Genomic DNA, 461,373 nt, shown 5'->3' on the forward strand with positions numbered 1-461,373 from the left:
CCTCTTCTTGCATCATCTTAAGGATAACTTGCGTCCGAACGACTTCATTGCAGTGCTGTTAGAGAGTGCCAATCAAGCAGCGAAAGAACTTCGATTTTCAGCTCTTTCGATACAAGATTTCCTTGATGCTTTCCCCATTGAAAAGCTGTCTGTGGAGCAAAGTAAGGAAGGATTATTTGTCTCATTCGAGACGTCAATGCAGTCTGCTAGTCGTGTAGAATCTGAGTTGTTTCTTATCGCTTATACGCACGCTTACTTACAGGCACACTATGCAGAGCTTGGTAAACCTATTCGATATGATTTGATGACAGCCAACTCGCAGGCGTTAAGCGAGTTAAAAATCCAAACCGAGACTCCTCAATATCTTGGGCAAGAGAAAACGTGCATTCAATACGCGCCGTTAGATACGCTTGGTGTGGTTGAAGTCAAAGCCAAGGCTAAACCCATGACTGATGCTCGCAAAGTTGCTGAGGCACTGTCGCCCTATATTGGTCGAATGGATATCGACTTAGACACATTTTGTGCTTTGAACGAGATAGGAAAACGCACCGTCCAGAGAGCATTGAAAAGAGAAGAAACCACTTACAAGGCGATCAAAGGATCATTAGTCATCGAGTTCGCGAAGCGGGTGATCTCACAGCAAGGTTATTCAATATCTGATGTTGCGCTTCATTTAGGTTATGCCGACGCTTCGCAATTCATTAGGGCGTTCAAGCGAGTAAACGGGATCACACCTTATCAATGGCAGAAGGGTAGAAGAAAAATCAAGTAATGGGAATGATTGACGGTATCATTTGATCTCGCTTGAATATATACTGCCGCCCGTTCCATAAAGAATATGAGATTTTTAGGATGAGAAGAACAAGTGGCTTTACTCTAATTGAACTTGTCGCCGTCGTTGTCGTGCTTGGCATTCTTTCTGTGATTGCGACGCCTAAGTTTTTAGGTCTTCAATCTGATGCCAGAGCGGCGGTATTAGAGGGCCTTAAAGGGTCAATGGAAGGCGCAGCTTCGATTGTTTACGGTAAGGCAGCAGTTGCAGGGGTTGAAAACCTTCCAGTGTCGGATGATCAAAGTACCTTAGTGGAAGGTGTTGTGACGGATTACGGTTATCCAACAGCCTCAGAGACTGGTATTGGAACGGCAGTACAAGGACTGCTAGGTGATAACAGTGACTGGAAGCAGCTTGGTTTACATACTGAATCAGAGCCGAACGAAGTCATCGTCTATTCATTTTCTAACGCGTCTGAAGATGAAACCTGCGTCGTGATTTATCGTTCAAATGCTTCTGCAGGTGCACCCACGATTATCTCGTCTAACGCCGATTTGTGTTAGCGATTCAAGCTTACGAATACTGAAAAAGGCCATCTTTATGATGGTCTTTTTTGTGCCTGCTCGGTGACATATTGTGATTTCACTCCTCGTTTTGTAAAACAAGATTATGAACTTTAAGGTGTGGCATTTAATGTCAGTGTTGTTGCTATTTTATGTGACTAATTGAGGAGTAGGTTATGAGTTCGAATCAAATCAAAAATGTCGTGTTTGATGTGATGGCACTGTTGTGTCCGCTGAACTCGGCATATTAAAACCCCTGCCTGAGATCTACCAAGCCCTGGGTGTCAATTTGAAACAGTGGCACCCATTCGAATAATGTCTTCGTTTGAGGATATAGAAAATGAAAAGATACCCACCTAAGTCCATCGTCACGTTCTCGATTTTATCAATATCGATACTGGTGTTAGTGGTGGCTTTCGCGCTTCAAATTCGTGGTGATCAAGCATGTGATGATTGCTACGAATCAGACAAAGGACAGTTCAAGTATGTTCTGTATGATGGAACGTCGCCCTCCGTTATTCCAAGCATCCATAATACCTTATTGATTAACCGTACTCCTTTGATGAAAACGTTCGAGCTTGATTCTATGCCGCCAGTCACCGTTAGAGTGTGGCGAAACCAGAAGGCCTATTTAGACGAGCAAGAACGAAGCATTGGGTATCGATATGCGTTTTCTACTGGGTATATCGAACCTAAGAGTAATGAGATTAGGTTGCTCTATTTTGGTGGTGAAATTCATAAAACCGCTCTACATGAGTTTGTACACTTGCTGACTCTGCAAGTGAATCCGAATTTTGCAAACAATCCACGGTGGTTGTGGGAAGCTATCGCTATCTATAAATCTGAAGATTATTGGTTTCACATGAGTAACAGACATGCCATCAGTAGCCGTTTCGATGGGCTGGTTCAGGACTTATACAATAAGCCGAACAATAGCTCGGCTGTTTATGAGCTTGGCTATACGGTCGGTGAGTTTATTGAACGTTCATGGGGAGAAGGAGCGTTTGTTGATCTCATTAAGAGCAATGGGGATCCCTCTCAGCTTACCGACCAGCCAATAGAATTGCTGTTTTCTGATTGGGAGAAGTTTGTCAAAACCACGTATTTGAGTGGCCCCAAAAGTGAGTATGAAAAAGCCATGGAACGAAGCCCATTCGACAGAAGAGACACGGTAAACTAATCAAAAAATAGGTGATGTTTAATTAAAAAAATCACCTCTTTTGTTATTCATTTTTGGTTGTTGCTTCGTGTCGCTTCCTGTTTATTCGCTGTCGTCACTTGGCTGCTCAGTGTTCAAGTATCGAATTAACTTGGCTGGTGTACCACCGTATAAGCAGTCTGGCGGTACATCGCTGTTGACCACAGAGTTCGCTGCAATCACTGAACGAGCCCCAATCGTCACGCCTTGGTTGATGACGGAGTTGCCGCCAACCCACACATCATCTTCGATTGTTATTGGTAAACAGAAGGTTTCCCATTTACGACGGCTACGATAATCAAGGGAGTGTGATGGCGTATAGAATTGGACGCTTGGTCCAATTAAAACATTGTTTCCAACTTTGATTCTCGCACCATCTAGCATTACTACGTTCATATTAATGAAGGTGTCGTCGCCAATCTCGATGGTTTTGCCAAACTCACAATGAAAAGGGGGCTGGATTAAGCTGCTACTACCAACCTTATCAAATAGCTGCTCTTGCAATGTGTGTTGCTGGTCTGGGTCTTGATGGTTGTTGAAAGCTATTAGCGCCTTTCTGGCATTGGAACGCATGGTATCAATTTCTAAGTCTGCACCATCATACACTTGCCCAGATAGCATCTTTTCTAGTTCAGTTTTATTGTTTGTATTGCTCATGCTTGCCCACTTTCCGAGAGTCTCGGTCTAAATGACGAATACTGCAAGATTAGCGATTTTTGGACATAAAAAAAGAGAAAAGCCTCAGCCTTTCTCTTCCTATTTTGTGCCTTTAAGCACTAATGCTAAGTGAGCCCAGCTATTCAGCAAAAGGCGCGCTTTGCCAAATTAGATTTGCTCAACGAAACCCATTAGGTGCTGTTTCACTTCGTCTGAAGCAAACGCACTTTCTACAGAGTACTTGTAGATTTCTACGTAATCTTCTTTTGTTAGACCGAATGTTTCACACACACGCTTCACTTCGTTGGTCATGGTTGTGTTCGACACAGTGCGGTTATCTGTGTTGATCGTTACAACGATGCCGTCTTTCTTGAATTCAGCAATTGGGTGGTCGCTGAATTTGTGAATACATTTGGTTTGAACGTTACTTGTTGGGCAAGTCTCAAGTGCAACTTGCTTCTCTTTAACGATGTTGTATGCGTCTTCGTTACCTTGGATGTGAACACCGTGCCCGATACGCTCAGCATCCAACATAGTTACTGCATCGTAAACGTTTTGACCATGCCATTGCTCACCAGCGTGCACGGTAATGCGGTAGCCTTTTTCAAGTGCGTATTGCGTGTATTCTGGGAATTCAGCACAGAAACCTGGCTTTTCGCCACCTGCGATATCAAACGCAACAACGCCTTTACCTAGGTAAGGTTGGCCTGCGTCGATCACGTCTTTGATAGAGTCTTTAGGGAACATACGAAGCACAGACATGATGTAGTTGCCCTTGATGTCGTATTTCTCTTCCGCACGCTTCATGCCTTTTACTGCGCTTGCAATGATCGTATCAAGAGACAGGCCTTTGTTTACGTGCAGGATTGGCGCAAAACGAACTTCTAGGTACTTAACGTTTTCTAGTGCTGCGTCTTCGTATAGCTCGAAAGAGATACGTTCAATCGCTTCTTCAGTCTGCATTACTTGCAGTGGCAGGCTGAAACAAGCTAAGTACTCATCTAGGTTTTTACAATCTTCTGGCACCGTTAGAGATTGAACAACCGCGTCGCGATCTTCAGGTAGTTCGATATTGTACTGTTTTGCTAGGTCAATAATCGTATCTGGGCGAACACTTCCGTCTAGGTGGCAGTGTAAATCAATCTTAGGTAGTGCTAGAAAATCCATGAGTATTCCTTAATTCTATTATTCTTTGAGTGTGTTAACTCACATGCGCTAAATTTACCAAGACAATGATATGATTTAAAGTGACAATTAATCATCATTAACCTGAATTTAGGGAATATCATGGTAGATGTTAAAAGCTTACTTAAATGCGATATGAATTTGCTGCTTTGCTTACACGTTCTGATTGAAGAGCGTAGCGTGAGCAAAACGGCAGAGCGACTCTTTTTGAGCCAGTCTGCGGTAAGTAAACAGCTCACCAAGCTCAGAACTTTGTTTGATGATCCGCTGTTTGAGCGAGAATCCAAAGGGCTATTCCCAACCCCTAAAGCACTCGCATTAGCACCTAAGATCCACCAAATCTTGCTGCAGATCGAAAAGCTAACTGTTCCCGAAGTTTTCGATCCTAAAGACAGTGAGCGTACCTTCACTATAGACCTTGTCGAAACCGCCTACACGGCGATCTATCCGCACTTTATGCCGACAGCGCTTGCTGATGCACCGCACATCACCATCAACAGTTCAACGTGGAGCAGCGACAGCTTCAAGCGCTTGCTCAAACGTGAAGTGGATTTTGGTATCGGTATTTTCGAGTTAGATGAACGTGCCTCTACCCACGTGCAATGTATCCCAGATGAATTGGATTACGTTGAGCTGTGTTTGGATTATTCCGTGTGCTTAATGCGTAATGACCATCCTGCGTTGCAAGAAGAGTGGAACCTCGACACCTTCTTGAAGTATCGACACATACAGTTGGTGACGGGCGGAGCGGGCGACTGGCTATTGATGGAGGTGCTGAATTCTAAGCAGCTTGAGATCAACAAAGCCGCTAACGTGTCAGACATCACCAGTGCGATTAAGCTGTGTAAGCAGAGTGATTTGTTGATGTGTTACCCATACAACTCAGTCCGTGATTACATTGATAGCGGTGAGTTGGTGATGAAGCCGGTACCGGTCGATTTGGTGCCGGGAGGCTTATTCTTGTTGTGGCATAAATACTTCGATTCAGAGCCAAGCCACAAATGGTTACGTGACCTGATCATCGAACAGACTCGTTAAGTTGGATATGTAAGCTATACAAAGCTTTGAAAGATAAGATAAACGTAAATATTTAATAAAAAATCCAGCTTTATTTCGTCTTTTGGAATTAAGCTTCGTCTTATTCTGGGTGCTATTTTTATTTGGAAGATGAGATATGACAATTCCACTGTTACCACAACAAATTATTGAAGACGCGTGTGAGTGGGCGATCATGCACGGCGTCGCGTTTCGTCAGTCAGATAATACCGCTAGGCATTGTCCTTTCAGCATTGCGCCAATGACAATGGAGCGTGAGGTTTATGAACACCTGCGCCGAGTGACTCCGTTTATCACTAAGCTGATCAGCAACGTATCGGAAGATCATGATTTTCTGCAGTCTTCGTTGAGCGATATGGCGCAAGCCGATCCATTCTTTGGTCGCTTGATGGAGTTGCATCAACAAGCTCATGGCAGTGCGGATGAACGTTTGAACCCAGCTCGTCAGCCATTGCTATTGATGCGAACTGATTTTATGGATGACCGCCAACACGGTGCAAAAGTAATTGAATTCAATGGTATTGCTGCAGGCATGGCCCCTTTTGGTCAGCGCGCGACAGAATTTCACTCGTTCATGCAAAACCAATGGCCAGAAACGTACAAGAATTGGTTGGAAGACCAGTCTGCAACACCTGCAGAGAATCAAGGTTTAACCCAACTAGCTTATGGTATTGCAACGACCGCAAAGCAAGTTAAAGCGGACTTCAATGAGCAAGGCAAACCAGTTTTCTTGATGGTGGTACAGAAGAACGAAGACAATGTGTATGACCAGCATCTACTTGAAGTCGAGCTACAAAAACAGGGTGTTCGTACGGTTCGCCGTACCTTTGAACAACTAAGCTGTCAGCTTGCAACGGGCGATAACCAACGTCTGTTATTGCAAGATGTTGGCGCTGTTGATGTTGTGTATCTAAGAGCGGGCTATCAGTATTCAGATTACTGGGCACCAGAACTCAACGAATCAGTTTGTTGCCACACGCTCAGTCAGACGCGTTTGTTCATCGAACAACACCATGTCGCTGTGAATGCCACCTTCAGTCAACAGCTAGCAACCAGTAAAACCATGCAAATGCTGCTGACCATGATGCCTGCATCAGAATACGCTCGTTGGGGTTTAACGCTAGAAGAAGCCGAACTGGTGAAGAGTGTTTTAGCCGATATGAAGCCAATCACCAGTGAGTCGATTGAATGGTTTAACACGCAAGCGAATAAGCAAGAATGGGTGCTGAAAAACCAAGGCGAGGGCGGCGGCCACTGTGTATTCGGTGACGACATCAGCGAGCAACTTAGCCAACTTATGCCAAAAGAGTACGACGCATGGGCACTCATGCAGCGCTTGTACCCACACGAACGTGACGTGCCGACTATTGCAGTTCGTGATACTCAACAAACACTCGTCACAGATCTAGTCAGCGAAGTCGGCTTATTTACCGCTTACTATCAAGGTAAGCCAATGACCGAACTGGACGGTTACGCAGGCTACTTGATCCGCAGTAAGCCAGCGAGCGAAAACGAAGGCGGGATCCACAGCGGCAAAGGCATTTTGGATTCTTTGGTGTTGATTGATTAACTCAATATCTCATAATAAAACCAGAACTCATGTTCTGGTTTTTTGTATCTGCTCTTAGCAAAGCCTATGTTTTAATACCAAAACAATCACGCCCCTAACTTATTAAAAGCTAAGGGTGTTTGTCCGGTTTGTTGCTTGAAAAAGGCAATGAAAGCGCTGTTCGAAGAGAACTCTAAATAGTGCGCTGTGTCGGTAACCGTTCGGTTTTGAGCAAGTAGCTCGATCGCCTTGATCAACCGCCATTGTTGACGCCAATCTTGATAGGTCATGCCGGCTTCGGCTTTAAATAGACGAGTGATGGTTTTACTACTCGCTCCAACGGATGATGCCAATACATTCAACGGAGGAACGATAAAATCGGCTTGGTTGACTTGTGCGCAGAAACGCGCCAATCGCCGGTCTGTTGGGAGTGGAAGCATTAAGGTTTGGTGCGTTAAGGAATGAAATTCTTCCCAAAAAAGCGCAGACGTATTGAGTGTCTTGTGCTCCGTGATATCCCATTCCCATAGTGCGATCTTATTGATCAGCGCTTTCAGTAAATCGTTAACTTTAATCGTTGTGATCTCTTCTGGGCACTCAAACACATCGGTATCAAAATACAGAGAACGATACGCGACTACGTTGGTCATTTGAGCTCGGTGTGGAACATGTGGCGGGATCCACACAGCCTTAGTCGGAGGCAGAATACACAAGGCATTATCCAGTGTTAAGGTAATGCAACCTTGCGGCGCATAAAGTAATTGCCCTTTGCGATGCTGATGAATACCTGAATCATGCTGTCCTAGCTCTGCCGCTATTCCCACTACGCTTGCTTTAATGCTATCGGCATCAAAAGCACAGCTGTCATCGATAAATGCCATTTGTCCCAATCTTGTTGTTTTTGGTTTTAATGTTGTTAACGAGCCAAGGTTAGTTTCCTCTAGACTTCCCGTCAAGTTCACTGGTCTTGGAAAAATGATGAAAACAAAACCTTCTTTATGGCAAATGGTGCTGCTGTTGATGTTCCCTCAAATCGCAGAAACCATCTATAGCCCGACTCTGGATTCAATATCGAAATCCTTTGATGTCACTTACACACAAGCTGCTCAAACCCTCTCGATCTATTTCTCTGCATTTGCGTTAGGTGTGGTGGTATGGGGCGTGTTAGCGGATAAATGGGGACGTCGTCCCACTATGTTATTGGGGATGGGGTTATTCGCCTGTTCTGCACTTATTGCCATGCAAACCGACAGTTTTACGTGGTTGATGATAGCAAGAGCGATGGGCGCTTTCGGACTTGCGGTTGGCTCTGTCGTCACTCAAACCATGCTTCGAGATGCTTTTAGCGGCACAGAGCTGGCTAAGGTGTTTGGTTACATGGGCATGGGGCTGTCGATTAGCCCAATCATCGGGTTGCTACTTGGTGGTCAATTAAGCCAAGCAGGTGGGCATCAATATGTGTTTATTGCCTTGTTTATTATGGTGTTAGCGTTGTTGGTGCATAGCCTATGGTCTCTGCCTGAAACGCAACAATCTAAGCAGCCGTTGCAATCAAAATCGCTCAGTATCCACATGATCAAAGACGGCGATATTTGGGTATCGGCACTGCTTGTCGCGTCGTTCAATATTGCGCTGTTTTCATATTACCAACTGGGTTTATTCACCTTCTTACAGCTTGGATTCAGTATCGAGCAGTTTGGTTATAGCGGTGTCGTACTTGGGGTCGGAACCTTGTTGGGAAGCTTGGTTAACAAGGCACTGTTGAAGCGACAAGTTTCATCTATCTCTTTGATTAGCAAAGCGGCAGGGCTTCAAACGGTAGGCGCAGTGGGTGTGTACTTTTCACAACACACGATCTGGTTCTTGCTTCCGATGATGTTGGTGGTTATGGCGTTTGGCATTGCGATTCCTAATGTATTGAGCCGTGCGTTGGTACGTTACCAATCTCAAGCTGGAAGCGCAGGTGCATTGTTTGGTTTGATGTATTACACCTTGATTGGTTCAGGGCTTGCTTTAGCGGGAATGATTCAAGACCTAGGTATGGTGTTGGTACTTTGTGGTGCGTTATCTGTGTTGGTGACGATACGCAGCCGACTCTAGATTTAACGGTAAGTCTCTCATTCATATTGATAAATTCCGTGTCTTATTTGATGCGGGATTTATCATTTTATCCCTTCGTAAATTTGGATATTGACATGGGTAGAGTGATCGTTCTACCCTGTAAGTAGAACAATCATTCTACCTTTAGTTAGGTATAAGAGATCAGCATGTTAAGAGAACAAATTGCAGAGAGCCTTGAGGTTGCGTTTAGTCAGCATGGTTTTGCAGAGCCTAGTGTGGCTCAACTGAAGACGGCATGTAATGTCAGCCTACGTACGCTCTACAAACATTATCCATCGAAAGAAGCGATGATAGTGGGCGCCTTAGAGCACCGTCATCACCGCTACCTAAATTTCCTATTAGAAAATGCGCCTGCTGATGGCCTAGCATCCATGCTGGATATCTTCGACAAGTTACAACAGTGGATGGAAGAGTATGCACCACACGGCTGTATGTCGATGAATGCGATGGCTGCCTTTCCTGACAACGAGATAATTAATCAAGCTGTTACTGAACATAAACGAGAGGTAAAAGCACTTCTGGGTAAGCAGAGTCAACGAGACGATCTGGCTTCAGAGCTTTTTCTACTTCATGAAGGTGTATCAAGCGCGTGGCCAGTATTAGGCGAAGAAGCTGTGACATCAGCACAGAATATGGTGACAAAATTACTCAAGGAAACACGATGAAATTCGAACTACCGAAAACAATGAAAGGCGTAGAGATGTTGGGTCACGGCGGAGCAGAAATGCTTGGCTACCGCGAAGATATCGCTGTTCCTCAAATTGAACCTAATGAAGTGCTGATCAAAGTGATGGCCGCAGGTGTGAACAACACCGACATCAACACACGAATCGGTTGGTACTCTAAAAGTGATGACTCAGACGACGCAAGTTGGTCGGGTGAAGCGTTGAAGTTCCCTCGTATCCAAGGTGCTGACGTGTGTGGTTTCATCGTAGCAGTCGGCAATGAAGTCTCTGCTGATCGTATTGGTGAGCGTGTTCTTATCGAACCTTGTTTAACCGAAGTGTACGGACGAGATCTGCCACAGCCGTGGTATTTCGGTTCTGAGTGCGATGGTGGTTTTGCTGAATACACCAAAGTGGCTGCGAAACACGCTTATGCGGTGAACAGTTCTATGTCGGATGTTGAGCTAGCGTCTTTCCCATGCTCTTACTCAACGGCAGAAAACATGCTGACTCGCGCAAATGTGGCTGAAGGTGATCGCGTGCTTATCTCTGGCGCATCGGGTGGCGTGGGTTCGGCGGCAATTCAATTGGCGAAAGCGCGCGGTGCTTACGTGATTGCGATTACTAGCCCAAGTAAGAACCAACAGCTACTTGAATTGGGTGCTGATGAGGTGATTGCTCGTGATGCTGATTTGGTTGAGGTATTAGGTGCAAACAGTGTGCATGTAGTTATCGATTTGGTTGCCGGTGACAAGTGGCCTGAGTTCCTTGAAGTCCTAAAACCGCATGGTCGTTATGCCGTATCTGGCGCAATTGGTGGTGCGATGGTCGAGCTTGATGTGCGTACTCTATATCTGAAAGACCTTAGCTTTTTTGGTTGCACGGTTTTGGAACCGCAAGTATTCCAAAACCTGGTTAATCGCATTGAGAAACAGCAGATCGGCGCAATTGTCGCGGAGTCTTTCCCATTGGCTGACATCCATACTGCACAAGACGAGTTCTTGAAGAAAAAGCACGTCGGTAAGATTGTACTAGAAGTAGCAGAGCGCTAATTCTAGTAAGCTTCACGATTCCAATCTACGAAAGAGCGAGCAAGCGTTATTTGCTCGCTCTTTTTGTTTCTGGCGAATATCGGGGCTGGTATAGCAAGCCGTTAAGTAACAGATCCTATACAGCTGAAAAATTAATGATTTATTTATCACTGTGTGGTTTATGAGTTACCTGTGCGATAATCACCGCCGTTATATATCCCGATCTATGTTGTATTCATCTAGGAGCCGTATTGATGTTTAAAAGGGTATTGCAGGCACTATTTTCCCCTTTCGTTGCTAATCAAAGTAAGCAAAGTCATTCTTCAAAAAGTGCCTCCCAACAAGCTACCTCCCAACAAACGACCTCTGAGCAGGAAAACGTTAAAGCAGAGCAAGTCACGCCTCGCACTTCAATCTTTGTTCCGCCGTCGTCTGCTCAGCCATCATCACTCATTGTCGATAAAACGATAAGCCTTCACGATGGTGAGTTTCTTGATTATCTGTTTGGCGAGTCCCGTCTGAGAACGGAGTCAGACCCGTTTAGCGATTTTGTCGCCTGCCAAATCGAGCGCTTGATTCGCTCTCCAAAAGCTTTGCTTAATGAACTGCCAGTGATGCCAGCCTCTGTGACCACGTTAATGGCCGAATTACAGAGTGACGAATTTGATGTCGATGCATTGCTAAAAGTGATTGAACGCGAGCCAAGCATGGCTGCCGATGTGATTAAACTGGCTAACAGTGCTTTCTATAAGCGTGGCGAAAAACAGGTTACCGATCTAAAAACAGCATTCTTAAATATGGGCTCTCAAGGGCTAATCGAAGGCGTGGTCAATTCTTATATGAAGAACTTCACGCCGGGCAACAATATTTACTGGCGTCATTTCGGCGAAAAAATTTGGAATCACAGTGTCCAAACGGCCTCTTTTTCTAAGGAGTTGATGAAAGGCTCTTCATCCCAAGAAGATCAAGCCTCAGCCTATTTCGTTGGATTGATTCGTAACTTAGGTAAGATGATCATCTTCCAAATGATGGTCGAAGCTTTCAAGCATGTCGATCCTTCAGTTCCGCCTAACTCGTTGGCATTGAAGCGTTTGATGAACAGCTACTCTATCCGTCTTACTTACACTATTGCTAAGTTCTGGGAGTTACCAGAATCCGTGCTGACGGTGATTGGTTATCAAGAGTCGAGCCGATACGAGGGTACACCACTTGGCCAAGCGGTGTTTGAGGCGAACTACTTAAGTGAGCTTCAATATTTGCTGGAAGCCAAAATGATTACGGCTGAAAATTTTGAAACCAGATGCCAACAAACTTTGGTCACGCCTGCCGCTTATCTCGTAGCTAATCGTTTACTGAAAGAGTCCGAGTTAGCCCTTGTTGGTTAAGTGAATTTGGCTAAGAGATAAAGAAAATCGCCTCTCGAACTGAGAGGCGATGGATTTTAAGCTTACTCAAGCAGACAAGCAGACAAGCAGCAGACAAGCAGCAGACAAGCGAAGCAGGTGCGTGAAGTCAGACTGACAAGTAGAAAGTAGATACATCGATGAAGCGTTGCGATGCTTATTGGATCTCAGACAGCTCTTCCATTAAACGGTCACGCTCTTCAAGTTCGTCTTCGATTTTACGTTGGTACTTTTTCACTTTCTGAGTCTTACCAGACTGTTTCGCTTCTTCGAGATCTTCTCGGTATTCAGCGAGATCTTCTTCACTGGATTCTATTTTTTCAGCGATTTTGTCTTTCAAACTATCATTGGTGCAGTTAGCTTTTACTTCTTTTAGTGCTTTGGTTAAGCCATCAACCTTGTGTTGATTACCGTATTCCTTTGCTTTGTCTATTTGATATTCGATTTCACAGCTTTTTCTCTCACAGCCGGATAAGTCACCACACTGCGAACTCGCAAAACCATGGAATGATAGAACGCATAGAGACAGTATTGAGCTCTTTAGAAGTAGTTTCATGCTTTAACCGTTTGATTTATAAATTGAGTTTAGATTGTTCGATGTTATCAACAACACGAATTATTAGTTTGGCTCAACGTCACTTAATTTCCAGTCCGCCAAAGCTCTAATGTGTTTTGGCCCAATACCACAACATCCACCGACGATATTCGCACCCAGTGCGTGCCAACGTTTTGCGTAAACTAAGTAACCTTGGCCATCCAACTCACGCATCTCTTGAAGCATGTCATTGGCTTCATGTTCGTTGCTGATCGGCGCAAAGTTGTTCGCATAGACACCGATTTCCAGATCACAGCCTAGTTCATCAATTACTTTTTTAGCATCGATGATGGCTTGATCCATCACTTCAGGTACCGAACAATTAAACATAATGCCTGTCGCGTTGGATTGGCAGGCCAGTTTGATGGCGTCTGTTACGCGCTCACCAGAACGAATATTGGCGGAATCGCCCTTGGTGTCTTCCAAACTGAATGCGTAGTAACACGGCTTATTTGATTGCTTGAGTACTGCATGAATGGATTCGAATTCTTGCAGGCTACAAATCGTTTCCGCGATCCAAAGGTCGATGTTTGGATCTTGAGCATCGTAAAGGGTTTGAATGATTGGCGCCGCTGCTTCTACCTTGAACAAGTCAGGTCGGTAGCTACCAAATGGCGGCGGAATTGCTCCTGCAACGCGTACTGTGTGAGGGGCATTGTCAGCAACCGCTTTAGCCAATTCACCAGACAGTGCCGCTAGCGCAAAGCCTCGTTGCTCGAACAGCTCTTCACCCAAGTGAAAAGGCACACACGCATAGCTATTGGTGATCAGGATTTCAGCGCCTGCATCGACAAAGTTTTGATGCGCTTGGCTGACAAATTCGGGTGCTTCAATCAGCGCTTGAGCGCTCCAAAGAGGCTGTGAGAATGGCGCGCCAATTTCTTTGAGTTCTCGGCCCATGCCGCCATCAAGTATGGTTAGTGTTTTCATATTCAATACTATCTAAACAATTGCTGAAGTTCTGCCGCCACCATATCAGACAACCTTGTCAGACAGAAGCCATCAAAGTGGAAGTGGTTTAGTTAAATCAATACATCTCAATAACAAAAGGAAAACGGGTGGGAGAGGTAATTGGTGCTATGCTGCATTGGGTTTAGGAGATATGTTTATCTATCAATCATTTCAGAAAGTTAGATATTAGATCACCACAATCTGTAGAGGAAAAGTGCATTGAAGTTAACGAATAAACTCGTACGTTACCCGCACATTGATGTTGATCGTGCGTTTGAAAAAGAAGCTGAGTTATTGCAGAAGATACAGGCCGGTGAGATTGGACAAGCCTTAATGCTTTGGCAAGCAAAAACGCCGACACTCGTTTTGCCTGCGGGTAAAAAGTGGCCAGTGACGTTAGAGTCTAGAAAACAACTCGCGGAACAAGGCTGGCAACTCACCTCACGAAAAACCGGTGGCGCTCCCGTTCCCCAATTGCCGGGTATCATTAACCTATCGCACATTTACCATTGGCCTCGTGATGAAGCCTACAATATCCAAAAAGCGTATCTGCATTTATGTGATGTATTAACTCATTTTTTTAAAGAGTTAGGCGTTGATGTGGATGTACACGCAACTCCCGGTTCTTATTGTGATGGTGACTACAACCTCAATATCAATAAACAAAAAGTAGTGGGTACTGCTCAGCGCGTTTTACTGAAAAGAGGGGGCGGTCAAATCGTACTTTCGCAAGCCTGTATTTTGTTAGATGCTGATTTAGAAAACATCGTTGCGCCCGTGAACTTTTACAATCAAATTTGCGACAACCCGACCGTTGTGGATGCGCAGGTTCATACGCTGTTGTCTGCGCATGTGACACCCCTGCCCAACGTAGACTCACTCTTTCAGCAGTTAAGCCAAGCCTTCATCAAGCACGCTTAGTGGGAGTCATTTGCAAACGCAATACTAGCTTCTCTGGGGATGAACCATTTCAATTCTATGTGTCGATGGAACTTATGGGTTGAACTTAAGGGAGTGAGAACTTTATAATGTTACTTGTAACATAATAAAGAGTTCAAATAGTTATGACAGAACAACAGAAGAAAACTCGAACCACACTTCAAGATGTTGCAGATAAAGTGGGGGTCACAAAGATGACCGTCTCTCGTTATATGCGCAACCCTGATTCGGTAGCGGCCAAAACTCGCGTGAAAATTGCTGCGGTTATTGAAGAGATGGGATACATCGAAAACAAAGCGCCCGCTATGCTATCCAAGTCGTCGAGTAAGGCGATCGGGATCTTACTCCCGTCACTATCAAACCAAATATTTGCCGCGTTTGTTCAAGGTATCGAAACGGTGACCAAAGAGAACGGCTACGAGACGTTGCTTGCTCACTTTAGCTATGATGCTGTGGAAGAAGAGGAAAAAATTGCTTCGTTGCTTTCGTATCACGTTGATGGGTTGATATTGACGGAAAGCCACCACACCCCCCGCACGTTACAGATGATCAAGAATTCAGGTGTTTCTGTTGTTGAAACGATGGAACTGCCGACGAACCCGATCGATATGGTTGTTGGCTTGGACCATATTGATGCTTCTTACCATGTCGTGAAGCGCATGATTGAAGCCGGTAAACGTTCTATTGCTTACTTTGGCGCTCGATTGGATGCGCGAACTAAGCTGCGTTTGCAAGGCTATGATAAAGCGATGCACGAGGCCGGACTTGAACCTAAGCATGTATTGACCGAACAACACTCAAACTTCTCTTTGGCAGAAGATCTGCTTGATCGTGCTCTTGCGGATTACCCAGATCTTGATGGCGTGTTCTGTACCAATGATGACATTGCAATAGGTACCTTGCTAATTGCACAGCAACGTGGAATCGAAGTACCTAAACAACTTGCAGTCGTCGGTTATAACGCTTTGGATATTGGCCAAACCATACGCCCAAAACTGACCAGTGTAGATACTCCACGTTATGAGATGGGGAAGAAAAGTGCCGAGCTACTGCTTGCTCGCTTGAAAGGTGAACCAGTCACGGAAACGATAGTGGATATGGGCTATCGCATCACTGATGGCGAAAGTGTTTAGCCAAGTATGGTGGAAACTGAAAGGGGCATCGAAATAATGCCCCTTTGCTTTTACATTTAAGCGATAACACAGTTAGACGATAAAACGTTAGACGATAAAACTCGCCCCTTGTTCTGCACTCGAAACGCTTTGGCGCATCACGCTAAATAGGTTGCGCCCCATGGTTTGTTGGTTGACGTCTGCTTCAAACCCCTTCGCTTGACGAGACTGCATGTCGTTGAGGTTATTGAGTACGCCACTCGCGCAATCTAAGCGCAGGATATCACCTTCGCGAACAAGCCCAATGGTTCCGCCTCGAATAGCCTCTGGTGAGACATGAATCGCGGATGGAATCTTTCCTGAGGCTCCGGAAAGGCGACCATCGGTAACCAGAGCCACTTTAAACCCTTGTTTCTGTACATTGCCTAGAATCGGCATGAGTTTGTGCAGTTCTGGCATCCCATTTGCTGCCGGGCCATTGTTTATCACCACTACAATGCAATCTTTGTTGAGTTCACCTCTTTGGTAGGCAGCTTCCACCTTGTGTTGGCAATCGAACACCACTGCAGGCGCTTCTATTACACGCTGTTCTTCGGCGACCGCTGATACTTTAATGACCGCATTGCCAAGGTTCCCTGAAAGGACTCGCGTTCCGCCTGTGCTTTGGAATACTTGTTCTGGACCTGCAATTACCTCTGCGTCTGCCGACTGCTCGCACTTTTTCCACGTTAGCTTTCCATTTTCCAGCTCTGGAATACTCATTTGATCTTCAAACGAGCCAAAGGTAGGTATGACATCTCGGTGCAGTAAATTCGCTTGGTTTAATCGACGTAGCAGTGCGGGGACCCCTCCTGCAGCTTGGAACGCGTTCATGTCGGCAGGGCCATTTGGATAGACTTTAGCAAGTAACGGCACCACATCGGATAGGTCACTGATGTCTTGCCAGGTAAGAATAAATCCTGCTGCTCGGGCGACCGCGACCATATGAATACTATGGTTTGTGCTTCCGCCCGATGCGAGTAAGGCTACGATGCCGTTAATTAGACTTTTTTCTGTAAAGACATCAGATAGCGGTCGGAAGTTTGAAGCTTGCGGTGTCATCGAGGCGATTTCGATTGCAGCATGCTGAGTCAGTGACGCGCGCAATTCAGAGTCAGGGTGAATAAACGCAGAACCCGGCAGCATCAACCCCATTGCTTCAAATACGAGCTGATTGGTATTTGCCGTGCCGTAAAATGTACATGTGCCAGCGGAGTGATAAGCGTTGCACTCCATATCCAATAAAGCATTTTTACCTACTTTACCAGCAACATACTCTTGGCGGACGTGTACTTTCTCTTCGTTGCTAATACCGGTTGCCATCAATCCTGCTGGAACAAATGCCGTGGGCAGATGCGCAAAAGAGAGTGCGCCCATTAACTGCCCCGGGGCGATTTTATCGCAAATTCCAAGTAGCAGTGTTGAATCAAAAACGTTGTGGCTAAGTGAAAGAGCCGTCGATTGAGCAATCAAATCCCTTGAAAACAAAGACATATCCATTCCTGGTTGCCCTTGAGTTACTCCATCGCACATTGCAGGAACACAACCCGCTACTTGAGACGTGTGGCCGAACTTAGCTAACGTCTTTTTGATCTGATCAGGATAGTGTTGATACGGTTGGTGGGCACTTAACATATCGTTGTAAGAGCTGATTAACGCCACATTAGATTTGGTCAGATCTAGGATGGAGCGTTTCTCATCGGAACAAGAAGCCGCAACGGCATGAGCCAAGTTACCGCAAGAGAGCCCTGTTCCCCCCTTACCTGCAGAGGCTTGCTGTTGGGTTCTGTTTAGAAACTCTTGACGAGCAGTTTGGCTTCGAGCAAGCAGCCTTTGGGTTACGGCTTGGATCATAGGGTGGGTCATGCGATTGCCTCATCGGTCATCGAGAGCACAATCGCAGCGCAATCAACGACATTGTTAATATCACCGTTAATGCTAATCACCACAGTGTCGGGTTCATTGTCAGGTCTTTCTAGCGTTTCGAATTGGCTCTTGATCATATTCTCTTTCATGAAGTGACCTTGACGCTGACGCATGCGTTGCAAAATCAGGTCGATATCCCCATCGAGGAATAGAAAAGTGATGTTCTTATTTCCTTTACGAATTTGGTCACGGTATTTTTTCTTTAATGCAGAACACACAATAATGCCGTGTTCATTTTTACTTTCTAGGCTGTAAGCCGCGTCACTAACACGCTCCAGCCATGGGATACGGTCATCATCATTAAGAGGTTGGCCTGACGCCATTTTTTGAATGTTTGCTCGAGGATGAAGGTCGTCACCATCAATAAACTTACGCCCAAGTTTTTTTGCCAACTGCTCGCCTACCGTGCTTTTCCCGCAAGCACTGACTCCCATGACGATGACACTACTACCAGCCATAACTCAATCCTCTTAACAAATTTGCGCGTGATCTCAATTTTGAACATCGCTTGTAAATATGGCTTTATCTTATAAGTGTTATCGGTAACATGTTACCGGTAACTTAAGGAAGTGTGATGAAGAACACAAAACAACAATTCACAACTACTGAGATTGTTTTTTGCGACGAATTGACTCAAACATGGTCACATCTCACTATATTTCGCGTTTAAATATCACTAGAAAGAGCTTTGGGGGATAACATGGCCAACGATTACCGCGCAATTGCGAAATCTGTTGTTGAGCATCTTGGGGGCAAGGCAAATGTCGCTGCTCTAACACACTGCATGACTCGACTACGATTCGTTTTACACAGCCAAGATGGCGTCGACATCAGCAAGCTGAAAACACTTAAAGGTGTTATGGGTGTTGTTGATAATGGAGACAAAGTACAGGTTATCATTGGCAACGAGGTATCGTATGCATACAAAGAAGTGATGGCGCTTTGTGAGCTATCCACTGTATCTGAGTCAGAGGTTCCTGCTAAAAAAGAGAAGCTAACGGCTAAGTCAATTGGTGCGAAAATGTTGGACGCACTGGTTGGTACCATGTCTCCTCTTATCCCTGCAATCATTGGCGCTTCAATGGTCAAACTGCTCGCCATGGTACTTGAGATGCTGGGCTGGGTTGAGCCGAATGCGCCAACTTTACTTATTCTGAAAGCGATTGGCGATGGTGCATTCTTCTTCTTACCGGTTATGGTTGCCGCTTCTGCATCGATCAAATTCAAGACCAATATGTCTCTTTCCATTGCGATTGCTGGCGTCTTGATTCACCCGAACTTTATGGAATTGATGGCGCAAGCTGCAGAAGGCAAGCACGTTGATTTCTTCGGTATCCCGATCACGTCAGTAAAATACACCTACACGGTTATTCCTGTTCTTGTAATGACTTGGGCTCTTTCTTACATAGAACGCTGGGTAGATAACATTACCCCTGCCGTGACTAAAAACTTCCTGAAACCTATGTTGATCGTATTGATTGCAGCTCCGATTGCTATCGTACTTATCGGTCCATTTGGTATTTGGGTAGGTACTGCACTTTCAGCGCTTGTTTACACAATTCATGACACATTAGGTTGGTTGTCGGTTGCTATCATGGGGGCATTGTGGCCACTACTTGTTCTTACTGGTATGCACCGTGTATTTACTCCAACGATTATTCAAACCATTGCCGAGACTGGTCGTGAAGGTATGGTTATGCCTTCAGAAATCGGTGCCAACCTTGGTATGGGTGGCGCGTGTCTGGCTGTTGCTTACAAAACCAAAAACAGCGCACTAAAGCAGACATCATTAGCCGCGGGTGCTTCAGCTATCTTCGCCGGTATCTCTGAGCCTGCTTTGTACGGTGTGCTTGTCCGTCTTAAACGCCCACTTATCGCAACAATGATTACTGGTTTCATCGTTGGTGCATTGGCAGGCATGGGTGGTCTTGCGAGTCACTCGATGGCAGCACCAAGTCTGTTTACGAGCGTTCAGTTCTTCGATGTGAATGACCCGATGAGTATCGTTTGGGTGTTCGGTCTGATCGCATTATCCATTGTGCTGTCATTTGTTCTAACTCTAGTTTTAGGTTTTGAAGATATTCCAGAAGATGATGCCGATGAGAAAGCAACTTCAGAGTCAGCAAAGAAAGAAGCTGGTAAGGCAGAAGAGAAGACCACAGTGGTATCTGCTTCTTAATTAGAATTGATTAATTTATTCAGTCACCTCACTTCATCGTAAGGTGACTTTTATTGTTTCCGAGGTGTTCGATGTCAAACATTCAATTTCCCGAAGATTTCTTATGGGGTGGCGCTATTGCTGCAAACCAGTCTGAAGGCGCTCACTTAGCAGGTGGTAAAGGCCTAACAACCGTAGATATGATCCCTTACGGTGAGAACCGCATGCCAATTAAGCTTGGTCAGGTCGATAAGGTGACGCTCAGCGAAGACGAGTTCTACCCAAGCCATAACGCGATAGACTTTTATCACCGTTACAAAGAAGACATCGCCTTACTGGCAGAGATGGGATTTAAAGTGTTCCGCGTATCCATCGCATGGAGCCGAATCTTTCCAAAAGGTGATGAGCTAGAGCCGAACCAAGCCGGTTTAGATTTTTACCGTGATGTTTTTGAAGAGTGTAAGAAATACGGTATTGAGCCACTAGTTACCTTGTGCCATTTCGATGTGCCAATGCACTTGGTGAATGAGTATGGTTCGTGGCGCAATCGTAAGATGATTGAATTCTTTAGCCGTTACGCAAGAACCTGTTTCGAGAACTACAAAGGTTTGGTGAAGTATTGGCTAACCTTTAATGAGATTAATATCTTACTGGCAAGCCCGTTTTCTGGTGCTGGATTGTTGTTCCAAGAAGGCGAAAATCACGATCAAGTGAAATACCAAGCTGCTCACCATGAGCTCGTAGCAAGCGCTTTAGTAACCAAGATTGCCCATGAAGTGGACGAGCAAAACCAAGTGGGCTGTATGCTGGCGGGTGGCAACTTCTATCCATATTCATGTAAGCCAGAAGATGTGCTTATGGCGATGGAAAAAGATCGTGAGAACTTGTTCTTTATTGATGTTCAATCGCGTGGTTACTACCCATCTTATGCTCAAAAAGTGTTTGATAACAAAGGTGTGGTGCTTGAAACACAAGAAGAAGATTTCGAAATTCTCAAGAATACCGTCGATTTCATATCGTTCAGTTATTACGCTTCACGCTGTGCTTCTGCCGACATGAATTCGGGTAACACCAGCGCGGCGAACGTTGTTAAGTCAATCAAAAACCCTCACCTGCCAGCAAGTGATTGGGGGTGGGTGATAGACCCTACCGGCCTTCGTATTACGATGAATACTCTATACGATCGTTACCAGAAACCGCTTTTCTTGGTTGAGAACGGCTTAGGCGCTCGTGACACCTTAGATGACAAGGGGGAAGTGAACGATGACTACCGTATCGATTATCTCCGTCAGCACATTGTTGCGATGCATGAAGCGATGGAAGACGGTGTTCCACTTATGGGCTACACACCTTGGGGTTGTATTGATTTGGTCGCAGCGTCGACTGGCGAAATGAGTAAGCGCTACGGCTTTATTTATGTGGATAGAGACAACCTAGGCAATGGTACGTTAAATCGTATTCCTAAAAAGTCGTTCCATTGGTATAAAAAAGTGATCGCAAGTAACGGCAGCGACTTGGCTTAACTTATCTGTTTGATAATGAGAGAAATGAATAATGAAAACAATTGAAGAGCGACTCAGAGATATTCGTATTGTTCCGGTGATCGCCATTAATGACGTTGCTCATGCTGTACCACTTGCGAAAGTGTTGGTTGAAAATGGTTTACCTTGCGCAGAAATCACGTTTCGAACAGAAGCGGCAGCAGAGTCTATTCGTTTGATGCGTGAAGCATACCCTGAGCTATTGATTGGCGCTGGTACGGTACTAACGACAGAGCTGGTGGATGTTGCGATTGGCGCGGGTGTTGATTTTATTGTGAGCCCTGGCTTAAATCCAACAACAGTAAAGTACTGTCAGCAGCGTGGCGTTGCGATTGTTCCGGGTGTCAACAATCCAAGCCTCGTCGAGCAAGCAATGGAAATGGGCCTTAAAACACTTAAGTTCTTTCCTGCAGAGCCATCTGGTGGTGTTGCCATGTTGAAAGCGTTGACGGCAGTTTATCCAGTTAACTTTATGCCGACAGGTGGTGTGAGCCCCGCGAACGTAGAGTCTTACTTAGTGCTAAAATCAGTCGTTGCTTGTGGTGGCACTTGGATGGTGCCTACCGACAAAATGGATAATGGTGATTGGGAAGGAATTGCTGAATTAGTTAGAGCTATCGGTTCGAGATAGTTCGATAGATAACGGCATAGATAGAAAATGAAAGGGCCAGTTGATACTGGCCTTTTTTATTTGCATTCACTCAGCTCTTTGTAGATCGCAGGCTTAATATCCAACAGCGGTGTGTTGTTCAAGCAATCTAAACCTCTCACGGTCACTGTGCCATTTTCTAAGTTCTCAATCGGCAATACGGCTGCACCTATCGGGTTTGGCCTGTGGGGTGAACGCAGTGCGAAGGTCCCTTTGGTCGGTGTTTCCTCGTCCCAGCTTTGTATCAATTCATCGCGATTAGCGCCTTCTAGCCAATAGAGAATCAGGATGTGGTCGCCACTGTGTAAACCCAGTAAACCTTGTTGGAACTCAGCGTCTAATTTGATTTGGCATATCGAGCCGTTGTCCGGTTGAATGTTATTTGGACACTCCGAAACCGAATAATAAGGGGTGGTAATTCGGCCAATGAATTTCAGTTCTGCAGACATATTTAGCTCCTATTTGTCATCATTTTTCATGGTCACGAAGGTGTAGATAAAGATCGTAATCAGGATCACCACACCACCGATAATACTGGTCATTGGTGGGATCTCGGTGAAGAAGATAAACGCCCAGGCCGGAGCTAACACAGTCTCCAACATCAGAGTCATTGATACTTCAGGTGCGGTAATGTGGCGAGTGGCAACCATGGAAAGCACACGCCCAACCGGAGCGGTAAACAAGCCCATCATGCCCATAATTAACCACGTTTCAACGCTATAGCTTGATGGTGTTGCGAAGAAAAACATCACAACCGCTAGCAACAAGCCACCTAAGCCAACACTCGCCAATCGGCTGACATCTTGATATTTACGCAGCAAGGTAAACATCATTGAAAGGCAGGTCACCGCGAACACCGCCAAAGCATCGCCCATCCAATTACCCGAAGAAAACGAACCTGAAACGACAATCGTAATGCCGATCATTACTGCCACAATCGCAATTAAGGTCGAGCGGCTGGTGGCCTCCTTCAAGATTAACCAACTGAAAATAGCGGCCACAGCAGGAGCTGCACTGAGGATCACAAAGGTATTCGCGATTGAAGTCATCTTGATGCTGAACACCAAGCCTGACGCACTGCCCAACATAAGCACACCCGCCGCCAATAGTGGCCAACCACTCTGGACTACAGCTTTTCGAATACCACGTTTGTCGTTGAACTTAAGTAAGATCGGCATCGATATCGCGCTGAATAAACCGAACAAGAAGGCCGTGTCGAAGCCGCTTACGCCAGCATAGCGAATGAATATCGGATCAATACTCATTAATACAGCGCCTGCAATTGCGAGGGTGAAGCCGAAGGTTCGTGTGTTTCTTACTTCATTTTTCGGGAGGTTAATTGTCGTCATTTCTCTATCCAATTTTTCATTATCAATAAATCATACTTGCGAGTATGATTTTTAAAATTGGTTGAGTCAACACAAATCATACTTTAAAGTATGATCTGTGTTTTGAGGTGGATGAAGTAATGAGCAAGATTGAGCAGAACAAAGAGAAGAAGCGACTCGCGATTTTGAAAGCGGCTAAAGACATATTCTTAGCAGAAGGCTATGTGCAGACCAGCATGGACAGAGTTGCCAGCGAAGCGAAAATGACCAAGCAAACGCTCTATCGCTATTTCTCGTCTAAGGATGTGTTGTTTGAAGCGACCTTGAGACAAATGGGCAGCCAAACCGACGACAAGTTGGTGGTGCATTTACAACAGGAAGATACTCGACAAGCATTGGTGGGTTTCGCAAAAGACTTTGTCGCGTTTCATCTTTCTAGTGAACACATTGCGACCTTCAAGCTGCTCATCGCTGAGGGCAGCAAGTCTCCTGAATTAGTCAGTCGTTTTATGGAGGTTGGCCCTGATGATACCGACCGAGTGCTGACGCAGTTTTTCAATGACCGATTCAATATTGAAGAGCCGAAAACCAAGATAAATCTGTGGCTTAGTATGGTGATGAGTATTAGAGATGGTGTGTTGATGGGAATGCCAGCACCAACAGAACAAGAGATTGAAGCACATGTTGAAGCGAGTACTGACTTGTTGTTAGCGGCTTTGGCGTAGGGCTGTGAATCTAAAAACTAAGAGATACGTTAGGCGCTGCTGGACTTTGATTACTCCATAATATGGAGTGGCAACGCCTGTCGTTTAGTTTGTTTACGTTTATCGTTATGAGTCAAATCGAGCGACTACCAAGCAAAGGTCTTAATTACGTTTTGCTTAGTGATCGGGTTATGCGCGATGTCTTGATTAATTTTATCAAGAAACGGCTTGCGCGCTTGAGGGAGCATGCCACGCATTGGCGAGATGTTGTTCCCGTGATCGCCCCAGTAGTAACAATCGAAGTCCTCCAGATTTTCGAGCAAGTACTTCTCTTCTTCTAGAATTTGCAATGGTGTTGGCAATACAAATTCGCCGCGCTGCACTTCTTTTTCTAATACTGATCCCGGTTGAACCGCCAAAGCCATAGGTGCAATCGCATCTGGCTGCATGATGTTCAGCAAGCTGGTGGTATTAATCGCATGTTCTTTTGAACGTTCACGACCACCAAGGCCAAAGATAAATGAAGCCAGTACTTTTATGTCGGCTTCACGCGCTAGGTTCATGCCTTCGATTGCGTGTTCACGTGTCATGCGCTTTTGAATACGCTCCAGAACAATAGGGTCGCCTGACTCCAAGCCTGAATACGCCATGCTTAAACCTGCCGATTTAATCTCTTTTAGTTCCGATAAGCTCTTACGACGGAAGTCGTTGAAGCCTGAATACAGAGAAATATTTTTGATCTCTGGGAAGGTAATTTTGATGTAATCCAGAATCGAAATCAGCATCTCGGTTCGGATTGCCATCACGTTACCATCGACCAAAAAGATAGACTCTACATGCGGGTAGATCTTTCTTGCTGCATCAATATCTTCAAAGATGTCTTTGATTTCTCTTACTTTGAAACGCTTATCATCAAACATCGTGCAGAAGGTACATTGGTTGTTACTGCATCCCAATGTTGTCTGGATGAGTACGCTCTCTGCTTCCATCCAAGGACGATAAACTTTGCCTTCAAAACGCATAAATGCTCCTCGGCCTTAGCCTGTATTGTTTCGACGAGGACAAGTCTAACAATCTGCACCTTGGGTGATAATTGGGCAAAGCAGGGAATCAGTATTAAAGAAATTTTAATAATTGAATGAGCGCGCAGTTCTTCGTTTAGATAGATAGAACTGCGGCTTGGATAGTTTGAGAAGTGTTAGTAGTCGTTTTTACTAGTTAATGATCAGTGCGCGACGCACAACTTCTCTTCGAGTAACTGGTCAAGCACCGCGACCAGTTGTCGGGTTTTGGCAGGATCCAATGCATCGGCATGAGGGTCTTTAAACAACCCTGAGTCATTATCAAAATATTTCCCAGAAGCGTTGGCAAACTCATCACTGAGCGCAGCACGACAAAGAATATCGGCACCAATCGCTAGATCGTTGCCATCAACGCCATAAGCATCTTTTACTAATTTACTGCCAAGGAAAGAGGCGGGGTTTACAGGAATAACAGAAGTGCCTTCTTTCGATAAGGTATTGGCTAATTCAATAGACCACATCGTTAGCGCTAACTTACTTTGTGCGTAAACGGGGCCGTCTAGTTCGCCTGCATTTGGGCTAGTCAGTGCGTCTAAATCTGCGGATGCTTGAGCTGCTGAAGATAGGTTCACGATACGACCAGTCGCATCAAAAAGAGGGAGCAGCTTCTGTGTCAGTAGATACGGCGCAATGGTGTTCACCACAAAACGCACATCAAGATTATCTGGGGTGGTGACGTCCGACACCTTGTAGACGCCAGCGTTGTTGATGAGTATATCGAGTCGCTTGTGGTCGCTTTGGATTTGGGTGGCGAGCGCCTCAACTTCAGAGAGCGTCGATAGATCTGTGATGTAGCTTTCGATGATGGCGTTTTTAGACAGGCGAGATAAAGCTGTCACGACTTTGTGGACCTTGGCTGGGTTTCGGCCATGAATGAGAACGTGGTGTCCTTGCTGAGTCAGCGCTTTTGCGGTCTCTAAACCAATGCCATCTGTGGCTCCTGTGATCAGAATTATTTTTTGCATTTTTGATCCTTCAAAAAATAGTTTGAACAACGTTATAACAAAGATTAATGACACATAGTTGCATTTGGCTCACAGGCTGAAGACTCAAATGTGAGTCTATGGGACAAAAAACGGCTAATTTAAAGATAAATGGGTCAGCTATCGGCTGACCCAAATAAGAGAAGTGAACGAGCTATTTGATGTCTTGGACGTTCATAACCAGAGTTTCCCAGTTACGTTGGTTTTCGATATCGTGCTCTAAGCCTTGTTCATCGGCTATTTGGAAACGCTTAACTGCAGGGGTTTTGCTGGTTGCTTGATACAGCCAGTAGGCTTCTGCTTTTAGTGCCTCTTCGATGGGTTTGTCGATAGATTCGTACACCGCTTGCTTACATGCATTGATCGATTCAGCTGGGAATTTTGAAATTCGCTTCGCTAGCGTATCAACGTATTCACCGATTTCATCCGGCTCTAAAGCTTTGTTGATGGTGCCGTACGCTTCAGCCTCATCTGCATCAAAATCTCGAGCACTTAGGATGATTTCGAGTGCACGACCTAAGCCAACTTGGCGAGCCATACGTGATGCGCCACCACCACAAGGAAGGATACCCATACCCACTTCCATTTGCATGAATTTGTACTTACCACGAGCAGCGAATCGCATGTCACACGCCAGTGCAAATTCATGGCCGCCGCCTCGTGCGAACCCTTCAAGTTTGGCAATGGTAGCTTGCGGGAGCTTGCTGATGCGTTCTAAGACAGATTGCAGGTCGAGCAGTTTCGCTTCTTCACGAGATACCGCTTCTGTCGACATGTCTTTTAATAAATTGGTGTCGTAGTGACAGACCCAAATTTCAGGGTTTGCTGATTGGAATACCACAACCTTGATGTCACGGTCACGTTCCAGTCTCATCGCTAAGCCATTTAAATCGGCAAGCATCTCTTGCCCTTGAACATTCACAGTACCGAAGTCAAAAGTGACGGTAAGAATCCCATCTTCGGCTTGAGCTTTAAACGTTGTATAACCTTGATATGCCATTTCCATATTCCTTCTGAAAGATTTCATTTCAGCCTATTCGGTGGTGAATGCGGCCTAAATTCAGGCTAGCTAGGAATACTCAAACCAACAATTAACCATTAAACGAAACACTATTAACGAATTATTAAGAGTGTTCTTTTGGTTGCTAACTATCATAAATTCAAGGTGTTACGTTAGGCTTGTTGTTTTGATTATGCTTACCAATTCGATTGTTAACGAAAACTAAAAACTCATTCAGCCTTTAGCGCTCTTATCATTTCACTCTTGCTTCGTATACTGCTCAACTAGGCCATGAATGCCCCACACAACAGATGAGAGTAAACCGACCTATGTTGATGCGATCCGCGACTTTGAAAACTATTATTGATAAAACGCTGCCCCTAACGTTGGGTGTGTTTGCGATCATGATGGTACAACTGGTCGACTCGATTTTTATCGGTCAACTTGGGGTGAATGAGCTGGCGGTTCACGGTATTACGTTGCCATTTCAGGCGGCATTTACGGGTGTTCAAGTGGGCATTGGTGTGGCAGCGACGTCTATTATTTCTCAGGCGGTGGGAGCAAAATAGCAACGAAAATCGACCTCAATCGCCACGCTATCAGTTGGCTTTGGTGTCACTATCATTGCTTTGATTTGTATCGGGTTGGTGGTTTTTGGCGACTCTGTTTTTGCATCGTTCGTTAATGATGTGTCTGAGGCGCAATACCAATCTATGCTGTCGATTTTTAATGTGTATTGGCCGCTGTGGTTGTTCAGTGCACTGACGGTAGCAGCGCTTTATTTGGCAACTTGTGTTTATCGAGCAAACGGTGATACCAAAACGACGGGCAGCATGTTTTTGGCAGCCAGTGTGATTAACCTGATTCTCGACCCTATTTTGATCTTTGGATTGGATATGGGCATTGCAGGTGCAGCGATTGCGTCCAGCATTGGCTATGCATTCGGTGCGATTTACATGTTGGTTAAATCACGAGGTAAAGGGTGGTTTGGTTTTAATGGTGCGTGCAACGACCAGATCAGAGGCTATGCCTTCGAGTTAGTTAAGACGGTCATTCCTACCACAGCGAATCAGATTCTGCCTGCGGTAAGCGCATTCGTTTCTGTGCTTTTGATTGCTCGAATCGGCACAAGCGAGATGGCTTTTTGGAGCCTGTTGGCACGTGTCGAGAGCTTTATGTTGGTGTTTTCACTCGCTCTGACCATGTCGATTCCTCCAATGATAGGCCGTTACTTAGGTGCTCAACAGCGATGCAAAATCCCTGAATTATTGAATACTACAGCGAAATTCCTATTGGTTTTCCACACCGCGATGGCGGCACTGTTAGCCATTTTTAGTGGCTGGATTATTCCTGTTATTTCAGAAGAGCAGAGCATTCGAAGTTGGTTTGAAGTGACTTTGTTGTTCATACCATTTAGCTATGGGCCACTGGGGCTTTGCATGTTGGTGGCGTCGGTGTTCAATGCATTGGGTGTGCCTCGCAAAGCGTTGAGTGTGTCTTTCTCTCGCCTGTTTGTGTTCTACATTCCGGCGATATGGCTAGGGGCGCTAACCGGAGATATGGTCAATGCGGTTATCGCTGCGACCATCGCCAATGTTTTAGCGGGCGCTTTTGCATGGTTTAAGCTTCATGCCTATATTAAAACTCACATTATTCCTCGTGTAGCTGCTACCAATAAGCAGTGTGCACTCAGCGCGGGCTAAAAAATATTGATGAATATTGAACATCTAAAATTGTTTGTGCGACTCGCGTCTACGCACAATATCAGTCAAGCCGGACAAGAGCTGGGGTTGTCGCCTCCGGTTGCTAGTATTCATATTGGCAAGCTGGAAGAGAGCCTTGGTGCTCGTCTTGTGCATCGCACCACGCGAAAGGTGTCTCTTACTGAAGAGGGCATGGCATTTCTCCCTCATGCTAAACAAATTCTGTTGAGTGTGGAGGCGGGTGTCGCGTCGGTCGGAACGGGTAACGAATTGCCAAAAGGTGTATTACGAATATCTGCTCCGTCATCGTTTGGTCGAATGCATGTTATGCCTGCCTTGAAAGGCTTCTTAGCTAAGTATCCTGATTTGTCGGTCGATATTTCATTGAGTGATTCAATCGTCGACTTGATTGATGGCGGCTTTGATGTAGCAATTCGTAACGCTGAGCTGCAAAACTCGAGTCTGATCGCCCGTAAGCTTTCGACTGATAAACGCATTTTGTGTGCGTCGCCAGAATACTTGGCTGCTCATGGTTATCCTCAAACGCCAGAAGACCTCAAGCAGCATCAATGCATCAATCAAACTGGTTTAGAAGGTTGGACATTTGATACGCTCGAAGGCGATGTCACTATCAAGAAAAAAGGCGCGATTCGCGTTGATCATGGTGAAGCGGTAAGAGATGTGTGTGTTGATGGTTTGGGCATTGCGATGTGCGCGTCATGGATTGCTTACAAACAGCTAGCTGAGGGTACATTGGTTGAGGTGTTACCGGATTACCCGTTGAAAGATGCGGCTGCAATTTGGGCGGTATACCCAAGTGCTCAATTGCTTGCGCCTAAGGTGCGTGTCTTTATCGATTACTTCGTTCAGTATTACGGTTCGCCATCTTATTGGGACTGTGAAGTGAATGGTCAAACGCAGTAAATCACCCAATTACGTACAATAAACAAGAAAGCCCCGACCAAAGGTTGGGGCTTGTTTTTATGTTCTTTACAGAACGTTTTTTCTAGCTAACTGCTGTTGTTTTTATCGGTTTAATGTATCGGGCGTTTAATGAGCGTGCACAGCTGAATCTTGGTATAGCTCAGCGTCTACTTCTTCGCCTTTATTCGGGCGTGGGACAATCTCAAACGAGGTGTCAGCCTCTGTCAGTGAAGACAGTAGCTTGTTCAAAGACGACTTGTCGCCTTTCACGCCTGCTTGTCCTTCTTCTAACAGCTTATTGAGTGTCGTTTCTTTCAACACGATGTCAGACACGTCTGATTTATTGATGATCAATGTGGTGTCAGCCTCTTGTAGTTCGCTCACTTGAATGCTGTTTAAGTTGCCGTTCGACATCTCTACGTAGTAGAACTCTTTCACGTCAGGCAGTTGAATGTTCATGGTGAACGGCGTGTCTTGCGCCTTCAACGAATCCACTTTTACCGCTAAGTAATCCAACAGGTTCTCGATGGTCATGTTTGCCAATACATCCGGAGAAGCCGTTTTTGGTGCGCCCGGTTGTGTGCCGATACGCAGCTCTTGAGCACCCGTCAGATAGATGTTTCTCCAGCCCGCACCTTCAGATTGGTACCCCAGTTGCTCGTACGTATCGGCCAGTAAGCCACGTGCGACTTTGTTCTCTGGTTCCGCTTGAACAACCTTGTTCAACGCAGTCGCGACAAAGCGGTATTCACCTTGTTTAAAGTCTTGCTGCGCTTTTTCAATCACAGCATCGCTGCCACCCATGTATTCAACAAACTTGACGGATTCCGGCTCAATTTGCAGAGGGTTAAGGTTCGCAGGGTTCATGTCGAAGTAGCCAAGGTACATGTTGTACACTGCGCGAGCGTTATGTGAGTAAGTACCGTGATAACCATTGGTGTGCCAAGATTGTTGAATACTGTCTGGCATCACTTTGTAGATCTCGTCACCTATGTCTTGCAAAACCACGCCGTTATTCGCTAAGCGAAGGGTTTGGTTATGAGTAAAGCCGTACGCGTCACGCTGCATTTTTAGGTAATCAGAGATCTCTTGCTCGCCCCAGATTGGCGACGAGTGAGAAGCAAACAGCACCTCGGTTTCTTCGCCCCAAGTCACCAACATTTCGTTGATTTTCTTAGACCACTTCAAACCATCACGCACCTTTGCGCCGCGCAGCGTGTAGAGGTTGTGCATGCCTTGGTAGGTCAACTCACCTGTCCAAAGCGCCTTCATGCTTGGTATATACGTCACCATTTCAGAGGCGGCTTCAGTCCCCGATGCGTCCATGAATTGCATTTCTAGGCCATCGATAACCAGCGTTTCAATTTCTTCGTTGTGGTTCAGTTCGTAATCCGGCAATACGTAAGTGATGGTGCCTGTCGATAGGCCTTTCGCGAGTGCCGCATCCACAATACCGTGCTCATGACGATTCAGGGTCGCACCATATTGATAAGCAGTACGACGAGACATCGCATTACCTGCCAGAACGTTTTCGTCTACGATTTCTTTGGTGATATTTTTCGAGCCATACACTTTTACTTCTGGGTAAGCTTCTTTGATTGCTCTCGCGCCACCAAAGTGATCGGCGTGCGAGTGAGAATAGATCATCGCGACGATAGGTAAGTGACCGCCGTCAGGCACATTTTTCTGGAAGAACTTAAGCGACTTCTCAGCCGATTCTTTGGTTAATAGAACGTCATAAGCGATCCAACCGTTGTCAGTGCGAATGAAAGAGATAGACGCTAAATCGGCACCACGTACTTGGTAAACCTTACCTGGGACAACTTCATATAGGCCTTCCGCAGCTTGGTTCAGCACCGCTTGTCGCCACAATGACGGGTTGACGGAGTCTGGTGCTTTGTCGGCGTTGGCTACACTGGGTTCGATAAAGTTGAAGCTGTTACGGATGATGTCGCCAGTCTCTTGGTCGAAGCTTGCGATCAGACCTTTGTTGTTATTGTCGAAGGCGCGCGTGTCTGAGAAGTTGAGCGTTTTCGCAAATTCTTGGTTGGCTTGTGCCGTCATTTCGGTCGCGTCTTTGCCACCTTGATCGCCAATCTCACTAAAGTGCGCATGGTCGTGGTTCGCTGCAATGGATGGGAATGCAAGAGAGATTGCAAGGAACAGGGATGCGTTTTTGAAAGTACGTGAAGTTGTCATTAGAGCCTCTTCAATTCAGATTTCGTTTCGATGAGGGAATTGTATGACTAACACATATAGCAAAAAATAAAGTAAGCTTTATTTAACACATCACGAACTGTTATGTGTTGTGCGCTTTATCAGTGACCTATTGAAAATTGAATCTTGTCGTATGCTCGATACGACCTCAAGCGAACATGGAGAGTAGCCGTGAGTGATGTTGAAAAGTTAGACCTGAATTTACTGAGCGTGTTCTTGGAAGTGTATCGATTAAAGTCGATTACCTTAGCCTCGGAATCCCTTGGTATGACTCAGCCCGGAGTGAGCGGCGCATTAAAGCGACTGCAATCTCAACTTGATACGGATCTCTTTATTCGCGAAGGGCGAGGGATCATTCCGACCAATGCGGCGGTGCAATTGGCAAACCGAGTAGAGCCCGCCTTAGAGGGGATAACCAGCGCAGTCAGCACGCTAAAGCAGTTCGATAATCAGCAACATCATGTGTTTCGAATTCTGGTCAATGAGATCGGTTTAACCAAGCTTCAGCCTCTTGTTGAGCAGGATGATACGCTGGGTAATATCTCCATCGAATTTAATATGGTGCCGAATAATGAAGAGGAGTTGTTGCAGAGCTTGAGCATGCAGCAGGCGGATTTAGCCATTGATATTCACTACCCACAAGTGAATGGCTACATGAAGCAGCCTGTGATTGAAGATGAACTGGTTCTGATAGCAAGAAAAGGACATCCCAGAATCAATGGTTCGGTGACCGAAGAGCAATATTACAACGAAAAACACATCACTTTCCGTATGCGCCGTACTCGCTTGTATACGGCAGATTACTTCACTAAATCTCCAATTAAGCAAAGAAAGGTCAGTGCAGAGTGTGACTCGTTGATGACTATGTGTGTGTTGGTGTCAGGCTCGGAATGTGTAGGCAGTACATCACGTGATTTTGCCAATCAATTTGCTGAAGCCTTTCAACTTCAAGTGCTCGATCAGCCGTTCGAAATTCTTCCAATGCAGCAATACATGATTTGGCATAAACGAACCGATGTGAACTCGGCTCATCAATGGTTGCGAAACAAGATTCAGCACTATATGAACAAGTCTGAAATCAGTTAAATTCCAAGAAAATACAGTTAAAAACGGCCTCAAAAATGAGGCCGTTTCTGTATCTGATTGTTCCACTTTTCTTTATGCGTGAAGCGAAACTTAGTCTGAGTTTAGCTCGCCTTTTCTTGACGCTTTTGACGGGCATTTTTGAGCATCTTAGCCGGAGATAATCCCGTGACTAACATGGTACCTGTGATAACCAAAATAGAGCCGACCACGGTGTTAATACCAATCGCTTCATCTAAGAACAAGTTACCCCAAAGAATACCAAATACCGGAATTAAGAAGGTCACTGATAGGGCTGAAGGCGCACCAAGCTCATTAATGAGATTGAAATAAAGTAGGTATGCCAAACCGGTACAAACCGCGCCGAGTAAGATGACCGATGTGGTGATCGTGAGATCGGGTGCTTCTCTCATCGGAATGAAGAACACAAATGGCAATACGATTAATACTGCGGCCCACATGCTGCCGTGGGCATTATTGAACGCTTCAACCTTCGGTGCTGTCTTGGTGTAGTTAGAGGCGATACCGTAGCTAAATGCAGCCAAAACCGCGGCAAAAATAGGAACAACCGCTTCTTGGCCTATGTTCATGGCATCCCAACCGACCAACACACCGACGCCAGTGACACCAATACCTAATCCGAGCAGCACCTTCTTTTCAAGCGCAGTTTTTGTCCATATCGCCCCGATGATCGCTGCCCATATTGGCGCTGTAGAGTTAAGAATGGCAAGGGTCGACGCATTAAGTGTTTGAGCCGCATAAGCGAAAAACAGAAAAGGAAGCGCGGTGTTAAACAAGCCAAGAATGAAAAAGTGTTTCGCATGAGCATTAAAAGAGAGCTTCCTTTTCAGATAAAAAGAAACCAAGAGTAGGGTGATTGCCGCGCACAAAACTCGCGCTTCAATTAGGACTGCTGGGCCTAAAGGATTAGCCGCAATTCTCATGAAAAGGAACGAGCCTCCCCATATGGCAGCTAGCGTTATCAGTTTTAAAAAGCTCACAGTTTTAATCTCGGATTGTGTAAAACACCGACTATGGATCAAAGCTATGTATTACACAAACTTAGATGTTAATACTGTGCAGCTAATTGTTGTTATTTTGATAACTGAACTGACCATTAAATAGGAACATCTTTGATGAATTCTGTTCTGTTTATCCTTCCTAGTTTGGCGAGTAATCTAGTGTCATACGTAAACATTAGGTGATAAAAATGAAGATTGAACATATCGCGATTTGGACCAAACAACTCGAAGTACTTAAACGCTTTTATGAAGATTACTTTGGTGCGACGTCTAACCAGAAATATCACAACCCAACCAAAGGCTTCTCGTCTTACTTCTTATCTTTTGATAGCGGTAGCCGTTTAGAGATCATGGAAATGGACTCGGTTCCTGAATCGAAAGATGACATCTATGATCAATTCACCGGCTTCATTCATATGGCTATTTCGCTAGGGTCGGAGCAGGCCGTCGATGAACTTACAAGTCGTTTAGTTGAAGAGGGATATGAGCGCTTAGATGGCCCAAGAAGAACCGGTGATGGCTATTATGAGAGCTGTGTACTCGATCCTGATGGTAATCGATTGGAACTTACCGTTTAATGTAGAGACTTAATGGAGTTACTTATCTACTAACGGAACTGAGGTATGACAATGATGAAGCGAGCTGTGACTTTTATTTTTAGTCTTGGGCTTATGGGCTGTGCTACCTCAGAACCGGTTTATGAACCACAGACTGATTCAAAGCCAGACCAACCATCACAGCCAATAGGCTATCTTGGTTTCAAAGCTCATCAAGAGTGGGCCATTAAGTTTAATGACTGCACCGTTTATGATTTAACTGGCGCACAGCCTTACCAATGGCTTGACCGCACTTCAGAGTCTGTCAGCTGTTATACGTTTAAACCGACTGATGTTATCGAGCCTCTGCTGGTTTATGCCGATGCTGATTTCAACAGCGATAAACTCACTCCGATTAATCGCTTTCAAGAGCTGCAGGTATCAGAGTCAGGCTGGGGCAGCTTTCCTATCGTCTACGAGACAAACGGCACCAACTGGTTGAAAGTCAAAGAGGGTTGGATTCACCTCACTCTCGCCGATCAGACGCTCGTTCAGTACTACCCTGGAACTCAAGACCAAGCAGCTAAATCACAACATGATCAGTATTTCGAGCAGCATTAAGAATAAGCTTTAGTTCAGGGAAAACAATACCCCTATCAAATGTGTAGGGGCAAATTGAATCATGAACTACTGGCCTTTCTTAAGCTTGATTACAAAAGGCATAACAGCACTGAAAACGATCACCGCTGCGCCAATCAAAGCTAAGTTGTTTGGTAACTCCGTGAACAGCAGATACCCAAGAATCATTGAGTAGATCATCTGTGAGTATTCGACATTCGATACCACGTTCGCTTCTCCCCATTTGTAGGCAGTGACGCCAAACCATTGTCCGATTGAAGAGATCACGCCGACCAAAACCAATAAAGCGAGTTCAGACCACGTCGGCCACTGCCATTCGATAATCGCTGGAATCAAAGCGACGGCTCCAACAAAGATCGCTTGATAAGCCAGCACCACAACCTTAGATTCGATATTCGCCATTTTTCTTACGCAGATAACGGCAATTGCTGCGCCTAACGCAGCCACTAAGCCCGTTCCAACATAGAACAGAGACTCGCTATCTAGAGTGGGCTGAACAACCAACATCACCCCAGTAAACCCTACCAATATGGTCGTCATTCGTGCCCAACCTACATTTTCTTGCAGGAACAGGCGGGAAATGATCGCCACAAATAATACCTTCATAAACCCTAACGCCGTTGCATCGGCAAACGGAATGTTACTCACGGTTAAAAAGCTAAAGTAAAGCGCGATGAATGCCCCAGTGACGCGCCATACATGCATCGACACCATCTTAGGATTGAGCATCGCATCCATGTTACTGACGATAGAAGGCATCAGTAGGGTGACAAAAACCAACTGTCGAAATAGCAATATCTGAAAAATATCGATGGTTTGGCTGAGCTCTCGCACAATAACGCCGACTAAAATAAACAGGGCGTTTGAGATTAAAGCGAGTGCAATTCCTTTTGCGGGATCGGATAGTTCATAAAAAAAAGAAAGTAGCGGCTGAGGGGTGGCAAAGGAACGGTTGATAGACATAACACACCTAATTGTTGACTGAGTGCGAAGTCTAAAGCCTACACTGGTAGACGGGTCAAACATGACTTTTGGAATATTTTGATAAGCGGTTTGTGCGGCGCTATCTTGAGTTTGAGTTTGAGTTTGAAGCGTTAAGTGTTGAGACTATTTTTAGAATTGATTCGAATTCAAACTCGGCGAAACATTGGCGTCTATCTTGGCTGTAGGTGAAGTTGTATAAATAACTGAATATGGCGCGCCAATGCTGCGACATTTGGTATGAGATGGTCTTTTGATATTGGGTAGGTAACCATTGAGCTAGCTGGTTTAAGTAGTCTTGGTGCCATTCAGTGCCGTTGAATTCAAGGTTGGGCTCTTTGTTTTCAGTGAGAGGGCATAGAGTGACATCCCAATAGCCACTTGGGTATTGCTTGGTTTGAGTCGACCAGTTTTCTCCCCACCAACCAATACTCTTTTGCTCAATATCAGTCGCGGCATTCTTTGCCGAGGGTTTTGTGTATAGGTAATAAAGATTGAAGCGACCAGCCACTATCTGTTGGGTAAGGTTGGTGATGGCGCCACCGCGAATGAAACTCTCGTGTTCTAGAAAGAAGTCGAATTGGTGAAGTTCAGGCAATATTTTAGACAAACTTATCCAATGGGCGTGGGCAGCATAGACGGGACGAAGCACGCTTCCTTCATTGGACTGACACTCTATTTGATAGGCGTAACCTAATTCATCAAATTTGCTCCGAGCGAAGATTTTGTCGTAAGTCGCCTGAACGGTTGTTAAAGGTGAATTTGATGATTCATCAGTTGCTTCGATGGAGTCCAAGTAATAAAGCCCTGCGGGACTTTTCTGTGTGCCATGTTGGTAAAAGTTGTCAGTGTCTAAAACATGGAAACCATACTGGCTCTAGGTGGTCGATAGGTTCCAGCATTTCAGGGTATTTCCTTTTCCTGAGCGTGATAAAAATGTGAAGCTTGAAGTATGCAGAGACACGCGGCTTTCGGTTTCGCTGAGATATTTTTGAATCAGCAGTTGATTGAGCTGTTGCAGCAACTGAGCCAACTGTTTTAGGCGCGTATAGAAAAGCTTGCTATTGAGTTGAGATAACCGTTGAAGATCTTTAGGTAAAACGCCAGAAGTCAGCAGGGTTAACAAAGGTTGTAGTGTGCTACTGGTCTTGTGTGGATTGAGTAGGCTGAATACCGTTGAGCATTGGTTGCATTTAACTCGGGGAGTGCCGATCCTTGTGCTCCCATAGGCGCTGGTTTCGGTGTGTTTTAAGCAAGTAGGACATTCAATATCAGCTAAGCGGAGTTGATTGGTTTCGATTTGCTTCGCTAAAGCGAGGATCGGCTCGTTTTCCAGTATCGGAGTAAATGCCCCACACAAGGGGCATTTATAAGATGCGAAGCCTAATTGAGAGCTGCGCTGATAAAGGCTTAGATCGGGATTAGCTAGGTTAAAACAATTGTATGTTTTACAGCAATTGAACTGAGTTCTCATGAGCGTTGTACCTGCTAATCCCTGATACATATTTTATGACGTTGGTTGTTGGGTATCTCTGTTACTGACGACTTACATCGACTTGACGACCAAGTTCAGGAACTGTGATGTTTTTGCGTTCTTGGAAACCTTCAATCAGTACTTGCATGACCGGATCTCCGTTCGATAGTGTTTCGCCTTTATTAAATACAGTGTAACCATCGCCACCGCTTGCCGCGTATGAATATGTCGCAACTTTGTACTTCTGATTCTCGGATACGGGCTTGCCGTTGATACTCAAGCTAATCAAACGCTCACCTTCTGGTTGTGTACTGTCGTAAGTGGCTTTAATTCCTGAGAATTGCGCCAGACCGTAAGGTAATGTGTAGCTGTATTCAAGCAGCTCTTGAACGTTGTCACCCGTTAGTTCAACCACAGTTAGTGTGTCAGTAAACGGGAAAAGATTCATTACATTTTCACGAGTGACGGCACCTGGATTTAGGTCAACACGAAGGCTGCCTGAGCTGATCATTGCGATGTCTGCTTGGCCTGCATCTTTCATCAAATCAGCCACAAGGTTACCAATATTCGACTCTCGATAGTAACGGCGTGATGCGGCTTTATCTAGGGTCGAAAGCTGATCTGCTAATGTTGGGTGAGCATCGCGAATTTTCTGAATCAATGCGTAAGTCGCTTCGTCACGCTCTAGCTTAGCAGATTCAACTGGAATCAATTTTCCGCCTAAGAATTTCACATCATGCTTTTCGGTATCGACAGTAAATTTGGTGTAGCCAAGGTGCATGCCTTGACCAAAGGTTAAGCCAATAACGGTGCCTGTTTTTGGATGAACGACTGGTTCAATTAAACCATTGTCAGAGTGACCCCCGAAGATCACATCAACGCCTTTGAGTTTTCCGGCCATTTCGTAGTCTTCATCGAATCCGCGCTGAACTTCTGCGTCGGCTTCTTTGTCTGTTTGCATTGGTGCCGTCTTGTTCTGGTGCGTTAGTACCACGATCATATCGACATCATCACGGATCTTATCAGCCCATTTTTGAGCGATTTCCGTAGGATCTTTGACGGTTAGCCCTTTACGGTTTCCTTTCCACATTGTGTTGTAGAACGCATCAATTCCCATGACACCAATCACGCCGATTTTAACGCCATCACGCTCAAGGATTGTGTAAGGTTGAGCAAACATCGAATCAGAAGCTTCATGGAAGATGTTCGCATTGAGCACAGGGAAACGAGCACGAGGCATGGTTTCTACCAGTGATTCCCAACCGTATTCGAATTCATGATTACCCAGTGTGATTACGTCATAACCCATTGAGTTATATAGGTCGAAAGGCAGCTTACCTTTCGACTTTTTCGAGAGTGCGCCCGTATAAATATCACCAGCGTCTAATAGGAAACTGGTTCCTTCCTCAGCTTGAACGTTTTTGATCAACGTCGCCAAGTAAGGGATGCCGCCAATCAGCTCAATGTCATCATTCCAGAACGCATCGACGGGTTCGTAAACACTTTCAATATCGTTGGTATGAAGCAGGGTGATTTCTTTTATTTCGGCTAGGGCTGGCATTGAAGCCACTGTCGTTAATACCGAGACAGCAAAGCATAAAGGTTTCATTTTAAGGTTTTTCATAGCGTGCTCATGTCAGTGAAGGAAACGTTTGCCATTTTAGTGAGCGCGAGTGGGATGAGTGTGCGCCAAAGCACAGTCCTTAGCCTAGGTTGAACCTAGAAACTAAGGAATTACCTTTTGAGTTGGTTTTAATGAAAGGAGTCGATTGGCAGTTATGAACTCAAATCAATCCTAAGTTTGATCAAAAAAAGATCAAAAAGGCATTGTTGAAACCGGTTTCAATGTGTATCTTTACTTTTATTGAAATCGGTTTCAGAGTTGCGATTGCTTCTCTAATTCTGATCTTTTTCACGAATAACTTGTAGCGGGTAATGGTATGAACAACGAATTTCCGAACGATTTTTTATGGGGTGGTGCAGTAGCATCGCATCAGTTAGAAGGCGGCTGGGATGCGAATGGCAAGGGTGTGAGTGTTGTTGATGTATTAACAGCTGGCGCTCATGGTGTACAACGTCGAATCACCGATGGTGTGATCGACGGCGAAAACTACCCAAACCAAGTGGCTGTTGATTTCTATCATCGTTACAAAGAGGACATTAAGTTATTCGCTGAGATGGGTTTTAAGTGTTTTAGAACCAGTATCGCTTGGACACGTATTTTCCCTAATGGCGATGATGCCGAGCCGTGTGAAGCGGGTTTAGCGTTTTACGATGACTTGTTTGATGAGTTGTTGAAATACGATATTCAGCCAGTCGTGACGTTGAGCCACTTTGAAATGCCTTACCATCTAGCCAAAGAATATGGTGGTTGGATGAACCGTAAAGTGATCGACTTCTTTGTTAAGTACTCGACTACTGTGATGGAACGTTATCAGCACAAAGTGAAGTACTGGATGACGTTTAATGAGATCAATAATCAGATGAATACCTCGGCAGACATCTTCGGTTGGTTGTGCTCTGGCGTGAAGTTCCCACAATGTGAAAAGCCGCAAGAGGCGATGTATCAAGCGGTTCACCACCAGTTTGTGGCAAGTGCTTTAGTGGTTAAGAAAGGTCACGAAATTAACCCAGATCTTCAAATCGGTGCAATGTGTGCGATGGTGCCTTTCTACCCTCGCTCTTCAAAGCCAGAAGACATCATGGTCGCACAGCAAGCGATGCGTGATCGCTACTTCTTCTCGGATGTGATGGTGCGTGGCCACTACCCAAGTTATGCAAAACGCGATTGGGCAATCAAAGGCTTCGACATTGAAATGCAGCCTGAAGATGAGCAAATTCTAAAGGAAGGTAAGGCTGACTACTTAGGCTTTAGCTACTACATGTCGAACACATTGGACTCGTCTTCTCACCAATCGACAGAAGAAGCGATGGATGGCGGCCATGAAAACTCGGTCGATAACCCATTTATCAAATCGAGTGATTGGGGTTGGCCGATTGACCCAACCGGTCTGCGTTTCTGTTTAGCTTCTCTTTATGAGCGCTACGAAGTGCCATTGTTCATCGTCGAGAATGGCTTCGGTGCTGTCGACACCATCGAAGAAGATGGCAGCATCAATGACGACTACCGCATTGCTTATCTTGGCGATCACATCAAAGAGATGAAAAAATCGGTCGCAATTGATGGTGTTGATCTAATGGGTTACACCCCTTGGGGCTGTATCGATTTGGTGTCGTTTACTACCGGTGAAATGAAAAAGCGTTACGGGTTCATTTACGTAGACAAGCACAACGATCAATCCGGTACTTTAGATCGCAAACGTAAGAAGTCGTTCGAGTGGTATAAAGGCGTGATTGCATCTAACGGTGCCACTATTTAGAATGCATTTCCCAGCGCAGTTATGTGAACTGTGAGCTGTCATTTTGCAATGAATTAGTCGGCTTATGTCGGCTAATTTTTTATAAAGGAAAAGAAGCGAATGGTAACCATGCTTGATGTCGCTAACCGCGCAGGCGTATCTAAATCGACGGTTTCTCGTGTCTTAAATGGCAAGAATATCGTGCGCCCAGATGTGGTGAAAAAGGTATTTGATGCGATTCAAGAAACGGGTTATCGACCAAACCTGTTAGCTCAGCAATTGGCGACCAAGAAGACCAACTTCATCGGCTTTGTAATCACCAATGAGTTGTTCAACGGCCCGTATTTCTCTTCTTTGATGTATCACGCGGCGTCTTATAGTGAAAAGTCGAATCACCAACTGGTGATCACCGATGGTAAACACAGTGCTGAAGACGAAAGAAAGGCGATCAATTTCCTGCTTGATATGAAGTGTGCTGGCATCATCATCTATCCGCAATGTTTAACGGAAAGCGAGATCGCGCAGATCATCGAAAGCACTGATACACCGATTTTAGTGCTCAACCGCGAAATGCCATCGAAGCCCGATCATGCAATCACCACCGACCATTATCAAAGTGCTTGTTTGATGGTTGAACATATCATTGAGCAAGGCCACACAGACATTGCAGTGATTCGTGGTAAAGCAGGCTCATCGACCGATGAACAGCGTTATCAAGCCTATCAAGATGTATTAACCAAGCACGATATTGCATTAGATGAATCTAAAGTCGTTCAAGGCGATTGGACAATGGAGAGTGGTTATTACTCGGCTCAATCTTTAGTAAAAAGCAAAATAACATTCACCGCTATTTTGTCTGAAAACGATGACATGGCGATTGGCGCGATTAAGGCTTTAACTGAACTTGGTTACTCACTACCTAAAGACGTTTCTATCGTCGGTTTTGATAACAGTAAAGTGGGTGCGTTTTTAACGCCAAGTCTTTCCTCTGTGAGTGTGCCACTAGAGCAAATGACGCAAAAGGCGATTCTACAAATTGTCGGTGAAACTGAGCAAGCACAAGCCTTGAGTACGACAGGAAGTTTGGTGATTCGCGACTCGGTTGCCCTGCGTGTCTAGGCTCAATTAACTGTGAGTGAGTTTCATATTGAGCCTACAAAAAGTGATGGGCTACGCATCTCTGAAATCATGCTCAAACCTTGCTTACTCCGCTTTATTAGATATGCGATATTGCGTTCTTTGGTCGTTGAATTGACCATTTGTATTAGGTAAGTAATCTGAAAGAATAGGTAAGTAACGTGAGAACAGAAAAACAAAAAATGTTAGCCGGAGAGCCTTATCAGGCTTGGGATAAAGAGCTTTATTCAGCGCGAATTGAGTGTAAAAAAACGCTGCAAAAACTCAACAACAGCATTCCAGATACACCTGAATGGGAAGCGGCCACGCAAGAGCTGATTCCTGGCTGTGACAATGCGCATTTAGAGCCCCCATTCCGTTGTGACTACGGCTCAAACATTAAATTGGGTAAGAACTTTTACGCCAACTTTAACTGCGTGATTTTGGATGTGGCTGAAGTGACCATTGGTGACAATGTGTTGCTCGGACCAAATGTACAGATTCTAACGGCAGGTCACCCACTCGATGTGAAAGGACGTGTTGAAGAAGGCGTTGAGTTTGGCACACCGATTAACGTTGGTGACAATGTTTGGTTGGGTGGCGGTGTGATTCTCTGCCCTGGCGTAACCATAGGCGAAAACAGCGTGATTGGCGCTGGAAGTGTTGTGACCAAAGACATCCCAGCCAATGTGGTTGCCGTAGGTAACCCATGTAAAGTGTTGAAAGCGATCGATAACGCTTAAGTCTACCTTTCGTGATAGGCCTATTTCGTATCCAATAGGCCTAATTTCTAATCTCTAATCTCTAATCTCAAATCTCTATCCCAAGTCCCAAAAGCCCCAAGCCCCGCTATCTGTATTTTTTATCACAATTTGAAAGCTAGCTTTTTAGAGTATGAAGCTGTTTCGCCGCTTCTGAGAAGATACCTCTAATCCATTTATGGCTCGGATCATTGTTTCGTGATGCATGCCAGAACATCCCAATATTCAGTGTCTCAGGAAGGAAATCACAGTCCATCGTTTTTAAATTCGAATTGGCCGTGTATTTGTTGATGAGTACATTCGGGAAGATCCCCAGATAGTCATTGTGTTCAATGATCGGCAGCATCTCTGCGATGGTGTTTGAGTTCCAGACAATATCTCTTTTCCTTCCTCCATTTATTTGATTTTATCTTTCGATTTGTCGTGTAATTATGAAGGGTTAAATCGAACTTTGTACTAAATTTCGGCCTCTGTGTTTGGCTTGGTACAACAACTCATCGGCAGAGATAATAGCCTCTTCAATGGATTGCCCCGTAGATAAGTCAACTAGCCCCAGTGATGCCGAAATCCCCCCACTGACTTGGCTGTGTAATTGCTGGTCGCTCGATATTTTTGCTCGAATGCGATCGGCAAGCTTTACAATATCAGACTGCTTTTCCGTCTTAATGATGACAATAAATTCATCGCCACCGATTCGATAACACTCATCGTGTCTTCTGACGCTTTCTAATAATATTTCACTGACTCGAACTAAAACACAGTCCCCAGTGTGGTGGCCGTATTTATCATTAATCATCTTAAAGTGGTCAAGATCTATGGCGATAACACCTACACAGCGAGGGTGTTCCTGTTGCTGGCTTTGTGCGATACGTGAGCTTGCACTTTCAAGGTAAAGTCGGTTTTTAAGCCCTGTGAGAGTGTCTGATTCTAGTGCTTTAGCCGTTCGGTCCTGATAGCGAGAAAATGCCTGCATCAATACGTAGATCAATCCCAATAGCAGAATAATTTCAATGAGACTTTGTTGTGACCTTATGATCTCAACAACTGAGGTTGTCATGTTGTCGAACACTAACAACTTCGCGTTCAGCTGGGGCAGAGGGACTGTGATCAAATGGAAATATCGATTGTCGTTTGAATTGAGTCTAAAGAACGGCAAGTTACCGAGGTGCGTCTCGGTAAAGTGGAAAGTGGTGTCAGCATCTAATTGATTTGAGCTATTTGAGCTATTTGAGTTGTTTGAGTTGTTTGAGTTGCTGGCGAAGGTAATGCTGGCTGACTCACCAGAAGGCATGAAGAATTCTTGTTGCTCAGTTTCAATCATTAAAATGGTATTCGACCCAGCATTGATTCGCGGGAAATAGGGCATTAAGTCGAAGTGGGTTTCAAAATAATTGGGTGGTTGAATATTACCAGCGACTAAATGCACTTGAGAGTTGGTTTGGTCGTAGTCTAACGCCCACAGTGTACGACGATGCTTAATTGCATTGATGAACAAAGAAGATTCGTCGCTTATGCCAAAGCGATGCGCTACGGTTGGGAAATCACTTTCATAGAAAGAAGATGATGAGGTATGAATAGCACCTTTCAAGTTATTAACGTCGATCTGGCTGCTTGAAGACGACAATGTCGTTCCTAATATTTCTAGTGTTCGGGATACGTTGTCTTGGACAAGAAATTGAATGAGCTGAGTTCGATGTTGTTGGTCTTTTTCAACAAATCCGGTCAACTTCCTAATATCACCAATGTGTAAACATAAGATGCATAATGCCGCACAGGCTATCACCCAGTGGCGTTGTTTGATGATGACTTTCAATACATTCATATCGTTTAACCTTGGCTCGAAAAACTCGAAGCCCGTGAGTATTCATGCGCCCGTTCAAAAAATGGGGTCTATGGCTTTTACTTGTACCTGTAGCTCTTCTTTGTAGTGTCCTGCTCGTGATAGGTTTGTATTTCCAGTGATTCTTAGATCAAGAGGGATATTGTGTCTTCCCCTTGAATAACGCTTTATCGGAAGCATTTGATGCGTTGGTGACATTTCAACGCCGTCAACGGTAAGCTTGTATTCAATCGTCCACTCAGGGTTTTGAGAATTTACCAACTGTTGATACTTTGGTTTTACCCATAGTTCGGTACGTGAATTTGAACTGATTACAAAATCGGTTTGATAGCGTTTGTTGCTCGATAGAACACCCAAAGCCCAGCGATACCCTGATGTTGTTTTGTGGAAACTGTTACCTCGGCCAGACCAATCTAAAGAAACGAATGACTTAACTTTGTAGTTTGCGTTCGCTGATAGTGTATGGGCCTGGTCATTTTTGAACTGTAATTTGACGAGAAATGGCACCGCATATTTAGCTGCATAGCTAATTTTTGCTTTGGGGTCGACCAACGAAAATCGAATCGGACGATTGTGCTGAGAGTTAAGTAAATATTCACGCTCTTTAGGGTCATAAGACAGCATGGTTTGATTCTGATTAATGAAGTGAATATGTGAAGCTTTTGGACGGTCGAGCACCTTTAAACGCACAGATTTTAGTGTGCATTGTTCAGCTTTAGAGCGAAGTTTTTTCAACTCAAATCGGATATTGGCATAGCCCGATTTATCAAATTCGATCGGTGCATTGCTCAATTGAGTGATGTCCCAAACGCCTGCGCAATTCGCGGCAAAAGCTATTGAGGGTGATGCCAGAAATGACGCAAGTAGAGTTGACGCCAATAACCATTGCATTGTCTTTATTAAGGGTTTTCTATTCATGGCTCGCTCCTTGTATGAGTTGAATCTCTGGAAGACGAATTAGATTGTCCTCTGATTCCGGGATGTTCATGTGTCCCGTAATCTCTGAGTCCATGGTTTGAATCTTGTAGTGCCCGCTGCGGATCCCTTCCACAACGAACCGACCCCCTTTATTGGTGAAAAATGGGATGGAATCGCCGGTATCGTTAATGAAGTAACCTTGAGTTAGTGACAAAAGTTTTCCATCGGTTAAGTTCAATCTGCCGATCACAGTTTTGGATGCGTCTGAGCCAACGGTGAAAATGTGGCTGGTGTAGGCTCCTGGAGTAACGTTGTAGAAGTAGTTACCAATGTCGTAGCCAATCGGAGCATCGGGCGCATACACTGTAAAGCTTTGAGAGGTATGAGCGGTGGAAAGGCTCACGGCATTATTGAGACTATTTGAAGAGATAGCTTCGGCTTTGTCGTCGTCATCACTGTTGATCAGTACCTCAGACTCTAAGGTGTCGTGAACTTGTACGACCGCTGCCGCACCGTATATCGGGCGCGACCAAGATAAAGCGCCGTCGCTAATAGTAAACGCTGTACTTGGTCTAAATGAGGTGACTACGGTGTCTTCAGACTCGGTGGCGTTGTAATAGGTGATGTCACCGTCGTAGCGAATTCGGTTGCTTACATAGTCGCCACGCACTTGATATTGGCCTTGATCAGATTCAACGTCTGCAGATAACGCATAACCATATTGACCAACTTGGTTTTTACTCGGTTTGCTGAAGTTGGTTCTTAATACTTCAGTGTCACTAGCGTAACCGAGATCTGCAGAGTATTGACCATCATCTGAACTCCAAGTCCAGTCGACCGAAACCACACCTTCAGTATTTGAAGTTCCCTCGTTCGGATCTTCTTCGTGAGTGACACCTAAGCCAATAACAACATTTGAATATGACCAAGATGTTGAAGCTTCTGCACTCCATTCAGTATCGTAGCCACTTTCTTTATCTAGGTTGTATGAAACGGATAAGTAAATATCGTCGGTAATGCCAAAGGTATAACTGACAGCTGCCGAGTGACCAGTAGAACCCTCTTCAGTCCAAGGTTGATAGGAGAAGGAGTCATAAGATTCAAGCGCAATACGTAAGTTGGGTGCACTGTAGTTATTTTGGTCCCAAAGGGAGGCTGCGTAATCCAAACTTGCGATGTAACCCGTTTCGTCATACTCGCTGGATTGGCTGCCAGAGAGCCGTAGGCCTATATTACCCAGCGGTGTACCAAGGGTAGATATGCCTCCTAATATGAAACCATCTTTGTGATAGAACCCATTCATCCCAAGCGTCAAATAGTCGGTTAAGCCATAGTCATAGTAGGCGGTGGAAATAAGACTCCCAGTATCGTATTCATAGCGGTTGTCTTCAATTTCAGAAGGGGCACCAAGGTACAAACCAAAATCAGAGATTCCCTCTTTGAGTAGTTTAGAGTTGTAGAACACGCTATAGAGAATGGAATCAGTTCGACCTGATTGATATTCAATTTCCAAGCGAACATCGTTGCTTCCCGAAGAAAGCGGTAGGTCGTCTAATTGGTAACGGCCTGGAGGTAAACGAAATTCAGTGATGTAAGAACCGTTGATGTAGAGGTCAATGTCGGCTGATTCTTCTAGGATGAGCGCTTGTGTACCGCCAACTTGAATACTGCGATTCGGCTGTAATGCTGAGTAATTGCGTTCAAAACCGACCCCGCCAAATTGCTCACTTGGTAAATGCCCCGACGTGCTGTTGACTTGGTCGCCAAAAGTTAATCGATAAGGGACATCCGCTCGGTCGACAAAGGCAGATACGTCACCACGATAGAAGGTTTGTTCGTCATCGGTTCCGCCATCAAAATACCCTGAAAGTTTATAATTCACTCCCCGAGCACCAGCGAAGTTACCTGTAGATAGCCACTCAATATTCCATTGTTGCTCGTCACTTTGAGTTTCGACTCCTCGTGTATCAGAGACGCCAAAGTTCAAGTTATTAATATTGGTGAAAAATGATGACTTTGAATAGATCGGGGGAGAGTAAGGTGTGTTGAATGTCAGGGTCTGCTCTTTTTTAGCATCTTGAACAAAAGACAATGTAATCTCCATATCAGATGGGGAGAAAGAGAGTAAAACTCCCCACTCTTCAAGGACATCAATTGGAATAAAGTTTTCTTTGTATGAAGATAGCTTGCCTGACACTTCTGATGACAGGACAGGACCAATAAGTGCATTCAGTTGAACGGTGTTCACTTTAGATACGGTTTTACCATCAGAAAATGCATCGATATCGCCCACCGTTGAGCCGAGATAGTTAATTGGGAATGGGAACAACCAATCAGCAGCATAAGCGCTAGGCTCTACAAATAAACATAAAGAGATACACAGGAGGGCTGCGTAAGATCGGATCATGTTTCCCTCCTAGTACTAAAAATGTATAAGCTTTTAATTCAATGTTATTTTTCTTGCTTTACAGATATGCCACTCACATTGCCGAGAATAGTTGGGATTGGGTAATGTGCGGTCGCACCTGGCATCAAGTAACCACTTGTTTTTGTATCAATCTCATTCCAAGGAAGGTCTTTTTTTCCATCACTGGTCTGCAGTTCGAACACTGATTGAAGTAGGTTGACGAGCACTTTACTTGTGTTTTCAACAACGATGATATTGTTGTCTTTGAGCGAGGTTTTCATTGTTGGTTCTAAGGCGTTTGGTGAGACAAAGGCGAGGGTTGAAAAACTCAGTAGTGTTTTGATTTTACTTTCTTTATCTTCTTGGCCTTTCACTTCTAATTCGTTGAATTCAATTCGATACAATTTTGTTGTGGTGAGAGCATCACTTGGGATATAGCGAACTCGAATTTTTTGTGAACTTAAGGGGTTAACCATAATTTGAGGGGGAAGAATTAGAAAGCTGTCTTCATTTAATGTGAGCACTTCTCCTGTTTCGTCATAGGTCACATCGTATACGACCACTTCGACTGGAAGTGAACGGTCTTGAGTATTATTGATGGTGTAGCTTGTCAGTGCTTTTCTGCCAAACTCTTGCATCTCTTGGTACATAGGTGTTATTTCATAGCACAAGGCAGCGACGTGATGCAGTAATAGGCTAAAAATTAAAATAGTTGTTTTCATAAAGCCCTTCCTTGGTGACAAGAGCCCACTTTAGTGGGCTCGAATTTATGAACTAAAATCCGCAAAATGCGTGACAAGTTTTTGCTTGGAGTTTCACATACACAGTTGAGCGATAGTTACCTGCTCTTGCTAAAGCTGCACCTTCTGTTGTGATAGAAAGAGGAATTTCAGCAATTTTGTTTTCTTGATGTTTACCGCTCCATTTGACTTTGAAGTTGCCTGTTGTATGACCAAACAGGCCATCACTTGCGTTGCTCGTATCGAAAACATCGGTTTGATTTGCTTGTAATGTGTAATCGATGCGTTCTTTACCAATGGCCATGCCAAAACGAGTCATTTTGAATGGTGTTGCGGTCATATCGACATCCATTGATTTTCCGTAGTTACACCACGCGCGAAGTTTAGCTACAGGTTTACTAGTTAGACCTAGAATTGTGTTTTTACTGTCATCGAGCATACCTGTTAAACGGATATCGCCATTTACTGAGTTTGCTTGCCCTTCTGCCTGTAAGTTGAGCACACAACGTTGTGGGATAGTGCCTTCCATACGAATATGTGCACCATCGCTGTTACTTGCGTTAGCAAACAGAGCATCATTACTGTATTGAAACCCAACCTCCTGGAAGCTTACTGGAGATGCGCTATTTGATGCTGCAAAACCATTTACACTAAACATCACTCCTGCTACCGCTACTGCTATCATTAACTTTTTCATAATTATTCCCTCATTACCTGTGTTATTACTGACAACAACTAGATAATAATTTGTCGTTGAGATATATGCCTCGCAAAGGTGGGTGATATATCTGATAAATAAGTATGAAAAGAGTGCTAATTTTAAACGGTTAATTTATGTGCTTTTGCAAATAACTCATATCTAGAGTGAACATCTAACTTAGACATTACATTGTAAGCATGAGTTTTTACGGTATTTATGCTTACATTTGTGTCCTTTGCTATTTGAATGTTCGAAAACCCTTGCAACATTAACTCAAAAACACGTCTTTCTTTTTTCGTTAATGAAAATTTCTCCGTGACGTTTTCTGTGATAGAAATCGGTATTTTTTCTGTATCGTTAATACATAAATCGATTATAAAACTTTCCATCACATGGCGCGGAAACCATAATTCACCCTCTTGGATTGACTTAATTGCTTTGGGTAAAAATTCAAAATGATTGGTTTCAATCTGACCAAAGAATCCAAGTTGCAAATAATCGTAACAACTAGAGTTGATGGTATTGATCGCAATCCACTTGTCCTGTCTATTTACGATAGATAAGCCACACTTGTTTGGCATGGGTATGGTCTGTCTATCATAAATGACGATGCCTTTATAACTGATATCAAGTTCAGAAAATGACTCGAGAAATTGAAATTGATTCAATGGGAATGAAAATTTCAAAATGTCTCGTACGACCCGAGATAAAACAGCATCTCTAGTAATTAAACAGATATATGGAGATGGAAGGTGGTGTGACATAAGTACCCTACCTTATTGCATTTTCTTAGGAATTACGTGTAGGCTGAACGGGTTGTTTGATTCATCAACCATTGACCTTTCCCAAAGCGAGATATCAGTTGATTTTGGTTTTTGCACTGAGTTTTGTGGAGAATACTTTTGATCTGCGTTCTCACGGTTTCTTTGGAAACACTGCGTACTTGCGCCACTTCTGATCCTGTTAACCCTTTGATTATTAGCTCCATCACATCAAGTTCTGACTTGGTAAGGATAGGAGGGATGTGCGTGGTTGTAGGTTCAGCGTAGCGGGCCCAATGCAATAGCATAGTGTGATGAGCAATCCAAGAGTTTGCCCAAGCGATAGTGATGTCGCAGATAAGTTCAAGTTGGCGAAATTCGTCGGGCTTGAGGGCAGTGACGCTATGGAAAATGATCGCAATTTCGTAATGGTAAGAAAGGTCTTCATAGATGGAGTAAAAGTTAAGGTCACTCTCTACAATTGATAGTTTCTCATGGTCAAAAATTCGGTTATCAATAATTGAATCTCGGCCGTGGCATACTTGCCCTTTTTCCTCTTGTGAGGCTACAGCGAGGTAGTTGTCTAGCTTCTCGGTGACTCGCTTGGAGATTGAGATTCGACCACTAAGACCTTCAATATATTTGAAGACTGGGTTCTGATTTTTTGACATGATAACTAAAGTGACATGTTCAACCCCCATTTCGATGAGACCTTCTCTGATTTCTTCTTCAAATTCAGAGGGGGACTTATTGAATCCATTATCCAACGGAATAGCGTTTTCTGATATCTGCATTTATCATCCCTTAAATTTACAGCAATTGGATAGCTATAATATTGTGTGATATTTTTCGCTATCTTAAATAGATATTAGTCACCAAGTGATATCTTTATCATCACCCAATTGGGTGAAAACTTAATAAATTTCGCTTTGCTTTTGTTAAATGCCATTGTTTTAATTTAATATTGATCTAAATCAAAATAACCTAACAAGTCATTAAAAATTAAGTTAAATAACAAATAAACATTAAAACGTCATATTAAGTAGTATCTATTTGCTTTATTGCTAGTGCAATATTGGTTAACTTATATCAGATATTAGCGATGCGCTTATCAGTGAAATAGATAAAAAAGTGGCGAATAGACTGTCTATTCGCCACTTTTTTTGGGAGGTTTATTTTAAATTTTTTGGATGGAAGTGTTTATTTGTCGATTTTTTTTATCCAGCGCACCACTGAATCGAGTTAATCCAAGAGCAATTAAAACAATCACAGCGCCGACCCATGGGGTGTTCATTAATCCTGACTCCGCAACAATCAAACCACCGCCCCAAGAACCTAACGCGATACCCACGTTGAAAGCGGCAATGTTGAGCCCGGATGCTACATCTACCGCGTCTGGTGTGTATTTCTCTGCGAGTTTGACGACATACACTTGCAGCCCCGGAACATTGCCGAATGCGAATGCACCCCAAACTAAAATAGTAGCCACTGACGCGTATGGGTTAACTGCAGTAAAGTTGAACACCACTAATATCGCTGCCAGACCAGAGAATATGACCGTCAGTGCTTTAATTGGCCCCATTTTGTCGGCCATCTTACCGCCCCAGATGTTACCTACCGCGACTGAAACTCCGTAAACCAACATGATTAGGCTGATAGAGCTTGAATCAAAGCCCGATACGTTTTCAAGTATTGGAGCAAGGAAGGTAAAGGCTGTGAATGTGCCGCCGTAACCAAGCGCTGTGATGGCGTACACCAACAATAAACGAGGCTGAGTCAGTACCTTTAACTGTGCCGAAATCTTAGCGGCTGGTGGTTGTTTAAGGTTATTCGGAACCAAGATAGCGCTGCCAATCAGAGCGATAAGACCAAGCAATGCAACGATCAGGAAGGTTGCTTGCCAGCCAAATGTTTGCCCGATGTAAGTACCCAGCGGTACACCCGTTACTAAAGCAACGGTTAAACCGGTAAACATGATTGCGATTGCACTCGCTGCTTTGTCTTTAGAGACCAATCCTGTCGCGATGGTCGACCCAATCGAGAAGAACACACCATGCGCAAGGCCAGTAAGAATACGTGCCGCGATCAGCGTGTTATAGCCTGGAGCCTGCCATGCCAATAAGTTACCGACAACAAACAGAGACATCACGGTTAACAGCACCAATTTACGATTCCATTTTCCTGTTAATGCTGTGAGTACTGGTGCGCCAATCGCTACGCCCAACGCGTACAAGCTCACTAAGAGTCCTGCTGATGGCAGTGATACATTCAGGTCGGTCGCCATGGTAGGAATCAGACCTACGATGACAAATTCTGTGGTTCCGATGGCAAAGGCGCTGAGCGTCAATGCGAGTAATGCTAAGGGCATAATCATCTCTCTTACTATTCTGTGTTAAGTATCGAGCGCGATAAAGTGGGGCAGTTTATGGCTGCAATAAGAGCGCTTCGTTTGATGGTGAGGATTATCGAGCAAAATATATTTGTAAAAAATGCCACTATTAACAAATAACTTTTGTGTTATTTGCAATAATACTGAGTGAATAAATGGTAGGTTGCGCGTCCCGCTAAATGTTTAACGAATAAATGTTCAGTTAACTAAGCACTCTAGTAACTTCAGCCACGATGAGAATAGATAAGGATCTTTATGCTAACGCGATCAGATGATTTGGAAATGGTGTTGACCGTCGTTGATGCTGGTGGTTTTTCAGCGGCAGCAGAGGCATTGGATGTGCAGGTGGCGAAGGTATCTCGTTCAGTCAGTAAGGTTGAATCCCAATTGGGCGTATCGATATTTAACCGAACCACAAGGCGTGTTGAGCTAACCGAAGAAGGACGCCAGTTTGTCGATTTCGTTCGTCTCGGTTTGCAGATGATCCAGAGCGCAGAAGAGGAAATCGTATCGCGCGGAGAGCTGCCAAAAGGCCGATTAAGAGTCGATGCGGCCAGTCCTTTTGTATTTCATCAGTTAGTGCCTTTGGTGCAATCATTTAATGAAGCTTATCCAGATATCGAGCTCGAGCTAACCTCAAACGAAGGCTTTGTTGACCTGTTAGGAAAGCGCACCGATGTCGCGATACGGATTGGTAAGTTAGCCGACTCAACACTCCATGCACGACCATTGGGTAAGAGTTTGTTGTATATGGTCGCTTCACCAGAGTATTTGGCAAGGCGTGGTACCCCACAAAAGGCAGACGATCTGAGTAGTCATCTTACTGTCGGTTTTTCGGATAATAAGGTGCTTAATCAATGGCCGTTGCCGAATCACCATCATATTGAGCCCAACGTCAAAGCCAGCAGTGGTGAGACCGTCAGACAATTAGTGTTAGCAGGAAATGGCATCGCGTGTTTGTCTGGCTTTATGGTGCAGCAAGATATTGCTGAAGGTCGACTGGTTCCTGTTTTGGAAAACGTGAAACTGAATCACACAGACAGAGAACTGGTGAATGCGGTGTTCTACAAGTCGTCATCGGTATCCAAGCGTATCTCAGCATTTATCGATTTCATTCAGCCGCGTTTAAAACTGTAATTGAGATAAGTAAACCTAGGCGGGAAAATGTTGAAACGAAAAAGCCCCGCTGACATTCAGCAGGGCTCGCAAATTAAGATCTTGGAATAAAGATTTAAGCGATTTTCGTCATCTCATTCAGTGTGAATGATGCTACACAACCTTCCGTTGCAGACATGTACTCAGCAAGGTGAGTATTACCCATGTGTGTTTGCCAAAGCTCGCGAGACGTCCAGTTTTCATAGAAAGTGAAATGCGCTGGGTTTTCATTGTCTTGGTGAAGGTCATAGTTGATGCAACCCTCTTCCGCACGAGTGATATCGATTAGTTTTAGTAGCTCTGCTTTAACCAATTCGATTTTGTCTTCGTTAGCCACGATGTTTGCGATGATAGTCAGTTGAGTCATGTTCGTTACCTATATTATTTGATTCACCGAAATGGTGTTGTTCTTTGTCACAGGGCTTATTAGCTCAAGAGCGGGTCTATGTTTATTGAGCTCTCGTCTGTGTCGATGGGTAAATAATAGTAGGAATATTCCAAACGATAAACCGCGCTACGTTTGAATTATTATCAAAAAATATTTGATAATAATTTGAGGTTTATAGTCTAAAGGACATAGGTAGACGAATATTAAAACCCGCCCGCCCAAGCATCAAAGTCATCAATGTTGTCGAGTTCTTGCTGGCTTCTTGGTGCTGGGTAATAAGGCAGAGCTAATCTCACAATAGAGGGGAGTAGTTCCCACTCTGGCGTCATCTTCAGGCGTTTCAATTCATCGTTAAGGCGCACAAACATGTAATAGCCATCGCTGTGAGTATTCGCATAACTTGCGACTGTGGCGATATCACCAGAAGGCAATTTAACATCTCGGCCGAGCGGGTAGAGCTGGTGTAGCGCAAAGCTAACTTTCGGATCTTGCAGCTTTCCTTGCTTAAAGCGTTCTAGGCCAATGGCAGTTGAGGTCGTGCGAGGCTTCCAACCGGTGAGGAACAAACCACTCAAGCTATCTTGGAATGGCTTACCCTTTCGATTGCCTTCATTGCTAATGAATTGAACCGTCAGATTGTCTCCCGACTCTTCCAGAATTTCTAAAAACTGTTCACCAGTGCGATCGACTAAAAGCTTCATAAGACCCAGATACCATTAAGAATGAGATACGATAAATGGTACTACTTTAGGGGAGGTTTTGGTAGGGACTATAAAGGTTATGCAGCGTGAACACTGTTTTCAGTGTTGATCGTTACATTCCCTTTATATGAACAATAGTTTATCGCTTACGCAAGTAGTGAGTTTGTACAATCTCATCTAGGTAAGTCGTGACGCCTTTCAGTGTAAAGTCGAGAGGTGAAACTAAGTCACCAAACAAAGGAGAGCCGCCACCAAGAACGACAGGAATCGTCGAGATGATCAGCTCATCAATCAGGTCTTCTTTCATGAAATTTTGAATGGTGACGCCGCCATCAATGTAAAGGTTGTTCATGCCTTTTCTGTTCAGATCCTCGATGATCTGAGTGAGTTCGCCCTTCACTAGGAATACTTTACCTTCCAGTTCCTTAGGTACTTCTGTCAAGGTGTTACTCAGCACATATACCGGTTTGCTGTAAGGCCAATCAATACCGAAGCTCAACACCATATCCATCGTGTTGCGGCCCATGACCAAAGCATCAATGCGCTCAGTATGGGCGTTGTAACCCATGTCATCACCCTCTGGATTTGGGATCGCGTGGAGCCAATCTAGGCTACCTTGTTTGTCCGCAATGTAACCATCCAGACTCACGCCGATAAAGACAATATTTGACATTTTTAACTCCGAAATTGAACAGGAACTTGGCATTTGCACCGTAATAAATTAAAATATTCTACAGTGTAGAGATTAAGTTTAAAAGGTGGTGTTATGACTGTCAAGGATCAAAAGCGAGGTCGACCAAAGAGTGGATCAAGCCAACTCAGTGCAGAGAAGATCTTAGATACGGCCAAAAGTATGATGCGCGAAAGTGGCAAAGTACCGAGTATTCGAGGGTTAGCGACAGAGCTCGGCGTGGATGCGATGGCGATATATCATTACTTCAAGAATAAAAATGATCTCTTAGAGTCGATCACTGTGTCGTTGGTAGGAGAAGTTGCAGAGCCTGAACAAAACCAAGCGTGGCAAGAGAACCTTTATCAACTGAGTGTGAGTTATCTGTCGGTGTTGAATGATTATCGTGGGTTGCTCGAAACCCTGCTGACGATGAAATCTCTTGGACCTGTCGAGATGTTTAGTGAGCGCTTTGAAGCGGTGTTGAGTCCTTTGGAGCTAACATCAGAACAAACGGAAGACGCCCTTCATTTGCTGGTGGACTATCTACATGGTTACGCGCTAGCACTGAACTGTAATCCAGATAGAACGGAGATTACCATTGAGATGGTGAGTAAGCCGTTGGGCCTGTATTGCTTGGGTATTGAACAGCTAAAATTGCACTGATTTAAGAACAAAGGTGAAGGTTTCAGGGCGCGGTTTAGTGATGTGCTGCTCACGATGAGGTTCTGATGTTTCATTTATAGTGGATAATTACCTATAAATTTCAGGCTTTAGCAGTAATAATCAATGAATAGACCTGAACAGCTTGTTAATCGCAAAGCTGTCGGGACAGTTTCTAAAGACGTTACCGTGAAAAGGAAGTCAGACACATGCCTGTGCTCCAACGCATCAGTTTAACCTTAGTTTTAGTCGCTATTCTCGGCGGCTGTTCTTCATTACCCGAAGGCATCGACCACCCAGCTGAACCGCAAACCTCTCCTGAACCTAGCACTCTGTCGGTTTTAGCCAGTGAATATCAACCTGAAGCATTAGAGCAAGCAACTACTGCTGTTCGTTTACAAGAATCTGGTTGGGATGCATTGGCTCAGCGATTGGCGTTGGTCGAAAGCGCAGAACACACCATCGACATCCAATATTACATTTGGAACTCTGACGAATCAGGCAGATACCTAGCCAGCCGTTTGTTAGCGGCGGCCGAGCGTGGTGTTAAGGTGCGAGTGATGCTTGACGATATCAACCTTAACGAGCGCGAAGGCTTGTTATCGGCACTGGATGCGCACCCGAATGTTGAGATTAGAATATTCAATCCAACACCAACACGTCGTGGCTTTAGTAAATGGTTGAGCTTTGTGGGTGATTTTTCTCGCTTAAATCGCCGTATGCACAACAAGTCGTTTACCGTAGATGGCACTTTGTCTGTGGTGGGCGGACGTAATATTGGTGACGAGTATTTTGACCTTTCCGACGAGATCAACTTCCGAGATCGCGATGTATTGGTGATGGGCTCAGTCGTTACCACTATCCAAACCAGCTTTGTCGAGTACTGGAATAGCCGTTGGTCTTACCCTGTCTATATGTTGGGCGATGATGAGCAACCGGATCTTTCAAAAATTGATGATATTGTTGTCCCGCAATACAAAAACTATCCAGAGTTACCATTAAATCGTGAAGCGGCAGATAGCTTGCTGAAAGAGGCGCTTGATGAGATGACTTGGGTGAATGCCCGTTTTGTTTACGATCAACCTGTTCCTGATGACTCTGACAACACCGATGAACCGAAAGCGACCGCGATCCTTCTAGGGAAACTGGCGAGCGAATCGAAACAAGAGATCTTGCTCGAATCGGCTTATCTCGTGTTCGATGACCGCCAGCTAGACGAGTGGCAAGTATTGAACAATGAAGGTGTTGAGATAAAGGCGTTGACCAACTCAATGGCCTCTAATGATCTTGTGAGCAATCACTCTGCATACGCGGGTCGACGCTACGATATGTTAGAACATGGTATCGACCTGTTTGAGCTAAGACCAGAATCCAAGCTATGTGAAGCATCGACTAAAGACGTGTCGAAATGTGCGCCTGAGACGGCCTATGGCTTGCACGCTAAATCCGTGGTGTTTGACCGCAGTATCGCGAGTATTGGATCATTTAACTTCAACTTACGTTCGACCTACCTAAACACGGAATCGGTGTTAATCATCGAGAACAAAGAGATTGCTGAAACGTTAGCTGAAACCATCGAACAAGCGATGAATGAAGACAACAGCTGGCGCTTGGAACTCGAAGATGGAGACGTGTATTGGTATTCAGGTGAACAAAGTTGGGACAGCGAACCAGAAACAGGCAAGTGGGAACGCATGCAGTCAGGCTTCCTACAACTGCTACCGATTGAAAAATACCTGTAAGAGAGCTCGGACCCTATAAATGAAAAATGTCAGCGCATAGTACGCTGACATTTTTGTTTGTGCTGCTGTTTGCTGAAGTTGCTTAACGGCTTAACGCTTGGTCAGCTGCTTGCTGTTCAAGTAAGGCAGAATGTGCGGGCGAGATTCTCCAGACAGCTTCTGCGTGATCTGTTGTGACCAACTGCTTTGCTTTTGATTGCTTGAGCGGTTTGCGTAGTAGCTCTGCATTGAATCGTCGTAGCGAGCAATCTCATCTAGGCTCAGCGACTGGTATTGGTTTTCGTGCATTACCACGTGAGCAGGAAGGCGAGGTTTTATCTCAGGTTGCTGCGCAGGGTGACCCAAACACATACCAAATAGCACAGCCGTGTGTTGTGGCAGTTCCAGTAGTTCATCGACTTGTTGCGCGCTGTTACGTAAGCCACCAATGTACACGCCACCTAAGCCAAGAGACTCTGCAGCCAGCATGCAGTTTTGCGCCATGATGCCAGAATCAACGGCGCCAATCAGGGTTAACTCGGTAAAGTCAGTTTTTACTTCTGGGTTGATTTGAGCGTGGCGTTGATAGTCGATACAGAACACCAAAAACTCGGCTGCATTCTCTACGTAAGCTTGGTTGCCTGCATATTCTGCTAACAGCTTACGCTTCTCTTTGTCCGTGACTCTGATAATGGAAACAGCTTGCAGTAAGCTCGATGATGACGCGGCAAGGCCTGCCTGAACAATTAAATCGAGGTGCTGCTGCTCTATTGGTTGATCTGTATATTGGCGAATGGAGCGATGCCCCAAAATGGTCTCAATCGTACTATTCATGCTCTCTGACAGTCCTTGTTTTTATGATGTATTACAAATCACCATAACGACATTTGAGGTTGGGGTAAACCTCAAAACGACCTTTGTCGAAGACTAATGAGTTTGGCTTTTCATTGTTGTAGGACAAATGTGAGGGATGTACAACTGAAGGTATGATTCGGTTAGTCTAATGGCTTCGTTGGCGAGTTCTGGGGTGATGTGACCATGCTGACGATACGATAAAGAGTATATTTTATCAGCGACTTGCAGAGAGATAGCGAAGACATTGATTGATTGTGGCAACTGAGGAACATCAAAGAACTGTCGATAAATCGTTTCTACTTCTTTACCTAAAATTAAGTCATTCTCGGTGTCCGCATGGCCTAATTCGGTGAATGTATGACGACCCAAAATAAGCTTTTTAGCAATCGGGTTATTGTTATAATAATTCACATAGGCCGTTTCAATCATCCGGTTGATATCAGTCCAATGACTAACATGCTCGGCATCTATACATTTACCGAGCAGAGAGTCGAAATCAATAAATACGTCATCTAGTAGGTTATGGAATAAGTTCTCGATATTTGGATAGTGATGATAAACCGTGGACGTTGCCATTCCACACTCTTTAGCAACATCGTACATTGAAATATCAGTGGCTTCACGGCGTTCCATTAGTTGCACAACAGCGTCATGAATTCGAATTAATTTTTCTTCGGTTGTTACTTTGCGCATCTAATGATCCTCACTTTTATTTGGAACACAAAAAACATAAAGGGTTTTTGAGTAAAGTTCCAATTGGAATATCAAAACTTAGACTTTATTACCCTTTATTTATATAAAACATGATAAGCCAATGTTAAGCCTTAATATGTGTCCCCGTTTTGCCTTCTATGATCTCTAATGCACTCGATAGATCACCAATGTGTCCATGCTGTTTTGTCTTTTCAACAAAAAGACAGCATGCGTCGACCTTCGGCCCCATAGAACCGGCTGGGAAAGTGTACTTCTTCATTTGTTCAACTGACACGTTTTCAAGTTTCTCTTCTTTTGGGGTTCCCCAATCTAAACAAACATGAGAGCCGTCGGTGAGGATCAACAAATGTTCAGCGCCGATTTCTTCTGCGATAAGAGCCGCTGTCATGTCTTTGTCGATTACTGCTTCGAAACCCACATAAGCGCCATCTTTTTCCACTACTGGAGCGCCACCGCCACCACCACAAATAATAAGGTGCTCTTTTTCAAGTAAGTCTTTGATGGCTTTTATTTCTAGCACTTCTTTTGGTGAAGGTGATGGCACCACGCGACGCCAGTGTGCACCGTCAGGTTTCACAATCCATTGGTTGGCTTCTGCGAGTTGTTTAGCTTGTTCTTCTGTATAGATAGGGCCAATAAACTTGGCTGGGTCGGCAATTGCAGGATCATTCTCGTCAATCACAATTCGAGTCAGAATCGTGGTCGTAAAGCGGTCTTTAATTGCAGCATTTAACCCTTGCTGGATAAGGTAACCAATCATCCCTTGAGTCTCGGCACCAAGCACATCAAATGGATAAGGGGGGCAATCTTTATAAGCATTGTTCTGCAATGAGAGCAGGCCGACTTGAGGCCCATTTCCGTGCACAACCACTAAACGGTAATCTTTGCTGAGTTCAGCCAAAGAGCTGGCGGTTTGCGCGATGCTCTTTTTTTGGTTTTCACAACTCATTACTTCACCACGCTGTAGTAAAGCATTCCCACCGACAGCAACAACAATAATAGGCTTCGACATGTTTAACTCTCCAAATAATATTTTGCTCTTGGCAAATAAGTTGGTTTGAATTGTATTTAAATATTGTCGGTGTCGTGGGGATAAAAATCACAATTCGATTTGTGCTCAATATTCCATAGTTTTAGTCGTCTATATGTCACAGAAAGCCCTAATTTTCCCTAGATTAACTAGATATGTGATCTTGGTTTTGAAATAGAAAATGTATTTATTAATCGAATGGTTATTGACCAAAATCAAGTATTCCGACTTTTAGCATTATAAATCTAATATTTGTTGGGTTTATTTTGTTTTTACCCCGAACTCGTTTGTGTAAAACCGATATTCAATTTTCATCCCAGTTCACTTTATCGCTTTGCCGTTTAATTAATCCCGAATTAGAGATTAAGGAGCTAAGAGATGAGTAACGAAACGCAAGGAAAAATGGGGGTTACGGGAATTGCACTCTTTACACTGTGTGCAGTTTTGGTGGTCGACACATTAACCGCGTCAGCCAGTATTGGTGTCAGTGCCATTGGTTGGTGGGTGTTAATGCTGGTCTTCTTTGTCATTCCATATGGCTTAATTACTTCCGAACTGAGTACCACCTACCCAGGTGAAGGCGGTATTTACGATTGGGTAAAACAAGCCTTCAATTTTAAATGGGCAGTCAGAACAACGTGGTTTTACTGGATTAATGTTGGTTTATGGATGCCTGCGGTATACATCATGTTTGCAGGGATGTTTGCCGAACTCTTCATGCCAGATCTGTCTTTATGGGGACAAATCGCCATTTGTATATTACTGACTTGGCTAACGGTTTTGATTTGTAATGTGTCTGCCGACATCGGTGTGTGGGTCACCAATATTGGCGCAATATTAAAAATTGTCGTGATCAGTACATTGGGTGTGGGTGGCTTTATCTATGCAATGAAAAACGGCGTTGCCAACGAATTTACGTTGCCAGCTATGATGCCTTCATTGGATTCTGCGGTCTCTTTCTTACCTGCGATTGTCTTCAACCTAATGGGTTTTGAACTGGTTGCAACCATGACTAAAGAAATGAAAGACGTTCGTGATATGCCTAAGGCCGTCTTCCTCTCTATCGGTATCACCGCTTTCTTATACATCTTCGGTACGGTAGGTATTTTGATGGCGCTACCTGTCGAAAGCATTGGCTTGGTGTCTGGCCTTATCGACACATTTAGAACACTTTTCGGTACTGGCGTGGTTGGTACAGCCATGGTGTACATCTTCGGTACTTTCGCTTTGTTAACGCTTATCGGCAACATGGTGAGTTGGACAATGGGTGCCAGCCGAGCTGCTGCTGAAGCCGCTCAAGAAGGTGAACTTCCAGCCCCTGTCGCGAAAGTGTCAGAGAAAGGTTCCCCTGTTGGTGCGAACAACATTACTGGCACGGTATCAACGGTCGTTATTCTGTCTTACGCGCTGTTTGCTCAGGGCAATGATGATCTGTTCTGGTCGATATTTGCCTTCTCTAGCTGCATTTTCTTACTTCCTTATCTGTTCATGTTCCCGGCATACCTAAAGCTTCGTGTGGTTGATGGTCAACGTGAACGTCCATTCAAAGTTCCGGGTGGTATGGCGGCTCAATGGGTCATGTCGATTGTTTGTTTCTTGGTCGTCCTTCAAGCCGTGATCTTATTCATTTTCCCCGAGGCTCTTGATCTAACTGTTGCCGATTGGGGATACACAGGACCTGTTTTGATTGGCGTGATTGCCACCATCCTTGCTGGTGAATGGATTCTTCTAGGTGCTCTAAAACGCAAGAAGCAGCAAGGTTCAGGCGATGACGACACGACCGAGACACAAGATAAAAAAGAAGCTCAAGCATAATTTAGGGGACATAACGATGAAAAAACTGATTGATACCACTCCAAAACATGATGGCTTCAGAATGCCAGGAGAACACGAGCCACATAGCGAAATTTGGATGGCTTGGCCAGAGCGCACTGACAACTGGCGCAATGGTGCCAAACCAGCACAAGCGGTGTTTGCAGACGTGGCCACCAAGATAAGCCATACAACGCCAGTAACGATGCTTGCGAGTTCTGAGCAATACGATAACGCAGTATCTCGTTTACCTGAGGACATTCGAGTTTTGGAAATCTCAACCGACGATTCTTGGATGCGTGACATCGGGGCGACTTATGTGGTCGATGACAGTGGTGAACGTCGAGGTGTGGATTGGGAATTCAATGCATGGGGCGGGTTTGTGGATGGTTTGTATTCACCGTGGAATCGTGACAACCAAGTTGCTCAAAAGATGTGTGAAACCATTCGTGACTCTCGATACCGCGCTCCAATTGTACTAGAAGGTGGCTCAATTCACGTTGATGGTGAAGGGACACTCTACACAACAGAAGAGTGCCTATTACACGAAAGCCGTAACCCAGATATGAGCAAAGAAGAGCTGACGGAAGTGCTTTGTGAACACCTCAATGTTGAGAAAGTGATCTGGCTGCCTCGTGGCTTGTACAACGATGAAACCAATGGCCACGTGGACAACATTCTCCACGTCGTGAAGCCGGGTGAAGTGGTTCTCACATGGTGCGATGACAAGAACGATCCTCAATATGAGATCAGTAATGAAGCCTATGACTACATCACCAGTCAAACGGATGCCAAAGGTCGTCAGATAAAGGTACACAAGCTGCCGATGCCAGGCCCTCTATTCATGACCGAGGAAGAAGCGGCAGGTATCGATATCGCAGACGGAATGGAGCGAGAAGCGGGTGAGCGTTTAGCGGCGTCGTATGCCAATTACCTGATTACCAATAACCAAATTGTGTTGCCTTTGTTGGATAAACGCTACGACAACGATGTTATCGGGATCTTGGAAGGCATCTATCCAGGCTACGAAGTGAACGGCGTTCCTGCTCGAGAAATTTTGTTAGGTGGCGGCAACATCCACTGTATCACCCAGCAAGTACCAAGAGTTTAGTTACAACAGAAAAACCAATTTAATCCCAAACGTAGCGGTTCTTGAAAGTGATGGCATGTATTCAAAATCAAATCGCCATGAAAGAGAACTTAAAAGAACCGCGCACAAAATTATGAAAAATAGGAACTTATTATGAAATTACCTTCTTCTAGCGCTACTGAACTAAACAAAGCAAACCTAGAGCACATGGTTTCCATGAAAGACTTCTCTGTCGAAGAGATGGACAACATGATGGAGCTGATGACTCACCTGAAACAGGCGCGCAAAGACAACGCAATTCCGCCACTGTTTAAAGGCAAATCAGTAGGGATGATCTTCGAAGCGGGTTCTACTCGTACACGTGTCTCTTTCGAGGTGGCGGCTACATTGCTGGGTGGTCATGCGCTATTCCTATCTCCAAAAGACATTCACTTAGGTGGTAAAGAGTCGATTGATGATACGTCTCGTGTTTTATCACGTATGTGCGACATCATCATGGCTCGTACCAATAGCCCTGAAACACTCGATGGCCTACTGGAAATGTCGACGGTACCAGTGATCAACGGCCTTGATACGCGTTTCCACCCAACTCAAATGCTAGCGGATCTCTACACGATCAGAGAACACATCACTGATGGACGTAAGTTGTCTGATCTCACCTTGGCATTTATGGGTGATGCGACGGATGTGTGTCGTTCGTTGATGCTGACTTGTGCTAAGTACGGTATGGGCTTCAAGCAAATTGGTCCTAAGAAATACCACATGGAGCAAGAGTGGATCGATATGGCGCTGAACTTCTGTGAAGAGTCTGGTGGCAAGATTGAAATTACTGATGATGTAGAGCGTATCAGTGATTGTGATGTGGTGTACGGCGATAGCTTCTACTGGGTGACTCAAATGGATGAGAAGGAAGAGCGCCTTGCAGCATTCATGCCTCACTACGTTATCACAGAAGAGTTAATGGCGAAGGCTCGCCCTGGTGCAATGTTGCTGCACTGCCTACCTGCGAATGACAAAGAAGAAGTGACTCGTGGCGCACTAGAAAGTGAATACTCAGTGGCGTTCGATGAAGCAGAAAACCGACTCACTGCGCAGATGGCGATTTTAGTGTACTTCACACATAAAGATGCGGTTATCCCAACGCAAGAAACCGTTAAGCATCACGAAGAAAAAATCAGTAGCTTCCTAAGTACTCTGTAGAGGTTTATTTGTGGGGGCATCTGCGCCTCCACTGTTTAAATTAAATTAAGCTGGGCCAGTATTTATCACGATTTATTGGTTCGGCTATTTTTGTGCCTTGTATTTTGAAATGTCGATAAACACGCAACTAATTGGCTCTATCTGACATCAAAACTCGAATAGGAGATGTATCGACATGAGTGCCGATATTATTAAAGTTTCAAGAAATACTGAAGATGCACCATTGAGCTCTTTCTCAACACAATCGGTGGCATTCTCACACTACAATAACCTTTCTGCTCAATTACCTATTGATCCAAAAACGGGCGGCTTGATCTCAGGCTCTTTGGAAGATCAAACCAAGCAGTGTTTGTTAAATATTCAAGCGATTGTGGAGAGTATCGGACACCGCATGCACGACGTTGTGAGAGTCAACGTATACTTGAAAAGCATTGTAGATATCGATGCGGTTAACGAAATCTATGCGTCGTTTTTTCAACACTATGTTCCTACATGCACGACACTCGCTGTCGCTGATTTGCCGCTCGAAGGCGCTCACTTACAAATGGATGCCGTGATCTCGAATGGTGAAGGAACCTACCCTCAAGCGGCTTGTGAGTTAGTTAAAATTGCAAGAAACACCCAACACGCACCAGTCAGTTCTTTATCGACTCAGACGGTGGCTTTTTCTCACTATAATCACATTTCAGCCCAGTTACCGATTGAACCTCAATCGGGTAGCATCGTCGCTGGTGGAGCAAAAGAGCACGCTATTCAATGCCTCAAAAACATCAAATCGATATTGGAAAATGTTGATGTTCCATTTGATGACATCGTGAAAGTGAATATCCATGTCAGAAGCCTTGATGACCTTGCAGCAGTCAATGAAGTGTATACCACCTTCTTCCCGGACTCCGCGATTGCAAGGGCTGTCGGCTACATGCCAGCACGCTCAGTGACGGTGGTTGAAGGCCTAGCAATGGGAGCGTTAGTGCAGATGGATGCGACCGTGTCACACGGCGATGGCACTCCGCCACAAGCGGTTGAAGATCGACATGGAATAGTGATTAAGGCAAACAATACCAAAGCTGCACCAATCAGCGAACACTCCACGCAAACCGTGGCTTTTTCTCACTACAACAATATCTCCGCTCAGTTACCGCTAGACCCAACGATTGGGGCGATTGTTACGACAGGCACAAAAGAACAGACGATGCAGTGCCTAAATAACATTAAAGAAGTGATTGAAAGTGTTGGCCATGTCATGGATGACATCGTGAAGTTGAATATCCAATTAAGAGACGTGGCAGATCTAGATGTGCTTAATGATGTTTGCACACACTACTTTGACGGTCCATTACCAGCACGCACAGTTATCGGTGTCTCGGATATTCCTATGGGCGCTTTGGTACAAATTGATGCGATTGCTTCCAATGGTGAGGGTACTCCACCTAGCCTTTAAGCTTTCAATTTAGTGTTAAAACAACGAGGGTTGGCCGTGAGGTTAGCCCTCGTTTTACGTCTTTTCCAATAGCAACATAAACAGCGGTTATAGTGTTCATAAGTGGAAAATCAGAGTAGACCAACTAGGATGAATTACATTAAACCCGTTAATTAATTCAACAACATGGTAGTGCTATGAAGAAAATAACCCTTTTGTCCGTTGCGATTTTATCTAGCCTTTCTTTCTCATCTTTTGCTAAAGATTGTGACCCTACATTGCTGCCTTCTTGGAAGGATAGCGAGAGTAAAACCGCTATTGTCGACTTTGTGGGCCAAGCCACCAAAGCTGAATCCGATACGTTTGTGGCAATTGAAGATCGCATCGCGGTATTTGATAACGACGGTACGCTTTGGTCAGAAAAACCGTATTACTTCCAACTGGCCTTCGCACTAGATCGTGTAAAAGAGATGGCGCCTGAACACCCTGAATGGAAAACAGAAGCACCGTTTAAGTTTGTACTTGAAGGGGATATTGAGAGCGTTCTGGGCAGTGGCGAAGAAGGGCTATTGAAAATCATCATGGCGACACATTCTGGTATGACAGTTGAACAATACCAGCAAGATGTTAAGCAATGGTTGGCGGTAGCAAAAGATGAGCGCTTCAATAAAGCGTACACAGACCTAACTTACCAGCCGATGAAAGAGATGCTGACTTACCTGCAAGAGCATGACTTTAAGACTTACATTGTGTCGGGAGGTGGTGTTGATTTCATGAGAGCGTGGGCTCCGCAAGCTTATAACATTCCGCCAGAGCAGATCATTGGCAGCGCACTTAAATACAATTACAGCTACAACGATGGTAAACCGACGGTTACCAAAGATTCGTCCATTTTGACCATCGATGACAAAGCCGGAAAGGTCACTAACATTCAGCATATTATCGGTAAGAAGCCGATTTTAGCGGTGGGTAACTCAGACGGTGACCAAGCGATGATGCAATGGGCAACCAGTCAACCAAATTCAATGGCCATGATTGTTCACCATACCGATGCTGAGCGAGAGTGGAAGTACGATCGTGAGTCTCATGTTGGTAAGCTCGATAAGGCGATAGATGAAGCGAACTCTAGAGATGATTGGACGCTGATCGACATGAAATCAGATTGGTGTGAGGTGTACTAACGCCTAGCTTACTCTTAGTCAAAACAACAAAGGCTCGGATTTTTATTCGAGCTTTTTTGCGAAATAGCGAAGGCTTCGTCTCATTTTAAGCAAGAACGTACTATAAATTTTTAACCCATGACGGTTTAATCGGGATAGTCAGAAATCAAAGGAATAGAGAAATGAAAACGATCGGTTTGCTTGGTGGCATGAGTTGGGAGTCGACAGTGAGCTACTACAAATCCATTAACGAGGGTGTGAAAGCAACACTCGGCGGACTCAATTCTGCAAAGATTTGTATGTATAGCGTGAACTTCGATGAGATAGAAAAGTTGCAGCACCAAGGTCGTTGGGCTGAGACGGCAGATATCTTATCGGATGCGGCTTTATTGGTAGAGAAGGGCGGGGCGGACTTTATCCTGATCTGTACCAATACCATGCATAAGGTCGTTCCTGAGATCGAAGAGAAGATCACGATTCCAATCTTACATATCGCCGATACCACAGCGCAGAAGCTGCTTGAACAGGGCGTAAAGAAAGTCGGGTTACTCGGCACAGCTTTCACGATGGAACAAGATTTCTATAAAGGACGCCTGACTAACAAATTCGGTATCGATGTTGTCATTCCGGATGAGAGTGACCGAGAAGCAGTGCACAACATTATTTATCAGGAATTATGTCGCGGCGAAGTAAAAGAAGAGTCTCGAGCTGTCTATCGTCAAATCATTGAGAAGCTAAGTCAGCAAGGTGCTGAAGCCGTTATTCTTGGGTGTACTGAAATTGCTTTGTTGATTCAGCAACAACACACCGATGTTCCTCTGTTTGATACCACTGCTATCCATGCAGAAGCGGCAGTATGTTTGGCGACGAGCGATTAGCCTATGGTTAACTTTCAGAGCATTAAGCTTGTCTTTCGATCATTCTACAACCATCAGCTGATTGGTGGTGTCAATTATTGGCCGCTGGGCGCTGCACAGTCAAAAGTATATAACTTTCAGAAGGTTGTTGATTTTTCTCTGGGAGCGAATTACGAGTAACTTTTCTTTTAATGAAGACCAAAATTAAGTTTAATAAGCACTCTGTATCACACTTTTTATAAATTTTTAGGTGTGATGGTACACATTCATTTGTCTCGTGAATAGAATCTCGACCTAGTGTTATTTTGGCTATGTAATTGAATGAGAATAAAAATGAAATTAAAACCTATTTTTTTGGCTTGCCTGTCTGCAACAATCCTGTCTGGCTGTTTGACCGTCCCAATTGAAGAGTTACAACCAACGGCAGACCAAGAAACAATTGATACCGCTATTGAATATCTAAGCGATATAAAAGGTGTGACTATTACAGAAAATGGCGTGATTTATTATGTTGAGTCACTGCCGGGCAACTCTCGATGGGCAACAGCGCATATTTTGGAGTCTAGCTATCGCTACTCTTGCGAAGACCTTCGCTGGTATGTAGACCGAGGTATGATCGTGAGAATGAGATTCCAAGGTAATAGTGGCACGACGCAAGACTATGATCTTGAGCGTTGTGAAACGGAAGTCCCTACAGGGTTATATGAACCTAAACAGTAGGTTCTCGATCCTCTCACATTGAGATTGAAGCTTTTCTTTTATTAGTAATACATCAATACCCTCTCCATCTGGTGAGGGTATTTTATTTAAAATCTAAAAACTGATTCGACTATATTGCGGATTATCAATGAATATTGGTGTTGATAAACTCTGTTTTATTCGAGCACGCTCTCGTGCTTATAGACCGGAGAGACCAATATGAATTACGAGGGAAAAGTATATCGTCCATGGACAGAGGCGAAGAGCATTCTTATTCAAACCACATTAGGTTGCAGCATCAATACGTGCACGTTCTGTAATATGTTCAGCGATAAACGATTCAAGGTTCGTGACATTGAAGACGTGTTTAAAGATATTGAAGAAGCTCGCCTGATTTATCCTTATGTTGAATCGATTTTCCTTATTGATGGCAACGTGATGGCCGCTCGCACGGATTACCTTCTTAAGATTTTGGATAAGCTTCGTCATACCTTTCCTGAAAGCAGAAAAGTATCGCTCTATAGCGGGTTGAACGATTTCCGTCGTAAAAGCCTGAGCGAACTTAAAGAGCTTAAGAGTGCTGGCCTAACCATGGCTTATGCAGGTCTTGAGTCGGGTGATGCGGTGGTTCTCGACAACATTAAAAAGCGCATGACCCCAGAGCAAGCGCTTGAAGGTATGGCTCTGGCAAAAGAAGCCGGTATTGAAACCCTGCTTTCGTTTATCTTCGGCCTTGGTGGTCGTGATCGTTCACGTGAACATATTGTCGAAACCACAAGATTGCTGAACATCATGAAGCCTGAACAAATCGCGCCCATGGCGTTAGCGATTCAGCCAGGGACCGTGATGGAACAAGAAGTTAAAAACGGTAAGTTCATAATGCCGACTCAACTTCAGATCTTGGAAGAAGAAAAGTACCTGCTCGAGAATCTAAACATCGACACTTTTTATTGGGGCGATCACGGCAACAACATAGTGACTCAGAAAGGCTTCTTGCTTGATTCTAGGGAGCAGTTCTTAGCGAAAGTGAATCATGCAATAGCATCGAATCCGATGGCGAAGGATAGCGTGATTCAGACGTTTGCTTGGTAACGTTTATTGAAAATCGATACCTATAAACAAAGATAAAAAAGAGTAGTGCTCATGAGGTGAAATGTCCGTCGTGAGCCTACTTTTTATTAAGACAGTTCAAAATCAACAAAGCTATTTTCTAGGTACATGTTGTAAATTTGTGAATCTGAATTGTCTATATTCTATGCTGTGTACTGGATCTCATTTGTTATTTGAGTCCCTTGCTAAGGTAAATAATGAATATGTTTAATACCAATCACTTTACTCAACTTAAGAGGTTTCTATGCTAGGTGAAAATCATTCTCTTGTTCACGAATTTCCTGAAATGAAAGATAAAATTGCTGAGCTTGTTAAAACTGACGATGGCTTTGCAGCAGACATGAAGACGTACGACAACCTTGATAAAGAGATTCGTAAGCTTGAGCTGAAAGATTCACCCATTGATGACGGCTCGATGCACCAACTGAAACATGATCGTTCTGTACTGAAAGATGCACTGCACGCTCGTTTAACTGGCTAGTGAGCTAGTAATTTTGCTGATTAGTGAAATGGCGAATTGCAGATTTAGATACTAAAAACTCCTTCGGGAGTTTTTTCTTTTTGGCTCAATAACATCTTCATCATTCAACTGAGCTAATACGTTGTATTGTTGTGTTAATAACGCATAATGAGGATTACTGGTACACGATTTTTTAGATTTCATTGGTAATCACATGAATATTGAACACCTCAAATTGTTTGTTCGTTTAGCTTCCACACATAACATCAGTATGGCTGGCCAAGAGCTGGGACTGTCGCCTGCGGTTGCTAGTTCGCATATCAGTAAACTTGAAGATAATTTAGGTGTTCGCTTGGTACACCGAACCACTCGTAAAGTGTCTTTAACAGAGGAGGGGGAGGCATTCTTACCTCACGCTGAAGAGGTGTTATCGAGTGTGGATGCTGCCAAGTCGGCGGTTGGTGTAGGCTGTGATTCTCCAACCGGAACATTGCGCGTTACGGCATCTGCGTCTTTTGGGCGTTTGCACCTTGTTCCTGCATTGCCTGGCTTTCTTGAGCGTTATCCTGGTTTAAAAGTCGATTTCAGATTGTCAGATTCTATGGTCGATCTTGTAGAAGGCGGCTTCGATATTGCGATTCGCATCTCTGAATTGAAAGATTCGACACTCATTGCTCGAAAGCTTGCGACAGACAAACGTGTTGTGTGCGCATCGCCAGATTATCTAATCAAGTACGGCAAGCCAGCCACGCCTCAAGATCTTAATGACCACCAGTGTATTAGTTTGATTGGCTTAGAAAGTTGGACCTTCCACACTGAAAACGGACCTAAAACGATTAAGGCCTCGGGGTCTTTTAGAGCGGATAACGGCGAAGCACTGCGTGATGCGGCGTTAGGTGGTATCGGTATTACGGTGACGTCGAATTGGTGTGCGTACGAACAGCTGAAAAGCGGTCAGTTGATTCAAGTGTTGGAAGATTACCCACTCACCTCTGAAGCGGCGATTTGGGCGGTATACCCAAGTACAAGGTTGCTTGCGCCAAAAGTGAGAGCCTTCATCGACTACTTCTCTGAGTACTATGGCAACCCGCCGTATTGGGAACAAAAGTAGAGATAAATCGATTTAACGAAAAAGCCCTGTATGACTAACGTATAATTTAGTCACGCAGGGCTTTTTTCTTGGAATCAGACAATCAATTGAGCGGAGCTGTCATTAAGAAAGCGTTGCTGCGATGATCTCTTCAATCTTTGCGACAACTTGCTGTGATTTATCACCGTAAATTGCATCTGGGTGCGGGTTAGCAAAGGTGTTGTTGTCGTTATCAAAGTATTGACCGCCCGCTTGTGCAAACTCGTCAGACAATGATGCGCGAACGAGAATATCAGAACCAATGCTTAGGTCGCCGCCTGCGATGCCGTACGCGTCTTTCACCATCTTACTGCCCAGTAACGAAGCAGGGTTTACCGCAACAACCATCGGCCCTTTAGAGCCTCGCTCTTTCGCCATTTCACGAGTCCACATAGTGATCGCAAGTTTACTTTGTGCGTAAGCGTCGCCATCAGAAAGCGGTTTTTTACCTTCGAGTGCTTCAATGCTTACCGCAGCTTGCGCCGCTGAAGACAGGTTAACCACGCGGCTAGATGAGCCTAGCACTGGCAATAGACGCTTGGTTAGGTGATATGGAGAAACTGTGTTCACAGCAAAACGAACATCCAAACCATCTTTAGTGATTGGATTCGGAGTGTTGAACACGCCAGCGTTGTTAATCAGTACGTCAATTTTATCGTGCTCAGCAATCACTTCGTCAGCCAACGCATCCACATCAGCCAAAACAGACAAGTCTGCCACGTAGCTTTGGATTTTGGCTTCAGTAGAGAGAGTTACAAGTTGCAGCTCAACGTCTTTGAGCTTGCTTGGGTTACGTCCATGCAATAAAACGTGGTGACCTTGTTGAACAAGTACTTTTGCAGTTTCGAAGCCGATACCATCGGTAGAGCCAGTGATCAGGATAACTTTTTGCATGGAATAGATTCCTTATTAAAGCGCTGACATCGCGAGTGTTTTTGAATGTGTTGTTTCGTTGAGATAAAGAATAGCAACCTTTTGTGAAGTTGATAATCAAGCGGATTAATAAAACACTATTTAGTTTTTATTGAAAATGGAAGTACGAACGAAGTCCTAGCCAGAACCGAATAGCAGATAATAAAAAAGCTTAGCGCGGGGGACGCTAAGCTTGGTTGTTAATCATGTTTTGAAGCATGTCTAGGCTGGTGGAATTAGCCGACTTGAGAAAAGCTCACTACCTTGCTTTGTAGTTTCTCTTTCAAGTAATCAGTCACGGCTTGCTGCTCTGATTCACTCATGTACAGGCCAAGCTTGGTTCTGCGCCACAAGATGTCTTCGTCAGTCATCGCCATCTCTTCATTGATCAAGTAATCGATCTCAACTTGATAAACGCCATGCGCTTCGTTTGAAAATTGGCTGCCAAGGTCTGCTTCACTATTCGCGCCTTCCAGTAGCTTCCACGTGTAAGTACCAAATTGAGTCACGTAGCGAAGTAACAACGCTTCAGATGCCCAAGGGTATTTAGTGTGGATCATCTTCGCAAGTTGCTCTCTGCTACAGCTGAAGTTACCGCCTGGAAGCGTGTTGTTGGCTGTCCAAGGCGCACCCATGTTGGTTAGGTGTGGTTCTAACTTCTTAAGTGCTGCTTCGCCTAGTTTACGGTAAGTGGTTAGCTTGCCGCCGAAGATCGAAAGCAATGGTGCTTGATCCAGTTCTGCGTCCAATTCCAATGTGTAGTCACGAGTGATCGCTTGTGGAGAATCAGATTCATCGTCACAAAGCGGTCTTACGCCACTGTATGTCCAAACCACATCTTCACGGCCAAGCTGTTTAACAAAGTGCTGGTTAACAATATCAATCAAGTAATCCACTTCGACATCATCAATTGCGACGTTACGTGGGTCGCCTTTGTATTCAAGGTCAGTCGTGCCGATGATCGAGAACTTATCTAGGTAAGGGATCATGAACACAATACGATTGTCTTTGTTTTGCAGAATGTACGCTTGTGGTTCGTCATGAATGCGTGGCACGACAATGTGTGAGCCTTTAATCAGACGAATATTACGAGGCGAAGCCTGCTCTAATCCATCATCAAAGAATTGCTTAACCCAAGGGCCTGCTGCGTTTACGAGTGCTTTTGCTTTACGTTCAAAACGTTGGTTTGTCATGACATCAAGGATCGTTACATGCCAAATACCACCTTCACGGTGTGCTTTTTCAACTCGGCAGTAGTTACGAACTTCTGCGTTGTTCTCTTTAGCCGCTAATACGTTGAGCAATACCATGCGCGCATCATCAACCCAACAATCTGAGTATTCGAAACCTGTCTTCATTTCTGGCTTCAGTAAACCTGATTTCGCCAAGTTCACGGTTTTACTTCCAGGAAGCGTGGTGCGTTTACCCAAGTTATCGTAAAGGAATAGGCCACAGCGGATCATCCAAGCTGGGCGTAAAAATGGTCGATGAGGTAAACGGAAACGCATTGGTTGAGCAACATGAGGTGCTTTTCTTAACAATACTTCGCGTTCTGCAAGCGCTTCTGAAACCAAACGGAACTCATAGTGTTCAAGGTAACGTAAGCCACCGTGGATCAGTTTTGAACTTGCAGAAGATGTCGCAGAGGCGAAATCATTTGCTTCGTATAAACCAACGTTTAGACCACGGCCTGCTGCATCCGCTGCGATGCCTGCACCGTTGATACCGCCGCCGATCACGATCAAATCTAAAGTGGAAGATGTACTATTTTTTGAATTATTTTGTTGAGCACTCATGGTTTTGACCTCTTTCTGAGCGAACGAGCATTTTAGAACATAAGTGAATCCTATCTTAACTTTCGTTTGCGGTCATTTATTATTTTCGTTTATGCGCGTTTTATGTGATTTGAGCATAAAAAAACCTCTGCTTATGAAAGCAGAGGTTCAAATAAAACTTATTCGAGCATAGAAGTGACACGAACAGGGATCAAGTATTGTTGGTCCAGTTATTAAAAAAGCCAGCTATCGATAAAGTGTTTTATCAATAGATCTGGCTTTTGATTGCTCAATGAATGAGCGAGCTTTACTTAATTTAGCTCAACTTAATCTAGCTAGATTAACAGGGGCTATTCGCCTGAAGTTGAAGGCTGAGCAGTATCGATAATTTCTAACGGAATTGCCGAATCTTTAAGGATGTTGAGAATCTCTTCCGGCGGCTGTTTATTAGTAAACACCATGTGTGCCTGAGAGATGTTACCAAGCTTAACCATCGCATTACGACCAAACTTAGTGTGGTCGACGGCTAAGAAGATGCTACGGCTGTTTTCGATGATCGCTTGTTTCACTCGAACTTCGTGATAGTCAAAATCGAGTAGTGAGCCATCAAAGTCGATGCCACTGATGCCCAAGATGCCGAAATCCAGACGGAATTGCTTCACGAAATCGAGTGTCGCTTCACCGACAATACCGCCGTCGCGGTTTCTTACTTCGCCACCCGCCAAGATAACCTTGATCTCAGGATTCGGCAGAAGGATGCTCGCCACGTTAATGTTGTTGGTGACAACTCTTAACTGTTTGTGATTTTTGTTGAGTGCACGTGCAACTGATTCTGGTGTGGTACCGATATCAACAAACAAAGTTGCGCCATCTGGGATATGTTTAACCAGTTCATCGGCAATCACGTCTTTTTCGTTGAAGTTAAGCGCTTTACGCGTGTTGTAAGAGGTGTTTTCCGAGCTTAAAGGAATGGTTGCACCACCGTGATAGCGACGAATCTTGTTGCCATCGGCCAGTTCGTTGAGGTCTCGTCTGATGGTCTGTGGGCTTACATCAAACTTTTCAACGAGCTCTTCGGTACTCACATATCCTTGTGTTTTAACCAGGTCTACAATCTGCTGGTGTCTTGGTATCTGCTTCACTTAACTTACCACTCCCTGTACGCTAAAGGTTCTAGCGCGTCAAAATCGAAAATATAAACTCGCGCTATTGTGCTCGAATTGACGAAGAGAGAGAAGTAATGATGGTAAGGAATCATGTCTAAACCGCAAAAACGCTGCTCAAGACAAGGAATTTGAGCCTGAAACGCAAAAAAGAGCACAAAATAGTGCTCTTTTTAGTTTCGTTTACTGAGGTTCGAACAATCCAATCGACAAGAAAGTGATTATTCGAGCTCCTCTGTTAACTCACGCTCAGATTACTCTTCGTCGTCATCGTGCAGTTCAGACCAAACCTGTGCACACTTGATAGCACGCTTCCAGCCTTTGTAACGGCGGTTACGCTTCTCTTCGTCGTGGTGTGGCATGAACGTGCGGTTAAGAACAGCTTTGTCTTGAAGCTCGTCAATGCTGTCCCAGAAACCAACCGCTAGGCCTGCAAGGTAAGCGGCACCCAGAGCGGTCACTTCCGTTACTTCAGGACGGTGAACTTCAGTATCAAGCACGTCTGATTGGAATTGCATTAGGAAGTTGTTCGCTACTGCGCCGCCATCAACACGTAGTTTCGCTAGCTTGATGCCAGAGTCCGCTTGCATTGCGTCTAGTACGTCACGAGTTTGGTAAGCAATACCTTCCAGCGTTGCACGGATGATGTGGTTAGAGTTTACACCACGAGTCAGACCAACAATCGTACCGCGAGCATAAGCATCCCAGTATGGTGCGCCTAGGCCAGTAAACGCAGGAACCACGTAAACGCCGTTTGAAGAATCCACTTTCGTTGCAAAGTACTCAGAGTCTTCTGCGCCAGCCAGTAGCTTCATTTCATCACGTAGCCATTGGATTGATGCACCGCCCATGAATACTGCACCTTCAAGTGCGTATGCTGGTTCGCCTTTAGGGCCACATGCCAGTGTTGTTAGTAGACCGTTCTTCGAGGTTACTTTCTCTTGGCCAGTGTTCATTAGAAGGAAACAACCCGTGCCGTAAGTATTCTTCGCTTGGCCTGCTTCTACACACATTTGACCGTAAAGTGCAGCTTGTTGGTCACCGGCAATACCCGCGATTGGGATACGAGTACCGCCTTTACCACCAAGGTTCGTTTGACCGTATACCTCAGAAGAGCGTTTCACTTCAGGCATCATGATTGACGGAATACCCATCTCATCAAGTAGCTTCTGATCCCAGCATAGGTCATTGATGTTAAACAACATAGTACGTGACGCGTTGGTGTAATCCGTAACGTGTACACGTCCTTGAGTCATTTTCCAAACCAACCAAGTATCAACCGTACCGAACAACAACTTGCCTGCTTCAGCGTCTTCACGAGCGCCTTCAACGTTGTCTAGAATCCATTTTACTTTGGTACCTGAGAAATACGGGTCAAGGACTAAGCCAGTATTGTCACGTACGTAGTCTTCTAGGCCACGTGCTTTTAGGTCTTCACAGATGTCTGCTGTACGGCGACACTGCCATACGATTGCGTTGTAAACCGGTTTGCCAGTTTCTTTGTTCCAAACAATGGTGGTTTCACGTTGGTTAGTGATACCGATACCCGCGAGTTCGTCGCTGCGAATGCCTGCTTTAGCAAGCGCTTCAACCAATGTAGAGCTTTGAGTCGCCCAGATTTCCATTGGATCATGCTCAACCCAACCTGCTTTCGGGTAAATCTGAGTGAATTCTCGTTGAGAAGAACTAACGATGTTTGCATCGTGATCGAGGATTACAGCGCGAGAACTTGTGGTGCCTTGGTCTAGGGCAACAATGTATTTTTGCTCGGTCATGGTAAGAATCCTTTTTCTTTCGTTATTTATATTTTAGTAAATGTAAGGTCGCTTAGGGATTAAGCTTGAGCTTGTTCAGCTTCTTCTTCTGTTTCACATTGGTTTGGAATTGTGCAGCCTTGGCCTTCTACTGGTAGGTAAGCACCGATAACACGTGGGTACAACCAACCACCGAAACACGCACCAGCAATTGGAGCAAGAATTGGAACGATGAAGTAAGGAATATCACGAGCACCGCTTAGTGCGAAATCCCAACCTGCAAAGTAAGCGAAAAGTTTTGGTCCGAAGTCACGAGCAGGGTTCATTGCGAAGCCAGTCAGTGGACCTAAAGAACCACCGATAACCGCGATAAGAATACCAATCAGTAGAGGGTTCATTGCACCGCGAGATGCGCCGTTGTTCTCATCACCTAACGCTAAAATGGCAAACATCAACACTGCAGTAATCACGAATTCCACAGCAAAAGCGCCGAAGAAAGAAAGTGAAGCATGTGGGTAAGTCGAGAAGATACCAGCAGTTGATAGTGCGTCTTGGCTGCTACGAACGAAGTTATGTGCGATTTCGTAGTCAGTAAATAGGTTGCTGTACAGGCTGTAAACCAATGCTGCAGAGCAGAAAGCGCCAAGCAGTTGCGAAATGATGTAAGGCACCACTTTCGCTTTATCGAAGCCATGGAACATGGCCAGTGCAATCGTTACGGCTGGGTTGATGTGTGCGCCTGAAACGCCGGCAGTACAGTAAATTGCAATCGCAACACCGAAGCCCCAGATGATGCTGATTTCCCATTGTCCGAATGTCGCACCAGTTAATACCAGAGCGGCCACACAGCCAACGCCAAAGAATATGAGTAGTCCTGTACCGATAAATTCAGCCAAGCATTGCCCAAATAAAGAAGGGTGTTTGTTTGTTGTCATGTTCGAGTCCTTTTTAGTTTTGCTTATCTAGCACGTGTATTGTGCATATATTTGCGAACTCGAAAATAAACGAACATCAAAAGTGAGCGTTTGAGCATAAAATTGTTAATTAAAGTCACTTGAAATGTTAATCCGAACACTTTTGCTCGAAAAAGATGCTCGCATGAACGTCATTGCTCGAATTGATAGGTTGCGAAGCCGCTCAAACTACCTATATGTAAATGAATGCGCAACTGGTACGAGGAGTTTATGTTTGGATTTGTGATGCTACTTCGTTAGTGGCGGATTATTAGACTTAATTAGGGAGGGCTGTGTGATGTTTTTGCTATGTAACAAGGGCGTTAACAAATGAGCTTATATGCATAAATGAATAAACTGCCAACTATGTTGTAGTTTGGCAGTTTCAGTTTAGGGGTTTGTTCTAGTTACATGCTACGAACTAGGGCTCTAAACCAGAGCTGCAACTTTTCCTCTCGCAACCAACTGAGCTCGGATTGAGTCATACGCCCAGTTGAACGCAATCGCGTAAAGTACGAAGAAAATAACCAGGCCGATGTCCATGATCAGGACGGTCAGGAAGTCGAGTTGTAGAGCCCACATCAAGACAGGTAGAGTGACGGTCATTAACCCAAGCTCAAAACCTAAGCCGTGTAGAACACGTGTTTTCTTGGTTCTTTTACTTCGGTCAGCCCCGTAAATTTTGTCGTAGCCATAGTTGTAAACATAGTTCCAAGCCATTGCAATCAATGATATTGCAAGCGCTAAGCCTGCCATTTCACCTGCGCCGTTTCCTGTAATATAGGTTGCAAGCCCTGCCATTAAAATCAAAGCAACTATTTCAAATAGCACCATGTGTAACATGCGTTCTTTATGTGACATCTTTTTACTCTCTTTATGTTTTTCTAGCCTCTATGGGCTAATGACTTGGCTAGATAATATCTACTTAAGTGATAATATAAAGATAGTTAGCATCACATATGATGATAGTAAGTGTTGGGAGACACCGAATGTACAACATAGAACAGCTGAAGATGTTTGTGTATGCCGTTGAATTAGGGTCATTTTCTGCCAGTGCTCGTGAGTTGGGTAAAGTGCAGTCGGCGGTGAGCCAAGGCATCAGTAATCTTGAAATAGATTTTAATGTTCAACTTTTTGACCGTTCGACACGCAAGCCAACGCTGACGGCGCAAGGTCAGCAGATTTTCAAGCAGGTTAAAGCGATTATTCTACAAGTGGAAGATCTCAACTCTTCAGTCAATGCCATCAATAATCAAGAGGAAGGGCTACTACGAATTGCTTTAGATGATGCCTTGTTGCTTCCTTCATTGCCTAAGGTGTTGGATAAATTCAGCCGAACATTCCCAGCGACAGAGGTTGAGTTAATGGCTGCGGCGAGTACCGATGTGAACCGCTTGGTGTCACAAGACCGCGCAGATATAGGCTTGATGTTTACTGACCTCGCTTTTCATGCCGACTCCGAACCATGTTTTATCGGCAACCTGCCTTTCGTTGCCGTGTGTCACCCAAGTCATGCTTTGTCTGAAGTGGGTATCGCCAAGTTGCCTGATTTCATCCCTCATCGTCAGCTCATTCTACGCGGCAACAAAGGTAAGGTGATTGATCATTTTCCGGTAGTAGCAGGCAAGGTGTGGTGGGCGAACAGTTTTGTCGCCATCAAAGAGATGATTGTGCATAGTTCGGTAGGCTGGGCGTATCTGCCGCGTTACTTGGTGGAAGATGAGATTCAGCTGGGAAAGCTTAACCAGATTAACGTCTCGTTTGATCATAAAACATGGTCGCCTCCTGTCGATTTGGTGATATCTAAGAAAGCGATGAAAGGGCCAGGTTTGCTTTGGTTGGAAGAGCATCTCAAAACCTTGCTCGACTAACCTTTCACAAGCGACAGACAAATGAAAAGGGCTTACCCCGAAAGGTAAGCCCTTAGTTTTCTAATCTTCTGCTAGATGCTAGATGCTAGATTTAACGGTCTGTCCGTTGTAGTACTTGTCTTTCATCTTAAGCGCTACGTTCACTAGGTAAATCAGTACAGGCACTTCAATCAGTGGACCGATAACGCCTGCAAACGCTTGGTCTGAGTTGATTCCGAATACAGAGATTGCTACGGCAATAGCTAACTCAAAGTTGTTACCTGTCGCAGTGAAGGCAATAGATGCGTTCTTGTCGTACTCAATGCCCATCTTCTTACCAATGAAGAAGCTGATGAAGAACATCGCTGTGAAGTAGATGGTTAGAGGAACAGCAATCAGCAATACGTCCATTGGCAGTTCAACAATCATCTCGCCTTTTAGGCTGAACATCAGAACGATAGTCGCCAGTAGAGCTATCAATGTGATTGGTGAGATGCGTGGAATGAACACATCGTTGTACCACTGCTCGCCTTTCATCGACACTAGGATCTTACGGCTTAAGAAGCCCGCTAGGAACGGGATACCTAGATAGATAAGTACACTGTGTGCAATATCGATCATTGAGATATCAACCATCATGCCTTCGTAACCAAATACAGGCGGTAGAACGCTGATGAATAACCATGCCATAAAGCTGTAAGTCACGACTTGGAATGCGCTGTTCAAAGCAACCAATGCTGCGCCGTACTCTTTGTTACCGCCGCCGATATCGTTCCAAACCAGAACCATCGCCACACAACGAGCAAGACCAATCAGAATCACACCCACCATATAACCAGGGTGATCACCTAAGAAAGTCAGTGCCAACACGAACATTAGAATCGGACCGACAACCCAGTTCATGATCAGAGACAGTTTGATGGCTTTCTTATCTTTGACCACAGTGCCTAATAGGTTGTAGTTAACCTTAGCCAAAGGTGGATACATCATTAAGATAAGGCCAATCGCAAGTGGAATGTTGGTTGTGCCAACAGACATAGATTCGTTCCACTGTTCGATTTGTGGGAACAAGGTGCCAAGCAGTACACCGATGCCCATGGCGATGAAGATCCACAGCGTTAAGTAGCGATCGAGAAAACCTAATTTTGGTTTCATGATATTATCTCTTTGGTTGATATCGTTAATCGTCGAAAAGCGATATTTAAAGGCAAAAAATACGCTTAGTTTATTGTGTTCGACAAACTAAGCGTGGTTAATCTATTTTAAAATGGTGTCGATCAGCGATTCAAATTGCTGAATATTATCTCGGTTAATGCGATAGCACATCTTCGGTGGTATCGATTCGGCGGTGATGAAGCCTGAGTTCTTCAAGATTCGTAAGTGCTCTGATACCGTTGACTGAGCCAAACCCAATTCACTCACCAAGTCGCTGTTCAAACAGCCGCCCGATTTTTCTAACGTTGAAAGGATACTCAATATACGTATTCTTGCCGGGTGAGCGAGCGCTTTCGCTAGAGCTGCCATTTGCTTTTCAGCTTCGGCATCACCATGTCCGATTGGTAGAGCACAGCCACCAGTTGTAGAGCAAGTTTCGTTCATATTGATGTTTCGCTTTCCATAATCGTTAAAAGACGATTAATAGTAAGCCCATTTTATGTAAGGGTCAATGTGATCTTTCAATTTGCTTTTAAATTGGATGTCAAAATCCAAACTTACCATTGAAATCCAACGGGCTAAGACTTGGATGAACCAAACCAGTATAACGGCCACTTTTGCTGTGAATCGCTGTTATTCAATAGCGTACCAATACCGACCAAAGCGATGCTGCCGATTAATACGGGAGTGAATAAGAACGTCCAATCCACATGCGCAGTCCCTGCCAAAGCTATCACAATCGGATTTGCACCAGCGGGTGGGTGAACCGCTCGAAAGTATTGCATTAGCATGATGGATGAGCCGACAGCGATTGCCATGGTCAAGTAGTCATCCCCAAAGCCATATAGCGCGATTAAACCCACAGCAGCCGAAATAAAGTGACCCGCAATGACGTTTCTAGGTTGAGCTAACGGCGATGTCGGCACCGCAAACAGTAGTACGCATGTCGCACCAAATGGCGCCATTAACCATGGGAGGCCAGAGCTTTCTGCTAATAAGCACAAGATTAAGATGCCCAGCGTACCGCCAATAAAACCTTTAACAAGTTGGCTAAAGCTTGCTTTCGGAGGAAGGCTTCCACCACCAGATAGTTTGCTGATCATAATCGTTTCCTCTTCGTTATCTCTTTTTATTGAAGGTGTACAGATCTGTACTGTTTGATTTGAATGATACAGATCTGTACACTTCTTGCAACGAGAAATTGAGCTCTACGATTTCAGAGCGATTTGAGGTTGATGAACGATGAGTAAAAAAGATTTGATTCTGGATGTAGCAGAGTCGTTGTTTAATCAGTTTGGTTATACCGCTGTTGGGGTGGATATGATCCGAGACGAAGCGGCGGTTTCCAAGACATCCATGTACCGTCACTTTGGATCGAAAACTAAGCTGATTGAAGCTGTGTTAGAAAGGCGTCATCAGCGTTTCGAGTCGAGTTTAGAGGCTGCGCTATCATCAACTTCTGGGTTACAAAACCAACTCGACGCGCTGTTAGATTGGCACCTTGCGTGGTTTGAACAACCTGACTTCAAAGGCTGCATGTTCATGCACGCGCTAGCCGAATTTAAAGAATCCGAAGATGACATTGCGATGCTCTCGCGACAACACAAGGTTTGGCTTAAGAATACTATTCACAACGTGGTGAGTGGTGGCGAAGAGGTAGACGCTGCGATATTAGAATTACGCAGCGAATCAGTCATGACTTTCATTGAAGGACTTATCGTGAGAAGTGAATTTGGTGAGTTAGACGCGAGTTTGCATTTAAAAAAAGAAGCTTGTCGAAAAGCACTGCACGCATTGGCAGCTTTAGACTGAACTCAGAATTAACTGACGAGGGTAGGTTGTGCCTACCATCGTTGCACCGTTTCAGCTGCGTCGTGTTGGGTAATCAACTTCATTAAAGTGACTGATAGTTCTTGATGTAATCAAGTGTACGATCAGCGTATGCATGTGAATCCAACATCTCAGACAAACCACGAAGTGTCTTGTAAGGTTGAGATACCGCAACCATATTAATTAACCAAGATGGAATCGATCCTCCCGGGTCACTCAATACTTGATAAGAAATATGAGTTGTATTGTTGTCCAGTGGTGTGAGAACCCATCGTGATTCTAAATGAGCCACTCTGACGACACTTTTATCTTCATTTGGTCGATAATTAGGCCTACCGTGTTGGTTAATTATGATGATTAATGTGTCGGGATCTTGCTTGATAAAGTTTTCGACAATGGCTTCACGATCCGAGACGGGCCAAGGTGCTTTTGTATAAGTTTTAGTGACAGTGTGCGCTTCGCTAAAATGTTCTATCTCTTCCATTTCATCAATGTTCTCTACCCATTGAGTGCCTACTGAAGTATCGGTAAACAAAGCTATGATTGACGTAAGGTTGGCTTGGATATTAGCTTCTGCGCGAAACTCTTTAAAGTCGTTACCTTCAATTTTTCGGTTGTAGACTTCGATGCCTTTTTTATCGCGTACGAGCTTCCACTCATTGGCATCCGACGCTAAAGCTGAAAAGGACGTCACTATGATTATGAAAGTTAGAATCTTATTGATCATGAGAGTGCTCGCCCTTTCCAAGTGACTTTATTATTCTTTGATAAACGATAGCTGTTAAGAATCAACAAGCTTTGCAACGAAATCCCCAAAGGCACAGCAAACGCATAGCGAGCTGGTATAAAGAGCTCTTTGACTAAAATGAAATAAGTGACCATAGAAGCAATCAACATCAGGGCATTGATCACTAAGGAATAAGTATTGAATGATGAAGGGTCGCCGATGAAATGTTGAGTTGATACAAGCAGCATAATTGGGGCAGCCCATGCAATAACATTCGTTTTTGTGAATGCGCGAAGTACTTGGAATCTCGACTGGCAATTTACAATAAGATTCATGTTTTTGGAGAAGCCCGCCCAAATCGAACCAAAGTCGGAATACATATGAGTACTCATGAGCTCGTCCGCAAAAGCCCAAAACGCTTTTAGTCCGCACATCTTCATTAGTTTTGCAAAAGCGATGTCTTCGGATATTTCGCTGGCTACCGCACTATGTCCACCTACGGCATCGTATGATTTTCGTGTAAAAAGCATGGCTTGGCCGTTAGCAATCGCGTCTTCTTTTGACTTGTCGTTAGCATCCTTGAAGTTCATATAAGACGCGATTGAGAGAAATATGCCGGGTAAGGTGACTTTCTCAACGGTTGATGTAAATGCTTGTTGAGGGTTGAACGACAGTAAATCCGTTTTGTGTCTTAAGGCGAAATGGATAACGTTCTGTAGCATCAAGGGTTCAGATTTTGTATCAGCATCGATAAAATACAAATACTCACCGGTAGCTTGCTGTGAGCCCACCATGCAAGCGTTGCTTTTCCCTAGCCAATTGGGCGGCAACTTTCTTCCCGATACACAACGAACATTAACACTTGATGCGTCGATGAGCGTATCAACAATGGTTCGTGTCGAGTCAGTAGAAAAATCGTCAACCACAATGATTTCAAACTTGTCTCTTGGATAGTTCTGCTTCATCAGAGAACCAAGGCTTGTCTCAATATTATCTTCTTCATTTCTCGCAGGGATAATGATGGACACGGTTGGCCATTTCGTTCTGTTCAACGAAGTTTTAGACGTAATGTGAACGCGATGTCGCGCTAAATTGGCAAGTGTGATTAGAAACTTGATGGTAACGATGCAAAACAAGGTCGAAGTGATAGCTAGAATCATGATTACAGTGGTCAAAAATAAAGTGATAGAGATTCAAGGAGCATATAGGCTGGCGAGGTTTAGCACACATCAGGTATGTAGGACTCAATCATTCAAAGCTATATTTTCTGCCGCTCAGTTTGTGTTTGAGCAACATTTGAAGAGAAATATTAGAGCTTGGAAATAAGCATTGCATTCACTGGCTACTCTAGCGATATAATCGAACATAGAACCGTTACACAAGATAACGAAAATCATAATTTACACTTTAATTTTTACTTATAGGTAAGCCCTGAAATGCCACAACAGAACATCAAATTTATCGCTGCGGATATGGACGGTACTCTGCTTAATGAACACGGAAAGTTAGACCCTGAATTTTTCAACCTTTACGAGCGACTAGAAGCTCAAGACATCATTTTTGCTGCGGCATCGGGTCGTCAGTATTACAGCCTGATGGAGACATTTTCTCCGCTAAAAGATCGCATGATGTTCGTTGCTGAAAACGGTACATTAGTGATGCACAAAGGCCAAGAGCTCTACAGCTGCTTACTTGATACTGATGCCATCAAAGGCATCATTGAAGAAGCGCGTTCTATTGAAGGTGCACATGTTGTGCTTTGTGGTAAGAAATCAGCATACATCGAAACCAAAGATGAGCGTGCTTTAGCTGAGATCTCTAAGTACTACCACCGCCGCGAGCAAGTCGAAGACTTACTGACGGTAGAAGACGATTTCATCAAGGTGGCTATCTGTCACTTCGACGGTTCACAAGAGAAAGTAAACCCAAGCATCAATGCCAAATTTGGTGAGAACTACCAAGTGGTGGTAAGTGCAAAAATTTGGTTAGATGTGATGAACGCTGAAGCGTCAAAAGGGGCGGCGATTAAACATCTACAAAACACATTAGGTTTCACTTTCGAGCAGACCATGAGTTTTGGTGACTACCTAAATGACTTGGAAATGCTTAAAGAAAGTTATCACTCTTACGCAATGGAAAACGCACATCCTAAGCTGAAAGAGATCGCTCGTTTTAGCGCGCCAAGTAACGTTGACGCAGGTGTATTCCAAGTGCTTGAGAAGTTGCTAGCGTAACGCGGTTAAGCTCGATTCGATTTTTATCAAAGCCAACTCGTGAAAATGAGTTGGTTTTTTTGTTGGCTGCTAGTGTGTTTAGCTAGTTTGAACGATTGTTCAATTTATTGTAGTCTTAGTGATAAAGATGGGTATTCACTTCGTATTGGATACGCCTTATCAACGATATTTGGAATGACGATGAGCAAGAAACTTCAACTCGATATTATTTCTGACGTAATGTGCCCTTGGTGCGTGGTCGGCTACAAAAACTTAGAGCAAGCCATTGCGGAACTTGGCTTAGCGGAGCAAATTGAACTTGAATGGCAGCCGTTTGAGCTTAACCCTGATATGCCGCAAGAGGGTGAAAACCTGCGTGACCATATCATGAGAAAATACGGCTCTAGCGCAGAAGAGAGTCAAAGTTCACGCGAACAGCTCGCGGCGCGTGGCAAAGCGGTTGGGTTCGATTTCAATTTCTATGACAGCATGAGAATGGTGAATTCACGCCACTTACATGTGCTGCTTGATTTTGCTCTAGCGCACGGTAAACAAACTGAGTTAAAGCTACGCTTCTTTACGGCGCACTTTTCAGAGCAAAAAGATCTGTCTGATCTTGAAGTGATTGCACAAGAACTTGAAGCGGTTGGTTTAGACTCAACGAAGGCACTGAAACGTTTGAAGAACATCGACAACTTAAAGCAAATTGAAGCGCAAGAGTTTGAATGGCAACGCATGGGCATCTCTGCGGTCCCTACCGTGGTATTCAACCGCAAGAGTGCAGTCACTGGTGCGCAGACAGTAGAAACGTACAAGCAAATCCTTCAAGAGCTTATTGCTGAATCATAAGCTGATCATTGGTATCAATTAGAGTCTGAATTTAATGGAATCACTTTCACTCGCACAAGCACAAAAAATTGTACTGCTTTCGCAAAAGCTGCCACCTAAGAAGCAACGTAATGGTGGCGCTTTGGCGAACACGCTGTCTGCGATTGAAAACCTTGGCTATGTGCAAATTGATACCATCTCTGTGATTCAGCGAGCTCACCATCATACGCTGTGGAATCGCAATCAAGACTACCAACTTAACCATCTGGATAAGCTGTTAGAGCGTCGAGAAGTGTTTGAGTATTGGTCGCACGCCGCTGCGTATTTACCCATGCGCGACTACCGTTTCAGCCTGCATCGAAAGAATGGCTTTGCGAGCGGTAAGCTCAAGCATTGGTATAAAAAAGACGACGCACTGATGGCACATGTTCTTAAGCGTATTGAGAGCGAAGGGCCATTGATGGCGAAAGACTTTGAAGGGGATAGACCAAACCCCGGTGGATGGGGCGGCAAACCGGCCAAACAGGCGCTAGAAACTTTGTTTATGCAAGGTGACTTAATGGTGCCGAGCCGAGTGAACTTTCATAAGGTGTATGACCTAACCGAGCGAGTTTTGCCGAGTGGCATTGATACCTCTGAACCAACGGAACAAGAATACATTGAGCATCTAATCACGCGTTATTTAGAAGCCAATGGTATGGGAATAGCATCGGAGATGAGCTATCTCCTCAAGAACACTAAGCCACTGATTCAGAAAACACTCCAGCAGATGCTTGAAGATAAACGAGTGATGGAAGTGAGTGTTCAAGGCTTTGATTATTATGTGCTGCCGGATGCTTTTGAACTGTTGAATCAGCCTCTTTCTAGAACCAAGCTTAAGATACTCTCGCCATTTGATAACTTGCTGATTCAACGTAAGCGAATGCAATCATTGTTCAACTTTGATTACCTTCTTGAGTGCTATGTTCCAGAAGCCAAGCGCCAGTTTGGTTATTTTAGTTTGCCGATTTTGTGGCAAGGAGAGCTGGTGGCACGAATGGATTGCAAGGTCGACAGGAAGAGTGGTTTGCTCAATATTCGTAACTTGGTTGTGGAAGATCGAATCAAAAACCATGAATCATTAGTTCACGCTTTATGCGATGAGCTAAAACACTTCATGGTGTTCAACCAATGTGATGAGATGGTCGTCCATAACACCACGCCGTCTGATCTTGGCAAGCGCTTGATGAGTCATTGGCAAACGGTTTAGCGTTCATCCTTGCTTCAAAGCCCCTGATTACTTAGGCCACCCTAGTTATTCAGCAAGCTCGGCTAACAAGAACTCGACAAAGGTTCTGTTCTTCAATGACAGTTGCTTGGTTTTGTAGAGTAAGTGAATCGGCTTAGGTAATGGTGCCATTCCGGGTAGAATTTCTAATAGTGCTCCACGCTCAATTTCTTCTGCGACTAAGATAGTCGGCTGTAACAACACACCTACACCTTGTAGGGCTGCATATCGCAATACATCCCCATTATTCGACATCAAACGTACTTGCTCTTTATTCACCGCGCTATGCGTTGCTTGGTGGTTCTGAGGGGCTAGGAGTTGCGATTCACTGTTTTGTGTATTACGTATTTGCGAATCACGGCCATTCACATCACGACGACTGCTATAGCTGAAGCCAAGCGATGGATGCTGCGCGAGATCTTCCAATACACGAATCTCTGCATGTTGGTTAAGGTACTCTGGAGCCGCGCAGTAACACATCTCATAGTCCCCTAAGTATCTGGCGACTAAACTAGAGTCAGACAGATCGCCAATTCGCACCATCAAATCAATATCAGAAGAATAAGGATCGACAAGATCGTTGTTCAACACGAGTTCGACGTTAATCGTTGGGTGATTCGCGAGGAACTTCGCCACAATTGGGGCAAGCACCTTGTTTCCATAGGTGACCGGGCAGTTTATTTTTACCGTGCCTTGAGGTTGGTTTTCTAAGGTTTGAATCAGGTTTTCAGCATTGCTGATGTCTTCAAGAATTCGTTTACATTCTCGATAATAAAGCTGACCTGTATCGGTTAAAGACTGCTTACGCGTAGTGCGATGAATCAGCTGAGAGTTGAGGCTCGATTCAAGGTGGTGGACATGCTTGCTGATCATGGTCGCTGACAGGTTGAAGTGGTTGGCGGCGCTGCGAAAGCTGCCTTGCTCGACCACGTAAACGAAGATCTTCATGCTGGTTAACTTATCCATTAAACACTCTCAGTTGATAAATAATAAACAAAAGGTGAGTTTATCAATTATTAGGGGTTAATTATATTAATGGCAAACCGATGATTTACTAAAATAAGAGCGTGAAATGCCTCAAACGAATGAAACCATCTTTGTCACTGCTGAACTTAAGATAAAAACCAACATTGAACGTGATGCTGCAGTAGAAGCTATCGAGCAGTTTTGTCGAGACATGCAAAGTGAGCCGGGCTGCCTACAGGCGATAGCAACCTATGATCAAAATCAAAGCGACCGCGTGATTTTGCTTGAGCAATACGCAAACCGTGAAGCGATTAATCAGCACTTTGGTATGCCTCATACCCAAGCGTTTATTGAGCGTGATATAACGGAATTAGTACAAGCATTTGAAACCCAACGTGGACTTATCAAAACACAAGAGAAGGAGAGCTAAGCCATGAAATGGGGAATCCTAGGAACCAGCTTTATCTCAGGCGTAATGGCCGATGCGATTAAAGGCGATGCTCAAAGTGAACTGTATGCCGTCGCTGGACGTACAGAGAAAACACTCAATGAGTTTGCGGCGCAGTACCAACCAACACGAACCTTCAACAGCTATGAAGCTTTGATTAAAGATGAGTCAGTCGACATTATCTACATCGCTCTACCTAACCACGTTCACCACGAATACGTGATTAAAGCGGCTCAAAAAGGCAAAGCGATTCTGTGTGAAAAGTCGTTATCGGTTGATATGGAAAAAACCGAGCAAGCTCTGCAAGCGGTAAAAGAAGCGGGCATATTCTTCGCAGAAGGTTTGATGTATCTAAACCACCCGCTTATCGCTAAGCTTCATCAAGAGTTGGCTACTGGTGAGATTGGTGAAGTGCGCTCTATTCAAGGTTCATACGTTGCGGCGATTGATCAGTTCGTTAACCCTGCGAGCAAGGGTGCACTGTACAACTTGGGTTGTTACCCAATGTCTCTGATTCACTCTGTCGTACTACAGCAGTTTGGTGAGAGTGTGTTTGATGAGGTGCAGATCTCAGCAATCGGTCGACGAGGCCAAGATGGCAATATCTGTGAATCGTCGGCGATGATGCGCTTCAACGACCGCTTCACCGCGCAAATCCATACCGCAGAAGATCACGGCTTAAAGCACGGATTCACGATTTTAGGTAGCAAAGGCTGTATCACGCTCGACACCAACCCATGGTTACCGACTGACGAAAACACATTCACGGTTGAAGTTTATGAAACATCGACACGTGAAGTGAAAGTCGAAGCGCAAGGCGATGGTTTCCATTATCAAGTACGTAATATTCGCCAAGCAGTTGAGCGAGGTGACACACAACTTGCTGCGCCAATGGCGACCCATCAAGACTCTCGCGTAATCATGAAGTTACTGACGGATTGGGAACAAGCCGCGAGCTAGTATCTTTGCCAAATTCTGTACACGCCTTATACTTGGTAGCCTAGTAAGCTATCAAGCATGAGGCGTTTTTCTAATCCCTCTATCCTCAATAAATACTTTGCATTTGAAACAGCCACAGTGTCCAATGTCGTTCCGACAATATTGACCGAAAAACCTTGTTTTTTAAGGTGTTAAATAGGAAGTTTGCTGCATGCGTAAATCAGATAAGAAGATCGAAAATCAGATCAGAGACGTGTTAACGGACGTTTGTGAAGATACGTTGAAGAGCTACGATGGTTTTCTATGGGTGACTCATACGGTCAATTTCTCTTCTTTTCCACAGAGCCTAAAAATCGTCTGCGTATTCGACACCAATCAAGATAGAGCTAACTTCTTAGAGGGAGGAGGTCAGCAGGAGGTCTCTGTTACCATCCAAAAGGCGTTTAGTCAGGTTGGGATCACATTGAAGAATATCGATAAGCACGTGAGCTTCGATACACAAGAGAATTGCGACCGTGACCATCAAGGTAAGTGGAACCATAGACTTTAAGAAGCTTTAGTCAGAGTTCTGATTGGTTCGCTAACTAAAGAACGAAAGCCTACGCGAGGTAGGCTTTGTTACTGAATTTTGTTTTGTTATTTAATTGCGGTGCAAAAGCTAACGTCTGAATGCTGAGTCTGTTGATCGTAGCTGTGGTAAAGCTCAAAGCAAGGGCGGTCTTCGGTTTCTAGGCCGGACTCTATAACCTTACTCATTAGGTCGTCCCACGCTTTAGCGTATTGACTTAGCTCGGTGATGGTTTGGCGCATCACTGCATATTGTCCGCCGGGAAAATCTTTCAATTCGATCCCACTTGGCACTTCAGTGTCGTCTGAAACCATCAAGCAGATGTCAGTGCGGCATTTATCGTTTGGTGTGATTTCCGGATTGTCATGATAGATAAAGATGCAGCTGTTACCTGCTAACCCTTTCATTTCGGCCCATTGATAAAGACGACCGCTTGGCCCTTCATAACCTTGTCCGTAAGGGCCTGTCACTCGTACATACGCTAGTTTTGATGGTTCGAATTGTTGCGTTTTCATTGTCATACTCCATGTTGTTAGTTCGGAGTCAGTATATGAATTGCTTACGACTGCATCGTTTCCATTCTTGCGCAACGTGTGTCCAATCTTGCTATTTCGAGTTAGCTCGCTGAACGCTTGGTAATCTTCACAATCACGGAAGGCACTTGGTGTGACACCAAAGTGTTGCTTGAATGCCTTGGCAAAACTTTGTGACGATGAGAACCCATAGTCCAATGCAATATTAATAATGGGCTGCTTGGATTTGAAGAGATCATTAGCTGCCGCTTCGAGTCTCAATCGGCGAATGAAATCAGCAAGGGTCTCGCCTTGAACGGCCTTAAAAGTGCGATGAAAGTGGTAGGGTGAAAAATTGGCTAATGCCGCGACTTCGATTAGGTTGAGTGGCTCGTTAAAGTGCTTCTCTAGATAGCGGACAACGGGAATCAGCCGCTTATGATAGTCAACGTACATTGCTTTATTTACCACTCTTTATTGCCATTGTTCTTATATAGCTTCAGAGACTAACCTATCCCAATTGAGTTTCAATAGAGTGGCATTGAAACTGAGATTAGATGCAGTAATTCCAATATCTACACTTGTGAGGTGGCTCGCTGTATTGAACCCATTCGTGTGTGGTAGAGGTTTTGACATTCTTTTTCGTGTTGTACTGATTTTATAGCAGAGCGAAAGGTTTTATCAGGATCGCGTCTGACCTCGATAGCACTTACGCCTTCGAAATCAGCTTGTTGCTTTTACACTGTTTGAATTCTTTGGCGATCCAAGATTGTTCGTTTAAACCGTTGTCGATCAATGCAAATAAATAACCATCGACTTTGCTTGAGGCTGCCGGATATTCTTGAAAAACATGCTTTGGATAACCGGGGTAATCGCTCTCATATTTTTTGTCTAGTTGCTTGCCAAGTTTACGCCATTTGACGAACAACTCGGAAGAGGATGTCTCAACTTGATATTGACCTAAAATGCGTTGGTGATGGGTTAACGCGACCTTAGCGCAGTGGTTGGTTTGCACTACTTTTTGTATCAACTTAACCTGCGTGTCAGTCATGGTTTTCGCTAGCGCATTTTCTTGTCCGATACGTTCCATTCGCTCATTAAAGGTTTCGGCCTGTGCAGGAAGCGCAAAAGTAAGTGGTAAAGCCAATGGCAAAAGGTACTTGTAGAACATAACCAGACTCGTTGAAGGGATTTGTGACCATTATGCCGTCTGATGACAATATTATTAATGAATATAAACGCTTAATTGTAAGAATTATTTTTGTCGAGTGGATAAGGGAATGTTTCGGAGCGGGTAATCAAGTCTGGAACACTTGATATCAAATATCTAGATGCGTGATTACAAATGTTGAATATCAATGGAGTGATAGGGAAAGCCGATCGCTTTTGCTGCGTTCAACAACGCCTGTTGAGTCTTAAATACTCTGGGTTGCATCTTTCTGTCGGACTCGAGAAAACTGTTCACACCCCATTTATTACTCTTCACCATTAAGTAATAACCATTGGCTCCTGGTGAAACGACACCAATTGCGGCTTTAAGGTCGCCACGACTAAAGTGGTTTTTGAACTCACGCAGTACCATATCAATATCCTTATTCGATGATGAAAAAAGGGAGCGAATCGCTCCCTAGATAATGTTGATCTTAATGATTATAAGAATGCGCGGTATGGCAGTTCTGGATCATTTTTAAAGATATCTGCAAAGCCGCGGAAGTGTTGGTAGTGCATGCGACCTTTATCTGTTGGGTAAGTGTATCGACCACCGACTTGCCAGAAGAAAGGTGCGAAGCCGTATTGCAGACGTTCTTTCTTCATGTTCCACAGCATTTCAATTTCACGTGGGTCATTTTGGAAGTTAGCCCAGATATCGTGGTGGAAAGGAACCACGACTTCACAATCCAAAGATTCAGCGGCACGTAAAATGTCTGAAGATGTCATTTTGTCAGTCACGCCACGTGGGTTCTCACCGTAAGAAAGCAGTGCAACGTCGATCTTGTGGTCATTACCGTGCTTAGCGTAGTAGTTTGAGTAGTGAGAATCACCAGAGTGGTAAACTGAACCGCCTGTCGTTTCTACTAGGTAGTTCACTGCACGATCGTCCATGCCACCTAAGATATCAGTGTCTAAAGAAGAAGTGCCTTCAGGAAGTGTCACAAGTGCAGTACGGTCGAATGCATCAAGAACCTTAATATTGACGTCTTTGATCTTAATCTCGTCGCCAACTTTCGCGATAACACAACGATCTTCTGGCACACCCCATTTCATCCATAAATCAACACACGCTTTAGGACCAATGAATTTAACGTGCTCGCCACAGTTTTGTAGAACGGCTGCAGCAACGTTGATGTCAATGTGGTCGCCGTGATCATGAGATGCCATAACCGCATCGATCTCTTTAATAGCGAAAGGGTCCAATGGGAAGATTGCAGTACGTAGGTTTGGCTGAAGTGCTTCAACACCGCCCATACGCATCATTTGGTGCTGGTTTTTCATTTTTTGAACAGCTTGTGTTTTTTTACCAGTACCACACCAGAAGTCCATTGATAGGTTTGCACCACCTTCTGATTTTAGCCAAATACCTGTACAGCCAAGCCACCACATAGAGAATGTATTCGGTTGCACGACAGTTTGCTCGATCTCTTCATTTAACCATGTGCCCCACTCAGGGAATGTATTTAGGATCCAAGACTCGCGAGTGATTTCGTTTACGTTGCTCATGATAATACCTTTTATTTCAATAATTTGATTAATTTTGGATGTAGGGAGCCGAGCGCCTTAATTTTGATTAAGGCACTGAGCTAAATTTATTATTATTGGTGGGTCAGTCGACCCTTCGATTTAGACTAGGATGACTTGCGTCCCTTGAGCTTCAATCCGCTTGACGACTTCGGGGTTGGCATCTTTACCAGTAATGACGATGTCTATTTGCTTGGTGCTGCAAAATAGCATTCCGGTACGTTGTCCAACCTTTGAACTGTCGACAACAACAACGAGTTTATCGACCTGTTCAAGCATTTGCTGCTCGGCGACTGCGGTTAACATGTCGGCTTTGTAGAGCCCTGCATCGGTTAAGCCTTTACCAGAGGTAAACATCCAGTTTCCGGCATAACCACCTAATGAATTAGGTGCTGGGTTTAAAAAGATGTTCTGTGCTTTGTTGTATTGACCGCCAATGATGATGACATCGTCATGATCTTCGTTGATCAAGTAGCTTGCGAGTGGGAAGTAGTTCGTTACGATCTGTACATCTTCCCCACATAACTGTTGTCCAAGTAGGAACGCAGTAGAACCACAGTTGATCACAACGGTATCTCCAGCCTCGCAAAGTCCTGCTGCTGCTTGCGCAATCTCAGCTTTCTCTTCATAGAACTCAGTGCTGTTGATATTGAGTGGTGACCATTTTCTCTTCTGGTTCTCTACTCGTTCAGCGCCATTTCGAACTTTTCTAAGCCGGCCAACTTCATCTAATTTAGCGATGTCACGTCTTGCAGTAGCAGGTGAAACACTAAATTTATCAATAATATGTGAGACGTTTATTGTCTGCATATCTTCTAACAGCGACACGATGCCGTTATGTCTTTGTACTTCATTCATATTTATCACTCTTTATGTCGTTGTGACAATTTGATGATTACTTTTGATTTGTTTTGATTCTAATAATCACCATGATGATTGTCAAACTACATTACTATAAAAACTAGATCTTAATCACAATGATTTACAAGTTGTTGATTTTATTAAATTTATTGTTTTTTGGTGTGATCCGAAGCTCAATTAGGCACATTCTGGGTGTGGTTAATTGATATAAATCAAAGTAATCACAAGTGAGCATTGAATGATTACTTTTGATTGGTAAAGTCTAGTTCGTGAGCAAAACTAGACATCATCACATCCTACATACCATTAAAATTAAAAATTAATCAGGGGTAAAGATATGGAATTCTTATATGATATTTTCTATATTTTTTACAGTCAGGTAATGACCAAAGCACCGTTGCTACTCGGTCTTGTTACTTGTCTGGGTTACATTCTACTCAAGCGTGACGCAACAACTATTATCTCCGGTTCTATTAAAACCATCGTTGGTTTCATGATAGTGCAGGTAGGTGCAGGAACATTGGTAGCGGGTTTTAAACCGGTTATTGAAAAAATGAGTGAAATACATGGATTGACAGGGTCGGTGATTGACCCGTACACCTCCATGATGTCCACCATGGAAACTATGGGCGACAATTACTCTTGGGTTGGCTATGCCGTATTAATGGCACTTGGGCTCAACATTCTACTTGTTGCCTTCCGCCGTATTACTGGTATCAGAACCATCATGCTGACGGGACATATCATGTTCCAGCAAGCGGGCCTAATTGCTGTTTTCTACTTCGTGCTTGGCGCAGGTATGTGGGAAACCATCATCTATTCTGCAATATTGATGGCGTTGTACTGGGGTATCTCGTCAAACATCATGTTCAAGCCCACTCAAGAAGTGACTGGCGGAGCGGGTTTCTCGATAGGTCACCAACAACAGTTTGCGTCATGGATAGCAACTAAGGTTGCTCCTAAGCTTGGCGACAAGAATGACAGCGTCGACCACATTAAACTGCCTAAATGGTTACACATTTTCCACGACAGCATTGCCGCGACAACGCTCGTAATGACGGCTTTCTTCGGCATCATTCTTCTTTCGTTTGGTCTTGATAACCTTCAAGACATGGCAGGTAAAACGCACTGGTTTATCTATATTTTCGAAACTGGTCTGAAATTCGCAGTAGCGATTCAAGTTATCGTCACCGGCGTTCGTATGTTCGTAGCGGAATTGTCCGAGGCCTTTAACGGTATTTCTCAACGTCTTATTCCTAACGCTGTCTTAGCAATCGATTGTGCGGCTATTTATGCCTACTCTCCAAACGCAATGGTGTTCGGCTTCATGTGGGGTGCAGTTGGTCAATTCACAGCAGTGCTTGCAATGCTAGCGTTTGACGCACCAATCATGATCATTCCTGGCTTTATTCCAATGTTCTTCTCGAACGCAACCATCGGCGTGTTTGCTAACCACTTTGGTGGTTGGAAAGCGGTAATGAAGATTTGTTTCGTGATGGGCATCATCGAAGTGGTTGGTTCTGCTTGGGCAATCCATATCTTTGCTCAATCTGGTACTGAGTTTAACGGCTGGATGGGTATGGCTGACTGGGCTCTGGTATTCCCGCCAATCATGCAAGGTATCTCAAGCTCTAGCATGTTCTTCTTTGTGATTTTGGCTCTGGCTGGCGTTTACATGTTCTTCGCTTCTAAGCAACTACGAGCTGAAGAAGACGCAGAAGCTGCCGCTGAAACAATGACCGCAGTAACACCTGAAGGCATTGAGGTTGAAGTCGCTGTACCACAACAATCGACAGCAACAGCTCAAGCTCCATCTGCTTCTACAATGTCAGCTTCTACAACGTCAGACACTCGCGTTTCACCAGCAGCTGATCAGAAACCGGTTCGTGTCTTAGTGTGCTGTGGTTCAGGGCAAGGTTCTTCAATGATGTGCTCTAAGAAAATCAAAGAGTACTTGGACAAGAAAGGCATCCCAAGTTCGACCTTTAACAGCGCTATCACGGATTACAAATCGCACCTTGGTTCATTCGACATCATCGTTACTTCGGTTGCTCTGGCTGCGAAGATCACGGGTCTGCCGGAAGGTAAGCAACAGTTAGCGGTTAAGAACATGATTATGGTGAAAACTTTCGGCGACGAGCTTGTTTCCATCATTGAGAACAACTTCCATAAATAATTAAAAACGGCTCAGTGGTGTCGAACTACTGGGCCAATAAAAACAATTATATAAGTGAGCAATAACATGAACTTAAAAGAATCTCTTATCAAAAATAACTCTATCCTACTCAACGCAAAAGCCGCTGACTGGAAAGCGGCGATCAAGCTAGGTACTGATGCATTGGTTAAAGCCGGTGTTGCTGAAGAGCGTTACTACGACGCGATTACCAAAGCGATTGGTGAAGAAGGCCCTTATATCTGTATTCACGATGCGTTCGCTCTACCTCATTGCCGCCCTGAAGATGGTGTTATTCGCACTGGGTTTGCGTTAACCGTGCTTGAAACGCCGATTACGTTTGAAGGTGTTGATGAGCCTGTTGATGTACTGATTACGCTAGCGGGCAAAGATTCAGAAGAGCACATCGAAGGCACCATGCAAGTGGCGAACTTGATTGAATTCGATGAAGATTTCTCAAAACTTCGCGCATGCAAAAGCCCAGAAGAAGTGGCGCGTTTAATTGATGCTGCATTACTGCAAGCGGAAGCAGCGTAAGGAGACAACTATGTCTAAATATAGCCAACTGAAACAACGCGTCTTAGAAGCCAATTTGCAACTTCCGAAATACGGCTTGGTGACTTTCACTTGGGGAAATGTCTCTGAGTTTGACCGTACTAATGGCGTTATAGCGATTAAGCCGTCCGGTGTCGAATACTGTGATATGACAGCTGAAGACATGGTGGTCGTCGATCTAGAAGGCGACATTGTTGAAGGGAAACTTAATCCTTCAAGTGATACCGCAACTCACTTAGAGCTTTACAAAGCTTTCCCTGAGGTTAATGGCATTGTTCACACACATTCACGCAGTGCCACAATTTGGGCACAAGCCGGTATCGATATTCCAGCATTGGGCACTACTCATGCTGACTATTTCTACGGTGACATCCCATGTACACGTCGATTGTCTCACTCTGAAATCTCTGAAGAGTACGAGAAAAATACCGGCTTGGTGATCATTGAAGAGTTCAAGCAACGCCGAATTGATCCAATGGCCGTTCCAAGCGTGATTGTTGCAGGACATGCGCCTTTCTCTTGGGGCAAAGATGCTAACGACGCCGTTCATAACGCGGTGGTCTTAGAAGAAGTTTCTGCAATGGCGTTGGCAACGCGCACCTTGAACAGCGGCATCAAAATTCAGCCAGAGTTATCAGATAAACACTACCTGCGTAAGCACGGTGAAAATGCTTATTACGGCCAACAGTAAATCGACTGTTCGTTTAAGTAGGCTGTTTAAGTACGCCGTTTAACGAGCTTCGATTCTAAGTAGCTTCAATATTGATTAGGCCTGATTTCAGGGAATAAGTGAGAGGACTCTATGTATAAAGTGCTGGCGTTAGATCTCGATGGAACCGTGTTAAAGGATGATCACACGATTCATCCAGACGTGAAAAAGGCGATTCAAGAAGCCAAACAAAGTTGCCATGTCGTGATTGTGACTGGTCGACACCACACAGCAGCACGACCTTATTACTACGAATTGGGGTTAGATACGCCAATCATCTGCTGTAACGGCACTTATGTTTATGACTATCAGACTGAAACGGTACTGACTCAAAACGCAATAGATAAAGACAACGCGTTGACCTTCATCGATATGGCAGACGAGTTTCAGCTCAAAATGGTCATGTACATCACGCATGCCATGACGTACTCACACTACAACCCATTTGCCTACATGTTGGCATTGGAAAGTTGGGCGGAAACGGCACCAGAGCAGCATCGCCCACAAATTTACCAAGTGGAATCATTCATTGAAACGGCTCAGCAAGCCGAACACGTTTGGAAGTTTGTGGTGGAAGGTAGCCAAGATTCAGTCGACCGTTTAATGCAACACCCATGGATAGAAGAGAACTTCAACGGTGAGCGTTCTTGGTCAAACCGAATCGACTTTGCTGCAAAAGGTAACAGTAAGGGCCTACGCCTTGCTGAATACATCGCAGAACTCGGTTATCACGCCGATGACGTGATTGCCGTCGGTGATAACCACAACGACATATCCATGCTCAAGTACGCCGGATTCGGAGTAGCGATGCTCAATGCTGATGACATCGTCAAGTCACACGTTCAATGCGTGTGCTCAACAGATAACAACCATGATGGCTTAGCCCGTCTAATACGTGAACAAATTAAAGGATAACAACATGACTAAACCAATGATTCAGATCGCCCTAGACCAAACAAACCTTCCTGCAGCAATTGAAGTGGCAAACAACGTTGAAAGCTTTGTTGATGTGATTGAAGTAGGTACTATTTTGGCGTTTGCAGAGGGAATGACGGCGGTTTCTACGCTTCGTAAAAATCACCCAGATCATATCCTAGTGTGCGACATGAAAACCACAGATGGCGGCGCAATTCTAGCGCGTATGGCATTCGAAGCGGGCGCTGATTGGATTACCGTTTCTGCTGCTGCACACATCGCGACTATTGGTGCTTGTAAGAAAGTCGCTGATGAATTTAATGGTGAAATCCAAATCGAAATTTACGGAAATTGGACAATGGACGACGCTCAATCTTGGGTCGACCTAGGTATTTCACAAGCGATTTACCACCGTTCTCGTGACGCTGAATTAGCCGGTGTGGGCTGGACTGAAGAAGATCTAGTGAAGATGCGTGCCTTGTCTGAAATGGGCATCGAGCTTTCTATCACAGGTGGCATCGTGCCTGAAGACCTTTACCTATTTGAAGGCATTAAAGCGAAAACCTTTATCGCAGGCCGTGCACTTGCGGGTGATAAAGGTAAAGAGACAGCTGAAGCGCTAAAAGCTCAGATCGACCGTTACTGGAACTAGGAGGCGCTATGTATCAAAACTTGTTACGCCACCGTGTAGGGCTTTATGAGAAGGCTCTACCTAACGAACTGAGCTGGGAAGATAAACTTAAGCAAACCAAAGAACTCGGCTTTGATTTTCTTGAGATATCGGTAGATGAATCAGACGAGCGTCGCAGTCGACTAGATTGGAATGACGAAGAAGTGTATGCCTTGCGTCGTCTGTGCGAAAAGCACGGTGTGCCGCTGCAATCCATGTGTTTAAGCGCGCATCGCAAGTTCCCATTTGGATCTGCAGATCCTGCGATTCGAGAACAAGCTGTCATCCATATGGAGAAAGCGATCTCGTTGGCTTACAAACTAGGTATTCGAACCATCCAACTCGCTGGGTACGACGTCTACTATGAGCCTGCGGATAAGGTGACTCATCAGAGGTTCATTGACGGCATGAAGCTTTCAGCGCAGTTGGCGGAAAGATCAGGTGTTATGTTGGCTGTTGAGATCATGGATACCGATTACTTGAACTCATTGAGCAAATTTGAAGTACTGAGTCGCGAAGTTAATTCACCGTATTTCACGGCATATCCTGACGTAGGCAACATCTCTGGCTGGAACTACGACATAGTGACTGAGCTAAAATTGAGTAAGCCTCATATCACTCAAATTCACCTCAAAGACACTTATAAAGTGACTGACGAATACAAAGGGCAATTCCGAGACTTAGTGATTGGTGATGGCGAAGTTGACTTCAATGCAATTTTTGAAACGTTGAAAGAGACTGAGTGCGTTGTACCACTAGTGATTGAGATGTGGGCTCAGGATGAGCGTTGGAAAGAGAATATTCTGACGGCACAAGAACGACTGAATGATGTTTGTGTGCAAACGGGTGTGCCTAAATTATTTGACCGTTAGTTCATACTTAGTAACGATTAACCAGTTTCTCTTTGCGTTCTCCATGCTCCTAACGAGAAGAGAAAATGCAGCATATTGCCCCCAATATGCTGCATTTTTATATCGACATGTCGCTCTAAACTCTTGAAGCTGAGGTTATGTTAATTTCGAAATAGTGGCTGCGCTTAAACAGCGATCGTCACATGGTCACGACCCACTTCAGCCATCTGAATTAGGTAGTCCGTGTGGTACTTCTTCTTGATGACGATTTGGCTACCGATTTCAGCAACAATCTTTACCACTTCTAACGCATCAGAAGGATGCAATGAAGAATCTTTTGAAATTTCGATATTAACGCCTAAATTTGCCAATTTGATGATGTCGCTAGAATGCATGGTTGTGTCCAAGGTATTTGATTTTCGTGGACTATATCATCTTCAATTTATGCAACTCTACTTGGTTTAAGTAAAAATGGGTGAGATGTGCTCAAAATATGATTTCAATAGTAAAACAACGGCTTTTATTGCATCAATTCATTTAATTGTCGGATTGTTGAATAAGATCATATTAAGGCGATCATGAATAGGTTTTATGTATGGTGGTTAGTACTATGAGTCTCAAAACAATATGAGAGATTGACGATGCCAAAGTTAGATAAATATAAAGGAATTATTTTCGATCTCGATGGGACTCTGGTCAATTCTATGGTGGCACACGCTCATGCATGGGAACAAACTTGTCAGAAATTCGGAATCCCCTACGATAAAGAATGGCTCGATCAACTTGGCGGGATGCCATCGAGAAAAGTGACTCAAGAGATCCTTAAGCGTTACGATCTAACTCTTGATGCTCAACAAATTACTTCGGATAAAATCGCCAACTTTGAAGCCATTGAGCACAAAGGTGATGTTATCCCAGAGACATACGCCCTTTTACAGCAACAGTATCAGTTGAAGAAGATAGGCATCGGCACTGGCGCTCAAGCCAAGCACGCGAGGGCGATTTTAAAGACGACCGATATCCCATCAATGATACGTACGATTGTGACTTCAGATGACGTAGAAAACCACAAACCTAATCCTGATACTTTTCTGAAAGTCGCTAGCCAGTTAGAGCTTGAACCGAGCGATTGTGTGGTGTTTGAAGATACGATCATTGGGCAATACGCTGCAACTGCTGCAGGAATGGATTGTTACATGGTCGAGGATGGGCGCATAACCCAATTTGTTCCAGCGAGCTAAACAGAATTTAACGATACAAAAATAACTAGGAAAACAATGAAACAATATCTTATCGCACCTTCGATTCTTTCTGCTGATTTGGCTCGCCTTGGTGAGGACGTAGAACGTGTTCTCGCGGCTGGGGCTGATGTTATTCATTTTGATGTTATGGATAACCACTATGTACCCAATCTGACTTTTGGTGCGCCAGTATTAAAAGCACTACGAGATTATGGAATAACAGCGCCAATCGACGTGCATTTAATGGCGAAGCCTGTTGATCAGTTGGTGCCTCAATTTGCTGAAGCGGGTGCGACGATGATTACGTTCCATGTAGAAGCCTCTGAGCATGTTGACCGTACTTTACAGTTAATCAAAGAGCACGGTTGCCAAGCCGGAGTGGTATTAAACCCTGCAACGCCATTGAGTCATCTTGATTACATTATGGATAAAGTCGACCTGATATTAGTGATGTCGGTGAACCCTGGCTTCGGTGGCCAATCTTTCATCCCAGCTACGCTTGATAAGCTACGTTCAATCAGAGCGCGCATTAATGAATCAGGGCGTAATATACGTTTAGAAGTCGATGGTGGTGTGAAAGTTAACAACATAAAAGAGATTGCTGAAGCAGGAGCGGATATGTTTGTTGCGGGCTCGGCTATTTTTGATAGTGAAGATTACGGACAAGTTATCGATTCCATGCGTTCGGAGTTGGCTCAATTGAATTAAGTTGTGTATCGATTGCTGTATAAAGGCTCGAAGTCTTCTGTGTATCAGGTTTCGGGCTTTTTTGTATCTAATGGGTGTCGATTTAATGAAAGGTTACGTGGAGTAAGGTGAAGGTTGCGTTGTTGGAGTTCTCTTCAGTTAGAACTTTTTCATTGTGTAATAAAACTACAGTTATTATTGACTTTGGTCACATAACGGCGCAAAATTGACCTCAGATCACATAACGATGAGAACACAGTATGAACGCTACAGTAATCACAAATGAAAACAACGCATCACTAGCAAAACCTTCAGTAATGAATGAAGTTCTATTTTTTGCTAAGTCTACCGTTATCATGGGTGCGATTATCCTACTTGTTGCTTCTGCTTGGGTTTAGTTCCTTAAATAAACCCGCGTTAAGTGTGATCAGTGGTGGTGATTAGCCACCCACTGATTCAAACTAACGTCAGAAGCACGAAATTAACCCCTTTACCTTTCTGCCTCCACTTCTCTTTCTCTACCTTCTAGGCCAACTTCCTAGTTATCAAGCGGCTTATCTAAATTAATTTATTTATCCAAGCCAATTTACCTATCTAAAACAGTGGTTTAAAGACGATTCTTTAAACTAGACCAGTACAAAATCATCATTAATACATACGCTAATGCGGGCGCAATATAACTCGTGCTCAGCGAAAGCTCATCAATCAAGCTCGCCTGTGCGAATGGCAAAATAACTCCTCCAATTGAACACATAATGAGAATTGCTGCCCCTTGTGAGTTTTGCTTACCTGATGCATGTAGCGCTTGTGCGTAAATGATAGGGTAGAGCGCAGAATTACATAGCCCTACGACAAGCATCAAATAGCCAACCCAAACATAATTTTGATAGACCGCAACGGCGCTAATCAAAGCTGCAATAACGCAAGACAGCGAGAAGAGATAGTGCTTGTTTACTGTGTTTCCAAACTTGGCAAATAACACTCTTCCAACAAACATGAATACCCAATAAAGAGCGATGATCTGTGTTGCGAATACCAAACCAAGGTCGCCATATTGCTGGTCGGCAAGATACGCAATAGTAAAAGTACCAAAACTGACTTCTACACCAATGTACAGCAACAGTACCAACGCTAACTTCATAAACTGTTGATTTTTAGTTAGAAGCGTTAACCCTCGCCAAAAGCCAGTCATCTGTTTTGGCTTGATATCTGGGAGCGTCATTTTGCTAAAAAATACCAGCAAGCCGAAAAAGAACAGGGCGATGATCAAGAACAGAAACGAAACTTGATGGGCGGTGTTGTCGACGTTAAAACTTGCAGCTACGAGAATGACAGCGGTCAGCACTAACGGGCCAAGCACAGTGCCAACGGAGTTCGATGCCGTTGCGACACTTTGACGTATTACGCTCTTATCGGGTGTCGAGAGTAGTGATACGTAAGGTGAACTCACTACTTGAATCGCGGACACGCCTGAGGCCATTAATAAGATACCAATTAGTGTTGGAACAAGCTCTTCTCCTCGTACTAAATATGCCATGGCTAGGCAGCCCAGAAGGCACCAGATCAAGCAGAACTTCAGCGTAGTTCTATAGCCAATTTTTGCCATGACAAATGACGTTGGAAGCGACACCGTAATTCGGGTGATAAAAAAGGCCATGGGAAATAGCATCGCCATTTTATAATCGAGAGAGAAAGCTTCTTTGTAATGTGGAATTAGCGAGTTACTTGAAACGGTAATTAAACCCCAGATAAAAAAGATCAGAGACAGTAAGACCAGTGGGGCATCTTTTAACGGGAATACTCTCATAGTGATTCCTTATTAATAGCGATAAAAAAAGCAGAAGATGATCTTCTGCTTTTCGATTGAGACTTTACGGTGTATTGCCTATTAAGCTGTTAATCACGAACAAAATTGATGTGATGAACATGGATGTTGTATTTCTCAATGATCACTTTGGTCGCATGCATACTTTTGATTCGTTGCTCAGACTCTAAAGCAGCAGCCATTGCTGATTCGTTCTCGTAGCTGTGCTGCATCATAAGCAGTAGGTTTTTATGGCTGTCAGCTTCAATTGCTTCAGGCTTGTTCAGCGTTAGCCCTTGGTTATTCGGAAATGTGCGAATAATAGGCGCGACTTCGTTTTCCATGTATTGGTAGAAGTCTTGTTTTTGTTCTTCAGTTAAATCAGCTTCGAAAAAAGCGGTGCGAAAAATTGTCATGGTCGTTCCCTTACAGTTCAAAGCCAGATTGGTTAGCGATAGATTTCAACGTTGCTTTTGCTTGTTTGATATCGTCTAACCAGTTGTCGTTTTGTGCCCACATTTCAATCACTAATGGTGCGCTGTAATCAATTTCAGCGAGTGTTTTGAAAATAGCAGGGAAGTCGACTTGGCCTTCACCGATAACAAGATCTCGGAACTGACCTTTGCAGGTTTCTGAAACTCGTAGCGTGTCTTTTAGGTGAACTTGTACTAGGTGATCACGGCTTAGTTTAAGCTCTGTACACACGTCGTAGTTCCAACCAGAAATATTGCCGACATCTGGGTAAGCCATGAAGTAAGGCGATGGGATCTCACGTTTTAATACTTCAAACTTGCTCAATGAGTTCAGGTATGGAGTATCCATAATCTCAACACCTAGCATGATGCCTGCGCGTTCTGCCATTTTGGTGGCTTGCTGCATACCTTCAATGAAGCGAGCGTGTGTTTCAGCCGATTGCGGCTCGTAGTACACATCGTATCCCGCCATTTGAATACAACGAATACCAAGCTTGTAAGCCAATGAAATCGCTTTTTCCATGATGATCAGCGATTCAGTGCGAATAGCATCATCCATTGAGCCAAACGGAAACTTACGGTGTGCGCTTAGGCACATTGATTGGAAAGGCATTTGATGCTTTTCACATAGACGGCGAAGCTCATAAATTTCTTCGTCTGACCAATCTAAACGAGCACGTCGCTCATCGGTTTCATCCACTGAAATTTCTACAAAGTCGAAGCCAGCTTCTTTAGCGTGAATCAAACGCTCTTCCCATGTAAGGGTGGTTGGCATCGCTTTTTCGTAAATACCTAATCTGAATTTGTTTTTAGAATCAAACATTCTTTTTCCTTAAAAGAGTTGTTGTTCTATACGCGTTGTTATGTCTTGAATTCTGCTAGCGATCTCTTCGTAGCCGAGAGCTTTCATTTTTGGCGTAAGCGAAGAGACGCTAACCGCGTATACAGGAGAATTGTTCTTGTCAAAAATAGGGACAGCAACACAAGAAATACCCGCTTCGTTCTCTTCATCATCGAGCGCATAACCACGACTCTTAATTTTATCGAGAACACCAAAAAACTGAGACTTGTCGAGAATCGTGTTTTCAGTTAACGGCTTCATTGTGCTGACATTACGTTTCCAATAGGTTTCTCGAACGCTCTCAGAGCTAAATGCTAAGTAACATTTTCCTGCCGCTGAGCAGTACATTGGAGAATGTAGCCCTACGTAGGTTCGAGTTCTAAAGGAAGAATTAACGGGTTCAAACTTGTCTTTAAAAATGATGTTGTCAGCATCAAAAGAGAGAAAGTTAACCGTTTCATTCACATCGTCGAGTAGCTCAGATAGGTATGGCTTAACGGTGCCAGTGACATCAGAATTGATAGCAGCGTGTCCAAGCTGAACCAACTTCATTGTTAAGCGATATTCTTTACCTGAACACATTTGAGCAACATAACCAGAGGCTTCAAACGTTGCTAAAATACGGTGGACAGATGACTTGTTGAAGCCAGTCCCTTCAGACACTTTTTGTAGCGAAACGCCATTAGGATAATTCCCAAGGAATTCCAATACGGTCAGTGCTTTAGACAACGATTTAATTTGCTCACTCATATATGTGCTACCAGTGTTTACCTATTTCAGTATGGAAGTTTTCTGCGATGTCACGTCCGTTGCTACCGGCTAACGCTCGGCCAGCAATAAATGACTTTGCAGACAGATTCTTAAACAAATGCAGATCGTCAGGAACAATACCACCAGTGATGGATAGTTCAATTCCTAGATTCGATAAATTCTGCATTTTATATAAATCTTCTTCGGTCCAGCTCACACCAGCAAGCTCCGCATCACGTGAACGGTGATAAATTGCTTGTTTAATACCCATGTCGACCCAAGCTTGCGCATCTTCCATTGTCCAGTGCCCATACAGCTCAATTTGCACTTCGCCGTCGAATTCATCCGTTACTTTCTTCGCTGAACGAATAGTTTCGATGTGTGCTGCTGCACTTACTGTTACCCAGTTAGCGCCGGCATCCATCGCCAGGCGCGTTAATATGGCACTGGCATCGGTGATTTTCATGTCACAGACAATGATGTGATTTGGGTATTTTTCTCGTAGGATTCTTACGCTGTCTACGCCATGGGCGAAGGCTAAAATCGTCCCGATTTCAATTACATCTAACTTATCTGCAACATGCTCTATTGAGGCTAACGCTGTGACGATATCAGTGGCATCCAGTGCCATTTGTAACAAGGGCTTAGACATCTATTTCATCCTCAAATTGTTTAAAGAGCTGCACCAGTCTTTGATAGTGCTTATATTTCTTTTGGTAAGTGTCGTAGTGTTCAGGGTTCGGCTCGACACGTGACGTAGAATTAGTGATAGCTTGAGTACATTCTTCTAATGAAGCGAACTCACCAGCACCGACCATTGCCATCATTGCAGCACCTAATGAACCGGTTTCATCAACGTCTGATATTTCAACGGTCATTCCGGTAAGGTCAGCCAGCATTTGCATCCACACAGGACTAGATACTGGGCCGCCTGTCACTTTCAGTATGTTGGCTTTTGGAAAGCGTTGACGCATACGTTCAAGGTGAATGTTGTGACAGAATAAAATGCCTTCCCAAATAGCTTGAATCAGGTGGCCTTTGGTATGGTGTGATTGCAGGCCATAGAAGCCTGACTTTAGACCGAGCCCTTGGTTAGAACCGTAGAGGAATGGCACAAAATAGATGCTGCTTGATGCCGGATCTAATGCTTCCACTAACGCTTGATTTTGCTGGTGGTTAAGCTGGCCATTTTCACCAAGGTAGTCAGCAAACCATTCATAGTTACCCGCAGAAGTCGGGCTCGCTTCATGAATGATGTATTCGTTATCGACGGCGTAATGGCCGTAAACAAAGTTGTGCGCTTCTTGAGTCACTTGCTTTGAGATACCAGACGTTACCGCCCATGTGCCCATTACGTAATTCAGGGTGTCTTCTGAAGAGTTGATTCCAGAGCAGATCGTTGTTGATACCACATCAAATAACCCACCAAACACAGGCGTTCCAAGTGCAAGGCCTGTCTCTTTGGCGATGGCTGCGGTGATTCTCCCTGCTTGCTGCTGAGGCTTTACAATGGGTGGGAGCGCATCCCAAATTTCTTCAATGCCAAATGTCTCCAGAAGTGCTTTGTCATACTTACCAGAGATTGAGTTGAAAAAGTTACTTTCTGAAATATTGGTCAGCTCTGCAGTAACTTCGCCCGTTAAGCGATAGCGAAGGTAGTCGTGAGACATCATAACTGCGCCAATATTGTTGTATCGTTTGGCATCGTTTTCTTTGATCCAACGAAGAATCGATACAGGATGACCTGTCCAAAGCGTTTGCAGTGTGGTTGGATAGATCTCTTGTGCTTTACCCTGTTCTAGCCATTCTTTAACAATGGGCAGCGAACGCGAGTCTGAAGACATAATGCCATGACCAAGGTTTTGTCCTTTTTTATCAAGAAGGTAAACGCCTTTGCCTTGGGCTGAAATGCTTAAGCCTTTGATGTTTAATGGATCGACTTTTGTGGCTTCTAGAAGCTGTTTAATGACGTCGACCGCGTTTCCCCATAAAGCATCTAGATCCCGTTCTACCCAGCCTTGCTTCTCGTTGATGACGCTCGCTGATACACGAGCAAGGCCTTGTTGTTCACCTTTTGCGTTAAACAACGCGGCTTTCATAAAAGTGCCGCCAGAATCAATTCCAATGTAGTAATTCATTATTTGGCTTCCAGTAAATCGTTGTGAATCTTCACCACCAGTTTTCTTACTGGTTGGCTGTCATCATTTTCAATATTGGTGATGTGCACGATATTTGGCGTGAACAAATAAAATTGATTGCGTTTTGCATGAATGAAGCTGAGTTCAATTCCCGGATATTCGTAGAATTGGAGGTCACGTTCTTGGTTATAAGGCTGTGCGTTGCTGTGTTCGCCTGTATCGATTGCCCAAGCCATTACTTCAGAACCTTCGAGAATGATCTGTAGATCAGAATGGTATTTATGGACTTCAGGTTGGAAGTTTCCTAAAGGCTCTTTGTCGTATTCCAACACAACAAACCATGCCTGTTTTGAATCAAAACCAGGGAGTTCATGGCGACCTAATGCGAGTTTTTCTTGGTCGAGACTGTTCAAGTACTCAAGCACGTTTTGAATAACGACAGGGTACGACTTGCTGATCTGCGTAGGTTGAGTATTTCCGACTAACATAAAAATTCTCTTTAAATATAAACAGCTTAATAAAGCTGATGCTTTAAATTAATGGGCACTAAATAGGTCTTGTAAAAGCGTCGCTAACCCTGTCTTATCATCATTGTTTTTGGGCGTGATTAGGTTGGCTGAGCTTTTTACGGTGTCATCTGCATTTTGCATTGCGATGCCAAGTCCTGCTGCTTTAAGCATCGAAATGTCATTGTGGTTATCACCAATCGCGACACACTGCTCTAGGCTGATACCGAGCGGCTCAATGTAGCGAGTCAAGGCATTGCCTTTGCTATTACCTGTTGCTGCGAAATCGACACGATCAATCCAAGATCGTTCGCCGTTGAAGTTCTCTTTCACAAAAGGAATCTCTGCGAATGTGTTTACTTCACCTTCAACGACAAATTTCCACACATACTCTGAAATTTGTGCTTCATGTTGGAAGTCGTCGACCTTTTGAATGTTTGGTCGCTGGCTTTCTGGAAAGGTTTGAGACCACGTCAGTAGCGCTTCCATGTATTCAATAGGGCGTGCTCTCGAGTAGAGCATTGCATCACGCACATACATCACCATCTTCAGATCATGAGCTTGAGATAGGGTGATAAACTCAGCCGCAATTTCTTTGTCGATTGCGTTTTCTTGAATGACCGTATCGTTCTGGTAATCAAAGATGTAAGTGCCATTGCAACAAATTATTGGAGTCGATAAACCAAGCAGATCGTAATAAGGTTTTGCCGCGACATGATGGCGACCCGTAACGATAACCACATGAGTGTGTTGAGCGACTTGCTTGATGGCTTCAACTAACTCTTGGCTAATAGTGTGCTGCGAGTTGAGCACCGTCCCATCGAGATCTAACGCCAATAGCTTGTGCTTATACAGGACTTATGCGGTGATGACTTATGCATGTGCGAGGCCTTACTTCTGTCCGTAGTATGAGTTCTTGCCGTGTTTACGGTTGTAGTGTTTATCTAGCAGCTCAGGTTGAATCGCTACTTCTGGACTGATAGCGCGAGTGGCTGTTGCCATGGCAGCAATCTCTTCCATTACCACTGCATTGTGCACTGCATCTGAACCATCCTTGCCCCATGTAAATGGTGCGTGGCCTGCGATGATGACACCTGGCATTGCTTGCGGGTCGATATCACGTTGGTTGAATTCTTCGATGATCACCAAGCCTGTGTTTTTCTCGTAATCAGATTCGATCTCAGCTTTTGTTAGCAGGCGAGTACAAGGTACATCACCGTAGAAGTAATCGGCGTGTGTTGTGCCCAGCGCTGGAATGTCTCGGCCGGCTTGTGCCCAAATTGTTGCGTTACGAGAGTGCGTGTGAACGATGCCGCCAATGGTTGGGAAGGCTTTGTAAAGCTCAATGTGCGTAGCCGTGTCGCTTGAAGGGTTCAGCTTGCCTTCAATGCGGTTGCCTTCTAAATCGAGAACAACGATGTCATCTGCCGTCATTACATCGTATTCAACACCTGACGGTTTTATTGCAATCACGCCACGTTCGCGGTCGATCTCAGAGACATTGCCCCAAGTGAAAGTCACTAAGCCATATTTAGGAAGCTGCAAGTTTGCTGCGAACACGCGTTCTTTTAATTCTTGGTATGTTTTTTGTTGTTGAGACATTGTGTTTGCCCATGTTGGATTGAGTGAATGACGAGCGGATTGCCTAGCTAAACTTCCTAGCTAAAAAAGAGGACTAGGCAATCGCACTCAATTACGTTACTTAGCTGCTAGTTTGATCTTGTTGATCATCACATCGCCATTTTTCTCGATGTAAGCGCTCCAAACTGGTTGGATAGCTTGTTGGAAAGCAGCACCATCAACGTCACGGTTTACTTGCATGCCGTTTGCTTCTAGTTGAGCAATCATCTTGTCTTCTTTCTGGATGCTTAGCTCACGTTGCATTGCTACGGCTTCAGCAGAAACTTCTTCGATAATCTTTTGCTCATCTTCAGTTAGCTTGTCGAACTTACGTAGGTTCATTGTTAGAACTAATGGTGAGTAAGCATGTTGTGTAAGGCTTAGGTATTTTTGTACTTCATCAAACTTGAAAGACAGCGTTACAGAAATTGGGTGGTCTTGAGAGTCAACAACGCCGGTTTCAAGTGCTGTGTAGAGTTCTGATACTGGAAGTTGTTGCGGGTTAGCACCTAGCTCGTTGAACATGTCGTTTAGAGCTTTAGAACCATTCACACGCATTTGTAGGCCTTCAACATCAGAAGGAATACGAATAGGTTTTTCGTTGTTAGTCATGTTGCGGTAACCATTTTCAGGGAAACCTAGACCTTTAAGACCGAATTTTTCAAAGTTAGCTAAAACTTCTTTACCCGGTTCGCCGTCCAGTACTTTGTATGCGGTTTGACGATCTGGGAACATGAACGGCAGAGTGAATGCTGCAGATTCAGGCATTAGACCGTTGTAGTTGTTCAAGCCAACCATAGCCAAATCCACAATGCCTGCTCGAGAACCATCGATCATCTGCTTATCACTGCCCAATTGACCTTGTGGGTAGATGTTTACTTTGATTTCGCCATTTGAACGAGCTTCAACTTCTTTCTTGAAGAACAAAGAAAGATCTTGTTGTAAGTCTGACTCTGGTGCTGCGTGCGCCAGTTTCAAAGTCGTAGCGGCAAAAGCGCTAGAGCTCATTGCGATAGTCGAAGCGAGTAAAGTAAGTTTTAGTAGGGTTTTCATTATTATTTTCTCCGTCGAGGATTAACCAATGACAAACGACATTGGCACAGTGATAATGCTTGGGAAGATGACAAACAGTGTGAGCAGAGCCATGTAAGCTGCGATGAAGGGCAATACACCTTTCACGGCGGTCGACATTGGTACTCTAGCTACACCACACACTACGTTTAGTACGGTGCCTACAGGAGGCGTAATCAAGCCAATTGAACAGTTAATAACGAACAGTAGGCCGAAGTACGTTGGGTCAATTCCAGCCATCTTGATGACAGGCATTAAAAGGGGTACAAGGATTAGAATCGTTGGGCTCAAGTCCATAACCATGCCGACACAAAGTACGAGCAACATAATTACTGCCATTAACAGGCGTGGGCTATCCACCAGTGGACCTAACATTTCTGCAAGTTGTTGAGGTAGCTGAGCAACTGTAATTAGCCACGCTGCAACCATTGCACAACCCACCAAGAACATAACCATTGCGGTCGAGCGACCAGCGTTCAGTACGATGTGGTAGAACTTCTTAATCGAGAGCTCTTTGTACACAAACGTAGAGATGAAGATTGCGTAAGTTGCGGCTACTACAGCGGCTTCCGTTGGTGTAAAGATGCCGAAGCGAATACCAACAATGATGATGACTGGCAGCATTAAGGCCCATACACCATCTTTAAGTGCTACGCGCTTTTCTGCTTTTGTCGCTTTTTCTGATGTTGCTAGGTTTTCTTTGCGGACTGTCCAGCGCCATACAAACATCAATGTCATACCCATTAATAAGCCAGGAACGATGCCGCCTAGGAATAGGTTTTTGATCGAGATACCGCCAGCAACACCTACAAGGATCAGAGGGATTGAAGGTGGAATAACGGGTGCTATGATACCGCCTGAAGCAAGTAAGCCCATTGAAGGTGCTTCTGGGTATTTCGCGGCTTTCATCATTGGGTAAAGAATACTGACCAAGGCTGCTGCATCTGCTACAGCTGAGCCAGAAAGGCCAGCAAGCAGTACCGAAGTCATGATTGCAACGTAACCCAAGCCACCTTGGCGATGACCAACGTAAGTGGTTGCTAGGCGAACAATACGCTGTGACAGGCCTCCTGATGCCATCACTTCACCCGCAATGAGGAAGAATGGAATGGCAAGCAGAGTGAAGCTGTCGACACCATTAATTAAAGACTGCGCAAGAATGTCTGCACTAAAGAAGTCCATGTGAAGCATCAGCGCCATTGAAGACAATAACAGTGCAAACGCAACAGGAAGACCAAGTAAGATTGAGACAATCAATACCGATAAGAAAATGGCTAACGTCATTATTCTTTCTCCTCATCTAAGCTATCTAGCTGCCAGTCGGGCTTGAAGATTCGAACAAAGGCAATCACGCCCATTAACAAACCTGACACCACACCGGCTAAGTAAAACAATGCTGAAGGAAGCCCTGTAAGCTGAGAAATATCTGACCAGTTAGACATCATTTGACGGTATGAACCGACGTAAAGCATGCCTACAGAAATCAGTACTATTACCCAGCAGATACGTCTTAGTACGGGTACTGCTTTTGGGAAGAGTCGTTCAGAAAATTCCGCAACAGCGAGGTGTTCACCTCGGCGCAGCACAACGGCAGCACCGAGCATGACAACCCATACAAGACCAAGGCGAGATAGTTCTACAGAGGGACGAAGACCAGAAGAAAAGCCATAACGTAAAACTACGTTAGTAAATACGAGTGCAACCATACAGGTCAGAATGACCGCCATGATGACATCGATACTTTTCCAAATACTCTTTAATACACTTTGCATAACGCTTTCCCTACCTTTGGCTAATTACAGAGACGTAATTTGATCCCAAATTCCATCGTTAATTTCAATGCCGCCAGCTGCTTCGTGTTTCTTGATGAAGTTTTCAATTTCAGAACCAGCAATCATCACTGAACCCGTTTCAGCAGGCTCTGACTCAAGTACGTAATCGCGGATGCGCTTCATTTCTTGTGCGTAAGTGCTTTGGTCCATAGTCTTGCTTAGGTCGATAGCGATAAGGAATTGAGACACTCCAAACTCGCCACCCATATCTTCCGTCAGTGCTGGTACTGAGTGGCCGCCAGTGATTGCCGTTAGCATCATGTCTAGTACGATGGCCATCGATGAACCTTTCCAGAAACCCATTGGAAGTAGGCGTTTGTTTTCCCAAAGTACATGTGGGTCTTTTGTTAGCTCGCCGTTATTATCGAAGCCGCCAACAACAGGAAGTTCCTTGTCAGCAAGGACGAAGTTTTGCAGTTGACCATAAGAGAATTGAGTCATTGAGCAATCAACAACAACGGGTGGATCGCCAGCCACTGCCATGATTAGAGGGTTTGAACCAACACGGTGATCTTTACCGCCCCATGCAGGCATTACTGCGATTGAGTTGGTTGATGCAATTCCAGCAAAACCTTCACGAGCCATTTTCAATACGTAAGCCCCGCCACGCATCCAGTGGTTAGAATTACGCATACCGACCATGCCAATGCCGTAGTCACGAGCCAATTCCATGGCACGCTCTGCACAGATAAGACCGTTAAGAACGCCAGGGCCGTAGTTACAATCCCATTGCTCTAGTGCACCCATACTGTTAACGCATTCTGGTTCAGAATTTAATTTGATTTGACCTTTATCTACTTGGTCAATGAACACTGGAAAACGGTTGATGCCATGTGAGTAAGTACCTTCGTTTGCCATCTCAACAAAGCCAGCCGCAAGCTTGGTTGCCATTTTTGGTTTCATGTCACGATCCAAAAGGATTCGTTCGTATTCTTGTTGTAGTTTTTCTGTTGATACTAAAGGCATCTGTGTTCTCCGATAAGTTGAATTCCATAATACGGAATTAATTATCGTTGTTATTCCGAAAATATTCTGTGAGCAAAGTTGCGAAATATTTCCTTATTAAGTTTTTCTCTAATAAGTGTTAAGCGGTTAAAAAACGGGACAAAAAGATTTTATAATTCCGCAATGCGAAACAAAAAGCGTGTTCAGGATCTGGTTTCTAAGACTAAATCGAATGAAATTCGATAATTTCGCGGGAATAAACTTGTCAAATTATGGAATTCGAGCAAACAGTAACTTTACTGAATATAAAATAGTGGCGCTGAAATCTGAGGGAGTGGTCAAATTCAGAGAGCGAAATACGCACAGTTGAGCTGTCTTCTATATAGTGGTTTTGTTGTTTTGGAATTATTTATTGGTAGATCTCGTTAAGTTTTGGAGCCAACTTCTATGAAAATTGTTATTGCACCAGACTCGTTTAAAGAATCTCTATCGGCGGTATCGGTGGCGGCGTGTATTGAAAAGGGCTTTCGTGAAATCTTCCCTGACGCTGACTACGTGACCTTGCCTTTGGCTGATGGTGGCGAAGGTACGGTAGATGTATTGCTACAAGGCTTAGCCGGACAAAAGCGAACACATCAAGTGGAAGGGCCATTGGGCGCATTGGTTAATGCTGAATGGGCGATGCTTGAACCATCCGATCGCAACCCCAACAAAACGGCATTGATTGAAATTGCTGCCGCATCTGGTTTGGATTTATTGACACCAGAGCAACGTGATCCGTTGATTGCTTCGTCTTTTGGTACTGGGCAACTGATATTAGAAGCAATAGAGCAGGGTGCTCAAACGATCATTCTCGGATTGGGTGGTAGTGCGACCAACGATGGTGGTGCAGGCATTGTACAAGCGTTAGGTGGACGCTTGTTAGTTAGCAAAGGGCAAGATGGCAAAGGGCAAGAGCTCAGCCGAGGCGGTGCTGCACTTGCAGAACTCGCATCTATTGACCTTTCAGATTTAGATTCACGTTGTGCTGATATCGAGCTGATCGTAGCGTGCGATGTCGATAATCCGCTATGTGGTGATAACGGTGCCAGTCATATATTTGGTCCGCAAAAAGGGGCGACCCCCGAGCAAGTATTGATGCTTGATACTGCGATTGCGAACTTTGCAAAAATTGCTGAATCGCAAGGTTGTGTTAGTGGCGATGAACCCGTTCAAAAGCGCACGGGTTATGGCGCGGCTGGTGGTACGCCGATGGGGCTTGGTTTGATATTCAACATGCAAATTAAACCTGGTATCGAGATGGTATTGGATGTTTTGCAAGCCGATGACGTGTTGAAAGGTGCCGACCTTGTGATCACCGGTGAAGGGCAAATGGACAACCAAACTCTGCAAGGCAAAACACCTTACGGCATTGCTAAACGTGCGAGCTTGCAAGGTATTCCGACTATAGGGATTGCCGGGTCATTAGGCACTGAAGTCGAAGCGCTTTACGGTGAAATGAGCAGCTTGTTCGGAACGGTAAGATCGCCCCAAACTTTGGAAAAAGTATTACAAGAGGCGGAGCTTAACTTAACAAGAACGGCAAGAAATATCGCTGCGACTTTACGGTTAGGTCACAAAATATCGCAAAATTAGCGAGTTATGATGAGAGAAGGAGAACCTTATAACTAGTTCATGAAGTCATGTAAGTTGATGATTATTATATTCTAAATATTATTATCAATATTGAATGATTATGATTTAGATCATTAATTTGATAGGTTTTATCCATGATAACGATAATTACAAACGATTATATTTTACTTTGAGTCAGGCTTATTCTATATCCTTAATTGCTGCGTGGTTTTGTGTGATGAATAACCACCATACAGAAGTGAAGGTGCAGCAAAGATGCTGTACCTAAATGGTAATAAGGAATTGATGATGAGTAAAAAACTAACTACAGCTGCGGGTTGTCCTGTTGCTCATAACCAGAATGTTCAAACTGCGGGTAAACGCGGGCCTCAACTGCTTCAAGATGTTTGGTTTTTAGAAAAAATGGCGCATTTTGACCGCGAAGTCATTCCAGAGCGTCGTATGCACGCGAAAGGTTCAGGCGCTTACGGTACATTTACGGTTACACACGACATCACAAAGTACACCAAGGCAAAACTGTTCTCTGAAATAGGTAAAAAGACCGACTTGTTTGCACGTTTTACAACGGTAGCGGGTGAGCGTGGCGCAGCTGATGCAGAGCGTGATATACGCGGTTTTGCATTGAAGTTTTATACCGAAGAAGGTAACTGGGACATGGTGGGTAACAACACGCCCGTGTTCTTCTTACGTGATCCTCTTAAGTTCCCAGATCTAAACCATGCGGTTAAGCGTGACCCGCGCACAAACATGCGCAGTGCGAAGAACAACTGGGATTTCTGGACCTCTCTACCTGAAGCACTTCACCAAGTCACCATCGTAATGAGTGACCGTGGTATTCCTGCTACTTACCGCCATATGCACGGTTTTGGTAGCCACACGTTCAGCTTTATTAACGCAGACAACGAGCGTTTCTGGGTGAAATTCCACTTCAAATCTCAGCAAGGCATTAAGAACTTGTCTGATGCAGAAGCAGGACAATTGATCGGTAATGATCGCGAAAGCCATCAACGCGACTTGCTAGACAGCATCGATAATCAAGACTTCCCGAAATGGACACTGAAAGTACAAGTGATGCCAGAAGCGGATGCAGCGAAAGTGTCTTACAACCCGTTCGATCTTACTAAGATCTGGCCACACGCAGATTACCCATTGATTGAAGTGGGTGAGTTTGAATTGAACCGTAACCCACAAAACTTCTTCGCTGAAGTTGAGCAGTCGGCATTCAACCCTGCAAACGTGGTTCCGGGTATCAGCTTCTCACCAGACAAGATGCTGCAAGGTCGCTTGTTTGCTTACGGTGATGCGCAGCGCTACCGTTTAGGTGTTAACCATCAGCATATCCCAGTGAACGCTCCTCGTTGTCCTGTACACAGCTACCACCGTGATGGTGCGATGCGTGTTGATGGTAACTTTGGTAGCACATTGGGTTATGAGCCAAACAACGAAGGCCAATGGGCAGAGCAACCAGATTTTGCAGAACCAGCATTGAACCTAGATGGTGCTGCTGCGCACTGGGATCACCGCGAAGATGAAGATTACTTCTCGCAACCGGGTGACCTGTTCCGTCTGATGACACCAGAGAAGCAAGCGATTCTGTTTGATAACACTGCTCGTAACCTAGGCGGCGTGCCTAAAGAGATTCAACTGCGTCACCTAAGACACTGTTACAAAGCCGATCCAGCTTATGGTGAAGGTATTGGTAAACTGCTTGAAATCGATGTGAGCGAATTTAAGTCGTAATCAATAAACTCGTTTAAATAGTTAGAAGGCCGTTGAGTTAATCACTCAATGGCCTTTTTTGATCTCGCTGCTCATCAAGACACCCTAAATCATTGAAAAACTGAGCTATCTATGTTGATAGCTTTTACCTATCGAATTGATAAACACATCCCATTATCTTTATAAGATGGACGGGATTATCCTGCAGCTATCAGTTTATAAAGTAATAGAGTTTGAGATGAGTAAAAGCGCATTAATCGTTGAAGGTGGGGCAATGAGAGGCATCTTCGCTGCCGGAGTGTTGGACGCCTTTATGCAAGACGATTTCCGTCCCTATGATTTCGCCATTGGCGTATCTGCGGGTGTGTCGAATTTGGTTGGTTACTTATCTCAAGCGCCGAAACGCAGCTATAACGTGATCATCACGATGGCGACTGACAAAACCTTCTTCAACCCAGCTCGTTTTGCCAAGGGTGGTAACTTGGTGGACGTGAAGTGGTTGTGGAATGAATCAAACCAACGCTATCCACTGGATTGTGGTGAGATGTTTTCAAGTATCCCACTGATTGCCGCTGTCACTAATGTGGATACAGGCAGTGCTGATTACTATCATATTAAGCCAGAAAACCTTTCTAACGTGGTTGAAGCGACAACCGCGCTACCTATTGCTTACCGTGAGACTCCATGTTTCTCGGGTGGTTGCTATACCGATGGTGGTGTGGCCGATTCGATTCCAGTTCGTGAAGCATACCGACGTGGTGCACGCGACATTACCGTGATTCTGTCTCACCCACTTAGCTACCGAATGAAACCGCAGAAGTATCAGTGGATGCTGAAAAAGCTGTTAAAGAAATTCCCAAATATTGCTGAATCAATGGCAGTACGTGCTGAAAACTACAACCAATCTTTGGAGTTCATTCGCAATCCACCAAAAGATGCGACCATCAAGGTGATAGCACCACCAGAAGCGTTCGCGGTTAAGCGATTAACTATGGACCAAACTGTTTTGGATGCGGGCTATGAGATGGGCGTGAAGGCTGGTGCAGAGCATCTAGCTATTCGCAAAGGCATTTATGGTTTGGATACTGAGGATTGTCACTTCTGCGTCTAAGAACTGTTTTTGAATACTAGATAAACGAAAAAGCCACGCTGTTCACTTAGGAATAGCGTGGCTTTGTATTTGTGGAGCTAGTTTGTGTCAGACTGCTCTTAACTCAATTTGTTGTTAAACCAGTTCGTTGCCGCTGGTGTTGCCTGTGAAAAAGGCATCGACGCTGGTGAGCGTTGTATTGGCAATGTTGAACAGAGCATCTTTGGTTAAGAAGGCTTGGTGACCTGTGAACAACACGTTGTGACAAGCGGATAGGCGACGGAATACGTCATCCACAATCACATCGTTAGATTTATCTTGGAAGAACAGCTCTTTCTCGTTGTCGTAAACATCAAGGCCAAGCGCACCAATCTTGCTTTGTTTGAGCGCTTCAATTGCGGCTGTTGAATCAAGCAACTCACCACGACTGGTGTTGACGATCATCACGCCATCTTTCATTTTGCCAAATGCCGTTGCATCCAACAGGTGGTAGTTCTCTTTGCTCATTGGGCAGTGCAGAGAAATCACGTCAGATTCTTGGTAAAGCTCATCGAGTTCTACGTATTTAGCACCCAGCTCTTTTGCCAATGGGTTCGGGTACGGGTCGTAGCATAGGATGTTCATGCCTAAACCTTTCAGAATACGCATCGTCGCTAAGCCAATCTTTCCTGAACCAATTACACCAACGGTTTTACCGTGGAAGTTGAAGCCAACTAGTCCCTCAAGAGAGAAGTTCGCATCACGAGTACGTTGGTATGCTTTGTGTAGCTTGCGGTTCAAACACATCATCATACCGACGGTGTGTTCTGCTACCGATTCTGGTGAATAAGCAGGAACGCGAACCACTTGCAGGCCAAACTCTTTGGCAGCGTCTAGGTCGACTTTATCAAAGCCCGCGCAGCGCATCGCAATCAGCTTAGTGCCGCCTTTTGCTAGAATCTCTAGCACATCTCGCGATAGGTCATCGTTTACAAACGCACAAACGACTTCGTTGTCGTGCGCCATTTTTGCTGTTGTTGTAGTGAGTCGAAAATCGTGAAAATGGAACTCGGCGTTGAGTTCGCCTTTTGCAAGTTCAAATGATTTTTCGTCGTATGATTTTGAGCTAAAAAAAGCAATGTTGAGCATGGCTTCCTCTCTTACCTAAAATATAAATAATCCACTTATTCATTATCTGAAACGGGATTAAAACTAATAACTTTGTTCAGTGTGCTAGAGTTTTTTTGTCTTGTCTATCACCATTAGTCACTGTAATTACTATGGTTATTTGGTCTTCTATCATCACTTTTTGAACATCGGAAATCACACTACGAAGTAGCTTGCTTATAAGTTCATCAATATTGAATGGATCTTACTTTCGGGTATTGAACATCTTCTTGGTCTCTTTTTCTGACCAGAAGTTAATGTTGAATTGCGCATCGTCACTCAGTTCCACTCGATGCCAATATTGAGGGGGACTGGTAGCAAATTGCCCGGCTTGAATTGTGGTAACACTTTCTGGTTCTGTCGCGTCGGCATCAGCAAAGCCATAGAAGGTGACAGTCCCTTCCATTACGCAGATCTGGCCGAATACGCCTTCTGCGGTGTTGTGGTGATTAAGCAATGCAGCAGGTATGTTGTCTTTGGTGAAAAATGGCGTTGAACGTTGAATTTTCCAGTGTGACGGAATACGTAAATGACTCATATAAAACCTCTTCTTTAACTATTCTTTGAAATTGGTACTTCTATGTCGTGGGTGAGCAATCTTTACCAATAGTTCTCGCTACTAAATTGACCTGGCTTCTTGCGTAAGTGTTTTTGTAATCCCAACGATATTAGTGCTTCGCTCGTGTCTCGAACCATTTGGGGATTACCGCAAAGATAGAAGAAACTATGTCTTTGGTTGATAGTGATAGACGAGGCTCGTTCAAGGTCGCCTCCAAGTAACAAGCTTGGGATTCGTCCGCGCAAAGTTCCGGTGACTGATTCTCTAGAAATAATTGGCACATACTTAAGTTTCCCCTGAAAGTGTTCAACGAGTTGATTGATTCGGTCTTGATAGGTGAGGTCTTGCTCTGTTCTTACAGCGTGAACCAACACAAGGTTGTTGAACGACGTTGTGTTGTTGAAATCTACGTTGCCTTGTTGTTCTATCAACAGGCTTTCGAGCATAGAGATAAAAGGGCCCACGGCCGTTCCGGTTGAAAGCATCCATAGATCGTCTGCGATCTCTGGGATTTCCTCTAATGTCATAAACCCGCTTGGGTCTTTGCCGACAAAGATGTCGTCGCCTACCTTCAATTGATGAAGTTGAGGAGAGAGCTGACCGTTTTGATCTTTAACAATTAAAAACTCAAGCGATTGATGACCGTGTTCGTGTTCGTGTTCGTGCTCTGGCGCATTCACCATTGAGTAAGCACGTCTAACAAATTCGCCTTCACTGTTACGTAATCCCAGCTTAGTGAACTGCCCAGCTTGGTAGGGCGAGACTGACGCACTGACTTGAAGCGAGAACAGTTGTTCTGTCCATTCGGTCTTATGCACTACTTTTCCGGTTACTAAGCCATGAGGAATATCTGTCATATCATCACCTTTGTTTAGAGAAGTTATCTCATTAAGGATACTCAACTATCTTACTTTTTGGAGTTGCATGTACCATGCCAATAATGAGAATGCTTATCAATACTGAATTTCTGAGAGTTATTACTTGTAATTGAGTCAAAATAACACATTTAGAATTGAGTCCTTGTGACTTGTAATGGTCTTTTTGTCTTGTCAAAGATTCGGCCATGGTGGCTTTACTATGGCTAATTTTGAACTGAGCTTGATTAAACTCAATGAGTGGTTTGACCCTTGAACGATTCCACCAATAACTGAAGAGAATAATTTACAGATGAGTATAATGGCGGCTTTCGATCTCAATATAGCCATGTTTTATGCTTGATAATCTTCGTATGGTCTTGAACGTTTTGTTCGTGACAATCAATACTGCCATGACGGCTTTTACCGTCAGTTTCTTTGGCCTCATCAAACTGATTCTCCCAATACATCCGATTCAAAAAGTGTGTACTCGCTTAGCTAACTTTACGTTCTGGTGCTGGGCTTCTCTTAACTTGTGGATGCTCAACGTCAATAACGATATCGAGTGGCAAGTTGAAGGCGGGGAAGATATCTCGACCAAGCAGTGGTATTTGATGATGTCGAATCACCTAAGTTGGGCAGATATTGTGATTTTGTCTTCTATCTTGAAAGACAAGATGCCGATGACTAAGTTCTTCCTTAAGCATGAACTGTTGTATGTTCCTTTTGTCGGTTTGGCCTGCTGGGGCTTGGACATGCCGTTCATGAAGCGCCATTCACGCGAGTTTTTACTGCGTAACCCAGAACGTCGTAATGATGATTTTGATGCGATTAATAAGGCGTGCACCAAGTTCAAACTTGCACCGACAACATTGGTAAACTTTGTCGAAGGAACGCGTGCTAACCACGAGAAGCTATCGACAGTGAAGACACCTTATCGACACCTACTAAAACCGAAAACCGGTGGTGTGGCGTTTGCTCTGTCTGCAATGGGCCCTATCTTAGATGGTATCGTCGACGTTACTTTGGCTTATCCAGAGAATCAGACTTCTCCGTTTGAAGACATGCTGAAAGGTAAGATGAAGAAGGTGGTCGTGCGTATTAAATTGCACCCAATGGATGAGAACGTAAACGGTAACTACTTCGAAGATAAAGCGTTTAAACGCCGTTTCCACAGTTGGTTGAATAACACGTGGAAAGAGAAAGATGAATATCTTGATACGGTTTATGGGGTTGATACGCCCTGTGAGGTTGAAACGATTGATGAGCCCGATGCGGTTCACAAGAAACAAGAGCAGTAAGCTCAAACGAAACCAATAGCATCAAAAAAAGCCGATAGTTCATTGAACTATCGGCTTTTTTATTGAATACGTTTCATCAGTTTCGACCTGTGAAGTTAGTGCTTACTATATTCTAGTGGCAGTAGAAACAATGTTATATGCAGAACAGGTGAGGGCTAAATCGCTTGGTAAGCATCAATGATGTGCTTCACTTCGCTGAGTTTACCTTGCTGCTCTTGGCCTTGGTGAATACGCAGATAATGCTGCAATGTTTTGGCTTTGTATTGCTGAGATATCTGTAACTGCTGTTCGCAACTCGGCGCCCAAATCTTGTCACCCACGTTCGATATCTCACTAAGTGGTCGAAGATTTTCGCTTTCGCCTTGGTTGTTACTGACCAATAAAATTTCGTAGTAACGACGGTTTTCTTCAATCAACACTTCATCAATAAGGCTGAACTTGAGTGCTTTTAAATGGCTTCTTAGCTCGAATTGCTGATGCACAGGGCAAAGCAAAAAATCGATATCTTTGTCTGGATGTTGGCGATGAATATCATCGACGAGCTTTTGCGTTAGATCGCCACCCACACCTGCAATAATGACGAGGTGTCTGCCAGTGTGCTTGTCTAGCGGAATGGCTGCGACATCTAAACAATAGACTTTCCACTGACTCTGCTTGTGTTGCTCAACGTTGTTATCTTGAGGAAAGTAACGCGTTAACTTGCCTTCAAGATCGTTCATAAGAGACGGGACAATATCCACAAAGTGAATCAGAGGTGCCTTGTTATCCGACAACAGTTGAACGCCCAAAAAGCCGTGATCACAGCAGCAGTCCCAAATGTGTTGGTAGTCATTGCTGACAAGAGAGCGGAGAGTTTGCAGTCGGTTGCTGAGCTTCATAAGATTCGTGTCGTTTGAAAGTGATAGGGCGTTGTCGTATCGAAAGCGCATTGTAATGACTTTATACAAAAACAAAAGCACCTAGAGGTTAAATCCTAGGTGCTTTATGTGTACGCGGAAATCTGCGGTGGTTTATGAAGCTTGCGCGACGGCTCTTATATGGCCTTCCACTCGGTTCTTTCCTAGCTGCTGTGCAATCAATTTGGATTGTTCAGCCAAGGCTAGGGCGGCATCGACGGCCCCTTCAACCTGCGAAAATCCAATGCTCGCACTGAGTGAGAGCGTTATCTCAGGCGTTTCAATGGTTTTGTCTGCGATACTCAATCGACACTGATCAAGCTGATGTTTCGCGTCTTGCGCACTATTGGCCTTGAATACGATACCAAATTCCTTTTCGTTTAAGCGAGATAGGCAGATGCCTTTGGGCTTCGGAAAATGGGAACGTAAAGTTTCTGCGGTCAGCTTGATCATTTTGTCGCCAATTGACTCACTATAAGCTCGATTTATGTGGTCGAAATTATCAATATCTAACAGAGCAACGTAGGTATCGGATTCATATGCATGCAGACGTAAAGCCTCATCAAAATGCGCTTTATTGTCTAGCTGGGTCATCAAGTCTTTACAGCTAACTTGTAGGTGAATCAGTAAATTAGATAAAGAAACCTCTGCGTAGCTGCGGATCATTCGCAGAATGGTTTTATTGATCGGAAAGCGACTATTGATGTAAATCACCGCGATGAGCTGCTCACGGGCATGAAGCGGGATGCAATAGTGGCGCTGATGGATTTTGAGCTTTCTCGCCAACACATCAGCGTACTTACCATTTTGGTAGGTTAACTGTTCTGGAAAGAAGCTGTCTGCAAGTGCTTGGTCGGTGTGAACAATTGACTTATTGCCGTGATAATCAATGGTACAAAACGAGTGACACCCGGCTTGGTACAGACAAAACTGAATACCGTTGTGATAGGCGAAGTTATTGATTATCGATTTCAACTGAGTTTTAAAGCTTGCAAGATCGTTCACTCGATTAAGCGACGACAGGGCTGAGTTAAGTCGATGAATCAGGTAGTTGGCCACAATCCAAAGCAATAGAAGCGAGCCGATAACAATACCGGTCAGCGTGAATTGGTGAGAGCTGGTTAGAATGTCTTTTCTATCGGTGCCGGCAATGAATACCCAATTAAGGCTGTTGTCAGCGTCAAACACAGAAACTTTGAAATTGTCTTGATAGTAGTACTCATGATTACCCTTGAGTTGACCTAGAGACAGTAAGTGACTGATCCCAGCATGATAGCTGATCGATTTAGAACCGACACGTTTCGGATCTGGGTGGAACACCAGTCGTTCAGTGGTTCTATCGACAACAAACACATAGCCATTGCTGAGCGTTTTTAAGTCTCTTAAGCCTTGTGTGGTATGCAGTAAATCAAACTCTATCCATATTTCTTCATTGAGCTTGGCCACGGTATGTTTGACTGCGAACACCCAGCGGTCGTCTGGCTTTTGATAAATAGAAGAGATGTAGAAGTCATCGACGACGGTATCTAGCGGTTGCCATTCAATAGCCGATACTTGGCTTGCTGAGAGTGGAAAGCCTCGAGTAGAGATGTAATGCTCAGATTGAGGTTGGTAACGAATAATATCGGCAAAATTAGGTGTTCTTTTTAGAATGTTTTCACTTAATTCAACAAATTTATCGCTGTTAACCGCCCTTATTTTTAGGTCACCAAGGCTGGTTTCTAAGAAATACAATTTGCCGAAGGTCGCTTCGATATTGGACTTGATGACGGAGGTGGCAATACGGATGTTTGAAGATGATTGAGACTCTGCTGAGTTTTCAACTTGGGTCAATTGAGCTGCTGCGAGATAGAGCATTCCTCCAGTTAATAAGAGTATGTATGGTTTGAAAAGCCGAATAAGTGTTTTAGGTAAAGCCATGATATCCAAAGACGTTATAGATTCATTTTTATAGTACGGCCATACTAAACAGTTTTCGTAATCACATCAATGCAAATGATTCCATATAAAAGGATGATTTCTGTGATATTCAGCTAACAAAAAAGCCAGCTATAACTATAACTGGCTTCTATGGTTTTTGATGTTTTATTAAGCTGACTTAGCTTTTAATCAAATCAAATCAAATCAAATCAGTCTTGTCTGGCGAATAGTGCAAAATCGCCATTGAAGTCGGCGATAGCAGCATTTCACCTTCTGCATGACCCGGTTTTACGTTTCGCAAGTTGGTATCACAGATGGTCACCCAGTTTTGGTCACGATCACTTGGCAGCGTAAAGCGAGCTGGTGCATTGGTTTGGTTGATCAAGTAAATCAACTCGTCGCCATCTTTACCGATACCTAAATGCAACGCCACCGAGCTTAAACGGTTCCAGTCATCATGTTCCATTAGTGTGCCATCAACACGGCTCCAGAAGATGCGGTTAGAGTTACGCTTTTCACCACTGAATGCCTTAATAAATGGCACCATGTACTGTTGACGTGCCGAGATCATTTCCGACAGCCAAGTCTTGAAGTAAGTCTTGCGCTCTGAGTCTTCCCAATTTAGCCAACTGGTTATGCCGTCTTGGCAGTAAGCGTTGTTGTTACCTTTTTGAGAATGAGACAGTACATCTGCGGTCATGATATGCGGAATACCAAAGGCGAATAACAGGCTCGCCATAAAGTTGCGCTTTTGTTTCTCACGAGTCGCAATCACTAGTAGGTTTTCGGTTTCCCCTTCGACACCATAGTTATCAGAGCGGTTGTCACCATGTCCATCACGATTGTTCTCACCATTCTCTTCATTATGCTTGTGCTTGTAAGAGACAAGATCTTGCATGGTGAAGCCATCGTGATAAGTAATGTAGTTAACGGTCAGCTTGTACGGCCAATGAGCGGCACTGTAGATATCGCGAGATCCCATCAAGCGAGTCGCAAACTCTTTCAGGTAGCCTTGATCACCGCGCCAGAAGCTGCGTGTGATGTCTCTGAGCTTGTCGTTACACTCATTCCAACCGAGTGGGAAGTTACCCACTTGATAACCATTAGGACCGATATCCCATGGTTCTGCGATGAGCTTAGTTTCTTTGAGTACAGGATCTTGAGCAACGGCTTTGAAAAACGCCGCTTCAGGATTGTAATTATCGCCTTCTCGGCCCAGTGTCGCTGCCAGATCAAAACGGAAGCCGTCTATTTGGAACTCACTGACCCAGTAACGAAGCGTATCCATGACCAAGTTCAGTGCTGGCTGGTGAGTAAGGTCGACCGTATTACCACAACCTGTGAAGTTCGCGTAATGACAACCATGTTTAATGTAGTAGCGGCTATCGAGTGCTTTTAGGTTGAAGGTTGTACCACCTTCACCGCCTTCAGCTGTGTGGTTGTAGACCACGTCAAGAATGACTTCAATACCATTACGGTGTAGCTCGCGAACTGCTGTCTTTAGTTCGGTCACGGCATCTTTCTCTGCATAGCGAGGGTCTGGCACCATGAACAAGTAAGGGTTGTAACCCCAATAGTTCGCTTTCCCCATGTCTAGAAGATGAGGTTCATGCATACACGCAGCAATAGGTAAAAGTTGTAGAGAGTTGATGTTTTGCTGTTTGTAGAACGCTAGCATTTCAGGGCTAACCAAGCCCATGTAACGACCTTTGGTGTTGGTCGCCATCTCTGGATGAAGCTGAGAGAGGCCTTTTACATGGGTTTCAAAAAGAACGGTATCTTCTCGGCTGATACGTGGCTTTTCTACGTCTTGCCAATCGAAGGTGTCATCAACAACAAGGCATTTTGCCATAGAAAAGCTCTTTTCATGGCTATATGGCGTGACGTAATCGAGTGGTTCGCTGATTGCTTTTGCATAGGGGTCGGACAGCAGGATTGGGCCTTCATCAGTTTCAGCAAGGAAACCGTATTTTTGTCCTGCTTTTATGCCTTCCACAAACACATATCTAATATCAGCGTATTCGTTGTCTAGTTTATAAGTAACGAATTCGTCATTCTCATCGAATAATGCGAGGGAAAGGGATTTACAGTCAGGAGAATAAATAGAGAAGTTACAGCCAGTGTTACCTAGCGTTGCGCCTAGCGGATAAGGGCGAGCGAGCGTTCTAGTCATTGCTTGATTTCTTGTTCGTTTATCAACATCAGTGAACTATTAGTAAAAAGCTTTGTCACAGTAAGGTCAAGCAACTTCACAGATTAATTATTGTTAAAAAAATAATTAATCGATTAGGTTCAAATTATATATTTGAACTAGATCTCATTTAATACGAATAATTAGATCTGTGTGCTGTCTACTCCTCCTAGATTAAGTGATCTAACTCCTGTAAACACCGTTCTGTATAATTCCTACTCCCTTCTCATCCCCCTTAATTTAGTTCAGGGCGGAGGAAGTCAAACTTGTCATCCCCTCTTAATATTGGCTCCGTTGAAACGAATCAGGGGAAACCCTAAACCTCTCTATCTTACGTCCGCCATAACTGCCTTTGGTTGCCGCAAGAGAGCAAAAATATAATACCTAAAAATAAATCGTCCTTAATGGAGTTAAGAATGAAAAAAGTAAGTTTGATTGCTGCAGCGGTGACTACTGCACTTATGGCTGGTTCTGTATATACCGAATCAACTTGAAGATGCAGGCTTGAGAATCTGAAAATTATCATTAATTCGAGATGTCAAAGAGCCTGCGATCTCTGGAAGAGTCACTGCAAAAAATTGGTCTATTGCCTCCTTGAAGTCCCGTTTTCTTTTGAAGTAAACGTTGTTCCTCGACTTCTCATTCATTACTTTCCATAGCCGCTCTATTGGGTTGAGGTTTGGGCTGTAAGGTGGAAGATAATGCAGTTCAATATTCAGGACAAACGCCGCATCTTTGACTAAGTCACTGCGGTGATACCCCGCACCATCTAAGATGATATGAAGCTTATGGGTTAACGGATAACTCTCTCTTAACTTACAGAAAAAGCGAACAATCGTTTCACTGTTAATGTTCTCATAGTCGTGAACAATGGTTGCACCGATATCCGATAGGTTCAGTGCGCCAATAATGTTCAATCGGCTACGATTACCCGTTGTTTCAATCACTTTATCCTGACCAGTTCGTATCCAGCCACGAGATATTTTTGTTGATAGTGTTGGGTGAACTGCATCAATAAAGACTATCGATTCATCCTCGCCACAGCTTGCCTTTAGCGCTTCATAAGCCTCGATGAAAGCTTGTTGTTTTGCTTCATCAAATTTGTGTGGAACGCCTTTCGGCTGCTTGTAGCTAAAACCATTGTGGTGAAGCCATTTGTTCATACCAGAAACCGTGTAATCAAGTCCAAATGTCTCTTTAACGTAGGCGACAATTTGATGCGTGTGAGAATAGGTTTTCTCAGTCAAATGCTCGATTAGGTGCATGGTTTGAGTTGCAGAAAGCTTGCTTTGGCTTCCGCCATTTTCAGGCTTAAGTTTTTCAGAGAAAACATAATCACTGAGATGACGAGCAACAGTCGATTCGTGAATACGAAGAGCTTGTGAAATCATAGTCTGACTCCAGCCTTCAGAAGCCAGCAAAACAGCCTTAATACGGTCGCAGACCCGACTATCACGTTCAATGTCGTGCATTTGTTCGAGTTGTAGTTTCTGCTGAGGAGTCAGTGTAATTTTCATGGTTCGTAGCATGATCCTGATTTTAAAGAAAATCAAGCACCTTCAATGATCACGGGTATATGCAGAAGAAGTAGCTCTTGATGTAACAAGTGGTGATGAAGCAATGGAAGTTGAGGTTAAAAACCCAACGGAGGTTATTGCTGATGGTTGGGAAGTTCACGGCTACATGTCTTCGAACGTTCGCGTTGTAGATGGTAAGACAGTAGACACTGAATTTGGCAAGCCAGATTACAAAACTGCTGGTACTCACGGCAAGAGCACTAACCAAGTTGAGTTTGTAGTTAAGAAGCATTCTGAGTACCAAAATGGTGTTTGGGCTGACTACGTTCTACGTACTGAATACGGTAATGGTAACTCATATGCATATTCTTCTGAGGGTGGACAGAAGCAGAATACTGATTCTCAGTTTGAAGTAAAAGAAGCTTTTGTTGAGCTTGGTGGCGTTCTTGGCGAAGACACCTCAATTTGGGCAGGTCAACGTTACCTAAACCGTGCTGCAGGTATCTTGTCTGGTGAGTTCTGGAAACAATCATCAGGTGTTGGTGCTGGTATCCAAACTAAGTTAGGCGGAAATACTGCAGGTATTGCTTACACGATGGCTGACACAAATGACTCCATCAATAATGGAACTGACCGCGCAACTCTTTCTTCTCTTGACCTTTACTATTACGGCGTCGATGCAGGTATCGGCTCTCTTGACTTTGATTTGAAATACGGTCAACAGGCTCTTGATGGAGAAAATGACGACGGCTTCGGTGCATCTGTGACTCTTAATACTAGCTACTACGGCCTAGATGGTTGGACACAAAACGCAATTGCATACGGTACCGGTGTAATGCAAAACCGTGGTGTGAACTTCGGTAGTTGGTCTGGCGGTGATGACAACGCTGAATCTCTATTCCTAACTTCTTACGGCGTATTGAACATTTCAGAAAGATGGCAACTTGGTACAGAAGCGACATATTTCACAGCCCTTGATGAACTTTTTGGCGCTGAAGGCCTAACACGTTATATTGTTGCAGCTCGTCCTTCTTACAAGCTTAACGACAATATTCGTTTAGAAGCGACCGCTTCTTACGCTCACGAAGAAGGTGACGAAGGTTACTGGGGACGTACTGGTGATGATTTAGAAAGTGATATCCTTAACTTGGAAATTGCTACAGCATTTACAGCGAACTCTGATTACTTTGGTCGTCCACAAGTAAAACCTTACATCAGCTACATTAAAGCTGATGACGAAGCAAGTGCTAGACAAATTGGTATCGAAAACGGTAAAGACCAATTTGTATTCGGTGTGCACACTGAAATTTGGTTCTAAACCATTTACAGTAAAAGGCAGCCAATTGGCTGCCTTTTTACGTTTCCCCCAAACAACAACCAATAGTGAGAGAGATTACAATGACAAATAAAAGCTCTATGTTAGCCGTGGTACTAGGTGCCTTGCTAAGCGGTTGTGCTTCAGATGCTCAAGTTCAAACTCAATTAGATGCACCTACCAATGCAGAAGTATGCTGCAGCGATTTTTCGCAATTCCCATACGCTCGATTAAATGACAATGAGGATTTAAAATTTGATATCGACTTAGGTTCGCCAGTCGGTACATTTGCAACCGGTAATAGTCACTTTGCAGCGTTTAAGTTCAGCGATCGCTCTGGTGAGATGGTAGTTAAGCTCTCTAGTTTGATGATCGATGATTCTGTTTTCGCTCCAGAAGCCATGCTTCTTGATGAAAACTTTAAGCCACTAAAAACGCTAAAATTCGAAGACTTTAAGGTTCAAGCATCTGATGCTTTTACTCGTACTAGCTACATTGAACGCTTACGTGTTGATGCAAGTAAAACACCTTACATCATTATCTACACACCAGCTGATGAGCTAGGGAAGGCGATTAAAGTCGATCACCCTGCGAAAGTTAGAGCGAAAGAGTTTGGTGAAGTGATGCCTATGGTCACTGACCCTGTGTACACCAATCAACTAGGTGGTCGTTTAGAACTAGAAGTTGAAACCTTAAAACTTCGTCCTTACCGCGCTCAAGCTGCCGTAGTGCCTGTAGCTGCTGTCGCGGCGCCGGCTGCTGTGGCAACGAATAAAGCTAAAGTCACTCCGGAAATTCGTGTCCAACAAGAAACACAAGATTTCTATTTATCCGCGATAAAAAATGCGGTTGAATCTGGTGACGTACCTAAAGCTTTAGGCTTATTGGATGAAGCGAAGGCGCTGAATGTCGAAGGTGCTCAAGAAGCCTTTGTTAGAGCCGTTAACGCAAAATAGTTTAGTCGGTTATTAACTTAAATAGCTTAGATGAAGCGCTCCTATAGGGGGCGCTTTTTATATATGAATTTATAGACACTTTAGGTTTGAGGTTTTGATGCGATCTGAATTGATTATTATTGATGAGTTCTTCATTCCACAATTGAATCGAGCTCGAACGATTCGAATTTACCTTCCAATAGGCTACCACCAATCAGAGCAAGTTTATCCAGTTTTGTACATGCACGATGGTCAAAATGTCTTTGAAGAGTCTACAGCGACTTATGGGATGTGTTGGGATGCACAAACGACACTTGATGAGATGCAAAGGCTTGGTAAGTTGTCAGGGTTAATTATCGTCGCAATCGACAGTAGCGATGAGCTCGATAAGATGGGGCGTTATAATGAGTATTCACCTTGGAAAGCCAATGCAAACATAAAAGAATTGGGCGTTGATGATGAGCTACTTAAATTTGGTGGTGAAGGTGACGAGTATATGGCTTTTATTAGTCAAACATTGAAGCCTTATGTCGATAAAAAGTACAGAACCAAGCCGAGCCGTGAATTTACTTATCTTGCTGGTAGCTCCATGGGTGGGTTAATCAGTTTGTATGGCGGCTGTCTATACCAGAACACTTTTGGTGCAATTGGGGTGTTCTCACCAGCTTTCTGGTTTAATAAACCCTCATACTTCCAGTATATAAAGGATACTGATTTCTCATATCCAATAAAAATATATATGGATATGGGAACGGATGAAGCTCGTGACAATACAAAGGTAGACTTTGCAGGTGTATATCTGAGTGGTTCGAGGGAAGTGAATGAGTTATTAACTCAAAAGAAGAATGTGACACTTTTTTACCAAGAGGGCGATGGACATAAACACAATGAACTGGCTTGGTCTTTGCGATTTCCTGATTTCATCGACTTTATTTTTAGAAAATAAAAGAAGACCTAGTCATATTAGGTCTTCTTTTATATAGGCTTTCTATTAACTCATTTTAATCCTTGGCGGAAGCTAGTTCTTGCTTATTTCGTTTGTTTAATAGGTAGTCATTGTTAATCAAACAATGGTGCTTCCTTGTAAAGTCGGGCTTAGCAAACTGTAAGTCATTTAGGATGGCGTAATTTGGTTTAGGTTTGAGAACAATATGAGCTTGTTTATGGCTCACAGTGACCTGTTGATCGCTGTCTACCTCTATTTCTAACTGCTCTGTTAGTGGTGTCGAGATGACTGCAACCGACTCTCGGTCTATATCGATCGTGAGAACTAATGTTAGTTCAGCACGACTAGAATTTTTTGATTGGATGCTGTAGCGCGAGACACCGTTTTTAGCTTCAAATGATAGTTGCAGTTGGTTTCCCTGACCAAATGGTAACGAAGCTACTAATTCACTCCAACAGCTTGGAAGGTTTGGTGTCAGGTGAATCTCGTTGTCCAACAAGCGCGGGCGGAATCCCAAATAATCCTGCTGCGCGTTACGTGCATACTCTGATACTGACCAAGCTTGTGCAAATGTCCCTGACTCTATCAGAGTGCTATCACCCGTTTGATACGCATCCAAATTCTCGCTCATGGTTCCTCTACAGCCTTGAGTTAGGATTTGTTTCGCCAAGTTTTTGGACAGCTGATAACTAAAATCCTGTTGCTTAAATTTGTTGAGAGCAGTGATGGTGAAGCCAGCATTCCATCCCCAAATCGTCCCATTGTGATAAGCAGCGTCTTTATGGTACTTAACTTGGTTGTCGTGATATGGATGAAAATCGACATGATCTTGTTGTAATGAACATATCCCCCATGGGAACAGGAGCTTTTCGACGGCGTTCTTTACGATGTATTGCTCTCTTTCGCTCAGATTCAGCTCAACCTTCTGAGGAATCGAAATCGTCATAAGTTGATTTGGACGCACGCTATAGTCAGGTTCATCGCCTTCTGATAGATGGTCGGCCAAACGATGATGAGTGTTATCCCAAAACTTGTCAGCGAAGGTTTCCTTCACTTTGTCGGCTCTGCGTTGCCAACTTTTTATCGAATCAGAATCCCCCACCAATGTAGCGAGTTGAATGGCACAATTTAAGCTTTCAAACCAGAGAGCTTGAATGTCATTGGCTTTCGGCCCGCGAGGAGACCATGGTGTCATCCCATCAATTTTTGCATCCATCCATGTATCAGGATGACGATGTGCCATCAAACTATCCTCAGTTAAGTAGTGTTTTTCGACGCCTGTAATGAAACGTTTGAGAGTTGGGTAAATTGCCTTCGCAAAGGTTTTATCTCCAGAATAGTTGATGTATTCAAGTGCTTCCCGAATCATCCATGGAGTGCCATCTGTGGTGTTATAAATGATGTTCGTTTTACTGGTTACTCGATTAGGTATTCGACCAAAATTTGCGGAGCTTTCGTCGAGCATTTGCATTGATGCAAAGTTTTCGATGATCTCTTTTGCTTCGTTGAATAGACCATTAACCAAGCTTGTGCCAGACAACGCGATAAACGTATCGCGGCCCCAACAGTCCTTGAACCAAGGCAATCCAGCCCAAATGCCAGTGCCGAACTCATGACTCACAAAGGTTCGGCTTGCAAGGCGCGACCACATAACCGCTCGGTTGTATTCAAGGTCGTTAGTCCATAAGTAGTTGTTGGTTAAGAACTTATAAATGCGTTGTTGGTGTAGTACGTGTTCGTTATTTTTTACAGCTTGATCTACTAATGAACTAGCAGCGTCGAGACTTTCAGCAAATCCTAAGTAGATCTGGAATTTTGTTTGTTGCTTCGCCGTAGTAAGCATGAGTTTTACGTTGCTCTCTGATAGCTGAACAACGTCGTCAAGTTCATGGTGAGAGTCTAGCGATACCTCTCCCGCATGCATTGCACTATGACTGCCGATAGCTACAAACTTTGGAGAGCCTTCGGGGCAAACTTGCTCACTTAGCTCAAATACTACATTTTTGTTTGAGGTATGAACTTTGGAATGAACAGTCGGTATGTTGAGTTCTGGAATCAAACTTAGAACACTTGGTGTGTTCGATGAAACCGTTAACGACATGAGCCTAGCGCCTTGAATAAGGCTTAATGATTCTTGGCTATTGTCATAATGATGTTCAATACCATAAGGCATCAAACTGGCGTGTTTTGCCTCTGATTTATTATTGAGTTTACCATCGACATAGCTTGCAAAGCTTCCCAGAACCCAACCTTGATGATGGCGGTACTTTCCACTGTTTACATAGCTATAGGTCGTTCCATGATAATAACCATCGACATTATCTCCAAAGACAAACGGAAATGAACACGTGTCTGTGATGGCCAGTTTTTGGAACAATTGATCATGTGGCATTGCAAAGTCAGGGTGGTACCAGGTAGGTGAGGTTCCTTCAACTTCGATAAGGCGAGTATCAACCAGATTTCGTTGAGGTGTTGACGAGGTATTGTATTCACCTTTGGTCACGGTGAGTGTTGGCGTCGAAGTTGTGAATTGAATTTTCAATGAATATTGACCGGCTTCTGTGGGTGATAGTAACAGGTCATTACCAATACCTTGCGTGTTGATGAGAGGTATTGATTGTTCAAGGGCGCAAGCCGTTGCATCACTTTCATGTCCTGAAAGTGTCCACTGCTTGGTTCCATCTAAATCCGAAATTTTGAAACGATACAGGTCGGTAGATAGGCATATGCTAGCTCTGTAAGAGCCGTCTTGTTCTTTAATTAGTGGGGTGTCTAACCCCCAACCATTAAATGTACCTTTTAGGTAAAGAGTAGGGATTTGCATAACGAGGTGACTTCCAAAACAAAAAAGGCACAGCATACGCTGTGCCAAAGGGACAATAGGATATTAATAAGAAGAAAGGGTTATTTGGTAATTTGCTTCGCAGCTGTGTCTAGGGCTTCTTTAACGGTTTGCTTACCTTGCATTGCGTTATCGATAGCTGCGCCTTCAGCGAACCAGTAAGCGGTCATTTGAGGGATATTTGGCATGATTTCGCCGTTTTCAGCATTGGTCATTGTTGACTTGATACGCTCATCACTCTCAAGGATTTTTTGGAATGATTTTAATGTAACTGCACCAAGAGGTTTGTCATCATTCATGGTTTTTAGTGCATCGTCTTGGAATAGGTAGTTTTCTAAAAACTCTACCGCAAGGTCTGTATTTGGACTTGCAGCATTGATACCAGCGCTTAGAATTCCAACAAACGGGTTACCTTTACCACCATTTAATGTTGGTAATTCTGCCACACCATAATTTACACCAAGCTTATCTAAGTTCCCCCAAGACCAAGGGCCGTTAATGGTCATCGCAACGTTACCATTAGTGAACTCAGCTTCAGCGACTGAGTAATCCATATTCGGGTTAACAACCCCTTGGTTGACCATATCAACTAAGAATTGGAGACCGTGAACACCAGCTTCGTTGTTAACGCCTGTACTTTTAGCGTTATAGCCCGTTTCTGTTTTCTCGAATGCGAATGCACCACCTGCAGAGATCATTGGCCATGTGAAGTAAGCATTTTTCACATCCCACATGATGGCTTTTTTGTCTTGTTTAGCCATCTCTTTTTGAATAGCGGCAAGCTCTTCCCATGTTTTTGGCGGGTTAGGTAGTAGGTCTTTGTTGTAGATTAGAGAAGGTGCTTCGATTGCTAAAGGGTAGCCGACAATTTTACCATTCACCGTAACCGCATCCCAGCTGAAGTCGACGAGCTTATCTTGGAACTCTTTGCTTGGGTTTAGTTCATGAAGTAAACCTGACTCTGCGTAGCCACCAAAACGGTCATGTGCCCAAAAAATGATATCAGGACCGCCACCTGTCGCTGCGTGTTGTTGGAACTTCGCTTCTAATGAATCTGGGTACTGAACGTTAATCTTTACGCCAGTATCTTCTTCGAATTGTTTACCAATTTCAGCAAGGCCTGCGTAACTTTTATCGCCGTTAATCCAGATCGTGATTTCGCCTTCTTCCATAGCAAAAGCTGGCGCATTGAAAAGCGCAGCAAGGGTACAAATAGACAGTGTTTTCAATAGAGGTTTCATAGTTTTCATTCCATATTCAGAAGGTTATCCATAACGATAATCACTTCTATCAGTTCTTATTATCTGGGAGTTATTTTATCGGTCTCCTTTCGTTTTTAGAAATAGGTAAATAGACAAGAGATATAGTAAAAATCTATATCATTATGGTGAAGCTAGAGTTTTAGAGGTCGGTGGATAGCTTTTGTGATGTTGAACATGAAAAGAAATGTGAAGACGGGCTGAAACAAATTGATAGTGATTAGGCTATGGCTGATTAGGGAGTCAGTTGCTTATGGTTGCTTAAGATATGTGAGTTAACTTAACGGTATATTCAGAATGAAAAAGGCAAGGTGTTACCTTGCCTTTATATGGGGGCTGGAGCTTGATAGGGACTATAGTTTTAAAGCAAATGATTCATACGGAGCCAGGTGTAATTGCGCGTCGACACTTAGAATTTCACCATAGTTATTGATTAAGCAAACTGGTGTTTGAGTGCGATATTGTTCAGGCGTTTCAAGAGTGAGTGACTCCCCTGAGAAGTTACATACAACCAGTAGCTGTTCACCATCCAGTTCACGGACATAAGCAAAAACTTTATCGTGTTCTTCAAAAACCGGAATGAATGAACCGTAAACAATTGCTGGGTGAGCTTTTCGCAATTCGATCAATTTCTTATAGTGATAAAAGATTGAATTTGGATTCGCTAATGCATCTTCAACATTGATTTGTGGGTAGTTTGGATTGAGTTCAATCCACGGTGTTCCACCAGAGAAGCCTGCGTTCGCCTGATTACTCCAGTGCATTGGTGTTCTGGCGTTGTCACGGCTGTTCTCATGAATGGCGTCCATCATGTGTTCATGAGTTATGCCAGATTCCGTTTTCACTTTATAGAAGTTATGAGTTTCAATATCTTTGTACTGTTCTAAGTTGTCGAAAGCGACGTTCGTCATACCAATTTCTTCACCTTGGTAGATATAGGGCGTGCCCTTTAAGAAGTGCAAGCAAGTCGCAAGCATTTTGGCAGACTCAACTCGGTAGTTTTTGTCGTCGCCGTATTTTGATACTAAGCGTGGTAAATCGTGGTTATTCCAAAATAGGGAATTCCAACCGCCATCTGCGAGCTCTAGTTGCCACTTGGTAAGAACATTTTTGAATTCTCTAAGATCGAGAGGAATTGGGTTCCATTTGTCACCGTTTTCCCATGTAAGGGTGATGTGTTCAAACTGGAATACCATCGAAAGCTCATTTCTATCTTGTCCGCTGTATAGCTTCGCGATTTCTGGTGTTGCTCCCCAAGTTTCGCCTACCGTGAGTAAGTCTTTGTTACCAAAGGTAGCCTTATTCATTTGTTGCAACAGGTTGTGTAATCTTGGTCCGTTCCCAGTAATGCCTTTATCGATTTCTTTACCTATTAGATCAATGACATCTAATCGGAAGCCGCCGATACCAAGGTCAATCCACCAGTTCATCATATTATGAACTTCTTCTTGAACCTTCGGGTTTTCCCAGTTCAAATCTGGCTGACGTGTTGAAAACAGATGGAAGAAGTATTGCTGTGTTTGCTCATCCCAGTGCCAAGCGCTACCGCCGAAAATCGATTCTTGGTCATCTGGTGCACTACCATCCGGTTTTGCATCGCGCCAAATGTAATAATCTCGATATGGATTATCTTTTGATGAGCGTGCTTGTTCGAACCAACGGTGCTCGTCTGACGTATGGTTTACCACTAAATCCATTACAATTTTAATGTCACGTTTCTTGGCTTCGTCCATAAGGCGTTTCATGTCTTCCATGCTACCAAACTCTTTAGCAATCGCTTGGTAGTCGGAGATGTCATACCCATTATCATCCATTGGGGATTGATAAACAGGAGATAACCAAATTACATTAATACCAAGTTCTTTGAGGTAATCAAGTTTGCTGATAATTCCATTGAGGTCGCCAATACCGTCATTATTTGAGTCTAAAAAGCTGCGCGGGTAAATTTGGTAGACCACTGCGTCATGCCACCATTTCTGTTCCATCTCAATTTCCACTTAATTAGTTAATTGTCCTTACTATAGTGATTTCACCTTTCTGTGGGAAATAGCATTCCTAATGTTCTCTATAGAAAAATCCTATATCATGGAGGCTATCCGCTGTGCACTGTGTACAGTGGCCTAATTTGCTGAAATTCTAACCTCGCATTTTGTGATCGAATGCAAACTAAGAGAATCCTATGAATAAGCTATACCGATATTTTCTGATGGTCGCACATACAGGTAGCATTAAAGGCGCCGCGGAAAAGTTGAATATTAGCCAACCTTCCTTAACCGCGGCTATCAAAAAGCTAGAGAGTGATATTGGTGTCGCTATTTTTGTTCGGAAATCAAAAGGCGTTGAGCTCACCGAGTATGGGCGTTTGTTTCGTGAATTTGCGCAAGAGCAACAAGAAAAGCATCTGTCGTTAATGCACCGATTTACTGATATGCAGCAGCGTCAATTAGGCAAGCTGAAGTTAGGCACTGGAGAAGCTTGGTGGGAGCAATTTGTTTGCGGGGCTGTTGCTGAATATAAGAAAAAAGAATCAACAGGTTCTCTACATTTGGAATTCGGAAATAATTTGTCCTTGATGCACCACTTGGTTCAAGGCGATATCGATTTGTTTGTTGGCCATGAAATTTATGGGCTGCATGAACGATGTAAGGTGACTTTTTATCCATTATTTCAAGACAAAGAAGCAGTGTTCGTTCGAAGTGGACATCCATTACTAGCGAAGAAAAACTTAGACTCTAATTTGTTAAGACGTGACATGTTGGATTTTCCAATCCTCCAAGTCACTCCTGATCACTCTAGGCATAATTCTGTACTCTCAGATCACGTAAATTCACAGCCTGGTGGGCGTGATTCTGAAACTGTAGGGCGAGATGTCTATGACGTTGACTCTCTTTTTGCGAGCTTAGATCTGTTAAGAATGTCAGATGCAGTGATGCCATACAGTCATAAAATGTGTGGCTGGATGACAGAAAGAGGTTTTGAAACCTTATTGATTGATGATTCTAAGCGAGGGAATGTTGGGCTTTATGCTAAACAGGGGGCGGATGATCTGAAGATTAAGTGCTTCATCGATATCTTACAGAACGTTAATTTTAATTAGATTCTAAACGGCCAGAATCTTGATCTTTGGCAGTCTAATTAATTCACTATTTATCGTATTTAGGTACTCAACATGACAGAAGAATCACGTTAAGTACCGTTTTGCACTGACTTTATCCTGTAATTATAAATTACTTTGAGAATGGTCGGTTATACGGTCAATACCCATGCCAGGGCTGCTAGAGGTTTTAGTTCAGCATTTAAGCAACCAACGCCGTTTTCAACAGATAGTGTCAGCTGTTGGATGCCTTCAATATGCTCGTTGACTGCATAGTTTCCATCTACGATTCCTAACTCTTGAATAACCTCTGCGATAACCTTTAGGTGAATATTTTCCGTAGTGCTTTGACTGAAGTTGGTAGCTGCAATAACCAGTTCTTCTTTATTAAAGCGCAAGAAAGCGTAAATCGAATCACTTAGCTGACCGGATTGATGTAAATCTAAGTACTTCCCGGTCATCGATGAATGCTCGAGGGCAAATTTCATCAACCGTTGATAGAAGGTTCTAAGTTGCTTTTCTTGTTCATTGAGTTGCCCACCATCGAATTTTCCACCGTTCATCCACTTCTGATGTTGAGGTACGCCGATATAATCAAATATGGACGTGCGGGAGGGTTGACCAAAGCCAGCGTTCTCTGCGCCAGGTTCTCCGACTTCTTGTCCGAAGTAAATCATCGTTGGTGAGCTGCTCAATAGTGTACTGACCAACATTGCTGGTTTTGCGATTTGTGGGTTGCCAACAAACTCTGGAGAAGCGACACGCTGTTCATCATGGTTGTCTAAGAAGTGCATCATGTGATGTTCAATGTCCATCATTTGATGCTGGATCTCGGGGATGATTGCTGTTGAAGCCTTGCCTTGCATAATTGCTTTCAGACCATCGTAAAGATCAACTTTGTCATATAGGTAATCCATTTTACCTAAGTGAATATAATCTCGGTACAAATCCGGTTGATATACCTCAGCTATTAAAAAAGCTTCTTGGTTTTTCATCTTTATTGAAGAGTTGAGGTAGCTCCAGAACTCGACAGGTACCATTTCAGCCATGTCATAACGGAACCCATCCACCCCTTTTTCTAACCAATATAAAGCGATGTCTCGAAATTTAATCCATGAATTCGGCACATCAACTTGCTGCCAGAAGTGATAGTGATCTAGGTGATCACGCTTGGCATAGTCATTTGGTAGTTCAGGGAAATCTTTTGAGCCGTCTGGTCGCAAGCCATAGTTAATTTTTACAGTTTCATACCAATCATCAAAGTTCGGTTTACTTAAGCGAGATCCATTCCCTGTCCATTTGGCTGGGGCTTCAAGGAAAGGGGAGCTTAAAGCTGGATGTTGCTCACCACCAAGTGGAACGAATGCAGGGTCGATTTCTGGCAGTTCGAATGAGCTGTTAGGGATGTAATAGAAGTTGTTGTTACGATGATACTCAACGTCTATTTTATCTTGATCGCCAAAATCGCTGATGCCTTCAGGGTTATTCAAACCTTCGTAATTACGAGCAATGTGGTTAGGGACGATATCTATGATCACCTTCAGACCATTGTCATGGCTTCTTTTGATCAAAGCTTCAAATTCTTCCAATCGCTTTGCTGGGTCATCAGCAAGATCGGGGTTTACTGAGTAGTAATCTTTGACCGCATAAGGTGAGCCCGCTCGGCCTTTTACGACACAAGGATGATCATCAGATACACCAATGTTTTTGTAATCGTTGATCAAAGCATGGTGTGGTACACCGGTGTACCAAATATGAGTAATACCAAGCTCTTTAATTTCAGTTAGGGCTTTATCCGTAAAGTCACTAAATTTACCGATACCATTTTGTTCAATGGTGCCCCAAGGTATGTTCTGTGTATTTTGATTGCCAAATAAACGTGTAAAGACTTGATAGATTGAATGTTTCTTGTTGTACATACTTATATTCCATCTTGTGAAGTAGAGATGTAGGCCTTTGTTCTGTTAGCTAGGAGGCTAGCTCAATCGGAATGCAGCTTTATCCTCCCTAATTGAGAAATTTAGGGCGTAGTTACTGAGGTATGTGAACTGCTGCTCAAAATAGGATGCTGTGAGGCTAGCTTCACTTCTATCTCATAAGGGCTAACATAGAAAAAGGGAGGCTTAATGCCTCCCTCTAAACCTAGTTTTTGTTCTGTAAAGCTTACTGCTTGGCCACAGAAACCACGGCCTTATCCACACTGCTGTTTAACTCATGAATCGCATTCAGAGTGAATGTGTAGCTGCCAGCTTCAGTTACGCTCAATTGGCAGTTACCACCAGTGCCAAGGTTGATAGAGCCATCTGCAAGTTCAACAGAGTCACAACCAAAGTTAGGTGATACCCAATCAGCATCTGCAAACTTGAACCCATAGTCGCCCACTTCTAAAGTGGACGTTACAGAGTAAACACCGTTGCCAATAAAGCTCATTGCCCAATCATCAACAGGTGTCCAATCATTCATAGCACCACGAACGTAAACCGTTGTTTGGCCGTATGGAGGAATGCTAGACACATCTTTATCAGAGTTATCGACCGGTAGACCGACACCTTGTGCATCGCCTTGAGCTTGCACAAATACTGCTGTGGTTAATGCAGGTACAGTGAAGGTTTCAGCGGTAAAGCTTGCGCCTTTCACTGTGTCATCAGCGGAGCTCTGTTGAACGGTATGGAGAGCAAACCCCGTAGCTCCTGTGATTTTGAATGATTGAGATTCATTGGTAGAGTTTACAACCGCGACAATCGCATCGTTCGCTGGATCGAGGTCTGTACCTGCGGATACACCATCATCGATAGACATCACGATTAAGCCTTCGACTTGATCTTCACCAACATTGCGGAAGTCGACACGCTTCATAACTTCGTCTGCTGTGTCTAAGCGGAACAGTTCACTTGAGCTACGGATTTTTAATAGCTCTAGGAACTGCTGCTTAGTCAGCTCAATGTCGTCTGCGTCTGGTTTAGCGGTGCTGTCAGCAATGATGGTTTTGATCAAATCCCAGTTAGCACCATCTTTATCTTCACGTGGTAAGCCAACATTCCAGTTGTTGTCAGTGCCATCAAACATTACGCGGTTGTACCAGTCACCTGAATCGTAAGAGTCGCGCTGCATAGACTTAGAGCGTAGCAGTTCAGAACCCATATGGATGAATGGTATGCCTTGGCCTAACATTACGGTAGAAAGCGATACAGACTGCATGCGAGCACGCTCTGCAGAGCTAGTACCTGCAGCGATCTTGTAAGCGTTGTTATCCCAAAGCGTTTGGTTATCGTGTTTTGAAACGTAAGAGATGTTCTCTGAAGGCATCTTGGTGTAGCCAGCGGGTGCGCCGTTGTAGTCAACGTTTTTGCCCAGTTTGGTATCGCCTTTGTAATCAATCAGTACGTATTCTGCGAGGTTACCTGCCATGCCTAAACGAACAAGATCTTGGTTGTGTAAACGACCGTTGATCGAGTCTTGATCGACTTTCGTTTCTTCGTTGGCAATCGCTGCGTTACCAAAGCCTTGGTTAAAGCGAAGTGGGTGGTTGCCTTCTGAGTCGACACCGCCATCGAATGGGCTACCGCCACGTACAGCATCACGCAGACGGTCCGAGAATGTACCGATCTCAGTGCCTGCCATGTTGATTTGGTTTGCTTGATCGAAGCGTGCGTTATCGGCTACTTCGCCAAAGTCCCAACCCTCACCGTAGAACAGGGTGTTTTCGTCGATTTTACGTACTTCAGCAAGAGCTTCTACCATCACGTCTTTTGGTTGGTGGCCCATTAAGTCAAAACGGAAACCATCCACTTTATAATCGTCAGCCCACACCTTAAGTGAGTCGACCATCAATTTACCCATCATTAGGTTTTCAGTCGCAGTGTTGTCACAACAGGTTGAGTTTTCGACGCCACCTGTGTTCACGTTAAGACGGTGGTAGTACCCAGGGACAATCTTATCCAGTACCGACTTATCGTTCACGCCAGATGCGTTGGTATGGTTGTATACCACGTCCATGATCAGCTTAAGATCCATGTCGTGCGTGGCTTTCACCATTTGACGGAATTCGAGAATACGTTTAGAACCATTTGGATCTGTCGCATAACTGCCCTCTGGAACCGTGTAGTGGAATGGGTCGTAGCCCCAGTTGAAGCTGTCCAGCATGCGCAGGTCATTCATCAACGCTTGTGCATCGCCTGTTGAAGGATCATAACCATCGAGTACATCTTTGATGACTTTATTTTCGTCTTCGTTTCCACACAAGGCGGCAGCAGGTTTTACATCACACAGTTTGCCAACGGTGTCGGTGATATCGACACGGTTCGCTTCATCTTCATCAACGGTAGCGATATCGAATGCCGGTAAGATATGCAGCGTCGTTAAGCCCGCATCTTGCAAAGCTTGTAAGTGTTTGACCGACTCACGATCTGCTTCTGTAAGCGCTAGGTATTTGCCGTTCCATTCTTTTTTACCTAGAGTGTCGCTGAAGCTAAAGTCTCGAAGGTGTGATTCGTAAAGCACGTGGTCTTCGTCTTTCTCTACAGTAGGGCGTTCGTATCCAACCCAACCTTCAGGCATTAATGCTGAATCATCAAGATCGATGACTTGAGAGTATGCAGAGTTCTTCGATAAGCTAAGTGAGTAAGGGTCGGTTACTAGGCGAGTTTCAATGTTACCTGTGGTTGGGTGGTAAACCTTCACTTGGTAACGATAGTAGCTGTTGACTGCATTAGAAACTGCGTCAGTCGCCCAAATGCCCGTCTCAGTGCTTTCCGTCATCGGGATCACTTGTGAACTTTGCAGATCTTCGCTGTATAGAACAAGTTCAACATCTTGCGCTGTTGGTGCCCAAAGCTTGAAAGTAGCCGCACTGCCTTCAACAATCGCGCCTAACTCTTCACCCATTGCATTACCAGCATCTTCACTAGCAAATACCGCATCAAGCACACCAGGTTTTTGAACCTCAGTTGAAGAGATAACATCGCCATTAGCATTGTAGGCAACAAAAATTATCTGAGATTTTAAGATGGTACGTAAAGTATTGTCGTCAACATCGATAGCAAGGGCAGGTAAGCTTGCAAGGTGGCGGAAACGCTCTTTCAATTCAGAAGATAGCTCCCCGTCTTTACTTAGTTCAATTGCAGTTCCGCCGACAATTTCTTTGTCGTCGTTCATCGTGATGCTGTTATCTAATGCATAGAAGAGTTTTACAGAATCGGCATTGCTAGCGGCTTCCCAAGCAATGGTGGTCGCGTCTAACCAATGTGCTTTTTGTCCATCAATATTCACTGGGCGCTCTGAGATTGGGTCGTAGTACAACTCGCTGCTGCCATGGAATCCGAATACACCTTGCGAATCACCAAGCTTGGTTAACTCGATTTTCGAATTGGCACTACCAAACGCTTTTTCGTCGCCATTGTGTAAGATGAAGTTCATGCATTTATGCGGGTCAGAAGCATCCGGATCGACTTTCAACACATAGTAGGCACCGTAGGTATCGCTAATGCCGTCAAATTCATATGGCGCTTCCCAGTTGGTACCGGTTTCGCTGAGACCCATCGCGATTAAGTCGGTGCTGGTGCAGCCTTCGCCATTCCAAAGGTGCAACCCCCAGCCATCATAGGTCGAGTTAGACGTGCTCGCAGCCGCGACATCACGTTTGTAGTAAACAACGACTTCGTTTTCGCCAGCGTCATATAATCCGTTGTTTTCTGGTGTTGTATTCATACAACCACTAACGATTGTTGCGGTTAGAACAGGTAGAATTGCTTTGGTTAAAGCCGAGCGTTGGAAGTATCTAGCCTCTTTACGTTTTTCTGTATTCACGTTTGGTATCCATGTTTTTTTTATTAAGGTGGATATCGTAATACTTCTAACCACAAGCCATTTGTGACACTTATGTATAAAGTTTTTTAAATTTGATAAATATAAAAAACTCAGTGACAAAATCACGTTTTTAGGAAGGTAAACCTATTTTTTTTGGCTCAATAGCTCATAAAATACAGCTAGTTAACGGCAGGCGTAGAGGGTAGGAGTAGTGACTAAGGATGATAACTCATCCTTATTAATGTGATCTTGGTTTCCTTTTTTGCCAAGGTTATTTTTTATCTGGAAAAAAGTCGGTACTAATTCTCAATTATTAGTATTTTTAAATTTACAGGGCGTAATTGCTACAGTATGTGAGCTGTTACCCAAAAGGAGTTGATGTTGTCTTCATCTATTCAAATCGCCATCACCTATCTGGTTCTGGTGGCGGTATCCGCGTTGTTTGTAGAAAGTTCGAAAGCGCTGTTGGTGTGGTATTTGGCTATCGGATTGGTGACGTTTTTTGTGTATGCAAAGGATAAGAGGGCGGCGATCAATGGCAATTGGCGTGTGCCTGAGAAAACGCTGCACATTTTGTCTGTTGCTGGTGGTTGGTTGGGGGCTTTGATTGCTCAAGATAAGCTGCGCCATAAAACGCAAAAACAGCCGTTCAGAGCTATCTATTGGCTGACTATGGCAATTAATGTAGCGTCGTTTGTGTGGACGTTAACCCCAAGTGGGCAGGCTATATTTGGTCGTTGGGTTAGTGAGATTATTGGATATCTTTAACGATAATAATGGCTAGCACGTGTGTACTAACCATCACAAGATAGGAAACTCTTCGATTAGAGCATTGGAATCGTTGATGCTAACAGCAATCCCGCCATGCCATAGTTGAAACTCTTGATACGTACTGGTGTTGTTAGCCAGTGTTGCAGTTGCTTGCCTGCTGCCGTCCAGAAGGTCACGGATGGCAAGTTAGCTAGTGTGAATATCGCGGCGATGATCGCAAGCTCCCACCATGAACTGCCACTGCTATAAACAGAAATCGCAGTCAGTGCCATTGACCAACCTTTCGGGTTTACCCACTGAAAACTTGCCGCGCCAATGAAGGTCATGGGCTTATAAGCCTCGGTGCTTTTGGCTTTGCCGCTCAATGCAATCTTAATTGCTAGGTACACAAGGTAAGTCAGGCTTAGGTACTTCAATATTTGGTGAGAAACAGGATAAGCGTTGAAAATGCCCATTAAGCCGAAACCAACCAACAACAGCATGGCTGCAAAACCCAGAGCTATCCCAAGCATGTGCGGAATAGTGCGGGCAAAGCCAACATTGGCACCTGATGTCATGAGCATGATGTTATTTGGGCCCGGCGTGAAGGTCGAGACAAACGCAAACAAGGCTAGGGCGCTAAGTTGTTCTAAAGGCATAATGGTTCTCCTGCAATAAAATGAACGAAGTGACTGACCGGTCATGACTTTCACGTGTTGAGAAACATAGTAGGTGGAAAGTGAGGCAATTATGTGCTTTTATTTCACTTATTATCACTAAATGCACAATAATAAGTACCTATGGATAGATTTGACGAAAGGATATTGCAAGAGCTTAAATTGGACGGCAGAATCTCCAACATTGAGCTTTCAGAACGAATTGGATTGTCGGCTTCTGCGACCCTAAGGCGAGTACAGGATCTTGAGCGCAAAGGGATCATCCAAGGTTACCGCGCGGTTCTGGATAACGGCTTAATGGGCGTTGGTTTTATTGCCTACGTTTCGATAGGTTTATCGAGCCACAGCAAATCGGCTCAGCTAGAATTTGAACAGCATGTCAGCATGGAAAAAGAGGTGGTGGAGTGCCACAACATTACCGGTGCTAACGAATATTTGCTGAGGGTAGAAACCAAAGATCTACCGGGCTATAAGAAGTTTCATGCCGATGTACTTGGGGAATGTGCTCAGGTGCAATCTATTACGACTATGGTTGTGATGGACACCCCTAAAGACGAACGCTAGTCGAGTTTTATTTCAGGAGAGGCGCAGTGCCAAATACTAATCAGTTGTTATTGTTCTTAGATGTGGTTCAACAAGGGTCGTTTACCAAAGCGGCAACCTTGCATGATATGGACAACTCATCACTCTCTAAACAGATAAAAAAGCTTGAGCAAGACTTAGGTGTGCAGTTGCTTAATCGCTCTACACGCTCGTTTTCGTTGACGTCGGCAGGGGAAGATATTCTCGCGCAAACCTATGTGCTGAAAGACACCATCAATCAGATCCAAGGCATTGCTGATTCATACCAGTCTGAACCCAAAGGTGTGCTACGAATTACGTCACCGATCTATTTTGGTCAGCAATACCTGCAACCTATCATCACGCAGTTCATGAGAAAGTACCCGGATGTTCAGATCGTGCTGTCATTGGACGACAAGATCGCCAACATTATCGCAGGGCAGTTTGATATCGCATTTCGCTTCAGCAAGCTTGTTGAATCGAATTTGATTGCCAAGAAGATTGCAGACAGTAACTTTATGTTGGTTGCCTCGAACGACTTTGTGAAGCAGCATGGTGAACCTAAGACGCCACAAGATTTGCTCGCATTACCCGCTGTGATTTATACCAATGGTGATATGACGGTCGATCATCTGAGAATCAGTGAAGAGCCGCATGGCAACACTTTCCAGAGCCTAACGATTCGTGGCAACTATAAGGTGAGTGATGTTCGCACTATGGTCTCTTGCGTAAAAGATGGCTTAGGCTATGGGTTCCTTGACCAATCAAATCTATATGCCTCAATGAAAGAACTTGGCTTGGTTACGTTGCTTCCGGATTATCCGATTTCTACAATCGATACCGCGATTTACGCTGTCTATCCGCACCGTAAGCAGACCAAACTGGTCAAAGAGTTCATCACTACGGTTCAAGATTATATTGGCTCTCCGACCATTTGGGAGAAAATGCAGCAAGGTTAGTTGTGTTTCTAATAATTCAAACTAAAAAAGGAGCCAGATCGTCACACGATCTGGCTCCTTTTTATTCTTCCGGTTATAACTGATTTACAATGTAAAGCTTAGCTATAGCTGGCGTGAGCGGTTCTTGTTATCGAAAAACTGTCTCTTGTTCTCGAAAAGAGTGTCTCTTGATTCGAGATTAGTGCTCGTGAATCGCTTCCTTGCCACTTGGGTACGCTTTTGAACCCAATACATGACCGTCGACTTCTTTACCGTAGTAACCTTGGTGGTTGTGGTAACGCTTAGCATTGCCTGCAACATCACCCTTGTATCGTGGGTCTTGTGGGCGTTCATGGCTGTTTACAAACGCTGCCACATCCCATGCATCCTGAATTGAAAGCTGTTGGCTTTTTCCAAGCGGCATGTTTTCGTAGATGAAGTACGCGGCGGTGTTCACTCGGTGCATACCTGCGCCCCAGTTGAACGAATTCTCACCCCAAAGTGGCGGTAAGTATGAGCGACCATCCGCCCCTTTAATACCTTCACCATTTTGACCATGACAGGTTTGGCAGCTGGTTTGGTAAACCTTTTCACCACGAGCGATTGACGGCTCTTGTTCAGGGTTATCAATCTTAGGGTAGCCTCGCCCTGCCAACTTGCTGCGGTCATCGATTGGGTATTTGCTTAGCAGTTCTTCAGGAAGAGGGAAGCTATCTGCTTTTCCTCCGACTTGTAAATTGGCATCGCTGATCTCAGGAACAGGCGTGTCTTGCATGCCGTTCTTGTCTAAGATGCCGCCCATCGCTAGCCAATATGAATAAGCCGTGAGCGCGACCATCTCTTTTGAGCCTACTGCTGGTGGCAGGCCATTCATTGAATAAGTAAAACAGCCTTGGATACGTTCTGCGTAGCTGTTTACCTTGTCATTTTTCTTACGGTAAGCAGGGTAGGCCATATACGCTCCCCATAGAGGCGCCGCATTCGCCTTCATGCCCGCTTGCATGTGGCAGTTGACACAGTTTTGTTCATTGCCTACGAACGTACCACGCATCTGTTGTGAATCGACAAACAGCGAATAACCCAATTTTACTTTGTCGCCAAACTCCCCTGCAGGAATATCGACCAAGTCTCGTGGCACCAGATATTTGTTATCTTGAGGTTTCTCAACAGCTGGCAGTTCGGTTTGGCGATCGGGCAACTCACCTTCGGCGTAAGCGATTCCAGAAGCAAGGGTTGCGGTAATTAAGAGTAATGTTTTCATGCGAGCCCTTTAGTATCGGAAAGATGCGAAATAGTAAGACAGGTTTTTGATTTCATCGTCGGTCAACTTACCGGCGATATTGCCCATCATGTTCAAATCATCACCCTTACGAGTGCCGTTTTTCCAAGCGTTGAGCTGAGTTTGAATGTAGTCGGCGTGCTGGCTCGCTAGGCGTGGGAACTTGTCTACGCCCATACCACTTGGCCCATGACAGGTTGCACAAGCTGGAATGTTTCTATCCCAATCGCCTTGGAATACAAGCTTACGATAAGGGTTATCAATATCTGCCTGAGAGCCGCGCTGCTCTAAATCAGTGAATTCATAAGAAGGAAGCGAAGCGAAGTACTCGGCAACTTCACGACGAATCGCAGGATCAGACACACCATCCGCCATCCCTTTCATGATCGCGCTTTGACGCTCACCACTTGAGAATAAGACCAGTTGATGTTCTAGGTAGTCAGCATTGAGCCCTGCAAGCATAGGGGCGATGTTGGGCATGCCTTTCCCGTCGGCTTGGTGGCAACCGCTACAGGTTTCTGCGGCTTCTGGCATTGGATTAGGCGCTGCTTGTGCAAAACCGGATAAAGAAAGGCTTCCCAGAGCAGCGATGCAAAGCGTTAGAGTTTGAGTTTTTATGTTCAGCTTAATCATGAGGCGTCGCTATTGGTTGTAATGCACGCATTTTCGACATAATTGGATGTTCGCGCTATTGTGGATTTCCACATTAATTCACTTGGAACTTGAGGTAAGTCTCACATTAATAACCTCAATCACCATAATGGTATTGATGTGAATTTCGATAGGCGAATCTAACTGCCGTTAACGAAATGCAAGGGAACTGCCATGTTCGCCTCGGTGTAACTGCTTGTTAAGGCTCTTTTATGGCACCGATTGTATAAGCATAGCCGCTTTATGGAGGCTGGCTAAAAAAGTTACGGTGAAAAGAAGAGAAGACAAGAGAATAGAAGTGAAGAGAGTTCGCGGGTTAGATTGAATGTTGCGGGTTGGATTGAATGTTGAGGCTTAGATTGGATGTTGCGGATTGTATGCTGCCGATGTTTTGGCTGTTAAAAAAGCAGAGCAACCTCAAATGACGAAGTTGCTCTGTTGCGTTCCTATTCAGAAATGATTAGAGATAGGTATTGGGTCACTGATTAGACTTTGTAGATCTTAGCCGGAAGCGCTTGTCTTGCTGCTGCGCCTACAACCCAATCCAACATGACGCCTTTGCCTTCTCTCGTCGGGTCAATTAAACCAATATCATTGATGTTAACGCCATCGTTTGACTTCATCTTCACTGGTTGTTGTGTGTCACCAATCCAGTGTGCACGTTCACCGAGCTCTTTGTGTCCAAAGCCGTGTTCAAAGCCTAATGTTCCTAGTTTGATGCCATCAATCACCATCGCCAACGCGTGTGTGGTTGAACTTGGTGTTTCAATAGCAAATACGTCACCGGTTTTGATGCCCGCTGAAGAGGCGTCTTGAGGGTGAATGTAAACAGGGTTTACGCCTTTAATCGATTCCAAGCGTGGTGACAAGTTAGATACCGCACTGTGAATGTTGGACTTAAAGTTAGTCAGAGTAAATGGCCACTCTTTTACTGGGAACTGCTCAGCCAATGGCGTACCGTCTGCCAGTTTTTGTGGATACCAAGTCGGGCAACCCATGTACTGCTCGCCACTGATGGTGTTGCGAGAGGTACCAAGCTTTTCATTCCAAATAGCCAGTGGTTTGGTCCATTTGTACTTCATGGTTTCATTTGTGTAGGCATTGGTTGCGTCTTCGAAACGACCGCCACGCGCAAAGATGTACGCCACTTTGAGCATCTCTTCTGGTTTAAGCGTTTTGTTCATCACAGGCACTAGGCGCTCTAGACCAGACCAAACGATATCTTCAGCGTCTACATTCGGCACACCGCCTTTTGCGAATGCCAAGTTAGCTGCAGAGCGAAGGTAGAAATCTTCAGCGCTATGAATACCGTGCCAGTTACCTTGGCTGTCTTTAATTACGTTGTCGCCGAAGCCACCCAAGTCGAGAGTTTTCGCCAGATCAATAAAGAAGTTTTCTAAGTTGATGGCACGTCCGTCTTGAGTACGTGAGGTTTTAGGCTCAACTATCGGCCAGCGAGCGGTGATCGATTTGGTCGCGACGCCATGCCACGGTGTTGCCATGCCCCAGCTTTCGTAGGTTACGGTGTCTGGCACGAGGTAATCCGATAATGCTGTTGTCTCATTGATGAAGGCATCGATAGAGACGATCAAACCCAGTTGCTTTGGATCTTTAAGCTTCTCGCCTAATAGGTTGTCTAAACCCGGAACGCCATAAAGTGGATTCGCCATGTGGTTGATCCACGCTTTTGCGCGGTAAGGGTAGCCATCAATTGCAGCTGATAAATGCTCGGTTAAAAGCGGTGCTGATATTGGATACCACGGCGCGCGTGTTGGGTAAGGTGATTCACCGGCCGCAACGCGACGTTTGTATTCGCTGGTCTTGTGATACGGGAATTTGCTGCGAGACAAGAACACGCCTTGTGGCTTAGTCTTACCCTTGAACTTGGTAAAGTCGTAACGTGGGCCTGCAACAGAAGTTGGGTAGCCACCCGCTTTAGCCATCGCCCCGCCTTTTGCGTTGATGTTACCGATCAGCGCGTTCAGCATCAGAATAGAGAACGAGTTGTAGAAGCCGTTGGTGTGCATGTTACCACCATGAGTATCGACGACTGCTTTTGTACCGTAACTAGTGAAGCGTTTTGCCAGCGCAATAATTTGGTCTTGTGGGATTTCACACTGCTCGCTGTAGTAAGCAAGGTCATATTTGAAGGCTTCTTCTTTCAATCTTTGTAGAGAAGACTTAACACGAACGGTCTGACCATCGATTTCTACGTCTTGATCGACAAACAACGCCGCCTCATCGACCTGAACATTTGATGCAAGTAGTGACGTTGTCACATCAAGTGCAACAAATCCATCATCGTCAGACATCGGTTCGCCTGTTTCTAGCAACCCTATATCCGATGCACGAAGCATGCGCCCGTTTTGTGGGTGTGTTTCGTCACTGATCACAAGGTGAGATGCATTACACCAATGGGTGGTGCCTGCTTTCTGCATCGCTTGTGCGCTTGGGCGAGACAAGAAGTCGTGATTGTATCGTTGGTTCTCAATGATCCATTGGATCATGCCCAGTACTAATGCTGAATCGGTGCCCGGTTTGATCGGTAGCCAGTTGTTGCGATCGCCCGCAGCAAGGCTTGAAGATCCTGCAGGAAGGCTCGGAGTCACTATGGTGTAGCTCAGTTTTCCGTTGGTACGAGCCTCAGCCAGTTGTCTTGCTTGGCGCTTAAACGGATTACCCGCTTGAGCTGGAGACATACCGATGAAAAGAATGAACTCTGCGTTGTTGAAGTCAGGCTTTAAGTGCGAGAATTTGTCTAGATCATTCATGATCGCACCTGAACCTGCGCGGAACGCATAGCCACAGTAAGAGCCGTGGTGACCAAAGTTGCGAGTACCGTAGCTGTTAAATGCAAAGCGCTTCAAGATGTCGTCACGGCCTTCATTACCGGCATTGGTCACAAGCAGTTGGTTAGCTTTTGGTCCGTATTCAGGGTTGTTCGGATCAAGTGGTGTTTCGATGTCGCGAATCGAACGTAGACCTTCGACTTCGCCTTCACCAAACAAGTCACCACCTTCGGTGATCTCAGAGATAAGTTGTTCGTAGCTGATCGGTTCCCACTTGCCTTCACCACGCTTACCTACGCGTTTGAGTGGTTGAGTGATTCGGTATGGACTGTTTTGAATCTCTAACATGCCGTTACCGCGGGCGCAGGCTGTCGAGCGATTATTGATGCCTGATTCACCAGACAAGCCAATGTAGGCCTCTTTTACAGGCGTTTCGAACGGGATTTGCTGATCACTTGATAGCGGGTGGTACGGGTTACCTGAGATACGTAAGATCTCGTCGTTGCGATTATCGATACGCACACGCAAGCCACACAGTGTCCAGCAACCAAAACACATTGATGGTGCAACGCGTTGGTTTGGATTCGGCGAGATCTTACCTTGCTCATCGACATTGTATTCCGTCTCTAACGAATTACCGTGGTGGATGTGATTGGTTTTCTTACCGGCAGTACCGTTGATAGCACCGTGAACCATGTGTTTTGTGGTTGTCGCATAACCTGCAGCAAAAGCTCCAACACCACCGGCAGCAAGGCCTGTTTTCAAAAATTGACGACGTTTGTTATCCATGATGACTCCTCAGACTACAAGCTATGTGAGCGGTTAAGTGGTGAAGGTGTATTTTGGTTTGGCTTCGATGTTGTCTTTGGTGCAGAGCCAGTTGTTCGTGTAGAACCAGTAGACACGATTTCAGAGGCGAATAAGGCAAGTGCTAACCAAAGACCACACATACCAACAATGCCGAGTAAACCTGCACTACCCATAGGCAACTCATACGGGAATGCACCCACATCAAAGCGTGGAATGGTTTGAACTTCCATCATGGTGACCCAACGTACCGCCCATGCTGAAACGATGGTCGCAAGCGCAACACAGATAATTCCTAGCTTGCTTTGCGATAGACGCTGCAGCGGAAGAACCAAGATCATGCACAGCAAAATACTAGTAGTCATGATGCCTAAATTAATGCCCCAAGCGTCGTTCTCATACAGATTGAAGTGACCATGGTTAGATGCCCAAATCGACGTAAGAATGATGGCAAGGCCACCGGTTAAGGTAATGGTTCTTTGTACCAGTGCGAGGTCTGTTGGTTTTAAGCTTGGCTTGCTTGAAGGCAGTAGAGCCCAAATCAACAGCGTTAAACCCGTTGCAGCAAAGAATGCGGTCGTGAACCAAAGCAGCGGGGAAGCCGGTTGATGCCAAAGCGGTCGGCTCGCCAAAATTGCAATCTCGGCGCCAGTGTAAAGCGCAATACTTAAGCCCGAAACTGCTGTTGCAGCAGCGAGTGCAATCATCAATTTTGTTGAAACCTGCCATTGCCCCAGTGTTAGCCAAGACAAGCGTTTTAGAAGCGGGTTTTCACTTTTTTTAAGTTGTGCGATGTCATCGCGTAGGTAAACCCATGCGGTAGCGACAGACAGACCAGAAAATAGAGGAAGAAACAGAGAGCCTAATGACATCCATGACCAAGGTGTGATGTGAGCGTAGAAGTGCCACGCACGGCCAGGTTGGTGTAAGTCACCGGTTAGCGCCAGTGGGCCAACAATTGCGCCGATGGCCATTACAAGCACAAGGGCTGAACGGAATTGATGACTGGTAGAGTTTTTGAATATCAGTGCAATCAAAAACAGAATAGCCGCTGCGTAAGCCGAACCAATGTAGAAGAAATATTGAACTGCCCACGGTAGCCAAGCGATCTCTTGAGCGGGAACTAACACCTCAGTGATATTCATGCTGTCTCTCCTTGTTTGCCTTGTGTCGCGATTGCCAATTCTTTTTGGCTCGAGGATGAGTTATCGATGGCGGCTGGATCATAAATCGCAGGTTGGCCTTCGATGTGGCTAACGAAACGTTCGTTCATGCCGATATAGAAAACATGTGGGTTGGTATTCTGCTCTGGTTTAAGCACCTTGATGTCGTCTTGGTTTTCATTGAGTAGACGGTTGATCTCGCTGTTTGGATCTTTAAGGTCACCGATTACGCGCGCGCCACCGACACAAGTTTCTACACAAGCGGGCAGTAAGCCGTCTTCAAGGCGGTGTGCACAGAAGGTACATTTGTCGGCAGTCAGTGTGTCGTTATTAATAAAACGAGCATCGTAAGGGCAGGCTTGAACGCAGTAAGCACAGGCTACGCAGCGTTCGTTGTCGACCATCACAATGCCGTCTTCACGCTGGAAAGTCGCTTGAACAGGGCAAACCTTGATGCAGGGTGCGTTGTCACAGTGATTGCACAGGCGAGGCAACATGAATGATTTCACGTCTTGTTGAGCAGTCGAACCATCATCAAGGGAGACTTCATACTGTTTTACGGTGGTTCTGAACTGGCCAATCGGCGCTTGGTTTTCAACGCTGCAGCCAACAGTACATGCCTGACAGCCAACGCATTTACGTAAATCAATCGCCATTGCGTAGCGTTTACCTACTTCGCCTTTGCGGTCAGGTTGGTTGTTATTGCGAATGGTTGTGCTCGCTACTGCGGTGTTGATTCCGGTAATGGGAATGAGCGCAGCGCCGGCGGAAACTTTACCAAATTGGCTGAGAAACCGTCTTTTCAATGAGTCCATAGAGGTACCTATAAATGGGTATTCGATCTGTTAGGCTCATTGTCAGTTTTTGACCGTTCACGGGGTATTGTGGATTTCCACATACCCAGATCAAAGTTGATCTAGAACAAATGTGGTTTTCGCTATCTAGCTGTTATGCTTTGTTTTAGAGGCTTATTTAAGGCGATCTAAGGCATAAGTTAAGCTTAAACATGTCGTCAGCGTAAAGACGAAGTGAAATGACGAGAGAATAAAATGAATAAACAGTCCGTTTGGAGAAAGAGATTTTAGTGACCGTTCGAAAACTAATGACAATCGTTAGCCTTTGTTGGTTAAGCCTAACCGCGGGTGCGTGTTTCGCGGCTCAATCTGAACAAGCGATAGCAGCCCCAAGTCCAAAACAAAACACAAATGAACCCGACCAGATTATCGAGGTTGGCGTGTTGGCGACTCGAGGCAAACTTTCGGCACAGCAGCGTTGGCAGCCAACCATGGATTGGTTGTCTGAGCGTATTGCGGGTAAGCACTTTGTTCTCAAGCCTTTCAACTTGGAAGAAATGGCCGAAGCAGTGAAAGGGGTCACTGTCGATTTTGTTATTACTAATCCAGGTCAGGCGGTTCGATTAGGGCGTCAGTACGCGCTTTCTTGGATGGCGACTATGACCAGTCATAACTTCGAACAACCGGGTGCCAATAATACGCAAAGTATTGGTTCTGCCTTGGTGGTGAGAAGAATGTCGCCTTATATCTCTTTTGAACAGCTGAGCGGCAAGCCAATTGCGGCTGTCTCGGAAAATGCATTTGGTGGCTACCTCACAATGCGTTACCAAGTGATGCAAGAGGGGCTCAATCCCAACCACTTCTTTTCTGATACTCAATTCCTAGGTTTCCCAATTGATGCCAGCTTGTACCAACTGCGAGAAGGGCACATTGAAGCGGCTGTGGTGCCTGCTTGTTTGGTCGAGAGCATGATCAATGAAGGTTTGCTGGTGGCGGGGCAATATCGAATTATCGGTAATCAAGCGCCTGAAGGCTTCCGATGTCAAGTGTCTACGCCGCTGTATTCCAACTGGTCGTTTGCTAAAACAGAGCGAGCTTCTTCGGCATTGGCTAAGCAAATGAGTCAGGTGCTGTTTTCAATGCCAAAGAGCAGTGCGCCAGCCATTGCAGCGAATGCTTCGGGTTGGACGTCACCGACAAGCTTGCTTTCAATCGACAAGCTTTATCAGCAACTCGACATGCACCCACTGCAACAACCTTGGTGGAAGGAAGCGTTAATCTGGCTTAAGTACAATCAACAATGGGCTTGGGCGTTCTTTTTGTTAGTTGTGCTTCTTAATGCATACCACTTCTGGCTAGAGTACAAATTCAGTCGCAGTAAAAAGCAGTTGGAAGCCACGTTGCACAAATTAAAAAGTAAGAGTGAACAGCTGGAACATTCTCAACGTATCGCTGTCGTCGGTGAACTGGGAAGCAGCTTGGCACACGAGATCAATCAACCTTTGGCGGCCATTCGTAACTACAGCGAAGGTGGTTTATTGCGGATTTCGAAGAACAAACCATTGACCGATATTGAACCTGTGTTTGAGAAGATTCAGTCTCAAGTGGATCGTGCTGATGCGATCATTCAACGCTTAAGAAACATGATAAAGAAACGCTCATCGGAAAAATCTCAGACGGACATCGAGCAGTTACTCACAGACACCATTGAGTTGCTGCAATTTCGATTACAGAAACACAAGATAACCATTGATCGCCATGCTGTGGGTAAGCCTATTCAACTGCATGTTGATCCAGTGGGGTTGCAGCAAGTGATTGTAAACCTGATCAACAATGCGACCGACGCGTGTAATGCACAACAGCATCGCGAACAAAGCGCTGCGTCTGATATTGATAACAAAAACAGCGAACCACCAACAATTAAAGTGATTACCGAGTATCAACCGGATAAAGTGATGCTGTCAGTTATCGATAACGGCACGGGCTTAGATTTCACCGAGCAACAAGTCACTCAAGCCTTTGTGAGTAGCAAAGAAAATGGTTTGGGGTTAGGGCTTGCGATTTGCCAAGATGTGATTGAAGACCACAGCGGCCAAATGGCTATCAAATCATTGACTCCTCATGGCTGTCACGTCTCAGTGACGTTACCTTTTTCTCTTTCAAATGATTCATAAGGAATCTTGTTATGTCTGAACTTCATCAAACGTTGCCGGTCTATGTGGTTGATGACGATGAGTCGATGCGTGACTCATTGGTGTTCTTATTGGAAGAGCATGATTTTACGGTGTCGGCCTATGAAGATGGCCCGAGCTTTCTAGATTCAGTGGATTTGAGTGCTGCTGGGTGTGTCGTGCTAGACAGTAGAATGCCAGATATGAGAGGACAACAAGTTCATGAGTTGATGGTGAAAGCGCAGAGTCCATTGTCGGTGATCTATCTGACGGGTCACGGTGATGTGCCAATGGCGGTAGAAGCCCTACAAGCTGGTGCGGTGAACTTCTTTCAAAAACCGGTTAAAGGCAGCGAATTGGCTGAGGCGATCAAGCAAGGGCTAGAGGCTTCTGAAAAGCACTTACATATGAATGTTTACCGCCAAGCGTATGCTTCGTTGACTGAACGCGAAATCGACATTCTTAAGCAGATCATCGACGGAAAACGTAACCAGAAAATTGCCGATGAATTATGTATCGCGATGAGAACAGTGGAAGTACACCGAGCGAGTTTGATGAAGAAATTCTCAGCGAAGACAGTTGCCGAGTTGGCTTACATATACGGTCAATTGACCTAGGCGTAAAGCTGTTTCTCTATGCCAGTTGAACTAAATCTGTACGAAAATTGCACGAAGCTATTGATGGGAAAGCATCAATTGTGTCACCAAGCTTTAGGACTTTTCTGATGAAAGGCTGTCTTCATAATTTATCTATATTGAAGCAAGATCACATCGTCTATGGACTGCATACGGATTGAACCCCCTAGGCTTCTTATCGCAATGTAATCCTGAGATACTGAATTAAGTTCATTTAGGGCGAAACGTGCTAGTAACTGCACTTTTCCCTGTAATTTGAAACATAACATCCACTATGGGCAGAGCACACTCTCAACGTCGAGTCTTGTATCTGCCGAGTTAGGTTAAAATATTTTATGAGTACAATGGGAATCGCAATTGGTGCGACGGCTCTTTCGTTAATACTTGTAGCCGTATGGCTGGTTTCTTTGTCGTTAAGAAAGCAGCGAGTGGAACAAGAACGTAAAGCACGTGCTGTCGCTTACCGAAAAGCGATCGAAAAAGCGCGCATACAAGAGCAAAAAGAGCGTAACTTCAAAGCCGAAACCGGACATGTTCCGTCGATTCTGTATTTGGCGAAAGAGGCTGAACGTAACAATATTAAGGAAGCTCTATATTGGTACGACAAAGCCGCGCATTTAGATAATGTCACAGGCATGTACGGCATTGTTCGCATGAGTATGAAGCGCAAAGAAGACCTCATTTTAAGAGAAAAAGCCAACTTTTGGCAGCTCGCGATCTCAGCTTTAGAGAACGACATGGTCGCGAAGTTTGAGATGGGTAAAGCGCTCGTTTTCGGCCGCGGAACCGATAAAAATATTCCCAAGGGTTATACCTACATCGAAGAGTCTGCGACGGGGGGAAACACCGAAGCGATGCTGTTTATGGGGGAGTGGTGTCTAGACAAAGAAAACCCAGATTACTCAGCCGAAAGCTCATTCGAGTGGTACCAAAAGGCCGCAGATCAAAACAACTTAGATGGAAAAATCAAACTAGGTTTGAGTTATTTGAATGGTGTGGGTGTTGAGCCTAACCATGGTGAAGCGGTGTACTGGTTTGAGACCGCAGCCGAAAAGAACAGCGAAGAAGCCATGTTTCGTGCTGGTGAGGCTTGGATTGATCATGGTGAACACGGCAATGCTATCGCTTATATCTGGCTATTCCTGTCCGCTCATTTCGGTTATTCAGAAGCAAAACAGTTGAGGGATAAAGTGGGGGGCGAACTTGGGGTTGATGCTGTCGTAGGATTGCAGGCTCTAACCAAACCAATCATGACCAAACTTACCCAAGAAGCTGTCACCAAGCACTCGGTCGTTAAGGCGTTGAACAAGCTCTACAAACGTAACATCCCGATCCCTAAAAAGGTGAAAGACGTGACTGAAGAAGAGGAACTTGACGTGTCGAAGCCTAAAGGCAGCGATACTGAAATGAGTGACCAGATGAACGCTCAAGAAGCTAATCCAGAACGCAATCAACAACATAATCAACAATATACTTCAGATCAACACGCAGCGGCCCAAACGGGGGCTCCTCAAAGCACAGACAAGGCATCGTCACCTGCACCTAGCAGTGCGTCTTTAGACTTTAGCCAAACCAATTGGAGCAACAAAAATTAAGCCAGTAGCTTGATGAGGTGAGTGCTTCAATTAATTGAACTCATTTAGGTCACGCAGCTTATCTTAATAGCACTTCATTGGAGGAGAGGCACTCTGAGTTAGGAATGACAGGATCAAAAAAGGGAAGCTGATGCTTCCCTTTTTATTTATGTGCTATTTGCTTTTAGAGCTTAGAGCTTAGAGCTTAGAGCTTAGAGCTTAGAGCTAAAGGCTAATATCTAAGCCTAAGAGCTTATTAAGCTTTGTTTTGCTCTGCTTTACATACAGCAGCAGTGAACACTACGTCTGTTGAGCTGTTAAGCGCTGTTTCAGCAGAATCTTGAATCACACCGATAATGAAACCTACCGCTACAACCTGCATCGCTACATCGTTTGAGATACCGAATAGGCCACACGCTAGTGGGATAAGCAGTAGTGAACCGCCAGCAACACCTGATGCGCCACATGCTGAAATTGCAGCAACAAGGCTTAGTAGAATCGCAGTGAAGATATCAATTTCAATACCCATTGTGTGAACAGCCGCAAGTGTTAACACAGTGATGGTGATTGCAGCACCCGCCATGTTGATTGTTGCGCCTAGAGGAATCGATACCGAGTAAGTATCTTCATCTAGGTTTAGCTTCTTACAAAGGTTCATGTTCACTGGGATGTTTGCAGCGCTTGAACGAGTGAAGAATGCCGTTACACCAGACTCACGGATACATTGAAGTACAAGTGGGTATGGGTTTTGTTTTGTTTTCACAAAGACAAGCAGTGGGTTAACCACAAGTGCAATGATCAGCATTGAACTTAGTAGAACCGCTAGTAGTTGACCGTAGCTTGCTAGTGCATCGAAGCCTGTTGTTGCGAACGTAGTCGAAACAAGACCGAAGATACCGAATGGCGCAAGACGAATAATGAAGCGAACAATGTGTGAAACACTGTGGCTTAGGTCTTCGAAAACCGCTTTGGTTGTTGCAGATGCGTGGTGCAGTGCAAGGCCAAGACCGATTGCCCAAGCAAGAATACCGATGTAGTTCGCGTTCATTAGCGCGCTTACTGGGTTATCGACAAGCTTGAATAGAAGGGTATGAAGAACTTCAGCAATACCTTGAGGAGGGTTAGCACCTTCTGCGCCAGCAACCAAAGTCAACGTGGTTGGGAACATGAAGCTCAATACTACTGCTGTTAGTGCAGCAGAGAACGTACCAATCAGGTAGAGCACAATGATTGGACGCATATGAGTATGCTGACCTTTCTTTTGGTTTGCGATAGAAGCTGCAACAAGAATGAATACTAAAATTGGGGCTACAGCTTTCAGAGCACCAACAAACAGACTACCTAGTAGACCTGCATCTTGAGCTGCTGATGGAGAAACCATGGCGAGAACGACACCGAAAACAATACCAGCAAGGATCTGTAGAACGAGATTTCCACGAGCGATGCGGGCGAGCATGTTGTGATTTTGCATAAAATACCTGCAATTGTTAATTTATTATAGTGATGTATCTTTTTATAAAGTTGTACCAAATCCAACTATACACTAGTGGAATGGGCGGTCATATTAGCGGGATCTAACGGGGTGTCTAGGAATAGTTTAGATTTAGGGTGATTGTTTGCGCTACGTGGTGTTTTTAGAGCTAAATGTTAAAATTTTGTGCTGTGATTGAGATATAAATCTGCGTGATAATACTCATTCGGGTCAATGTTCTGGTGAGAGCGCTGTCAGTGCCCATTCACGAGATCATTGTGTGCAGAAATGATCTCATCGCGTTCCTGTTAATACAAAGAAGCCCTGTTAATACAAAAAAAGCCCCGAGCCTAATGCGTTAATGAGATCATGAATTAATGAGCTAATACGCGATAGGGACACGGGGCTTATTTACGTGTTGTAAACCTAATCTAATAATCGGTTATTTAGACGATTTTTTGATATTACGGCTCTCTGACTGCACGGTTTTGTACATTTTAGAAAGCTGTTTACTGTTCGCTCTCTGTTCTGCCAATGAGGCTCCATTTCTAGCTTGCTCTCTGAGTAGCTTCTCATAGTTAGAGAAGCGTCTTTCAGAAAGCTCACCGCTTTCAATGGCTTTGCGTATTGCGCATCCTGGTTCTGACTCATGGCTACAATCAGAGAAGCGACAATGCATGGCTAGCTCTTCCACATCAGAAAACGTTTCACTTACACCCTCGGCACAATCGGCGAGTTGTAGCTCACGCATTCCCGGTGTATCTAACAACAAGCCTCCCGATGTCAGTAAATGGAGCGATCGTGACGTGGTTGTGTGGCGGCCTTTACTGTCGTCTTCACGAATGCCACCAGTAGCTTGCTGAGAGTCACCAAGCAACGAGTTGACCAAGGTAGATTTACCTACACCGGATGAACCCATTAAAGCGATGGTCTTGCCTGTTTTACACCAAGGCGACAATACTTGAGTCGAGTCTTGATCTAGGCTGTTCACCGCTTCGATCATCAGCATCGAATCTAAGCTTTGCACTTGCTGTACTTTGTCTTCGTAGTCGTCACACAAGTCTTTCTTAGTGAGGACGATAACCGCTTCAACCTGCGCCTCATTAGCGAGCGCTAGGTAGCGTTCGATGCGGCTTAGATTAAAGTCATTGTTTAACGAGACCACGATAAACACAGTGTCGATATTGGCTGAAATGTACTGCTCCGCCACACGACTGCCTGCCGCTTTACGGCTAAAGAGCGATTGACGTTCTAGCAAGCGGTCGAATTGTAGGTCAGCGTTTAATATCACCCAGTCTCCAACCGTCATTGCGGGTTGGTTTTGATGAACGGGTAGAACGATTTCGCCTTGTTCTGACGCAAGCGCATAGCCGCTGCGATGGTGCGCGGTAATACGAGCAATGACGGAATGGTCATAGTCTTCGAGTGTCAGTTGTTGCTGGAATACAGGTTGCCATCCAAGCTGTTGAAGTGACATTGGATGAGAAAATGCAGTTTGTGAATTCATGTTTATTTACCCAGACGTGCGAGCTTTCTTTTTTATAAGAGCATTAAAGTCTTATGAGAGCATTAACTTCTTGTGAGCTCTCTTATTGTTGATGAGATCAAAAGAGTTAATGAGACCAAAAAGAGTTGCTGAGATTAAAAAGCGTCGAGACGTCAAAAATGTTTTGAGCTTGGGTCGAATTCAAATAGATAGGACCCCGGATTTAGTCATGCACTATTGGGCATGCAGGTATTGATCACTTGCGATCAATAGTAAACCGGGTAAAAGTGTGCGGTCGTCACGGGTGACGAGATGTTGGTCGATCGGTATTTCAGTTTGATTAACCAAACAAATTAACGCGTTACTTTTACTGCCAGTTTTAGTGTTTTCATTACAATCATCTTCTATTCTCCTTGGGTTATTTATGTGTTCAGGCTTTGAATAAAAAGCGAACTCAGTTTAGCAAAAAGCCACGATGGCGAGAAGTCATCGTGGCTTAATTTTGTATAATTTTTAACTGATATTCGCTTCTACTCATGATCAGTATCATTGAACATCAAGTGGTGCTTAATTAGTGATGATCGTGATTCATCTTTTTCATGCCGCTCATTACTTTCTTAACCGGCGCATCAAAGGTTTGTGTTTCACCGTTTGCGAAGGTCAGTGTCATTTCGATCTGCTCGCCTTCTTTCAGGCCATCTTTTAGGTCAAACAACATAATGTGCAAGCTACCAGGTTTAAGTTCAACTTGGCCGTTTGCAGGAATTGCGATGGTTTGAACTTGGCGCATTTTCATTACATCGCCGTCCATGATCACGTCATGAAGCTCTACTTTGCCTGCTGCAGGTGTGGTCGCTGAAACGATAGAACGTTCTTTATCGCTGTGGTTCATTAGGGTTGTGAAAACAGCACTGTTGACCGCTGAAGGTGGTGTCGCGCGAGCGTAAGCATCGTGAACCATAATGTCACCTTTAGCATGAGCAAGAGGTGTGAGCAGTAAGCCTGCTAGAGCAAGAGCTTTTAACTTCATGTTGTTGTCCTTAGTTTTTATGTTTTGGTCTGGGACCTGACTTTTTTAGTTCGAACTTTATTGAGTAAGTTCTTTATTTTTACGTTTTACTGCGTCAATTTGTTGATAGCCTCAACAATTGGCGCTGGCGTTAACGTATGCGGCACTTTGGTGATCAGTGTGCCGTCGGGCTTTAAAAAATAAAAATATGAGCTGTGGTCAAGGGTGTATTCCAACTCTGAACCTTCAAGCTTGGTCTTTCTGAAAATAACACCGTAGTTATGCGCAAGCGTTGTTGTCACATCTAACGGACCACTTAGTCCTTCCATCACCGGGTGGAAGTATTGTGCGTATTCGTATGACGCTTCTGCAGCATCACGTTCAGGGTCAAGCGAAACAAACATCGGGCGAATTTTCGCTTTTGCTTCGTCAGAGACTTGGTTAAGTGCTCCGGCTAACATCGCCAAAGAAGTCGGGCACACATCTGGGCAACGTGTGAAACCGAAGTAAACGATGCGAATTCTGTCATCGGTTTGGTCAAAGATTTCCGTTGGTTGGTTGTCCTTGCCGAAAAGAGTAGTCGCGGAGAACTCTTGTTTTGCAGCGTGTTTTTCTTGAGTTTCATTTTGCCCATCAAGATAGCTTTTGATACCAAAGCCAAGCACAAAAGCAACAACCAATGCTAACGACCAATTTCTACTCATCTTGCCATCCTTATTGCAGGGTTTACAGTATCGACACCATCAGTGAGCTCACCAATCCATGTCATCTTATCTAAAGTACATACAGGTAAAATCACATCACCTTCGTAGGTATTATTGCCAATGCTATTTAATTGAAAACGCGCTGAGCCCATCTCCATTTCTAAACCGGTGAGTGACAACATCAGTGTTTCAGATGCGGCACCTTCCCAAACTACCTTTATCTTCGTGGGTAGAAGAGGTTGCGCGGTTTCGCGGTCAAGCGACATTGAAATAGATGCTTGCTCACACGATGTTGTTGAAAGCATGCAGTAATCATCTAAGTTAACTTCGGCTGTTGAGTGCTCAATGACCGACTTAAGTTTTTGAAATACTTGTGGTCCATAAAAGCCTGCCACGAGAGCGATTCCAAGAGCTGCAACCTTTAATGCTGGGTGCATGTCGTGTTCTCATCTAATTTTATAAGAGCGGCGATGTTATCACACCCCTCAATACGTGCTTGTATCAAAAAGCAATTTTGTGCGTATGGTAGAACTAAAAAAGCGAAGCCATAGGCTTCGCTTTTATCTAAATAATAGGGATGTTGAACTCAGTATTTCTAAGTTCTATCCGTTCTGAACATGTTCCAGAAGTGCGCTGAATGATTAGTCAGCGTTACGCTCTGCAAATTTCTCTAGCCCAAGAACTAAGGCAATGGCTACAAGCATCATCACAATTGCCAACACCAGCTGAGAAGGCTGAGAGGTCACTGCTTCAAAGTCGAACGGCGATAGGTTTTCTTGAATCAGAGGAACTTGCTCACCTTTCGAGTTAGTGCGCCAGCTAATGGTCTCTTTCCAAGGCCAGATTTTTGGTAGCGTACCGATCATCAAACCGGTTAAGAACACCAACGTAAAATCTCGGAATGAACGCAGCAGCCATGACAGTACGTGTGAGAAGGTTAATAAACCAAGCACACAGCCACTCAGAAATAGCGCAAGCACATCGATTTGGAACTCTTTTACGGCACCTAACACAGGGCTGTACATGCCTATCAGCAATAGAATAAAGCTGCCGGAGATACCAGGTAAGATCATGGCACATATCGCAATCGCGCCCGCAATCAGCAGGTTAATGCTGGTTGGCTCCATTTGCAGAGGCTTAAGCACAGTAATGCTATAAGCGAAGGCAACACCAAGCAGTAAAAATACGAATCGAATCATATCGCGCTTTTCTACTTGCTTAAGAATATGGAAAACCGACACCAAGATAAGGCCAAAGAAGAAAGACCACAAAGGAACCGGGTGCGTGACCAATAGCCAAGAAATCAGTTTTGCGAATGTCGCAATGCTTGTGAATACGCCTGCGAACAGTGAAATCAGGAAGAAACCATTGATGTGGTTAAACGCTGCTTTGAAGCCTTCGCGTTTCCATAAGCCAAGTACGCTAGGGTTAATTCTGCGAATGCTTTCTAGCAGGGTATCGTAGATACCAGTGATGAATGCGATGGTTCCGCCCGACACGCCAGGGACAACGTCGGCTGCGCCCATTGCCATGCCTTTGAAAAAAGTACTTAAGTAGTTCATTGCTTCATAGAGTTGAGGGTGATTTTGTGCAGTATACAAACTTTAGTGTAAAAAAAGTATGAATATGCCTTTGGCGAGGTGCTTTTATTACCTTCTTAATTGTAAGGCAATAAGTTGAAGTGAACATTTGCCTAGTATTTAAAATACAAGCACTTAGTGATTTGTCATTAAGACTATCGATGAAACTGGTCTCTTATCAATATTGCATCTTGGTTGCATTCTGCAAATGCACTTTGCAATTCGCATGTGAAAATCGCGGGTTTTATGCGATGCAGGGCTTATAAAACGCTAAATTAAAGTTGGCACGCTAACTGCATTGTATAGATTGACCCTTCTTAAGCCGAGGGTCACCTAGCCAACTGACGTTGTTAGTGAACTTTGATTTGTTCACAAATATATAGAGCCAATCGCGATTATTGCGGTTGGCTATTTTTTTGCCTGTCATTTGGTTCTCTGTGATTTTTTCCTGCTATTTCCTTCATTTCCAAGCGAAAAAAAAGCCAGCCACCATGGGTGACTAGCTTATGTTTTTCTCGAATCAATCTCGAATCAATCTCGAATCAATCTCGAATCGTGAACCCGTTTTAGTACCCCATCAACTGCAGCAAGTTCTCTGCTGTGCTTATCGCTTCTTTACGGTTAGCAATGTTGAGTTTTTGGTATAGGTTACGGATGTGAGTCTTGATAGTGGTACCCGCTACATCAAGTTCTTGAGCGATCTGCTCATTACTGAATCCAGAGTAGATCAGACCAAGTACTTGCCATTCACGCTGGGTGAGTGGACTAGTGCGCACCAGTTCAGGAATATTCGGGTGATTAACCAGATTCTCAACAAAGTCTTCGTCAAAGTGAACCGAACGGCTACGTTGGGTGGTTGAGATATCTTTCATGATCTGCTGAGCACGGTGACGTTCTAAATCGCCTAACCCTGGCTTGTTGCTCAACTTATCTAGGATATGCCCGATAGTACCACCATCGACCAAGAAGTTACCGACCATACCGGTTTGGTTGGTCATGTGCAGAGCTTCTTCAAGTAATACGCGAGCGCTGTCTTCATCGTTAATCTGCGTGCGTAACACGGCTTCAACGATCAAGTTTCTGTTGGTATCCGTGATCAGGTGTGAACGTTGTGCTTCACTCTTCAAGAACGCCAACGCTTCTTCTGCTTCTTCGTATTGCTCAAGGATGATGTGAGATCTTACGATGTTTCGCCACTGAAGCTGACAGAAGTGGTTACTCGCCGATTCAGGTCGAACTGCAACACTTAACCAGTCACGAATGGCGTCTTTATCGCCTTTGACCTGCCAGAATAGGATCAATGAAAGTGATGCATTCGCCGTCCAATCTACGTGGTACGTTGATTGGCGCAACAAGTGCTGAATCTGGTCGATAAACTTCGACGCTTTATCAATTTCACCACGGCTAAGCGAGATACGAGCCAGCATCGAATAGCTATGTAGATGCTTACTTGGCGAGTGGTGGCCAAGGATGTCTAAGCCCTTGTAACAACACTCTTCCGCTTCATCCAATCGGTTCCAACACCAGAAGATTTGAGCTCGAACACGCAATAAGAATTCATGCAGAGGTACGTATTGAAGCTGATGCTCTTCAATCAATTTGAATGCGCTGTCTTGCAGCTCAAAGGCCGCTTGAACATAACCTTGAGCAATCAGGATTTCGCTCTGTTGCAAAATCGCCCACAGTGCTTGGTGGTAAACCTGATATTGACGTGCAAGCTTTTCAGTTTGCTGCATCATTGGCAAGGCACGGCTTAGATTGCCCATTACGTGATTGACTTCGCCAACAACAGAGGTCGCAACAATACGGCTGCGATAAACGGTGGTATTCAGCTGGCTTAGTGAAAGCTCAGCCAATTCCAATGCTTTTTCTGGTTCATTACTATTAATAGCAACTTGCGCACGCAGGGCGTTGTATTGACCTTGCTGCTGAGTATCCAGTTCTATGTTTCGAGCTTGATACTGTGTTTCGGCTTCTTCTAATAGAGTGCCTACTTGATCATAGCGGTGCTGACTCTGTGCCAGCCAAGCGCGCAGCATTGATAGCTTCGGCTCACTGTATAACTGGTCCGTGGTGAGCTGCTTGATCGCCATCTCTAGCGATGAAAGCTCGCCTTGGTTGAACATCGGCCAACCGTGTTCGGTTAGAATTTGAATGATCAGCTCTGGATCTTCTGCGCGTTGTGCATGTCGCAGTGCTTGATGAGGCGTTTTCTGTTTGATCCATGCTTTCGCGGCACTTCTGTGCAACTCGGCTTCTTGTTGTGGGATTCGAGCTTGGCGCTCGTGGGCGAGAAATTCACCAAATAGGTTATGGAAGCGGTACCAGTTTTTTTCGCCTTCAAGAGGGTAGATGAATAAGCCAAATCGGTTGAGTGACTCGATCATCCCCAGTGCATCTTCACGCTGGGTAAGCGCGCAGACTAATTCGTCATTGAAATGATCAAGTACTGAACACTGCATCAAGAACTGTCGGGTTTCTTTATCCAGTAGATCGAATACTTCTTCAACCAAGTAATCCCAAAGGTGGGCATGGTTAAAGTGAGAGAAAGACTCGGCCGATTGGGCCAGCGTGCGTTTTTGATGTTGTGCTTGAAGGGCAATAAGCTGAAGTGCAGAAGGCCACCCCTCAACATAAGTACAGATACTGCCAGCTGTGGTGTCATCTACACCATCAGCGACACGTTGATTGAAGAAGCGCGTCGTCTCTTCAGTATCAAAAGCCAGAGAGTCGTTGCCAATCTCAATCATCAGATCACGAACACGAAGGTTTGCAGTGCCAAGTGGTGGTGTCCCACGGCTAGTCACAACAAGCGTTAGGTTGTCGGGCATGTGCTTGAGGAAAAAGCGCATCGCCTCGTGAATGTCATCGTTATTAACTAAGTGGTAGTCGTCCAGCACGAGGAAACATTCCTGGTGGAATTCAGACATCTCGGCGAACACTTCGCTTAACAAAGAATGCAGTGATGAGAACTGTCGCTTTTCTGCCAGTTTTTGGGCATTAGGACAGGCATTTTGAGTCGCTTTGTTAAGTGATTGAAGTAGGTAGTTGATATAGCGAAAGGCATCATTGTCACTATCGTCAATGCTGTACCAACCCACATTGGGTTTATCTACCAGCCATTGCGCAGCCATAGTGGTCTTGCCATACCCCGCTGGAGAGCGGAACAGTACGAGCTTGTAGCAATCTGCATTCTGAAGCAGATCGAGAACTCTAGGTCGCAGGATTGCATTGTGTAAGCGGCCGGGACGAGTCAGTTTCGAAGGGATCCACATATCGAAGTTTTACACCTATTCCGTGGCTATGTTCTGGAATATCCCAATCTATCGTTGAGTGCACTCCAATGACATTAGCCTAATTACTTAAGTCTTTACTCATATTACGTGAAGCAAAACGTTACCGACTATGATCCTCCTCAGAAACCTTGCACTCCTGCATGTTTTTAGTGTTCTACGCCCTTTATTTGTGACTTTGCTCACCTTGCGGGGTGGTTTGTGAATGTGACTTTGTCCTTACCTACACATGTTTCTCTGCAAAAGATGAGAGGCGGAAAATATTTTCGTGATCTGAAACTCAGATTTGGCAATGACTTTAAATGGGTTAAATAAAAGTCACATCATTTGAAGTTAAGTTATCGAACGGGAGCTTGTGATCCCAGTCACTCCAAGTTTTTGTTCGAAGTCAGAACATGAGAGTCAGATCACTAACCCAATGTGGGTACGCCCCCTACGCCCTCCCATCTACTCCTAGTTAGTCGTACGGGCGGGAGGATGTTTAGTTAATGGTGACCATGCACGATATGTCACAGATGAATTAGAACTATTAAAAGCGAGATTTCTGAAATGAAACCAACTCAGCAAAAAACTTTCGATAAAGTGTCGTTCCAAGAAAGCGTTAAGAAACATTTATCTGCAACCTACGCAACAACGATTGAAAATGCAGATAGCCGCGCATGGTACCTAGCAATGGGTCGCGCATTAGCAGAACTCACAACATTCGACCTGCTAGAAACTGAAAATGATGAAAAAATCAAAAACGCGAAGAGTGTTAACTACCTTTCGCTAGAATTCTTGATTGGTCGTCTGACAGGTAACAACCTAATCAGCATGGGCCTGTATGAGCAAATCACTCATGCAATGGAAGAGCTAGGTCAAAACCTAACTGACCTTCTAGAAGAAGAACGTGACCCATCACTAGGTAATGGTGGCCTTGGTCGTCTTGCAGCTTGTTTCATGGATTCTTGTGCCGCTCAAGAATACCCAACAGTAGGTTACGGTCTTCACTACGAATACGGTCTATTTAAACAGTCTTTCCAAGACGGTCGCCAACAAGAAGCACCAGACGCGTGGCGCGGTGTTGAGGGTTACCCATGGGAAGTGGCTCGTCCAGAGCTAGCACAACACATTGGTTTTTACGGTCATGTAGAAGTTGAATTCGTTGACGGTAAAGAAGTTCGTACTTGGGTTCCTGGTATGGAAGTAAAAGCAATGCCTTGGGATCTGCCTATCGTAGGTTACGAGTCAAACACGGTTTACCCGCTACGCCTTTGGGAATGCCAGGCAATTGCACCATTCTCACTAGCAAGCTTTAACAACGGTGATTACTTCGAAGCGCAACACTCGCTAATCGATGCAGGTAACATCACTAAAGTGCTTTACCCGAACGACAACCACGAGAAAGGTAAGACACTGCGTCTAATGCAGCAGTACTTCCACTCAGCAGCGTCTGTTCGCGATATTCTACGTCGTCACGAAGCTGCAGGTTTCTCTTTAGAAGATCTGCCTAAGCAAGAAACGATTCAGCTTAACGATACGCACCCAACGATCGCGATTCCTGAATTGATGCGCATCCTGATCGATGAGAAAGGTTTAACTTGGGACCAAGCTTGGGAAATCAGTGCTCATACGTTCGCATACACGAACCACACACTACTTCCTGAAGCGCTAGAGACTTGGTCTGAATCACTGATCAACCGTCTTCTTCCACGTCACATGGAAATCATTTTTGAAATCAACCACCGCTTCATGCAAGAAGTTCGCAAGATGTGGCCTGGTGACGGTGAGAAGCAAGCGAAGCTTTCTATCATCCAAGAAGGTTTCCACCGCATGGTTCGCATGGCAAACCTATGTGTGATCGGTTCTTACAAAGTAAACGGTGTAGCTGCACTTCACTCTCAACTTGTTAAGAAAGACTTGTTCCCTGAGTTCAACGAAATCTTCCCAGGCAAATTGACTAACGTAACGAACGGTATCACGCCACGTCGTTGGTTGAAGTTCTGTAACCCAGGTCTATCTACGCTAATCACTGGCAAGATCGGTACTGAGTGGCCAGCAAAACTTGAGCAGCTTGAAGGTATCGCTAAGTTTGCAACAGACGCGAAATTCCAAAAAGAATTCATGGCTGTTAAGAAAGAAAACAAACAGCGTCTTGCTGATTGGGTTCAAGAGAACATGGGTATCGAGCTAGATACTAACGCTATCTTCGACGTGCAAATCAAGCGTCTACACGAATACAAGCGTCAACACCTAGATTTGCTACACATTCTATCTCTGTACCACCGTATTCTTAACGAACCTGGTTTCGAGTGTGAGCCACGCGTATGTTTCTTCGCAGCGAAAGCAGCACCGGGTTACCACCTAGCAAAAGAAATCATCTTCGCGGTTAACAAGATTGCAGAGAAGATCAACAACGATCCTCGCATCGGTAACAAGCTTAAAGTGGTATTCATCCCTGACTACCGTGTAAGCATGGCTGAAATCATCATCCCTGCAGCAGACGTTTCTCAGCAAATCTCACTGGCTGGTAAAGAAGCATCGGGTACAGGCAACATGAAGATGGCTCTAAACGGCGCTCTAACTATCGGTACGATGGATGGTGCAAACGTTGAGATCCGTGAAGAAGTTGGCGATGAAAACATCTACATCTTCGGCCTAGACGTTGATGGTGTTGTTGCATTGAAAGCTCAGGGTTACAACCCATACGATTACTACAATGCAGACCCGCTACTGAAAGCATCTCTAGACCTATTGACTGGCGATGAGTTCTCTCCAGGTCAACCAGGCCTTCTACGTGCAACGTTTGATAGCCTACTAGACGGCGGTGACCCTTACCTATGTCTAGCTGACTTCGCATCTTATGTGAAAGCACATGAAGACATGGGCACGCAATACAAAGACCAAGCAGGTTGGGCTAAGAAAGCGATTCTTAACACAGCATTGGTTGGTAAGTTCACATCAGATCGCTCAATCCGCGACTACGTGAACAACATCTGGAAGCTAGAAGCCGTTAAACGTTAATAGTTCCCAAGTAGCCAAGGCAGTTTCTGCCTTGGCTCAATTAGCTTGTGAGCAAACAGACGGCTTATTCAGATAGCAATGCTTACAAACTGATTGTCACAAGCTAATTGATTAGTAAAAAATTAAATAAACAACCCTACAAAAATTGAAAGCGTTAGAACGTTTTCGGAGAGAGCGATGAAAGAACAGACCGTATTAAAACAAGTCGCAGAAATGGCAAATATTGCCGACAGTTACGTTAGTGCGTGGGGCGATGAAGCACAGGTATCAGACGAAACGATTACGTCTCTATTGGCTTCATTGGGCTACGATACAAGCAGCGATGATGCACTATTAAAGTCAGCAGAAAGAAAACACAAAAAAGATGTACTAGACCCAGTTCTTGTCTTGCGTGATGGTGAGCCAGTAGAAGTGGCGCTGAATTTAGGTGTTAGTGCTCGTGAAAGCGAGTTCAGCTGGCGCTTAGAGACCGAGCAAGGAGAGGTACTTGAAGGCTATCTTCAATCTCAAGTCGTTCGTGATGAGCGTGCCGAGGGTGGCCCTTTAGTGTTTGCACTGCCAAGTGATTTGGCATGGGGTTATCACAAGCTAATTGTGAGCCGTAAACGTCGTAAGAAGCCTTACGAAATGACACTGATCATTACGCCAAAAGCGTGTTTTAAGCAGGCGCCAATCGAGCAAGGTAAAAAGCTTTGGGGTCCAAGTGTTCAGCTTTACACGCTAAGAACTCAGCACAACTGGGGTATTGGTGACTTCGGCGATCTAAAACAGCTTGTTGCCGATATCTCGTCTCGCGGTGGTGATTTCGTTGGCCTAAACCCAATTCACTCATTGTTCCCAGCGAACCCTGAAGGCGCAAGCCCATACAGCCCGTCTTCACGTCGTTGGTTAAACATCCTTTACATTGATGTGAGCTCAGTACCTGAATTTGCATTAAGTGCAGAAGCACAACAAACCGTAGGCAGCGCAGAGTTCCAACAGCGCCTGCAGAAAGCTCGTGAAGCGCACTGGGTGAATTACACTGAAGTGTCTGAGCTGAAGATGAGCATCTTACCTCTGCTATTCGCAGAATTTAAGACTCGTCATCTAGACAAGAACAGCGACCGCGCACAAGCGTTTTTAGCGTTCGTTGAAGAGGGCGGTGAAAGCCTAATGCATCAAGCGGCGTTTGATGCGTTGCACGGTGAACTGCATGCTGAAGATTCAGGTATGTGGGGATGGCCAGTATTTCCTGAAAAATACCGTACATTCGATAGCCCAGCAACACAGAAATACATCAAAGAGAACCTAGAGCAGGTACATCTTTACATGTACCTGCAATGGATAGCGGATTGCCAGATCAACGATGCACAGTCTCTTGCAGAAGAGAAAGGCATGGCCGTTGGCCTGTACCGTGACTTGGCGGTAGGTGTTGCAGATTCTGGCAGCGAGACATGGGCTGATGAAGGCAACCTAGTGATGGATGCGAGCATTGGTGCTCCACCGGATATTCTTGGTCCTCTGGGTCAGAATTGGGGTCTACCTCCACTAAACCCAGAAGTACTTCAGGAAACCAGCTACGACGCTTACATCAAGCTACTTCGCGCCAACATGAAGCACTGTGGTGCACTTCGTATTGACCATGTTTTAGGTCTGCTGCGTTTATGGTGGATTCCAAAAGGTGAGAACGCAACGAAAGGCGCGTACATTTACTACCCAGTGCAAGATATGCTATCGATTTTGGCGCTTGAATCTCACCGTTACCAATGTAGCGTTATCGGTGAAGACTTAGGCACAGTGCCAGACGAAATCGTCGATATCCTAGCGGATGCAGGCGTACATTCTTACAAAGTGTTCTTCTTCGAAACATCGGAAGACGATGGTGGTTTCATTTCACCGAAACACTACGCACCACAATCGATGGCAGCATTGTGTACTCACGATATGCCAACGCTACGCGGTTTCTGGCACTGTGATGATTTGAAGATGGGTCAAGAGATTGGTTTATACCCAGATGCAGAACAGTTAGAAACCTTGTTCGATGATCGTCTGGAGTGCAAACAAGGTATCTTAGATTCAGTGGCATGGCATGGTTTCCTACCGGAAGGTGTTGGCCGCGATGCAAGCCAAGTACCGATGGACTCTTATCTTGCAGAAGCACTTCAACTGCACGTAGCGGCTGGTGGTTCGACACTTCTTAGTGTTCAACTGGAAGATTGGCTAGAGATGGACAAGCCAGTCAACATTCCTGGTACTGTAGATGAGTACCCTAACTGGCGTCGTAAACTATCAATGAACTTGGACGAAATCTTTGCGCATGAAGGGGTGAATCGCATCGCTTCTAAGTTGACAGACGTTCGAGAAAAAGCAGCGAAGTAATGATATTGAGTGGCTTGAATTTAAGTGGTTTTTTGCTTACGCCGTACGAAACTACAACCTCGGTCACTCAATAATGAATGCTCATCTGGTAGAATAAACCGTCGTTATATTGCCCGCACTAATAGCGGGCATTTTTGTATTATATTTTTTGGATGTTTGGTTAGGGAGAAACGTTTTGGAACTAAGTTCGATTTCAAAGCAAAAACAAATATATACCCAACTATCACAGGCTTGTTTTACTGACCCTTTTGCTTTTCTAGGGCCATACTTACCTTCTGAACAAGGTGCATTACGCGTATGGATTCCAGGGGCGGATAAAGTCGAGTTGATTGTTGGAAAGGAACCTCGTATTGAGTTAGCGCGAGAGGGTGAAAGTGGCTTCATTCTTAAGCAAGAAAGAGACTTACGTTTTACCCATTACAAGTTAGCAGTAGATTGGGCTGGGGAAGAGCAGATCATTGATGATCCGTACCAGTATCATGAACTTTATGCTAGCTATGAAGATCTTCATACACCGAAAGACATGTACCATCACATGGGGGCTCAATTTGTTACTTTAGAGCGTGATGGTCAGGTTATTTCGGGTACTCGATTTTTAGTTTATGCACCGCATGCAACAGCGGCAAGCTTGGTGGGTAACTTCAACGCTTGGGATGGTCGTCGTCATCCAATGCAACGCTTAGATTATGGTATGTGGGGCCTATTCATTCCTGAGCTGGAAGAAGGCGCTCAATACAAGTTTGAATTAAAAGGACCTGATGGTGAAGGCTTACCACACAAAGCTGATCCATGGGGTTTCTACTCTGAGCAATACCCATCATTTTCATCGGTTACTTACGATCACGCTCGCTACGAGTGGCAAGATACTCAATGGCAGAATCGCCCAGTTACGCAAAAGCGTAAAGAAGCACTTTCGTTCTATGAACTGCACGCTGGTTCTTGGAAGCGCAACGCTGAAGGCGAATTCCTAAACTACCGTGAGCTAGCCGCGGAGCTTATTCCGTACTTGACTGATCTTGGTTATACACACGTTGAGTTGATGCCAGTTTCAGAACATCCGTTTTACGGCTCTTGGGGCTATCAGCCAATAGGCTTGTTCGCACCAACGAGTCGTTTTGGTTCTCCAGATGATTTCAAATACTTTGTCGATCAATGTCACCAAGCTGGCCTAGGTGTTGTTCTTGATTGGGTTCCTGCACACTTCCCAAGTGATGATCACGGTCTAGCAAACTTCGATGGTACGCCTTTGTTCCATGATCCAGATCCACGTCGTGGTTGGCATCAAGACTGGAACTCGTACATTTACGATTTAGGCAAAGAACATGTTCGTCGTTTCTTGGTAGCAAACGCTCTGTACTGGTTCGAACAATTCCATATCGATGGCATTCGTGTTGATGCGGTTGCTTCGATGTTGTACCTCGATTATTCGCGCAGCCATGACCAATGGATACCGAATGCGGATGGTGGCAATGAAAACTACGACGCTATCGCAACCCTTAAGTGGATGAACGAAGAAGTGTATAAACACTTCCCGAATGCGATGACGATTGCTGAAGAATCAACGGCTTTCCCAGGTGTTTCAGCACCGACCTTTATGGGCGGCTTAGGCTTTGGCTTTAAGTGGAACATGGGTTGGATGCACGACAGTCTGTCTTACATTCAAGAAGACCCAATTAATCGTAAATATCACCACGATACAATTACTTTCCCACTGGTTTATGCACACAGTGAGAACTATGTATTGTCTCTGTCTCACGATGAGGTGGTTTACGGTAAAGGCTCTATCCATGACAAGATGCCTGGTGATGAATGGCAGCAAACAGCGAACTTGCGTGCTTACATGGGTTACATGTATGCGCAGCCGGGTAAGAAGCTGAACTTCATGGGTGCTGAGTTTGGTCAGACGGCTGAATGGAATCATGATGATCAACTGCAATGGTTCTTGTTAGATTATGAGCGCCATCAAGGTGTACAGCGTTTAACCAAAGACTTAAACAACTTGTATCGTTCTGAAGCTGCTATGCACGATCTTGATTTCGACCCGAAAGGCTTTGAATGGCGTCTTCAAGACTCTGCAGAAGCGAGTGTTCTTGCGCATGAACGTATTAGTGAGTCTGGTGAGCGCGTGTTGGTAGTTTCTAACTTTACGCCTGTTCCTCACGAGCACTTCCGCCTAGGTGTTCCAGCACAAGGTAAGTACTCACTGTTGTTGAATACTGACTCGGCTGATTACGCGGGCAGTGGCTTTGAAGTGAAGCCGACGGCTGAGATTGAATCAGTAGCAAGCGAAGGCTTAGATACATCGATTGAGTTGCGTTTACCGCCACTATCGACGGTTTTCTACAAGCTGAACTAGTTGAAAAATCAAAATAAAAAGGGAGCCTTTGGGCTCCCTTTTTTTCTATCTGTTTGGCTTAATGCTTGTTGAAATTCGTTAGATAGAACATTGAGCGACCTACGACAGTTTCAAGGATACGAACCGAATCGGTCCCAAAGCTCTCAAACATCTTCTCACGAAATTGACCATCTGAACTGACATTAAATTCTTCTGGACTCTTTACTTGTGATGCGTGGAAAAACATCAATTTAATAACGTATCGAAACCGTTCGTTATCTAGAGCATCTTGCCAAGATTTAACAAATGCCTCCTCTGACGAGAAGTCTAGGCTCTCGATAACAATCGATAACATATGCTTGTGAAGCACTGAGCGGATAGCGCGTGTCGATGAATAATAGCCCTGAAGCGTCGTTAAACTAATGCCAATTTCTTGAGCAATCCTTGCATAAGTTAGTGCTTCATGTCCTTCAGCCAGAAAAAGGTTTAGTACGATTTCATCGTAGTGCTTTTGGTTTTCTAGTTTCTGTACTTGAGTAATTCGAGCCATTACAAATCTCTATTGAGTGTAACATTCTGTAAACAACATATATTAAGAGTTTCTGATAGAGATCTCAAACACTATAGGTAAATAAAACGTCAGTTTATCGTCAAAAGTCGATAAACATAGATCGTTCGCTTGAATTTTAATCAGCTTTGAGCCGATACAAAAACACCGCTCTATTGAGCGGTGTGTTATTTTAAGTTGCTGTTTATATTTGGTAAATGAAAACTAGAACGGATACCAAAACAATTCAGTTTCAAGAATTCGTTTTACAATAGCCAATATCACTATCAAGGCGATGACCGTTAAGCACATAAAGTCGATACGTTTTAGAGGTGCATAGCTGTACCAAGTACGTGCTTTGTGTCGTCCAAAACCGCGCAGTGTCATCGCATTTGAAATCTCATCTGCTCTGTCCAAGCTCGAAAAAATCAATGGGCCTAACACTTTAGCAACATTTTTGATGCGAGTGATTAGTGGTGCTTTCTTTGATAGTTCGACGCCGCGAGCCTGTTGAGCATGCATGATATTGATGAAGTCTTTTTTAACTTCAGGCAAATAACGCAATGTTAAGCTCACCGCATACGCAATCTTGTAAGGAACACCGATACGGTTAAGGCTTGCTGCAAACTCAGTTGGGTGCGTCGTGAAGACAAAGATCAACGCTATCGGGAACATACTCATGTATTTGAGCGTGACAGTCACTAAGTAAAACAGTGTCTCTTGGCTCAATGAATAGTTGCCAGGAAGCGTCAACATCAGAGTTTCGCTACCGATGAGTTCAGGACCTTGTTGTGGGGCCAGTAAATACATAAATAAGGCGTTTAGGCTCAGAACACTTGCCGTACCAATCAATAGCGGCTTGTAAACACGCACTGGAACTTGAGTCAGTTTTAATAGGTATAAGCCAGTCAGGATCAAAACAACAATGAGCCTGAGATCGAAGGTTGTAAGGACAACGGTTACCCAAGCCAAGAAGAGTGCAAACTTCGTTATGCCGTTAAGAGCATGCAGTGGCGATTTTGTATCAATGTAATTGATGCCGAATTTTACTTTAGATGCATTCATTGAGCGCTTCTCTCGTAGTCGATGAAGTACTGCATAAATGCATTGGTGTTGTCGATTTTCATCATAGTCGCGAGTTCATAAATACTGGTGGTACAAAGATTTGCGCGTTCTAATAGTGATGGTTGACTGAATACTTCCGTCATCGCGGCATTGGCAATCAGCTTACTGTCTGCAATCACGATTGAACGTGTGGTGTACTCTAGAACGAGATGCATGTCGTGTGAAATAATCACAACGGTAATGCCTAAATCGCGATTGAGCTTTTGAATAAACGCCAGCATGGATGTGTAGTTACGGTAATCTTGACCAGCTGTAGGTTCATCTAAGATAAGAAGCTCAGGCTCCAATACTAAGATAGAGGCAATCGTCACACGTTTTTTCTGACCATAGCTTAGAGCTTCGATGGGCCAGTGACGGAACTTGCTTAGTCCACATAGCTCAAGAACGTTCTCAACTTTTTGTTTTATTTGATCTTCTGCAACGCCGCGGTTACGAAGGCCAAATGCAATCTCGTCGAAAATCATATGATGCGAGATCATATGGTTCGGGTTCTGCATTACTACACCGACTTTCTGACTTCTTTCGAAGATGGAAAGCTCAGATAGGTCTTCGCCATTAAGGTACGAAGAGCCTGAATCAGCGTCAATCACACCCATAACAATCTTGGTGATGGTGGACTTACCCGAGCCGTTTTTACCCAGTATTGAAACAAACTCACCCTTGCCAATCTTGAAGCTGACATCTTCAAGCGCATTCTTTTCGCCGTCGTAAGAGTAAGTCAGGCCATGTACTTCGAGTAAAGGCGTGTACTGCTTCTCTGCTAGCGGTGCAGGGCGTTCAGCAAACCAACCTTGTACTGAAGGGCGGAATCTTTTGTAATCCAACGCTTTGAGGTTTGAAAGCTTATCTTCGCTAGTCAGAGGTGCTTTTGCTGCTTTAAGCGCAGACAGATAAAGAGGTTCACGAATACCGTGCTTATCAAGTAGTTCAGAAGCTAAGATTTCATCGGGTGTCATGTCCGCGACGATTTCACCACGTTCCATTAAGATCACACGATCAATATCGCGATGCAGGACATCCTCAAGGCGGTGCTCGATAATCACGATAGTTTTGTTGGTTTCTTTATGAAGTTGGTCGATGATCTCAATCGTTGCCTTTCCTGTTTTAGGGTCAAGGCTCGCTAGAGGCTCATCAAACAGCAAGATATCGACATCATCGACTAGAATACCGGCTAACGAAACTCGTTGTTTCTGGCCGCCTGAAAGGTCGTGTGGAGAGCGTTCAAGCATATCCGCTAGGTCGACCATTTTTGCGGTCGACTTAACTAACGGGTACATATCAATGTTCGACATCAACTGGTTTTCTAATGCGAACGCGATATCTTCGCCGATACTTAACCCCACAAATTGGCTATCAGTATCTTGTAATACCGTGCCGACTTGCTCGGTATAGTCGTGCATCGAAAACTCAGAAATGTTCTTGCCGTTGATCTCTAAAGAACCTGTGACTTCACCTTTAATGGCATGAGGTATCAGACCATTGAGACACTGACCTAGGGTCGATTTACCACTCCCACTCGGTCCAATAATGACGATTTTCTCTCCTTTCTCTATCCTTAGATTGATATTTTTTAGCGTCGGTTTATCCAGCGACTCATATCTAAAAGAGAAGTTCGAAAATGCTATAGTCATTATCGCTTATGCCTCAGTCAGGTTGCGGCTTTGCTTATTGCGTTTAGCGACTGATTTAAGGATCAGGAAACCCACAACAGCGATCAGAACGGTGTTACCCGCAGCGATAATAGACAGTTGAGTGAAGACTTTCGTGAACGGTTCTGCGTAAAGAATAGTATCTAAGAATACAGAACAGCCATATCCGACAACATTACCAATAAGGGCAAGTACAACGAACAACGCAAAGTCTTTCATTGGCAGTTCGCCTTGTTGAAGGCGGTTTTTGGTTACCATAGGGAACAGACCAATAACCATACCCACGATGCCTGAGCCTAACACCCAAGTTAACCATACGCCCCAACCTGCGAACAAGTCCGTTACCCAGTGGCCAATAAAGCCAACTAAGAAGCCAACAATCGGGCCAAACAGAACAGAAAACAGTGCTAGAACTGCCATTGCTGGCTTTAATGTCGTGTTAGCAAACACTGGGACACCAAACATAGGCAAACCACCAATGCCGTACAGTGCCGCGCCTATAGCGATAACGACGACTGTTTTAGCTGAAAAGTTCATAGATAACCTCGAATACTGAAAGATAAAGCATAATAAAGAACCAATATTCGCCACTATTAATATGTGTCTCAATGAGATCGTTTTTTGGGCAAATATAAAAAATAAGGCGCGCATTATATAGCAGAACCCTTCCATAAGGGAAGGTAAGTGTCTAGATGTCTAAAATTCCATCTGAACGTGGGAATAACCCAAAGAATGCACGATTTTGTGGTTAATTGGTCAACAAAAAAGCCAGAACGAGTCTGGCTTTTTCATTCATATTAACAATATGTTAGATCTACTTGAGGTCTAGTTACCGGCTATTTATGGTCTAGATACAAGCTATGTAGTGATCTAGGTATGGATAGCTTAGTGATCTAGGTATAAGTAATTCTGCCAACTCTTCATACGAATAAGTACCTTACGCATGATAGACACGTGAGTGAAGCTGTCAGAATAAACGGCAACTTCAACTGCAGTACCCATAGGCAAATGGTAGTCAGACAGATCATCAGTGATGCTCAATTTAACAAACACACGACCACTGGTACGCAACGCATCAGTACCTAGAAGCGCGCCTCTAGCTTGGAATTGGCTCTCACCAATAGCTGGAATTACTTCATCAATACGTCCTTTGAATATTTTCCCTGGTAATGCTCTAAACAAGAACTCAGCTTCGTAACCCGGTTGTAGGCGTTGTAAGGAGTTTTGTCTGAACGCTGCGGTATAGAACTGCTCCTCTGTGTGAACAAACGTCATCACAGGAGCTAAAGGAAGTGGAACTGCCATTACACCTGGGCGTAATGCTAGTTGCGTAACGTATCCGTCAGTGGGAGCGCGAACCACGGTTTGTTCTAAGTCGAACTGAGCTTTACGTAATTCAGCTAATAAACTTAAAACAGCGGTATTTTCGCCACCGATTTCAGAATCCAAAGAAATTTTTGCTTGTTCTAGATTCGCGTCTGCAACTTTTACAGCGGCTTCTGATGCCTTGTAAGCTTGTCTGCGAGTATCTAATTGCTGTTCGGTAAAGGCGCCACTGTCATAACCGCGCTTGTAACGAGAGAACTCACGTTGGGCCTTATCTCTTTCTGCAATAGCTTTGATTTTTGCAGCCTCTGCTTCAGTGACTTCAGACTCCATTCCAAGGGCACCTTGGCTTGCTTCTTTTACTTTTGCCTCTAATCTTGCGACCTCTGCTTCAAATGGAATAGGGTCGATTTTGAAAAGAATATCCCCTTGCTTAAGAGGTTTGTTTGCCTCAACAGGAACTTCGATAACTTTACCTCTAACGCCTGAAACGACAGGTGTGGTTGAGTAAACTTGGTTACCGATCTGCGTGAAAGGGTGGTTGTAGTTCATCAGCAGAATGAGTGTGCCTACGATGATTACACCACCAAGAACGGCTGTGGGTACTGTCCACTTATTTAGCGGGATATTGAACACCTTGAAAATGGTGATACAAAGCGCCGCGTAGGTCATTATCAGCAGTAAATCCATTACTTAACCTCCTGATCTTGAGCGTTATTCTGCTCTTTAGCTTGATTCTCTTTCACTGAATCGGCTTGTTTGAGTTGCGCGATTTCTTCCTGAAGGGTGCTGACTTGATCAATTAAAATATCGACACGGTGATGGATGTCGTGTTGTTCTTCTTCAAGTTTGGCAAAACCCCAACCGCGATCTTTACGCCAGAGCGTGGCCCAAATCCAAAGAAATGGCCAAATAGTGTGTAAGGTGAATAGGCTAACCCAGCCTGAGACATGAATAGCATCTTGATGAGGGTGATTGCGTTCTTTCGCTATTTCATAGGGAATATCGTGAATAACGATGATGCCGTAAAAGATTACTAATGCTACGAAAATGAGTAGACCGAGAGCAAAATAGTCTAAAAACATAACAGGTCCTTGTAATGTTAGATATTAGTTATAAATATAGTACGCTATCATCCAAGTAATTGTTATAAAAATGATTTACCCAGTTACAAATAATGTGTTTTCGCTTCTAATGCGAACAAAATCATTGTTGAATCTTATAAAATCGTAACCACGTTTGGTGGGGAGTTTATGGCATTGGGTAAGGAAATCTAGTTGAAGCGATGAAGACATTGGTTCGATAAAGAGTATGGTTCTAAATTACGTGCATAACCACAAAGGATAAATTCGGATGTATATAGGTGAATTGGCCGCTATTGGTGCTGCGATTGTGTGGGCGTGTGCGACATGGATTTATGGGCAGTTTGGGCATCGTTTTTCTGCGATGCAGCTGAATATTGTTAAAGGCGTAGTCGCTTCTGGAATGATGCTGCTTGTGATGCCTCTTATTCCGATGCCTGAGCTTGAACTGAGTGCTAACCACTTTTGGATATTGGCTATCTCTGGCGTGATAGGTATCGCGATTGGAGACAGCGCTTATTTTGCGGCGTTGAGAAGAATAGGTGCCAACAAGACCCTGTTACTTGAATCTTTGGCTCCTCCGCTTTCAGGTGTGCTGGCGTTGATGTTCCTCGGTGCAGCCTTGACCTTACAAAGCTGGTTAGGTGTTGTAATCACCACGCTCGCAGTTACTTTTGTCGTGTTTCAACCGTCTAAATCGGTGAGCGGAGAATCTAGTGACAAAGCGCAATGGAGCGGCATTGGATACGGGCTTGTGGCGAGTGTGTGCCAGGCTTCGGGTGTGGTTATTTCCCATTATGCTCTAGTGGCAGGTGACATTCCGCCTTTGTTAGGTGCTTTGATTCGCCTGACGATTGGTGTGTTGGCTGTAATGCTCATTATCCCGTTTGTTGAGAAGAAGCCATATTCGTCAATAAAAAGAGATTTATGGGCGATGACTAAACTCGATAAGCTTTGGCTTCTAGGGGCAATCTTTGTTGGGACATTCCTCGCTTTATGGCTTCAGCAAGTGGCGTTGAAAAATGCCAATCCTGCGATTGCACAGACACTGATAGCGACCAGTCCGGTCTTTATTTTGGTGATCTATGCGCTTAAAGGAGAAAAGGTGTCAAAGCAAAGTATCATCGGGACGCTTGTCGCTTTAGGTGGGATCTCTCTGTTTTTCTATCAATAGCTCTGCCTGGATCTACGACTATTAATGGTGAGTAAGCACAGAGCATGCTCTGCACTTACTCTAATCTTATTTACCTACTCAGTGCACACCTGGTTACGGCCGTTGGCTTTGGCTCGGTATAGAGCTTTATCTGCTCGATAGAAGGTACGTTGAGTATTTTCTCCTTCGCGATGTAACGTGATACCAATGCTGACGGTTAAACCGCGTTCACCCAGTATCTCATGCCAGCCAAATTGAAAGATGCGTTCGCGGTAATTTTCCGAATGCATTTCTGCCTTAGCAAGGTTGGTGTTCTCAAGGATGACTAAGAATTCCTCTCCACCAAACCGGACACAAGATGCGCCTCTAAATTTGAAGTAGGCACTGAGTTCTTGAGATACGCTTACAATCGCTTTGTCGCCCACTAAGTGGCTGAGTTCGTCATTGATTGACTTAAAGTGGTCAATATCAACCACCATTAACGCGAAAGGCGTTTCGTGCAGCAACATGTCTTTCAGTTTTACATCTAACCATCGACGGTTATGCAAACCTGTCAGCGGATCGGTAAAGACGTCTTGTTGCAGTTGAGCAACGGCATTTTTGTGCTGCTCAGTGGTTTCTTTGAGTTCTCTATTCTCTTGTTCAGATAAGATCAGCTTGAGTTTAAGCTCGAAACGAGACAGGCGGCGCAATTGACTTGCACCAAGCTCACTGATTGGAATCTGCTTCATTAAGTCCGTTTCTATGCGGTAGCCTTTCTTCTCATAGCTCAGGGCCTCTTGGAAGTGGCCTTGATTCATACACACATCACTCAATGAGTCGTAGAAACGTTTTGCAAGCACGGGAGACGAATAGTCTTTCACTCGTTTGTCTGTACTCGATAAGATCATACTTGCGTATTCTTGCTTATTGATTGCACTTAAGCAGCGTGCGAGCTCTAAGCGAGTCATGGTGGTTAACCAGCTTGCTTGTGTGTTCTTTGCTGAATATTGAACTTTAGACAGGCAGCGTAATGCTTCATGGTACTTTTTCTTAGCACGAAGCACCTTGGCTTGATAAAGCGCTATCTGTGCGGTCAACAACTTGTCGCTGACGAGAATGCTCAGCTCTTCACATTCGTTGAGCAAATCCGTCGCCGCCGTAATACGATTGAGTAGCAGAAGGCTCGCCACCATATGCAGCTTGAATTTAAGACGAAGTGAACGACTGCTGATTGCGTGATCGATGCTATTGATCTTTTGATAGTAGCGTAGCGCTCGGCTGTGATCACCATAGGCATCACACAGGTTGCCCATTCCCAAAATAGCCATTACGTACTCATCAATGTAGCCATGTTCAACAGCGATTGATGATGAGCTGACGAATTCATTCAGGGCTGAGGTGTAGTCACCAATTTCGACGAGACGATCACTTAAACTGGTTTTCACCGTAAGGATGTCTTCGATGTCGGTAGGTAAGTGGAGCAGGTCGAGTGCCAATCTGAGTTCATCAATACTGGCTTGGTTTTGTTGCAACTCAGCACGGTATTCCGAGCTGATGATATAGCAGTGGGCTTGTTCTGTTTTGGTTGTCGAAACGTGCTGGCGAATGTGATCCCAGAATATGATCGCTTCTTCGCCCGATACCGATGACGGATCTAAACCTGCGTCAGTGATCTTACTTAATAGCGTTTCCATCAATCTCTTACCTCGGCATCATCTTCTTCTAGTTGTTCAAGAGTGAACGGGAACGTCAAAATGTCATTGAGGCTGACGGTAGGTTTTGAACCTTTTAATCCTTTTCGATGCCAAGGGAACATATCAAGCATGGTGGTTAGAGTTTTGAAGGTTTGCTCTGCTGCCTCATCTTTCTCGGAAAGCATCAGTGCGACACGTTCGGAGCTCAGCCTTGAAATGAAATCGTTTTGATTACATAGGGTATGAGCGATTTCGGTACAGACATCTAAGTAGTCGGGGTCTACGTGTTGAAACATGATGATGCTGTGATTCGAACGTTTGAGTTCTGTTTTGAAGAGAACCAATTGCTCCCACCAAAACGTCTCAGAGACAACAAAAGAAAAGTGCTTTTCTGGATCGTATTCATGTTGACCACGAATGCGGTTTATAAGCTTTCGTGCTCTCTGTTCAAGTTGGCGTTTTGAACTTCGCGCTTTATCTAGGCCAACACGTGTCGTTTGTTCGCGAAGCATACCGATAGAATATTGACGGTATTTCTTGAAGGCGATTAATGCAGCTTTAAAATCTTGGTTTTCTTCTGCAACCAAAGATTGTTGATAGCAGATCTGGCTCAGTAATTCACCATTGTCGAACTCGTTTGCAGATTGTTCAGCAAGCTTGAGCAACTCAGCGGCGTGTTCAGGTCTTTTTCTCAGAAGTTCTAATCGAGCTCGACTGATGTAAGAGTGCGCCTTCATCCAAATTAGGTTGTGCTCGACTGCAAGCGTATGCGCTTTGGCTGTTGCTCGTTCTGCATCGTCTAAGCGTTCTAAGCCAAGCAAAGCAAGGCCTCTAAAGTCCCAGACTTCGGCATGCCAGGTGTTATCTTTATGTTCTTTAAGTGCTTCTTCCGCCCCATCCAGTACCGATAACATCTCAACGTAATTGTTGAGCAGGTAATAATCCCAAGCGAGCAGTATTCTTGCTTTGCCTTCTAACCAGCCAATTCGGCTAATGTTCGCCACTTTTACGGCGAGCTGGTGGGTAGAGCGGGCTAGCTTGTATTCGTGAGTCATTCGCCAAATATTGCCGAGGCCAATCAAGCATTCAATTTGTATCTCAACTTCGTCAACCAGTGCTGATTGCTCTAAGGCATTGATCCAAAACTGTTGAGCTGAATAATATTTGGCTTGTCCCCAGAACTGGAGCGCATGTAGGTGAAGGATTTCAGGGAGGAAAAGGTCGGTGTCTAAGCGGTTCTGTCGTTTGTAGGCTTCTTTGATGTGCTTTAAACCTGTCTGGTAATCCATCAGGTTCCAGCTACATCTTGCCATCAGCATCAGTGACTGAATCGCGCCCTCTTCAAACAGAACTTGCTCTGATCTGACGAGGCACTGTTGTGCAATCTCAAGGATCACCAACGGTTCAGAGTCGACACGAGTTTTGAGTTGTTCTAGTTCTGTTTCAAGAAGGTACTGATTTTTGTCCAAGGCTTAGATCCATAATTATCGAACATATTGATAACACAATCATTATAAGAGTGTGATTTAGGATAAGCACTAATTATCTTTCGTAGAGCATGTAAGGAACATGTATCTTTTCCATTTATGGGTGTTACCTCATGTTGTTGCTTTAAAATCAATGAGTTCCCAAATAAATGTCTAGTTTATAGTTATCTATGAAAGTAGTTGCTTTAGGGTTAATGGCTGCTCAGTTACGTCTAAACGTTGTGCCGCAGTTAGCCCTTGCTTATCTTGGTAGCACAGATTGTGCCAAGCTCTGAATATGTCGAGTAATGGAAGAATGCCACCTGGACGAAGTTTACGTCTAGGTTCATTAATGAAGCTATCAAACAGAACTTGGAAGCGTTGTTGATAGAACTTAGTTTGTTGAATAGATGCGGTGTTAAACCACTGTTTTGGCTCTGGATTGTTACCTGTTAGGTAGCAAATGCCTTTCTGGTTATCACCTTGATTGGCAATAGCCCAACGATCGCGCCACCAACTCATGTGCACAATGTCGATCTTTTCAAAACTTTGATCGTCTTGCCAGCCTGGATCTTCCTCTACATACATAAGGTCAATATTTTGACTCTGTATGCGCGGCAAGCAAACGCTTAGGGCGGCAGATCTTAGTAATGGGTCTTGTGGCATATAAATGGCGACATGCTTACTCTCGTCACACATATCCAACACATGTAAGAAGTGTGCATAAGAGGTGTAAGGCGGTCGAATGAGTGCCCCTTTAGAAGGATAGCTAAACGTAGTGAGGTTACCCATAGGGTCCTCAACGTTGCCTCTCGCGAGGATCACTTGATACTGCTGCTCAATACGCTCTTTCAACTTCTCAGAAGGCTGAGGAAGTTCGAGGTTTGCCTCTGATGAGTGGTCTTTTGAGACAAAGCGTGCCACATCGTCGTAGGGGTTGTGGTCAACATTTCCCGAAGGCTCTTCATTTTGAGAGTAATTGACATGCTGGCAAAGGATATAGCCAGAATGCGCCTCGCCCGTTGCGATCCAGACCACACCGTTATTACTTTGTGGTTGTAAGCGCTGATAATGGGAAGCGAATTGATAGTCTTTGGCATGATTAACCCATCGAGCATCGATCATCGCTAATTTACGACGACAACGGCTGGCGATATGGTCAACATGATCATAGAAAGTCTTTGGGTTGATCTCTAATTTTCTACAGATTTCACGTACAGAATAGCCCATGAACAATAAGCCCATGAGGTTCTCTTGAAACTGAAGTTTTTTATTGGATCCAGACCACTTATCAACGAAGGTTGATTGGCAGTCTTTGCATCGATAACGCTGCCTGTCACCACTGTAACCGAAGGCATGATAAAGATGTTTGTGGGTATGAACCGATAGGCCAAAGTTATCGCAATCATCATTGCGGCAAGCAGGAAGGCCATCGCTGTGAAGTTGTCTCAGGCGATGAAGTTCGCTTAACACTTCACGATTGTTAAGTAAGGGGGGGAAAGCTCCACATTCACGACAAACCATCGCTGGACGCTTAGGGTTAGCGTGTTGCAAAACATACCGTTTTGCATCGCTCAAGCCAAAGTTGTCACACGCCAATGTTTTACAAAAGTTGAGTTGCAAACCATCCGCATCTTTTGGCAGCTTGTCGTTAGACACGATCTCCCCCTCGGGATTATTTGAGCAGCCAAATGAGCTTGGCTGCGGGGTAACGCTTTTCAATGTATCTTTTATCAAATCGTTAGATGTTGATTGCAGTCTCTAGAGCAACTTTCATCATGTCGTTGAAAGATTTTTGACGCTCTTCTGAGCTTAGTTTCTCACCACGGATGATGTGGTCAGATACTGTTAGGATAGTTAGCGCTTTAGCACCAAGATCCGCAGCAACACCGTAGATACCAGCTGCTTCCATATCAACACCAAGGATGCCTAGCTTTTCCATTTTTTCGAAAAGGTCAGCTTCTGGAGTGTAGAAAAGGTCTGCAGAGAATACGTTACCAACTTTAACTGGCACTTCTTGAGCACGAGCTTGGCTTACTGCTTCTTCTAGAAGACCGAAATCAGCGATAGCAGCGAAGTCATGGTTGTTGAAACGAATACGGTTTACTTTTGAGTCAGTAGAAGCACCCATACCGATAACAACGTCCATTAGTTTAACGTCGTCACGTACTGCACCACAGCTACCTACACGAATAACGTTTTTCACGCCGAATTCAGCGATAAGCTCGTGTACGTAGATGCAGCATGATGGGATACCCATACCGTGGCCCATTACAGAAACTTTCTTACCTTTGTAAGTGCCTGTGTAACCAAACATGTTGCGAACGTCACAAACTTGCTTCACGTCATCAAGGAATGTTTCTGCAATGTATTTTGCGCGAAGCGGGTCGCCCGGCATAAGTACTGTTTCTGCGAAATCACCAGCTTGAGCATTAATATGAGGTGTAGCCATGGTCGTTCTCCAAAGTTTAAACGGTAATTATAGGAACAGGATTTAATCAATTACCGATTCTGTTGAATTGAATTCGTTTTGTTGAGGCAATATTAGCGAGTTAAAACGAGGCTCCATGAGACTTTAGTCACAAAATAGATCCAACATTATAGTTTTATTAATATTGATAACCAAATGTGTTGAAAACTTAAAGGCAATCGATTTTGTATGGGTAATTTGCAAGCTATCTACAGGTAAATCTAAAAATATAAACCTATTGCATATTTGTTTAGAGACAACAATACATTGTAGAGACGTTTGATCAGCGATAATCTAAACTTTGATAAAAGATAAACCAAGGAATTGTATGTCGTATTGCGCTAACTTGATGCCTTTGCTCGCAATGAAAACACAACTGCGCAAGATCGCTTTGCTTACTGTGAGAAAGACTTTGTTCCCTCTGGTAACAACTCTGCTTGTAGGCACGATGACTTCTTCGTGGGTGTCTGCTGCCACTTTTGAGTTGCCACCAAAAGAAAGTCGTATCGTGGGCAGAATACAGCAACATGAAGTTGCGGCGGGTGAAACGTTGGCTATTATTGCAAAGCAATACGATATTGGCTTTCTCTCTTTGATGGCGGCAAACAAAGGGGTTGATCCTTTTCTTCCTGCTGAAGGCTATGTACTAAGCATTCCTAGTCGTTTGATTCTGCCGGACACTCCGAGAAAAGGCATTGTGATTAACCTTGCTGAGTTAAGGCTGTACTACTTTGAGCCTGAGAAGAATCAGGTACATGTGTTCCCGGTCGGTATTGGTCGAGTAGGGCGTGATACTCCCGAGATGATCACCAAGATAAGCCAAAAACGTCCAAACCCGACTTGGACTCCTCCAAACTCAATCCGCAAAGAGTACTTAGAGAAAGGCATAGAGTTACCAAGAGTGGTTCCTGCTGGGCCTGAAAATCCTTTAGGTGAATATGCATTGCGACTTGCTTATGGTGCTGGTGATTATCTGATACACGGTACCAATAAAGACTTTGGGATTGGCTTGCGAGTGAGCTCAGGGTGTATCCGTATGGAACCTAAAGATATTGAGTGGCTTTTTGAACAGGTGAGCCGCGGTGAACAAGTCACAATAATCGATGAGCCGATTAAAGTGTCTTTAGAGCCTGACAGAAGCGTGTTTGTTGAAGCTCACGAACCTTTGACGCGAAGTGATGGCTCTAAGAAATTACTGCAAATCCCTGTTGAACTAAAATGGTGGCTTGAAGACGCAGATTTGCCTAATTCAAAGGCGAAAGCGGTTATCTTCGCTCAAAATGGTGTGCCTGTTGAAATAGCACCACCTGTGATTGAGTTTTAAAAACGAATCATTCCTCCCTTAATAAAAAACACCACCTCGAAAAGAGGTGGTGTTGTCAATTTACTGCATGTATATACGTCTTTTGAAATCTACAGCTTCATTGAGTTTCTAATCTCAACTACTTAGTGTAAGACTCAGCAATGTTGTCGATACGGTCGTTAGCACGATCCGCTTCTTCTTTTGCTGCCATAGCCGCAGCTGATGCTTCTTGAGCTTTCATTTCAGCAGCCGCTTTGTCACTCTTAAGTGCTTCTACTTCGCTGCTTAGCTCAGCAACTTGGTTAGTTAGTTGGTCCATTTCTGATACCGCTGCTTCTTCAGGCTCTGAAGAACAACCAGCTAAAATAAATACTGAGGCTGCAGCTGCGATTAACGTCTTATTCATAAGAACTCCTTGCTTATTTATCATCAAAAGATGCGCTATACATTCTTTATCATATAGTCGCTTCATTAATGATTGTAGCGACTAATTTTTTAACTGCAAAAACAATAACTAAAGAAATTGCTAAATTTTTGAGGTAATTAGCTAGGTATCACAATCTGTCTCACTTTTGAGATGAAGTGTGTGGCGCGGCAATAATGCAGTACAAAGGTGGGTCACCCCTTTGTTCGCGGTGCATACAATATTCTGGCTAACATTAGATAAAGGGATAAATTTACTGTGATCTCTATCCTTATAAAGTACTTTCGCGGTATCATGTCACGTTAAATTAATTTTATTCAATACCATCATGACTGGAGAGTCCTTTGCACTTTAAAGATTTAGGCTTAGATAACCGCTTACTGAAGAACTTAAAACATTACGACTTCAAGAAGGCGACAGAGATCCAATCAAAAGCGATCCCTGTTGCTATTGCTGGTAAGGATCTATTGGCTTCATCAAAAACGGGATCAGGTAAAACATTGGCGTTTGTGTTGCCGATGATACATAAAGCATTAAAAACAAAAGCGTTTTCTGCTAAAGATCCTCGTGGTGTAATTTTGGCTCCTACTCGTGAGCTAGCAAAACAAGTTTACGGCGAGCTGCGTAGCATGCTTGGCGGTCTGTCTTACGAAGCCACACTTATCTTGGGTGGTGAAAACTTTAACGACCAAGTTAAAGCTCTACGTAAGTACCCTCGTTTTATTGTTGCGACTCCAGGCCGTCTTGCGGATCACCTTGAGCACCGTTCACTGTTTTTAGATGGTGTTGAAACGCTGATCCTTGATGAAGCTGACCGTATGCTGGATTTAGGTTTCGCACCTGAATTACGTCGTATTGCGAATGCTGCTAAACACCGTCGTCGTCAAACGTTGATGTTCTCTGCAACGCTTGATCACGCGGAAGTGAATGGCATTGCCAATGAAATGCTAGATGCACCTAAGCGTATCTCAGTGGGTGTTTCTAACGAACAGCACCTTGATATCACTCAGAAGTTCTACCTGTGTGACCACCTAGATCACAAAGAAGCGATCTTGGATCGTGTTATTGAAGAAGCTGAATACCGTCAGGTGATGATCTTCACTGCAACTCGTGCCGATACTGACCGTTTAACGGATAAGTTGAACGAGAAGAAGCTTAAAGCTGTGGCATTGAGCGGCAACCTAAACCAAACGCAACGTAATGCCATCATGAGCCAATTTGAGCGTGCGGTTTACAAGATCTTGGTAACAACCGATGTTGCTTCACGTGGTATCGATATTCCAAACGTAAGCCACGTTATCAACTTTGATATGCCTAAGCATACGGAAGAGTACGTGCACCGCGTTGGTCGTACTGGTCGTGCGGGTAATAAAGGTGATGCAATCTCTTTGGTTGGTCCAAAAGACTGGGATAGCTTTAAGCGTGTTGAGCTTTACCTTCAACAAGATCTTACTTTCTCAGTACTTGAAGGCTTGAAAGGTAAATTCAAAGGCATTAAGCCTCGTAAACCTGCTTTTGCTAAAGGCGGACCTGCGAAGAAGAAGACCAACACTCAAGCTAAGAAAACGCCGAAGAAACCAGTTAAGCGCGATAAGAGCTTCCACCAAAATGTGGCTGTGGGTGATACCGTGTTTATCCCTAAGAAGAAAGTCGCACCAAAAGTGGACGACGAGTAATCAACTTGCATAACCTAAAAGCTTAGCTTTGAAAGGTTGATGTAAACAAAAACCGCCGAGGATGGCGGTTTTTTTGTATCTGTACTTTGTGTAAGCCTTAGCTTTTGGTACTTACAGGCGGTATCTGATGATACTGAGAGAGCTTGTTAGCTAGAAATTGAATGTCGAGAACGAGTACGCCAAGATATGGTCTGCGATGTATTTGTGAGTGGCGGTAGTTGGGTGTGTCACGCCCCAGAATACATAACTGTCTGAACCATAGGTCGCGCAATCATTAGTCAAGCTGTGGCTTCGTAAATAGTCTGCGGCTGAGCTTCTATTGAGATCAAGACAGGCGTCACTTGCGTTTCGAAAGCCGTGTTGTTCTGGGTTATCGGTAATGCTGGCGAACAACGCACTTGCATCGAACAACACCACGTTTTTCCCTTGGCTCTGGTAATACTCGGCCTGCGCCTTGATGAATTGGTTGAACTCTAAAATCTTGCCACGAACTTTAATGATCTCTTGCTCCGTCGAGTATTTGAATTGCGGCGCTTTGGTCGCATCGGGCAATGTGAACAACAAGATATTACTCGCACCAGATTCCGTTAATCGGATCAGAGCGCTGCCGAAATCAGCTTTGACATCGGCGACTTCTCGATCGTAATTCATAAAGTCATTGAGCCCAAACTCTAGAGTAAACAAGGAGTTTTCTGGGCGATAGTTTTTAGCGACTTTCATGTAGGTTAGGTAAGAGGTGACTTGGTCATAGACGCCAGTCAGCGCGACGTATTGATTGGTACCTGCTGCACCACCCACGGCCCAGTTATAAAGAGGAACATCTTTGGCTTTTGCTAAATATTCGGTCCAGACTAAACCGTTTGAAAAGTGCCCTAAAAACCATGAGTTCGCATTTGGGAAAACCCATTGAGAGCCATTAAATAGGTTGCCAGTGTCAGAGAGGCTATCACCAAAAGTGACAATGCGATTAATGGTATTGGCTTGAACTGCGTTATCGTTGGTCCAGATGGAGTGATTGTAAGAGAAGCGATTGTCTGCGGCAAAGTAGGTGATGTCGGCAGCATCATGCTGGATGCCGAGAGTCTGCTCACAACGCTGTTTGATTTCAGACTGTGGGGTATCACTGTAGAACATGTTCTTGAAAGAAACGGAAGACCACCAATATCCGTTGATCGTGTAATCGTCGCCGTTTTCTTTTTTCGCCCATTTCCAATCGGTGGCTGCAGAGTCGTGCGATGCATCGGTTCGATACCAACATCGAACATAAGAATAAGTCTCTGAACCTTGTGTGCTGAGCACTTGTGCTGATGTCATCGATTCTGGTGTCGGTATCGAGTCATCTGCAGCATAAGCCCCAAATGGTATGGTTAACGCGAGTATTAAAGCCGTATTTTTCATCACTGTATTCTCTTTGATATTTAGTGAGCCAAACAAAACGTTGTTGCTTGTTGATAAGTGGATAAGTAAATAACTGGTACGACCTATATCGAAAATCAATAATTATCGTCAATACATTCAGGTTGTTGGCGTTCCATAATTGGTATAAGTATCAACTTTCCAACGACTTTCTGATTGAAAAATAATCAACACGAAGCGAGAGATTTATCATTTAATATTCGATTTCTGAGAGCTACTACTCGCCAGTTTGTCGGCGTAGATCTAAAAGAGGTGAGCCGGTTTCGTGAGTGTCGGGCTTATCTTTGGTCAAGATAATTGAAGTTTTAGCGTCATTGGTTTTCGTTAAATGTTAATTTAATCAATAATTTATGGTGTGGAAGCCTAGTCTAATTCTATTTGTCTAATGTTCATCACAACTGTTTAATTCAAGTTCAATATCACAAATATCAAGTTGTTATTTTCTGTTTTATAAAATCATCAACTACGGTTCTCTTTACTCATCAGAGGTCTAATCTGTTTAAGGAAAGAGCATTGAAAAAGATATTAATTTGGACTATAGCCTGCCTATCCAGTTTTGGTGTCTATGCCGGAACGAGCGCATCGGCGTTAGAAGTCAGCGGATATACGGACACGAAATATCCCATTATGTTGGTACATGGTTTGTTTGGTTTCGATACATTAGCTGGTGTCGACTACTTCTATGGCGTACCTGAATCCCTAACCAAAGATGGTGCGAGCGTCTATGTAGCGCAAGTATCAGCGACCAATAGCTCTGAAGTACGTGGCGAGCAATTGCTAGCTCAAGTTGAAACACTGTTAGCCGCGACCGGGGCAAGTAAGGTGAACCTAGTTGGTCACAGCCACGGAGGACCAACAGCGCGCTATGTGGCATCAGTACGTCCTGATTTGGTTGCTTCGGTGACGAGCATTGGTGGTGTTCATAAAGGCTCGAAAGTAGCCGACCTCGTGCGTGGAAGCGTATCAGAAGGCTCAGCTGCGGAAGGTATTGCGGTTAAGTTGGCTGGTGGATTGACGACGCTCATCAACCTGTTATCTGGTGGAACGGATCTTGACCAAGATGGCCTTGCATCTCTTGAAGCGTTGACCACTGAAGGTTCGCTTGCATTCAATCAGTTTTACCCTGAAGGCGTTCCGACGTCTGCGTGTGGTGATGGTGAATGGCAAGCAAACAACGGTGTTTATTACTATTCATGGACAGGATCTTCCACTTTTACCAACCTTCTTGATCCTACCGACGGAGCGATGACAATCCTTGGTTTAGCCTTTAACGAACCTAATGACGGGTTAGTGGGAGCATGCAGCGCGCATTTGGGCAAAGTGATTGGTGATGATTACAAAATGAACCACCTAGACGAGATTAATGGGTTGTTGGGTATCCATCATCTCTTTGAGACCGATCCCGTGACGCTATATCGCCAACACGCGAATCGATTGAAATTGGCTGGCCTGTAAGTCGCACTGCCCAAAGTTAAGATCATAAGGAAAATATAATGAAAAAGACCGTCATTTTGTCGATAACTACGATAGCCCTGATGAGTACAGCGGCGGTCTTTTTATATGTGCCTGCAAAAACAGACAATCTAAATTCAAACAACAAACAACAGAACGCCTCCTCATTGAAGGTGACCTCTCAACAAGATACCGAAATTGATAATGCATCAGCCAAAGACATGATGGAATATTTCGTGTCAGGCAATACCGAATTAACCCTTGAAGATATTCGCGACAATGTGGCAAAACACCACGAGCAATCACAAGCTACGATTGTCGATGAAGCACTGTTTGCCAAATATCTTGAGTACAAGTCGGCACTGACATTATTAGACGTGCAATTTGACACCACATCAATATCCGCTGAGGATCTACGCGCACTCAATCAAGCGCTGCTCGAGCTCCAATCTCAATTTTTCAGTGAGAACGAGATAAGTATTCTATTTACCCATGACAACAGAATGAGGGACATCGCTTTAGAAAAGTTACTTCTGAAGCAAGAAGGGCTAGACGAGCCGGAATATCAGCAAAGGCTTGAGTCTTATCTATCTGAGCAGCCAGATTACGTTCAAACGAGCCATCAGAATCAGGTATTACTCCCACAGTTATCCAGTTCAGAAGGTCTAGATGAACAAGGCAAATACTTGAAGAGAAATGAATTGGTCGGCGAAGAAGCGACGCAGAGGCTCGAAGTGCTTGATCAACAAAGATCGGACTTTGAAGGAGCTTTAGAAACTTACTTTGTTGAACGAAATGACATTTTGAATGACTCAGCACTCTCAGAAATTGAACAAAAAGAGACGATTGCCCAGCTCAGGGAAGCTCATTTTCAGCCACAACAGCTTAGAAGGGTAGAAGCGATTGAAAGAATCAGAGCTGCTGAGAATGGTCAGTAAGGTTTGCTGAGTCAGTAGAGCATCTATCAAAAATAAAAAACCAGTCACAAGGACTGGTTTTTTGTTATTAGGTGGGTTGTAACGTAAATAAAGCTAAGTGTTTTTATTTCTCAAACCCTAAAATTTATGCGTTAAACCTTACTCCCTCAACTTAATACCTTAAACCCTATACCTTAAAATAATCCAACTGCTGCTTTTTCTGCTCGGCAAGGTTAGATAGCTCGTGGCTTGCTGCTGCGGCTTGGGTAATGCCGGTTACGTTTTGGCTTACTAGGCTGTATATGTTGGAGATATTGCGGTTGATGTCTGCAGTCACTTGGCTTTGCTCTTCTGCGGCAGAGGCAACCTGAGTGTTGATTTCAGTCATGTCGGTTACTGAGTTAGCTATGCCTGAAAGGGCTGCACTTACCTCGCCTGAGAGCGTTTGGTTATGCTCTAACATAGACAGTGAACTGCTCATGCTCTCATTGGCGTTGCCCGATTGAACCTGCAAGCCTTCGATGATCGCTTGGATCTCTTTAGTTGAATCTTGTGTACGCGCTGCCAGCATTCGAACTTCATCGGCTACAACGGCGAAACCACGGCCACTTTCCCCGGCACGAGCTGCTTCGATTGCTGCATTAAGCGCTAGAAGATTGGTTTGTTCTGAGATGCTTTGAATCACCTCTATCACTTTACCTATTTGCTCCGAGTGCTCTTTTAATGTGCCTACAACGTTTGCCGCTTCGCTCAGCTGAATCGCCATTTGCTCGTTTGCTTGGTTGCTCTCATTAAACAAACTCATGCTGTGTGTCGCCATCTCGTCGGCTTGCTTAGACGCTGAATCGGCTTGTACTGCATTCTCGTTAACGTGTGCAGCTGTGCTCTCAAGTTGGTTTACTGCAGAAGCAACTTGCTCCACCTCTTGCTTCTCTTGATCTGAGTTAGCGCTTGATTGTGTCATCACAGCCGCCAACTCTGTTGATGCAGATGCCACTTCAATACTGATTCGAGAAAGTGAACTTACTGTGTCGCGCAATTGCTCAACCGATTTGTTTACGTCTTGGGCAAGGCGCGAGATCTCGTTATCGCCATACTCTTCAGCTTTAACGAGCAGGTTGCCTTTCGCTACTTCACGCATGGTTTCTTGGATATTGCTAAGCGGTTTAACAATGATGCCAGCAAGCGTCCAACTGATGATTAATGCGATAGAAAGAATCACTAGAAGGGCAATGGTCGCCGTATTCAGTGTGCTGGTGTGTTGTTGGCCATTGATGTCGACTTCTTGAGTGGCAAGCAGGTTGAGCTTTTTAGAAAGCGTGTTGATTGCTTGCACCATGTCATTACCCGCGTGACGGTATTGGTCAATTGCGATCTGGTAGCGGTTATCAAAGTCAGAAGATAGCGTTGAATTGCCATGCTTTGCTCTTAATAGAGGGAGCATGGTGGTGCGAGAAAAGTCGACGTAGTGATTCATCGCTTTGTTCATTGCGGCTACTTCATCTTGCATACCTGGTACGGTATCAAGCGAATTCAGTAGTCGAGTATTCTGGTCACGTTTTTGATTTAGCGTTTCTACTAGTGTCTTTACATCATCAGCATTGAATAGGCTGTAGATGGCCTTGATACGCATGCCATAGCTGTTGTCGACGATTTCGCTAAGTTCTTCTTTATGTAGAATGAGTTGATCTGTTGCTGTTGATACATCTTTAAAAGCATTTTCCAGTTTGTCACCACCGATAATGACACCCGTCAAAAGTAATACGACGGAAAAGAGTACTGGAATAAGAATTTGTATTTTTATCGATAAGCCACTGAGAAGTTGGCGCATGTATTGTCCCTCTTTGAATAAGTAAATGAGCAGAAGCAATTGTTATTATTGTAATTAGCCAGCGATTCTAACTTCTGAGAATGACAATTCAATCAGTAATAGATTCGATTTTGATATATGCGATAGATATTTAATAAATTTTGATTATTTATTGTGCAAACAAGGCTTTAGCCATTTTTAAGATAGGGTTATTTAGCACAGAACCTTGTGTGGTATTAGGTAATTAAAGGGGTGGCGAGATATTGAGCGGTTTGGCTTAAATAGGTTGGAATGAATATTCAGCGCCTATGAATGAGGCCAATTTATTACTTCAAGGCTATTTGGTAGGGGAAAAACAAGAAAATAAATTGTAGTTGTCATATAGGCTTCAATTAAGTGAAACACAACTGTCACATTCAGATTCTAAAGTGGGCACCGTTCAAGCAAAACAACATTACGGCAATAACGCCACTAAAGGAAATTTGTGATGAAAAAGACAGTTATCGGTGCAATCGCACTACTAGGCGCTCTAACAGTGAATACAGCTTCAGCTAAAGAAACTATCTCTGTAGTTGGCTCTAACAGTGCTTCTCCACTGGTTGAAGTTTTTGCAGAAACCTACATGAATAAAGGTGAACCAGTGTTCATCGAAATTCAAGCACCAGGTTCTTCTGCAGGCATCAAAGCAGCAAAAAATGGAAGTGCTGACCTTGGTATCTCTTCTCGTGACCTAAAAGAAGAAGAGAAAACAGCTGACCTGAAAGAGCTAGTTATCGCTCGTGACGGTATCGCAGTTGTTGTTAACCCAAATAACGAAGTATCTGCTCTTACAGCTGAGCAAATCACTTCAATCTACAAAGGCGACATCACTAACTGGAAAGATGTTGGTGGTGCTGACAAGCCAATCGTAGCAATCACTCGTGATACTGCATCTGGTACACGTGGTGCATTCGAAGACATCATGAAACTTAAGAAGAAGATTGGCGATAAGAAAGTATCGGCTATCTCTCAACGTGCACAAGTTGCAAACGGTAACGGCGCACTTAAAGTTTCTGTAGCTAGCAACCCATACGCTATCGGCTTTATCTCTCTAGGTACAGTTGACAACACAGTTCAAGCTCTAACTATCGACGGCGCAGAAGCATCAGTTGATAACGTTAAGAACGGCTCTTACAAAGTTGCTCGTCCTTTCCTAGTTCTTTACAAAGCAGGCGCTCCAACAGCTGAAACTCAACAATTCCTAGACTGGATGGTTGCAGACGAAGCTCAAGCTATCGCTGGTAAGAAAGGCTACATCACAGTTAACTAATCTTAACTGACTCAATCTTAATTATTGCTCAGCCTGCTTTAGGCTGAGCCTTTTCTTTCAACTTTGTTTATTTCGAGTTCTTTTTGAGCCACAAAGTTTGAGATTTTATATATGACCATCGCAAATAGTGAAAAGCTTATGAATACTGAAGCGACTCAAATCAATAAGCCGAGTCTGCGTGCTAAGAAGCGCATTGACTGGAGAGAAAGAATCTTCCACGGCTTGTTCTTATCGAGTGCTGTAATCGGCATCGTATCACTAGCCGTTATCGCTTACTTTATCGTTGCAGAGAGTATCCCTGCATTCCAAGAGGCCGGTGTTTCTGGCATCGTTCTGGGTGTGGATTGGTTACCGCCAGCTCTATTCGGTGTTGCAACTATGATTGTTGCATCGATTGTTTCGACACTTGGAGCTGTAGTTGTTGGTGTACCAGTTGGTGTATTAACCGCTATTTTTATTGCTGAGATTGCTCCAAAGCGTCTTGCCGATATTATTCGACCAGCAGTTGAGCTTCTAGCGGGTATCCCGTCGGTAGTCTACGGCTTCTTCGGTCTAGTAATTATCGTTCCAATGATTCAGAACATTTTCCAAGTACCAGCGGGTAACACTATCTTCGCGGGTATCATTGTTCTGGGTATCATGATTCTTCCTACCGTTATTACGGTTTCTGAAACTTCGATCCGCGCTGTACCTCGTACGTACAAAGAAGGCTCACTTGCACTGGGTGCTTCGAAAATCTACACGATTTTTAAGTTACTCGTTCCTGCTGCACGTTCAGGCATTATGACTGGTGTGATTTTGGGTATCGGTCGTGCTCTAGGCGAAACGATGGCAATCATCATGGTGATGGGTAACGCGCCAGCAATGCCAGAAGGCATTCTGGACTCAGCTCGTACGCTAACAGCAAACATTGCTATTGAGATGTCTTACGCAAGTGGTATCCACGCGAGTGCACTGTACGCAACCGGCGTTGTGCTTCTGGTATTCATCATGATGTTAAATGGTGCTCTGCTTTATCTTAATCGTGAAAAAACGAAGTAGGCGAGGATTAGTAATATGGATCGCGTAAAACTAAAACAAGCACGTCAAACGAAAGATAATATCTTGAAAGGTTTTATCTGGGCGGCAGCAGCAGTCACCGTTGGTTTCTTATTCTGGATCATTTGGTACATCTTATCGAATGGCCTGCAATACGTAGACTGGAACTTCATCACTGACGACTACACTCGTACCGGTGAAGAACGTGGTATTTTCCCAATGATCATCGCCACGATCTACATGGTAATCGCATCAATTGCTGTGGCAGCGCCACTCGGCATCATGACGGCAATATACCTAACTGAATACGCAAAAGTGGGCAGTAAACTGGTTAAAGTGATTCGTTTCTGTACCGAATCTTTGGCGGGTATTCCATCGATTATCTTTGGTTTGTTCGGTATGACCTTCTTTGTTTCGATTCTTGGCCTTGGCTTCTCGATTTTGTCGGGTGCATTAACGCTGAGTATTCTTATTCTTCCTGTAATCATTCGCACTACAGAAGAAGCATTGATGTCAGTACCACAAACTTATCGTGAAGGCTCATACGGCCTTGGCGCTTCAAAAATCTACACTATCTGGCGTTTGATCTTACCAAGCGCAATGCCAGGTATCTTAACTTCGGTCATTCTTAGTATTGGTCGTGTAATTGGCGAATCAGCACCTGTATTCTTAACAGCAGGTATGGTGGCACGTGTTCCTGAATCGGTATTCGATTCTGGCCGTACACTAACGGTTCACCTATATAAGCTGACAACAGAGCTATTTACTATCGATGAGTGGAACCAAGCCTACGGCACGGCAACAGTCCTAATCGTATTGGTTCTCTTGATCAACATGGTTACAAAACTGATTGCGAGACGCTTCAACACGGCAACTTACTAAGCTTATTAGCTGGCTCAACAATAAAAAGAGCCCCCGTGATAAAGAAAGCATCAAGTTAGACACGAATTTAAGAATTTAGAGAATACGAAAATGAACAAATTTGATATTGAGAACCTAGATCTGTTTTACGGCGACAACCAAGCGCTTAAGTCTATTAACCTGCCAATTCCAACGCGTCAGGTAACAGCTCTGATTGGCCCATCTGGTTGTGGTAAATCGACACTGCTACGTTGTTTGAACCGCATGAATGACCTAATTGAAGGCGTTACTATTAAAGGTAAGCTGGATATGGATGGCACGAACATCTACGGTAACATTGATGTGGCTGACCTGCGTATTCGCGTAGGCATGGTATTCCAAAAGCCAAACCCATTCCCAATGAGCATCTACGAGAACGTCGCTTACGGCTTACGTGCTCAAGGTATCAAAGACAAGAAACACATTGATGAAGTAGTAGAAAGCTCACTACGCAGTGCGGCACTTTGGGACGAAGTGAAAGACCGTCTTAAAGCACACGCATTTGGTTTGTCTGGTGGTCAGCAACAGCGTCTATGTATCGCTCGTACGATTGCAATGGAACCGGATGTAATCCTGATGGATGAGCCTACATCTGCACTCGATCCAATCGCGACACACAAGATTGAAGAATTGATGGAAGACCTGAAGAAAGACTTCACTATCGTTATCGTAACGCACTCAATGCAGCAAGCGCGTCGTATTTCAGACCGCACGGCTTTCTTCCTAATGGGAGAGCTTGTAGAGCACAACGAAACGAGTGTTATCTTCAGCGAACCAAAAGATGATCGTACTAAAGGTTACGTAAACGGTGACTTTGGTTAATTCGATTAACTCAGTGCTGCTTTGGTTTTTTTTAAAGACAGTACGCTAACTGAAACGCAGGTTAGATAATCGAATAGATCGACAGAATTATCACTATAACTATAAGCGATGGAAGTTTTGCCCCACTTTAGGTGGGGCTTTTTTATGTCTCTAAAAAAGTCTTAATGTCGATGAAATTTTGGGCAGAAAATCCCATTTTTGTCGTCCTTCTCATGCTTGTGATAATGTAAAAATTGAAATTGCGACCCGCTTAACATCTCATTTTTAGTTACATTGATTGCATATCAATGCTTCGGTATTTTTGCTTCACTCTTAATCGCCAATGGACGGAAGCGTGCCTGTTAAAGCCTTTGCAAAACAAATATCTGCTACTCGCGACCACCGTTTATTGGCAGAGTTTCTTTTTGATTACCTTGCTAAGGTACTCGCGCCAAAAGGGATGGGGATATTTGCAGAACCGATACCGGAAAGCGATTTGTTACCCTTATTTTCTTGTGGTGAGCTAACCTCTCTGGCGAATTATCCTGCGACGTTTTGGCCATGGGTTTCTCAATTCGATACCGCAGATGGCGTGCTCCCAATGTCTATCAATACCTGTAAGTGGGAACACATGAAGGTATTAGGTGGTGAGTCATTCATCATGATGATCGATAATGCGCCTACCTGCAGAACTTATTTAATTGTTCAAAATTGCAATGCAGAGCAGATCAACCAAACCTTCGACCAAGATCTTGATGTCCTTCAACTTGCAGCAGCGCGCTGGCAATGCATTCGTGCAGAAAAGAACGCTGCGCTGGAGATCAAACACCGCGACACGCGTGAAGCACAGTACCTAGATGAGATTAAGCTGCGTGAGCTATTTGTTGAGAACATGAAACTCGTTCATCAGGTGGCATTAGAGCTCTCCAATCCTGACTCTTTGGATGCCTTGTATAAAGCCTCGGTTGAGGCGGTGCGCGACCGCCTAGGTTTCGACCGAGCGATCTTCATGCTATTGGATATGAAAAAGCGCTGTTTTAGCGGGACATACGGCACTGATGAGTCCGGTAAGACCAACAGTGAGCACCATACTCAATATGACTTACACCAGCTTGAAGCTGAATATATTGAGGCCTTGTCTGACAATCACACCAACCTGATTGTTATCGAGCAAGCCCCTCTCTACACCGAAGGAAAAGTGGTCGGGCAGGGATGGAATGGAATGCTTATCTTACGTGAAGGCGATAAACCCGTCGGCTGGATTGCGATGGATAACTACATTCACCGTTCACCCATCACCAATTATCAAAAGCAGATGCTTGAATCTTTTGGCTCTCTACTCTCTCAGATCTACATTCGCAAGCGCCAAGAACAGAACATCCGCATGTTGCACTCAAGTATGGTGGAACTGTCTCGTTGCGATAGCGTAAGCGAAGTCTGTAAATCTGCGGTTAGCTTTGCTATCCAGCACTTAGGGATAGACCGATTAGCGGTTTTTTTAACAGATAAAAATTGCAGTTACATGCAAGGCACGTGGGGCACGGACATAAAAGGCGACATTGTCGATGAATCCTATTACCGCTCAGAGCTGGTGGAGCGTGACATTGTCGCCGCAGCGCGTGCCTGTCCTAATCAAGTCGCCTTTGAAGAGTCCGTGCCTATCTATCACGATTTCAATATCGTGGGAGTCGGTTGGACGGCAATGACAATGCTTACCACCAATACGGGTGAGCCCATTGCGTTTATCGCTGCGGATAACTTGTTGACTCGCAGCCCTTTAACCTCACAGCTCCGTGAGGTGATACGTATCTTCGCTTCTAGTTTAGCTGAGGTGTTACAGAGAACCATGGCGCAAGAGGAGCTCAAAAAGCTCAATGAAACCCTTGAACAAGAGGTCAGTAAGCGCACTCAAGAGCTTGAACGAGCAAATGAGCAGTTGGATATCATTTCTAAATTAGACCCGCTGACACGTCTTGGGAATCGTCGTATGTTGTCGCAGGTGTTAGAAGATCTAAATTGTGACGATCAAGGGGCGTTTGCCACACAACATGAGGTCACATTTGGATTGATCCTTGTCGACCTCGATCACTTTGGTTTGTACAACAGCGTTTATGGCCATACGGAAGGTGACGCTGCTCTGCGCACCATAGGCAAGATACTGAATGCCCATGTTCATAGCGATAAGGAAACTTTCTGTCGTATTGGTGGTGAAGAGTTTATGTTGTTGATGATCGGCACTCATCACTCTGAAACGAAACAGCGTGCAGAGTCGATCAGAAAATGCATTGAAGAGGCGAAGATCCTTCATTGTGAAAGCAGCACCAGTCAGTATTTAACCGCATCTGTCGGCTATGCCTCGATAACCTCAGACCAGCATCAATTCGATTTTGATCTGCTGTATGGCAAGGCCGACAAAGCTTTGTATCAAGCCAAAGACTCAGGGCGAAATCGAATTGTCTCTGCTCTAAAGCGAAGAAAGGTTGCGACGCCACTGACTTAGTGTGGCATTTATTTTTTCTGTTTTTAAAAACGAATGAAGCCGTGATGATCACAATGTGGTCATCACGGCTTCGTTCTTTTTTGCTTACTTATATTTCCTGCTTAACTAGCTTTCTGCTTACTTAGAACGCCGGTTAATTAAAGCCTTTCTAATGTGCTCTTGTGTGCTTTGATCGAGATGCGTTTTGGCTTCTTAACCGCTTTGATGGCAAGAGCTGGATCCCATGACTGACTTGGTGAGCCAGCTTCAGCATAGAGGCTCTGATTTAGCTTGGTGAGCTCGGCCTCGACGGTTTCTAACGTCTCACCACTCAAGTCTGAGTTTTCTGTTTTCCATTGCTCAAACAAGGTTCTTGTCATCACGCCATCTTTTGCTTTCAGCGCGGTAATCAGCGCTTCTACTGTATCGGATTGACGTTCATCTTGGCGCTTTGGTTTTACTGTTGTATGGCGGCGTGACCAGAAGTAGAAAGCAACTGCAGAACTGATTAACCACAAGGCAGCAAACAGCGCGGTTAGGTAAGGCCATATTCCAGGGTTATCAACGGTAACAATCGTCGGGCTGGCTTGTTTGGTGGGTGTTTCTATCACAGGAGGCGGCGTGCTTGATATCGCGCGGTCACTTGCCTGGACCGACAACTCAAGCCCAAGAGCTTTACTGGTCTCTTGTGATTGCGAATCGGTGTTAAACCAAGTTTGAGAAACATCAGGCAGAGAGATGCTTCCAGATTCCTTAGGGATTAGAACCTGCTTATACACCACGATAGCATTACCGGATTGGGTAGTGCCAAATTGCGGTTTTTCTTCATAAACACGCACCGATTTAGGGTAGGTGATGTTCAGTTTTGGTAACTGGTGTTGGGTCAAGTTGCTGGCTGTCATTGTGATGGTTCGAGTTAACGAATCACCCGCTTCCATTTCAATTTTTTGCTTGTCGTCACTTAAAGCATTGCTATCTGTCAGCTTGTTGCCTTGGCTATCTGACCATTTCTGAATCAATTTGAAGTTCGATGTTGGTAACCACTCACCTTGATAGCCTTGTGGTACAGGTTTCACTGTGACATCTAAGGTTTCAACAGGCGTGTCGAGCTGGAAAAGGCGCGTTGTGCTTGAGTTGTTGGTTGAGTAAACAACAGCACCAGTTAACTTTGGCCCTTGAAGCTGGAATTGTCCTGCTTGCTGTGACGATATATGGAAAGATTGCTGAACAACCGTAACTTCTTGTCCGTTGATAACATCTTGAAATTGCTTAGACTCTCCAACTGGTTCCACGTCTAATTGCGCTGAACTTGGTGGCGCAATTTTAGGATCTTGAAGTCTTCTCGGATCAGCCTTAATGATGAGTTTTACATCAAGCTCCGCGACTTCTTGAGGGTACAGCGAGTCTTTACTCAGATTAAGTTGAAACTCGGCCATATCACTCTGCTTTGGAGCGGCTTTATTAACCGAAACGTTGATGGTGATCGGTTGGGTTTTTGCGCCTTCAATATCAAAGCTAGGAATATCGAATTGGCCTAATCGAAGTGGGGCAAGGGTAATATTCCATTCGCTAGACACAGTGCGGCTGCCATTGACGATTCGCATTGACGACCCAAATCTTGGGGTGCTGACGTAGAAATCCTTCTGAAGGGGGGATAGATCTAAAGCACCGGACGATACTTTTTCATCGGTCGCCACTCTAAGTAGGAAGACTTCATCTTTGGTAACACTGTTTTGCGAAACACTCGCAACAGCGTTCGCTGCGAATACAGAATGTGACGAGAAAACACCGATTAGCAGTGTCAGTAGTATTGATAAAAATGGCTTGTTTAAAAATCGCATGGTTACCACTTTTTGTTTTGGTTGTTAGGAGCACTTTTTTGTCGTGCTTGTAGAATCATTTGCGCTTTAAGCAGTTGGCTCGGATCACGAGCGCTTTCTACTTGCTCAAGTTTTCGCATATCAGGATCGCTCGACATCGGTTGACCTGATACTTGCGCTTCGGCTTGTTGAGCGCTGTTATCACTGTCTTTCTTCGCAGCCTTTTGTGCTTGAGCAGTCTGAGATGCTGAGTCGTCTTTATCTTGTGACGGCTCATCTGCTTGACCCGCTTTGTTTTGTTGCTCAGCTTGCTTGTCGTTTTCTTCATCCGCCTTGGAATCAGAGCGGCTATCAGCTTGGCTTTGGTCAGTATTTTGAGCTTGGCTTTCACTTTGATCTTGTTTGTTGCTTTGATCTTGGCTGCCGCTTTGACTTTGCGACTTGCCATTGTCAGCAGAGCTTTGTTGTTGATCCTGCGAGCTTTGCGAAGAATCATTTTGCTGACCTTGCTGACCTTGCTGACCTTGCTGGTCTTGTTCGTTTTGGTCTTTGGAGTCAGAATCGCCTTGCTGTTGCTGTTGCTGTTGCTGTTGCTGTTGCTGTTGCTGTTGCTGTTGCTGTTGCTGTTGCTGTTGCTGTTGCTTCTGAGCCTGTTCGACAACCTCTAGGTTCTTCTTCGCATAAGCGTGTTCAGGGTTGCTTTCGAGAATACGTTGATACTCTTTTATCGCTTGGTCGTACTTGCCTTGCTTTGCTTGTGCATTGGCGAGATTGTAGCGAGCATCTTCTCCAGAAAGACCTTGCAGCGTCTGTTCGGCTGCTTCGAAATCACCGGCTTTGTATTGCGCAATGCCTTTCCATTCTTGTTGCTCGAACTGCTCTGCGGCTTGTTGAAAGTCCTCATCTTGATACAACTGATAACCCACTTGGTCATCGGTTTTCCAAGGATTTGCAAACGCAGTATTCGGCTGGCTAAACGATACAAGCACAGCTAGGCCACACCAAATGACCCCTTTTCGGAATAGCCCAAGGGCAGGAAGTAACAGAAACGGCAATAACCAGAAACCGTTGTTCACTCTGGTGTTGAGTGAGTTATTGGTCTTGGTGACTTCTGATGTTGTCGCAACTCGGTCGAGATAACTTGCGATGTGCTCAACATCTGAGTTATTAAATTGCACCTCGGTGAATGTGCCACCAGAGCGACGAGTCAGGTCGCGCATATTGTTTAAGTTAGTTTTCGCAACCACGGTTTGCCCTGAATCTGTTTGCAGCATCGACCCACTTGGTAGAGAGATCGGTGCGCCACTTTCCGTGCCTACAGCCAATACTGATAATGTCCAATTGCTGCCAGAGAGTAGCGATTCGATCTCTTTCTTCTCTTGAGCATCGATATCATCGCCAATCAGTACCAGATCGCCTTGATAGATATGAGCACGAGTCATCATCTCAATCGCGAGTTTGACTGCTGACGCAGCATCACCGCCTTGGAAGGGCATGATATCCGGAGAGAGATTAGGGACTAGGTTCTTGATGGTATTGATGTCTGACGTCAAAGGACTAATGGTGTAAGCATCACCTGCGTAGGCCACCATGCCAGTTAAGCCTTCTTGCCATAATGAGAGCAGATCCAAAGCCTTGTATCGCGCCTGTGTTAAACGGTTCGGTTTAATATCGGTGGCATACATAGACATCGACATATCCATGATCACAACTCGCGCCTGCGTTTTTTCAAAGCTCGGCTGTTCATTTTTTTCAAAGCTTGGTCCAGTCAACGCGATGACACCGACTATCCACCAAATACCAAAGTAAGTACTGCGGTTTTTCGATGGCTTGCTCGATTCAGGAGCCAAGTAGCGGGCGATATGTGACGCCAATAACCCTTGCTTCGATTGTCTTTTGCTAAGCCACCAAATAGCGGGCAGCGCGGCAAGAGCCAAGAACCAATATGGGTAGATAAAAGTAAAGTTAGACATTGTTTCTCCTAATGGCTAACAGCATAAATGCGAAGAACATTGCCGCAGACAGTGGCCATACGAACCACTCTTGTTGCGGTCGCCATATCTTAGTGGCGTTTGTCACGGGTTCTAACTGATTGATGGTGTCGTAAATAGTTGCCAGTTCTTTGCTGTCTCGCGCTCGGAAGTATTGACCGCCAGTGCGCTTGGCGATTTCCATTAGCGTGCGTTCATCTAAGTCTTGAGCAGTATTGACCTTACGAGTCATGAAGAACTCTTTGACCATCATTTCGCCCGCACCGACACCTACGGTATAGATCGTCGCGTTGTACTTCTTAGCAATATCCGCAGCTTCTAGTGGATCTAATACGCCCGCGGTATTGCTGCCGTCACTAAGTAGGATCATCACACGCTGAGGGGCGTCACTGTCGACAAAGGTTTTGGTGGCAAGGCCGATACCATCACCGATCGCAGTTTGAGTACCAATCAGCTTTAGCACTGCCTGATTGAGCTGTTGTGAGAGCGTGTCTCTGTCTAAAGTCAGTGGCGTCTGCAAGTAGGCGTGATCAGCAAATAACACCAATCCAACTCGGTCGCCTTTTCGTCGCTCAATAAAGTCACTCAATACATGTTTCACTGCCGATAAGCGATCGATGTACTCGCCATTGAACTGCATGTCTTCTTGGCTCATCGAGTAGGAGAGGTCGACAACCAACATTAAGTCTCGGTGTTTTGGTTGAAACTCAACTGGTTCGCCGTACCAAACTGGACGTGCCATCGCCGTTACCAATAAAAGCCAGATGATGACCGATAAGGCTTTGGGTAAGCGACTGCTTGGCGTTTTGGTATTGCTGTCCTCGGGCAAAAACGGAAGCCTTAGCGCGCTGCTTGATTCTGATTTTGGTGACAATAGGTAAACAAGGAGCGGCAGTGGTACTAGGATAAACATCCACCACCAAACGAACTCGATGTTTATTATGCTCTTGCTTAGAAACATAGAGCTTAGAAAATCACTCATAACGACCTCGCTTTGGAGGAAGGGCTTTACGAAGCCAGGTTTCGCAGTCATTAACCAATTGCTGCTGAGCCTTTTTCTGCTCGTCGTTTATTAAAGCTGAATCTTGGTAGAGCGCTTGTTGCCATTGCGATTTTTTTGCGGCGAACAACGGTTTTGCCAATTGCGCATCTAAGAACTCCAACCAATCATCACCAGACAAGCCTGCTACTTTTTCGCGTGGGAAATAGCTCAGCGCTGCTTGACGAAGGATGTCTTGAGCTGCACTCGGAGACAAAGCATTTGAAGGCTGACTACTACGCAAGCAAGCAAGTGCTTCGTTCTTCGCGTGTTGGTTCTTTTGTCTGCGTTTTACAATGAAAAACACTAAGGCGATCAGAGCAATAGCCGTAATAATCACAGCCCACCAACCCCATGCCAAAGGCCACCATGATGGTGCATCTGGTGCAATGACTGGGCTTAAATCTAAGGACTGATTCATGACTGAGATCCTGATATCTGGCTCATTAGTGACTGCGCACTAGACAGAGAGCTATAAGGTATCGCGAGAGATAAACTAAGTTTCTGCAACTGCTGCTTCTTTAATGAAAACGCTTGGTTAAGCTTTTCCTTTTCTTTATTAGAAGAGAAGTTGAACCACTGAGTTTTGTCGCCATCGGTCACCTGTTTAGATCCTTTGTAGGTAGTTTCACCTTGCTCCAACGGGTCGTAAAAATGCACCAAGCGAACTCGATTATGTCGACGTATTTGATTGATAAGTGAGTAATTACTTTCGTTATAACGGACAAAATCACTGAGCATAATGATATCGCTGCCTTTCGGGCAAAGCTGATGAAGAGACTTCAGCCCATGCTCCAAGGTTGTGTCGCTGTGATTGTCTTGGTTGGTCAGCGCTGCGTTATTGATTTCTATGACTTTTTGTAAAATACGCAGCGGAGCATGGTTGCTAGCACTTGGTTTAATCTCAATGATCTCTTGGCCAGTATCTATCACTGCGCCAATACGATCCTTTTGAGCAACGGTTAACCAGCAAAGTTGGCTGGCAAAGTGCGCGAGTTGAACCGATTTAAGCAACAAGGTTGAGCCGAAAATCATACTGCTCGATAGATCTAAGAACAAAATCACAGGCTGTTCTCTTTCTTCAGAAAACAGTTTGGTATGCGCCTTGCCTGTTCTCGCCGTGACACGCCAATCAATGCTGCGGATATCGTCACCCGCCTGATATTGACGAACCTCAGAGAAATTCATCCCGCGACCTTTGCGATTGCTCTCGTGTTGACCGTTAAGCTGAGACCAAAGGCTCTTCGCTGGAGGCAACCAGCGAACAGACTGCGCCTTGTATTGCAGCAGTTCGTCCAGATTTAACGTGACACCGTCACTATGGTTGGGTAATTGATTATTCATGCGCGTATCCCTATGCGCTACCAACCAACGAGATAAGGTGAGCGATCACTTGGTTTGCAGTGACCCCTTCGGCTTGTGCGTGGTAGCTACGCAGTAGGCGGTGGCGTAGTACAGGGAATGCCATCGCTTGAACATCTTGTGGCGTGACGTAATCTCGTCCTGCAAGCCAAGCGTGAGCGCGGGCACAACGGTCTAACGCAATGGTTGCACGAGGGCTAACACCCATGTCTAACCATTGATCAAGTTGGTCGCTGTATTGCTTAGGTTGGCGAGTCGCCATAACCAGTCGAATAATGTACTGCTCGATGGTATCTGCCATGTGAATGTTGAGCACTTCTTGGCGAGCTTCGAAGATAGTTTGTTGAGAGATAGGCTCTGGTTGAACAGGTTGGTTGCCTTGAGCTTCGCCTCTGTTTAGGCGCAAGATCTCAAGCTCACTTTCCATGTCTGGATAAGCGACTTCTAAATGCAGCAAGAAACGGTCTAACTGAGCTTCTGGTAGCGGGTAAGTACCTTCTTGTTCAATCGGGTTTTGCGTTGCCATCACCAAAAACAGATCAGGTAGAGCATAGGTTTTTCGACCTGCGGTTACCTGTTTCTCGGCCATCGCTTCTAACATCGCGGCTTGTACTTTCGCTGGAGCACGGTTGATCTCATCCGCTAGAATAAGCGAGTTAAAAATAGGTCCAGATTGGAAGGTGAACTCTCCGGTTTCTGGACGGAAAATATCGGTACCAGTTAGGTCGGCAGGCAATAGATCGGGAGTGAACTGAATACGATGAAAATCTCCCTCGACACAGTCAGCCAGCGACTTGACGGCGCGGGTTTTTGCCAACCCGGGAGGCCCTTCAACTAGGATGTGACCATCTGCCAATAAGGCGATCATCAGTTGCTTTACGAGCTCTTGCTGACCAATGATTTGAGACTCTAAGTAGTTTTGAAGGATTTCGAAGTTATTTTTATGCATTTTTGGACTCTCTGGGGGCCATTTGATTCTTATTTTGAGTATTGGTCACTTATTAATAGGAAAAAGTTCCAGTACATCTACGTAATTTATTTTTCCAAAAATGGAATGATTTACAAGTGTTTAGCCAAAGTAACGTTAAGCTCAACGGTTTTACCATAGTCAGACTTAAAAGGCGTGTTTTAGTGTTAACCAAAAGTTGTCGTCTTCATCGGTATTTATCGCCATGCTCGTTTCTTTTGTAATGTTGTGACCCACTTGAGTGACGAGCTCAAATAAACGAATTTTTCGTCCATTAACGCTGTAGGTATATTGGGGTACCAAGTTGACGAACCAGTCGTCGGCGACTTGCCAGCGAATAAAGGTATACAAGGTGACGATCGATGTATCTGGAAACAGCGCCTTTTGAGCTTGCTTATCGTCTGTCCACGTTTCGCCATATAGAAGGGCTGGGTTAATCCTAAGTTTATCTGAGATAGGAATTATCTGGATGGCGCCAACAGAAGCTCGGTTAACGGGAATCGCATTGGCATTGTTGCGCTGCATATCGACAAATAATCCCGTCCCACTTTGTTTATAGATAGAAAAGTGACGTAGATGTACGGTTTCAAAATCGTCTTTAAATTGAATGAAGCTGTTGTGACCAAATGCACTGTCGGGGCTGTTGAATCCGAATTGTGCGATGGCACCATATCCATTGGTTCCTGTTCGTATTCCCAGAAATGAGCTTAGCGCGGTAGGATCGTCTAGATCTTCTATTTGTTCTAGCTCTGGTTCTAATTCTAGTTCTTCTGTTTGCGCTGCTTGTGCCGTTATAAGAAAAGACATGAGCGACAGCAATGATAGTAGTTTGAGTAGCATGGCAACCTCAGAAAATTGATGGTATTCGGTCATAGATGGCAGGCGGGGAACCTGCCATTTCATAGATATCAGGCTAGGATTAGCCTTCCATGCAAGGGAGCATGAGCTCGAACTTGTTGGTCGTTGTGTAGAAGGTCCTTGGGTAGTATTCCCCCATCACTGGAGCAATATCTTTGTCCTGCGGGATGTTCTGGATAGCATGCGTGAATTTCGGTGAAGCGAGCATATGTCGAATTTGCACAATTGATGCATCTTCATCAATAATGCCATCTCCATTGTCTGACATTGGAAGCCAACCGACGCCACATTGTGCAAAGGCATTACGTGGTCTATCGGCGGCACGGCTCACCACGACGGTGTAATAACCATCTTTATCGACGGGAATATTTTCATCGTGAAGGCAGTCGTTCACTTTCGTCACAGCAAACCCTTGGTTAGAACAGACTGACCAATAACGAAGTTCGCCGGCGGTCATTTCTTTATCACCATCAATGGTTTTTGGCGTGACAGGTGCTTTCGCTCTTAGTACGTAGACAGGGCCATGTTTGCGATTGACGACGGTTCTAATGTAGTTGTTATCAAGATTTGGGTAGAAGCCACCCGTGCTACGTCTAGCTTCAGGATTGATTTTCCCTGTGTAGATGCCTAACAAGCTTTCTCGGTCGAGTTGAATGTGCCAGGTCGAGGGATTGGTTGCAGGAAAACCAACGGGTTTGTTAGGTTGTGACACCAGCTCTCGGTACTTATCGACTGGGATTCCCAAAGCATTGATCTTGGCTTTGAGTGGTTGTGCACTATTCATTGCATCACAAGCCTCTTGGCCTCTGAGCTCTTTGCCAGACGCTAGAGTTAGCACTGGCTCGGGTAGCGACGCATCTCCGGTCCCATCGCTGTTTTCGTCTTTTGCATAGATCCGATAGATCAGAGTTTGTTGATTTGCCAGCGATCTCGGCGCATGTAGCTCATCCATCTCAAGGCCGTCACGCACTTGGCCTGCGGTGTAATCAGTTTTAGGTTGAGAGTCGAGTATCTTTACTTGATAACTTCTTAACACACTGTCGCGCTGATTCCCTTCTCTGAAAGGGTTCACGCTGCTTTGGTTGGGTTTGATCATATAATCGGGTAACGATTGTAACGGCCTTCCATGGTCATCATAGCTAATCAATGACATGTAACGTGAATGGGGAAATTGCCCTTCTAACCTGAGCTTTGCATCATCAGGAACGGTAAACGTCGCTCCCCAATATTTCACTGCAGCGTCGGGATACGCAACGTTGATGAATGGGTCTGCAGATACTGGACCTAAACGGAAGAAACATGTTCTTTCTCCTGGAATACCTTCAAACTGATCATTGGCGGCAGACACTGTACTCCAACTGGCACATGTGATTAAAACTGTTGCGATTGAGCCTTTACTGAGCCAACGGCTCAATGTGGTTGCGGATGGCATTTGCATTCTTAAATCCTCTTTTCACGACCTTGTGGTGTTTCCTAATATTTCTGTTTGATTAATTGTTAATTTGTCTGTAACAATTAATTAACAATCTATCAGGGGCGAGTTGAGAACAATGTGTAAAATCTTACATTCTAGTGTCGTTCACTCGATGAGTCGGGAAGAGCTGCAATCAATGCTGGTTCGAGTATTAACAGAGGATCCAACCTTATCGCGGCTTGATCAGGGCGCGATCGAAGAAATTATCCAAGCTGCTAGAATAGAAACCTATAAAATTCCGACATTACTGAATTCAGCCTATACCTCGGTTGATACCATGCGTCTCGTGGTTAAGGGCCATATTGAACTGATGAGTTACAGTGAAAGTGGTGATGAGGCGTGCATTGCAATATTAGGTCCAAACAGTTGGCTGACGTGGATAGGGTGCTTTGATGATCAACCGACCAACCATAATTTCTATTCTTCTCCTGATGCGATTGTCGTGGCTATTCCGGTGACAAAAATGAGAGATATTGCCGATCGTTATCCGGGGCTCTACAAAATTGCGATTCGTGAAATCAGCTTTCGTTTTCGACTTTTAATGGAGTGGACGACGGAGTCCGTGCTGTTAAAAAATGAATTTCGGGTCGCTAAGTTACTCTTATTAGTCAGTCGTTTAAATGGGGTGCCGAACGAACTCAATTCGATCTTATATACTCAAGATAAGTTGGCGCATCTGTCTCGGTGTACCCGTCAAACACTCAGTCGTTCTCTGCAGCAATTAGCGAAAGAAGGCATGATTGAGATTGGCTATCGACGCATTGATATCCTCAATGAGGACAAACTTAATGCCTTCATAGCTGAAGGGTTAGCGTGTTAAAGATCATTAAATAACTCAAGCGAATGCTAAGAAGGTAATGACATTGACCTTGTTAATCTTTATTCCAAGAGAAAATGATTGAGTTGTTACATCATATTTGCAAATTTTTGCGATAATCCTATCTAGTTTTATTGGTTTTGGCCGATACATCACTCAGATTGTGCATTTCTGATTGGAGTGCACTAAAAAAGTCCTGTTCAGGGTACACAAATAACGAGCGATTCTTTTTAAAGGTCCAAATATGTTGAAAACTAACTCTCTGAGTATTAAGCAAAAGGTTGTACTTGGAATTACTTTTGCGGTTCTTGCTTCTACAGTCATTGTCGGTGCGATGGCGCAACAACAAGCAAGAGATGTATTGAGTCATCGATTGGTTGATATTGAGCTTCCTGGGATGCTTGAGCGAATCAATGGTGAAATTGACCGTGAAGTCTCTCAACTGTTGTTAGCGGCGGAGCAAATTGCGTCAAATGAATTCATTTCTGATGCTATCGAATCGACCGATCGTGATGCTGAATTAGAAAACAAACTTGTTAAACAACTGAACAACGTGCGTAATCAATATCAGTTGAACGATGCTTCAGTAGCGAACCGTCAAACGGCTTTCTACTGGAACCAAGATGGTTTCTTGCGTCAACTAAACCAACAACAAGACGGTTGGTTCTTTGGCTTTATTCAGTCAGGTCAGCCAACCATGGTGAGCATGTTCCAAGAAGCCAATGGCGAAGTGAAAATGTTCGCTAACTACCAACAGCCTTCTGGTTTGGCGATGTCAGGTCTATCAAAGTCGATGGATGACATGGTTAACCTGCTTAACGGTTTCAAGATTGAAAATACTGGCTTTGTATTTCTGACTGATAGTCAAGGTGATGTACAAATTCACCGTGAGCGTTCTCGAAGTGACTCTTCACTACAACAACTTTACGGCCCTCAATCAAGCCAGCTATTGAACAAGTCGGGCTTCAACCTGATCACCACTGAAAGCCAAGGACAAGAGCTATTTGTCGCGAGTCTTTATGTGTCATCAATGGACTGGTTCGTTATTGGTGTGGTTCCAACCGATGAAGTGTTTGCTGAGCTTGATGCGACTGCGCAAAAGATGCTGATCATGACGGCGGTTGTGGCTTTGGTGTTTATCCTAATGGGCGTAGTGCTAGCAAACAGCATTACTCAGCCAATTAAACTTCTGGCTAAACGATTCGGTGACCTTGGCGAGGGCGATGGCGATCTTGCGCAGCGTATTGAAGTAAAAGGCAACGATGAAATCGCACAGCTTTCTAAGGGCTTTAACGGATTCATTGAGAAGATTCACGAGTCGATGAAAGAAGTATGCTCGACAAGCCAAGCGCTTCAGGTAGCGGCGGAAAGTGTTTCTAACAAAGCACACATCACCCACGACAACAGCCAAGAGCAACGTGACCAAACCCTTCAAGTGGTGGCTGCAATCAACCAAATGGGTATGACCATCAGTGAGATTGCATCAAACGCGGCGACAGCAGCAGAAACAGCCACGCAAGCTTCAGGTAATACGGAAGTGGGTCGTTCTGTGGTAAACAAAGCAAAAGACGCGATCAGTCGTTTAGCACAAGATATCGAAAGCACGGGTCAAGTGGTTGAACAGCTTGCTTCAACAACTCAAGATATCGGTTCTATTTTGGGTGTTATCCGTGATATTTCAGAGCAAACCAACTTGCTCGCATTGAACGCAGCGATTGAAGCTGCACGTGCCGGTGAGCAAGGCCGTGGCTTTGCCGTGGTAGCCGATGAAGTTCGTAACCTTGCAAGTCGTACAGCAGATTCAACGGAAGAGATTCAGAAGATGATCAACCAACTGCAAAGCGATGCGAAAGATGCGGTAACGGCAATGAGTGCCGGTAAAGTGATTACACTTGAGGGCGTATCGGCATCGGATGAAGCGGTAGACGTGCTGGGTGGCATCTCAGGTCGTATCGTTGATATCACTGACCGTAACACTCAAGTGGCAACGGCAACGGAAGAGCAATCAACCGTAGTTCACACCATCAACCAGAACATTGAAGAGATTAACGCAATCAATGAAGTGACAACGGGCACGGCTGAGCAGCTTGCTGAAGCGAGCCAAGAGCTTCGAGACCTTTCTTCACGTCTGGATAAGATGGTTGGTTCATTTAAGCTTTAATCTCTTTAAGCTTTAATTCCTCTAAGCTATAGCATGGCTTAGAAAGGGACATAGACGAAGAGCTGGATTCATTTAATCGTGAATCCAGCTCTTTTTATTTACGGGCTTGTTTTCTTCTAACTGACCTTAGCTTGATCTGGTTTCGGGCTTTGCACTTAATCGCTCTAGCATCACAGGGCGTAAATGAGTAAAATCTGATTAGGTTTAATATTTAGGTAAGTATCATGAGCGATTTTGAAAAAGAACTAGAGCAGATGACTCAAGAGATGGGCGATGAGCCAGAAGTAAAACTGCCATCAATTGAAGAGCAAAAAGCGATCGTTGCTGAGTTTAAGCGACTAGAAGCGGAAGGCAAACTAACACCTGAAGTGTTAGAAAAGCATTTTGGCCAGTTCAACAAAACAAGTGATACGCCAATCCACTAAGTTTCTGCTGGGCCAACCTATATCGTTAGATAGGGTGGCTTTTAGCTCAAATAGATAAAGGTCTAGCATCCGCTAGGCCTTTTTTATTGCTAGTCGTTAAAAGATGAAGATGAAGATGAAGATGAAGATGAAGATGAATGAGAGCGGAGCTAAGCGAGTAAAGCTTACAGAATAAAAAATCCCCCTTACAAGGTAAGAGGGATTCGATATGGGCAAGTTATATCTTAAAAGGCGAACCGATTAATCTGTACCGTACTCTTTGTACAAGCGACGACATGCGCGACCATCGCTGTGGAACAAGTGACAACGGTGTGCAGGGATACCAATCGCCAGCTTGTCACCAGATTCAATCGTCAACGTGTCTGGTTGACGGTAGATAACATCAGCATCGGCACTTTCAAGGTTTAGGTAAACTTGTGTCTCGTTACCTAGTTTCTCTACCATCATCACTTCAGCTTCAATCGTCGCGTCACCTGTTTCAGCAGATAACAAGTGTTCAGGACGAACACCCAGAGACATACGGTCACCAGCATTGACAGTGGTACCATCTACTGGGATCCAGAAGGTCATGCCGTTAGAAAGTTGTACCAAGACGCGTTCTGCTTCAGCTTGCTCGATGTGAACCGACATAAAGTTCATCTTCGGTGAGCCAATAAAGCCAGCAACGAAACGGTTTTGAGGGTAGTGGTAAAGATCAAGCGGTTTACCGACTTGAGATACGTAACCACCATCAAGAACAACAATCTTATCGGCCATTGTCATCGCTTCCACTTGGTCGTGGGTAACGTAGATCATGGTGCAACCAAGTTGACGCTGTAGCTTAGTGATTTGCGAACGCATTTGAACACGCAGCGCAGCATCTAGGTTAGATAGTGGCTCATCAAGTAGGAATACATTTGGTTGAGAAACCAGAGTACGACCAATCGCAACACGCTGACGTTGACCACCAGACAATGCTTTAGGTTGACGCTCTAGAAGGTGACCAAGCTGAAGGATTTCTGCAGCATGCTCAACACGCTTATCAATTTCAGCTTTGTCAGCGTTCGCTAGCTTTAGGCCAAAAGACATGTTGTCGTAAAGGTTAAGGTGAGGGTAAAGCGCGTAAGATTGGAATACCATACCTACGCCACGCTTTGAAGGCTCAACGTCATTCATGCGTTGGTCGCCAATGTACAAATCACCAGACGTAATGTCTTCTAGACCTGCGATACAGCGTAATAGCGTCGATTTACCACAACCTGATGGTCCAACGAATACTACGAACTCACCTTCGTTGATGTCTAAGGTTACGTCCTTAGAAATCTGTACATCACCATATGATTTATAAACGTTTTTTAACGTGACACTCGCCATCTAGCTAGTCCTCGATCGATCAAATTTTAAGTTTTACTGCTTATCATTATAAGAAATTTTTGGGTCAGCAGTAACTGTAGGAATTGGTAAGTACTGAATGAGTAAGAAAAAAAGTGGGTGAGACTTGGATTCTTTAACCAAGCCCACCCGTCATAGCCAAACTGGTGCCTATTTCCCCCACATCCAGCTAAATCTCCCCCGTGATTCAATCACAGATTTAGCTCGATGCTTTATAAAGACAACAGCGGGCAGTGAAGCCAACTAAATGAACAATGCGTCAACGCATAACATTCGCTGGTAAAGGGTTCTTACTATCCATTCTTGGATGGATGCAGTTTCGGTGAATTGGCGCAATCGTACATCCTCCCAATGAAAATTTAACGAGGGGGAGTAGGAGGGGAGGAGTAGGTTAATGGGGTTATTGGTAATAGGCGATCCAGTTCAAATAAATACACGCCTCAACAGTGATGTTGATCACGATGAATATGCATTTTGTGATTTTGGTCTCTAATCTGACCGGATGGCGATCACGAAATTAAGCCATAATAGCTGGGGCGTAGTGGCTAGGATGATGAGCTGAAGCCCGTTTTCTCAGATCATAACCTCCGAAAACTGGCTCGTCTTAATTGAATGCGCCCTACGTATAAATATAAAAAGGATATTGACATGAAAAACGCTCTAAGCGCTGTAGCTCTAGGCACAATCGTTGCTTTGGGTTCTTTTGGTGCAAACGCTGCTATCGAAGAAGGTCAACTAACTATTTGGGTTGGTGGCGACAAAGCTTACGAAGGAATGGCTGAAGTAGGTAAACGCTTTGAAGAAGATACTGGTGTTAAAGTAACAGTAGCCTTTCCTGACAAACTAGAAGAGAAGTTCTCTCAAGTTGCAGCGGCTGGCGATGGCCCAGACATGATTTTCTACGCACACGATCGTTTTGGTGGTTTTGCAGAAGCGGGTCTTCTTGCTGATATCAAACCTTCTAAGGAAACTAAAGAAGGTATCGTAGACTTCGCATGGGACGCTGTTTCTTACGAAGGTAAAACAATCGCTTACCCAGTAGCGGTTGAGTCAGTTTCTCTTATCTACAACAAAGCACTTGTTCCTAACCCTCCTAAGTCTTGGGAAGAAATCCCAGCACTTAACGCTGAGCTTCAAAAAGACGGTAAGAAAGCGATCATGTGGCCTCTACGTGGCGGCGCTTACTTCACATGGCCTCTACTTGCAGCTGACGGCGGTTACGCATTCAAACAAACTGCTGAAGGTTACGACATTAAAGATGCGGGCGTAGCGGCTGAAGGTGTTCAGAAGTCTCTAGGTTTCATCGAGAAAATGGTACAAGACAAAGTTATCTCTGCGGACATGGATTACTCAGTTGCTGAGTCTGAATTCGTTGCAGGTAACGTTGCAATGACAATCAACGGTCCTTGGGGCTGGGCAAACATCGAGAAAGCTGGCGTTGACTACGGCGTAACAACGCTTCCTAAGTTCAACGGTAAAGCGTCTAAACCTTTCGTTGGTGTATGGGCTGGTGGTATCAGCACTGCTTCTCCAAACCGCGACCTAGCTGTTGAGTTCATGGAAAACTACCTATTAACTGACGAAGGTATGAAGAGCCTGAATGACGACAAGCCACTGGGCGCTGTTGCTCTTAACTCTTTCCAACGTCAACTAGACAGCGACACTCGCATTGCAGCAACAATGGACAACGCGATGAACGGCGAAATCATGCCTAACATCCCTCAGTTCACAACGTTCTGGTACAGCATGGAAGAAGCAATCGGCAACGTAGTTGATGGTCGTCAATCTGTTGACCAAGCACTCGATGCTGCTGAAGCTCGTATGACTAAGTAATAATAAAGCATTACCTTTTAAGGAGGGGGCAACCTCTCCTTACTTTTCTATTTTTATATCTCGTTAGCAGGTTCCTCTATGCAGTCAGTTCAAGGTTCAGATGCGATCCCGGCACCATCAAGCCTTCTAGGCAGTAAAAGCGTCTTCATCAAATGGGGGTTGCTTGGTAGCGTTGGCTTAATTAACGGCTACGCTACAATTTTAATGTATTCTCGCGGTGAGCTCGCATTTGCGCTGCTTACAGTGATCTTAACGGCTTTGGCTCTTTACATTTTTGGTAGTAAGAAAACTTACGCCCACCGTTATATTTATCCAGGTATTGCCGGAATGATCTTGTTCATTCTCTTCCCGTTGGCATATACCGTTGGACTTGCGTTCACTAACTACAGCGCAAAAAACCAACTTTCTCTTGAGCGCACTCAAACCGTCCTTTTAGACCGCTCTTTTCAAAGCGGTGAAAGCTACCCATTTACTTTGTACAAGACAGATAACGGTCACCAGATCGTGGTTAAAGATGGTAACCAGCTGTTAGCAACTGACGTATTTTCTCTTGAAGGTATGACTGCAACAGAAATGGATCTGTCTATGGTTGAGTCTGCACAAGGTGAGAAAGAGAAGATCAAAGCGATCATCCAAAACCGTTCTGCGATTAGTGGTGTAGATTTCCACCTGCCAAATGGTGATGATATTCGCATGAGTGGCTTACGTAAGTTTGCTGCTGTTGCTCCGCTTTATACGATGCAATCCGATGGCGAGACTTTATACAACAATGAGTCAGGTGAAACACTTAAGCCAAATATGGAAGTGGGCTTCTATCAGCCTGTGGATGAAAACGGCGCATTTATCGGTAACACCATCTCTCCGGGATTTGTTGTCGAAATTGGTACTCATAACTTTGAGCGTGTATGGAAAGATGACGGTATCAAAGAGCCTTTTATTAGCATCTTTATTTGGACCGTGGTGTTCTCCATCCTTACCGTTGCATTTACGTTGGCAATTGGCTTAATTCTGGCGAACATCGTGCAGTGGGAAGAGCTAAAAGGCAGAGCTGTTTACCGTGTCTTGCTTATCTTGCCTTACGCAGTACCTGCATTTATCTCAATCCTGATTTTTAAAGGTTTATTTAACCAAAGCTTCGGTGAAATAAACATGGTGTTAGAAAGCATCTTTGGTTTAAGTCCAAACTGGTTCTCTGATCCTATCTTAGCGAAAAGCATGGTATTGATTGTAAACACATGGCTAGGCTTCCCTTACATGATGATTCTATGTATGGGTCTGCTTAAAGCGATTCCTGAAGATTTGTATGAAGCGTCAGCTATTGATGGTGCGAACTTTATTCACAATTTCAAACGTATTACGTTCCCATTGATGATTAAGCCACTAACACCGCTATTGATTGCAGCATTTGCCTTTAACTTCAATAACTTTGTAATGATTCAACTATTGACGAATGGTGGCCCGAACATGATTGGCACCTCAGAGCCAGCGGGTTACACAGACTTGCTTGTAAGCTACACCTACCGAATCGCATTCGAAGGCGGCGGCGGTCAAGACTTTGGTCTAGCAAGTGCTATCGCAACGCTTATTTTCCTATTGGTTGGTGCTCTAGCATTACTCAACCTTCGTTTTACTAAACTGACTCAAGATTAAGGAGCACGACAATGGCTATGGTACAAGGTAAAGGCCTTAAATACCGATTGTGGGCAACGCATATTGCGCTGTGGTGCTTCTTAGCGCTAATTATCTTCCCACTACTGATGATTATTGCGATCTCGTTCCGTGAGGGAAACTTCGCAACAGGTAGTTTGATTCCAGATAACCCATCTTTGGAACACTGGAAACTGGCTCTTGGTATGTCAGTCACTAACGCTGACGGCTCGGTGACTCCACCTCCATTCCCAGTACTGACTTGGTTGTGGAACTCAATAAAAGTAGCAGGTATTACGTCTATTCTTATTGTGTCGCTGTCTACGACGTCGGCTTATGCATTCGCTCGTATGCGCTTTAAAGGTAAAGAAACCATCTTGAAAGCGATGATGATTTTCCAAATGTTCCCAGCGGTACTTGCTCTAGTGGCTATCTACGCGTTGTTCGACAAACTTGGCCAATACATTCCGTTCTTAGGCTTGAACACGCACGGTGGTTTGATCTTCTCGTACTTGGGTGGTATTGCACTGCATGTTTGGACGATTAAAGGCTACTTTGAGACGATTGATAACTCTTTAGAAGAAGCGGCAGCACTTGATGGTGCAACACCTTGGCAAGCATTCAGATTGGTTCTACTGCCATTGTCTGTGCCAATCCTTGCGGTTGTGTTTATTCTATCTTTCATTGGTGTTGTTGGTGAGGTGCCAGTTGCTTCAATCCTATTATCGGATGTGAACTCTTACACACTAGCAGTAGGTATGCAGCAATACCTATATCCTCAGAACTACCTATGGGGTGACTTTGCGGCAGCGGCTGTACTTTCAGCACTTCCGATTACTATCGTGTTCTTACTTGCTCAACGTTGGTTAGTTGGCGGTTTGACGGCAGGTGGTGTAAAAGGATAAGCTGTACCCTATAAGAAAGACAAAGAGCGACCTTTTAAGTCGCTCTATATTGGCATTTTTATTACATCATTTGGTTTGGCCGCCGATCAGTAATAAAAATAACCCTCAGGTTACGCATAGCTGGCTACTAATCAGGTTCCTTACGCTATTAATGATTAGTGGTTTTTGTAACTCTAACCCAGGTACTTACTTGGGTTTTTTTATGCCTGCTACTTTTTTTTTCTACTTTGTCTTGATGTTCGCTTTATCTGTCAATTTCTGTGCTCATAACGGCTTCATGTTCAAAGCTTCGAGTCACTTCTCTCTCAAACCTTCCCTGCCTCATTCTTCTTACTTGAAGACATGAACGAGTCTCACAAATCAGACACTCAGTATAAGGGGCTGTTGGTCTATTGATATATTGCTAATAATCCAATGCGTGATACTTCAATGATTTGCGTGCAACAAATACAAAAGTTACACAGAAAATGTATATAGAAACGGTAGGCGGCTGTGAATTGCAGAGAGTTATACCTCTGACTTATGGAATGAGTTGGGAAAGTAGTGAATGACGAATGGTTGATGTTAGTCGCTGATTCAAGCTAGATGCTGATGATTATGATCAGTTAGGAAAAAGGGGCAGTTAGGAAAAAGGGGGCAGCTAGGACCAAGGATTAGTGAGAAAAATGATTCGTTAGGAACTAGGAACTAGAAACGATTAGCGATGAACTGTAGAAGTTAGAATTCTTTGCTCGAAGGAGCACAGCCCAAGTGTTGCAACAACACATAGATGCTTTCTTGATCGAGTGCCACACGGCGAAAGAGATCCGCAAACGTGTTATCCCCGCCAAAACAAGTCTGGATATAGTGGTTAATTTCATTGCTATCGTAACCTTCTACGTACAATGTTCTGACCCATTGGTACTCAACTGCCTTGAGATTGTTCAGTGTAGATTCGCTAAGAGTGGGGCGTGTGACGCTCAAGAGTAGCTCCGGGAAATTCAAATACATCCATTATGATTGGCGGTATTTAACCAGAGCTAAATGACGACTTTATTACAGTTCGAGCAAATCGCTAAACAATAGCAGCTTCATTTCAACCCTTGGCTGAGTATCACGCTATATAAGCTGTATTGCGACAATTCGTATTGAGCAGTATTGAGATAAGAAGTATTGGGTAAGACGCGGCTTTGTCTGTGAGAGTTTACAAAGGGGAGTTGAGTTAGATAAGCAAATGCCAAGAATGTGCTTGGCATTGTAATTAGGTTTTGTAGGGTAGAGCTAGATATGGACCTTATTTAAGGTACTTCACGTGCGCTTCCATCTCTTCGCCGATCTGCTTTCGCATGTTCATTAGACGAATAGCCGAATCTCTTAATTCGATGTCTTCTGGTGTTTCTGGTACCCACTCTGGCACCTTAGTCGGGTTACCGTTTTCATCAACAGCAACCATAATAACGATACAGTGAGTCGTTAGGCGATTGTTGAGCTCTTTAGGGTCGCTGGCTTGAACGTCGATAGCGATGTGCATAGAAGATGAACCGGTATAGATGACCTTCGCACTTACCTCTACAAGGTTGCCAACATGGATCGGAGCTACGAATCGAATCCCCCCTGCGTAAGCGGTAATACAATATTTACCACTCCACCCAGCAGAACAAGCGTAGGCTGCTAAATCGATCCACTTCATTGCTGCACCACCATGAACTTTACCACCAAAGTTCACATCCCCAGGTTCAGCTAAAAAACGCAGAGTAACGTCTCGTTTACCATCTGGTCGGTTATTGTTACTGCTCATCTATCTTCCTTCATTATTATTGTGCTGCATAACATGCTTGTTACTTGCTAATAACAATATACTTAAGATGACATAAATTAAAGCGGATAATCTCACGGTTAAGACTATTTTTTTCAAACGGATGACGAACTGATGAACATCGGTGTTTTCTAGCGATGGAGGCGAGAGGTAAACAAGGCGGAGCAAACATGAACAACCCAAATAGAAAGTCGATTTCAAAAAAAACACCTAGCGTAATGCTAGGTGTTTCTAAGCCATTTGGTACTCATGTCGGTACCTTTTTATGTCTGCCAACTAACCGTTGCTTGTTTGGTTTAGTTAAAGTGACTGTATCGTAATTACCACCAAAGTGGTAGTTAAAATTATTTATTGCTCAGCTCACTTTTACTCTTTTACAAAGTATAGATCCTTGGCGTAGATATTTCCTTTCGGATTATTGTTAGGGAAGCCTTTGAGTGTATTTCGCACTAATCGAGTGTGATTATAGTGATATAAAGGCATAACTGCTGCAGATTCGTTAAGTAGAGATTCAGCATGCTGGTATAAAGCAAAACGTTTAGACTGATCTTCCGTTTTACTCGCTTGCTGCAAGAGCTCATCATAATCAGAGTTACAGTAACCACTCTCATTTGCTGTATGACCACAAGTGAAGGCTTCTAACAGAGCTGAAGGCTCTGGATAGTCACCAAAGGCCCACGAACGAGCAAGCTGGTAGTCTCCCGATCCTTTTGCGGTCACGTACGCCTTCCACTCCATATTCTCTAACTCAACCTTCACGCCAAGTGGTTTCCACATCGAAGCTATCGCGATGGCGATCTTTTTATGGTTTTCACTGGTGTTATACGTGAGTGTGAATTTGAGAGGGTTGTCTTGGTTATAGCCAGCTTCTTCAAGTAGCTGTTTAGCCTTAGCTTGGCGCTGTGAGCTATCTAACGCTTCGAATAAAGACTTAGGAGCTGCGTAGTTCGGGATATTATTCGGCGTTACGCTGTAGGCTTCAGGTTCACCTTGGCCCGTCACTTTATCGACCAAAATCTCTCGGTTTACTGCCATGCTTAATGCTTGTCGAACTCTGACATCATCAAACGGAGCCTGGCGAGTATTGAACGAATAAACATATGATCCTAACAAAGCCTGCGCTTTAATCTGTTCTGGGCTTTCTTTCGTGAGCTTTTGGTAATACTCAAGTTGTACACGGTTCGTCATGTCAATCTCACCAGACTGATAACGAATCAGCTCGGCATTTTGAGACGATAAACCAAGGTAAGTCACCTTATTGATGACGGTTGAAGCGTTATCCCAGTAATTCGAGTTTCTGGTCACCTCTACGTATTCGTTGGGTACCCATTTACTCAGAGTATAAGCACCGTTGGTCGCGATGTTTTCTGCGCGAATCCATTGGTCTCCTTTCTCTTCAACCAACTTAGTAGGCAGAGGGAAGAAGGTTTTGATGCTCATTAAACTCATGAAGTAGGGCGTAGGCTTTGAAAGTGAGATTTCTACCGTGTGTTCATCTAGCGCCTTAATCCCCAATTCTGATGGATCTTTATCTCCGGCAACAATGTCACTCGCGTTAACGATGTTCGCCGTCGAGAAAACAAATCCGGTGTTGTTGCCTGTTTTAGGGGACACGGCCCGCTGCCAACCAAAAACAAAGTCTGACGCTGTCACCGGATCGCCATTCGACCACTGAAGACCCTCTTTCAACACAAATGTCACTGTTTTGCCATCTTTGCTGATTACCCACTCTTTAGCTTGTCCTGGGATGATCTGCCCGTCTCGGTTCTCAATCACAAAGCCCTCAAACATATCATTGACGATGATGTCGCCGGGCATACCGGAATTAACAAAGTTGGGGTCTAGCGTGTTGGGCTCTGCGCCATTGCCACGCACAAAATGTTGTTCTTCAGCTAATGATGTCTCAGTAGAAACAGAGGCTGCGAAGCTTGAGGCAGACGATAGAGCAAGCAGTGACGATATGATCACAGGGAGTGTTGGTTGGGTCATTGTAATTCCTTTTACAATTTAAACAGTACTTAGTTCATTAAACCTGAGTCAGTAACATGTTGCAACCACAGCGTGCTGGAATTAAAAGCATTTGAAAGCGTTATGAACAGAGCCGTTGAACAAAACAGGAAAACAACAATGCCTGCTGAGAAAGCAGGCATTGTGAGGTGAAATCGACTAGCGCATTGTTGCTAGGTTAGTTTTGGTAACGTTCACTTAGCTTTGCTGAGGTAGGGCAGCTTCCAGTCTTGGTTTCCTTTTAATTTGAGCAAGGATAACGCCTGAAATTACCATCACACCACCGATGATGTGGAACTGGTTAATCTCTTCACCTAGCCACGTAGCCGCCAATACAATCGCAACAACAGGAAGTAAGTTCATGAACATCGCACTGGAATCCGCACCAATAGTATCAATCGCTTTCACCCACATCCAAGGCGCCAAAATAGATGCAGCAACTGCGGCATAAGCTATCAATGGAATCGCTTGTTGTGAGGGTAATAGTTGTTCGCTCGTTAACCAAAGAGGAGTCAACATCGCGACAGCAAACAGCCCTTGAATATAAATCACAACCCAACTGCTGATTGGCATTTTCCAGCGTTTTAGTAACACACAGTAAGAGGCGTAAACAAAGGCTGCTATTAACATGTAACCGTCACCTTGGGTAAGGTTTTGATGGATAAAGAACAGAGGATCGCCTTTACCGAGCATTAACGCCAACCCAGCCAAAGACAACACACCGCCGACAATACTTAGGCTAGAAATAGACTTGTTTAGCAAAGGTACGCTAAGGAACACACTGATCAATGGTACTAACGAAGTGATCAATGCCATGTTAGAAGCGGTGGTGGTTAAGCCTGCGTAGTAACCCAAAGATTGGTTTAACACCATGCCCAAAAAGCCAAGGAACGCTAACTTAGACAAGTTAGGTTTAATGACTGGCCACTGTTTAATCACAGAGCGAATGCAGAAAGGCGTCAAAATTAACATCGCAATAAACCAACGGTAAAAACTCATCGCGCTCGGTTCAATGGTGCTTGCGGCCAGTTTGTTGACGATCGCATTTGCACCCCAGATACAGACTGTGAAAAATGGTAAAAGATAATGCATGTGAATTCCGTCGCAAATGAGTTGATGCGGCTAGTTTGACAGGTCGTTATACTTACAGATATCTTTAAAAAGACATCAGGCGCGATAGGAAGACAAGTTTGAAAAAACACTCAAGAAACCTTCATCCATCCTTATCAATCGATAAGGCACCATCCAATGTATTTATGAATTTCGAAGCTTTTTTATCGAACACCGAAACTCGTATACATAGCCATCCTTGGGGACAGGTTCAGTTGATCAGCGGTGGGATTCTTGAAATGGAAGCCGAAGGCATACGCTTTCTCGCGCCACCACACCTCGCTATTTGGGTGCCTGCTGGGGTCATGCACTGCAGTTACAACCGTAAGCCATTGGACTACTGTTCATTGAATATTGCCCATGAGTTAACTCAACATCTGCCTGAGAAAACTAGCCTCATTAAGATCACCCCAATCGTCTCTTCGATCATTGATGACTTTCGTCAGCGCGATATCAACGTCGCACAAAGCGAACAAGATCAAAGGCTTGTTCAGGTGCTACTCGATCAACTAGCAGAACGCCAAGTCGAGCATCACTTCTTGCCCTCAACGGATAACAAGTATCTTGCGCCTATTCTTGCTGCCATAGAAGAGAACCCAACCGATGATATCTCATTAAAGGATTGGGCAGAGAAAGTACACGCAACCGAGCGTACTTTGTCGCGTCATTGCCAAAGTGAATTGGGGATGAGCTTTACGGAATGGCGACTAAGAGTTCGCTACCTGTACTCGATGGATCTGTTAAGAAACGGGCAGTCGGTTAAAGAGGTGGCACTCACATTAGGTTACAACCAAGCCAGCCCCTTCATTAGTATGTTCAAGAAATATTCTGGCCAAACACCAGAACAATATAAGAACAGATTGTTGTAGTTTGTGTATGGAGAGGCATCAGTTTGAAAAGCGGATTTCTGTCATCGGTAAGTAACGTGAAGTATTGCTAAACCAAATTCTCCAGAGTGCATTGCTGGTAATAGCGTATCGAGATCTGGATATTTACCCCTTCAATAATAAAGTGCTAGATTTCCCTTTTTATAAATAAACCGATTGCATATAAATTGTGTTTTGTAGAGTATTAGGGCACTCATCAATAGTGAGTGATTAAAACAATAATAAGGATACTAAAACAATGAAAATGCGTTTAAATCTAAGCCTTTTCCTAATTTCTACAGTTCTTAGTCCAGTTGCGCTTGCCGATACTACATTCCCTGACGGCTATTACCTCGAAGCTGAAGGGCTGAGTGGAAATGCTTTAAAAGACATGCTTGGTGTCATTGCTGCTCGTGGGCAAAAGCAATTGTCGTATAACCAAGTTTGGTCTGCATTAAAAGACACCAATGAAGACCCGAATAACCCGAACAACGTGATTCTGTATTACAGTGGCCGTTCACAATCTAAGGATTTTACGTCGTCGGGTAATAACGATAAGAATGCATGGAACCGTGAGCACCTTTGGCCTAAATCTTTTGGTTTCAAGCGTAAAGATCAATGGGGCTATACCGATATCCACCACCTACAGCCAACCGATGCTGAGATCAACTCAATCCGCTCAAACAAAGACTTTGATTTTGGCGGCTCGCCATTGAAAAAGTCGCCACTGAACAAAACCGATTACGACAGCTTTGAGCCTAGAGATGCCGTTAAGGGTGATACTGCTCGTTCGATTTTCTACATGGCTGTGCGTTATGAAGGCAACAACGCAAACATGCCTGACTTGTATCTGGTTGATGATGTTTCGAGTACGTCAGGTAAGCCTAAGGTTGGAAAGCTATGCACATTACTCCAATGGCATAACGCGGACCCAGTAGACAATTGGGAACGTAACCGCCATGAAAAAGCCGTGCAATGGCAAGGCAACCGTAACCCGTTTATTGATAACCCAGGCTGGGTAAACGATATTTATGGCAGTAGATGTAACGGGTAATTAGTCGTTTAAACAAGATTAATCGGTAGCTATATCTCAGAAAAATAAAAAGGCCATCTTCGTGATGGCTTTTTAATCACTAGCCTAAAAATCAGGTCGGTAAACACAACCCTTAATCTGAACGGAAATTGCCGAACCTTGAGCGTTACTTTTACAGTGCCTCAAACGTTTATTGCGGACTCATCAACTATAAGAGATTAATTCCAAAATGCTTGGCCAGCGTATTTACGACACCAAAACAAACGATTGATATAAAACAACTGAATAACAACGTCGCCCAAAAGGAATATTTGCTCAGTAAATAGGGAAACAGCAGGAACATTGGAAGTGTTGGCACGACAAACCAGAACGTATAGAAAGCATGGTTTGATAGTTGGTCGGAACCTTGGCCTTCGATATACATCCATATCAACGCGAGAATAGTGACTGTTGGTAAGGCAGCGACCAAAGCCCCGAGCTTGTCGCTACGCTTAGCAACTTCAGAGATAAGAACAACAATTGCTGCTGTCGTTAAATACTTGAAAACAATCCACCACATGCTGCGCTCCAAGAATAAACTTAAAGTTTAGCTGACTGAACCTAAGTAGTGAACGAATTAGGTCGACCGAGGAGTGGTCCGCATGAGAAGTTGATTAGCGATATTCAATGCTAAAGGGTATGGGGCAAAAGGAGCGCCCAAAACGAACTATCGACGCCATAGCCTCTTGCTATGCTCCTTTTTCCACGAACATTTGCTTGTACGATTTCGTTTGCAAGGCTTTTGGTGTTAAACCAAATTTGTTCGCCAGACCTTCCAGCTCAACTTTGTAGTCCGATAACATAGATTCATCATCTGTCATTATTGCGAACTCAGCAAAATCACCGATACCCGCCAAGGAATCGACGGTAATATGAAAATCTCCAACAAAGTAGATGCTCCGTGTTTTCTCCGCTTTTAGCACCACTTCAAACCCCATGGTTTCCAACATGCTGCGAGCTTTTGAGGCGTCAGTAATATTTGTCGCTTCACAGCGGTCTGACTCGGGGCCTTTTACTATCCACAACTTGATACCTGAAGGTTCCATCGTCCGAATACACACGCTTTTATTCTCGGCATGTAAGGTTTTATCTGGTGAATCAAAATACCAATCACATTCAACATTATCTTCGAGCATAATTTCGTGAGGCATTAACCGTAAGGCTTCGAGGAAGACCGATTTCGAGTCAATCCGATACTTTAGCTCAACTTCGTATTTACCTTGGAAATGATTGTGGTTCATAAGCTACTTCAACGTAAAAATAGGATTCTAACATAGGAGAGAGAGGTAAAATTTGAGTAGGCGCATAGTGCCGGTATGCCTAATACCCCGTCAGCTCCATATAACCAGAACCAGAGTGAGATCCTTTAATCACGATTGGCCCTTCCCAATAGGGAACCGATAGAGGCATTTTAGCTTTTGGATTGAGTGCCGAGACTGTCAGTTCTATTTGCTGGCTTGGAATTGAAACCTGCCACTCGGTTGGATAGTCACGCCCATCGACTTCTGTTTGCTTGATGGCGGTTAGGCTGATGTCTTGCTGTGAAATCGCAATGCCAAAACCATCTTGTTGCATTAACCTTGCGTGAGCATAACTGGCTTCGCCTGTTGTTGAATTTCGAAGTTGGAATACGACTAAGCTGGTTTCATCATTGAGCCTTAATGCAAACCAATCCCAGCCTTGCTGCGAGTCGAGTAAGAACTGCGAGCTCCACTCTCTGTCTATCCAGCCTTTACCAGAAACCTGATGCGTCACGCGATCAATGGTCACTTTGCCTGATACATCGATGAATGGCTGGCTGTAGTAATAGGAAGCCACTTTGCCATCGCCACTTTTGGTGCTGTAGCCTTGCTCACCCTGTTTTTGATAGGGAGCGTCGCTGGTGAGTGTCAACCAGTAGCCAAATTGTTCTGAATTGACATTCAATGTTGCGGGGAAGAGGTCATTGGTAGAAGAGTTCCATTGCCAGTCATCAAGATAGACACGAAATGGTGAGGTACTTACTCCTGCCAGTTCTGCTTGGTCACGAGACCATTTTTCATCGGCATAATGTTTGTCTTCGGTTGTGACCGCACTGTGCGCCATGTAGATCTGTTGGCTTTGCCATGCGGTCTGCTTAGGTTGCTTGGTTTGATTGTCGTTTTCTTCTGGGGCTGAGGCAAAGCGGAACTGTGTCCATTGCACCCCCAGAGCATTGCCATTTTCATCGATAAGGTTAGCGGTTAAATACCACCATTCATGACGAAATCTTGGGTGTGCTTGGTGGTCGGCAGGGAAAGTGATCTCTACGCCTTTAACTACCGGTGTGAATTGCTCATTCTGCTTTTTCTCATTGTTACCACCGAGTATTGCCCCCATATTTTGAGCTAATTTTGGATCGGCTCTCTCACAACCCCACAGAAATAACAGGTTAAGCAAGACTGCGGATATTTTGATTAGCTTACTCTTCGCGTTAATAGTCATCACAACACCTCGCTCTGCAAACTGGATACCACGGGTTTACTGACTAAACGCCACAGTGGAATTAAGGTCGCAATCACCGCCACTAGAATCGTGATGGCGGCAATACCGAGCGCATCGCTCCAGTTCCATACGTAATTTAGACTCCAACCAAAGGCGCGCAGGGTCACGATGTCCGTCAACACATAACCGACCATAGCACCGAGCGGTATGGCAATAACCAGAGTAAAAGCCACCAACACAACGATTTGCCCGAGCACCATCGCCATCAGATTTTTACGGCTTACGCCAAGCGCATACAATCTTGCGATAGCGGCCTTACGAGCATCGAGCAACATAAAGCACGCACAGAACAAGCCAATGACGGCGACCATCAAAGTGACGCCATTCAGCGCGCGAGTGATGGCGAAGGTTTGTGAAAAGATATCCAAAGCGATTGATTTGATCTGTGCTTGATCGTAAAGCTGACTTGGGTGCAAATTGAGTTGTTGGCGAAGTTGTTCGTATACCACTTGTGGGTCGCCAGAGACTTTGACTCCCAAGCTGGTGGGCAAGTCAGTAAAGCCGCTTTCAAGCCAAAGGTTTGGAGCAAGCAACACTTCTCCATTCGGCGAGCCGTAATCGTGAAAAATAGCACCGACGATGAGTGTTTTATCTTGGATCGCATCGAGTTCAAGTTTGCTGTTCAATGATAATCCGAGCTTCACCGCCGTGGGTTCGCTGATCGCCACTAACTCACCTTGGTAAAAGCGTGACCAGAAGTTATCAAGCTGCGATTGGAATACCATGGTTTGCTCTAATGTATTTTTGTCTTTGGTGCCGAGTAACGTGGGTAGGCCCTGCAAGTTATCGTCGACATAGTACTGCTTATAAACGGTTTCAACGTTCTCAAACTGCTCTAATGCGCGCTCGACATTAGCGATTTCGCCCTGAGCAGGGCTAACGTAAATGTCGGCATGCAGTCGTTGCTCTAACCATTGCTTTAGGGTGGATTCAAAGCTACCGACTAAGGTATTCATTCCCATGTTGGCGGTAACCGCAAGCAGCAGTGCCATCATGGCAAGGGAGAGGGGAGATATGAGCTCTCGCAGTTCAGCAAACAGATACTGCATTAATCCAGACTGAGTGCGTTGTTCACTCCAATTTGCTAACACGCTGAGCGTTTTGGGTAGATACAAAGGAATCGACACCACCAATACACCAAGCCACGCCATAGTGAAGCGATGATGCTCGCTGAGCCATAAGCCAGCCAACGCGATAACGGTCAGCACCACACCGATGGTAAACAGCTGATTTTCGTTAGACGCTTCCGGCGCTTGGTAAAAACCACCATGAGAAGAGAGCGGTTGTCGAATGCGCTGCTTAAAGTGTTGCCAACATGCGACTAACGTAGCCGCTAACGTGAGTAATAAAGCTTGTGCAAACCATTGCCACTGCCATGTGCCGGGCAATAGCGTTGCGCCATAAAGTTGTTCAAGGGTTATCGCAACGGTTGGGTGTAGCCAATGGCTCAACTGAATACCCAAAATGAAACCGAGTGATGCGCCTAGTGTGACTAAAACAGTGAGCTCGATTAGCAGAGCAGAGAACACGATGCTTGGTGAAACTCCGGCTTGCTGAATTTGTACTAACAGCCGATTACGTTTGAGCAAGCTGTACTTCACGCCGTTGTAAGCGATGAACAAACCAACCAAGAACGCCAGTAAGCTCATGGCAGTGAGGTTGAGGTGAAAGCTGTCGGTAATAGATCCGAGATCGGTACTTTGGTTGTTGGAAATCCACTGCCCTTGTTCTGCTATGAGATTCTGCCATTTGTCTTGCGCGTGGCTCTTGGTATCAAAAACAGCGATGTAGCTCAGTTGTCCTTGCTTGTTAAGCAATTGCTGGGCGAATCCAATGTCCATCAACATCCGACTACCTAGCTGCCATTCATCGGGCAGCACTACCACCTGGGTGACTATTTCATCCAAAGTGAGTGTTTCTACTTCACCCAAGCTTTGATGTTGCGATTGGCTCATCATGACGATGGGCTTGCCAGCTAACAATTGAGAAAGCGGTAAGGCGCTGTTGAACAGAGATATGTTTTGACTGTCTTCTGAGGTTCCATCGTTTTCGGCTGGCTTGTCGGTAGAATAGCGAGATCGTGAGGTGAGAGCAGCGATCAATTCACTGCCTTGTACCGACCAACGACGACCTTGATCGTCTCTCACTCGCCCTTCAATCACAGGCAATATTGCGCTCAAGCCATTTTGTCTTAGCTTGAAGTAGAGCGATTCTGGTAAGTAGTTTTGCCCTGCTGGTGGAATGATCAGGTTTTGCGCTTGAGCGCTCAGTTGTTCGGTGGATTCAGCGTAGCTACGTTTGGCATTCAGATTGATAGCTTGCACCGCGACAAAAAGGGTGACCGCCAACACGATACCAATCAAGATGGCCGCCGCTTGTAAGGGCGATTGGCGATAGTGCGCAGCGAATAGGTTTAGCGTAAGTTTTGTGTGAGTCAGCCAGGCGTGATTTAACCTAGAGTGAGTTAAGTTAGCTTGCAGCATGAGGCTTCTCAATGGCTTGATTTTGGTTTAGCTCTACACGCTTTAACTCTCCATCATCTAACACCAGTTGAGTCTGCATAAAACTGGCACATTCGGGGCTGTGTGTAACCAGTAATACGGCGGTGTTGCCTTGTGTGGTGATTTCGTTCAATAGCCTCATTACCTCTAAACCAGCCTTGTGGTCGAGGTTGCCTGTGGGTTCATCGGCAAGTAGCAGTTTGGGTTTATGAGCTAATGCACGTGCGATCGCCACTCGTTGTTGCTGGCCACCAGAGAGTGCTGATACATGTCTATCGAGCAGTTCACTGATGCCTAACGCTTTCACTAAATAATCACACCAGTCGCCCCATTTTTGTTGATTCAAATGCAACGGGAACGCGATGTTTTGTTTTACGTTGAGTGGGGTTAACAGATTGAACTGCTGAAAGATAACACCCAGTTTTTGATGGCGGAAGCGACTCCATTGTGGGTCTTTCCAAACCGAAGTGTTGTCCCCATCGAGCCACAACTCACCTCCTGAAAGCGGTTCAAAGCCTGCTATTAGGTTGAGTAGAGTACTTTTCCCGCTGCCACTTGCTCCTGTCAAAGCTACGCTTGCCCCTGTTGCCAAAGTGAAGTCGACGCTCTCTAACACGTTATGGGTGTCTTTGCCGTCAACAAAGCTTTTGCTGGCCTGTTTCAGCGTGACAACTGGGTTTTCCATTTCCTCTCCTTGTATCCAACAATGACTATCAAACTGTAGACAACAATTTCAAATAATAGAGCGATTTATATCGAATTATTAATAACTTGTACTTTGATAAGAGAGAAATAGATCAGTGAGAGGTGGAATTCGGACTCTCGTTGGGTCTTTGAATTATCACATCGCCTTGGGTTATTTATTAGAAGGTTTTTTACGGCATCTAAGGGTAGCCAATTCCAACGCTTGGTATCTGGATGAAGATTATTTTGTGTGAGGATAAGGCGAGCGAAAGCTGTATCCCTAAAATATTTTTTCCCATAGCTTGTTAGTGTTTTTAATCATACATGCTCCGTTAAAGGTGTTGTATAGAAGACGAAATTATCTGGATGTAGAATGCAGATAAGATCTGTACTGAATGAAGTTTATGCAAAAGGCGAAAATCAATTGAATCAACCTGTTTTATATATTTTCGGGTCTCCCAGCTTCAGGGAAATCGACATTAGCGAAGTTGTTAGCAGAGAAAACGGGAGCGATGTATGTTCGCATTGATACTGTAGAGCAAGGGCTTACAGATCTTTGTTGCTTCAAAGTTGAAGGTGAGGGTTATCGTTTAAGTTACCGTATTGTTAAAGACAATTTGGCGTTAGGTATTAGCTGCATTTCTGACTCTTGTAATCCAATTGAGCTAACTCGAAACGAGTGGCAAGAGGTAGCGGAAAGTGTTGGTGCTAGGTTTGTCAATATTGAAGTTAGCTGCTCTGATCGTGAGGAACATGAAAGAAGGGTCATCACTCGACAAAGTGAAGTCGAAAACCTAAAGCTACCTGATTGGCAACAAGTAAAGAATCGTCACTATGAGGAATGGAAAACTGAAGTTATTAAAATCGACACGTCAGGTAAAAATACCGATACATCATTTATAGAATTGACGGAAAAGTTAGGTGTTTAATACTCAGGTAGAGTGACATATTGAAAATCTCAATCTTTCATTCAAAATAAAGGTGACATTACATATAGGCAATGTCACCTCTAAGGCATCGGGTTGTGAAACAAAGAGATTAACCAATGAGTACTTGTTACTTAGAAACGACCGTCCATTTCATTAGAACTGACTCTGCTTCCTCACACTGAATCAGTTCTAATGGACGTTTCACCCATGGGCCCGCTTCTTGAGTCTCGGATGTCACAACTAAACAGTAGCTAGAGTCCGCTTTTAATCGAATGGTTTGATCATTTTCGCTGTACACAAAACCTTGGTTTTTTGCATCACTGCATTCTAGTAACGCGAGCTCACTCTTTCCTTTCGCTAAAAGCCCCTGCATACAAAGTCCCTCAAACGCATAAGATTGAATCTTATTTGTTTCTCTGTTGTATTCAAATCTCACATCATGACCAGAATAGTTACGAGGAGAACCTTCAGGCGCTTTGGGTTTACAGGTGTGAGTTTGCATTAATTCGGATTGACCAGGGCCATAGGTATCAATACAAAATCCATAACCGTTTGGCTCATCCAAATTATCACTTAATACAATGTATGGAGGCTCTGTCGGCACATTCGGCTCTGCTGAAAAGAGAAATGAAGGGGCTGCAACTAAGCTAGATGCCACAATGACTTTGGCTACATTTTTCAGTTTCATATCTATTTCATCCTTTAATAAATTTCGGTGTTGTAACTAAAACGGCTTACTGGTTAAAACTTTCGGTGAACTTAACAATTCGGCCTGCATTGACACCTTTATCACTGCGACCAATTCGAGACACACTACGAATATCGATGCGGCTTTTGTTGTTTATTGGGGTAATTTGAACGACCACATCGTCCATAAAGCCAAAGAACATCGTTTGAGCTGTCGCTTCAAAGCGTAATGCTTCAGGGAATCTTGCAACAATTTCCCAACCTTTCTTCTGCGCAACATCCAGAGCTTTTTCGTATGCATCTTCAGCAGAGAGGTTAGACTGAATTGGCTTAATGTATGGGTACAACTTCCTCTGTACTGCTGCAACTTCCTCCCCTGCATAAATCAGAGAGTTTTTGGCACCGGCACGCGTATCATCCAGCACTAAAAATTTAGGTGGGTTTGTGGTATCGGTTGTGATGTCATGAATTGCAGGCCCACGTTTCATGGGGTGAATCATGCCATGGATCATTGGCGCGACGAGGCCAAGCCCTATGAATGCCGCAACCAGAGATTTGATAGCCCCAGTACGATTACGAGTAACACATTGGTAGGTGATCCCGAGGGTACTTAACGCGAGCAAAGAGAGGCCGATTGGGTTGAGATAATTGCGAATATAACCAAAGCCAACAATAGGATCCCATAAGCCCATGCGAGCTCCAAAGATCATTAGTGCAACCACTAGCACAGCAGCAAAAGCGATGACTAATAATAGTGTTCCAATACGAGAGGTACGCTTGTTTGTCATTTCTATCCTTTGAAAATGTTTAGAGAGTAATGATGAGCCACTCCTAGGCTCACCATATCTCATTTTGTTAGTACTTGGTTTTGTGATTGCTCAGTTTGGTTGTTCGGCTTTGTTTGCGATTTCTGCCTTGTCATCTGACTTGAACAGTTTGCAGATCAAGACAAAAAACAATGGCGCGAAGTAAATGACCAATAACGTCGCTCCCATCATGCCGCCAAGAACAGACGTACCGATCGCGTTACGAGCATTAGCACCCGCTCCCGTACTCAGCACCAAAGGCAACACGCCGAGTCCAAACGCCAGTGATGTCATGATTATCGGGCGCAGACGCATTTCACAGGCTTGTACCGTTGCATCAATAATGTTGACGCCTTTTTCATAAAGCTCTTTTGCAAACTCAACAATCAGAATTGCGTTTTTGGCGGTTAAACCAATAGTAGTCAAAACGCCCACTTGGAAGTAAACATCGTTCTCTAGCCCTCGCAACATGATCGCAGCCAGTGCGCCGAGTATCCCTAATGGAACCACCAGAATAATCGCAATTGGAATGCTCCAGCTTTCATACAAAGCGGCTAAGCAGAGGAAAACCATCAAGATGGAGATCGCGTACAGAATTGGCGCTTGGTTTCCAGCTTCGATCTCTTGATAGGACATTCCCGTCCAGCTCACCTGTACATCGTTTGAAATCTCTGCGGCTAATCTATCGATTTCATCCATCGCTTCACCAGTACTGTAACCAGAAGCTGCTTCACCGACGATTTCTACTGCAGGGTTGCCGTTATAACGTTGTAACTGTGGTGAGCCTTGACCCCAGTGATAAGTACTGAAAGCTGAGATTGGCACCATCTCACCGTTGTTGTTACGCACAAACCATAAGTTCAGGTCTTCTGGTGTCATGCGATATTCAGCATCGGCTTGAATGTAAACCTTCTTAGAGCGACCACGATCGATGAAGTCATTCACGTATGACGATGCCCAAGCAATTGACAATGATTGGTTGATGTCATCAATATCTAAACCGAGCACTTTGGCTTTTTCATAGTCAACATCAAGGAACAGTTGTGCAGTATCCTCAAGGCCATTTGGTCTTGTATTTTGTAACAATGGGCTTTGAGCCGCCGCCGCCAGTAACTGGTTTCTGAACTCAATCAGTTTGTCATGGCCAACAGCCCCCACGTCTTCTAGGTAGAAGTTAAAACCCGTTGAAGTACCAAGTTCTCGAATTGCTGGGCTACTAAAAGCAAAGATCTGTGCATGTTTGTAATTTGAAAACTCACCCATTACACGGCCGATAATGGAATCAACATCGGTTCCGGGTTCAGTCCTTTCTGACCAATCTTTCATGCCAATAAATGCCATCGCTGCATTTTGCCCAGAGCCTGAAAAGTTGAATCCAGACACGGTAAACACGTGGTCGACAGTATGTGATTCGTTCTCTTCAAAATAATCTTTGATATCCAACATCACTTCTTGCGTTTTTTGTAATGTGGTCCCTGTTGGTGTGGTGACCATCACCATGAAGTCACCTTGGTCTTCATTTGGCAAAAATGAACTTGGTAGCACGTTGTATAGGTAAGCCGTGCCGGCAAAAAGCATTAGATAAACAAAAACGAAGCGCAGTGGACGTTGTAAAGCGTGTTTAACTGAACCTCGGTATTGGCTGGAGAGCTTGTCGAACCCTCGGTTAAACAGTGCAAAAAATTTATTGCTCGATGTTTTATCGACAGGCTTTAGAAGCGTTGCGCACAATACGGGAGTCAGAATCAATGCCACAACAACAGATAACACCATTGCTGAAACTATCGTCAAAGAGAATTGTTGGTAGATAACGCCCGTTGACCCTGACATGAAGGCCATAGGAATAAATACAACCGACAACACCATCGTAATACCGATTAAGGCACTGGTAATTTGTCCCATTGATTTTTTGGTTGCTTCAAGAGGAGATAGGTTCTCTTCATGCATTAAACGTTCAACGTTTTCCACAACAACAATGGCGTCATCAACCAGAAGGCCGATAGCTAAGACTAAACCAAACATGGTGAGTGTATTGATCGAGAACCCCAGCATGGCCATAACACCGAAGGTGCCAAGCAGTACGACTGGTACGGCGATGGTTGGGATTAAAGTTGCTCGTAAGTTTTGCAAAAACAGCAACATTACGACAAATACAAGCCCAACCGCTTCAAAAAGGGTTTTGACCACTTCACTGATGGATAAACGGATAAATAAGTTATTGTCGGTGGTTTTAACCAGTTCTAGTCCATCCGGAAAACCTTTTGAAAGTTGTTCAAGTTTTGCATCAACCGCATTTTGTGTGTCTAACGAGTTCGCGCCGGTAGCAAGGGTGATAGCAATACCGGAAGAGTCCTTACCCATGTAAGCAGGAATAGATGAAGATTCTTCACTGGCTAACTCGACACGTGCGACGTCTTTGAGCTTAATTTGAGAGCCGTCACTGTCGACTTTGATTAAGATATCTTCAAACTCTTCAACGCTGGTTAGTAGGCTTTGCGCCGTGATACTGGCATTAATTAACTGAGAATCAACAGCAGGCGTTCCGCCCAATTGCCCAACGGTAACTTGGCTGTTTTGAACCGATACTGCATTCGAAACATCAACAGGCGTAAGGCTATAGCTGTTCAATTTTGCAGGGTCTAACCAGATACGCATCGCATAAGATGGGCCGAAAATAGTCACTTCGCCCACACCGTTCACACGGCTTAGGATGTCCTTAATGTTTGAGTTAGCGTAATCTTGAATATCTCCCGCACTCATGCTGCCGTCAGGAGAATATAAGTTGGTTACCGACATAAAACCTGACGTACTCTTGGTGACAGAAGTACCTTGATTTTGTACCGCTGTCGGCAGGCGATTACTCACTTGCTGTAAGCTGTTCTGCACCTGTACCTGAGCGATATCGGGGTCGGTATCTGCACTAAACGTCAAGGTAACACTCGCACTACCAGAAGAGTCACTTTTAGACGCCATGTATAACAAGTTATCTAACCCTGTCATGCCTTGTTCGATGACCTGAGTAACGCTGTCTTCAATTGTTTTTGCTGAAGCACCAGGGTAAGACGTTGAAATGGTCACGGCTGGCGGTGCAATTGTTGGGTATTGTGCGACTGGCAAAGAGACGATAGCCGCAATGCCTGAAAGCATAATGACAATGGATATCACCCAAGCAAAGATCGGTCTGTTAATAAAAAAGTTCGATAAGGACATGGTTTATTCCTCGCTCGCCAAAGCAGGAACAGCGCTGCTTGTACTGTTATCGACAACAACTGCAATATCATTTTTCATGTTGATAATATTAGTGATGACGATTTGCTCACCGCTAGATAGTCCTTCTTTAACTACCCAACCGTTGCCAACTTCATTACTGAGAACCACTGATTTTTTTACTGTCTTTTTGTCTTGGTTGACCACAAAAACGGAAGGCTCACCAGACTGACTTCTTACCACTGCAGATTGAGGAACGACAAGGTAGCCTCGTGCTTCTGGCATTGAAATATGGGCGCGAACGTACATACCTGCGAGTAAAGTATTGTCAGGGTTTGGAATGATGGCACGTAGCGTTACCGTACCTGTTGAGTCCGAGACTAGCGTGTCGGAAAACTCTAAATGGCCTACTTCATCATACGCACTGCCGTCTTCTAACGTGATGGTTACTGGGATCTCCGCATCTTTGTCGGTGAAGGTCGCAAACTCTTTTTTGATTTTGGTAATCGCTAACGAAGATTGCTGCATATCCACGTAAACATTCGCGGTTTGCACAATTGTCGTCAGGTAAGAAGACTGTTCAGAGGTCAACAAAGAACCTTCCGATACCAAAGAGAGGCCAGCTTGACCTGAGATAGGTGCTTTGATTTTGGTGTAAGACAGTTCAATGTTGGCATAATCCAATTCCGCTTGGCGGATCGCGACTTCAGCTTGAGCTTCTTTGTAAAGCGCATCGGCATCATCAAAATCTTGCTGACTGGTCAGTTTTTTTCTTAATAGTTCTTTATAACGAAGTGCCGTTTTTCGAGCGGTATCTTCGCTCGTGAGTGCTTTCGCTAATTGGGCTTGTGCGCTATTAACGTTGGATTGATAAGTGGTTGGGTCAATTTCATAAAGTACTGCATCGGCTTCTACCTGAGAACCCTCTTTGTATAGACGGCTTTTGAGAATACCCGTTACCTGAGGTCTCACTTCTGCTTGCTTAAACGCAGCAATTCGCCCTGGCAACTCGGTAGTTAAACGCAGTGTTGTTGGGGTCAAGTCTAAAACATCAACATGAATAGGACCTGGAGCTGGTCGTTGTTCCATAGCTTGTTCGCCACAGCCTAATATTAGAGAACTGGAGAGAAGTAAACCCAAAGGCAATCTTAACGCGTGGGGTAGAGACATAATGAAACCTTATCCTAGAAGCATAATTACAAATATAAGAAAAAGAATAGCAGCTGCATGGTTAAGGCAGGGTTAAGGCTCAGGTTTTTGTTTTGATAAATTATGAGGTCTTTGGAAAAGGATGAAGGCTCTTCCCCAACAACTTAGGCAGCGTGCGTATTTACTATTGATTACAAAGAAAAGGAACAAGTTAAGGTGATTAGTTCTCCGGTTGTGTTAGTTCTTACCTTGTGTTGTTTGTTTTATTGATTTAGTACCCCGTCAGCTCCATATATCCAGTACCTGAGTGTGTTCCTTCAATCACAATAGAACCTTCCCAATAGGGAACTGATAGGGGCGGTTACGAGTTTTTTGATTTACTCGGGCGATCAAAGAGTGGCAAGCTCGATTTTATTTTGGACGATGGGAGGCTTAGGGCTTGCTCGTTGGAATAACTTAATTTTTGCCTTAATTGGCGTGTTGTGTCTTATTGTTTTAGTGATTAAACGTTATCGCGAACTCGACACTTTGTTAGTGAGTGAACAGACCACAAGCTCATTAGGGATCAATGTTCACCGCCTGCAAAGTGAGATTTTTCTTTGTTGTGCGTTTTGCACTGCATCGATTGTTTCAATGACGGGCGTGGTGGGCTTTATTGGCTTGATGGTGCCTCATCTTGTTCGACCGTTTTCAGGTGTGACTCACAAGCGAGCTATTCCTTTGATCGCCTTGTGGGGATCGGTTCTCTTATTGTTTGAGGATTTAGTCAGTCGAACCATATTAGCGCCACAAGAATTGCCTGTTGGGATTGTGACAGCGGCGCTAGGTGGGTTGTTTGTCTTATATCTTGTTTGGCGCAAGTAGCTTGTTTATTGAATCAGGGAAACTCATCAAAAATGGAGCTTAGGAACGGCTCCAAGCTCCAATCAGTTGGGCACTTTCGATCTCTATTCTTGGGGTTGAAAGTGCCTTCTTAGATCCATGCAAACCTAAACCGGAAGCAAGATGATCTTGCGATCTTGCTTCTACTGCCTCTTTTGGGCTTGTGATGGTGTGTAGCTGCCACTCTGAGAGGCAACGATGAGACATTAGCAACCACAGATGTGTAAGTTGGCAACTCCTTTCCGCAGGAGGGTTGGCATATTGCTTTTCATCAGCTTTCTTCAGTGTGCTCTCGGTTTGAGCTTTGTATTCTAACTGTATTGCTCTTTGAAGAGCGTCATTCCCATTCTTGCACTGTTGCAATTTTAATTCGTATTTGGAGGTATTAATCATTCCAATGGCCGTCGTTAAAATTGATTTGGGTGGGTTGTTGTTTAAAGCATCGGCTCGCAACGTTAAGTTAGAATTGGAAAGCGAACATCATCATGAAAAAACTTATTGCCTTCACATTGATTTTACTGGGTGCAGCGTTCGGTGCTAATGCCAGTACCTATGAAGAGCTCAGTTGGGATGACCTTATTCCAGAAAGTGAAAAGACGATGCAATATAACTTCGGAGGCGAAGCTTCCGCTAAGCAATCTCTAGTTAGACATGCAATTCGCCCTGAGTTGAATCAGAGAAAAATTAGGATTGCCGGATATTTTGTTCCATTAGAATCTGATGGTGAAACGATCTCGCAGCTCCTACTCGTTCCCTATGCGGGTGCGTGCATTCATGTGCCACCGCCACCAGAAAATCAAATCATTTATGTGCAATTCAAAGAGCCAATGCCTATAGAAAAATTCCAAAGCGTCATTTATGTGAGTGGGACCATCAAGGCAGAGGTTACGGTTAACGAGTTAGCAAATAGAGTGGGATATTCTTTGGAAGGCTTGGAAGTTGAGCCATACGAATAACCTCGTAATGTTCGCAGGGAGTGTGTCAACTATTGTGAAGCTAGAGGTTTATTACAGACCTGATAGAAAAAAACCTGCTTCGGCAGGTTTCTTTGTTTGGATTACTCTCCTTTGGAAGATCAAGTCTCTGGCATTTGAGTTTCCTCTAAATTGAAGAGTGAGTCGTATCCTAGGTATTTTCAATACAAGGGGGGTAATTACGATTACGAATTCCCCCATGACTTCCAAGATTGCCTCGGTTATTTCAGCGTCGCTATTTTTAAAGTTGCACTCGATAAGTTGGCTATCATTGATCGCATTAAGCTTGGAGTCATGCTCGATCACAACGATTGAGTATTTGGTTGTAGCGTGCTCGCTAGAAACCATGACTTCGTAGATGCGATTCCCGTCTTCATCCGTGTCAATTGGTATAGTCATACCTGATACGTAAACTTCCGCTCCAAGGAAGAAAGGTTCGTGTTCTATCAAGATTTCACGCAGCGGTAGTTGATGAATTTGTTCAATTCTTTTGCGTTGCTTGTAGCTGAAATTTCATTCTTTTTACTCTTGCACTCAAGCAATAATCAAAACGACTTCGAGCCATTTATCTAAACCTGCACACAAAATAAACTCTCTCCCTAAATCGACTATCGAATAAAGCGTTAATCAAGGATCGCGTTGAAAGACCACCGACGGCTGCGGCTAGGCGGGGTTCATTCATCCTTGATTTAACCTTCAGACACCTATGAATTGCTTGAGATTGAATCTAATAAAACTTCGTTCTTATTCCTTGTGTCATCAGTAATTAACAGTAAGAAAAATAATGAAAAAATTAGTCACTATATCATTGACACTATTGATGGTTGGATGCAGTTCTCCTGACTCTCCGGCTGATCGTGAACAAGCTCGCCAAAAGGTCAACAAAGTTTCAAATGAGGTCGTTAACAGGATCAGCGAGCACTATGTTGAGGTTCCGGAACAGATGGAATATGCCTACGGGTACGCGACTGTGCGAATGTCTGAGGTTCAACTTCCTATATTAGGTAAGTCATCAGGGATTGGATCCATATACAACAATACTGATGGTACTGTTACGTATATTGACGTCGATAAATATGACTTAGGTGCGGGGCTTGCGCTGCATCAATATGATGGCATCGCCATATTTGATACTGAGGAACAGTTGGAAGCCTATAAAGAGGGTAACTGGCATTTATCCTTTGCAGCAAATGCTAACCTTGGTGGCAGTGGCGGAAGGTCAAAAGCCACTATTTTAGATGGTGACCTTGATGTTCCAGTATATCTACTCGATTATTCTGGTGCTTCTGCGGGGACAAGTGCACAAGTTATGTCTACGTCCATCAACTATGACCTGACTGAGACTGGCTTGGGTGATCGTCAGACTGCAAACAAAGAAGTTGAAAAGACAACAACTGCCAAGAATTGGAATCGTGCTCTTCCATTTTATGCACAAAACGTTATTGATAAAGGCTATTCATTGCCTAAGCCTTTCGGGGTCAGTGTCGTTTATACAGATACTTACCAGTATATGGACATCACAGGTTTAAATGTAGGTATCAACGGTTCCCAAAAGTACCCAATTGATTTTGTATCCTTTCACAACAGCAGTAATGACACTCAATCTCCCCAATTAAAATTGGACGCTTGGTTGTTCCCTTTTATGAATGTGTTTGGGTCGGTTGGGAAAATAAGTGGTACAGCTGATCTTGGTATTCAATTTAGTGGTGACGATCTTGTTGGGCAACTTGGAACAGACTGTAGTGGAAGGCTTAAGCCCTTTGTATGTCGTTTAAGGGGTAAAGATCCGCTTTATAACGTCACTGCTGACTTGAGAGGCACCAACTATACAGTCGGAACTATTCTAGCTACTGGGTGGCATGATTATTTCTTTACTGTACCGATGTCGGCGACCTACGCAGATATGCGTAAAAATGATGCTGAAGGTTTAATTGTTAATATTACTCCTCGTATTGGTAAAGTATTTCCTGTTAAAGGATCCCAATCTATTGCGCTATATACTGGTGCAACATATATCGATAGTACTTTAACGCTAACGGGAACTTATACCTATGAAGGTGTTGGGATAGATTACAACGTAAAGCAAAGTAATGTCGATAAATGGTCCGGTCTGGTTGGTGCTAATTATACGTTCAATAAGGATTGGTCTGTATCTGCTGAATATGGGTGGGTAAGCGATCGTAAACACCAATTCGTATCTACATTAAATCGAAGATTTTAAAACCGTTCTAGATTAGTCTCTGTTTAATTTTTAGCATTAATAGTCTGGATAGATAATATCTAATATAAATTGTTAGTTTGAGAAATTACAATGAACAAAATTAAATCAATCATAGTTATGCTCTTACCAATGGTGTTAGTAGCATGTTCAAGTACACACTCGATAGATAAAAGAGTCACTGAAGATAACTATGAGAGTGCTTCTATTATTAGAACACCTAAAACCAATAGTATTTATGATGAGCCATATCGCTTCTTTGGTGATGAAACACCTAAGTACCTTCGGGAAGTAAGAGATAACCCTAAGCTTAGTGAAATTGTAAACCAAGATAATATTCCGCGTATAGTGGGCGACCAATTTAGCGTGTTAGTCCTCTCTGGTGGTGGAGAACGAGGCTCTTACGGTGCTGGAATTATTAATGGACTATATGACAGTGGAAAGTTACCAGAATTTTCTATGGTGACCGGCGTTAGTACCGGAGCGTTAACCGCACCTTTTGTATTTGTTGGCGGGGAATATATTCATGAATTAAAAACGGCAATGCTTGCTTTAAATGATCAAGATCTTTTGGACAAGAGAGGCGCTCTATGGCCTCTATACAGCACATCAATGGTTGAAGGGAAAAAATTCTATCAATTCATAGAGAAAACTTACGATGATGAACTAATTGAAGCCATTGCTCGTGAATACCGAAAGGGTAAACGACTCCAAATCGGCACAACCCACTTTGATTCCGGTCGCCAAATGGTTTGGAACATTGGTCGCATTGCGGATAGCGACATACCTAATAAAATTGAAATTATTCATAAAGTGTTAATGGCGAGCTCATCGATTCCTGGGTTCTTTCCTCCGCAATATTTTACTGTTTACGCTAATGGTAGTGAATATGAAGAAATGCACGTTGATGGTGGATTATCTCATCAATTATTCTTTAACTCTTATGACTTTGATTTGAAAGAAATATCAGAGCTTTACGGAATAACAAAAAAGCCTAATATCTATATTATAAGAAATGGATATTTAAAGAACAACTTTGAAAAAGTAGAAGATAATGTGTTTTCTTTAAGCGAGAGAAGTGTAAATAATTTGATATTCTCTCAAACTAGAGGCGATTTGTACAAAGAGGTTTATGTAACAAATAAAGCGCAAGCAAATACATATCTTAGTTATATAGAAGAAGACTTCGACGTTGAACCAAGTGAAGATTTATTTTTTGACCAAGAGTATATGAACAAACTCTACGAATATGGATATGAAAAGGCACAGAATGGAACATTATGGTCGGCCTCTTTGATAGATGGGCATCAAATAAAGCTAAGAGATAAAAATCTAAACGATGAATAATGTGTTAATTATTTAAATAAATAGAGTGATATACCATGAATAAAAACAAGCTAATTATACTACTGTCATTGTTTCTATTTTCGCCATTCAGTTCTGCAAACTTAATTGTGGATACTAAAGGTGTCAATATGGAGCAATACAACATAGATTTACTGGAATGCCAGCAATTATCAACCCAAGTTCAAGAAGAGCAAACTAAGGGAGTTGGTCGCTCTGTCGTAGGTACCGCTGCAAGGGGAGCAGCTCTCGGTGCGGCAGGTACGGCTATTGCTGGTGGGCATGGCAGTGATGGAGCAAAAGTAGGGGCAGGTGTTGGTGTTGTTGGAGGGTTACTGCATCATAGACACGCAGCTGCTTACAATCAAGCCCAGCACGAAGAGGGTGTCAATAATGTGCAGAAGCAGTGCATGGTCGGCCGAGGATATAAAGTCTTGAACTAGGATGCTCCTTTTAGAGACTTAAAGTCATATTTCTATTCGTCTACCAATAACCTATTCATTAACTGTGCGGCTTTGCTTATTTTCTAAGGAGTAGAGCTCCCACAGTTGCATAACCATAACCACAGATCTCCTTCAAATACGTTCTAGATTTTTGCCTCAATGCAATAGTCAAAGCTAAACCGAGAGGTTTATTGCTATTCGCTCAATAAATATACTCTTCCGACCAAAACGAAAATCCAACAGACAAAGCAGTCTCAAGATTTCAGGCACACATCCATCGGATGGATCCAATACCATATTTGACAATATCGGAGACATCCTCGTGTTATTAAAGCGAAACGCAGCACTCTTATTGGTTTTAATTCTTTTCAGTTACCATAACTTTGTTTTTGCTCAGGTGGCGTCAACACCACTAAGAACTTATGCTACTTCTCCTTATCAATCGACTTCTCTATCTACCCAATTAAGAAGTGCATTTAGTGTCGATACCACCGAGGTTTTCATTACTTCATCCATAGCGAGTGTCTGGGCTCAAAGTAATGACTTCCAACTCGATTATTATCAAAATCAAGCTTTTAGTGGTTTTCAAGTCCCAATAAACAACAAGGTTTCTGCAGAAATCATGCTGCAGTATTCTTGGGCTGGCAATAATCATCTTGACTCATTAGTCGCAGGCTTTCACAACACTTTTGGTATAGCGCAAAATGGGCGTGATGAAGTGGATGATGATCAGTTCAATATTGGTTCATCTTATGGCTCTGCTATAGAGGACTTTGAGGGTGAGACTATGGCAAAAGCTTTGCATTCTTACTTGTCTTATCAATTCTTTGAAACGAGTGCACATGCGTTATCCGTAGGAGGCTCTCTTTACTATAATCATGTGGGTGACTCTGAGTTTTCAAATATAAGCTTTGAGCAAGGTCTGCAGTTAAACTATTCCTACCATTCAGGTGTTCACACGGGTTTTAGCACCTTAGGTGCAACGCACAGAAAAAATGATCTTGCTTTGGGTTCTATACCCGTAAGTAATACCACGATGTCATTTGCGGCTGGTTATTCGCTTCAGTTTCTCAAACAATATGAAATGATCGTTGAATACCACCATTATCAAGGAGTGTTGGATGATAATAGTGCGTTCTCCGAGCCTTCAAAGGAATTTTTACTGGGTTTGAGAGGAACATTTGAGGGGGTAGCCGTAGAAATATCGACCACTGAGAATATGGGAAATAAAGATAATTCAACGGATATTAACTTTACCGTAGGACTGAGATTTGTCTTGTAAACAACATATGCTCAACAGGAAGCTAGCGTTTCATCATGGGTGATCGACCGGTATTTTCTTTATGTTCAGTGAGCTAATGTGATGTGTCACGTCACCTCTGGGCGGAGAGTCTGCCAGGTAGAATGCTAAATCAAAGCTTGTCTCTGTAAGATATAATGGGCTTTCAGTGAAGATAATCTCAGTACTTTATCTCTGGATGTATTTAGCAAAACTCAGCGAGAGGTTCGGTGAGCTGTATTGCCCCAAATGATGCTGAAGCAGCAACGCATCATTTCCTTACCACGCTTGCTTTCGAGTAATGCTTTTCATCAATCGCCTATGCATTTTCAAACAGATACTTAACTTGTTTATAAAACGCCATGCCATAGAAAGTCAGATTGAACTGCCTAGTCGTTCTTTGAATCAATTGGACAGACATAATGTGCTCCAACTGCCCCCCACGATTAGTTTACATCGAAACTAAGATGATCTTACCATCTAGCCGTGTGGTTTTAGACTCAATAAGATCAATCGCGGCTTGTACATCATCTAACGGAAGACAGCGGTCGACATCGAGTTGTATGTCGTTCGCAATGAAATGGTCCAGCATGTTCGTGAACTTGTCACGACGGACATCTTTCCCCTCTGCTTCTTCCCAATAACGTAGGAAGAAGGTGCTGAAATCAATAGCTTGGTTTTTTGCGTGCTCGAAGAATCGCGGTTCATAAAAATCGAGCGAAAGCGTGCCATAGTTGATAAAACGCCCTTGGCTGCCAAGGGTACGAATAAGTTCGGTTCCGGGCGTTCCGCCAATCGCATCAAAGGCAACCGTTGGTCGAGGTAAACCTAGCTGTTGAATCTGTGCAACCAAATCACTTTTGGCATCTAACACATAGTTTGAATTGGTTCGAGAGCGTTCAGGTTGTGATGTCACAACAATGATTTGAAACCCAAGTGAGCTCGATAACTGGGAGAGAATCTTGCCAATAGCCGAGCTACCAGCATTGATGATCAGCACATCTTCTTTGGTCAACTTCGCGACTTCTGTCGTTAGTACCCACGCGGTGAGCGCATTTATGTACAACTGACAGGCGTAGCCATTATCTAGGTGCTGAGGAATGTGGAAGAGGTTGTCGGGTGATACATCGACATAGTTCTGCCATGTTCCACTGGTTGCCACCAGCACTCGCTGATTCACTGCAAATTCAGCATGGCTGGACTCTAAAACCCTCCCTACTGCTTCAAACCCCGGTACTCTCGGCGGTTGATGGCTGTGTTTGTATTGCCCAACTCCATAAATCGACAACAGATCACTAGGATTGATGTTGGTCGCTTCAATTTGTACTCGAACTTTATCTTTATCTAGCGTTCCTAAAGCAACATGCTCTAGCTTGAGGGACTCTTTCGGCTGACCGAAACGAAACTGGCTAATTCGGGTATTTTGCTTAGTGTCAGTCATGGTTCGGGTACCTTCATGGATTATGAGTACTGCATTGATTTTAAGTGTAGCGTGTTCATAAACAGTCTTGGGTCGATAATATTGATCAACATTGATGCTGTTGGCAATCTATTGTTCAAATTGAAAATAGTTAACCAAAAGTTGACCAACACCTATCTACAATGATTCCTAGTTTGATGACTAGGAGTTAAGAAAGATGAACATGCCTAAAGTAATGTCTAAATGGAAAACGTTGCTGGCTCTGACCATGTGTTTTTTTGCTCTTAAGTTTCATCTACTTCTGATTTGGGGGCTATTTTGCTGGTTTTGGGGGTGGGAAAACCTTCGTGCTAAAGAAGCCTTTTTTGTTGAACGTATTGAGCTAAAAGATCATCCAGTTTTGTTTACCTTGATCATCATCAGTTGGTTTGTGATGGGAGGGATATATTTCTATATGGACAATAGGGTCTTTGAGTTCTTTAGTTCTTTGTAGCTAGGCATAAGTGAATAATTAGGACACGTTATGAAAATCTATTTAATTAAAGCGTCTGCTGGCAGCGATTACTCAAAATACAAAGCTTCGACTGGTGGCCCTCCACAAAACATATTTGCAGCTGCTGCTGCAACACCAAAATGGTACGAATTAGATATGGTTGATGAAACCATAGGTGCAAAAGCCGATCTTTATACTGATGCCGATTTGGTGGTGATATTTATGTCGACGCCTGATGCTTATCGGGCTTACGAACTCGCTTCCAAATATAAGAAAAAAGGAAAGAAAGTCATACTCGGTGGGTTACATACTAAGTTTAACCCTGCAGAAGCGGCAGTGTATGCGGATTGTTTGGTGATGGGAGAAGTAGAGAACTACTGGGTTCAGCTACTACGCGACGCAGAGTTTGGCTCATTACAGCCTATTTATGAAAGTTCCGAGCCTGTCGAGCTCAGTATGCTCAATCCATATCCAACAGATATCATCAATCCAGAAGCGTACAATTATACATGGTCAGTAGTTGTGACAAGAGGTTGTCCATTCAAATGTAACTTCTGTTTGGTGCCAAGGTTCTTTGATAAGTTCCAGAGAAGGCCAATTGAAAATATCGTCAGTGAATTAGAGTATCTCAAGACATTAGGTGTTGAGTGGGTTGAGCTGCACTCTGACAATCTCACTCATGACCGTGAATATGCTATGGCTCTATTTAAAGCCATTAAGCCGCTTAAGATGAGCTTTTACGGGGAAACAACAGTTTTGATTGCTCGCGACACAGAGTTGCTTAGTGCAGCGGTGAAGTCAGGGTTCAAAGCGGTATTGTTAGGTATCGAAACACCATCTGAAGAGGCATTAAAGGCACAAAAGAAAGGCTTTGTAAAACCCTCTAAGATGAAAGAGTACATTGCTGAGATAAGATCACATGGTATTGAAGTATGGGGAGATTTCTTGTTCGGTTTTGATGAACATGACACTTCTATCTTCAAACAAACGCAGAAGTTCGTTGAAGATATCAAGGTTGATAAGGTGATCCCACACTACATGATTCCGTTTCCCGGTTCTGAGTCTTTTAATAAGTTAGAGCGAGAGGGGCGACTCCTTACTAAAGATTGGTCTAAGTACGATGGTAGCCACCCGGTGTATCAACCAAGTCGTATGAGCGTTGAAGAGTTAGAGGAAGGCTTGTATTGGATTTGGCGGAAGAATGTGAGCTTGAAAGAAAGAGTTGTTGCTTGGTTCAGTTAAAATTTGTTCTTTATTGAGCTGAATACATGGAATGAAAATCGTGAGGGCTATAAATAAATTTGGCTGTCCGGATTCATGACTGAATTAGCTCATTTTAAAGGCTCCATGTGGAGCCTTTATATAAAGTTTTCACCAAACTTACTTGGCGTAGCTGTGAAACTCCGCGATTAAAAACCATAGCTTTGTTTGATTGGTTCGCAGACTAGTTTATATTTTGCGTCCGCAGCTTCTTTCCCAGCAAATTCTAACATCGCTTCTGAATAACCCATTGCAGTGCCGAACTCTTCCATTATATAAGGGTCTTCTTTGACACTCACTGTGCGATCTTTCGACAGCTCGACAATAAACTTAGCGTAATCTTGGTCTTTATCTAAGCCTGCCGCCCAACCAAAACAGTGAGCCGCATCTTGCTTAGGGAACTCGTTAAAATCTTCACCATTCACTTCGGCTAAAGCAGCACCCGAAACAAGTGTTGTAAGTAGTAACATGTTAGTAATTAATTTTTTCATATTGCTTGTCTCGAATATTGAATATTGAATATGAAGCTATCTTATTGCGAGCGCTATGAATTAAATGTGAACATATTTGTTATTATTTTTAAGTCACGTGACTTTCGGTGTAACTGTGTTAATCGCTTATGAGCACTGCATCGACTTTAAGTGTAGCGTGTTCATAAACAGTCTTGGATCAACAATATTGCTTAGCATTGCAGACGTCGGTAGGCAATCGTCATCAACGTAGTCGACATAGTCTGCCGCCGAGTCAAAGATCAAAATATCCAATGCTAAACGATCCAACCCGTATCGACCTCGGTGGATCATATCCGCAGAAAAGACTAATAAGTCGCCCGCTTCTAATGGTATCTGTTTACCACCAGAGATGTCATCGCTGCTTACTTTACCATTTACTTCTTGGCGAACGTTGTATTCTTCTTCGTTGTCCCAGCGCTTGTGTGTTCCGGGGATAAGTTCCATCCCTGGCTCATCAAATATTGGTACACGGAGGTGTAATACTTGGGTTTCCATGATGACTTTCATTTGGTCATCAATGTCATAGTCGTATTGACAGTCACGATGCCAGAAGTCTTTTTGTTGCGGGTTCACAGGGTTGAAGAACAGCTGTGTGTTCATGAATGCAGCTTTGTTCGGTATTACCGCATCGACCACTTCCATGACTTTTTTTGAGCTGATGAAGTCAAACAGTACGGTTCTATCGTCGGCAGGTAGATACTCGCTGCCTGTAATCAAAGATGAATTAAATGCCTCTTCTTGATAGAACTCTTCGTTGTCTGCTTTCCATGATTCATGGAACTTGAGCACGACTTTTCTAAGCGATGCAATCTGAGCTTCATCGAAATAATTTCTGATAACAAAGTAACCATGTTCGTTGTATTGGTTACTGAGTTGTTGGCTGTTTTCTACCACTGATTACCTTCGTTCATTCTGTACCGTGTAATAACCACGTATTTCTTGGGCGCATAATGCCAGAGAGGCGTCATTCAACCAAGTAACTAATGAGGGAATAATCCGTTGTTACAGTAATAACACTTAACGCTGCTCGTTATTGATTGGCTCCAAAAGAACCTTAGTCACGAATAGCCTGACGATTGGCGCGACTACAGCAAACACTAGCAAAGCCGATGGTAGCATTTGACCAATCGCAGCCATCCATGCAGCAAAAATCCACGCATCAAAAAACATCGTCTTGTGGTCGGTTCTTGGCGGCCACGATGGCTGGCAGGCTGAGTAGCATGGTTGGAAGTACCATCGAAATCATTAGTGGGTATTGGTATTTCCGAGGAAATTTTTTCATGGTTGACTCTAATGAATGTGAGTTTTGTATTAATGTTTACTATCCCAACCATAACCTTCCAGTTAGTTATTTGATTTGAAAGGTTAAAGCTAGTGAGTTTTAGGCATAGTCGTTCGGTCTTAAAAAGCGATGACGCGTTGAATTAGCCAAAACATCGATGTGACGCCACAAAAGTAACTGATTGAATTTCTCACCATGGTGTTAGAAACCAGCGTCAACTTTTTGGTGATGAGTTGGATAAACAGGTAAGACGCCGCAACGAAAATTACTTGTCCGATTTCGACACCGACATTAAAACTGACCAGCGCCATGAGCTCCTCATTATGTGGCAAGCCGATTTCGCTTAACACAGAGGAGAACCCAAAACCATGCAATAGACCAAAGCTCGACGACACCAATAACGGGTACTTAAACGTTAGACTATCAGTTTTATTGGATGCGATTTCGTAGGCCAAAAACACAATGCTCAACGCGATACTGGCTTCGACGGGAGCGATGCTGATGTTCATCATACCCATTGAAGACATGATCAATGTGATGGAGTGAGCAATCGTGAAGCCAGAAATAGTCATTACGATCTTCTTGGGTGTTCGCGCAATGAAGATCAAGCACAATATAAATAACAGATGATCGTAGCCTTCCAGAATATGCTCAATTCCCAACTTAACGTACGCCGTCATCACGTTGTCAGATTTAAACTCATCAGCCAATTTTAGCTGGTGGTCACTAACGTTTAGCACTCGTGAAATGATGTTGTTTTCGGCATCTTCAATCCGGACGATCACATCCACTTGATACTTGGTTAAACCATTAATATCGAGTTGTAACCCTTTTAAGCCATTCTCTCGCTCGATAGTCCATTGTTGAACATAGGCTCCGGGTATCACCGAGCTGAGCATATTGGCGTGATCTTTTTGGCTCTGTCCATCAACAACAATATCAAGGTCGACGGTTCTGTCGCCTTTTACTGGGCGTTTCCACAGAAAGTCGGAGTGCGTGCTGTCGATTTGTTTGATCAGCAACGAAGCTGATTGCATGTCATCGGCGTAAGCCCCCAGTGACATGGTCATCAAACATAAGAAAAGTAACGAGATTAGCTTTTTCATCACGGTTTCCTTAAGAGTTGGCGTCGGAGTTGCTCATCACAACTTGATAGTCGTTCAGCAGTTTGCTTTCGTAAGTGTCTAGGTTTTCTTGATTGCGCTGAATACGCCAATCGTCTAATACTCGAGCTTTGGCATTATCAAACGAGAAGTAGTCATTCTCTGTCTTGCTCGTCACTTTCACTTGGAAATACTGCGATGTCGCTTTGATAGGTGACGACCATTGATCCAGAGGTTGGGTAGCCAACTGTTCTAAGAATTTGGAACCGAAGCGTTTATCTACGTCGTAAGAATCCCAATTGGAAACTGCGATCGGATTGGGTTGTTCTGAATAATTTCCGCTAGAGTCCGAACTTGTAATCAAGTCTGGACTGATGTTGATTGCTCCGTTTGTGCTGTCCAGTGCGATGAACTCAAAGCTATAGATATCGGCTTTCTTGTAGTTATCGATGTGTGCTTGATAAAACTCATACAGCGACTCATCGCTTGGTTGCTCCATCACGGAAACGTCATTAATCATGAAGTGAAGCTTCTGTTTGAGGCGACGTTTGATGACGGCATCGTTAGTATCAAAGCCGACTTTTCTTGCTTCTCGTGCGTAAGCTTCATCAAGTGCGTAGTCACGAACTAACGCTTGTAGTTCTTGAGGGGTAGGCTGTTTGCGCCACAGTTTTACGTATTTAAGGTGGATTTGCTCAAGTTTATCTTCCGTAATAACAATCACATTCTCCTCATTGAACTTCTGTTGTTCGGAGTAATGGTTGTAAGCAAAAAATGCGGCAGCAATTAGGAAAAAATGCATTAGAGGTTGGCGCAATAAACGTACAGTTAAATTTTTCATGAAAGTAATCTTTTTAACAGATAAATAGGGCATCAAATCCATTGAGTGGATAGCACCACAGAGCGGCTCTATGGTGCTATTGTGTAGCTAGGTTAAACTTGGTTTTCGACGAGTCTCAATAAGACTAAGGCGTATACCAAATTGGCGAGGTAAACGCGCGTTCTTGAATAGAAACTGGCAGTTCTTCAGGAACGGTTGTGCCCATTTCTACTGCATCAAATGTGCTCCAACGAGGAGTTGGGATTTCGAGTACACGAGCGTAGTAGAACGCATGCAGTGATTCATCAAAGTCAGGGTCGACCCATTCAGCTTGAAGTGACTCAGCGCCAATATCATTAGTGAAGGTGGCTGTTTTCACGTCCACGGTGTTACCTACGGCAGGCACTTTGCCATGTTCATTCTCAACACGACCATCAGACATCGCAACGTTGTAGACTTTTTCAAACGTTTTGCCGTCTTTTACCCAGCCTTTGATGATCTGGATTCGGTCTAAGTTACCGCTATCAGGATCTTTTTCAGCTTGGACTATAATGGTTGGTGCTGTTTTACCGTGAACATCTGCAGAGGTTAGGTCGCTACCCATTGGCACGCCTTCATCGTAAGCCGTTGCTTCCCAGTCTGCTTGTTTTAGCAATTCTTGTGGGTAGTCGAAGCTTGCGAAAGTTCGCACTTTCATGCGAGTTCCTGTTGTTGCGTAAACTTCTTTGTTTGCTAACGCATCATAAATCTCTTCTCGAGTATTCGATTTTGCCCAAACTGCAGCTAAACCTGACGTACTGAACTTACGGATTTCTTCAATGTTACGACCTGAGTTACCCGGTGAACCGTACATGCGTTCTTCTGGATGAACTTCAACCCCAAATTTGCCGGTGAAGTTGAATTCTTGGAAAGTGCTTGCTCCGTTGTGGGTATCGGCATCGCCAATGAAACCGAACTTGTATGGGTTACCTTGACCTTCTGCTTCTTGCTTAATACCGCGCAGTAGAGCGTCGCGTGCATAACCACCCACTCGTTTGTCTGTTAGACGACCGTGCATATCTAAACGATAATCCCACAATTCAAAACCTGCGAACTCATCGTTCGGAGACAACTCAGGGTGCGTCTCTGATGTGCCTTTGATCTGAGTGATTTCGTAAAGTGGTTCATTTCTCATACGAGTTTCTGCATAGGCTTTGTCTACTTTAGAGCCGCCGTAACTGGTATCTACAGGGAACATCAAACCATCGCTGGCGTTACCATTGTGAGGGATCGCTAACAGTGTTGAGCCATTCTCACGTTGCTTGTCCATCCATGCCCAGAGGTCTTCTGGTCGTTTCGAATCGAAGCTGGTAAACGGTATTTCTGGAATGTGGTCAGTATCTCTGAACATCAATACACGGTGCATGTTGCGAGCTTCAGGGCCTGAGGTCCATTCGAAGCCAGCAAAAGTCGTAAACTGACCTGGTGTGTTGTATTTGTCTGTAATCTCGACTGTTTGCGCGAATAATGATTTTGCGAGCTTAGGGTCAACCAATCGAGGATCGCAGCTGTTTTTATTCATGCAGTCGAAGATGTCGGCATAGGCCCCCCAAGCCACAACTTTGTTTTTTGATGCCAAGCGCTTAGATATGTCCAAGTCATAAAGGTCACTTTCTGGGTTGACCATTTGTTGGAATACGCCTAAAAATTCGGCGTGGTCTGTCACTGAATACCAATCAAGGGGTTTACCTTGGATTTTGAAAACATTACCGTTTTCATCAACAATTTTTTCACCACGAGCCCAGCGATACGCCGTTTCAGGGTTGAAGGTTGCGCCTTGCGGAAAGCCATCAAAAGACCAGCCAGTATGGACGTGTAAGTTACCGAAATACGCTTCTTTATTTTCGTGAACCGTAATGTCTGCCTGTGCTGCCATACTGCTGCATAATAAAATGGCAGAAACACAACTTGCTAATTTGTTTATTTTTTTCATAGGAATGACCTAATAAATGGGTGAACTGAACGTACGCAGGTTTTCTTAACATCTTGTTTGTTTAGAAAGTCCGCACACATAAAACGAGTGCTTATGTTTTGTCATTCCGTGACGGGCAAATACATGGCCTGAAGTGTTATTCCGTAGACTCAACGTGATAGTGAACAAGCCTGTAAATGCTCGTTGTCGCTAAGATGGGAGAAGTATAATCAAGAGGATAAAGGCGAAAAATATCTGAAATTGGTTTTCACTTTTGCATTACTGCAATAGTGAATGGTTGTCTCTTATTGATTATTTTGGTGAATGCAAAAACACCTTACATTAGTAAAGCAAGACGCTTTTCTAACGTAAGGTGTTCTTTATTTTGGATTTACTCTTAAAGCTAAAAGCTAACTCGCAACTGATTGCTTAGATATTATTCCCTCTTAGATATTGTTACTTCCAAGTCGGGAAATCTGAGCCTAGAGGTGAGGTTGGTTTATCCCAGTAAGCCGGTGTGCGTGAGTATTCTAAGACTGGTTTTAAATGAGTGATCACACCAAATGGCGTTGGCGTTTTTATGGTGTTCTCGCTGATGTTTCCACCGGAAATTACTTTATGTATTGTGGCGAATTTCTTATCGATGTTCTCTTGGTCTTTCTTTTGACTTCTTTGTTGATTCTGCGGGTTCGAATTCAAACCTTGGTTTTGATACCACATACAAGTTTGGGCTAATGAAACACTGACACGTTGGGAACCACCAATGAAAGCACGGTTGTGAAGCGCTTTCAGAATGCCGATAGAACCCATTAAGCCAGTGCCGTAATCGGTAATGAAACCGTAAGGACATAGAATCGGTTGGTTCTCGGTGCCGTGATCAAAGGCTGAACCAACAGCCGCTTGTGCGATGTTTTCCCACCCGTGCCTATTCGCCCATGGTCCAACTTCGCCAAATGCCGAACTGGTTACGATGATTAAGTTAGGGTTAATTGATAATAACTTCTCTTCTGTTAAACCAAACTTCTCTTGAAGCCGACCTGGAGCATAGCCATTTACATACACATCAGTTTCTGTGATCAGCTGATAGAACGTCTCGAGATCCTTTTGTTTATTAAAGTTCAGGTAAGCATTGCGTTTACCAAAGCCAGTATCAAGGTAGTTTGACGTAATACGCTCGGCGGAAGGGTTGGCAATATGCAAAACCTGAGCGCCTTGTTCCGCCAAAAAGGTCGACATTGAGGGCCCTGCAATAATATGGCTAACATCTAGCACTTTTACGTCACTGAGCGGTCTTTCGCTCGGTTTGAACGGAACTTTAGAACCCGTACCAAGTGTTTTGACTTGGATTGGTGGAAGCTTACTTAGAGCTTGGCCTTGTGGGTGCGCTTGAAACTCTTGTTGAGTTCGAATCTTGGTGCCACTTAACCCATGCTTATTAAAGATATCTTCCCACTCTTGCGCTGTTTTAGACAAGTAGGCAGCTTCAATAGCTTCCTGTTCTGGTGGGCAGTTCAATACTTTTAAAGTCTTGTCGTGTAAATGCTCCAGTGCAGTAATGGTCTCAAAATACCCATCTTTTGTTTTGTGAGTGAGCGATTCAAAACGCTTGAAAGCATCTAGCGAGAGTGGCTGATCATTGATGTGAAGGAAGTTAGGGCGATAAAGCATTTCCATCGCTTTTTTATGATCAACTGTGACGGTTTGAGCTTTGCCAGTTTTATGCTTCCAAATATTTGCAACCAACAAACCGTTCATCATTAATAAAGAAGAAAAACTATCCGACATACTGTACGGTGATAGTTCATCTGAGCTCGGCTCGTAATTCGTATCAATACTTTCAATGTCTGACGATATTTCAATATCGACCATTTTTTTCAAGTTTTCTAGACCATGTAACATAAATAAACCTTTGATGTTTTTGAGATAGATAATCAGCTTACTTAAGTCTATATTTGGGATAAACCCTCTAAAATAAGGATGAGTTTTGCACAGAAGCAATAATAATTTTGACCTAAATACGCTGACCATTTTTAGACGTGTTGTAGAGCTAAATTCGCTTTCAAAGACAGCGGAAGAGTTAGTCATTAATCCATCAACTGTGAGTCGAAAAATATCAGATCTCGAATCATTTTATGGGGTTAAGCTACTACTGAGAACAACCAGAACACTCACCCTTACTGAGGAAGGTAAGGCGTTTTATGGTTACTGCCAGAACATCGAAGACTTGTTGGTTCGTTCGGAAAACGAGATAACCAATACGCAAGTTGAGCCGACAGGGGTGTTACGATTGGTGATACCAGTTGATCTCGGTAACTTGGCGCTAAACAATGCGCTCAATGAGTTTGCGATTAAGTACCCAAAAGTGGTGTTAGATTTAGAGTTTTCAAATCGTTCCGTAGATATCGTTGAAGAAGGCGTTGATGTTTGGTTTTGTATCGGTGAAGCATCGAATCAAAGTTTAATTTCAAAACATCTTATGACACACAGACGCTATTTAATGGCCTCGAAAGAGTATTTAGCTCAGTACGGTGACATTAATTCGATTGACGAAATGACTCCCCCTCACCGACAAGTGTTAAACAAAAACCCGTTTAATTACAAAGATAAAAACGCGATAAAACACCTACCGTATTCGGTTGCGGTAAACAGCAGTTATGCGGTACTTCAGTCATGTATAGCAGGCCTTGGGCTTGCTTATATTACGAAATCGATGGCCAATAAATATGACGCTGACCAACAATTAGTGACGATATTAGAGAGTGAGATTTTTTCTGAAACGGTGGTTAATATGTTGTATCCAGAACGGAAACTTAAACCTATGAGGACTGAATATTTCCTTGAATTCATGTCTAATTATTTCCGGTATGTGTAGGCATATAGTCAAATAAAATTGAGACGGGATAAACATAAGTTCCTATGTTTATCCCGTCTCTTTGGTAACTCATAATTCGTTTCGTTTTTGTGTGGGCAGGGTGGGGGACGAAGCCCCCAGTCTTATCGCTAATGCTCGTTGTTTTTATGAAGAACGTTTACTTAGCGTAGCATGATGTCTTCGTGGCCATAGCCCGGTATGAAACCAAACAAGCCTCGGTTAACGACTTCTGATGGACGGTGAGTGATTGCGCCGTTTCCTGCGGGTTCGTCGCTCCATGTTGTTTTGATTGGATCATGTGCGCCCATCACGGAAGGTCCTGTTTGGCAGTAAGCTGGGGTCTCAGACAACTGTACATAAGGTGTAATTCGAGTGAACACCGAACCTGATTCGCTGGTTTGGTCGATTAAGTACTCGCGCATGTCAGCCATTGAAATCGGCACAACTTCTTCTTTTTGGGCATCTAAACTTAAAAGCTCCATTGCTGAACGTGCTAGCATGGTTTCTACATTCCAGAATCCACCTTTCTTCTCACGTTGGATCAGTGCTGAAATCGTGCCGATTGCAGCTAAGAACCCTGTGCTGAAATCCAGTACGAGAGCGCCAACAAGGTGGTATTGGTCGCGACCTTGCGATGCGATGTGTGTCATGCCTGTACAAGTTTGAGCCAATTGCTCCCAACCTTTACGTTTGCTCCAAGGGCCCGTTGGACCGTATGCAGAGATCTGAGTAACAACGAGATTCGGGTTGATCTCCATTAGTGTTTTTTGATCGAATCCTAGTCTTTCTAGAGAGTTTGGACCGTAACCCCATACGAGTGCATCGGCATCTTTCAACAATTCAGTGAACTTCTCTTTGTGTTGTTGCTGCTTCAAGTCGAGTTGTATCTGCTTTTTACCGTAACTTTGCTCAAAGATTACTGGGTACAAGAACGGAAATTCAGGGTTACGAACCGAGATGACGTCTGCACCGTATTCCGCGAGTTGACGAGTAGACCATGGGCCAGCCACCACGTGAGTGACATCAATAATTTTAAGCCCTTCAAGTGGACGATGTTTTGCTTGAGTTAACTTTTTAGACTTTGCATTGCCTTGTTGATCAACCAATACCAGAGGATGCTTAGCCATAGCTTGCCCTTGCGGATGTGCTAGCCATTGTTCTGGTGTGTAAAGCGGCGCCATACATAGGCCTTGCTCTTCAAAATCGGCTTCAATTTTTGCAATGTCAACTTTAGCAACTTGGTCGCTCAAGCTTTGGTAGTTATTTGCTGAATCGAAGTAATTTAAAATACCATCGCGTAAATGCGGGTAAGCACCATTCATACACATCCATTGACCGTCTTTTGATTGTTGGATGCTGTTCACTGGAACTTCGATTTCACCACCAAGAATTATCGTACCATTTAGGTAATGGTATGCAGGATCGTTCAAGCTCATTGTCGCATGGCGTCGGTCAACAGTTACGCTCTGTTTTGGCAGGCCTCGTAGTTCGCCAATCTCTTCCAAGCTAGCCCCAAATGCTGCAATCACACCGGTAATGTAATCTGCAGTTGCTAGATCTTCTTTTAGGTAAGTCGGTGTTTGAACCACATTGATATCTGATGCTGGTGTAGATAGATTAAGTGTATCTGCAATATGTTGATAAACTTTGTGTTGATTCGTATTCATAATATTTGTCTCTAATTCTTACTTTATTGAGCGCTGCTGGGTATAACGGCAACGCTGCCAATGGAATTTGTTTTGATAAGGCGCTTAGTTTTTCGGTTTGTGCTGCTCAAGTTCTGGCGGATAATCGACGACATAACGTTCAACTAAGTTATTTTCATCAAGCCACAGAATGTTCAATAATGAATCAAAAGAAATGACATTATCGAGGTTCTGTTTTTCTGTGATTTTTGCACCACCGTTCATAATGATCGCGTTACCCACTTGGTAAACGTCGTGAATAAAATGCTCAGTGATGAAGGGTTCATCTATTTTTTTGAAGTAAGCTTTCGCGTTTTCAAGGCCGATGATCTTTTCCTGTCCAAATTGCATCACAATATCGTCACGCAAGATTTCGAAGCCTGAATTATCAGAAAAATCTAATGTATCAATTGCCTGAAACAGTTTTGGAAGCCATGTTGGTGCTTCGATTTTTGTCATATGTGTATTCATGGTATGTCTCCTATCCTAATAAATATTCAATTAACTCATTGGTTATGAAATATTATTTATTAGGATTGATAGTGATTAAAATTAATGAGGTTGATTCTCGTTGTTAGAATTTGTAGTTAAATTCAAATCCACGTGTTGCGTCTGAGTAGTCTTGTTCTGAATCCCATTCTTCATGGTATTGAACGTCTAAATCTGCGGTGATTTGGTACGTTAAGCGTATTTCGTTCGTGAATAGTGTGTCTTCACCGTTGTAAAAGTTATCTGTGTAAACCGTTGCACCGCCCAATGTGCTGCGCCATTCTGGGTTATACATAAAATCCAAGTTGTCTAAGATTTTCACTTTTGCGTACGCACCGATTTGGCCGTAAGTACCTGGTAGGGTGTAGCCTGTAACGTGGTCATCAATTGGGTAACCATTTTCTTCAAGAGGCAGTTCGCCGTTCATGATGGTTAAGCCAACACCCGCATAAGGTAAAACTTCAATGCGGTTGTATTGGTATTTCCAAGTGATGTTTGCTGATAGATCAAGCTGTTCTTTTTCTACGTCATATTCGGTATCAATGTAGCTACCGATGTTCGATGCCTTGTCAGTATTGAAGTAACGAGCTCGAACGCTATCAATTGAATCATCACGCTCGCTTGAGCCAGACCAACCTAGGTTGTCCCCTGCAATGCCTTTTACTTCAATAATACTTTTGGTTTGGTTTGCTTCAGTTTGGTCATCGAATTGAACTTTTACGCTTGCGCCGTAGTTGTCAAAGCCAATACCTGCGGAAACAGAAGAAGTGTCTGTATTGCTAGCTGCTAGAACGCTAGTTGAAGCCAGTGAAGCAATTAGGATAGCGGTTGTTGTGGTATTAAGTTTCATGATGTTTTTCTCTTTCAATTTAAAATTTGGCGTAGTGCCGTGTTGTTGAGAGAGAGTATATTCACCACCTTGTTTTCGATAAATATCTTGAATTACGCTTCATAATTGCACTGGTGCAAAAGTGGATTTGTAGAAGATTATTGCGTGAAAAAAAAGGGTTTGCATTTGCATGTATTGGGGGAGGATGGCGATAAATTTAGATTGAATACGATCAGCATGTGTTCAATTATTTTCAATAAAACAACATGTTACACGGACTAAAAAACTGAATGAAATGGTCGATATTGATAATCGGAATAGTAATGAAGAGATCGAAGCTTTCGATTTATCGTTTAAAGTAGAGTTATTGCATTAAGCTGGTGGGGATGAGCTTTCGATTTTAGAATAACAATAGTAACTTAGTACTGTGAGATATTGCCATTAATCCTGAAGCCCTGTTTTGTTAGATGTCGAGCGTAGCCAATCACGCCATGAGTAACACAATAACTAATGGCGAAGTGAATCGAGGTTAATTAGTGGATACCGGATGATTCTTACGTTTATGTCGTAGCACGAAGTACACGATGACATTTAAGACCGCCCAAATACATGCCATATCAAACATTCGTTCAACAAAAGGCTCTACATGGAAACCATTTGATTGTGTATAGAGGGTCACAGGGACTAATACTGCCGACATAAAACCTACTTCGAAGTTCGGAATATCTTTGTGTCGCAACTCTTTATGGAATGAAAAGTAGTGAACCACGCTAGTTAATACAAACAATAGTAAGGCAAAGAGCGCAATGTTGTTTGGATGACCAAGCAGTAAAAGGTGGAATAGTAGCGCCATTAAACAGCCTGTAATTTGTACTGGGATAATGGATTGAACGACCAATTTACCTTGCTTAATACTGCTTCGTAGCGCGGCATTGATTACGACGGAAAGACAAAAAATAGCACCACCGATATCCATGGTCAGAAATGTGACTAAAGCGCACGTTATCAGGACAACGATCAGCAGTTTATGCAGTTCTGAAATCGTAGGTTCCTTGGCTGTGCTTTTTGTTTTGGGAAGCTCGTTGTCAGACGGAAACAGTTTAAAGCAAAGCCACCCGAGCGGAATCATAAATGAGACCCCTTGTAGTAACTCTAGAATTGTATTTTCGACGACTAAGCCACTGGTTGTGTTGATAAAGGCATAACAATACAGAAAAACGGGTGACGTATAGGCCATGATTTTTGATGGGTATTTTATGCCAGTCATCAAGCACCAGAATAATGACGCACTTAACATGACTGCAAACATCTGGTTGTTGTAAAACATTTCCCCAACCAACATGCCTACCACCACAAAAGCTAAGATTCGCATTAAGAAAATGACTGACACTCTAAGGCTAAATTTGTGACCACTGATGATTGCTGGCCCTAAGAAAACACACAGCACGACTTGCTGCATGTTTAATAACTCTGCAATCACGATAGCGACGGTAAAAAATAGGCTAGCTCGTAGAACTGGGCGTATATTCATGGGGCAAGATCTAATAGATGTAGCGAAACAGGGAGACGAACTTCATCACGGTGACAGAGAACAAACTCCAAAATCCGGAACCTTCCGGTTTAATCATCGTGGTGGCTTTAGATCCTGATATGAGTTCAGTGGGTAAGTCTTCAACTTCAATTATTGTTCTTACTTGTTGGCTTTTTCTTATCCAACGTTCATCACGTTGCACAAATGCTTCTTTGCCTAGATCATTGTCGTTACGCTGGTTTACTTGCACTGCGGAGTCTTTGGATTTGATGGTTCCAGTAAATATCTCACCGGGTAGGGCATCAAATACGATCATGACGGTTGCACCTTCTAGTCGCCCTAGCGCTTTTTCATTGAAGTTTGCCACTAGGTTGGCATTGTGATCTAACGTGATAGCCACTTGAGGGTTGCGGTTATTAATAAACTCACCAACATTCAGTTGTAAGTTCGTGACCCAGCCTGAAACCGAAGCAAACGTAATCGCTTTTGAGATCTTTCTATCCGCTCTATTAACTAGAGCTTGAGCCAGCATTAATCCGCCATTCTCACCTTCTTCTGCCAACTGAATCGTTTTGGATTCAAGCTCCAGTTTGTCTTTTTTAAGTTCTTTTTCAGCGTCCAAATAAGCTAAATGCGCATCATCAAACATCTCTTGGCTGATGGTTCCTTTGGTAAGTAGTGCTTTGAAGCGTTGATAATGCGTTCGTGTGTTATCAACAATTTCTTGTTGCTGATCCACCTGCTGTGTTGCTTGTTTTATTTCGATTTTTAAGCGAGTCAGATGCTGTTGAATAATCACCATATTGGCGTAAGCGATATCTTTGTTTTCAACTAAATCATGCTCATCAATGGCAAAAATTGGGTCGCCTTGCTTGATGTAGTCGCCGTTTTTCACAAAGATCTCACTAACATTGCCTTCTGCTTCTGTTGTTACTGAGATGATGTCTTTTTTTAGATAGGCGTTAGTCGTGAATGGCGCGTTAATATCACTAAACACCATGCTTACACCTAACAATACGAGCGTGACGAGCACGCTCTTTCCTATCTTGTTGGTGATGTGCTGTAAGTTCATTTTGTTGTTCTCTGATGGATTGAGTTAAATGGAATTTTGTTCATAACTTATTGTTTTAAAATTATTGTTTTTGAGTGCTAATCGCTAACCTTCAAAAACCCAGTTTTGCCAACTTTGCATGCGTAGAATTACTTTACGTACGATAGAGAACATTTCCCATTTCGGTGAATACACAGCAACATGCGCGTCTGTGCCGGCAGGGATAGGTTGACCATCCAATAGCTCAGGTTGAACAAGCTCAACTTTCACTAATACGCGACCACCGACTCTTTGAAGAGGATCATTTAGATTACCCGATGGTGTGACGGCACCTTGTTTAAAGATGTCCAATACATCGACGACTTTTGCTCGGTAAGCATGACCGGGAATGGTTTTGAAAGTCACTTCTGCTTCGTAACCGGGTTTGATATAACGTGCTGGATTTTGTTTGAATGCCGCGACAATGGTTTTAGATTCATCATGCACAAAAGTTAGGTTTCCTTGGAAAGGGACGACACGGCTTTTCATGCCTGGGCGCAATGCTACCTGTGTGACATAGCCATCTGTCGGCGCAACCACCAACGTTTTATTGAGGTCGAACTGAGCTTTATCGAGCTCGGCAAGGTGAACCTTTTTCGCGGCCAATTGTTGTGCAATCTTCGAATCAGCTACGTTTAATTGAATATGGTTTTGTGCCTGAACGGCTTTGAGCTCTGCAATGGAGTCAGTAAATTTGTCTACTTTTGTTTGAGAAGCAAAATCACTTTTTGCCAGCTCGATAAAACGGCTCAATTCCTTTTCATTGAAGACAAGTTGAGCTTGTGTTTTCTTGATTGATTCGCGGATGTTTTGTTTTGATAGCAGCAGTTCATCAATGGCAGCTTTCGTCGCGGTCACTTCAGCTTTGGCTCTGTCTACACTTGCTTGGAATGGGGTCGGATCGATTTGATACAAAGGGGTACCTTTCTTCAAAGCGACATTGCCTTGCACAAAAACATCGGTGACTTCCCCCGAAACTTCTGAGGTGATTGGGGTGGTAACACTATATACGCCAGCGACTCTTGCTACTGGCTGATACATCGCCATGTATAAGAATATCCAACCGACTAAAAAAGCCCCGATCACAGTCGCGGTGGTAATTGTCCATTTGTTTTTAGGCAGCTTCAATACACGAAATACAATCACACACAGCGCTACGTAGCTCAAAATTATCAACGTTTCCATTATTGTTCCCCTTCACTTTTTTCTTGCAGCGCATCGATACGTTTTTCCAGCTCATCGAGCTTTGATTGTTCTGCATTCGTTGCTCTCAAAGGCTCACTCAACATGGCCCACACCCAAAGTAGTGGCCACATTACGTGTAAGAAAAAGAGGCTGACCCAGCCTGCTACGTGGATGGCATCTTGATGGGGGTGATTGCGTTTTACAGCAATTTCATAAGGAATATCGTGAATAACAATGAGTCCGTACACTAGGATCAGTAGTACGAGGATCAGAATACCCAAAGATAAGTAATCTAAAGTAAGGTTCATAATGTTCTCTCTATTACAGATGAAATCGACCATTAATTTCAGCAGAATCAGAGAGCATAAAAGTTAACCCTTACCCAATCGATAGGGTAAAGGTTAAATGACATTTAAGTATTACTTAATCCAGAATTCGGTTTGGCTTATTTAGAGAGGGAAGGGGCTTAATTAGAGAAGGAGTGGGCTTAAGTGAGGGATTGAGTGGCGGAAATTAATGCATCACGAAACCACTTATGTCCGTTGTCATTACGCTGAGAATGATGCCAAGTCATATAAATGGGCACTGGCTCAGTTGAAAATGGCAACTCAACAATTCGATATTTATCGTTTTTTGATACTTTCTCTGCAATGGAGCTCGCTGTCACACACAGCCAGTCTGTCTGGCTAGCCAATACCAATCCAGTGAGTGCGGAACTTGTTCTGTAAGCGATTTTACGTACAGGTAGCGGTACGTTACTGACTGAATCAAGGGTGTAGTTATTCATTCTTTGTGTTTGCCAAATGATATGTTCTTCGGCAAAAAACTGCTCCATGGTCATACTGTCTTGAATTCGAGAGTGACTCGCATTCAGAACCACCACAAGGCGTTGTTCAAACAGTTTCTCGTTGTAGTAACCATGCTCCTCTAAGGGAACCGTCGACAAAATAACATCGACTTTTCGTTGTCTTAAGTCGGCTTGTCGTGATTGCTCATCAAGGTGCTCAATGTCAGCTTCAATATTGGTGTTGGGCGCATGCTCGGTTCGATACTTGGTTAATGTGGGAACGACCAGTATATCGATGTCTTTGTGGCTGGATATTCGGAAGGTACGGCGACTATTCTGGGCATCAAAATGTTGGCGTGACTTAGAGCCATTTAAGAGTAAATTCAAAGGCTCTTGCACTTCCGCGTGTAACTCAATGGCAAAGTTTGTTGGCGCAATACCGCGTCCTTCTCGTATGAATAAAGGGTCGTTATATTGCTCCCTCAATCGATTAAGGGATTGGCTTACTGCAGGGGCTGAAATCCCTAATGCTTCCGCTGCAACGTTCACACTACGAGCTTTCATTACCGCATCTAGAGTTTTGAGAAGGTTGAGATCCATTAAATAAACCATTTAAGCTAACGTTAACAATAATTAGATTATGGTTGAATCTAAGCTTAATACTAGTCATCGATGCCGTGCTTATCGATTTCCTGACAAGAAATTAACTGTAGTGCTGAGCTGCTTGTTTGTTGTTGCTTTTTCATCGATGCCGTCCACACCTAAGCCGATGTGAACGTTCTCGATGATGAGTAAATCCGTGATCAGTCTTTATTGGTGCTAACACTATATTGCTGGTTGTGGTGCTGAGTCGGTATTGTGATTTTGCGTTAGCTTCTGAGTCTCAGCGGTTTCTTCTTCATCTGCAGGCACAAAATGCTTATCTGTTAGCGTCACGGTCATTGCTTCATGCTTCACTGTTATGGTCGACGCTTCTGATTGGGCTTCGTTTGTGGTCACAGGTTCAGCGAATGCCATTAGTGAGGTTGTAAATACGATTGTTGCTAGTGCGATTTGAGCGAGTGTTTTCATTTGGCAGTATCCTATTGGGTAAGTGGAGATTACAAATAGCTGATACGTGCACTATAGAAACTATGTGGAAGTGGTTCTTATCATTTTACGCCACCGTAAAAGTTATACAATGGCGTGATGTATTTATCATGGGTATGGATTAAAGGTCAGTTTACTCACTTTTGTTTGGCCAATACTCACCTTGGTAGCGTCGGTCAAGCTACTGCCACATTACCAACACAGCTGCGATAGAAAGTAAGATCAGCGCAAGAATGTCTTTGCGAGCAATGCTTTGCCCCAACCAGAAGTAAGAGATTAATACCATAAAGACTACTTCGATTTGCCCTAACGTCTTTACGTACGGTACGGCTTGAAGTGACATCGCGCTAAACCAGCCAAGAGAACCAATCACACTTGCTAGGCTTGTCATTACCACCAGTTTCGACTTGGTAAATATCTGGCGCAATGTGTCGCGTTCTCTGAAAAAGAGATACGTACAGATGATCACTGTCTGAAGGGAAATGACGAGGAACAGCACCCATGCAGCGCTATGAGGGAAGGGTAGGCCGATGCTCAAGCTGGCTTCTCGAACCCAAAGAGACGTTAAAGCAAAGGCGGTGCTGCAAGCCATGCCTAAGAGAAAAACTTTGGGAGAAAGGCTTCGCCAGCCGGAAGAGCTGCTCATGATCAACACGCCCAAGGTACCAATAAGTACACCAACCCAACCCGTAATAGTCAGAGCGGTGCCAAAAAACAGCACGGACAATACCGCTGAAACTGGGGCTTCACATTTGGCGAGTCCGGCACCTATCGCATAGTTCTCTAGCTTAAACAGCATCACCATCAAGCCTGTCGCGAGGATCTGCATAATCGCAGCGGCAACAATGTAGAAAACGAACTCACCGGAAAAATTAGGCGCGGAGACTGGTTGCCATTGGTACAGCGAATAGAGATAAATAAGCGCGATTGGCCCTGCCCAAATAAAGCGAGCTAACGTCACGCCAGCCACACTCATTGTGCCCGCTAGTTTACTTTGAAATGCATTGCGCCAAGATTGGCTGAAGGCTGCGAGAAGAGTAAAGGCTATCCAACTAAAAGACATGACGCTTCCATGTGTAATGTAATTTGATGATTATCTTAACAAAAAATTACATGATAAGAAGCTACATGGTCTATTTATAGCCAGAGGTTCACTTTTACTCTCTATTCGGTATTAGAGGGTTCTTGAAAAGATCGACGCTTGCTTCAAAATATTGACTGTTTTTTGTTTTTGAAATAGAACAACGCGCTAATCAAAACGAACAATAAGGTGAAGTAATAGAAGAACGAAGATATCGATGCTAGGAAGGCGAGGTTCTGTTCTATCTCTTGCTCGGTGTAATTATTAGAGACCAACTTGTAGTAGTAAGCATACAAAATACCGATCAAGCCATACCCAAGGTTAAACATCAGGCCTTTGAAGCTGAGAACGGTCGCTCGGTTGTGTGATTCCGTCTTTTTGTTCAGGTGGTAGCTAATGAATATGTTCATCGTCATGATGATAAAGATCAGCACCAACGCGGGAATTACGCCATAAATGGACCAACCTAAACTGATCCAATAGTAGGTCGCCATGCTCGCTAACCCCATGACCACAATGAAGGTTTTAGGCTCGATGCTTTCTGCCAATCTACGGCTTTGTCCCGCCAATATGATTTTGAGCAAACTGATTCCTGCGCCAATAAAACCGAAGTAGATAATAGGAATATCGATGGCGAGATAATATTGGCTGTTCATGGTTAAGAACATGCGTGAAGTGTGTTCGAACAGGCTGTAGTAAAGCAAAATGAAAAGCACGTAAGGCGTAGCAAGTACCCACTTACCTGTGTCAGCTGTTAATTTAAGGCTGGCGATGGTGGTTGCTAATTTGGTTTGGTCGCTTGGCATCACCTTTTTCTCTTCGCGCATGTTAACCGCAGCATAAATGGCGATCATCGCAACAAACAGGGTTGCGAAAACAGGAATTCGCATGAGGTCTTTGGTGCTTTCTGGCTCTGCTAATCCGATAGCATGAAAGATGTTCGCCATAAAATTCACGTCGTACATCGCAGCACCAATCAAGGTGACAAAGATACCCACACTAGAGGCGACACGAAGCTGTATTTGTAACACTCGTGGCCATAACTCTTCATTGCCTTGTTCTTTCAAGGTGTCGTAAGCCAATGCCTCGTCGGCTCCACTGGCCAACGCCATCGCTAAGCCACTTAATATCCGGTTAACCAGAAAAACAATGAAGACAAGATTGGCGTCTCCAGTCGGCACTAGCGCGATCATCGCGATCTCAATGAACATCACAATCGAAGACAACACCACCAGTTTTTTGCGCCCCAAGGTATCTGCGAACGCTCCTGATGGTACTTCTGCAAGCACAATGGTCGCCGCCCAAACCACATTAAGCATGGCAAACTGAGAAAGGGTTAATCCGTAATCTAAATAGAGTAGGGTGAAAATAGGGTAATAAAAACGCGCAAAGTAACTGCTTCTGAACATCAAGAAGTAGCGGACATTGGGAATTTTCAGAATTTCTTTGAGCGTCATGATAATTTCAGTACTTTAAATAACACATTATTATGTATAAACCTTTTTGCCTTATAAATCATGGGATTGTTGCAATAATCCTAAATTATCTGATTTAGAGAATCTTCGGGCTTTCTATTCCTCATCGGTTACAGATTTACTCCTCTTCAAATCATTATCCCATCCATTTATTTTGTTGTGATCGTTCCAGCTTGTAAGACGGATTTTGGTTCAAGATCGAACTTCTACAACGTCGCTCTCGTATTTACATCTTATTGTATGATTTAATTATTGGTAATAACGATACGCAATGAATCCAATGTAGTTGAGGAAGCGAGCATGATCTTAGAGTCATTCAGTCTGGAAGGGAAAGTAGCGATAGTGACGGGCTGTAACACGGGGCTTGGGCAAGGTATTGCATTAGGCCTAGCGGAAGCCGGTTGTAAAGTTGTTGGTGTTAACCGTACAGAGCCTGAAGAGACGATTGAGAAAATGAATGCAGCAGGCCATACGTTCATAAACTTCAGTGCTGACCTTCTCGATCAAGCGTGCATTCCTGAGATTATAGAACACACTTTGGCTGAGTTTGGCCAAGTCGACATCCTCGTGAACAATGCAGGAATTATTCGTCGCCAAGATGCTATTGAGTTCTCAGAGCAAGATTGGGATGACGTAATGAACGTGAACACCAAGACCGTGTTCTTTATGTCTCAGGCGGTTGCAAAGCAGTTTAAGGCTCAAGGCACTGGCGGAAAGATCATAAACATTGCATCGATGCTCTCATTCCAAGGCGGCATTCGAGTTCCATCCTATACGGCTTCAAAAAGTGCTGTGATGGGAGTGACACGCGCGATGGCGAACGAATGGGCGCGCGACAACATCAACGTGAACGCGATAGCACCCGGTTATATGGAAACGAACAATACTCAAGCTCTGCGTGAAGATGCCGTGCGCAATCAAGCGATCCTTGAACGCATTCCGGCTGAACGTTGGGGCAAACCGCAAGACATCGCAGGTCCTTGTGTGTTCTTAGCATCATCAGCATCAGACTACATTAACGGCTACACCATCGCTGTTGACGGTGGTTGGTTAGCACGCTAATTGGTTTCTATTCTAAATATTGAGTTTGCAGCAATCTTGCAGGAGAAGATAAATGAAAATCGCTTTAATGATGGAAAACAGTCAGGCAGGTAAAAATGCCATGGTTGCAGCTGAGCTAGAGTCAGTGGCTGGTGGCATTGGTCACGATGTTTTCAACTTAGGTATGACAGACGAGAACGATCACCACTTAACGTATATCCATCTAGGTATCATGGCGAGCATTCTGATCAACGCAAAGGCTGTGGACTTTGTTGTGACAGGTTGCGGTACAGGCCAAGGGGCTTTGATGTCATTGAACCTGCATCCGGGTGTGGTTTGTGGTTACTGCCTAGAACCATCAGATGCTTTCTTGTTTAACCAAATCAACAACGGCAATGCTATCGCTCTTGCTTTTGCTAAAGGCTTTGGCTGGGCTGGTGAACTGAACATCCGTTATATATTCGAAAAGGCTTTCACAGGTGAGCGTGGCCAAGGTTATCCACTGGAGCGCGCAGAACCACAACAGCGTAATGCAGCCATTTTGAACGAAGTGAAAGCGGCGGTGGTAAAAGATAACTTTATTGATTCGCTAAAAGCAATCGACCAAGACCTCGTGAAAACAGCGGTTGGCAGCGAGCGTTTCCAACAATGCTTCTTTGATAACTGTCAAAACCAAGAAGTTGCTGATTATGTTCGTTCGCTTTTAGGTTAACTCTAGCAAGAGCTTACTTAGCTGCTAGATGAAGATAGAAGATAAAAAAGAGGAGCCCTGAGGCTCCTCTTTCGTTTTGCTCTGTGAGCCTGATAATTATTTTTGGCGTGAACAGGTCATAAATTGCTCGCTTTAGATGATCAATTCACACGCTTGAAGTTAGGCAACAAGGTTTCTGACTGCTGCGCGACAAATGCTTTACTTGGTGAGTATGCTCGGAAGTAAACAAACCAGTTTTCGTCTTCTCGTGTTTGCACCCAGTTAGCTTCATTCACACCTGCTGGTTTAGTTGGCGAGAAGTGGAAGGTGTAATTGCCTTGTGCGTCTTTGACCGTTCCTTCGATGTTTGAACCTACATCGGCACGCTTAATGTCATTGTCGATAATGGCGCGGTTTTCAACGTTGTAGACAGTAATCGTCCAAAATAAATCGGCGAAATTCACATCTCCATCCAGCGTCAAAGTATAGTGATTGCTGCCATTGAGGCCATTACCATTATCGTCCCGGTAGTTGTCTAGGTAGATTTGACCCCAGCCACCATTCTCAAAACCGTGCATTGCTATGTCGTTGGTTACAGCTTCGTAAAACCAAGCCGCACGCCCGTCGAGATCTATACCATAGTAACGATCTTGGTTCGGTGTGGAAGCCGTCGCGACTTCCCAAAAGTTGCCTTCTTTGCCGTAAGCTGCGTGTGGCAAGCGTTCTGTTTTGTTGAAGTCGATGTTCTTAACCATCGCTTCACCCATGACAACGGCTTGCTCTAAGATCTCACTCTGCTGAGCCGATGGGGCAAATGTTTTGCCTTTTTCAATACCCAGTGGGCGTAGCATGTCGTGCATCATGCGATCGCGCTCTGCTACTGGTTCAGCTTGAATGGCTTCATTCAACGTATTCCAAAATGCCATGCCTCTTGGGTGCTTGGCATCTTCACCACGCTCAGGGAAGTTTACGCCGTTATCACTCAGTGGCTTACCGTTGAGGTCTGTAATTTTGAGAGCCTCTAAGTCTTTCATACGTTGTTGGTCTGATTCAGCCATTAAACGAACGCCGAAGAAAACATAGTTGGTATTAGACTCAAAAACTTTAGCGCCTTTTGGCAGATTACTCGGTGTTTCTGCTCCTTTGGCTTTTACCACGTAGATGCCCGGTTCGGTCATCTGAGAAATACCGATTTGCCACATGGTGTGCACTGCACCGCGCAGTTCATCTGTAGGAATTTCTATAACGACGGGCTCTTTCTCGACGTTAAACCAAGTAATCGCGTAAGGCGTAGAGGTGTTGTAAGTTAAGCCTCCTAGCTTAGATTCATGGGACTCAACATAAGTAATTTGACCGTCCTCTGCACCCATGTCGGCATAAGCTTGTTTCCATGCGTAGTTTGAAACCAAAGGCACCGACCAAATGTAAGCTTGTGACGCACGTTGATAGTCCATCAGTTCAAACAGTTTTGCTGAGCTTTCTTGCGTTGGAATACCATGAAGAAAGTCGGTTTCGAAAGTAAAGTCACCTGCACGTGTTTGGAGAGTTTCTGTTGGGTTATCGTTTCCAGCAATCGCTGTTGCTGAAAACAAAGCCGTTACAGAAACGAGTATAGCTGTTGATCGCAGTGGGCAAGTGAAAGTACCGGCTATCGCTTTAGATAAAATGTTCATGTTGTGTCCTCAAAAATTCGAAACTTTTTTTATTCGAAACTTGGTTTTTAATTTGAAACTGTTCTTAGAAATTGAAACCGTTCGTTAGAAATACTCAGTTAAAACGGCTTTGCCAAAACTGATTTGTTAGAACTGATTTGTTAAAACTGATAATTAAATTCGATGCGGTGATCACCATCTTCGATACTGGTGTTTTCTGTCCAGTTTGCGAAATAACGAACGTTGGCTCTTGGATTGATTTGATAGCTCGCTGCAAATTCATGTGCGAGTACAGAATCACTGCCCTCAAAGCCATAATCTTTGAACGTTGAAGACCCTGACATTGTGCCTAGATACATAGGGTTATAGTTCAGCCAAATCTTGTCAGTCAGTTGCATTTTTGCGTACATACCTGCGACGTAGAAAGTACCGTGCATGTTATATCGGTCACTAAGCTGATCGGCATCGAGATCGCCTCCAGTGCCTTCAACCAACTCCTCACCAGCGGCGATACCGACACCCGCGAGCGGGTAGAAGTTAAACATGCCCATTTGTGGTAATGCTTGAATAAAGCTGTAAGACGCACTGCCTTGGTTACTATCGAAATCCCAAGACATATCAACTTGCGAACCTCGGCCATTAGTTAGATCTACACCGAAGTTTCTAAAGCGGAAGGAATCAATACTGTCGTCTGCACCTCGACCGTTCCAACCAATCGCCTCACCAGCGATACCTTTGACTTCGAAAACATTCATACCCATGGTTGTTTCGCTGCCAGTGTCGTAGGTCTGTCCGACTTTAAGGTTTAAGCCTTTGTCGGTGTAGCCGAAGCCACCTTGTGTATAAACGGCTAACGGGTCTGACATGTCTTGAATTTCGGCCTCTTCCGCGAGAACGTTACTTGCTAAAAAGAGAGGGGTTAGAGTTAGGATGGAACGTCGTAATAACATAGTTGCCTCATAGAGTTATCTCACTACATCCATGTCTTCGTGAAGGTGGTATAACTATACAAAGTGGACTTTGTTAAGTTAATTCATATAAACTTAACCATTCGTTAAGCAGTGCTTTATGGTGTCTCATGAAACTGAACAATGTCGATCTGAACTTATTGAAAGTGTTTGTGGTGGTGTATCAAGAGAAGAGCTTGCGAAAAGCGGCTGAGAAGTTGTTTGTCTCGACACCTGCAGTTAGCCAAAGCATCAAGAAGCTTAAGGAGTCCTTAGGTGAAGAATTGTTTGTGCTGTCTCATCAGCAGTTTTTGCCAACACCTTATTCAGACGACCTGTATCGACGCGTTTTCCCGCTATTAGATGGATTGGTTACAGCGATAGAAGAAGGAAAGCAGTTTGAACCTGCGGATCTCAGTGAAGATTTTAAGATAGAGGCGAATCCTCATGTCCTGCCTTGGTTGACTCCCGCTCTGTTTCATCAGCTATCAGTAGAAAGTCCACTTTCAAGATTGATAAGCCATACGAGTTCCCAAAACTCTTTAGAAAGGCTTAAGAGTGACGAGATTGATTTTGTCATTCATTTTGAAGCGGAGAGTTTGCCTGCCGAGATCATTGCCGTACCTCTGGTGACCTTAAAGTTTGTATTGGCAGTAAGAGAAGATCATCCTTTCAAGGAATCCATCGCGACGATTGATGATTTGTTGTCGTTCCCATTTGCTCACGTCGACCTTGCTTATTTCGACCAAAACAAACATTCACGATTGGAAGAGGAAGTCTTAAGCCAAGGCAAATCGATTAACATGGCGCTTCGAACGACTTCTATCGTTGGGTTAATTGAAACGATCAAGTACTCCAATATTATCGCGCCTTGCATGCCTCCGGTGATCGAACAACACAAAGGTGTATTACGCTCAATCGTGATTGAAGGACTGGAAGAGGGAACCGAGGAGATGGAGGTGTTCGCTTATCTTCATAAGAAAAACCAGCACTCGGCCAAATACAAATGGTTGCTGGATTTGATTGAAACGGCGATGGCAGAGGCCAATCACCAGTAAGGGTCATGCTTGTTTGCTCCTACTTTTCAGAACCGCATATAACGACTCTTCAGAACTACATATAACTACTCTTTGAATACCTCTCCGATACACGATTCCAACCAGCGCATTTTCGGTTGATTGCGATGTTTGCGCCCTATAGTCATGCCAATATCGCCATTTGGCATGTTGGGCATATGAGGAAACTGCACAAAGGAAAATTCATCTGAAAGCGAATTGGCCAGTAGTTTTGAGCATGGGAATAAAACGTCGCTCTGCTTCACTATAGACAATAAGCTGTGTAAGTAAGTCGAACGTATTTTGACCTCAGTCTTGATGCCGACATCGGCTAATACGTTCGGTGCTAACGCAATATTGTCGTTCCAATCACTGACGACCAAGCTCGCTAATTGCAAAGGTTCTTGCTGGTCACTTTTCAATAATGTGTTGGCAAGCGGGTGGCCTGTGCGGCAAACCAATACAAAATCATCACTTGCGATACGTTTTTGGTAAACCTGTTTAGATAGTTCTAGTGGGTAATAATTAACCCCTAAATCAACCTCGCCAGAGGTGAGTAAATCTAACGTATGGCTTCCCCAATCTACAATGTTCACTTTTACCTGTGGTGCCTGTGCTAACAATATCTGAGTTAGCTTTGCTGAGATGCTGTTGGCAATAAATCCGTTAATCGCGATGTTCACTGTGCCATCAAACTGAGCAACGTCAAATTCAGACTCTGGTTCAAGTACTTGTTCTAACTGCAACAATACCGGCAATAAAGTCTGTTTGATCTCAAGCAATTTGGCGGTCGGTTCTAGGCCATGTTGGGATCGTATGAACAGTTCATCGTCAAAGTAATCGCGTAGCTTTTGTAGTGAGCGACTGATTGAGGGTTGGCTGGTAAACAGCAGTTCTGAAGCCTTGCGGGTATTGTTCACCTCAATCAACACCTTCAATACTTTAAGTAAATTGAGGTCTAGTCGTTTAAACCGGTTACTCATCATTGCGGGACTCCATCATCGAATGGTTTAGATATACCTGTATTGTATATCTTGATTTCATTTGATCAATTGGAGCATATCAGGCTGCATCTACATACTGATCTCATCGAAACAAACATGAGAAACCATTATGAAGAAAACGACGTTAGTGACGTTCTTGGCGTTAACCGCATTCGGCGCAACGGCTGCAGACAATAGCAGTCCAGAGGTTTATGACCATGCGGCTATCGGTGGTGTTAATTGGGACAACTACCCTGAAGCGGAGTCTGACTGGAATTTCCTTGGCCTGCAAAACAAAGTAGGTGTAAACCATTGGCTGCACGCTGACCCAGTATCTAAAGACGCACAAACGGTGATTCGCTCTAATCGCGATGTCGTTTACTCAACCATGGTTGTAGATGTATCAGAAGGTGCAACATTCCATGTGCCGGACGAGGACAATGATTACTTCCAGATTATTCATATCATGGACGAAAACCACCTTGTTCATAAAGTGGTTCGCCGCGGTGAAACGCTTAACCTGACTGCAGATGATTTAACGACGGGTACTTATGTTCATGTACTAGCAAGAACGCGTATCGCTGAATCAATTGAAGATACCAAGCGTCGTCAGAGTTTACTTTCTATCAAAGCGAAGTCTAACAAGCCATATCAAGGCAAAGGCTACAACCCAAGTGACGTTGAAAACTACCGATTGAAACTGATCAATAACGTGATGAAACATGGCGCGCCTATTGAAGGATTAAAAGGATTTGGTGCGACTTTGGATGAAGTAGAAGATCACCACTTCAAATACGTGACGGCATTTGGTTATGCCGGACTACCAGCAGACACTGCACAGTATCTAGAGCGTGTTCCGGGACAAGGTAAAACGACCTGCCAAGAATGGACGATTCCAACACCAAACTTGGACTTTGAAGGTCGCGGCGGTTATTACTCTCTGACCACTTATGGCGCTGACGGTTGGATTGATTCTGAGCATTTCTATGCGTCGGGTGAGTCCATGCGTGATAACGGTGATGGCACGGTGTCAGTGACATTCAACTGTGGCTCAGGTGAAGCTTATGATTTTGAAGTCTCTGAAGGCTGGGCGGGAGTGTTGCGTTTATACGAGCCAGTCGATGTGAATGAAACTTTGGAATACATGGAGACGCTGCGTCAGATCGAGATTAAAGAGCTTTAGATTGCCCTCTATTTAGATTATTATTTCTAGTCTGATTTGATTCAAATTAAAACGCCCTCAAGACTGGTTTCTTGAGGGCGTTTTTTGCTAGAACGTTCATGAAACGGCAGACTGAATATTGGCTTTCATCAGAATGACTGCTCTTTACGAAGTACCTGATTCTTAATCACTTTAGCGGCCACTTCGATGATTTGAGATTCTTGCTCAGACGCTTTAGAGGATAGGTTGTAAAACATAATGCAATCTTGCTGAATCATATTTGGCGCTTCTTGGAGCTCGATTTCACGTACCTCACCACTTTTTATGTATTGGGCTAGGTTCTCCCGAGGACATACAACCCATCCGTCTTGCTTTAACTTTTCGATGAGCAGGCTTTGTGATGTGACCACTTCAAATTCACTACTGATCTTGGTGTGTCTAAGCTCGTTTGCAATGTCATTCTCAGTGATCAATTGACGAAAGGTTGCTAGCTCGGCAATCGAAATCGATCGGTTTGGAATGCTAGAGTGAACGGAAGTGAACAGGCTCAACTGGAAAGATCCGAGGTTGATATTACCGATACCCGCGCTCGGGTGTAAGTTGCCCATCCCAGGCATAATGGCAAACAGGGCATCTCCATCTTCTATCTGCTGTAAGCAGTGGTTTCTATCTCGTTGCAGCCAGTTGATAAGCATGTGAGGGTGAAGAGACTTGATCTCAGACTCAATGCTAAGCAAAAGCTGACAAGGGATCGAGCTATCGTGATAAACAGTAATGTTGCTGAGCTCGCCTTTATAGGCTGATAAGGCTATGTTCTCGAATTCTAGTGACTGTCTCGCCAGTAACCGTGCTCTTGGGTATAGACGATGAGCAATGTCCGTTGCAACTGCCTTTTTTCCTTCGATAGAAAACAGCTCCATTCCCATCAAATCTTCCAATGCATTGATTCTCTCTCGCACCGTTGAACGAGCCTTATTCAATCTTTTGCTCGCAGCACTGTAGCTTTGAAGCTCATAGACACTGGTGAAGCATGCCACCTGTTCATTCGAAATCATCATTTGATCACCTTTGTACTGTTTGGACGTACATTTTGGATTTATATGTTTGAACTTAGCAAAGTACGCTACATCCGTACACACAAGATTGTTAACGGAGATTTCAGATGAGAAAGTCGATTATTTCATTGGTCACTGCAGGCTTATTTTCGACAACCGCGATGGCGGATATCAAGCCTATGTCGACAGTGCCAGCAAAAGCGAATGAGCAAGTCACACTGGAAAACTGGACGCATGCGTCATTTAATAAATGGGCTTTCCAGAACATGGGAATCCATCCAACGGTTATGGTGTCTAGAGATGGTGCAATCAACGAGATCCCACAAGCATTGAATGCGGAAGTCGCTCAGCACAAATTTACTTATTCCGGAGAAGAGCTGACTTTTCGTGATGCGATGATTAATGATCACACTGATGGCTACATTATTATTCAAGACGGAAAGATATTGCATGAAGAATACTTTGGTGACTTCACAGCAAGAGATCACCACCTGTGGGCTTCAAGTACCAAATCTTTGGTTGGTCAGGCTTTAGGTTTGTTGGTTGAGCAAGGTAAGGTTGATGTTGAGAAAAAGGTCAGCACATACATCGAAGAGCTTAAAGGAACACACTTTGGTGAGCAGACTTTACGAACTTTACTGAACATGACCTCTGCGATTGATTACAGCGAAGACTATGTAAACATGGCTCCGGGTGATGTGCATTTCGAATACTTCCGCCGATTAGGGTTTATTCCAGCGTATGACTTGCTGGCATTGGACCCAACAAAGACAGATAAGCCTCGTGATTTGCTGAGCTTCTCTGCGATGTTTGAACAGAATGAAAATTTGAAGGTGAACGAAAAGTTTGAGTACCACAGCCCGAACGTTGATGTTATCGGGTGGGTTGTCGCTCGCGTTTCCGGTCAAACACTTGATCAATTTATTGCTGACAACATCTGGAACAAACTCGGCACAGAGCATGATGCCTTCTTCATGACGGACATGAACTACAACCCAGTCGCAACTGGTGGTTTCAATACGACGCTTCGAGATTTTGCACGTGTTGGGTTAGCGATGGTCAACAATGGCGAATATAACGGTCAACAAGTCTTCTCTGAAAAGTGGGTCAAAGACAGCTTCAATATTACGCCAGAAGAAAATCGACACATGATGAACAGTGTCTACAAAGATACTGAGGCTAAAGTCTTTGATTCGCACTTAGAGGGCTACAAAAACCTCCTTTGGGTACACGACTCAGACAAAAATATTGCGACGTATCGAGGGGTGTTTGGTCAGTTCTTGTATATCAACCAAGACAAGAATGTCGTGATTGCTACGTTCTCTTCAGCAGAAAGTGCTTCGAATGCTGCACGTGAAGAATCAAAAGCGAGAGTGGAAGCTTTTGAGTCATTGGCTAAGTCGCTATAGACATAGGTTGCTGAATATAAAAATCCCCTCAAGATAACCTCTTGAGGGGATTTTTGATCAACCATTGATGTGCTTGTCAGCCATCACAATTAGCGACCAACTATTCACTTTCAGCTTCTTTAGAGGCATTAGGCGTCGTTTCTGTCTTCAACCAGTTATCGAGTACGTGTTGCAGCGCATCCAATGAGGTTGGTTTCTCTAGGCGGCCATCCATCAGTTTGCTGATCATGTCTAGCTCACGTTGTCCAGATTCACCAGATAAAGCAATGATCGGTGTGTTGGGCGATCGCGCCTTGATGATCTGGCTTGCGTCAAAACCGTTCATGACTGGCATTTGCACGTCCATCAAAATCAAATCGACTTGGTGCGTTCTAAACAGCTCAACGGCATTCTCACCGTTCTTTGCTTGTAGGCTGTTAACACCGAGTCGGCTCAAGTACATCTGAACAAGGGTACGTTGTACTTCTTTGTCATCAACGATCAGCACGGTGGGTGCGAGATGATTTGATGCTGGTGGGTTTGCTGTTTGCGTCTTTTCTGGCTCAGTTTCAGGTGCAGGTTCGTTATCAGCACTTGGCGTTTGCTTCTCTGGCTGTACTTCAGCTTCGGCTTTATCTTCAGTTGGTTGGTTGTGTTTCCAATCGTTGAAATAAGGCGTACGCAGAGCATCTGCTTTCGGCGCATTCGGCACTACAGGGAAGTACAGATGGAATTCAGTAAACTCACCAAGCTTAGATTTACATTCAACTCGACCACCAAATGAACGCATTACGCGTTGGCAATAACCTAAACCTAAACCACTACCACCGCTCTTTTGGTAAGAGAAGAAGTCATCGAAGATCTTGTGAGCAATGGCTTCATCAATGCCTGGTCCTGTATCTCGGAAAACGAGCACATTCTCGTAAGAACCAGCTTTGGTACTGATCTCGATTTGGCTATCTGGATAGGAATCAAAGTAGTAGATCGCGTTACGGATCAGGTTGAAAATAACGAAGTTGAATAAGGTCTCATTCAGTTTTGCCACGAAATCAGCGTGTTGTGGTAGACGAATTCGCTCAATGATCTTCTCGTTCTCAAAGCCATAGTGGCTGACGGCTTGATCCACGGCCTTGTGAATCGAGGTCATGGTGATTGGCCCGTGCTCAGGCGAGCTGTCACTGACTTCTCGCAAGATGATATCAATCAGCTGTCGACCGCGTTGAATCGCAGCTTGGCCGTTCTCAATATCAAGTAGGATCTGCTTCGCTGGTGCTTGATTATCAATATGCTGCTTCAAAATTTCAAAGTGCAATTGTACTTGAGCTAGCGGGTTACGCATTTCATGGGCAATTGAGTTAGCCAATGCACGGCTTTGACGTATGCGTCTATCTGCTTCAATCGTACTTTGTACACGCGTTAACAAGGTTTGCAGCGCAGAGATCTCTTCGTTAGAGAACATCTGATCGTTGCTCTTGTGCGATGACACCAACAAGTGCGTAACGGACTTGCCCTGACCAAACAAAGGCATCACCAAGGCGGTATTATTCGAACTCATCTTTTCATACAGCGCCTTGATCGAGCTTTTCGCAGGCGCGGTGTAATCTAACTCTTCAGACAGTTCGTCAAACACCAAAACAGACTTGTTCGTCGAAAGATAATCTTCGTAGAAGGTCTCGTTGTAGTTGCTGTTAACGAGGCGCAGCTTGTCTTCTGGGATTTGCAGTAGGCTACCCAAACGACGCATAGCATCATCAATTGACAGCTTGAAATCTTCTTCCAACGCAAGGATTTGTTGGACGGGTGTTTTCTTGTTTCCGTATACAAAGAACGAGGCGTAGCGGCTCACACGTTTATAGAGTACGTGCCAAGTAATGCCTATCAGCGCACAGATGGGGATTGCGATTAGCCATTGATTATCTTCAGTCAGCGGGATAAAAATCGCACCGAAAGGTATCACCAAAATAGCACAGACCAACAGTGCATTGAGGCTCATGTACGCAAGGTATTTCACGCTGTAGAAACGAGAAGTCAGCAGGGCATATCCAACAAACAACATCTCACTAATCGATAAGGCGGGTGGTAGCCAAGTGAGTGAGAAATCGCGCAAGAAGAAGGTCATGCCAAGGTGAATCGTTGCCGTCGACAGCATGAACACCAAGATACCCGCAATCATGTAACTGGTTTTGGTGAGTGTTAGCTTGCTGCTGTTGGCACGCATCGCGACGAGATTGACGAGAGTCAGAACTACAAAGCTAATCATGCCAATGAAGAAGTACGATGTGTGCGGCCCGAACTCAATGATGAACTGGCTTGGGCCTACAATGATAACGTCTTCAACGGTTAACCCCGGGCTTAAATTAATAAAGAAGGAGTAGACAGTTAGGGTAACGAAAATCGCTTGTTGCCACACATGCACCTTACCATTGCGTTGCTCTGCGGCGAGCTGACACGAGAAGTAATAAGCAAAGGCAAACGCAAAGAAAGAGGCGAGGTTGGCAAATTTCGCAGCCAACACAGCCGTTGATGCCCCAAGTTCTGGCAGTAAGTCGGTATGGAAGTAAGCATTACTGCTGATCCACGCAACAATACAGACAGAATAGGCGATGTACGCGACATGGTGTGTGCCCGCGATCGCTTCATTTTTGAGTTTAAGGCGATAGCAATAGTAGAGTAACCACATCACGACGATGGCCACCGTTGCCAGCAGTGTTATTGCTTTGGCGTAGACGATTGCCTCTAGGCCGAAATCAAACATGTTCATCCTTTTTTACGGAGCTTGCTGTATTTACTGAGTTCGCTTGTTCTTCTGAACTTAGCTTTCTGATCGCGCGCACTGCGTGTTTGTAGCGGCGAAAATCGGTGTCGTTGAATACCTTGACCATCAATTCAAAATTCCAGAACCCACGATAAATGGTGGTGCCATCATCATTAAGCTCGCAATATCCAGAATGGAAATACGCTTTGGGGTCAATGGCTTGATAAAACTGAAGCATGAAAGGTTGCTCGATAATAGTGAAGCCGATCTTATACCCAACTTGATGTAATACGCTCATCAGCTCTTTTTGAGCAAGATAAAGGAAGTAGAGTTTTTGTTGGGTGTTACCGCTGACTGTTAAGCGCAACACTTCACAAATGGCTTGTTTATCAGACAATTGTAACTGGAATTGATTATCGAATTCTGGGAGAGAGTAACATTTTGACAGTGCTGACGGTGTGAAAAGTTGCAGCCCAACGAGTTCATCGTAACCATGCTTAGGTAAACAGTATTGCCATTGCTCATTACTGAACGGCGGCGCATAGCTTAACCATGTTTCATTCTTTGACCAACCTTGAATCAACGCTGAAGAAACTAGAGTCGGGAAGGCTTCATCAATTGGATGCTTGAGTAGAATGAAGTGCTTACCGGTTTGTGAAAGGTGCAGTAAAGGCAACATTTCAAACCATTTCTCACCCTTGATGAAAACCTCAAGATTGCTCAATGCGATGGCATCACCGATTGGCATTCCTTGTGGATGGCTGGGTGTTTGGACTACAAGCGGATCATCTTCAATCTGTTCAATGATTGCACCATAGTAAGCGCTGTCTTTGATAGGCAGATCGATACAAGGGAGCGAGCTAACATCCAACGGAGATTTTGCTTTAATGGCGGCAATCTCGCACTCGCACCAAAAGTCCAACCAATGCATGTAACACTGGCCTGCAGCTGTCTCTAACAATGCCATCTCTGTCGATAGAGAACTTGGATAGCGTTGAATGAGATCACGATAGTCCATCAATTCAAATAAAACGGAGAGGCTTTTGTTTTGGTGTTCTGGGAAGAACGATTCCAATAGTCGTCTACGATAGTCTGTGACGGTTTGAAAAAGAGCGGTACGTTCTTGTGGCTGATAAGCGTTGATCATGAGCTCGATCAGCGCTTGTTGTTTCTTTTCGATAGACAGACTGCTAGCCAACAGTGAGTCTAAAGACGACGTTAATTTCATGGTGTGAACCTAGCCTAGGTTTATATAATTATTTTTATTTGATTTGCACCAGTCAATTCGACACGGATTTATAGTAAGTATTTGATATAAAGTTACTTTGGTGAACAATCATAACTCTAATTGTGTCTATTGTTTTTAAAAACAAGTTGCATAATCGAGCGCAAGTTTACTACTTGTGCTTACCCTTAACAATATGGGTTAGTCATGTACGAATTAATTAATGAATCCCTAAATTAGAGCCCTCTCAATCACTTATATGCTTTGCTCATGAATTGAGTTCTATTTATTCAATCCGAGCATAATCCTTTAGGTTTATAAAATAACCTAAAATATCTATTTTCTGAACCAAGCTCATAAATCATACGCAACTGCATTCACCTTGCTAACTGTAAGGAATATAACGGCGACCCAAAATATATAATTAACTAATGAGTGTTGTATGTCTCATACCCGTTTATTTCCACGTCATCGTTTGGCGCTCGCTTGCATGCTTGCCTGTGTGTCCAGTTTCTCTTTTGCTCAAAATCAGTGCGAGGTGCTTGATCTTCAACAGGCGTCCGATCTTGCACTCGCTGTCTCTTCGGCAGACAACCGTTGCTACAGTTCTTGGTTCTCTGCATCGGATAATTCACTAGACAGTATCTATAGCGAAGCAAGCCTAAGTCGTATTCAAGTGGCGCTGAACTTAGAGATAGCCCGTTATCGAGGTGAGGCTGAACAAGCACGTAAACTTGAAAACCTTGGTGAGTTTGTTCGCGCGGCTTATTACGTTCGCTATAACGCGCAAGCGCAGGATTTCTCTGAGGCGTTAAGCCAACGATTTGCTCAATCTACCAATGCTTTTCTAGCGACCCCTAATGCGCTGGACCAAGGGCGAGAGCAAGTTGGGGCAATGAAAAGCCTGACGCTGATGGTCGATAACGTAAAGCAACTACAACTGACCATGGATGCGCAACTTGCGGCATTGAATCACTTTAACCGTGAAACAGCGCAGGATTCCCAATGGGTTGACGGGCTAAATAATCTGTTTCGAGCAATGGCAGGACACGCAGCCCGAGATGACTTCTACGATTACATAGCCAGTCATACTCAACATATCGATACGCTGGCGGCGTTCGCTCGTGATAACTTGTGGGCTTTAGATACTGATGCGAGCTTTCTTGTTTATAACGCCGTGCGCGAAACAGGTCGTTTGCTGGCAAGCCCAGACAAAGCCACCAAAAACAAAGCTCTGCAAGTCATGCAACAGGTGATGGTGCAAAATCCACTGGGCAGCGAACACGATAAGCTTTGGTTAGCGGCTGTCGAGATGATGAGTTATTTCGCACCAGAGGGCCTAAATGGGCTAGACCTAGAGCAAGCAAAGCGTGACTTAGCTACGCGTGTACTTCCCAATCGTCATGAGTGCCAAGGGCCTGCGATTATTCGCTCACAAGATTTAACGCAAGCACAAGCGATGGAAGCTTGTAATGTGTTGGCTGTCAAAGAGGCCGATTTCCACCAAGTCGCGAACACGGGTCAACAACCTGTCGCCGACGATAACAACAACCGAGTGGAAGTGGCGGTGTTTGGCAGCAAAGGCAGTTATATCGATTACTCGTCGTTCCTGTTTGGTAATACCACAGACAACGGCGGTCAGTACTTAGAGGGTAACCCTGCAGAGGTGGCGAACGTGGCGCGTTTCGTTGCTTACCGTTACGCCAATGGCGATGACCTCTCTATTCTTAATCTTGAACATGAATACACTCATTACCTCGATGCGCGCTTCAACCAATATGGCTCCTTTAGCGACAACTTGGCACACGGTTATGTGGTGTGGTGGTTAGAAGGTTTTGCCGAATTCATGCATTACAAGCAAGGCTACGATGCTGCGGTAAGCTTGATTAACAGCGGGAAGATGAGCCTGTCGGATGTGCTTGCAACCACTTACTCTCATGATTCTAACCGTATCTATCGATGGGGCTATTTGGCGGTGCGCTTTATGATGGAAGAACATCCTCAAGAGGTGCAGAGCTTATTGGCACTGTCTCGTACTGGCCAGTTTTCCGAATGGGCGCAACAGGTGAAAGTGCTTGGGCAGCAATACAATGGTGAGTTTGAGCGTTGGCTAGACACCGTTTCAAGTGAACCAACAGAGCCTACTGATCCCACAGAACCGACTGACCCTACAAATCCAACAGACCAAGCCATAGTGCTTGCAGCAAACCAAAGTGTGGTGTTGAACGGCGAGGCGTACAGCGAGCAATTGTTCTACGTCGAAGTACCAGAGAACACCACGCATTTTGAGGTTTCGATTGAAGGTCATGCTTCAGGTCAAAGCCAAGGTGATGCTGATCTTTATATGAGCTACAACAAACAAGCACATTATTACGACTTTGAATTCAGCCAATACAACAATGGCAGCAATGAGATGGTGACGTTTGAGCCAGAGGCATCGGGCTACATCAAGCCGGGTCGCTATTACATGAGTATTGCAGGGCGCACCGATTTTAATGACGTGACACTGTTGGCATCGCTAGAGACAGAAACACCAACGCCGCCATCACAAGAACAAGATGACTTAACGCCAATCGTATTGGAATCCGGTCAGGCTCAAGTATTGACTGTGCACCAACGACGTTATGCGGCGGTTTATGTTCCACAGGGCGTGCAAGAGGTGCGAGTGTGGCTGAATGATAGGAATACTGATCAACCAAATCGAGGCAACGTTGATCTGTTCGCAAGCCACTCATATTGGCCAACAGCAGGACAACATGACTACGCATCGGATTATCGAGGCAGCAATGAATACCTACAGATTCCTGTAACAGAAGAAGGCTATTTACACTTCTTACTGAGTGCAGAACAGCAAGGGGATGATGTCGAGATGTTGGTGTTCTTTCACTAGTAAAACAGGCAGTCATTAAAAAGCGCGAACGAAAACGCCACCCAATCTAAATGGCCTAAATATCAATTGAATAGATGGGTAAAAAGCCGGGCAGCAGTGTCCGGCTTTGTTTTTCTGACAGTGCTCTGTATTTATAGAGTAGTTACACCATAATCTCTGATGAAGTAATGACATTTAAGGTCTAAGCTTGCCTGCATATGAAACATCATTACGAGTAATCTCTTGTAAATGACTGAATGAACGATGTAGAGAGGATTCATGAAAAAAGTACGATTAACATCATTACTTGGATTAGCAGCCGTGTTTAGTGTCGCTGCGTTAGCTGGATGTAGTCAGGAATCTGATGTTGCCGCTCAACCACAAGAGAAAGCGAATCCGATCTGTAGCACTAAAAACCTGACAGGTGGTTGGTCACAGAGTGATATCACGCCAGAAGCAAAACAAGCTTTAGATGTGGTTCTGGGACAAATGAATACTGCTGCGAAGCTTGAGAAAATCTTGAGTGTTCGAACTCAGGTTGTCAGTGGTTTGAACTATGCTATCGATTTTGAGATGGATAATGGCGAAGTTTGGAACACCATTGTGTATCGTTCGTTGCAGGGTGAGATGACAATGACTCAAGCTGCGCAACAAGGTCGCCTGTGTCCATTGATCAACTAGTCCGTGGATTTACTTGTCTATTGATCAACTAACCCATTGATTAACCAGCATGTAAATAACGTCACACATAAAAATGGCTCCTACTTAGGAGCCATTTTTTATTCTGAATATTGCTTACGTAATGAACTTTATTAACTGGTTAGTTCCGGCTCTGACAGTTCTGGTTCATAAAGCTCTTGCACACAAGCACGACTGATGTCTTCATCAATGTAGGCCATTCCAAGCTTATTGAGATAGTCCATACGATCCGCAGTGCGCAGTTCGATGTCTGGGCCTGCGATGTTGTTCTCTTGATAGATCTCAGTTAAGTGAGCCATGAATTGCTCGCCAACACTCATCATTAATAGGCTCATTGCGCCAACGTCCGGTCTTACTTTAGCTTGTTGTTTTTCAGATAGGTCGACTGCTAACACGATAGGGCGCTCTTCACCCTCAAAACGAGTGCTGCGCTCGCGAATGGTTTGCTGAGCCCAGTAGTAGGCCAGTTCTTTGCTCTGAGTTAAGAAAACTGGCTCAACGGATTCTGTGTAGTTATTGCCAATCGTTGCCATGGTTTTTGAAGCGGCTTCATTGAGTGCTTTGTCTCCTGAGCGTTTCAGCCCTTGGCCTTGGATTGAAGCAAGCAAGGCTGAAGATGTGCCGTGATACCAAGTATCACCAGTAGCGAAACCATTTTCTGACAGCAGTGTTTTAGCATCTTGTAGGTGTGTCGGTATTGAAGTCATAGGCACTCTCAATAAATAGGCATATCAATAAATAGGAAAATCAACAAACAGGAATGTGATCAGTGTAAACAGAATTTTTCAGGGTCACAGTGGTGTGGAACACAAATCTGAGGCTTTGAGATGAAGCCGGCAGTACAAGCTTCATCCCAAAACTTCCTCCCTCCCGGCACCTAACAGGGAAAAGGGAGGGGGAGATTCTAGAGGGGAAACGCTGTTAACGATTAATCAAACTGATTAGACGTATTCGCTTCACCCGCTGCTTTTAGTGCATTTTCACCAGCAAAGTATTCTTTGTGGTCATCACCCATGTCTGAACCAGACATGTTTTGGTGTTTAACACATGCGATACCTTGGCGAATCTCTTTACGTTGAACATTAGCAACGTAGCCCAACATGCCTTGGTCACCGAAGTACTCTTTTGCAAGGTTGTCGGTAGACAGTGCTGCTGTGTGGTAAGTCGGTAGAGTAATCAAGTGGTGGAAGATACCCGCTTCGCGAGATGCATCCGCTTGGAATGTACGAATCTTCTCGTCAGCGCTTGCAGACAGTTCAGTTTCATCGTATTCCGCACTCATTAGGCTTGCACGGTCGTATGCTGATACATCTTTACCTTCTGCTGCCAACGCATCGTATGCTTGTTGACGGAAGTTTAGCGTCCAGTTGAATGATGGAGAGTTGTTGTAAACCAGTTTCGCATTAGGGTGTACTTCACGTACGCCATCCATCATCTCTTTGATTTGACCGATGTGTGGTTTCTCAGTCTCAATCCAAAGCAGGTCAGCACCCGCGTTGATTGCTTCAATACAGTCGAATACACAGCGGTCTTCACCAGTACCTTCGCGGAATTGGTATAAGCCTGAAGGCAGACGCTTAGGACGAACTAGTTTGCCGTCACGGTTAAAGCAAACATCACCTTCAGCCATATCTGCAACATCAATTTCTTCAACATCTAGGTATGAGTTGTAGATATCACCTTGATCGCCAGGTTCTTTCACTACTGCGATTTCTTTTGTTAGACCAGCACCTTGTGAATCGGTACGAGCAACAATAACGCCGTTGTCGATGCCTAGTTCAAGGAAAGCGTAACGAAGTGCGCGAAGTTTTGCGTGGAAGTCAGCATGAGGAACCGTCACTTTGCCGTCTTGGTGACCACATTGCTTCTCATCGGCTACTTGGTTTTCGATTTGTAGACAACATGCACCCGCTTCAATCATCTGCTTAGCCATTAGGTAAGTCGCTTCTGCGTTACCGAAACCTGCATCGATATCGGCAATGATTGGTACTACGTGTGTTACGTGATTGTCGATTTTATCTTGGATTTGGTCTTGTAGATTCACATCACCCGCTTCACGTGCCGCATCTAGTTGACGGAATAAGCCACCTAGTTCACGAGCATCCGCTTGGCGTAGGAAGGTGTATAGCTCTTCTACTAGACCAGCAACTGACGTTTTCTCATGCATAGATTGGTCTGGAAGTGGACCGAAGTCAGAGCGAAGTGCTGCTACCATCCAACCTGAAAGGTATAGGTAACGACGGTCTGTCTTGCCATCAAAGTGCTTCTTAATAGAAATCAACTTTTGTTGGCCGATGAAACCATGCCAGCAACCCAGTGATTGAGTGTATTGAGAGCTGTCTTCGTCGTAAGCCGCCATGTCTGCACGCATGATATCTGCCGTGTATTGCGCAATATCCAGACCTGTTTTGAATTTGTTTTGAGCTCGCATACGAGCTGCAGATTCAGGGTTGATTGCATCCCATGGAGCACCAGCAGCGCTTTTTGCAACTTCAATCTTTTCGATATCTTGTGTAATTTGCGACATAACTATTCCTTAGTTTCACGTGGACATGTTGGCCAATTTGGCGAGGTCATTCGATTTGGATTAAATCTAACCATGGACAAAGAATAACCATGTATGTGATAATTTTGTTAATTTATAGTTATTATATTCGGTATTTTTCTTATGAATATTGCTCGTATAGACCTTAATTTACTTGTGTATTTAGACATGTTGCTACGTGAAAGAAACGTTACACGAGCAGCAAATCAATTAGGAATAACTCAGCCAGCCATGAGTAATGGCCTGCGTCGATTGCGTGATCTGTTTGAAGACCCGCTGTTGGTGAGAACCAGTGAAGGGATGATACCGACCGAGCGAGCACATAAACTGCAGCCACTGATTCGAAACATCCTGGCGAATGTAGAAAAGACATTGCAGCCGACCACGGAGTTTAATGCTGAAGACAGTGAGCGCGTGTTTCGTATCATGGCGAGTGACTATGCTGAGTCGACCATTATTCAGCCGCTATTGAAAAAGTTGAGCGAGATAGCACCGAAAATACGACTGGATATCATGACGCCAAGTGACGTGAGTTATCAGGATGTGGAGCAAGGCACTGTTGATATTATCATCAACCGTTTTGACGACATTCCACAGTCGTTTCACCAGATGAGCCTTTGGCACGACGGGTTCTCTTGCCTATTTAGTTGTGATAACCCGATAGCCGACAACTTCGATCTTTTGTCTTATCTAAAGGCGCAACATATTTGGGTAAGTAAGACAGGTATGGGCACCGGTGTTGGGATCAACCCAAGCGAAGCACAAAAGCTCGGGTGGATTGATGAAGCACTAATGCGCATTGGTAAAACACGTAATATCACGGTGTTCACACGACACTATTTGTCGGCGATTCTCTTCGCTCAACAGAAGAACCTGATCCTGACCATTCCAACCAAAGCAGCGCAATTGCAGCGCAATAACCCTAGGTTGTTAATCAAACCAGCACCATTCGCTATTGAACCCTTTGAGGTGAAAATGGCGTGGAGTCCATTGTTACAAACCAATCCTGACCATCAGTGGATGCGTCGATTGATTAAAAGTGTCGCCAATGAAATAGAAAGTGGTGTGACGGAATAACACAGTTTGTAGGGTATTTTTTATATGAATATCCAGTATAACTGGCATAAATTAGCTAAATTTGCGCCCGTTAAGTAACTTTAAACTAGTTATTTAAATTTAAGTCAGTTAAGTAAATATATTGAGTAGTCATCAGTTAGCTTGAGAGAGATTTTATGAGCAGTCGTATTCAACAGGGAAGCTTGAACATTGATAGCACCCTCTACCAATTAATTAATGATCAGGTCATTCCTGGAACAGGCATTGTCGCTGAAGACTTTTGGCAATCATTTGCAACCATCCTTGAAGATTTGGCTCCAAAGAACCGCGCATTGCTTATTAAGCGCGACGATCTCCAACATCAAATTGATGTTTGGCACCAAGAGCGTGCTGGACAAACGCTAGATGCGGCAGAGTACAAACAGTTCTTGCAGCAGATTGGCTACTTAGTGCCTGAGGGCGAAGACTTTCAAGTAACCACCGCAAGCGTTGAGCCTGAAATTGCAACACAAGCGGGGCCGCAGCTTGTTGTACCTATTATGAATGCACGTTTTGCACTTAACGCGGCTAATGCGCGTTGGGGCAGTTTGTACGATGCGCTCTACGGAACCGATGTCATCAGCGAAAGTGATGGTGCAGAAAAAGGTGGCAGCTTTAACCCTGTTCGTGGCGCTAAAGTAGTGAGCTACGCTCGAGGTTTCCTTGATGACGCAGCACCTCTCAACGGTGTCTCCCATAAAGACGTGACCAAATACAGCATCAGTAACGTCAGCATTGGCAATACACTGACAGCGACCTTAGATAACGGCGAAGAAGTCACTCTAATTGATCGCAACCAGTTCATTGGTTACCAAGGTGATGCAAGTGCGCCTTCAAGCATTTTGCTTAAGCACAACAACCTACATATTGAAATACAAATTGACCCGAGCGCGCCAATTGGCAGCGTTGATGTGGCTGGTATTAAAGATGTGCTGGTGGAATCGGCTCTCACCACCATTATGGATTGCGAAGACTCAGTAGCTGCGGTCGATGGTGAAGACAAAGCATTGGCTTACCGTAACTGGTTAGGCCTAATGAAAGGTGACTTACAAGAGTCGCTAGAGAAAAACGGCAAAACCATCGTTCGTAACCTCAACCCAGATCGTCAATACACCAGTGTGACGGGGGGCGAGATCTCGCTGAAAGGTCGCAGCATGTTGTTCATCCGCAACGTAGGCCATCTAATGACTAACCCTGCCATTATTGATGCTCAAGGCAATGAAGTGCCTGAAGGCATTATGGATGGCATGATCACTTCGCTAATCGCGATGCATGATTTAAAAGGCAACAGCGTGTACCAAAACTCTACCGCAAACAGCATTAATATTGTTAAACCTAAGATGCATGGTCCTGAAGAAGTCGCCTTTACCAATGAACTGTTTGGTCGCATTGAAGATGCGTTAGGCCTAGACCGATTCACGATCAAAGTCGGCATCATGGACGAAGAGCGTCGTACTTCAGTCAACCTTAAAGAATGTATCCGCGCGGCTAAAGACCGTGTCGTGTTTATCAATACAGGCTTCTTAGACCGAACCGGTGATGAAATTCACACCAGCATGGAAGCAGGACCATTTGCTCCGAAAACACAGCTGAAAACCATGACTTGGATTGGCGCGTACGAAGATCAAAACGTTGATCTTGGCTTAGCTTGTGGCCTGCAAGGTAAAGCCCAGATTGGTAAAGGTATGTGGCCAGAGCCAGATAACATGGCCAAGATGATGGACGCGAAAATTGGACACCCACAAGCCGGTGCCAATACCGCTTGGGTTCCTTCTCCAACTGCCGCGACTCTGCATGCCTTGCACTATCACAAGGTGAGTGTTCCTAGCCGTCAGAAAGAGCTTCGTGAGCGTGTGAGAGCGAACGTCGATGATATTCTGACTATCCCGCTGCTAGGCAATCAAAAGCTGACTGCGAAAGATATCCAAAATGAATTGGACAACAATACGCAAGGTATTCTTGGTTACGTAGTTCGTTGGATTGACCAAGGTGTTGGTTGTTCGAAGGTGCCAGATATTAACGATGTAGGCCTAATGGAAGACCGCGCGACATTGCGTATTTCAAGCCAACACATTGCCAACTGGTTACGCCACGGCATTTGCGATGAAGCCCAAGTCATGAAAACCATGAAACGTATGGCGGCAGTGGTTGATGGACAGAATGCAGGTGATTCTAGCTACCGTAATATGGCGCCAGATTTTGAAAACAGCATTGCATTCTCAGCAGCTTGCCAGCTGGTGTTCGAAGGCTGCGCTCAACCAAGTGGTTACACCGAGCCTGTGTTGCATGCTATGCGACTGAAGCTGAAAGGAACCGCACAATAAATAATAAAAAAAGAACTACCCTATTTGAACCGAGCCCAAGGTGCCGCGCTAATTTAGCGCGGCTTTTTTTTGTTTTTTTGTTGTGTGTGTGGGAAGCTCAGAAGAGAGGTGTTAGTTGGGCTATTCGATGTTTAAGCTTGCTGATGTTTAATAGTTAGGCTTAGTTGCGACCAAGCCTAACTACTTCCGAGACCTAGTTACTACCAAAGCACAGATACTTGATATCCATGTACTCATCGATGCCTTCTTTTGCGCCTTCACGGCCAATACCTGATTGCTTAACACCGCCGAAGGGCGCAACCTCAGTTGAGATCATGCCGTCGTTAATACCAACCATACCGTACTCAAGTGCTTCAGCGACCTGCCATACGCGGTGGATATTTTGGCTGTAGAAGTAAGACGCCAAACCATAAATGGTATCGTTGGCCATCTCGATGAGTTCTTCATCAGTCTCAAATTTCATCACAGGCGCGACTGGGCCAAAGATTTCTTGTTGAACGATGTCCATGCTGTGTTTCACATCTTTAAGAACCAGAGGCTGAATGAACAGCCCATCAAGGGCTTGAGTTGGGGTTATAGGCTGCGCACCTTGTTCAATGGCGCGGTCAATCAAACCTTGAATGTTTTGTTTCGCTCTTTCACTGATGACAGGGCCAATAGTGACGCCTTCATCTAATCCGTTACCCATTCTAAGCTGCTGAACGGCTTGGTCGAATTTAGCGACAAACTCGTCATGTACCTTGCTATGAACATAAAAACGGTTTGCACAGACACAGGTTTGGCCTGCATTACGGAATTTTGAAGCCATTGCGCCTTGAACGGCCGCGTCGATATCCGCATCGTCAAACACGATAAACGGTGCGTTGCCGCCCAGTTCCATTGAGGTGCGCTTAATACCTTTTGCTGCTTGAGCCATCAAGATACTGCCGACTCGGGTAGAACCAGTAAAAGAGATCTTTTTGATCAGTGGGTGTGATGTGAAAAGCTCGCCGATCTGTTCTGGGCTATCACCTAGCACCACTTGAAGTAGATCTTTAGGAATGCCTGCTTGATAAGCCAGTTCAACCACAGCAAATGCAGAAAGGGGCGTCTCGTCCGAGGGCTTCACAATAAAGCTACAGCCAGCAGCAAGGGCAGGAGCGGCCTTACGAGTTATCATTGCAATCGGAAAGTTCCATGGCGTAATCGCGCATGCGACTCCAATAGGTTGCTTGATGGTCACCAAGCGTTTACCTGCGGCTGTGCTAGGAATGGAATCACCGTAAGTACGCTTCGCTTCTTCTGCAAACCATTCAATAAAGCTCGCGCCATACACCACTTCGCCCGTTGCTTCTGCCAACGGCTTACCTTGCTCAATCGTCATTAGGCGAGCAAGATCCTCTTTGTTTTCAAGGATCAGTTGATGCCAACCATTTAGCAATGCAGCACGGGATTTAGCGGGAATTTTTGCCCACTCTTTCTGCGCAACATGAGCGCGTTCAATAGCGCTCTCTAACTCCGCCTCGGATGAGATTGGCGCATGCCCAATAAGCTCACCCGTTGCTGGGTTTGTGACTGCAACTGCGTTGTTCGCTTCTGTCACCATAAAAGAGAGTAAGTGCTGGTTCTTAATGTTTAGCATCGTGATTCCTTTGTTGTGATTACTTTAGACGTGTTGCTTATGTGCGGGTTGGCGAGTGTTCAAATGACTTCGACCAAATGTTCATTGGTCGAAGGGTATGGATGTTAATTCGCTAATCTTGGTTATTCTCTGAGATAAATCTTCTCACTAGCCCCAGTTATCAGACTCTATCTTCGCGAGTGCTTTTGCTGCTTTTTGAAGAGCTGGCAGAAACTTGATCGCTTCGTCTGGTTTTACTCGAATCACTGGCGCTTGTATTGCTAAGCCAAGATTGGATTGGCCAGTAGAAGAAGGTATCAATACGGCGATACAGACTAACCCTGGTAAGAACTCTTCATCATCAATCGCAAAACCTTGGATCTTCGCTTCTTCGATGTCTTTCTCTAACGTCGAATAGTCGGTAATGGTTTTCACTGTGTATTGAGTGAGTGGCACACTTTCGATCAGTCTTCTGCGTTGTGATTTCGACATGTGCGCCAAAAACAGTTTGCCTGTGGCTGAGCAATGTACAGGTACGCGAGAGCCTGGCTGTAGATGGAAGCGCAGCGGGGCTTCGGTTTCTGCGCGATCAAGATAGATGATTTCACCGCTCGACAGTGCCGTTAGGTTGCAGCTCTCGCCGACTTCTGCTCGAAGGTTTTCAAGAATAGTGCGTCGTGCGCTGTGCATGGTGCTATTGAACAGCAGGTTTTCAGCAAGCTTTCTGAGTCGAATACCAGAGCTGTAATGCTTTTCGTCACCATCTCTTTGAATGATGCCCGCGGCTTCCAATTGTTGCAGCATGCGGTGCAGAGTGGGTTTCGGTAGTCCGGTTTCTTCGACGAGCCCTTGAAGAGAAATAAACTCATCTTTTTGCGCTATCACCTCTAATAGTGCAAAAAGTCGGAGCGTGGGCGTATCTCCTTGAACTTGTGGTGTTTCTGTTTGCATACAGTGATTCATCCTTGCGATATGTCTATGTATAAGAGTGTACATACCAAATTAAAAATCTTCAATTATCTGAATAAAATTTGACCTTTTTTATTATTTCAATAATATAAATGTAAATTATGGAACGATTAATCTCAATAAATGGAATTTAAGATGAAGGCGATTGAACGGATTATTGATAAGGCTCACTTAGATCGTAAGCGAGTGGTTTTGAGTGAAGCAGAAGACCCTCGTGTACTCAAAGCGGCACGATTGGCGATAGATAAACAGCTTGCTTACATCACGCTAGTCGGTGATGAAAAAGCGATTATCGAAGCGGCGCAGTTGAACCACATTAATCTCGCCGGCATTCACATTGTTTCACCACAAACATCAGCACTCAAAGCTGTGTTGGCTGAACGGCTCTATGAGCTAAGAAAAGCCAAAGGCATGACTTATGAAGATGCATTGGAGAAGGTCAAAGACCCACTGATTTTTGCCAACTTGATGGTACGAGAAGGACTGGTTGACGGCACAGTCAATGGCGCGGTTTACACCACGTCTGATGTAGTTCGAGCGGCGCTGCAGATTATTGGGCCAGCACCAGACAGTGAATTGGTGTCTAGCTTCTTTCTGATGATGTTGTGCGAGCCTTTCCATAATCTTAAAGGTGGCATGATTTTCAGTGATTGTGGTTTGGTGATTAACCCCAATGAAACCGAGCTGGCTTCGATTGCCGTAGCGGCATCAAACAGCGCTCAAACGCTGTTGATGGAAGAACCGAAAGTGGCAATGCTGTCGTTCTCTACCAACGGCAGTGCGAAACACGAATCAGTCGATAAGGTTCGTAATGCCGCTCAGTTAGTGAAACAACGTTGTCCCGGAATAGCTGTCGATCAGGACGTTCAACTCGATGCCGCGATTGTTACTGAAATAGCCGCGAAAAAGCTGCCCGATTCAGAAGTAAAAGGCCAATCTAACGTATTGATATTCCCAAACTTAGAAGCAGGGAACATAGGCTATAAGCTCGCAGAAAGGCTAGGTGGCGCGGTCGCGATTGGCCCGTTACTGCAAGGATTGAATCAGCCAGCCAATGACTTATCCAGAGGGTGTAGCGCAGAGGATATCTTTAATGTAATTGCGGTGACCGCAGTACAAGCGCAGCAAAGGAAAGTGTCTAACTCTAAGGTGGATACTCAAGCTGATGTTAAAGAAAAAGAAGAGTCGGCATTTGATTTTAGATACTAAAATCTAGCTCCTGAAGCTGATATTCACATTCAAATCAAACCCCAAATAACCTAATTAGGATAGCTAATGGAGTTACCTGTTTTACTCGCCATTCTTGCCACCATCGCGGTAGGTACTTATTTCCAAACCGTCACGGGTTTTGGGCTTGGTATCATCGTGATTGGTTTGACGGTTAGCCTTAATCTGGTTTCTTTACCCGTCATAGCCGCTGTGGTCAGTATTGTGACCTTGTTCAATTGCTTGGTTGCGTTGATGGGTAAGCCACTGCTTGGGGAACTCAAGATACTGGTGGTGTTGGTGATCGGTATTATCCCCGGTGTGTCGTTGGGGGTGTTCTTGCTGGACGAGTTGAGCGATTCAGCAACGCATATTCTCCGAGGACTATTGGGTGCGATGGTGCTATTCGCAGGTGTGAGTTTTATGTTCAAACCTAAAACCAGAAAGGATCGCTCGGCAACGGTATCTTTCCTTGTCTCAGGCTTTAGCTCTGGGTTAGCGGGTGGGTTGTTTGGGATGGCAGGTCCACCGATTGTCTATCACCTCTATCGACAGCCTTTTACGCTTGATCTGGTGCGAAGCACACTGCTGATGGTTTTCGCTTGTACGTCGATGTCACGTACTGTCAATGTCTACGCTGCTGGTGACATGGAAGCGAGCATACTGTGGCTATCCGCAATCGCTGTCCCCTTGGTGGCGCTCGTCACTATGTTTGCTCGGCGTTTCCCACCGCCGTTGTCCAATGATCAACTCAGAAAGCTGGTGTTTATTGTGCTGATGTTGATTGGTGGGTATTTAATGGCTGTCTCTGCATGGTCGTTGTTTGGCTCTTCGTAAAACCATTCTCGACAAAGGAGGCTAGTGATTCGCTAGCCTAAGCTTCCCTGTTTAAACACGCTTTAGCATCTCGAAGATGTTCCTAGATAACCCAAACAAGCAGCTCTCCTGCACATCTAAAGTGATGTTACTGCGGTAGTATGGGCTCAAATCGACACCCATCCCCACACCATGAATCTCAATACCGTTTTTGGTCGACTCACGTTCAATGACTTGTTTAAGATGGTTATCCAAATAGAACTGATCGTTGGCGGTGCTGGTGGCAGTATCCATCGGGCAGCCGTCTGAGAACACGATTAAAACCTTTCGCTGAGCACTGTGCTGTTGCAACCGTTGACTAGCGAACTGCACTGCTTCGCCATCAATCCCTTCTTTAAAGATGTCTGCTTTCCGAAGGCTGGCAATGCCAAGGCGAGAGCGTCTCCAATGGGTATCAAAATCTTTAAACACAATATGTCGAACTTCGTTTAAGCGACCTGGGTGTTTCGGTTGACCCTGCTTAAGCCACTGCCGATAGACCTTGCCACCGTTCCAGTTATTGGTGGTGAAGCCAATAATTTCAAAAGGAATGTTGGCCAGCCCAACGGATTTGAGAATCGTATCCATCAACAAACTTAACTTGTGACTGTGCTTTTGCATTGAACCTGAGCAGTCCATCAAAAACGTGATGGCACATTGATGAGATGCGCCGATGTCAGGTTGATAAAAGACAGTGCGATCCAATGGCGAAGTGATGAGCTTGGTGATGGTAGTGGCGTTAACAATGCCTTCTTCTAAATGGTCCTGACGTCGGTTCCTCTGTGGCGTGGCAACAAAGCTGGTGAGCATAGCGGCCAAACGGCGAGTGTTGACTTGTCTCGCCATAATGTCATCGGTGAGCTTTTGCCTCAGTTCGAGTAACAGGGCGCGCCTGACGAGCTTATCTGCCGCGACCACTTGGTCAAATTCTGAATTAAAGACCTGATAATTCGCGCCCGAAAGCTCGAATACCTTACTACTGCCTGTGATATCGGTATCGACGTCTTCATCTTGAATGTCACCATCCACAATCAAGGCAAGCTGCGCAAGGATCTTAATGTCTTCTTCGACCGTTGGCGTGGGCGAGTTATCACTTTCTTGTTCTTGGATGATTAACTCTTGTGCAAGGGCTGCAAGCTCCTTGGCGCTGTGTGCAAACTGTTCTTGGTCGGTTCTATGTTGCTTTAAGCGTTTAAAGCTGTGACCGAAGGTAGGCACGATGCCGGCGCGAGTCGATTCAATGGTTTCAGCGATTGGTTCCGAAACGGGAACGCCGGTTAAGCGGGTATGGATGACTTGCATCAGAGTAAACAGCAACATGCCGATTCGTGATTCGGTGAAACCATTCTGATGATATTGGTCGCTCCAATACGCAAAGTTGAACTGAATACTGGTGGTTACACCTTTTAGATAAGATGGAACTTGCGATTCAATTCGTACCTGTTCGCAGAAATCATATAACAGACGTTCGACCTCGTTTTTCGGTCGCAATGAGTAATGAAGATCAGCATCTGAAAGCAAGAGTCGTAGTGCCGATGAATCGATCTTGCCTTGCATCGAAAGCTTGCTGTTTTTCAATTCATGGCGCGAAACAAAGGTGAGATCGTTAGTATGTGCAGACTGATAATAACAGGGGCTATTGCCTTTATAGAGACGCTCTCCCCGATAATTCAGACTCAACTCACCACTGATCGCTCTGGCGACAGACACGCCAAGATCGAGGATCTTTTTCTGCTGGGAAGAAACGTTGGCCATGGTTTACGACTCCGAGTGTGAATAGTTTTGAGTAGGCGTTTCTAAATCTTCACCAAAGCAACGGAAATAGTATTCGCTAACCAGTTCTTTCTCTTCGTCTTCACAGCGATTTAAGAATGACAGCCTAAATGCCGTCGCTACATCGTCGAATATTTGGATGTTTTCGGCCCAAGTGAGCACCGTTCGCGGAGACATCACCGTAGAAAGGTCGCCAGCCCGAAACCCGTTACGCGTTAATCCTGCGGTCGCGATCATTTTCTCGACCAGTTGTCGGCCACTTTCATTATTCAGCTCTGGAAGCTTGGATAACACGATCTTAGTTTCATGTTGTGGATCTAAATAGTTGAGCGTGGCGATGATGTTCCATCTATCTAACTGACTGTGGTTAAGCACTTGAGTGCCAGAATACAAACCGGAGAAGTTACCTAAGCCAAGCGTGTTACAGGTAGCAAACAAGCGAAAAGAAGGGTGAGGCGTGATCACTCGGTTTTGTTCTAAAGAGGTGTATTTACCGTCTTGCTCTAACAGTTGTTGAATCACAAACATCACATCTGGTCGTCCTGCATCGTACTCATCTAATACCAGTGCGATGGGTTGTTGAATGCTCTGAGGAAGAATGCCTTCTTTAAACTCTGTTATCTGCATTCCGTCTTTAATGACGATGCTGTCTTTACCTATGAAATCCAAGCGACTTAAGTGCCCGTCTAGGTTGATCCTCAAGCATGGCCAGTTCAATCTCGCGGCGATTTGTTCAATGTGAGACGACTTGCCCGTTCCGTGCGTACCTTGAATCAGTGTGCGACGATTGGAGGTGAACCCCGCCAATATAGCCAACGTCACTTCAGGATCAAAACAGTAGTTAGGGTCGACTTTAGGCACGTATTCGCCCGCATGTTCAAATGCCATTACGGTTAGGTTGCTGTCGATCCCAAAGCGCTCTCTCACACTTACCGGTTGCGTTGGTATCAATTCCGCCTCTTTCATCATATTTCCCTCTATATAGCTCATCACTTGTCGCTGCTATCGCGATATGTCATCGATTATTAACAGCTCCTCTTAAGTTAATGGCACTTTTTGTACGAAAAACTACCAATAATGTGATCCAGTTTTATTAATTAGAATGAATTGTTCCAATTTAATATAAAAAGTTGACGCGCAAAAATTCTACTACTAAGGTGAAATTGAATTCGAAAAAGAGACAATTCATTCCGAAAAATGAAATTTTGGTTAACTCAAGGAGAATGGAAGAATGAGCGAGCAAGAAAAACGTACGGTTGTTTCCGGCACAGTAACAATGACACCATCAGAAGCGTTCGTTGAAACTATGGTTGCTAATGATGTCACCGACATGTTCGGCATCATGGGGTCAGCATTTATGGACGCAATGGATATCTTTGCTCCTGCTGGCATTCGATTGGTCCCAGTGGTTCACGAGCAAGGTGCTGCTCACATGGCAGATGGTTACTCTCGTGTATCTGGTCGCCACGGCGTCGTTATCGGGCAAAATGGCCCAGGTATTAGTAACTGTGTAACTGCGATTGCAGCGGCATTCTGGGCACACAGCCCGGTCGTCATTGTGACGCCAGAGACAGGTACAAAAACAATGGGCTTAGGTGGTTTCCAAGAATGTAACCAGCTTCCAATGTTCCAAGAGTTTACTAAGTATCAAGGACACGTAACGCACCCAGACCGTATGGCAGAATACACAGGCCGATGTTTTGACCGCGCAATGAGCGAAATGGGTCCGACTCAACTGAATATTCCACGTGACTATTTCTACGGTGAAACTCAAACCGAGATCCCTAAACCCGCGCGTTTAGATCGTGGTCCAGGTGGTGAGAAATCTCTGAATGAAGCAGCAGACCTGATTGCTGAAGCGAAATTCCCAGTCATCATTTCTGGTGGCGGCGTGGTAATGGCAGATGCAGTTCAAGAGTGTGCAGCATTAGCAGAAAGACTAGGTGCACCCGTAGTGAACAGCTACCTGCACAATGACTCTTTCCCTGCGAGTCACCCATTATGGTGTGGTCCTTTAGGCTACCAAGGTTCGAAAGCAGCAATGAAATTGATGGCTCAAGCGGATGTGGTTATCGCTTTGGGCACACGTCTCGGTCCATTTGGTACTTTGCCTCAACATGGCATGGACTACTGGCCGAAGAACGCGAAAATCATTCAGATTGATGCAGACAACAAGATGCTAGGTTTGGTTAAGAAGATTTCTGTTGGTATCTGTGGCGATGCGAAAGCAGCTGCGGTTGCTCTATCTGAAAGATTGGAAGGCCGCGCACTGTTGTGTGATGACAACAAAGGCGCTCGTCAAGATACAGTCGCAACAGAGAAAGCACTTTGGGAAAAAGAGCTTGATGAGTGGACCCACGAGCGTGATTCTTTCAGCTTAGATATGATAGAGGAAAACTCTCACGAGACTCCGTTCTCTGGCGGTGAATACCTACACCCACGCCAAGTACTGCGTGAGTTAGAAAAAGCGATGCCTGAAGACGTAATGGTCTCGACGGATATCGGTAACATCAACTCAGTGGCAAACAGCTACTTACGCTTTGAAAAACCACGTAGCTTCTTTGCTGCAATGAGTTTCGGTAACTGTGGTTACGCGTTCCCGACCATCATTGGTGCGAAAGCGGCAGCACCTCATCGCCCAGCTATCTCTTATGCAGGTGACGGTGCGTGGGGCATGAGCTTGATGGAAACTATGACATGTGTTCGCCATAACATTCCAGTGACAGCCGTGGTATTCCACAACCGTCAATGGGGTGCTGAGAAGAAGAACCAAGTCGACTTCTACAACCGACGCTTTGTTGCCGGTGAACTTGAAAACCAAAGCTTTGCAGAGATTGCACGAGCAATGGGCGCTGAAGGTATCACAGTTGATAAGCTAGAAGATGTAGGCCCAACTCTGCAAAAAGCCATCGACATGCAAATGAACGAAGGCAAAACAACCATCATTGAAATTATGTGTACTCAGGAATTGGGCGACCCGTTCCGCCGAGATGCACTATCAACACCGGTTCGTTTCCTAGATAAATACAAAGATTACGTATAAGTCATAGGAAGTTTGTCCGGCCACCGCATCATCGAGAATGTTGTCGAGTGCGTGGTCGGGCAATATTAACGGGTATTGGCAAAGTGCTTAAGTGAAGAACGTAAACGCTTAGTTCAATAATCTCTAGTTAAACATTAGAACACTAATTAAATGACTCATAAGTATATAAGTGGTTTTAGATATATACACTTTTTCACTCGTTATTATTAATCGATCCTTAACTAATGGATCCACAAATAGTTCTTATGACGAAGATATATACCTATTATCATTTTGGTAAGTTACAGCTAACGATGTTAATTGCCTATTGCCTAGCCGTAAATGTTGATACTTGGATTGTACCGAATTTAAATTAAGTGACCTATTACATGCATGCTTTGAAAAATAAACGTTATATAAGTTCAATAGAAGAACTGTATGAAATAATCGATTCGCTCATTGCTGAGTGTAGTGGGCATCGTGGTTTAATTTATAACGTGTGTGATTATGAAAATAATAATCTGATGCCAAGCTTAGGTCGATCAAATCGAAAGAACATTCGCCGTGTCGAACAAGAGCTTCTATCGACCGTGAGAGTTTATGGCGGGCATTCGTTGAGTGCACACGAGATAAACGATTGGTTACTGATGTGTTTAGCCAAGAAGCAGGGGTTTCCAACCCGTTTACTTGAATGGACAGATAACCTGATTAATGCGCTGTGGTCCGTATGTCATAGCCAAAGTAAAGACTGTATCAATATTATCAAAGCTATTGATTATCATAAGGTTAGTGTTTTTAACTCACCATGTGATCTCAATAGAACTCAGATATTCAATGTGGTTGATTGTGATCAGCAAGAGCTACGAAAAGACAAGTGGTATTCCATTCACCCATTTAAGGAAGGTGGCAATGATGCCATTCAACCTTTGTACGATGAGAAAGAATATTCAAACGGTCTAGTCTCCGTTCATATTCTTCCATCAGCGAAAGTAAACCTGATAAAGGAATTAATCTCCATGAATGTTTTAAATGAACCGACAGAATATATTGAAGAGAAACTGGCTGATTTGAAAAATGAAGCCCATGTAGATAGTAATCAAGCAATTAATAAAGGTGAGGGTAATATCGAATTACAAGTTAATACTCATGATCGCCAACTTGAGCAGTATGGCCGAAAGTATCATCAAGATTTTGATTTCGACTAAAGTCTAATATTTCTACTGATTTTATTTAGAGCTCATATAAATCTAGTGAGTTACAGGATAAATAAAATTAGAACACCAATTAATTTATAAAAAGATGAAATCTGTGAGCTTAAAGATTGTTTATAAAGTAACTCGAAGTTAGAGTGGCGAAGCTTGTTATCAAGTTGTTAAATTTCACAGATCTAGTTTAAACACTCTAATAAAAAAGTGGCGCAAAGCTACTGAAATTTAAACCAATAACGAAAACATAAAGGATTCTGGAATATGAATATGCAAACCAATGCAGCGACATTCGTGCTGGAAAACCAAGTCGACACCGCCTTTTTACAGTCTTTTAGTGATGCATGGAATAACCATGATATTGAAGCGCTAATGTCGTTTATGACCGAAGACTGTGTCTTCCACACCGTGGCAGGAGAAGGCGAACTTGGAAACACTATCGAAGGGTACGAAGCCGTTCGCAATAGCTTTGAATTGGTTTGGCAGAACTTTCCAGATGCAGCCTGGAGCGACCCTGTCCACTTTGTGTGTGGTGACCGCGCGGTAAGCGAATCAACGTTCTCTGCGACTAACCCTGATGGCACTGTCATCGAAGCTCGTATGGTTGATGTGTTTACCCTGAAAGATGGAAAAATCAGCGTAAAAAATGCCTTCCGTAAAACACGACCTCTTTTGACTCCCAGCAATACTCCCAAGAGCTAGACACGAAATCGAAACCCGTTCACGTGTTATGACTAGGAGAGTCGAATTATGAGTTTAGTAATGGAACAACCGGCAGCCGATGTGCCGCCAAAGGTGAAAAGCACCCAAGCAAAAGAAAGCACCCAAGCACAAGATAAATACGATCCAAAATACGATCCACTTAAAGACAAGAGCCCAGGTTACGGTAAGGAATACGCCCCGACTTATTGGGTAGATACCGCAGGCGCACCACCTGAAGATGATGGTCCAATTACATCGGATATGGATGTTGATGTGGCGATAATCGGTTCAGGCTACACAGGCCTAAGTACCGCGATACACCTTGCTGAAATGTACGGCATTAAAGCGACTGTGATTGAAGCTAACCGTATGAGTTGGGGCTGCAGTACCCGAAATGGTGGTCAGGCTCAGTGTGCGTCAGGACGTTTGAAGCGTTCTCAGTGGATTGAACGCTGGGGACTCGAAACCGCGCTAAAAATGCACCGCGAATGCGTCGATGGCATGAACACCTTTAAGTCTCTAATCAAAGACATTGATTGTGACCCGCAGCCGGGTGGCCACTTATACGTTGCTCACCGTCCAAAAGTGATGGCAACACTCGAGAAAGAAGCCAAGTTGCTGCGTGACACGTTCGATTACGATGCGCAGATCTTAGATGCGGAAACCGTAAAGCGTGATTACGTTGGTGACCAAGAAGCGGCAGGCGCAATGCATGAGCCTGAAGGTATTGGTATTCATGCAGGGAAACTGGCGTTTGGTTATTTAAGAAAGGCGCGAGCACTCGGCGTAAAAGTTCACCCAGCAAGCCCTGTGATGGGTTGGGAAACACGCAACGGTGTGCATTACCTGAAAACGCCAGGTGGTGTGGTTAAGGCTCGTTCTGTCGGTGTTTGTACTGGTGGATACACCAGCCAAGGTTTGCATTCAGAGCTTAAGAATCGCCTATTACCCGTACTTTCTAATTCGATGGTGACACGTCCGTTAACTCAAGACGAAATCGCTGCATGTAACTTCAAAACCAATCAGGTGATTACTGATACCAGAATCCTGCGTCATTATTACCGTTTGTTGCCGGATAACCGAGTGCAGATTGGTACACGCAGTGCCATCAGTGGCAAGAATGCACCTGAAAAGAAATACGAAGATATGTTGAGAGCGGATCTAACCCGAAAATTCCCTTCTCTCGATCAGATCAAAATCGATTATTCATGGTGGGGTTGGGTGGATGTTAGCCACGACATGATGCCAAGAATCTATCAGCCGAATCCAAAGCAATCCATATTCTACGCACTAGGGTATGGCGGCAATGGTGTGATGTACTCGGCTCAAGCAGGCAAGCGCCTTGCCCAGTGGATCGCAGGTGAAGGTCATAAGCTTGACTTGCCAATATTTGAATCAAAACTTCCGTTCCCCAACGTGAGGGAAGTGGTGGAATCTGAGATGTTTGCACCATTTCGAAGAGTAGGGCAACAGTTCCTTTATCAGTGGTATTCGTTAAAGGATGAAGTGCTTTAACTACTCGAACATTGTTTCCAAAATAGGGAAATAGAACTACGACCAGGAAAGTTGTACCAGGTCACCTTGTGAGCAAAGTACAGGCAGGACGTCTGTATGATATGAAAGGTTAAGACTATGAAATTTATTAAAAATAAAATTATTGCTGGCGTCACAATTGTAGCAACAGCGATGCTATCTCATGCCGCGGCAGCAGCAAATTTTAAAATGGCTATCGGCGATGCTGCTGGTGGTACTCAATGGGAACTAGCGACATCATTTTCTGAATTGATGGAGCAAAAAACAGATGGCAAAGTCAAAATCGACCTGTTCCCGAATGGTCAATTGGGCAATGAGCAAGATACCGTCAACGACGCGGCAATCGGCTTACTCGACTTCTCTGTATTGGCGATCAATAACGTAACACCTTTTTCTCCAACTGTTGGTCTATTGACCATGCCTTACGTCATTCAAAGTGCAGAAGAAGCGGTGCTATTAACTCAAGGCCAAGTGGGCCAAGATCTTGTCGATAACACCATTCGTGATGCAGGCGTTCGTATCGTAGGTTGGGCTTATTCTGGCTTTAGGGTTCTGACTAACTCTAAAAAATCAGTGGCTTCACCAGCGGATTTAAAAGGACTAGTGATTCGTGTTCCTCGTAACGAAATCATGATTGCTTCGTACCAAGCATGGGGTGTAAACCCAACACCAATGGCATGGTCTGAGACCTTTACTGGTCTACAACAAGGCGTGGTTGATGGTCAAGACAACCCATACATCACTGTTCATGCGATGAAGTTCAATGAAGTACAAAAGTACGTAACAAATCTGCGTTACATCTTCTCACTTGAGCCACTAATCGTCAGTGAGACTGTCTTCCAACAACAGACGCCTGAAATGCAAAAGATCATTCTTGAAGCAGGTCAGGAAGCGACAGAGCACAGCTTCACTTACTTAGAAAATACTGAAAACAAGATCCGTGAAGAACTGCAAGCAAAAGGCATGGTATTCACAGATCCAGCAGACAATGAGCAAGAGTGGATCAGCAAGGTTACTAAGTCAGTTTGGCCTAAGTTCTATTCAAGCATTGGTGGTAAAGACAAGCTAGACGACGTTCTTGAGTTACTAGGTAGAAAGTAACGATTAGATACGCCCTATCTGCTGTTCTCCGCTACTTAATCACCTAGCGATAGAACAGTGAGATAGGGCATTTACATGGCTTTACTCGTTGATCTGTTCTGTACCTGATCTTTTTAGGACCGTGAGCGACTGGTTGTCATGTGGAAATCAACATTGGAGGTTATATGTCAGTCGCTAAAACTATAAAAAAGCATCTTAACAACATTGAGGAATATACCTGTTGTCTGCTGCTCGCAAGCTTTGTCCTATTACTGTTCACACAAATCCTTACTCGTCAGCTCTTTGATTACTCCATCCCTTGGGGTGATGAAGTGGCGACTTACATGTTCGTTTGGTTTGCCTATCTAGGCGCTGTTGTGGCGGCCAAAATGTCGGCCCACAACCGAGTGAGCTTCCATTTCAAATTCTTCCCACCCATCGTGCAAACCGTGAGTGAAACCATCGCCGACTTCTTATGGTTATGTTTCAACGGTTACTTTGTTTACCTCAGCTACGATTTCGTGTTCAACAAAATGAACCTGTTTTGGAAGTCTCAGACGACAGGCATCCCAATGAAGTACTTCTACATGATTTTGCCTATCGCGTTTTCCTTGATGATGATTCGAATTATCTGGAACAACTACGAGCGTTTATTCAAGGGCGCGACAAACGAAGATCCGGAAGTGAAAGAACTGCGCAAAATGACGGCACAAAAATCGACGCAGTAGTCGTCACAGAGAATAGTCGTAATAGAGAGATGTAATAATGGAATCCTATTTAACTCTAATTTTATTTGGTGGCTTTTTAACCCTGTTAATCCTAGGTGCACCAATCACAGTTTCACTGGCCGGCGCTTCGATGGCGGCCTATATGTTGCTCGACAAAAATCCCATCGCTTTAGTACAAATTGCGTTTACCTCGGTGGGTAACTTCCCGTTAATGGCACTGCCAGCCTTTGTTCTTGCTGGTGCATTAATGGAGGCGGCGGGTATCTCCAAACGTCTGGTGGATATCGCAGAGAGTTTAGCCGGACCCGTGACGGGTGGCCTTGGCGCTGCAACCGTTATGGCGTGTTTATTCTTTGGTGCCATCTCAGGTTCAGGCCCTGCAACCACAGCCGCGGTAGGCATGTTAATGGTGCCTGCGATGGTTAAACGTGAATACGACAAGAGTTACGCATCGGCAGTAACGGCTGCATCGGGTGGCTTGGGTATTATCATCCCGCCTTCCATCCCCTTAGTTATTTTTGGCATTTCCGCCATGGGCTTGATGGCACCACCTGAAGCCATTGCTCAACACGGAGAATTCGCCTCTTTATCTATTCCAAAACTGTTTGTCGCAGGGGTTGTTCCAGGATTTATCATGGCGTCGACGCTAGTGATCACCAATTACGTGATTGCCAAGCGAGAGGGTTATAAAGGGCTGACTGAAACATGGTCATTTGGCGAAGTTAGGCACTCTTTACGCCGTGGTTTATGGTCGATATTGGCTCCGTTTCTGATTCTTGGTGGTATCTACAGCGGTATGTTTACACCGACAGAATCTGCGGTCGTTGCTATCTTCTATTCGTTGTTCGTTGGTGTGTTTATTCACCGAGAGCTATCGTTCAAAAGCACGCTCAAGTCTCTGTCGACAACAACCTGGATCACGGGTCGAGTGTTGTTGATTCTATTCGCCGCAACGGTTTTTGGACGCTTGTTAATAGAACAAAAAATCCCGGTTGTAGTGGCTGAGTCACTGCTCGGTTTTACCGACAATATGTACATGGTGTGGGCGTTGACGATCACCTTACTGCTGTTCATTGGCATGTTCATGGAAACCTTGGCTGCGATCATGATCATCGTGCCAGTGTTACTACCAATTATGTACATGCTTGGCGCCGATCCAACACACGTTGGGATCGTGGTGGTGTGTACGTTATCGATAGGTTTTGCTACACCTCCGCTCGGTGAAAATATCTTTGTCGCCTCGGGGATAGGCGGGGCCACGGTCGAACAGATCACCGCGAAGATCCATCCCTTTGTTCTTGCATCCGTAGTGGGCGTGTTCGTTATCGCTTTCTTCCCACAAATTACGCTTTGGCTACCGTCCTTAGTGGGCTATTAGGAGAAGTCACTATGAATATATCAAGAATTATCCTTATTGGTTGTGCCGTATTTGCAGTGATCAGTGGCATTGGATTACGTGCCGAGCATTCAGAAACAGCGAAAGAAAATGAGCCAGTCAATGTGCTCGAAATTTCAGAGCCACATGTGGTCAGCGACGCTGAAAGAAGAGCTAAAACCCTACTTGCGAAAGCGGTTATACATGTGCAAAAGGATGGCGATGAGAGCGTGAGTGACTTCATGAGCGACCCTGAATATATAGACGGTGAGCTTTATGTGTTTGCTTTAGGCATTGATGGCCAATTTCTCTCCAGTGGCGGCTCTTCAATGGTGCTGGTGGGTGACAGTGTGTTGGACACTCAAGATGTTTACGGCAATCCTTTTTTCAGAGAAATGATCACTAAAGCGGTACACAACGGTTTTGGTGAAGTTCAGTACCATTGGACTAACCCTACAGACCGCATGGGCGAGCCTAAAACGACCTTCTTTGAACGTGTGGGCGATGTGATTGTGGCAGTGGGTTACTACCCTGAACGCTCAAGTGCCGCAGAGGCTAAGCTATTATTGGCAAGAGCCATGACGGCGATAGTCGAATCAGAACAAGACAGTATTACTGAGTTCAATAATAGCGAAGGCAGCTTTGTTGAAGGGGACTTGTATGTGTTTGTGATGGACATGAGCTCTGGAAAGCTGCTCGCGCACGGTGTTTCTCCTGAACTTGTCGGGCGGTCACACCGCGAAATTCTAAGCCCAGACGATAAACCGATTCTTACTGAGATGTTGAATCTCGCCAAAGAAAATGGGCGTGGAGTTTACACCTATCGATGGCTGAATCCGCTGTCGAGCAAAGTCGAAACCAAGCATACCTACTACCGAGTGATCGACAATAAGTTGGTTGGGGTCGGTTATTACACAAAATCAAACAACACGTAAAAGTGTTTTTAGTGAGCCCTCAACCCAGTTAAATAAAGGGCTAGGGGCTCAAAATACGGGGGTGTGTAAAAAATCAATTTAGTAAAATTCACAGTGTGAAATTTTTGTTGTGAAATTGTTTCAAAAATACAAGTAGTATGAAATACATGGAAGCAACACAGTAAAGAACAATTTTGAAAAGGGTCAATCAGGATTTTTGACCAACATGAAATTCAAAGCCGTAAGAGGGAAAGACTATGAATATGCTGACACTAGACAAAACAGAACTTCACAGAAACCATTCAACATTTATTGCTGAAGCTGTCTTTGCCGTCGAAATGGTGAAAGCAGACAAGCAACTCGAAAAACAGAAAATGGCGAAACAGTTGCTTGATACTCTATTTCCTCTTGAGGCGGGTTCACACGAAGATGCGGTGAGCTACGAGATTGATTACCGACATGTTCAGGTTTACTTCAAAAACGGTGAGCACACCGGCCTAAAACGCGCTAAACACTTTGTGGCTTACACTGGTGATAAATCAAAGCCTTCAGCAATATTATTCCGTGACGAAAGCGGTACACACGTTGAAGTGACAATCGGTGCTCGTAAAGGTACTGGCCACTTGGAGTTGGTTGATATTCAAGATATTCAACTTGAGACATGCACTACGTTTGGCCAAACAGAGGCTAGTCGCTCTTCAGGAATCCGTCACTGGGTCAGCCTAGTGAAAGGCGATGAAAGCGGTCGACCGAATGCATTGAGCGAAGACAAAGAGTTCACAGCGAAGAATGGCGAAGACTACAACCTAGGGTTTTGCTACGCGATTTAATGTCGCCTCTCGATTTTATACAGCTTCTCGATCTAATACAGCGTCACGCACGATCCAATAGTGTTTCGCGATTGAACGCTAACTAACTGCCGCGCCACTGTAAGAAGTAGCGCCGCAATCGAGATACCGATTTCTCTTTTACCTTTGGTAACTTTCCCCGCCCCTATAGCGGGGCTTTTTTGTTAGAGCTATAAGTAAATTGGGTGGTTATTAAAATTATCTGTAGAAACTTTGAATGATATTTTACGGTGCATTATTTTAATTTAATATACTGTATTTAAAGGTTTTTATTTGTTTATTTTATTCTGTTTTTATTGCCTCAACTATCATGATTGACGGTGGTTTGGGTGACTATTGAGCGAAAACTCAGTCAAAATGCTTCGTGCTGTGCTATTATGCGCGTCCTGGGATTGAGCTAGTAAGTCCATTTATCACCTTGCTCGGTGGTTTTTATCACGTTTTATTTTTGTGAAATGGCGAGCCAATCAAGTAGTAGTTGGATATGGAGAGCGTCCTTATATTCGTTGATTCGGATATGCGAACATCATAATTTATGAGTTTTAAATCAAAAAAATACAGTATCGATTCTACTGACTATCAAGTTGGTCAAGATAACGTCAGTAAATGGGGCATGGATGTCCATAACACCGTCTTCGTAGCCTCAGTAGGCTTATCTCTTCTCTTCATCATCACTCTTCTTGCTCTTCCTCCTGCAGATGCTAAAGCTGCAATTGATTCTATTAAGGGTGCTGTTTTATCTAAGTTTGACTTCCTGTTTATGTGGGGAGCTAACATCATGCTAGCGTTTGCTGTTGTTCTTGCTTTTTCACCGTTGGGTAAAATCCGTTTAGGTGGTGAAGACGCGACGGCGGACTATTCAATGTCATCTTGGATTGCGATGTTATTCGCAGCAGGTATGGGTATTGGACTTATCTTCTGGGGTGTTGCAGAGCCAACTGCGTTCTTCACGAACTGGTTCGGAACGCCATTAGACGCAGAACCTTTCACAGCCGCTGGTCGTGAACTGGCGCTAGGCGCGACCGTATTCCACTGGGGTTTTCATGCATGGGCTATCTATGGCATGACGGCGCTTTGTCTGGCGTACTTTGTTTATAACAAAGGCTTACCGCTATCAATGCGTTCTGTGTTTTACCCAATTCTGGGTGAGCGTGTGTGGGGCAAAACCGGTGATGTAATCGATGTACTAACCGTACTGGTTACTCTGTTTGGTCTTGCGACTTCATTGGGCTTAGGTGGTACACAAGCAGCAAGTGGTATCAGTCACGTGTTCGGCTTGGAAAACAACATCTTCCTTCAGCAATCTATCATCGTTCTGATCATGGGCTTGGCGATCATCTCTGTTATGCGTGGCATGGACGGTGGTGTTAAGTTCCTAAGTAACCTGAACATGGTTATTGCATTCATATTCCTTGGTCTTATCGCTGTATTGAACTTCACAACTGTGCTTGATTCAATGGCAACGGCGGCAACGGGCTATGTGAAAAACATCGTAGCTTTGAGCCAAAGTTCGGGTCGTGAAGACACAACATGGCTGCATGGTTGGACTGTGTTCTACTGGGCATGGTGGGTAGCGTATGCACCTTTCTTTGGTATGTTCGTAGCGCGTATTTCTAAAGGCCGTACGGTTCGTGAATTCCTACTTTGCGTATTGATTATCCCAACATTGGTGACTTCAGCTTGGATGTCTATCTTCGGTGGCGTAGCTATCGAGCAAGTGATTAATCAGGTGGGGCAACTTGGCCTCGACCAAGGCATTACAGACGTATCTCTAAGCCTGTTCTACATGCTAGATGCTTACTCGTTCGGTAGCATTCTGTCTGTTCTCGCAGTCGCGCTGATCATCGTGTTCTTCGTTACAACGTTGGACTCAGGTTCTATCGTTATCGATGGCATGACGGCGGGTGGTAAATTAGAAGTGCCAGTGAAACAGAAAGTCGTTTGGGCGGTTATCTCAGGTGCTATCGCAATGGTGATGCTGTGGATTGGTGGTACTCAATCAATCCAAGCTCTGCAATCTATTACGATTATTGCAGCACTGCCGTTTACGATCATTCTTCTGATTGGTTGTGTGAGCTTGTTGAAAGGCCTACTGACAGAAGTCGGTAAAGGGCAAGAAACGGTTACTCCAGCAACTAAGTAAATCGTGAAATTAGTAAGTCGCTAGATCGGGATTTACTTTACTCAGCATGATTCAAAGCTCTCTTGTACTTGGTGCAAGAGAGCTTTTTTATGCCTAAGAAGAAATCAGAGACAAAATAAAAAAAGAGCCACAAGTGAATCATCACTTGTGGCTCTCTTAGTTCTTAGCTGATATTCGCCTACGCGTTCAGTTCGTACTGAATAACGTAGTCCAAAGCACCGACGACCGCAGCAACTTGAGCATCATTACACTCTTCGTCTGTTACTTTGTCACTGTCTGGGTAAACCTCTGTGGTCGTACCGTACTTACAGTCAGTCACGCCGCCACATAAGCCAAGCTTCTTCATTGGGTAGTTGATCACGCCGTGTTGAGTGACGTCTGAACCAATGATCTTGCCTTCGTCATCCGCAGGCGCAATGTGGGTTACTTTTTCCACTGAAGCGATGACAGCTGCTTGGAATTCAGGTTGAGGATTTTCAGTATCGCCCACCGTGTAGAAACCGTCTGGGATCATACCCTCGATGTACTCAATGCCATCACGAGCTGCGAGTGCAGGTCGGAATTCAGTTTCATCAGAGTCAGTCGTCTCATGCAGGTCAACGTGAACCAATACTTCTGGTAGAGACGCTACTAGAGCTCGTAGATTTGCTGATTCTTCAGCAGGCGTACCGTCATAGAAAGAACGGTTTGGATCAACAGCATTTGGGTTCCAGCGGTTGATTACTTCGTAACCCCAAGGGCTCACACAAGGTGCGACAACAATGTTGAAGTGCGCCGTGTATTTTTCTGCTTGAGTCGCAGCGAATTTGATCGCGCCATGCACACCACTGGTTTCGTAACCGTGAACACCACCAGTTACCAGAATCGTCGGCTTTGACTCGTCCCAGTTTTTGCTCTTGATAGCGAAGAGTGGGAAGCGAGCTTCGTCGTAGCTCAGCGCGCCGTATTGTTCGATGTCGAAGCGGTCTGCGAGTGCTTTAATCTTTGGTACAACTTCTTGCTGGTATTCACGCTTAACCGTTCGTTGAGCTAACCATGCTTCACGTTCTGCTTGTTGCCATTTTTGCCCTGGCTTACCAATCGGGTAGGTAGATTCACTTTTCATCTATACTTTTTCTTTTATGTTCGTGAAAGATTAAGACAGATTATTCCTGTCTAACAGAGACAGCAATAGAAAACACAACTTGTGACTTTATTTTTTACAGACTCATAACTTTGATGAGTGAATTGATGGTGTTACATTTTATTGATGGTTCAATTCTTTATAAAGAGACAACAAAATGGCTGGAGCAAGTTTACTAACACTGCTAGATGATATTGCAACTGTGTTGGATGATGTCGCGTTGATGTCTAAGGTGGCCGCTAAAAAAACCGCAGGCGTATTGGGTGACGATTTAGCCCTTAACGCTCAGCAGGTATCCGGTGTTTCTGCTGAAAGAGAAATTCCAGTGGTGTGGGCGGTCGCAAAAGGCTCATTTAAAAATAAGCTGATTTTGGTTCCGGCAGCACTATTGATTAGTGCATTCATTCCTTGGTTGATCATGCCACTACTGGTGATTGGTGGCCTGTTTCTTTGTTTTGAAGGGGCAGAGAAAATCTTAGAAAAGCTTTTTCCTCACGCTCATCAACACGAAGAGAAAGGTGAGGAAAGCAGCTCGGGCGAATCTGTTGAAGAGTATGAGAAGAGAAAGGTAGCAGGCGCAATTCGGACTGACTTTATCTTATCTGCGGAAATCATTGTAATTGCGCTGGGTACCGTAACGGGTACCAGTATCGTGATTCAGATTCTTGTGGTGAGTTTGATAGCGGTTGTGATGACGATTGGTGTTTATGGCTTAGTGGCAGGGATCGTGAAGCTAGACGATTTAGGCTTCTATCTTCAACGCACATCGAATGGGAGTGCCATTAAAACCAGATTAGGCAATGGGTTAGTCGCATTTGCACCCAAGCTAATGAAGATGCTTGCGGTTGTCGGTACGGCGGCGATGTTCTTGGTTGGCGGCGGTATTGTGGTACACAACGTGCCTGCAATTCATCACTTAATTGAACCGATCATTATGGACTTCAGTGGACATACGATTGCGACTGCGGTGGTACCAACGTTATTAAATGGTGTGATTGGGGTTTTAGCTGGATTGATTGTCGTTGCGATTTGGACTGCTATTGGAAAAATTCGCGGCAAGTAATCGTTAAATTACTTCTTTGAATAAGACCGTTTTTGATCGAAACAAAAAAGGGTCACCATAATTATTATGGTGACCCTTTTCGCTAAATGGAGGGTGTTTATTTAACAGCCCAAGCGCTTATTTTACTGACCAAGCAATCGTCTCGCCGCCACGGATTGGCACAACGATGTCTGAACCGAAAGGCATTGTTTCAGCAACATTCCACTCTTCTTTAACGAGCGTGATTGTGTCTGAGTTACGTGGCATACCGTAGAAGTCTGGGCCATTGTGGCTCGCGAATGCTTCTAGGTTCTCAATCTTGCCTTCTAAATCGAATACTTCAGCGTACAGTTCAACCGCAGCGTGCGCTGTGTAAGAACCTGCACAACCACATGCTGACTCTTTTGCGCCTTTCGCATGTGGTGCAGAATCTGTGCCTAAGAAGAACTTCTTGCTACCGCTTGTTGCTGCTTCAATAAGTGCTAACTGGTGTGTGTTGCGCTTAAGAATAGGTAGGCAGTAGAAATGTGGCTTAATGCCGCCAACCAACATGTGGTTGCGGTTATAAAGCAAGTGGTGAGCTGTAATAGTTGCTGCTACGTTCTCGTTAGCGTTCTTAACGAAAGTCGCTGCATCTGCCGTCGTGATGTGCTCTAGAACGATCTTCAGGTTAGGGAAGTCGTTAACAATCGGTGCTAGAACTGTGTCTAGGAACTCTTTTTCACGGTCAAAGATATCAACATCGTGAGCCGTTACTTCACCGTGTACCAGCAGCAACATGCCCACTTCTTGCATTGCTTCAAGTACGTGGTAAATCTTTTGAGCTGAGGTTACGCCTGAATCAGAGTTAGTCGTCGCGCCAGCAGGGTATAGCTTCGCCGCTACAACAGCGCCAGATTCTTTCGCTTTACGAATTTCATCAGGTGTTGTGTTGTCTGTCAGGTAAAGTGCCATTAGAGGCTGGAATTGTTCACTTGGCTGCTCTGCCATGATGCGTTCACGGTAAGCAAGAGCCATTTCGGTATCGGTTACCGGTGGGATGGTATTTGGCATGATTAACGCTCGACCATTGTAACGGCTGATATCGCGAACTGTATCTTTTAATACTTCGCCATCGCGTAGATGAACGTGCCAGTCGTCAGGACGAGTAATCGTAAGTTGTGTCATTGAAGGCTCCCACCATTTGAAGTGTTATGTAGTTGGAGCCTAAACTCAGCGAAATCTGTGAAAGCAATCGCTTACGTTTAGGCGACAGGATGATAGTGGAAAAGCACTTTCATTTCATCCTATTTTTAACTCTTCAGGGCTAGGAGCTTGTTTCTATGGGTATTTTATTCGGTATTTATTTGTTAAGAAGGGTTAACGGGTGGCTACCCACAGACCATGAATCATTCCTGGAACCCAGAAGAAGAAAGTAAGAATGATATTAATCACCAGATCTTTCCCGGCGCCACGAGCGAAGAACACGCCAACAGGCGGAAGCAGTACACATAAAATGATAATGACGAGTTTGTTCATGATAAATCCTTTTTATTCAATGAAGGTTCAATTCGATAACCGTGTTCAAATTATAGAACGTATGGAGAAAGTTAATGCATTGGTGTGTTTATGTATATAAGACAGTCGTTTAAACATCTCAAGATATTAGCTTAGTATCAAGTGTTTAATGCCTGCCAGTTTATCTATTTATAACCATTTGTTAGCATTGGGACAAACAACAAAACATTGGAATCGTTATGTCGCAGTCACCTTTGGATCAAAAGGCTTTGGATCGAGAGCTTTCAGGTCAACAGCCCTCCTTATCTCAAATTAATGTGTTTCCGGTTAAATCAGTGGGCGGGATCGCACTCTCTTCTGCTTGGGTCGAAAAACAAGGTCTTACTTTCGACAGACGTTTTATGTTGGCACTGGCTGACGGTTCGATGATCACGGCGCGTAAGTATCCGAAAATGGTTAAGGTATCTTCAAGCTTGCAACCAGACGGTTTGATCTTTACTTACGAAGGTAAAGAACCGCTGCGTTTAAAATACGCGAACTTCAAGATGCAAGAAGCGCCAGCAACGGTTTGGAAGGACAGTTTCACTGCTTATACCACCAATGATGAAGCCGATGATTGGTTCAGCGATGTGTTGGGTGTTCGCGTTGAGTTATTGTTCTCTGGTGAGCAGTCGAATCGTGTTCGTGAAAAGCTTGGCCAGAATGTCAGTTTCGCTGATGGCTACCCAATGTTGGTGATCAGCCAAGCATCGCTAGATGAACTTAATCGCCGCAGCCCTGAAGTCCATTCAATGGACCAGTTCCGCACTAACTTTGTGGTTTCTAATACAGAAGCCTTTGCTGAAGACAGCTGGAAGCGTATTCGTATTGGCGAGGTTGAATTCGAAGCGGTAAAGCCTTGTGAGCGTTGTATTCTTACGACAGTGGATGTTGAGCGTGGCGAATTTAGAGCAACAAAAGAACCGCTTAACACCTTCTCTACATTCCGTGCCAATGAGCGCGGTGGCGTTTTCTTTGGTCAGAATCTTGTGGCTAAAAATGAAGGTTTAGTCAAAGCCGGTGATGTGGTTGAAGTGCTCGAAACCAAAGAGAAAGAACACTATGAAGACACTTGGGTTGAGTCGTTGCACTTAACGTGTGTTGAGCGCGAAGAGATCGCTCGTGACTTCACAACCTTTTGGTTAGAACCTGCGAAAGAGAACCACTCACTACCAAGTTACCAGCCTGGGCAACATCTACCGATTGAGATGGTGATCAATGGCGAGAAGGTTTCTCGTCGTTACACGTTATCTTCTAGCCCTTCACGAGCGGGTCGTTTAGCGATTTCAGTGAAACGAGTGGACGATGGCCAAATCTCTAACTGGTTGAATGACCATTTCCAAGTGGGCGATACGCTAGTTGCTCAAAACCCAGATGGTGCATTCTACTTAGAAGCAAACCCAACTCACCCGTTACTGCTGTTGTCTGCAGGCAGCGGCATTACGCCAATGTTGTCGATGCTTCGTTACTTGGCAGACCATGGTCAGATCGATGATGTGGTTTTCTATCATCAATGCAGCAGTGAAGAAGACATTCCTTATCAAGCTGAGATTGATAAGATTGCCAGTGAGCATAAGGGTCTTCGTGTGATCTATTCGTTAAGCCAACCAACCAAAGAGTGGGATGGTTTATCTGGGCGTCTAAGTGTGTCGCATGTCGCGAAAATTGAAGAGCTACACAAACGCCAAGCATTCGTGTGTGGCCCTGACGGCTTTATGGATAACGCTAAGAAATTGCTGATTCAAATGGGACTAAACCCTCAGCATTACCATCAAGAAGCATTTGGCGTGGCTCAGTCGACCGAGGAAGCTGTGAAGCAACTGCAATTGAGTGTGAATGGCTACTTGTTCGAAGGTAATAATCAGTCAACTTTGCTAGAGCAAGCAGAGTCGGCGGGTGTGTCTATTGCTTCAAGTTGTCGTGCGGGTTTCTGTGGCGCTTGTAAAGTGACCCTTGAGTCAGGGCAAGTTCATCAGCCTGATGTACCAGCGTTACAAGATCATGAGCGTAACATGGGGCAGATACTGGCGTGTTGCAGTGTTCCGCAAACGGATATAGAAGTTGTGGATTAACGACTCGTTAGATCATTAAGAAAAGTGCATCAAATAGAAAAGGCCGGAAGCTCATTGAAATGAACGTCCGGCCTTTTTGATTCGGAGATTAATTCAAAAAATTAATCGTAAATCGTTGGGATTGGTTGACGCTTGTGCTGTGTTGCTTTGTAGATGCCAACTAAGCGATCTGATACATCTTGAGGGACTTCTTTGCCTTCAAGGAAATCATCAATCTGATCGTAAGAAAGGTTCAAGGCTGCTTCATCGGCTTTCTGTGGATCAAGCTCTTCTAGATCGGCAGTAGGAACTTTCTTAACAAGTTGCTCTGGAGCGCCCAGCGTTGCTGCAAGCTCACGAACTTGGCGTTTGTTCAAACCAAACAGTGGTGCTAAATCACATGCGCCGTCACCGTGCTTAGTGTAGAAGCCAGTGATGTTTTCCGCTGAATGGTCAGTACCAATCACAAGGCCGCCAACGTAACCCGCAATTTCGTATTGTGCGATCATGCGAGCACGGGCTTTTACATTACCTTTCACAAAGTCGATTTTCGCAGAATTTGTTGGTAGTAAGCCTGTACCTTCTAAAGCTACGTGAGAGGCTGCGTGAAGCCCATCAACACCCGCTTTAATGTTTACAGAAACGGATTGAGAAGGCTGGATGAAAGAGAGAGCAAGTTGTGCTTCGTCTTCATCTTTTTGCTCGCCGTATGGTAGGCGAACCGCGATGAATTGATACTCATTGCTGCCAGAGTTTTCATTCAGGCTGTCGATTGCCATTTGTGCTAAACGTCCACAGGTCGTTGAGTCTACACCGCCACTGATACCAAGGATCAGAGACTTGCAACCCGACTGCTGAAGTTTCGTTTTAATAAAGTCCACACGACGAGTCACTTCGAAGTGAGGGTCAATTGAAGGTAGTACGCGCATTTCGTCACGAATTAACTGTTCCATTCGTATTCCTTTCCTGCAAGCAAATTAAAAATCTAGTGTTATCATACATAAATCATCCGATTTAAAAACCTCTTTGCACAAGCTTAGAAAGAGAAGGCAGTAATAAATAATGGAAAAAATAGCCATTTTCGGTAGTGCGTTTAATCCACCGAGCTTAGGGCATAAAAGTGTGATTGATTCGTTGGCTCACTTTGACAAAATTCTTCTAGTTCCAAGTATTGCCCATGCTTGGGGAAAAGAGATGCTAGACTTTGATACGAGATGTCAGTTAGTTAGCGCATTTATCAGTGATCTTTCACTGGATCAAGTTGAGCTATCATTGATTGAAAAGAGCTTGTTTACTCCCGGTGAAAGCGTGACAACTTATGCTGTGCTCAGTGAGCTGCAAAAGTTACATCGTGACGCGGAACTCACGTTCGTTATTGGGCCTGACAACTTCTTTAAGTTCTCATCTTTCTATAAATCAGATGAGATTACCGAGCGATGGTCTGTAATGGCTTGCCCTGAAAAAGTCAAAATCCGCAGTACAGATATTCGTAATGCGTTGATAAGTGGAAGCGATGTTGCAAAACTGAGTACAAAGTCAGTTACAAAGATGTTGCAAGATAGTGGACTGTATCAGATAATGTGAGTTCACTAATTAAGAGGTCAGAGGACTATGCTAAAGAGCGCGATACCAGCGACGTTGATCATGGCAGCATGCAGTATGCCTGCGCACGCTGATTGTGATTTTTTTAGCTTAGATTCAATCATGCTGACTTCTGATGATGAAAACAGCTGCTTAGACTTCTCTTCGAGTATTGAGTCTTTTGGCCAACGTATGATGGAAATCAGTGGACTAAGTGACGAAGAGCCTGAAGCGCCAGACTATTGGTCTGACTGGGTTATTCAAAGTAAAGACACGCCATTGTTAACGCAAAGCCTTGAGTCGAACTATGTTGGTTTGGGGATGTGGTTTCCAGAAGATCTTGAAGATGAGCAGTACGATATGTCTACAGAAGAGTGGTTGATGAATCACGGCCTTCAACTGAGTATTGGCTTTGGTGAGAAAGTTGACGGGCAACCTCGTATGCGCTTTGACTACCGTTGGCATGATTCACGAGACGCAGACCTTATGATGCAGGTCGAGCTACCTTTCTAGATAAAAGTACCCTTTTAGGTAAAGTATCTTTTTAGGTACATTAGCTCTGAGCTAAGAAGCGATAAGAATATAGAAAAGCCGCAAAAACTGAGTTTTTGCGGCTTTTTGGTATCTGGTGTTTTGTCGTTTAATTTAGATGTTTGGTTTACAAACTGACTGAAGAGGGGATTTAACTCTCTCAGCAACTCAGCAACTCAGCAACTTAGCGAGTGAAGAACAGTCAAGTGAGCAGAGAGCAGGTGTTCGATACTCTTGCCTATAGGTCTTCACCAAACACGAGCATGCACAGCTGTTCGAACTCTTCTTCTTTTCCAGAGAACAAATCATCAATCACAAGCGTACGCTTTTGACCTGATTGCATACGCTTCTTCGCTTCACGCATGACCATCACCAAGGTGTGTTCTTGTGGCAGATTCGAATCATCAATGTTCCACTGATTGAATCGCTGAGATAGGGCACTTTCACAAAGCAGAGGTTTAAACGCCAGTACTTCTTGTTTGAGCACAGACAGCATGTCTTTAAATGCTTGCTCAGTATTGTTGGCATTGGTCGCGCGAGCTTTGGTGAGTTCTAGTTTCTCTAATAGCGCCAATGACAGGTTAGTTTGCGTGATGTAACCCGCTTGTCTTGGGAACGAGTCGGTCAGACGAACGGAAAAATCGACACGATTCACCTGTGTATTTGGAAAGTAGGTCAGTGAGGTTAAGCAGTCATAAGGAACCCAAATGCTCTGTCCAGGTTCAACGGCATATTCTTGTTTACCTAGCTTTATCAAAACCAAACCACTCTGAACCGATACAAGGCTATGTTTTAGTACTTTCTTGCGTGGTGTGATCACCAAGTGTGAAAAGTAAGCCGATGTATATTCAATCGCGAAGTTCATAGATAGTACCTTAGTTTTGGGACGTCAAGATTACCGCTAATCTTAAAGAATGCCAACAATAACAGGGGAATTTCAATCTTTCTGGTCTGACCTTGTCAAAAGTATGGGTTCTGTAGCTGCGGGAAGTCAAAACAACGCGTAGAATAAGCCAGCTATTTATTATATGAATTAAAAAATGACCTCTCCGATCGATCCATATGTTGATATTCGCCCTTACGGCGATGATGAAATTCCAGCGGCACTAAACCGCCTTATTAATGATGAAGAATTTATCAGTGCGATTCTGCACTATCGTTTTTCAAACCATGCGTCTTGGTTTAAAGCATTAATGAGCCCTATCTTGCGCGTTTACTTGAAAATGAAATGGAGCAAGCTCACCAGCGTTGAGTCCATTCAGATTGAAGTTAAGAAGTACTTGCGAGATACGTTAGCGAAAACCACTAATGGTGTGACATACACAGGTGTGGAGTCTCTAGACGCTAACCAAGCTTACCTGTTTATTTCAAATCACCGCGATATTGCTATGGATCCGGCGTTAGTTAACTACGCATTGCATCACAACAATCACCAAACCTGCCGCATTGCAATTGGTGACAACTTGTTGAAGAAACCATGTGCGACTGAACTGATGCGCCTTAATAAGAGCTTCATCGTAAAGCGTTCTTTGAAAGGACCACGTGAAATGATGAAAGCGCTTGGCCAGCTCTCTTCGTACATCAAGCACTCTTTGGATACGGGTAATTCAATCTGGATCGCTCAAAAAGAAGGTCGTGCAAAAGACGGTAACGATTTTACCGAGCCAGCAATCTTGAAGATGTTCCATGTTGAAGGGCGTAAGCAAAAAATTGCATTCCCTGAATACGTGAAATCATTGAAGATCGTTCCTGTGTCCATTTCATACGAAAACGACCCATGTGACATTGCTAAAGCGATTGAGCTTTTTGAAAAAGACGTAAACGGCAGTTACGAAAAAGGTGAGTTTGAAGATATCGAAAGTATCATTCAAGGTATCATCGGTAATAAAGGACGCGTGCATGTTGGTTTTGGTCAGGTTATCGATCAAGATTTCGATACTCCAGAAGCTCTTGCTCAAGAGATCGACCGCCAGATCCATGAAAACTACAAACTGTTCCCAGTCAACTTGTTGGCTGCTGAGAAAGAAGACGAGTCTATTACAGACGTCGTTAAGAAAGAGTTTGAAGAAAAGCTGTCAGGCCTACCTCAAGGTGCTCGTCAGTACTTGATTGATAGCTATGCGAACCCAGTGAAGAACATTGGTTAGGTCGCCGTTGCTTAATAAGCAAAATGGTTAGCTCGCCGTTGCCTAGTAAGTAAAATAGCTAGTAAGCATAAAGGCTAGGCTAGTGAGCTTATTAGTTGGTGGGCATAGTCGCTAACCAACAAGAGATTGAATTGAAAAAGGAGCCTTAGGCTCCTTTTTTGTATCAGCGAGCAACCGCGCCACCGAGATCTAAGTTGGTTGGCCAAGTGGTAATCGTGTTACCACCTAGGTAGATGTTTCCTTTCACTGTCATCGTATCGGGGAATGCAGTAATCGCAGAACCGCCTATATATAAGTCTCCATCAATGACTATTCCATTCGGGAGTTCCGTCAAAGGAGTGCGAATCACGCTAAGGTCGCCTTTCACTCGCAAACCGTTGGGTAATCTTTGTAATGGCGTATCGGTAAGGTTAATAAAGCCACCGACCCTGACGCCTCTCGGCCAACTGGTGATTTGGCTGCCAATCAAGTCGACATAGCCTTTAATCTTCACTCCCGAAGGAACACGGGCGAGTTGGCTGTTACCGCCTTTAAGGCTGCCATTTACTTCTAACCCTTTGGGTAGGCGTGTTATCGCGGTATTTTCTATATTGAGGTTGCCATCGACCACTAAACCCGTCGGAAGCGACGTGTAAGGCTTATTTCGTAAATATAAGTTTCCGTAATTATCGAGATGGTTCAATATTTGATACTGATCGAGTGGTTCTGCGGTCACATTTGTTATGGTTAAAGAACCAATAATAAGTGCAATTATTCGGAGCATAACAAGCTTCTTATTACGATAGACCTTAACACTATAATGAAAAAATTATTCTCGCATAGTGTTTTACTCATTTGTTGGTAGGTAAAAAGGAATAGCGCACAATGAAAGGTGAATCTGTGATTGAAATAAAGCGTCAAATTCTAAAAGGTTTTGTGATTTTAACTTCTGTGTTTTGTTCAGTATCAGCGAATGCTAATAAAATAATATCTACGCCTGCTAAGGCTGCAGTTGTCGTCACTCAGAGTGGTTCACAGCAACGAGTTTGTTATTATGATGATAAGGCATATAGCCTAGGTGCCGTCGTAGAAGTTTCTGGTGTGTTGATTCGATGTGCTGCCGAAAATGATTTTGAGACCAATGGTGCTCTGGGGTGGATTGAAATTATAAAAAAAGACGAGAAATAAACTCGTCTTTTAGTAATATGAATATTAGTGCTTAAATTAACGCGCTAGAGAGCGAGTCTTAAGTTCGAAAATAATCTTCTCAGCACTTACTTCAAATTTAAAGCGAGCATGTAATTCAGTGCTCTCTTCTGTCATCTCTGACGCTTCAAACTCGACGTCACCAGACACTTGCTTCGCTAGCTCAACGTACTTAGCAAACTCAGCTTCAATAAGGGCTTTAGAATTACCGTAAACCGTTACCTCAGCAACCTCATCGCCTTCTTTGATGATGAAGCCGATTTCACCTGCGCAACCGCAAGCCTCACATACATCATTGTTATTAACATCTTGGCTCATAAATAATCCTCTTACAAAGTCTGAGGTTATTCTAACGAGCAATTTGATCTGTATCTACAAAAATTAAAATCTTTGAACTAATTTACACTGGTATGCTATGTTGTTTGTATAGAGATAAAATTAATACGAACTTTCGCGGCGCGAAATATCTATGTGATCTTGATCATGTTTTTCTGAAGATTAATGTTATTAATTTGTCAGAATATCATTCACTTAGTTGCGTCAGGAATGATTTTATAAGACTATCTATCGCTTGATAGGTATTTATACAATGAATTTTTCGTTGGGTATTTCATATTCTAAGTAGTTATTTAAAATTACCGACTTAGGATCGTAAGGTGGTTATTCGAAGAGTAATTAGACGAAGCGTCCAGAGAGGCGTCACTGTAGAATTATTCGTACATAGTATTTGTGTGAATGTAGTTATAAATACTTGCGATAAAACACCTTGCTCACATAATGCTGATAACGATTTGCATTCTTACTTCATTTGACTGAGTTAGATGGATTTACAAAGAGAAGAGCCTGAATATGCCAAAGCGTAGTAAAGAAGATACAGAAATCACTATCCAGAAAATCATGGATGCCGTTGTAGACCAGCTATTAAGACTGGGTTACGACAAGATGTCATACACGACGTTGAGTCAGCAAACGGGCGTTTCTCGTACAGGTATAAGCCACCACTTTCCGAAGAAAACAGACTTCACAGCAGCTCTAGACGGTCGAATTTTTAAGATGTTCATGGAACACATTGATTTCGAAAACGGTCTTGATGCATTCTCTGCTAGCTGGGTTACAGCACTTGAAGACGCTGAATTCCTAGCAATCTTACGTTTACTTTTCCATCATATCGTTACTGCTGAAAGCGCACATGAGTTCGCAGCAAATGGTATTGATCGTCTATACAAACTGACTGAAACTCAGTTTGGTGATACTAGCGGTAAAGAACTAGAGTGGTTGATTGGTAAATCATTGATTCGTATGAGCCAATAATCAACACACAATGAAAGAAGCTCCTGAGGGAGCTTTTTTTGTGCCTGTCGTTTCCTTCTCCTACTCTTTTTATCTCGTTCTCACATCGCTGTCGCCATCTTACTTTCGTTCTGAAGGTACTTATTTCCTTTCTTTTTAAATGCTTACGTTCACGTCTCACATTTCCATCTCATAGCTAAAAGTTAAGTCACACTAACTGATAATGTTCATTTCTAGAGCCTCAAACGCTCGGAGTGAGATGTTTTTGGGCTCATTGCTATGGTTGGTGGGAAAATTGAGTTTAAGGCGAGAGGGAGGCTATGAGCCAATAAAAAGCCTCGAATAAATCGAGGCTTAGAATGACGTTATTGTTATTAAGAACGAATACTCAAAATGAGTCGGTCTTTAATCGGACTTATTGTGCGGGATGAACCTGAGGGAAGCTCATGGTTGGGTGTTTTTCTACGATGCTTCTGTAACCATAGACATCCTCAATCATCTCAGGCTTGAGTGCTTCCCAAGGGCTACCATCGCAAACCAAGTTACCGTCTTTTAGTACCACCAATCGGTCGGAGAATTGAGCGGCTAGGTTTAAGTCATGCAATACCACGATAACGGCTGCATTGTGGTTGTCGGCTAACTCTCTCGCGATTTTCAAGGTGTTGTGCTGGTGGGCGAGATCCAGTGCTGACGTTGGTTCATCGAGCATCAAGATACATTGGTCACCAGAGTAATGAAGCTGCGTTAGTACTCGCGCCAAGTGAACACGCTGTTTTTCACCGCCAGATAGCGAAGGGTAGAGCCTTTCACTTAAGTGTGTCACATCAGCAACATCCATTTTTTGACTCGCGATGTTGGTGAGATTCTTGTTGGACTCTTGCAGAGGAATACCACCAAGCTCGACAACTTCATGTGCCAAAAACGGGAAGGTTAAAGTGCTGTGCTGAGGTAGCATGGCCAAGTGCTTTGCCAGCTTTTGAGAAGGCCATTTGTCTTTAGTGTGTCCAAAGTATTGGATATCACCCTTGCTCGAAATCTCTTGGCATAACGCTTTAAGCAGCGTGCTTTTCCCTGCTCCATTTGGCCCAAGCAGTGTGGTTACCTTTCCTGCTTCAATCTCAATAGAAACACCATCTAATATCACTTTACTACCGAACTTCACTTCGATGTCGGTCGCTTTTAACGCTGAAGGAAACATTAAAGGATTCTCCCTTTCTGTTGAAATAGTAGATACAAGAAGAATGGAGCGCCGATGATTGCAGTGACAATACCTACTGGTAGTTCTGCAGGTGCAAGTACCACGCGTGAAAACATGTCTGCAGCGGTTAATAGTAATGCACCTAACACTGCTGATAGGGGCAAGAGAATACGGTGATCTGGGCCAGCTAACATGCGACCCAAATGAGGGATAACAAGGCCGATGAAGCCGATCATGCCAGATAGGCTAACCGTGACGCCAACGCCAGCAGCAGTCAGTAGAATCAATCTACGCTTTAGCTTCTGTACTGGGATACCAAGATGCTGCGCTTCTGATTCGCCAAGTAACAAGGCATTCAGTGACATTGCTTGACGGTAGAAAACGATAAATAGTGCGCCGAGAGTGACTGCCGCAAGCAAAATACCTGACCATTTCGCGCCCGCTAATGAACCCATTGACCACAACGAAAGATCACGCAGCATTTGGTCATCAGCAATGAAGTTCAAGAAGCCAATACCTGCGCCTGATAGTGCGCTGATCGCCACACCTGCTAACAACATGATAGTGACTGAAGTACCGAATTTTCCCGTACCTAGCTTATAAACCAGTAGCGTGGTTAAGGCTCCGCCTAAAAAGGCAAATATAGGTACAGCTGCAAAGTTCATGAAAGCGGGGTATTGCAGTGAAAGCTCAGAGAAAAGCACGATGGCTAATGCGGCACCCAATGAGGCTCCGGCAGACACGCCGATGATTCCTGGCTCGGCAAGTGGGTTTCGAAATAAGCCCTGCATGACCGCACCACACAAAGCGAGAATCGCGCCGATTAGCATGCACAATATCGTTCGGGGTAAGCGAATCTCTTGAATCACCAAGTTGATGTGAGGTGCTAAGTCATTATTTGGTTGGAGTAGGCTGGCTGCGCTGTCAGCCAAGCTAATGTTCATTGGCCCAACAGTGATCGAGTACAGCGCGACGAAGACTAGGGTAGCGCCTAGACCTAACATCGATGTTTTCAGTGGGACGGATCGTAGCAACATAAAGGGCCTCAATGTCTATTACCCGCTTCAATCCTCATCACCAGCTCTGCGAAAAGCGAGGCGGTGATGAGGGTTGAGCAAGCAACAGTAAAAATAGGGTAGTTGAGTTATAGCGGGTAGATAAGTTATAGCGGATAGATAAGTGCGTTTAATCGCTTCGCTTCTGAAAGGCTTTCCAGGCCAAGCCCTCCGACTAAAGCGCTGCCTTTCACGGTAATGATTTGCTTGTTCATGCCTGCTGGGGTTGCCGCTAACATAGGTAACGATTTAAGAATGGCATCAGCGCCGCCCATTTTCTGGTAGCTACGGCCGCTCACCAATATGACATCAGGCTGCATTTCAACGAGTGATTCCATCGACAGTGGTTTGTAAGACGTCAGGCTTTTAGCCGCAGGGTTTACACCGCCAGCCAGTTCAATGATCGCGTTCGGCGATGTTTCACCGCCAGCAACGTTCGCAGGACGACCTTCATGCAGCAATAGGAACAAAACTTTCTTTGCTTCGTTGCTTGGTACTTGATTCGCTTTTAGTGCCTCAATCTTTTGATTAACTTCGGCTTTAACTTGCTGTGAGTGATCTTCGGTATGGGTGATCTTTGCGATTTGGTCGATACGCTTTAACAACCCTTCAACGTTCGCTTCGGTGTTCACGATCTCGACATCGATACCCACAGACTTCAATTGAGAAATGGCGTTGTCTGGCCCCATCTCATCAGAGCCGATGAGTGTCGTTGGTTCTAAGGCAATCAAGCCTTCAGCAGACAAGTTTCTGTGGTAACCAATCTTCGGCAGATTCTCTGATTGAGGGAAGTGGCTGGTCACATCAATTGCCACTAACTGTTCTTCAGCGCCTAATGCCAAGACCAATTCAGTAACGGCACTGCCTGCACTTATGATTCGAGGTTGTTCAGCGTCGTTGGCCATTGCCGTTGGCGCGGTCAGAGCCAAGCTCATCGCAGCGATTGAGATTAAATGCTTGTTGGTCTTTAATTTGTTGAACACGTTTAAGTCTTTCATAATAATTTCTTTATATTATCTATTTGTTTCGCGAAGATTCTCAGTGAGCAGTCCGTTCGCATTGTGAGTTCGAATCTATAGAGAGGTTGAGCTCTGGTTATTTGGTTTTAGTAACTAGAGCTTAACCTCATGAAAATTAAGTATTGTTTTAGCCATCTTCGGTGAGCAATTGGGTTGCAGGTATTCCATTTTCTTGCAGGAACGACAGCAACTTCACTAGGTTCTCAACGTTGGCTGCTTTATCTGCGCCAATGATGATCGGCTTTTTATCCGCTGAACCTGTCTCTTCGAGTAATGCAATTTTGAAGTTTTCCCAGTCGATGTACTCTCTGCCGTTAATCGCCCAGTAAGGTTCGTGGTCCAAAATATTGACGCTAATCGAATCTTTATGAACTTCAGAAACGTTCTTAATATCAGAGCTTGGGAGCTCTACTTCTAACGATTCCAACTTCACCGAAGCGGTAAGCAGCAGGAAAACCATCACGATAAAAATGATGTCGAGCAGCGGTGTTAAATCTGGCGCTAAACTTTGTGTTTGAGATGAGTGAGGCGTTTTGATCATGCTTGACTCACATCACCAACAGCGACTTTATTGACTGATGAGCCTTTAGTCTCGTCAGAGTGATTGGTTTGAATCGACATACCTTCTAGCCACACATTCACATAGTTCAGAGTATGTTCTAACTGAGCCAGTACTCGGTCGGCCCATAGCCCAAGTATTTGAGCGCCTGAGATCGCAGGAAGCGCAATCATCAAGCCTGCAGCTGTGGTTCTCATTGCCAAGCCTAATCCGTCGGCTAGATCGTTCGGTGTAATACTGCCGGTTGTAGCCGCAACCCCTTTGAACATCTCGATAAGTCCAAGTACCGTACCAAGCAGGCCAATGAGCGGGCTGATCACGCCGATTAAACCAAGCAGTCTCAATCCAGCATGAAGCTGGTGGCGTTTTTCTTGTAGCCAGATCCCGGCAGCATCTTCACGTAGCCCTTTCGAAAAAGAGTGGTGAGCAAGCAACATCGACACGCCCTTGTACAGTAGCGGTCGTTTACCAGAAATAGATTGTGCTAATGCTTCGATCTCTTTGCTATTGGTTGGTGAGATCTGGTTGAGCTCGCGACGAATGGCGCGTTTGCCAACACCAATGCTTAACATCACTTGGAAGACACGTTCAGCGATGATCATTGCTGTTAGTGCAGAACAGATGAGAAGAGGCCAAGTCATTAAGCCAAGTTGATCTTGTAAGTAACTGATTTGTTGCATGATTAGTCCAACCTAAAACGAACAGGTATTTGTACACGGTGAGCAATCGCTCGACCATTGACAGTGTGAGGTGAGAATTTCCATTGTTTAATGGCGTCTAAAGCGGCGTTGTCGAGCATTAGTGCGCCTGATGAATTTACTAATGCTTGTTTAATTTGTTTGCCCTCAGCGTCTAACCAGACCTCATAAGTTGCGACACCTTCAACGCCACGACGTCTAGCTTGGCGTGGGTAATTTGGTGGTGTGGGGCGTGAAGAAAAAGAGGGCTTAGTGACTAATACGGGCTCTTGGTTTGATACGCCTTGGTTTACTTCCTGAGGTTGATTGGCAGACTCGTCCATATTCTTATCGACTTTCTTGTCGGCCAGCTTTTCTGGTTGAGGCGTTGGTTTGGACTTTGGTTCTGGGCGTTCTTTTTTAACGACCTTTTTCTCAGTCTTTGGTTTCTTTTGAATCGGCTTCTTTTCAACAACCTTTTTCTCTACTTTCTTGGGCTGAGGCTTATTGGTGATCGCTTTTTTCTTCGGTGTCGGTTTGGCTTGTTTTGGTTCGACTGCCTTAGGTTCGACAGGTTTAGGTTCAGCTTGTGAGACCGTTTCTTTGATTGGTTCTGGTTCAACCGGCTCTGTGATGGTTTTTTGTTGAGCCGGGGAAGGCGTGTTCTTAGGCGTGAAGTTGATCGAGACCGTGTTCGATTGGCTACCTGCAGGCATCGCAAATACTTTGGATTCTTGAGCGACAAACAATAGCGCCGCATGAATCACTAACGATGCACCGCCTGCAATAACATATCTAGGAACGTTCACTTTCAATCCTTTACCAAATCTAAAATCTGTACCGGATTATTGCTCAGAATCTAAATAAGATCAATTATCAATTGCATTATCATTTGCGTCTATTTATGATTCTCTCAGTTTTAGCGAATAGTCTTCCAGACTTTGCTATGTAAGTGTTTAGAGAGATTATATGAGTCTTGATATTTATAAATTTGACGAATCAATTCTGGGTGTTTCTAGCCCAGATCCGCTTCGTTTTGCGTTTGCGAAAAAGCATTCTGCACATGCCGGAGGAAGTTCAATTCCGGTCGACCCGAGCAAGAAGTTGGAGCTCTTTGATGAACTGATGTTAAGCGAAGGGAAGAAACAGGATAAGCGTTGCTTGTATATCCATATTCCTTTCTGCCGTGTGCGTTGCACGTTCTGTAACTTTTTCCAAAACGCCGCGAGCCGTAAATTAGTCGATGAGTATTTCGATGCATTGATGGTTGAGTTGAAGCAAAAAGCCAAAACTCCTTGGGCTCAGTCTGGATTATTTCACGCCGTCTACATTGGTGGTGGAACACCTACTGACTTGTCTCCTCAACAAGTCGAACAGTTAGGCAAGGCTATTCGCCAATATTTCCCACTGGCAAACGATGTAGAAATGACCTTGGAAGGGCGCATCAATCGCTTTGGCGACCAAATGTTTGATAGCGCGCTTGAAGGTGGTTTCAATCGCTTCTCATTTGGCATTCAAAGTTTCAACACTCAGGTTCGACGCAGCGCTAAGCGCTTAGATGACCGTGAAGTGGTGTTGGAACGTATCAGTGCTTTAAGCCGTACCGAGCAAGCCCCCATCGTTCTGGATTTGCTGTACGGATTGCCATACCAGTCTATGGAAGTGTTCCAACAAGACTTAGAAGATTACATGTCTACTGGTGCTCACGGTATTGACCTCTACCAACTGATTGTTGGGGGTAATGCTCCTATGCTTAATCTCGTTGAGAAAGGAAAAATTCCACCACCAGCGAATACGCCAGATAAAGCGAGCATGTACTTGGCGGGTGTCGAGTTCATGGCAAAAAATAAGGTCAAGCAACTGAGCGTGAATCACTGGACTCGTGATAACCGAGAACGCAGCATTTACAACAGCTTAGCGAAAACTTATGCCGAAGTTCTGCCGATTGGTTGTGGTGCTGGTGGCAACATTGGTGGTCATGGTGTGATGCAACATCGAACTTTAGACAGCTACATGGAGTCTATAAAGCAAGGTCAGTTACCGATTGCCATGATGACGAAGCAAAGCTCACTAGAGCCAATCTTCTCGACATTAAAGGCTGGCTTTGACTCTGGTGTTGTTAGAAGAAGTACGTTGCCGACCTTTATGGGGCAAGACACGTTCGATTACTTGAGGCCTCTGTTCTCACATTGGGAGAATAATGGTTTGGTTGAGCTTTCCGAGAATTACCTGAGCCTGACTATTGCTGGCAGCTTCTGGGCAGTAAGTCTCGCTCAGAGTGTGATTCAAGTGCTTAACGCTGAATATCAAGCGATGCACCCTGCACCGAAAGCATCAGGTTCAGGCGTTCACCCGCATGCAAGTTTGAAGCACGCTTAATATCGAATTTTTAGTTTAAAACTTACGTAAATTACTCGTTTATACGGACACATATTCAATGACAGATACAACATTAGAAATGACAGAAACTCTAGAACAACGTGTCGCACGCATTCTAGAAGAAGAACCAAAACTGCTTCCTACTGCGATTGCTGAGAAGCTAGGCGTTTCAGAGGTTGACGTAGTCGCTGCTTTTCCGAACGACATGGCGGTGATGTTAGATGGCAGCCGTGCTCAAGAGATTCTAGAAGGTTTGGTTGGTTGGGGCCCAGTGACCACAATCATGCATTCATTCGGTTCAATCTTTGAAGTAAAAGCACCGTTCCCCAAAGGTAAAGTCGCGCGTGGCTACTACAACCTAATGGGCAAAGAAGGCGAACTTCATGGCCATCTGAAACTAGACAACATCAAACACGTTGGTTTGGTGAGCAAGGCGTTCATGGGTCGTGAAAGTCATTACTTCGGTTTCTTCAGTGAAACGGGCGAGAACATTTTTAAGATCTACCTAGGCCGCAATGAAAAGCGTGAGCTTATTGCCGACCAAGTTGAACGCTTCAAAGCGCTACAAGAACAAGCTTAAGCATAATTAACGGCAAGCTTAAATTAGGTTGCTAACTCGCTTAAACAAGACATGAATGATCGAGGACCGTTTAGCTCGCTAATGATCGCTCAACCTCGAGCAAAAATAATAAATCAGAGAAAGTGAAGAAAGGAATTACCCATGGAACAGCAAGTAAAACAAGAACGTCTACAAGGTCGCCTAGGTCCAGAAATTAAAGAATTTCGCCAAGAGCGCCGTACCCTTCAACTTGCAACGGTTGATGAAGAAGGTCGCCCGAACGTAAGTTACGCCCCTTTCGTTCAGAACCAAGAAGGCTACTTTGTTCTAATTTCTGATATTGCTCGTCATGCTCGTAATTTGAAAGCAAACCCTCAAGTGTCTTTGATGATGATTGAAGACGAAGAGAGCTCTAAGCAGCTTTACGCACGTAAGCGTTTGACGTTTGATGCTCAAGCAAGTGTTGTAGAGCGTGAAACGGAACTTTGGACTCAAGTGATTGGCCAGATGCAAGAGCGTTTTGGCGAAATCATCGATGGTTTGAGCCAGCTTCAAGATTTCTCTCTATTCAACCTTAAAGCAGAGAACGGTCTGTTTGTGAAAGGCTTTGGTCAAGCATACCAAGTGTCTGGTGATGATCTGGTGGATTTCGTTCACCTGCAAGAAGGTCATAAAAAAGTATCTAACGAGTAATCTCGTTTAACCTATTTCTTAAGAGCCCTCCAATGTGAGGGCTTTTTTATGTCTAAATCAAAGAGTTTGGTATATTGGCGTCTGATTAATATTTATGTGTAAGGATCGGTACGTGAAACCAGTAAGTCGAGATTGGGACGAGTTCTGCTACCCGTTTATTTATGAAGACAGTCCTATCTGTGATTTTGAGATTCTGTCGGACGAACTTTGTTGTCGAGTTGGGTTGGTGTTGTCTTTGGAGTTAGAACCTCAAGTCCGCGAGATCCTGCAACGCTTGCAGCCGAACATCTATCATTTAAATGGTTCTGTACGTGGGAAATTAGCCATCACCGAGTCTGAACTGGTCGAGCTTAAGCAAGATTATCATCACATTCGCGATCAGCTCGAAGGTGGTTTCAAAGGGTTTGTTTTACCTGGTGGGCATCGAGTGTCGAGCGAGCTTCACTTGTGTCGCTGTCAGGCCAAAAAAGTCGTGCGAGCATTGGTGAGTATTGAACATCATGAGAGCAAGAAATCGCCCGACCCGATTCTTTTTAAATACGCTAACTTAGTGGCGAACACACTCTATGCATTGGCGTCTTTTACCAATCATGTTAATGAGGTAGAGGAAGTGGAATTTGTGAGTAAGAGCTATTCTATGCCAAAGAAATCTTAAGGCAGAGCTCTACATTGATTCATATCTAATACTTAAGAAGCTAAACCATTAAGCATGATGCTGGTTTAGCTTCTAAAATAGAGCCTAAGCAGCGGTAGAGGCTTCGTTTAAGACTTTTGCACCGCGTAGCATGGCTTCGATTAACTCGCCCGCATTGAACTTCTCAAGCGCTTCATGGGCACCGACCTGATTAGCACGGTCAACGCAGATCTCACTCGATAGTGAGGTATGCAAAATACAGTAAGCATGACTCAGTGCGCTATCGTTCTGTACTTCAAATGCTAGTTCATAACCATCCAGTCCCGGCATCTCAATATCACTCACGAGAAGATCAATCGCATTGCCTACGCTAGCTTGGCGTCGCATCAGGTCAATTGCATCTAAGCCGTTATTACAAATGCTGTAAGGGATGTTGATGCTGTCTAAGGCATCAGATAGTTGTTTACGCGCAATCAAAGAATCATCAACCAATAAGATGTTCAGCGCTTTGAGGCGTTCCCTTTCGACATCAGTCAGCATTGGAATATGCGCGTTCTCATAAGCAGGGTAGATCTTAGAGAGCAATAACTCCACGTCGAGCATTTGCACGATACGATCTTCAAAACGAGTAATACCAGTTACAAATACATTGCGACCCACGCTCGCGGGTGGCGATTCAATGCTCTTCCAGTCACACTCAATGATCTTATCAATTGAACGAACCAAGAATGCCACAACGGTTCTTAAACAATCGGTCACGATGAGCACGCAATCTTGGTATTCCGCGGGTGTGATAGGACGAAAGCCAATCGCTGCAGACATATCAATCACAGGAACGGTGAGATCACGGATGGTGACTGTGCCAATGACGTGGTGATGAGAGTAGGGGATTTGGGTCATCGGCTGGAAAGGAACGATTTCTCTGACCTTAAGCGTGCCAATCGCAAAACTTTGAGTTAGGGATAACTTGAACATCAACATTCCCTGAGACTGACTCGCTTTACTTATCGGTTTGGCCATAAGTGGCTCCTGATTTACTGCACGCTAATTTATAAAGATCAATTTAAAGGGAAACGAGAGTGGCGGCAAGTAACTATGCGGTTTTTAGGGTCTTTAAGGCAGTTGTTTTCGGTTATAGAGTGAAGAATAACGGTTCTTGGGTTAAAATCACGCTAAATACTCGCTGTCGATGGTAAGTCGACAAGCAGACAGCAACAAACTGAGAATTATCATGGCAAGAACAGCAGCAGCGCTTCATATTCTGGTGAAGCATAAAGAACTAGCAGAAGACATCATGGCGCAGCTTAAAAAAGGCGCTAAATTTCAAACGCTAGCGAAGAAACACTCAACCTGTCCATCTGGTAAAAAGGGCGGCGATCTAGGCGAGTTCAAGAAAGGCCAAATGGTGCCTCAGTTTGATAAGATTTGTTTCTCTGGCGAGACGCTTGTACCACATCTTGTAAAAACAAAATTCGGTTGGCACGTGGTGAAGGTTCTTTACAGAACTTAATCATAAATATGTGTTAGATTGAATAAAAGGAGCGTATATACGCTCCTTTTTTGTGACTTTTTGGCGCATTTAAAAGCACAATGGCTGAGTGTTCATCCCAGACGTTATGCGATAATTGGCGCTACGCCCTCAACTATCCGCCGTGACTAATTGGTAGGAGGAGGAGGGGTTTTAATGAGTAACTCATATAATAAATACCATTCTTAAGGAAATTTATGCAGCTTTGCCTTTTAGCCTTTGTCTTTATCTAGAAAGCTGTAAACGAGTTTGGTAGGAGAACAACATGGAGAGTTCAGCTATGTTAAGCAACCCAGCGACAGATGTTATATTGCATGCTTTTGACTGGTGCTACGCTGACGTAATGAAGAACGCCACACTGATCCAAGAGTTGGGTTATAAGTCGGTTTTAGTTTCACCAGCGATGAAATCGCTACGCGGCCCTAAAGGTTGCGACCGAGATTCTGGCACCCAATGGTGGCAACGTTATCAGCCCCAAGATTACCGTGTTATCGACAATCAGCTTGGTGACACGCAAGATTTCACTGCGATGGTGAACACGTTAAAGCAGCATGGGCTTCGTACTTATGTAGACGTCGTGTTCAACCATATGGCTAACGAATCGGGTATCCGTGGTGATTTAACATATCCCAATCAACAAGACATGACGTCTTACCAAAAAGATTCTGAGTATTACCAATCCATACGCTTATTTGGTGATCTTTCTAAACCTTTATTTGATGAAAACGACTTTGTGGAAGCGTTTGGTATCAAAAACTGGAAAGACACTTGGGAAGTGCAAAATGGACGTATTACTGGTGGAGCCAGCGATCCTGGCTTGCCAACGCTGCTAGACAACGACAATGTGGTCGCGCAGCAGAGAGCTTACCTAAAAGCCTTGAAACAGATTGGTGTTAAAGGTTTCCGCATTGATGCAGCGAAACACATGACACTGTCACACCTACGCAAGGTGTGGACTGACGATATCTGCGAAGAAATGCACATCTTCGGCGAGATCATTACTGATGGCGGAGCGACGGAGGAAGAGTATGAGTTGTTCCTTGAGCCATACCTGAAACACACTCGCTTAGGCGCTTATGATTTTCCTCTGTTCAATACCATCTTCAAAGCCTTTGAAGAGCAGGGCAGCTTTAAGTCTCTGATCAATCCGTACTGTTTTGGTCAGGCTCTATCCAACATGCGAGCCATCACCTTTGCTGTGACTCATGATATTCCAAACAACGAAGTGTTTTTGGAACATGTGATGGATGAAGTGGACGAGCGATTGGCTCATGCCTTCATTCTGGGTCGAGATGGCGGTGTACCGCTTGTATACAGTGAGTTGAGCACCAGCGGTATTCTGGATCAGAATGGCGAGCCTCGATGGCTTAACGACTGGCAAGCGCCTTACATGAAAAATATGATTCAATTTCATAATCATGTTCATGGCGAAGCAATGCGTGTGGTTGAAGCGAATGATGACTTGTTGGTATTTGTCCGTGGTGACAAAGGCATTGTGGTGATTAACAAATCGAAACGAAGCAAAACAGCCTCATTAAACTGGACTGGCGCAGTGACCGATTTGTTGTCTGGTGATACGTTCGATTGCGTTGGTAAGGACTTAACTATTAAGGTTGAACCCAACCAGTGCATGATGTTGATAACCGACTAAATCGAGTCTGTTATGAGTGACGTCTAAACGGTTAGAAAGAAAAGACGAAAAAGAAAGCCCCGCTTACTATCAATCAGTAAGCGGGGCTTTTTATTTGAAGCTGTTTATTGGTTACTAAGCGGAGCGTTAGCTAAACTGACAGGCGATTAAACCGTAAACTTATTCAATAGTTCATCCTGTGCACGAACATTGTCAGTTTGTACCTGCATTGCCGTGTTTGCTTCTTGCGCCGCGTTTGATACTTGTGTTGAAAGGTCTTTGATCTTAACAGTGTTGTTGTTGATCTCTTCCGCTACCAAGCTTTGTTCTTCTGCTGCTGAAGCAATCTGAATGTTCATATCAGAGATACGCTGAATCGCGTCGCGGATGCGGTCAAGTGAAGAGTTCGCTTGTTGCGCACGTTCAACGGCGTCAGTAGCTGTGTCTTTACTTTGGTTCATCGCGTTCGATACTGAGCTTGCGCCGGCTTGGAGCTGCTCGATCATGTTGCGGATTTCAGTTGTCGACTCTTGAGTACGTTGTGCCAGAGTACGAACTTCGTCGGCTACGACTGCGAAACCACGACCAGACTCACCAGCACGCGCGGCTTCAATCGCAGCGTTCAATGCCAATAGGTTAGTTTGGTCTGCAATGTCGTTGATTACCTTAAGAATCGTTTCAATGTTGGCTGTTGCTGATTCAAGTACTTGTACTTCTGCAACGGCTTGGTCGATACGAGCTGATAGGTTATCAATGGCTTGCGTGGTGTCACTTACGACTGAAGTACCGTCTAGCGTTGCTTCGTCAGCTTCACGAGCTGCTGCTGCCGCGCCTTGAGCGTTGTTTGCGACTTCTGTTGCAGTCACTGCCATTTCGTTCATTGCAGTTGCTAGCTGTTCTAGCTCTTGCAGCTGCGTGTTCATCGCATTTGCAGATTCGCCTGCGCCTTTCACCGTGATTTCTGTACCACGCTTAATCTCAACACCAATCGCTTTCGATTGAATGATTTGATTTTGCAGGTTTTCGGTAAAGGTGTTGAAGCCTTTCGCTAGGTCAGAGAACTCTTTGTCTGTATTAGTATCTAGACGCTTAGTTAGGTCACCTTGTCCGCTCGCTACATCTTGAATCGCTTGGTTAAGTGCATCCAGTGGGCGCATTAATACGCGGATAAGAACTGTTAGTGCAATGATGCTGAGAATTACCGCAATCAATGAGTAGATCATTGAGCTGTTCTTCAGATCTTCCACGGTTTGGAACGCGATCTCTTCATCAAGGATTGCGCCAATGTACCAATCTTCACTTGGGATGTGGGTGAAGTTAACTAGGAACATTTTGCCGTCGACTTCAATTTCTTGAGAGCCTTCACGAATGGTCGCTTGTGGCATGTAGCTTGAAAGCGTTTCACCGTTGTTTTTCGCATTTGGGTGAGCAATCGTTGTACCGTCGGCAGTCACTAGGAATAGGTAGCCCGCATCGAACAAGTTCACTTGGTTTACTAAGGTCGCAAGGTTGGTCAATTCTAGGTCGTAGAACATACCTGCAGTGAAGCGGCCATTGTCTTTAACTGGCGTACCCACTGAGATGATGACTTTCTTACTTGATGCATCCACATAAGGAGCGGTAACCACTAAACTGTTTTTGGATTTAGCATCAATGTACCAAGGGCGGATTCGTGGGTCGTAATCTGGACCTGCTTCCCAACCGTCATCATTCTCAATGACGAAACCGTTTGCTTCATAACCAAAGCCAACCGCTAGGAAGCTGTTTTTAAGCTTTGGTTTTTCTAGGATTTCTTTTACGTAAGTGCGATCTTGAGGGTTAATCTCGATGACTTCAGTCGTCGATTGAGCCAACGCTTTTTTGGCGTTCATCTCTGATACGACTGTATTTTTTACGCCAGAGACCATCTCTTTTAGGCTCGCATTGACGTGGTTTTCTACAGCACTTCTTACGGTGTAAAGTTGTTGTATTGAAAGCAATGATACTGTCACTAGCAGCAAGGCTGATGATGCAGCAACCACCTTATGGCTAAATTTCATTGAGTGTTCCCCTTCTCACAGGCTTTGCGAAGTCTAAAGTTAATCGTGTTTTTCTAATTATATATATCGACGAGATTGAAATTTACTTGAATGTAATTTCACAAAATAGACTACAAAAATACAACAACCTAAACAATACAAAATTCACTAAATCACATATTTGTTACTTTTAGTATTTGGTTCAATGAGTTGAAGATACACGCGAGCCTAGAGCCTACGGGTATTGATAATTTATTAATTAGACGTTTATGTGTGTGGTTTTCTATTAAAAAGCGGTGGAGAGGATAAGTAGATATGAAATTAAATGAACTGCCTATTTTATATATTGATTGAGTTTTGAACGGGAGGGTGAATATGTTCCGCGGAAATAAAAAGCCTCACAAAAGTGAGGCTTTATAAATGGGTTCTTTATTTTTTATATCAGTAGAGTCTAATTTAGAATATTAGATGAGCTACACCAGCGATAACTGGAAGCGTAATTAGAGTACGCAGAATAAAGATAATAAACAGTTCCAAGATGTTCACTGGAATCTTACTGCCCAGAAGCAGAGCGCCTACTTCAGACATGTAGATCAGCTGAGTTACCGACATTGCTGCAATAACAAAGCGAGTCATCTCGTTGTCGATAGAAGCCGCAAGGATTGCTGGGATAAACATATCCGCAAAACCAACAACAATCGTTTCAGATGCTGCAACCGCTTCAGGAACACCAAGTAGCTCTAGGAATGGAATGAAAGGCTGGCCTAGGAATGAGAATACAGAAGTGTATTCCGCAATAACCAGTGCCATCGTACCAAGGCCCATAACAACAGGCAGTACGCCAAATACCATATCCACGGCGTTACGGATGCCTTCAGCAAATACTGATTTAGCAGACTTAACTTGTGATGCTTTGCTTACTGCTAGCTCAAGACCCCAAGAGAATGTTGAGTGACCCGCTGGGATAGCGTCAGCGTCTTTGTGAGGCTTGCTACCATCAATGAAGGTGTCTTTCTTCATGCTTAGTGGCGGAAGGCGAGGGATGATTACCGCCGCCACAATACCCGCTAAACAGATTGCTGCGTAGAAAGGCAGGAATAGGTGCTCTAGCTCTACTTGAGCAATAACCACAAGACTGAACGTGATAGATACTGCAGAGAAAGTCGTACCAACAACCGCAGCTTCACGTTGAGTGTAGAATTTCTTTTCGTACTGTTTGCTTGTAAGCAGGATACCAACGCTGCCGTCACCCAACCAAGAAGCCATACAGTCGATAGCACTACGACCTGGCAAGTTGAAGATTGGACGCATTACTTTACTTAGTAAGGTACCGAATAGTTCTAGCAGACCAAAGTTAAGCAGCAGTGGCAGTAGTAAACCAGCAAAGATAAATACTGAGAACAGTGTTGGAAGTAGGCCTTCTAGCACTAATCCACCAGTGTTTTCTTCCCAGATAAACTCAGGGCCTACTTGGAAGAAAGCCATGAATGCTGCTGCACCACCGATAAGACGTACCAACAACCATAATGGAGATGGGTTGAAAAGGCCGTTCAAAAATGAGTTCGATGTAATGAATGTAGGCTTGAAAATGGTGCTTAAAACGGAAGCTACAGACATGAAAGCGACGATCGCAGTGATGATAGGGATTAGGTATTCACCGAAAACCGCTTGAATTGACTTGGCTAAGATAGCAACAGGGATGGTTAGATCGCCTTGATAGCTAATTGGCGCCATGAAAAGGAATAAACCAATCAATGATGGGATTAAGAAAACCCAGAAACTGCCTTTAGATTTCTCTGTTGGAGCAGTGTTCGTGTTGTTAGACATGTTATTGTTCTCGAATTTCTACACGTAAAAAAGCCATATCCGTGGCATTTTTATTCATTAAACATCCGTATTTTCTTATCGGATGCAAGATTACCCAGTATTAATATCGCTTGCAATACTATTCATCAAATATCGCTAAGTATTCACACTGGTTATTCTGCAACTCTTTAAAAGTTTAGAATAAAGTGTTGCGGATGTTACGTATTTTGAGGATATATTGCCAGATATTTATAAATTTACTGGAGTATCAGTTCGATAGGTCAGGTAAAGCCAATAGCTAAATGCGATAATGAAAGCGAAAGAAGCAGGAAAAGCCAGCGCTAAAATTTCGAAGCGTTGGAACAAGCACGCACCGGTTAACCCTCCAAACAGAAAGCCCCCGACAATGAACATCAGTAATTTGGCTTTACGTCGATCGAAAGGCGTACCTTTTAAGCGAGCACCAATCATGATGCCAAGATCTGTGATGATCCCGCTCATGTGTGTGGTACGAATGATTGCACCGCTGTAGGTCGTTATCATCGCATTCTGCAGGCCACATGCGGCTGAAGCGAAATATTGGCCTGACGTATACCCTTGCAACAATGTCCCAAGAGCTAAGAACAGTAGCCCACCTTCAATACATAAAGCCACGCCATAACGACGCCCTAATTTCAGCGCTTGGTTTTCAATAAAGAAACCACTGAAGGCGGCACCGAGCATAAAGCTCATGATAACTAAAAAAAGGTGTATTGAAGCATTAGAAGGGGTCAGTAGGCTGCTTCCCAACAACGACATGGTACCGGATATATGAGAAATGGCTTGATGTTGGAATCCGAGAAGACCAATAGCATTCACGCTGCCAGCAAGGCCTGCGAGTAGTAAGGCGCCGTATTCAACCCAGCGAGGCAACTTAGAAATCATGTGGTTTATTCCGGGCTAAATCAGGAGCAAGATTATAACGCTAGCGAAAAGATACGCTAGCGTTGTGAGGCTTTCATATTTGATCTTAGGCAACAGTATTGCAGTTTGTTCTAATGTTGTTTCTATACAAAGATAAAGGTCAGTAATAAGCTAGTTGTAATGGCTCATCTGGTGGTCAAACTTGACCCAACCGTGTTTACGTTCTTCATAGACTGAAAAGCTTGGTAATGGGAAATCTTGCTCTTTAAACAATCCTAGTGGGACGATATAAAAATCGGCGGCGGCAACGGACTGTAAAAGCATGGTGGTTCCACACTTGGGACAAAACTGATAGGTGACTTCATTGCCTGTATCGCTGATGCGTGAAAAAGAGGTTACTTCTCCGCTTAGCGTCACTTGCTCTATTGGGTACCGAGCCTGAACGCCGAACACACTTCCGGTGCGTTTCTGACATTCATAACAATGGCATACCGAGGTTCGTTGAGGTTCGCCTCTGCATACTAGGTTGACGGCTCCACAGCGGCATTCGCAACTTCTGATACTTCTATCTTTAATATGATTGATATCCATCCATGCTCCACTTCCAGTTAACCCTGTATTGATAATTATACTAAAGCCCTTTATGGTCTGCACAACTGGATGAAAATAAAAGAATATAATTGCTCATGAAAAAGAAAATCTTACCTATACCTCTGATTTTACTGATTCCGATTGTCATGCTAGTCGTGGTGATAGTGGCGGGTATTTATCGCTTTAGCTTAAGTGACGAAGAGATCTTGGCGAAGTTTCCTTCCTCACAAGTCAGTTATGACCCAGTCGTTGAAACCGTTTTTGATTTAAAGACGACTAACCCATGGACAATCAAAGTACCTGAGACCAACGCTTACGCCTTTATCAATGAAGTCGATGAGACAAGAGCAATCGCATTTGGACGCTATGATTCCGGTGTTGAACGTGGTGTGGCGACAGTAGACACTAAAAATCTGTCAGCGGTGACTTTGGGCAAAGCGAGTTTCTTTGTTGCGCCAATGTGGATATCTAACCAAGGTAGCGGCGTATTCTATTATCTTGGTCTGTTTAAACACGATCAGCAGCGAAGCCGTGTTGTACTCGTCGATCAACTGTTACTGGGCGATCGCGTACAAATCCAAACCTTAGATGTGACTCAGCCTCCTGAAGGTACCTCAAAGAGTAAACTCACAGGGAAAGGTTTTATCGGCTTTACTCAGCATACTGCGGAACAATCATTTGCAGAAGCACCGTCTGAAAAGGTGTTAATGAGCTTTTCTTTTGATACGCAATCAATTGGTAAGCAATAACGCTTTGGTTCGTGTAAGGATCTGTTGTTTATGTGAGCTAAATTACATATTATCGTAGTTAGATGAATGAAATTTAGACACTCCTCAAAGCAGTGTCTGCTTATATTTTTACAAATGGAGCTTGCGAATGATTAACAAACGTTTTTTTAAAACCAAAGATGAAGTGGAAGTGACCTTCGAGCTGGAAGCTCAAGAAGCAAACTCAGTTTCTATTGTTGCTGATTTTCTTGATTGGAAAGCAACCCCAATGAAAAAGTTGGCGAAAGGGAAAGTCTACAAATTCAAAACTCGTCTACCTAAAGATGGCGAGTTTCAATTCCGCTACCTTGTTGATGACCAAGAGTGGGTGAACGACGCGAACGCTGATCGCTATATCCCCAATGATTTTGGTGGTGATAACTGTTTGGTATCGACGGTTACTGCTTAACGCAGTTACGTAGTGATTTAATTGCTTATTGCTTAACTGCTGACTCTCGAGACACACGGTTATACAGCCGTATCCAGTGAGGATCTCACGATCAATACAGTTTGTTTATTAATTAAGCGAAGCGGAATAACCTAAATCAATAGAAAGCAGAAGCCAGGTGTTTCTGCTTTTTTATTTTCAAATTTAGCGGTTAATTTTATTTGCGATAAAGCGTTTTACATTGACGGTAACTCAATGACTTAGGTGCGAGGAGTAAGATTCGCATCATATTATGACAATGCATTGATGATTTATGCGTTTGAAAAGCATATCCTATGCTTTTATATCGTAGAAAGACCTGTTTACCGTGTATTCAAAAATATTCTCCTCTCCGTTTTCTGAGCTTTCACCTGTAAAAAAAGCAGCTATTTTAGGACTGCCACTTATTGCAGTCATCGGTGTTGCTTTACAAACTTCTCAATCAGATCTGACAAAAACGATCGATCTGAATTTACCGGACTCAACCGTTATTGAGTCAATCCTTACACCTTCTGTGGTCATCATTGAACCGCCGACGTTTGAGTATCAAATTCAAACGGGCGATAACTTGAGTAGCATCTTCACTCAACTTGGGTTTTCTTATAAATCGATGATGAGCGTGATGGAAACGGATTTAAACTTCCTTGCGCTAGACACGCTTCGTCCTGGCAACACATTACGTTTCTGGCGTGATGAGGCGACGGGTAATCTGTCCAAGATGGAAATCCAATTTAGTGTTGCTGATAAGGCGGTTTACCGACTGCTTGATGATGGCAGCTACGAATTTGAAGACATTTCTATTCCGGGTGAATGGAAGCAAAAGCCTCTCGTGGGTGATATTCAAGGCAGTTTCTCTATGTCGGCGAATAAAGTCGGTCTAAACAGTCTTGAGATTGACCATATTGTGACTCTTCTTAAAGACAAATTGAATTTCAGCCGTGACCTACGTGCTGGCGATCAGTTTGAAGTGCTTCAGAAAGCTCAATTCGTTGATGGTGTTGCAACCGGAAAACGTGAAATTGAAGCGATTAAGATCATCAACCGCAACCGCGTTGTTTCTGCTTATCTTCACACTGATGGTCAATACTATGATGCGGACGGTGATAGCCTACAACGTGCTTTCCAACGTTACCCTGTGAGCAGCAGCTGGCGTCAGAGTTCTCAATTTAACCCTAAACGCTTACACCCTGTGACAGGTCGAATCTCACCACATAACGGTACAGACTTCGCGACGCCAATTGGCACGCCAGTTCAAGCGACCGGTGATGGTAAAGTGATCATGACCCGTAAACACCCTTACGCGGGTAACTACGTGGTGATTCAGCACGGCAGCACTTACAAAACGCGCTACCTGCATTTAAGTAAGATCCTTGTGCGTAAAGGGCAAACAGTTTCTCGTGGTCAACGTATTGGCTTATCGGGTAAAACTGGCCGAGTGACGGGTGCGCATTTGCACTACGAACTGATCGAACGTGGTCGTCCTGTTAACGCGATGACAGCAAATATTCCGATGGCTGATTCTGTGCCGAAAAAGGAAAAAGCGACATTCGTAGCCGCGAGAGATGAAGCCGACAAGTTACTCAAGAAAGCGTTAGAAGAGCAATCAAACAACAGTTAGTAATTGCGAGTCGATATCGCTGGTGAGTCTAATCGTTGAATAAGCGAATAGCTTGATTGCCTATATATCTAAACATTGAAAAGCCGCGAGTGCAGAGTTGAATACCTAAGTGTTCAATTTTGCCCTTGCGGCTTTTTTGTTGTTTAAGCTACGCTTTCTCAGAAGCTCAGAAGCTCAGAAGCTCAGAAGCTCAGAAGCTCAGAAGCTCAGAAGCTCAGAGGCATGAAGAGTGTCGTCTTCATACGCTTAGCGCTTTTATGTTGCTGACGATGGTTTCTGGGCGCAGTGGACAAGAATAGAGGTAACCTTGGATACTGTCGCACCCCATTGAGTGGAGTTTATCTAACTGCTCACGCTCTTCGACACCTTCCGCAACGAGTGATACACCCAACCTTTGCGCCAATTGAATGATCAACCAAACGACACTCTCTGATGTGGAGTTGGTTAACAGGTTCTGGATAAAGACGGCATCGATTTTAATGCAATCGATAGGGTAGCTGTGAATGTAGTTCAGGCTTGAGTAGCCGGTACCAAAGTCATCTAACGCAATGGTGAAGCCTTGTTCTCGAAGATAGTTGAGGGCGTCTTTGACTTCAGGTGTCGGCGAAAGTAATACGGTTTCGGTTAATTCAATAACAAACTCATTCGCCTCGAAGTTGTACTGTTTGATCGTTTTAGTGAGGTAGGCAAGGTAGCGTTTAGAATCACTAAGCTCGTGAGCGGAACAGTTGATACCCAGTTTGATTTTATAGCCTAAGCCTTGCTCAAGTGTGATTTTTGCTCGGCAAACGAGTTCGATAATACGTTCGCCCAACTCGACGATAAGGCCAGACTCTTCTGCAACTTGTATGAACTCTACGGGAGATATGTCGCCGTGTTGAGTCGTTTTCCAACGAGTGAGAACCTCAAAATATTCCCAACGTGTATCGTCTTTACCGACGATCGGTTGGACGACCACATACATTCCATTGTTGTCAGTTGTAGGGCTATTGCCGTGATTGCCATTGAATACTGTTTTACTCGAGATTGAGCTTTCTAGCTCACTGCGTAAAGCGGCAATCAACTCGGTTTTTCTTTGATAACGCGCTCTTAAATGAGTGTCGTAGCATTGGATGTGTGTATCTGGGTGCTGTTTACATTCTTTTAAAGCCAAGCTGGTATTGAAGATGATCTGTTCTACGTCTTTATTATTTCCATCTGAGCGAGCAATCCCAATACTGACATCGAAATCAATCTTCAGATCAACGCTGCAATAGCCTTGCTTTATTTTGGTTACTACCTGTTCGCAGACACCGATTGGGTCGTTATGATAAGTAATGAAAGCAAACTCGTTACCGGCTGTACGAAAGGTTAGGTTGTTCTCTGGTAATGTACGGCGCAGTGTTTCAGCGACATGCTGCAGTACCTTGTCGCCGATGTAATTACCGTGCATGTCGTTAATGGCTTTGAAGCTGTTTATATCCAACAGAGCCACGGTAAAAGGCGTGACACTCTGTTGAGTGATCGATTCTAGCGTATCCGACAAACAACTGCGGTTAAGCAGTCCTGTTAAGCTATCGTGCGACACCTCGTAGCTGAGTTGATTGACTAACTGCTCAGATCTGTCGTTAAACCACATCTCGCGCAAGGTATGAATGACGATGTCTGCAAAAAGTTGGTGATGCTTGATCACTTCTTGCTGTTGGTCAGGGCTAAGAGGTGATGTGAAGGTCGAAAACAACACACCCATGACTTCACCACTCTGAGTTCGAGTGGGTATCGCAATCGAGTTTTGAGAGGTGATCTCTTGCCTGAACGCTGACGTTGGCAAAGATTTAATAATGTATTGAGCGAAAGAGCAATCAGGGTGACTTTGATTAACGGCTTGTTGGTAGATGTGACCATGACGCGGATTGATTTTGTCATGCAGTACGTGGTCAGATTGTGCAATCACCAAAGGAACCATTTGGTCTGGGAAATACTTCTTCTCAATAATGCTGGTGTATTGAGTACCAAAGGTTTGATGCAAAGTAAGCACGGCCGACTCTAAAAGGTCGATACCTTCCAATTTAAGTAAACGGCCAATGCGCTCTGTGTCTATTATGTTGCTGTGCGTATGTTGAGTCATAGTCACCATCCGTAGCCAACCAGAATCAGTGTGTAAGCTGTATATATATGATTTTTATAAGCATAATTTGTAAGTGCGTGGTCTTGTATACATACAAGTTGCGCACACTATTAATATGCGTCCAGTTTATTATTGACTGTGTTGTATGATTTTTCAAACTCAGTTGTGACTTATTTCACAAAATCTGAGTGCTACGCTCTCTGTCTAGTCTCTCTTTGAGGTGATCCAAAAAGAGCTTTGTTCGTGTGTGTGAGTAGTCAAGCTTAGGGTAGTATGCGTAAACCATCACCTCGTCAGCCGTGATATTTGGTAAGACTGGAACTAATGTCCCTTGTTTGAGATCTTCTTTGATCATTGCTTTGATGGTTAAGAGCACGCCCATTCCTCGCTTCGCCGCATGAAATAATGCTTCAGGGTTAGTGGTCGCGAAGTTTCCATTCAACGTGATTCGTTGCCCTTTGGTGAGTGTAACTTCTCGAGTCGGGCGCTCTCCCCAGATTAGAGAGTTGTGCTGCTCTAAGTCTTGCTCACAGGTGGGGTAACCATGTTTGGCGAGATAACTCGGTGCGGCATAGAAACCGGCTTTGTGCTCAAACAAGGGGGTTTTCTTGAAGCTCAAAGAGTTGAGTTGTTCCAGTTCTCGACTGATCACCAGATCTAACCCAAGTTCAGGTAATTGCCCGGAAGTAGTGGTGATGAGCTGTACTTTGATATCTGGGTATTTCTCCAAGAAGTCGTCCATATATTGCACTAGAAACTTAGAGCCAACGGCAATGGTCGCACCTATCTTTAGCAAGCCAGCGGGTGTTTGGTTTACTGAGCGAGTCTCATCAATAATCGACTGCCAATTATCGAGCTGATCCTTGGCTCGCAGGTAAAAGAGTGCGCCTGCTTCGGTTTGGCTAATTGAGCGAGTCGTGCGCTTTAAAAGTTGAGTGCCAATGCGTTCTTCCAGCCAGTTTACTCTTTTGCTGATTGCTGAGCTGGTGGTATTCAGTTTACGTGCTGCTCCATTGAAGCTGCCTTCTTCTACCACTCTTACGTAGCTTTTTACGTTAAGAATCCAATCCATATTATTTCCTATTGGGACTTAATCAAATTCCAATTTGGTTAATTATCAATTACTGGTTTTGAATATAGACTTATATCATGAACAAATAACAAACGAACAGGGAATTTTTTGAGCCAATCGACCTTTAAAAAAACGCCGTTACTCTTAGCAATGATGATCATTGCTACGGGGCAAGTGGGTGTGAGTATTTACCTCCCATCATTGCCATTAATCGCTTCTGACTTAAGTGTTATCCAAGTGGATGTGCAATTACTCGTTACACTGTTTCTTGTGGGTTTTGGCTTATCTCAGCTATTTTATGGCCCGATGTCTGATGCGGTGGGAAGACGACCTATCTTCTTGTTGGGTCAGGGTGTTTATCTGATTGGTACTATCGTTTGTTTTTCATTTTCCGACAATATGACCGCTTTAGAAGTTGGTCGTTTGTTGCAAGGTTTAGGGGCGGGGAGTGCTTCGGTGCTCGGGCGAAGTGTTCTTAGAGACAGTTATGATGGCCCTCAACTCACTAAGGCGCTCTCTTATATTTCAATCACCGCTTCTATCATGCCGATCATTGCGCCAGTGTTTGGTGGTTGGATCTCGTTTCATCTCGGTTGGCAGGCGGTGTTCCTGTTTGTTTTATTGTATTTATTGGCGATATTTATTCTTGGCTACTTTGTGTTGCCCGAGACGTTACCTTACGGAAAGAGTCGGTTTGAAGTCAGCCAGGTGGTGAAAAACTACGGACGCTTGCTGACTAACCGTCAAGTGATCAGCAGCGCGAGCTACAACTGGATGAGCTATATGGCGAGCCTAGTGTCGCTATCTTTATTCCCATTCTTAATGCAAGAACAACTAGGCCTGACAGCTGCTGAATATGGCTCTTTGATGATTGTGCCTTCGGCTGGGTTGTTGATCGGCAGTGTGGCGTTGAACTTACTCAACCGCCGATTCAGTACGCCGCAGCTAATGAGCTTAGCGATTTTGATCGTGTTGGCGTCGGGCGCTTGGTTGTTAACACATGAACTCTCTATCTTTAACCTAGTGTGGGCATTTACTTGGCTAGCGATCGCGCAGGGCATCTCTTTCCCTCTATCGATCAGCATGTTGTTGGAGCCTCACAAGAAGCAAGCTGGCGCGGTGTCTGCGCTGTCGGGCTCAATTCAAATGTGTATGGCGGGCTTATTAGGCGGATACTTAGTAGAAAGCTGGGTGACGACTCATCTACAGCTTGGCGTGTTCTACCTGATTATTGGTGCGGGTATGGGCTGTGTACTATGGTCTTCAACTCGAGCTAACAAAAAAATCGACTCTGCAGCAATAGAATATAGCTAGATAGGTTTTATACTTGCACGCTCTAGTTAAAGCGTTGTATTTGTGTTGATGGTTTCCTACAATACTTCGGTCCATTTAATAGGTGTAAAACATGCAGCAAAATGAATTTGAAGTACTGGTAAAAGCGATCTGTGTACTGGATGGCTTGCCTCAAGCACTCGAGTTGTTGAAATCCAATGAGGATACTGAAGTCGCTGAGGCTGCAGAATCATTGACTGGTCAATTTGCGTTAGCTGAAGTTGACGGCGAAAAGCGTATTTACCACGTGACGCTTCAAGAGAATGAACAAGGCGAAGAGCAAGAGTACATCGAACATGTTATGAATGAAGGCGATGACTTAATCAAATTTGCAGCTTGGTTCTTCGAAACAATGTTCGAATTAAAGCAAAAAGACACATACCAGATTGCTGGTAAAACTTATAGACAGCCAAAGCGTAGCTAGTGTTATAACAGCTTCGTTTGAAAGGTACCTTTAAAACCAACGGTTTTTTAGAATCAAGCCTTTTTCTAAAAGCAGCTTATTAGGCTGCTTTTTTGTTGCGTTTAATTTGTGTTTTATTTGTAAGCTCCCATGTAACCTGTAATTTATTTACATAAAAGTGTGATTTGAGTCTTGTTTTTGGGCGTTTAAAGTGTAAAATCCGCGCATAAGAAAATTGATTATGTGCGGAGATAAGCATGAATTACGAACTAGGCCACGCATACCTTGGCCAAATGGTAGCAAAAAACATGATGCACGAAGCATTGTATGGCAAGTCAAAGCCAAAGAAACCGTCGTTCTTTAAGCGAATGATGAAGAAAATGTCTAAGTAAGCATTTTTTAAAACGGAATTTAAAAAGGCCTTAAACTCAATGAAGTTTAAGGCCTTTTTCGTTTAAGCGATTGATGATATTCAACGCTCTACTTTATTGTGGATGGACACAAAAAATCGTTTAACCCATTGGCATATTCTAAGATCTTCAGAGATCAGCTAGCCGATTGATTAGATAAATCGACAACGTTGTTTGGAATGGAATCTAGACCATTTTCTTTCATCCAAGCTTCTAAGTTGTCTGCTCCGCCGATGTATTTACCATCAAGCCAGATCTGAGGGACTGTGACTGGTGTTTTCTCACCAATGTGCGCTTTTACCTCTGGGATCATACGATATAGAGCCGCGCTGTCTTTCACGACATCGTGATAGGTATATTCAACACCCGCTTCATCAAGCATTTTCTTAGCTTTGACGCAGAATGGGCATGTCGCTTTCCCGTAAACAATGTTGCCTTTCAAGCTGTCTCGTTTCGTCCACTCTTTGATTACTGATTGAACGAGCACCCCTCGATTGAGTGCTTCGCCTTGGCTGACGACTTTGCCTTCAACGACAAGAATCGGCGCATGCCAAGAACCCAGTTTAAGCGGTTCCCACCAATGAGATAACCAATCTTTCACTTCTAGTTCGACATCGACATCGGCTAATTCATTCTCAAAAGTGTCCTTAAGAATGTCTTTAGTAAGGGTACATTCTCCACATGGGATATTGACTTTAAATGGACCCCAGCTGCCTGCCCAACGGTATAGTGTAATCTTGACTGGTTTCTTCATGGTTACGACCTCGTTTAAAATTCTCTTATCAATATAGAACGGACAGTAGCGTTATTTATTTCATTAGCTTTAAACTTTCTTCGATTTCGCTGGTCTTTTTGTTTCCCAATGGGTAATAAAAGCAACTGACGCAATAATAATAGCGGCTCCTAGCCATAAACGACCAGGTGGAACCCAACTAAATACGATCCAGCCTGCTAATACATTGAGTGGAAGCTTAGCGTGGTCAAATGGTTGAACAAAAGAGGCATCGGCTACGGAGTATGCTTTTACGATTGCCCATTGTGCAAGCGCAGTCATTATGCCAATGACAACCAATATTCCCCAGATAGTGCCACCGCTCGGAGTTTGCCAATCAGGTACTGCGAGAAGAAGGTTAAAGGGTGTAATCAAGAGAAGAAGGTAAACCACCATGGTCGATGGGCTGTCTTGCGAGGACAGTTTTTTCACCATAAGAGAGTAGCACGCCCAAAAGAATGCAGCGCCAACTGGCAGTAGCGTTGCCCAGCTAAAATCTTCTGCCCACGGTTCCAAAATAACCATGGCGCCCACGAAACCCGCTAAGGTTGCGCCCCAACGAGCAGCGCCCACTTTCTCTTTGAGAAAAAGCCCAGAACCTATGGTCGCGAACAAAGGTGAAGTCATGAGAAGGGCGATACCTTGCCAAATAGGCACAGGGTAAGCCAAAGCCCAAATCCACAGTTGAATACCAATAACCGATAAGAAGACTCGGAACACGTGCAATTTTAGATTATCGGTTTTTAGCGCTCGGCGAATCCCTAACGTTTTAAGGTAAGGCAGAATAGCAAGCAACGCGATAGCGTATTGAATGACGGCGACGGTGGTAGAAGTGAGTCCGAAATGAATGCTAGCGATTTGAGTAAGGCTGTTAATGACAGCAAAGGCTAAACCAGCGGTTAGCATCCAGCTAGCGCCTTGAATCGGATGGTGTTGTGACATGATGCTTCTAATTATTTGATGTGGTTCACCTATGATACGGATTTAACACAATGAAACCAGAAAAAGCATTGATGAAGTTGGTCAGAATATTTGAATATGAAAAAAGGTTGAGCCATCGCCCAACCTTTTTAATCTTTATCTAAAGTAAATTTAGATTAGAAGTCGTAACGTACACCTAGGCGAAGAATATCTTCTTGCTCAACAGTTACAACATTAGCTACTTTTGTCTCGTCTAGGCCATTTAGGTAGTAAGAAACGTAAGTGCGGAAATTACCATTGAATTTGTAGTAACCAGCGATCTCAACTCCGTCTAGAGCATCAGATTTAGAGCCATTCGCGGCTTCATCTTCTTGGTACGTATACACTACAGCAGCAGAAAGCTGTTTTGTGAATTTGTACTGTGCAGCAAGTTCCATTGCAGTAAATGATTCAGTATCTGCACCGACTGCTTTATCGTCAGCGTCACCTGTAGAGTATGTTGCTGCTAGGTAAAGACTATCTAGAGAATACGCTAGACCTGCAAGGATTTGGTTTGCGCTACCATTTCCTTCGCCTTTATCTTCACCTGAGTATGCAAGGCCAAGATCCAAACCGAATGGTAGTGAGTAAATACCAGAAAGACCGTAGCCATCAGAGTCTTTCTCGCTGTTGGTTTGGTAAGTTGCTTCTAACTGAAGGGCATCAAAACCGCCGCGGTAGGCAAATACGCCGTCTTCTTTATCAGAAGCTGCACCGAATACTTGTTGAACACCAGAGAACTCAGTGATATCCGTAAAGTCAGATACGATTACTGAAGCCATGTCTTGGCGACCGACAGAAACTGCTTGGCCATCAAAATCAACACCAGCGTACATGTAACGGTTCTGGAAAGTATCTTTGCCAGTACCTTGCTCGGCCTCATAGAAACCGAAAGCTGTTGCATTATCTGTAAGCTCTGTTTTACCGCCAAGGTTTAAACGAAAGCGAGTTTTATCTTTCATTGAACCTTCAACTTCGTCAATACCATCAGTAACACTGCTGCCTGAACCAATGAAGTCACCACGGAATTCTGCACGACCACCAATCTTAAGCTCAGTACCATCAGAGCTGTAAACTGTTGCTGCTAGAGATGAACCTGAAACTAGTGCTGCTACCACTGCAGAAGCTAGAACTGCCTTTTTCATAATCACTTACCTTGTATTTTAAAATCCGTGAGCAATGCGCTCTCCGTTTCGATATGAAGCTAATTTAGAGCAGATAAATTAAGCTTTCATTTCTATAAAATTACATTTTCGTGAATAGGGAACTTTTTTAAATGTTGATTTTATTGCACTTTTATTTCAATGGACTGAGTAATTAGTGAATAGTTATACAAGTTTAGGCGCTTTTCTATTGGTCCGTTTAAGTTTTGATTAGCGGTTTCTTCGCGGTAGTGGAGCAGCAATGAAAGTAGATGGTGAACTCTTGTCGCCGAATAACAGTTTGTGCTGGTGGTTATATCCTCTATGATGCAAAAACTTCAAAGCGAATAGATTCTGCTCAACAGGACGGAGAGGTTTCATGAAAACAGAGTACTTAGGTGATGTTTTACAAGGTAGGCAGGTTATTGGCTCCTTGAATGTGGACGACCTACCCACTGGGGAACATCAGTTTTGGTTCCAAGTGACCAGCGATGGGCTAGGGCAACCGAAAAATATGCCAGTGTCTGTTTTTAAAGGAAGCCAGGATGGACCCAAGTTGATGATCACCGCCGGTATTCATGGTGATGAGTTGAATGGCGTGTTGGCTGCTCAACAAATTATCAGAGATCTCGTTGGTAAGAACTTAACAGGTACAGTGACGATTGTGCCTACGGTCAACCTGTCTGGTTTGTTAAATCATAGCCGCGACTTTATCTCTTCTGACCCGGGTTCATGTCCTGCTAACCTCAATCGACTTTTCCCTGGTGATGCCCATGGTTTGGCTGCCGAGCGTTTTGTGGCTTCATTGTGGGAGCGTTTGCTTAAACACAATGCAACGTTTGCAGTCGATCTTCATACCCAAACGCGTGGTGCGGTTTATCCTCTCTATGTTTTTGCTGATTACCGGATTGATCAATGTTTAGAGATGGCGAGATTAATGCAGCCCGATTGTGTGCTCAATGATCCCGGCGACCCAGGTATCTTAGAAACCGTATGGAACCGAAGTGGTATCCCAAGTATCACGGTCGAAGTGGGGATGGGTAAATTTACTCAACCTGACATGATTCAAAGGGCGGTCGACGGCGTGTTTAATATGCTGTCTTACTATGAGATGTCCGAGGCTGTCGGTGAGCAAATAACAGAGCCTAAGCAACTTCCCGCTCTTGATTGGATCGAAGGCAACAATGTTGTGTCTATTCGTGCCGATATCGGTGGTTTTGTTCTACCTCAGGTTGAACTCCTGCAAAGCGTAGAACAAGGCGAGTTGCTAGCCATTCAATATGATGCATTTGGTAACGAATGCCGTCGCTATCACGCGCCGTCTGCAGGGCGTGTACTTAGCTATAATGTGGATGCATTAAGGGAACCGGGTGCGCTTGTTTGTCGCTTGCTGAGTTAGATAACTGTTAGGTAGAGCGAGCCATTCGCGAAAGCTACCGCCATGCGAAATACGTAAAAAAAAAGACCGAGCTAAGCTCGGTCAAAGGACAGTTGTCTAGAGTTAACACGTCTTTGACTCATCGACAGAACTGCTCTTAGAGTAACGAGGATAAATTAAGAACCCATTGCGAGATGGTGACACTTCGACTGCTTTTTTGTTTCAAAACGATTATTTCAAACGATCATTTTAAAGCCATAAAAAAGCCTACCGCGGGTTAACGCTAGTAGGCTTTATCAATTTCATCTTCAATGTTTTCTAAGACTCACAACCTTTCTAGATTCGATTAGAAAGCGTCATCTACGATGTCTTTCAGTCGGTCGTAAGGCACATATCCCGGTAAAACATTTCCGTTCATCATCATGGTTGGAGTGCCGGTTAAACCTAGAGCACTAAAGGTTTGGTGGTTGGTCATGAGTATGTCGCTTTGCTCTGAGGTCGTGTCCAATTGCGCTTCTGTTCCTGTTTTCTTCGCCACAGCTTGTAATGAAGATTTGGTGTGGCTACCGCTTTTCGCCATCAGTAATCTATCGACTTCAGGGAAGGCTTCTGGATTATCTTTCCATACTTTCATCGCGTATAGAGCCGCATTGGTATCAAGGCCAGCTACTTGTTGCTGCTTAAATGACAAGTACACATTGATGATTTTGATATCACTATTTTCAGACGCTAGTTTAACTAAGCCTTTCTCTAAGCGTTTACAGAAAGGGCAGTTGTAGTCAGTAAAGTTAACGATGACTGATTTTCCGTCAGGGTTGCCCGTGATTGGATGAGCGTCATTGTTATACAACCAGTCGTGACTCTCAGCTTGAGCTTTCTTTGCTTGCGCTTGGCCTGCGACGTACTGCTCTAAACTGGTATGCAGCCCTGAAATCGTAGAAGGATTCTCCTTCAGGAATTGATTAATTTCTTCAAGTTGCTGGGTTTGTTCAGTGCTTAACTCAGCGAACGCACTCGTGCTCATTAGTGAGCCTAAAATCAGTGTGCTTATCAGATGTTTTTTCATGTTGTTTATTCTCTAATTCTTGATAATCATGAGCGCGTTTTGGGTCGCGCTCACGGTATTATTGTTTGTTAAATTTTCTTAAATCGGCTTGTTTGCTTTGCTCTCTCTTTGTAAGCGAGTTATGCAAAGTAGGTTCTTAACCACAGGCCGATAGGGGAAGTAACGCCGGTTGCGATACTGCTGATCTTTCCATCTTTGATGATGACAATGCTTGGCGTGACATTGACTCCCCAACTTCTGCTGATCGATCCAGAGAGATCATTGATAACAGGGAAGTCATACTCTTTGGCGTCTAAGAAGCGCTGAACACGTTCGTCTGGGCCAGATGAAAGTGCGACAGAAACTACTTGGTGGGAGTCGTTGAAGCTATTGACCGTTGGGCTCACTAGCTTGCATGCGCTACACCAAGTCGCCCAAAAATAGACAATAACGGGCTTACCGTTTTTGCTTAGCTCGATAACATCAATATCCTCACCTTGTAGAGACTGACCCACGATTGGAATCGAGTCTCCTTGAGGCATGCTTCTGCTGTGGTAAAAATCCATGGCAAGCGAAACCACGCCAACGATCAGTATCATTGAAACGAGTTCCTTTCCCCATTTCTTAAGACGACTTGGCTTTTTGGTTTCAGCCTTTACAGCGTTGCCTTCAGCAGAGCTAGGCTTTTGTTCATTGTTGGGCGTCTTCATCAATTATCTCGCAGCGTCGATGGCTTGAATAACAGTGTCACTGTCTAGAATCACAGGCAATGGAATACCATTCTTATAGCTCGGGCCATAAACGATATTAAATGGCACACCAAATCGGCCATTACTTTGTAAGTATTGAGTGACACTTTCACTTGGTGTTGTCCAATCGCCTTTCATCAAAACAATGTCTTCTTGCTGTAGGTGGCTGTAGACAGGATCTTGAAGAATGACGCCAATTTTGTTGGCCTTACAGGTGATACACCATTCTGCGGTCACATCAACAAAGACCGTTTTGCCTTCATCGACTAATTGAGGAATTTGTTTCGCATCCAGCTTCTGCCAATCAAGGTTATCGACAATTGGCGTTGCCCAGTTATCAGCGGTAACACTGCCGACGATCAATGCAGCACCAAATACCAAGGTTGTGGTTGCCATGATAGGAATCAGCACCTTGCGACCTAATTTCATGCCAATCCAAATCAGCACTGAAACGACGATAAACAGTGACAACAAGATGGTTGGGAACTTGCCAATGAATGGGCTCAGTAGGCTTGTTAACCAAAGACTAGTGATGAACATCATTAAGCCGAATACCAACTTAACTTTGAACATCCATGCGCCCGGTTTTGGTAGCAGTTTCGTTAGGCTTGGGAATAATGCGAAGATCAACCAAGGTGCGCTCATACCAATGCCGAGTGCGATAAAGATAGCCCACAACTCTTGGTAACTTGCGCCCAGCGCATAAGCCACCGCAGTTCCTAGGAATGGCGCACTGCAAGGCGTCGCCAGCAGCGTCGCAAACATGCCTTGGATGAAGTGACCTGAATGTGAGTCATCGCCTTTGGTTGCCATCCAAGTGTTTAAGCCTGACGGAAGTCTGAATTCGAATAGACCGAGCAGGTTAACTGAGAACAGTAGGGTAATGATCAGCATGAACCCGATGAACCAAACATTTTGGAACTGGATTCCCCAACCAATCGCATTACCACCCATTTTCAGAACGGTCATGCCTAGCGCTAACAGCGCAAACGAAGTGATAACACCGGCAGCAGACGCTAGGAATGAGAGTCGGATGTGGCGATTTGAAGCACCTTGGTTCTGAATAATGCTGTTTAGCTTCATCCCTAGCACGGGAAGCACACACGGCATGATGTTGAGGATTAAACCGCCCACTAACGCAAAGCCAAGCATGACTAGAAAGCTGTTGTTGCTTGTTTGGTAAGCTATCGGGTCTGAACCAACTTGCGCGGTCATCTCTTCGGCAAAGTTAGTATCTGAAACGGTAACACTCACCGTACGATCCGTTAAGTCGACGTCACCGATCCAGTTACTCACATCAAATACTGCAGTCATTGTATTGTCTGTGATGTGGACGGTAGGTTGAGAGAAGAAATCATCAAGCACTTCTTGACCATCAATCAACACCATCGGTTTATCCCAGCCTTCTTTACTTGTTAGCTGAGTCACCAGTTGTTGCTTGCTCTTATCCCAGAACAGGCCGTTCACAGAAGTACGGTTAGCTTCTCGTGGAGATTGGCTCATGCCTTGATTGAACAAGAACATCGCTTCTTCATCGAGCTCTAATGTTTGCGGATCAATGGGCAGTTCGATGTCGTAATCGGTTAAAACACAGATATTGGTACACGACGGAAAGGTGAACGACGCCTTGAACAGTGCCGGCTTCGTGTTGTCTTTCAGTGTCAACGTTACTGGGAAGCTGACGTGTTTTTTGTAGCCTAACGTCATTACGTCTAGCTGTTCGTAATATTTAGGGATCGGCCAATGCCACTCTACCGACTCTATGTTTGTTGAACCAGACCAGTCCCAACTTGGTGGAATACCACCTTCACCAGGGCTACGCCAATAGGTTTTCCAATCGCCGTCGAGAACGACATCCAGCACGGTTTGAATCTTAGAACCGTCATCCGACTGTTCGCCCGTCGACATCATTCGCATTTTGACGGGTGGATGTTCAGGCACGCTGAGCCAGCCCGTAGTCTGTGCTAAAGCAGTAAATGACGTCATAACCAAAAGGGCAGTGACTAGCGTTTTCGCGCATGTACGCATGCAGAATGCCAACGAATCGACAAACTTAGTTAGTAGTGTGTTGTACACAAATGTATCTCCAAAAAATAAATAAAAGGGTGTAGTAGCCCGGTTATTTACTCTCTAAATATACAATGCTTTAGATGTAAGCGGTGTTTTGTAGGTCGAGAAGAGCGATGGTTATCCCTAGACAATCTCGATATGTGAGGTGATAAGCTGTACGCAACAGCAATAAACAGGATAAAAGGAATCAGCCAACCTGTTTTAGGTGTCGCGAAGGTGAGCATTTTTGAGCTTAGACTGCACGCGCTAGAATTTGGCGCTGACAGAGTTTTAGAAGCTTCTGACCCGAAAACACTGGCATAGAGCTCAGACATTTTATCGAAAGATGCGACGTTTGCTTGTGGGTGGCTGGTTTCTGCGCCGACAAGTATTGATTGTCCAATTAAGGAAGCCGAAGTGGTTACTTTGTTTGCAGACAGCGTACTCGCCAGACAGGTTACGATAACCAGTCCGGTAAGGAAAAGCGCCCAAAGCGAATGCTTTTGTCGGCGGTTCTGTTTGGATAAGAAAAGTAATGGTGTATTCAGCAAATCAGTCAGTAATCGAATCAGTTAGTTGTTAATAGTTAGCAGCTAAAGCGAGCTCGTTGAATTGTGGCTAGCTTAGATAACTTTGCTCTGGGCTACAAGTCATAAAATTGTCAAAGCAAAAGGGATGCATAAATGCCAAACCTAGCGAGTGAGGCATCAAGTATCGGCTTAAGTTCATAATAATTTGTTCTTTTTCTCTGACCGCTGTTTTTCTCATCAACGTGACTGTTTTTCTTACCAAGGTGTTTTTTTCTAACCAAGATAATTTCTCAAGGTGACAGTTTCAAAGTAACGTTTTAAGCGCGCCAGTTACGCATACATGAGGGGAAGCGTGGTTGTGTTTGAAAAAGTTAACTAAATAGCAGACACAAAAAAGCCCAATCGCTCGTTAGAAACTGAATTGGGCTCAATCTATTAGTCTTTGGTGTTCTATGCTCTATTCGGACGCCTTAATGAGTGCGACGAGGTCCGTTACGAACTAGGTCTTTACCATTTTCAAAGACTTCTTTAGTGATCCAGCGAGCAAGTAGAACCTTGTGGTTGCTATCAAATACAGCAACGAAATGACGACCATCTGAATTATTGGTTGCCATGCCTACGCCTTCAACGCCTTCAAGACCCAAACCGCCAGCTTCAACTGAGATTAGGAACTTTTCTAGTTCTTCTAAGGAATCGATAATATCAAGTTCGTTGTTCATTTTTTATTCTCTTGCTATGAGCCGACATCGGATTAAAGGCGTTTTTGTACATGTGCCTAAGTGATGATTCTGGCCGTTATTCTTTGTTGGATGCGTACTCTACAGGTCATAAGAAGGGATTGGAACTCTCAAATATTAGATCCGAGCTGATATTTTGCGAATATTTAACACAACATACTTTTAAATGCTTGTTATCCATATTCTTTTTACTACTATTTATAGGGTCAATTTAGACATTCATAGGAATTAACATGATAAAGGTTTGGCGTTGTCTATTTTTAATGTTGGCGTTTGTTGCATCAGGGAGTTTTGCACAAAGTGTCGATAAAATAGCAGAAGTACAAGACCAGCTAATGCTGGACCTCACAACATTAGAATCGGCACATGATGCTGAGAAGCCATTTTTAGAAGATATATTAAGGCGTAAAAACCAAGCATTACGTGAAGAGATCTTTTCGCAGCTATCGTCAGATAAGAAAGAGGGGCTTGATGTAACTCTTGCTCAGCAGGTCGAACTCTTACAAAAGTTACTGGCATTGAATGAAGTTAAAATCGTTTCAATGAGCAGAGAAAACCGTTCGGCTGAAGGTGATGCTAAAAAGCGTCTTGAGTTACGGATTCAAAAACGAATTGGGATGATGGATGTTTATTATCAACAACTTTCTACGACATTAGGTTGGTCGAAAGAGCGTGGTGTTGATGTTGCTGTTCCTGAAGCTGAACTAAAAACGGCGCTTGTTGAACGTTCTAAATATCTGACTAATGCCATTCTTTATACAGACACACAACGTCAAGACTTAGAAGCGCGTTTGTCTTTTGTGAATGAAGAAGAGAAAGCGACCATTAAAAAGGAGCTTGAACGCTTTAGCGAGCGAACCAGTGTTATGGTTGCGAGCTTAGAAGAGACCATCACGCTAATGGAACCGTACGGCGTGGATGTGACTTCTTACAAGCGCGTGCTTTTAGCAACGACGGGTGATATCAACGCTGACGTGTTGGATGTGGATGTCGCACTCGAACTGCTAGATGGTTGGTTACGTTCGTTCAGCTCGTGGGCTTTCGAAAATACCCCTTCTTTTATCGTTAAACTCGCTCTGTTTCTCGGTATTTTGTATATAACTCGTCTTATTGCTAACGTCGCTCGTAAGACCGTTCGTAAGAGTGTCTCGCACTCTAAAATGGACTTCAGCGTATTGATGCAGGAGTTCTTCGTATCCATCGCATCTAAAGCGGTCGTGTTTATTGGTTTGCTTATCGCCCTGTCTCAAATTGGGATTGAGTTAGCGCCACTACTAACGGGTTTCGGTGTTGCGGGTGTCATCATTGGTTTTGCATTGCAAGATACGCTGTCTAACTTTGCGTCAGGCTTGATGATCTTGATCTATCGTCCTTATGATGTTGGCGACATGGTTAAAGTAGCTGGCGTTCAAGGCACAGTAAAAGACATGAGCTTAGTGTCGACAACCGTTCAAACCATTGATAACCAACGCTTGGTGATCCCGAACAACAAGATCTGGGGTGACGTTATAAACAACATCACAGCAGAGCGTGTGAGACGTGTGGATATGGTGTTTGGCATTGGTTATTCCGATGACATCGATAAAGCAAAAGCGGTATTGAACGACATCATCATCGCGCACCCTCTAGTACTTAAAAAGCCAGAACATATGATCAAGCTTCATACCTTGAATACGTCTTCTGTTGATTTCGTGGTAAGACCTTGGGTTAAAACTGACGATTACTGGGATGTGTATTGGGATGTGACGGAAACCGTGAAGAAACGCTTCGATGAAGAAGGCATCACGATTCCATTCCCTCAACGTGATGTGCATGTTTACAACCACGAAGAGAGCTAATCCGGAAAAAGGCTAGTACGAGAATAGCTAATACGGAGAGCACTAAGTTCGGCGTATCGTCGACCTCTAAATGTGAAATTAAATGGACGCTGAATTAGCGTCCATTTTTATTGGCTGTCAGTTTATATTGAGCTTCATTCTTTTATGTCACTTCACCCACCTTAGAATTACGTTATGATGGGGTAGGCTCAGTTTGGACAGTTGAAATCGAATGGATGATTCACAGCAAAAAACGAATACTAGAAATACTACGGTAAGAAAAGCGACACGAATTGAAAGCGTTATGAACTCTGCGATGTGGCATTTAACCCAGAGGGATATGACGGAAAGCGAGCTGATTGCAAAGCTGAAAGTGAAAACCGACAATCAAGAATGGATCGATGAAACTTTGGGTTCTCTGAAAGGCTTTGGGTATCTCAAGTCTGACCAAGTGTTTGCAGAACAATTCGTGGAACAAGCATTCTCTGGTGAATTTGGTTCTCGATACATTGTCGAAAAACTGAAGAAGAAAGGCCTGACGGACTCAGTGATTTCTGATGCCATTCATAAGGTGTCCTTCGGAAAATCTATTGATGAACAAACTATCTTGATAGACCGAATCAACCACTATTACACCAGCTTTACCATGAGCCGTGAAAAGCTGGTTGCGACGCTGCAAAAGCGTGGTTTTAGCTATCAACAGGTAAAAGTCGCGATTGACCAGCATCCACAAGCGCATGAACTGAAAAGCAATATCCAAATCAAGGCCGAGAAAGCGGATTTAGAAAAAGAAGTGCTCAAGTATGCTCGTAAAGGCAAAGGCTTGACCGCTATCCAGCAAGAGCTCAGACAACGACAAATTGACACCAGCGAGTTGTCATCGTTAATCGACCGATTAATTAATGAAGAGCAATTGGATTTTTACTCTTCTTGTTTAGAACAGCTGCAGAAAAAATCTTATGACCTTAAGGATCACAAGGAACGTTCAAAGGCCTACGCAATGTTGAGTCGTAAAGGTTTCTCGTCTGATGAGATTAAGTTTGCGTTGAGTGAAGGCAACGAATAGCGGTTGTACAAAAGAATTAAGCAATAAAAAGTCTATCGTGTGGTGTGTTGATTTTCCGAGATACCGAGGCCATTACGCAAGGCAAACTGTACTAATTCGTTGTGGTTATTGAGCTCCATTAAACCAAGCATTCTGTATTTATGCGATTCAATGGTGCGGGGGCTCAAGTGCAATTTATCAGCGCACTCTTTGGCACTAAAGCCTTGAGCAATAAGAGACAGTACCTTGGTCTGTTTTTGAGTCAACAGCAATAATTTGTCGCTATCATCTTCCCACAAGTTTTCACTCTGGTTTAGCGTTCTTGCTAACGTAGAGTGCTGCCAGTAGCAAAGCCAGATCTCACACACAAGCTTCAATCGCTTAATGTCTTCTAACCCTAATGTTTTATTATTTTCGTGAAAATTCGTAAAAGATAATGCGCCCCAGCGTTGGTTAAATAGCTGAAGAGGAATGACGCAGTGCCATTTTCCACCTTGGTCGTACAACTCACTTAACACATCATTTTGACTGATAGCGAGCTGCGCTTCTGAAAACTCCAAGTAAGTTTCGCTGGTTTTGAGAAGCTTTAAATATTCCAAGTGATTGCAACCAACGAAGTCTCTCTTATTGATCGATGGAATGTGCGACTTGGATACGGAACATGTTTTCCCATCTTCCAACAGCACCATAGAATTTGGGTAGAGTGTGAGTCTATCGATATCGAACCAATCTAAAACATCAAAACTTGCCTCTGACCAAGTGGCATTAAAGTCCCTTGGATCGCTATTGATCAAAGTAGCAGATTGCTTCATTAATAATTGTTCAAAGCTCTGACTCGAATCTGTCACATTTTTCCCTTATCAATTAGTGGCTCATTCATTCACCGGCAGAAGATATTCTTTCATGCTGGATAGTGCAAGGTAACAAGAACAGATAAACAAGGGATTCTAAATCTTCCGTTTTTATAACGCTTTGTTATATACCGGATAGAGAAAAGCCGTAGTTTTACTGCATCAATTGAACAGTGTTTTTAAGAGAATCGAGGCGTTTGATATTGCCGAGTGAAAACCGTGATTGTTTTAAGAGTATTACTGTCTTTATTAGTATTGATGCTAACTTTCCGTACTGCAATAGCGTCTCCCATGTTCGTCTATGCTCAATCCCCGATTCATTCCAATGTGCTTTCAACACAGCTTCGTTCTGCTCAGCCTAATAGAGTGGGAAGCGTTGAATTCAAATCTTCCTACACCCAAGCCAGTATATGGGCTCATACGGACGCGTACGCCCTCGATTACTACCAAAACCAGTCCAATATAGCGATTCAATGGCAAGCATCTCCTGTTTGGAAAACAGAACTGGATTATCGAGTGGTCACTGCAAAGGATAACGGCTTAGACAGCTTTGTGATGGGCTTTCACGATCTGTTTGGTATTGGACAGAATGGCCGCGATGAAGTGGCTGAAGATCAGTTCACCATGGATTTTAATAATGCCGGGGTTCATGTATCTGACTTTGAAGGTGATGACTTAACCAATGCGCTGACTTTTTACAATGAGCTGCTGTTGTATTCTAGAGGACCGATGTCGCTCTCTGCTGGTGGCTCTTTGTTTTACAACAATGTTAGAAGTGGGGAATTTGCCAGAACGAGCTTCGAGCAAGGCGTTCAACTCAACTATAGCTATATCACATCAAGGCATAACTTTTTTTCAACGGTAGGCTTGGTTCACCGTAACGGTGATGACTACTTAGTTGGTTTAGAAGACTTAAGTTTTGAAAACGTAAGCGCAAGTTGGGCGGTAGGGTATGAGTATATGTTTAATGCTCGGCACAGCTTGTTACTTGAATCTTTAAATTATCAAGGGTGGGCAACAGATGAACCCGATTTCTCGGAACCTTCTAACGAAGTCGTAGTGGGTTATCGATACCGTTTTAACCAACTCGCCATTGAAGCCTTGATGATCGAAAACATGCGTAACATGGACAACAGTACCGACATCGGATTCACGCTCGGCTTGCGCTTTTCAATATAAAAGCCATATCAACATATCATTATGTAATTTAATTCATCAAGGCTATAAAATTTTCAGTAATTTTACGGTATATCAATAACGTAATTTTTTGAACAATAGCGCCACTCCAAAAGGCCGGACTAACAAGGCCGAATCAATATATATAGGTAGTGGTTATCATGAAAAAGACATTAGTAGCACTTGCGATTGCAAGCATTTCAACTTCAGCGTTTGCTGTAAACACAAGCAGCCAAAACAGCCAGAACGAAGACATGTTTGCTTTTGATTCTATGCATAAAGATCAATTCTCAGTAGCAGGTTCTTTCGGTGTTGGTGGTTACTACGATACGGGTTCAAAAGCATTTTACGATGATTGGGCAACTGGCTTGACGCTAGCAGTAAGCTACCGTAACAACCGTGTTGTTGGTTATTTCGAAACTGACTTCATGCTTCAATACACGACGGATGACAATGTTGCCGCTAATGACGCTGCTACATCTGCTTGGGTAAACGGTATTGATACAGGCCCTGCAACAGACGTAGATAAAGCATGGTTAGGTTTTGACACTGGTTACGGTATCGCTTCATTCGGTTGGGAAAATGATACAGCGCTAGACAAAGTTGATGGTGCTGGTGATACAACTTACGAGTTTGGTGCTTCTGCTGGTGATGCTTCTGATGCGTTTAACGTAGTTAAATTCCAAGGTGCAACAAGCGGTATCGCTTACGGCATCTCTTACTTTGAGACGAAAGATTCTCGCAATGATGAGAATTTCGACAAAGGTGTGAACGGCTACATTGGTCTAGAGCAAGAAGTATTCAACCTATACGCTGGTTACGAGAACCGTGACTACGAAGATGATTTCGAAGTTTACACAGTGACAGGTAACGTTAAGGTTGGCGCGCTTAAGTTAGGTGTGAACTCTTGGATTGAAGAGAGTGATTCTGAGAAAAACACAGGTTACTACCTATCTGGTGGTTTCACAGTTTCTGAAGACCTAACACTTGCTGCAGGTTACGCATCTAGTAACAACGAACTTGACGGGCAAGCGGATGTAGATGCTTCTTACATCAACATCGCAGCAATGTACCGTATCGCCGAAAATGCAGACATGGGCATCGATATCAAACAAGATATCGAAGGCTCTCGCATTGGTTCAACTGGTATGCAATACGACGAAGAAACACACGTATTCGCTGCTGCTTACTACTACTTCTAAGAACATAAGCAATTCTATGAGCTTAGATCTGTTGAAGAGTCTATGCCCTTAGAACTCAAATACTCGAAATTGAACGCTATGGTGTAATTGCTGCCCGGTCTTTACACCATATTATCTTCTTTGTGCAGATTAAGCATCCACTGTTCGACATGTGGTATGCCACTCAAGTTTGACGAGTGGATTATTATTTGGAGAAATACAATGGTTAAGAGCATGACTGGCAAGGGTGTCATTTATGGCAATGACACCCTGTTTACGTGTAAACCTAATCGTAATGGACTGTTTGAATTAGCACGTAAGCATGGAAGAGTTGCTGGTACTCGCCCGCAAGACTCGCAAAACAAGGTCTACGTTGAATCTTTAGATGAAGCGTGGGAGCTACTTAAAACTGAGAAGTTTTATATTGTTTTGACGGGGCAGGTGTACGGCATCCATAGAAAGTCTTTGAGAAGCATTGAGTCGATTGATATTGAGTTTGATACCGAAATTCGTTCGGCTTGCGTTGCCGTTTAGAGTGCGTACTGAAAGCTGAATAATAAAAAGGACGATATATTATCGTCCTTTTTTACGTTAATGCGCTCAGTTAGATCTAGTCTTTTCCCGCTTCCATTAAAACATCATTTATCGTCCGTACTGTTCAACAATAAAGCCTTCAAAATCGTCACACATTTGGTCGTTCGACACGTTATTGTTCGCCAATTCAGTTGAGCCATCGACTATTGATATCTTGGCATTCAAATCAGCGACTTGTGCGCGTCCTCTAGAAGCCAGTTGTTTGATTTTTCTCTCTTCAATCGCCCAAGCTTGTTCTGGTGATAAATTACATTCATCTGCAAGGTACTTGGCATTGAAGCCTTCCCCAGTCAGGCTTTTTATTGTTCTGTTATGGTTCACGCTATTGCCTTTATGCCAATAGTGTTTCGCTAACAAAGGCCCGATCTCTGGGTTATCCGTTAAGTAACCAAACTTGTCGGTGAAATAAGCACGTGTCTGATACACCGCCATGTGAGCCAATAGGTAACCTTGATATGAACAAGATGCTTCATCTGACAATAGATGTGGGATCGCCATCAGTGGGCGAGGACTGCAAGCCAATCCAAGAATTGTCTTTTCACTGCTGCGTGCAAGCGCCGTGATCTTTTCAGGTGTTAGATCTTCATCAGCCAATTCGTAAAGTGCTCGCTCAAAGTAAGGGACCACAAGAATGCTGCGCTCTTGATAGGCTCTAAACGGTTGTTTGTTATAAATAATCGCTTTAATTAATTCGTCTGGCACGGGTGTGCCTTCTGAATTGAGCGCGTACTGTTTTAACCAATCGGCGTCGTTCAACAAACTGTCACAGAACATAGACTGAGTTTCAGCGTAAGCCATCGAAGTTGGTGCAAACTCTTGAGAGAAACAAGGCGCGTTCATTTTTACATTAGCAAAATGCGCCGCGTGTCCACCTTCGTGAAACAAGGTGTTAATTCCATCATAACCACTGCCTATTTGATCTGGCTTAGCGTTGCTCGTGAAATTAACTTGAGCCGCAACCCAAGCGCCTTGGTCGTAGAAAGAAGGGATTGGCCCGTGACAGAAACCATTAGGGTATTTTCCTTTACGATCAAGTAAATCCAATTTCAACGTGGCTTGAGAGTATTCGATGTTGAGGCGACCAAAAGATTCTATCCAGCGTCTCAGTGATTTTGAGAAGGGAACATAAGGGTCTAAGTCATTCATAACGTCACCAGCAAAAGAGTAGGTAAAGTTATGAGCTTCCAGTGCACTTTCACCTTTCTGTTTAGCTAAGTTCGTCAGACTTTGTTGATGGCTATCGCGCGTACGTACGTCGAAGTCGTCCAGGATCGTAAACAGTTGCTCTGTTGTCATCTGCTCGGTTTTAACGACTGAGTAATCAAAAAAGGTTTTAAAACCAAGTGATTGAGCAAATTGGTTACGCTTTTTGATGAGCTCAATAAAACCATTCACCAGCAGCCACTGTTCTAAATCGAGCAATGTTTGGTGTGCAGAAAGCCTTACCTTTTCAGTACTATTAGTTCTAACTGTTGAACCTAGAACCGGTAACGAGCCTTCTGTTTCTTCACCCGCCTCATTGACGTAAGTCATTACGTGATTTTGTTTTTTCTCAAACAGCTCGGCTTCGAATTTGATGAGGTCTGCTTTCAGTTTCTGAGATTGTTGAGATTCAATCGCGTGAGATTTAAAGGTCGCTAACCAACCATTCAGTCCAGTCAATGTGCTCTCTTTTTCTTCCGCGTCTTGAATTTCGTCAATGGCAGAAATGTGCTTTTCGATAGTGGTTATCTGTTCAGCCGCGCTAAGAAATTCGGTCCACTGAGTTTGTGCTTGTGTTGACCCATTATGGTCGTCACTTATCCCCATGTAAGTATCCCAAAAGAAGTCTTCTTTTGCTTTATGAGTCGCAAGATACTTTTGATTTAATTCGTTGAGATAGTTCGTAGCAGTCATGAGATTCCTTGAAAATAACGCTTGAATTTCAAGATTATGACACATTCACAAGATGTATTTTGTGACATTGCATATAACGGAATGTAAGTCACAGGATATCGGTTTACATTACGGCGTATGAGTGTTAATTAATTAACTGTTAATGATTTGTTTTTTGCTAGTATTATTTAGAGAATGTTCGCTGATTTTTTCGCCTTTTATTGAGTAAATTGATGTTCTCAATGTCAGCGTTTTTGTAAGGAAGAGGTTTAGGATGGATCCTATTTTATATATCGAAGTTGGTGGCGTTGTTTGGCAGGTGCTTGCAGATGGTACTTGGCTTCAAGTGCCTGCATCACAATCCAAAGTTGAAGGTGTGCAAGTTGTGAGTATTGAGCCTCAGAATTTGGATCAGACTCAACCTCTCACTGAGCCGCAAATAGCCGCTGTTGAACAACAGTTGGAAGAGGTGGTCACTCAACTCGTCAACAACATCGAAAGCGCTCCTCAGCAACAGAACTCTGCCAACGATCAGTCTAGCTCTAGCGCTTCTTTTATTGCTTATGTCCGCTCCACATTAGATGAAACTCTTGCAGACGCGGGCTTTGATACTCGTCCCACAGAATATGAAGAAGAAGACACAACATCGAATGAAGGTAACCTCGATATACTCTTACCGAGTGCCGTATTAACCGTTGATATTTTAGATGGTGGTGACGGTTACGAAAATCAGTTCGAAGTGCCTTCTGTCACCATCACAGGTACTGCAGTTGATGTTCGAGATGGACGTACCGTTGTTCTGACGATAACCGATATCAATGGCAACACAGTTACCACTACCGCAATCACCAATGACGAAGCCTATGTCGTTAATGGCGTCGATCTTTCTTCGCTCGCGGAAGGCGATCTCCAAGTTGATGCGATCATTGCCGATGACTTTGGTAATAGCATCACTGCTAACGATTCCACAATCAAAGATACGCTAGCGACAATCGATGTCGACTTTGATGGTTTTGGTGATGAGTTTTATAACCAGTTTGAAGTTGCGAGTGGTGCTCTAGTAGGCACCGTCGAAAATGTAGAAGATGGACAGGTCATTACGATCGTTATTACTGATAGCCAAGGTGTTACTCAGGAATACACAACTACCGTTTCTGGTGGGGTATGGACACTCGTCTCTCAAGATTATTCTAACTTTGCTGAAGGTGAACTTACCGTCGTCGCTAGCACCATCGATATTGCCGGAAACCCTACATCAGCTAGCGATACCATTGTTAAGGATACGTTGGCGAGTATTGATGTTGACTTCGATGGCTTTGGTGATGAGTTTTATAATGAATTAGAAGTAAATAATGGTGCTTTGGTTGGTACTGTTTCAAATGTCGAAGATGGGCAAACTATCTCAATCACAATAACGGATAGTGAAGGCTTATCCGTAAATTATTCGACAGTTGTGTCTGGCAACAGTTGGACATTAGTAAATCAAGATTATTCAAACTTCGCAGAGGGTGAACTTACTGTAGTCGCAAGTACCATTGATATAGCTGGCAACCCTACCACCGCTACCGACACCATTGTTAAAGATACTCTGGATAGAATTCTCGTTCGGTTCGATGGTTTCGGTGACAATTATTACAATCAAAGTGAAGTGAGTAAGGGTGCCCTTATCGGTGCAACATTTAATATTGAAGATGGTCAGGCGATAAATATAACGATTACTGATAGTAACGGTTTTTCTGTCGACTACACCTCGGTTGTTTCAGGCAACTTGTGGAGCTTAAAAGACCAAGATTATTCTGGCTTTGCGGAAGGGGAGTTGACCGTTGTCGCGAGTATTACAGATATAGCGGGTAATACTATTTCGTCCACTGACACCATTATTAAAGATACGCTAGTGGAGATTGGAGTTGAGTTCTCTGGATCTGACGATGAGGTTTACAACCAAACAGAAGTCCTGAATGGTGTGTTGGTTGGTACTGTTGGCAATGTTGAAGACGGTCAAACAATCTCTATTACCATCACCGATAGTGCAGGCACATCGTTAGACTATTCGACAACGGTTTCAGGCGGTACATGGACGCTGACTAATCAAGATTATTCTAGTTTTGCCGAAGGTGAATTAACGGTTGAAGCCAGTGTTACGGATATCGCAGGAAACACGGCGACCTCAGCGGATACAATATTAAAAGACACGCTGGCGAACGTCAGTGTCAATTTCGATGGTTTTGGTGATGAGTATTACAACTCTGCCGAGGTCAGTAATGGCGCTTTAGTCGGCACGGTGACCAATGTTGAAGATGGCCAAGAAGTTTCAATCACAATCACCGATGTTGATGGCAAGTCAGAAAATTATACCGCTACGGTCACCGCTGGTGAATGGACATTAGTCGGTCAAGACTATTCCACTTTTGCTGAAGGCACTTTAACGGTAGAAGCAACGGTTACGGACGTTGCGGGCAATACTGCTACTTCTAGCGATACCATCGTCAAAGATACGTTGGCGGATATCAGTGTCGATTTTGATGGTTTTGGTGATGAATATTACAACTCGGCCGAAGTGAGTAATGGCGCTTTGGTCGGAACGGTTACTAATGTTGAAGATGGCCAAACCGTGTCAATCACCATTGCCGATGTTGATGGCAAGTCAGAAAATTATACCGCGATAGTTTCCGGTGGCGAATGGATTCTAATTGGTCAAGATTATTCAGCTTTCGCTGAAGGTACTTTAACAGTTGAAGCTACGGTTACGGACGTTGCAGGCAATACTGCAACTTCCAGCGACACCATCGTTAAAGACACGTTGGCGGACATCAGTGTCGATTTTGATGGTTTTGGTGATGAATATTACAACTCTGCCGAGGTCAATAATGGCGCTTTGGTTGGAACGGTTACTAATGTTGAAGATGGCCAAACAGTGTCAATCACCATTACCGATGTTGATGGCAAGTCAGAAAATTATACCGCGATAGTTTCCGGTGGCGAGTGGACTCTGATTGGTCAGGACTATTCGGGGTTTGCTGAAGGCACTTTAACGGTAGAAGCAACGGTTACGGACGTTGCGGGCAACACAGCGACTTCCAGTGACACAATAGTCAAAGACACGTTAGCGGACATCAGTGTCAATTTTGATGGTTTTGGTGATGAGTATTACAACTCCGCCGAGGTTAATAATGGCGCATTAGTTGGCACGGCGACCAATGTTGAAGATGGTCAAGAAGTTACCATTATCATAACTGATGTTAATGGCAAATCAGAAAATTATACCGCTACGGTCACTGCTGGTGAATGGACATTAGTCGGTCAAGACTATTCCACTTTTGCTGAGGGGATTTTGACCGTAGAGGCTAGCGTTACGGATGTTGCGGGAAACACGGTCACTTCTAGCGACACCATAGTTAAAGATACGCTAGCCAGTATCACCGCAGAATTTGATGATGCAGATAACATACTCAACACTGAAGAAGTTCAATCTGTTCGTTTACAAGGTGTTGTTCAAAATGTTGAAAATGGACAACCTATTACCGTCACAGTTACCGATAGCAATAATCAGTCTATAACGTTACAAACCGTAGTTATTGCAGGAGCTTGGAGCATCGATGATGTCGATCTGTCTGCGTTTGCTGATGGCAATATTACGGTAGAGGCGGTTACCGTTGATATTGCGGGTAATGAAACGACGGGGACTGACAGCACAGGACAAATTAATACCGTACCGCCTGTTATTGATATTGATACCTTGTCTGGTTTCAACATCTTGGATTTTCGTAGCGGCGATTTAACCACCATGCAAGGGACAACCGATGTCTCCGAAGGCTTACCTGTTTACATCGAGATCAATGATGGTACTCAAACACTGACTTTTGTTGGAGTCGTGGATGCTTCAGGTGGCTGGCTAGTCGAGAATATTGATGTATCTAGCTTAGACCCATCTACTGAGTGGATTATAGATGCGAGAGTGGCCAATTCGATTGGCAATGAAGTCAGTGATGACATGCCAAGTATTATACTGCCAGGTTCAGTCTCATTTTCTGAAAGCACGGTCGGAATCTTCGGAGATCAGACCCAAGTTGCTGACATCAATATTCAGTTTGCTGACGAGTTTGCCTTTAGTGCAAACCAAGTCTCTGCCGAGGGTGTGACATCTCAAGGTCAATCTATCGCTATTGCATTAGAGTCTGACGGGCAAGTGCTCAAAGCAACACGAACCGATGGAACACTGGTTTTCGAAGCTAAGATTATTGGAGGCACCGTTGAGATCACCTTTTACCAAGCGGTTGACCAACAAGCTGGTGAAGAGTTACTTCAAACGGTGATCATTATCGAAGGTCTTCAGATTGATGACGATGGAACCACTGAGCTCGTTTTAGGCGAATTACCGATCACGATTCTAGATTCCGAACCTTTGCTGTTCGGCGAGTCTTACTCGATGGTTGAAGGTGAAACATCGTCAGGCAACGTTCTTAGCAATGACATTGACCTTGATACCGCTCTAACCATTAGTAGCGTCGAAGTTGGTGGAGTCAGCAAGGACATTTCAGGTGCAACTCCTGCGGTGTTCAATACCGGGGATGGTGTATTGACCGTATTTGCCAATGGCCAGTGGACCTTTGAAGCAAATCGAAATCTAGATCATAACCAAGACCATACCGTTATCTTCAATTACGTTGCCGCTGACTCTAGTGGTGATTTTGGCTCTGCAACGGCGACCATTGATATCACTGATGGTGCAGCAGGACAGATATTGGATGATTCGAAAACGGTGACGGAAGTCGACGTTACCTCCGGTTCGCAAACCATCAATGCTCAATTTACTATATTAGGTGGTTCGGATAACCCAGACCCAGATTCTATACAATTTAGCCCTGAGACTGTCGCGCAACTAGAAGCATTAGGTATTACTTCGGGAGGCGACTCTACAGCACTTACTTATACTCTCAGCGCAGATGGTCTCATTATTACAGCTAAGCAAGGTGATGATGATGTGTTCTCGTTTTCAATGACGACAACGGTCGACGGGAATAATGTACTTGCCGATATTGTATTAGTGATTGAACGCCCACTCGATCATGTTCTCACTAGTGATTTACTCACGATTCCGTTGAATATTATTGGTACAGATACTGATGGCACAGCTTTAGAAAACGGTCAAATATCATGGGTGATAGAGGACGGTAATGATCCGAGTTTGGTTCTTGATTCAAATGTTTCAGTCAACGAGTCGGATTTAAGCAATGCTCCTGTCGGTGAAGTCAGTAGCACCGGAACCTTCAGTATCGGGATTGGCAGTGATTACTTAGACAGTGTGTTCTTTGATCTAGCAGACCAACCTCAGCTCTTCAGCGGCGGTGAACAGATTTATTACACGGTTTCTGAGGATGGAACATTATTGACTGGCTACGCAGGACCAGTAGTGGGTGGCGATGTTGCCTTTACTGTGAGTTTTGCCGCGCCCGTATCCGGTGATGTAGACAGCAGTGTGGATTATGTCTTCACTCTTTATAAAGGTTTAGATCAAACCAATGGTACGGATTCTCTTCCTTTTACTGTTACTGCTCGCGATTCAGATAATGATAAAACCAAACTAGACCTTAACATCTCTATTACTGACGGTGGTGAACCGTTTATTGGAAGTGGCACGGTTGAACTATCTGAAACACCTATCGCCAATACGACACCAGATGGCGTAAAACAAAGCGCAGTGGTCAATTTGGATATCACTGCATCGCATGATCCTATCGTTTATCTTGGTATTGATGTAACAAACGGTCAGGCGGTTTTAGATGGTGATGGGGAAGCCGTTACTCATAATGATGAAGCTTTAACTTGGAGAGACAATGGTGACGGCAGTTTCGATGCGATATTAAGTAATGGCGATGTCATTATGCAGATTCGTCTACCTTCGGACTATTTCCTAGAAGCCAATGCCTCCGGTACAGTTGCCGTTGAGATTGATCTATATCGCTCTATTGACCATGGCACTGGGTTAAAAGATACCGAATTGAATATACCGACAACAGTTGTCGTTATTGATTCAGACGGTTCGCGCTCCACTCAAGAGTCAGATATTAAAATATACGATGGTAAGGATCCTGCGTTCTCGATTGTAGGCAGCATATCTGTCGATGAAGATGGACTCATTGGTGATAACGAACAAACTGGGACTGAAGAGCCAAGCCCATCGATCGCTATTATCCAAGGCTCGGACGATATCGCATCAGTTTCAATCAACATCGATGCTTTTGATGCCCTTGGTTACAGCAGTGGCGGACGAGCGATATCCTTGCAAGACGTGAATGCCGATGGTTGGTATTACGCTCAAGATACGTCGGGTAACGATATCTTCCGAATTCGTTTTAACAACGACGGCACAACAGAGTTCAACCTATATGCACCGCTTGATCATGCCACGGGTGACGGTGAAAATAATCTTGCTGTGAATTTTGAATTGGTTGTCACTGATGCCGATGGTGATAGCTCAGATCCAGCCATTTACTCTGTCAACGTGACTGATGCAGTCCCTACTGCAAGAGACAGTTCCGTTGAAATGGTGGAAGGTGATAATCTTACCGGGCAGTTCTTAACAGAAGAGTTTGTAGGGGCAGACGGTGCGGAAATCATTAGCTTCACCTATCGAAACGTCACGTATACCTTTGATGATGTCGGTACTCCTATCACGATCAATCTTATCAACGACTATGATAGTGGATCTACTTATGGTCAGTTTACTCTTTCACCTGATGGTAGCTATCAACTAACCACGAATCCCAATGTAACGACCAATCCTGCCGACCCTAAGATCGTCGATGATATTGATTATTTGGTGCGAGATGCCGACGGCGATGAAGTGGTAAGTAATGCGGAGCTTGTATTAGACGATAACGAAGGCTTTATTCGTTATGAAGATTCAGAAACCACAGAAGATAACGACGCCATTATTGTTGTGAGTGTTTCTACTGGAGACGTAGACCAAAGCGAAACCGTTACCGCTATTGAATTCTCAGAAGCCTCTCTGCAAGGAGGTAGCCTGTATTTGAATGGCGTATTGCTTCAAGTAGTTGATGGCAAGGTGACGCTTTCAGGTAATCAGTTAACGGCGATTGATAGCCAGTTTACCGGCCCGAATGGTCAGTTGACGTATCGTCCTGCACTCCATGAATCGAATACGACCTCAACGGTTATTCTAGCGATCAACGCCATCATTAGTACTGACACGGTTCCAAAAGAGCTGACCGCAAATGTCTCTGTTTCTGTTTTACCCGTAGCGGATGCCCCGGATTGGTCAGATTCTGTATTTACCTACCAATCCGTAGAAGATGATGCGGACCCAATTAAATTAGATATCACCGCTCAGTTAGTTGACCAAGATACATCTGAAGAATTGTCTTACACCATTAGTGGCATTCCAGATGGGCTGAATATCACCTTGAACGGAAACGCCGTTAAAGAAGGTAAAGAGTACACCCAGACCCAAATCGACAAAATGGAAATCAGAGCCGATGAAAATCTCGCAGGTCGATTCGAGTTTGAGATTACAGCGATTGCAACCGAAGCGGGAAACACCTTCGCTGACCCCGCCGATAAAACGGCCGATATTGTTAATACAGTAGTTGTCGAGATTTCACCTGATGCTGATACTCCACATGTATCGGTTAAGGACTACAAAGGCTTAGAAGATGAAACCATCTTCCTCAAGAACGTGATTGATGGATCGCTAACGGATACCGACGGTTCTGAATCGTTAAGCTATCAAATCGAAGTGCAAGATGGTTGGTCTATCCAAGGCGGATTGTTTGACCTAATTGGCCCTAACACTTATTTAGTATCTGCGGAGGCCATCGAGAATGGTGTGGCTTATCTGCTACCAAAAGAAGACATCAGTTCGTTTACCGAAGATCTGTTTATTAAGGTTACGGCCGTGGCGACTGAATCGACCGTTGATTCATTAGATCCTATTAACGTGACCGCGCTTAGCGATACCAAAACCATCAATATTTTCCTCAAGGGTGTCGTCGATGAGCCTATTGTTGTGGATGGCGGCAATGCGCATTGGGAATATGACAGCGATACCAAAGTCATCAGCAACCAATCTGTTCTCAATGAAGATGGTTTGATTCGTCTCGATTTTGTAGTCCAAACCTCAGATGACGATGTCTCAGAAGAGATTAATATACTCCTGACCAATATTCCTGACGGCACCTTGCTGGTGGATTCATTGGGTGAGCCTGTGTCGCTGACCATCGCCTACATTGACGATGTAACAGGCCCAGTATTCCAGGTTTCTAACGCCCAACTGAATGATTTGTATCTCAAGCCAATTACTGATTTTAGTGGCGAGCTAGAGCTAACTGTTATTGCTATCTCGACAGAACCTGACGGTGATTCGGGCGAATTCCCGATGACGTTGAAGGTAGAGTTAGCACCTGTTGTCGATCAAGAAGATGGTCAAACGGTGAGCACTCAAGGTATTGAAGATAGCCAAATTGGATTGAATCTTGAACCATCTGTGAATCAAGATATTGATGGAAGTGAGTCTTTAACGGGATATGTGATTGATAGCCTTCCCGCTGACCTGACTCTTTATTTCGATGGCAGTGTTATTGCCGTACCAGCTTCAGGGTTAGATTTAGAAAGTTTATTAGACTCTACGACGCCAACACTGTCCGAGCTTTTAAGTAGCGGAAGACTGTCAGTAACCGCTACTGAAGATTTGAGCGGTACATTTTCGATCCCAATTACTTACGAAGTTACCGACACTTCGCCGACAGGCGCGGCTGATGTAAAAGATATCTCGGGTTCAATCAGTGTCACCGTTGATGCGAGGGTCGAGTCAGATACACGTTTAGAAAGTTCGGGTCAGCTGTACACTAGTGAGGACGGTTCTCCAGTCAATGTGTCTGATGCCGTTACTTTTGTTGACGCTGATATGGATGGCTCAGAGTACTTAGATTATATCTTGATCGATGTGCCTGATGGTTATTCGCTGATTATCGATCACCCGAACGGAGCCGCTCAAGATGTTTCAGGAAACTGGATTATCTCTGCGAACGGTCTTACGAGTGACTCGATCCAAGAGTTGGCGCAAGAAATCTTGAGCGGTATGACGATCTCCAGCCCAAGCGATACACCCGTTTTAGATATTGTGGTTCGTGCTCGTGTGATTGATGGTGAAGATTCGAAGTATATTGATACTTCATTCCAAATCCAGATTACTGGCCATGATGGCGGTGGCGGTACTTGTGACCCCGTTGGTCCACCAAGTCCCATTCAACCGGGTGGTGATATTAAGACGAATGAAGGTGAAGATATCGATTTAACGGGCTTGCTCAATACCGATGTCGCCAGTGACCCTGACAATACGATCTCTTTCTATATTCCTGCCGATTCTCTTCCTGAAGGCGTCGAGATTTCGGGTGATGGTGTTATTGCGGAATATGACGCGGCTGGCGAAGTGGTCGGTTACTCGATTACTGCCGATGGTCTCTCGAAACTGACGTTAACCGGATTGGACGAAGACTTCGCTGGGTGTATTGATTTCACGATAGAGACGATTGAAACCTCACCGTGTAATGGTGAAACCGTAACGACAGCTCAAACCATTAGTATTCAAGTACTGCCTGTTGTGGATGACATTACCGTTGCCACAGATTCCACAACAATCCAAGAAGACATTGCCACGGATCTTAATCTTGAGCTCGTTCTGGGTGATAGTGTTGAAGATGGCCAGTTAATCACGGGTGAAGGCAATAGTGCTACTGGTAAAGAGACCGTTAACTCTCTGACCATCACAGTATCAAATGGTGTGACACTATCGGAGAGTCCTGCTGATACTGGCTTGTTGGTTGATAACGGCAATGGTACTTGGACGGTAACGGATCCTAGCCGCTTGAGTGATGTGTTGGTAACACCACCAGAACATTACAGCGGCGAAATTACCTTAACAGTAACGGCAAATATTACCGATGAAGCGGATTGTGTCGTTGAAACGGATACGCAAGATAAAACGACCGTAGTGACAATCACCGTTGAACCTGTTGCTGATGCGGCAAACTTGGTAACGCAAGATATTGTCGGCGACGAAGACAACTACATTTCACTGTCATCACTCAGCGCGGAGCTGATTGACCAAGATGGCTCTGAAAATATGTCCTTGGCATTGAAAGGCGTGCCTGAAGGTGCGGTTGTTGCGATAAAGGTCGGCGACAGCTACGAATTAGTTCCTAACAATGGCGTCGATGGCGGTACCTTTGATGGTAACCCTACTTACGAGTGGCAACTCGATCCAAGTCAGCTTGCTAATCTCGTTATTATGCCGCCACGAGATTTCAGTGGTGATATGAATCTTGTTCTTGAGGCGATTACTCAAGAAATCGGCACCGCAGAAATCCGCTATACCGAATCTGAATTTACCGTTGGTGTAAATCCTATTGGTGACAAGGTTGAGTTCTTCGACCTACCTGAACAACTGACGGGTAGTGAAGACGAAGGCATTGTTATTCCGCTTGATGCGAATAGCTTTGAGACTAATAGTGATGAGTTCTTATCAATTACCGTAACGGTGAATTCGACTTCGGATCCATCAGGTTTAGTTGGGCTAGATCGAATTCGAATTGGATCAGAAACCAGTTCTTTCACCAATGTGGGTGGCATCATACAGGCGACGATCCTCGTTAAAGCAAGCTCTGTTGATGAGCTCGAATTCTTTGCGGGCGATGCGTTTGGTAACCTCGATATTACGATTACAGGCCGAACGGTTGATCAAAATACCGTACTCGGAGAGTTAGTGGTCGACACGGGTGACCCAAGCTCGCAAGACATGACGCTTATTATCACACCAGAACCTGACGCACCGTTACTAAGCGTCGAATACGCTTCAATTGTCGCAGAAGCGAGTGGCACGATTCCTCTTGGTTTAGACCTTTCTCTTGTAAACCCTGCTGATTCAGAAGTGGGCTTCATTACAATTTATGATATTCCCGCAGGTTTGACGTTCTCACACGGCTCGATGGTCGATGGTCAATATGTGGTGGACTTGGCAGATGTACCGAATCTAGCGATTACGGGTGGCTATGATGGCGTTGACCCATTTGAACTCACCATCGAACCTTCTGCTGAAATAGGCAACAACCAAGCGGTAGGATTACCTCAAACGGTATCGGTTGAATTTGTCGCGGAAGGGGACTCTACGATTACCGCGACAGATGATAATGACCTACTGATTGGCGGTGCGGGTTTTGATAAATTTGTGTTTGAATCATCAGGTTTAGGCAGTACAGAGGCGGCAAGTTTAGATGTGATTCAAGACTTCGATGCGTCGCCAAATACCGACGCCATTGACCTCTCTGGGATTCTTGGAAGCTTGGGAATTACGACGGGCTCGGGGGCCACACAATACCTAGATTTAGAAGAATCTAGTAAGGGCGTGACGATTTCTATTAAACCTAATGGCGACGAAGACGTTCAACAAAACATCTTAATAGCCGATGTTACGTACGACGATCTGTATCAAGGCGACAGTAGCAGTGCATTAGAAGCACAAATTTTACAAAAAATGATAGAAGACAATAATTTAACGCTGTAAGTTAGATGTACAGTCTATAAAAGGAAGTTTAGATTGGTAGAACAAAAAGACAGCTGGCTAGGTTGTGTCGAATGGTTGTGTGAGCATTTTAATGTTCGCAGCCATCCTTCCAAAATAGTGTCTGGCCTACCTTTAGATAAAGGAAGGCTCAATGAATCCCTTTTCCCAAGAGCGATTGAGAAATCGGGGTTAACTTTGAGCCACGTTAAAAAAGAATTACTGACTCAATGTCAGTTCCCCGTTGTTGCTGTTAATTCTGCGACAGGGAGTCCCGTTGTCGTCACTCAAGGCTCCGGTGGCGACTTTCAAGTATTGGATTGTGAAAGCAACTCAAGCCAAGAAACATCGTTAAAAGACTTGGTTGCTAAAGTCGAATCGTATGTGTGGCAAGTGGGAGCTCAAGCTCTTGATGATGCGCGTGTTCCATCCCATGAACGCAGCGAGAATAAATCCAACACCCGTTGGTTATGGCGTGTCGTCAAAGAAGTGAAACCCTGGTATCGAGACCTGTTTATCGCTTCATTCTTGATCAACTTGCTCGCGCTAGTTGTGCCTCTTTTTACCATGAATGTGTACGACCGCGTGGTGCCAAACCAAGCGTTTAACACGCTTTGGGTTCTGGCGGCAGGCGTTGGTATTGTCGTTATTTTTGATTGGGTGTTGAGAAGCTCACGAAGCTCTGTGACTGACATGGCTGGGCGCTATATTGATAACAAGTTGTCTTCTCAACTGTTCTCTAAAGTGCTCGGTATGAAGCTCGAAAACCGACCGCAATCGGTAGGCGCCTTTGCCAGACAGCTTCAAGATTTCGATAGCGTGAAAGATTTCTTCACCTCCATCTCTTTGGTCACGTTAGTCGACTTACCATTCACTTTGCTGTTCCTGTTCCTTATTGGTTGGCTCGGTGGCGCGATGATGTTCATCCCAGTCGCAATCATGTTGGTATTGATTGTGCTGAGCATTGCGATGAAAGGTAAAGTCGAGAAAACATTCGATGAAACCGCACGTTTGTCGACACAAAGACAAGCACAGCTGTTTGATTGCTTAACAACCCTTCCGGATATCAAGCAAAACAATGCTGAAGGAATTACTCAGAAGCGTTGGGAACAGACTATTTCATCGCTCTCTCAATGGCAGACTCAATCTCGTCACTACTCTAATATCGTGACGCATTCCATTCAGTCGAGTCAGCAGATCGTTACCATCACTCTGATCATCTTTGGTGTGTATCAGATCTCTGAAGGCTTGCTGAGTATGGGTGGTTTGATAGCGGTGGTGATGTTGAGTGGACGTGCTGCGAGCTCAGTGAACCAGCTTTCTCTTCTATTGCTGAGGTTTCAACAAACCCGTTCTGCAGTTGAAGGTCTGAATCAGATCATGGACTTACCGCAAGAAGAATCTAAGCATCAAGTGATTGATAAGGGTGACTTTGACGGTGGGGTTAGGCTAGATGAAGTCACGTTTACTTATCCAGAGACTCAAAGCCCAGCGCTAAAGGAAATTTCTTTGGAGATAAAACCGGGTGAGCGAGTTGGCCTTGTTGGTGCCGCTGGTGCAGGAAAAACCACGCTTTTATCGATTGTTGCTCGCCAGTATTTACCCACAACAGGACAAGCATTCTATCAAGACATCGATGGGCAATTATGGCCAACCAGTGTGCTACGCAGTGGCATGGGTTGGGTAGGGCAAACGACTAATCTTATCTTCGGCAGTGTTTACGATAACGTCACCCTTGGGGCGACTAACGTTGATGAGGAGAAGTTGAGACAAGCTCTACAACAGTCGGGTTTGAATGGTTATATGGGACGCTTAAGCAATGGCTTAGAAACGCCAGTTGGTGAAGGTGGCCGATTGCTTTCAGGGGGCCAACGCCAAGCTGTGGCTATCGCAAGGGCGCTTTATCGTTGTCCAAAGCTATTGATCATGGATGAGCCGACCAGCGCGTTAGATAACCAAGCTGAAATACAGTTCTTCAATGCACTACAAAGCATGCCGAGAGAAACGTCCATGCTGATCAGTTCGCATAAATCTTCTTTCTTGATGATGTGTGATCGAGTGATTGTGTTGGATAAAGGCCAGATCGTGGCTGAGGGTGAGCCAAAAGACATCCTCTCTCTACAGAAGAAAAGCGCTCCGAAAGGAACAAGTCGTTTTAAGACGGTTTCAGTGGTGAAGGGAGGTCGTCATGAGTAATGATATTCAATGGACCAACAATCACTTGGCGTTTCGCTCTCGCAAGCTGATTTGGCTAAGTGCGTTATTGATTGTGTCTATCATCGGTTGGGCGACATGGGCAACATTAGAAGAGGTGGTGATCGGTGAAGGTAAAGTTGTGCCGAGTCTTTCAGTACAAACGATTCAGAGCTTAGAAGGCGGTCTAGTTCAAGAGATCATGGTAAGACAAGGCCAATCTGTCGTGAAAGGCCAACCTCTGGCTAAGTTGGAAGATACTCGTTTTAAAGCGGCTTTTTTAGAGTCGGCTCAACAAGCGGATACCTTACTGGCCCAACAATTAAGATTGAAAGCAGAGCTGTCGACAGTTGTTTTAAATAACGATGCAAAAGAGTGGTTTGAACGAGTGGTCTTGGTGCCACAAGATATTGTCATCGATGTATCGAGCCATCCGGCATTAATGAACGCCAAAGCCAACTATCGAGAACGTTTAGGTCAGTTGAAATCGGAACTGGAAGAGGCGGCACTCCGCATTGAGCAACAAGACCAAGCGCGTGTCGATACGCTCAATAATATTCAGACTTTAGAAAGTAGCCTCGATATCGTTATTCGAGAGCGCAACATGTTGAAAGATGTGGTTGCTAGCGGTGCGGTTGCAGAAGTTGAGCTGCTGAAACTGAACCGTGATGTGGTCAAGCTGAAAGGCGATATTGCTAGCTCAAAAGTGGCGGCTCAGAAACAGATTGCTGCTTACTCAGAATCGATAGCCGATCACCGCAGCATCGCGTTAGATTTTCGCGCCAAAGTACAAGGCCAGCTGAACGAAGTTGCTAGCAAAATAGCGCAATTGAATGAAAGCCAACAAGCTATTGCCGACCAACTGAAACGAACTCAAATCTTAGCGCCAGTTGACGGTACGGTGAAAGAGATATTCGTTCGTACTATTGGTGGTGTTGTTCGTCCCGGCGAGCCGATTATTGAGATCATTCCATCAAACAGTGATTTGATTGTTGAAGCGAGGATCTCTCCGCAAGATATCGCGTTTGTTCATAATGGATTAGGTGCCACCGTTAAATTCACTGCGTATGACTTTGTTATCTATGGTGGCCTGAAAGGTAAAGTCACTTATGTGAGTGCCGATGCCTTACAAACAGAAGACGGTAATGCCTATTATCGCGCCCATATTCAGTTAAACGAAGACCAACAACAAAACTCTGCCTTTAGCATTATCCCAGGGATGCAAGTCGCGGTTGATATCTTGACCGGAGAAAAAACAGTATTGAGTTATTGGTTAAAACCTATTTTACGAGCTAAGGAAAACTCACTTCGCGAACGATGAAGTGGGTTAAAGCATAAATATAAAAGGAAGTGTAATGCATTCAAAATTCTTACTCTCTTCTTGCTTACTCATGAGCGGGCTGTCTCAAGCAGCCTCATTAGAAGAGTCCGTGGCCTTTGCCATCGACTATAGCCCAGAGATATTGGCGCAATACTCCCGATACCAATCGGTTGTCAGAGACGGAGATGCTGCAAGTGGTTTGTATATGCCTCAAGTCAATTTGTACGCGGCGGCAGGTTATGAAGAGACGCGCTATAACAGCGGCAGTAAACTCGACAGTGATGACCGTGGGCTAACGCGAACAGAGATTGGCGTTAAGGTATCTCAGTTACTATTCGACGGTTTTAAAACGACGTCGAATGTCGATCGATTAACGTTCGAAGCGGAAGCTGAGCGTCTAACTTTGATTTCGCGAGCTGAAAACGTCTCGTTAGATGTGGTGAGAAACTATCTCGATATTCTTAAGGCAGAGACGTTACTTGAACTGTCTAAGCGTAACGTAAAAGAACACCAAGAGATCTATCAAGATATCCAAGACAAGAAGAGCAAAGGCTTGAGCAGTAACTCGGATCTGGCTCAGATCTCTGCCCGTGTTGCGACGGCGCAATCTTCATTAATCGCTGCTCAGAACAACCTGTTTGATTTACAAACTCAGTACCTACGCTTAGTAGGCAAGCCTGCTGTGAACTTGGTTTATCCACGTTTTGATTATGCTTTGTTACCAAGCTCAGCACAGGTCGCGCTTGAACAGGCTGTCGAGAATCACCCTGAAATCCAAGCATCTTTGCTTGATATCGATGCCGCTCGTAAAGAAATGCGCCGCGAGAAAGGTGATTACTACCCAGAACTAAAACTCGAGCTTCACGCCAACAAGAATGACAACGTGTCTAACCCTCCGGGTGGTGTTGATGAAGATGCTCGTATCATGTTGACCATGGATTACGACTTGTTTAATGGCTTCTCTACCGACTCTCGCGTGGAATCATCGCGTGGCGAGTTGAAGAAGCAAGAGCGATCAGATTAAGGACTGAGCGTGAGGTTAAAGAGGGCACTCAACTCGCTTGGAACGCCTACAAGATGCTTGAACAACAAAAGTCCCTTTTTCAACAAAACGTGGATGCAGCAAAAATTGCAGAGCTTGGTTATATCCAACAATTTAATGTAGGCAGACGAAGCCTACTGGATGTGCTCGATGCAAAAGTGGAAGTATTCTTGGCTCGAAGAAACTTTATCAGCACTGAATACGATCAAACGTTAGCGGCATACCGAGTGTTGAATGCTATGGGCATGTTGACTTACGCATTGAGGGTTGAACACCCAGAAGAATGGCAAGGGGAGAACAAGTAATGAGACATTTTAAACTAGCGCTACTTAGTTCTATCTTGCTGATGGGGTGTGCAGAAACGCCCGATACGACAATGACTCGTCATCAAATTGATGATCTGGCGGATGATGACCGTGACGGTGTGATTAACCAACGAGACCTTTGTGCTGATACCCCAGAAGGTGTGACGGTAGACATTAAAGGGTGTGCAAACTGGAAAATTGTCGAAGACGTTGAGGTCTTAAGCGTGGCATTCGATTTCGATAAATATGTACTTAAACCAGAACACAGCCGTTCTTAACGAGTTAGTGCGTTTACTGGGTGAGCAACCAGACGCCTCCGTTACCTTAGTGGGGGACACCAGTTCAGAAGGTACCAACGTTTATAATAAGGCATTGGCCAAGAAAAGGACTGGCGTGATTCGAGACGCTCTGATTGACAGAGGCATTGATGGGGAGCGAATCTTCGAACAAGAATTTACTCAGATAACCAGCTTAACCCAGCACCTTCACAAGCGTAAGCGTAGAACCATTGCGGTGTTAAAAACAGAGAGCATGGAAGTGAATCCATCTTGGAATATCTTTACCTCAGAGATGCAGCTCGACAGCAATAGCGATGTTGAATCTAAGACATCGATTGACCCAGTAGGAGGCCAGTAATGAAACGTCTATCTAATAAATCGGGCTTACTGCTTGCTGCTGTACCTGCGTTATTCTCAGTATCAACGTTAGCGAATGACGCCAGTGATATTGGTTTGGTCGCGATTGAACCGAACATGCAGGGCCTTGTTGAAGACTTGCTTAAGAGCCAAGAGATCGACTTAGAGATCTTGTTGAGTGACAGTGTCCCTGAGCAGATGATCATGCAACGTTCACGTGTTGGTATTACTTCCAAAAAGTGGACTGACAAAGAGATGGCTAGGTTCGACATGCGCTATGGCTACAGGCCGACCGAGCTGATGTTTACCGCAGACGTAATAGCGATTCTGGCGAATGAGAATAACCCAGCCACATCCATCAGCGTTGCTGAACTTATCGATGTGTTTGGTTGCTCTAGCGACCCTAAGCATCCGAAATGGACGCCAAGCAGTGACACTCGTGACGGAGAAAGCCTAGACACACACATGTTGCCTTTCGCTATCGACCACAATCTGCAAGGCCATACCACCTTTTCGAGTTGGGTCGAGTGTGGAGTTGATGGCGAATATGCGAATACTCAATTCTTAGCGGATCTGCCGGATCTGATTAACAAGATTGAAGACGAGGATGCCGCCATTGGTTATACCGTCTACTCAGATCAAATCTCAGATGTGAAGTGGCTGAGTGTGGTTGATAATCTAGGTGTGAACTACGACTTAAACAAAGAGACGATCCTCTCTGGTCGTTACCCATTAGCTACGGTTTACTATATGTACCTGAATATTCCAGCGCATCGCAAAGGCTTTACGGAACAAGAGAAGTTCTTTGTTGGGCTGACTTTGTCGGAAGAACATCAAGGTGTGTTGAACCAATATGGTTTCATCAGTTTGCCGCCAGAAGCAATCCAACGGAATAAAGTTAGGCTATCACTTGAAGAGCCTGCAATCGAAGGCGGCTATAAATAATTAGTACGATGTATTGTATGTGGGTCGTCGGAATGGTATTGTTAGTTCCGTAATGGTTCTCAACGTGACGGATTACGTTATTCGGCGATAGAATTTATCTAGCGGGCATGTATGCCCGTTTTTTTTCGCCTAAAATTTGTGCCTTGAGCGGTTGTTTGTTGATTGGTCACGTATAATGGGCGCTTCATACCGCGCGAATAAGCACAATTAATGAGAACTCTTCCTGTCTTAATCCTACCTTTGTTATTGGTTCTGAATACCCTTTCATTCTCTGCGCAAGCGAGTGAAAGCTGGTGGTTGCGAACGGTATTCAATACAAGTTCTGTTCAGCCAAGTTCTCAAAACTATATTAACGATATCGATCTCATGGATTGTGGCGAAGTTGAAGGCACTCTGTTGTGCAGTGACCTCACTCAATATTACGATTTGGATGTTTATGTTGAACTGGAGTTGGGTGACTCAAGCGTAGAGGTGGTTCGCCTTAACCTGCCATATTCGAACCTTAGTTACACAAAGCTTCAGGCATACCTTCGCCAAGATGGCTTTGCTCTCAGCTCAATTAGCATTGGGGAGGATGAGTTCGATGTCGTCGCTCAACTTGAACAAGCGAAACGTGAGGGCGTTGGTTACGATAAGGTAGATAAACAACTCGTCGAATTCATCAATGCACCACATAATTCCTCTGAGCAAAAGAGTTTATGGAATGTGCCTAATTCTTCCTCATCTTCTTCTCGTTCTTCAGCTCCTTGGATTCAGCTGCATAGTGATGGTGACAATTTAACGGTTGAACTAAATCGCTTCTAATTGCTCAAATTTATAGATGGTTTCGTAATTCATTAGAGTCAACAAGCCTTTTGGAATAAAGGTTCACGGGCAGACAGCAAGCTATTATTTATTTAAGTGTTCGTTTTTCTGTGGCTCTCACATTTTTAGTAAGCGTTTACCTTTGCCATTTGTTATACGTTGAGCCTTCGGTAAAACGAGCTTAGGATACGTTCAGTATTGATAAAGGAGACAACCCATGGTTGCAAGAGTAACGACAGCGCCACAAGGCCCAGAATTTTCTGAGTTGGTGCAAGGATACTGGCGTACAGCAGAATGGGGTATGACCCCGCAACAACGCCTGACTTTCCTGAAGCAGCACATTGATCTTGGTATCACAACTGTTGATCACGCGGATATTTACGGTAACTACCAATGTGAAAAGTTGTTTGGTGAAGCATTGGCGCTTGAGCCAAGCCTTCGTGATGATATCCAAATCGTCACCAAGTGCGACATCAACTTGTGTGGTGACCACACTCCTGATCGCAAGATCAATCACTATGACACTAGCGCGCACCATATTTACCAATCAGTAAATAATTCTCTAGAGCGTTTGGGTGTAACCGAACTTGATGTCTTACTTATTCACCGTCCAGATGTACTGATGGATGCAGATGAAGTAGCAGAAGCGTTCGCTGAACTGCATAAGGTCGGCAAAGTTAAGCACTTCGGTGTCTCTAACTTTTCACCGTGCCAGTTCGACTTACTGCAATCTCGACTCGGTAAGCCACTGGTGACTAACCAAGTTGAAATCAACCCATTGAACTTCGAAGTTGCACATGATGGTACGCTGGATCAACTGCAGATGAACCGTATTCGTCCAATGGCGTGGTCTTGTCTCGGTGGTGGTAGCATCTTCAGTGGCGATTCCGCACAAGCGATTCGCGTTCGTGATGAGCTAGAAGCAATTCGCCAAGAAGTGGGTGCAGACAGCATTGATCAAGTGATTTACGCTTGGGTTCGTCGTTTACCGTCTAACCCAATTGCGATTATTGGCTCAGGTAAGATTGAACGTGTGAAGACGGCCGTTGATGCACTGAAAATCGAACTGACTCGCGAGCAATGGTATCGCGTATGGGTTGCATCTAAAGGCCACGGTGTGCCATAGAAAGCAATTCGTATAGAAGCAAAAGCCAGCTAATAAAGCTGGCTTTTTTGTGTTCGCCTAACATGTTTCTTCAAAACTGTGATTAGAGTGGAATATTTTTCAAAAACACTCATAATGCACTCTGTTTTTCACCAGTTGGATATTTCCATTGAGCACTTCAAAATTCTCTTCAATCGCCCTTAAACCAGAGCTTCTAAATACGTTAGATTCTCTTGGTTATACTGAAATGACGCCGATCCAAGCGTTAAGTCTTCCTACTATCCTAAATGGCAAGGACGTTATCGGTCAGGGTAAAACGGGTTCAGGTAAAACAGCTGCTTTTGGTTTAGGCGTGCTGCAGAACCTACGCGTTAAGCGTTTCCGTGTTCAGTCTTTAGTGTTATGTCCGACTCGTGAGCTTGCAGACCAAGTAGCAAAAGAGATCCGAACTCTTGCTCGTGGTATTCACAATATTAAAGTGCTGACACTTTGTGGCGGCATGCCAATGGGACCACAGATTGGTTCACTAGAGCATGGCGCACACATTCTTGTGGGCACTCCTGGTCGTATCCTTGACCACCTAGAGAAAGAGCGTATTGACCTGTCTGAGTTGAACACACTTGTGTTAGATGAAGCCGATCGCATGCTGGAAATGGGCTTCCAAGATGCTTTGGATGCAGTGATTGAAGCGGCTCCGAAAGATCGCCAAACATTATTGTTCAGTGCGACTTTCCCTAAACAGATTAAATCTGTTGCAGACCGCATTATGCGTAACCCAGAAATGGTGAAGGTTGAATCAACGCACGATCACTCAAGCATCCAACAACACTTCTACAAAGTTGAAGGTACTGAAGCTCGTGATGACGCACTAGAGCTACTGCTTCTTCATCATCAACCAGAATCTGCGGTTGTGTTCTGTAACACTAAGAAAGAAGTGCAGAACGTAAACGACGAACTAAGCCACCGTGGCTTCAGCGTTATCGAGCTTCATGGCGACATGGAACAGCGTGAACGTGACCAAGCTTTGGTTCAGTTCTCAAACAAAACCATCTCTATCTTGGTTGCAACCGATGTTGCTGCTCGTGGTCTTGATGTTGATAACCTAGATGCTGTGTTCAACTTTGAGTTATCTCGCGACCCTGAAGTTCACGTACACCGCATCGGTCGTACTGGACGTGCAGGAAGCAAAGGCGTAGCTATCAGCTTCTTTAGCGAAAAAGAGATGCACCGTGTTGCTCAAATTGATGAGTACATGGATATGCCAATCGAACCGTCTCAGATGCCAGCAAAACCAATTGCTAAACCATATTACTCAAACATGGTTACTATCCAAATTGATGGAGGCAAGAAGGCTAAACTTCGCGCTGGTGATATTCTTGGTGCGTTGACTGGTCAAGGCGGCATTGATGGTAAGTCAGTAGGTAAGATCAACTTGTTCGCGATGCGTGCTTACGTTGCTGTAGAAAGATCAATGGCTAAGAAAGCATTAGGTAAAATCGAATCAGGTAAAATGAAGGGTCGCCAATTCCGCGCCCGAATTCTGAAGTAATTCGAGATTGTCTCCCTTTACTGCTAAGTCATGCTAGTGATAATGCAGTAAAGGGTGTTCCACAGTCAGTAATGTATCAAACGTTTATTCATCAGGTCTGATCGAATAGAAATCGTTGATATGTCTTCCTTCGCTAAGATACCAAGTCATCGCTTCCTGTCGATTATTAGCGGATATCGTAATTGTGGTTAGTCTTCCATCGTCAAAATAACAAAGCTCGTACTCTAACTCGCTTGTATAATGAGGAGTAGCGGCCATAGCTTACCTCCCAAATATTAATCATTTGAAAATAAATAAACCATTCGTTTATAGGGTTCTTTTACGTCAAATGAGCAATAAAAATCAAGTCACATCACTGCCATTAATTATTTTTAGTTTAATCATTTGCCGAAATAGCTAGATTAGCAAGTCTGAGTCTCAATTTATCTCAAAGTTTTTACGGTCACTGCTTATTAAGGCTACTTTTATAAGAGCTAGAATTAGCGTTATAAGAACTAGAGCTAACCTTAAAAGGGTGAGTTAATGGATTTGTGGCTTTGCTGAATACCGTGAGAGGGTTAAATGAGAAAGTGTCGATGGTTAGTCTTATTAGTCTGTTTTGTATTCGCTGGTTGCGGGACTAAATTTGCCTACAACAATATAAGCTGGTTTGCGGTTAGCTATATTGAAGACTTTGTTTCTCTATCCAACAGTCAAGAATCAGAGCTCGAAGAGCGCCTCGACTTATTACAGCAATGGCATAAAAAAACTCAACTACCTCTGTATATTTCGCAATTAGAAGCGATTCAAAATCTAGACCGTTCTGATATGAACTCTGCTTTTATCATTGACCAGAGTGAACAAACTAAAAATCATATTCGCTCAATCGTTAATAAGTTTTCTCCCGACATTTACGCATTAAGTATGCAGCTTACCCCTGAGCAAGATAACGAATTCTTAAAGAACTTTAGAGAAAAGCAGCAAGAGTATTACGAAGAAAGATTATCATTGAATGATGAAGATTCGAGAGAGCGATATAGAAGTCGAATAGAAGATAGGCTAGAGCGATGGCTAGGGTCGGTATCGAAAGAGCAAAAACAGATTATTTTGACTTGGTCTCAAGAGTGGGTAAATACCAACGATAACTGGCGCCAATATCAAAATAACACCTACCAAGATCTTACAACTCTCATGAAAAAGAAGACTGACTTACATATTGCTCAGCCAATTATTATGAACCTGCTTCTGAACAATGAAGCTTATTATCCGCAAGAACTGGAGCCTAAGCTTGATAAGAATATGCAGACATCAGCGAAGTTTTTGGTGGATATCGCGGCAGCGAGTAGTGATAAGCAATGGTCTTATTTCATGAACGAGTTAGAGAGCCTCAAGTCAACGCTGGTGGCACTGCAGGAGTAGGGCGGCTCTAAATAACACTCGTATACAATAAGGCTGATTTCGTGAAACGAATCAGCCTTTATTTCGTTCTATGGTTTGTAGCTTGTAGCTGAGAGCTTTAATTGCGATTGCTCATTAACAGCTTTGGAACAGAGCCTTTAGCGGTCTTAGATATTTTCTGCATCAGTTGAAAGCTCGGCTGTTGAATGCCGTGATCATTTTGCAATTCATCAATCATCAATAACCACAACCGTGCTGTCATCTCTGAATCGGCTAACGCTCTGTGGAAAGTGCCGTCGTTGTCGATGTTCTTGAAACGCACAAGGTCGCCTAGCTTATGAGTCGGTGAGTCTTGGATTAGACGACGAGCAATCAACATTGAGCAGGCAAACTGCCCATCGTAGTCTCGATTAATGTTATCTAACTCTGCATCAAGAAAGCGCTTATCAAATGAAGCATTGTGAGCGACAAGTTGGCTGTCTTGAATGAAGTCTGCAAACTCATCCATCACTTCACTGCAACTGGCCGCTGCGCTTAACATGCGGTTACTGATCCCAGTATAGCTTTCAATGAACCCGCTAACACGAAATCCTGGGTTCATGAGTTGCTGGAAGGTGTCGACGACTTCGCCGTTAACGAGTTTCACCGCACCGATTTCAATCGCTCGGTCACCCATGTTTGGTGATAAGCCTGTGGTTTCGAAATCGAGAACGATAACGGAGTCTGCGGAGTTTGGAGCCATCGTGTTTCCTAATGCTATTTATTTAGTTGTATCGCTTTATATGGGGCGCTAGTACTGCTGCGGGTCAATCTATTGCGTAGTGTTGTTCTATTGCGTGTTGCTGCTGATCGTGAGCTCAGTGTAACCCGTCGAATCGTCATGCTCTCTGTTGAAGGTCAAAGTCTCGTAGCGATGAACTATCAATTCAGCCGTGGTCGCGATAATCGTCCCTTCAAGCAAATGCCCACCAATCACATTGCCATTTTCATCAGCAACGGATATATGAACATGCTGATGGTTTGGGGTTAGAGTCGCCATCACAGACACAATTTCGAACGGAGCTTTGATTAGCTTGGTGTTGTTTGCATTAGCCAAACGAATATTGAGTTGAGAAACACACCCGACACACGACGCTACAGAGCCGGCTGAGATATTGTGCGCAGTCACAAGCTTTTGGAGTTCAAGCTTTAGGTCTTGCCCACGGGTTAATCTCGTTGCGATAGGAGTGATCATCTTATGGCCTCAGTTTTATTTGTATTTCAAAGAACAAAACGAAGCCACAGTGGGCTTCGTTTTATTTTCATTTTGACTAACGCGACTTTTGTATTTTCTGTCGTTGAAATTACTTAGTCTTGTTGCTGTTCTCTTTTCTTCTTAGGAACGAAGTTCAATACTGAAATTGGTACTTCTTTGCGTGGCTCGAAACCTTCAACAACGCGACGTTCAATCAAGTGACCAAGACGTTTTTCAATAATACACAGGTTCTTGAAGTTATCTTTCGATAGGAAAGAGATCGCTTCACCAGATGCATCAGCACGGCCTGTACGACCAATACGGTGAACATAGTCGTCCGCTGGGAATGGGATGTCGTAGTTCACTACGCGGCTTAGGTTATCAATATCGATACCACGAGCAGCAACACCTGTTGCAACTAGATATTTTAGACGACCTTTTTTGAAATCAGCCAGAATCTTTTCACGAATCGCTTGGCTACGTCCACTGTGGAAAGCTTCAGCTTCGATACCACGCTTTTCAAGTTGAGCAACTAACTTAGCCGCGCCGTGTTTCGTCTCGATAAAGATAAGCGCTTGGTCCCACTCACCGTCAGTGATCATGTGGCTTAATAGCGCCGACTTGCGGTCTTTATCTACAGTAACTAGCCATTGTTCGATGTTCGCTTTAGATGCGTCAGTTTTGGCGATAGAAATCTCTTCCGCTTCACTGATTGCGCTTTTCGCTAGCGCACGAACTGGCGTTGATAGCGTTGCTGAGAACAACAGGTTTTGAATGTTTTGTGGCAAACGCGCGATGATCTTGTTGATGTCTTCGATGAAACCCATGTCTAGCATGCGGTCAGCTTCATCAAGAACCAGAACTTCAACTTCATCAAAGTGAACGGCGCGTTGTCCGTACATATCGATCAAACGGCCTGGTGTTGCCACAAGAATATCGACGCCTTCAATAAGACGATCTTTCTGGTGTTGGTAAGACACGCCACCGTACATCGCTAATGATGTTAGGTTTAGGAACTTCGCGTACTTAGTGATGTTCTGCTCAACCTGAATCGCAAGCTCGCGAGTTGGTGTCAGAATAACAGCACGAATACGTTTTTTACGTTGTGTTTCACCTTTACTTAGCATTTCTAAGATAGGGAGAACAAAGCTCGCAGTTTTACCTGTACCTGTTTGTGCAGCAGCAATAAGGTTCTTACCAGAAAGCACAATCGGAATTGCTTTTTCTTGAATAGAGGTTGGCTTTTCATAGCCTTGTTTTGCAACGGCTTTAACAATAGGTGAGCTTAATCCAAGCTTGGAAAATGGCATAAGTTTCTCGGTATGATTTGGCTAAATAGCGATGGAAAGGTTCAACAATCTTATACAAGGATAAGATTAATGGCGGCATTCTACCATGTTGCTTGTGTACCGCTAGTAACATAGACACTTTAGTTGGATAATACTGGCTCAATAAGACGACGATAAGACAGGGATGTATGGAAATTACACCGAATGAACGCGATGCAGTATATAAAACGATTTTTTCTCGCCGAGATGTTCGTGGTCAGTTTCTTCCTGATGAAATCCCAGAAGACGTTTTGATGCGTGTACTAACCGCAGCGCACCATGCTCCCAGTGTTGGTTTTATGCAGCCTTGGGATTTTGTCGTCGTTCGTGATATCGAAACCAAGCATCAGATAAAAGCGGGCTTCAATCAAGCGCATGCAGAATCTGCGGAAATGTTTACCGATGAAAAACAGACGATGTATAAGCGTCTAAAGCTTGAAGGCATCGTCGAATCACCGATCGGTATCTGCGTGACTTGCGACCGTAATCGAACCGGTAAGGTTGTGTTGGGTAGAACCATCAAACAAGAAATGGATCTGTACAGCACCGTGTGTGCGGTTCAAAACTTGTGGCTCGCGGCAAGAGCCGAAAACCTAGGCTTAGGGTGGGTGAGTATCCTGCATGACTCAACACTACGAGAAGCGTTAGATATACCAGAAAACATCGATATTGTGGCGTACCTGTGTATTGGTTACGTTGACCACTTCAAAGATAAACCCGAACTTGAAACCATGGGTTGGTTACCAAGAATAGACGTCAATTCAGCGATTCATGAAGGGAAATGGAATCCAAATAAAGCTGAGTGATTCAAGGCTTTGATGTCTTCGTAATATATTGATATTAAATACCAAAGCTCGTTACTGATATTTCAGTATAAAGTTGAATTTATAAACCCGTGCTGATATTAATGACACTTGATTCACCGCTCTAGCCTGGAATCCAATGAACGACGCTAACTTACGTAGACTTCAACAACTCACTACAAAGTACGAATTAGGTGAAGAGTACCATCTCACGATCGATGATCTAGAGCATTCGCTGTCGACTTCGCGCAGAAACACCTCGATAGTTCTGAAATGCTTATCTGAGTACCACTGGATTTGTTGGATTCCGTCTAAAGGGAGAGGGAAACTTAGTCAATTTAAGATCTTGGTTAGCTTCTCGGAAGCATTAGAGCAAGTATTAGCGCTGCAGTTAGAGCAAGGCCGCTTTAACGTTATTCCTCGCCTTCTAGAAAGCTATGGGGCAGCAGCGATAAAGGCACTGACACTAGCGACTGAAAAACATAGTCTGTTCAATGAACAGCATGAGCATTTGCTGATTACTCAATACCCGTGGGTTGATAATCTTGAACCTGCTAGAACATACAGAATCGCTGAACATCAAATATTAAGAAGTATCTACAATACTTTATTAGTTCAAGATCATGAGGGGAACCCCCAAGCCAGCCTCGCACACCATTGGAAGATAGAAGGTCGCTTTCTGCATTTTTGGTTAAGGCCGAATGTGCTATTCCATGACGGCGATACGTTAAGTGCGAAAGATGTTGCTCAATGCTTGTTACGGTTAAAAAGTATCGATGGCCCTGTACAGTCTTTATTTGAGCAGGTCAGTGATGTTCAAGTGGTTGGTGATAAACAACTGACTATCGAGCTGGCACATGCAAATCCTATGTTTATATATGCGCTGTGTAGTGCACACGCGTCTATTTATCGTTGTAAGCGAACGTATTTCTCTAGTGGGCGCAGTGCCTATATGGGAACGGGTCCTTTCTCATTAGACGATTGGAGCGAAGAACGCCTCGTTCTAAAACGTCATCGTGGCTATTTTGCTCAAAATGCTTTGTTAGAACAGATAACACTCACCGATATCGAAGGCCTAAACGATCACACCCTGAGTTTTAATAGATCTGGCGTTGCAGAAGAAACCACTATCAATGCACTTTCGTACCTTGCGGTTAATCGCAGGGAAGGCTCAGGAATTACCTCTGATGACTTAGACAGCTTGGTATTGTTTATCAAATCCAGCAGTAAAGAGTTTGACGCCGATATGATGACGGACGACTTGTCTTTCTCGCCTAGCAAATTAACGAGCAGTCTCCTCACTCCCACTTTGACGGGAACCGTTGTATTAACACGACCTAAAATGACGATTCCTTTGCTTCAAGATATGGCGGACTGGCTGCAGCAAACTATTGCAAAGACTGGCATCACTATGGAAGTCGTTGAGCTTCCTAATATTAGTGACCCTAGCTCAATGAGTGAGTCAGCGGATCTGTTATTTATCGAAGAAATTATTGAACAGCCAAAAGATTATGGCCTTTACGATTGGTTACTTGCTGCATCTGGACTCAGATTTATTTTTAATAGCTCTGAGATGAAGGAGCATTGCGAGATAGTTCGATCAGCCGTCAGTGGCGATAATCCAATTGACAGGTTGAAACAAATTGAACATTCGCTTTATCAACAGAAGCTACTTTGTCCGTTGTTTCATGGTAAAGAGAAGGTGTCTAACAGTGTTGAGGTTCATGGCGTAGAGATAAACAAAACTGGCTACAGCGATTTTTACAAGCTTTGGATATCTTCTAGCGAGAAGTAATTAATCTATTTTTGAGTGTATTCCCTTCTTTTATAGCGTCTTGGTCAAAATGAAAACATGCATGAATTGCCTATCACCCTTTCATGTTTCTTTTAAATACCAATCGTTACTATGACTCATCATGACTATAAAAGTCATTCTCGGTCATCCCCCCAATGACAGTTCTACTTATTAATCTATTTCATTAGGATCTCATCGAATGAAACTTAAGCTTATTTCTATCGCACTTATCGTTGGTGGCCTTACGGCTTGTGGCGGAGGAGGCGGTGGTAGCAGTTCCAGTGCTCCCGCTCCTCAAACAAAAACCTTACAAGGTGTGGCTATCGATGGTTATATTTCAGGGGCGACCGCGTTTTTGGACATCAATTATAATGGTGTGTTAGATGAAGGTGAACCAAGCAGCATCACAGACGATGAAGGCAGCTATGAATTGTCTTTAACGGGCTCTAACTCGGACTGTATGGACTACGCACCAATCGTAGTGAATGTACCGGTCGGCGCAATTGATGCGGATAGCCCAAACTCGCCGATTACTGAACCTTATCAGTTAGTATTTCCGCCAGTCATGACGGTGAGTTCTGATTTAGAAATCAAGTCAACGACACCATTAACCACAGTGTTATGGAACGAGATTCAAGCTGATTTGCACAAAGGTGGCTTAAACAGTTGTTCAGCTTTGAAGCAAGCTGTGAACACCCAAAATAGCATTATCCAAAATGTGAAAGAGCATGACTTCCGAATTGCCAATCGATACAACATCGCAGTTGAGGACTTGTACGGTGATTTCGTTAAAGACCAAGATACTGAGCTCTATGACTTAGCGCAAAAAATGATGCCGGCTATCAAAAAGTCGTATCAAGAGACCAAAGAGATTCAAAAAGAGAATCCAAAAGCCCAACAAGCTTATGTTGATTATTACTGGGAGCATTGGGATTACGCTAAGAAGAACGAAATAAATAAGTGGTATAAAGTTAAAACAGTGATGACCGCTGACAAGCTGATTGTTATTGAACATGAAGTGTCAGCTGATCTGCAGACAGAACTGGTTTTAAATAAACATATTGAGCGCAATGGCCAGAAGAAAAATGGCTTAGAGTATGACAAGGAAGCTTGGTTCTCATTGAGTAGCGATGGAACGGAATATTCATGTTCGGTGCAAGAGACCATCAAGCAGCAAGTTCTGCCTACCTCATTGGCTACCTTTGGCGTGATGAACCGTGGGTGGTCTCAACAACCTGATTGGGAAAGTTGCTCTGGTCAAGACGTTGGGGCGGGCTTTATGCAAACCTTGACGGCAGATATTGTCGGTGATTACAAAGATCAGTCTACTCAGGTACAAGCGAAATTTAATTTTGAGAATAACGCACCACACCCGGAGTGGGTTGATCTAGGGGATACATTGGATAACGTATCTCGCAGTGACTTTGATGCGCTAGATTACCTATCAGTAGATTTCAATGATAATGCGTCGTATGGCTCTGATAGTTGGAATAGACATAAATATGCGTACATTGAAAATACCCCGTTTGATTATACTCAAACGATAACGTCTAAAGACTCTCAAGGTAACTGGACTAAAAATTACTATTATCAGAATGGAACAAGTCGATTTGAATGTTCATATGATGGTGTGAATTGGTCAAAAGACACTTGTAAGTAACGCTGACGAAGTCGTTACTTAATAATTCTAGATGCCTTTATGCAATAAAAAATCCAGTGTCTACAAGACACTGGATTTTTAGTTTTGGTTGCTATCTATCTTCGCTTTATCGAAAGTACTTACGCGATCTCAATCTTCTCAGCTTGGTTCTGTTCTACCATAGACAGTGCTAGTGCTTCCGCAGCTTTAATACCATCGATACCAGCAGATAGGATGCCACCTGCGTAGCCTGCGCCTTCACCTGCAGGGAAGAAGCCCTTAAGGTTGATGCTTTGGTAGTCTTTGCCACGTTTGATGCATACAGGAGAAGACGTACGCGTCTCAACACCTGTTAGTAGGCCGTCTGGCGTAGAGAAGCCTTTGATCTTCTTCTCGAACGCTGGGATTGCTTCACGAATTGCTTCGATAGCAAAATCAGGCAGAGCTTTTGAAATGTCCGTTAGGTGGATACCCGGCGTGAATGATGGTTTTACTTCACCGATTTCACTTGGATCGCGACCTTTCAGGAAGTCTCCAATTTTCTGTGCAGGGGCATCGTAGTTCTCGCCACCTAGAACATAAGCAGCGCTTTCTAACTCACGTTGTAAACGGATACCTGCTAGTGCGTCACCTGGGTAATCACGTTCTGGGTCGATACCCACAACGATTGCGCTGTTTGCGTTGCGCTCTGCACGAGAGTATTGGCTCATCCCGTTTGTTACTACGCGGCCTTCTTCCGAAGTCGCTGCAACCACAGTACCACCTGGGCACATACAGAAGCTGTATACAGTGCGGCCATTCTTACAGTGGTGAACGAGTTTGTAGTCCGCAGCACCTAGGATAGGGTTACCTGCGTTCTTACCGAAGCGAGCTTCATCGATCATCGCTTGCTTGTGTTCGATACGGAAACCAACAGAGAAAGGCTTCGCTTCCATGTAAACGCCACGTTCGTGCAGCATTTCAAACGTATCACGAGCACTGTGGCCAACAGCCAGTACAACGTGGCGAGATTTAATCTCTTCACCGTTAGAAAGCGTTAAGCCAGTGATTTGACCATCTTCCATGTGAACGTCGTCTACGCGAGTGCTGAAGCGGATTTCACCACCTAGCTCAATGATAGAAGCACGCATCTTTTCGATCATGGTAACCAGTTTAAAGGTACCGATGTGTGGCTTACTTACGTATAGAATTTCTTCTGGTGCGCCAGCAGCAACGAATTCTTCGATTACCTTACGGCCGTAGTGCTTTGGATCTTTAACTTGGCTGTATAGCTTACCGTCAGAGAATGTACCTGCGCCACCTTCACCAAACTGTACGTTTGATTCAGTGTTCAGAGTACGCTTACGCCAGAAACCAAAGGTATCTTTCGTACGTTCACGAACTTCTTTGCCACGCTCAACGATGATTGGATTGAAGCCCATTTGAGCAAGCACTAGGCCAGCGAACAGACCACAAGGGCCAAAGCCGATAACGACAGGGCGCTCTGTTTGGTTCTCAACCGCTTTAGCCACGAATTTGTACTCCATATCAGGAGTCACTTTTACGTGCGGGTCGCTAATGAATTGCTCTAACAACTCAGCTTCGTTTTCAACGAGAACATCAAGCGTGTAGATAAGTAAGATTTTTGATTTCTTACGAGCATCGTAGCCACGTTTAAAGATATTAAAAGAAAGTACCTGATCAGAATTAATGCCAAGCTTCGCTTCAATAGCGTCTTGAATGGCTGATTCTTCGTGGTCTAGAGGGAGTTTAATTTCGGTTAAACGTATCATTTCGATGTCTCGTCTTTATAGGTGTCTTAGCTAGACCGCATATTGAACCTGTAAAGCTGAGTGTAAAAGCCGAGGTTTCAAAGAAGCAGTAAGCTCACAATGGCGCGCATTTTACGAGAAATTGATTTATCTGTCATACTAATTTGGAAACATGGAGCAAATAGACACGATATTAGAGCCGTATGATGTTGAATTTTGCCTTGGGATGAGTATTATCCTCCATTCTTCAATTTTGACTAACTTATAGAGCAGAGCATCATGGCATTTGTCGTAGGCGATAACTGTATTCAATGTAAATACACAGACTGTGTGGCGGTATGCCCCGCAGATGCGTTCCATGAAGGCCCGAATTTCATGGTAATCAACCCAATCGAATGTATTGATTGTGGTTTATGTGTACCTGAATGCGACGCTCAAGCGATCTTCCAAGAAGATGAACTGCCAGAAGATCAAAAGATTTTTATTGAAGTGAATGCCGAGCTTGCCGAAATCTGGCCGGTACAAACGGAAGTCAAAGCACCGATGGATGAAGCTGAAAAGTGGAATGGTGTCGCTGATAAGTTGGCAATGCTAGAAAAGTAATTGCTGAAAAGAACTCAAATAAAAAGGCGTACTGATTTAATCAATACGCCTTTTTAATATCTGAACACTGTCGACTGGTTCGTTAGCTTATGAGATTTAGCTATGCTGACGACGCATGTTGTCGAGAATAATACCTGTCGCCATTGCTACATTCAGAGACTCTGCACCACCGAATGCTGGAATCGTAATTTTATCAGTCACGTATTTAGCGGCATGCTCACGAATGCCGTGAGACTCACTGCCCATCAGCAAAATACCGTTGGCAGTAAACTCTGTCTTATGAACACTTTCGCCTTCTAAGAACGCACCGTAAACAGGCAGATTCGCTTGCTCTAAGTATTCAGGTAAGTCTGTTTGGCTTACGTGTACTCGGCCAAAGCTGCCCATGGTTGCACTGATCGTTTTCGGGTTGTATGGGTCTGCGCAATCGCTGCTCGCAACGATATGTTTTATGCCATACCAGTCTGCCACGCGAATAATGGTACCTAGGTTGCCCGGATCAGATACGCCGTCGAGCGCAATCATCAATCCAGTTGCTTTTGGCAGTTCAAATGTTGGGATCTCAACAACAGCAATCGCTGCATTGTTACTCACCAAAGTACTCGCTTTCGTCAGGTCATCCAGCGAAGCTTCAACACAATCAAACTCAAACAGTGATGCGTGATTTTCAGATAAGAAATCAGCCGTAGCAAAGACGTTCTTAACGACTAAGTCACTATTGAACAGCTCAAGAACGTTCTTTTCACCTTGAACTAGAAACAAGCCGTTGGCTTTACGTTGTTTCTTTTGGCCCAAAGCACGAAGGAGTTTTAATTGGTTTTTTGAAATCATGTTTTTATCCTAGATATAAGCCCGCGCATTATAGAGCAAAGGTTGGAGAACCAAAAGCGAGATAGCTCAATGCGATCCACATAAACAGCAAAAGCGACCCACTTAAAAAAGAAAAGCGCACTAAATAGCGCGCTCTTATGTGATTTACTTACCTAAGTCTCGCTAAACCGAGAAGGTTAGGTTAACTGTGAAGGCTAGGTGAACTTACAGCTTAATACGGAACAGGGTAGCGCTTAAACACGGTGTTGATATCAGTAAGGATCTCTTCTGACAGTGGCTTACTGAAAGCCGCCATGTTCTCTTTCAACTGCTCCATGGTGGTTGCGCCAATAATGGTGGAAGTAACACCATCGACTTGGTTACACCATGCCAATGCAAGCTGGCTTGGTGTAAATCCATGAGTGTTTGCGACTTCAACATACCCTTTTACTGCTTCATTGGCAGATTCAGTGTCGCGGAAAATGCCTTTGCGTTGCATGTAAGTCCAGCGACTGCCTTCCGGTCTTGCCCCATCAACGTATTTTCCACTGAGCATTCCCCCGGCTAACGGCGACCAAGGCAGGTAAGCGACATCTTCATGCACGCAGTTTTCAATCAAATATGGCCAGTCTTTCCCGTGCAGTAGGCTGAATTCATTCTGAATAGAGACCATACGCGGTAAATCGTGTTTTTCGCTCAGTTTGAGGTATGTATTGATGCCCCAAGTAGTGTCATCTGAAAGGCCGACATGACGAATCTTTCCGGCTTTAATACAGCTCGCAAGCGCTTGAAGGATCTCCAACATCTCCGCTTCATGCTGTTTTCGGTCGATATCACTGAAGCGAATTTGATTTGGGAATTGTTTGCCAAAGTGAGGCGTCGTTCTATTTGGCCAATGCAGTTGATATAGGTCGATATAGTCAGTTTGTAGGCGCTTTAATGATGCATCAACTGATGCGATCACGGCGTCACCTGTTATCGGGCCACCATCTCGAACCCAAGGAAGTCCAGGCCCCGCTATTTTGCTCGCTATGATCAGTTCTTGGCGACGCTGCGGATGGCGCGATAACCAGTTACCAATGATGGCTTCTGTTTTGCCGTAGGTATCAGGAGAAGGCGGAACTGCGTACATCTCTGCCGTATCGATAAAGTTAATACCTTGGCTTAGTGCGTATTCGATCTGTTGGTCGGCTTGCTGTTGCGTATTTTGCAGCCCCCAAGTCATGCTACCAAGACAGATTCGGGAAACGGGAATTTGACTACTTCCTAGTTTTGAGTATTCCATTGAATTCGGGATTCCTGTGGTTAAGTTCTCTGGTTCTCGCATAAAAGTGTTTGAAAAGAGGGCGAGTGAGGAATGAAAACGAATATGAATTATTAGCACAAAATGACACGACTAGGTATGGATTGGGCAAGTTTAATGAGTCATTTCTCAATGCAACGAATGAGTCGGCTTGATTATTGATAAGCAACAAACAAAAGATGTGATAGATAACAAGGTGTTAATAGTTTCGGTGCTTTAATGGAACGGTATGGGTATGGGGCAGGGGTCAGAGACAAAAGAGCTCTACATCGAAGTGAAGTAGAGCTCTTTTTTAGGGGTTCTATAAATACGTTCTGAGTATTGATTAAGTTACGAGGTCGCGTTTGAATCAAGCCCACCCTGGGTTTGCGCGTGCCTTAGTGCTTCCTGTCTTTGAACTTCTTTCTCAGTTAATACTGGTTGAAGTGTTTCCTCAGAGGCTTGAGGAGAGAAAATGAAATACTTATTAATCGTCATAACTGTGTCTCCGTGTAACGTATGACAGATTCTGCATCAAAGATAAATTGTGATCATCATCCACTTTGTACTTTTTTTAGGCTGAGAGCGGAGGGCGTAGAATGCGTACAAAGCGACCTCGTATCATCCGTATGCAATATTGAACTGACGAAACCCTCTGATTTCAAGTATAGGAAGCTTGTCTAATTTCGCACAATAATGATTTAGAGCAATTACATACATGGTCAGGGGCGTAAGATGAAAAGCCTCGCGACTGACTCTGCGTAGGTAATTCCCTAACAATAAAATACTTACCTATATTAAGTATTAAGTCAGTAAATCAATTACTTAATCCATGGTGAGATGAATTATGGAAAAGCTTGTAGAACGTTTTCTGAATTACGTTACTTTTGATACCAAATCCGATCCTTCTAATCAGCAGTGCCCAAGTTCACCGGGTCAAATCACGTTTGCTGAAGCCTTAAAGTCAGAACTGATCGCATTAGAGCTAGTTGATGTTTCATTAGATGAAAATGGATATTTGATGGCGAAACTGCCGTCGAATGTCGATTACCCAGTGCCGGCTATTGGTTTTGTCGCGCATATGGATACCGCCCCTGATGCTTCAGGTGCAAATGTGAAACCGCAGGTGATTAAAGATTACCAAGGTGGAACGATTGAATCAGGTACAAGTGGCGAATGTTTAAATCCAAGCCAATACCCAGACCTTGATGTCCTGCATGGCCATGACCTGATCACGACGGATGGCACGACTTTACTGGGTGCCGATAATAAAGCGGGCATCGCTGAAATCATCAGTGCGATTGCTCACCTAAAAGCGAATCCTGAAATCAAACACGGCGATATTTGCATCGGTTTCACGCCAGATGAAGAGATCGGCCGTGGCGCTAACCTATTTGATGTTGAGAAGTTCGGTGCAGAGTGGGCGTACACCATTGATGGTGGTCCGGTCGGTGAGTTGGAATTTGAGAATTTCAATGCCACGAGCGCCGATGTTATCTGTCATGGCGTAAATGTTCATCCGGGGACCGCAAAAGGTAAGATGGTCAACGCGATGAACATTGCAGCGCAGTTCCAGTTGATGATGCCTGCGCAAGAAACACCGGAATGCACAGAAGGCTATGAGGGTTTTTATCATCTGAAATCGGCTGAAATGGGTGTTGCGCGGTCTGAATTGGGTTACATCATCCGTGACTTTGATCGTGAAGGCGTAGAGGCGCGTAAGGTATTCATGCAACAGAAAGTCGATGAACTGAACGAACGTCTAGAAAAAGGTCGTGTTGAGTTAGTGCTTACCGATAGTTACTTCAATATGAAAGAGATGGTTGAACCACATCAACATATTATCGAGTTGGCCAAGCAAGCGATGATTGAGTGCGATGTTGAGCCAATGATCAAACCTATTCGAGGCGGAACTGATGGCGCTCGCTTATCGTTTATGGGGCTACCGTGTCCGAATATCTTTACTGGTGGCTACAACTTCCACGGTATTCATGAGTTCATTACCATCCAAGGTATGGATCAAGCGGTAAAAGTGATTGTTGAACTGTCTCAGCGTACTGCTCTGCATTATCAGAAATAGCAGCCTATAACGCGATATCTCTTTGTATTTTTGAGAGTATTCAATAATACTCTCTTTAAGCATAAGGGAGTACGCGATGAAAAAGTTAGTTTTACTTTGCACCCACTTAGCCGTGGGTGCTGTTGGTTTTGGGCTTGGTGTTTATGCGCTGCCTATCTTGATTGAGCCTGATTCTCCGTCTTCAAGTTCGGTTGAAGCGATCTCACAACAAGCTATTTATACGAGTGAGTTCAGCAAAGATCGACAAGACAGTGATTTCTTGCATTGGGGAGAAGGCAAGGTATCGGTGACAGAAAGCGCAATCGCTTTTGAGGGTGAACTGGCACCGGGGCCTGATTATAAGGTTTACCTCTCGCCTAAGTTTATCGAAACCGAACAGGCATTCAATGACAGCAAGAGCGAGTTACTTCGAGTCGGAGATGTGAAAACATTTGACCGGTTTATGGTTGAGCTTCCCGAAGGTACTGATCTTAATCGATTTAATACGGTTGTGATTTGGTGTGAAACTTTTGGCCAATTTATTACTTCTGCCAAGATAAAATGATAGCCTTACCTAAGCTGATTTAGGCATGAAAGAAAGCGCTCTATTTTTGAGCGCTTTTTTATAATGTGTTTCTTGGCTGCGTCAGTCGCTATAAAGCTCATTGTTGTAAAGCCAATCGTTGTATAGGCTAATTGTTTTAATGCTCGTCGTTATAAAGCTTAATTGTTGTAATGCTAAAGGAATAAATAATGGAAAAGATGTGGCAAGTAATAGATTTCCTACTCGCGCATAAGTTTATTTTTAGTGCACTGATCATCGGCATTATTTTAATAATCCGACGAATCACTTTGTCTCGAATCCGTGGTGATGTCGCTTTTCTAAGTGAAGACCAACGTAATTGGATGTCACGCACCAAGAACGGTACGTTTGCCATTATTATGGTCACTTTGTTTGTGCTGTGGAAATCTGAAATCAGCGAATTTGCGCTGTCTGTTACGGCTATTGCGGTGGCGATAGTCGTGGCTTCAAAAGAGATCATTCTCTGTTTCACTGGCTCTATTCAGCGTGCCAGTTCTCGCTCATTTCGAATTGGTGATTGGATTGAGGTCGGGAAGATCAGTGGTGAGGTGATTGAGCACAATTTGATGGCGACTGTGATTCAAGAAATCGATTTGTATCATGGGCAATACCACTTCACTGGTAAGACAGCCACGCTACCTAACAGCATGTTCTTCACTTACCCGGTAAAGAACCTCAACTTCATGAAGCGCTATGTTTATCACAACTTTTTTGTGACGGTAAAAGACTTTGTAAACTTATACCCAATGGTGCCGGATCTTATCGTGAAGATTGAAGAGCATTGTGAAGAGTTTATCGATGTTGCCCGTCGTTATAATGGTGTGATCGAGAAACATGCCGGTGTCGATCTTCCCGGTTCTGAGCCTCATATTCATATCACGAGCAGCTCTACCGGTGAGCAAGAAGTGCATTTTATGATTTTCTGCCCGACTGAAAAGGCGATTCATCTAGAGCAAGATATTCGTAAAGACTTCATGGAAGCTTACGCGTTGGCATTTCCCCCAGTGACTAATACTGTGCTAGAAGCTAGCAAGTCTGAATAAAAAGAAAGCCGAGATCGAATATACGACTCTCGGCTTTTTTGTATTTTGGGTCTAGCTATTTGTGAATGATTAATCCAGCTCAGCGAGTGGTAACCAATCAACTTGTACGCCAGCTTGTTCGAACATATCTTGGCTAACTTTGATCTTATCCCCCCAACGAGAAAGGAAATCTTCACTTTGCTCTGGGCAGTGAACCGCAGAAATACCCGTTTGGATAATTTTTGCTGCACAGTTTGGACAAGGGAAATGGGTTACCCAAATTTCGCAGCTGTCTAAATCACGCTTAGCAAACAAGATCGCATTTTCTTCCGCATGCAGCGTCTTGAGGTATTTCATTTCACGGTCGTCAGTGTCAGCACTGTCAGATACGCCATGAGGGTAGCCGTTGAAACCTACTGAAACGATACGGTTGTGCTTGGTGATCACCGCGCCAACTTGAGTTGATGGGTCTTTACTCCAAGAACCAACAAGCTCAGCCATTTGATAAAAACGTTTAGCCCATTTTGAGATCATGTGAATTACCCTAGTCATTAAATATGAATGCTTATGTGTGAAGATACATGATGTTAGTCAATATACCTAGGGCGTGTTGATCTTTCGAGCTGATTTTTGCAGCGAGTTGCTGGGTGTTTCTACAAGGCAGAGGCTTTGATGTGTAGTTAGCCTACATGAGAAGCCGATAACGCAGTAGAAATGACCAGCAAACGCTGCCCGAAGGGTTCGACTAAAAGCGTTTTAGTCTTTGTTGAGGGAGATTTGCTTAGAACGACTAGGCTACTTCCCCCTCGCCGCGATTAAAACGCTTTTATCTCGAACAAAATTTAACCGCGAAAGGTCAACACGCCCTAATTACTAAGTGTGCGAAGAGGCTATTTGGGACAAATTTGTTATTTATTTGTAAGTGTTTTATAAGCATCAGGTTTCTGGTTACACGTTGAAACACTTTTCAAGTGATAATTGATATTCCTCGGACATTTTAGACATTTGTGTTACGTAACTTTTATGCTGTTCAATTTCTCATAAGTGACGGTATAACCATGCGTAAAAAGTTAATCCTTACGGCTCTTGCAAGCTCTCTAATTCTTGCTGGATGTGGGCAAGATGCTCAGAATGCCAAGCAAGCGCCTTTACCTCTCGTAGCTGTACAGGATGTTAGCGTTATTTCTCACCAGCAAAGTAAGTCATACATCGGTCGTATTGAGGCCGTTGAAGACACGGCGATCACTGCGCAGGTTTCAGGCTACCTAAAAGGCCGTCATTTTGATGAAGGCCAAATGGTCGAAAAAGGTCAACTGCTGTATTCGATCGAGCCATCATCGTTCGAAGCGGAAGTAGCGAGCGCAAAAGCGTCTGTTGCTCAAGCGAATGCGAATCTTAAAAAAGCCGAACTTGATTTCAACCGTGGTAAGAATCTACTTCCGAAAGGCAGTATTTCTCAATCGGAATTTGATGCTTTAACCGCTTCTTTATTGGGCTCTCAAGCTCAACTTGAAGCAAGTAACGCACAATTGAATGCGGCGAATGTTCAACTTTCTCATACCAGAATCGTAGCTCCTTTCTCAGGCCGTATTAGTGATACTAAAGTGAGCCACGGTGACCTAGTGTCTCCTTCGGCTGGCGTATTAACTACGTTGGTGAGCTTAGACCCGATTCATGCGTCTTTCAGTATCAGTGAGCGTGAACGTTTAGCGTTAGGTATGGACCGTATTGAAGGCGATGGTAGCAGCGATTCTGATCGTGTTGAAGTGCAGATCATGCTGGAAAACGGTGAAGCATTCGAACACTTAGGTAAGCTCGATTTCTTAGGTAACCGCATCAACCTGAACACAGGTACGATCGCAATGCGTGCTATTGCTGATAACCCTGAACAACAACTGCTTCCAGGCCAACACGTTCGTGTCAATCTTAGAGAAAAACAGTCTATCGACGTGGTGACCATCCCAAGACGTGCGGTTCAAACCGACCTTGAGGGTGATTTTGTGATGCTGCTTGTTGAAGGTGGTGAGTCACCGATTGCCGAACGTCGCAATATTGAAATGGGACGCCAAGTTGCCAATGGTGTGATCATTCTTTCCGGTTTAGAGCAGGGTGACTCTGTTCTCACTCAGGGTTTGCAGCGAGTTCGTAACGGTATGGCGGTACGTATTCAACCTGCAGCTTCAGAAAAAAGTGAGTAAGGGCCCTAATCTATGTTAAGTCGTTTCTTTATACAAAGGCCTAAATTCGCCCTTGTTATATCCATTATATTGACACTGGCAGGTGCGATCTCGCTCGCTATCTTGCCGGTGGCTGAATATCCAAAAATTAGCCCGCCTTCTGTAAGCGTTATGGCTTATTACACAGGTGCAAGTGCAGAGGTAGTAGAACAAGCGATTGCCGACCCGATAGAGACTTCGGTCAACGGGGTGGAAGATATGATCTACATGTCTTCGAAAAGTGCGAACGATGGTTCTTACAACCTTAACGTGACGTTTGATGTCGGTACTGACCCAGATATGGCTCAGGTCAACGTTCAAAACCGAGTTGCTCAAATCGAATCGAAGCTTCCTCAAGAAGTAAGAATGGTTGGCGTAACGGTTAAGAAGCGTTCTCCTGACCTTTTGATGGTATTGAACTTCTATTCTCCAAATGGTGAGTACGATGACCAATTCCTGATCAACTATGTAAACCTGAATATCAAAGATCAGCTAGCGCGTGTTTCTGGTATTAGTGAGGTTAACGTACTGGGTGGCGGTGAATATTCGATGCGTGTTTGGTTGGACCCTGAGAAAATGGCCAACTTGAACCTTACAACATCGGATGTCCATGCTGCGTTGGCGGAACAAAACGTTCAAGTTGCGGCGGGTCGTATTGGTGCTGCGCCTTATGCCAACCCTCAAGAAGTTCAGTTTAACTTGGTGACCAAAGGTCGTCTTGAAACGGCAGACGAATTTGAGAACGTGGTACTTCGTGCAAGCCGAGATGGTTCAACGGTTTATCTAAAAGATGTTGCTCGTGTTGAACTAGGTAAGAAGTTCTACGACGGTAACGGTAAATACCGTGGTCAAGACGCTTCTATCGTTACGCTTTCTCTCCAATCTGATGCAAACGCATTGGAAAGTGGTAAAGCGGTAATGGCGATGCTGGATAACCTAAGCAAAAACTTCCCAGAAGGCGTGGCTTACGAAGCGAGTTACGACACCACAGTCTTTGTTGCAGAGTCGATTAAAGGCGTAGTAAAAACGCTGATCGAAGCGATCTTGCTGGTTATCGCGGTGACGTATCTGTTCTTGGGCAGTGCGCGTGCAACCTTGATTCCTGTGGTTGCGATTCCGGTGTCGTTGATTGGTACCTTTGCCATCATGCAGATGACGGGCTTTACCATCAACACGGTAACCTTGTTTGGTTTGATATTGGCAATTGGTATCGTAGTAGATGATGCGATCTTGGTTATCGAGAACGTTGATACGACGATGGCCAAAGACCCAACGATCTCTCCTCGTAAAGCAACGCTTATCGCGATGAAAGAAGTAACCGGCCCGATTGTTACGTCAACTTTGGTTCTATTAGCGGTATTCATCCCAGTAGCAATGTTGCCAGGTATTACCGGCATTATGTATCGTCAGTTCGCCCTGACTATCTGTATCGCGGTTGTTATCTCATCGATTAACGCACTGACCTTGTCTCCGGCATTGTGTTCATTGGTTCTTAAGCAGGGTGGTGGTAACACGGCTCGCTGGTACCAAGCGTTTAACCGTGGTCTAGAATCGGTAACCAATAAGTACGGTCAAATTGCTGGCTTCTTAGTTAAGAAAGGCGTTCTGTTGTTCACTTTCTTTGTGGTTGCTTTGGCTGCGGTGACTTACTTCTCGAAAACAACGTCAACGGCGTTCGTTCCTCAAGAAGATAAAGGTATTTTGCTGGTTAACGTTCAGTTGCCAGATGCTGCGTCTCTGTCGCGTACAGAAGACGTGACTGAGCAATTGCTTGAAATGGTTGAGCAAGAGCCAGGCGTTGATGGTGTGACTTTGGTTAATGGTTATGCATTCATGACAGGCGCTTCTGCGTCGAATGGTGCGTCGCTATTTATCAAACTGCACGATTGGGATATGCGTAATGCGTTAGACGGTGAGCATTCAGCTCAAGCTATCTCGCAACGTATTAACGGTCGAGCGGCCACTGAGCTTCCTCAAGCTATCGTTTTTGCAATGGGGCCACCTGCGGTTCCAGGTATGGGCGCGGCTTCTGGTTTCGAATTTGTTCTTGAAGACACACTAGGTCGTAGCCGCACTGATCTGGCGATGGTAATGAATGACGTGATTGCTGAGGCGACGAAACAGCCTGAGATTTCACACACATTCAGTACGTTCCGTGCCAATGTTCCTCATTACTATGTCGACATTGACCGTGAGAAAGCGCAGCAACTCGGTATTCCGTTGTCGGAAATATTCCAAACATTACAAGGTAATCTTGGTTCGCTCTACGTGAATGATTTCACCATGTTTGGTAAGAACTTCCGCGTAACAATGCAAGCGGACAGCGAACACCGTAGCAGCATGGATGACCTACAACGATTCCACGTGCGTTCGTCTAATGGTGAAATGATCCCGCTGAGTACACTCGTAACGTACGACCAGATCTTTGAACCCGATGTGGCATGGCGTTACAACATGTACCGCAGCGCGGTGATTCAAGGTCAACCCGCAGAAGGTTACTCAAGTGGTGATGCGATTGCAGCGATGGAACGTGTTGCGGCTGATGTATTGCCTCAGGGTTATCAGTACGAATGGACAGGCATGGCGTATCAAGAAGTGCTTGCTGGCAACCAGGCGATTTTCGCTTTTGCACTGGCATTGATCTTCATTTACTTGTTCATGGTGGCTCAGTACGAGAGTTGGACGATCCCTATAGCGATTATCTTAGTTGTACCTGTCGCGACGTTAGGTTCCTTCTTAGCTCTGAACCTGACTGGAACGCCGCTTAACCTCTATGCGCAGATAGGTTTGGTACTCTTGATAGCCTTGGCCGCGAAGAACGCAATCTTGATTGTGGAATTCGCGAAAGTTGAGCGTGAAGACAAAGATGCATCAATTGAAGATGCGGCTGTGAAGGGCGGTACGCTGCGTTTCCGTGCTGTAAATATGACGTCTTGGTCGTTTATCTTGGGTATCTTCCCATTGATCTTCGCTGCTGGTGCAGGCCACGTGAGTCAGAACTCGTTGGGTATTTCCCTGATCGGCGGTCTGCTATGTGTGTTACTGGCTGGTACCTTCTTGATTCCAGGTTTCTATGCATTTGTGCAGCGTAAGCGTGAAAAAGCACATGGTGGTAATACTAAGTTGATTCCACTCGATGATGAGTAAAGGAACTTTTTACTCATAGGGACGATTTTCTTATAAAAATCGTTTCCTTATAAAAACCATTCCCTTACGAAAAATAAGGCTTAGTGTGATGCTAAGCCTTTTTCTTATTCCGAACGTGAATAAAAAAGTAGTTTATATAATCAGATGTTTATTATGTGATGGAGTTAACACTCTAAACTTAGGTGTCTAATAAAATGATGTTTTATTTTTAAGTTGTTGATATTTAATTGAAAGTGGTGGTTCAGCTAACGTTTGTACGCTCGAAAACATTTGCACAATAGTGTGAAGTGTTTCAAAATTAACACGTTATATTGAAATTTTTTGTGCACTGAGGTTCTTATGAAGGTCATTGATTTATTTAAACACCGAGGCGATAGCGTTTCTTCGCAACACTCAGAGTTTATGCAATGGATGTCTCCAGCTCTTAGAGAGTATTGGGGCGACTTCCTGAACCGCACGCAAAATAGTCATTTTTTCGCATGGGTTCGTGATCACCACCAACCTGCAGTAAATGAAGATGCACCGGTTATGCCGATCGAGAAGCCGATCGAAATTAAGCCTGAAGCACAACTTGTGTTGAATGAGCTTAATCAGCAGATCGGTGAAGTTATTCATACTGGCGATTGGATTAATGTAAGTCAAGAGCGCATTAATCAGTTTGGTTTAGTGACTGAAGATATGCAGTGGATCCATACTGAGCCTTCTAAGGCAGAAACGGATTCACCTTTCAAAACGACTATCGCTCATGGCTTTTTAACCTTGTCTCTTCTTCCTAGATTGACTGACAGTGTTGATCCAGATAAGTCTCAATTCCCAACGGCTAAAATGGTTGTGAACATTGGTCTTAACCAAGTTCGTTTTCCTTACCCTGTTAAGTCAGGCAGCAACGTTCGCGCTAAGAGCACGTTGACAAAAGTAACGCCGATTAAAAAGGGTCTAGAGATTGAACGCGAAATCCGCGTAGAAATCGAAGGGGTTCGTCGCCCTGGTGCTGTGATTGTGTCGGTGATTCAACTTCATTTCTAATACTTTGCTTTGAGAGAAATGATTCTTAAACGAAGATTATAGATTCCAAAAAAGAGAGAGCTTAATGCTCTCTCTTTTTGTTTGTGTCATATTAAATTGACATCACAGCGTTAATAACATAATCAAAAGCCCAAAAGCCCAAAAGCCCAAAAGCCCAAAAGCCCAAAAGCCCTTATCTTACTCTTTATGCGTGTGTAGCTACTTAATGCGTGTGTAGCCGTATTCTTCGATAAGATCTTGTCCTTGCTTTGACTTCACGAACTTAATGAAATCTTTGCTTTCATCCGAAACTTCATCTGTTTTGTGCAGTAACAAAAATGGACGAGCCAATTCGTAGCTGTGGTTAGCAATGTTCTTTGATGTTGGTTCAACGCCTTCAAACGTAATCGCTTTAATCGAATGGTCTACAGAACCAACTGAGATAAAACCAATGGCGTGTGGGTTATGGTTAACAATCGTTTTTACCATGCTGTTGCTGTTTACAACCAAGTTATTTGGGTTGATGTCAGACACTAGACGGTCGTTAATGATTTTCGTTAAACCCAGTAAGCTTTCGAAGCTGTAGCGTGAACCAGAAGACGCTTCACGAGTCACAACCGCGATAGGTTGATCCGCTCCGCCCACTTGCTTCCAATTGGTTACCTTGCCTTTGTAGATATCGAACAACTGTTCACGAGTGATGTTATTCACACCGTTTGAACGGTTGGTGACAACGGCTAGGCCGTCAAAGGCAATTGGGAATACCTTCAATTTTTCGTTCTGTTCACGGTCGGTTAAGTAGCGTGAGCTCATACCAACATCCGCCACACCTTTATTCACCATGGTAATGCCAGCTGTTGAGCCTATGCCTTGAACCGCGATGTAATTATCAGGATGAGTCTTGTTGTACTCCTCTGCTAATACATCCATCACTCGCGCAACAGAAGTGGAGCCCGAAATATTGGTTTCTTGTGCCAAAGCAGCATGAGAAGACAGGGCTAAGGATAAAAGAGAGGCAAGCGCGACTCGTAACATAAACAACTCCTAATTAATAACATTTGTCGCATATGATAGGTCGGTTATATGACACTTTTGTGAAATTCTATACGCTCGATGTATAGCTGCCGGGTTCGTTTTTGAAAGTAAGATAACTTTGGAGAAGAAGGGTTCGTTTCTGGGAGCAGGGCGGGTATTTTGTTTTCGCTGGTTAGCTAAAATGTTCGTTGAGTCCTAAGCTAAGTAGAGGAATTCACTACTTAGAAGTTTCTATGAAGTTACAAGGGGTGTTATGTCCGTTATTCATATAGAACTGAATCGTCTTTTAATTGGAGCTGAGAGGCTCTGTACTTCTCGAAATAGCAATTTACCTGTAGAGCTAGGCAAATCCCTATTTGAAGAGTGTGAGGGCGGTGTGCTGTTCTCTCAGGCGCATTACCTGCTCGACTCATCCCATAGTGATTATACCAACGAGATCGCCTGCGTTACCTTTGATGAGTCATTATCTTGTTGGCTGGTGATGGTGCCACTTGAAACCGAAGTCAGCACCGATTCCGTTAATTGGGGACCTTATCCCTACCTTCCTAAATCTAAGGACCTTGATGCTATTTTGTCTGAAATAGAAAAAGATCCTAAGTCTTATTTTTGGTCCTAGTCACGTTCGTGGTTCTGGTAGTGGTTGAGTCTTGGTTCATCCATCTACCTTGTTGGTATCGAACCAGACCACTGCACCTTTAAATTAAACCTCTTAACCTCTTAAATCTTTAATCACACCACTTAAGTTTTGAAGCGAGTTTGGGATTGCTGAGATTGAGCAATCAGAGAGCGAAAATCTTTTGGTGTCTTTCCATGATAGGTTTTAAAGGCGGTGCTGAAGTGTGCTGCACTCTTAAAGCCAGACTCATAAGCGATCTGTGTGATTGATTTGGCGGAGGTTCTGAGCTGGGTGGCGGCATGAGCAATACGTTTGATTTTCAAAAGGTTTGAAAAAGAAAGGTCTTCAGCGGATAGGCGTCGCTTCAGTGTCGCGGGAGACATGCCCATGTAACTGGCTAACGTGTCTAACGAAATATTGTTTTCGATGTTCTGTTCTATGTAGTGGATAACTTTCTGCGTAACGGTAAGCCTTGAAGCTCGAGCAATGATCACGAGTAGAGCAGGGTGCTTTTCAACCATCAAAGAAAGCAGAGCCAAGCCCAATTGGGTGAGTGCGTAGTCATTTTTAGGGGAAGAATCCGCGAGAGACATCGTCAGCTCTTTTAGCTCACGAATTTGGATGTCAGCTCGGTCGAACTTGATGTATTCCTGTGGAACGCGTAACGATTCAAGATCACCGGACTGGTTGATGAACTTTTGGAAGATCGATAAATCGAAGTCTAAACACGTTGCGCTGAATTCACCATTTTCAGTATTAACGTCGATGTCTTTAATTTGGCCGGAGTTGTATAGCGTGAAATCGCCGGCTTGAAGGGAAGCTTCGGTACCATTAGGCAGAGTGAAAGAGATACTGCCTTTCGAAACGATGAAAATACCGTTTTTAGAGGCGGGGTAACGTTCCCGTTTCCTGGGAATAAAGTTTCTAAATTGAGTAACTGTTATCGATGACATAGTGCGCTTCTTTGACGTTGTAAACGAGTTGCTTATTGGTTTTAGTATTGTTTAAGCATGAGACATTTACAAAAAAGGCGCTAATAATTAGCGCCTTTAGAAGTGAACCCTATCAGATATTAGGCTTCGGTTTCATTTGTTGTTTCAGGCTCGCTAGGCAAGTCCGCAAATACTTGTGTAGGCTTTGCTACCAAGTTACGGTTTTCCTGATTAACTTCTGAGAGAACTACTTCTAAAACGTCTCCCAGTTTGTATACCATTTCTTTATCGATAGATACAGTGCCCATATCACCGTTGCACTCTATTCTTTCTTTATTATTAAGAATGAGAGAGCCAGGGATAAACGCTGCTGCACCATTATCAAGTAAGCGCACGCGCATACCAGCACGGTTAATGTCGAAGATCTCTGCTTGGAAACGAGTTTCTTCAGCTGGAGCATTCGCTAGAGTACGAGCATACAACCAATCGCCAACGTTACGTTCGGCCATACCGTGGTGACGGCGGTGCAGGGCAAGTTCATCACCGATTGTTTCGTCTGGTGTTTGAATTGGCGCTTTACCAAGGATGTGAGCCTTAAGCATACGGTGGTTAATCATGTCACCGTATTTACGAATTGGAGATGTCCACGTCGCGTAAATGTCTAGTCCCATCGCGTAGTGTGGTGCAGGTTCATTGCTGATCTCGCTGTACGCTTGGAATTTACGAATACGGTTGTCGTAGTAGCTGTTGTCTAAAGAACCTAACCAACGACGCAGAGTAGCAAAACCTTCCAGAGAGACTATCTGCTCTTCTGTAAACGGTGTTTCTGCTTCTGGGTTAACCAGTTCTAGAACGTCTGTTAATTTCTCAGCTTTAAAACCAGAGTGACAGTTAAAGACGCCTTGGTTAAAGCTTTCTTTTAGTACTCGGCCTGCACAGATGTTCGCGCTGATCATAGATTCTTCAACCAGCTTGTTCGCACTGCGACGCATGTCTGCGTGGATAGCGACAACATCGTTATCTTCGCTAAGCTCAAAGCGGTAGTCAGGGCGGTCTGGGAACACAACTGCATTCGCTGAGCGCCACGCTGAACGCGCTTGAGCAAATTGGTGAAGGTCAGAAACAATCGCAGCGATTTCTTCTGATGGTTGCCACTTCTCTGATGCGCCAGTTTCTAGCCAGTCAGATACATTGTCGTAAGCAAGACGAGCGTGAGATTTGATGTTTGCAGCGAAGAAGTTAATGTCATCACCGATTACGCCATCTTTAGATACTGTTACCGTGCAGCAAAGTGCAGGGCGAACTTCGTTCTCTATTAGTGAACATAAGTTGTCAGCAAGATCACGAGGCAACATTGGAATGTTACGACCTGGAAGGTAAATAGTGAAACCACGCTCACGAGCCACTTTATCCATCGCATCATCTGGAGAGATGTAAGCCGTAGGGTCAGCAATCGCAATCGTCAGTTCAAAATCACCGTTCTCTTTCTTCTTCGCGTAAAGCGCATCGTCCATATCTTTTGTGCTTTCACCATCAATGGTCACAAAAGGGATGTGCGTCATGTCTACACGTTCAAGATCGGCGTCATCGTTGATTAGCCAGTTGTCGATACCTTCAGGTTCGCTGTTTGGTAAGTCGTTTTGTGCCAGCGTTACCCACCAAGGGGCAATCTTGTCATCAGCATCTGTGATTTTCTCAGAGATTTGAGCCAAGAATCCGTTGTCACCTTTTAACGGGTGTTGAACGATATGAGCAACAACCCAGTCGCCTTCTTTTAGCATTTCAGGGTTTAGACCCTTCTTTGCTTTCGCTTTAAGTTGCAGCTTTTTCAGTTGCGGGTGATCAGGAACTACGTTCAAACGACCTTTAAACAACTTCACTCGAGCAATAAAACGAGTAAGGCCCTGTTCAATCAATTCCTCAGGCTCTGCTACTTCGCGATCTTTCTCGGTGCGAATGATGGCAATAACTTTGTCACCGTGTACACATTTCTTCATGTATGGAGGTGGGATAAAGAAACTGGTCTTGTTATCGACTTCGAGAAAACCAAACCCTTTTTCAGTGGCTTTGATTGTACCTTCCTTTTTAGGGAGGGTTTCTTGGATTTGCTGTTTGAGTTGAGCGAGTAGAGGATTATCTTGAAACATTTGACTTTTATCTATCGAGGACAATTGAGCACACTATAATCATTGCGAGGCTTGATTACTACTGAAAGGCGAAGTGAGCGTAAATTAATTGCCCTCTTATTTAACTAGGTCAATTTGCTCGAAGTTTGGTGCTATGACGAGATATTCATCAAGTTTTGACGATATGATAGCCAGTATTGATGTAAAACCGAAAAATATGTGATGTATTTCAATTTTTTCTGGCTTTTTTTATGCATTTAGGGAATAATCCGCCTCCCTTAGACGTCCCTAATGGCTTGAAGTGTTTTATTACTGCTTCGTAACTCTGAATGGAATCAGTATCTGATTGGATCAGTATTGGAATTGATAGAGCTCCCGGGACCTTTTGTTTACTTATATATAGTGGGATCCCAATGTCCGAATCTGTAATTCAATTTAATGAATTAGCCCTTAACGATAACATTCTTTCAGCTCTTGATAGCATGGGTTTCGTTTCTCCGACTCCAATCCAAGCAGCAGCTATTCCTCTTCTTCTTGAAGGCCGTGACGCACTAGGTAAAGCACAGACTGGTACTGGTAAAACAGCAGCATTCTCTCTGCCTTTACTTAACAAAATCAACCTGAACCAACACAAACCACAAGCAATCATCATGGCTCCTACTCGTGAGCTAGCGATTCAAGTTGCTGCGGAAATCAAAAACTTAGGTCGTGACATCAACGGTCTTAAAGTTCTTGAAATCTACGGTGGTGCTTCAATTGTTGACCAAATGCGTGCTCTAAGCCGTGGTGCTCACATTGTTGTTGGTACTCCAGGTCGTGTTAAAGATTTACTAACTCGTGACCGTCTACACCTAGATGAAGCACATACATTTGTTCTTGATGAAGCAGATGAAATGCTGAAAATGGGCTTTGTAGATGACGTTACTTGGATCCTAGAGCAAGCTCCAGAAACTGCACAGCGTGTACTTTTCTCTGCAACTATGCCTCCAATGGTTAAGACTATTGTTGACCGTTACCTACGTAACCCGGCTAGAGTTGATGTTGCTGGTACTAACCACACAGTTGACAAAGTAGCGCAGAATTACTGGGTTGTTAAAGGCGTAGAGAAAGACGAAGCAATGTCTCGTCTTCTTGAAACTGAAGAAACTGACGCGTCAATCGTATTCGTACGTACTCGTCAAGATACTGAGCGTCTAGCTGACTGGCTATCTGCACGTGGCTTCAAAGCTGCTGCACTGCACGGTGATATTCCTCAGTCTCTACGTGAGCGCACTGTTGATCACATCAAACAAGGTGTTATCGACATCCTAGTTGCAACTGACGTTGTAGCTCGTGGTCTTGATGTTCCACGTATCACTCACGTATTCAACTACGACATCCCATTCGATGTTGAATCTTACATCCACCGTATCGGTCGTACTGGCCGTGCTGGACGTAAAGGTAAAGCGATCCTACTAGTTCGCACTAACCAAATTCGTATGCTTCGCACTATCGAGCGTGTAACTAAGTCTCAAATGGAAGAAATCCAACTTCCACAACGTGACGAAGTTGCTGCTGCACGTGTTGCTAAGCTTGGCGCTGAGCTTGAAACTGAGAAAGAAAGCAAAGCTCTAGAAAACTTTGCAGGTCTTATCTCTACTCTGCAAGAGTCTCTAGAAGTTGATGCTGCTACTCTAGCTGCAATGCTTCTTAAGCGTCAGCAAGGTAAGAGCCCACTATTCTACGTTGGCGAAGACCCAATGATCGCTGCTATTGAGCGTGATAAGAACCGTCGCAAAGAGCGTCGTGAAGATCGTGACAATGGCCGTGACGGTGGGGGGCGTAACTTCAATACTCAAGATTGGGATACGTACCAACTACAAGTTGGCCGTGAGCAAGGCGTTCAGGTTAAAGACATCGTTGGCGCACTAGCAAACGAACTAGGCCTAACTAAAGGTTCTATCGGTGCTATCAAGCTAGACCAAGGTTCTACTTACGTTCAACTGCCAAAAGCAATGAACTCTGAAACTGCTGGTAAGCTAAGCAAACTTCGCATTCGTCAAAAAGAAGCTGGCGCTGTAGTTGTTGATTTCAACGACTTCCGTGAGCCTCGTCGTGGCGGCGGCGGTCGTGATGGCAACCGCGGCGGTCGTGATGGCGGTCGTGGCGGTCGTGATGGCGGCGGCTACCGTGGTAACCGTGAAGGCGGTAATCGCGAAGGTGGTAACCGTGAAGGTGGCAATGGCGGTCGTGGTGGCTACCGTGGCAACCGTGACGGCGCACGTGATGGTAACTCTGCTGGTGGTCGTGATGGCGAACGTCGTTTTGACCGTAACCGTGGTGGCGATCACCGTGGTAACCACCGTGGCGAACGTGGCCATGGCAACGCAGCAGGCAATGGCGGCAACCGCGGTCGTCGTCCAGAGCGCAGCGAAGGTTAATCAGTCTTTAATTTAAGCTGAAGCTTACAAGCCAAGTGCTTATAAACGAACAGCTTAAACACTGAATTTAAAAGCCGAGCATTATGCTCGGCTTTTTTGTGCCTGCTATTTTATTTTTCGCGCCTGTAGCACGTCCTAAGCCCAAGATTAGATAATGCCTTGTATCACAAGACAACCACAGTCAGATGCACTTAAAGCGTTGTTTAGGATGTTTCGTTTGGGGATATGGAAGCGGCACGCTGTCTAGCAAAAGAAATGAACAGCTATAATGAAAATGAAAACAGACTTTGAAGTAAGAACTGCTCAACCGTTCGATCCGAATAAGTGAGATCTTGAAATGCTGAGATGAAGTTAAACGCTTGAAAATCTATTAGCGGATATTGGCAACCAACAGATCTATATTTAAGTGTCGGGCTGAATTTTTTGAACTCGCAGCGTAGAGAGAGAGCCTGTTTTTTGGCTTTATAAGCTTAATCCATGAACTGAGTTCCTGGATAATCTTTCAATACCGGCTGACTTTGTTCTCAATGTGGTTTAGTTAAACCTATCAGCCTCATAAGTACATTTGCTTCATCTAATTCAACTATTTTTTAATTTTCGTTCTCGAAAGAAATGAATTGATGACTAAGATCAACTTAATTGTGTTCATTTGGTGGTTTTTGCAAAACAAAAGTTGAAAGATTAAAAAATTATTGAATAATAGACTTAACTAAAATTGAAGCGCAAACTTCACTAAATTCGTACTGAAACAGGATCCATATCCAATGTCTAATTCGTTTGTTCTGGTTATTAACTCGGGTAGTTCTTCCCTTAAATTTGCTGTCATTGATTCTGTTTCTGGTGACGCAGTATTAAGTGGCTTAGGGGAGTGTTTTGGTCTTGAAGATGCTCGTATGAGCTGGAAGCATCAAGGTCAGAAAACAGAAATTGCTATTCAAGGTGAGGGTAACCACCACAAAATTGCCATTGGCAAATTGGTTGGCCTGATGGAAGACTTAGGCTTCACAGCTGATATCGTGGCTATCGGTCACCGTATCGTTCACGGTGGTGAGAAGTTCACTCAAACTGTTCGTATTACTGAAGAAGTAACAAGTGAGATTGAAAGCCTATCTGATTTAGCTCCACTTCATAACCCAGCAGGTGCTATCGGTATCCGTGCTGCAATTGAAGCTTTCCCTTCTCTACCTCAGTTCGCTGTGTTTGATACTGCTTTCCACCAAACAATGCCACAACGTGCATTTACAGGTGCAATCGCAAAAGAGCTATACACAGACTTCGGTGTTCGTCGCTACGGTTTCCACGGTACTAGCCACTACTTCGTTAGCCGTGAAGCAGCAAAAATGGTCAACAAGTCAGTTGAAGAATCTAGCTTCATCTCGGTTCACCTAGGCAACGGCGCTTCTGTATGTGCTATCAAAGACGGTAACAGTGTTGATACTTCAATGGGCTTCACACCGCTTTCTGGCCTAATGATGGGCACACGTTGTGGTGACTTAGACCCAGGTATCATCGAGTACCTACTTAAGAAAGGTTGGTCACAAGAGCAAGTCTTCAACTCTCTTAACAAGGAGTCTGGCTTCCTAGGTGTGTCTGGTCTTACGAGCGATGCTCGTGGCATTTTAGAAGCAATGGAAGAGGGCCATGAAGGCGCTAAGCTTGCATTTGAAGTGTTTACTTACCGCGTAGCGAAATACGTTGCTTCTTACCTTGCAACGCTAGATTCTTTAGACGGCATCATCTTCACAGGCGGTATTGGTGAGAACTCTCTACCAATTCGTCGCGAGATCCTAAACAACCTTAAGATTCTTGGTTTTGTTGAAGATGTAGCAGGCAATGAAGCAGCTCGTTTTGGCGCTGAAGGCATCATCGCTAAATCAGAAATGTTAGACGCTGTAGCAATGGTTATTCCAACCAACGAAGAATTCGTTATCGCTCAACAGTCGGTAGAACTTCTATAATCGAAGCTAAAGTCTAAGCAAGACAAATATTGAAAAGCGAGCCCAAGTGGCTCGCTTTTTTGTGTCCAATAAAGATGCGTCTTAACTCTTTAACAGAGGTCATAGCCCACATGACCATCATCGAACGCTTTTAGAACAGAGTTTCAATTACAACTCATTTGGTACTCTGGAAGAGTTAAGGTTATTTAACCTCTGAGCGGTAGTTGGGATCCGTCCAGCATCGAGGTAACTCTTCACCTGACATAAACACCAGTTCGGACTTTTTAAACATCTCAGGGTCTTGCTGTTCTTCACTTGCTTGAAACCGACCTTCGATACTGTCTTGAAATAAGTTGGTCAATTTGGTCATTTCAGTAACATCTACGAGGTCACCGCTCTTTTTCTCTTTTAGAAACATTTTATGTACCCTCAATCTAATCGATTACCCCTAATTATAATTGTTATTTAGAAAATGAGAGTCTTTTCAATTCCTGCGCTCCTTGACTAAGCAAACCTCAGAGCTACGCTTATGGTCATCGACAATCCAATCGATGAACAAACTCATCCTCAGCAAATAAATGGAGTCGCGATGTCATCTGTCCACGTTGCAAATAATCTCAGTGAACTCATTGGCGATACCGATCTTGTTAGAATCAACAGTCTTTCAGAGGTTTCAGGTTGTGAGATTCTTATTAAGTGCGAACACCAGAACCCGGGTGGTTCGATTAAAGATAGAGCGGCTCTTCAGCTTGTTAAGGATGCAGTAGAAGCTGGCAAACTTAAGCCGGGAATGACAATCGTCGAAGGTACTGCGGGAAATACGGGGATTGGCCTTGCTCTAGTGGCTAAATCCCTCGGTTATAAAATGTTGGTGGTGATGCCAAAAGGACAAGCACAAGAGAAAGAGCGCATGATCTCGCTTTATAACGCTGAATTGTTATTGGTCGACCCTTGTCCTTTTGCACATCCTGAACACTTTTATCACACGGCCAAGCGGATTGGTGTCGAAAATGAGAATTATTGGTGGGCAGATCAGTTCGAAAATCTCAGTAATTATCGAGCGCACTATTTAAATACTGGACCGGAGATCTGGCAGCAAACACAAGGTAATATTGATGCTCTAGTTTCAGTGGTTGGGACTGGGGGAACCATTGCCGGAAACTCACATTACCTATCTGAGCAGCAACCCAATCTCGAAACTTGGTTAGTTGACCCAAATGGGTCTGGCATTTATTCGTTCCTACGTAATGGGCAGTATCAATCAACGGGAAGCTCGTTCACAGAAGGTATAGGGATCATGCGAACGGTTGAAAATTTCAGGCAGGCAAAAATCAATCGTGCAATCACGCTTCCCGATCAGGATTTGGTTACGATATCCCGCCTTGTTGCGGAACATGACGGTATTCTTCTAGGAAGCAGTTCATCATTGAACGTAGCAGGAGCGCTATACGCTGCGGCTAGAATGGGGAAAGGGAAAACCATCGTTACATTTAGCTGTGACCTTGCTGAGCGATCGTATTCGAAGCTGCACAACGAAGCGTTTCTGAAAGAAAAAGAGATACAGCTTAATAAAGAAAACCTTTCTCAACTATGGGCTCGTTATCAAGCGGAAGATGGCAGTATGGTCGTCAACGTATAGTGTCGCAATGAGATGATGTCCCTAGTGAGCTAAGCCTTAAATTTATCAGTAGTCATCATGGGGATCTGTACTTGGTACAAATATTCAGATCGAATCAGTCTCAGGTTGTGATTGAGATAGTATTTTGCTACAAAACGCGCATAATCTCGCTATACAACATTTAAAGAAGAAATTACCTATGACTAGCTTTCAATACTACTTTCACCAACTGCCTTGCTTCGACTGTAAAAAAACGACGGTAAGTACTGATCTTGGTTGGTTAACGCCTGCGATGAAAGAGGATGCTATCGCTCAGCTGACAGCGACTCTTGCGCAAGGTGAGGTTACGCCAGATCTTTCAACAAACGTGGTTTGTACTAAAGATGAAGCTCGCGAGTACTTATTGCTGAACTTCTTCGGCTATTCAGAAGAAGAGCTAGCAAGCGACATTGAAGCGGATGACGAAAAAGAAGTCGCGGATGAAATCGCAGAGCTACTGGAAGAAGGTAAAGACACAATCACCTTCGAACATGAAATTGCGCTTCAGTGCTGTGCTGACTGTGATGTTGAAGAAGAGTCAAACTAAGCATTTGTATTCGAGTGCACGTATTGATGTAGATATATCCATTAATACAGTGTGATGTTTCAGATGATTAAAGGCGTTAGCGAATTGAAGTTCGCTAACGCCTTTTTTATCTCTAGGTCGTTAAGACTTTTGAGTTTCTATAATGCCTTGCTCGCTCAATTGAGAAAGGATCTCTGCGGTTTTCTCGCGGAATAAATCTCTTAGCAAGCGAACAGTTGGTGTGATGGATTGACGACTTGGGCACACTAACCACAGCTCGGTTGGGGTTGGCTTAAATTCAGGCATGACTTTCACCACTTCGCCAGAGAGCAGATGGCTCGACATATCTAAACAAGACTTTATTGCCATGCCTTTCCCTGCCACACACCAACGTCTAACAAGGTCAGCATCGTTCGATGCGCGATTCCCTTTCAGCTTCACTTTATGATCTTGCTTGCCATCATTAAACACCCATTCATCTTGCAACATATCATGCAGCTGATACAGCAAACCGTTGTGCTCAGCTAAGTCGCTCGGTTGGCTTGGCGTTCCCATCTCAGTTAAATATTCAGGGGCTGCGCACAATATTCTCGGCACATCGCAGATCTTGAAACCATACATGTTTGCGTCGGTCGGAGAGCCGTAACGCAGCGCCATATCAACGGAATCACGATAAAAATCGATGTTGCTGTCACTGATGCTGGTGCGAAGTGTCGCTTTTGGGTATTCAAGCAGAAATTCATCAAGCCAAGGAGTAATGAGGTTACGTCCTAAATCCGAAGAAAGCGCGATGCGGATTTCTCCATCCAAAATACCTAGCTCTTCACGCATGTTGAGCTTGGCTTGCTCCAATATTTTCAAGGCTTGTTCGCACTCCGGTAAATAACGTTCGCCTGCTGAAGATAGCCTTAAATGACGAGTGGTTCTTACAAACAATTCAGCACCCAGTGCGGCTTCAACACGTTTGACGGCTGCGCTCGCGGTTGCGGTGCGCATGTCTAGGTTGGTGGCTGCTGCGGTGATACTACGAAACTCCGCCACCTTTAAGATGACCCGCAAGTCTTCAAGAAGCATTTTATCTACCTGTGTTTGATAATGTTCTAAACATTGTATTGAAATCTTTGCTAATCACAAAGCGGCTTAATCCTGACTTACCCCCTTTTAAGCTAACTTTATACGCTCAATTACCAAAATATATTTGAAAATCATTCAAATATTAGGCTGTTTTTCACTGTTTTTTAGCCATGTACTATCTCTATCAAGCCGAACAAAAGGGGATAACAACATGACTAATAAAATCACAATTGGCGTAACAGATTTGTCGTTTCACCGCACTACTGCATCATTAGTTTCCAATGTATTAACCACAATGGGCTTCGAGGTCGAGCGTGTCTTTTCTCCTCATCAAGAAAATTTCGAAAAGCTAAAAGCGGGTGAAGTAGACATGCTTTCTTCGGCTTGGTTGCCATCAAGCCACGGTATTTACAAAGCGGGTGTTGAGGAAGTTGAGCCACTTATCGAGCTTGGTCTTCACTATGAACCTTACGCGTTGTGGGGTGTGCCTGATTATGTTCCTGAAGAGGCTGTTTCTGAGGTTGCTGATCTATTAAAACCTGAAGTTGTCGAGAAAATGAATTCTACCATTCAGGGCATTAACCCCGGTGCCGGTATCACACGCTTCTCTATTCAGATGATGAAAGAGTACGGCCTGAGCGATGTGGGTTACGAGTTTTTCCCAGGTAGCGAAGACGATTGTTTTGCTGCCTTTGAAAGCGCTGTGGCGAACAAGGAGTGGGTTGTTGTGCCGCTGTGGAAGCCTCAATTTTTGCACTATCGCTATGATATTCGAGAGCTCAAAGAACCCAAAGGCTTGCTCGGTATTGTTGATAGAGCGGTGCTTCTTTTAAGAGATGACAAGAAGCATTTGTTTAGCGAACAACAGATCCAGACGTTAGATTCACTGCGATTCTCGAACGATATTATCGCAGAGCTAGATTATAAAGTTTGCCGTGAAGGTAAGCCGCAAGATGAAGTAACGCGTGATTGGTTGATTGAGCAAGGTCTTATTTAACCGCTATGCCTCTATGCAGCAGCTAACAGAGTTACGTGTTCCTGTTGCTCAATCAGTGACAACACGATTATCAAAAATTAATTGAATATGATTCAAACATTAGGCGGTTTATCTAAATTGAGAGTCAACTAAGATTAACTTGTCTAATTCAAGGAGAAAGCACAATGTCAGTACCATCAAAAATGAAAGCTATCGGATTTACTCAGTCACTTGCGATTACAGAGCAAGACAGTCTAGTTGAGTTTGAAACAAACCTTCCAGAACTAAAAGAACATGATCTGCTTGTGAAAGTGAGCGCGACGTCTATCAATCCAGCAGACGCAAAAATTCGAATTCGCAGTGCTCAAGACAAAACACTTGAGCAACCCAAAGTACTTGGTTATGACGCGGTTGGTGAAGTTGTCGGTAAAGGTACAGACGTTGATGGCTTTGAACTAGGCGACCGTGTTTACTATGCAGGTGACGTAACTCGCATGGGCGCTAATGCAGAATACCAAGCCGTTGACTACCGTATTACGGCAAAAGCACCAAAGAGCCTTTCTGATGAAGCGGCTGCTGTTATGCCGCTAGCAACGCTTACTGCGTGGGAAGCCTTGTTTGATCGCTTACGTGTTCGTCCAGAAGAGAAAAAATCCATTCTGATCATTGGTGGTGCTGGTGGTGTCGGTTCAATCACGATTCAATTGGCGAGCCAACTAACTAACCTGACGGTTATTGCGACGGCTTCAAGACCTGAAACTGAACAGTGGGTAAGAGATATGGGTGCAGACCATGTGGTGAATCACCGTAACTTGGTTGAGTCTGTACGAGAGCAAGGTATTCAGCATGTCGACTACATCTTCAATGTTGCCGATACCAAAGGGCACTGGGAATCGATGGTCGAGCTAATTGCACCACAAGGCATGATCAGCTCTATTGTTGAGTTCGATGGCGGGATTGATCTTTCTGCGCTGCAAGGTAAGTCTGCTGGATTTGTGTGGGAACTGATGTTTACACGTTCACTGTTCAACACAGACGATATTCAGAAACAACAAGATATCCTGTTCCAAGCAGCGAACCTGATTGATTCTGGCCGTATTAAGTCTACGCTTACTACCACATTGAATGGCTTTAGTGTTGAGACACTGAAAGATGCGCACCAACGTATTGAAAGCAGCGCGTCGATTGGTAAAACAGCCGTCAAATATTAATCGTTAATGATTTAGATCTTTGACGGTTTGAATCGTTGCTTATTTGAACGCTTGAACAGAAAGCCACTGATGTCTATCGCGAATCGATAAGGTATCAGTGGCTTTTTTTGTGTTTATTCCAACAAGGCTTTACTCCGTTTCTTGCGAGGTTTTGAATTGAACCTGAATGAGGTTTAGCTCGAAGGGCAAAGGTTGTTTATCTGCAATCAAAAAGCCGATCTGTTTGATGTCTTGGGCTTCAAGCCTTTGCGCACCACTAAGTAATAGACCTCTGAACACGGCTTGAAAGTCGTTTAGTTGGAAGACATTCTTAAGTTGCTCGCCTTCGATTGTCTCAAAGCTGTGCTTGTAGTTGGTTCGATAACCGTCTTTCCATGTGGTGAACCTTAATTGGTAAGTACGACCATCACCAACAAACGTCAGCTCTACGCTGTCCACTTCAGATCTTAGTGATTCGACAGAGCGGTTGATTGAGCTAAAGCCACCATTGTTCTCTAACGATAAATCACCGCTAAACTGGCTCATCCCATCACCGTAAATAAGCCCACCAGTTGAGATACCGCCCATCACATTGTCGTTGATCGCTGTCCAATTTTTATGTTCGTTCGCTTGTGTGAAATCAATCATCTCTGTTCCTGCTGTTGACCCTTTAGACCATAAAAAAGAGAGGCTGAGTACTAGCCACAAAAGGTGTCTGTGCTTAAGCAATGAATGCGTTTTCAAAGCCGTTCCGTTCATGATTTCCTCCGTTAGCCGTTAGCCGTTAGCCGTTAGTCTGTTCGCGTTTTATGGAGAAGGTTCAGTGGCGAGCATACCCAGACAGTGTTCGATGAATTCAGAGTAATTTGAAGCATTGTCGTACTCGATTTTCAATGAACCATGAAACATCAGAGTGACGGTGACGCCTTTATAGCTTAGCCAACAGGTGTAACCATCGTAATCATGCCAAGCCGTCATTTCGCCCACTTGATATTTATTGTCCAGTTGCTCGCCAGAGGTGCGAATGCACTCAAACACTCTGAGAAACTCAATAATGGTGATTCTGTTGTCCATGTGTTGCTCCCGCTGCGTCATCTTTGAGAATGGGCTGAATTTTGGTATCTAAACTTGTTACGGCTTGCTTTTCTGTCCTTACGGTTTGCCTCTGTGCCCCGATCACTGAAAGGATCTTATCTTCTCGATAAACCGCTGTTTTCTAATATTTTCATCGTCATTCCATACATCCGATTAATCCTGAACATAGCGGGCGTAACAAACTTGAATAACGACGTTAACTCTCATGATAAAGACGAGCTTAATTTGCGTTTATGGTAGTTAATTAAAACCATAGTCGATAGGATAAATAACATCGGAGCCATCTAGTTGGCTGAAATGGAATCTACAGAAAGTGCGTGTAAACATGATAGAAAAACTGAAAAAGGAATGGTTTCTGGTAGGGATGGTGGTGGCCATGGTCGTTGCTGTTTTTACGCCAGATTGGGGGAAGTCGGGTGGGGTACTTCATCTTGATACGGTTACCGTTCTCGGCATCGCCTTGGTGTTTTTCTTACATGGTTTGGGTTTGTCACCAAAAGCTATTCTTGAAGGGCTTTCGAATTGGAAGCTGCACGTTTTTGTACAAAGTGCGACCTTCTTAGTTTACCCACTGCTTTGGGTGATATTCGGGCAAGGCTTTGTCGCTTATATGCCAGCAGCTCTGGCTTTTGGCTTCTGTTATCTTTTCGTTTTACCTAGTACGATTTCGTCTTCGGTTGCGATGACGGTGATTGGAAAAGGAAACCTACCGGGTGCGATATTCAATGCATCGCTCTCTAGTATTTTAGGCGTGTTCATTACGCCGCTTCTGATTCAGCTCTTTATGGGATTAGAAGGTGTAGAGCTAAACCTGATGGAGTCGGTGATCTCGATATCTAAAATGCTATTGCTGCCAATGATCGTCGGTCAGTTGATGCGTCCATTGCTTTTTGAGTGGACTCAGAAACAGAAGTCAGTGGTCAATAAGTTAGACAAATACGTGATACTTCTGATTGTTTACAGTGCTTTCTGTGACTCCATAGAACACGGTATTTGGAGCGACTTCTCACCGATGTTGCTGTTGGTGTCTGCGGTGATTTGTTTAGTGATATTGATGGTGATGGTACACGGCATTCAGTGGAGCGCCCGTAAGGTTGGATTCAATCATCAAGATGAAGTTGCAGCTGTGTTTTGTGGTACTAAGAAGACCTTAGCGGCAGGTATTCCTATGGCTAAGGTGATCTTTGCTCACAACCCTAATCTAGGGATGATATTACTGCCTATTATGCTTTATCACCCGATTCAGATCTTTTACTGTGCGGTGCTAGCCAATCGCTATGCCAAGGTTGATACACAATCGAGTTAAACTTGTTTGTTGTTACAAGTACAACAGAAAAACGCCTTTCACTTCGTTGTGGAAGGCGTTTGTATTTGAACCTAATTCACTTTAATTAGCGTACTTGAATCGGTATGAGCAAAAGCGTTGTCGTAGATCTCTAAGCCTGTTGTTTGAGAGTAAGTCAATGTGTCGTCTGAAATACTAATGTTCATTGTGAAGCCCGTAGTGGTTGCGTTGTCTGTCATGTATTCAGACTCAGCGATACCGCGCTTAGACGCGACTAGCGTCATTGTATCGCCAGCAGGGCCTTCCGCGGTGACGCATGTGGTGCGTGGCACGCAGTAAGAGTTGTATACGATCTGATTCTTTTGGTCGTAGATGAAGTAACCACGTTGATCGTGGAATTTAGAATCGTCGGCCTTTCTGAATACTTCCTGCTTGTAGTACAGAGCAACAAGGTATTGGTCGCTGGCATTGGTTGCGTCTGCGGCAACCTCAAACGTCATCACTTCATAAAACGGTGTGACTGCAGGGCCACCCGCACCCACATCAGTCCCTTCTTGACCCGGTGAAATGTCAACGCCACCAGTTTCGACCGATTTCCATGTGCCGACTAACTTTGCAAGTGGACCGAAATCCATTCCGTTGATTGTATTGTGGTCGGCTACTGCTGGAACCGAGATTGCTGCTGCAATACCAAGTGCTAATAATTTTTTCACTGTAACTTCCTTTTTTTGTAATTATCTGACCTCAGTAAAAGTAAGGTTATTGTGAAACAAGTTTATTAACTCAGATCAGTATTCTTGGTTACTATGAGAGCGATATGTAACTTGATGTATCAGTCAATAAGGGAATATTAATACTGGGGAGTGTAGGGCTGAGAGCGGTGATTTAGTCGTCGAATCTTCATCCAAAATTGCATTAATCCAATCTCAATAACTTTGTTCTTACTTATTTTAAATTCTCATGTATGATGTGCGCCCATAATTGTATGACAAATGTGTAATCATCCTTCTGTATGAATAAAGCTGTTAACCACGCCATTTTGCTTTTGGTGCTCGCAAACCTACTTGCGTCCTTTTCAGACGTATCGTTGAAGATACTGAATGGTGAAGTCCCTACGTTCCAGTATGTGTTTATCCGTCAGGTATTGAGCGTGATCTTGCTGCTTCCATTTTGGTTAAAGTTACCGAGAGAGACGCGTATGCAAGGTGGTTGTCGCATTAACTTCTTGCGAGCTCAATTTATCTTGGTCGGGAGCGGTTGCGCGATGATCGCCATTACACATCTTACTTTGGCGACAGCAAACGCGATGTTCTATGTTGGGCCAATACTCATGCTGCCTCTTTCGATTGTGTTGTTGAAAGAAAGGCCAACATCATCAAAAGTGGTCGCGACACTGATTGGCTTTGTTGGCGTATTGATCGTCTTGCGCCCAGAGCAATTTCATTGGGCGGCGATTGCAGGTTTAGGCAGTGCGCTTGCGATGGGAGTAGGTAACATCTTGATCAAGCGTCTGAACGCAGAGCAACACATTATCTCAACCTTGTTCTGGACTAGTGTGATGACGTTGCCACTCGCGCTGGTATTCGCACTGCCAACATGGTCTGCGATTGAATGGCGTCATGTCGGATGGATCATGGCAATCAACTTGTTCGTACTTGGGTATCATGCGCTTGTGGTAGTCGCTTATAAAAAAGCACCGGCAAACCAAATTGCACTCGCAGAGTATTCAGGACTGGTGTTTGTGACGCTATTTGGCGTGATGTGGTTTGACGAAATCCCAGACATTCTGACGTTGGTTGGCATTAGCCTCATCGTTATTCCTATGATGCCGCTTAAATGGAAGAAGTTTTTTAGCTTGAAGAGCAGAACGCCTCTCGATGTTGAGGTCAATCAGCCCAAGTCATAACAGCTTGTCTTTCAGTTACTCTGTATTCCAAAAACGTCACATCGGCAGGGGTCGTCTAAACTTAGATTTGTATGGCATCAAAATAAGATGATTTAGGCTCTAAGAACGTTCTCGAAATAAATGCAAATTAATGCTTTACCTCAACTTAACTTGAGCTATTAGTATGTGCAACGTTGCTTACGAGAATACTTTAAGGAGAGAAGAATGATCCAACTTGAACATGTGAATTTAGTCGTCAAAGACATCCCTGAAATGCTGACTTTCTATAAAGCGGCGTTCCCTCATTGGTATGTCCGTGATGAAGGAAAAGGCGAATGGTCAGGCAAGCCACGTAACTGGCTGCATTTTGGTGACGAATATCAATACATTGCATTGAGTGACCACGGTGAGGGTGAAAATCGAGATTTGGCTGGGCACTCTGTTGGCCTCGCGCACTTCGCTTATGTGACCAATAACATTGAGAGCGTCACTCAACGCCTTATTGATGCGGGTTTCCCGATTGCCAAGCCTGGTGCCGAAGAACCTTATCGAAAAAACGTCTACTTTGTGGATCCGGCAGGCTTTGAAATAGAATTCGTTGAATACCTGAGCGATGATCCCAAACAGCGCAATGCGACAAGCTAGTAGAGTCTTTGGGTAGACAGTACCAAAAAGGGCATTGTGGAATATTCCGCAATGCCCTTTTTAGATTGATTAGCTGATTAGCTAACTGATCTTTCGTTCGGTTGTCTACTTAGCCTTGAACGGCACTAATAGCTGTTTACCAAACACGTTAATGAGTGCGCCAGTAACAATCAAGCCACCACCTAGATAAGTCCATACCGATGGGATTTCATTAAAGACCCACACGCCTAATAGCGCCGAGAAGACAATCTGAACGTATGAGTAAGCCGAAGCTTTGCCCGCTGCTTGTGTCTGCATTGCTTTGGTTAAACCGTATTGGCCTATCTGTGTGAAAATACCGACTAATACCAGCATCACGGTAAGGAATAGACTTGGCCATACAAAGTCGTTCCAAATAAGGACTGTCGATATTGGCAGAGCAACCAGTGGGAAGTAGAAGATGATGACAGAGCTGTCTTCCGTCTGGCTCAGCTTTCTCACAATCACATAAGCGATTGAGCTACCAAATGCACCACATAACGCCACCATAATGCTGAATAGTGGTAATTCGCTGCTCGCACCGCTGTTCATGCCTGGCTGAACCATCACCAATAATCCCGCTAGACAGAATGCAATGCAGATCATAGTCGATTTCTGGACGCGTTCTTTCAGGAATAACACACCGAGTAACGCGGTAAAGACCGGATGAACGTATTGTAGAATGGTCGCTTCTGCTAATGGAAGAGTGGTTACAGCGTAGTAAACACACATCAGTGCTGCGGTACCGACTGCGCCACGAACGAACAACAAAGGTTTGTTATTACCCCAGATCGAAATGCCTTTTCGTTTTACGTCGATGTAGCTGATGATCAAAGACACCAAAGCCCTTGCTGCAACGATTTCGAATACAGGAATACCGTAATTGCTGATGTATTTCACACAAGCTGACATCAGTGCGAATCCAAAAGCGGAGAGGATCATGAATCGAACCCCAACAGGGATTTGTGAAAAAGAGAAAGAAGACATAAAAATATCAATAGGCTGAGGGAAAAGGAATCATAGCGTAGTTTAGGAGAGCCGACCAAAGTCTTTGTCTTGTTCTGGTCAACTTGATTCAATTAATTCTCATTTCTCTTTGGCGCACAATAGATTAAAGTTTAATGTTGCACTCTGTTGTGAGCGTGTGACATCTTGTTGGAGCATTTCATTCGTTGAAAATACTCTTAAACGTGCATCCTATTTTCCTCACATAAGATCGGCTATCGCTCAAATTTATAAAATCAATATCAACAGAAGGTGACGCTAATTCAACTCTGATTTATCCGCCGTTTTAATTGTCTTCATCACTCATATCATTCTTATGAATTTATAATGAGAGATATGTTCTATGAAACCAATAAATACCCTACTCATATCCACGCTCGCGCTTTGCTCTTTTAGTTCAGCTACTTATGCCGACACCATTCTGCATGCTTTCAACTGGAAGTATTCAGATGTGACGACCAACGCCAATCAAATTGCTCAAGCCGGTTATAAGAAAGTGCTGGTTGCTCCGGCAATGAAATCCAGTGGCAGCCAATGGTGGGCACGTTACCAGCCTCAAGATCTGCGTACCATTGATTCTCCTTTGGGCAATAAACAAGATTTGGCCGCAATGATCACCGCACTCAAAGCTGTGGGCGTCGATGTTTACGCCGATGTGGTGCTGAACCATATGGCGAATGAAAGCTGGAAGCGAAGTGACTTGGATTACCCTGGCACTGAAGTGCTAAACGATTATGCCAGCCGTTCAAGCTACTATGCTGACCAGACTCTGTTTGGCAACCTAGCACAAGGTTTTGTCTCGGCTAACGATTTCCATGCCGCAGGCTGTATCTCAGATTGGAACGATCCTGGCCATGTTCAATACTGGCGCTTGTGTGGCGCCGATGGTGATGTGGGTCTTCCAGATCTGGACCCAAACAACTGGGTAGTGTCACAACAGCGTTTATACCTGAAATCGTTGAAGGACATGGGCATCAAAGGTTTCCGAATTGATGCGGTGAAGCACATGAGTCAGTACCAAATCGACCAAGTGTTTACGTCTGAAATTACAGCGAACATGCACGTGTTTGGTGAGGTGATTACCAGTGGTGGAGCAGGGAACGGCGGCTATGAGTCATTCTTAGCGCCATACTTAAACAACACCAATCACTCTGCGTATGACTTCCCATTGTTTGCTTCGATCCGATCTGCCTTCTCTATGAGCGGCGGTATGAACCAACTGCATGATCCAAAAGCGTACGGCCAAGCTTTGGATGATAACCGCTCGATCACCTTTGCGATCACGCATGATATTCCAACTAATGACGGCTTCCGTTATCAGATCATGGATCCACAAGATGAGCAGCTCGCTTACGCTTATATCCTTGGTAAAGACGGTGGCACGCCGTTGATCTACAGCGATGATCTTCCTGATTCTGAAGATAAGGATAACGGTCGTTGGGGTAATGTTTGGAATAGTTCGACAATGAAGAACATGTTGAACTTCCACAACGCGATGCAAGGCAAATCAATGACCATGATTTCGAGCGACCAATGTACTTTGCTGTTCAAGCGTGGCAAAGAAGGGGTTGTTGGTATTAACAAGTGTGGCGAAACGCGTGGCGTGACAGTCGATACTTACCAGCATGAGTTCAATTGGAATGTTCAATACAAAGACGTATTAAGCAGCGCGACAGAAACCGTGACTTCTCGTTATCACACCTTCAACTTACCACCACGCAGTGCGCGTATGTTTAAGCGTTAGTGCCTGTTTAAGCGGCAGCATCTATTGTAGCTGCAGTATCTGGTGTAGCTAGAGAGCAGACCCAATAACCTAAAAAGCCACAGCTAATACTGTGGCTTTTCTAGTAGAGAACGCATTACTAGCGCATTAAGCCGTTAAAAAGGCGAGCGGCTATTGGCGATGGCGAATTGTTGGTAAAGCTCTGTCACTTCAACTGGGTTGAACTCATCTTTATAAGTCAGTTCACTGAGTCGGTGCGTGATATTTTGCAGCTCGTGAGATCGTTGCTGAGCACGCTGTTGGTAGCGATTAAACGCTTGCTCTGTGCCTTCAAAGTTCGAGGCAATACTCTGTGCTAGCACATAACCGTTCTCGATGCCCAAGCTGAAACCGATTCCCATGGTTGGCAACACAGCGCAACATGAATCACCGAGTAACACCGCATTATCACGATACCAAGTATCGAATGGCGCTACATCAGTAAGCGGAGAAGGCAAGATCTTCGATTCTGGTGTATCTCGAATCATATCTAACAAATAACTCGGATAGTGAGAGAACTGCTCTAACACGGTTTGCTTTGAAAGTGTTTCACCTTCTTTAACGGCACACGCAGCAAACCAATATTTACCTTGGGTTTCTCGGTCATAAGTGTAAGTGACGATACGAGACTTATCGCCTGCAAAAACATAACACTCATCATCACTGATTTCAGGTGCTTTGAAATCAATCTCACCGCGGCAGCAGTAGACGTTCGGCTGTCTAAGAGACACATCAGGCGCGACAAACTTTCTTACTTGAGAGAACACACCGTCGGCACCGACAATGATGTCTGCATCAAGAGGTTCGCCATTGATGAGTATCTGCGGCTGTTCGATGTCTTGATCTACCGTGCAGTGTTGATTCGTTGCAATGCAGTCATCGCCTAATTCATTCAACAGCAGTTGGTATAAACGGCTGCGGTGAAACAAACCAATAGGTGCGTTGGCTTTACTTGGAGAGTCACTCATATTGAGCGTGTTGATGGGTAATCCTGTCGCCGTTAAGGTCGAGATGGTATCGACTTGGTTACACGCGGCTTTTACTTTATCGACACCCACTAATGCCGCAAGCACCTGCATGCCTTCTGGCCACATGATGATGCCCGTACCGTCGGCACGCGGCTGTTCTGCTTTCTCGTATATTCGAGCTTTAATGCCAAATTTACGCAGTGACAATGCAAGTGCTAAACCATTCAGTCCCGCACCGATAATCGCGACTTTTAGACGCTGTTGTTCCATGACTTTCTCCTAAGAATAAGATGCCAATATCTGTGTACTGGTTCATAGGGCGTAAGATAGGTCATTCGAATCAATAAATAAACGTTATGGATTATAAGGTTAATGCGATTTTGAAATCTTAGGCACAGATCCCTTAATGATCTTGGATGACACCAGACCAATGATTTTGATGGGATAGGGCTTTCAGCAATTCGATCTCTTTTGCAGTCTCTCCTTTAAGCCAATCAATGAGATCATTGATCACAGGCGAGTGAGTACGCTGGTGGATGAAGTAAGTCCACGCACTGTTCTGGATCTTTGCGTTTTTAGGGCAATACAAGAAGCCACGCTGTAGATCCTGTAAAACCAACAGCAAATCCGTCACCGTGACGCCTTCACCTGACAAACAAGCACTGAGCGCCATATCCAAAGACAAGAAACTGGTATTTCTGACGGGCTTTTTCGGTGGGAACTCGACATCGGCTAACCATACTTTCCAGTCATGATGATCTAAGGTCGGGTGCAACCGTGGCATGGTTAAGATCGAATCGAGGTCGGTGTCTTGAGTGGTTAAGCTTGTGGAGCAGACTGGCGCCATAAACTCTTCACGCAAGAAAGTGATGTCAGGCGCGTTGTCATAGCGTTTTTTGAATCGAGTATGGAAGATCAACAAGTCGTACTCGCTGCTGTTGATCGCTTCATCCTCTTCAATCACAGGAACGATAACGATCTCGTAATCAGAGTAACGCTCGTTTAATTCACGAACTTTAGAGATCAACACGCGCGTAGCGAAACTCAAGGTCGCTTTAATCACAATACGCTTCTGTTTCGGCTCACTCCAAGAGGCGATAACCGATTCGATATTGCCGTAGCTTTCACGCAAAGCCACATACAAATCATGACCTTGTACCGTTAATTCGATGGCTCGATGCTTACGAATGATCAGCGATGCGTTTAGATCATCTTCAAGCTGTTTGATCTGACGGCTGATTGCACTCTGTGTCACGTTGAGCTCATCGGCAGCCAACGTAAAGCTCATCAGCCTTGCAGCCGCTTCGAAGGCTTTTAAGCCATTATGGGAGGATGGCAGGCTAGGATATGGGGTCATAATTCGTTCGCATGAGTTTATGGAATGTTAGAGTCGCAAATTTATCAATTGAACGCTAGCTTCATCGATCGTATTTTGGGCGAAATTAACTGAGGCGCTCATGAAAAAAATACTCACTCTTGCATTCCCTTTGATCATTTCACAGCTGATATCCATGGCTTTAGTCCTTACTGATGTTTGGATGATGTCGCGAATCAGCGTGTCAGCCCTTGCGGCTGGTGGCTTAGGTGCCTCTATTTACTTCTTCATCTTCATTATCGCGAGCAGTACTGTCGGGTGTGTAGCGAACTTGATTGCTATCGCTTATGGTCAACGAGTCGCTCGCCCAGAGTTTGGTAATACACAAATCCGATTAGCGGTGAAAGGCGCAACCATGTTGGCATTCGTGCTCAGCGTGACCTTAATGGCCAGCTTCTGGTTTGCTCCATTGGTATTGGAAGCAGCAAAACAGCCGCCAGAAGTGATCACCTTAGCGATGGAATATGTCCACGCCTTGAAATGGGTGATGCTACCTTCGCTTATCTTGTTGGTGCTTCGTGGCTTAACCAGTGCGTTTGGCAATGTGCGCTCAATTATGGTGATGTCTGTTATCACCGTAATTCTGAACGTGCCTGTGAGCTACTTCCTCACGTTCCAACTCGATATGGGTTTAACAGGCTTGGGCTTAGGTACGGCTATCGCGGCATTTATCGTGATGGTTGGATACACGGTTTGGGTATTCAAACGTGACGAGTTCAAGCAGTTCGCCCCTTGGTTAAATACTGAAGAGTATTCAATCAAGTTGATGAGCCCTTTGTTACTAATGGGTCTACCTATCGGCTTGGCGGCGTTACTTGAGCATGGCTTAATTTACGGCGGCACCTTAATGGCGGGTACGATCAGTATTGCTTCGTTAGCTCTGCACCAAATTCTGCTTCAATGTTTAAGCTTTACTTGGAACTTCAACTTTGGTTTCTCACAAGCTGCCGCAATTTTGGTTGGTCGTGATTTCGGCGCGGGTAACTATGAAGGAATCAAAAGAACATCAATTCTAAGCTTTATCTTGGTGTCAGTGTTGAGCGTCGCTTTGTCTGCCGTGTTCATCATATGGCCTGAAATGATCGCTTCTATCTTCAAGTTAGACGATGGCACTGGCGCAATGACGCCGCTACTGGCTTCTGTTATTTGGGTCGTTGCTCTGTGCTTTATTGTTGATGCTTGGCAACTACTGGCGATTAACCTGTTGAGAGGGATGAAAATTGTCTCAATGCCAACAGTGATGACAGCCATTGGTTACTGGGCGTTTGGCCTACCTGCCGCTTGGTATTTGATGCCAAAATTCGAATTAGCAGGTATTTGGGGCGGGATCGGTGTTGGTTTAGGTGTGACAGGTATTCTGCTGCTTATCCAATTGATGCGTGTCATTCAAAAGAACAACCAATCTCCGGATCTGTCTAATCATGCTTACACGTAAACAAGTTGAGAGGCTGATTTATTTCTAAGCAGGCGGAGCGATAAGGCACATAGATGAATGGATAAGGTGTCTCTGCTGTTGATGAAGAACCTTCTATAAAAAGCCGCAGTCATTAAGGTGACTGCGGCTTTTTGGTGTCTATTTCGATCCCTTTTATTAGTGGGGGAAAGGGAATCTATATCAGGGCAGGGCTGACTATTATTTTGCAACAGGCGGCTTTCCACCCGTCAGTGCTGATTTCATCATGGTTTTGAATTGCTCTTTTTGCTCTTCAGTCAACACGTTATAGATGTTGTTCTTAAGACGCATTTCCTGCATCACCATCGACTTCTCGGTTGCTTGAACCGTGTCGATAACCTTTTCCATCTCAGCTTCATCTAATTCTGGCTGAGTTACTAGGGAGATCTGTTTCTTCTTAAGCTCTATCGCTTTATCCATATCAATCTCTGTTCGATCGGATTGATAATCTTCAACAAGAGAGAACACTTCCGCTTGTTGCTCTTCGGTTAGATTCAAAGAAGCAATGACCATTTGCAGTGGGCTAAGCGCTGGCTGTGGCGGTTGTTGTGGTGTTGAAGCACTCACAAACGGAGCGGTAACGAGTAAAGCTGAAGCAGTTAATACACAAAGCGACTTTTTCAGTGATTTCATTGAGTTTCTCCTGTTAGTGGAAACAAGAGTATAGACGGCGGAGCTGAACTCGAAATGAACACGCTGTTCAGTTTAGTACGTCCAACTGGTTATGTTCAGAAAGCTATATTCATAAAGCTATATTAGAAAGTTAAGTTCATCGGGTTACGTCCTAGTTGCCACAGAACGAGTTAGACCTTGGTCTTACAGAAACCGAGCGCAAAGGTGACTAGAATGATTTGAGTTGCTCACCGTTTTATCAAGGAATACACAAATGGAAGTTGGATTGTTCTGGGCTGAAAAAGGAATGCTAGTGCTTGGCGCACTGTTTGTTTTGACGAGCATGATGCAGTACGGAAGACGCAGTAGTGATTGGAAGGGCGTGATTACTATGTTTTACAAGCGTATCCCAATGAATATTGCGGAATACAAATGGTATCGTTTAGGCATCGCTTTATTGGTCTTTGCCGTGGTGATACGTTTCGCATTACTGATCCTATGGCCGTCATACCAGTTCTAACTTGTTTGCATTTGCTCTGATGTATAAGACATCTTGAATTCGCTCTCTTATATTGGGTATATAGAAGCGATAAATGCATGAGTAAACCGAGCCTTAATAAACCGACTTATTAAGGCTTTGATTTAATAAAATAGTGTTAATACTCCACAATATCGAGTTGTTATTATCTTTGTAGCATATTGTTTTTCATAAAGAATAATGCGAGATAATAGCTTACCTGCTTGTTTCATCATTCTTACTAATAATCTACATATAAATCCATTCACCCCGTACCTGATACCATAATGTTCTGTTACACTCGTCCGAATTAGCTTTAATTTGTCGGTGGTGCATTTATGTCGTTCCCAGTTCTTATATGTGATGATTCTGCGTTAGCAAGGAAGCAGATGGCGCGCTCACTGCCTGCTTCTCTTAATGCGGATATAACCTTTGCTGTCCATGGGCTAGATGCGCTTGAAAAGCTAGCACAACAGAAATTCCAATTGATGTTCCTCGACCTCACCATGCCTGAGCTAGATGGTTATGGCACTTTGGAAGAGATGAAGCGACTGGGCGACCCAACGCCTGTGGTTGTCGTTTCTGGTGATATCCAGCCAAAAGCTCAACATAAAGTCATGGAGCTTGGGGCGAAAGCCTTTCTGCAAAAGCCGATTGATAAAGAAGCGCTAAAAACGATTTTACGTGAGCATGTTGAGCCACCAAAACAGCCGCAACTCGTAATTCCGAGTCCATTAGAGCTGCCGATTCTGCGCAGACGCGATATCTATATGGAAGTAGCGAACGTTGCGATAGGCCGTGCAGCTGATGCATTGGCGCGCCACTTTAATGTATTTGTCCATTTACCACTGCCGAACGTTAACATCTTCGAAGTGAGTGAATTGCACATGGCACTTCGTGACCTAGCAGACAACGACCAAGTGTCGGGTGTTTGCCAAGGCTTCAGCGGAGAAGGCATTGCGGGTGAAGCGTTGGTCTTGCTGAGTGATTCCAGCGTGAGCGATCTTAAAAAGCTCATGAAGGTACCAACCGAAAGCGAACAGCTTGAAGAATTAGAACTGCTGATGGATGTATCGAATATCCTTGTTGGTTCGTTCTTGAATGGGTTAGGGGAACAATCAGAAGTTCGTTTCTTCCAAAGCTCTCCGGTTTTGCTCGGGCAACACATCTCGATTGATTCTGTCATTGAAAATACCAGTGGCTCATTTAAGAAGACCATGACGTTCGAAGTCAGCTACAACATTGATGGCACTTCAATCCGTTGTGACCTTCTGTTTATGTTCGTTGATGAGTCTCTGCCTCTTCTTGATAACAAATTGGCCTACCTAATGGAGGAGTTTTAATATGCTGAATCTTCCTGCTGAATTTGAACAGTTCCACTGGATGGTGGATATGGTTCAAAACGTCGATATGGGGCTGGTGGTCATTAACCGTGACTTTCAGGTACAAGTTTGGAATGGCTTCATGACACACCATAGCGGTAAGCAATCGCATGATGCGATCGGTAAGTCTATCTTTGAACTGTTCCCTGAAATCCCTGAAGAGTGGTTTAGGCTCAAAACCAAGCCAGTTTACGATCTAGGCTGTCGCAGCTTCATTACATGGCAACAAAGGCCTTATCTGTTTAAGTGCCGCAATGTTCGCCCTGTAACTCAACAAGCTGATTTCATGTATCAGAACGTGACACTGAATCCGATGCGTTCGCCAACAGGCCAAGTGACTTCGCTGTTCTTGTCTATTCAAGATGCGACCGCAGAAGCGTTAATGTCTAATAAGCGCTAGAACCTGTCTTAGTTCGATGACTCAATAGCACTGGCACTAGCTTGGAAACAACAATCCAAACATCAAATAGAAATGGCTAAGGTGAATCACCTTAGCCATTTTTTTGTTTTCTATTCTTTAGGTTTTTAGTCTACTCACTTTTTACATCTCATATTTACGCCGTTTTTCATGTCAGCCAACTCGCTTTGTTCGAGCCTCTTTACTGAATAACCCCGATTGATTGAACAACACGGCCATAAAGCAGCGTGTTTTTGAATGCAGTTAGTTTATAAAGTCGAATCTTGAGTGGAGGATTTGATGGAGAGCGCACTTTGGATTATCGAAACTAAGTGAATCTCGACCTCTAGAACGACCCCATTGAACAGTACTTTTTCAAATTGAGGCGAACTGACAAGGTGGTGAGATTGCCGGATTTGGTCGAAAACAAAGAAAATTTGGGAAAAAATCGAATCTATTTAAGAAAAAAGACATTTTTTTGTTGGAGAAAAGTGTGATTTTTATGTGATTTAGAGGCACTTTCTTCACATTATTGCTTAATGAGGGTGATATTGAGCGAAATAGGGAGGAAAACGATTGCGCAATAAACTGACAGCGTTTGCCTGAATAGTTCGCTAAGTTATTAATTAGTAAGAATTTAGTGGGAAAGTAAAGCTGAGGGGTTTGTAGCAGATATGGAATCTTTGAGAGGATAGCATAAAAAAAAGTGAAATATCAGACTTGCTGTTAGTAAATCACAACCTATAATGCTGAAAACCGGAGCGTCTGCCAACGCTCCGGTTTTTTTGTGTCCGAAGAAAAGTAAACTCGTCTGCCAACGGTTTTACTACGCATTTCGCGAGAGACACATAATTTTATGAATCAAGGAAAACACCATGCGTATCGAACAAGAACTTAAGTTAGGTTTCAAAGATGTACTCTTCCGTCCGAAGCGTTCTACCCTTAAAAGCCGTTCTCAAGTTGAATTAACCCGCGATTTTACATTCAAGCATAGCGGTCGTCAATGGTCTGGTACTCCAGTAATTGCAGCTAACATGGATTCGGTAGCAAGCTTTGAAATGGCAGCTGCTCTAGCAGAGCACGGTGTTATGACTGCAGTACACAAGCACTACACAGTAGAGCAGTGGGCTGAGTTTGCTAAAACAGCAGACAAGAAAACACTGAACAACGTTTTTGTATCAACAGGTACGTCTGAAGCTGAGTTCGAGAAAGTTAAGAAGATCATGGCGCTTAGCGAAGAGTTCGTATTTATCTGTATCGATATCGCTAACGGCTACTCAGAGCACCTTGTTGAGTTCGTACAAAAAGTACGTGCTGAATTCCCAACTAAAGTTATCTCTGCAGGTAACGTTGTAACAGGTGACATGGTTGAAGAGCTAATCCTAGCCGGCGCAGACATCGTTAAGGTTGGTATCGGCCCTGGTTCGGTTTGTACTACACGTGTTAAAACAGGCGTAGGTTACCCTCAACTTTCTGCAATCATCGAGTGTGGCGACGCGGCACACGGCCTTGGCGGCATGATCATCGGTGACGGTGGTTGTTCATGTGCGGGTGACGTATCTAAAGCGTTCGGCGGCGGTGCTGACTTCGTAATGCTAGGCGGCATGCTAGCTGGTCACTCTGAGTCAGGCGGTGAAGTTGTAGAGCAAGACGGTAAGCAATACATGAAGTTCTACGGCATGTCTTCGCAGTCGGCTATGGACAAGCACTCAGGTGGTGTTGCTAAGTACCGTGCTGCGGAAGGTAAAACTGTTTTACTTCCATACCGTGGTTCAGTTCACAACACGATTTCTGACATCCTTGGTGGTGTACGTTCAACTTGTACATACGTAGGCGCAGCAAAGCTTAAAGAGCTAACTAAGCGTACGACTTTCATCCGTGTACAAGAGCAAGAGAACAACGTATTCGGTAAAGAGTAATCTGAACGAATTCGAATAGTTTAAAAATGAAGAGCCGCTTTTTAGCGGCTCTTTTTTGTCTGAAATTTGGCAAGTGGCGACAACGTGGCGACAGATTTGAAAGAGGGGCATGGAGAATTGCTTCAGATAGGTGATCAGGCGCGAAGTGGGCATAGCGCATTGTCATGCTGATACCTGCGTGGCTTAGAATGTCCCTTAGCACTAAAATATTGCCGCCATTCATCATAAAGTGACTTGTGAACGAATGACGCAAAACATGAGAAGCTTGCCCTGAGGGCAGGATGATGCCCAGTTTATTCTTTAATATGTAGCAGAAAGGCGTATAGCACTCTTCAAATAACATTCCTGATGTTGGTTTGTATATCTCGTTGTAAAGCCCTTCAGAGATTGGTACAGAGCGATTCTTCTTAGTCTTGGTGAACGTAACCTTATATTTGCTTAACTGAGCGCCTTTCAGCTGAGCATCTTCATTCCAGCGAGCACTAGTGGCTAGGCATAGCTTCACTATTTTCTGCATATCTGTTCGACTGTGTTTAGATACATGCTCAAGTAACAAAGTAATGTGATCTTTATGAAGAAAAGACACAGTGCGTTCGTGATCTTTAAATGGCTTCACTTCTTCCAATGGGTTCGGTCCTTTCCACTCCCCAATCTCTTTTAACTTGCTGAACATTGCCTTAAATCGAGCGAGTTCAGAATTTAGCGTTGCGATACTAGGCGCCCCTTTTTGCCAGCGCGCATCAACAAAGCTAATTTTTCCACTCATTCGGTTACTTCTGAATTCAGAGTATGTTTTTGCATCGAAAACGGTCGCTACAGGGTTACCTATCGCGTTAGCCATTCTTAGAAATTTACTATGAATGACATTGCCTTTGGTAAGGGTTGCACCATAGTGCGAGTACCAAAGCTCAATAAGTTGAGAAAGCCTACGATGATCGGGCTTGTCACCCATCCACGGCTTATCCTCAAACTCTTTCATTGTGTGAAGCTCAAAGGCTTTAGCTTCGCCCTTCAGTCGTAAACTTCTTACGAACACGCTTTCCCGCTCGCCCGTTTGGGTAACATTCGCAGATCCAAGGTTTGAAGTAGAGCTATGTAATTAAAACAACAGGACATATTTTTACGAGCGATGGAGTTCATTATAGATGCTGTAGCACTCAGCACTGAAGGTGAAAGCAGAGCTGATGTAGGTATTTATTTGATGAGTTTATTGGGTGCAGACCAAAAATAAGAGTTGAAGCCTGAGAAGTTAGCCGCAATTAAGCAGTTGATTGAGATGGCTGACGATGTCGATGGGAATAGATTTGAGTTATGATTGCTTAAACAATTAGTTGCGTAGGTAGTTATGATCTCAGATAAGGTGATTAGTGGTATTGAGAATGGTGAAATATCTCTTTGGATATTAGGGGTTATAGTTGCCATAGCTGTGCTTAAAAGCCATAAAGAGATCTTTCAAACTTTTATTGATTTTAAGGCTAATAAATTTAAAAAATTAGAAAATGCTATTGCTTGTGAATGGGTCAGTGACGATAAAAAGGACATCTTCAAGGCAGAGTTGGAACAATTACATATAGCTGAAGCCTGTGGGATTAAGTGTTCAGTAGACATACGAAATGAGCTTTTAGATATTTACAGTACAAGCCAGAAAGGTATTCGTTTACTACACTTTCAGCGAGCTGCTAGTTTGGTTAGATTAGAAAGCGGTGAGTTGCTTTCAAACATCAATAATCTACAAAGATATTGGTATTATATCGAGTTGATCACAGGTATTTGTTTGTGGGTTATAACCATTCCCGTTATTTGTATTTTGGTCTACGCAACATTGAGCTCTGGGGTAGAGTTCCCATCGGGTATTCTTTTGCTAATTCCTATAGCTGGATTTCTCGCGTATGACGGTGCGAAAATCATGTCTTTAAAACATGTGCTGACAGAGTATAAAACCTTACAAGAGCATACAGGATCTAAAGAATTGAAAGCTGCTGCTTAAGTTCTTGACGCTGATCTAGCGCCAGGTTTTTTATCATTTCAAAAGCTAACTGAGAAGTCGTTTTAGCCGAAGGGCTAAGAGTATGGCTGAAGGTTAGGTTCATCACGAAAGAATAGCCGCACTCGGGGTCACTACAACTACAATATAAATCGCTATAACCCGCTGAAATACGGTTTGATTTTTGTATGCGGGCTTTCTCGCCACACTCGGGGCAAACCACTCTCATATGACACCATGAACCTATTGAAATGATAGGCTCATAGTATTAAATTATGGTGATGATTTATACAGCGTTCTGAAGGGTTAAACACTTATGCTCAGAAGCGACATGTAGGGGGCGGTAATGTAGATTCGTTACTCAAATTGAGGTATAGATTGTTGGTTCTATATGTTTTTCTCGGGTTAACGTAGTGCCATTGTAATGTGTTATCGACATCATTATGAGATATGTTATCTAACACAATTTCACCACCTTCGGATTGAACTATTACTCCAGCTGCAATGCCGTTATATTTACCAAGCACCAAATTATGGACAACGTTTACGACACTGCCATTGTTGATGGTTGATTTATCTAGTTGTCCTACTAGAAGTCCGTTTTTTCCACTTTTTCCTAAATCATTTCTGTTAACTGAGCTATCTGTGATTTCGAGTAAACTAAGTGGTGTTTCGACTACGTTTCCAAATACCCCCCCAACGTAGTTAAAATCGCTATTTTTGACAGTTATATGAACGTCATTAACCTTTATATTGTTTGCGCCAGCGCCCTCTATTAACCATCCTGATACAGCCCCAATTTTGTCAGAATCTGTTGAGGTGCTTAAAGTACTATGTTGAACAACGATGTCTTTCAGCATAGCACTATCAGCTCTACCGACAAGCAAACCTACAGCCCAAGAACCTACAGCGTTTGAAATTGATGAATCGGTAATTTTAACGTTTTTAATAAGCCCGCCGTCTTGAAGCCCGGCCAAAGTTCCAACGGTTGTTGCTTTTTTATTTTGTGTATCAACTTGAAAGTTATTGATGTTTAGATTCTCGATTACCCCAGACCTAATTCTGGAAAATAAGCCAACATCACCTTTTGTTGCTGAAATTGTTAAATTTGATATCGCGTAACCATTACCATTAAAGTTTCCCGCAAACGATTTGGGCTTGGTATGAACGAATCCAGAGCAATCAATGTTTTGAACTAACACGTAGTCAGAGTTGGTTTTGTCTTCAAGATTGAGTAACTGTTCACAGCTGTCGATCTGAATGGGTGAAGCTGCAGCACCTAGAGATACGAAGCTTGATAATAAAAGGGTATTTTTTAGCATAACTGAGTCCATTGTTATGAGTTGGTTGTATTTGCGGTGTGAATATAAGGCTATCTAATTGATATGTATATTTAAGTAAGAAAGCTTTACGTATTTATGTGACATCAATTGTGTATTTGGGTGGGGAGCGAGAAAGGTCAAATTGATATGAAGTGGGCGCTTCAAGAGCGGAGGGTACTATGCCTAATCCACGTAAAACGCACTCCTGCTCATCTGCAGAGCTTTCGATCTCATCTTTCCTCAATTCTATTTAAGTGAAATTCTGCATTTTGTGAAGTGAACAATCATCAGCGACAGATAAGTTATTGATCATATAACAAATCAATGTGTATCCTCCCTCGCATCAGATTGCTACATAGAAAAGTTTTGTATTTAAATGCAGAAATTTTCAGTCTAATGAAGCTCTTTAGACCTTATGTAACGAAAATTAAATTAACCTAGTGGTAGTGAAATATGTCTATTTTACGGAATGTTATACTATCAGTATTTCTTATTTTGAACTTAAATGCACAAGCAGAAATTGAAAGTAGCTTGTACGTGAGCACTACGAAAGTCAGCATTGGAAATCTATTTAATTTTTATAATGATTTGGCTGTCGAAATTAAGCCTGAGTTAATGGTAATGAAAACAGACGTTAAGGTATCTTTAGTATCAGAGTACTTAACATCTCTTAGTGAAACAGAGAGACTTAACCTTGAAGGAGCTCTGAATATAATCAAAGATATTGAAGGCACTATTGGACATAAATTTAGAATAGAGACACCGTCTCAATTAATCGATTATATCGACGATGATAAGTTCAAGGTGTATGAATATATTTATGATAATGCTTGTGCCAAAGTGACTATTTTTACAGTTATGAAAGATAAACGTGAAATGGTAATAGAACTCCAATTGACGTCTCCTTATGATAGGGTGGAGCAATGTGGTAGCTATATGACACTAACGCAATATATGTATCTTGGTTCAATTCTTCAGTTTACGGAAGGAGTCAGAACAAAGCATTTGTTTAATAGTATCTACGAAAGCCTCAAGGCGGAGAAGTCTTATAAGTCCATTTTTGATGGGGTTTCGATCAGTGCTGGCTTCAGAGATGGAAAGACTTTAGTCTTATCTATTGAGCCAGAATACGAGTATGAATAATTTACAAGTTGCTTAAGAAAAGCCTAGCGTTTTCTATTTTAAATAAATCTAAGTTGGTGTAGTCATTGTGTCGAAGTTTGGAGGTAAAGTCGCTCCCTCTTAACGGTGTTATGTATCAGAGAGAAGATTATGAGATTTTTGAAACTATTTCCCCTTGTTTTAATAGCTGGGTGTTCGAATTTTCTGGACAATACGGGGTCATCAGAATATGTAGATTTGGTTCCAATTGAGGTTGTAAATCCAAGATACCCAACAGTAGCATATGAGAATAATCTATCAGGATATGTGGTCATGACGTTTAACATCAACAAGCAAGGGTATGTGACAGATATTGTTGTAATCGAATCCATCCCAAAGGGGATCTTTGAAAAGGTAGCTGTACAAGCATTGTCAAAATGGAAATATGAACCACTCAAAGATGTTGAACCTATTGCTCAAAAAGAAAAAATAGAGTTTAAAATCTAGTTTAAAGCAAGATTTGCTCAGACAGCCACCGCACCCGGTGGCTTTTTTACGCCTGTCTCACAGCCCCACCGAAAGCACGCACAACCCACAGAAAACGCACTCATCCTCCCACCTGAAGCGTTTTCGATCTCATTTCTTCGCAATTCTATTTCAGTGAAATTCTGTCGCCGCTATGGAAGGCTAACAAGCCGCTAGCCCTTTAGGAATAACGGGGCTTGCATTAAGTTAGTCGTGCTCAGAATGGCTTAAAGAGTGCCTAGTAAAATTGCGAAGAGTGCAAAAAATTGTAAGGAATTGAAATTCTGACGATCAGTGTTGATCTGGTTGGTTTTGTTAAGTGTCTGAAATGTAATGATTTTTGTATTTTTGGTCGGTTTTTTAATGATCGTTTGTGTTTTATGACGATCGTTTGAGTAGCTTCTCAGCCCTTATGAATAAAGGGCTGAGCGCAAATTGAAGAGAAAAACGTAATTGCAAAAAACATCACGCCACTTAGGCCGCAACATTGTTCAAATTGAAGGTTAAATGGAGATGTTTGGGTACTTCTGGGTCGCGGTTGACGGCGTCCATGAACATTTCACAAGCGGGTATCACTTCATTTTTTCAGTAAACGTAATCAAATTTAATAGGGTCACCACGCGTACCACCGTTTGGAATGATAGCAGCCAGTTCAACAGGGAAGCGATGGCCGGTGATCACCTATTGGGCGGTGACGTTCTTAATTTTCTCGTACTCATCTTTGGTCGCAATGTCGCCAACGGGTATGAGTTGAATCCCTTTCTCATTGCCGTTTGGAATGTTGATGAACATCGAGCGGAAGTTCCCCACACCACGGCTTGAAGCCATCTTCTGCTTTAAGTCTTCCTCATCGTCTTTACTCAAGTTCGGGTCAGTCGCATAGAACGATAAAGCCCATGTGCAAACCGTTCTTATAGTAACGGCGACGGAACGTAGTGGAGTCCTGGCTAAGCAAAGCAGATTGAACACAACCAAGGTAATCCTGTCCACCGTAGACTTGCTGAACTGGGTCGTATTGTTTGATGAATATAACGTCTTCTTTCTTGTAACTCTTTTGCTTGTCGTCTCGCTCTAAGAAAGCAAAATCACCGTTCTTACGTTTACGTAAATACATCGTAGGGATTGGCCATAGCCCAATGACTTTGCCAAAGTAGTTACGAAGCTTGAGCAGGGCAGTGTCACCAAATTCTAAGATGTCATGGACGGCCGATTGCATTTCTTGCTTCTGCATTCCACCTTGGGTGTAACGGCCCGCAATCATGTTACGGCGAGCCATTAAGATAGAGCCGTGATAAGCGTTAGCCCGAGTCAGTTTATTTAAGCCAGGTCTATCGAGTGGCGATTCCCAATAGTTCCCGTCTTCGTTGTAGTAAAGCTCGTTGTATTCGTAGTTGGTGAGCCAGAAATCACGGTCCATGATTTCTGGCTCACCAAAGCTAAACATCAAGCTTTCATCATTAGCGGATTTTTCGTGATTATTTCTGTTGTCTGTAGTGGCTTTGTTGCGTAATTCAATGGAACTAAATCCAGAACCTACGATCTGATCAGCTACGTTCAGTCCCTCTCGTAGCCCTTTGCATAAGCCTCGTTACAAAACAATTAACTGGAAGCAATACAACCAATCACTCATTAACCGCGGGTTTCTGACCTTTTGGATTGAGAAAGAGCCGCTTTTTAGCGGCTCTTTATGTTTGAGTTGTACCGTCCTAAATATGGTTGACACATTTCCAACATGAAATTGGAGAGTGTCATGAAAACAACAAGTAGACGTACTCAACGAGATTATTCTCTTGCCTTTAAATTGGCAGTCGTAAGCCAAGTTGAAAAAGGCGAAATGACTTATAAGCAAGCTCAAGAACGTTATGGGATCCAAGGTCGCTCTACCGTTTTAGTTTGGCTTCGCAAACATGGTCAACTAGATTGGTCTAAAGGAACAGAACAATCGAGAGCGTTAGGAGCGACTATGTCAAACTCTTCCTCAACTCAAACCCCAGAGCAACGAATCAAAGAACTCGAGCAGCAATTAGAAGAGACTCAGCTCAAAGCTGAGTTCTTTGAAGCGGTTGTAAAAGTCATGGATCGAGATTTCGGTGTCCGAATCTCAAAGAAGCGCAAGGCCGAGTTATTAAGGAAAAAACGGTCAGAAAGTTGACCGTCACTAAAGCTTGTCACTTCATCGGTATTACACGACAAGCTTTCTACAAGCGCTGTGTTACAGAAATTCATCAGACAAAGAAAGATGAATCAGTACTCGGTTTTGTGAAGGAGCAAAGGATGATGCACCCTCGTATAGGGGCTCGTAAGATCAAGTATTTACTTGCTCAGAATGATATTGAAATCGGTCGAGACCGCTTATTTTCTCTGCTGAGAATGAATCGATTATTAGTGCCGAATCGAAGGGCTTATCATCGAACCACAAACAGTAATCATCGCTTTTACTGCCATCCAAATCGAATCAAAGAAGGCTTAATACCGGAAAGACCAGAGCAATTATGGGTTGCAGATATTACTTATCTAGCAACGCGGTGTGGTAGTACTTATCTCAGTTTAGTGACGGACGCTTACTCAAGAAAAATCGTGGGCTATCACATAGGTGATGATATGAAAGCTCGCACGGTCAAGCAGGCCTTTTTAAACGCGTTGAAAGAGCGGAAGAATACAGGTGAGCTTGTACATCACTCAGATCGAGGTGTTCAATACTGCTCTGTGGAATACCAAGAGTTGCATCGACAGTATGATGTATCTTGCTCAATGACTGATGGCTATGACTGTTATCAGAATGCGTTGGCGGAGAGGATCAACGGAATATTGAAGATGGAGTATCTGTTGAATAAGCCTAATGATTTAGATGAAGCAAAGAAAATGGTCGCCGAATCAGTAAAAATCTATAATGAATATAGGCCTCACACCGCTCTAAAATACAAAACGCCCGATGAAGTACATCGAGCGTTTTAGTCAATCAAGTGTCAACCCATATCAGGACGGGTCAAGTTCTAGCTATCACTCAGTAGAGCGTTAACTTTCAATTCTTCTACTTCGCATAATTCGAAGGAAACAGTGCTCGTTTCGCTTCTTCATCACGTTCGGTTTTAAACTCAATGTCTTTGCCGGTTTCTCGGGCGCGAATTGCGGCTGGGCGAGTGTTGATGGCGTTAAACCAACGCTTCAAGTTCGGGTAAGGTTCTAGGCCTTCTTCACCAAGTACGACAGGCGCTTTATCAATCCAACCCCATGCAGCGACATCGACAATGGTGTACTCATTTCCGACGATAAATTCACGACCTTCCATATGCTTTTCTAACACTTCGTAGTGACGTTGTGCTTCACGTAGGTAACGGTTCACAGCGTAGTCTAGGCCTGCTGGTGCCGCATTGCGAAAGTGTACGGATTGACCAGAATAAGGACCAAGGCCACTCGCGATAAACATCATCCAAGAGAGTAGTTCAGCTCTGTCTTTTGGTTGTCCCCCAAGCTTGCCTGTCTTCTCTGATAGGTATAGAAGGATAGCGTTAGAATCGAACACGCGCTGCCCATCGTCTTCAATGGCTGGCGTTTTACCATTCGGGTTAATCAAACGATATTCCGGTGTGTGTTGCTCGCTTTTTAAGGTATCAACAGGAACAAGTTCAAAATCTAGGCCTGTCTCTTCTAGAAACAGAGCGATCTTCATTGGGTTGGGTGTTTGGTGAAAATAGAACTTAAGCATGGGGTAACTCCTTGTATTGGTGGTTCATTAAAACACCACTTGAACGATCGTTCAATAATTGATTTTGAATTATTTAAAAATAAGTCGATTCGTATTTAGCGGCCATACGTTTAGAACTTTGTTATTCGGGAAGGATTAACATAGAACAATTCGGTGTGTTGAATTTTAAGTTGTTGAAAAAATGAGCTTAAAGTTGCTGCTTGGATGTGTCGTTTCTGCGGAGTTTGAATTTGTGATGGGTGGTTTTCGGTGGAATAGGGCATATGGAATTCGCAGTCAGATATTCCAATATAATTGTTTTTCACTGCTTCAACTCAGAATTATCTGGATACACAGGTTTGCTGAGACGCTCAAAATCGTGATCTGTTGCCACACCTTATGCAACAAATGAATATAAACCTCGGAGATTCTGGTGTGGTTCACGGTTTTTTAATCTTAGGGACTTACATTGGTGAGCAAATCTGATGTGAACACTTAACGACACAGGATCTTTCCATGAAAAAGAACATTATCGCCCTCGCTCTTGGTGGCATGCTAGCCTTTGGCGCAACACCTTATTCTTTTGCTGCTAACGATGGCGCAGTACAGGCTTCTGCGGATTACGCGCAGTTGGTAACTAAGCGACAAGTTGTCGACCAATTACTTCTTGATGCGTTGCAGGCGTTTAAGTCTCCGGCAAGAATTTCTCACGCGGGCTTCACGGCTAAAATGCCAAGCAACATGGAAATTGTGACTAACCGATTGTTAGAGGCTTACCAGCTGGAACCTTACCGTACTGACTTGCTGATCTCGGCAGCGAACGCTCAGATCTACAACAAGAATGCAGAGCGAGCTATTGAGCTGTTTGAACAAGCACTGACGGTTGCACCAGATGATGTTGATCTTCACGCTTACCTTGCGGTTTGGCAGAGATTTGAAGGCAATGATAGTGAGTCCAACAAGCATATGGAGAAACTGGAAAGCCTGAATAAGGGTAAAGCAGAAGACATCAAACGTATTTTTGCTACGGTCGACCGTGTGCTAGAAACACCTCTTAAAGAGTCTGCAGATAAGGGGCTGTTGAGCGACCACGGAGCCATCGTCACTTTGGGTTACGCGCTTAATCCAGATGGTTCTATGCATGACATCTTGATTGAACGTCTTGAAACGACATTAGCGATGTCTAAAGCCAACCCAGACGCGATGATCGTCTTAACCGGCGGCGTGCCGAAGAACCATAAGACTGAAGGTAAGTTAATGGCGGATTGGCTTATCTCAAAAGGGGTGAGTAAAGATCGCATCATTGAAGAGAACTACGCGACCAGCACGGTAGGCAATGCCTTGTTCAGTAGCTACGCGCTTGCTCGTCATGATATTAAGCACGCGACCATTATCAGCTCGGCGAGCCACGTTCGTCGTGGTCAAACTCTGTTTGAAATTGCGAGCTGGCAAACTGGCCCTCAGGGGATTACGTTCGATACGGTTTCTTACCCAGACAAGCCGCTACAAGATCTTAAGAAAGCGAGTGGTGGTGAGCTATTAGGCATCTACCGTGATGCTCTTCGTACTTATGGCATGTGGAGCTACCGTTCTTACCCATTAGAGTCTCGCTAGGCTTAGCGTTACTTCACAGTAGGCAAAGTATAAGTTGTTAGTACAATCGAGCACAGCTAGATGGTATGCTGTGCTCCTACTTAATTTAGTGTTTCAAAGGCAAAAAAATGAACCCGATTTTAGCAATGTTGAAAGAGAACAATATCAGCGACGAGCAGATCAGCGAGATATTCAAGACGTTGACCGAGAACCCTCTTGCAGCAATGGCGACAATCAGCCAACTTGGTTTACCACAAGATAAGCTTCAAATGCTGATGGGTCAGGTAATGCAAAACCCTGCGCTAATCAAAGAAGCAGTTGAAGAGCTTGGCCTAGATTTTTCTAAGGTTGAAGCCGCTAAAGAGCAACTTCAAAAATAAGAGAGTTTGAATGAGCTGATATCGTCTTAGCTTAATCAAAATTCAATGAAAAGGTCGTTTAAGTTCAGCAATAGGCTGTCTTAACGGCCTTTTTTGATCTTGTTACTTAGCTAGCATGAATTTGATGAGCATTGAGTGTGACTCTAGGGAAGTGATAATGTAACGTTGTCTCTCTTACTTTAACCTAGCGAAATGTACTCCGGTGTTGCTCATGAAATCTAGCTTAAGCATTCGAACTTACACCAAGCAATTTAATACTCATGCTCATGATGGCCATCACCAATTGGTGTTGCCGATCCAAGGGAGTATCAACCTTGAGATGGTCGGGTACGTCGGCAAAGTGGCGGTGGGCGAGTGTGTGGTGATTCCAGTTACTACGGCTCATGCGTTTAAAGCGGACGAAGCAGCACGGTTTATTGTTGCTGATATGGCTGTGTTGCCTCAGCATTTGTTAGATCAAGATCTCTCTGTATTTGCGATTACGCCACCTTTGATGAGCTTCTTGCTGTTCGTTGAGAAGCAGTTGGAATATCAAGTCGACAGTGGCATTGAATCGTCAATATTGGATGTGTTCTCACTACTGTTAGAGCAACAACAAGTAAGTAAAAGCATCGACCCGCGTATTCGTGCGGTGCAAAGGCTCATTGCGGATAATTACGCCCAGCCTCTCTCAATTTCGCAGCTCGCAGAAACGGCGTGTTTGAGCCCCACTCAGTTTAAGAAACGATTTAAAGAGTGCCTTGGTATCAGTGCGCTTAAATACATCACTCGATATCGTATGGAGAAAGCGCAAGCCTTGTTAAGCCATACCGATTTGCCTGTCCAGTTGATCGCTGAAAACGTTGGGTATACTGATGTGTCTGCGTTCAGTCGCCGTTTCTCTCAGCACTTTGGAATGTCTCCAAGAGCGTTTTTAGGCTCGATGAAAGAGAGTCTTTCAAAACAACAATAGCGTCCGTTCTGCAAACTAACTTCATAGCATCTTCACTATTATCTAATTCAGAAATGAAAATGAACTGGGTAATAGCAATGAATCTCGCCATCAATCGTGTTAACGAATTCCAAAGTGGTATTTTAGCCATACTGTTTGCTTCTGTGTTGTGGGGTACGACAGGCACAGCCGCAAGCTTCGCGCCTGATCTCAGCCCATTGGCGATTGGTGCGTTTTCAATGGGTGTTGGTGGCTTACTGCAAGCAGGCCTAGCGTTTCGAAAGATCCAATCCGCACTCGACAAGCTTTTGCTGAACAAGAAATTGCTAGCGGTGAGTGCGTTGGCTTTGGCGGTTTATCCTTTGGCTTTCTATTCATCTATGAAGTTATCTGGTGTGGCGATTGGTACGGTCGTGTCGATTGCTACAGCGCCGTTCTTCTCTGCTCTCTTAGAGTGTCTTATCAGCAAAAAGAATAATATCAACAAACGCTGGTTAACGAGCTTTGCTATTGGCGTGGTGGGTATTGGGTTATTGGTGTTTTCTGAGTCGTCATCGGCGAGTGAATCTGGCGACGAACTGAAGCTTTTGGGTATTGGATTAGGTTTGGTTGCTGGCCTGTGTTACGCCATTTATTCATGGGCGACGAAGGCTTTGATAGACGAAGGTATTGAATCGCAAGCGGCGATGGGCAGCATATTTGGTTTAGGTGCAATGCTATTACTGCCAACGCTTTGGTTTACAGGGGATAACCTGTTCGCGTCGAATACCAATATATTGGTCGTGAGTTACTTGGCGTTAATTCCTCAATGCATGGGTTATATCGCCTTCAGTTTTGGCCTGCGACATGTCACCGCGAGCAGTGCTAACTTGATTACCTTGCTTGAGCCCGTTGTTGCAGCGGTGCTTGCCGTCTGTGTTGTCGGTGAGCTGATTCCTTTTACAGGCTGGCTAGGTATGTCTCTGATTGTGCTGTGCTTGTTTATACAGTCGAAGCCATCTAAAGGAACGTTATAAGTATTTGTTTTGTTGAGCCTAATTGAAATTTTTTCATGTGTAATTCTTATAATTGAATAAAATCAGTATCTCAGTTGTGAGAGTGCTGTTACTATCGCTATCAATAGTCGGGGGGCATATACCTTATTTGGTGTGTGCTGAGATCGTTATTCGAGACCCGTTGAACCTGATTCAGTTAACACTGGCGTAGGGAACTATGATTACTTTGCCTACGTGGTTCATCAATGTACTTTGATTGGTTTCACCTCCACACTCTCTCTGCGGCCAAAGTTCGGTTCTCTTACGTCTTTTAGACAGTAGGAGCGACCATGACACAGCATTCCAATTCTCAAGTATCACCTAGCAATACTCATGCACCAATAGATCGATCTTCGTCGATCAATACTCCAATTGTTTTAACCATTGCAGGCTCTGACAGCGGCGGTGGTGCGGGCATTCAAGCTGATATTAAGGCTATGTCTGCAACCGGTAGTTTTGCTTGTTCGGTGATTACCGCAATCACTTCGCAGAACACCCAAGGCGTTTCAGCCATTTTTCCAATCCCACTTGATCATGTCGCGAGCCAGTTAGATGCGGTGTTTACTGATCTCAATATCGTGGCAGTAAAAGTCGGCATGTTGGCAGATGCGCAAATCATTAAAGTCGTTGCGGACAAAATTAAACAATACCA

At 44.2% G+C, this 461,373-nt stretch carries 396 protein-coding genes, 10 pseudogenes and 1 riboswitch (2 of these 407 only partly in view); of the genes and pseudogenes, 193 read left to right on the forward strand and 213 right to left on the reverse strand.

From position 1 onward, the window contains the following. The 3 genes from QUF19_RS20860 to QUF19_RS20870 form a co-directional block, all read left to right on the forward strand. Window positions 1-772, forward strand: partial view of a helix-turn-helix domain-containing protein gene (locus tag QUF19_RS20860; protein WP_286302996.1) — the 3' portion only. It extends 197 nt beyond the left edge of the window; 772 of the gene's 969 nt are visible here — the last part of the coding sequence; the start codon falls outside the window, past its left edge; its stop codon occupies window positions 770-772. 80 nt (window positions 773-852) lie between these two features. Continuing rightward, window positions 853-1,335 (forward strand): type II secretion system protein, encoded by a 483-nt coding sequence (locus tag QUF19_RS20865; protein ID WP_286302998.1) that lies wholly within the window; start codon window positions 853-855, stop codon window positions 1,333-1,335. A 340-nt stretch (window positions 1,336-1,675) separates the two neighbouring features. Further along, entirely contained in the window at window positions 1,676-2,515 is an 840-nt protein-coding gene (locus tag QUF19_RS20870; RefSeq protein WP_286303000.1) for a hypothetical protein, read from the forward strand. A gap of 81 nt (window positions 2,516-2,596) precedes the next feature. Here the strand turns inward: QUF19_RS20870 and QUF19_RS20875 are convergent, their stop codons facing one another. Together QUF19_RS20875 and add are read right to left on the reverse strand one after the other, a co-directional pair. Next, window positions 2,597-3,190 carry a sugar O-acetyltransferase gene (locus QUF19_RS20875; RefSeq protein ID WP_286303002.1) on the reverse strand — a complete coding sequence of 198 codons (594 nt, stop codon included), beginning with the start codon at window positions 3,188-3,190 and terminating at the stop codon, window positions 2,597-2,599. A 168-nt stretch (window positions 3,191-3,358) separates the two neighbouring features. Beyond that, window positions 3,359-4,357 carry an adenosine deaminase gene (gene add, locus QUF19_RS20880; RefSeq protein ID WP_065111595.1) on the reverse strand — a complete coding sequence of 333 codons (999 nt, stop codon included), beginning with the start codon at window positions 4,355-4,357 and terminating at the stop codon, window positions 3,359-3,361. A 120-nt stretch (window positions 4,358-4,477) separates the two neighbouring features. On the opposite strand from add, the gene QUF19_RS20885 reads away from it, so the two are divergent. Together QUF19_RS20885 and QUF19_RS20890 are read left to right on the forward strand one after the other, a co-directional pair. After that, on the forward strand, window positions 4,478-5,413 hold the full coding sequence (locus tag QUF19_RS20885; RefSeq protein ID WP_286303006.1) for a LysR substrate-binding domain-containing protein: 936 nt from the start codon (window positions 4,478-4,480) through the stop codon (window positions 5,411-5,413). Window positions 5,414-5,549: 136 nt separating this feature from the next. Then, a complete protein-coding gene (locus QUF19_RS20890; protein ID WP_286303008.1) occupies window positions 5,550-7,001 on the forward strand; it encodes a glutathione synthase in 1,452 nt (483 codons plus the stop codon). 86 nt (window positions 7,002-7,087) lie between these two features. Here the strand turns inward: QUF19_RS20890 and QUF19_RS20895 are convergent, their stop codons facing one another. Next, complete coding sequence (locus tag QUF19_RS20895) at window positions 7,088-7,861, reverse strand: AraC family transcriptional regulator (RefSeq protein WP_286303010.1); 774 nt, start codon at window positions 7,859-7,861, stop codon at window positions 7,088-7,090. Between the two features lie 97 nt (window positions 7,862-7,958). Here QUF19_RS20895 and QUF19_RS20900 point away from each other — a divergent pair, with 97 nt between their 5' ends. The 4 genes from QUF19_RS20900 to QUF19_RS20915 all read left to right on the forward strand — a co-directional run bounded on the left by QUF19_RS20900 (window position 7,959) and on the right by QUF19_RS20915 (window position 12,182). Then, window positions 7,959-9,080, forward strand: coding sequence for a multidrug effflux MFS transporter (locus tag QUF19_RS20900; RefSeq protein WP_286303279.1), 1,122 nt, complete (start codon window positions 7,959-7,961; stop codon window positions 9,078-9,080). A 167-nt stretch (window positions 9,081-9,247) separates the two neighbouring features. Then, window positions 9,248-9,766, forward strand: a complete 519-nt coding sequence (locus QUF19_RS20905) for a TetR/AcrR family transcriptional regulator (protein WP_102435926.1) — start codon at window positions 9,248-9,250, stop codon at window positions 9,764-9,766. Next, a complete protein-coding gene (locus QUF19_RS20910; RefSeq protein WP_286303013.1) occupies window positions 9,763-10,818 on the forward strand; it encodes an alcohol dehydrogenase family protein in 1,056 nt (351 codons plus the stop codon). Before QUF19_RS20905 ends, QUF19_RS20910 begins: the two co-directional genes overlap by 4 nt. A 233-nt stretch (window positions 10,819-11,051) precedes the next feature. Beyond that, on the forward strand, window positions 11,052-12,182 hold the full coding sequence (locus QUF19_RS20915) for an HDOD domain-containing protein (protein ID WP_286303015.1): 1,131 nt from the start codon (window positions 11,052-11,054) through the stop codon (window positions 12,180-12,182). A gap of 175 nt (window positions 12,183-12,357) precedes the next feature. Here QUF19_RS20915 and QUF19_RS20920 read toward each other — a convergent pair whose 3' ends face one another. Further along, window positions 12,358-12,756, reverse strand: a complete 399-nt coding sequence (locus tag QUF19_RS20920) for a DUF1090 domain-containing protein (protein WP_286303017.1) — start codon at window positions 12,754-12,756, stop codon at window positions 12,358-12,360. A gap of 63 nt (window positions 12,757-12,819) precedes the next feature. After that, complete coding sequence (locus QUF19_RS20925) at window positions 12,820-13,725, reverse strand: homocysteine S-methyltransferase family protein (protein ID WP_286303018.1); 906 nt, start codon at window positions 13,723-13,725, stop codon at window positions 12,820-12,822. Window positions 13,726-13,965: 240 nt separating this feature from the next. Here QUF19_RS20925 and QUF19_RS20930 point away from each other — a divergent pair, with 240 nt between their 5' ends. Both QUF19_RS20930 and QUF19_RS20935 read left to right on the forward strand, forming a co-directional pair. After that, window positions 13,966-14,667 carry a lipoate--protein ligase family protein gene (locus QUF19_RS20930; RefSeq protein ID WP_286303020.1) on the forward strand — a complete coding sequence of 234 codons (702 nt, stop codon included), beginning with the start codon at window positions 13,966-13,968 and terminating at the stop codon, window positions 14,665-14,667. Window positions 14,668-14,810: 143 nt separating this feature from the next. Beyond that, on the forward strand, window positions 14,811-15,818 hold the full coding sequence (locus tag QUF19_RS20935) for a substrate-binding domain-containing protein (protein ID WP_286303035.1): 1,008 nt from the start codon (window positions 14,811-14,813) through the stop codon (window positions 15,816-15,818). A gap of 87 nt (window positions 15,819-15,905) precedes the next feature. Here QUF19_RS20935 and edd read toward each other — a convergent pair whose 3' ends face one another. Together edd and QUF19_RS20945 are read right to left on the reverse strand one after the other, a co-directional pair. Beyond that, entirely contained in the window at window positions 15,906-17,702 is a 1,797-nt protein-coding gene (gene edd, locus QUF19_RS20940) for a phosphogluconate dehydratase (RefSeq protein ID WP_286303037.1), read from the reverse strand. Next, complete coding sequence (locus QUF19_RS20945) at window positions 17,699-18,220, reverse strand: gluconokinase (protein ID WP_286303039.1); 522 nt, start codon at window positions 18,218-18,220, stop codon at window positions 17,699-17,701. Before QUF19_RS20945 ends, edd begins: the two co-directional genes overlap by 4 nt. 242 nt (window positions 18,221-18,462) lie before the next feature. Here QUF19_RS20945 and ascF point away from each other — a divergent pair, with 242 nt between their 5' ends. From ascF to QUF19_RS20960, 3 genes are all read left to right on the forward strand, one after another. Beyond that, window positions 18,463-19,941 carry a PTS cellobiose/arbutin/salicin transporter subunit IIBC gene (gene ascF / locus QUF19_RS20950; protein WP_286303041.1) on the forward strand — a complete coding sequence of 493 codons (1,479 nt, stop codon included), beginning with the start codon at window positions 18,463-18,465 and terminating at the stop codon, window positions 19,939-19,941. A 71-nt stretch (window positions 19,942-20,012) separates the two neighbouring features. Then, window positions 20,013-21,443, forward strand: coding sequence for a 6-phospho-beta-glucosidase (gene ascB, locus QUF19_RS20955; RefSeq protein ID WP_286303043.1), 1,431 nt, complete (start codon window positions 20,013-20,015; stop codon window positions 21,441-21,443). Window positions 21,444-21,474: 31 nt separating this feature from the next. After that, entirely contained in the window at window positions 21,475-22,092 is a 618-nt protein-coding gene (locus QUF19_RS20960) for a bifunctional 4-hydroxy-2-oxoglutarate aldolase/2-dehydro-3-deoxy-phosphogluconate aldolase (protein WP_286303045.1), read from the forward strand. Window positions 22,093-22,148: 56 nt separating this feature from the next. Here the strand turns inward: QUF19_RS20960 and tsaA are convergent, their stop codons facing one another. Then, a complete protein-coding gene (tsaA, locus tag QUF19_RS20965) occupies window positions 22,149-22,559 on the reverse strand; it encodes a tRNA (N6-threonylcarbamoyladenosine(37)-N6)-methyltransferase TrmO (RefSeq protein ID WP_286303047.1) in 411 nt (136 codons plus the stop codon). 9 nt (window positions 22,560-22,568) lie between these two features. After that, the gene (locus QUF19_RS20970; RefSeq protein ID WP_286303050.1) at window positions 22,569-23,459 is read right to left on the reverse strand and encodes a DMT family transporter; all 891 of its coding nucleotides are present in this window, start codon (window positions 23,457-23,459) and stop codon (window positions 22,569-22,571) included. 119 nt (window positions 23,460-23,578) lie between these two features. Between QUF19_RS20970 and QUF19_RS20975 the strand changes: the two genes are divergently transcribed. After that, window positions 23,579-24,163 (forward strand): TetR/AcrR family transcriptional regulator, encoded by a 585-nt coding sequence (locus QUF19_RS20975; RefSeq protein ID WP_286303052.1) that lies wholly within the window; start codon window positions 23,579-23,581, stop codon window positions 24,161-24,163. Window positions 24,164-24,288: 125 nt separating this feature from the next. Here QUF19_RS20975 and QUF19_RS20980 read toward each other — a convergent pair whose 3' ends face one another. From QUF19_RS20980 to QUF19_RS20990, 3 genes are all read right to left on the reverse strand, one after another. Continuing rightward, on the reverse strand, window positions 24,289-25,164 hold the full coding sequence (locus QUF19_RS20980; protein ID WP_286303054.1) for a radical SAM protein: 876 nt from the start codon (window positions 25,162-25,164) through the stop codon (window positions 24,289-24,291). A gap of 203 nt (window positions 25,165-25,367) precedes the next feature. Next, window positions 25,368-26,189: an SDR family NAD(P)-dependent oxidoreductase gene (locus QUF19_RS20985; RefSeq protein WP_286303056.1), complete on the reverse strand. Its 822-nt coding sequence runs from the start codon at window positions 26,187-26,189 to the stop codon at window positions 25,368-25,370. Between the two features lie 172 nt (window positions 26,190-26,361). Next, window positions 26,362-27,207, reverse strand: a complete 846-nt coding sequence (locus tag QUF19_RS20990; RefSeq protein WP_239847526.1) for an enoyl-CoA hydratase/isomerase family protein — start codon at window positions 27,205-27,207, stop codon at window positions 26,362-26,364. A gap of 329 nt (window positions 27,208-27,536) precedes the next feature. Here QUF19_RS20990 and QUF19_RS21000 point away from each other — a divergent pair. Further along, window positions 27,537-28,910: pseudogene (locus tag QUF19_RS21000) on the forward strand (MATE family efflux transporter). Window positions 28,911-28,919: 9 nt separating this feature from the next. Next, window positions 28,920-29,834, forward strand: a complete 915-nt coding sequence (locus QUF19_RS21005; protein ID WP_286303066.1) for a LysR family transcriptional regulator — start codon at window positions 28,920-28,922, stop codon at window positions 29,832-29,834. Between the two features lie 126 nt (window positions 29,835-29,960). On the opposite strand, the gene QUF19_RS21010 is transcribed toward QUF19_RS21005, so the two are convergent. After that, on the reverse strand, window positions 29,961-32,033 hold the full coding sequence (locus QUF19_RS21010; RefSeq protein WP_286303069.1) for an alkyl/aryl-sulfatase: 2,073 nt from the start codon (window positions 32,031-32,033) through the stop codon (window positions 29,961-29,963). A 189-nt stretch (window positions 32,034-32,222) separates the two neighbouring features. On the opposite strand from QUF19_RS21010, the gene QUF19_RS21015 reads away from it, so the two are divergent. Continuing rightward, a complete protein-coding gene (locus QUF19_RS21015; protein WP_286303070.1) occupies window positions 32,223-33,137 on the forward strand; it encodes a LysR family transcriptional regulator in 915 nt (304 codons plus the stop codon). A 101-nt stretch (window positions 33,138-33,238) separates the two neighbouring features. Here the strand turns inward: QUF19_RS21015 and QUF19_RS21020 are convergent, their stop codons facing one another. Beyond that, window positions 33,239-34,078, reverse strand: coding sequence for a DMT family transporter (locus QUF19_RS21020; RefSeq protein ID WP_286303073.1), 840 nt, complete (start codon window positions 34,076-34,078; stop codon window positions 33,239-33,241). A gap of 266 nt (window positions 34,079-34,344) precedes the next feature. On the opposite strand from QUF19_RS21020, the gene QUF19_RS21025 reads away from it, so the two are divergent. Together QUF19_RS21025 and QUF19_RS21030 are read left to right on the forward strand one after the other, a co-directional pair. Further along, window positions 34,345-34,734, forward strand: a complete 390-nt coding sequence (locus QUF19_RS21025) for a VOC family protein (protein ID WP_286303075.1) — start codon at window positions 34,345-34,347, stop codon at window positions 34,732-34,734. A gap of 51 nt (window positions 34,735-34,785) precedes the next feature. Next, window positions 34,786-35,313: a hypothetical protein gene (locus tag QUF19_RS21030; RefSeq protein WP_286303077.1), complete on the forward strand. Its 528-nt coding sequence runs from the start codon at window positions 34,786-34,788 to the stop codon at window positions 35,311-35,313. A 66-nt stretch (window positions 35,314-35,379) separates the two neighbouring features. Here the strand turns inward: QUF19_RS21030 and QUF19_RS21035 are convergent, their stop codons facing one another. The 4 genes from QUF19_RS21035 to QUF19_RS21050 all read right to left on the reverse strand — a co-directional run bounded on the left by QUF19_RS21035 (window position 35,380) and on the right by QUF19_RS21050 (window position 39,410). After that, window positions 35,380-36,294 carry a DMT family transporter gene (locus tag QUF19_RS21035; RefSeq protein ID WP_286303079.1) on the reverse strand — a complete coding sequence of 305 codons (915 nt, stop codon included), beginning with the start codon at window positions 36,292-36,294 and terminating at the stop codon, window positions 35,380-35,382. Window positions 36,295-36,394: 100 nt separating this feature from the next. Continuing rightward, window positions 36,395-37,108 (reverse strand): hypothetical protein, encoded by a 714-nt coding sequence (locus QUF19_RS21040; protein WP_286303082.1) that lies wholly within the window; start codon window positions 37,106-37,108, stop codon window positions 36,395-36,397. Window positions 37,109-37,189: 81 nt separating this feature from the next. Beyond that, window positions 37,190-37,816, reverse strand: a complete 627-nt coding sequence (locus QUF19_RS21045; RefSeq protein ID WP_286303084.1) for a hypothetical protein — start codon at window positions 37,814-37,816, stop codon at window positions 37,190-37,192. A 31-nt stretch (window positions 37,817-37,847) separates the two neighbouring features. Next, a complete protein-coding gene (locus tag QUF19_RS21050; RefSeq protein WP_286303086.1) occupies window positions 37,848-39,410 on the reverse strand; it encodes a bifunctional metallophosphatase/5'-nucleotidase in 1,563 nt (520 codons plus the stop codon). A gap of 316 nt (window positions 39,411-39,726) precedes the next feature. Between QUF19_RS21050 and QUF19_RS21055 the strand changes: the two genes are divergently transcribed. From QUF19_RS21055 to QUF19_RS21065, 3 genes are all read left to right on the forward strand, one after another. Then, window positions 39,727-41,166 (forward strand): 6-phospho-beta-glucosidase, encoded by a 1,440-nt coding sequence (locus tag QUF19_RS21055; RefSeq protein ID WP_286303088.1) that lies wholly within the window; start codon window positions 39,727-39,729, stop codon window positions 41,164-41,166. 99 nt (window positions 41,167-41,265) lie between these two features. After that, on the forward strand, window positions 41,266-42,264 hold the full coding sequence (locus tag QUF19_RS21060) for a LacI family DNA-binding transcriptional regulator (RefSeq protein WP_286303090.1): 999 nt from the start codon (window positions 41,266-41,268) through the stop codon (window positions 42,262-42,264). Window positions 42,265-42,443: 179 nt separating this feature from the next. Then, window positions 42,444-43,004, forward strand: a complete 561-nt coding sequence (locus QUF19_RS21065) for a sugar O-acetyltransferase (RefSeq protein ID WP_286303091.1) — start codon at window positions 42,444-42,446, stop codon at window positions 43,002-43,004. Window positions 43,005-43,461: 457 nt separating this feature from the next. Here the strand turns inward: QUF19_RS21065 and QUF19_RS21070 are convergent, their stop codons facing one another. The 8 genes from QUF19_RS21070 to QUF19_RS21105 form a co-directional block, all read right to left on the reverse strand. Then, window positions 43,462-44,844, reverse strand: coding sequence for a GGDEF domain-containing protein (locus tag QUF19_RS21070; protein WP_286303093.1), 1,383 nt, complete (start codon window positions 44,842-44,844; stop codon window positions 43,462-43,464). 54 nt (window positions 44,845-44,898) lie between these two features. Then, on the reverse strand, window positions 44,899-45,780 hold the full coding sequence (locus tag QUF19_RS21075) for a hypothetical protein (protein ID WP_286303096.1): 882 nt from the start codon (window positions 45,778-45,780) through the stop codon (window positions 44,899-44,901). Continuing rightward, complete coding sequence (locus QUF19_RS21080; RefSeq protein WP_286303099.1) at window positions 45,773-48,187, reverse strand: fimbria/pilus outer membrane usher protein; 2,415 nt, start codon at window positions 48,185-48,187, stop codon at window positions 45,773-45,775. The genes QUF19_RS21075 and QUF19_RS21080 overlap by 8 nt, the downstream gene beginning before the upstream one ends. A gap of 44 nt (window positions 48,188-48,231) precedes the next feature. After that, complete coding sequence (locus QUF19_RS21085; protein ID WP_286303102.1) at window positions 48,232-48,909, reverse strand: fimbrial biogenesis chaperone; 678 nt, start codon at window positions 48,907-48,909, stop codon at window positions 48,232-48,234. 52 nt (window positions 48,910-48,961) lie between these two features. Continuing rightward, entirely contained in the window at window positions 48,962-49,624 is a 663-nt protein-coding gene (locus QUF19_RS21090; protein ID WP_102434231.1) for a hypothetical protein, read from the reverse strand. Between the two features lie 122 nt (window positions 49,625-49,746). Beyond that, window positions 49,747-50,391: a helix-turn-helix transcriptional regulator gene (locus QUF19_RS21095; RefSeq protein ID WP_286303106.1), complete on the reverse strand. Its 645-nt coding sequence runs from the start codon at window positions 50,389-50,391 to the stop codon at window positions 49,747-49,749. A 32-nt stretch (window positions 50,392-50,423) separates the two neighbouring features. Continuing rightward, window positions 50,424-51,182 carry a helix-turn-helix transcriptional regulator gene (locus QUF19_RS21100; protein ID WP_286303108.1) on the reverse strand — a complete coding sequence of 253 codons (759 nt, stop codon included), beginning with the start codon at window positions 51,180-51,182 and terminating at the stop codon, window positions 50,424-50,426. A gap of 383 nt (window positions 51,183-51,565) precedes the next feature. Beyond that, window positions 51,566-52,756 (reverse strand): MFS transporter, encoded by a 1,191-nt coding sequence (locus QUF19_RS21105; RefSeq protein WP_286303110.1) that lies wholly within the window; start codon window positions 52,754-52,756, stop codon window positions 51,566-51,568. A gap of 276 nt (window positions 52,757-53,032) precedes the next feature. Between QUF19_RS21105 and QUF19_RS21110 the strand changes: the two genes are divergently transcribed. Next, the gene (locus QUF19_RS21110; RefSeq protein WP_286303114.1) at window positions 53,033-53,914 is read left to right on the forward strand and encodes a LysR family transcriptional regulator; all 882 of its coding nucleotides are present in this window, start codon (window positions 53,033-53,035) and stop codon (window positions 53,912-53,914) included. A gap of 94 nt (window positions 53,915-54,008) precedes the next feature. On the opposite strand, the gene QUF19_RS21115 is transcribed toward QUF19_RS21110, so the two are convergent. The 3 genes from QUF19_RS21115 to QUF19_RS21125 form a co-directional block, all read right to left on the reverse strand. Next, window positions 54,009-54,299: a putative quinol monooxygenase gene (locus QUF19_RS21115; RefSeq protein ID WP_286303115.1), complete on the reverse strand. Its 291-nt coding sequence runs from the start codon at window positions 54,297-54,299 to the stop codon at window positions 54,009-54,011. 224 nt (window positions 54,300-54,523) lie between these two features. Continuing rightward, window positions 54,524-55,021: a hypothetical protein gene (locus QUF19_RS21120; RefSeq protein WP_286303117.1), complete on the reverse strand. Its 498-nt coding sequence runs from the start codon at window positions 55,019-55,021 to the stop codon at window positions 54,524-54,526. Window positions 55,022-55,160: 139 nt separating this feature from the next. Then, complete coding sequence (locus QUF19_RS21125) at window positions 55,161-55,727, reverse strand: dihydrofolate reductase family protein (protein WP_286303121.1); 567 nt, start codon at window positions 55,725-55,727, stop codon at window positions 55,161-55,163. 60 nt (window positions 55,728-55,787) lie between these two features. Between QUF19_RS21125 and QUF19_RS21130 the strand changes: the two genes are divergently transcribed. Both QUF19_RS21130 and QUF19_RS21135 read left to right on the forward strand, forming a co-directional pair. Then, window positions 55,788-56,357 (forward strand): TetR/AcrR family transcriptional regulator, encoded by a 570-nt coding sequence (locus QUF19_RS21130; RefSeq protein WP_286303123.1) that lies wholly within the window; start codon window positions 55,788-55,790, stop codon window positions 56,355-56,357. Window positions 56,358-56,563: 206 nt separating this feature from the next. Beyond that, a complete protein-coding gene (locus tag QUF19_RS21135) occupies window positions 56,564-58,096 on the forward strand; it encodes a phospholipase D family protein (RefSeq protein WP_286303125.1) in 1,533 nt (510 codons plus the stop codon). A gap of 90 nt (window positions 58,097-58,186) precedes the next feature. On the opposite strand, the gene nfsA is transcribed toward QUF19_RS21135, so the two are convergent. The 3 genes from nfsA to arcC all read right to left on the reverse strand — a co-directional run bounded on the left by nfsA (window position 58,187) and on the right by arcC (window position 60,656). Beyond that, a complete protein-coding gene (gene nfsA, locus QUF19_RS21140) occupies window positions 58,187-58,909 on the reverse strand; it encodes an oxygen-insensitive NADPH nitroreductase (RefSeq protein ID WP_286303128.1) in 723 nt (240 codons plus the stop codon). Window positions 58,910-59,002: 93 nt separating this feature from the next. After that, on the reverse strand, window positions 59,003-59,623 hold the full coding sequence (locus QUF19_RS21145) for a TetR/AcrR family transcriptional regulator (RefSeq protein WP_286303130.1): 621 nt from the start codon (window positions 59,621-59,623) through the stop codon (window positions 59,003-59,005). A 124-nt stretch (window positions 59,624-59,747) separates the two neighbouring features. Then, window positions 59,748-60,656: a carbamate kinase gene (arcC, locus tag QUF19_RS21150; protein ID WP_286303132.1), complete on the reverse strand. Its 909-nt coding sequence runs from the start codon at window positions 60,654-60,656 to the stop codon at window positions 59,748-59,750. Between the two features lie 396 nt (window positions 60,657-61,052). Between arcC and QUF19_RS21155 the strand changes: the two genes are divergently transcribed. The 10 genes from QUF19_RS21155 to QUF19_RS21200 all read left to right on the forward strand — a co-directional run bounded on the left by QUF19_RS21155 (window position 61,053) and on the right by QUF19_RS21200 (window position 71,593). After that, a complete protein-coding gene (locus tag QUF19_RS21155) occupies window positions 61,053-62,489 on the forward strand; it encodes an APC family permease (protein ID WP_017078523.1) in 1,437 nt (478 codons plus the stop codon). A 16-nt stretch (window positions 62,490-62,505) separates the two neighbouring features. Next, window positions 62,506-63,597, forward strand: coding sequence for an agmatine deiminase (gene aguA, locus QUF19_RS21160; RefSeq protein WP_286303137.1), 1,092 nt, complete (start codon window positions 62,506-62,508; stop codon window positions 63,595-63,597). A gap of 132 nt (window positions 63,598-63,729) precedes the next feature. Then, window positions 63,730-64,776, forward strand: a complete 1,047-nt coding sequence (gene argF / locus QUF19_RS21165; RefSeq protein WP_286303140.1) for an ornithine carbamoyltransferase — start codon at window positions 63,730-63,732, stop codon at window positions 64,774-64,776. Window positions 64,777-64,951: 175 nt separating this feature from the next. Continuing rightward, complete coding sequence (locus tag QUF19_RS21170; RefSeq protein ID WP_286303142.1) at window positions 64,952-66,217, forward strand: RidA family protein; 1,266 nt, start codon at window positions 64,952-64,954, stop codon at window positions 66,215-66,217. A 176-nt stretch (window positions 66,218-66,393) separates the two neighbouring features. After that, window positions 66,394-67,377: an HAD family hydrolase gene (locus QUF19_RS21175; RefSeq protein ID WP_286303144.1), complete on the forward strand. Its 984-nt coding sequence runs from the start codon at window positions 66,394-66,396 to the stop codon at window positions 67,375-67,377. A gap of 161 nt (window positions 67,378-67,538) precedes the next feature. Continuing rightward, window positions 67,539-68,234, forward strand: a complete 696-nt coding sequence (locus QUF19_RS21180) for an aspartate/glutamate racemase family protein (protein WP_286303146.1) — start codon at window positions 67,539-67,541, stop codon at window positions 68,232-68,234. Between the two features lie 312 nt (window positions 68,235-68,546). Beyond that, window positions 68,547-68,933 (forward strand): hypothetical protein, encoded by a 387-nt coding sequence (locus tag QUF19_RS21185; protein ID WP_286303148.1) that lies wholly within the window; start codon window positions 68,547-68,549, stop codon window positions 68,931-68,933. Window positions 68,934-69,131: 198 nt separating this feature from the next. Then, window positions 69,132-70,004: a radical SAM protein gene (locus tag QUF19_RS21190; RefSeq protein ID WP_286303149.1), complete on the forward strand. Its 873-nt coding sequence runs from the start codon at window positions 69,132-69,134 to the stop codon at window positions 70,002-70,004. Window positions 70,005-70,266: 262 nt separating this feature from the next. Beyond that, complete coding sequence (locus QUF19_RS21195; RefSeq protein ID WP_017067743.1) at window positions 70,267-70,503, forward strand: HP1242/YdcH family protein; 237 nt, start codon at window positions 70,267-70,269, stop codon at window positions 70,501-70,503. A 193-nt stretch (window positions 70,504-70,696) separates the two neighbouring features. Further along, the gene (locus tag QUF19_RS21200; protein ID WP_102438780.1) at window positions 70,697-71,593 is read left to right on the forward strand and encodes a LysR family transcriptional regulator; all 897 of its coding nucleotides are present in this window, start codon (window positions 70,697-70,699) and stop codon (window positions 71,591-71,593) included. Window positions 71,594-71,695: 102 nt separating this feature from the next. On the opposite strand, the gene QUF19_RS21205 is transcribed toward QUF19_RS21200, so the two are convergent. The 6 genes from QUF19_RS21205 to QUF19_RS21230 all read right to left on the reverse strand — a co-directional run bounded on the left by QUF19_RS21205 (window position 71,696) and on the right by QUF19_RS21230 (window position 79,029). Further along, complete coding sequence (locus tag QUF19_RS21205) at window positions 71,696-72,505, reverse strand: SDR family NAD(P)-dependent oxidoreductase (RefSeq protein ID WP_286303156.1); 810 nt, start codon at window positions 72,503-72,505, stop codon at window positions 71,696-71,698. 254 nt (window positions 72,506-72,759) lie between these two features. Beyond that, window positions 72,760-74,319, reverse strand: coding sequence for a glycerol-3-phosphate dehydrogenase (gene glpD / locus QUF19_RS21210; RefSeq protein WP_286303158.1), 1,560 nt, complete (start codon window positions 74,317-74,319; stop codon window positions 72,760-72,762). A gap of 329 nt (window positions 74,320-74,648) precedes the next feature. Next, window positions 74,649-75,440, reverse strand: coding sequence for a DeoR/GlpR family transcriptional regulator (locus QUF19_RS21215; protein ID WP_102438774.1), 792 nt, complete (start codon window positions 75,438-75,440; stop codon window positions 74,649-74,651). Between the two features lie 275 nt (window positions 75,441-75,715). After that, window positions 75,716-77,236 carry a glycerol kinase GlpK gene (gene glpK / locus QUF19_RS21220; protein ID WP_286303164.1) on the reverse strand — a complete coding sequence of 507 codons (1,521 nt, stop codon included), beginning with the start codon at window positions 77,234-77,236 and terminating at the stop codon, window positions 75,716-75,718. A 59-nt stretch (window positions 77,237-77,295) separates the two neighbouring features. After that, window positions 77,296-78,150 (reverse strand): MIP/aquaporin family protein, encoded by an 855-nt coding sequence (locus tag QUF19_RS21225; protein ID WP_004732234.1) that lies wholly within the window; start codon window positions 78,148-78,150, stop codon window positions 77,296-77,298. Between the two features lie 447 nt (window positions 78,151-78,597). Beyond that, window positions 78,598-79,029, reverse strand: a complete 432-nt coding sequence (locus QUF19_RS21230; protein WP_286303182.1) for a PACE efflux transporter — start codon at window positions 79,027-79,029, stop codon at window positions 78,598-78,600. Window positions 79,030-79,157: 128 nt separating this feature from the next. On the opposite strand from QUF19_RS21230, the gene QUF19_RS21235 reads away from it, so the two are divergent. After that, a complete protein-coding gene (locus QUF19_RS21235) occupies window positions 79,158-80,039 on the forward strand; it encodes a LysR family transcriptional regulator (RefSeq protein ID WP_286303184.1) in 882 nt (293 codons plus the stop codon). A 78-nt stretch (window positions 80,040-80,117) separates the two neighbouring features. On the opposite strand, the gene arsB is transcribed toward QUF19_RS21235, so the two are convergent. From arsB to QUF19_RS21250, 3 genes are all read right to left on the reverse strand, one after another. Then, complete coding sequence (gene arsB / locus QUF19_RS21240) at window positions 80,118-81,173, reverse strand: ACR3 family arsenite efflux transporter (RefSeq protein ID WP_286303187.1); 1,056 nt, start codon at window positions 81,171-81,173, stop codon at window positions 80,118-80,120. 102 nt (window positions 81,174-81,275) lie between these two features. Continuing rightward, complete coding sequence (locus tag QUF19_RS21245) at window positions 81,276-81,617, reverse strand: ArsR/SmtB family transcription factor (RefSeq protein ID WP_102438766.1); 342 nt, start codon at window positions 81,615-81,617, stop codon at window positions 81,276-81,278. Window positions 81,618-81,751: 134 nt separating this feature from the next. After that, a complete protein-coding gene (locus QUF19_RS21250) occupies window positions 81,752-82,276 on the reverse strand; it encodes an HPP family protein (RefSeq protein WP_102438764.1) in 525 nt (174 codons plus the stop codon). A 139-nt stretch (window positions 82,277-82,415) separates the two neighbouring features. Here QUF19_RS21250 and QUF19_RS21255 point away from each other — a divergent pair, with 139 nt between their 5' ends. Further along, window positions 82,416-82,985, forward strand: coding sequence for a TetR/AcrR family transcriptional regulator (locus QUF19_RS21255; RefSeq protein WP_286303190.1), 570 nt, complete (start codon window positions 82,416-82,418; stop codon window positions 82,983-82,985). An 82-nt stretch (window positions 82,986-83,067) separates the two neighbouring features. On the opposite strand, the gene QUF19_RS21260 is transcribed toward QUF19_RS21255, so the two are convergent. Further along, window positions 83,068-83,730, reverse strand: a complete 663-nt coding sequence (locus QUF19_RS21260) for an START domain-containing protein (protein ID WP_286303192.1) — start codon at window positions 83,728-83,730, stop codon at window positions 83,068-83,070. Further along, entirely contained in the window at window positions 83,727-84,890 is a 1,164-nt protein-coding gene (locus QUF19_RS21265) for a glycosyltransferase family 2 protein (RefSeq protein WP_353505932.1), read from the reverse strand. Before QUF19_RS21265 ends, QUF19_RS21260 begins: the two co-directional genes overlap by 4 nt. A 276-nt stretch (window positions 84,891-85,166) precedes the next feature. On the opposite strand from QUF19_RS21265, the gene QUF19_RS21270 reads away from it, so the two are divergent. From QUF19_RS21270 to QUF19_RS21280, 3 genes are all read left to right on the forward strand, one after another. Beyond that, entirely contained in the window at window positions 85,167-85,964 is a 798-nt protein-coding gene (locus QUF19_RS21270) for a Cof-type HAD-IIB family hydrolase (RefSeq protein WP_286303196.1), read from the forward strand. Window positions 85,965-86,144: 180 nt separating this feature from the next. Further along, a complete protein-coding gene (locus QUF19_RS21275) occupies window positions 86,145-86,792 on the forward strand; it encodes a DsbA family oxidoreductase (RefSeq protein ID WP_017092740.1) in 648 nt (215 codons plus the stop codon). A 34-nt stretch (window positions 86,793-86,826) separates the two neighbouring features. Further along, a complete protein-coding gene (locus QUF19_RS21280; protein WP_286303199.1) occupies window positions 86,827-88,020 on the forward strand; it encodes a winged helix-turn-helix domain-containing protein in 1,194 nt (397 codons plus the stop codon). 45 nt (window positions 88,021-88,065) lie between these two features. Here QUF19_RS21280 and QUF19_RS21285 read toward each other — a convergent pair whose 3' ends face one another. After that, window positions 88,066-89,004, reverse strand: a complete 939-nt coding sequence (locus tag QUF19_RS21285) for a LysR substrate-binding domain-containing protein (RefSeq protein ID WP_286303201.1) — start codon at window positions 89,002-89,004, stop codon at window positions 88,066-88,068. Window positions 89,005-89,110: 106 nt separating this feature from the next. On the opposite strand from QUF19_RS21285, the gene QUF19_RS21290 reads away from it, so the two are divergent. From QUF19_RS21290 to QUF19_RS21300, 3 genes are all read left to right on the forward strand, one after another. Further along, a complete protein-coding gene (locus QUF19_RS21290; RefSeq protein WP_286303203.1) occupies window positions 89,111-89,434 on the forward strand; it encodes a putative quinol monooxygenase in 324 nt (107 codons plus the stop codon). A 3-nt stretch (window positions 89,435-89,437) separates the two neighbouring features. Next, window positions 89,438-90,412 (forward strand): Gfo/Idh/MocA family protein, encoded by a 975-nt coding sequence (locus tag QUF19_RS21295; protein WP_286303206.1) that lies wholly within the window; start codon window positions 89,438-89,440, stop codon window positions 90,410-90,412. Window positions 90,413-90,602: 190 nt separating this feature from the next. After that, the gene (locus tag QUF19_RS21300; protein ID WP_017089483.1) at window positions 90,603-90,941 is read left to right on the forward strand and encodes a hypothetical protein; all 339 of its coding nucleotides are present in this window, start codon (window positions 90,603-90,605) and stop codon (window positions 90,939-90,941) included. Window positions 90,942-91,027: 86 nt separating this feature from the next. Here QUF19_RS21300 and QUF19_RS21305 read toward each other — a convergent pair whose 3' ends face one another. The 5 genes from QUF19_RS21305 to ulaR all read right to left on the reverse strand — a co-directional run bounded on the left by QUF19_RS21305 (window position 91,028) and on the right by ulaR (window position 95,065). After that, on the reverse strand, window positions 91,028-91,927 hold the full coding sequence (locus QUF19_RS21305; RefSeq protein ID WP_286303210.1) for an AraC family transcriptional regulator: 900 nt from the start codon (window positions 91,925-91,927) through the stop codon (window positions 91,028-91,030). Window positions 91,928-92,180: 253 nt separating this feature from the next. Then, the gene (locus QUF19_RS21310) at window positions 92,181-92,642 is read right to left on the reverse strand and encodes a hypothetical protein (protein WP_286303212.1); all 462 of its coding nucleotides are present in this window, start codon (window positions 92,640-92,642) and stop codon (window positions 92,181-92,183) included. Window positions 92,643-92,810: 168 nt separating this feature from the next. After that, a complete protein-coding gene (locus QUF19_RS21315) occupies window positions 92,811-93,053 on the reverse strand; it encodes a hypothetical protein (protein ID WP_017089480.1) in 243 nt (80 codons plus the stop codon). A 68-nt stretch (window positions 93,054-93,121) separates the two neighbouring features. Beyond that, window positions 93,122-94,189: an L-ascorbate 6-phosphate lactonase gene (gene ulaG / locus QUF19_RS21320; RefSeq protein WP_017089479.1), complete on the reverse strand. Its 1,068-nt coding sequence runs from the start codon at window positions 94,187-94,189 to the stop codon at window positions 93,122-93,124. A gap of 120 nt (window positions 94,190-94,309) precedes the next feature. Beyond that, window positions 94,310-95,065, reverse strand: coding sequence for an HTH-type transcriptional regulator UlaR (gene ulaR, locus QUF19_RS21325; RefSeq protein WP_009845902.1), 756 nt, complete (start codon window positions 95,063-95,065; stop codon window positions 94,310-94,312). Window positions 95,066-95,405: 340 nt separating this feature from the next. On the opposite strand from ulaR, the gene QUF19_RS21330 reads away from it, so the two are divergent. The 6 genes from QUF19_RS21330 to QUF19_RS21355 all read left to right on the forward strand — a co-directional run bounded on the left by QUF19_RS21330 (window position 95,406) and on the right by QUF19_RS21355 (window position 100,962). Next, window positions 95,406-97,244 carry a PTS ascorbate-specific subunit IIBC gene (locus QUF19_RS21330; RefSeq protein WP_286303214.1) on the forward strand — a complete coding sequence of 613 codons (1,839 nt, stop codon included), beginning with the start codon at window positions 95,406-95,408 and terminating at the stop codon, window positions 97,242-97,244. Between the two features lie 66 nt (window positions 97,245-97,310). After that, complete coding sequence (locus tag QUF19_RS21335) at window positions 97,311-97,778, forward strand: PTS sugar transporter subunit IIA (protein WP_017069724.1); 468 nt, start codon at window positions 97,311-97,313, stop codon at window positions 97,776-97,778. Between the two features lie 10 nt (window positions 97,779-97,788). After that, complete coding sequence (locus tag QUF19_RS21340) at window positions 97,789-98,487, forward strand: L-ribulose-5-phosphate 4-epimerase (protein WP_286303215.1); 699 nt, start codon at window positions 97,789-97,791, stop codon at window positions 98,485-98,487. A gap of 111 nt (window positions 98,488-98,598) precedes the next feature. After that, entirely contained in the window at window positions 98,599-99,420 is an 822-nt protein-coding gene (locus QUF19_RS21345; RefSeq protein WP_286303216.1) for a pyridoxal phosphatase, read from the forward strand. A 4-nt stretch (window positions 99,421-99,424) separates the two neighbouring features. After that, the gene (locus QUF19_RS21350; RefSeq protein ID WP_009845897.1) at window positions 99,425-100,072 is read left to right on the forward strand and encodes a 3-keto-L-gulonate-6-phosphate decarboxylase UlaD; all 648 of its coding nucleotides are present in this window, start codon (window positions 99,425-99,427) and stop codon (window positions 100,070-100,072) included. Window positions 100,073-100,080: 8 nt separating this feature from the next. Next, a complete protein-coding gene (locus QUF19_RS21355) occupies window positions 100,081-100,962 on the forward strand; it encodes an L-ribulose-5-phosphate 3-epimerase (RefSeq protein ID WP_286303217.1) in 882 nt (293 codons plus the stop codon). A 164-nt stretch (window positions 100,963-101,126) separates the two neighbouring features. Here QUF19_RS21355 and QUF19_RS21360 read toward each other — a convergent pair whose 3' ends face one another. After that, window positions 101,127-101,336, reverse strand: coding sequence for a hypothetical protein (locus QUF19_RS21360; protein ID WP_009845895.1), 210 nt, complete (start codon window positions 101,334-101,336; stop codon window positions 101,127-101,129). A gap of 246 nt (window positions 101,337-101,582) precedes the next feature. Here QUF19_RS21360 and QUF19_RS21365 point away from each other — a divergent pair, with 246 nt between their 5' ends. From QUF19_RS21365 to QUF19_RS21375, 3 genes are all read left to right on the forward strand, one after another. Further along, window positions 101,583-102,182 carry an HAD family hydrolase gene (locus tag QUF19_RS21365; RefSeq protein WP_286303218.1) on the forward strand — a complete coding sequence of 200 codons (600 nt, stop codon included), beginning with the start codon at window positions 101,583-101,585 and terminating at the stop codon, window positions 102,180-102,182. A gap of 36 nt (window positions 102,183-102,218) precedes the next feature. After that, a complete protein-coding gene (gene rpe, locus QUF19_RS21370; RefSeq protein ID WP_286303219.1) occupies window positions 102,219-102,890 on the forward strand; it encodes a ribulose-phosphate 3-epimerase in 672 nt (223 codons plus the stop codon). 239 nt (window positions 102,891-103,129) lie between these two features. Then, complete coding sequence (locus QUF19_RS21375) at window positions 103,130-103,267, forward strand: hypothetical protein (RefSeq protein ID WP_009845892.1); 138 nt, start codon at window positions 103,130-103,132, stop codon at window positions 103,265-103,267. Window positions 103,268-103,476: 209 nt separating this feature from the next. On the opposite strand, the gene QUF19_RS21380 is transcribed toward QUF19_RS21375, so the two are convergent. The 13 genes from QUF19_RS21380 to yiaK all read right to left on the reverse strand — a co-directional run bounded on the left by QUF19_RS21380 (window position 103,477) and on the right by yiaK (window position 114,870). Further along, window positions 103,477-104,676: an MFS transporter gene (locus QUF19_RS21380; RefSeq protein ID WP_286303220.1), complete on the reverse strand. Its 1,200-nt coding sequence runs from the start codon at window positions 104,674-104,676 to the stop codon at window positions 103,477-103,479. Window positions 104,677-104,765: 89 nt separating this feature from the next. Further along, window positions 104,766-105,089, reverse strand: coding sequence for a hypothetical protein (locus QUF19_RS21385; protein WP_286303221.1), 324 nt, complete (start codon window positions 105,087-105,089; stop codon window positions 104,766-104,768). A gap of 10 nt (window positions 105,090-105,099) precedes the next feature. Further along, window positions 105,100-105,969 carry an L-ribulose-5-phosphate 3-epimerase gene (locus QUF19_RS21390; protein WP_017072595.1) on the reverse strand — a complete coding sequence of 290 codons (870 nt, stop codon included), beginning with the start codon at window positions 105,967-105,969 and terminating at the stop codon, window positions 105,100-105,102. A gap of 9 nt (window positions 105,970-105,978) precedes the next feature. Then, window positions 105,979-106,737 (reverse strand): IclR family transcriptional regulator, encoded by a 759-nt coding sequence (locus tag QUF19_RS21395; protein ID WP_017072594.1) that lies wholly within the window; start codon window positions 106,735-106,737, stop codon window positions 105,979-105,981. A 7-nt stretch (window positions 106,738-106,744) separates the two neighbouring features. After that, the gene (locus tag QUF19_RS21400; RefSeq protein WP_286303222.1) at window positions 106,745-107,389 is read right to left on the reverse strand and encodes a 3-keto-L-gulonate-6-phosphate decarboxylase UlaD; all 645 of its coding nucleotides are present in this window, start codon (window positions 107,387-107,389) and stop codon (window positions 106,745-106,747) included. Further along, window positions 107,382-108,875: an FGGY-family carbohydrate kinase gene (locus QUF19_RS21405; protein ID WP_286303223.1), complete on the reverse strand. Its 1,494-nt coding sequence runs from the start codon at window positions 108,873-108,875 to the stop codon at window positions 107,382-107,384. Before QUF19_RS21405 ends, QUF19_RS21400 begins: the two co-directional genes overlap by 8 nt. Beyond that, complete coding sequence (locus QUF19_RS21410; protein ID WP_009845885.1) at window positions 108,875-109,363, reverse strand: NanQ anomerase/TabA/YiaL family protein; 489 nt, start codon at window positions 109,361-109,363, stop codon at window positions 108,875-108,877. Before QUF19_RS21410 ends, QUF19_RS21405 begins: the two co-directional genes overlap by 1 nt. 48 nt (window positions 109,364-109,411) lie before the next feature. Next, window positions 109,412-110,218: a Cof-type HAD-IIB family hydrolase gene (locus QUF19_RS21415; RefSeq protein WP_286303224.1), complete on the reverse strand. Its 807-nt coding sequence runs from the start codon at window positions 110,216-110,218 to the stop codon at window positions 109,412-109,414. A gap of 54 nt (window positions 110,219-110,272) precedes the next feature. Next, on the reverse strand, window positions 110,273-110,983 hold the full coding sequence (locus QUF19_RS21420) for an L-ribulose-5-phosphate 4-epimerase (RefSeq protein WP_102249454.1): 711 nt from the start codon (window positions 110,981-110,983) through the stop codon (window positions 110,273-110,275). A 96-nt stretch (window positions 110,984-111,079) separates the two neighbouring features. Then, window positions 111,080-112,054 (reverse strand): DctP family TRAP transporter solute-binding subunit, encoded by a 975-nt coding sequence (locus QUF19_RS21425; protein WP_054541601.1) that lies wholly within the window; start codon window positions 112,052-112,054, stop codon window positions 111,080-111,082. A gap of 21 nt (window positions 112,055-112,075) precedes the next feature. Then, on the reverse strand, window positions 112,076-113,356 hold the full coding sequence (locus QUF19_RS21430; RefSeq protein WP_286303225.1) for a TRAP transporter large permease subunit: 1,281 nt from the start codon (window positions 113,354-113,356) through the stop codon (window positions 112,076-112,078). Continuing rightward, entirely contained in the window at window positions 113,356-113,844 is a 489-nt protein-coding gene (locus QUF19_RS21435; protein WP_102299233.1) for a TRAP transporter small permease, read from the reverse strand. The genes QUF19_RS21430 and QUF19_RS21435 overlap by 1 nt, the downstream gene beginning before the upstream one ends. Before the next feature lie 24 nt (window positions 113,845-113,868). Next, complete coding sequence (yiaK, locus tag QUF19_RS21440) at window positions 113,869-114,870, reverse strand: 3-dehydro-L-gulonate 2-dehydrogenase (protein ID WP_286303226.1); 1,002 nt, start codon at window positions 114,868-114,870, stop codon at window positions 113,869-113,871. Window positions 114,871-115,296: 426 nt separating this feature from the next. Here yiaK and QUF19_RS21445 point away from each other — a divergent pair, with 426 nt between their 5' ends. The 3 genes from QUF19_RS21445 (at window position 115,297) to QUF19_RS21455 (ending at window position 119,314) form a co-directional block, all read left to right on the forward strand. Then, window positions 115,297-116,484 (forward strand): glycerate kinase, encoded by a 1,188-nt coding sequence (locus QUF19_RS21445; protein ID WP_286303227.1) that lies wholly within the window; start codon window positions 115,297-115,299, stop codon window positions 116,482-116,484. A 288-nt stretch (window positions 116,485-116,772) separates the two neighbouring features. Beyond that, window positions 116,773-118,224 (forward strand): catalase KatE2, encoded by a 1,452-nt coding sequence (gene katE2 / locus QUF19_RS21450; protein ID WP_054541599.1) that lies wholly within the window; start codon window positions 116,773-116,775, stop codon window positions 118,222-118,224. Between the two features lie 217 nt (window positions 118,225-118,441). Then, window positions 118,442-119,314 (forward strand): patatin-like phospholipase family protein, encoded by an 873-nt coding sequence (locus QUF19_RS21455; RefSeq protein ID WP_286303228.1) that lies wholly within the window; start codon window positions 118,442-118,444, stop codon window positions 119,312-119,314. Between the two features lie 114 nt (window positions 119,315-119,428). On the opposite strand, the gene QUF19_RS21460 is transcribed toward QUF19_RS21455, so the two are convergent. From QUF19_RS21460 to QUF19_RS21470, 3 genes are all read right to left on the reverse strand, one after another. Then, complete coding sequence (locus QUF19_RS21460) at window positions 119,429-120,421, reverse strand: 2-hydroxyacid dehydrogenase (protein ID WP_017081793.1); 993 nt, start codon at window positions 120,419-120,421, stop codon at window positions 119,429-119,431. Between the two features lie 223 nt (window positions 120,422-120,644). After that, a complete protein-coding gene (locus QUF19_RS21465; protein WP_065682630.1) occupies window positions 120,645-120,977 on the reverse strand; it encodes a TehB family protein in 333 nt (110 codons plus the stop codon). Between the two features lie 62 nt (window positions 120,978-121,039). Next, window positions 121,040-121,855 (reverse strand): ferredoxin--NADP reductase, encoded by an 816-nt coding sequence (locus QUF19_RS21470; RefSeq protein ID WP_286303229.1) that lies wholly within the window; start codon window positions 121,853-121,855, stop codon window positions 121,040-121,042. Window positions 121,856-122,208: 353 nt separating this feature from the next. On the opposite strand from QUF19_RS21470, the gene yihG reads away from it, so the two are divergent. After that, the gene (gene yihG, locus QUF19_RS21475) at window positions 122,209-123,153 is read left to right on the forward strand and encodes a 1-acylglycerol-3-phosphate O-acyltransferase, YihG family (protein ID WP_286303230.1); all 945 of its coding nucleotides are present in this window, start codon (window positions 122,209-122,211) and stop codon (window positions 123,151-123,153) included. Between the two features lie 155 nt (window positions 123,154-123,308). Here yihG and QUF19_RS21480 read toward each other — a convergent pair whose 3' ends face one another. The 4 genes from QUF19_RS21480 to QUF19_RS21495 form a co-directional block, all read right to left on the reverse strand. Beyond that, window positions 123,309-124,031 carry a tRNA (adenine(22)-N(1))-methyltransferase gene (locus QUF19_RS21480; protein WP_286303280.1) on the reverse strand — a complete coding sequence of 241 codons (723 nt, stop codon included), beginning with the start codon at window positions 124,029-124,031 and terminating at the stop codon, window positions 123,309-123,311. Window positions 124,032-124,163: 132 nt separating this feature from the next. Beyond that, window positions 124,164-125,906: a diguanylate cyclase domain-containing protein gene (locus QUF19_RS21485; RefSeq protein ID WP_286303231.1), complete on the reverse strand. Its 1,743-nt coding sequence runs from the start codon at window positions 125,904-125,906 to the stop codon at window positions 124,164-124,166. A 262-nt stretch (window positions 125,907-126,168) separates the two neighbouring features. Then, window positions 126,169-128,142 (reverse strand): glycogen debranching protein GlgX, encoded by a 1,974-nt coding sequence (glgX, locus tag QUF19_RS21490; protein WP_286303232.1) that lies wholly within the window; start codon window positions 128,140-128,142, stop codon window positions 126,169-126,171. A 503-nt stretch (window positions 128,143-128,645) separates the two neighbouring features. Then, window positions 128,646-129,677 carry an IS630 family transposase gene (locus tag QUF19_RS21495; RefSeq protein WP_270000015.1) on the reverse strand — a complete coding sequence of 344 codons (1,032 nt, stop codon included), beginning with the start codon at window positions 129,675-129,677 and terminating at the stop codon, window positions 128,646-128,648. Between the two features lie 103 nt (window positions 129,678-129,780). Between QUF19_RS21495 and QUF19_RS21500 the strand changes: the two genes are divergently transcribed. The 3 genes from QUF19_RS21500 to QUF19_RS21510 all read left to right on the forward strand — a co-directional run bounded on the left by QUF19_RS21500 (window position 129,781) and on the right by QUF19_RS21510 (window position 132,873). Further along, window positions 129,781-130,995, forward strand: coding sequence for a carbohydrate porin (locus QUF19_RS21500; RefSeq protein WP_286303233.1), 1,215 nt, complete (start codon window positions 129,781-129,783; stop codon window positions 130,993-130,995). Window positions 130,996-131,075: 80 nt separating this feature from the next. Continuing rightward, the gene (locus tag QUF19_RS21505; RefSeq protein WP_286303234.1) at window positions 131,076-131,948 is read left to right on the forward strand and encodes a MalM family protein; all 873 of its coding nucleotides are present in this window, start codon (window positions 131,076-131,078) and stop codon (window positions 131,946-131,948) included. Between the two features lie 97 nt (window positions 131,949-132,045). Further along, a complete protein-coding gene (locus QUF19_RS21510; RefSeq protein ID WP_286303235.1) occupies window positions 132,046-132,873 on the forward strand; it encodes an alpha/beta hydrolase in 828 nt (275 codons plus the stop codon). Between the two features lie 55 nt (window positions 132,874-132,928). Here the strand turns inward: QUF19_RS21510 and QUF19_RS21515 are convergent, their stop codons facing one another. The 3 genes from QUF19_RS21515 to QUF19_RS21525 form a co-directional block, all read right to left on the reverse strand. Continuing rightward, on the reverse strand, window positions 132,929-135,745 hold the full coding sequence (locus QUF19_RS21515; protein WP_286303236.1) for an amylo-alpha-1,6-glucosidase: 2,817 nt from the start codon (window positions 135,743-135,745) through the stop codon (window positions 132,929-132,931). A 32-nt stretch (window positions 135,746-135,777) separates the two neighbouring features. After that, the gene (gene malE / locus QUF19_RS21520) at window positions 135,778-136,956 is read right to left on the reverse strand and encodes a maltose/maltodextrin ABC transporter substrate-binding protein MalE (protein WP_286303237.1); all 1,179 of its coding nucleotides are present in this window, start codon (window positions 136,954-136,956) and stop codon (window positions 135,778-135,780) included. A gap of 371 nt (window positions 136,957-137,327) precedes the next feature. Beyond that, on the reverse strand, window positions 137,328-138,959 hold the full coding sequence (locus tag QUF19_RS21525) for a glycoside hydrolase family 13 protein (protein WP_286303238.1): 1,632 nt from the start codon (window positions 138,957-138,959) through the stop codon (window positions 137,328-137,330). 194 nt (window positions 138,960-139,153) lie between these two features. Here QUF19_RS21525 and QUF19_RS21530 point away from each other — a divergent pair, with 194 nt between their 5' ends. After that, entirely contained in the window at window positions 139,154-140,071 is a 918-nt protein-coding gene (locus QUF19_RS21530; RefSeq protein ID WP_286303239.1) for a LysR family transcriptional regulator, read from the forward strand. 149 nt (window positions 140,072-140,220) lie between these two features. Here the strand turns inward: QUF19_RS21530 and QUF19_RS21535 are convergent, their stop codons facing one another. Together QUF19_RS21535 and pulA are read right to left on the reverse strand one after the other, a co-directional pair. After that, complete coding sequence (locus tag QUF19_RS21535; RefSeq protein ID WP_286303240.1) at window positions 140,221-141,987, reverse strand: alpha-amylase family protein; 1,767 nt, start codon at window positions 141,985-141,987, stop codon at window positions 140,221-140,223. 244 nt (window positions 141,988-142,231) lie between these two features. After that, a complete protein-coding gene (pulA, locus tag QUF19_RS21540) occupies window positions 142,232-145,774 on the reverse strand; it encodes a pullulanase-type alpha-1,6-glucosidase (RefSeq protein ID WP_286303281.1) in 3,543 nt (1,180 codons plus the stop codon). 477 nt (window positions 145,775-146,251) lie between these two features. Here pulA and QUF19_RS21545 point away from each other — a divergent pair, with 477 nt between their 5' ends. Further along, window positions 146,252-146,641: a DUF1294 domain-containing protein gene (locus tag QUF19_RS21545; protein WP_286303241.1), complete on the forward strand. Its 390-nt coding sequence runs from the start codon at window positions 146,252-146,254 to the stop codon at window positions 146,639-146,641. 56 nt (window positions 146,642-146,697) lie between these two features. Here QUF19_RS21545 and QUF19_RS21550 read toward each other — a convergent pair whose 3' ends face one another. After that, on the reverse strand, window positions 146,698-147,282 hold the full coding sequence (locus tag QUF19_RS21550; RefSeq protein WP_010431665.1) for a LysE family translocator: 585 nt from the start codon (window positions 147,280-147,282) through the stop codon (window positions 146,698-146,700). Between the two features lie 141 nt (window positions 147,283-147,423). Between QUF19_RS21550 and QUF19_RS21555 the strand changes: the two genes are divergently transcribed. Continuing rightward, complete coding sequence (locus QUF19_RS21555; protein WP_010431662.1) at window positions 147,424-147,864, forward strand: Lrp/AsnC family transcriptional regulator; 441 nt, start codon at window positions 147,424-147,426, stop codon at window positions 147,862-147,864. 26 nt (window positions 147,865-147,890) lie between these two features. Then, entirely contained in the window at window positions 147,891-148,820 is a 930-nt protein-coding gene (locus tag QUF19_RS21560) for a LysR family transcriptional regulator (protein ID WP_004732134.1), read from the forward strand. Between the two features lie 178 nt (window positions 148,821-148,998). Here QUF19_RS21560 and QUF19_RS21565 read toward each other — a convergent pair whose 3' ends face one another. The 5 genes from QUF19_RS21565 to dsrO form a co-directional block, all read right to left on the reverse strand. Next, window positions 148,999-150,060 carry a c-type cytochrome gene (locus QUF19_RS21565; protein ID WP_286303242.1) on the reverse strand — a complete coding sequence of 354 codons (1,062 nt, stop codon included), beginning with the start codon at window positions 150,058-150,060 and terminating at the stop codon, window positions 148,999-149,001. Window positions 150,061-150,069: 9 nt separating this feature from the next. Further along, the gene (locus QUF19_RS21570) at window positions 150,070-150,711 is read right to left on the reverse strand and encodes a c-type cytochrome (RefSeq protein ID WP_059017575.1); all 642 of its coding nucleotides are present in this window, start codon (window positions 150,709-150,711) and stop codon (window positions 150,070-150,072) included. Window positions 150,712-151,214: 503 nt separating this feature from the next. Continuing rightward, window positions 151,215-154,307, reverse strand: a complete 3,093-nt coding sequence (locus QUF19_RS21575) for a tetrathionate reductase subunit A (RefSeq protein ID WP_286303243.1) — start codon at window positions 154,305-154,307, stop codon at window positions 151,215-151,217. A gap of 14 nt (window positions 154,308-154,321) precedes the next feature. Further along, window positions 154,322-155,470, reverse strand: coding sequence for an NrfD/PsrC family molybdoenzyme membrane anchor subunit (gene nrfD / locus QUF19_RS21580; protein ID WP_286303244.1), 1,149 nt, complete (start codon window positions 155,468-155,470; stop codon window positions 154,322-154,324). Continuing rightward, the gene (dsrO, locus tag QUF19_RS21585) at window positions 155,467-156,303 is read right to left on the reverse strand and encodes a sulfate reduction electron transfer complex DsrMKJOP subunit DsrO (protein ID WP_286303245.1); all 837 of its coding nucleotides are present in this window, start codon (window positions 156,301-156,303) and stop codon (window positions 155,467-155,469) included. Before dsrO ends, nrfD begins: the two co-directional genes overlap by 4 nt. A 269-nt stretch (window positions 156,304-156,572) precedes the next feature. Here dsrO and QUF19_RS21590 point away from each other — a divergent pair, with 269 nt between their 5' ends. The 3 genes from QUF19_RS21590 (at window position 156,573) to QUF19_RS21600 (ending at window position 160,683) form a co-directional block, all read left to right on the forward strand. Continuing rightward, on the forward strand, window positions 156,573-158,456 hold the full coding sequence (locus QUF19_RS21590) for a sensor histidine kinase (protein WP_286303246.1): 1,884 nt from the start codon (window positions 156,573-156,575) through the stop codon (window positions 158,454-158,456). 11 nt (window positions 158,457-158,467) lie between these two features. After that, complete coding sequence (locus QUF19_RS21595) at window positions 158,468-159,070, forward strand: response regulator transcription factor (protein ID WP_286303247.1); 603 nt, start codon at window positions 158,468-158,470, stop codon at window positions 159,068-159,070. Between the two features lie 362 nt (window positions 159,071-159,432). Then, window positions 159,433-160,683, forward strand: coding sequence for a tetratricopeptide repeat protein (locus QUF19_RS21600; protein ID WP_286303282.1), 1,251 nt, complete (start codon window positions 159,433-159,435; stop codon window positions 160,681-160,683). 235 nt (window positions 160,684-160,918) lie between these two features. On the opposite strand, the gene sstT is transcribed toward QUF19_RS21600, so the two are convergent. The 7 genes from sstT to malT all read right to left on the reverse strand — a co-directional run bounded on the left by sstT (window position 160,919) and on the right by malT (window position 170,187). Beyond that, window positions 160,919-162,133 (reverse strand): serine/threonine transporter SstT, encoded by a 1,215-nt coding sequence (sstT, locus tag QUF19_RS21605; protein ID WP_102438365.1) that lies wholly within the window; start codon window positions 162,131-162,133, stop codon window positions 160,919-160,921. A gap of 442 nt (window positions 162,134-162,575) precedes the next feature. Further along, on the reverse strand, window positions 162,576-163,640 hold the full coding sequence (gene rsgA / locus QUF19_RS21610) for a ribosome small subunit-dependent GTPase A (RefSeq protein ID WP_286303248.1): 1,065 nt from the start codon (window positions 163,638-163,640) through the stop codon (window positions 162,576-162,578). 550 nt (window positions 163,641-164,190) lie between these two features. Then, window positions 164,191-164,649, reverse strand: coding sequence for a copper chaperone PCu(A)C (locus QUF19_RS21615; protein ID WP_286303249.1), 459 nt, complete (start codon window positions 164,647-164,649; stop codon window positions 164,191-164,193). Between the two features lie 86 nt (window positions 164,650-164,735). Then, on the reverse strand, window positions 164,736-165,332 hold the full coding sequence (locus QUF19_RS21620) for an SCO family protein (protein ID WP_286303250.1): 597 nt from the start codon (window positions 165,330-165,332) through the stop codon (window positions 164,736-164,738). Continuing rightward, complete coding sequence (locus QUF19_RS21625) at window positions 165,329-165,769, reverse strand: hypothetical protein (RefSeq protein ID WP_286303251.1); 441 nt, start codon at window positions 165,767-165,769, stop codon at window positions 165,329-165,331. Before QUF19_RS21625 ends, QUF19_RS21620 begins: the two co-directional genes overlap by 4 nt. A 204-nt stretch (window positions 165,770-165,973) precedes the next feature. Continuing rightward, window positions 165,974-166,894 (reverse strand): polyprenyl-phosphate transporter, encoded by a 921-nt coding sequence (locus QUF19_RS21630; RefSeq protein ID WP_076668414.1) that lies wholly within the window; start codon window positions 166,892-166,894, stop codon window positions 165,974-165,976. Window positions 166,895-167,478: 584 nt separating this feature from the next. Further along, window positions 167,479-170,187: an HTH-type transcriptional regulator MalT gene (gene malT / locus QUF19_RS21635; protein ID WP_102438354.1), complete on the reverse strand. Its 2,709-nt coding sequence runs from the start codon at window positions 170,185-170,187 to the stop codon at window positions 167,479-167,481. A gap of 567 nt (window positions 170,188-170,754) precedes the next feature. On the opposite strand from malT, the gene QUF19_RS21640 reads away from it, so the two are divergent. The 3 genes from QUF19_RS21640 (at window position 170,755) to glgB (ending at window position 177,922) form a co-directional block, all read left to right on the forward strand. Continuing rightward, entirely contained in the window at window positions 170,755-173,208 is a 2,454-nt protein-coding gene (locus QUF19_RS21640) for a glycogen/starch/alpha-glucan phosphorylase (RefSeq protein WP_102438352.1), read from the forward strand. 177 nt (window positions 173,209-173,385) lie between these two features. Next, a complete protein-coding gene (gene malQ / locus QUF19_RS21645; protein WP_286303252.1) occupies window positions 173,386-175,566 on the forward strand; it encodes a 4-alpha-glucanotransferase in 2,181 nt (726 codons plus the stop codon). A 175-nt stretch (window positions 175,567-175,741) separates the two neighbouring features. Then, window positions 175,742-177,922: a 1,4-alpha-glucan branching protein GlgB gene (gene glgB / locus QUF19_RS21650; protein WP_286303253.1), complete on the forward strand. Its 2,181-nt coding sequence runs from the start codon at window positions 175,742-175,744 to the stop codon at window positions 177,920-177,922. Window positions 177,923-177,980: 58 nt separating this feature from the next. Here the strand turns inward: glgB and QUF19_RS21655 are convergent, their stop codons facing one another. The 6 genes from QUF19_RS21655 to QUF19_RS21680 all read right to left on the reverse strand — a co-directional run bounded on the left by QUF19_RS21655 (window position 177,981) and on the right by QUF19_RS21680 (window position 183,633). Further along, on the reverse strand, window positions 177,981-178,451 hold the full coding sequence (locus QUF19_RS21655; protein ID WP_286303254.1) for a TetR/AcrR family transcriptional regulator: 471 nt from the start codon (window positions 178,449-178,451) through the stop codon (window positions 177,981-177,983). A gap of 222 nt (window positions 178,452-178,673) precedes the next feature. Further along, window positions 178,674-179,513, reverse strand: a complete 840-nt coding sequence (locus QUF19_RS21660) for an energy-coupling factor transporter transmembrane component T family protein (RefSeq protein ID WP_286303255.1) — start codon at window positions 179,511-179,513, stop codon at window positions 178,674-178,676. Beyond that, the gene (locus QUF19_RS21665; RefSeq protein WP_286303256.1) at window positions 179,510-181,204 is read right to left on the reverse strand and encodes an ABC transporter ATP-binding protein; all 1,695 of its coding nucleotides are present in this window, start codon (window positions 181,202-181,204) and stop codon (window positions 179,510-179,512) included. Before QUF19_RS21665 ends, QUF19_RS21660 begins: the two co-directional genes overlap by 4 nt. A gap of 6 nt (window positions 181,205-181,210) precedes the next feature. After that, window positions 181,211-181,759: an ECF-type riboflavin transporter substrate-binding protein gene (locus QUF19_RS21670; protein WP_286303257.1), complete on the reverse strand. Its 549-nt coding sequence runs from the start codon at window positions 181,757-181,759 to the stop codon at window positions 181,211-181,213. A 348-nt stretch (window positions 181,760-182,107) separates the two neighbouring features. Continuing rightward, window positions 182,108-183,238, reverse strand: coding sequence for an HlyD family secretion protein (locus tag QUF19_RS21675; protein WP_286303258.1), 1,131 nt, complete (start codon window positions 183,236-183,238; stop codon window positions 182,108-182,110). Next, a complete protein-coding gene (locus QUF19_RS21680; RefSeq protein WP_286303259.1) occupies window positions 183,238-183,633 on the reverse strand; it encodes a DUF3302 domain-containing protein in 396 nt (131 codons plus the stop codon). The genes QUF19_RS21675 and QUF19_RS21680 overlap by 1 nt, the downstream gene beginning before the upstream one ends. 268 nt (window positions 183,634-183,901) lie before the next feature. Here QUF19_RS21680 and QUF19_RS21685 point away from each other — a divergent pair, with 268 nt between their 5' ends. Next, window positions 183,902-184,804, forward strand: a complete 903-nt coding sequence (locus QUF19_RS21685) for a DMT family transporter (RefSeq protein ID WP_286303260.1) — start codon at window positions 183,902-183,904, stop codon at window positions 184,802-184,804. Between the two features lie 74 nt (window positions 184,805-184,878). On the opposite strand, the gene QUF19_RS21690 is transcribed toward QUF19_RS21685, so the two are convergent. From QUF19_RS21690 to deoD, 4 genes are all read right to left on the reverse strand, one after another. Next, on the reverse strand, window positions 184,879-186,459 hold the full coding sequence (locus QUF19_RS21690; protein ID WP_102438334.1) for a GGDEF domain-containing protein: 1,581 nt from the start codon (window positions 186,457-186,459) through the stop codon (window positions 184,879-184,881). After that, a complete protein-coding gene (locus QUF19_RS21695) occupies window positions 186,459-187,928 on the reverse strand; it encodes a tetratricopeptide repeat protein (RefSeq protein WP_286303261.1) in 1,470 nt (489 codons plus the stop codon). Before QUF19_RS21695 ends, QUF19_RS21690 begins: the two co-directional genes overlap by 1 nt. 186 nt (window positions 187,929-188,114) lie before the next feature. Then, on the reverse strand, window positions 188,115-189,584 hold the full coding sequence (locus QUF19_RS21700; RefSeq protein ID WP_286303262.1) for a lactate dehydrogenase: 1,470 nt from the start codon (window positions 189,582-189,584) through the stop codon (window positions 188,115-188,117). A gap of 82 nt (window positions 189,585-189,666) precedes the next feature. Then, window positions 189,667-190,377 carry a purine-nucleoside phosphorylase gene (deoD, locus tag QUF19_RS21705; protein ID WP_102438328.1) on the reverse strand — a complete coding sequence of 237 codons (711 nt, stop codon included), beginning with the start codon at window positions 190,375-190,377 and terminating at the stop codon, window positions 189,667-189,669. Between the two features lie 346 nt (window positions 190,378-190,723). Between deoD and QUF19_RS21710 the strand changes: the two genes are divergently transcribed. Then, on the forward strand, window positions 190,724-191,719 hold the full coding sequence (locus QUF19_RS21710; protein ID WP_286303263.1) for a L,D-transpeptidase family protein: 996 nt from the start codon (window positions 190,724-190,726) through the stop codon (window positions 191,717-191,719). 118 nt (window positions 191,720-191,837) lie between these two features. On the opposite strand, the gene QUF19_RS21715 is transcribed toward QUF19_RS21710, so the two are convergent. Then, window positions 191,838-192,104 (reverse strand): Lpp/OprI family alanine-zipper lipoprotein, encoded by a 267-nt coding sequence (locus tag QUF19_RS21715; protein WP_004732066.1) that lies wholly within the window; start codon window positions 192,102-192,104, stop codon window positions 191,838-191,840. Between the two features lie 362 nt (window positions 192,105-192,466). On the opposite strand from QUF19_RS21715, the gene QUF19_RS21720 reads away from it, so the two are divergent. After that, complete coding sequence (locus tag QUF19_RS21720; RefSeq protein ID WP_050652532.1) at window positions 192,467-193,798, forward strand: DEAD/DEAH box helicase; 1,332 nt, start codon at window positions 192,467-192,469, stop codon at window positions 193,796-193,798. Window positions 193,799-193,948: 150 nt separating this feature from the next. Here QUF19_RS21720 and QUF19_RS21725 read toward each other — a convergent pair whose 3' ends face one another. Then, complete coding sequence (locus tag QUF19_RS21725; RefSeq protein ID WP_286303283.1) at window positions 193,949-195,196, reverse strand: SGNH/GDSL hydrolase family protein; 1,248 nt, start codon at window positions 195,194-195,196, stop codon at window positions 193,949-193,951. Window positions 195,197-195,727: 531 nt separating this feature from the next. On the opposite strand from QUF19_RS21725, the gene QUF19_RS21730 reads away from it, so the two are divergent. Both QUF19_RS21730 and QUF19_RS21735 read left to right on the forward strand, forming a co-directional pair. Further along, window positions 195,728-196,669, forward strand: a complete 942-nt coding sequence (locus QUF19_RS21730) for a lipase family alpha/beta hydrolase (protein WP_286303264.1) — start codon at window positions 195,728-195,730, stop codon at window positions 196,667-196,669. Between the two features lie 38 nt (window positions 196,670-196,707). Further along, the gene (locus tag QUF19_RS21735; RefSeq protein WP_286303265.1) at window positions 196,708-197,604 is read left to right on the forward strand and encodes a lipase secretion chaperone; all 897 of its coding nucleotides are present in this window, start codon (window positions 196,708-196,710) and stop codon (window positions 197,602-197,604) included. A gap of 166 nt (window positions 197,605-197,770) precedes the next feature. On the opposite strand, the gene QUF19_RS21740 is transcribed toward QUF19_RS21735, so the two are convergent. Then, window positions 197,771-199,414 (reverse strand): methyl-accepting chemotaxis protein, encoded by a 1,644-nt coding sequence (locus QUF19_RS21740; protein WP_286303266.1) that lies wholly within the window; start codon window positions 199,412-199,414, stop codon window positions 197,771-197,773. Between the two features lie 466 nt (window positions 199,415-199,880). On the opposite strand from QUF19_RS21740, the gene QUF19_RS21745 reads away from it, so the two are divergent. The 5 genes from QUF19_RS21745 to QUF19_RS21765 all read left to right on the forward strand — a co-directional run bounded on the left by QUF19_RS21745 (window position 199,881) and on the right by QUF19_RS21765 (window position 205,941). Next, window positions 199,881-200,702, forward strand: coding sequence for a phosphate ABC transporter substrate-binding protein (locus QUF19_RS21745; RefSeq protein ID WP_017108956.1), 822 nt, complete (start codon window positions 199,881-199,883; stop codon window positions 200,700-200,702). A 111-nt stretch (window positions 200,703-200,813) separates the two neighbouring features. Continuing rightward, a complete protein-coding gene (gene pstC, locus QUF19_RS21750) occupies window positions 200,814-201,743 on the forward strand; it encodes a phosphate ABC transporter permease subunit PstC (protein ID WP_004732040.1) in 930 nt (309 codons plus the stop codon). A gap of 15 nt (window positions 201,744-201,758) precedes the next feature. Continuing rightward, entirely contained in the window at window positions 201,759-202,622 is an 864-nt protein-coding gene (pstA, locus tag QUF19_RS21755; RefSeq protein WP_102438304.1) for a phosphate ABC transporter permease PstA, read from the forward strand. Between the two features lie 90 nt (window positions 202,623-202,712). Next, entirely contained in the window at window positions 202,713-203,462 is a 750-nt protein-coding gene (gene pstB / locus QUF19_RS21760; RefSeq protein WP_004732036.1) for a phosphate ABC transporter ATP-binding protein PstB, read from the forward strand. Window positions 203,463-203,796: 334 nt separating this feature from the next. After that, the gene (locus QUF19_RS21765) at window positions 203,797-205,941 is read left to right on the forward strand and encodes a sensor domain-containing diguanylate cyclase (RefSeq protein ID WP_286303267.1); all 2,145 of its coding nucleotides are present in this window, start codon (window positions 203,797-203,799) and stop codon (window positions 205,939-205,941) included. A 137-nt stretch (window positions 205,942-206,078) separates the two neighbouring features. Here the strand turns inward: QUF19_RS21765 and QUF19_RS21770 are convergent, their stop codons facing one another. The 8 genes from QUF19_RS21770 to QUF19_RS21805 form a co-directional block, all read right to left on the reverse strand. Further along, window positions 206,079-207,761 carry a BatD family protein gene (locus QUF19_RS21770; RefSeq protein WP_286298932.1) on the reverse strand — a complete coding sequence of 561 codons (1,683 nt, stop codon included), beginning with the start codon at window positions 207,759-207,761 and terminating at the stop codon, window positions 206,079-206,081. A gap of 2 nt (window positions 207,762-207,763) precedes the next feature. Then, window positions 207,764-209,713: a VWA domain-containing protein gene (locus QUF19_RS21775; RefSeq protein ID WP_286298933.1), complete on the reverse strand. Its 1,950-nt coding sequence runs from the start codon at window positions 209,711-209,713 to the stop codon at window positions 207,764-207,766. Further along, window positions 209,706-210,713: a vWA domain-containing protein gene (locus QUF19_RS21780; RefSeq protein ID WP_286298934.1), complete on the reverse strand. Its 1,008-nt coding sequence runs from the start codon at window positions 210,711-210,713 to the stop codon at window positions 209,706-209,708. The genes QUF19_RS21775 and QUF19_RS21780 overlap by 8 nt, the downstream gene beginning before the upstream one ends. After that, window positions 210,706-211,191, reverse strand: coding sequence for a DUF4381 domain-containing protein (locus tag QUF19_RS21785; RefSeq protein WP_286298936.1), 486 nt, complete (start codon window positions 211,189-211,191; stop codon window positions 210,706-210,708). Before QUF19_RS21785 ends, QUF19_RS21780 begins: the two co-directional genes overlap by 8 nt. Further along, window positions 211,188-212,114 (reverse strand): DUF58 domain-containing protein, encoded by a 927-nt coding sequence (locus QUF19_RS21790; RefSeq protein WP_286298937.1) that lies wholly within the window; start codon window positions 212,112-212,114, stop codon window positions 211,188-211,190. Before QUF19_RS21790 ends, QUF19_RS21785 begins: the two co-directional genes overlap by 4 nt. A gap of 10 nt (window positions 212,115-212,124) precedes the next feature. Further along, window positions 212,125-213,081, reverse strand: coding sequence for an AAA family ATPase (locus QUF19_RS21795; protein WP_017084836.1), 957 nt, complete (start codon window positions 213,079-213,081; stop codon window positions 212,125-212,127). Between the two features lie 165 nt (window positions 213,082-213,246). Continuing rightward, entirely contained in the window at window positions 213,247-213,906 is a 660-nt protein-coding gene (locus QUF19_RS21800; protein WP_286298939.1) for a hypothetical protein, read from the reverse strand. Window positions 213,907-214,018: 112 nt separating this feature from the next. Continuing rightward, window positions 214,019-215,395 (reverse strand): hypothetical protein, encoded by a 1,377-nt coding sequence (locus QUF19_RS21805; protein WP_286298940.1) that lies wholly within the window; start codon window positions 215,393-215,395, stop codon window positions 214,019-214,021. Window positions 215,396-215,567: 172 nt separating this feature from the next. Here QUF19_RS21805 and QUF19_RS21810 point away from each other — a divergent pair, with 172 nt between their 5' ends. The 3 genes from QUF19_RS21810 to QUF19_RS21820 all read left to right on the forward strand — a co-directional run bounded on the left by QUF19_RS21810 (window position 215,568) and on the right by QUF19_RS21820 (window position 218,834). Further along, window positions 215,568-216,251 (forward strand): Crp/Fnr family transcriptional regulator, encoded by a 684-nt coding sequence (locus QUF19_RS21810; protein WP_286298941.1) that lies wholly within the window; start codon window positions 215,568-215,570, stop codon window positions 216,249-216,251. Between the two features lie 241 nt (window positions 216,252-216,492). Then, window positions 216,493-218,409: a methyl-accepting chemotaxis protein gene (locus QUF19_RS21815; RefSeq protein WP_286298942.1), complete on the forward strand. Its 1,917-nt coding sequence runs from the start codon at window positions 216,493-216,495 to the stop codon at window positions 218,407-218,409. 224 nt (window positions 218,410-218,633) lie between these two features. Next, the gene (locus QUF19_RS21820) at window positions 218,634-218,834 is read left to right on the forward strand and encodes a restriction endonuclease subunit S domain-containing protein (protein ID WP_004732016.1); all 201 of its coding nucleotides are present in this window, start codon (window positions 218,634-218,636) and stop codon (window positions 218,832-218,834) included. A gap of 240 nt (window positions 218,835-219,074) precedes the next feature. On the opposite strand, the gene malK is transcribed toward QUF19_RS21820, so the two are convergent. Continuing rightward, window positions 219,075-220,187 carry a maltose/maltodextrin ABC transporter ATP-binding protein MalK gene (gene malK, locus QUF19_RS21825; RefSeq protein ID WP_102438287.1) on the reverse strand — a complete coding sequence of 371 codons (1,113 nt, stop codon included), beginning with the start codon at window positions 220,185-220,187 and terminating at the stop codon, window positions 219,075-219,077. Window positions 220,188-220,853: 666 nt separating this feature from the next. On the opposite strand from malK, the gene malE (QUF19_RS21830) reads away from it, so the two are divergent. The 3 genes from malE (QUF19_RS21830) to malG all read left to right on the forward strand — a co-directional run bounded on the left by malE (QUF19_RS21830) (window position 220,854) and on the right by malG (window position 224,590). Continuing rightward, window positions 220,854-222,038, forward strand: a complete 1,185-nt coding sequence (gene malE, locus QUF19_RS21830) for a maltose/maltodextrin ABC transporter substrate-binding protein MalE (RefSeq protein ID WP_286298968.1) — start codon at window positions 220,854-220,856, stop codon at window positions 222,036-222,038. Window positions 222,039-222,116: 78 nt separating this feature from the next. After that, on the forward strand, window positions 222,117-223,688 hold the full coding sequence (malF, locus tag QUF19_RS21835) for a maltose ABC transporter permease MalF (protein WP_286298971.1): 1,572 nt from the start codon (window positions 222,117-222,119) through the stop codon (window positions 223,686-223,688). A gap of 11 nt (window positions 223,689-223,699) precedes the next feature. Further along, window positions 223,700-224,590: a maltose ABC transporter permease MalG gene (gene malG / locus QUF19_RS21840; protein ID WP_065111468.1), complete on the forward strand. Its 891-nt coding sequence runs from the start codon at window positions 223,700-223,702 to the stop codon at window positions 224,588-224,590. 717 nt (window positions 224,591-225,307) lie between these two features. Here the strand turns inward: malG and QUF19_RS21845 are convergent. Continuing rightward, complete coding sequence (locus QUF19_RS21845; RefSeq protein WP_192891296.1) at window positions 225,308-225,580, reverse strand: hypothetical protein; 273 nt, start codon at window positions 225,578-225,580, stop codon at window positions 225,308-225,310. Between the two features lie 283 nt (window positions 225,581-225,863). After that, on the reverse strand, window positions 225,864-226,367 hold the full coding sequence (locus tag QUF19_RS21850; RefSeq protein WP_004732005.1) for an acyl-CoA thioesterase: 504 nt from the start codon (window positions 226,365-226,367) through the stop codon (window positions 225,864-225,866). A 188-nt stretch (window positions 226,368-226,555) separates the two neighbouring features. On the opposite strand from QUF19_RS21850, the gene QUF19_RS21855 reads away from it, so the two are divergent. Further along, window positions 226,556-226,705 (forward strand): hypothetical protein, encoded by a 150-nt coding sequence (locus tag QUF19_RS21855; RefSeq protein ID WP_286298989.1) that lies wholly within the window; start codon window positions 226,556-226,558, stop codon window positions 226,703-226,705. A gap of 46 nt (window positions 226,706-226,751) precedes the next feature. On the opposite strand, the gene QUF19_RS21860 is transcribed toward QUF19_RS21855, so the two are convergent. Further along, on the reverse strand, window positions 226,752-228,374 hold the full coding sequence (locus QUF19_RS21860; RefSeq protein ID WP_286298991.1) for a peptide ABC transporter substrate-binding protein: 1,623 nt from the start codon (window positions 228,372-228,374) through the stop codon (window positions 226,752-226,754). Between the two features lie 216 nt (window positions 228,375-228,590). Beyond that, entirely contained in the window at window positions 228,591-229,484 is an 894-nt protein-coding gene (locus tag QUF19_RS21865) for a DMT family transporter (protein WP_286298993.1), read from the reverse strand. A 98-nt stretch (window positions 229,485-229,582) separates the two neighbouring features. Here QUF19_RS21865 and QUF19_RS21870 point away from each other — a divergent pair, with 98 nt between their 5' ends. Both QUF19_RS21870 and QUF19_RS21875 read left to right on the forward strand, forming a co-directional pair. Next, window positions 229,583-230,371 (forward strand): AraC family transcriptional regulator, encoded by a 789-nt coding sequence (locus QUF19_RS21870; RefSeq protein ID WP_065111466.1) that lies wholly within the window; start codon window positions 229,583-229,585, stop codon window positions 230,369-230,371. A 256-nt stretch (window positions 230,372-230,627) separates the two neighbouring features. After that, the gene (locus QUF19_RS21875; RefSeq protein WP_286299000.1) at window positions 230,628-231,422 is read left to right on the forward strand and encodes an endonuclease I family protein; all 795 of its coding nucleotides are present in this window, start codon (window positions 230,628-230,630) and stop codon (window positions 231,420-231,422) included. Between the two features lie 187 nt (window positions 231,423-231,609). Here QUF19_RS21875 and QUF19_RS21880 read toward each other — a convergent pair whose 3' ends face one another. The 5 genes from QUF19_RS21880 to QUF19_RS21900 form a co-directional block, all read right to left on the reverse strand. Next, window positions 231,610-231,960 (reverse strand): DUF3147 family protein, encoded by a 351-nt coding sequence (locus QUF19_RS21880; RefSeq protein ID WP_286299002.1) that lies wholly within the window; start codon window positions 231,958-231,960, stop codon window positions 231,610-231,612. A 169-nt stretch (window positions 231,961-232,129) separates the two neighbouring features. Next, window positions 232,130-232,681 (reverse strand): class IV adenylate cyclase, encoded by a 552-nt coding sequence (gene cyaB, locus QUF19_RS21885; RefSeq protein ID WP_286299004.1) that lies wholly within the window; start codon window positions 232,679-232,681, stop codon window positions 232,130-232,132. A 79-nt stretch (window positions 232,682-232,760) separates the two neighbouring features. Then, window positions 232,761-233,903: a lipocalin-like domain-containing protein gene (locus QUF19_RS21890; protein WP_286299007.1), complete on the reverse strand. Its 1,143-nt coding sequence runs from the start codon at window positions 233,901-233,903 to the stop codon at window positions 232,761-232,763. Beyond that, window positions 233,903-236,446, reverse strand: a complete 2,544-nt coding sequence (locus QUF19_RS21895) for an ABC transporter permease (protein ID WP_286299009.1) — start codon at window positions 236,444-236,446, stop codon at window positions 233,903-233,905. The genes QUF19_RS21890 and QUF19_RS21895 overlap by 1 nt, the downstream gene beginning before the upstream one ends. Next, complete coding sequence (locus tag QUF19_RS21900; RefSeq protein ID WP_286299011.1) at window positions 236,433-237,149, reverse strand: ABC transporter ATP-binding protein; 717 nt, start codon at window positions 237,147-237,149, stop codon at window positions 236,433-236,435. The genes QUF19_RS21895 and QUF19_RS21900 overlap by 14 nt, the downstream gene beginning before the upstream one ends. Window positions 237,150-237,636: 487 nt before the next feature. Between QUF19_RS21900 and QUF19_RS21905 the strand changes: the two genes are divergently transcribed. After that, window positions 237,637-238,077, forward strand: a complete 441-nt coding sequence (locus QUF19_RS21905; protein ID WP_434784922.1) for a P-loop nucleotide/nucleoside kinase family protein — start codon at window positions 237,637-237,639, stop codon at window positions 238,075-238,077. Window positions 238,078-238,204: 127 nt separating this feature from the next. Here QUF19_RS21905 and QUF19_RS21910 read toward each other — a convergent pair whose 3' ends face one another. The 4 genes from QUF19_RS21910 to QUF19_RS21925 form a co-directional block, all read right to left on the reverse strand. Beyond that, window positions 238,205-238,765 carry a ricin-type beta-trefoil lectin domain protein gene (locus QUF19_RS21910; protein ID WP_286299013.1) on the reverse strand — a complete coding sequence of 187 codons (561 nt, stop codon included), beginning with the start codon at window positions 238,763-238,765 and terminating at the stop codon, window positions 238,205-238,207. Window positions 238,766-238,811: 46 nt separating this feature from the next. Continuing rightward, window positions 238,812-239,552, reverse strand: coding sequence for a DUF1499 domain-containing protein (locus tag QUF19_RS21915; RefSeq protein ID WP_286299016.1), 741 nt, complete (start codon window positions 239,550-239,552; stop codon window positions 238,812-238,814). A 90-nt stretch (window positions 239,553-239,642) separates the two neighbouring features. Then, window positions 239,643-242,780, reverse strand: a complete 3,138-nt coding sequence (locus QUF19_RS21920) for an efflux RND transporter permease subunit (RefSeq protein WP_286299018.1) — start codon at window positions 242,778-242,780, stop codon at window positions 239,643-239,645. A gap of 3 nt (window positions 242,781-242,783) precedes the next feature. Continuing rightward, entirely contained in the window at window positions 242,784-243,947 is a 1,164-nt protein-coding gene (locus QUF19_RS21925) for an efflux RND transporter periplasmic adaptor subunit (protein ID WP_286299020.1), read from the reverse strand. 327 nt (window positions 243,948-244,274) lie between these two features. Between QUF19_RS21925 and QUF19_RS21935 the strand changes: the two are divergent. After that, window positions 244,275-244,790 (forward strand): annotated as a pseudogene (locus tag QUF19_RS21935) (FecCD family ABC transporter permease); the annotation flags it as partial. Between the two features lie 39 nt (window positions 244,791-244,829). On the opposite strand, the gene QUF19_RS21940 reads toward QUF19_RS21935, so the two are convergent. Then, window positions 244,830-245,201, reverse strand: a complete 372-nt coding sequence (locus tag QUF19_RS21940) for a hypothetical protein (RefSeq protein WP_286299021.1) — start codon at window positions 245,199-245,201, stop codon at window positions 244,830-244,832. 92 nt (window positions 245,202-245,293) lie between these two features. Here QUF19_RS21940 and QUF19_RS21945 point away from each other — a divergent pair, with 92 nt between their 5' ends. Next, entirely contained in the window at window positions 245,294-245,764 is a 471-nt protein-coding gene (locus tag QUF19_RS21945; protein ID WP_239847393.1) for a DUF3299 domain-containing protein, read from the forward strand. A gap of 51 nt (window positions 245,765-245,815) precedes the next feature. Here the strand turns inward: QUF19_RS21945 and QUF19_RS21950 are convergent, their stop codons facing one another. Continuing rightward, window positions 245,816-246,181 carry a hypothetical protein gene (locus tag QUF19_RS21950; RefSeq protein ID WP_176679299.1) on the reverse strand — a complete coding sequence of 122 codons (366 nt, stop codon included), beginning with the start codon at window positions 246,179-246,181 and terminating at the stop codon, window positions 245,816-245,818. Window positions 246,182-246,566: 385 nt separating this feature from the next. On the opposite strand from QUF19_RS21950, the gene QUF19_RS21955 reads away from it, so the two are divergent. The 4 genes from QUF19_RS21955 to QUF19_RS21970 all read left to right on the forward strand — a co-directional run bounded on the left by QUF19_RS21955 (window position 246,567) and on the right by QUF19_RS21970 (window position 251,069). Beyond that, window positions 246,567-248,003, forward strand: coding sequence for a hypothetical protein (locus tag QUF19_RS21955; RefSeq protein ID WP_286299033.1), 1,437 nt, complete (start codon window positions 246,567-246,569; stop codon window positions 248,001-248,003). A gap of 90 nt (window positions 248,004-248,093) precedes the next feature. Next, window positions 248,094-249,347 carry a patatin-like phospholipase family protein gene (locus QUF19_RS21960; RefSeq protein WP_286299036.1) on the forward strand — a complete coding sequence of 418 codons (1,254 nt, stop codon included), beginning with the start codon at window positions 248,094-248,096 and terminating at the stop codon, window positions 249,345-249,347. Between the two features lie 128 nt (window positions 249,348-249,475). Next, window positions 249,476-249,787, forward strand: a complete 312-nt coding sequence (locus QUF19_RS21965; RefSeq protein WP_286299039.1) for a glycine zipper family protein — start codon at window positions 249,476-249,478, stop codon at window positions 249,785-249,787. A gap of 322 nt (window positions 249,788-250,109) precedes the next feature. Continuing rightward, on the forward strand, window positions 250,110-251,069 hold the full coding sequence (locus tag QUF19_RS21970; RefSeq protein ID WP_286299041.1) for a DUF3187 family protein: 960 nt from the start codon (window positions 250,110-250,112) through the stop codon (window positions 251,067-251,069). 448 nt (window positions 251,070-251,517) lie between these two features. On the opposite strand, the gene QUF19_RS21975 is transcribed toward QUF19_RS21970, so the two are convergent. Together QUF19_RS21975 and QUF19_RS26505 are read right to left on the reverse strand one after the other, a co-directional pair. After that, a complete protein-coding gene (locus tag QUF19_RS21975) occupies window positions 251,518-252,507 on the reverse strand; it encodes a zinc-dependent alcohol dehydrogenase family protein (protein WP_286299043.1) in 990 nt (329 codons plus the stop codon). A 20-nt stretch (window positions 252,508-252,527) separates the two neighbouring features. Continuing rightward, window positions 252,528-252,614, reverse strand: a pseudogene (locus QUF19_RS26505) (phytanoyl-CoA dioxygenase family protein); the annotation flags it as partial. A gap of 89 nt (window positions 252,615-252,703) precedes the next feature. Here QUF19_RS26505 and QUF19_RS21980 point away from each other — a divergent pair. Then, on the forward strand, window positions 252,704-252,979 hold the full coding sequence (locus QUF19_RS21980; protein ID WP_102438254.1) for a hypothetical protein: 276 nt from the start codon (window positions 252,704-252,706) through the stop codon (window positions 252,977-252,979). 30 nt (window positions 252,980-253,009) lie between these two features. Then, window positions 253,010-254,221, forward strand: a complete 1,212-nt coding sequence (locus QUF19_RS21985; protein WP_286299049.1) for a B12-binding domain-containing radical SAM protein — start codon at window positions 253,010-253,012, stop codon at window positions 254,219-254,221. A gap of 167 nt (window positions 254,222-254,388) precedes the next feature. Here QUF19_RS21985 and QUF19_RS21990 read toward each other — a convergent pair whose 3' ends face one another. The 8 genes from QUF19_RS21990 to QUF19_RS22025 form a co-directional block, all read right to left on the reverse strand. Continuing rightward, window positions 254,389-254,730, reverse strand: coding sequence for a hypothetical protein (locus tag QUF19_RS21990; protein WP_286299051.1), 342 nt, complete (start codon window positions 254,728-254,730; stop codon window positions 254,389-254,391). Between the two features lie 126 nt (window positions 254,731-254,856). Next, entirely contained in the window at window positions 254,857-255,645 is a 789-nt protein-coding gene (locus tag QUF19_RS21995; protein ID WP_286299054.1) for a phytanoyl-CoA dioxygenase family protein, read from the reverse strand. 123 nt (window positions 255,646-255,768) lie between these two features. Beyond that, entirely contained in the window at window positions 255,769-255,921 is a 153-nt protein-coding gene (locus QUF19_RS22000) for a hypothetical protein (protein WP_286299056.1), read from the reverse strand. Then, on the reverse strand, window positions 255,911-256,033 hold the full coding sequence (locus QUF19_RS22005) for a hypothetical protein (RefSeq protein WP_286299058.1): 123 nt from the start codon (window positions 256,031-256,033) through the stop codon (window positions 255,911-255,913). The genes QUF19_RS22000 and QUF19_RS22005 overlap by 11 nt, the downstream gene beginning before the upstream one ends. A gap of 119 nt (window positions 256,034-256,152) precedes the next feature. Then, window positions 256,153-257,139, reverse strand: a complete 987-nt coding sequence (locus QUF19_RS22010) for a HupE/UreJ family protein (RefSeq protein ID WP_286299059.1) — start codon at window positions 257,137-257,139, stop codon at window positions 256,153-256,155. Window positions 257,140-257,149: 10 nt separating this feature from the next. Beyond that, on the reverse strand, window positions 257,150-257,977 hold the full coding sequence (locus QUF19_RS22015; RefSeq protein ID WP_286299061.1) for a peptidyl-prolyl cis-trans isomerase: 828 nt from the start codon (window positions 257,975-257,977) through the stop codon (window positions 257,150-257,152). Window positions 257,978-258,101: 124 nt separating this feature from the next. Further along, window positions 258,102-259,928 (reverse strand): DUF3604 domain-containing protein, encoded by a 1,827-nt coding sequence (locus QUF19_RS22020; RefSeq protein WP_286299063.1) that lies wholly within the window; start codon window positions 259,926-259,928, stop codon window positions 258,102-258,104. A gap of 435 nt (window positions 259,929-260,363) precedes the next feature. Further along, window positions 260,364-261,806: a CoA transferase gene (locus tag QUF19_RS22025; RefSeq protein WP_286299067.1), complete on the reverse strand. Its 1,443-nt coding sequence runs from the start codon at window positions 261,804-261,806 to the stop codon at window positions 260,364-260,366. Window positions 261,807-261,891: 85 nt separating this feature from the next. Between QUF19_RS22025 and QUF19_RS22030 the strand changes: the two genes are divergently transcribed. Next, window positions 261,892-262,779, forward strand: coding sequence for a LysR family transcriptional regulator (locus tag QUF19_RS22030; protein WP_176679309.1), 888 nt, complete (start codon window positions 261,892-261,894; stop codon window positions 262,777-262,779). 161 nt (window positions 262,780-262,940) lie between these two features. Here the strand turns inward: QUF19_RS22030 and QUF19_RS22035 are convergent, their stop codons facing one another. The 11 genes from QUF19_RS22035 to QUF19_RS22085 form a co-directional block, all read right to left on the reverse strand. Further along, on the reverse strand, window positions 262,941-264,446 hold the full coding sequence (locus QUF19_RS22035; RefSeq protein WP_286299068.1) for a CoA transferase: 1,506 nt from the start codon (window positions 264,444-264,446) through the stop codon (window positions 262,941-262,943). An 84-nt stretch (window positions 264,447-264,530) separates the two neighbouring features. After that, a complete protein-coding gene (locus tag QUF19_RS22040; protein ID WP_286299073.1) occupies window positions 264,531-264,935 on the reverse strand; it encodes a hypothetical protein in 405 nt (134 codons plus the stop codon). A 103-nt stretch (window positions 264,936-265,038) separates the two neighbouring features. Beyond that, entirely contained in the window at window positions 265,039-265,803 is a 765-nt protein-coding gene (locus tag QUF19_RS22045) for a hypothetical protein (RefSeq protein ID WP_286299074.1), read from the reverse strand. Window positions 265,804-266,311: 508 nt separating this feature from the next. Further along, window positions 266,312-267,313: a hypothetical protein gene (locus tag QUF19_RS22050; protein WP_239847382.1), complete on the reverse strand. Its 1,002-nt coding sequence runs from the start codon at window positions 267,311-267,313 to the stop codon at window positions 266,312-266,314. Window positions 267,314-267,323: 10 nt separating this feature from the next. Continuing rightward, window positions 267,324-268,385 carry an HlyD family secretion protein gene (locus tag QUF19_RS22055; RefSeq protein ID WP_286299077.1) on the reverse strand — a complete coding sequence of 354 codons (1,062 nt, stop codon included), beginning with the start codon at window positions 268,383-268,385 and terminating at the stop codon, window positions 267,324-267,326. 84 nt (window positions 268,386-268,469) lie between these two features. Next, a complete protein-coding gene (locus tag QUF19_RS22060; RefSeq protein WP_286299079.1) occupies window positions 268,470-269,588 on the reverse strand; it encodes an HlyD family secretion protein in 1,119 nt (372 codons plus the stop codon). Then, window positions 269,588-269,896 (reverse strand): DUF3302 domain-containing protein, encoded by a 309-nt coding sequence (locus QUF19_RS22065; RefSeq protein WP_286299081.1) that lies wholly within the window; start codon window positions 269,894-269,896, stop codon window positions 269,588-269,590. Before QUF19_RS22065 ends, QUF19_RS22060 begins: the two co-directional genes overlap by 1 nt. 179 nt (window positions 269,897-270,075) lie before the next feature. Next, entirely contained in the window at window positions 270,076-270,975 is a 900-nt protein-coding gene (locus QUF19_RS22070) for a LysR family transcriptional regulator (RefSeq protein WP_286299083.1), read from the reverse strand. Between the two features lie 225 nt (window positions 270,976-271,200). After that, on the reverse strand, window positions 271,201-271,446 hold the full coding sequence (locus tag QUF19_RS22075; RefSeq protein WP_286299085.1) for a hypothetical protein: 246 nt from the start codon (window positions 271,444-271,446) through the stop codon (window positions 271,201-271,203). Window positions 271,447-271,645: 199 nt separating this feature from the next. After that, window positions 271,646-272,527 (reverse strand): DMT family transporter, encoded by an 882-nt coding sequence (locus tag QUF19_RS22080; protein WP_286299088.1) that lies wholly within the window; start codon window positions 272,525-272,527, stop codon window positions 271,646-271,648. Between the two features lie 143 nt (window positions 272,528-272,670). Beyond that, window positions 272,671-274,002 (reverse strand): MFS transporter, encoded by a 1,332-nt coding sequence (locus tag QUF19_RS22085; protein ID WP_286299090.1) that lies wholly within the window; start codon window positions 274,000-274,002, stop codon window positions 272,671-272,673. Window positions 274,003-274,320: 318 nt separating this feature from the next. Here QUF19_RS22085 and kduD point away from each other — a divergent pair, with 318 nt between their 5' ends. Both kduD and QUF19_RS22095 read left to right on the forward strand, forming a co-directional pair. After that, the gene (gene kduD / locus QUF19_RS22090) at window positions 274,321-275,082 is read left to right on the forward strand and encodes a 2-dehydro-3-deoxy-D-gluconate 5-dehydrogenase KduD (RefSeq protein WP_286299093.1); all 762 of its coding nucleotides are present in this window, start codon (window positions 274,321-274,323) and stop codon (window positions 275,080-275,082) included. A 52-nt stretch (window positions 275,083-275,134) separates the two neighbouring features. Beyond that, on the forward strand, window positions 275,135-275,773 hold the full coding sequence (locus tag QUF19_RS22095) for an RpiB/LacA/LacB family sugar-phosphate isomerase (protein ID WP_286299095.1): 639 nt from the start codon (window positions 275,135-275,137) through the stop codon (window positions 275,771-275,773). A gap of 140 nt (window positions 275,774-275,913) precedes the next feature. On the opposite strand, the gene QUF19_RS22100 is transcribed toward QUF19_RS22095, so the two are convergent. Beyond that, the gene (locus QUF19_RS22100) at window positions 275,914-277,425 is read right to left on the reverse strand and encodes a DUF1214 domain-containing protein (protein WP_286299097.1); all 1,512 of its coding nucleotides are present in this window, start codon (window positions 277,423-277,425) and stop codon (window positions 275,914-275,916) included. Window positions 277,426-277,565: 140 nt separating this feature from the next. Continuing rightward, a complete protein-coding gene (locus tag QUF19_RS22105) occupies window positions 277,566-278,354 on the reverse strand; it encodes a hypothetical protein (protein WP_286299099.1) in 789 nt (262 codons plus the stop codon). Between the two features lie 128 nt (window positions 278,355-278,482). On the opposite strand from QUF19_RS22105, the gene QUF19_RS22110 reads away from it, so the two are divergent. Then, window positions 278,483-279,409: a LysR family transcriptional regulator gene (locus tag QUF19_RS22110; RefSeq protein WP_286299101.1), complete on the forward strand. Its 927-nt coding sequence runs from the start codon at window positions 278,483-278,485 to the stop codon at window positions 279,407-279,409. 65 nt (window positions 279,410-279,474) lie between these two features. Here the strand turns inward: QUF19_RS22110 and QUF19_RS22115 are convergent, their stop codons facing one another. Beyond that, on the reverse strand, window positions 279,475-280,392 hold the full coding sequence (locus QUF19_RS22115; protein WP_286299103.1) for a LysR family transcriptional regulator: 918 nt from the start codon (window positions 280,390-280,392) through the stop codon (window positions 279,475-279,477). 127 nt (window positions 280,393-280,519) lie between these two features. On the opposite strand from QUF19_RS22115, the pseudogene QUF19_RS22120 reads away from it, so the two are divergent. Next, window positions 280,520-280,816 (forward strand): annotated as a pseudogene (locus tag QUF19_RS22120) (DUF1254 domain-containing protein); the annotation flags it as partial. 480 nt (window positions 280,817-281,296) lie between these two features. Beyond that, window positions 281,297-281,572 carry a hypothetical protein gene (locus tag QUF19_RS22125; RefSeq protein WP_243653156.1) on the forward strand — a complete coding sequence of 92 codons (276 nt, stop codon included), beginning with the start codon at window positions 281,297-281,299 and terminating at the stop codon, window positions 281,570-281,572. Between the two features lie 128 nt (window positions 281,573-281,700). On the opposite strand, the gene QUF19_RS22130 is transcribed toward QUF19_RS22125, so the two are convergent. Then, complete coding sequence (locus tag QUF19_RS22130; protein ID WP_286299106.1) at window positions 281,701-282,609, reverse strand: LysR family transcriptional regulator; 909 nt, start codon at window positions 282,607-282,609, stop codon at window positions 281,701-281,703. 104 nt (window positions 282,610-282,713) lie between these two features. On the opposite strand from QUF19_RS22130, the gene QUF19_RS22135 reads away from it, so the two are divergent. After that, entirely contained in the window at window positions 282,714-284,015 is a 1,302-nt protein-coding gene (locus QUF19_RS22135) for a serine hydrolase domain-containing protein (protein WP_286299110.1), read from the forward strand. A gap of 100 nt (window positions 284,016-284,115) precedes the next feature. Here the strand turns inward: QUF19_RS22135 and luxN are convergent, their stop codons facing one another. Further along, a complete protein-coding gene (gene luxN / locus QUF19_RS22140) occupies window positions 284,116-286,749 on the reverse strand; it encodes a quorum-sensing autoinducer 1 sensor kinase/phosphatase LuxN (protein ID WP_286299113.1) in 2,634 nt (877 codons plus the stop codon). Beyond that, window positions 286,742-287,977 (reverse strand): acyl-homoserine-lactone synthase, encoded by a 1,236-nt coding sequence (locus QUF19_RS22145; protein ID WP_286299117.1) that lies wholly within the window; start codon window positions 287,975-287,977, stop codon window positions 286,742-286,744. Before QUF19_RS22145 ends, luxN begins: the two co-directional genes overlap by 8 nt. Window positions 287,978-288,416: 439 nt before the next feature. Here QUF19_RS22145 and QUF19_RS22150 point away from each other — a divergent pair, with 439 nt between their 5' ends. After that, complete coding sequence (locus QUF19_RS22150) at window positions 288,417-290,864, forward strand: M9 family metallopeptidase (protein WP_286299120.1); 2,448 nt, start codon at window positions 288,417-288,419, stop codon at window positions 290,862-290,864. 258 nt (window positions 290,865-291,122) lie between these two features. Further along, on the forward strand, window positions 291,123-291,524 hold the full coding sequence (locus QUF19_RS22155) for a cystatin domain-containing protein (protein ID WP_286299122.1): 402 nt from the start codon (window positions 291,123-291,125) through the stop codon (window positions 291,522-291,524). 131 nt (window positions 291,525-291,655) lie between these two features. On the opposite strand, the gene QUF19_RS22160 is transcribed toward QUF19_RS22155, so the two are convergent. Beyond that, window positions 291,656-292,249 carry a hypothetical protein gene (locus tag QUF19_RS22160; RefSeq protein ID WP_286299125.1) on the reverse strand — a complete coding sequence of 198 codons (594 nt, stop codon included), beginning with the start codon at window positions 292,247-292,249 and terminating at the stop codon, window positions 291,656-291,658. A 221-nt stretch (window positions 292,250-292,470) separates the two neighbouring features. After that, on the reverse strand, window positions 292,471-294,069 hold the full coding sequence (locus tag QUF19_RS22165) for an isocitrate lyase (RefSeq protein WP_076674030.1): 1,599 nt from the start codon (window positions 294,067-294,069) through the stop codon (window positions 292,471-292,473). Window positions 294,070-294,210: 141 nt separating this feature from the next. On the opposite strand from QUF19_RS22165, the gene QUF19_RS22170 reads away from it, so the two are divergent. Continuing rightward, window positions 294,211-295,164, forward strand: a complete 954-nt coding sequence (locus QUF19_RS22170; RefSeq protein WP_286299136.1) for a LysR family transcriptional regulator — start codon at window positions 294,211-294,213, stop codon at window positions 295,162-295,164. Window positions 295,165-295,319: 155 nt separating this feature from the next. Next, window positions 295,320-297,506 carry a malate synthase G gene (locus tag QUF19_RS22175; RefSeq protein WP_286299140.1) on the forward strand — a complete coding sequence of 729 codons (2,187 nt, stop codon included), beginning with the start codon at window positions 295,320-295,322 and terminating at the stop codon, window positions 297,504-297,506. Window positions 297,507-297,699: 193 nt separating this feature from the next. On the opposite strand, the gene QUF19_RS22180 is transcribed toward QUF19_RS22175, so the two are convergent. Together QUF19_RS22180 and QUF19_RS22185 are read right to left on the reverse strand one after the other, a co-directional pair. Next, window positions 297,700-299,127, reverse strand: coding sequence for an NAD-dependent succinate-semialdehyde dehydrogenase (locus tag QUF19_RS22180; RefSeq protein WP_286299141.1), 1,428 nt, complete (start codon window positions 299,125-299,127; stop codon window positions 297,700-297,702). 147 nt (window positions 299,128-299,274) lie between these two features. After that, window positions 299,275-300,057, reverse strand: a complete 783-nt coding sequence (locus tag QUF19_RS22185) for an IclR family transcriptional regulator (RefSeq protein WP_016790487.1) — start codon at window positions 300,055-300,057, stop codon at window positions 299,275-299,277. 153 nt (window positions 300,058-300,210) lie between these two features. On the opposite strand from QUF19_RS22185, the gene pta reads away from it, so the two are divergent. Continuing rightward, window positions 300,211-301,284 carry a phosphate acetyltransferase gene (gene pta / locus QUF19_RS22190; protein ID WP_286299172.1) on the forward strand — a complete coding sequence of 358 codons (1,074 nt, stop codon included), beginning with the start codon at window positions 300,211-300,213 and terminating at the stop codon, window positions 301,282-301,284. 66 nt (window positions 301,285-301,350) lie between these two features. After that, window positions 301,351-302,118, forward strand: coding sequence for a sulfite exporter TauE/SafE family protein (locus QUF19_RS22195; RefSeq protein ID WP_286299175.1), 768 nt, complete (start codon window positions 301,351-301,353; stop codon window positions 302,116-302,118). 51 nt (window positions 302,119-302,169) lie between these two features. On the opposite strand, the gene QUF19_RS22200 is transcribed toward QUF19_RS22195, so the two are convergent. Beyond that, the gene (locus QUF19_RS22200) at window positions 302,170-303,891 is read right to left on the reverse strand and encodes a cobaltochelatase CobT-related protein (RefSeq protein WP_286299176.1); all 1,722 of its coding nucleotides are present in this window, start codon (window positions 303,889-303,891) and stop codon (window positions 302,170-302,172) included. Between the two features lie 3 nt (window positions 303,892-303,894). Then, complete coding sequence (locus QUF19_RS22205; protein ID WP_198594758.1) at window positions 303,895-304,878, reverse strand: AAA family ATPase; 984 nt, start codon at window positions 304,876-304,878, stop codon at window positions 303,895-303,897. 262 nt (window positions 304,879-305,140) lie between these two features. Between QUF19_RS22205 and xsc the strand changes: the two genes are divergently transcribed. From xsc to QUF19_RS22255, 10 genes are all read left to right on the forward strand, one after another. After that, window positions 305,141-306,952 carry a sulfoacetaldehyde acetyltransferase gene (gene xsc, locus QUF19_RS22210; protein ID WP_004731917.1) on the forward strand — a complete coding sequence of 604 codons (1,812 nt, stop codon included), beginning with the start codon at window positions 305,141-305,143 and terminating at the stop codon, window positions 306,950-306,952. A 368-nt stretch (window positions 306,953-307,320) separates the two neighbouring features. Beyond that, window positions 307,321-308,136: an FRG domain-containing protein gene (locus QUF19_RS22215; protein ID WP_286299236.1), complete on the forward strand. Its 816-nt coding sequence runs from the start codon at window positions 307,321-307,323 to the stop codon at window positions 308,134-308,136. Between the two features lie 264 nt (window positions 308,137-308,400). Further along, entirely contained in the window at window positions 308,401-308,838 is a 438-nt protein-coding gene (locus tag QUF19_RS22220) for a nuclear transport factor 2 family protein (protein WP_102313822.1), read from the forward strand. Window positions 308,839-308,886: 48 nt separating this feature from the next. Next, entirely contained in the window at window positions 308,887-310,353 is a 1,467-nt protein-coding gene (locus QUF19_RS22225) for an NAD(P)/FAD-dependent oxidoreductase (protein WP_286299245.1), read from the forward strand. Between the two features lie 117 nt (window positions 310,354-310,470). Continuing rightward, on the forward strand, window positions 310,471-311,472 hold the full coding sequence (locus QUF19_RS22230) for a TRAP transporter substrate-binding protein (RefSeq protein WP_286299249.1): 1,002 nt from the start codon (window positions 310,471-310,473) through the stop codon (window positions 311,470-311,472). A 164-nt stretch (window positions 311,473-311,636) separates the two neighbouring features. Next, on the forward strand, window positions 311,637-312,179 hold the full coding sequence (locus tag QUF19_RS22235; protein ID WP_102414182.1) for a TRAP transporter small permease: 543 nt from the start codon (window positions 311,637-311,639) through the stop codon (window positions 312,177-312,179). A gap of 37 nt (window positions 312,180-312,216) precedes the next feature. Then, a complete protein-coding gene (locus QUF19_RS22240; protein WP_146532032.1) occupies window positions 312,217-313,557 on the forward strand; it encodes a TRAP transporter large permease in 1,341 nt (446 codons plus the stop codon). 11 nt (window positions 313,558-313,568) lie between these two features. Further along, window positions 313,569-314,489: a cache domain-containing protein gene (locus QUF19_RS22245; RefSeq protein ID WP_286299298.1), complete on the forward strand. Its 921-nt coding sequence runs from the start codon at window positions 313,569-313,571 to the stop codon at window positions 314,487-314,489. A 236-nt stretch (window positions 314,490-314,725) separates the two neighbouring features. Beyond that, entirely contained in the window at window positions 314,726-315,298 is a 573-nt protein-coding gene (locus tag QUF19_RS22250; RefSeq protein ID WP_286299299.1) for an aldolase/citrate lyase/malate synthase family protein, read from the forward strand. Window positions 315,299-315,851: 553 nt separating this feature from the next. After that, window positions 315,852-317,459, forward strand: coding sequence for a BCCT family transporter (locus QUF19_RS22255; protein WP_286299302.1), 1,608 nt, complete (start codon window positions 315,852-315,854; stop codon window positions 317,457-317,459). Window positions 317,460-317,637: 178 nt separating this feature from the next. On the opposite strand, the gene QUF19_RS22260 is transcribed toward QUF19_RS22255, so the two are convergent. After that, entirely contained in the window at window positions 317,638-318,564 is a 927-nt protein-coding gene (locus QUF19_RS22260; protein WP_286299305.1) for a M14 family metallopeptidase, read from the reverse strand. Window positions 318,565-318,739: 175 nt separating this feature from the next. Here QUF19_RS22260 and QUF19_RS22265 point away from each other — a divergent pair, with 175 nt between their 5' ends. Beyond that, on the forward strand, window positions 318,740-319,645 hold the full coding sequence (locus tag QUF19_RS22265) for a DUF808 domain-containing protein (RefSeq protein ID WP_286299307.1): 906 nt from the start codon (window positions 318,740-318,742) through the stop codon (window positions 319,643-319,645). Between the two features lie 117 nt (window positions 319,646-319,762). Here QUF19_RS22265 and pyrC read toward each other — a convergent pair whose 3' ends face one another. Further along, on the reverse strand, window positions 319,763-320,791 hold the full coding sequence (gene pyrC, locus QUF19_RS22270) for a dihydroorotase (protein WP_108194321.1): 1,029 nt from the start codon (window positions 320,789-320,791) through the stop codon (window positions 319,763-319,765). 192 nt (window positions 320,792-320,983) lie between these two features. Further along, complete coding sequence (locus QUF19_RS22275) at window positions 320,984-321,142, reverse strand: YqaE/Pmp3 family membrane protein (protein ID WP_017059962.1); 159 nt, start codon at window positions 321,140-321,142, stop codon at window positions 320,984-320,986. A gap of 218 nt (window positions 321,143-321,360) precedes the next feature. Between QUF19_RS22275 and QUF19_RS22280 the strand changes: the two genes are divergently transcribed. Next, entirely contained in the window at window positions 321,361-323,232 is a 1,872-nt protein-coding gene (locus tag QUF19_RS22280; protein ID WP_286299392.1) for a hybrid-cluster NAD(P)-dependent oxidoreductase, read from the forward strand. Window positions 323,233-323,333: 101 nt separating this feature from the next. Here the strand turns inward: QUF19_RS22280 and nadE are convergent, their stop codons facing one another. Further along, window positions 323,334-324,164: an NAD(+) synthase gene (gene nadE, locus QUF19_RS22285; RefSeq protein WP_286299394.1), complete on the reverse strand. Its 831-nt coding sequence runs from the start codon at window positions 324,162-324,164 to the stop codon at window positions 323,334-323,336. Between the two features lie 109 nt (window positions 324,165-324,273). Between nadE and QUF19_RS22290 the strand changes: the two genes are divergently transcribed. Beyond that, entirely contained in the window at window positions 324,274-324,795 is a 522-nt protein-coding gene (locus QUF19_RS22290; protein WP_102434322.1) for a nicotinate-nicotinamide nucleotide adenylyltransferase, read from the forward strand. 27 nt (window positions 324,796-324,822) lie between these two features. Further along, window positions 324,823-325,305 (forward strand): hypothetical protein, encoded by a 483-nt coding sequence (locus QUF19_RS22295; protein ID WP_286299398.1) that lies wholly within the window; start codon window positions 324,823-324,825, stop codon window positions 325,303-325,305. Window positions 325,306-325,561: 256 nt separating this feature from the next. Here the strand turns inward: QUF19_RS22295 and QUF19_RS22300 are convergent, their stop codons facing one another. Then, window positions 325,562-326,188: an AraC family transcriptional regulator gene (locus QUF19_RS22300; protein WP_102434324.1), complete on the reverse strand. Its 627-nt coding sequence runs from the start codon at window positions 326,186-326,188 to the stop codon at window positions 325,562-325,564. Window positions 326,189-326,363: 175 nt separating this feature from the next. Here QUF19_RS22300 and QUF19_RS22305 point away from each other — a divergent pair, with 175 nt between their 5' ends. Next, window positions 326,364-327,470 carry a 1-acyl-sn-glycerol-3-phosphate acyltransferase gene (locus tag QUF19_RS22305; RefSeq protein ID WP_286299403.1) on the forward strand — a complete coding sequence of 369 codons (1,107 nt, stop codon included), beginning with the start codon at window positions 326,364-326,366 and terminating at the stop codon, window positions 327,468-327,470. 163 nt (window positions 327,471-327,633) lie between these two features. Here the strand turns inward: QUF19_RS22305 and QUF19_RS22310 are convergent, their stop codons facing one another. Then, window positions 327,634-328,233, reverse strand: coding sequence for a hypothetical protein (locus QUF19_RS22310; protein ID WP_102434326.1), 600 nt, complete (start codon window positions 328,231-328,233; stop codon window positions 327,634-327,636). A 101-nt stretch (window positions 328,234-328,334) separates the two neighbouring features. On the opposite strand from QUF19_RS22310, the gene QUF19_RS22315 reads away from it, so the two are divergent. Continuing rightward, window positions 328,335-328,637 carry a YnjH family protein gene (locus QUF19_RS22315; protein WP_192891253.1) on the forward strand — a complete coding sequence of 101 codons (303 nt, stop codon included), beginning with the start codon at window positions 328,335-328,337 and terminating at the stop codon, window positions 328,635-328,637. A 36-nt stretch (window positions 328,638-328,673) separates the two neighbouring features. On the opposite strand, the gene QUF19_RS22320 is transcribed toward QUF19_RS22315, so the two are convergent. Beyond that, entirely contained in the window at window positions 328,674-328,973 is a 300-nt protein-coding gene (locus QUF19_RS22320; protein ID WP_286299412.1) for a YfcZ/YiiS family protein, read from the reverse strand. Between the two features lie 531 nt (window positions 328,974-329,504). Here QUF19_RS22320 and QUF19_RS22325 point away from each other — a divergent pair. Continuing rightward, on the forward strand, window positions 329,505-329,966 hold the full coding sequence (locus QUF19_RS22325) for a TetR/AcrR family transcriptional regulator (protein WP_017105619.1): 462 nt from the start codon (window positions 329,505-329,507) through the stop codon (window positions 329,964-329,966). A 394-nt stretch (window positions 329,967-330,360) separates the two neighbouring features. Here QUF19_RS22325 and QUF19_RS22330 read toward each other — a convergent pair whose 3' ends face one another. From QUF19_RS22330 to QUF19_RS22355, 6 genes are all read right to left on the reverse strand, one after another. Further along, window positions 330,361-331,143, reverse strand: a complete 783-nt coding sequence (locus QUF19_RS22330) for a heme ABC transporter ATP-binding protein (protein ID WP_286299433.1) — start codon at window positions 331,141-331,143, stop codon at window positions 330,361-330,363. Next, window positions 331,143-332,180, reverse strand: a complete 1,038-nt coding sequence (locus tag QUF19_RS22335) for a FecCD family ABC transporter permease (protein ID WP_102295719.1) — start codon at window positions 332,178-332,180, stop codon at window positions 331,143-331,145. Before QUF19_RS22335 ends, QUF19_RS22330 begins: the two co-directional genes overlap by 1 nt. Window positions 332,181-332,305: 125 nt before the next feature. Further along, window positions 332,306-333,196, reverse strand: coding sequence for a heme/hemin ABC transporter substrate-binding protein (locus QUF19_RS22340; RefSeq protein ID WP_286299446.1), 891 nt, complete (start codon window positions 333,194-333,196; stop codon window positions 332,306-332,308). 148 nt (window positions 333,197-333,344) lie between these two features. After that, complete coding sequence (locus QUF19_RS22345; RefSeq protein ID WP_010431228.1) at window positions 333,345-333,758, reverse strand: ExbD/TolR family protein; 414 nt, start codon at window positions 333,756-333,758, stop codon at window positions 333,345-333,347. Then, window positions 333,755-334,456 (reverse strand): MotA/TolQ/ExbB proton channel family protein, encoded by a 702-nt coding sequence (locus QUF19_RS22350; protein ID WP_286299455.1) that lies wholly within the window; start codon window positions 334,454-334,456, stop codon window positions 333,755-333,757. The genes QUF19_RS22345 and QUF19_RS22350 overlap by 4 nt, the downstream gene beginning before the upstream one ends. 2 nt (window positions 334,457-334,458) lie before the next feature. Then, on the reverse strand, window positions 334,459-335,262 hold the full coding sequence (locus QUF19_RS22355) for an energy transducer TonB (protein WP_286299459.1): 804 nt from the start codon (window positions 335,260-335,262) through the stop codon (window positions 334,459-334,461). Window positions 335,263-335,422: 160 nt separating this feature from the next. Here QUF19_RS22355 and hutW point away from each other — a divergent pair, with 160 nt between their 5' ends. The 4 genes from hutW (at window position 335,423) to QUF19_RS22375 (ending at window position 338,739) form a co-directional block, all read left to right on the forward strand. Further along, complete coding sequence (gene hutW / locus QUF19_RS22360) at window positions 335,423-336,832, forward strand: heme anaerobic degradation radical SAM methyltransferase ChuW/HutW (RefSeq protein WP_286299462.1); 1,410 nt, start codon at window positions 335,423-335,425, stop codon at window positions 336,830-336,832. A 58-nt stretch (window positions 336,833-336,890) separates the two neighbouring features. Further along, on the forward strand, window positions 336,891-337,412 hold the full coding sequence (gene hutX, locus QUF19_RS22365) for a heme utilization cystosolic carrier protein HutX (protein WP_286299463.1): 522 nt from the start codon (window positions 336,891-336,893) through the stop codon (window positions 337,410-337,412). Between the two features lie 141 nt (window positions 337,413-337,553). Further along, complete coding sequence (gene hutZ, locus QUF19_RS22370; RefSeq protein WP_004731858.1) at window positions 337,554-338,084, forward strand: heme utilization protein HutZ; 531 nt, start codon at window positions 337,554-337,556, stop codon at window positions 338,082-338,084. A gap of 112 nt (window positions 338,085-338,196) precedes the next feature. Beyond that, entirely contained in the window at window positions 338,197-338,739 is a 543-nt protein-coding gene (locus tag QUF19_RS22375) for an ATP:cob(I)alamin adenosyltransferase (protein ID WP_054541822.1), read from the forward strand. Window positions 338,740-338,823: 84 nt separating this feature from the next. Here the strand turns inward: QUF19_RS22375 and QUF19_RS22380 are convergent, their stop codons facing one another. Continuing rightward, window positions 338,824-339,738: a chemotaxis protein gene (locus QUF19_RS22380; protein WP_065111418.1), complete on the reverse strand. Its 915-nt coding sequence runs from the start codon at window positions 339,736-339,738 to the stop codon at window positions 338,824-338,826. A 211-nt stretch (window positions 339,739-339,949) separates the two neighbouring features. Here QUF19_RS22380 and ppiC point away from each other — a divergent pair, with 211 nt between their 5' ends. After that, window positions 339,950-340,228 carry a peptidylprolyl isomerase PpiC gene (gene ppiC, locus QUF19_RS22385; protein ID WP_241908096.1) on the forward strand — a complete coding sequence of 93 codons (279 nt, stop codon included), beginning with the start codon at window positions 339,950-339,952 and terminating at the stop codon, window positions 340,226-340,228. Window positions 340,229-340,511: 283 nt separating this feature from the next. Further along, the gene (locus QUF19_RS22390) at window positions 340,512-341,897 is read left to right on the forward strand and encodes an alpha-amylase family glycosyl hydrolase (protein WP_286299551.1); all 1,386 of its coding nucleotides are present in this window, start codon (window positions 340,512-340,514) and stop codon (window positions 341,895-341,897) included. 146 nt (window positions 341,898-342,043) lie between these two features. On the opposite strand, the gene QUF19_RS22395 is transcribed toward QUF19_RS22390, so the two are convergent. The 4 genes from QUF19_RS22395 to QUF19_RS22410 all read right to left on the reverse strand — a co-directional run bounded on the left by QUF19_RS22395 (window position 342,044) and on the right by QUF19_RS22410 (window position 347,257). Beyond that, the gene (locus tag QUF19_RS22395; RefSeq protein WP_286299554.1) at window positions 342,044-343,915 is read right to left on the reverse strand and encodes a methyl-accepting chemotaxis protein; all 1,872 of its coding nucleotides are present in this window, start codon (window positions 343,913-343,915) and stop codon (window positions 342,044-342,046) included. 435 nt (window positions 343,916-344,350) lie between these two features. Then, a complete protein-coding gene (locus QUF19_RS22400) occupies window positions 344,351-345,721 on the reverse strand; it encodes a YjiH family protein (protein WP_286299559.1) in 1,371 nt (456 codons plus the stop codon). 228 nt (window positions 345,722-345,949) lie between these two features. After that, complete coding sequence (locus tag QUF19_RS22405) at window positions 345,950-346,624, reverse strand: YoaK family protein (RefSeq protein ID WP_102436534.1); 675 nt, start codon at window positions 346,622-346,624, stop codon at window positions 345,950-345,952. A 150-nt stretch (window positions 346,625-346,774) separates the two neighbouring features. Continuing rightward, window positions 346,775-347,257: a GFA family protein gene (locus tag QUF19_RS22410; RefSeq protein ID WP_286299564.1), complete on the reverse strand. Its 483-nt coding sequence runs from the start codon at window positions 347,255-347,257 to the stop codon at window positions 346,775-346,777. A gap of 32 nt (window positions 347,258-347,289) precedes the next feature. Between QUF19_RS22410 and QUF19_RS22415 the strand changes: the two genes are divergently transcribed. From QUF19_RS22415 to shyA, 3 genes are all read left to right on the forward strand, one after another. Next, window positions 347,290-347,943, forward strand: coding sequence for a hypothetical protein (locus tag QUF19_RS22415; RefSeq protein ID WP_286299567.1), 654 nt, complete (start codon window positions 347,290-347,292; stop codon window positions 347,941-347,943). Window positions 347,944-348,070: 127 nt separating this feature from the next. Beyond that, window positions 348,071-348,370 (forward strand): isoamylase early set domain-containing protein, encoded by a 300-nt coding sequence (locus QUF19_RS22420; protein ID WP_017105639.1) that lies wholly within the window; start codon window positions 348,071-348,073, stop codon window positions 348,368-348,370. Window positions 348,371-348,716: 346 nt separating this feature from the next. Continuing rightward, on the forward strand, window positions 348,717-350,006 hold the full coding sequence (gene shyA, locus QUF19_RS22425; RefSeq protein WP_286299572.1) for a peptidoglycan DD-endopeptidase ShyA: 1,290 nt from the start codon (window positions 348,717-348,719) through the stop codon (window positions 350,004-350,006). A 238-nt stretch (window positions 350,007-350,244) separates the two neighbouring features. Here the strand turns inward: shyA and QUF19_RS22430 are convergent, their stop codons facing one another. Further along, window positions 350,245-352,113: a putative bifunctional diguanylate cyclase/phosphodiesterase gene (locus QUF19_RS22430; protein ID WP_286299574.1), complete on the reverse strand. Its 1,869-nt coding sequence runs from the start codon at window positions 352,111-352,113 to the stop codon at window positions 350,245-350,247. 175 nt (window positions 352,114-352,288) lie between these two features. Continuing rightward, a complete protein-coding gene (locus QUF19_RS22435; protein ID WP_102351486.1) occupies window positions 352,289-353,185 on the reverse strand; it encodes a LysR family transcriptional regulator in 897 nt (298 codons plus the stop codon). Window positions 353,186-353,293: 108 nt separating this feature from the next. Here QUF19_RS22435 and QUF19_RS22440 point away from each other — a divergent pair, with 108 nt between their 5' ends. From QUF19_RS22440 to QUF19_RS22450, 3 genes are all read left to right on the forward strand, one after another. Then, window positions 353,294-354,499 carry a multidrug effflux MFS transporter gene (locus tag QUF19_RS22440; protein WP_286299582.1) on the forward strand — a complete coding sequence of 402 codons (1,206 nt, stop codon included), beginning with the start codon at window positions 353,294-353,296 and terminating at the stop codon, window positions 354,497-354,499. Window positions 354,500-354,590: 91 nt separating this feature from the next. Then, complete coding sequence (locus tag QUF19_RS22445) at window positions 354,591-354,941, forward strand: hypothetical protein (protein ID WP_017105643.1); 351 nt, start codon at window positions 354,591-354,593, stop codon at window positions 354,939-354,941. Between the two features lie 236 nt (window positions 354,942-355,177). Continuing rightward, a complete protein-coding gene (locus QUF19_RS22450; RefSeq protein ID WP_017109040.1) occupies window positions 355,178-355,312 on the forward strand; it encodes a hypothetical protein in 135 nt (44 codons plus the stop codon). A 154-nt stretch (window positions 355,313-355,466) separates the two neighbouring features. Here QUF19_RS22450 and QUF19_RS22455 read toward each other — a convergent pair whose 3' ends face one another. From QUF19_RS22455 to QUF19_RS22465, 3 genes are all read right to left on the reverse strand, one after another. Then, the gene (locus QUF19_RS22455; protein ID WP_017630100.1) at window positions 355,467-356,084 is read right to left on the reverse strand and encodes a glutaredoxin domain-containing protein; all 618 of its coding nucleotides are present in this window, start codon (window positions 356,082-356,084) and stop codon (window positions 355,467-355,469) included. 69 nt (window positions 356,085-356,153) lie between these two features. Continuing rightward, a complete protein-coding gene (locus QUF19_RS22460; RefSeq protein WP_102436520.1) occupies window positions 356,154-357,044 on the reverse strand; it encodes a DMT family transporter in 891 nt (296 codons plus the stop codon). Window positions 357,045-357,199: 155 nt separating this feature from the next. Then, window positions 357,200-358,207: a porin gene (locus QUF19_RS22465; RefSeq protein ID WP_286299600.1), complete on the reverse strand. Its 1,008-nt coding sequence runs from the start codon at window positions 358,205-358,207 to the stop codon at window positions 357,200-357,202. A 376-nt stretch (window positions 358,208-358,583) separates the two neighbouring features. Here QUF19_RS22465 and QUF19_RS22470 point away from each other — a divergent pair, with 376 nt between their 5' ends. Next, on the forward strand, window positions 358,584-359,603 hold the full coding sequence (locus QUF19_RS22470) for a succinylglutamate desuccinylase/aspartoacylase family protein (protein ID WP_102436516.1): 1,020 nt from the start codon (window positions 358,584-358,586) through the stop codon (window positions 359,601-359,603). Between the two features lie 325 nt (window positions 359,604-359,928). Here QUF19_RS22470 and QUF19_RS22475 read toward each other — a convergent pair whose 3' ends face one another. The 4 genes from QUF19_RS22475 to QUF19_RS22490 form a co-directional block, all read right to left on the reverse strand. Further along, window positions 359,929-360,648: a DsbA family protein gene (locus QUF19_RS22475; protein WP_286299606.1), complete on the reverse strand. Its 720-nt coding sequence runs from the start codon at window positions 360,646-360,648 to the stop codon at window positions 359,929-359,931. Window positions 360,649-360,767: 119 nt separating this feature from the next. After that, on the reverse strand, window positions 360,768-361,337 hold the full coding sequence (locus QUF19_RS22480; RefSeq protein WP_286299610.1) for a protein disulfide oxidoreductase: 570 nt from the start codon (window positions 361,335-361,337) through the stop codon (window positions 360,768-360,770). A gap of 3 nt (window positions 361,338-361,340) precedes the next feature. Then, on the reverse strand, window positions 361,341-363,404 hold the full coding sequence (locus tag QUF19_RS22485; RefSeq protein WP_286303286.1) for a protein-disulfide reductase DsbD family protein: 2,064 nt from the start codon (window positions 363,402-363,404) through the stop codon (window positions 361,341-361,343). 1,021 nt (window positions 363,405-364,425) lie between these two features. Continuing rightward, complete coding sequence (locus tag QUF19_RS22490) at window positions 364,426-364,674, reverse strand: hypothetical protein (protein WP_102436510.1); 249 nt, start codon at window positions 364,672-364,674, stop codon at window positions 364,426-364,428. Between the two features lie 251 nt (window positions 364,675-364,925). Here QUF19_RS22490 and QUF19_RS22495 point away from each other — a divergent pair, with 251 nt between their 5' ends. Together QUF19_RS22495 and QUF19_RS22500 are read left to right on the forward strand one after the other, a co-directional pair. Then, a complete protein-coding gene (locus tag QUF19_RS22495) occupies window positions 364,926-366,530 on the forward strand; it encodes a mechanosensitive ion channel family protein (protein ID WP_286299615.1) in 1,605 nt (534 codons plus the stop codon). 211 nt (window positions 366,531-366,741) lie between these two features. Continuing rightward, window positions 366,742-367,575, forward strand: coding sequence for a regulatory protein RecX (locus QUF19_RS22500; protein WP_286299617.1), 834 nt, complete (start codon window positions 366,742-366,744; stop codon window positions 367,573-367,575). A 32-nt stretch (window positions 367,576-367,607) separates the two neighbouring features. Here QUF19_RS22500 and QUF19_RS22505 read toward each other — a convergent pair whose 3' ends face one another. Next, window positions 367,608-368,366, reverse strand: a complete 759-nt coding sequence (locus QUF19_RS22505) for a response regulator transcription factor (protein ID WP_434784932.1) — start codon at window positions 368,364-368,366, stop codon at window positions 367,608-367,610. A 297-nt stretch (window positions 368,367-368,663) separates the two neighbouring features. Here QUF19_RS22505 and QUF19_RS22510 point away from each other — a divergent pair, with 297 nt between their 5' ends. The 3 genes from QUF19_RS22510 to QUF19_RS22520 all read left to right on the forward strand — a co-directional run bounded on the left by QUF19_RS22510 (window position 368,664) and on the right by QUF19_RS22520 (window position 371,296). After that, window positions 368,664-369,584 (forward strand): DUF3187 family protein, encoded by a 921-nt coding sequence (locus tag QUF19_RS22510; protein ID WP_286303287.1) that lies wholly within the window; start codon window positions 368,664-368,666, stop codon window positions 369,582-369,584. Window positions 369,585-369,742: 158 nt separating this feature from the next. Then, entirely contained in the window at window positions 369,743-370,783 is a 1,041-nt protein-coding gene (locus QUF19_RS22515; protein ID WP_286299621.1) for a porin family protein, read from the forward strand. 201 nt (window positions 370,784-370,984) lie between these two features. Continuing rightward, complete coding sequence (locus tag QUF19_RS22520; protein WP_286299624.1) at window positions 370,985-371,296, forward strand: hypothetical protein; 312 nt, start codon at window positions 370,985-370,987, stop codon at window positions 371,294-371,296. Window positions 371,297-371,404: 108 nt separating this feature from the next. On the opposite strand, the gene QUF19_RS22525 is transcribed toward QUF19_RS22520, so the two are convergent. Continuing rightward, the gene (locus QUF19_RS22525; RefSeq protein ID WP_286299627.1) at window positions 371,405-373,252 is read right to left on the reverse strand and encodes a M3 family metallopeptidase; all 1,848 of its coding nucleotides are present in this window, start codon (window positions 373,250-373,252) and stop codon (window positions 371,405-371,407) included. 253 nt (window positions 373,253-373,505) lie between these two features. On the opposite strand from QUF19_RS22525, the gene QUF19_RS22530 reads away from it, so the two are divergent. The 9 genes and pseudogenes from QUF19_RS22530 to dbpA all read left to right on the forward strand — a co-directional run bounded on the left by QUF19_RS22530 (window position 373,506) and on the right by dbpA (window position 394,705). Then, a complete protein-coding gene (locus tag QUF19_RS22530) occupies window positions 373,506-384,809 on the forward strand; it encodes a T1SS-143 repeat domain-containing protein (RefSeq protein ID WP_286299629.1) in 11,304 nt (3,767 codons plus the stop codon). Between the two features lie 33 nt (window positions 384,810-384,842). Beyond that, entirely contained in the window at window positions 384,843-387,002 is a 2,160-nt protein-coding gene (locus tag QUF19_RS22535) for a type I secretion system permease/ATPase (protein ID WP_286299632.1), read from the forward strand. Next, entirely contained in the window at window positions 386,995-388,320 is a 1,326-nt protein-coding gene (locus QUF19_RS22540) for an HlyD family type I secretion periplasmic adaptor subunit (RefSeq protein ID WP_139685348.1), read from the forward strand. Before QUF19_RS22535 ends, QUF19_RS22540 begins: the two co-directional genes overlap by 8 nt. Before the next feature lie 34 nt (window positions 388,321-388,354). After that, window positions 388,355-389,667 (forward strand): annotated as a pseudogene (locus QUF19_RS22545) (TolC family outer membrane protein). Next, window positions 389,667-390,303: pseudogene (locus tag QUF19_RS22550) on the forward strand (OmpA family protein). Before QUF19_RS22545 ends, QUF19_RS22550 begins: the two co-directional pseudogenes overlap by 1 nt. Beyond that, window positions 390,303-391,247, forward strand: a complete 945-nt coding sequence (locus QUF19_RS22555) for a PstS family phosphate ABC transporter substrate-binding protein (RefSeq protein ID WP_286299640.1) — start codon at window positions 390,303-390,305, stop codon at window positions 391,245-391,247. The pseudogene QUF19_RS22550 and the gene QUF19_RS22555 overlap by 1 nt, the downstream one beginning before the upstream one ends. A gap of 210 nt (window positions 391,248-391,457) precedes the next feature. Next, window positions 391,458-392,051, forward strand: coding sequence for a hypothetical protein (locus QUF19_RS22560; RefSeq protein ID WP_286299642.1), 594 nt, complete (start codon window positions 391,458-391,460; stop codon window positions 392,049-392,051). A gap of 217 nt (window positions 392,052-392,268) precedes the next feature. Further along, on the forward strand, window positions 392,269-393,177 hold the full coding sequence (locus QUF19_RS22565) for an aldo/keto reductase (protein ID WP_286299644.1): 909 nt from the start codon (window positions 392,269-392,271) through the stop codon (window positions 393,175-393,177). 148 nt (window positions 393,178-393,325) lie between these two features. Further along, window positions 393,326-394,705 (forward strand): ATP-dependent RNA helicase DbpA, encoded by a 1,380-nt coding sequence (dbpA, locus tag QUF19_RS22570; RefSeq protein ID WP_286299649.1) that lies wholly within the window; start codon window positions 393,326-393,328, stop codon window positions 394,703-394,705. A gap of 84 nt (window positions 394,706-394,789) precedes the next feature. Here the strand turns inward: dbpA and QUF19_RS22575 are convergent, their stop codons facing one another. Further along, a complete protein-coding gene (locus tag QUF19_RS22575) occupies window positions 394,790-394,963 on the reverse strand; it encodes a hypothetical protein (RefSeq protein ID WP_017077429.1) in 174 nt (57 codons plus the stop codon). A 303-nt stretch (window positions 394,964-395,266) separates the two neighbouring features. Between QUF19_RS22575 and QUF19_RS22580 the strand changes: the two genes are divergently transcribed. Next, window positions 395,267-396,103 carry a DUF6279 family lipoprotein gene (locus tag QUF19_RS22580; protein WP_286299655.1) on the forward strand — a complete coding sequence of 279 codons (837 nt, stop codon included), beginning with the start codon at window positions 395,267-395,269 and terminating at the stop codon, window positions 396,101-396,103. 97 nt (window positions 396,104-396,200) lie between these two features. On the opposite strand, the gene QUF19_RS22585 is transcribed toward QUF19_RS22580, so the two are convergent. The 3 genes from QUF19_RS22585 to QUF19_RS22595 all read right to left on the reverse strand — a co-directional run bounded on the left by QUF19_RS22585 (window position 396,201) and on the right by QUF19_RS22595 (window position 398,626). Further along, window positions 396,201-396,824, reverse strand: coding sequence for a 3'-5' exonuclease (locus QUF19_RS22585; protein WP_286299656.1), 624 nt, complete (start codon window positions 396,822-396,824; stop codon window positions 396,201-396,203). A gap of 87 nt (window positions 396,825-396,911) precedes the next feature. Beyond that, on the reverse strand, window positions 396,912-397,316 hold the full coding sequence (locus QUF19_RS22590) for a PPC domain-containing DNA-binding protein (protein WP_286299658.1): 405 nt from the start codon (window positions 397,314-397,316) through the stop codon (window positions 396,912-396,914). A gap of 113 nt (window positions 397,317-397,429) precedes the next feature. Next, complete coding sequence (locus QUF19_RS22595) at window positions 397,430-398,626, reverse strand: DEAD/DEAH box helicase (protein ID WP_017109066.1); 1,197 nt, start codon at window positions 398,624-398,626, stop codon at window positions 397,430-397,432. Window positions 398,627-398,793: 167 nt separating this feature from the next. Here QUF19_RS22595 and bluB point away from each other — a divergent pair, with 167 nt between their 5' ends. From bluB to QUF19_RS22610, 3 genes are all read left to right on the forward strand, one after another. Then, window positions 398,794-399,450: a 5,6-dimethylbenzimidazole synthase gene (gene bluB, locus QUF19_RS22600; RefSeq protein WP_286299666.1), complete on the forward strand. Its 657-nt coding sequence runs from the start codon at window positions 398,794-398,796 to the stop codon at window positions 399,448-399,450. A gap of 136 nt (window positions 399,451-399,586) precedes the next feature. After that, a complete protein-coding gene (locus QUF19_RS22605) occupies window positions 399,587-401,242 on the forward strand; it encodes an ABC transporter substrate-binding protein (protein WP_286299668.1) in 1,656 nt (551 codons plus the stop codon). A gap of 199 nt (window positions 401,243-401,441) precedes the next feature. After that, a complete protein-coding gene (locus QUF19_RS22610) occupies window positions 401,442-402,902 on the forward strand; it encodes a hypothetical protein (RefSeq protein ID WP_286299670.1) in 1,461 nt (486 codons plus the stop codon). 119 nt (window positions 402,903-403,021) lie between these two features. Here the strand turns inward: QUF19_RS22610 and QUF19_RS22615 are convergent, their stop codons facing one another. Continuing rightward, window positions 403,022-404,653, reverse strand: coding sequence for an NAD(P)/FAD-dependent oxidoreductase (locus QUF19_RS22615; protein WP_017098685.1), 1,632 nt, complete (start codon window positions 404,651-404,653; stop codon window positions 403,022-403,024). A gap of 258 nt (window positions 404,654-404,911) precedes the next feature. On the opposite strand from QUF19_RS22615, the gene fdxA reads away from it, so the two are divergent. Next, window positions 404,912-405,235 carry a ferredoxin FdxA gene (fdxA, locus tag QUF19_RS22620; RefSeq protein WP_050650887.1) on the forward strand — a complete coding sequence of 108 codons (324 nt, stop codon included), beginning with the start codon at window positions 404,912-404,914 and terminating at the stop codon, window positions 405,233-405,235. Between the two features lie 96 nt (window positions 405,236-405,331). Here the strand turns inward: fdxA and QUF19_RS22625 are convergent, their stop codons facing one another. The 3 genes from QUF19_RS22625 to QUF19_RS22635 form a co-directional block, all read right to left on the reverse strand. Next, on the reverse strand, window positions 405,332-406,066 hold the full coding sequence (locus tag QUF19_RS22625) for an RNA methyltransferase (protein WP_286299685.1): 735 nt from the start codon (window positions 406,064-406,066) through the stop codon (window positions 405,332-405,334). A gap of 211 nt (window positions 406,067-406,277) precedes the next feature. Further along, on the reverse strand, window positions 406,278-407,270 hold the full coding sequence (locus QUF19_RS22630; RefSeq protein ID WP_286303288.1) for an aldo/keto reductase: 993 nt from the start codon (window positions 407,268-407,270) through the stop codon (window positions 406,278-406,280). A 408-nt stretch (window positions 407,271-407,678) separates the two neighbouring features. Next, the gene (locus QUF19_RS22635; protein ID WP_198595871.1) at window positions 407,679-407,825 is read right to left on the reverse strand and encodes a hypothetical protein; all 147 of its coding nucleotides are present in this window, start codon (window positions 407,823-407,825) and stop codon (window positions 407,679-407,681) included. A 349-nt stretch (window positions 407,826-408,174) separates the two neighbouring features. On the opposite strand from QUF19_RS22635, the gene pepT reads away from it, so the two are divergent. From pepT to QUF19_RS22650, 3 genes are all read left to right on the forward strand, one after another. Then, window positions 408,175-409,407, forward strand: coding sequence for a peptidase T (gene pepT, locus QUF19_RS22640; RefSeq protein WP_286299687.1), 1,233 nt, complete (start codon window positions 408,175-408,177; stop codon window positions 409,405-409,407). 76 nt (window positions 409,408-409,483) lie between these two features. Further along, window positions 409,484-409,951, forward strand: a complete 468-nt coding sequence (locus tag QUF19_RS22645) for a DM13 domain-containing protein (RefSeq protein ID WP_286299690.1) — start codon at window positions 409,484-409,486, stop codon at window positions 409,949-409,951. A gap of 188 nt (window positions 409,952-410,139) precedes the next feature. Beyond that, complete coding sequence (locus tag QUF19_RS22650) at window positions 410,140-411,012, forward strand: mechanosensitive ion channel family protein (protein WP_286299691.1); 873 nt, start codon at window positions 410,140-410,142, stop codon at window positions 411,010-411,012. Between the two features lie 69 nt (window positions 411,013-411,081). Here QUF19_RS22650 and QUF19_RS22655 read toward each other — a convergent pair whose 3' ends face one another. Continuing rightward, window positions 411,082-411,525 (reverse strand): dCMP deaminase family protein, encoded by a 444-nt coding sequence (locus tag QUF19_RS22655; protein WP_102436457.1) that lies wholly within the window; start codon window positions 411,523-411,525, stop codon window positions 411,082-411,084. A 524-nt stretch (window positions 411,526-412,049) separates the two neighbouring features. Between QUF19_RS22655 and QUF19_RS22660 the strand changes: the two genes are divergently transcribed. The 3 genes from QUF19_RS22660 (at window position 412,050) to QUF19_RS22670 (ending at window position 417,380) form a co-directional block, all read left to right on the forward strand. Further along, window positions 412,050-413,189 carry an efflux RND transporter periplasmic adaptor subunit gene (locus QUF19_RS22660; RefSeq protein ID WP_286299694.1) on the forward strand — a complete coding sequence of 380 codons (1,140 nt, stop codon included), beginning with the start codon at window positions 412,050-412,052 and terminating at the stop codon, window positions 413,187-413,189. A gap of 12 nt (window positions 413,190-413,201) precedes the next feature. After that, complete coding sequence (locus QUF19_RS22665; protein ID WP_286299696.1) at window positions 413,202-416,354, forward strand: efflux RND transporter permease subunit; 3,153 nt, start codon at window positions 413,202-413,204, stop codon at window positions 416,352-416,354. Window positions 416,355-416,693: 339 nt separating this feature from the next. Next, window positions 416,694-417,380, forward strand: coding sequence for a MaoC family dehydratase (locus tag QUF19_RS22670; RefSeq protein WP_065111383.1), 687 nt, complete (start codon window positions 416,694-416,696; stop codon window positions 417,378-417,380). Between the two features lie 198 nt (window positions 417,381-417,578). Here QUF19_RS22670 and QUF19_RS22675 read toward each other — a convergent pair whose 3' ends face one another. Continuing rightward, window positions 417,579-418,394: a phosphate ABC transporter substrate-binding protein gene (locus QUF19_RS22675; protein ID WP_286299702.1), complete on the reverse strand. Its 816-nt coding sequence runs from the start codon at window positions 418,392-418,394 to the stop codon at window positions 417,579-417,581. Between the two features lie 253 nt (window positions 418,395-418,647). Here QUF19_RS22675 and QUF19_RS22680 point away from each other — a divergent pair, with 253 nt between their 5' ends. Further along, on the forward strand, window positions 418,648-419,010 hold the full coding sequence (locus tag QUF19_RS22680; protein WP_286299704.1) for a DUF3024 domain-containing protein: 363 nt from the start codon (window positions 418,648-418,650) through the stop codon (window positions 419,008-419,010). Window positions 419,011-419,132: 122 nt separating this feature from the next. On the opposite strand, the gene QUF19_RS22685 is transcribed toward QUF19_RS22680, so the two are convergent. Together QUF19_RS22685 and rnb are read right to left on the reverse strand one after the other, a co-directional pair. Beyond that, window positions 419,133-419,963, reverse strand: a complete 831-nt coding sequence (locus tag QUF19_RS22685) for a helix-turn-helix domain-containing protein (protein ID WP_102438392.1) — start codon at window positions 419,961-419,963, stop codon at window positions 419,133-419,135. Between the two features lie 119 nt (window positions 419,964-420,082). Next, window positions 420,083-422,089 carry an exoribonuclease II gene (rnb, locus tag QUF19_RS22690; RefSeq protein ID WP_286299707.1) on the reverse strand — a complete coding sequence of 669 codons (2,007 nt, stop codon included), beginning with the start codon at window positions 422,087-422,089 and terminating at the stop codon, window positions 420,083-420,085. A 392-nt stretch (window positions 422,090-422,481) separates the two neighbouring features. Between rnb and QUF19_RS22695 the strand changes: the two genes are divergently transcribed. Together QUF19_RS22695 and QUF19_RS22700 are read left to right on the forward strand one after the other, a co-directional pair. Beyond that, window positions 422,482-424,488 carry a DEAD/DEAH box helicase gene (locus QUF19_RS22695; protein ID WP_479688204.1) on the forward strand — a complete coding sequence of 669 codons (2,007 nt, stop codon included), beginning with the start codon at window positions 422,482-422,484 and terminating at the stop codon, window positions 424,486-424,488. A 764-nt stretch (window positions 424,489-425,252) separates the two neighbouring features. Next, window positions 425,253-426,446, forward strand: coding sequence for an acetate/propionate family kinase (locus QUF19_RS22700; protein ID WP_286299713.1), 1,194 nt, complete (start codon window positions 425,253-425,255; stop codon window positions 426,444-426,446). A gap of 181 nt (window positions 426,447-426,627) precedes the next feature. Here the strand turns inward: QUF19_RS22700 and QUF19_RS22705 are convergent, their stop codons facing one another. Then, window positions 426,628-426,843, reverse strand: a complete 216-nt coding sequence (locus QUF19_RS22705; protein ID WP_286299715.1) for an acetyltransferase — start codon at window positions 426,841-426,843, stop codon at window positions 426,628-426,630. Between the two features lie 171 nt (window positions 426,844-427,014). Between QUF19_RS22705 and QUF19_RS22710 the strand changes: the two genes are divergently transcribed. After that, entirely contained in the window at window positions 427,015-428,064 is a 1,050-nt protein-coding gene (locus tag QUF19_RS22710; RefSeq protein ID WP_286299717.1) for a cysteine synthase A, read from the forward strand. 178 nt (window positions 428,065-428,242) lie between these two features. After that, window positions 428,243-428,629, forward strand: coding sequence for a hypothetical protein (locus tag QUF19_RS22715; protein WP_286299719.1), 387 nt, complete (start codon window positions 428,243-428,245; stop codon window positions 428,627-428,629). Between the two features lie 120 nt (window positions 428,630-428,749). Here QUF19_RS22715 and QUF19_RS22720 read toward each other — a convergent pair whose 3' ends face one another. Next, the gene (locus QUF19_RS22720; RefSeq protein ID WP_286299721.1) at window positions 428,750-429,682 is read right to left on the reverse strand and encodes a LysR family transcriptional regulator; all 933 of its coding nucleotides are present in this window, start codon (window positions 429,680-429,682) and stop codon (window positions 428,750-428,752) included. Between the two features lie 211 nt (window positions 429,683-429,893). Here QUF19_RS22720 and QUF19_RS22725 point away from each other — a divergent pair, with 211 nt between their 5' ends. Together QUF19_RS22725 and QUF19_RS22730 are read left to right on the forward strand one after the other, a co-directional pair. Further along, window positions 429,894-430,679, forward strand: a complete 786-nt coding sequence (locus QUF19_RS22725; protein WP_198595806.1) for a glycine betaine ABC transporter substrate-binding protein — start codon at window positions 429,894-429,896, stop codon at window positions 430,677-430,679. Between the two features lie 164 nt (window positions 430,680-430,843). Next, window positions 430,844-431,869, forward strand: a complete 1,026-nt coding sequence (locus QUF19_RS22730) for a zinc-binding alcohol dehydrogenase family protein (protein ID WP_286299724.1) — start codon at window positions 430,844-430,846, stop codon at window positions 431,867-431,869. Window positions 431,870-431,998: 129 nt separating this feature from the next. On the opposite strand, the gene QUF19_RS22735 is transcribed toward QUF19_RS22730, so the two are convergent. Both QUF19_RS22735 and QUF19_RS22740 read right to left on the reverse strand, forming a co-directional pair. Then, window positions 431,999-432,607, reverse strand: a complete 609-nt coding sequence (locus QUF19_RS22735) for a CIA30 family protein (protein WP_286299727.1) — start codon at window positions 432,605-432,607, stop codon at window positions 431,999-432,001. A gap of 48 nt (window positions 432,608-432,655) precedes the next feature. Continuing rightward, window positions 432,656-432,922: a DUF3081 domain-containing protein gene (locus tag QUF19_RS22740; RefSeq protein ID WP_286299730.1), complete on the reverse strand. Its 267-nt coding sequence runs from the start codon at window positions 432,920-432,922 to the stop codon at window positions 432,656-432,658. Window positions 432,923-433,268: 346 nt separating this feature from the next. Here QUF19_RS22740 and QUF19_RS22745 point away from each other — a divergent pair, with 346 nt between their 5' ends. Next, window positions 433,269-434,249 carry a bile acid:sodium symporter family protein gene (locus QUF19_RS22745; RefSeq protein ID WP_286299735.1) on the forward strand — a complete coding sequence of 327 codons (981 nt, stop codon included), beginning with the start codon at window positions 433,269-433,271 and terminating at the stop codon, window positions 434,247-434,249. Window positions 434,250-434,320: 71 nt separating this feature from the next. Here QUF19_RS22745 and QUF19_RS22750 read toward each other — a convergent pair whose 3' ends face one another. Continuing rightward, window positions 434,321-434,941, reverse strand: coding sequence for a heme-binding beta-barrel domain-containing protein (locus tag QUF19_RS22750; RefSeq protein WP_286299737.1), 621 nt, complete (start codon window positions 434,939-434,941; stop codon window positions 434,321-434,323). A 299-nt stretch (window positions 434,942-435,240) separates the two neighbouring features. Here QUF19_RS22750 and QUF19_RS22755 point away from each other — a divergent pair, with 299 nt between their 5' ends. Both QUF19_RS22755 and QUF19_RS22760 read left to right on the forward strand, forming a co-directional pair. Next, entirely contained in the window at window positions 435,241-436,134 is an 894-nt protein-coding gene (locus tag QUF19_RS22755; protein ID WP_286299740.1) for a DMT family transporter, read from the forward strand. Between the two features lie 204 nt (window positions 436,135-436,338). Further along, on the forward strand, window positions 436,339-436,758 hold the full coding sequence (locus QUF19_RS22760; RefSeq protein ID WP_286299743.1) for a VOC family protein: 420 nt from the start codon (window positions 436,339-436,341) through the stop codon (window positions 436,756-436,758). A gap of 105 nt (window positions 436,759-436,863) precedes the next feature. On the opposite strand, the gene QUF19_RS22765 is transcribed toward QUF19_RS22760, so the two are convergent. Continuing rightward, entirely contained in the window at window positions 436,864-437,763 is a 900-nt protein-coding gene (locus QUF19_RS22765; RefSeq protein WP_286299746.1) for a DMT family transporter, read from the reverse strand. Window positions 437,764-438,124: 361 nt separating this feature from the next. On the opposite strand from QUF19_RS22765, the gene QUF19_RS22770 reads away from it, so the two are divergent. After that, window positions 438,125-439,525: an alpha-amylase family protein gene (locus tag QUF19_RS22770; protein WP_286299749.1), complete on the forward strand. Its 1,401-nt coding sequence runs from the start codon at window positions 438,125-438,127 to the stop codon at window positions 439,523-439,525. A 134-nt stretch (window positions 439,526-439,659) separates the two neighbouring features. Here QUF19_RS22770 and QUF19_RS22775 read toward each other — a convergent pair whose 3' ends face one another. Together QUF19_RS22775 and QUF19_RS22780 are read right to left on the reverse strand one after the other, a co-directional pair. After that, the gene (locus QUF19_RS22775) at window positions 439,660-440,781 is read right to left on the reverse strand and encodes an FAD-dependent monooxygenase (RefSeq protein WP_286299752.1); all 1,122 of its coding nucleotides are present in this window, start codon (window positions 440,779-440,781) and stop codon (window positions 439,660-439,662) included. 133 nt (window positions 440,782-440,914) lie between these two features. Beyond that, a complete protein-coding gene (locus QUF19_RS22780) occupies window positions 440,915-441,868 on the reverse strand; it encodes a LysR family transcriptional regulator (protein ID WP_286299755.1) in 954 nt (317 codons plus the stop codon). A 100-nt stretch (window positions 441,869-441,968) separates the two neighbouring features. On the opposite strand from QUF19_RS22780, the gene QUF19_RS22785 reads away from it, so the two are divergent. Further along, window positions 441,969-443,321: an MATE family efflux transporter gene (locus QUF19_RS22785; RefSeq protein ID WP_286299757.1), complete on the forward strand. Its 1,353-nt coding sequence runs from the start codon at window positions 441,969-441,971 to the stop codon at window positions 443,319-443,321. A gap of 198 nt (window positions 443,322-443,519) precedes the next feature. Here QUF19_RS22785 and QUF19_RS22790 read toward each other — a convergent pair whose 3' ends face one another. After that, a complete protein-coding gene (locus QUF19_RS22790; protein ID WP_286299759.1) occupies window positions 443,520-443,972 on the reverse strand; it encodes a Spy/CpxP family protein refolding chaperone in 453 nt (150 codons plus the stop codon). A 253-nt stretch (window positions 443,973-444,225) separates the two neighbouring features. Here QUF19_RS22790 and QUF19_RS22795 point away from each other — a divergent pair, with 253 nt between their 5' ends. The 4 genes from QUF19_RS22795 (at window position 444,226) to QUF19_RS22810 (ending at window position 448,166) form a co-directional block, all read left to right on the forward strand. After that, window positions 444,226-444,471, forward strand: coding sequence for a hypothetical protein (locus QUF19_RS22795; protein WP_029223306.1), 246 nt, complete (start codon window positions 444,226-444,228; stop codon window positions 444,469-444,471). A 335-nt stretch (window positions 444,472-444,806) separates the two neighbouring features. Then, window positions 444,807-445,811: a response regulator gene (locus QUF19_RS22800; RefSeq protein ID WP_286299768.1), complete on the forward strand. Its 1,005-nt coding sequence runs from the start codon at window positions 444,807-444,809 to the stop codon at window positions 445,809-445,811. Between the two features lies 1 nt (window position 445,812). Then, complete coding sequence (locus QUF19_RS22805; protein WP_102553891.1) at window positions 445,813-446,250, forward strand: PAS domain-containing protein; 438 nt, start codon at window positions 445,813-445,815, stop codon at window positions 446,248-446,250. 872 nt (window positions 446,251-447,122) lie between these two features. Then, window positions 447,123-448,166, forward strand: a complete 1,044-nt coding sequence (locus QUF19_RS22810; protein ID WP_009844818.1) for a GMP reductase — start codon at window positions 447,123-447,125, stop codon at window positions 448,164-448,166. Window positions 448,167-448,257: 91 nt separating this feature from the next. On the opposite strand, the pseudogene QUF19_RS22815 reads toward QUF19_RS22810, so the two are convergent. Further along, window positions 448,258-449,239: pseudogene (locus QUF19_RS22815) on the reverse strand (phage integrase); the annotation flags it as partial. Between the two features lie 56 nt (window positions 449,240-449,295). On the opposite strand from QUF19_RS22815, the pseudogene QUF19_RS26510 reads away from it, so the two are divergent. Both QUF19_RS26510 and QUF19_RS22820 read left to right on the forward strand, forming a co-directional pair. Then, window positions 449,296-449,481 (forward strand): annotated as a pseudogene (locus tag QUF19_RS26510) (hypothetical protein). Between the two features lie 30 nt (window positions 449,482-449,511). Beyond that, window positions 449,512-450,153, forward strand: a complete 642-nt coding sequence (locus QUF19_RS22820) for a hypothetical protein (protein ID WP_286299787.1) — start codon at window positions 449,512-449,514, stop codon at window positions 450,151-450,153. Here QUF19_RS22820 and QUF19_RS22825 read toward each other — a convergent pair. Together QUF19_RS22825 and QUF19_RS22830 are read right to left on the reverse strand one after the other, a co-directional pair. Beyond that, a complete protein-coding gene (locus tag QUF19_RS22825; protein WP_286299789.1) occupies window positions 450,128-450,379 on the reverse strand; it encodes an Ogr/Delta-like zinc finger protein in 252 nt (83 codons plus the stop codon). The two genes, QUF19_RS22820 and QUF19_RS22825, sit on opposite strands and share 26 nt — an antisense overlap. Window positions 450,380-450,470: 91 nt before the next feature. After that, window positions 450,471-451,472: a M26 family metallopeptidase gene (locus QUF19_RS22830; protein ID WP_286299791.1), complete on the reverse strand. Its 1,002-nt coding sequence runs from the start codon at window positions 451,470-451,472 to the stop codon at window positions 450,471-450,473. A gap of 537 nt (window positions 451,473-452,009) precedes the next feature. On the opposite strand from QUF19_RS22830, the gene QUF19_RS22835 reads away from it, so the two are divergent. Next, window positions 452,010-452,615: a hypothetical protein gene (locus tag QUF19_RS22835; protein ID WP_286299793.1), complete on the forward strand. Its 606-nt coding sequence runs from the start codon at window positions 452,010-452,012 to the stop codon at window positions 452,613-452,615. Between the two features lie 129 nt (window positions 452,616-452,744). Then, complete coding sequence (locus QUF19_RS22840; protein ID WP_286299795.1) at window positions 452,745-453,080, forward strand: energy transducer TonB; 336 nt, start codon at window positions 452,745-452,747, stop codon at window positions 453,078-453,080. Window positions 453,081-453,572: 492 nt separating this feature from the next. Here QUF19_RS22840 and QUF19_RS22845 read toward each other — a convergent pair. Further along, a pseudogene (locus QUF19_RS22845) lies at window positions 453,573-454,577 on the reverse strand (phage portal protein). Between the two features lie 95 nt (window positions 454,578-454,672). On the opposite strand from QUF19_RS22845, the pseudogene QUF19_RS22850 reads away from it, so the two are divergent. After that, a pseudogene (locus QUF19_RS22850) lies at window positions 454,673-454,771 on the forward strand (IS5/IS1182 family transposase); the annotation flags it as partial. Window positions 454,772-454,848: 77 nt separating this feature from the next. Then, a protein-coding gene (locus QUF19_RS22855; RefSeq protein ID WP_286295576.1) for an IS3 family transposase occupies window positions 454,849-456,053 on the forward strand; the annotation gives its coding sequence in 2 pieces (ribosomal slippage) (window positions 454,849-455,236 and window positions 455,236-456,053; 1,206 coding nt in all). 76 nt (window positions 456,054-456,129) lie between these two features. Here the strand turns inward: QUF19_RS22855 and QUF19_RS22860 are convergent. Beyond that, window positions 456,130-456,804: a glutathione S-transferase family protein gene (locus QUF19_RS22860; protein ID WP_286299797.1), complete on the reverse strand. Its 675-nt coding sequence runs from the start codon at window positions 456,802-456,804 to the stop codon at window positions 456,130-456,132. 495 nt (window positions 456,805-457,299) lie between these two features. Between QUF19_RS22860 and QUF19_RS22865 the strand changes: the two genes are divergently transcribed. From QUF19_RS22865 to thiD, 5 genes are all read left to right on the forward strand, one after another. Next, window positions 457,300-458,397 carry an ElyC/SanA/YdcF family protein gene (locus QUF19_RS22865; protein ID WP_286299800.1) on the forward strand — a complete coding sequence of 366 codons (1,098 nt, stop codon included), beginning with the start codon at window positions 457,300-457,302 and terminating at the stop codon, window positions 458,395-458,397. A gap of 107 nt (window positions 458,398-458,504) precedes the next feature. Next, complete coding sequence (locus QUF19_RS22870; RefSeq protein ID WP_009844829.1) at window positions 458,505-458,756, forward strand: DUF2999 family protein; 252 nt, start codon at window positions 458,505-458,507, stop codon at window positions 458,754-458,756. Between the two features lie 211 nt (window positions 458,757-458,967). Then, window positions 458,968-459,708, forward strand: a complete 741-nt coding sequence (locus QUF19_RS22875; RefSeq protein WP_286299842.1) for a helix-turn-helix domain-containing protein — start codon at window positions 458,968-458,970, stop codon at window positions 459,706-459,708. A gap of 77 nt (window positions 459,709-459,785) precedes the next feature. After that, entirely contained in the window at window positions 459,786-460,703 is a 918-nt protein-coding gene (locus QUF19_RS22880) for a DMT family transporter (RefSeq protein WP_286303289.1), read from the forward strand. A gap of 98 nt (window positions 460,704-460,801) precedes the next feature. Next, window positions 460,802-460,913: riboswitch (TPP riboswitch) on the forward strand. 98 nt (window positions 460,914-461,011) lie between these two features. Further along, window positions 461,012-461,373, forward strand: partial view of a bifunctional hydroxymethylpyrimidine kinase/phosphomethylpyrimidine kinase gene (gene thiD / locus QUF19_RS22885; protein ID WP_286299844.1) — the start only. The gene runs 523 nt beyond the window's last position; 362 of the gene's 885 nt are visible here — the first part of the coding sequence; the start codon lies at window positions 461,012-461,014; the stop codon falls past the right edge of the window.

The sequence above is a fragment of the Vibrio sp. FE10 genome (genome assembly GCF_030297155.1).
Taxonomy (GTDB): domain Bacteria; phylum Pseudomonadota; class Gammaproteobacteria; order Enterobacterales; family Vibrionaceae; genus Vibrio; species Vibrio apostichopi.

Bases quoted from the DNA above. Each gene is read 5' to 3' on its own strand.
- QUF19_RS20865 (WP_286302998.1), top strand. From the start codon at position 853: ATGAGAAGAACAAGTGGCTTTACTCTAATTGAACTTGTCGCCGTCGTT.
- QUF19_RS20870 (WP_286303000.1), top strand. From the start codon at position 1,676: ATGAAAAGATACCCACCTAAGTCCATCGTCACGTTCTCGATTTTATCA.
- QUF19_RS20875 (WP_286303002.1), bottom strand. From the start codon at position 3,190: ATGAGCAATACAAACAATAAAACTGAACTAGAAAAGATGCTATCTGGG.
- add (WP_065111595.1), bottom strand. From the start codon at position 4,357: ATGGATTTTCTAGCACTACCTAAGATTGATTTACACTGCCACCTAGAC.
- QUF19_RS20885 (WP_286303006.1), top strand. From the start codon at position 4,478: ATGGTAGATGTTAAAAGCTTACTTAAATGCGATATGAATTTGCTGCTT.
- QUF19_RS20890 (WP_286303008.1), top strand. From the start codon at position 5,550: ATGACAATTCCACTGTTACCACAACAAATTATTGAAGACGCGTGTGAG.
- QUF19_RS20895 (WP_286303010.1), bottom strand. From the start codon at position 7,861: ATGGCATTTATCGATGACAGCTGTGCTTTTGATGCCGATAGCATTAAA.
- QUF19_RS20900 (WP_286303279.1), top strand. From the start codon at position 7,959: ATGAAAACAAAACCTTCTTTATGGCAAATGGTGCTGCTGTTGATGTTC.
- QUF19_RS20905 (WP_102435926.1), top strand. From the start codon at position 9,248: ATGTTAAGAGAACAAATTGCAGAGAGCCTTGAGGTTGCGTTTAGTCAG.
- QUF19_RS20910 (WP_286303013.1), top strand. From the start codon at position 9,763: ATGAAATTCGAACTACCGAAAACAATGAAAGGCGTAGAGATGTTGGGT.
- QUF19_RS20915 (WP_286303015.1), top strand. From the start codon at position 11,052: ATGTTTAAAAGGGTATTGCAGGCACTATTTTCCCCTTTCGTTGCTAAT.
- QUF19_RS20920 (WP_286303017.1), bottom strand. From the start codon at position 12,756: ATGAAACTACTTCTAAAGAGCTCAATACTGTCTCTATGCGTTCTATCA.
- QUF19_RS20925 (WP_286303018.1), bottom strand. From the start codon at position 13,725: ATGAAAACACTAACCATACTTGATGGCGGCATGGGCCGAGAACTCAAA.
- QUF19_RS20935 (WP_286303035.1), top strand. From the start codon at position 14,811: ATGACAGAACAACAGAAGAAAACTCGAACCACACTTCAAGATGTTGCA.
- edd (WP_286303037.1), bottom strand. From the start codon at position 17,702: ATGACCCACCCTATGATCCAAGCCGTAACCCAAAGGCTGCTTGCTCGA.
- QUF19_RS20945 (WP_286303039.1), bottom strand. From the start codon at position 18,220: ATGGCTGGTAGTAGTGTCATCGTCATGGGAGTCAGTGCTTGCGGGAAA.
- ascF (WP_286303041.1), top strand. From the start codon at position 18,463: ATGGCCAACGATTACCGCGCAATTGCGAAATCTGTTGTTGAGCATCTT.
- ascB (WP_286303043.1), top strand. From the start codon at position 20,013: ATGTCAAACATTCAATTTCCCGAAGATTTCTTATGGGGTGGCGCTATT.
- QUF19_RS20960 (WP_286303045.1), top strand. From the start codon at position 21,475: ATGAAAACAATTGAAGAGCGACTCAGAGATATTCGTATTGTTCCGGTG.
- tsaA (WP_286303047.1), bottom strand. From the start codon at position 22,559: ATGTCTGCAGAACTGAAATTCATTGGCCGAATTACCACCCCTTATTAT.
- QUF19_RS20970 (WP_286303050.1), bottom strand. From the start codon at position 23,459: ATGACGACAATTAACCTCCCGAAAAATGAAGTAAGAAACACACGAACC.
- QUF19_RS20975 (WP_286303052.1), top strand. From the start codon at position 23,579: ATGAGCAAGATTGAGCAGAACAAAGAGAAGAAGCGACTCGCGATTTTG.
- QUF19_RS20980 (WP_286303054.1), bottom strand. From the start codon at position 25,164: ATGCGTTTTGAAGGCAAAGTTTATCGTCCTTGGATGGAAGCAGAGAGC.
- QUF19_RS20985 (WP_286303056.1), bottom strand. From the start codon at position 26,189: ATGCAAAAAATAATTCTGATCACAGGAGCCACAGATGGCATTGGTTTA.
- QUF19_RS20990 (WP_239847526.1), bottom strand. From the start codon at position 27,207: ATGGCATATCAAGGTTATACAACGTTTAAAGCTCAAGCCGAAGATGGG.
- QUF19_RS21005 (WP_286303066.1), top strand. From the start codon at position 28,920: ATGAATATTGAACATCTAAAATTGTTTGTGCGACTCGCGTCTACGCAC.
- QUF19_RS21010 (WP_286303069.1), bottom strand. From the start codon at position 32,033: ATGACAACTTCACGTACTTTCAAAAACGCATCCCTGTTCCTTGCAATC.
- QUF19_RS21020 (WP_286303073.1), bottom strand. From the start codon at position 34,078: ATGAGAATTGCGGCTAATCCTTTAGGCCCAGCAGTCCTAATTGAAGCG.
- QUF19_RS21025 (WP_286303075.1), top strand. From the start codon at position 34,345: ATGAAGATTGAACATATCGCGATTTGGACCAAACAACTCGAAGTACTT.
- QUF19_RS21030 (WP_286303077.1), top strand. From the start codon at position 34,786: ATGATGAAGCGAGCTGTGACTTTTATTTTTAGTCTTGGGCTTATGGGC.
- QUF19_RS21035 (WP_286303079.1), bottom strand. From the start codon at position 36,294: ATGTCTATCAACCGTTCCTTTGCCACCCCTCAGCCGCTACTTTCTTTT.
- QUF19_RS21045 (WP_286303084.1), bottom strand. From the start codon at position 37,816: ATGTATCAGGGATTAGCAGGTACAACGCTCATGAGAACTCAGTTCAAT.
- QUF19_RS21050 (WP_286303086.1), bottom strand. From the start codon at position 39,410: ATGAAAAACCTTAAAATGAAACCTTTATGCTTTGCTGTCTCGGTATTA.
- QUF19_RS21055 (WP_286303088.1), top strand. From the start codon at position 39,727: ATGAACAACGAATTTCCGAACGATTTTTTATGGGGTGGTGCAGTAGCA.
- QUF19_RS21060 (WP_286303090.1), top strand. From the start codon at position 41,266: ATGGTAACCATGCTTGATGTCGCTAACCGCGCAGGCGTATCTAAATCG.
- QUF19_RS21070 (WP_286303093.1), bottom strand. From the start codon at position 44,844: ATGAATGTATTGAAAGTCATCATCAAACAACGCCACTGGGTGATAGCC.
- QUF19_RS21075 (WP_286303096.1), bottom strand. From the start codon at position 45,780: ATGAATAGAAAACCCTTAATAAAGACAATGCAATGGTTATTGGCGTCA.
- QUF19_RS21080 (WP_286303099.1), bottom strand. From the start codon at position 48,187: ATGATCCGATCTTACGCAGCCCTCCTGTGTATCTCTTTATGTTTATTT.
- QUF19_RS21085 (WP_286303102.1), bottom strand. From the start codon at position 48,909: ATGAAAACAACTATTTTAATTTTTAGCCTATTACTGCATCACGTCGCT.
- QUF19_RS21090 (WP_102434231.1), bottom strand. From the start codon at position 49,624: ATGAAAAAGTTAATGATAGCAGTAGCGGTAGCAGGAGTGATGTTTAGT.
- QUF19_RS21095 (WP_286303106.1), bottom strand. From the start codon at position 50,391: ATGTCACACCACCTTCCATCTCCATATATCTGTTTAATTACTAGAGAT.
- QUF19_RS21100 (WP_286303108.1), bottom strand. From the start codon at position 51,182: ATGCAGATATCAGAAAACGCTATTCCGTTGGATAATGGATTCAATAAG.
- QUF19_RS21105 (WP_286303110.1), bottom strand. From the start codon at position 52,756: ATGCCCTTAGCATTACTCGCATTGACGCTCAGCGCCTTTGCCATCGGA.
- QUF19_RS21110 (WP_286303114.1), top strand. From the start codon at position 53,033: ATGCTAACGCGATCAGATGATTTGGAAATGGTGTTGACCGTCGTTGAT.
- QUF19_RS21115 (WP_286303115.1), bottom strand. From the start codon at position 54,299: ATGACTCAACTGACTATCATCGCAAACATCGTGGCTAACGAAGACAAA.
- QUF19_RS21120 (WP_286303117.1), bottom strand. From the start codon at position 55,021: ATGAAGCTTTTAGTCGATCGCACTGGTGAACAGTTTTTAGAAATTCTG.
- QUF19_RS21125 (WP_286303121.1), bottom strand. From the start codon at position 55,727: ATGCCAAGTTCCTGTTCAATTTCGGAGTTAAAAATGTCAAATATTGTC.
- QUF19_RS21130 (WP_286303123.1), top strand. From the start codon at position 55,788: ATGACTGTCAAGGATCAAAAGCGAGGTCGACCAAAGAGTGGATCAAGC.
- QUF19_RS21135 (WP_286303125.1), top strand. From the start codon at position 56,564: ATGCCTGTGCTCCAACGCATCAGTTTAACCTTAGTTTTAGTCGCTATT.
- nfsA (WP_286303128.1), bottom strand. From the start codon at position 58,909: ATGAATAGTACGATTGAGACCATTTTGGGGCATCGCTCCATTCGCCAA.
- QUF19_RS21145 (WP_286303130.1), bottom strand. From the start codon at position 59,623: ATGCGCAAAGTAACAACCGAAGAAAAATTAATTCGAATTCATGACGCT.
- arcC (WP_286303132.1), bottom strand. From the start codon at position 60,656: ATGTCGAAGCCTATTATTGTTGTTGCTGTCGGTGGGAATGCTTTACTA.
- QUF19_RS21155 (WP_017078523.1), top strand. From the start codon at position 61,053: ATGAGTAACGAAACGCAAGGAAAAATGGGGGTTACGGGAATTGCACTC.
- aguA (WP_286303137.1), top strand. From the start codon at position 62,506: ATGAAAAAACTGATTGATACCACTCCAAAACATGATGGCTTCAGAATG.
- argF (WP_286303140.1), top strand. From the start codon at position 63,730: ATGAAATTACCTTCTTCTAGCGCTACTGAACTAAACAAAGCAAACCTA.
- QUF19_RS21170 (WP_286303142.1), top strand. From the start codon at position 64,952: ATGAGTGCCGATATTATTAAAGTTTCAAGAAATACTGAAGATGCACCA.
- QUF19_RS21175 (WP_286303144.1), top strand. From the start codon at position 66,394: ATGAAGAAAATAACCCTTTTGTCCGTTGCGATTTTATCTAGCCTTTCT.
- QUF19_RS21180 (WP_286303146.1), top strand. From the start codon at position 67,539: ATGAAAACGATCGGTTTGCTTGGTGGCATGAGTTGGGAGTCGACAGTG.
- QUF19_RS21185 (WP_286303148.1), top strand. From the start codon at position 68,547: ATGAAATTAAAACCTATTTTTTTGGCTTGCCTGTCTGCAACAATCCTG.
- QUF19_RS21190 (WP_286303149.1), top strand. From the start codon at position 69,132: ATGAATTACGAGGGAAAAGTATATCGTCCATGGACAGAGGCGAAGAGC.
- QUF19_RS21195 (WP_017067743.1), top strand. From the start codon at position 70,267: ATGCTAGGTGAAAATCATTCTCTTGTTCACGAATTTCCTGAAATGAAA.
- QUF19_RS21200 (WP_102438780.1), top strand. From the start codon at position 70,697: ATGAATATTGAACACCTCAAATTGTTTGTTCGTTTAGCTTCCACACAT.
- QUF19_RS21205 (WP_286303156.1), bottom strand. From the start codon at position 72,505: ATGCAAAAAGTTATCCTGATCACTGGCTCTACCGATGGTATCGGCTTC.
- glpD (WP_286303158.1), bottom strand. From the start codon at position 74,319: ATGAGTGCTCAACAAAATAATTCAAAAAATAGTACATCTTCCACTTTA.
- glpK (WP_286303164.1), bottom strand. From the start codon at position 77,236: ATGACCGAGCAAAAATACATTGTTGCCCTAGACCAAGGCACCACAAGT.
- QUF19_RS21225 (WP_004732234.1), bottom strand. From the start codon at position 78,150: ATGACAACAAACAAACACCCTTCTTTATTTGGGCAATGCTTGGCTGAA.
- QUF19_RS21230 (WP_286303182.1), bottom strand. From the start codon at position 79,029: ATGTCACATAAAGAACGCATGTTACACATGGTGCTATTTGAAATAGTT.
- QUF19_RS21235 (WP_286303184.1), top strand. From the start codon at position 79,158: ATGTACAACATAGAACAGCTGAAGATGTTTGTGTATGCCGTTGAATTA.
- arsB (WP_286303187.1), bottom strand. From the start codon at position 81,173: ATGAAACCAAAATTAGGTTTTCTCGATCGCTACTTAACGCTGTGGATC.
- QUF19_RS21245 (WP_102438766.1), bottom strand. From the start codon at position 81,617: ATGAACGAAACTTGCTCTACAACTGGTGGCTGTGCTCTACCAATCGGA.
- QUF19_RS21250 (WP_102438764.1), bottom strand. From the start codon at position 82,276: ATGATCAGCAAACTATCTGGTGGTGGAAGCCTTCCTCCGAAAGCAAGC.
- QUF19_RS21255 (WP_286303190.1), top strand. From the start codon at position 82,416: ATGAGTAAAAAAGATTTGATTCTGGATGTAGCAGAGTCGTTGTTTAAT.
- QUF19_RS21260 (WP_286303192.1), bottom strand. From the start codon at position 83,730: ATGATCAATAAGATTCTAACTTTCATAATCATAGTGACGTCCTTTTCA.
- QUF19_RS21265 (WP_353505932.1), bottom strand. From the start codon at position 84,890: ATGATTCTAGCTATCACTTCGACCTTGTTTTGCATCGTTACCATCAAG.
- QUF19_RS21270 (WP_286303196.1), top strand. From the start codon at position 85,167: ATGCCACAACAGAACATCAAATTTATCGCTGCGGATATGGACGGTACT.
- QUF19_RS21275 (WP_017092740.1), top strand. From the start codon at position 86,145: ATGAGCAAGAAACTTCAACTCGATATTATTTCTGACGTAATGTGCCCT.
- QUF19_RS21280 (WP_286303199.1), top strand. From the start codon at position 86,827: ATGGAATCACTTTCACTCGCACAAGCACAAAAAATTGTACTGCTTTCG.
- QUF19_RS21285 (WP_286303201.1), bottom strand. From the start codon at position 89,004: ATGGATAAGTTAACCAGCATGAAGATCTTCGTTTACGTGGTCGAGCAA.
- QUF19_RS21290 (WP_286303203.1), top strand. From the start codon at position 89,111: ATGCCTCAAACGAATGAAACCATCTTTGTCACTGCTGAACTTAAGATA.
- QUF19_RS21295 (WP_286303206.1), top strand. From the start codon at position 89,438: ATGAAATGGGGAATCCTAGGAACCAGCTTTATCTCAGGCGTAATGGCC.
- QUF19_RS21300 (WP_017089483.1), top strand. From the start codon at position 90,603: ATGCGTAAATCAGATAAGAAGATCGAAAATCAGATCAGAGACGTGTTA.
- QUF19_RS21305 (WP_286303210.1), bottom strand. From the start codon at position 91,927: ATGTACGTTGACTATCATAAGCGGCTGATTCCCGTTGTCCGCTATCTA.
- QUF19_RS21310 (WP_286303212.1), bottom strand. From the start codon at position 92,642: ATGTTCTACAAGTACCTTTTGCCATTGGCTTTACCACTTACTTTTGCG.
- QUF19_RS21315 (WP_017089480.1), bottom strand. From the start codon at position 93,053: ATGGTACTGCGTGAGTTCAAAAACCACTTTAGTCGTGGCGACCTTAAA.
- ulaG (WP_017089479.1), bottom strand. From the start codon at position 94,189: ATGAGCAACGTAAACGAAATCACTCGCGAGTCTTGGATCCTAAATACA.
- ulaR (WP_009845902.1), bottom strand. From the start codon at position 95,065: ATGAATGAAGTACAAAGACATAACGGCATCGTGTCGCTGTTAGAAGAT.
- QUF19_RS21330 (WP_286303214.1), top strand. From the start codon at position 95,406: ATGGAATTCTTATATGATATTTTCTATATTTTTTACAGTCAGGTAATG.
- QUF19_RS21335 (WP_017069724.1), top strand. From the start codon at position 97,311: ATGAACTTAAAAGAATCTCTTATCAAAAATAACTCTATCCTACTCAAC.
- QUF19_RS21340 (WP_286303215.1), top strand. From the start codon at position 97,789: ATGTCTAAATATAGCCAACTGAAACAACGCGTCTTAGAAGCCAATTTG.
- QUF19_RS21345 (WP_286303216.1), top strand. From the start codon at position 98,599: ATGTATAAAGTGCTGGCGTTAGATCTCGATGGAACCGTGTTAAAGGAT.
- QUF19_RS21350 (WP_009845897.1), top strand. From the start codon at position 99,425: ATGACTAAACCAATGATTCAGATCGCCCTAGACCAAACAAACCTTCCT.
- QUF19_RS21355 (WP_286303217.1), top strand. From the start codon at position 100,081: ATGTATCAAAACTTGTTACGCCACCGTGTAGGGCTTTATGAGAAGGCT.
- QUF19_RS21360 (WP_009845895.1), bottom strand. From the start codon at position 101,336: ATGCATTCTAGCGACATCATCAAATTGGCAAATTTAGGCGTTAATATC.
- QUF19_RS21365 (WP_286303218.1), top strand. From the start codon at position 101,583: ATGCCAAAGTTAGATAAATATAAAGGAATTATTTTCGATCTCGATGGG.
- rpe (WP_286303219.1), top strand. From the start codon at position 102,219: ATGAAACAATATCTTATCGCACCTTCGATTCTTTCTGCTGATTTGGCT.
- QUF19_RS21375 (WP_009845892.1), top strand. From the start codon at position 103,130: ATGAACGCTACAGTAATCACAAATGAAAACAACGCATCACTAGCAAAA.
- QUF19_RS21380 (WP_286303220.1), bottom strand. From the start codon at position 104,676: ATGAGAGTATTCCCGTTAAAAGATGCCCCACTGGTCTTACTGTCTCTG.
- QUF19_RS21385 (WP_286303221.1), bottom strand. From the start codon at position 105,089: ATGACAATTTTTCGCACCGCTTTTTTCGAAGCTGATTTAACTGAAGAA.
- QUF19_RS21390 (WP_017072595.1), bottom strand. From the start codon at position 105,969: ATGTTTGATTCTAAAAACAAATTCAGATTAGGTATTTACGAAAAAGCG.
- QUF19_RS21395 (WP_017072594.1), bottom strand. From the start codon at position 106,737: ATGAGTGAGCAAATTAAATCGTTGTCTAAAGCACTGACCGTATTGGAA.
- QUF19_RS21400 (WP_286303222.1), bottom strand. From the start codon at position 107,389: ATGTCTAAGCCCTTGTTACAAATGGCACTGGATGCCACTGATATCGTC.
- QUF19_RS21405 (WP_286303223.1), bottom strand. From the start codon at position 108,875: ATGAATTACTACATTGGAATTGATTCTGGCGGCACTTTTATGAAAGCC.
- QUF19_RS21410 (WP_009845885.1), bottom strand. From the start codon at position 109,363: ATGTTAGTCGGAAATACTCAACCTACGCAGATCAGCAAGTCGTACCCT.
- QUF19_RS21420 (WP_102249454.1), bottom strand. From the start codon at position 110,983: ATGTCTCAACAACAAAAAACATACCAAGAATTAAAAGAACGCGTGTTC.
- QUF19_RS21425 (WP_054541601.1), bottom strand. From the start codon at position 112,054: ATGAAAACCCTACTAAAACTTACTTTACTCGCTTCGACTATCGCAATG.
- QUF19_RS21430 (WP_286303225.1), bottom strand. From the start codon at position 113,356: ATGACGTTAGCCATTTTCTTATCGGTATTGATTGTCTCAATCTTACTT.
- QUF19_RS21435 (WP_102299233.1), bottom strand. From the start codon at position 113,844: ATGCAAAGTGTATTAAAGAGTATTTGGAAAAGTATCGATGTCATCATG.
- yiaK (WP_286303226.1), bottom strand. From the start codon at position 114,870: ATGCCTTTAGTATCAACAGAAAAACTACAACAAGAATACGAACGAATC.
- QUF19_RS21445 (WP_286303227.1), top strand. From the start codon at position 115,297: ATGAAAATTGTTATTGCACCAGACTCGTTTAAAGAATCTCTATCGGCG.
- katE2 (WP_054541599.1), top strand. From the start codon at position 116,773: ATGAGTAAAAAACTAACTACAGCTGCGGGTTGTCCTGTTGCTCATAAC.
- QUF19_RS21455 (WP_286303228.1), top strand. From the start codon at position 118,442: ATGAGTAAAAGCGCATTAATCGTTGAAGGTGGGGCAATGAGAGGCATC.
- QUF19_RS21460 (WP_017081793.1), bottom strand. From the start codon at position 120,421: ATGCTCAACATTGCTTTTTTTAGCTCAAAATCATACGACGAAAAATCA.
- QUF19_RS21465 (WP_065682630.1), bottom strand. From the start codon at position 120,977: ATGAGTCATTTACGTATTCCGTCACACTGGAAAATTCAACGTTCAACG.
- QUF19_RS21470 (WP_286303229.1), bottom strand. From the start codon at position 121,855: ATGACAGATATTCCTCATGGCTTAGTAACCGGAAAAGTAGTGCATAAG.
- yihG (WP_286303230.1), top strand. From the start codon at position 122,209: ATGCTTGATAATCTTCGTATGGTCTTGAACGTTTTGTTCGTGACAATC.
- QUF19_RS21480 (WP_286303280.1), bottom strand. From the start codon at position 124,031: ATGAAGCTCAGCAACCGACTGCAAACTCTCCGCTCTCTTGTCAGCAAT.
- QUF19_RS21485 (WP_286303231.1), bottom strand. From the start codon at position 125,906: ATGCTCTATCTCGCAGCAGCTCAATTGACCCAAGTTGAAAACTCAGCA.
- glgX (WP_286303232.1), bottom strand. From the start codon at position 128,142: ATGACTAGAACGCTCGCTCGCCCTTATCCGCTAGGCGCAACGCTAGGT.
- QUF19_RS21495 (WP_270000015.1), bottom strand. From the start codon at position 129,677: ATGAAAATTACACTGACTCCTCAGCAGAAACTACAACTCGAACAAATG.
- QUF19_RS21500 (WP_286303233.1), top strand. From the start codon at position 129,781: ATGGAAGTTGAGGTTAAAAACCCAACGGAGGTTATTGCTGATGGTTGG.
- QUF19_RS21505 (WP_286303234.1), top strand. From the start codon at position 131,076: ATGACAAATAAAAGCTCTATGTTAGCCGTGGTACTAGGTGCCTTGCTA.
- QUF19_RS21510 (WP_286303235.1), top strand. From the start codon at position 132,046: ATGCGATCTGAATTGATTATTATTGATGAGTTCTTCATTCCACAATTG.
- malE (WP_286303237.1), bottom strand. From the start codon at position 136,956: ATGAAACCTCTATTGAAAACACTGTCTATTTGTACCCTTGCTGCGCTT.
- QUF19_RS21525 (WP_286303238.1), bottom strand. From the start codon at position 138,959: ATGGAACAGAAATGGTGGCATGACGCAGTGGTCTACCAAATTTACCCG.
- QUF19_RS21530 (WP_286303239.1), top strand. From the start codon at position 139,154: ATGAATAAGCTATACCGATATTTTCTGATGGTCGCACATACAGGTAGC.
- QUF19_RS21535 (WP_286303240.1), bottom strand. From the start codon at position 141,987: ATGTACAACAAGAAACATTCAATCTATCAAGTCTTTACACGTTTATTT.
- pulA (WP_286303281.1), bottom strand. From the start codon at position 145,774: ATGAATACAACACCAGAAAACAACGGATTATATGACGCTGGCGAAAAC.
- QUF19_RS21545 (WP_286303241.1), top strand. From the start codon at position 146,252: ATGTTGTCTTCATCTATTCAAATCGCCATCACCTATCTGGTTCTGGTG.
- QUF19_RS21550 (WP_010431665.1), bottom strand. From the start codon at position 147,282: ATGCCTTTAGAACAACTTAGCGCCCTAGCCTTGTTTGCGTTTGTCTCG.
- QUF19_RS21555 (WP_010431662.1), top strand. From the start codon at position 147,424: ATGGATAGATTTGACGAAAGGATATTGCAAGAGCTTAAATTGGACGGC.
- QUF19_RS21565 (WP_286303242.1), bottom strand. From the start codon at position 150,060: ATGAAAACATTACTCTTAATTACCGCAACCCTTGCTTCTGGAATCGCT.
- QUF19_RS21570 (WP_059017575.1), bottom strand. From the start codon at position 150,711: ATGATTAAGCTGAACATAAAAACTCAAACTCTAACGCTTTGCATCGCT.
- QUF19_RS21575 (WP_286303243.1), bottom strand. From the start codon at position 154,307: ATGGATAACAAACGTCGTCAATTTTTGAAAACAGGCCTTGCTGCCGGT.
- nrfD (WP_286303244.1), bottom strand. From the start codon at position 155,470: ATGAATATCACTGAGGTGTTAGTTCCCGCTCAAGAGATCGCTTGGCTA.
- dsrO (WP_286303245.1), bottom strand. From the start codon at position 156,303: ATGGACTCATTGAAAAGACGGTTTCTCAGCCAATTTGGTAAAGTTTCC.
- QUF19_RS21595 (WP_286303247.1), top strand. From the start codon at position 158,468: ATGTCTGAACTTCATCAAACGTTGCCGGTCTATGTGGTTGATGACGAT.
- QUF19_RS21600 (WP_286303282.1), top strand. From the start codon at position 159,433: ATGGGAATCGCAATTGGTGCGACGGCTCTTTCGTTAATACTTGTAGCC.
- sstT (WP_102438365.1), bottom strand. From the start codon at position 162,133: ATGCAAAATCACAACATGCTCGCCCGCATCGCTCGTGGAAATCTCGTT.
- rsgA (WP_286303248.1), bottom strand. From the start codon at position 163,640: ATGAATTCACAAACTGCATTTTCTCATCCAATGTCACTTCAACAGCTT.
- QUF19_RS21615 (WP_286303249.1), bottom strand. From the start codon at position 164,649: ATGAAGTTAAAAGCTCTTGCTCTAGCAGGCTTACTGCTCACACCTCTT.
- QUF19_RS21620 (WP_286303250.1), bottom strand. From the start codon at position 165,332: ATGAGTAGAAATTGGTCGTTAGCATTGGTTGTTGCTTTTGTGCTTGGC.
- QUF19_RS21625 (WP_286303251.1), bottom strand. From the start codon at position 165,769: ATGCACCCAGCATTAAAGGTTGCAGCTCTTGGAATCGCTCTCGTGGCA.
- QUF19_RS21630 (WP_076668414.1), bottom strand. From the start codon at position 166,894: ATGAACTACTTAAGTACTTTTTTCAAAGGCATGGCAATGGGCGCAGCC.
- malT (WP_102438354.1), bottom strand. From the start codon at position 170,187: ATGTGGATCCCTTCGAAACTGACTCGTCCCGGCCGCTTACACAATGCA.
- QUF19_RS21640 (WP_102438352.1), top strand. From the start codon at position 170,755: ATGAAACCAACTCAGCAAAAAACTTTCGATAAAGTGTCGTTCCAAGAA.
- malQ (WP_286303252.1), top strand. From the start codon at position 173,386: ATGAAAGAACAGACCGTATTAAAACAAGTCGCAGAAATGGCAAATATT.
- QUF19_RS21655 (WP_286303254.1), bottom strand. From the start codon at position 178,451: ATGGCTCGAATTACTCAAGTACAGAAACTAGAAAACCAAAAGCACTAC.
- QUF19_RS21660 (WP_286303255.1), bottom strand. From the start codon at position 179,513: ATGAATGCATCTAAAGTAAAATTCGGCATCAATTACATTGATACAAAA.
- QUF19_RS21665 (WP_286303256.1), bottom strand. From the start codon at position 181,204: ATGACTATAGCATTTTCGAACTTCTCTTTTAGATATGAGTCGCTGGAT.
- QUF19_RS21670 (WP_286303257.1), bottom strand. From the start codon at position 181,759: ATGAACTTTTCAGCTAAAACAGTCGTCGTTATCGCTATAGGCGCGGCA.
- QUF19_RS21675 (WP_286303258.1), bottom strand. From the start codon at position 183,238: ATGGATTTACTGCTGATAATGACCTACGCGGCGCTTTGTATCACCATT.
- QUF19_RS21680 (WP_286303259.1), bottom strand. From the start codon at position 183,633: ATGTTTTTAGACTATTTTGCTCTCGGTCTACTCATTTTCGTAGCATTA.
- QUF19_RS21685 (WP_286303260.1), top strand. From the start codon at position 183,902: ATGTATATAGGTGAATTGGCCGCTATTGGTGCTGCGATTGTGTGGGCG.
- QUF19_RS21690 (WP_102438334.1), bottom strand. From the start codon at position 186,459: ATGGAAACGCTATTAAGTAAGATCACTGACGCAGGTTTAGATCCGTCA.
- deoD (WP_102438328.1), bottom strand. From the start codon at position 190,377: ATGGCTACACCTCATATTAATGCTCAAGCTGGTGATTTCGCAGAAACA.
- QUF19_RS21710 (WP_286303263.1), top strand. From the start codon at position 190,724: ATGTCGTATTGCGCTAACTTGATGCCTTTGCTCGCAATGAAAACACAA.
- QUF19_RS21715 (WP_004732066.1), bottom strand. From the start codon at position 192,104: ATGAATAAGACGTTAATCGCAGCTGCAGCCTCAGTATTTATTTTAGCT.
- QUF19_RS21725 (WP_286303283.1), bottom strand. From the start codon at position 195,196: ATGAAAAATACGGCTTTAATACTCGCGTTAACCATACCATTTGGGGCT.
- QUF19_RS21735 (WP_286303265.1), top strand. From the start codon at position 196,708: ATGAAAAAGACCGTCATTTTGTCGATAACTACGATAGCCCTGATGAGT.
- QUF19_RS21740 (WP_286303266.1), bottom strand. From the start codon at position 199,414: ATGCGCCAACTTCTCAGTGGCTTATCGATAAAAATACAAATTCTTATT.
- QUF19_RS21745 (WP_017108956.1), top strand. From the start codon at position 199,881: ATGAAAAAGACAGTTATCGGTGCAATCGCACTACTAGGCGCTCTAACA.
- pstC (WP_004732040.1), top strand. From the start codon at position 200,814: ATGACCATCGCAAATAGTGAAAAGCTTATGAATACTGAAGCGACTCAA.
- pstA (WP_102438304.1), top strand. From the start codon at position 201,759: ATGGATCGCGTAAAACTAAAACAAGCACGTCAAACGAAAGATAATATC.
- pstB (WP_004732036.1), top strand. From the start codon at position 202,713: ATGAACAAATTTGATATTGAGAACCTAGATCTGTTTTACGGCGACAAC.
- QUF19_RS21770 (WP_286298932.1), bottom strand. From the start codon at position 207,761: ATGCGATTTTTAAACAAGCCATTTTTATCAATACTACTGACACTGCTA.
- QUF19_RS21775 (WP_286298933.1), bottom strand. From the start codon at position 209,713: ATGTCTAACTTTACTTTTATCTACCCATATTGGTTCTTGGCTCTTGCC.
- QUF19_RS21780 (WP_286298934.1), bottom strand. From the start codon at position 210,713: ATGAGTGATTTTCTAAGCTCTATGTTTCTAAGCAAGAGCATAATAAAC.
- QUF19_RS21785 (WP_286298936.1), bottom strand. From the start codon at position 211,191: ATGAATCAGTCCTTAGATTTAAGCCCAGTCATTGCACCAGATGCACCA.
- QUF19_RS21790 (WP_286298937.1), bottom strand. From the start codon at position 212,114: ATGAATAATCAATTACCCAACCATAGTGACGGTGTCACGTTAAATCTG.
- QUF19_RS21795 (WP_017084836.1), bottom strand. From the start codon at position 213,081: ATGCATAAAAATAACTTCGAAATCCTTCAAAACTACTTAGAGTCTCAA.
- QUF19_RS21800 (WP_286298939.1), bottom strand. From the start codon at position 213,906: ATGTCTTTTCTTATAACGGCACAAGCAGCGCAAACAGAAGAACTAGAA.
- QUF19_RS21805 (WP_286298940.1), bottom strand. From the start codon at position 215,395: ATGCAAATGCCATCCGCAACCACATTGAGCCGTTGGCTCAGTAAAGGC.
- QUF19_RS21810 (WP_286298941.1), top strand. From the start codon at position 215,568: ATGCTGGTTCGAGTATTAACAGAGGATCCAACCTTATCGCGGCTTGAT.
- QUF19_RS21815 (WP_286298942.1), top strand. From the start codon at position 216,493: ATGTTGAAAACTAACTCTCTGAGTATTAAGCAAAAGGTTGTACTTGGA.
- QUF19_RS21820 (WP_004732016.1), top strand. From the start codon at position 218,634: ATGAGCGATTTTGAAAAAGAACTAGAGCAGATGACTCAAGAGATGGGC.
- malK (WP_102438287.1), bottom strand. From the start codon at position 220,187: ATGGCGAGTGTCACGTTAAAAAACGTTTATAAATCATATGGTGATGTA.
- malE (WP_286298968.1), top strand. From the start codon at position 220,854: ATGAAAAACGCTCTAAGCGCTGTAGCTCTAGGCACAATCGTTGCTTTG.
- malF (WP_286298971.1), top strand. From the start codon at position 222,117: ATGCAGTCAGTTCAAGGTTCAGATGCGATCCCGGCACCATCAAGCCTT.
- malG (WP_065111468.1), top strand. From the start codon at position 223,700: ATGGCTATGGTACAAGGTAAAGGCCTTAAATACCGATTGTGGGCAACG.
- QUF19_RS21845 (WP_192891296.1), bottom strand. From the start codon at position 225,580: ATGTATTTGAATTTCCCGGAGCTACTCTTGAGCGTCACACGCCCCACT.
- QUF19_RS21850 (WP_004732005.1), bottom strand. From the start codon at position 226,367: ATGAGCAGTAACAATAACCGACCAGATGGTAAACGAGACGTTACTCTG.
- QUF19_RS21855 (WP_286298989.1), top strand. From the start codon at position 226,556: ATGAACAACCCAAATAGAAAGTCGATTTCAAAAAAAACACCTAGCGTA.
- QUF19_RS21860 (WP_286298991.1), bottom strand. From the start codon at position 228,374: ATGACCCAACCAACACTCCCTGTGATCATATCGTCACTGCTTGCTCTA.
- QUF19_RS21865 (WP_286298993.1), bottom strand. From the start codon at position 229,484: ATGCATTATCTTTTACCATTTTTCACAGTCTGTATCTGGGGTGCAAAT.
- QUF19_RS21875 (WP_286299000.1), top strand. From the start codon at position 230,628: ATGAAAATGCGTTTAAATCTAAGCCTTTTCCTAATTTCTACAGTTCTT.
- QUF19_RS21880 (WP_286299002.1), bottom strand. From the start codon at position 231,960: ATGTGGTGGATTGTTTTCAAGTATTTAACGACAGCAGCAATTGTTGTT.
- cyaB (WP_286299004.1), bottom strand. From the start codon at position 232,681: ATGAACCACAATCATTTCCAAGGTAAATACGAAGTTGAGCTAAAGTAT.
- QUF19_RS21890 (WP_286299007.1), bottom strand. From the start codon at position 233,903: ATGACTATTAACGCGAAGAGTAAGCTAATCAAAATATCCGCAGTCTTG.
- QUF19_RS21895 (WP_286299009.1), bottom strand. From the start codon at position 236,446: ATGCTGCAAGCTAACTTAACTCACTCTAGGTTAAATCACGCCTGGCTG.
- QUF19_RS21900 (WP_286299011.1), bottom strand. From the start codon at position 237,149: ATGGAAAACCCAGTTGTCACGCTGAAACAGGCCAGCAAAAGCTTTGTT.
- QUF19_RS21910 (WP_286299013.1), bottom strand. From the start codon at position 238,765: ATGAAACTGAAAAATGTAGCCAAAGTCATTGTGGCATCTAGCTTAGTT.
- QUF19_RS21915 (WP_286299016.1), bottom strand. From the start codon at position 239,552: ATGACAAACAAGCGTACCTCTCGTATTGGAACACTATTATTAGTCATC.
- QUF19_RS21920 (WP_286299018.1), bottom strand. From the start codon at position 242,780: ATGTCCTTATCGAACTTTTTTATTAACAGACCGATCTTTGCTTGGGTG.
- QUF19_RS21925 (WP_286299020.1), bottom strand. From the start codon at position 243,947: ATGTCTCTACCCCACGCGTTAAGATTGCCTTTGGGTTTACTTCTCTCC.
- QUF19_RS21940 (WP_286299021.1), bottom strand. From the start codon at position 245,201: ATGATTAATACCTCCAAATACGAATTAAAATTGCAACAGTGCAAGAAT.
- QUF19_RS21945 (WP_239847393.1), top strand. From the start codon at position 245,294: ATGAAAAAACTTATTGCCTTCACATTGATTTTACTGGGTGCAGCGTTC.
- QUF19_RS21950 (WP_176679299.1), bottom strand. From the start codon at position 246,181: ATGACTATACCAATTGACACGGATGAAGACGGGAATCGCATCTACGAA.
- QUF19_RS21955 (WP_286299033.1), top strand. From the start codon at position 246,567: ATGAAAAAATTAGTCACTATATCATTGACACTATTGATGGTTGGATGC.
- QUF19_RS21960 (WP_286299036.1), top strand. From the start codon at position 248,094: ATGAACAAAATTAAATCAATCATAGTTATGCTCTTACCAATGGTGTTA.
- QUF19_RS21965 (WP_286299039.1), top strand. From the start codon at position 249,476: ATGGAGCAATACAACATAGATTTACTGGAATGCCAGCAATTATCAACC.
- QUF19_RS21975 (WP_286299043.1), bottom strand. From the start codon at position 252,507: ATGACTGACACTAAGCAAAATACCCGAATTAGCCAGTTTCGTTTCGGT.
- QUF19_RS21980 (WP_102438254.1), top strand. From the start codon at position 252,704: ATGAACATGCCTAAAGTAATGTCTAAATGGAAAACGTTGCTGGCTCTG.
- QUF19_RS21985 (WP_286299049.1), top strand. From the start codon at position 253,010: ATGAAAATCTATTTAATTAAAGCGTCTGCTGGCAGCGATTACTCAAAA.
- QUF19_RS21990 (WP_286299051.1), bottom strand. From the start codon at position 254,730: ATGAAAAAATTAATTACTAACATGTTACTACTTACAACACTTGTTTCG.
- QUF19_RS22000 (WP_286299056.1), bottom strand. From the start codon at position 255,921: ATGTTTTTTGATGCGTGGATTTTTGCTGCATGGATGGCTGCGATTGGT.
- QUF19_RS22005 (WP_286299058.1), bottom strand. From the start codon at position 256,033: ATGAAAAAATTTCCTCGGAAATACCAATACCCACTAATGATTTCGATG.
- QUF19_RS22010 (WP_286299059.1), bottom strand. From the start codon at position 257,139: ATGAAAAAGCTAATCTCGTTACTTTTCTTATGTTTGATGACCATGTCA.
- QUF19_RS22015 (WP_286299061.1), bottom strand. From the start codon at position 257,977: ATGAAAAATTTAACTGTACGTTTATTGCGCCAACCTCTAATGCATTTT.
- QUF19_RS22020 (WP_286299063.1), bottom strand. From the start codon at position 259,928: ATGAAAAAAATAAACAAATTAGCAAGTTGTGTTTCTGCCATTTTATTA.
- QUF19_RS22025 (WP_286299067.1), bottom strand. From the start codon at position 261,806: ATGTTACATGGTCTAGAAAACTTGAAAAAAATGGTCGATATTGAAATA.
- QUF19_RS22035 (WP_286299068.1), bottom strand. From the start codon at position 264,446: ATGAATACGAATCAACACAAAGTTTATCAACATATTGCAGATACACTT.
- QUF19_RS22040 (WP_286299073.1), bottom strand. From the start codon at position 264,935: ATGAATACACATATGACAAAAATCGAAGCACCAACATGGCTTCCAAAA.
- QUF19_RS22045 (WP_286299074.1), bottom strand. From the start codon at position 265,803: ATGAAACTTAATACCACAACAACCGCTATCCTAATTGCTTCACTGGCT.
- QUF19_RS22050 (WP_239847382.1), bottom strand. From the start codon at position 267,313: ATGAATATACGCCCAGTTCTACGAGCTAGCCTATTTTTTACCGTCGCT.
- QUF19_RS22055 (WP_286299077.1), bottom strand. From the start codon at position 268,385: ATGAACTTACAGCACATCACCAACAAGATAGGAAAGAGCGTGCTCGTC.
- QUF19_RS22060 (WP_286299079.1), bottom strand. From the start codon at position 269,588: ATGGAAACGTTGATAATTTTGAGCTACGTAGCGCTGTGTGTGATTGTA.
- QUF19_RS22065 (WP_286299081.1), bottom strand. From the start codon at position 269,896: ATGAACCTTACTTTAGATTACTTATCTTTGGGTATTCTGATCCTCGTA.
- QUF19_RS22070 (WP_286299083.1), bottom strand. From the start codon at position 270,975: ATGGATCTCAACCTTCTCAAAACTCTAGATGCGGTAATGAAAGCTCGT.
- QUF19_RS22075 (WP_286299085.1), bottom strand. From the start codon at position 271,446: ATGAAAACACTCGCTCAAATCGCACTAGCAACAATCGTATTTACAACC.
- QUF19_RS22080 (WP_286299088.1), bottom strand. From the start codon at position 272,527: ATGTCTTTTAGTTGGATAGCCTTTACTCTTCTCGCAGCCTTCAGCCAA.
- QUF19_RS22085 (WP_286299090.1), bottom strand. From the start codon at position 274,002: ATGACGCTCAAAGAAATTCTGAAAATTCCCAATGTCCGCTACTTCTTG.
- kduD (WP_286299093.1), top strand. From the start codon at position 274,321: ATGATCTTAGAGTCATTCAGTCTGGAAGGGAAAGTAGCGATAGTGACG.
- QUF19_RS22095 (WP_286299095.1), top strand. From the start codon at position 275,135: ATGAAAATCGCTTTAATGATGGAAAACAGTCAGGCAGGTAAAAATGCC.
- QUF19_RS22100 (WP_286299097.1), bottom strand. From the start codon at position 277,425: ATGAACATTTTATCTAAAGCGATAGCCGGTACTTTCACTTGCCCACTG.
- QUF19_RS22105 (WP_286299099.1), bottom strand. From the start codon at position 278,354: ATGTTATTACGACGTTCCATCCTAACTCTAACCCCTCTCTTTTTAGCA.
- QUF19_RS22110 (WP_286299101.1), top strand. From the start codon at position 278,483: ATGAAACTGAACAATGTCGATCTGAACTTATTGAAAGTGTTTGTGGTG.
- QUF19_RS22115 (WP_286299103.1), bottom strand. From the start codon at position 280,392: ATGATGAGTAACCGGTTTAAACGACTAGACCTCAATTTACTTAAAGTA.
- QUF19_RS22130 (WP_286299106.1), bottom strand. From the start codon at position 282,609: ATGATGATTTCGAATGAACAGGTGGCATGCTTCACCAGTGTCTATGAG.
- QUF19_RS22135 (WP_286299110.1), top strand. From the start codon at position 282,714: ATGAGAAAGTCGATTATTTCATTGGTCACTGCAGGCTTATTTTCGACA.
- luxN (WP_286299113.1), bottom strand. From the start codon at position 286,749: ATGTTTGATTTCGGCCTAGAGGCAATCGTCTACGCCAAAGCAATAACA.
- QUF19_RS22145 (WP_286299117.1), bottom strand. From the start codon at position 287,977: ATGAAATTAACGTCGTCTTTAGACTCACTGTTGGCTAGCAGTCTGTCT.
- QUF19_RS22150 (WP_286299120.1), top strand. From the start codon at position 288,417: ATGTCTCATACCCGTTTATTTCCACGTCATCGTTTGGCGCTCGCTTGC.
- QUF19_RS22155 (WP_286299122.1), top strand. From the start codon at position 291,123: ATGAAAAAAGTACGATTAACATCATTACTTGGATTAGCAGCCGTGTTT.
- QUF19_RS22160 (WP_286299125.1), bottom strand. From the start codon at position 292,249: ATGACTTCAATACCGACACACCTACAAGATGCTAAAACACTGCTGTCA.
- QUF19_RS22165 (WP_076674030.1), bottom strand. From the start codon at position 294,069: ATGTCGCAAATTACACAAGATATCGAAAAGATTGAAGTTGCAAAAAGC.
- QUF19_RS22170 (WP_286299136.1), top strand. From the start codon at position 294,211: ATGAATATTGCTCGTATAGACCTTAATTTACTTGTGTATTTAGACATG.
- QUF19_RS22175 (WP_286299140.1), top strand. From the start codon at position 295,320: ATGAGCAGTCGTATTCAACAGGGAAGCTTGAACATTGATAGCACCCTC.
- QUF19_RS22180 (WP_286299141.1), bottom strand. From the start codon at position 299,127: ATGCTAAACATTAAGAACCAGCACTTACTCTCTTTTATGGTGACAGAA.
- QUF19_RS22185 (WP_016790487.1), bottom strand. From the start codon at position 300,057: ATGCAAACAGAAACACCACAAGTTCAAGGAGATACGCCCACGCTCCGA.
- pta (WP_286299172.1), top strand. From the start codon at position 300,211: ATGAAGGCGATTGAACGGATTATTGATAAGGCTCACTTAGATCGTAAG.
- QUF19_RS22195 (WP_286299175.1), top strand. From the start codon at position 301,351: ATGGAGTTACCTGTTTTACTCGCCATTCTTGCCACCATCGCGGTAGGT.
- QUF19_RS22200 (WP_286299176.1), bottom strand. From the start codon at position 303,891: ATGGCCAACGTTTCTTCCCAGCAGAAAAAGATCCTCGATCTTGGCGTG.
- QUF19_RS22205 (WP_198594758.1), bottom strand. From the start codon at position 304,878: ATGATGAAAGAGGCGGAATTGATACCAACGCAACCGGTAAGTGTGAGA.
- xsc (WP_004731917.1), top strand. From the start codon at position 305,141: ATGAGCGAGCAAGAAAAACGTACGGTTGTTTCCGGCACAGTAACAATG.
- QUF19_RS22215 (WP_286299236.1), top strand. From the start codon at position 307,321: ATGCATGCTTTGAAAAATAAACGTTATATAAGTTCAATAGAAGAACTG.
- QUF19_RS22220 (WP_102313822.1), top strand. From the start codon at position 308,401: ATGAATATGCAAACCAATGCAGCGACATTCGTGCTGGAAAACCAAGTC.
- QUF19_RS22225 (WP_286299245.1), top strand. From the start codon at position 308,887: ATGAGTTTAGTAATGGAACAACCGGCAGCCGATGTGCCGCCAAAGGTG.
- QUF19_RS22230 (WP_286299249.1), top strand. From the start codon at position 310,471: ATGAAATTTATTAAAAATAAAATTATTGCTGGCGTCACAATTGTAGCA.
- QUF19_RS22235 (WP_102414182.1), top strand. From the start codon at position 311,637: ATGTCAGTCGCTAAAACTATAAAAAAGCATCTTAACAACATTGAGGAA.
- QUF19_RS22240 (WP_146532032.1), top strand. From the start codon at position 312,217: ATGGAATCCTATTTAACTCTAATTTTATTTGGTGGCTTTTTAACCCTG.
- QUF19_RS22245 (WP_286299298.1), top strand. From the start codon at position 313,569: ATGAATATATCAAGAATTATCCTTATTGGTTGTGCCGTATTTGCAGTG.
- QUF19_RS22250 (WP_286299299.1), top strand. From the start codon at position 314,726: ATGAATATGCTGACACTAGACAAAACAGAACTTCACAGAAACCATTCA.
- QUF19_RS22255 (WP_286299302.1), top strand. From the start codon at position 315,852: ATGAGTTTTAAATCAAAAAAATACAGTATCGATTCTACTGACTATCAA.
- QUF19_RS22260 (WP_286299305.1), bottom strand. From the start codon at position 318,564: ATGAAAAGTGAATCTACCTACCCGATTGGTAAGCCAGGGCAAAAATGG.
- QUF19_RS22265 (WP_286299307.1), top strand. From the start codon at position 318,740: ATGGCTGGAGCAAGTTTACTAACACTGCTAGATGATATTGCAACTGTG.
- pyrC (WP_108194321.1), bottom strand. From the start codon at position 320,791: ATGACACAACTTACGATTACTCGTCCTGACGACTGGCACGTTCATCTA.
- QUF19_RS22275 (WP_017059962.1), bottom strand. From the start codon at position 321,142: ATGAACAAACTCGTCATTATCATTTTATGTGTACTGCTTCCGCCTGTT.
- QUF19_RS22280 (WP_286299392.1), top strand. From the start codon at position 321,361: ATGTCGCAGTCACCTTTGGATCAAAAGGCTTTGGATCGAGAGCTTTCA.
- nadE (WP_286299394.1), bottom strand. From the start codon at position 324,164: ATGGAACAGTTAATTCGTGACGAAATGCGCGTACTACCTTCAATTGAC.
- QUF19_RS22290 (WP_102434322.1), top strand. From the start codon at position 324,274: ATGGAAAAAATAGCCATTTTCGGTAGTGCGTTTAATCCACCGAGCTTA.
- QUF19_RS22295 (WP_286299398.1), top strand. From the start codon at position 324,823: ATGCTAAAGAGCGCGATACCAGCGACGTTGATCATGGCAGCATGCAGT.
- QUF19_RS22300 (WP_102434324.1), bottom strand. From the start codon at position 326,188: ATGAACTTCGCGATTGAATATACATCGGCTTACTTTTCACACTTGGTG.
- QUF19_RS22305 (WP_286299403.1), top strand. From the start codon at position 326,364: ATGACCTCTCCGATCGATCCATATGTTGATATTCGCCCTTACGGCGAT.
- QUF19_RS22310 (WP_102434326.1), bottom strand. From the start codon at position 328,233: ATGCTCCGAATAATTGCACTTATTATTGGTTCTTTAACCATAACAAAT.
- QUF19_RS22315 (WP_192891253.1), top strand. From the start codon at position 328,335: ATGAAAGGTGAATCTGTGATTGAAATAAAGCGTCAAATTCTAAAAGGT.
- QUF19_RS22320 (WP_286299412.1), bottom strand. From the start codon at position 328,973: ATGAGCCAAGATGTTAATAACAATGATGTATGTGAGGCTTGCGGTTGC.
- QUF19_RS22325 (WP_017105619.1), top strand. From the start codon at position 329,505: ATGCCAAAGCGTAGTAAAGAAGATACAGAAATCACTATCCAGAAAATC.
- QUF19_RS22330 (WP_286299433.1), bottom strand. From the start codon at position 331,143: ATGTTTCCTTCAGCGTTAAAAGCGACCGACATCGAAGTGAAGTTCGGT.
- QUF19_RS22335 (WP_102295719.1), bottom strand. From the start codon at position 332,180: ATGTTGCTACGATCCGTCCCACTGAAAACATCGATGTTAGGTCTAGGC.
- QUF19_RS22340 (WP_286299446.1), bottom strand. From the start codon at position 333,196: ATGAAAGACTTAAACGTGTTCAACAAATTAAAGACCAACAAGCATTTA.
- QUF19_RS22345 (WP_010431228.1), bottom strand. From the start codon at position 333,758: ATGATCAAAACGCCTCACTCATCTCAAACACAAAGTTTAGCGCCAGAT.
- QUF19_RS22350 (WP_286299455.1), bottom strand. From the start codon at position 334,456: ATGCAACAAATCAGTTACTTACAAGATCAACTTGGCTTAATGACTTGG.
- hutW (WP_286299462.1), top strand. From the start codon at position 335,423: ATGAGTCTTGATATTTATAAATTTGACGAATCAATTCTGGGTGTTTCT.
- hutX (WP_286299463.1), top strand. From the start codon at position 336,891: ATGACAGATACAACATTAGAAATGACAGAAACTCTAGAACAACGTGTC.
- hutZ (WP_004731858.1), top strand. From the start codon at position 337,554: ATGGAACAGCAAGTAAAACAAGAACGTCTACAAGGTCGCCTAGGTCCA.
- QUF19_RS22380 (WP_065111418.1), bottom strand. From the start codon at position 339,738: ATGGCCAAACCGATAAGTAAAGCGAGTCAGTCTCAGGGAATGTTGATG.
- ppiC (WP_241908096.1), top strand. From the start codon at position 339,950: ATGGCAAGAACAGCAGCAGCGCTTCATATTCTGGTGAAGCATAAAGAA.
- QUF19_RS22390 (WP_286299551.1), top strand. From the start codon at position 340,512: ATGGAGAGTTCAGCTATGTTAAGCAACCCAGCGACAGATGTTATATTG.
- QUF19_RS22395 (WP_286299554.1), bottom strand. From the start codon at position 343,915: ATGAAATTTAGCCATAAGGTGGTTGCTGCATCATCAGCCTTGCTGCTA.
- QUF19_RS22400 (WP_286299559.1), bottom strand. From the start codon at position 345,721: ATGTCTAACAACACGAACACTGCTCCAACAGAGAAATCTAAAGGCAGT.
- QUF19_RS22405 (WP_102436534.1), bottom strand. From the start codon at position 346,624: ATGATTTCTAAGTTGCCTCGCTGGGTTGAATACGGCGCCTTACTACTC.
- QUF19_RS22415 (WP_286299567.1), top strand. From the start codon at position 347,290: ATGAAAAAGAAAATCTTACCTATACCTCTGATTTTACTGATTCCGATT.
- QUF19_RS22420 (WP_017105639.1), top strand. From the start codon at position 348,071: ATGATTAACAAACGTTTTTTTAAAACCAAAGATGAAGTGGAAGTGACC.
- QUF19_RS22430 (WP_286299574.1), bottom strand. From the start codon at position 352,113: ATGACTCAACATACGCACAGCAACATAATAGACACAGAGCGCATTGGC.
- QUF19_RS22435 (WP_102351486.1), bottom strand. From the start codon at position 353,185: ATGGATTGGATTCTTAACGTAAAAAGCTACGTAAGAGTGGTAGAAGAA.
- QUF19_RS22445 (WP_017105643.1), top strand. From the start codon at position 354,591: ATGCAGCAAAATGAATTTGAAGTACTGGTAAAAGCGATCTGTGTACTG.
- QUF19_RS22450 (WP_017109040.1), top strand. From the start codon at position 355,178: ATGAATTACGAACTAGGCCACGCATACCTTGGCCAAATGGTAGCAAAA.
- QUF19_RS22455 (WP_017630100.1), bottom strand. From the start codon at position 356,084: ATGAAGAAACCAGTCAAGATTACACTATACCGTTGGGCAGGCAGCTGG.
- QUF19_RS22460 (WP_102436520.1), bottom strand. From the start codon at position 357,044: ATGTCACAACACCATCCGATTCAAGGCGCTAGCTGGATGCTAACCGCT.
- QUF19_RS22465 (WP_286299600.1), bottom strand. From the start codon at position 358,207: ATGAAAAAGGCAGTTCTAGCTTCTGCAGTGGTAGCAGCACTAGTTTCA.
- QUF19_RS22470 (WP_102436516.1), top strand. From the start codon at position 358,584: ATGAAAACAGAGTACTTAGGTGATGTTTTACAAGGTAGGCAGGTTATT.
- QUF19_RS22475 (WP_286299606.1), bottom strand. From the start codon at position 360,648: ATGAAAAAACATCTGATAAGCACACTGATTTTAGGCTCACTAATGAGC.
- QUF19_RS22480 (WP_286299610.1), bottom strand. From the start codon at position 361,337: ATGAAGACGCCCAACAATGAACAAAAGCCTAGCTCTGCTGAAGGCAAC.
- QUF19_RS22485 (WP_286303286.1), bottom strand. From the start codon at position 363,404: ATGCGTACATGCGCGAAAACGCTAGTCACTGCCCTTTTGGTTATGACG.
- QUF19_RS22490 (WP_102436510.1), bottom strand. From the start codon at position 364,674: ATGAACAACGAACTTGATATTATCGATTCCTTAGAAGAACTAGAAAAG.
- QUF19_RS22495 (WP_286299615.1), top strand. From the start codon at position 364,926: ATGATAAAGGTTTGGCGTTGTCTATTTTTAATGTTGGCGTTTGTTGCA.
- QUF19_RS22500 (WP_286299617.1), top strand. From the start codon at position 366,742: ATGGATGATTCACAGCAAAAAACGAATACTAGAAATACTACGGTAAGA.
- QUF19_RS22505 (WP_434784932.1), bottom strand. From the start codon at position 368,366: ATGAAGCAATCTGCTACTTTGATCAATAGCGATCCAAGGGACTTTAAT.
- QUF19_RS22510 (WP_286303287.1), top strand. From the start codon at position 368,664: ATGCTAACTTTCCGTACTGCAATAGCGTCTCCCATGTTCGTCTATGCT.
- QUF19_RS22515 (WP_286299621.1), top strand. From the start codon at position 369,743: ATGAAAAAGACATTAGTAGCACTTGCGATTGCAAGCATTTCAACTTCA.
- QUF19_RS22520 (WP_286299624.1), top strand. From the start codon at position 370,985: ATGGTTAAGAGCATGACTGGCAAGGGTGTCATTTATGGCAATGACACC.
- QUF19_RS22525 (WP_286299627.1), bottom strand. From the start codon at position 373,252: ATGACTGCTACGAACTATCTCAACGAATTAAATCAAAAGTATCTTGCG.
- QUF19_RS22530 (WP_286299629.1), top strand. From the start codon at position 373,506: ATGGATCCTATTTTATATATCGAAGTTGGTGGCGTTGTTTGGCAGGTG.
- QUF19_RS22540 (WP_139685348.1), top strand. From the start codon at position 386,995: ATGAGTAATGATATTCAATGGACCAACAATCACTTGGCGTTTCGCTCT.
- QUF19_RS22555 (WP_286299640.1), top strand. From the start codon at position 390,303: ATGAAACGTCTATCTAATAAATCGGGCTTACTGCTTGCTGCTGTACCT.
- QUF19_RS22560 (WP_286299642.1), top strand. From the start codon at position 391,458: ATGAGAACTCTTCCTGTCTTAATCCTACCTTTGTTATTGGTTCTGAAT.
- QUF19_RS22565 (WP_286299644.1), top strand. From the start codon at position 392,269: ATGGTTGCAAGAGTAACGACAGCGCCACAAGGCCCAGAATTTTCTGAG.
- QUF19_RS22575 (WP_017077429.1), bottom strand. From the start codon at position 394,963: ATGGCCGCTACTCCTCATTATACAAGCGAGTTAGAGTACGAGCTTTGT.
- QUF19_RS22580 (WP_286299655.1), top strand. From the start codon at position 395,267: ATGAGAAAGTGTCGATGGTTAGTCTTATTAGTCTGTTTTGTATTCGCT.
- QUF19_RS22585 (WP_286299656.1), bottom strand. From the start codon at position 396,824: ATGGCTCCAAACTCCGCAGACTCCGTTATCGTTCTCGATTTCGAAACC.
- QUF19_RS22590 (WP_286299658.1), bottom strand. From the start codon at position 397,316: ATGATCACTCCTATCGCAACGAGATTAACCCGTGGGCAAGACCTAAAG.
- QUF19_RS22595 (WP_017109066.1), bottom strand. From the start codon at position 398,626: ATGCCATTTTCCAAGCTTGGATTAAGCTCACCTATTGTTAAAGCCGTT.
- bluB (WP_286299666.1), top strand. From the start codon at position 398,794: ATGGAAATTACACCGAATGAACGCGATGCAGTATATAAAACGATTTTT.
- QUF19_RS22605 (WP_286299668.1), top strand. From the start codon at position 399,587: ATGAACGACGCTAACTTACGTAGACTTCAACAACTCACTACAAAGTAC.
- QUF19_RS22610 (WP_286299670.1), top strand. From the start codon at position 401,442: ATGAAACTTAAGCTTATTTCTATCGCACTTATCGTTGGTGGCCTTACG.
- QUF19_RS22615 (WP_017098685.1), bottom strand. From the start codon at position 404,653: ATGATACGTTTAACCGAAATTAAACTCCCTCTAGACCACGAAGAATCA.
- fdxA (WP_050650887.1), top strand. From the start codon at position 404,912: ATGGCATTTGTCGTAGGCGATAACTGTATTCAATGTAAATACACAGAC.
- QUF19_RS22625 (WP_286299685.1), bottom strand. From the start codon at position 406,066: ATGATTTCAAAAAACCAATTAAAACTCCTTCGTGCTTTGGGCCAAAAG.
- QUF19_RS22630 (WP_286303288.1), bottom strand. From the start codon at position 407,270: ATGACTTGGGGGCTGCAAAATACGCAACAGCAAGCCGACCAACAGATC.
- QUF19_RS22635 (WP_198595871.1), bottom strand. From the start codon at position 407,825: ATGACGATTAATAAGTATTTCATTTTCTCTCCTCAAGCCTCTGAGGAA.
- pepT (WP_286299687.1), top strand. From the start codon at position 408,175: ATGGAAAAGCTTGTAGAACGTTTTCTGAATTACGTTACTTTTGATACC.
- QUF19_RS22645 (WP_286299690.1), top strand. From the start codon at position 409,484: ATGAAAAAGTTAGTTTTACTTTGCACCCACTTAGCCGTGGGTGCTGTT.
- QUF19_RS22650 (WP_286299691.1), top strand. From the start codon at position 410,140: ATGGAAAAGATGTGGCAAGTAATAGATTTCCTACTCGCGCATAAGTTT.
- QUF19_RS22655 (WP_102436457.1), bottom strand. From the start codon at position 411,525: ATGATCTCAAAATGGGCTAAACGTTTTTATCAAATGGCTGAGCTTGTT.
- QUF19_RS22660 (WP_286299694.1), top strand. From the start codon at position 412,050: ATGCGTAAAAAGTTAATCCTTACGGCTCTTGCAAGCTCTCTAATTCTT.
- QUF19_RS22665 (WP_286299696.1), top strand. From the start codon at position 413,202: ATGTTAAGTCGTTTCTTTATACAAAGGCCTAAATTCGCCCTTGTTATA.
- QUF19_RS22670 (WP_065111383.1), top strand. From the start codon at position 416,694: ATGAAGGTCATTGATTTATTTAAACACCGAGGCGATAGCGTTTCTTCG.
- QUF19_RS22675 (WP_286299702.1), bottom strand. From the start codon at position 418,394: ATGTTACGAGTCGCGCTTGCCTCTCTTTTATCCTTAGCCCTGTCTTCT.
- QUF19_RS22680 (WP_286299704.1), top strand. From the start codon at position 418,648: ATGTCCGTTATTCATATAGAACTGAATCGTCTTTTAATTGGAGCTGAG.
- QUF19_RS22685 (WP_102438392.1), bottom strand. From the start codon at position 419,963: ATGTCATCGATAACAGTTACTCAATTTAGAAACTTTATTCCCAGGAAA.
- rnb (WP_286299707.1), bottom strand. From the start codon at position 422,089: ATGTTTCAAGATAATCCTCTACTCGCTCAACTCAAACAGCAAATCCAA.
- QUF19_RS22695 (WP_479688204.1), top strand. From the start codon at position 422,482: ATGTCCGAATCTGTAATTCAATTTAATGAATTAGCCCTTAACGATAAC.
- QUF19_RS22700 (WP_286299713.1), top strand. From the start codon at position 425,253: ATGTCTAATTCGTTTGTTCTGGTTATTAACTCGGGTAGTTCTTCCCTT.
- QUF19_RS22705 (WP_286299715.1), bottom strand. From the start codon at position 426,843: ATGTTTCTAAAAGAGAAAAAGAGCGGTGACCTCGTAGATGTTACTGAA.
- QUF19_RS22710 (WP_286299717.1), top strand. From the start codon at position 427,015: ATGTCATCTGTCCACGTTGCAAATAATCTCAGTGAACTCATTGGCGAT.
- QUF19_RS22715 (WP_286299719.1), top strand. From the start codon at position 428,243: ATGACTAGCTTTCAATACTACTTTCACCAACTGCCTTGCTTCGACTGT.
- QUF19_RS22720 (WP_286299721.1), bottom strand. From the start codon at position 429,682: ATGCTTCTTGAAGACTTGCGGGTCATCTTAAAGGTGGCGGAGTTTCGT.
- QUF19_RS22725 (WP_198595806.1), top strand. From the start codon at position 429,894: ATGACTAATAAAATCACAATTGGCGTAACAGATTTGTCGTTTCACCGC.
- QUF19_RS22730 (WP_286299724.1), top strand. From the start codon at position 430,844: ATGTCAGTACCATCAAAAATGAAAGCTATCGGATTTACTCAGTCACTT.
- QUF19_RS22735 (WP_286299727.1), bottom strand. From the start codon at position 432,607: ATGAACGGAACGGCTTTGAAAACGCATTCATTGCTTAAGCACAGACAC.
- QUF19_RS22740 (WP_286299730.1), bottom strand. From the start codon at position 432,922: ATGGACAACAGAATCACCATTATTGAGTTTCTCAGAGTGTTTGAGTGC.
- QUF19_RS22745 (WP_286299735.1), top strand. From the start codon at position 433,269: ATGATAGAAAAACTGAAAAAGGAATGGTTTCTGGTAGGGATGGTGGTG.
- QUF19_RS22755 (WP_286299740.1), top strand. From the start codon at position 435,241: ATGAATAAAGCTGTTAACCACGCCATTTTGCTTTTGGTGCTCGCAAAC.
- QUF19_RS22760 (WP_286299743.1), top strand. From the start codon at position 436,339: ATGATCCAACTTGAACATGTGAATTTAGTCGTCAAAGACATCCCTGAA.
- QUF19_RS22765 (WP_286299746.1), bottom strand. From the start codon at position 437,763: ATGTCTTCTTTCTCTTTTTCACAAATCCCTGTTGGGGTTCGATTCATG.
- QUF19_RS22770 (WP_286299749.1), top strand. From the start codon at position 438,125: ATGAAACCAATAAATACCCTACTCATATCCACGCTCGCGCTTTGCTCT.
- QUF19_RS22775 (WP_286299752.1), bottom strand. From the start codon at position 440,781: ATGGAACAACAGCGTCTAAAAGTCGCGATTATCGGTGCGGGACTGAAT.
- QUF19_RS22780 (WP_286299755.1), bottom strand. From the start codon at position 441,868: ATGACCCCATATCCTAGCCTGCCATCCTCCCATAATGGCTTAAAAGCC.
- QUF19_RS22785 (WP_286299757.1), top strand. From the start codon at position 441,969: ATGAAAAAAATACTCACTCTTGCATTCCCTTTGATCATTTCACAGCTG.
- QUF19_RS22790 (WP_286299759.1), bottom strand. From the start codon at position 443,972: ATGAAATCACTGAAAAAGTCGCTTTGTGTATTAACTGCTTCAGCTTTA.
- QUF19_RS22795 (WP_029223306.1), top strand. From the start codon at position 444,226: ATGGAAGTTGGATTGTTCTGGGCTGAAAAAGGAATGCTAGTGCTTGGC.
- QUF19_RS22800 (WP_286299768.1), top strand. From the start codon at position 444,807: ATGTCGTTCCCAGTTCTTATATGTGATGATTCTGCGTTAGCAAGGAAG.
- QUF19_RS22805 (WP_102553891.1), top strand. From the start codon at position 445,813: ATGCTGAATCTTCCTGCTGAATTTGAACAGTTCCACTGGATGGTGGAT.
- QUF19_RS22810 (WP_009844818.1), top strand. From the start codon at position 447,123: ATGCGTATCGAACAAGAACTTAAGTTAGGTTTCAAAGATGTACTCTTC.
- QUF19_RS22820 (WP_286299787.1), top strand. From the start codon at position 449,512: ATGATCTCAGATAAGGTGATTAGTGGTATTGAGAATGGTGAAATATCT.
- QUF19_RS22825 (WP_286299789.1), bottom strand. From the start codon at position 450,379: ATGAGAGTGGTTTGCCCCGAGTGTGGCGAGAAAGCCCGCATACAAAAA.
- QUF19_RS22830 (WP_286299791.1), bottom strand. From the start codon at position 451,472: ATGCTAAAAAATACCCTTTTATTATCAAGCTTCGTATCTCTAGGTGCT.
- QUF19_RS22840 (WP_286299795.1), top strand. From the start codon at position 452,745: ATGAGATTTTTGAAACTATTTCCCCTTGTTTTAATAGCTGGGTGTTCG.
- QUF19_RS22860 (WP_286299797.1), bottom strand. From the start codon at position 456,804: ATGCTTAAGTTCTATTTTCACCAAACACCCAACCCAATGAAGATCGCT.
- QUF19_RS22865 (WP_286299800.1), top strand. From the start codon at position 457,300: ATGAAAAAGAACATTATCGCCCTCGCTCTTGGTGGCATGCTAGCCTTT.
- QUF19_RS22870 (WP_009844829.1), top strand. From the start codon at position 458,505: ATGAACCCGATTTTAGCAATGTTGAAAGAGAACAATATCAGCGACGAG.
- QUF19_RS22875 (WP_286299842.1), top strand. From the start codon at position 458,968: ATGAAATCTAGCTTAAGCATTCGAACTTACACCAAGCAATTTAATACT.
- QUF19_RS22880 (WP_286303289.1), top strand. From the start codon at position 459,786: ATGAATCTCGCCATCAATCGTGTTAACGAATTCCAAAGTGGTATTTTA.